Genomic DNA, 461,373 nt, shown 5'->3' with positions numbered 1-461,373 from the left:
ATGGCGTTTTTACCTTTTTTATTAGCATCTGCTGTTGGCCGTGGCGCGCGTTTCTTTTTAGTCTCAGCACTAATGAAATGGGGTGGAGTAAAAATGGAGCAAAAATTACGTCAATATGTTGAAGCACTTGGCTGGGGATTAGTGATTTTAGTGGTGGTTGCATACTTTTTACTACGTTAAGCATTAAAAACCACAGTTATTAATACAAGGAGCAAAACACCATGAATAAGCGGTACATTTTCTATGTTACTTTATTTACAAGTGTTTTGCTCAGTGCTTGCTCTTCTCGTCAAGCTCCTGCTCCAGTCAGTAGTTTAAATACCAGCGTTAAACCTTATACTAGTAGAGTTAATATTAATGGCGACCGCTACACGGTTAAAAAAGGCGATACGTTATACTCGATAGCCTTTAGCGCTCAGCAAGATTTCCGCACGCTGGCAAAAAATAATGATATACCAGCCCCTTATATTATCCGCCCAGGGCAAACAATCTCTTTTAAAAACGTACCTAAAAAAATTAAAAAGCACAAAAAATATACGAAACCGAGTAAAAAGTCTACAAATGAAACACAAAAAAATAACAAAAAATTAAAGAAAGATCTTGATCAGCCAAAACAACGAGAGTATGTTCAAAAACAAGCTAATAGAAAAGTTAGTAATACTAATAGTTTGCCCTCCACGAAAGTTCAGTGGTCGTGGCCAGCTAAAGGAACAGTAACGCAGCGGTTTTCAAGCAAAGAAAATGGCTATAAAGGGTTACAAATTACTAATAAAAAAGGTGTCGCTGTTTTTGCCGCAGCACAAGGGACAGTTGTTTATGCGGGTAATGCACTTAGGGGATACGGTAATTTAATTATTTTGAAACATAATGATGATTACCTTAGTGCTTATGCACATAACTCTAAGTTGTTAGTTAAAGAAAAACAGGATGTGAAAGCTGGGCAAAAAATTGCAGAGATTGGCAGTTCAGATTCTGACGTAACGGCATTGCGTTTTGAGATCCGTTATCGAGGACAAGCTGTTAATCCCGAGAAGTATTTGCCTTAGCTATCGGGTATTGATCACAGTGATATAAGATCACTTATTTGCTTGAGGGTACGCTCATGGGTAACACAGCAAAAATAGAGAAAACGAAAAACGCGGTTGATGATAAATTTGATGATATAGCGGTAGAAGATGCTGCTTCTGAATTATTAGATGACGTCGATAAAGATGATGATAAAGAAGATGAAATATTTGCCAAAGAGGAAATCACTAAGAATTTAGATGCGACTCAACTATATCTAGGTGAGATTGGTTTTTCACCGCTGTTGAGCGCCGAAGAAGAAGTGTTTTTTGCCCGCAAAGCGTTAAAAGGCTGTAGTGCCTCCCGCAAACGCATGATTGAAAGTAACCTCCGTTTAGTTGTAAAAATCGCCCGCCGTTATAATAATCGTGGCCTTGCGTTACTTGATTTAATTGAAGAAGGTAACCTTGGCTTGATCCGCGCGGTTGAAAAATTTGACCCTGAACGTGGTTTTAGATTTTCTACTTATGCGACTTGGTGGATCCGTCAAACCATTGAACGTGCCATCATGAATCAAACTCGCACAATTCGTTTACCAATCCATGTTGTAAAAGAGCTAAATGTTTATTTACGCACCGCACGTGAACTAACCCAAAAGCTCGATCATGAACCGACAGCAGAAGAAATTGCAGCCTCTTTAGATAGACCCGTTGAAGACGTTACTAAAATGCTGCGTTTAAATGAAAAAATCACCTCTGTAGATACGCCAATTGGCGGCGAAAATGACAAAGCATTGTTAGATATCATCGCCGATGAAAAAGGTTTTGGCCCTGAAGGTGAAGTCCAAAACAATGATATTAATAAGCATATTGTTGACTGGTTAGGTGAGCTTAATCCTAAGCAACGTGAAGTATTGGCGCGTCGTTTTGGTTTATTAGGCTATGAGCCATCAACGCTTGAAGATGTTGGCCGTGAAATTGGTTTAACGCGTGAGCGAGTAAGACAAATTCAAGTAGAGGCGTTACGCCGCTTAAAAGATATTTTACAACATGAAGGGTTAAGTACTGATAGCTTGTTTGATCAGTTCTCATAACACACAAAAATAGACACACATTATAGCCAAATTTGAGTAGCTGAAGAGATAATCTCTTCAGCTATTTTTTTGCTCAATCAAATAATTAAAGTAATGCTTTTAATTTATAAAGTAAATCTTGGGCTTGACGCGGGCTTAAGTCATCGACATCAATTTCAGCGAGTTGTGCTTCTATCAGTGATGGTTCAACTGCAAATAATGAGGGCTGTACTGCATTAATATCGGCAGTAACTGGCTGATGATTTTCGAGCATTTTAAGCTTTTGCTTAGCTTGTTTGATCACGGCTTTTGGCACCCCAGCAAGCGCTGCTACTTGCAAACCAAAGCTTTTGCTTGCAGCGCCATCAAGTACCGTATGCATAAAGGCAATGGTGTCGTTATGCTCTATTGCATCTAAATGAACATTCACCAGTCCTGCTTGTTGCTCGGCAAGTTCGGTTAATTCAAAATAATGGGTGGCAAACAAGGTTTTTGCCGATATTTTTGATGCTAAATGATCCGCTGTTGCATAAGCCAGTGATAGACCATCGTAAGTACTGGTGCCACGGCCAATTTCATCCATTAGCACGAGTGATTGTGCAGTGGCATTGTTAAGTATAGTGGCGGTTTCCGTCATCTCGACCATAAAAGTTGAACGCCCTGATGCTAAGTCATCGCTGGCGCCAATACGTGTAAATATACGGTCGATATTGCCAATCTTAGCGCTGTCTGCTGGTACAAAGCTACCAATGTGTGCCATTAACACAATCAGTGCAGTTTGGCGCATATAGGTTGATTTACCACCCATATTTGGCCCTGTGATGATCAGCATTTTACGCTGTGCATTAAGTTCTACAGGGTTGGCTATGAATGGGTCTTTCATGACTTGTTCAACCACTGGGTGGCGGCCTTGCTTGATGCTGATATCGTCACTATCACAAAGTTCAGGTTTAGCATAATTAAGCGCAATCGCACGCTCAGCTAAGTTATTTAGCACATCTAAATCTGCCAGTGCGGCAGCCATCATTTGCAGCTGCTCAATGTGTGGAGCAATAAACTCAAACAGTTGTTCGTATAGCTGTTTTTCAAGCGCCAGTGCTTTTGATTGGCTGCCTAGTACCTTGTCTTCGTGCTCTTTAAGCTCAGGAATTATATAACGTTCATTATTTTTAAGCGTTTGGCGACGAATATAATCAGCGGGCACTAAATGGGCATTGGCACGACTTACTTCAATAAAAAAGCCATGCACGCGGTTATAACCGATTTTAAGGGTGCTAATACCGGTGCGTTCACGCTCGCGCTGTTCGAGTTGTTCAAGAATGTCGGTAGCGCCTTGACTGAGTGAACGCCACTCATCGAGTTCACTGTTGTAACCTGGGGCAATTACACCGCCATCACGAATAAGTACCGGTGGGTTTTCAATCACGGCTTGTTCGAGTAATTGCTGTAACTCAGGTAATTCAGGAGATTGCGCAACGATTTGACTAATACGTGGATCGCTGGCATCGGTTAATAATTGGTGTAATGGTGCAAGGGCTTGCAGTGCACTGCGCAAACGGGTTAAATCACGTGGACGAGCGGTCCACAAGGCTAAACGAGCAATAACACGCTCAATATCACCTATTTGTTTTAATGACTCATGTAGCTCACCACACAGCTGTACGTCGATAATGGCACTAATGGCATTAAGGCGAGCGTTAAGCTCAGGTTTAGAACGTATTGGCGTATGAATACGACGCTTTAATAGCCGTGAGCCCATCGTTGTTGCTGTTTTATCAAGTACTTGTGCTAAGGTGTTTTCAAAACCGCCAGAAAGATTGACTGTCAGCTCTAAGTTTTTACGGGTGGCGGCATCTAAGATCACCGCATGTTCGTTATGCTCTAAAGTGATGGCGCGAATATGGGGAAGGGCAATACGCTGGGTATCTTTTACGTACTGCATTAGGCAGCCTGCTGCAACCAGTGCCGCTGTGGCTTTATCAACCCCAAAACCGACTAAATCTTTAGTACCAAACTGCTCGCATAACAAATGTTGGGCGGTGTCTAAATCAAACTCCCACTCAGGGCGACGACGAATACCTTTGATATGCTCAATTAAATGAAAGTTGGCAAAGTCTTCGCTATAGAGTAATTCTGCCGGTGCTAAGCGCTGTAAGGTTGAACTGAATGCTTCTTCAGTATTTACTTCAACAATATTAAAACGACCTGAGTTAATATCTAAGTAGGCAACCCCAAATACACCTTTTTTACTTTGCCAAACGCTGGTCAGTAAATTATCTTGGCGCTCTTGTAATAATGCTTCATCAGAAATAGTCCCAGGGGTAACAATACGTACCACTTTACGTTCAACAGGCCCTTTACTGGTCGCAGGGTCGCCTATTTGCTCACATATGGCTACTGATTCACCCATTTGTACTAAGCGGGCTAAATAGTTTTCTACCGCATGATAGGGGACGCCTGCCATCGGAATAGGATCGCCGCCGGCTTTACCACGGTGAGTTTGTGAAATATCAAGCAGTTGCGCAGCGCGCTTAGCATCATCAAAAAATAGCTCGTAAAAGTCACCCATGCGATAAAACATTAAAATATCACGATGCTCAGATTTTATTTTTAGATACTGCTGCATCATTGGCGTTTGTTGACTTATAGTGTGTGGTGCATAAAGATCGAACGACATGTATTTACCCAAAGGCTGAATATGGAATTACATCAAGAGATTAAAACACTTGCTGCACAATTAGGGGCTATTTTAACGGATAAACGCTTATGGATCACTAGTGCTGAATCATGTACTGGTGGAGGAGTCAGTTATGCGCTAACAGATACCCCTGGTAGCTCGGCGTATATTGACCGTGCATTCGTCACTTACAGTAATCAAGCAAAGCAGGATTTACTGGGTGTTGCAGAGCAAACCTTAGCTTTATATGGCGCAGTGAGCGAGCAAACAGTGTTGCAAATGGCGGCCGGTGCTTGCAAGGCCGCTGGGGCTGATATTTCGGTTGCGGTATCGGGTATTGCAGGCCCTGGTGGTGGCAGTGCAGAAAAACCCGTGGGTTTAGTATGGTTTTGTGTTCAAATTGGCGATAAACAGTATCCGAGTCAACAACTATTTGCTGGTGATAGAGCGCAAGTTAGGCTGCAAGCCATTGTTTATTCTTTAAAAACTATTATAGAAAAGATAAATTGATAAAATTAGCTTGATACTGTGATTTCATACAGTATACTTGTCTGCATTAGCTGGATTTGGAGAGTAAAATGAACGATAACAAACAAAAAGCATTGGACGCTGCTTTATCTCAAATTGAACGTCAATTTGGTAAAGGCTCAATTATGAAATTGGGTGACAACAAAGCGTTAGATATTGACGCTATATCAACGGGCTCTCTGGGCATTGATATCGCATTAGGCATAGGTGGTTTACCTATGGGACGTATTGTTGAGATATATGGCCCTGAATCATCAGGTAAAACCACGCTAACATTACAAGTTATTGCTGAAGCACAAAAAGAAGGTAAAACCTGTGCATTCGTTGATGCTGAGCACGCACTTGATCCAATTTACGCTCAAAAATTAGGCGTGAACATTGATGAATTATTAGTTTCCCAACCAGATACCGGTGAGCAAGCGCTAGAGATCTGCGACATGTTAGTACGCTCAAGCGCGGTTGACGTGGTTGTGGTCGACTCGGTTGCTGCATTAACACCAAAAGCCGAAATTGAAGGCGACATGGGCGATTCGCACATGGGTCTACAAGCACGTTTAATGTCACAAGCATTACGTAAGCTAACCGGTAATATCAAACGTTCTAACACTTTATGTATTTTCATTAACCAAATCCGTATGAAAATTGGTGTTATGTTTGGTAACCCTGAAACCACTACCGGCGGTAACGCACTTAAATTCTACGCGTCAGTACGTTTAGATATTCGTCGTATCGGCTCTGTTAAAGAGGGTGATGAAGTGGTGGGTAACGAAACCCGCGTTAAAGTGGTGAAAAACAAAGTTGCTCCACCGTTTAAACAAGCTGAATTTATTATCATGTATGGTGAAGGTATCTCTAAACATGGTGAGCTAATTGATTTAGGCGTTAAGCATAAGTTGGTTGAAAAAGCAGGTGCTTGGTACAGCTACAATGGTAATAAAGTTGGTCAAGGTAAGTCTAACTCAATCAAGTTCTTAAAAGAGAACCCTGAGATTTCAAATGAGATTGAAGGTAAGTTACGTGACATGTTGTTATTAAAAGCGACAATCAAGCCTGACGATGTTGAAGATGCTTTACTAGCAGATGATGCTGAGCTTTAAAGGTATTGAATAAGCGCGATTTGACCCGAGCTTAATCGTAAAAAAGCCGCTAAATTATTTAGCGGCTTTTTTGTGTTTATAACAGCCAAGACCTTAATCCAATTGAGTGTAGATTATTGATCTTTGATAAGATATATCACAGGCAATAAAAAAAGCGGCCAAAGCCGCTTAAGGAAGTAATATAATTTTATTTTTAACTTAGAATGCGTATTTCACTGAGAACTGTAAGCGGTCCATATCGCCATCTACGCCACTTTCTAGTTCACGCTCTGCATGTTTAAACTCAGCACCAAAGGTTAAGCGTTTAACCGGTGAGTATAGAATGTTTGCGCTATAGCTTTGACTAGACTCGGTCGGATCACCTGAAATTGAAAGTAAGTCTGTGTTGTTATCGGCTGAGAAAAACGAGTATAAAAAGGTCGAACGCCATTTGCTGTTCCATTTATGTTGATAAGCGATAAAACCAGACGTTGAATCAATCGCATCTAAATCATTACCGTTGAGTACCGCACCATGTGCTACATTAACGCCAACATAGCGACCTAAACCTTTACCTTGGGTAAGCATAAATTTAAGGTTGTCTTCACCAAACTTCACCATACCCGATGCACTGATACCAAATGAGGTTTCATCGGCATCAACACCGCCAACTTTATATGTTAATTGGCGAGCAAGTGCAGCAACGACAAAGTTACCCCAATCTGCTTTGTGTGTGTAGCGTGCAGTAAAATCAGGCAATGAGGCATCATCGGTTACTGCCATTCCACCACCTGCTGTAGTAATTGTGCTTTCTGGATTTTCTAAAGAGAAAGACCATGCGCCCGTGGTGTATTTAATTTGAGATTGACGCACAAATACAGTGCCTTCTGCTGGGCCTATAAAATCAAGAGCCTCTGGTAATGCGCCTACGTTTTGAAAGTTTGACCATGTTTGACCAAATAACCAGCCGTCATAGGAAATAAAGGCATGGCGAATACGCGGAGAATATGAATTAGAAACACGTTCGTTACCACCTGGCGCCGAGGCTAAAAAATCGAGCTCTATATGTGTTTTAACGGTTTTACCGTTATCTAATAATGTCGCAGTGCCAAAGTTAAAGCGAGATTCACGTGCGTGCATATCAAATACTGCATCTGAGTTGTCATCGTTACCAACAGGGGTTGTGCTTGGAACATAAAAGTCACGGCCAACGCTTGTACCAGCAGGCGCACCCGCTGAATAATCACTCCGCATTGCGTCGAGTTTTACATAACCGCCATAAGTAACATCAGTGCCACCAATGGTTGCTGCCTGAGCTGTGGCTGTCAGTGCGCACAGTACGGCAGTGGCGGTAAGTGTTTTTAATGCTATTGCTTTAGTTGTCATAGTCAAAGTCCTATTCTGGGCTACTTGTTGCATTATTGTAATTATGTTGTGATACCACTTTTGATTAAGTATGCTCTTTACTCAATTACCTATTGGTCTATTAGACTAAGGTGGCAGGTTGCTTTGTAACGCAACCAAATCATTAACACCTTGTATTAATAGTGCAAAAACTTAATATTTGAAAGTATGTTTGGGTACATAGAAATAAATCAAAGATAATACAACTAAGGTCTAATACTTTCGTTCGCTATGCTGAGTGATCCTTAAGATAGGCCTTAGGCAAGTAATTAAAATGGAGACGAGTATGTCACAAAGTATCTATCCAGTTCCTGCACAGATCAAGAATGCAGCCTTAGTTGATAACGATAAATATAATACACTTTACAAGCAATCTATTGATGACCCTGAAGGTTTTTGGGCAGAGCACGGTAAACGTCTCGATTGGTCAACACCTTTCACGAAAGTGAAAAACACCTCTTTTGATAAAGGCCATATCAGTATTAAATGGTATGAAGATGGCGAACTAAATGCTTCCTATAACTGTATTGACCGTCACCTTGCGACTAAAGCAGATAAAACCGCTTTAATTTGGGAAGGTGACGATCCATCGCAAAGTGAACATATTTCTTATCAACAACTGCATGACGAAGTGGCAAAATTTGCCAACGGTTTGAAAAAACTCGGTGTGAAAAAAGGCGATCGTATCGCGATTTACATGCCCATGTCACCGCAAGCTGTTTATGCAATGCAAGCATGTGCGCGTTTAGGCGCCATTCACTCTGTGGTTTTTGGTGGTTTCTCACCATCAGCAATTGCAGATCGGATTAAAGATTCAGGCGCTAAAATTGTCATTACTTCTGACGAAGGCCGCCGTGCAGGTAATACTGTGCCACTAAAAGCCAATGTTGATGAAGCCGTAGCGCAAGAATCGGTAACCACTATCGAGCACGTGGTTGTTCATCAGTTAACTGGTGGCGACGTACAATGGCATGAACATGATGTATGGTGGCATGATTTAGTTGCTGATCAAGCCGCAGAGTGTGCACCAGAGCCGATGAATGCAGAAGATCCACTCTTTATTCTTTACACTTCAGGTTCAACAGGTCAGCCTAAAGGGGTGGTTCATACGACTGGTGGTTATTTAGTATATGCATCGATGACTCACGAATATGTGTTTGATCTAAAAGAAGATGATATCTTTTGGTGTAGCGCCGATGTGGGCTGGATCACAGGTCACAGCTATATAGCATACGGCCCATTAGTTAATGGCTGTACGCAAGTCTTATTTGAAGGTGTACCAACGTATCCAACCGCAGGGCGTATGGGTGAAGTGGTTGATAAGCACAAGGTGACTATTCTATATACAGCACCAACGGCAATTCGTGCACTGATGGCGAAAGGCGATGAGCCAACAGCAACTTCAAACCGCGATAGCCTACGTATTTTGGGCTCGGTGGGTGAGCCAATCAATCCAGAAGCGTGGACTTGGTATTACGAAAGCATTGGTAAGAGTAACTGCCCAATTGTCGATACTTGGTGGCAAACCGAAACCGGTGGCATCATGATCACGCCTTTACCTGGCGCGACGGATATGAAACCAGGTTCCGCAACTCGCCCATTCTTTGGTATTGCGCCCGCACTATTTGATGCAGAAGGTAACACTTTGGAAGGCGCAGTTGATGGGAATTTAGTTATTCTTGATAGCTGGCCATCACAAGCTCGTACTGTTTACGGCGATCATGAACGTTTTGAACAAACTTATTTCTCAGCTTATCCGGGTGTGTACTTCACGGGTGACGGTTGTCGCCGTGATGAAGATGGTTACTACTGGATCACCGGCCGTGTTGATGACGTGCTAAACGTATCAGGACATCGCTTAGGTACTGCCGAAATTGAAAGTGCATTGGTTGCTCACCCTGCGGTTGCCGAAGCCGCTGTAGTAGGTTACCCGCACGATATTAAAGGCCAAGGTATTTATGTTTACCTTACGCCAAACGAAGGTGTAACGGTCAGTGACGAATTAACCAAAGAAGTACGTAACTGGGTTCGTAAAGAGCTTAGCCCAATTGCTTCGCCAGATATGATCCAATGGTCACCCGGTTTACCGAAAACTCGCTCAGGTAAGATCATGCGCCGTATTTTACGTAAGATCGCTGCAAATGAGCACGAGCAACTAGGTGATACCTCAACACTTGCAGACCCAGGTGTGGTTGATGAATTAATCGAGAACCGATTAAATCGTTAAATATGCGTTAAAAACTTGATTAGAAGTTGATTCTAAACGTAGTATATCGGCTGTCAGCTATTCGATAGATGGCAGCCGAATTCATTAGGAGTGAACCATGAGTCAGTTTTTAATAGCGGATGACCACCCGTTATTTCGCGAAGCACTAAAAGGGGCATTAACTGCAAAGTTTGACGACTTAGAAGTTTTCGAATCAGAAAATTTTGCAACAACATTGCAGGTGTTAAGTGAACAAGAAGATTTAGATATCTTATTACTAGACCTACATATGCCAGGTAGTGGCGATTTATATGGCCTAATTCGCATTCGTGAAGATTACCCAAGTTTACCGATTGCCGTTGTCTCTGGCAGTGAAGATATCAATATTGTTTCAAAAGTAATGAGCTATGGGGCGATGGGATTCATTCCTAAATCTTCATCATCAGATGATATTGCCGGAGCAATTAATCAAATACTCGATGGCGATGTATGGCTACCACCCGAGCTTAAAGACAAAGTAGCGAGCGTTACCAACGAAGATAAAGAAATCGCCGCTCAAGTTGCCTCACTCACCCCACAGCAATATAAAGTGCTGCAGTACTTGCACGAAGGTTTGTTGAATAAACAGATCGCCTATGAACTACATATTTCAGAAGCAACGATCAAAGCGCACATCACCGCGATATTCCGTAAGCTTGGCGTGTATAACCGCACGCAAGCGGTGTTAATCGCTGCAAAATTACAACTCGAACCCATCGAGCAAACACACTAAGTACAGTATAAAAGTAGTCAATAATAATAAAAATAAAGAGGCGTTGCGCCTCTTCATTCTACTCTATTTCTAAAGCTTAGCTAAATACGACGGTTCGGTTACCATTAATAAATAGCTTATGTTCTGATGCTAATTGCAGTGCTTTACAAAACACGGTTTTCTCTACATCTTTGCCCATTTTAGCCATCATTTCCGCGGTATTCGCATGGTTTACATGGGTGACGTCTTGCATAATAATCGGCCCTTCATCAAGCTCATTATTAACAAAGTGCGCCGTTGCACCAATGATCTTTACACCCCGTTCAAATGCCTGGTGATATGGCTTAGCACCGATAAATGCTGGCAAAAAAGAATGATGAATATTGATAATTTTACCGTCAAAGCGGCCTACAAATTCAGGGCTTAAAATCCGCATATATTTGGCAAGGCCAATGATATCGGGATTGTAGCTGGCAATTAAGTCACCCACTTGCAGGTCGTGTTCAGCGCGTGATAGCCCTTCATGGCTTACCACATGAAACGGCACCTCAAAGCCCTTCGCCAATGGCGCTAAGTCAGGGTAATTAGCGATCACAGCCAGTACTTCAATATTCAGTGCTTGCTCAAATTGTTTTAGTAATACGCCGCCTAAGCAGTGGGCTTCTTTAGTCGCTAATAACACCACTTTAGTTTTCTCGTCAGTGTGCAGTGCTAATTGCGCGCCATCGGGCAGTAAAGCCTGTAATTGATTTAAAAAATCAGCATGTGGTTGGCCGGTTAATTCAGTGCGCATAAAAAAGCGCTTAGCATCTTTATCTACAAATTCATTATTGCGGGTAATATTTAAATTATGCTGATGACAAAGTCCGGTGATTTTCGCTATTAAGCCTACGGCATCCGCACATTGCGTGGTTAGTATCGTGTTCATTTTTCCTCATTCTAATCCCGTGAACAGTGGCTCCATTATTTGTTAATTTGTCACTATTGCAAGGGCTTTATCAAGTAATTGATTATTACTCATGGTTATTATCCGATGCGGGGTAAATCTTAAGAGCGCGGGATGCGTTAAATTAACCCCGTAGCAGACTTTAAGTCGCGTTGATTTCACTTCCGATAAAAATATTTAATTGTTTTGAGTGAATTTCAAACAAAATACATGTGTGTAAATTTCATTGCTCACAGGTTAGTGTTATGTTGTTAATTTGCTTTTATAATTGAATTATTAAACACGGCGTTTTTATTATCACCTTAATGTTTACGCTGTTAGTCACTAACAAAAATTAATGTAATTACCTATTAAGTCTTCAAGGAACTGACATGAAAAATAGTGCGTTATTTGTATTGTGTGCTTTGCTTACCGCCTGTGGTGGTAGTGATGACAATAAAACAACAAATCAAACAACCATACAAAGTTACACTATAACTACCAATGTTGAAGGTGAAGGGCAGCTACAACCTACAAGCCTTGTTTTAAAGCAGGGGGAGAGTGGCACATTTGAACTACAGCCTGAACAAGGGTACCAAGTTGCCAGCGTTGAAGGGTGTAACGGTACATATAGCAACAATATCTACACTATTGAAAATGCAGCACAATCATGCCAAGTAACCGCGAAATTTGAAGCAAGAGCAATTAATGTCACATTTAAGAGCGATGAGTATATTTCACTTTATGCAGATCAAAATGATTACGTTTATGGGGATTCTGTAGTAATTAACTATGAATTAAGTTCAGGTTATTTATTAGATGAAATAACAGGTTGTAATGGGGTATTGAATGGCGAGCTGTACAAAGTTGATGCACTCACAGCTGACTGCCAAATAACAGCAACAACGTTACCAACAAGCCAAGTATTTAGTGGTGAAAATGAAGCACAAGTTAATGTAACAGTGCTAGATGGTAAAGGGATCATTTTATCGTCAAGTAAAGGGATTATGGAACCATCAAATCCTGAGTTACCAGCCTTGAATAGTTCACTTGAATTTGAACGAGATTTACTAGCCGTTGATATTGCAACCGAAGCAGGGCAAACCATCGAGCTGCAAATAACCTATGAAAACCCATTACCTACACAATTTACTTATCAAAAATTAATAGAGCAACAATGGCAAACATTAGACCAAGAAAACGTAGCAGTAAGTGAGGACAGATTAACACTTACATTAACTTTAACCGATGGTGGGGCCGGCGATAGTGATGGCGTAATAAATGGTGTTATTAAAGATCCTGGCGGCCCAGCTGTAGTAAAAATGCACACTATCACTATAAACCAGTCAGCCGGAGGAGCTATAACGCCAGAGAGTCTAGCAGTGGCTCATGGTGATACGGCATTATTTACTATTTCAACTGATGCAGGTTATACCCTTGAAAGTGTAACAGGGTGTAACGGCAATTTAAATGGAACCAGTTATCAAACGGCAGCAATTACACAAAACTGTGAAATATCAGCAGAGTACTCACTTACGTCATTTTTAGTTGCAGCTCAAGCGGGCGAAGGCGGGCAAATATCGCCACTCGAGCAGCTGGCTTCTTATGGAGATACTCTAACATTTACCGTTACAGCGGATGATGATCATAATATCGAGTCAGTCCAAGGCTGTAATGGGTCACTAGCAGGTAATATATATACTACAGGTATTATTACTGCTGCATGTGAGGTGCGCGCAACATTTGACCCTCAAATAGTACTCGTGACTGCACAGGCAGGTATGGGGGGCAGTATTTCGCCCATGAGCCAAGAACTTAATATTGGGCAGCAAGCAAGCCTAATAGTGACACCAAATGAAGGTTACAGTATTGCCAATGTTACTGGCTGTAGTGGCAGCTTGAATGGCAACACTTATACTACAAGTGCAGTAACGGCAAATTGCCAAGTACAAGCTAGTTTTAGTATTGATAGCTACACAGTAACCGCCAGTGCGGGCGAGGGTGGTACGGTTAACCCCGCCACGCAAAACGTAAACCATGGCAGTAGCGCTCAAATTACAATTACACCAAACGAAGGTTACAGCATTGACGGGGTTACAGGCTGTAGCGGCAGCTTAAATGGCAACACTTACACCACAAGTGCAGTAACGGCAAATTGCCAAGTACAAGCCAGTTTTAGCATTAATAGTTATACAGTAAGCTCCAGTGCAGGTGAAGGTGGAGCAGTTAGCCCTGCCACACAAAGCGTAAATCATGGTAGCAGTGCGCAAATTACAATTACACCAAAAGAAGGTTACAGCATTGACGCGGTAACAGGGTGTAGCGGCAGTTTAAATGGAAACACTTACACCACAGGTGCTGTGACGGCAAATTGCCAAGTGCAAGCTAGTTTTAGTATTAATAGCTACACAGTAAGCGCCAGTGCTGGTGAAGGTGGTGCAGTTACTCCTACAGCACAAAGTGTTAATTATGGCAGTAGCGCGCAAGTTAGTGTAACAACTGACGAAGGCTATATGATAGAACGCGTATATGGCTGTGAAGGGGGATTGGTTGAAAGTGTTTTTACTACAGGATTGATTACTTCGCAATGTTCAGTAACTGCTGAGTTTAAAATTATACCTAAAGCTCCCATAATTACTGCACAAGCTTCAGTTCAGAGTATTACTGTTAGCTGGGATAGCTTAGACAATATCGCAGGGTATACCCTTTACCATGCAACAAGTGAAGCTATAACGCCGGATAACTACAACGACTTCGGTGGGGTTAAAGTAGAGTTTGATACATCAACTACTACGCATGAACTTACCAACTTACAAAGTAATACAACGTACTACATTATAATGACAAGCCACATAACAGGCACTGAGTCAGATGTGAGCAATAAATTAGCCATCACAACACAAATAAATATTACCATTCCATTGAATGACACCGGCATAACGTGGTGTGCTGATGACATTAACAACAACCTTGACTGCCCGGTTACCGGTTACGGTTACGGGGGGCAAGACGCCGAGCACGGCCGTGATGCAAAAGCCAAAGCGGGCACACTTAAAAAAGTCGGTGGTGGTAATGCTGGGTTTGACTTAACTAAGTTGGATGTCAATGGCAATGACTTACCAGAATCTGCAACAACATGGTCGTGCGTGCGCGATAATCACACAGGGCTAATATGGGAAGTAAAAACCGATGACGGCGGCCTGCATGATAAAAACGACCGTTATAATTGGTATAACCCTAATAGCAACAGCAATGGCGGAAGCCCTGGCTACCAAGATTACGGTGGCGATATTTGCTACGGTTATGATGTCAATAACGAAGCTAGTTACTGCAATACCTTCGCGTATGTTGAGCGAGTGAACATACAAAGTTTATGTGGTGCCAGCGATTGGCGTATGCCAACACGATTAGAGCTAATGGGCATTGTGGACAATGGCACTAAAAATCCAGCGATTGACACGCAGTACTTCCCGCAAACTCGGTCAAGTTTGTTTTGGTCGTCGTCGCCCTATGCCGAAATAATCTATGGCGCATGGAGCGTCGATTTCGGCCATGGTATTGTTCGCTACGTCTTTAAGGACGACGGTTTCCATGTGCGGTTGGTGCGAGCCAGACCCTAAAAAAATGATCACTGATTTAATGAATCATCGAGTCATTGATGTTAACACCTGACAGATACGGAGTGTGCGGATGAACTTTAAAGAGTTGGATGTATGGAGCGCTATAAAACCCTCATTGCAACACACGATAGCCAAAAGCTTAAAGGGCAAGCTTATAATATGAGTAAGGAGAAATAATGAATACCATACTTAAACTTACCACTGGCTTGGTTAGCCTGTGTTTCTTAGGTAATGCTATAGCCAATGGCAGTTGTACTAATGAAAATACAGCTATTCCCTATAGTACGCCCAGTAGTGATTTTACACTCCATGATAACGGCACGGTTACGCACAATACTACAGGCTTAATGTGGATGCGCTGCAGCATTGGGCAAACATGGGAAGATGAAAGCTGTACCGGTGATGCAAGTGGTTTTACTTGGCAGCAAGCCTTAGCTCAAAACGGTACTGCGTATGCGGGTTACAGTGATTGGCGAGTACCAAATAAAAATGAATTGGCCTCTATTTTAGAGCAGCGTTGTTATAACCCGATTATAAATGAGGCTATTTTCCCAGATACGCCAGCTAATCATTTTTGGTCGTCGTCGCCCTATGCCGACTATAGCAATTACGCATTGGGCGTCAATGTCGGTATTGGCTTTGTTTTCTACTACTATAAGGGCAACGATTTCCATGTGCGGTTGGTGCGAGCCAGACAGTAATTTTGATTTTTGGTAGTAGCGGGTTTACCCCGCGTTTAAACGTAGCAGCGATTTTACATCGCGTCGGATATATCCGACGGGTGTGAATTCTTAAAAGATTACGCGACGTAAAGTCGCGGCTACGGGAGGTAAATGCAATCCCAATAGGGGTAATTGGCGACGGTTGTTACTAATTTTGCTCTTAATGGATTTGCAACGATATAACGGGCTTGGTTTATTAAATCGTTTTCATCACGGATTAAGTGGTCGTAGTAGCCTTTTTGCCAGAGTTTGTGGATGCCAAATTTGCGCTTTTTGTGGGTGGCTTTTTTCTAAATGATTTAATGCGCTATCTAAGGCTAAAAAATCTTCTTGATGCTTTATTTGGTCAACACTTTGTGTTGAGTTGATCTCACTAGGGGTGCGTTTTTTAGTTTGAAACTTGCGAATTTCATCGCGTAAAATATTACGGATAAATACACTTAAATAAGTATTAAATTGTGTTTGGTGATTAATGCTTTGTTGTGGCGGAATTAACTCAATAAGTGATTGATGTAGTAGCGATCCAGTATGCGGTAAGTGCTGCAATACATAGGTTGAATCGATTTCATTACGGTAACCTTCTAAATGTACATGACAAACTTGTTTCAGGTGGTAGTAAAGCCGAGCTTTAAGTTCATCAGCACTTTGCGGGCAACCATTTTGCCAGCCATTGATTAGATCTTCTAATGATGCCTGCATCGATCTTCCTTATTTCGATATTTCAATTAATAAGGTACATTTGCGGGACTTTAATTACAAGTGTTAACTTAATGTTCGTTAATCAATTCTCTCAGCTGTGAGGGAGTCGTCCCAGTCCAGCGTTTAAATGCGCGGCGAAAGTTAGTTAAGTCGCTAAAGTTAAGTTCGCCTGCTAGGGTTTCGTTACTTTGCGCTAAAGTGGCGATATTAAACACCGCGGTTTGGCGATTGATACAATCTTGCAAGGCGCTAAAACGAGTATGATGTTGTTTTAGTTTTCGCTTAAAAGTGGCGGGGCTCATAGCGAAATGCTGGGCAACTGTTTCGAGGTTTTGTTGTGGTTGAGCACTAATATGATTGCGCACTAATTGCAGCCAAGGCGCAGCGGGTAAAGGGTGCTGCTTTATGGTTGCTAATGATTGCTGCAGCAGGCTCGGACAGCTATCTATTAAGTGTTTGTTATAAAGTTCATCACTAATACTGACCATAAATAATTGTTGTGAAAACTTGCAGTTGGCTTGTAGGTTAGTTTGATATTGCTCTATGTGTGAGGGCTGCGCATAGGGAAACGAAAAACATAAATCACTGTTATTACCTATTCGCCATTTACATGTTGCAGCGATAAAACTGGCAAATAATTCGCAGCAAAATTGTTCTACGGCTGCATTTATTGCCCCGAAGCTGAGGTTGATAATGAAGTAATGTCGGCCTTGATGGTATTTATGTTCGGCATTAAATAAGTTAAAGCCATGCAAAGGAGTGCGTGTGAGTAGTTTTTGCAGTGTGCGTAAACTTTCTGCTTGAGAAAATGCGCTATATAACGGATTGTGATTAAGTAGTTTTCGCCCTAGTAAAAAACTGAGTTGGTGTTGATTATCAAATTGACGACAGTTTTCTTGTAATCGATAAAATTGCTCAACACTGATCGAAGCCGTTCCAGCTGCAAAATCTTGATAAAATAATCGAGTTCCTTTGAGTAACTTATCTGGGTGTACCCCTCGGTGTTTGGCTAAATCAACTAATTGCGCTGCCCATGACTGTAAACCTTGATAAGGAGAGTCGATATAACTGCTGTTACTAAGGCTTGCACTCACGCAGTATGTCCATGTAAGTTTTTGTTCGTTAGTAATTTTTGATGCAATTGACTGAGTAAACCAGAGGTCGAATCACGGTGCGTTGCGGCTACTAAACTGGTGTGTACTTTTTGTTTGTAGGTCACTGCCTTGTCGCTGCTATTAAACGAAAACGCTTCTAAAGCACTGACTAACGATACGCTTAGCCGCTCTGCAACAGCGAGTTCGGTATTGGGTAACATGACAATAAAGCAATCACTGGCGTAACGGCAGACTAAATCTTGTTCACGTACATTCAAGGTGATCACTTGAGCAAACTCTTGTAACAGCTTATCGCCTTCGGCATCACCAAATTGACGATTAAAGCGATCAAACTGGGCAATATCTAACATCAGTAATGAAAACCCATGCAGGCTATGATGGAGCAAATTTAGCTCGCGGCTGATCTGGCTTTTCATATAATCGGCGCTGGCTAGGCCGCTAATGGCATCGCTGAGTTGATGCTCTCGATAAAAGCGTTCGCGATTACGTAATTGTTGATTAATGGTCATTTGCTCTTGGTGCCAATGATACAAAGCCATAGTCATTAAAATCATGCCAAATGGTGCGGGAATAGATTCTATGGTACTCAGCCATGCTTGCTCTTCGCTATAGCTGACAAACTCATCAATAAAATCGAGCGTCATCGACAGGTTCATAATCGCAAGGCCTGAGAATAATAAGTTGGTTACCCGTCCCTTTGGCCTACTTAGCAGAATAAAAAATATCCACAATAGCGTCATGGCAGTAATACCGCCTTCACCAGCTACATCAAACCAATCTATCTGACTATGGCCTTTGTAGTGACCGTAGCTCAGTGTCAGGGTTAATACGCTGGTTAACATCACCACTAAAATAAGCAGTAATGAGCGATGTAATTTTAAAAACGATAAATTCATGTTGAGCTCAATAGGTCATATTTGATAGGCAGAATAAGCAAACCGCTTAAACACCACTAGGGTCAGATTAGCTCACAGTGATGACATATTTTTTACGGTGGTAAGTTTCCAAACTGATTATTGTTCATGTTCGAATCAAAAAAACCTAAAAATAGGGGGTCAAATTAGCTCATTTTGGCGTATTTAACGGCTGAAAAAAGCCTAACAACAGTGAATTAACAGTGTTGCGGTAAGTGCTGACATATTTCTTTCATGATTGCCCCTTAGGGTGTTGCTGCGAGCCAAGCATGGCCAAGTAAATAATTAAAATCACTAGTAGCAACCAAGAGAACAATTATGAACCCTTTTATTAAATCGAGTATTGCATTAGCGTGTTGTGGCATTTTATATGCGACTCCAGCCTTAGCCGATGGCCGTGTACAAGGCCGTATTACCGATGCCAGCCAAAGCGTGTATTTTGGCGGCGCGAAAGTATCAGTTAAAGAATTAAACTTAAATACCGTTAGTAACCGCGATGGCTCTTTTTCATTTAATAAGTTGCCAGCGGGTGATTACACTTTAGTGGTTGAATACATTGGGGCACCATCGGTAGAACAAAAAATTACGGTGGTGGATTCACAGGTTTTCACCCAACAAATTATTATTGGTGCGCAACAAGATGCCATGGATAACATTATTGTCTATGGCCAAAGTGCTGGTCAGGCAGGCGCAATTAACCGTCAAAAGAACGCAACTAATTTAAAATCAGTGGTTAGTGCAGACTCGATTGGCCAGTTCCCTGATCAAAATGCCGCTGAGGCATTACAACGTTTACCGGGTATTTTTATCGCCCGCGACCAAGGTGAAGGACGGTTTGTTGGTATTCGCGGTATTGATCCTAACTTAAACAACGTCACAGTAAACGGCTTAAATGTACCGTCGCCTGAAGCGGGTGTTCGCTCTGTAGCGATGGATGTACTACCAAGTGAACTAATTCAAAGTTTAGAGGTAAGTAAAACCGTTACCCCAGATATGGATGCCAGTGCCGTTGGTGGGTCAATCGAAGTTAAAAGCCTCAGTGCCTTTGACAGAGCGGGTGAGAGTTATAGCTTTACTGCACAAGGCTCGTATAACGAACTAGAATCTAAAACCAGTCCTAAGCTATCGGGCAGCTACACCAATATTTATGAGCTTGATGGTGGTCTTGATCTAGGTGTAGCAACAGCTATTTCGTGGTTTAAGCGTGATTTTGGTTCTCGTAATATGGAAACCGACGGTGGTTGGAGTGAATTTGATGTTGAAGATGCCGTAAGCGGTGATGATGTTGCAATATTTGGTGCAGAAGAAATTGAGCAACGCCATTATAAAATTACTCGTGAACGTTTAGGTGCAGCCCTTAATTTAGATCTGCACAGTGGTGCAATGGATAAGTATTATTTACGCACACTTTACAGTGATTTTTCTGATGATGAATTCCGCCAACGCAATGAATATAAATTTAGTGACGGCAAATTAGTTGATAGCAACGGCGACGGCGCTAATTTTAGCGGTGCAGAAATGGACCGCGATACCAAAGACCGTTATGAACAACAGAGTATCTTATCTATGGTACTCGGCGGCGAAAATCAATTAGACAATTGGTTTGTTGAATACAATGTAGGGTATTCAAAATCAGCAGAAAAAGAGCCAAACCGTTTAGACGTTACCTTTGCTGGTGAAGATATTGATATGGGCTACATAGCTCGTGTTGACACGCCGGTACTGAGCCAATCGGCTAATGCCCATGATTTAAGCCTGTTTGCGATGGACAAAATTGAAGCGGCCAACAACCTCAGCGAAGATGAAGAGCTTAGCTTTAAACTTGATTTTAGCCGTGACTTTGTGTGGCAAAATAACAACGGTGAATTTAAATTTGGTTTTAAACACCAAAATCGCGAAAAGCGTAATGACGTTAACGCATCGATTTATGATGGTGGCTTTTTAGATGCGATGGGCAGTGACTTTGCAGCCCCTGAACCTGACTTTGATTTAGGCAGCTTTGGGCCTGGCCTTAACCGCGGCGCAATCCACGCTTTTTATAAGGTAAATAAAGCGGCATTTGATTTTAATAGTAACGAATCAAAGGTTGAATCTGACGGTGAAAGTTATGTAAGTAATGAAGATATTACCGCAGCCTATGCGATGATCAGCATGGATATTGATAACTTACATGTTGTTGCCGGTGTGCGCTATGAAGGCACGCAATTTGATACCAGCGGTAACCAAGTTGAATTAGTGGTTGATGAAATTAACGATACTGAAACGGTTACCACCACCCCTTGGCAAGTAAGTAAAGATTACGACTACTTTTTACCAAGCCTAAATTTACGCTATAGCATTAGCGATAAATTGGTAACGCGTTTTGCCTATACCAACACTATCGCGCGGCCAACCTTTAGTGATTCGGCGGCGTATCAATTAATTGAAACTGAAACCGTAGAAGACGAGGGCATGCAGGTCACCGAGCGTAAAGCCGAAGTGGGTAACCCTGACTTAGACCCGTACGAATCAATGAACTTAGACGCATCAATTGAATACTACCCAGGTAATATTGGGGTGTTATCGGCGGGTATTTTCTATAAAGACATCGACAACTTTATTATTCAACAAGAAGTGCAAGATAACGGCGAGTGGGATGGTTTTGACGAAGTAGTGCAAATGGTTAATGGCGGTAAAGCGTCCTTAACGGGGATAGAGTTAAACTGGAACAAAACCTTTAAATCAGGATTTGTGCTTGGCGCAAATGGTACCTTTATTGATGCCGACGACAAGTTACCAAACCAAGCTGATACTGTGGCAAATATTATTGTTGGCTATGAAAATAATGCCATTAGTACCCGTTTAAGTGCGTCATATAAAAGTGAAAGCTACCAGTTTGATGATGCGGATATGGCGGTTTATGAAGACAGCCATATGCAACTGGACTTTAGCAGTAAATACTATTTCAACGACACCATGAATGTGTACTTTAATGCTACCAACCTAACTGATGAGCCGATGTATTTGTATCACGGTGAAAAGCGTTACAACTATCAGTATGAGTCTTACGGGCGTACCTTTGAGCTAGGTTTTACGTTTTCTTCTTTGTAAGGTGAACATATGAGCCTGCTTAACAGTAGGCTCATTGTTGAGGATACTATGATTAATAAAACTATTTTATATAGTGCACTAACCGCATGTTTAGCAACGGTTGGTTGCACTGCTCAAAGTAGCAAACAAAGCAGTGATGACACCGCAAGAGCGAGTAAAAAAGCCTCCGGCAAGATTGAATTTTTAGCGTTTGGTGATGGTGGCTATCATGTTGACTATCCAAAAACTAAACACATAACCAACCCTAAAAATAAGCAACAGTTTATAGCAGCAGAGCTGGCTGATTGGTTAGCAGATTATCGCCCGCGCGATGAGTTTGACCATGCACCAATATATATTTATCCAGGCACTGAGATTGCTACGGAGCAAGGGGGCGCACAGGCTGTGGGCATTGCAATGGCAAAATTGTGTGAAACAAAAGCATGCCAATTTGCCATTCAGCTCGGTGATAATGTTTACCCTGATGGCGCCGATGCCGATGATGGTAAAGACGATCAAAAGCGCTTATACGATCTTGTTTATGCGCCACTTGAACCGTTATTTCAAGCGGATCCAAATTTAGTGGTGTATTCCGCATTAGGTAATCATGATTGGAAAAGCTCGCGCAAAGGGGTGGCACTGCAAACCCAGTGGATGGCGCAGCAAGCCAACTTTTTTATGGGTGAAAATGGCTACTACAGTTACAAAATGGGTGAGCCGGGTAACGATGTAGAATTTTTTGTGCTCGATACCAATATGCTTTTAGCGGGGCAGACTTTTTATGAAGTACCACTAAATCCTGATGGTAGTGAAGGCGATGAGCAACAAGCGATAAAAGAGGGCCGTGCGGAGCTGGAAATTCACGATCAGCATGAAGGGCCACAAAATGGCGAGGATCTGGCGCAACTAACATGGCTAGAGCAGGGCATTGCAAACTCTAGCGCGAAATGGAAACTGGTTTATGGCCATCATATTTTATGGTCAATTGGTGGCACTAAATACAGTGAAGGGCATGTACTGCGTAAATTACTAATGCCTACATTGTGTAAGTATGCGGATGGTTATATTGCCGGCCATGAGCATGACTTAGAGCTACTTAGCGATGATTGCTCAAAATTTGATACTGGTAATAGCGTTGGTAAATTACCGCTGATCATCTCCGGGGCTGCATCAAAAATGCGTGGTAAGCACACCCCGTTTGCACAGTTTCAACAGCGTCAATACCCTGAGTATGAGTTGCTTTGGTCAAAAAGCTTTGTGTGGGGGTTTAGTCATATCAGTCTTGATAATCAAACTAATCAGCTGGATGTGAGCTTTTATACCACACCGCGAGATTTAACCGGCAAGGTCATTGATGAGGGGCGTTTTAGCTTTTCTAAACGTACTCGCTAGCTCGCTATTGTGCACAAAAAAAACCAGTGTTGCGACGCTGGTTTTGTTATTTTAATGTATATAAGTGTGCATTTAGGTTGCACATTTACACAGTTGTTTACGAATTGGTAAATAACTGTAAGTTGAGGTAATGCTTTGTAAATCATGGAATTTTTCACTTTGTTAATGGTCATATTCAAACTATTAACAATAAGGAATTGATTCCATGCGTTACCCTTTATTTAAAACTGCACTAACAACCTCTTTACTTGCAACCCTTACTGCGTGTTCAGGTGATGACTCAAGCTCGAGTGAAAGTGGCTATATCCAATTATATAATGGCTCTTACAATAGCCCGTACACCCGTTTATTTATCGAAGATGCTGAACGTTCCGGAGCTGATTTTGCAGATGTAACCACTCGCCATAATTACAGCACTAATAACTATGATGTGAGCTTTAAGTACCTTGATGCAAACGACAGTTATATAACGATCAGTGAAAAAGCAGTGTCCGTAAAAGACGACATGACCCAATTATGGGTGATGAATGGTGATTTTTCAGAGCCGACATTCAGTGAGCTAAATGTGCCTACGGGCGGCGATGAGGGTTCAGCTAACTTAGGCTTTTTTAATATAGTTGGCGAAAACCTGAGTTTTGATGTGTATTTAGCAAATGATGATGGCTTATTTGCAACCGCTGAACTGATTGCCTCACCTACTTATTTAAATGAGTTGGCGCTACAAAACTTTGATGAAGGCTATTACACCTTGTACTTAACGCAAAGTGGCAGTACCGACGTGTTATTTGCATCAGCCTCTGTGTATTTTAATGATGAGGCGAGTTATGTGGTGATGATCCGGCCAAGTTATGCCACCGAAGAAAACGGTATCACCCTTGATGTGGTGACAGCAAGTAATAGCGTGACTGCACTTAAGCACCAAAATGCACAGGGGCAATTGCGCTTTATCAATACCATTGATGACTACCCACACGTTAGCTTTAGTGCAACGCGTGGTTCGCAAACGAGTGCCACAGATGTAACCTCAAACGATATGTATTCTAACTACCTTGAGCTTGATCCTAACAGTTACAGTATTGCGATGTTGGATGAGACGGGTAACAAAATTGTCGATAACTTTTTACTTACCCTTGAGCGTGAACAAAGTAACCTTGGCGTTTTCTACAATGACAAAGATTACGGCCCACGGATGATGACGGTAAAAGAAACCTTAACCCCGAGTAGCTATAGCCATAAAGTGACTGTGGTTAATTTAATTGATAGCTATGCCGGGCAAGATATTAGCGACGTTGATGTCGTCTTTACTCTCAATGGTGAAACGGTTGATGATGCTAAAAATATCATTGATGGCATCGATCAATACGACCAAGAAGAACAAATCGTTGATAATGAAATTTACACCACCTATGTGCTTTATGAAGACAATGGCCAGCAAATTGTACTCATGCAACAAGGCGATATGGACTTTAGCCAAGAAGGTAACTACATATTAATTTTAGAGCATGATGAAACAAGTAGCACTGGTTACAAAATGACGCTAGAACGCACCGTTACTGACTCGGTAGAATAATCCGATTTAAATCTCAGCCTTAGCGCCGCGAGGCTGAGATTGTTTGGGTATATTTTCAATACACTTTACGTTATAAGGAAGTATTAAAAGTAGCCAAGGATTGAAAAATGGATGATGTCATAGGGCTGATAGTCATTTTATCGTTAGTTGTAGTCGCAGGCTCGATTGCTGGGTTAATTGCGTTAACTAAAGTGAGTACATTAAAACAAGAAGTTGCAGCCTTAAAAAAACAACTGCACGCAGTGATAGCGAACAATGCTAGCCAACAGCAAACTCAGCCTCACAGTGTAGCGAAAACCGTGCAGTCGCAAGTTGCGCGCCCAATTGAGCTGGCACGATCACAGCATGCAAAAGCCGTTGAACAGCGCGCTGCGGCCATCAAGCAAACAACTCCTGCGGCAACAACTAGCCGCGAAAAATCATCTTCTCCTTCCGCGCTTGATAGTTTTTTTAGTAAATTAAAAACCCAGTTTCAAGAACATTGGATGACCTGGATTGGCGGCGTCGCGCTGGCTTTTGGTGGTATATTTTTAGCAAAATACAGCTTAGATGCCGGTTTATTATCGCCAAGCTTACGACTCACTTTCGGTGGCTTATTTGGCGTTGCGTTAATTGCAGGGGCTGAATATCTGCATCGAAAAGGCATTGTTTTTGAAGGGTTTAATAACTACGTGCCCGCAGCACTGGCTGGTGGCGGGTTTATCAGCTGCTTTGCATTAACGCTGCTTGCCTATTCAAGTTATGCCATGTTAAGCGCAACCACGGCGTTTGTGATGCTGGCAGTTATTGCACTGGCGGCAAGCTCCATGGCGCTGCGCTTAGGGCCCTTGTTAGCGGTGTTAGGCATTGTTGGCGCATACAGCGTACCAATCTGGGTTAATACTGGCAGCGGTAACTTAGTGGCCTTATTGATGTACATTGGCTTTGTTACTTTGTCTGCGGTGTTAGTAGCGAAAAAAGTAAAACGGCCATGGTTGTGGTATTTACTTTGGGCAGGGCACATTGGCTGGTATTGGCTGGCACTGAGTGTCATAAAGCCAACGCAGTATTGGTTAGTGGGTGGTTTTGCGCTGTTATCAATCATAGGGTTAATCGCGATGATGCGTTTAGGTGTCACCTTGCGTTTATTAGAATATCGCCCGCATAGTTTACCGCGGCTATTAAAATTACAGCCTGATCATCCATTACTGTTAGCGATTGTGGTGCCGTTATTGCTCACGATATTAATCTCTGTGGCGAGCGTGCAATGGCAAATTGTGATGGTTTGTTTAATTGTGATGTTGCTATTTTTGGTGCTGCAAAATAGCCGTTGGGATCTGTGGCAAGGCCTAGCACTACTAAGCGCCGTGTTATTGGTTGTGAGTCAGCAAGCTTATCATATTGATAGTAACGATCACCTATTCGTATTCAAAAACATGTATGGCTTTGGCTTATTACTGGGTATTGGCCTTTGCTTATACGGGCTGTATTTTGGCGCGCGTTACTACAAACGGTTAAGTTTCCACTTACTTGCTGCATTTAGTGTGTTTACCTTAATAGCCACGCTTTACACCCTAACGCCAGCACAAGATTTAGCGGTGGCATATTCATTATGGACAGTGTTATTACTGCTCAGCAGTGGTGTACTGATCAAACGCGCGCAACATGCTCACACCCAATGGCAGCAGTTTAGTTATTGGCTTGGTGCTAATGCCAATATCACCCTTAGTTTAACTATGCTACTTGCCGATAGTGGCTTAACGCTTGCGCTGGCCATTCAAGTATTGGCTATTAGTTACTTAGTTAAACGCCACAAGGTGCCAATGCCGCACTGGCCTATTAAAGCGTTAGTGGCCGTGGTGCTGGCAAGGTTAACCTTCGCGCCGTGGACATACGATGCTGATTTAACCTTTTTAGCACTGCATTGGAGCATAGTGGTTTACCCCGTTGCTGTTGGGTTATTTTGGTTTGCCGCAAAACAATGGCAACAAACAGATATGAAAATTTGGCTCGAAGGGGCAGCACTGCATTGTTTGGCATTATTTATCACCACCGAAACCAGCTATCAATTAGTTGGGCATTATCCGCAACTTTCGTCTTTAAGCTTTTATGAGCAAATATTACTCAGCTGTAACTGGCTCGCGTTAGGCTGCGTTTATTTATACCGCGCGCAAAGTGCAGGGCAGCTGGGTAAGCTATACCGTACTGCAGGTCTGACCTTATCCGCGTTAGCGGGCTTATTGTTAATCAATATAGCATTACATGAAAACCCATTACTAATGCGTCTTTATGTGGGGGAAATACCATTATTTAACTGGCTGTTATTAACCTGGTTAGTACCAAGTATGCTTACACTGTGGTTGGCTAAATTAGTTAAACCACTTAATGCTAAGTTTAGCCAAATAGTACTGGGTGCATCAGGCTTATTAGCGGTGTTAGCAATCAATGCGCTGATCCGCCAATATTGGCAAGGAGCGTTTATTTCCCTTGATAAAGCCACCAGTGATGCCGAGCTATACAGCTATTCAATCATTTGGTTATTGCTCGGTGCGCTGGTGGTCATTGCCGGGCATTTAAAACAACAATTACTATTACAAAAAGTCGGTTTAGGCATGCTCGGCGCGGTGATAGTGAAAGTGTTTTTAATCGATATGGCCAGCCTAACTGGTTTACTCAGAGCGGTGTCATTTATTGGGTTAGGACTATCTCTGGTTGGCTTGAGTTGGTTATTCCAAAAGCTCAGGAGTAAAGCACCAGCGGGGTAATTTAACTCAAGCAGTACACCCAGCAAGATTGTTGGGTGTACTTAGTTATGTTGCTTAGCGCGAATCTGTTTTAATCTCTTGCCTAGCGCCTAGAACCTTTCACTTCACGTACTATGATTAAGCAGTGCTTTTAATTTCCCTGGTTTTATTGGTTTAGATAAGTAATGAATATCTTCGGCTTTGGTGGCTTGTTTTAGCTCTACATCGCGTACCGCGGTGATTAAAATGGCGGGCACCTTAGCTTGCCAAATCTCGCGTAGGGCTTTAATTAAGCTGATGCCGTCGTGCGCATGGCCGAGCTGATAATCCATTAAGATCACATCCGGTGCGCTGTGCGCATGTGCGTATGCCAACACGCTGTCAACTTGATCAAACAGCTGATAATTAGCTTGCCACTTTTGTAATAAACTGGCCATGGCATTGAGGTTTTCAGGATCGTCGTCAACGGCAATGATATTCATCGCGGAGCGCTCTGCAAACAAGCTGTTGGTTGCGAGCTTTTGTTGCACAAACTGGCTTTCACCATACGGTATTTCGATACTAAAACAGCTGCCTTTTTGTGGCGTTGAGCGCACATCTAAGCGAATTGATAGTAAATCGACCATACGTTTAACCACGCTAAGCCCTAGGCCGACGCCTTTGTTGTCAGACGCTTCTATGCGGTAAAAATCGTTGAATATTTTGGCTTGCTCTACTTCGCTAATGCCAGGGCCGGTGTCCCATACTTCGATGCGCAAGTGATGTTTACGTTTACGGCACGCCACTAAAACTTTACCCGTATTGGTGTATTTAACCGCATTTGACACTAAGTTCTGCACAATTCGCCGCAAATAGGTGATATCACTGTGGACAATATGCTGCCCGCTGCGCACCGTGAGCTTAAGGCCTTTTTCGGTTGATAAAATGGCGTATTCGTTGCGCAGTGGTGCGAGAATATCGTCAATACTAAAGTGGCGCGGGGTAGGGGTCATGGCACCTTGCTCTAGTTTGGCAATTTCTAATAATGCTGACATTAAATGCACGGTTGAATCGAGACTGGCACCGAGCTTTTCAAAGTTGTTGATATTATTATCCGCAAGGGATTTTTCATCAATGGCGGCAAGGTATAAACGGGCGGCATTGAGTGGCTGTAAAATATCGTGACTGGCCAAGGCTAAAAAGCGGGTTTTACTGTCATTTGCTTGTTCAGCCTCACGCTTGGCTAAAGTGAGTGCTTGCTCTGTTTGTACGCGGCTTTCTATTTGTGCTTCGAGATCTTTATTGATAGTACGGATTTCTTGGGTACGGGCTTCAATGCGGTTCTCCAGATCCATGTTCACTTCTTCAAGCGCATTTTGTGTGGCAATGTGGGTGGTGATATCTGAAAAGCTGGTTACAAAGCCGCCGTCGGGCAGTGGGTTACCAATCATTTCGTATACTAGACCATTACGACGATGACGAATAAAGTGATGCGAACTGCCGTTTTTTAAATGCTGCACACGCTTTTCTACATGGCGTTCTATTTCGCCTGGGCCACATTCACCGCGCTCAGCGTTATAACGAATAATGTCTTCAATCGGTTGGCCGACTTCTAAAAACCCAGTTGGGTAGTTAAACATTTCTGCGTAGCGTTTATTCCAGGCCACTAGATTTAGCTCTTTATCAACAACTGAAATACCATGACTGAGGTTTTCCAGCGAAGTGTAGAGTAGATTTTGGTTAAATTGCAGGGCTTGCGTGGTTTCATCAAAAAAGTTAACCACTTCTTCAAATGCCATGCGTTTACCCGATGCGACGGTATGAATAAGTGCTTGCGCAGAAGAGGCACCCAATACGCCTGTTAAAGCACGCTCGCAGTAGGCGATAAACTCAGGATCTGGGTGCGTATTATTATCATCAAGTTGATGTGTTAGCGAAAAATGTGCGAGGACTTGCTGGCTACGTTGAATCCCCAAAAAAGTTTGTAGCAGCACTTTAAAATCGTACACAGTGGCTTTGACATTTTTGTTTAAACGCCTTGCCAGTACGGCTTGCTCTTTAGGGTTAACAAAGGCGGCGGCTTGAATTTTATCAATCAAGCGTTCATCGGCACCTAATGAAAAGCTGATGTAACAGCCGATGTTGGCAAATAGCGCAATCAAGGTGCCACGGGTGATCAGCGTTTGTTGCAGCTCTGTAGTAAGGGTATTGCCAGCATCGAGAATGGGCAGCATTAAAAACAGTATCCAGCAGATCAAACCGGCTAATAATCCAGCATAAACGCCGTAAGCATGTCCTTTGCGCCAGTACAAGCCGCCTACAATAGCGGGCAATAATTGTGTGACTAATGAAAAGGCAACTAAGCCCATGCTGGCAAGGGCTTTGCCATGGCCAAACCATTGCTGGTAGAAGTAAGACAAGATCAAAATAGCGGCGATAGTAAAGCGCCTCACCAGTAATATTTGTGGTTTGTAACTGCTAGTAATGAGGTTGCGTTTGAATTTACGACGTAGCATTAACGGTAATACCACATCGTTTGAGATCATGGTACTGAGCGTTAATGTTGCAACCACAATCATCGCAGTAGCGGCCGATATGCCACCAATAAATACAAAGGTGGTAAGTAACACATTGTCGTGCATTAACGGCAGTGCCAGTACAAAGCTATCTGGTGAGAAGCCATTGCCAATTTCTGGGTGAATCGCCGCGGTAGCAATCGGTAAAATCATTGCAGCAGTCAGTAATAAATACAGCGGGAAGGCCCAGCGAGCGGTAAACAAGTGGCGCTTGTCTTGGTTATCAACCACGGTAACGTGGAACTGTCGTGGTAAACAGATGATCGCAGCGGCGGCCATCAACGATTGACCAATAAAGTTAAAGCTCAAAAAGTTAAAATTATCCCAATGTTGCCACAACGACTCTTTAATTTGTAGTTCACTGGTACTGGGTAAGTTATACAAGGTGAGCAGAGCTAAACCAGCGACTGCCACTAAGGCCAGCAGTTTGATCATCGATTCAAAGGCAACAGCAAGCATTAATCCTGAGCGATATTCGGTTACATCAACTTTACGGGTACCAAAAAATATTGCGAACATCGCCATGATCAAAGTAGCAGAGAGCGCCACCATTGAACCGGATATTTTGTTGTCACTTTGCAGTAGTAAAAAGCTGTTACTTAGTGCTTTTAACTGCAAGGCGATATACGGAATGGTTGCTAGTAGTGCAATCATAGTCACCATAATTGCAGTGGTTTGGCGCTTACCGTAGCGGGCGGAAATAAAGTCTGCGATGGTGGTGATATTTTGTTTTTTACTGACTAGCACTAGTTTACGTAAAAAACCTTGTCCGAAAAAAAACAACAATGCAGGGCCAAGTAAAATCGGTAAGTAACTCCAACTGCTGGTGGCAGCCGTGCCCACTGAGCCGTAGTAAGTCCACGAGGTGCAATAAATACCCAACGAGAAAGAGTAAACAAAAGGGTGGTGGCTAATTCGTTTGGCCAGTGGTGTGGTTTTATCGCCCCAGTTTGCTAGCCAAAACAAGATGCCAATGTACGCCAAAGCGACAAAAATCAGTGCAGCAGTCATGTATATATTCAATTTTTATTTTGTTATTGCACACCATACCAGAAGTTTTCGCTGATTTGAGCTGTCAATTTTTGTGTAGAACATACAAATAAATCTATCTATTTGATATTTAATATTAATTATGTGTTTTTAAGATCTATTAGACTAATGTCGCAGATCTGCAACATAGCCTAGATGAATAGTTAAAATCACCCAGCGTAAATAGGTAACGTGATGATAAATAATGTTTTTTACTTAAATTTAACAAGTGGGTATTTGCAGTTTACGTAAACGTTAACTTGTTGTTACGACTATGGTCTCAATTCAATATTAAGGCAGCGTTGCTAAATTGGTTAGTGCAGATAATAAAAACCACATCACTTTTTACAGATGTTAAAGAGGAAATAAAAAATGGCTTTTAAAGATGAAGAACAAGCAAAAGCTTATTGGGCGGAAAACATTTCACTGTTGTTTAAATTATTAGCAGTTTGGTTTGTCGTGTCATTTGGCTTTGGCATATTACTGGTTGATGTACTTAATGAAGTGCGTTTCTTTGGGTTTAAACTTGGCTTCTGGTTCTCCCAGCAAGGCGCGATTTACACCTTTGTGGCTTTGATTTTTGTGTACGTTTTCAAAATGAATACGTTAGATAAAAAATACGGCGTAGACGAATAGGAGCTAAGCAATGGATGTTCAAACACTCACGTTTATCATTGTCGGACTAAGCTTTGCGCTTTATATCGGCATTGCAATTTGGGCTCGAGCGGGCTCAACAAATGAATTTTATGTCGCAGGCGGCGGCGTTCCACCGCTTGCTAATGGTATGGCGACAGCTGCGGATTGGATGAGTGCTGCGTCATTTATCTCAATGGCAGGTATCATCTCTTTTGCAGGGTATGATGGCGGCGTGTACTTAATGGGTTGGACCGGTGGTTATGTATTACTTGCCATGTGTTTAGCACCTTATTTACGTAAGTTCGGCAAGTTTACTGTGCCCGATTTTATCGGTGACCGCTACTACTCACGCACCGCGCGTTTAGTGGCAATTTTGTGTGCCATCTTTATCTGTTTTACCTATATTGCAGGGCAAATGCGTGGTGTAGGCGTGGTATTCTCTCGCTTCTTAGAAGTTGAAATTGAAACCGGTGTTTACATTGGTATGGTTATCGTATTCTTTTATGCAGTATTAGGCGGCATGAAAGGCATTACCTATACCCAAGTAGCACAGTATTGTGTACTGGTATTTGCTTACCTTGTTCCTGCCATCTTTATCTCTATGATGATGACGGGTCACTTCTTCCCACAAACTGGCTTTGGCGCGACATTAATTGGCGGCGATGGTGTATATGTACTGGATAAACTTGATGGTTTAAGTGCTGAACTGGGCTTTGCGCAATACACTGAAGGCTCTAAGAGCATGATAGATGTGTTTGCTATCACTGGTGCATTAATGGTGGGTACTGCGGGTCTTCCACATGTAATCGTACGTTTTTTCACTGTACCGCGCGTTAAAGATACGCGTATCTCAGCGGCATGGACATTAGTGTTCATCGCTATTGTTTACACTACAGCGCCAGCGGTTGCCGCATTTGCCCGTGTTAACATGATTGATACCATAAACGGTAAAGATGGTAACGGTACTGAATACGCAGAAGCACCGACATGGGTGAAAAACTGGGAAAGAACGGGTTTAATCACCTTTAATGATAAAAATGGTGATGGCAAAATGTTTTACACCGCAGGTAAAATTGATGATCCAAACAGCGCTAACGAAGTTAACGTTGACCGCGACATCATGGTACTTGCGAACCCAGAAATTGCTAACTTACCAGCATGGGTAGTAGCGCTAGTAGCAGCCGGTGGTATTGCTGCGGCATTATCAACAACCGCTGGCTTACTACTGGTTATTTCGACCTCCGTATCGCACGATTTACTCAAGCGAACCTTAAAACCAAACATTAGCGATAAACAAGAGTTACTCGCAGCGAGGTTGGCAGCCATGGTTGCGATTGTTATCTCCGCTTACTTTGGTATTAATCCGCCTGGATTTGTGGCGTCGGTGGTGGCATTTGCATTCGGCTTAGCTGCTGCAAGTTTCTTCCCGGCGATCATTATGGGTATCTTCTCTAAGAAGATGAACAAAGAAGGTGCGGTGCTAGGTATGGTAACCGGTATCACCTTTACTGCTGCTTACATTATTTTCTTCAAGTTTATCAGCCCAGAGCTTAACAACCCTGAACATTGGTTGTTCGGTATTTCGCCGGAAGGTATTGGTTTAGTAGGTATGCTTATTAACTTTGCAGTTGCTGCAATCGTGGTTAAGTTTACCGCTGATACACCGCTTGAAATTCAACAAATGGTTGAAAGCATTCGTAATCCTAAAGGTTCTAGTGAAGCACACGCTCACTAACAACGCTGATACTCTATTATATTGATAGATCCAAAAGCCCGACTTAAGTCGGGCTTTTTATTTACAGCTGATAGCAGTACAGTGAGTGTACGATTGTTTTATTGCGAGTAGCAAGATGAACCATGAGCAACAGGAAGTCGCCCAGTTTGTACTAGCACAAATGCCATTTAGCGGCCTTGATAGCAGCGCGACAGATTACTTTGTAAAACACCTTGATGTTATTTATCTGAACTGTGAAAACCAAACGCAATGGCTGCAATCAGAGTCCCCTAAACTGTTTTTAATTCGCTCTGGTTTGTATGACTTAGTGGATGCAAAAGGTGATGTGATCACCCATTTAGCACAAGGCGATTATTTTGGCTTCCCTTCATTGCTGACCGGCGAAGCAATTCAAAACCGTTTAGTCGTGCAAAAAGAGGGCATTGTTTATATGCTCAACCAAGAGGCGTTTGATTATTTGCGTCGTGAGTACAAACCGTTTGAACAGTATTTTGTGCGTGCCCATGCTAATCGGTTGTTGTCATCGCATTATAAAAGCCAAAATGACAGTTGGTCTGAGCGCAAAATATCAGAATTGATGTCACGTAAAGCGGTCACTTTGTCGCCCGATGCAAGTATTCGCCAAGCTGCTAAAAAAATGAAAGAGCACGGCGTCTCATCAATTATGGTTACTGAGTATGAACGCTTAGTAGGGGTGGTGACTGATCGCGATTTACGCAACCGTGTATTAGCCGATGAAATCGACCCACAGCAGGCAGTCCGTACGATTATGAGTGCGAAACCGAAGTTTATTTTTGAAAATAATCGGGTGTTTTCGGCGTTGCATTTAATGCTCAAACATAACATTCACCATTTACCTGTGTTGGATGAACGCCATAAAGCACTTGGTATGATCACCAGTACCGATTTATTACGTCAACAAAAGAGCGATCCCGTACAACTTATTGGCCGCATTTATAAAGCCCATAGTGTGATTGAGCTAAAACGCTACGCGGCTGAAATACCTGACTTACTGCGCAGTTTTTCGCATAATATTGATGATATATCCTTGATTGGTAAATTACTCAGCGGCTTGACTGATGCGCTTACGTCGCGGTTAATTTATTTATTTCAAGAGGATAACGGAGCGGCACCGACCAGTTTTAGTTTTATTTGTTTTGGCTCCCAAGCGCGCGAAGAGCAAACCTTGCATTCCGATCAAGACAACGGTTTATTACTGCCTGATGATTTAACTGAACTGCATCAGGATTATTATCGGCGGATGGGGGAGTTTGTTTGTGAACAGTTGGTAGAGTGTGGTATTAGGCGTTGCCCAGGCAACATTATGGCCAGCAGTGAATTATGCAGAATGAGTATATCTGATTGGTGTGAAAAGTTTTTTACTTGGATAAAAAGTCCAACGCCGCAGGCTATGCTGAACTGTAAAATATTTTTTGATTTACGCTTTATTGAAGGCTCAACGGCACTTTACACTGCATTTTGTGAGCAACTAACCCGTATTTCTCGTGACGAATTATTTTATGCCGCCATGGCAACCGATATTAAGTCGAACTCCGTGCCGATTGGCTTATTTAATCAATTTAAACTCGAAAAAGATGCCAAACAGCATAAATACATTGATTTGAAAAAACGTGGCGTAGTGATCATTAACGACATTGTTCGTTTATATGCGTTAAAAGCAGGGATACGCCGAGCGAACACCCAAGAGCGCTTAGATGCATTACTGAAACATTCTTTATTGAGTAATCACGATGTATATAACTTGAAAGACTGTTGGCGATTTTTAACGCAGTTGCGTTTGCGCACGCAAATAAACGAAGAAGGCTTGCCCAGCAACTGTATTAATCCAGATAAGTTAAGTTCGCTCGAGCGTCATCAATTAAAAGAAGCGTTTTATTTACTTAAGCTGGCACAACAAGCTGCGGCATTTAAATTTGCCAGAGGAAGTTTATAAATGCAGTGGTTTTTTTATAGCGTGAGTTCACTTAGCATTCGCACAATAAACAAGGTGAAAAACTAAGTGGTTAAACGTTGGCTGAGCCGTTATTTAGCGCGCAAGCAGTTGCTTGCGCAAAATGCATTAACGCAGCGCTATCTTGTGATTGATTTGGAGCTGACAGGGCTTGATCCAAAGCAGCATGAGATTGTCTCGATTGCATGGCTGTTGATAGACAATCAATGTATTAAATTAAGTCAGGCGCAGCATGCCATTAATAAAGATGTGCAGCGCCTTGAGCAAAGCCCTGTATATCATGGTATTGCCCAGCAAGACGTCGCACAAGGGCAAAGCTTGGCGGCTATTTTAACTGCATTAAGCGCACATTTTTCGGATGCGATCTTGGTGTTTCATAATGCCACGTTAGACTGGGGATTTTTAAAGCAAGCATTTCAAACTCACGGTATAGCGATACAACCTAAATTGATACTCGACACTTTTCAGATTGAAAAAAAACGCTTACATCAACAAGGTCAGCAAATTGGTTTGGATGATTTAACACTCACAGCGTGTCGCAAGCGTTATGAGTTACCTTATTACAGCACTCACCATGCACTTACCGATGCCATGGCGACCGCAGAGTTATTATTAGCACAGTGCCATCAAATAAGCCGTGGTAAGGAATTGAAATTGGCTGCGTTGCTTTGATGTGTCAATTCGGCGTTAATAGTGGTTCTGTTTAATTCTCTCTTAGGTTTTCTGCTATGAAAAATAATTTACTGCCATCTTTAGCTGGCGTTTTAGTGAGCTTGTTTGTTGTATGGTGGCTACATGGGTTTTTACTGGCCGATCGTTGTTTAGACGCCGGTGGTGCAATTGATTATGGAACTAACCTGTGCATGAGTAAAAGTGGGCAAGTCATCGAGCTTGCTACATCGTCAGCTATGTTAGTTATTTATTGTGTGGTGATTATGACGTTGTCGTTATTAGTCAGCAGGTTAATAAGTAAGCTATTTAAACGTTAGCGATATAGATCCTCTAGAGCCTAGGGCCTAGACCTAGGTCAATTAGCAAAATTGCGCCATCTTAACTGGGTATGCAAACATTTATTTAACCTTGCCTCTTATATTCAATCCCAAGGTCGATTACCAAAACTGGGCCATCTAAAAGGGTTAATTTTAAGTTTCTGCTGTTAACCTCTTATATTCAATCCCAAAGTCGATTACCAAAATCGGGCCATCTTAGGTGGGTATGCAAACATTTATTTAACTTCCCCTGTTATATTCAATCTCAAGGTCGATTACCAAAACTGGGCCATCTAAAAGGGTTAATTTTAAGTTTCTGCTGTTAACCTCTTATATTCAATCTCAAGGTCGATTACCAAAATCGGGCCATCTTAGGTGGGTACGCAAACATTTATTTAACTTCCCCTCTTATATTCAATCCCAAGGTCGATTACAATACCGCCATCTCAAAGGCAGGTTGCCTTTATCTGCAAGCAACTAGAGTGGATTTTCTTTCGAATGGCAATCAAACTTGCAATTAATGGTTTTGGTCGAATTGGTCGAAATATTGTCCGCGCGTTATATGAATCGGGACTTAGCGATCATATTAAAATCGTTGCGATTAATGAATTAGCGGATCCCGAAGGGATTGCTCACTTACTTAAATATGACACCTCCCATGGTCGTTTTAAATATCCGGTTACCTTAGGTGAAGATTCTCTGAGTGTCGCAGGCGATACGATCGCATTATTTTCTGAGCAAAACCCGATTGAGCTGCCATGGCGGTTACTTGATGTTGATGTGGTTTTAGAGTGTACAGGGGTTTATCATTCCCGTGAACACGCGCAATTGCATCTGGATGCGGGTGCTAAAAAAGTTTTATTTTCTCAGCCCGCTGATGCGGATGTTGATGCTACTATCGTGTATGGTATTAATGATGATGAACTGCTTGCTGAGCATACGATTGTTTCTAACGGTTCATGTACTACCAACTGTATAGTGCCGGTGATCAAAGTGCTTGATGATGCGTTTGGTATTGAATCGGGTGCGATTACGACCATTCATGCGTCGATGAACGATCAGCAAGTAATTGATGCCTATCATCATGATTTACGTCGTACCCGCGCTGCGAGTCAGTCTATTATTCCCGTAGATACTAAATTAGCCCGTGGTATTGAACGTATTTTACCTAAGTTCCATGGTCGCTTTGAAGCCATTGCAGTACGAGTGCCTACTATCAATGTTACTGCGATGGATCTGAGTGTGACGGTCAACGTTGATGTTGATTTAAACGCGGTGAATAAAGTATTAAAAGCAGCAGCGAGAGACCGTTTAGAAGGTATTTTAAGTTATACCGAAGAGCCATTGGTCTCGGTTGATTTTAATCATGACCCACATTCTTGTATCATAGATGGCACGCAGACACGAGTCAGTCATAAACGGCTGATAAAGTTGTTAGTGTGGTGTGATAATGAGTGGGGTTTCGCTAATCGTATGCTCGATACAGCACGAGTAATGATGGCAGCAAATAAAATTTAGAATCTAAAATAAAACCTATATATTTCAAGTCAGTATCGTTAACTAAGGAGAAGTCCATGTCGGTCATAAATATGGCAGATTTAGATTTAAACGGCAAACGCGTGTTAATTCGTGAAGATTTAAATGTACCAGTAAAAGCAGGTAAAGTGACCTCAGACGCACGTATTCGTGCTGCATTACCAAGTATTAAACTTGCCCTTGAAAAAGGCGCTAAAGTAATGGTGATGTCACACCTAGGCCGTCCTACGGAAGGGGAATACAACGAAGAGTTTTCATTAGCGCCTGTTGTTGATTACTTAAATGAAGCACTTGAGCAAAATGTACGCCTTGAAAAAGATTACTTAGATGGCGTTGAAATTGCTGATAATGAAGTGGTGGTCTTTGAAAACGTACGCTTTAATGTTGGCGAAAGCAAAGACGACGAAGTGCTATCTAAAAAACTCGCTGCATTATGTGATGTATACGTAATGGATGCATTTGGTACCGCTCACCGTGCTCAAGCGTCTACCCATGGCGTTGGTTTATTTGCAGATGTGGCTTGTGCAGGCCCGCTCTTAGCGGCTGAATTAGAGGCATTAGGTAAAGCACTTGATAACCCAGCTCGTCCGCTTGTAGCGATTGTTGGTGGTTCTAAGGTATCAACTAAACTAACCGTACTTGATTCACTGTCAACGATTGTTGATCAACTAGTAACAGGTGGCGGTATTGCCAATACCTTTATTGCAGCTGCGGGCTTTCCGGTTGGTAAATCATTATACGAAGCTGACTTAATTGACGAAGCAAATAAGTTAAGTGCAGCGGCGAAAAGTAACAATGGCGAAATTCCAGTACCAACCGATGTGGTTGTTGCGAATGAGTTTTCAGAATCTGCCGTTGCAACATTAAAAGATGTAAGCGAAGTTACAGACACCGATATGATTTTTGATATCGGTCCAGATACAGCGAGCAAGCTGGCAAAAATTATTGCCAATGCAGGTACTGTTGTATGGAATGGCCCTGTAGGTGTATTTGAATTTGATCAGTTTGGTAATGGCACCCGTGCTATTGCACAAGCAATTGCTAATTCAAATGCGTTTTCAATTGCTGGTGGCGGTGATACGTTAGCAGCCATTGATAAATACGGTATTGCCGATAAGATCTCGTATATTTCAACTGGCGGTGGTGCTTTCCTTGAGTTCTTAGAAGGGAAAAAATTACCAGCAGTTGCTATGCTTGAACAACGCGCTAAGTAATTAGCGTTTGCTCAGTGTACTTATTTAGGTAAGTACGCTGAGTACGATCAGTAATTAAATACCTCTCACCCTTATTTAATGCTGGTTTTGGATAACGGTAAATTTGGCAAAAGCCAAGGCTATCGAGGTGCAGTGATTGCACCGAACTCAACTATTCCGTTCGAACTAGGTAGTGGTGCGTGCACTGCTATCGACAATTTGGAGAATACCAAATGGCTTTAATCAGTATGCGACAACTTCTTGATCATGCAGCTGAACACGGTTATGGCGTACCCGCTTTTAACGTTAATAACCAAGAGCAGATCCGCGCTATTATGATGGCGGCTGATAAAACTAACAGCCCAGTAATTGTACAAGGTTCAGCTGGCGCTCGTGCCTACGCTGGTGCCCCATTTATTCGTCACATGATTTTAGCTGCTGTTGAAGAGTGGCCACATATCCCTGTGGTAATGCACCAAGATCACGGCACTTCACCTGGCGTTTGCCAACGTTCAATTCAATTAGGTTTTTCATCAGTGATGATGGATGGCTCATTAATGAGCGATGGTAAAACACCGTCAAGCTATGAATATAACGTTGATGTAACACGTAAAACAGTTGAACTTGCGCACTCTTGTGGTGTGTCTGTTGAAGGCGAATTAGGTGTACTAGGCTCACTTGAAACCGGTGAAGCTGGCGAAGAAGATGGCGTTGGCGCAGAAGGTAAGTTAACGACAGATCAAATGCTTACCGATCCTGAAGAAGCGGCCGATTTTGTCAGTAAAACTCATGTTGATGCACTGGCTATTGCCTGCGGTACATCACACGGTGCGTATAAATTTACCCGTCCACCAACGGATGATATTTTAGCGATCGATCGTATTAAAGCGATCCACGCACGTATTCCTAACACTCATTTAGTAATGCATGGTTCGTCTTCTGTGCCGCAAGAATGGCTTGAGATCATCAACCAATACGGTGGTGAGATCCCACAAACTTACGGTGTACCAGTCGAGCAGATCATCGAAGGTATTAAGTTTGGGGTGCGTAAAGTAAATATCGATACTGATTTACGCTTAGCATCAACGGGCGCAATTCGTCGTCATTTAGCACTTAACCCTGCGAATTTTGATCCACGTAAATACTTAGCTGAAGCAACAAAAGCGATGACAGAGATCTGTGTTGCTCGCTATGAGTCGTTTGGCACTGCGGGTCAAGCAAGTAAGATCAAACCAATTTCACTCGATGATATGCACCTTAAATATTTAACCGGTGAATTAGATCCGAAAATTAAATAAACTAATTCATTGAGTTATTTAATAAATAAACAAAAAAGCCAGTAGTATCCAACTACTGGCTTTTTATATAGTTGATCAATAGGGATCATTATTTTACCAAGCGTTAAACTTGGGATCACTGATTTACTAACTATGCGTCGCTGGGATCAGATTTTTACTAAGGATCGGCTAGGTGGCAGGTTATTTTGTTGTAAAAATAGCCACTTCCAAGCTTGCCTGTGCAAATGATCAACAACTTACGGATTTTGCTAGGTAAAAGATTGATCCCAGATCTGACTCGGTTAGTAAAAGCATGATCCCTAACTTAGTACTTGGTAGAATTTTGATCTCTATAAATGATCAGAGCTGCTTTGTTATGCCCACTCATAATCAAAGTTCGATCATTCAATCGTGACGATTTAAGCAGCGTAAACAGCTAAAAAGCGTTGTCATAATCACTGCTATAGGGTGCTAATTTTGCCGCCGCAGAGGGTATTTGGCTGTTATTTATAAAAATATACGGCATCTGTGGTTAAAATTAATACTGAGTAAAATATTTTTAGTCATGAAAAAGTATTGATTTTAACCGTGACAGGGGACTTATTTACAGTTATTTTGTTCCTGATATGGGTTAATTGGTGTTTTTTTTCCCGCATTTTGATTTACACGTTACACTTTCATAAAAATGTCATACTTAGTCATAATAATGAAAACTAGTTCGATAACGAAAGAGATGAATTGGAATGTCACGTAAAGTACTTGTCGTCGATGACGAAGCACCGATCAGAGAGATGCTGGTTTTTGTATTAGAGCAAAACGGTTTTCAGGCAATAGAAGCAGAAGATTATGATTCTGCCATTGCAGCAATGGTAGAACCTTACCCTGATATGGTGTTATTAGATTGGATGCTACCAGGGGGTAGTGGAATTCAAATCGCCAAAAAATTTAAGCAAAGTGAATACACTCGGCAAATTCCTATTATCATGCTGACGGCCCGCGGAGAAGAAGAAGATAAAGTTCGTGGCCTTGAAGTCGGTGCTGATGATTATGTTACTAAGCCATTTTCACCAAAAGAGTTAATGGCGCGTATTAAAGCGGTTATTCGTCGCGTTTCGCCAACTTCACTTGAAGAAGCGATTGACGTACACGGTTTACGCCTTGATCCTATTTCACACCGTGTTACCTCTGAAGGTAGCGAGCTGGATATGGGGCCAACCGAATTTCGTTTACTGCATTTCTTTATGACCCATCCTGAGCGTGTTTATAGCCGTGAACAACTGCTAGATAATGTGTGGGGGACTAATGTCTATGTTGAAGATAGAACGGTAGACGTGCATATTCGTCGCTTACGCAAAGCGATAGCACCGCTTGGTCATGACCGCTTAGTACAAACTGTACGTGGTGCAGGTTATCGTTTTTCAAGTAAACTATAAAACATTCAGACCAAGGTCGGTTTTACTCTAAGGTAAAGTGAGTGTATGTATCGAGTTGTTAATAAGCAGGCGTTAGCTAAACGTCTGCTTATCTATTTCCTACCTTTATTATTAGTTGGCGTGCTGATTGGTGCGCCATTTCTGCTGTTATTTTTAGGTGCTTTTTCACTGCTTGTTTGGCATTACCATCAATTATATCGGCTCAGTGATTGGTTATTGAATCAGCGCAGTTTTAATCCACCGGAAGGCGAGGGCGCATGGGAACAGGTATTTGAAGGGATCTATCACTTACAACACCGTAACCGTAAAAAACGTAATGAATTAGCGGATCTGATCCGTCGCTTTCGCGATGGTGCCGAAGCGGTGCCTGATGCGGTAATTGTTCTACAACGTGATTTAAGCATTGTTTGGTGTAATCAATTAGCGTTAAAAGTGCTGGGTTTACAGTGGCCAGCGGATCATGGTCAACGGCTTGACAATCTTGTGCGTGATCCTAAATTTGCCAAGTACATGCAAACGGAATTGTTTGATGAAGCATTAGAACTGGAAAGTGGCCACAGTGTTGAACAAGTTTTAGAGTTTCGAGTTATGCCATACGCCAGTTCACAATTAATGGTGGTAGTAAGGGATGTGACGCGCTTGAAGCAACTAGAGCAAATGCGTAAAGACTTTGTTGCCAATGTCTCACATGAATTGCGCACACCATTGACGGTTGTAACTGGTTACTTAGAAATGTTTGATGGTGACATGATGCCGCCGCCAGCGATGTGGAATAAAGCCCAAGGTACTATGCTTGAGCAATGTAAACGCATGGATAGCTTAGTTAATCAGTTATTGTCGTTATCACGTATTGAAGGCGCTCGCCGTCAAGATAACGATAAGGCGGTCAACGTACCGCAATTACTCAGCTATATAAAAACTGAAGCGCAGTCTTTGAACCAAGATAAAGGCCATGAGTTAATATTTGATATAGATGCCGGGCTTGATATTAAAGGTTCGGAAGAAGAGCTACGTAGTGCGTTTTCCAATTTAGTATTTAATGCCATTCATTACACTAAAGCTGGCGGTAAAATTACCGTAAGCTGGCAGCTAAAAGATAAGCAAGCGCATTTTGCAGTAGTAGATAATGGCGATGGTATTGCTGCTGAGCATATTAATCGTTTAACAGAGCGTTTTTATCGGGTGGATAAAGCGCGCAGTCGTACAACAGGTGGTTCGGGACTTGGCTTGGCAATCACTAAGCATGTGTTAACGCGCCACGAAAGTAAGTTAAAAATAAGCAGTAAATTAGGCGAAGGTTCAACGTTTTCGTTTGCCTTTAATAGTGAAAAAACGGTGCTGCTAAATAATCTAGCTGAAAACGCTTAAAGTCATAAAAATGTCATTTTAGAGTAATCTAACTGTCATCTACTCTCTTTACAGTAGACCACAGTTAAGAAATGGACGAACCAAATCGGAGTAACCCAATGAAATTTAAAAACCTCGTAGCCGCAATGAGTGTGGCAGTAACAACATTTGTATCTGCACAAGCAATTGCTGTCGATGCAGGCATGCCTGAATATCAAAAAACCAGTGGTATTTCAGGTAACTTTTCATCTGTGGGCTCTGATACGTTAGCCAACATGATGACCTTTTGGGCTGAAGAATATAAGCGCATCTATCCAAATGTGAATATTCAAATTCAAGCAGCAGGTTCATCAACTGCGCCGCCAGCATTAACGGAAGGTACTTCTAACTTTGGCCCGATGAGCCGCAGAATGAAATCAAAAGAAATCGAAGCGTTTGAAAAGCGTTACGGTTATAAGCCAACAGAAGTACGCGTGGCTATCGATGCACTCGCTGTATTTGTTCATAAAGACAACCCAATTGAAGGCCTGCGCATTGACCAAATCGATGCGATTTTCTCTTCAACTCGCAAATGTGGTGCAAGCGCTGATGTAACCCGCTGGAGTGATGTTGGTTTAACGGGTGATTGGGCAGCTAAAGATGTTCAGCTTTACGGACGTAACTCTGTATCGGGTACTTACGGTTACTTTAAAAGCAAAGCGCTATGTAAAGGCGATTTCCGTAACAACGTGAATGAGCAACCTGGTTCTGCTTCTGTGGTACAGTCAATTTCGTCATCAGTGAACGCGATTGGTTACTCAGGTATCGGTTATAAAACATCAGGTGTACGCACTGTGCCGCTAGCGAAAAAAGGTGACAACTTTGTTGATGCTACACTCGAGAACGTCGCACAAGGTAAATACCCATTATCGCGCTTTTTATATGTGTATGTGAATAAACACCCGAACAAACCGCTTGCACCTATTGAAGCTGAGTTCTTAAAAATGGTGTTATCACTAGATGGCCAAAAAATTGTAGAGAAAGATGGTTATGTACCACTTTCAGGCAAGATGGCAATGAGCGAACTTAAGAAGCTAGGTCTGCTTTAAACTCAACGCCGACTATGAGTTAATAAAAAACCGCGCAATGTAAATTGCGCGGTTTTTTATCTGCAGGTGTTTGACTGTGTTACAAGTAAAACACGGCTTAGCTAAACAGCTTCTTTTTGATTTGCTGATGGGCATTTAAAACGCGTTTTCGTTTACTTAAACCTTGGCGTTTAAAACTTTGTATCGGCATTACGCTTGGTTGCTCTGGTGGCAATACTGGGACTGTGAAATTAGCCAGCTCATCACTTGGTAAAGCAATTTCTTGCTCATGGACACGCAAAGCGGCAAGGGTGTCGTCATTATCAACTTCACTCGGGCAAATAAATATGCCCATTTTACGTAACCTAACGCCTAAGCCAATGCTGCTTGAGTAACGCACAATTGGCGCGGCCAAAATTAGCCCGACTAAAATAGGCGATAACCACCAAAAGAATACTGGTGTAAAATAGTAAGCAATCCCGCCCCATGCAACGGCTACTAAGGTTGAAAAGAGCGTGTAACCAATTGCTTCTCGCCACGGCACCATGCGACCTGAGCGAGGCTGGGCATCCCAGCTTACTTTTTTACCTAAAAATACACACACCACAAAGTAACTATGAAAAACCATCATCAGTGGGGCAATAATTATCGCAAATACGGTCTCAATAATTGAGCCAAAAATTAACTTGAATGAGCCACCAAACTGTTTATTACGATGGATCAATGTAACAATTATGCCCATTAATTTTGGTAATAGTAATAAAACAATAGTGACAAAAAGCAGTGAATTAATTAACTCTGTTTTAGCAATTTGCCAGGTCGGAAATAATTGATATGCCTGATTAAAATAAACATTACTATTTACGGCGCGGGTGACCGCATCGATGGTACTGAGCACCAGCATAGATAACCAAATTAATGATGAAATATATGCCGTTGCACCTAACAAAAAGTGCAGTTTACTGATCATTTTTAAACCCGATGCAGGTAATAAACCTAAATGCTGAATATTACCTTGCACCCAGCGTCTATCGCGGATGGCGTAGTCTAAAATATTACTCGGTACTTCTTCGTAGCTGCCTTGTATATCACTGAGCAATAATACATCCCAACCAGCACGATGCAGTAGTGAGGCTTCGACAAAGTCATGGCTCAAAATTTCGCCACCAAAGGGAGCATTACCTTTGAGCACTGGTAAGCCACAGCAATCAATAAAGGCTGCAACACGAATAATTGCATTATGGCCCCAGTAGTTAGCGTGGTTGGTTTGCCAAAAAGCCGAACCGGTTGCTAGCATTGGACTATAAAGTACTGATGCAAACTGTAGAAAACGACCAAAGAAGGTATCTTGCCTAACAGGGATCGGGATCGTTTGAATAAGCCCAGCTTGCGGATTGTTGATCATGCTGCTGGTGAGCTCAAGCATACATTGACCCGTCATGATGCTATCGGCATCAAGTACAATCATGTGCTCATAGTTACTGCCCCAACGCTCGCAAAAGTCAGTTAAGTTACCTACTTTACGGTGTTTGTTATCTTCGCGGCGGCGGTAAAAAGTTTGTTTGGCAAAGTCCCCTAGGCGCTCGCTCAAGGCATGCCACGCTTTTAGCTCATTGTTAGCTATTTCTTTATCTTGCGTATCACTTAATAAGTAGAAATCAAAATGCGCAAATTGCGCTGTTTTTATCAGCGAGCGTAAGCTCACTTCAAAACCTGCGATAACTCGCTGCGTATCTTCATTGTAGATAGGCATAACGACGGCAGTTCTGGTTTTACTCAATGCTTGCTCATCAATTTCGATGGCTTTTTGGCGCGTCAGTGTTAGCGGGTCAATTCTAAATAGTTGTAAAATAAAGCCCATACAACCACTGCAAAATGCGGTCACAATCCAAGTAAAGGTAATTGAAAACAGCGCCAGTAATGCATACTCAAGCGGAGTCATACCATTTGAATTTAAAATATCAAACATGATCCACATGCCGTAGGCTGAGATGGCTAACACTAACAGTGAAAATAACCATACGCGGGCCTTTTTAAAAGGCATTGCGGTGTTGTGCGTGCTATTGCTATTCGACGTCATTTGGATACCAGACATAACTCCATACCTCGCTTACTTCTTTGTCACGTAGTGTTAATGATAAGCGCATATCGACTGGCTTATCTCCCTCTGGCGCGATTTTAAACGCAACACGCCATCCTTGATTATTCGGTAATTGTTGTACTGTTTTATCGCTGACTTCACCTGAATTTAGAGTTAAATTAGCGAGCAATTTAATATTGGCCGATAAGTTATTAATTGTGTCACCGGTAAAATCGACCGTAAATTGACGATGGCTTTTTGGCGGTGGATTTTTTTCACCAGGCAAAGCCGCGCTGCCAATTCGAGTACGTAAAACATGGGCATTATTTTGACTCGCCAATACGGTGTTAAAGGTTGACATTTTATAGCCAAAGCTCAGTGTTTCACCTGCTTTTAGTGGTTGCTCTGGCACCCAGTAACTGACAATATTGTCATTAGTTTCCGTATCTGTTGGTATTTCAACCAATTCAATCCGGCCATTGCCCCATTGCTCTAGTGGCTCAATCCAGAGGCTAGGGCGAGCATGGTAATGTGCTTCCGTATCAAGGTAGTTATTAAATTCACGATCACGCTGTGCTAGGCCAAAACCTTTTGGATTATCATAACCAAATGAGGTTACGCTAAGCTGTTTTGGATTATTAAGTGCTCGCCAAATCCATTTATCATCTTGTGATTGCATTAATAAGCCATCAGAGTCATGCACTTCTGGTCGGTAATCATCAAAGAATTTAGTGCTATTTTCGCCGTGATAAAACATGCTGGTAAGTGGTGCAATACCGAGTTTTTTAATATCTTTACGGGCAAATATTTGCATCTGTGTTGTTATTTCAGTGTTAGTTGATGGGCTTATCTCAAAGCGATATGCACCGGTCACAGATGGGCTGTCTAATAACGCATAGAGCACAATATTAGTGTCTTCTGCTGTTGGCTTCACCAGCCAAAACTCTTTAAACACTGGGAATTCTTCACCCGAACTAAGTGCAGTATCGACCGCTAGACCACGGGCTGAAATACCATACACTTGCTGCGGGCCAACTAAGCGAAAGTAAGAAGCACCTTGGAATACCGCGACCTCATCTTTGTACTCGTTATTATTAAGTGGAAAATGTAGTCGAAAACCAGCGTGACCTAATTGAGTGCTACCCAAAGCGGCGCTAATTTCCTGCTCAAGAGGAGCGGCAGTACCATCATAACGGTAGTAATCTGTTTTAAACGGCAGTTTTTGTACCTTGCCATCAGTGCTCACTGTATTGATAGCGATAGGATTTTTATAAAGAAAACCAGGGTGAAATAATTGCACTTCATACAAGCTTTGATCTTTCCAGATGGCATGATCTTGGCGAAAACGAATAGACCTATAATCTTGGTAGCTAATATTATTTAATGTATCTATAGCAATCTCAGGTGCAGCGATGTAGTCGTTTGCTGCTAACTGTTTCGCTCTTGCGGTGATCACCTCAAATAATCTTTCTGAAGGGATCGTAAGCAGCGTTGGTTTTTTTACGGATACAGGCGTCACTGTGTCTGGCTTTTTAGCCGGTACAGGTGTGTCTGGCTGTGTAATTGGCTCTTCTGCTGCACTTACATTACAAACACACAAAGCTAACAGTGCAGCTAGCACAGTATTTCTTTTAAATGATGGAGACAGAGCTGCTCGCGTTTTCGTTTCCATGAGGTTTCCTTTAGCCGTTACCTAGTTAATTTTAAATTTTGTGATCAGTAGTTAGTCGCTTTTAATAAGTTACATTCACCTCAGCAAGCAATAAACATGAAATAAACACTTATATTTCAATGGCTTTTTGTTTCACTTGTTATGTAGATGATGTATTTTCTTTGTATAAGCGGAAAATAATTACATGAGCTGTATGACTACTTCTTACTAATGTAAGTAGATGTTACTCGATGCAACCTTGCGCTAAGGTGAATGAGCAGGCAGTTACATAGATTTTGTTACAGGGTCAAGAAATTGCGATAAGCAGGAAGTGAACTTGCCAATTATTTGCACAATCGGCAAGTTAAGTGTTTAATTATTGAGCATTACCTAATGCTTCAGCATTGGCTTTACATTGGTTGTAAGCTTCAATACATTTGGTGCTACAGACTTTATGAACCATACCTTCACCCGTACTTTGCTGCTCACAGTTTACTTCACATTGATAGTTTTGCTGAGCACACTGCTGCATTTCTGGGTTTTCTATTTGAGCTTGGCATCCAGCTAGCACACCAACACAAAGCGCAATGCTTGATAATTTTAGTAATGAATTCATGTTTATCCCTAACTATTGTTATTTAATATCAACTTGCAGGTTATCTATAAGTCTAACAGGACCTAAAAAAGCCGCAGCCAATATCACTAGATGACTATCATTGAGTGTAGCTTTTTTTAAGGTATCGCGCTGAGCTATTTCAAAGTAATCTGGTTTGAGCCCTGCTTGTTGCAATCGTTGTTTAGCTTGTTGGCATATTTCAGCAAAATCTCGTTGTCCAGCGTTTAGTTGCTCGGCACTCCAATTTAGCGTTCTAAATAGCTCTGTGGCGGTTTCTTTTTGAATATCTGATAAGTAACCATTACGAGAGCTCATTGCTAAACCTGAGACTTCACGGCTGGTTGCAACGCCAATGATCTCAACAGGAATAGATAAGTCGTGAGCCATGGTTTTAATGACTTGTAATTGTTGAAAGTCTTTTTCACCAAAGCAGGCGTAATCGGGTTGCACTAAGTTAAATAATTTAGTTACCACAGTGGCTACACCGCGAAAATGACCCGGACGTGAGCCACCACAATAGCCCATTGAAATACCGGGCACGTCAACAAAGCTTTGTGCATCCAAACCGTTAGGGTAAATAGCTTCTACTGTCGGTGTAAATACAATATCAGTCTCTAGTTCAGCAAGCCCTTGTTTATCAGCAATAAGGGTGCGCGGGTAGTTATCCAAATCTTCGTTTATGCCAAACTGCATTGGGTTAACGAAAATGCTCACGACGACTTTATCGGCCATGTTTTTAGCTTTTTCAACTAAAGAGAAGTGCCCTTGATGCAAGTTACCCATGGTTGGCACTAAGGCTACGCTCAGCCCAGCTTGACGCCATGCTTTAATTTGGCTACGTAAGGATTTTATTTCAGTGATCGACTGCATTATTTAAACTCATGTTCCGTGCTTGGAAAAGCACCACTTTTAACGTCGTTACAATACTTTTTGACTGCATCTGGCATGTTGCCAGTTTCCAGTAAAAAGTTTTTAGAAAATTTAGGGATATAGCCCGCAGAAATACCTACTAAGTCATGCATAACGAGAATTTGGCCATCGGTTTGATTACCTGCACCAATACCAATGGTAGGAATATTAACCGCGTCAGTAATTAATTTGGCAAGCTCAGATGGAATACATTCAAGTACCAGCATTTGTGCGCCCGCTGCTGCCAGTGCTTTGGCATCGCTGATCATTTTTTGTGCTTGCTGTTCACTACGACCTTGAATTTTAAAACCACCAAAAACGTGTACCGATTGCGGTGTTAAGCCTAAATGCCCACACACCGGAATACCTTGCTGAGTCAGTGCAACAATTGAGTCATACAGCCATTCACCACCTTCAAGCTTGACCATGTTAGCGCCAGCGCGCATTAACTCAGCAGCATTCTTACAGCTTTCTGCTGGGTTTGAATAGGTCATAAATGGCATATCAGCAATGACGAATAACTCTCGGCTGCCGGCGCGTACACTGCGTGTATGGTAGGCAATTTCTTGGTTAGTAACAGCCAGCGTATCATCACCACCTTGTAACACCATGCCTAATGAATCACCAACTAAAATGACATCAACGCCGTTATCGTGAAATAACTTAGCAAAGCTGGCATCATAAGCTGTTAAAGCAGTAATTTTTTGCTGTTCTGCTTTCATTTTATTGAGCGTAGAAACGGTTATTTTAGACATAGTATCCTCGTAGGCAACGGCCTGAAATTAATTACAGAGGTAATTGGTGTAATTCGTTTAATGCCAAGGTAGCGGTAACACTGTGCAGGGGTGTTCCATTTGGCAGCGTAATATCTGGGGCGATTTCAAGTAGCGGATAGACTACAAACTCGCGCTCGGTTAAGCCATAGTGAGGCACAATTAGGCGCTCACTGTGAATGACCCGATCGCCAAATAATAAAATATCAATATCTAGGGTGCGCGCCCCCCAGCGCTCGGCTTTACGTACTCTACCGTGCTGAAGTTCTATCTGTTGTGTTAAATCAAGCAGTTGCTCGGGTAATAAGGTGGTTTTAATTGCCGCGACAGCATTCACATAGTCAGGTTGATCTTGCGGGCCCATTGGCTTGCTGGCGTAATAGTGCGATACGCAAACAAATTCGCATTGGGCTAAAGTGTGTAAAGCCGCTACGGCGTTATCGAGTTGCTGACGTGGCGCGTTTAAATTAGCGCCTAAACCAAGATAGACTATTTCCATGTTTATTCAGCCGTTGGCTTTGGGCTACGGCGGCGAGTACGACGACGGCCTTTTGTTGCGCCTTGGCTACCTAACGCTTTCACCATGTCTTTTTGGCCATTGATGTCTTGTTTTAAATAGTCAGTCCACCAATTTACTAATTCCTGATGTTGCTTTTCACCGGCTTCTACGCGCAATAGTAAAAAGTCATAGGCAGCTTTAAAGCGTGGTTGCTGGGTAAGGCGATATGCACGTTGCCCTGAGCGTTTATCTAAACGATGCTGAATATGCCAGATATCGCGAGCGCCAAGGGTAAAGCGTTTTGGTACGGCAATATGCTGTGCGTTATCACTGAGTACTTTATTCATCCCTTGAGCAAACGCATCGTATTCAGAGAGTTGCTCTTGTTCTTGCAGTGCTTTAGTGATCTGCAATAATGGGAACCATAACAATGCAGCAAAAATAAATGCTGGGGTTACTTTTTTCTCGGCATTAATGCGTTCATCGGTATTGCGGAACATCTGTTGAATTAAAGCGCATTCTAAGCCATCAGGGTTGCTATCTAAAATAGTATCAAGGGCGGGGAATAATGATTTGAAAAGGCCATATTTGCGAAGCATTAAAAAGTTTGCTTCTGCTTTACCATTTAAAAACAGCTTCAGTGTTTCTTCAAATAAACGCGCTGCAGGAATGTTATCTAACAGGTTTGCTAATTCTTTTAATGGTTGCTCGGTTGCCGGTGCAATTGACATATCCAGCTTAGTGGCAAAACGAACCGCGCGTAGCATACGCACAGGATCTTCACGGTAGCGGGTTGCTGGATCACCGATCATTTCGATTTGTCGGGCCTTGATCGCTGCTAAGCCATTAGCATAATCATGGATTGAAAAGTCATTAATAGAGTAATACAACGCATTGATTGAAAAATCACGGCGTTCGGCATCTTCTTCAATGCTACCAAACACGTTATCGCGTAGTAGCTGGCCTTGCTCACTCGATTGGCTGATTTGGTTTTTATCTTCAGGCGCTTCGTGATGACCGCGCATGGTGGCAACTTCGATAATTTCGCGACCAAACACAATATGCGCTAAGCGAAAGCGACGGCCAATTAAACGGCAATTACGAAATAGTTTTTTAACCTGATCAGGGGTGGCATTGGTGACCACGTCAAAATCTTTTGGTTGTTGACCTAACAAAATATCGCGAATACAACCACCAACGAGGTAGGCGTCAAAGCCACCGTCTTTAAGGCGATATAACACCTTGATTGCATTTGGGCTAAATTGTTTGCGAGAAATACCGTGCTCATTGCGTCCAACTATTAAAGGCTGCGCAGAGACTTGAGTATGTTCGGCTGTTGCAGAGGCGGTTGGGCCAATAATTTGCCGACAAAATTGAAAAAGCTTGGAAATAATAATCTGTCTCCTACAGAATTCGGTTATTTGATGGACGCCATCAAAAATCAAACCAAGTATAGCCTCACTTTGCTATTAACTGCACATGTGTTGCGTTTACTTGGTAATACCTATGGTATTAGAGTCTTGTTCATTCTAGTCAGTTAAACAGTCATTGCTAGGGTTAAAATTTTCTAGCACAACGATGCTGGAAATTATTATCCTGTTATTGGGCTACTTGACTGTTGCTATAATCGTGTACAACCTTAACGCAATTGGTATTATACCAATCGACTTAAATATTTAACCATTCTAGCGGGCTAAATAAAGCGCTAACTGCGTTAGTAATTTTTCATGTAGAACAACTACATGTCAAAATTTCTGCTTTGTTATCACTGTATTTTTCTGTCGCTATAAATAGTCAGTAACTTAACACGATTGGTATTAATTAAATGAATTGCACATTTAAGGTGGGCTATCATATACCAGCACAGCTTAAAAATTAAGTTGAAGGCCTTAAAATTCACCATATTTAGTGAATTTTTATTTGTTTATCTGGGTAAAGAGGGTTGCTTGGCTATTTAGCTTTTGTGAAATTTGAATTTCAGCTACTTTAGGCACGTTTTGCAGGCTGTAATTATCGATTGCCCAGCTCAGCATTTTTTCAATACTTAGCTCAACTAGTTCAGGCGATGGGGCCAAACCCAAAAATTCAAATGCACTGAGCAGAGCAGGTTTAGGGTTGTCTTTGGCAATCGCTGGGGCATAGTTTTGCTTTGATAATTTAAAGCCAGGTTTAGCAACCGCTAATGGTAAATGCGCATACTGGGGGGCTGTGTTATTTAACTGGTTAAATAAACTGAGTTGTCGAGCGGTCGGTTCAAGCAAGTCAGCGCCGCGGACAATATGAGTAATAGCTTGGTCAATATCATCTGCAACCACTACCAATTGATAAGCAAATAAACCATCGCTGCGTTTTATTAAGTAATCTTCGTGGGCTAAATCTTGGCTTACTTGCACTTCACCTTGGATGAGATCGCGATATTGGCATATGGCATGCTGCTGGATTAATCGCAATGCGCTGTGGTGTTGCGAGTGGTTTAAATGACGACAATGACCTTGGTAAATCCCGCCAAGTGCTTTGATTTGTTTGCGTGAGCAGTGGCAAGCATAAATAAGTTGCTGACTATTTAATTTATCGATGGTGTGTGCGTATAAGTCATGGCGCTGGGTTTGATAGACAACGTCTTCATCCCAATATAAACCATAAGCTTCAAGGGTGGTTAGAATATCTTTGGCTGCGCCCTCAACAACACGTGTGGTGTCGATGTCTTCTATTCGGACTAACCAAGTACCTTGGTTGCTTTTCGCATCAAGGTAACTGCCCACAGCCGCCACAAGTGAACCAAAATGAAGTGGCCCAGAAGGTGACGGTGCAAAGCGACCGCGGTAGTTGCTTATAGGCGCAGTAACGGCTGTGGTAGACATTGATTAATTACAGGTAATTAACCACGTCCAGATTGTTTTTCTTTGATTTCCGCAAGTGTTTTACAGTCTACGCATAAATCTGCTGTAGGACGTGCTTCTAAACGGCGAATACCAATTTCAATCCCGCACGAGTCACAAAAACCAAAGTCATCTTCTTTGATTAATTGAATCGTTTTTTCAATTTTTTTGATCAGTTTACGTTCGCGGTCACGAGTACGAAGTTCTAAAGAGAACTCTTCTTCTTGTGCTGCACGGTCAACTGGATCAGGGAAGTTAGCTGCTTCGTCTTGCATATGCGATTTAGTGCGATCAACTTCATTGCGTAAATCGTTGCGCCATGCTTCCAAAATAGTTCTGAAGTGCGTACGTTGCGCATCATTCATATACTCTTCGCCCGGCTTTTCCTGGTACGGTTCTAATCCGGCCTGAGCCAATAACCCTAATTTTTTTTGGTCTGGCATAACTTTCTCCTAAATCCTTAATATAATGCCCAGCATGAGCCGGCGGCTATAAATAACAGAATCCTATAGGCTAGGCAAATTTATTTTCATTAATTAGTCTTACTTAAACCGCATCAATAAAATCAAAGAAGGTACAGCAAGTGATTTTTACACATCTCAAATTATAAATAAGTGCTTAAAAACTTGCCTAGTTATATGGGCGAAAAAATGAAAAGCAAGGCTGTTTTAATTAAAAAGCAGTTTTTCTGCTAGTGTAATTTCATCGGTCGAAATGTTGGCTTTATAAGCAAGTACTTCAACGCCTTTGGTAATTGCAGAATCAAGTAATAGCGCGTACTTTTCATCGATATGTTTTGCCGCACTGACTTGGCTGATCCCTTCATGTAATACAGCAAATAATAAAACTGCTCGGTGACCTTGTTCAACCATTTCGATTAATTCGCGAATATGCTTTTGGCCACGTAGAGTCTGCGCATCCGGAAAATAGCCTTGTCCGCTAAGCGGGCAGTCTTGGCTCAGTAAGGTGACTGACTTAACTTCAACATAGCAACTTGGTCGGTTAGGCCCGCTGAGTAAAAAATCAATTCGGCTATTTTCTTGGCCATATTTTACTTCGCTTTGTAGTTGCTCATAACCGCTTAATTGGGTAATTAAATTAGCGTGCAGGGCTTCTTCTACCAGTTTATTTGCCACCGCCGTGTTGACGCAAATTAACTGCCCAAATTGATTTCGCGTCAGCTCTAGGGAGTGGCGGTATTTACGTTTGAGATTATCACTGGTTGAATAAAATGCGGCAAAATCAGGCTCAGCGCAGCCCGTCATTTTACCTGTATTAGCACAATGAGCCGTAAATTCAGAACCATCCGCTAAGCGTAAATCGGCTAAAAACCGTTTGTAGCGTTTAATTAACCGGGCTTGTTGTAATGGCGTAGCAAATTTCATTATTTAGTCTCATTCGGTTGGGAAGTTGTGTCAGCTATAGTAGACTCAGTGCCACTATTTAGTGCAAAGAGTATTCTAACATGTCTGAAAAATTTGTTGTTCAATTAAGCGAGCAGGGTGCTGCATCGCATTGGGGCGAAACCGCCACGTTATCTTTTAATGAGCACGGTGCAACCGTTCATTTAGCTGAACAAGACACATTGGCGAATGTACAAAAAGCCGCGCGCAGTATCGCCAATCAAGGCGTTAAAAATGTCGTTCTCGCTGGTGATTGCTGGTGCACTGAAACGCAATGGGCATTTTATCAGGGGTTTGTATCACCTAAGTCACTACATGGTGTTGAATTTGCCGAAAATGCCAAAACAGATAGCCAAGAATTAGCCTCATTACTGCGCTCGGCTACCTGGGCACGTGAAATGATCAATGGCACGGCAGATGATATTTTCCCTGAAAGCTTGGCTGGTAAAGCCGCTGAATTTATTCAATCACTGGCTCCTGAGCATGTCAGTTACCAAATCATTAAAGGTGATGCGTTACTTGAGCAACAATGGATTGGTATTCATGCTGTTGGCCGTGGTAGTGAACGCCCGCCAGTATTATTAGCGCTTGATTACAACCCAACGGGTGATGACAATGCGCCAGTAGATGCAGCGCTTGTTGGTAAGGGGATTACTTTTGACTCTGGCGGTTATTCAATTAAAGCCAGTGAAGGCATGCTCGGCATGAAATGCGACATGGGTGGTGCTGCCACTGTTACTGCTGGGTTAGCGTTGGCTATTAGTCGTGGTATCAATAAACGCATAAAACTATTTTTATGTTGCGCTGAGAACCTTATTTCAGGCCATGCTTACAAACTGGGTGATATTCTTACCTATAAAAATGGCACGACCGTTGAGATTGTAAATACCGACGCAGAAGGGCGTTTAGTCCTTGCCGATGGTTTGATGGCTGCTGGCGAAACTGGCGCACCACTTATTATTGATGCGGCAACACTGACAGGTGCAGCACTGGTTGCTGTTGGTCAAGAATACAATGCTTTATTTGGCCTTGATAAAGAATTTGTGCGCGAAGTCGAAGGTTTTGCAGGACAAGAAATGGAAGCTGCATGGCCATTACCGCTTGAAAAGTGGCATCAACAAAATTGCCCATCACCGTATGCTGATACCGCAAATAGCCGCGCCCAAAAAGGTGGTGGTTATGGCGGCGCATCAAATGCTGCTGGTTTCTTATCGCGGTTTGTGCCAAATGATGGCAAAGGCTGGGTGCATATTGATTTAGCTGCGGCATTTAATATGGGCAGCACCAGCCAGTGGGCGGCTGGCGCAACAACGGTTGGTATGCGTACCGTTGCGCGTACTTTACTTGAAAAAGCATAACTTACAAATACTTAAAAAAGCGCCTCGATAGGCGCTTTTTTATTGTTTATTAATTACAAACTCAAACAAGCTTTTCTTATTTATTTACTGTAAAATCATGCCCCACTTTTGTCGTTCAAGGTTGCTTTAAATTACACTTGAATGATCTACTTACACTGGGGTTTCTATTATGTCTGATAAGACTTACATCACGGCGCAGCAACTGCTCGAAGATTCTTTTCGCGTTGCGGCACAAGTTTACCAAGATGGTTTTCGTCCTGATTTTATAATCGGTATTTGGCGTGGCGGCGCTCCAATTGGTATCGCAGTGCAAGAGTACTATGATTATAAAGGTATAGAAACAGACCATATAGCAGTGCGTACATCTTCATATTACGGCATCAATAAGCAAGCTAAAGAAATAAAAGTACATGGTTTGCATTATATTATCGAGAATGCCAATGCGGGTGATTCATTATTGATTGTTGATGATGTGTTTGACTCAGGACGTAGTATTTTTGCGCTTAAAGAGAAACTTTCAGAGCTGATGCGGTTAAACTTACCGCAAGATATTCGCGTTGCTTGCCCGTATTACAAACCAAAAAATTCAAAAGTAGATATGAAGCCAGATTACTATATTCATGAATCAGAAGAATGGCTGGTATTCCCACATGAGCTGTCGGGTTTAACACCTGATGAGATTATCGCCGGTAAAACAGATTTAGCGAAAATACACGATATTTTACTCGAAAAATAATTATCCAGAATTAATTAGTATATATAAATAGAAAGGCCTGATTAAGGCCTTTTTTGTGGATATAAATTACCTATTTTCCGTAAAGTTTGATGACTAAAGTTGTGAAAAACTGTCTACGTAATCACTCAATTTATCCAAATCAACTGCTTTTAGCCCGTCATTTGAGCGTGCGACTAAACCTCTTTCCACCAATTCAGATACTACGCGGCGATAAGCTCGTTCTGTGGTAGCAAAACGTTCGGCTTCGGCATTTACTGTAGGGTATGCACGCAGCAGGGTTGGGTTGTTATTTTTAGCGCGTAATAAGCAGTCTTTGGCGATATTGTAACCTAATGGCAATAGCAGTTTGTCTAAGTTGATTTTTTGGTTCTCTTGAAATTTCGCGGCAATTGTTTGCGCCGTGTATAAACTGAGTTCTGGTTTTTCAAGTAGCAAGGCGCGCCAGTGTTTCAACTCTATTAAGTTGTAACTAACATCACTAAAGCAGGTAACTGTATAAATGCAGGGGTTGTTGTTAAGCGCTTCAATTTCACCAATCAGGGTATTGTTGCAATCTAATTGGCCTAGTAGCAAGCGGCGGCCATTACCTACATCATAACTAAACGATATAGTACCGCTTCTGACCAATACTAATTTACTAAGAGGTTGATCTTGGTGGATCAGTACTTCTTTTTTTGATTGTTGATAACGACTGCCAGCAAACGTAAGTAGCTGCTCGACCAGGTAACTAGAAAAATGATATTGAAACATCAACAATGCCCTTCGGACAATTGTCCTATTTATTACATCTTAATGACGTTAGCATTAAGATTCTAAGAATTTACGCTAACTTACTAGTTTAGTTAACGAGATTAATTAAGCTTAATACCTGATATCCCGTGTAATGATTATTAAAGTGTGCTTTTAGCAGCTTTGGGTTTTTAGTAAGTTAGCCTTTTTATACTGTTGCTATATTGTGGAATATCTTTGTTTAAACTACAACATTTGCAATGCTAACCTAAAGTATCGGAGAGAACAAATGAGTTGGGAATATTTGGGGTATTTTGCCTCTGCTTTACTTATCGCCTCTCTAACTATGAGTGATGTGAGTAAACTACGCTGGTTTAACCTTGCCGGTTGTATTGCTTTTACTGCATACGGTATCGCGATTGCCGCGTGGCCTGTGGCCATTACCAACGGTTTACTGACATTTGTTAATATTTACCATTTAATAAAACTTAATCGCCAACCACAAAATTCGCAACTACCAACCGATTAAGCTGTTATTACTCTGATACTTGCTGCGCTTTTTGGTAGCGTAATTCGCCGCCAATCCATGTTTGATTGACGACAATGGTAAAAATTTCTTGTACTGGTACTTTAAAATAGTCTTTGTCGATTAAAATAAAGTCAGCCCATTTGCCTTGCTCTAAACTACCTAATTTAAACTCTTGATGTGCGGCATACGCAGCACCTAACGTGAATGCTCTGAGTGCATCTTCTCTGCTCAGTGCTTCAGTGACTCGCCAGCCATCTGCTGGTAATTGCTTGTGATCTTGGCGAGTAATTGCTGAATACAAACCGTCAAAGGGATTGGCCAGCTCAACCGGGTAATCAGAACCTGCAGCCACCACAGAGCCTTGCTTTAAAAAAGTCTGCCATGCATAGGCGCCTTGTAATTGTGTATCGGTAAGGCGTTGCTCTGCCATGTGCATATCAGAAGTAGCATGCACGGGCTGCATTGATGGAATTATCTTAAGTGTTTTGAAACGAGGAATATCAGCAGGGGCAACTATTTGTGCATGCTCTATGCGATTACGTAATAAAATACCGCCGGTTTTTTTAAACACATTTTGATAGGCATCTAATACAATATTATTTGCTTTATCACCAATGGCGTGGGTATTGGCGCTAAAACCATGATTAAAGCTCAATGTGTATAGCTGCTCTAACTTTTGTTGAGTTTCGAGCATTAAACCTTGGTGATTCTTTCTGTCTGCATAATCGGCGAGCAGTGCCGCGCCACGGCTACCTAGCGCACCATCAGCATATATTTTTACACTGCGGATAGACATATAGTCGTTAAGATCTTTATAGCGACCGGCTCTGAGCATGCTTTCAAGTGCTGGATCTGTTGCACTGAGCATTGCCACAATGCGCAGTGGTAGTGTGCCTTGCTCTGCTCTTTGTTTATAAATTTGCCATGTTTGTTTATCAATACCGGCATCGTGAGTTGAGGTTATCCCTAAGCTTACTAAGTGTTGGCCAGCTTGAGTTAATGCGTTGCTCACGTCTTGATCTGATGGGGCTGGAATATGTGCCGTGATCAAGCTTTCGGCCTTATCGATAAAAATACCGCTGAGTTTACCTGCTGATGTGCGAATAATTTCACCCCCAGCAGGGGCTTGTGTTGCAGCGGTTAACTTAGCCAGCTGCATCGCTTTACTGTTAACCCAAATAGCGTGACCATCGATCCGAGATAATACCACCGGAATATCTTTAACGACTTTATCTAAATCAGCCGCAGTGGGAAATTGCTTATCAGGCCATAATTCTTGATTCCAGCCGCGGCCAATAATCCAGCCACTTTTATCCTTGGCGAATACAGCAAGCTGCTGTTGTATTTGTGAAATCGATGCACTGCCACGTAAATCCAGCTGTGTTAAATTATTACCCAGTCCAATGACATGACCATGAGCGTCTATTAAGCCTGGTAGCAGGGTTTGCTGCTCGGCATCGAAAGCTTGAGCATTGGGAAAGCTTGCTGCTAGTTTCTCGTCACCTAGTTTAACTACTTTGCCATCCTTAATCACCAATGTAGAAAACTGTTGTAACTGACCGCTGTAAGTAGGAGTGTAGCCGTTGGCGTTATAGATCACTGTGGTATCAGCGATAGCAGGTAAAGATAAAGAGAGTATGCAGGCAAGGAAGCATTTCATTATTAATATTCTTTTAAGTGCTTTTGTTAGCTAAACAGTAACAGAGAATGGTGAGTCTGCAAATTAAATAGCATAATTTATTTATTGTTCGGTGTTTTAAGCTATGCTTATGAATTAGTTATTATTTTACTTTAATCGGAACGTAAATGAAGCTTAACCAACTTGCTATGCGTAGCAAATTCATACTCTTATCAGCTCTAATATGCATCATTTTTATTGTTGCTATGGCATTTATTAAAGTGGCGAATAACCAAATTGCAGCAGGTTTCGAGCGCTTCTATCAACATAACTTTATGGTGACTAAACTCAGTGCTGAACTTAAGCAAGCGCAAGACGGTGTATTATCGGGAGTAAGGGGGTTACAGGTTGTTTATTTATTAGGTTTACAAGAGCAAGCGCCAGAGATGCTCAAGAGCATTGATGAGAATGTTGCGCTTACAGCGCCGTTGATTCAACAAATTAGCCAAATATATAAAGGGGAGGCTAATTTACTTACAGCATTAAAAAATAACTCACAGCGTTACGAACAAGCAGCTATTGAGTTTAAGCAAGCGATGGAAACTGCTCCAGATAATAAAGCCGATTATAATATTTATCGTGAATTTGTCGATTCACATAGCGCATTAACTGCTTTTTTTGAGCAGTTTGAGCAAGCAAATGTAGCGCAAGTTGCAACAGCGCAAGCTACTGCGCAGCACTCAATAGATTTTGCAAATACGGTGTTTTATTTATCAATTTTAATTGCGCTTGGCTTAGCTGTTTTATTTAGCCACATGCTGTCGCAAAAAGTGGTGCAGGGATTAACCGTTGTTAGCGAAAGTGCCCACGCATTACAACGCGGTGAATTAGATCAATACTCTCAAGTTGCAGGTGATGATGAAGTTGCTGATTTAAGCCGTACCTTAGACGCCACAATTAGCCATTTAAATACCACACTTGCCACTATTTATAACTCCGTAGCGCAAGTTAATAAGCATAGCAATGAGTTACTCAGTTCAAATAGCCAAATTCAAACGGCCACATCCGAGGTGTCCGATCATACCACTCAAGCAGTAACGGCTATTGAGGAGCTATCGGTTACGAGTAAGAGTATTGCGGTAAATACCGCAGAGTCGGCAACAGCTTCTGATAGCATGATGACACTGGCGCATAGTGGCTTAGAGGCATCTGAGCAAACTAAAGAAGCAGTGAGTCATTTATTAGGCACATTAACCGAAACGTCAGACGTGGTTGACCAACTGCAAAGTGAATCCAGCAAAATTGAGACGATTCTAGATGTGATCCGTAATATTTCCGAACAAACTAACTTGCTCGCACTCAATGCCGCCATCGAAGCCGCTAGAGCGGGTGAACAAGGGCGTGGCTTTGCGGTGGTGGCTGATGAAGTGCGTACCTTGGCCCAGCGTTCTCATAGTTCAGTAAACGAGATTGAGGCAATGCTTGAGCAACTTCGTTCAGCAAGCCAGAATGCAGTGACTATGATGGCTGATAGCACAAGGGTTGCGGCGCAAGCTGAAGATAAAATGGATGAAAGTAATCGCTTATTAAAAGAGATTATGGCAATGATCAATCAAGTTAACGATCAAACACAGCAGATAGCAACAGCCGCTGAAGAGCAATCAGCCGTTGCCGCTGATATTAGCCAAAATATGCATACCATCCATACTCTGACGGATACCACTGCTGATATTTCGCAACAAACAGCGCATACCAGCAATAGTATGGCCGAGCAAAGTCAATTGGTATTAAAGCAAGTGGCATTTTTTAAATTAACTTAAATTAACTTCGCGAGTGTGGCACCAGCTAAACTTATTTATTTGCGTATAGGCTAAACTCAGCCAGTGATAATTTGTTATCTTTATCACTGTCATAGCTTTTAAAGCGCGACCACAAAGCGGGATCTTTTGCTGATTCTGAGCGAGTTAGGAAACCGTCTTGGTTACGGTCTAAATTTTTGAATTGCTCTGCTACGTTATCAGGTGTTGCAAAACTGCTACAACTAACAGCAAGGAGCAAAGTTAATCCCAATTGTGTGATGTATTGCATAGGGGGAAAACTCATTAATGCAGGTTCTTAGTTAAAAAACGCTTAAATTCGACGAGTGAGATTTGATTGTCTCGGTCTGTGTCCCAACGCTGAAATTGCTTCAGCAGCTGCGGTTGGGGATCCAACTCATTTTCGGTTAAATAACCATCTTTATTGCTATCTAAATGATCAAAACGTTGTTTTACATCCAGCGCCATCGCACTAAAGCTAGTGGCGAGTAGCACAGCTAATATGACTAATCTGTTTTTCATTGTTAAGGTTCTTTTAGTTAGCCTGAACTTTACTTACTTAGTAAAAAGATAAAGTCGTTTAAATCTTAATATTTGCAAACTCTTGCGCCGATAATAACTCATCGTTGTTATCATCAAGATCCGTAAATTGCTTCAGCAAGGCGTCGTTTTGCTTTGCTTCAAGCAATGATATTTGCCCGTCTGCGTTGCTATCTAATTGTGCAAATTTAACGTTTGCTTGCGATGCTAAAACTGCGGCGCTAATGATTAAAAACATCAATGAAAAGGCGGCGATAAGTTGTCTCATAGCTGTATTTCCTTAGGAGGAAGTTATAGTAAAAACTGCTTAAATTCAGTCAGTGATATTTGACCATTTTGGTCTTTATCGATTTGCTCAAAGCTTTCGTGCAATACGGCATCTTCAGAAGCTTCAGCTTCACTTAATGTACCATTGCTGTCTTTATCAAGCTCTGCGAAGGTAGCCTCAACATCGATAGCAAAGCTATTAAAGCTAAACAGTGTGCTGATGCATAAACACAGTGGGACTAATACTTTCATATGGTTACCTTAAAAACAGTTGTTGCTTCAGATATTACAAGAATAATGCCAATAAAATTAGTCTTTAAATATCAGTGCTTTAGTTGTTTTTAGTGATGATGAGTGGGAAATAATGACTCAGGGTTGTGTCTTTTTTGCAACAAATTTTCACGGTAATTAATAAAGTTATTTAAAAACAATCGATTAAGTTGTTTCAATTTAGCGTCAGCCGCTTTATATGACGCTTTAGAATTCGCCTTATTCATTATCGTTATTGATTCAGCTAGTGTATAAGTAACACCTTTCATAATTAAACATTTAAACTAAGGAGTAGCTATAGTGGCCCCACTCGCTAAAAAGTACAGCGCTTTACTTAGTTGGCGACCAAATTTAATAGGCCAGTTTTTATTTAGTACCTTGTTATCTTTGCTGCCATTATCACTGGTGGTGATTGTGTTTTTAAATGCTTTGAATAAACAGCTTGCCGTTACCCAGCAAATCGTCAGTGATAATTATCAAATAACTAAGTCATTTAATAACCTAAAACAAGACCTTAATAGTTTAGAGCGGGCAACGCGACAAAACTGGGTGCTGAAAAGTGAATCACTTGATGAACTAATTGTTGATAAGTGGCAATCGTCATTACAGAGTATTGATGAGCTTATTTTTATTAGCCCTACGAGGGAATATGTTAGTCAATGGCAGCAACTCGCTAAGGAGTTGCAGTTAGCGCATACACAGCTTGTTAGTGAAGGGCTGCAAGATGCGCAATTATTTATTCCGATGAGCGAATTAATTGCTCGTCAAACGCTATGGTTAAGAGACCAAAATGAACTGCAAATAGCTAAAAATCAGCAACAGCTAAAAGCCTTGCAAGATTCATTTATAAATTGGTTAGTGGCGCTGATCCCATTAACATTATTAGTTAGCGGCGGCTTTTTGTGGCGTATTAGCGGCCGTTTAAAAGGGTTAACCTCGGTTATTGATAAACTTGGGCAAGGTCATTGGCAGCAAAAAATATCAGTACAGGGCTCTGCCGAACTGGTTGAACTGGGCAATAAATTACAATGGGTGCAAGAGCAGCTACATCAATTAGAACAACAAAAAGACACCTTTTTACGCCATGTTACTCATGAACTGAAAACCCCATTAGCCTCAATGGTGGAAGGCACCGATTTATTAACTGATGAAATAGTAGGGCCTATTAATAAAGAGCAGCAAGCCGTGCTGCAGTTGATTACCCAAAGCATGGTGCGTTTGCGCGCTATGATTGATAGTTTACTTAGTTATAATGCGATTCGCAGCAGCAAGGAAGACTTAAGTGAGCTGCAATTCTCGCAATTAATAACCAAGATCAACAGTCACTTTGAACACCGTTTAGTGGCGCGTAAGCAAAGTTTATGTTGGCATAGTGAGTTGCCTGAGCAACCGCTAGAAATTGCAGCAGAGCTTGTTGAAATGATTCTAATACAGTTAATTTCTAATGGCTTGAAATTCTCATCGCAAGGGCAGGCGGTTGATATCAATTTATCATTAGCGGGACATACTTTAAAAATGATCGTCAGTGATCAAGGTACAGGTATTCAAGAGCAAGAAAAATCACATATTTTTAGTGCTTTTTATCAAGGTAAAAATGCCAAAGATGTGATCGCTCAAGGTAGCGGCTTAGGACTGACAATTGTCAAGGAGTCAGTTGAGCAATTAATGGGGACTTTGCAGCTAGAGCAGAATGAGCCACAAGGTTGCCGTTTTGTTATTCAAATACCAACCATCATTCCAACCAATAAAAATCAAGGAGTTAATTAGCATGGGCGTGCGTTTAAATGCCATTTTTGTGGTGTGTATCACAACTTTAGGGCTCGCAGGGTGTGAGTTAACTGAGCAACCAGTAAAAGAGAATAATACCGAAGCAGAGCAGGTGATTAAAGAGATTGAGCCACACGGTGATGGTTTACCAAACCCAAAACCTCGGCCAAAAACAGATCCTATGTATCCACCGGCAGAAATCGTCATTGGTTGGCATGCGAAGGCCTGTGGTGGCTTTCAAGTGGCGGTGAGTAAAATTGCTTATATTGGGACTAAAGAGATCCAGAATTATTTTGATTTTAGTTGTAAAAATAATGTATTAGCGCCAGAAAAAGTATTAGAGCAGTTACTAAAACTTGATCAGGCGTATTATTGGCCTGATGATATAAAGCAGTATTTATGGCTGCAAAAGCAACAAATAAATCAGCAAATAAGCGCTAACAAACAGCAGCAGGCACTGAATAATAAAATGCAAGAGACATTGTCATCGCTGGCAACTATCGAGCAGCAGTTATTATTACGCGAAGAAACCAAGGAGCAGTAATCATGGCAATAGAGCAAAACCAAGGCGCACGAATTTTACTGGTTGATGACGATGCAAGTTTATTAAAGCTGCTGGCTATTCGTATAGAATCTAAAGGCTATCAGGTTACTACCTGCGAAAGTGGCATCGCTGCTCTACAGCTCTTAAAAAACCATGTGTATGATGCCGTGGTTACCGACTTGCGGATGGATGAAATGGATGGCATGGCATTACATCGTCAGCTGCAAAAACGTTACCCGGCATTGCCGGTGATCATGATGACTGCTCATGGCTCGATCCCTGATGCGGTTGAGGCAACTAAGCAGGGAATTTTCGCTTTTATTACTAAACCGGTAGATAAAGATGAGTTATTCGATAGTTTAGCGAAAGCAATTGAGATTCACGGCTTGAGCGCTGATGAAAAGTCATCAAGCAGTAATATAGTGACCCGCAGTGGTGCTATGTTGCACTTGCTTGAACAAGTTAAGTTACTGGGACCTACGCACGTCAATGTGTTGATTTCAGGCGCCAGTGGTACGGGCAAGGAGTTATTAGCGAATGCGATTCATCAACACAGTCATGTTAGTGAAGGCCCATTTGTGGCAATTAACTGTGGTGCAGTGCCTGGAGAATTGCTTGAATCTGAATTATTCGGCCATAAAAAAGGCGCGTTTACAGGTGCAATTAAAGACCATCAAGGGTTATTTCAACAAGCGCAAGGCGGCACCCTATTTTTAGATGAAATTGGTGATATGCCGCTTAATTTACAAGTTAAATTACTGCGTGTATTACAAGAAAAAACCATCCGTCCGGTGGGTTTTCAAGAAGAAATTCCTATCGATGTGCGGATTGTTTCAGCAACCCATAAAAATTTACCGGATGCGATTGCTAATCAACAATTTCGCGAAGATCTATATTACCGTTTAAATGTTGTTAACCTTAAATTACCGCCATTGTGCGAGCGCAGAGAAGATGTGAGTTTATTAGCACAGTATTTTAGCGCCACTATAGCTAAACGTATGGAGCAAAAAGAAAAGCGCTTTGCCAATGATGCAATGCACGCATTAGTACGTCATGATTGGCCTGGTAATATTCGCCAATTACAAAACGTTGTTGAACAGGTTGTCGCACTGACCCCAGGTGAAGTAATATCGGTACAGTTGGTGGAGAGTGCGCTTAATAGTAATGCCAGCAATGTTGAGCCGCTTTCACTAAACGATGCTAAAAAAGAGTTTGAACGCGATTATGTTATTAACACCCTAAAAATGGCCGGTGGTAATGTGGCCGAAGGGGCAAAACTGGCGAAACGTAACCGTTCAGATTTTTATAAGTTGATCAAAAAACACAACATAGACGTGGATACCATTTGTTAGGAGAAAACATGCAATTATTTATGGTGTATTTAGGTGGGCGTATTCAGGGCTGCCATATTGAAATGCATGATGTTCGTTTCGTGGTAGGGGAGTCGATAGAACACACTTACACAAAGTTAAAAGCGCAGTGGGTTGGTGATAAAAGTAGTGTGCATATGGACAGCTACATGGCTGTCAATCATATCGATGGCTTTGCAGTAACCGTAGTTGATCAGCCTGTTGCACAAGCAGAGCAGTTATACTTTGTAAATTTAGGGGCGTACCGTGCTGACAGTTTAGCTGAGCAGCATGATTTTGCTTTGTATGTTGCACGCAGTAGCGATGAAGCTAAACAAAGAGCAAAAGAGCATTTACTCGCGGGCCTAAGCCATATCCATAAAGATGACTTACACGATGTCGATGATTGCTTTGCAATTGATTTACTCGACAGTCAACTTCACATCAAGCTAACCCCGAGCGGGCAGTCTCAGACGATTAAGCCTGATTGGTTTGGTTATCATATTTTATAGATACGTTGTTTGATTAAGCGGCTAATCGTGGTCGCTTTGTTCAGTGCGCTCTTTGTCTTCGCTATTACTGGCAATTTTAAATGCCATAATCACCAAGCCAAACATGACAAAAGGGAGGGCTGCAAGTAAGTATTCTGTGAGGTTACTGTCAGCAAAGCTGGCTTGCAATAAAAAGTGCCCTGCGACGCAGAGTAAGATCACGATGAGAAGAATAGGTAATAAAATAAGTTCTTTTTTAGCTGAATGAGTTTTCATTATTACAGGGTGCTTTTCCAAGGTGCGCCATTGTAATGAGCAAACCGCTTTTAGGTCAAATAACTTGTTTTATAAATAGCACCAGATTGCGCTGCATCAAGTTTTTCAGTTTCAGGCTCTGCGTCGTCGTCTTTGCTGTTTTCATCAGTTTCTACAGGATGATATAGGTCGAATATAAAATCGATTTCTTCGCGCTTTAATACAGTTTGCATTTTAACCTCCTAGTAATCAGTCTAAAACTTGCTGATAATAAGGATATGCCTGTAAGCCTGAATTATAGGTGAACACTTATTGCTCAATATGTGTAGAAATGTAACCCTCAGCTCTTTAGGGTTACATCTTTATATTTGGGTGTAGATAATGGCATCCTAACAATAAACTCAACGCCATCACCTTGTTGATTATTGGCCGCTATTACACTGCCTTTATGATATTCACAGACTAAACGAACAATGTATAAACCCAACCCTAAGTGAGGCTGTTGTTGAAGTTGTTGACTGCGAACTGAAACCATCGAGTCAAAAATATGTTCAGCAAGTCCTGCTGGTAGTAATGGCCCGTTATTTTTAACAGTTAAAACGGCCTCGTTATCGTCTTTAGCTAAGCTGACGCTTATTGCGCTATCGCAAAGGTTAAACTCTAAGGCATTATTAATGAGTTTATCAAGTAGCTGTGCGACAAATTCAGGTGCGCCCATAACAGCTAAGGAAGAGTCGCAAATATCGATAGTGAAAGCCTGCTGCGGGTAGGTGAGTTGATAGCCCTGCATGCAGCCCGTTATCACTTTGCGTAAATCAAATGGTTCAGCTTCTGCGCTTTGAATGCTTTGTTCAAGACGTGTTGCTTCGCTCATGGTGGTAATAATTTTACCTAACCGCTCCACCCCTTCACTGGCGCGATCAAGGTATTTTTGGCTAAGCTCATTTTGCGGCTGCATTTGTAAGTTTTCAAGCGAGCTTCGTACTACGGCAACAGGGGTTCTCAGTTCGTGGGATAACCGCGATGACATGGTTTCTAAATAATTAGTGTAACCACCTAAGCGGCCAACAATATTGGCAAAGCTACGGGATAAGTCGCCTATCTCATCGTTTGAGTCACTATAATCAATGCTGCCCGTTACTCGCCCTTGGGCGTCAATGGCTTGCTCTGCGGTATCGCGAAGGCGGCGAATGCGACTTGATATTCTTGAGGCAAAAAAGAACAGGGTTACTGTGCCTATCAGCATTACCGCTAAAATCACATTAAATAGCTTTTCGAGCGATTTATTTCGTAAAGTGCGTACACCGTTGGTGGTCTCTTCGGCGACCACGGCACCAATCACTTGGTCTTGGATCCATATCGGATAAGCAGCAGATAAAATAACCGCTTTGTTATCTGGAGTCAGTCGCCACGACGAGGCAGGTGTCCCCGTGAGTGCTTTACCTATATGTGTACCTTGCATGGCTGCAACATCATGTAAGGTATCTAAAAATTCGTTTTCGGGGCGGGTGAGTACCTTGTAATAAAGTGGGTGTAAATAGTTTTGCTCAAAGTGCTGCCACCAAGTTGTTGGCGGTTTATCTGCAATACCATCCGCCCATACGCCGTCGGCATGGTGAATTGATCCAGATTGCGCCAGTACCCGGTGATGATTATCAACCACCCAAATACGGCTGCCGCTGTGTCCCATGCCTTTTAAAATCCGGTTTATCTCTGGGGAAGGAACGAGAACTGAGCCAATATCATTGGGGTTTTGTAAGTTTGAAGTCGACATGGTTTGTGGTTCAGGCTTACCTTGATCCCAATCTTCGATAGCAAAACCAAGTTTATTACCCAGCATATTAAGTGGCAAGCGCAGCTCTATATTGTAGCCCGTTTCTGTGCTGACAAAGTAACCTTGAATTTTTGTAATAGGAATTTTGCTTTGCGCATCGAATGCATTGATCCAACCGTCTTTTCTGGCGGCAACAATGTAGCGTTTAAATTCGCCATCAGGCGTTTTAAGCATGATTTGTAAGTGATCATTACGGGTTAAACTTAAGCTGTTTTTAGCGCGATAAACCACCGAGTCATCGGTAACTTTAAATACTGCATATAAAAAGTTTTCATATTTGCCAACCATATGCTCAAACGATAAGTCCTCAAGCTGATGGTCGGGTTTATTGGTTTGTAAATAGCGCTGATCATAGTGCCAGATTAAACTTTGGTACGGCTGCCAGTCAGATAATTTACCGTCAAGTTGAATGGGGTTACTGAGGTTATACGCATAAAGATCACGGCCTTTGACGACTTGATCTAAAAAATTGCTTTGCGAATCAAATAGCGCAGGGCGCTCATGTAATGCAGTGGCGAGTGCGCGAGTGGTGCCGACCAAGGTCTTTTCTTGCCCTTGGCGTAAAAACTTTTCCATTTCCCACACGTATTCATAGCCAAGCCAAGGCAATAAAAACAAAAAGCATGACAGCAAAATAAACTTGCTACGCAAACCAAAACGCAGCATTACAGTTGCTCCCAGCGATAACCCATGCCGTACACGGTATCGATACAATCAAACTGCGCATCTAAGGCAATAAATTTTTTACGAATACGTTTAACGTGCGAAGTGATTGTGCTGTCATCAACGTAAATTTTTGCATCGCTCATTAGCTCGTTACGGCTTTTTACATGCCCCGGGCGCTGAGCCAGTGAGTGCAGCATCCAAAACTCTGTGACGGTTAAATCGACTATTTGCTGCTGCCAAAATACTTGCATACGTTTAGTATCAAGCGTCAGAGGACCGCGATTGAGTAAGGCATTTTGATCAGCCGGTTGCTCAAGGGCTTCCATGCGTCGAAACAGTGCACCAATACGCGCGGCTAAATGCGCCATGCTGATGTCTTTAGTAAGGTAATCATCTGCGCCCATGCGCAGGCCGCACACAGTATCTATTTCGCTATCGCGGGCGGTTAAAAAAATAATCGGTAAGGTTTTAGAAAGCGAGCGCAGGGTTTGGCATAATAAAAAACCGCCATCAATTTCATGGCCTAAACCAATATCGACAATCGCTAAATCGGGCAATGCGTCATTAAATGCATACTCTGCACTTTGGCGGTCGCAATAGCCGCTGACCTGATACCCTTGTGCACTAAGCATTTCTATGTAGTTTTCGCGGATTGCGGTTTCATCTTCAATGATGGCTATTTTCTTCATCTTCATACCTTCTTACTCATTTGATTGCACTATACCTAATTTTTTTGCTTTCGCACTGGCAAAAAGGCAATTGCCTTTTTTTTGCCACAATTGCTCAGCAGTTTGCCTTTTTTGCTCCCCTTTGTTGCCACTTGAGCTTGCTTTAATAGCGTTATACCAAATCGGGCAGCTACCCAACCTATGAGTTGCCAACCATTAAGTTATTAAGCAAAAAAGGATTACACCATGAAAAAAATGATTATCGCTTGCACTATCGCTACTATTTTTGCAGCGCCTAACTTAGCGCACGCTGACACAAAATCAGTGGCAGCAAAAGAAACTCATAAAGAAACGGTTATCGGCCTCAGCACCGGTGCGATTTTAGGCGGGATTGTTGGCGGCCCAATTGGTGCCTTTGTTGGCGCATTTGCTGGTGGCTTGATTGGTGAGCAAGAAGTGGCCGAAGATAAAATTGCCGAGCAACAACGTGCTTTATTAGTGCTGCAAGATAAAACTGATGATTACCAGCATGTACTCGCTAAAAATGCGCAAATGACTGAACAGCTCGATCAACTTGAAGCCAATAATGAACGCCTAGCATTAGCACAAATGCACAATCTAATGGCAATGACCATTCAATTTAAAACCGGTTCAAGTGAGATTGCTCCGCACTTTGCCAGCCAACTCGACCAACTAGTGAATTTGCTACAAAGCCAACCTGACTTGCAGTTAGATTTAAATGGCTTTGCCGATCAACGTGGTGATGAACTCGCTAATCTAGCGCTTTCAAAACAGCGAGTTGCCAATGTACAAAGCTACTTAATAAAACAAGGTATCAGCCATACCCGATTAACGACCACCGCATTTGGTGAGCAGCAAACTGTGGCTGATAGCGATAACTATGAAGAAAACATGTTTGATCGCCGTGTGACGTTAACAACGCGTCCAAGCTCACAGCCGTATAGCCAAACCGCGAGTAATTAATCGCCATTTTGCCAAGTAGCCGCCAAGGGAGTGATTTTTATGTTGAGTAAACCAAGCAAAGTGCTGATCCGTAGCCGTTTATGGCTACGGGGAAGCCTTTTTATTTTCATCGTGTTAGTCAGCTGTGCGAGTCACGCCAACACATCGCCAGAACTAACTATGTTCGACAGCAAAGGTGCAATGGCTGCACCTGGCGTTATTTTAAAAAGTGATGCCACCATGACAATCACAGGGCTGATAAACCATGTTGTGGTAACTCAACATTATCGCAATGAAAACCCGTTTGCTGTTAATGCGCGCTATGTCTTTCCACTGGCCGATGAAAGTGCAGTGCATGCCATGACAATGCAGATTGGCGATCGGGTGATCAAAGGGGAAATTGATAAAAAAGTACAAGCAGAGCTGCGTTTTCAACAGGCACAACAAGCGGGTCAACAAGCGGCTTTAGTGCGCCAGCAGCGCTCGAACATGTTTGTCACTAATGTGGCAAACATCGGTCCCGGCGAAGAAGTGCAAATAGAGCTGCAATATCAAGAAGTGATTGATTATCGCAGCGGTACATTTGCACTGCGGTTTCCAACCACAATAACGCCACGTTATCATCCAATTAATGGGGTACTGCAAACTCGTGAGCAAAGCGAGAGTCCACGCGTTGCAAAGCAGCCTGCTGCTACTGTATTTACGCCATCAGGATGGATCACGCCTATTTACTCATCCTCTAGTCATAGTGATACAGCGCAAAGTGAATTTAGTTTAACAATTAATATCGATGTTGGTTTAGAGCTGGTTGATATTCAATCTAAGTATCATCAGATTGCAATCGAAAACCCAGCCTTTGGTCAATATCAAGTTGCTTTGAATGAGCCTAATGCAGTGGACCGTGATTTTTTATTGGAGTTTAAACCGCTGCAAAAAGAGCAAGCGCAAGCCGCGTTTTTTACCGAGCAACTTAATAATGGTGAGCGCTTTGGTTTGCTAATGTTGTTGCCGCCAGACGACCATTTTACGCAAACCCAGCGATTGGCAAGAGAAATGATTTTTGTTGTTGATACCTCAGGCTCTATGCATGGCCAATCAATGGAGCAAGCTAAAAGTGCGCTGCACTATGCGCTATCGTTACTTGATAGCAACGACAGCTTTAACATTATTGGCTTTGATGACCAAATAATGCCAATGAGTAATAAACCAGTGCCAGCAAACGATTTTAATTTACGCCGCGCAGAGCGCTTTGTTTATAACTTACAAGCTGATGGCGGCACTGAAATTAAAGGGGCGTTGGATGCGGTGCTGGATGGCCGTGAGCATCTTGGGTATGTACGCCAAGTGGTGTTTTTAACCGATGGCAGTGTTAGTAATGAAGATGCCTTGTTTAAACATATTAACGCAGCATTAGGTGACAGCCGCTTGTTTACTGTGGGTATAGGCAGTGCGCCAAATAGCTACTTTATGCGCCGCGCCGCGGATGTTGGCCGTGGTACATTTACCCATATAGGTAGCAGCGCACAAGTGCAACCAAAAATGCAGCAGCTGTTTGATAAATTGGCACATCCTGCTATTACGCAACTTGCACTTATTAGTGATGCAGTTAGTCAACAACTTGAATATTGGCCATCGCCGTTACCAGATTTATATTTTTCAGAGCCAGTAATGGTGGCGGTTAAGCTTGATAACCAATCTGCGATCAGATTAACAGGGCAAACAGCGCAAGGACCACTGGCAATAAAATTAAATACACAACAAGGGCAGTCAGCACAGGGTATTGCAAGGCTCTGGGCACGACAAAAAATCAAATCGCTGTTGCTTTATAACGAGCAACAGCAAGTAAAAGCGCAGGTTGAAAGTCTGGCCCTTGAGCATCAGTTACTCAGTCCATTTACTGCTTTTATAGCAATTGAACAAACGCAGTCGAGCACGGTTGCAGAGCACAACGTACAAGCTGCTAATCAGCTACCACAGGGGTTAACAATGCGTTTGCCGCAAACGGATGGGCAGAGCCGACTGCATATTTTGCTCGGTTGCGTGCTATTGGCTGGATTTGTGGTGCTGAGGCTAAAAAAATGAAAGCAGTGCTCGGTGCTCTATTATTGATTGTTGGTTTGGCGCTGTTTGGCCATGGCAGTTATATGCAAGCTAAAGCGTGGCTGGCACAACATTTTATTGAGCAGGCTTGGCAACTGGCACTGACAACGCCACAGCAACAGGTAAAACCATGGTTTTATGCTGACAGTTACGTGACCGCACAACTGAATTGGCCAAGTCAAAAACAAACCTTAACAATATTAGCAGGAGCCAGCGGCCGTAACTTAGCCTTTGCACCGAGTCACTTTTTACCCAGTGGCGAGCTCGGCTCAGAGCGTGGCGTATTGATTGCTGGGCATAATGACACCCACTTTGCTTTTTTACAAAAAGTGAAAGTGGGTGAGCAGTTTAGCTTGCAAACGCAAAATGGCGTGATTGAACAATACCAAGTACGTGGGATTGAGGTGATCCATCAATCCCAGCACCATTTTTTAGCACAAGCTGGTTTGTACTTACTGACTTGTTATCCTTTTAACTTACTAGCATCAGGCACTGATTTGCGCTTGTTAGTATCAGCAGATAAAGTCTCATCCGATAAAGCCTCTTCACTAACATCGACAACCAACTCCTGATGGCGTTGGCTTATCATTACGCCAATAAACACCACGAAGATACTTAGCCATTGTCCTAACGTGAGAATTTCCCCCAAAATAATTGCCGACAAGATGAGCGTGAAAATTGGAATTAAATTTGAATAGGCGGCCGCAGTGAGTACCGATACTTTACTAATTGCGTAATTATACAAGCCATAGCCACCTAAGGTGACGCAAGAGCCTAAATATAAAATACTTAATAATGCGCTAAGATCATGTTGGTTTTCACTGGGTAAATCAATAAATAGTAAAAATGGCGCAAAGAACAGACTACCGCTAAAACCTTGCAGTGCAATTAAAGTTAATGGTGAGTAGCGGGCAACTAAATGCTTAACTGAAATAGTATAAAACGCGGCGCAAACCATCGCCATTAGTTCTAAAAAGTTACCCAGCAATGGATTAGGGGCTTGCTCTGAAGTAGGCGATAGCAGAGTGAGTAAAATACTGCCGCCAATACAAAAGGTAAAGCCAATAACGATGGCTTTACTGATGTACTCTTTGAGCATAAAAAACGCTAAAAGCGCCACTATAATCGGTAAGCACGAAACAATAACCCCCGCTTGCGAAGCCGAAGTGTATTCCATTGCATGGCCTTCAAACAAAAAATACAAGCAGGGCTCAGCCAGCGACATGCCTACTAAGTACTTCCAATCACCTTTATGATATTCAAAGCGGATCACATATCGCCATAAACATAACGCTAATACTAAGGTGGTGAGCATGCGCAAAAAAATCACTAAAGCAGGATCATAAATAGCAATAGCGTATTTTAAAGCGATAAAAGAGCTACCCCATAAAAAGGTGGCAATGATCAAACAAAGGCTAGCTGGCATAAACGTCGTATGATTATAGTAAAAGGCGATCCTAGCATGAATTTTTTTTACTTGTTCAAAAATCGATAACTGGTATAAATAAATCCTTCAATATTTTTGTGTAGTAAAAAGCATGCAAAGGGCACAGGTAATAGTGGTTAAGCTGGGAACGAGTGTACTCACCGGCGGCACCGATAAACTCGACAAAGCGCACATGGTGGAATTAGTTCGCCAATGTTGTGAATTAAAAAAACAAGGTCATCAAGTAGTGCTAGTCTCAAGCGGTGCAGTGGCTGCGGGTCGTGAGCAACTATTAAAACCCTGTGGTCGTTCATTGATTGATAAACAGATGCTTGCCGCGATTGGCCAAGGCCAACTAATACACACATGGCAAAGCTTATTCGCTTTATATGGTGTGAATGTGGGGCAAATGCTACTAACCCGCGCTGATGTTGATGACAGAGAGCGTTACCTCAATGCCCGCGATACATTAACCGCGCTATTAAGTTATGACGTAGTGCCGATCATTAATGAAAATGACGCAGTTGCGACTGCTGAAATTAAAGTCGGTGATAACGATAACCTTTCTGCGCTGGTAGCAATATTAGCTAATGCGGACAAATTATTATTATTGACCGATCAAGAAGGCTTATTTACTAGCGATCCACGCACAGATATTAATGCGCAACTTATTGATGAAGTGAATCATATCGATGATGAATTACGCCAACTTGCTGGTGGCAGTGGCACCAGCTTAGGCACTGGTGGCATGGCAACAAAATTACAAGCGGCAGATATCGCGCGCCGTGCTGGCGTTGAAGTGATCATTGCTAAAGGTGCTGGTGAAAATGTAATTCTTAACTGTATGAGCGAACAGTTACCAGGCACACGCTTTGTAAAGCTCATCGCGCCACGCGATGGCCGTAAAAAATGGCTGTTAGCTGGACCTAAAAGTAGTGGCCAAATAGTGATTGATGATGGTGCTGTAAACGCTTTACAGCAACAAGGCGCTAGTTTATTAGCCAAAGGCGTACGTGGTGTGCGTGGTCAGTTTGAACGTGGCGATCTGATTGATTTAGTCACCAGTGATCAGCAATTAGTTGCCCGTGGGTTAGTACGTTTTAGTAAAGCTGAAATCGATATCATTAAAGGTTGCCATTCAAGTGAAATAGCTAAGTTGCTAGCCTTTGACTGTGGCAGTGAGGTGATCCATCGTGATAATTTGGTGTTGTTTTAGATTATCAAACTACTACATTGTAAAACAATAAAGTCACCCCTTGTGGACATGAATGGATAGTTTTCATAATACCGCAACACTAAACCTTTGATGCCTGCCTTTTCACTGCGCTATTGAGGTTGGCTTTATATTTTCAAAAATAACGTGGATTGCTTTACTTTTTAGGTGATGGATCCGCGTTTTTTGATGCTATTTTAGCTTTATATTCTGTGTTAAAATCTGTGCCCTTAAATCGTTGTATACAGGGCTCAGTTGATGAAATTAGTTCGTTGGTTATTAGGTAGTTTAATCCTCTTTTTTGATTTTGTTTTTACCCCTCGCAGTAAAAAACGCTCTGCGGATGAGCAACAACCGCTTGATCAGCTTACTGCGCAATTTAAATTGTATCAATTCAAAGCGTGTCCTTTTTGCGTAAAAGTACGCCGTGCCATTAAGCGTGAAGGCTTAAAAGTTGAAACTCGCGATGCCAAAAATAACGAGCTGTATCGCCAAGAATTGCTAGAGCAAGGTGGAAAAATAAAAGTACCGTGTTTACGCATCGAAAAAGATAACCAAGTGACTTGGTTATATGAATCAAACGATATTATCGCTTACTTAAATAAAGTCGCTGCATAAAGCGTCCAATAACTTCGAAAATTGCCCATGCTATGCTAGCATTTGGGCAACTTTTATAGTCCTTTTTTAAAGAGAACATAACCATGACAATTCGTACTCGTGTTGCGCCGTCGCCTACTGGTGACCCGCATCTTGGCACCGCTTACATCGCCTTATTCAACTATTGTTTTGCTAAACAACAAGGTGGTGAATTTGTACTTCGTATTGAAGACACAGACCAAGTACGTAGCACACCAGAATCAGAGCAAGCGATCATGGATAGCTTACGTTGGTTAGGGCTTGAGTGGGATCATGGTCCTGACGTGGGCGGGGAATTTGGCCCTTACCGTCAATCAGAGCGTAGTGAGTTATATAAAAAATATGCACATCAGTTAGTTGATGATGGCAAAGCATTTTATTGTTTTGCAACCAGCGAAGAGCTGGATCAAATGCGTGAACAACAAATGGCCGAAGGCCTGCGTCCTAAGTACGATGGTCGTGGTTTAAAGCTGACAGAGGACGAAATTAAAGCGAATTTAGCCGCTGGCAAGCCTTATGTGATCCGCATGAATATTCCAAGTGAAGGCAGCTTTAAGTTTAACGATTACCTACGAGGTGAAATTGAGATCCCGTGGGAAAACGTAGACATGCAAGTACTTTTAAAAGCTGATGGATTCCCAACTTACTTTTTAGCTAATGTGGTTGATGATCACCATATGCAAATTAGTCATATTTTCCGTGGTGAAGAGTGGATCAACTCAGCACCTAAGCTATTAAAATTATACGAAGATTTCGGCTGGCAAGCACCAGTACTTGGGCACTTACCATTATTACGTAACCCAGATAAATCTAAATTGTCAAAACGTAAAAACCCCACTTCTATTAATTACTATAAAGAAATGGGTTACTTACCAGAAGCGGTACTTAACTATTTAGGTCGCATGGGCTGGTCAATGCCAGATGAACGTGAAAAGTTCACCCTTGCTGAGATGATTGAACACTTCGATATGAAGCGTGTGTCATTGGGTGGGCCGGTATTTGACGTTGATAAACTAAGCTGGTTAAACGGCATGTGGATCCGTGAAAACTTAACCGATAGCGAGCTTATGCAGCGCTTCGTTGATTGGAAGTTTAATAGCGACTTTTTTGGCAAAGTTTTACCAGAAGCGAAAACGCGTATTAATACTTTGTCGGATATGGTTGATTTAGCAGGGCACTTTGTTGGTGGTATACCAACGTACGATCCAGCTTTACTCACCGCAGGTAAAGCCGATGAAGATGTAATTCGTCAAGCTTTACAGTTCTTTATATGGCAGCTTGAAGGTTTACGTAGCTTTGAAAAACCAGAAATTTTTGCCATTGCGAAGGCTGTTGCTACCTTCCATGAGCTAAAAATCAAAGATTTCTTAGAGCCGATTTTTGTGGCTATTACGGGCAAAACGTCATCAACGTCAGTACTTGATGCAATGGAAATTTTAGGCTCTGATCTATCCCGTGCCCGTTTACGTGTAGCACTTGCTCATTTAGGGATCTCTAAAAAGCAAGCGAAGAACATTGAACGTGCGTATCGTGAGTATCCAGCTGCATAGATAAAGTAATCTAGCTAAGCTTGATGATCATTAAAAGCCGAACTTTATTAACGTGGAGTTCGGCTTTTTTGTGGAAAAATAATGGAGTATTGCCAACAAGCAAAGCTAGTTTGTGGGTGATGAAATTATAACAGTTGGCTGTTCCCACGCAATTTGTTAGCTCAGCAGTGAAAAGTGAGATATCGGTGGTTTATTTTTTCGAAAAAAAAGCCGTGTTTTAAATCAACACGGCTTTGTTGTTTTAATTTGCTTTATCCTAGACTTTAAATTCATCCACAGATAAGCGCAGTTCTTCTGCAAGTTTAGCTACTTCTGAACTAGATATATTGGTTTGATTTGCACCTTCAGCCGTTTGTTCAGCAATGGCTACAATTGACTCAAGGCGTTCACTGATCTCTTGCGATACTTGCTGCTGCTCTTGCGCTGCGGTTGATATCTCTTCACTTACATCATGGGCTAGAGCGACGGCCGCGGTGATTGAATCCAGCGCCGTGTTGGCTAAATCTGATTGCTCAACACACGAATCCGCTTGTTGTTTACCTTTAGACATTGCCGTTACAGCGGCTTCAGCGCCCGTTTGTAATGACTCAATCATGGCTTGAATTTCTTGCGTCGAGGCTTGGGTTTTACTTGCCAGCGATCGTACTTCATCAGCAACAACAGCAAAACCACGACCTTGTTCACCGGCCCGAGCAGCTTCTATGGCAGCGTTAAGTGCAAGTAGGTTAGTCTGATCTGCAATGCCACGAATAACATCAAGGATGCTACCTATAGAAGCGCTATCTTGATGCAGCTTATTAATAACTACAGATGCCGATTCCACTTCACGGGCGAGCTGCTCAATGGTTGCTTTGTTATGGTTAGAAATCCCTTTAACCCGCTCAGCTTCTTTATCCGCATTTTTGATTTCTTTAAGTGCTTGTTGTGCGCTGTTACTCACTGTTTGTGAAGTACTGCTCATTTCAGTCGTCGCAGTGGCGGCTTGCTCTACTTGCGCTTGTTGATTACGAATAGCTTGGCTTGACTCACCAGTAATTGCTGAGGTTTCTTCTGATGCGGCAGCAAGCTGTGTGGAGCGAGATATAATACCTTGGATCAAACTACGTAAGCTGGTTATTAATGTATTACAGCTGCGCGATAGCTCACCAAACTCATCTTTAGCGCTATCATCAAGGCGCTGTGTCATGTCGCCACTGGCAACAATATCTAGAATGCGGTTAACTTCTGCAAGTGGTTTGATTATGCGATTAACCGTAATGTAAGCCACTATGATAGCTAAAAGTGTGGCGCTGATCATACCGATCCAGGTCCATAAATTAGCTGAATCTACGTCGGTCCTAACTTCTTTTTGCAATTCAAAAGCAACATTACTGGCTTGAGAAACTAATTCATTAAGTTGTTTGAGTGCAGTGGCCGTAGCTTGCTCTGCCTCAGTAAGTTCCTTTTCAGTCATTGCGATTACATCAATTAAACGTTTTTTGTTAGCTGAAATACTATTATTGCCGAGAATGTTATCGCGAATAGAGACAAAATAATTATTTAGGTCATTGTACAAACCTGGCTCTGCAGCTTCTACGGCTGGTTTCAGTAGGTTTAAGCTACGCTCAATTTCTTCTAAATAATAAAGTTGCTCATTTTTAATGATATCTAAGGTATTTTGAGTTTTTACTGTCAGCATGTCAGTGCTGTTTGTTACTAAGGATAAAAAGTTATTTTCTAATTTATTAGCCGCTTGATACGCTCTGTTATCACTACTTTCTAAGCCATCTATATCGATGATATCTAAAACCACAGAATTGGCATCTTCCGCAGCAAGTTCAATGGCTTCCAATTGAGCACGTAGTGATTTATTGAGTTCTAATTGATTACTTTTATATTCTAATAAATTTTCTACCGATTGAATAAAGCCTTTGTAAGTTCGCTCAACGTTTTGACTACTTTGATTAAGCTGTGGGTTGTCGCGAACAACTTGTTGTAATTGCGAGTAAGATTTATCAAAGCGTTGTTTTTGCTCTAATACAGATTGTTGAACTGGCGCAAGTTCTGCAGCTGATACGGTGTAAAAACTTGCTTGTGCAGCTTTACTCATCAAAATAAATTCAACTTGTAGATCTGAGCTTTGCTCTAAAGCTGGCAGTGATAATTGATTTACTTGTTGTGCTGAATTATTAATATTTGCGATTCTGAACAGTGAATTACCCCCAATTAAAAGAAGTAATAAGGTGATACAAATAAAACCACCCCAAATACGTTGGCTGACAGTTAAGTTCATATAAAAATTCCATAAAGAGAGTAGCAATTAGACTTTATCGGCTTTATTGCGGATAAGTTAAGTAATTAAATTTAATTACTTTTAACATTCGTTACTATAAATCTAACAGAAGATGATTAATTTTTCAGTTAAATTAGATGAAATCAGTAGAATTAGCGCTAAAGTATTGCTTATTTTTTAACTCCATCAAGCTCAGCTTACCACCCCATACACAACCTGTATCTAAAGCGTGGATATTTGCATGATTGGTTATGCCTTCAAGCGCAGCCCAATGACCGAAGACAATGTGTTTCTTAAAGGTGTTAAATCGTGGGTGTTTAAACCAAGGGATCATTGCATTAGAGTCAGTAATCGCGCCTTTAAAGGTCAGTTCTAATTGCTCATCAAGGGTTAAAAAGCGCATTCGTGTAAAGTAATTTACAATATATCTAAATTGCTCAAATTCAGTAAGTTGCTCATGCCAAACAGGTGGATGCTGATCATACATATGCTTGAAATAGTCACGCGCGTGTGGGCCTTGATAACAGTTTTGTGCAAATTGCGCATGCTGCAGAGCTTGTTTAATAGACCAAGCTGGGTTTAGGCCTGCGTGGCTAATAAATACTTGTTCTTGTTTAAGCCATAGCGCGAGTGGTTGTTGTTGTAATAGGGCGATATAAGCAGGCAGTTTTGCTGAATCAAGCAGGGCGGTGAGCTTGTCTTTAGGATTAGCGGGTTTACCTAACATATAATTGGCAATCAGGTGCAAGTCATGATTCCCTAAGGTAACGGTGATGCTATCTTGATGTGTATATATATAATCTAGGCAGGCAAGGGAGTCGGGGCCGCGGGCAACAATGTCGCCCACTAAATAAAGGTGATCTTTGCTTGGCTTAAAATCCACTTTGGCCAACAAGGCTTGAAATTCTTTATAACAACCTTGTAGATCACCTATTGCATAGTTTGCCATTTAATGCAAAATATTAGGCTGTGCTAAACGAAAAACATTAATTGGTGCATCAAACTCAGTACCAAATTCATTTTTCAAGGTGTAATAACCTTGCATCGTACCTACTGGAGTATCCAGTACTGCACCACTGGTGTATTTGTAGCTTTCACCAGGGCCAATCGTTGGCTTTTCACCGACCACGCCTTCGCCTTGTACTTCGACTTCTTTACCATTTGCATCAGTGATCAGCCAATAACGACTAATTAACTTAGCGCTGCATAGGCTGTGATTTTTAATGGTAATTGAATAGGCAAATACATACTTATCGAGCTCAGGTTGTGATTGACCTTCAACATAAAATGTTTCTACCGAGACTTTAATGGGTGAGCCAAAATTACTGCTTGTTGTCATAAATCCAATTAGCTATATCAATAAATTGTTGTAACGAAAGGCTTTCAGCGCGTAAGGTGATATCGATGCCGATACTTGTTAATTCATCCGCAGTGACTAAATTAGCTAAGCTGTTACGCAGTGTTTTACGGCGCTGGTTAAAAGCCTCTAAGCACACAGTGTTAAGAATTTTAGTGCTTTTTGCTGTGCGTTGCTCTGGTTTTTTCGGGATTAAGCGAATAACAGCAGAGTCGACTTTAGGCGCAGGTTTGAAACACTCAGGTGGTACTTCAATAACAGGCATGGCATTGCAGTAATACTGTGTCATAACACTTAAGCGACCAAATGTTTTGCTGCCAGGGCCCGCGACCATACGTTTTACCACTTCTTTTTGCAGCATAAAGTGCATGTGCTCTATGTTGTCAGCAAACTCAAATAAGTGGAATAATAATGGCGTTGAAATATTGTAAGGTAAATTACCAAACACTTTTAGTTTTCGCTCATCCTTCATCAAGCTTGAAAAATCAAACTTCATGGCATCGCCTTGATGCACGCTAAGCTTTGGCCCTAAAAATGGATGTTCAGTTAAGCGTTGCGCTAAATCTTTATCTAGCTCAACAACCGTTAAATGGCCGCTTAATTCGCTCACTGGCTCAGTGATAGCACCAAGACCTGGACCGATTTCAACTAAATTATCTTGCGGCTTAGGATCAATTGCGCTGACGATTTTATCGATGATCATCTCATCACATAAAAAGTTTTGTCCAAAACGTTTACGGGCGCGGTGTCCTAAATGTACTTTATCTGTCATTGATTTTGTGCTTTTTCATGGGCGAGCTTAATTGCTTCGCGGATCGCTAATTCAAAACTACCAACATCAGCATCACCACTGCCGGCTAAATCGAGCGCGGTACCGTGATCTACTGAGGTGCGTATAAACGGTAAACCAAGTGTAATATTCACTGAGTTACCAAAACCTTTGTATTTTAGCACAGGTAAGCCTTGATCGTGATACATTGCCAATACTGCATCTGCTTGCGATAGATATTTGTCTTGGAACAAGGTATCAGCGGGTAAAGGACCAATTAAATTCATTCCCTCGCTATTGAGTTTTTCTAGCGTAGGGGTAATGGTATCAATTTCTTCACGGCCTAAATGACCATCTTCACCGGCATGAGGGTTAAGTCCACACACTAAAATACGTGGTTTTTCGATCCCAAACTTAGTTTGTAAATCATGATGTAAAATACCCGCAACTTTGCTCAGACGTTCACTAGTAATTGCACGCGATACATAGGCTAATGGAATATGTGTTGTCACAAGGGCAACACGTAAGCCTTCAGTCGCTAACAACATCACTACATCAGGGGTGTTTGATTGCTGTGCAAAATATTCGGTATGGCCGCTAAATGAAATGCCTGCTTTGTTAATAATACCTTTGTGAACAGGGCCCGTTACGACTGCTGCAAATGTACCATTCATATTTTTTTCACAGGCGATGCGCAAGGTATCAAGCACATACTGGCCATTGGCATCATTTAATACACCGATTTCAACATCGGCACCTAAATCAACTTGATGTAGATAGACACTACCCGCTGGAGCCAGTGCTGCAGGAGCATTTTCATCAAACGGCAGCAAGTTGATTGATAGACCAAGTTGTTTAGCTCGCTGCTGTAATAATTGTTTATCAGCAATCACTACCAGCTGTGCTGGCCAGTCATGTTGAGCAAGTTTTAACAGTAGGTCAGGGCCAATCCCGGCAGGTTCGCCGGGAGTAATTGCAATACGTAGAGTCATTGGTTATTCATCAATTGGGAAAATTTCAACATGGGCTTGTTCGCGCATTTCTTGCTGCCAGTTAAAGCTTTCTTCTTTAAATTTACGATTAAACAGCATGCCGTGGGCGCGGTTTCGTTTCGCAATTTCTGTTTTATCGGCTACGCGTTTATCTAATAATTGCACAATATGCCAACCAAACGTGGTTCTAAATGGATCACTGATCTCATTTTTATCAAGCGAGAGTAGGGTATCTCTAAACTGTGGCACATAGGTTGTAGGATCTGTCCAATCGTACTCTCCGCCTTTAAGTGCAGAGCCTGGATCTTCTGAATATTCTTTAGCAAGCTCAGCAAAGTCAGCGGTCCCAGCTCGTAAATCTTTAGCAAAGCCATTAAGCATAGTGCGGGCTTTTTCTTCGCTTAAGATGATTGACGGCTTAATTAAGATATGACGAGAGCGCACTTCAGTTGTTTCAACAACTTGGCGGCCACGAATGTCTTGAACTTTAATGATATGAAAACCAGCGCCGGAACGAAGCGGACCGATAATAGCATCTTTTTTGCTGCCCTTAACTGCTTCAGCAAATAATGATGGCATTTCATTAATGCTCATCCAGCCTAATTGACCACCTTCAAGTGCTTTTGAACCACTTGATGATGAAATAGCGATACGTTTAAATTCTTTGCCGTCTTGTAAAAACTCGATAACTTTATCAGCACGGGTTTTTGCGCTAGCAATTTCGTCCGCCGTGGCGTTATTTGGGATATCAATTAAAATATGGCCAATATCGTACTCTTCAGTATTTTGACCTTGGCTTTCCATTATTTTTAATAGGTTATCGACTTCTTGCGGGCTGATGTAAATACGACGGTCAACGTTTGCCCGCATCACTTGTTGGGTGGTAATTTCTTTACGAATTTCTTCACGATAAGATTGAAAACTCTCGCCTGATGCTTCAATGGTACGGCGTAAGTCTGCGATCGAACCGCCTTGCTCTTTCGCCATGCCAATCAAGGTTTGATCAAGTTGGCTATCAGAAATCTCTAAGCCCATACGTTCAGCTAGTTGCATCATCAGTGTTTGGTTTACTAAACGTTCCATGGCTTGGATACGTAAAGTGTCATCAGATGGCAGTTCTTGGCCTTGTTCTTTGGCTTGAGCTTTTACCCGATTAACGATAGTGTCAACTTCACTTTGTAAAATAACCCCTTGGTTTACAATACCAACCACTTTGTCGATTTCTACAGGGGCTGCGAAAGCGCTTTGGCATAAACCAAGCGTTAATAATGCGGATGCTAATAATTTTTTTAAATTCATACTTTTTCTAATACTCTTGCTAATAGTACGGTAATACTAGTTATTAAGAAAATACGGTCTACGATAGCCAAAAATACCTTGTTGTAATAATTTTTGTGCATCATAACGGCTTTTACTACCTAACCCTTTTAAGACAATATTAAATCCAATACTTGAATCAAAAGTGGCTTGTTCTTGGCCTATCGCTTGATTTAAATCAGTTTCAATTTGACGACGGGCAGTAACTTGAAAGGCCCAACAGCAAGATTCATATTGCAATCCACTGAATACCTCAACACTACGTCCGCTTTCTAAATCGCGGTGATAGCTACTTACAAATTGCCATTGTTCACTGAGCGGGAAGCTAGTAAATAAGCCAACTTGTTCGATTGTATTGCCTGAGACATCATTTGCATAGCGATGGTTCAATTGTACGAGTTGATTATCGTCACCTTTATAATCTAAGGTCACATTTGACTGGATGACTTGTTTACCATCTGTGTCATATTGAATGCCACCGGATAAATACCAACGACGGTGCCAATGTAACATGGTTTGCGCGGCAAACAAGGCATTATAGTTAGTATCTGAATCTAAGTTTTGTGCGGTTGGCTTCGCTGAATCGCTTAAATAGAAGATTTGCCCAGCACTAAAGTTAAACAATTCTTCACTGTTATCGTTAAATAATCGCGTAGTGGCACCCAATGTGAATTGATTTGCAGCGGCGATACGGTCCACGCTTGAGAAGCGGCTATCACGGAACAAACCAAAAAAGTCATCTTGTAATTTAGTGGTGTCATAGAGGCCGATATCAGCTTGATCTTTGTCTGGAGTGTAAAGGTACTGTACTTGCGGCTCTAAGGTTTGAATACCATTGTCGATCATCGTGGTATCACGTTCAAAATTTAGTTGGCTATATAAGCGCACTTTAGGCAAGGTACGCGATACTGTTTCAGCATAGTCAGTATTAGCTAAATCACCTTCTTGCTTATAGTTAGTGTGTAGCACACTAAACTCGGACAGAAACGACCAAGCATGCTCTTGATAACCATAACTGGCTTTAGGTTCTATGTGTACCCGAGTGGCTTTTTCTATGATTGCCGTATCATTGGTAAAATGGCTCAATTCACCATTGAGTGTGAATTCAATATCGCTAAAGCGAAACGGTGACGTTTGCGAAAAACTAATTTGCGGTAACGCAGCATAAGACTCGGTGTGATCACCTAATACTTCAAAATTTTGTACTTTAATATCCGTGCGCCATGTTTCACCTAAGTACGACAATGAACCGGTACGGTATAACTGGGTGTCGGTACGTGTTGCGTAATTCGAACCTAAATCAGTGAGGTAGTTATCATCACTGACGTTGGTTATATCTATAGCCGCACGCCAGTTTGCATCAAAATAACTTTGCTGTTGCCAGTGAAATAGAAAGCGTTCATCAAGTTCTGGCTCAGAGTCGTCTTTATCTAGGTACTCAAGCGCGACCAATCCTTCGTTGTTGTCACTTAAATAACGAAATTCGCCTTGCATTTGCAGACCTTTTTTAGACATATAGCGTGGCGTTATAGTGGCGTCGTAATTAGGCGCGATATTCCAATAATACGGAGTGATACTTTCAATACCATAACGGTCTGAACTGGAAATGTTAGGGGTCAATAAGCCTGACTTTCTGCGCTCATCAATCGGAAAAGTAAAATAGGGTAAATAAAGTACTGGTGTATCCATGATGCGTAAAACCATATCATGGGTTTCCCCCCAGCCTTCTTCACGAGAGAGTAATATTTCTTCTGCTTGAATTGCCCACAATGGCGTTTCAGTTGGGCAGGTAGTAAAGCTTGCGTTCAGTAGCTCTAAGCCAGACTGGTTCACTGTGAGCTTTTCTGCACCACCGCGGCCTTGTTGATCGGTTAGTTGATAATCGGCACCGAGCAAACTGATTTCAGAACTATTTAAATCAGCATTGAGGCCAGAACTATTTACTTCACTGATAGCATCACGATAAGTAATAGGGCCTGTTGCATTAAGTAGCCCACGCTGTTTGTCAATTAGCGCACTTTGTGCGGACAAACTCATAGTAAGGGTGTTAATATCAACATTGCCGGTAAATTCTGCGCTTTGGGTACCAAGCAATTCAATATCATCTGATTGGATATCGACCATGCCTAAATCAAGGCCAGCAAGCGGTTGCCAAGCTCTGGTTTGCATTGAATTGCCACAAAAATTGTGTGTCAGTTCAGTTTCGGCAAGCGATGGTGCGCTGATCACACTTAGCATCATTATGCCCCAGGTTTTGCTCATTTATTAACCTTAATACGCTGTCGTTGAATATAAGAGTGACATAATAAAGGAAAACAATGGCAAATACAGTAATTGACTTAGTGAAAAATAGATATCTTACGAAATGAACCGTTATAAAAGTTTACAGCAGTTTTTAAATCCGCACTTCGAAGATGAAGTATATCAGCTTGCTGCGATCACCGGAGATGCGAGTTTTCGCCGCTATTTCCGTTTAAATCGCGGCCAAGATAGCTATATAGTAATGGACTCCGATCCCACCAAGCTGGATAACACTCCTTATATAGAACTTAATAAAGTTTTTTCTGAGCATGGTTTCAAACTACCAAAAATATTACATGCCGATGAAAAACAAGGGTTCTTCTTATTAAGTGATTTAGGTAATGTACATCTTGCTGATATGCTCGATGATAAAGAACGCATCAATCATTATAAACATTTAATAAAACTCAGCGCACAGTGGGCAAAAATGCCTGCGGTTGAACATATGAAAGATTTTGACCGTGCGTTTTTAGAATTAGAACTGAGTATTTTTTTACAGTGGCTGGTTGAAGAGTTTTTACAACTGAAAATCAGTTCAGCAGAGCGAAAATTATGGCAAACTAGCTGTGAATTACTGATTGCTAACGTGCTTGCCCAGCCAAGAGTGACAGTGCATCGCGATTTTCATAGTCGTAATATTATGCACAGTGAGCAGCAATGGGCGATCATTGACTACCAAGACGCTGTGCAAGGCCCAGTTTGCTATGATCTGGTTTCACTACTGCGAGACTGTTATTTTAAGTTACCTCACGATGAGCTTGAATATCTGCTTGAGCATGCATTTAGCGAGTTTGAGCAACAGGGATTGATCGGCAATATTAGCTTTACAACCTTTAAACAATGGTTTGATTTAACTGGTATTCAGCGCCATTTAAAAGCCGCCGGTATTTTTTGTCGGTTGAATTTACGTGATGGTAAAGCTGGTTATATGGATAATGTACTGCCAACCCTACGTTATATTAGCGATGTTGCCCAAGATCATCCGCCATTAGTGGCACTGGGTCTATGGATCAACAACACCATTATACCGGCTACTGTAGTGGCACTCGATAAAGCGTCAGATAAATAATGAAAGCGATGATTTTAGCCGCGGGTCGCGGTCAGCGGATGATGCCATTAACCGTAGAGTTACCTAAACCGATGCTAAAGGTACAAGGTAAGCCATTAATCGAGCATCATATTGAACGACTAAAAAGTGCCGGGATCACTGATTTTGTTATCAACCTTGCGTGGCAAGGCGATAAAATTCGTGATTACTTTGGCGATGGTAGTCAGCTTGGTGTGCAAATTGAATATAGCCAAGAACCCGAGCAGGGGCTGGAAACCGCAGGCGGTATTATCCAAGCTCTGCCTTTACTCGGCGAGCAATTTATTGTTATTAATGGCGATATATTTACCGACTATGATGTGAGCTCATTGCTACATATTCATTTAGATGATGGCGAGGCACATATTGTGTTAGTTGAAAATCCAGCCCACAACCCAAATGGTGACTTTACCTTGCGTCATTTAGGTGAAGATAGCCCCAAGTACACATTCTCAGGTATTAGCCGTTTCCATCAGCAATTTTTTGCCGGGATGACTGCAGGATCTCATCGCTTAGGGCCATTATTAAAAAGCAAATTAGCTGAGCAGCTTGTCTCTACTGAGTTGTATATCGGTCGTTGGGATGATATTGGTACGCCTGAACGACTCGCGCAATTGAATAACTCGTTAACAGCGCAACAAAATGAGTCTTTAAGTCATTCACACATTATAGGAGCACCCTATGTGGGGTAAAATTTTAGGTGCCTGTTTTGGCTTTATGTTTGGCCGCATTATAGGTTTATTTATTGGCTTATATTTAGGCCATATGTTCGATAAAAGCTTAAAGCAAAATTTTGATAAAGCCGGTGGTTTTTCAAGTTTATTTAAAGGTGATGATGACATTCATCAGCGCCAAGCATTATTTTTTACTAGCTGTTTTGGGGTAATGGGGCACATTGCTAAATCAAATGGGCGAGTAAGCGAAACTCATATTCGTGCCGCCAGTGTATTTATGGATGAAATGGGCCTTACTGGGGATGATCGCAAAGAAGCACAAGATGCCTTTAAAGCGGGAAAAGACAGTGACTTTTCGCTTAAAGAAACCGTTTTTGATTTTAAAGAGCGTTTTGCACGTCGCCATGATTTATTGCAGCTATTTTTAGAAATTCAGATCCAAATGGCGTTTTCTGATGGGGTACTTGCCGCACAAGAAAAAGAATTGCTGCAAGAAGTCAGTAAATTATTAGGGATCTCTAAGACCCATTTTGCGTTTGTACTTAAGCGTTACCAAGCAGAGTTTTCATTTCGTCAGCAGCAACAACGTTATCAACAACAGCAGCAACGCCAACAAGGGCAAGGCAGTAGCTATCGAGAAGGTTCAGGGCATCATGTACCGCCGAATAGTGGCATGAATCGTAGCCAAGCTTTGGCGTTGTTGGGATTAAATAGTGAAGCCAATGAGCGAGAAGTTAAACTGGCGTATCGTAAGCTAATGGCACAACATCATCCTGATAAATTGGTTTCTCAAGGCTTACCTAAGCACATGATGGAACTGGCGGTAAAGAAAAGCCAAGACATTCAAGCGGCTTACGAGTTCTTAAAAAAGGCGGCGTAAAAAACCGTCTACTTCCTTGGTGAGACGCTCGTGTTGCTGTGGCTGTGAGCGCAAACCAAATAACTCACGTTGGCGGTAATCATATTTACTGTGGCGTTTTACCCAGCGTTTTCTATCTGCCACACTGAGCAATAAATCAGGGTTATCAATGCTGTAGTAAATATCCAATAATGGCGGGCTAATCGTTGATATTATCGCATTAAGTTGTTGGTTACGTTCAGTGTTTGGTAAATAGCTACTGAGGCTGACAAATGCATCAATATCAGTATTTGGAAATTCACCATAGTGCTCAAGTAACAAAGCTGCACTGGCACCTTGGGCAATCACTACTATTTTTCCGTCTTCATTCAACGCACTTTGGTACAAGGCATTAAAGCGTGCTATTAAATTGAGTTTGTAATTATCGATTATCGCATTGCTTATTTGAGCAATCGCATCAACATGTACGGGGGCTTTAAGGGGAGCTGCAGATGATTCGTTATTGTCTGTTTGGTTACTATCAGCAGGCTCACTCTGGGCATTTTCTGTTTCAGCAGGTACGGCTTGCCAGTCGATATCAGGTACCGTCATCGCAAGTGTGGCATAGCCTAAATCATTTAGTTGAGTGCGTAAAAAGTTAACCCCATCATTATTGGTAGGTAAATGCTGCCAGTCAGGAATGATCAATACCACACCACGCTGTTGGGCACTCATATGCTCACGGTATAAACTCAAAAATTCAGTGTCACCTGCAAGCAACGGCTTTAGTTCATCTTGCGGCATTAAACGTGATAAATCACTACTGACAACAGTTGACCATGGCGTTGGTGTAATAAAGTCGGCAGCCTGTAAGGGCATCGTCAGTACAATAGCTGTCACTAAGCCCATTAAGTGCACTTTAAATTGTATACCAGTAATCATATCAGCCACCAAGATCAATCAATAAGTTGTTATCGACTTGAGTGGTAAAAAGTTTAGGTGAATTTAGAGTTAAAAGTCAGGCTCTGCCGTAAATGTCATGACTTGTCCTGTAACAGGGTGTGCTAGTTGCAACATTTGTGCATGTAATTGTAGCCGTGCTGCTGCGGCTAATGCATCTGCATGAGCATAAAGTCTGTCGGCTAAAATTGGGTGTCCGAGTGATAACATATGTACGCGTAATTGATGCGAGCGTCCAGTGATCGGAGTGAGTTCAACCCGTGTCGCATGTGCTTCATATTCAATAACACTGTAGTGAGTTAAAGATGGCTTGCCATTATCATGATCAACCATTTGCTTAGGGCGGTTTGGCCAATCACAGATCAGCGGTAAATCAACCGATCCCGTTAATGGCTCTAGTTTACCGTACACTCGGGCAATATAGCGCTTAGCCGTTTGGCGCTCTTGAAACTGCATACTTAAATTACGATGCGCTGCTTTATGCATGGCTAAACAAATGATGCCAGAGGTTGCCATATCTAAACGGTGCACAATTTTAGCTGTAGGAAAAACGCGATTAACGCGAGCAATCAAGCAGTCAGCGTGCTTAGGATCTTTTCCTGGTACGGTTAGCAGTTCACTGGGCTTGTTCACAATCAGTAAATCATCATCTTGAAATATAATGCTTAAATACGGATCTAATGGGGGATTGTAGTTAATTAACACGGCCGACCTCAGTGATTTATAAGCGCGCTATTTTAGAGAAGTCAGCGCTTATATACAATGAGTTGTTTTCAGGCAAAAGAAAAGCGCGAACTATCTCTAGTCGCGCTTGCGGAATCTTCTAATTTTCTGCATCCTGCAATTGAACTTAATCAACTCCTAAACTTTACAAATCCATGTGATCACGCTGTTACTTGTTCGTTCTGCGTGATGAAGGCGCTCCGAGCCTATCTCCTGTGTGCTTCCTTGTCATCCCTATTGGTAATGTCTATTACCTATCCTTTGTTCATCATCCTGATGCTATCCTTTAATTAACAGTTCCATTGCGTTGCCCTTTAGGGCCTGTCCATTCGTCCGCTTCTATAACATCCTGTTTAACAACCCTCTTGCGAGCCCTGTTGTTCGTCCTTTTCGCATCATCTTGACGCTGTCCGTTTATTTACTATCCTTAGTGCTACTCATCCTGAGCCTGTCCGTGAGTCCATGTTTTCCTAACGTAACCTAAATTCGAGGTTTATGAGTAATCAATCCTTGTCCGTTTACTCATTTAAGCGTCACTGCTTAACCGATGAAGTAATTATAGAGGGTCTTTACAAACAAAATAGGCTAAAAATAGTAACGAAAATAAAGTCATCATTTTGTAATTTAATGAAAACTCTATTATTTCATGTGGTTAGTGTTTTTTAATGGTGTTTTTATGGTGCTTTATACTCAATAGCTGTCATAACCGTGAGATATATCGCACAACTGATTTCCATTATGGGCGTTGTCACCTTTGATTATTATTTAATGAGTGCGCAGATCCGAGGGACACGTTATCATTGCATGATAATAGTTATTATTTATATGGAAGCGATTTATGAAAAAGACATTAACAATTTTAGTTGGCTTAGTGGTTACTGCCCCCGTATTTGCAGAAGAAGCGGTCAATATTTATTCTTTTCGTCAACCGTTTTTGATTCAGCCAATATTAGATGATTTCACTGGGCAAACGGGCATTAAAACCAATGTGGTATTTGCTAAAAAAGGCTTGATTGAGCGTCTTAAGCGTGAAGGCAAATATAGCCAAGCTGATTTAGTCCTCACGTCAAATTTTAGTGATTTAATTCAATTAGAAGAGTTAGCGCTAACCCAGACAATTAACAGTGATGCCGTGAATGCCAATGTGCCTGTTAAGTTTCGTGATGCTGATGGTCAGTGGATTGCGTTAACTAAACGAGTACGAAATGTTTATTCATCAAAAGAGCGCGTGGGTGCATTACCGCATTTAAGCTATGAAGAACTGGCCTTGCCTAAATACAAAGGTAAAATTTGTACTCGCTCAGGTAAGCACCCTTATAACTTGGGATTGGTAGCATCAATGATCGCTCATCATGGTGAAGCTCAAACCAAAAAATGGCTTGAAGGGGTGAAAGCAAATTTAGTGCGTAAACCACAAGGCAATGACCGCGGACAAGTAAAAGCAGTAAAAGAAGGTCTATGCGATTTGGCGCTGGGCAATAGTTATTATTTTGGCAAAATGATTGAAGATCCTGAGCAAAAATCATGGGCAGATGCAGTGCACATTAACTTTCCTAATCAAGATAACAGAGGCTCACATATTAATGTCTCTGGTGTGGTTATGACCAAGTACGCTAAAAACCCAGAAAATGCCTTGAAACTTATCGAGTATATGACCGACAATAAGGCGCAAAACATGTACGCTTCGGTCAATATGGAATATCCGGTAAAACCGGGCGTTGAATTATCAAGCTTAGTAGCATCGTGGGGCAGCTTCAAGGAAGACAGTTTAGCGCTTGATGAAATTAGCAAATATCGTCCTTTAGCACTTAAGCTAATCGATGAGGTGAAGTTCGATCTTTAATGAGTTTTAAATTCTCGCTGTCACGATGGCAGTTTTCTGCGTGGGTTATTGGCATACTGCTAATAACCCCGTTATGTTTTTTGTTGGTTGAATCTCTGCAAGGTGATTCCGAGGTGTTTAGTCACCTCTGGGATACCGTGCTGTGGGATTATACTCGCAATACACTGTTACTTATTTTAGGGGTTGGCGTTGTTAGTTGCCTTATCGCTTTGCCACTGGGTTGGTTAACAGCTTATTGTGATTTCCCAGGCCGTAGGCAATTTGAATGGGCGTTAATGCTGCCCTTAGCAATGCCAACGTATATTATCGCCTATGTTTATACTGACTTGTTTGATTACGCTGGGCCGGTGCAAATAGCACTGCGAGACTGGTTTGATTGGCAATCTCCCTCCGATTATTGGTTCTTTGATATCCGTACTTTACCAGGGGCAATTATGATGATTGCTTTAGTGCTATACCCGTACCTGTATTTGATTTTTAAAACGGCACTACGTGAGCAATCATTTAAGTTAGTACAGGCGAGTCAGTTAATGGGATTATCACCTAAGCAGAGTTTTTTCAAAGTAAGTTTACCACTTGCGCGGGGGGCGATTGTAGCAGGACTGACGTTGATCAGTATGGAGGCAATGGCTGATTTTGCCACGGTAAATTACTTTGCTGTAAGTACCTTAACAACCGCGGTATACGATACCTGGTTAGGCTATTATTCATTAACGGCAGCAGCAAAAATCTCAGCAATTATGCTGCTTATTTTATTTTTAGTGTTGACGATGGAACGCTACAGTCGTCGTAATCAAGCGGTATTTGAACGCCAATCGGGCGTTAATAGTGATACGTTATATAACTTAACAGGCAAAAGCGCTTGGTTAGCAACGGGGCTTTGTTGTGTGGTGCTGTTTTTTGCTTTTGTATTACCGATTGCGGTGTTGATTGGATATGCTATTTCGTATGCTGATCAAGCGTGGAATAGTGCCTTTTTCCTTTATGCGTGGCACAGCTTTAAAGTCGCGATTATTGTCTGTGTTGTAACAATTACACTGAGTTTATTAGTGGTGTTTTATCAACGTATCGCTAAGCAAGCGTATCCGCTTATTCCAGGGCGCTTAGCCAGCACTGGCTACGCATTACCCGGTACAGTATTGGCGATAGCAGTGTTGTTACCTTTAACCTTGCTCGATGATAAATTAAACGCTTGGTTCGAGCCGATGGGCATTACACCAGGGTTATTATTGAGTGGTACTTTGTTTGCTATAGTTTTTGCTTATGTGGTGCGCTTCTATGCCATTGCTCACGGTGCTGTTGAAGCAAGCTTTATGCGGATCAGTCCATCGCTTGATATGGCCAGTCAATCAATGGGTAAAAGCCAAGGCCAAACATTGCGTAAGGTGCATATTCCGTTATTACGGCGCGGCATTCTAACCGCCGCACTGTTGGTTTTCATTGAGTGCATGAAAGAGTTACCAGCCGCTTTGTTATTAAGACCGTTTAATTTCGAAACGCTAGCCACCCATGTTTTTCAGTATGTCAGTGATGAGCAATTAGAGCTAGCCTCAATTTCAGCGTTAGCAATCGTGATGGTGGGGCTAGTGCCTTTGTATTTTGTTAATCGCTCGATGGAGCAACGTAGCTAAATGAGAAGTTAAATGAGCAGTTTAGTGTTAGAAAATTTATCGTATCGGTATAACGGCACTGCAGTCATTGAGGGCTTGGGTTTAACCGTCGCAAAAGATGAAATTGTCTGCTTACTTGGTGCCAGTGGTTGCGGCAAAACTACCACCTTAAAAGCGATTGCAGGGCTGATAACAGCCAAGCATGGCAAGGTATTTATCGATGGCAAGTTAGTCAGTGATGAGCATACATTTTTAGCGCCAGAGTACCGAAATATCGGTATGATGTTTCAAGATTATGCGCTATTTCCACATTTAACAGTGGCTGACAATATTGCCTTTGGCTTAACAAACATGAGCAAAGCGCAAAAACAACACCGTGTAAGTGAAATGCTTGAGTTAGTGCATTTAGTTGGCTGTGCTAAACGCTTTCCTCATCAGTTATCGGGTGGTCAGCAGCAACGCGTGGCAATTGCCAGAGCGCTGGCTTACAACCCTAGTTTATTGTTATTAGATGAACCGTTTTCAAATATTGATACCCAAGTACGCTTTGAACTTATTGCTGATATTCGACGTATTATCAAAAATCAGCAAGTATCCGCTGTATTTGTCACCCATTCCAAAGAAGAGGCGTTTGCATTTGCCGATACGTTAGCGATTATGGATTGCGGTAAAATTGCTCAACAAGGCACGCCAGAGCAGCTTTTTAATGCGCCAAACTCAAAGGTAGTTGCAGAATTTCTTGGTCAGGGCATATACTTAGACGCAGAAGTATTAACAGCAACTGAATACAGTACTGCTTTTGGCCGAGTTACATCATTAATTGCACATAGCCATGCAAAGCACGTTGGGCAGCTCTATGTTCGTCCACATCATCTTGAGTTAATGCCTTTGCAATCACAAAGCAGTAATGCAAACACGGTGACTATATTAAATCGTCGTTTTGTTGGCTCGCATTTTGTGTATAAGGTCATCATTGATGGGCAAGAAATTGATGTTGCTGCTCAGTTGGGTCAATCATTTTTAGTCAATGATGATGTAACTATAAGAATAACACCGCACACGGTTAACTTTTTCGCTGAATAACTACATTCGCGTTCTGCCGTGTAGGACATTTGAGTTAAGGAAATACCATGGCGCAAGCGCAGTCAGGGATTTGTGCTGAAGCAAACTTGCACGGTTTACATTTATTTTTTAATGTACTTGATGGCCACGATGAGTCATTACGCAAAAAATTAAAATATGTGAGTGCTATTCAAGATGAGTTTTCAGATCAGTTTTCTGAATCTATGCTCTCTAGTGTGGTTGCTGTCGGCGCACAGTATTGGCCACATATTTTGCCAGAGTTTCTGCCGAGTCAATTACAGAGTTTTCCTAACATTACCCATAGCGATCATGTTATGGGCGCGCAGCCGTTTGATTTGTTTGTGCAAATTCGTTCCGACAGAGAAGATGTGAATCATCTGTTTGCATTGCAAGTACTGAAATTATTCTCCCCTGATGTTGAACTCGTTGAGCAGGTAAGAAACTTTCGTTTTCTCGATGGCCGCGATTTTAATGGTTTTATCCTCGGTGGCGATACTCCGCACGGCCGCCAAAAACGTCTCACTGCGTTAATTAATAAGCCTAATCACTTTGAAGATCAGGGCAGTTATGTGCATATACAACGTTATAAACATGACCTGAGTGTATGGCAAAATCTACCATTGAGCGAACAAGAACAAATAATGGGCCGTACGCGCTTAGATAACAATTTAATAGTCCCCGCGCTGGAAAATAGCCATGCAGTTCGCACCGAGCTTAAAAATGAGCAGGGTCAACCACTGCAATTAAATCAAAACATGCCTTATGGTGATGTCTATGAGCAGGGAATATTAGCGATCAGTTATGCGGCGCTAGGTAATGCATTTGAGCAAATGCTATTGAGTCGCTTGGGGCAGGGCGATTGCTATGACCATTGGCTGGATTTTACTCAAGCCGATATGGGCTCTGCATTTTTCGCCCCATCAATTAGCTTTTTAAAGCAGTTGTAACGGTTTGAATTGGTAGATTTATACCGTATCAAATAAAATACGCACGCGTTCGAGGGTTACGTCAATCTCGGAAATTTTTGCAGGGGCGATAAAAATCGTATCGTCTCCAGCGATAGTGCCAAGCACACCATCCGCTTTACCTAATGAATCTAATAAACGGGCGATCAGCTGTGCAGCGCCTGGGCTGGTGCGAATGATGATCATCATTTCGTTGTGCATAATATCAATCACTAACTGACGTAACGGGCTTTTTGCCGTAGGTACGCCCATTTCAGCAGGTAAACAATAGACCATTTCTTGTTTGGCATTACGAGTGCGTACCGCGCCAAACTTGCTTAACATCCGCGACACTTTACTTTGACTGATATTATCAAAGCCTTGCTCTTTTAGGGCGTCAACAATTTCACCTTGTGAACCAAAGTTTTCTTCTTTTAAAAGTGCTTTAAAGGCCTTTACTAATGCTTCTTGTTTATCTTGATGTTGCATATTATAGGTTCTTATTCATAAGTGATGCGCTAATTGTACACAATGTTGCATACTTATGCAGTAGTTGTTTGCTTTTGCGCTGGGTTTTAGTGCTGTAAACCTGCAAGTTTACAACTATGGTCTAAATTATACGTGAAATAAGCAGGATAAATTTGTCTTTAGGCGTTAATTTCATTATCTTAGTGCCACAAATATTTTCTACCTTAAATTACGGAGAATTCCAATGAAAGTTGCTGTATTAGGTGCTGCTGGCGGTATCGGCCAAGCGTTGTCTTTATTATTAAAAACAGGCTTACCAGCTGGTTCTGAATTATCACTTTATGATGTTGCTCCAGTTGTTCCTGGTGTTGCTGTTGATCTTTCTCACATCCCAACTGACGTTAAAGTTGCAGGTTTTGGTGCTGATGCATTAGATCAAGCGTTAACTGGTTGTGATATCGTGCTTATCCCTGCTGGCATGCCACGTAAGCCTGGTATGGACCGCGCTGATTTATTCAATGTAAATGCTGGTATTATTAAAACATTAGCAGAAGGCATTGTTGCTAACTGTCCTAAAGCACTCGTGGGTATTATCACTAACCCAGTAAATGGTACTGTGCCAATTGTTGCTGAAGTATTCAAAAAAGCGGGTACTTACGATGCTAAACGTGTTTTCGGTATCACCACTCTTGATGTGATCCGTTCTGAAGCATTTGTAGCTGAGCTTAAAGGTGTTGATGTTGCAACTGTGAAAGTACCAGTAATTGGTGGTCACTCAGGTACAACGATTCTTCCGCTTCTTTCTCAAGTTGAAGGTGTTACTTTCACTGCTGATGAAGTTGCTGCACTTACTCCTCGTATCCAAAATGCTGGTACTGAAGTAGTTAACGCTAAAGCGGGCGGTGGTTCTGCAACATTATCAATGGGTGCTGCTGCTGCTCGTTTTTGTATGTCTTTAGTTAAAGGCTTACAAGGTGAAGACGTAGTAGATTACGCATACGTTGCTGTTGAAAATGGCGATGCTGCATACTTTGCACACCCAGTACGTTTAGGTAAAAACGGCGTAGAAGAAATTCTTTCTTACGGCGAGTTAAGCGCATTTGAACAGCAAGCTAAAAACGACATGCTTGATACGCTGAAAAAAGACATCCAAGAAGGTGTTGATTTCATCAACGCTTAATTGCTAAGTCGATTGATACAAAAAAGCCTGCATTTGCAGGCTTTTTTATGCTCGAAGGATTTTTAATAGATTAGGTATTTATTAGTGATTACGATCAACGGCAATACGTGCCAAGCTAACGAGTGCCTCTTTATATGGCGATTCATCTAATACCGCCAAGCATGCAATGGCTTTATCAGCTTCTTCGTTGGCTTTATCCATTGTAAACTCAAGCGCTTTAGTTTCATTGAGTGCAGCTAAAATTGCATCTAAGTGATCCATACCGTTACTGTGTTCAATAGCATCACGGATCAGTTGCACTTGCTCTGCATTCCCGTGGCGCATTGCATAAAGTAATGGCAGGGTTGGTTTACCTTCAGCTAAGTCATCACCAATATTTTTACCTAATTGCTCTGCATCAGCATTGTAGTCAAGTACATCATCTACCAATTGAAAAGCGGTGCCTAAGTGCATACCGTACAAGTTAAGCGCTTTTAATGTTGCCTCGCCTTGATTTGTGATGATGGCGGCAAGACCGGTTGCAGCCTCAAACAGTTTTGCTGTTTTCGAGTAAATGACCTGCATATAACTATCTTCAGTGGTATCAGGGTCATTGCAGTTCATTAGCTGTAACACTTCACCTTCGGCAATCACATTGGTTGCATCGGCGAGTATTTGCATGACTTGCATTTTACCAATACCGACCATCAGCTGAAATGAGCGAGTATAAATAAAGTCACCAACCAGTACGCTGGCAGCATTACCAAACTCAGCATTTGCTGTAGGTGTACCGCGGCGTAAATTTGATTCATCGACGACATCATCATGCAATAATGTGGCAGTGTGAATAAATTCAACAATAGTTGCTAAAGTGACATGATCTTTGCCTTCATAGCCAAGCGCCTTAGCCGCTAAAATAGCCAACATAGGGCGAACACGCTTGCCGCCGCTGTTAACTATATATAAGCCGAGCTGATTGACAAGTGCTACATCAGAGCGCATTTGTGCGTAAATTAGTTGATTGACGTCATTCATATCGTTTTCGATTAACGCCTGGATAGCTTTTATATCCATTGATCTCCGAGCCAATTTTAATGGGTATACGGGGCTGATTGTACAACAAAAAACAGCTTTGCTCGACAGTTTGTGACGATTCGCCGAAAAAACACGGTTAAGCAGCTTAATTTAACCTTAATTAGCAAAGATAACTTTTTAATTTAAGAAATTAACGCCAATTCAACATGATTGTTTTTTATTCTTAGGGGCCGTTTATTCGTGGTGTAATTTATTTGTCATCAAACGCTAAAAAGGCTTGGCATAATGCCAATTTAATATAAAATAGGGGAAAATATTGAATCGCTCTCAATGCAGCTATTTTTTATTCATTTAATTAATAAAACAGGCTTGCTAGTTTTTGCACATTAGCGTAAACTTCGCGCCCTATTGAATAATATTTTAGTTGCGTCGATTTGAGGGCGCACAGACGGAGTTAATTATGTACGCGGTTTTCCAAAGTGGTGGTAAACAGCACCGTGTGACTGAAGGTCAAACAATTCGTCTTGAGAAATTAGACGTTGAGACTGGTGCAGCAGTTGAATTTGATTCAGTACTTTTAGTTGCTGATGGTGAGAAAATCGAGATCGGTGTACCGTTCGTAAACGGTGGTAAGATAACAGCTGAGGTTGTTTCACATGGTCGCGGTGAGAAAATTAAGGTTGTTAAATTTAGACGCCGTAAGCATTCTCGTAAGCAAATGGGCCATCGTCAATGGTTCACAGAAGTTAAAATCACTGGCATTAGCGCTTAATTAGAGGTACTTAGAAATGGCACATAAAAAAGCAGCTGGTAGTACTCGTAACGGTCGCGATTCAGAAAGCAAACGCCTTGGTGTTAAGCGTTTTGGTGGCGAATCAGTTCTAGCGGGTAGCATCATTGTTCGTCAACGTGGAACTAAATTCCATGCTGGCACAAACGTAGGTATCGGTAAAGACCACACTATCTTCGCAAAAGCAGATGGTAAAGTTCAGTTTGAACAAAAAGGTCCTTTAAACCGTAAGTACGTAAGCATCGTATCTGAGTAATCAGCATCGGTTCTTAAAAAACCCCGCCTTTGCGGGGTTTTTTGTTTTAAGCAAAAATATATACCTAAGCCAAGCCTGCAATCAGCTTGGCTTAGGTATATAATAGTGAAATTAACAAGCCAATCCCTAAAGTGAGTAATCATGAAGTTTGTAGATGAAGTAGAAATCCGCGCAGAAGCTGGAGACGGTGGTAGCGGCATCGTATCTTTCCGTCGTGAAAAGTATGTCCCAGATGGTGGACCAGACGGCGGTGATGGTGGAGATGGTGGTAGTGTTTATCTACAAGCTGATGAAAACTTAAATACCCTTATCGATTATCAGTTTGAGCGTTTTCATAGAGCCGAACGTGGTACTAATGGCCGCAGCCGTAATTGCACGGGAAAAAAGGCCGATGACTTATATGTGATGGTGCCTGTGGGCACTCGCATCACCGATGTGGACACTCAAGAAGGTTTGGGCGATTTAACTCAACATGGTCAAAGAATTTTGGTTGCAAAAGGCGGTTTCCACGGCTTGGGGAATGCGCGTTTTAAATCAAGTACTAACCGAGCACCTCGTCAAAAAACATTGGGCACACCAGGTGAAGTACGTAACCTTAAACTTGAGCTATTATTATTAGCTGATGTAGGTTTATTAGGTTTGCCTAATGCCGGTAAATCGACCTTTATTCGCAGTGTCTCTGCAGCACGCCCTAAAGTAGCAGATTACCCGTTCACTACGCTTATTCCAAATTTAGGTGTGGTACGTCCTGAAGCAAATAAATCATTTGTTATTGCTGATATTCCAGGTTTGATCGAAGGTGCCTCTGATGGTGCTGGTTTAGGTATTCGCTTCTTAAAGCATTTAGAGCGTTGTCGTGTATTACTGCATATTATCGATGTGATGCCTGTTGATGGTTCAAATCCGGTAGATAATGCCTTTGCTATCATCAATGAGCTGCATCAATATAGCCCTAAGCTCGCTGAAAAGCCACGCTGGTTAGTGTTTAATAAAATTGACTTATTGCCAGAAGATGAAGCTCAGGCGCTCTGTGAGAAAATCGCAGAAGAGTTAGGCGAGACTGAAAATATCTATCATATTTCAGCAATCAATAAGTTAAACACGCAGCCGCTAATTCATAACATTATGACATTGCTTGAGAGCATGCCGAAAGAAAAGTTTGTACCAGTTGAAGATGAAGAAGTTGAATTCAAATGGGATACTTACCATAAAGATGCTACTAAGAAGAATGATGACGACGACGATTGGGATAGTTGGGATGACGACGACTATGACGTTGAAGTTATTTATGAGCGTTAATAGAAAATAGAATATTATAAAAGGAGCCAGTGCTCCTTTTTTCTTGTTTAATGAAAAAGTACTAGGTGTTAATGTGAAAATTTCAATGATTGCAGCCATGGCTAACAATCGCGTGATTGGTCAAGATAATAATATGCCATGGCATTTACCAGCTGATTTACAGCATTTTAAAGCGGTCACTATGAGTAAGCCGGTGATCATGGGACGCAAAACATTTGAGTCAATTGGTCGTCCATTACCAGGTAGACGCAATATAGTTATAAGCCGAAATGCTGATTATGCAGCTGTTGGGATTGATGTGGTGTCATCGCCAGAAGCCGCTATTTCATTGGTTTATGAGTTTGATGAAGTGATGGTAATTGGTGGTGGAAAGGTGTATCAACAATTCTTAGAGCGCGCAGATACGCTCTATTTGACGTTTATAGATCTTGACGTTAAAGGGGATACTCAGTTCCCTGATTATGAAAAAGTTGCCAACTGGCAAGTTGTAGAAGAGCAACATAATCAACCTAATGAAAAGAATTTACATGCATATACCTTCGTTACATTGGATAAAATTAAGTAACATTATTGCGAATGGGCTGATAGGTTGGTACAATATTAGCCAACTAAGGTAGTTATAAAGTATTACACAAGGGTATATAATGATTAAATTATCAACACTCCTCATCGCTTCGGCTGTTTTTTCTGGCTCTGTTTTTTTCAGTGCACCTGTTAAAGCAGACGATCAGTTAGCGATTTCAATCTGTGAATACATAGCTGCAGATGATAAGAATCGCTTACGTGATAAATTAAAAACCTCACGTGTAAAAATTCGTAATATTTACGATGCAGTATTATGTAATGGCAATAACTTACTTCGCCATGCAATTGCTAGTAATGCCACTGATGCTGGTGAATACGTTGTGAAAAATTTATCGAAAAGTTCTTTAGAAGATGGTGCTGATATCGCATGGGCTGAGTCAAATGGCCATGCAGGATCTGCATTAATACCTATAATTAAAGATCGTGCAGGTTTATAAGTTATAATAAATTATTAAAAAGCCGCGATATCGCGGCTTTTTTGTATTTGAAACAAAAGTTTAACAGATTCGACCTCTATTGTATTTTTATCTGGTAGAATAGGCTGGTTATAAGCAGTTTAAGCAGTGAACAACTATGTTAAGTCCTTTTTATCAGCAACATGCTGATCATATCTCTATATCGCGTGAGCAAGGCTGTCGTTTCGCAAAATGTGTTGCCGATGATTACAACCCACTACACGATAAAGATGCAAAGAAGTTTTGTGTCCCTGGAGATTTACTATTTTCATTGGTATTGAGCCGTTATGGTATCAGTGAAAAAATGGAATTTACCTTCGCAGGCATGGTTGATGAGAATACTAAACTCACCTTCCCTGAGGGCGCCGATGAGTTTGATATTACCAGCGGCGAAAAAGTCATGCTAAAGGTAAAACGTGAAGGTAACACCAGCCAGTGTCAAACACTCACCGACAGTCTAATAAAAAATTACGTTGAGTTTTCTGGCACAACTTTCCCGCATGTGATTATTCCACTGATGGGCAAGCAAGATGTGATGATCAACCCAGCTCGTCCTATGGTTATCTATGAGTCAATGTTAATTAACCTTGATACTTTAGATATTCATGCGCCTACTTTAGAGTTTGCTGAGCCGAGTTTTGAATATACGGGTAAACGTGGCAAAATTACCTTACGCTTCAACTTACTTGAAGACGGTAAAAAAGTAGGAAGTGGTGAAAAGCACATGTTAGTTTCTGGTATTCGTGACTATTGCCAAGATACTGTTGATGATCTTATTTCGTTTTATAATCAACGCAAAGAAACTCTCAAGCCAGCTTAAATATTTAGCAAGCTTAAAAAGGCGCCGCAAAGCGCCTTTTTTGTTGCTCATTTTGTGCGTACAATAGCGCCATTATTAGTTATTTCAAGTCTATGCCATGTCTGCTGCAACCTTTAGTGATCTCCACCTTAACCCTTTACTGCTTAAAGCGCTTGAGCTAAATGAATATCAAACGCCTACGGCTATTCAACTACAAACAATTCCATTAATTTTAGCCGGTCACGATGTGATGGGGAGTGCGCAAACGGGCACAGGCAAAACAGCGGCATTTGTGCTTCCTTTACTGCATAAACTGTTAACCAGTAACAAAAAAGATGAGCAAGGTACTGCACGGGTATTAATTTTAACGCCAACCCGAGAGCTTGCTCAGCAAGTATTTGCCAGCTTTGAGAAATACGCACAAGGGTCTGATATTAAAGGGGCATTGGCCTATGGCGGCGCAAGTATTGGTCCACAAGTTAAAGCAATCAAAGACGCGCAAGTTGTCGTAGCAACGCCAGGGCGATTACTTGATCACATCATTAAAGGCAGTATTAAACTATCAAGTGTTGATTCACTGGTATTTGATGAAGCCGACCGTATGCTAGATATGGGTTTTATAGATGAAATTAAGCGTATTTTACGCCATGTGCCAAGTGATCGTCAGACTTTGTTATTTTCTGCCACGTTTGATGACAGTGTGTTTGAACTCAGTAAAAAACTATTGAAAGACCCTAAATTAGTTGAAGTTGATAAGCGTAACTCAGCTGCTGTTGAAGTTGAGCAAATCATTTACGCCGTGGATGAAGACCGTAAACGTGAACTCGTTTCGCATATGATTGGCATGAAAAATTGGCGCCAAGTACTTATTTTTACCCGTACTAAACAAATGGCCGATCAGCTCGCCAAAGAAATGTGTAAAGACGGCTTAAAAACACAGTCAATTCATGGAGACAAATCACAAGGTGCCCGTGACCGAGCATTGCAAGACTTTAAAGATGGCACCACCCGCGTATTAGTAGCTACCGATGTTGCAGCCCGCGGCTTGGATATTAGCTCATTAAAGTATGTGATTAACTTTGAATTACCTTATATCGCAGAAGACTACGTGCACCGAATTGGCCGTACCGGACGTGCTGGCGAGCAAGGTTTAGCTATGTCATTAGTGAGTCTTGATGAGCAGTGGTTACTTGAAGAAATTGAAGTGCTGCTTGATACCCGTTTAACGCCGCAATGGTTAGCGGGCTATGAACCCGATCCAAACAAAAAGCCGAAAGATAATCGCAAAAACTCTAATAAGTCGCGAAAAGACCGTGATAAGAAACGTATTACAGGACAAAGAGCACCAAGCAGACGTCGTAAATAATAGGTTTGGACCTCTCCGGACAGGCTGCCTGAGCGAAAACCGGTCGTCGATAAAACGAGTAGTAATAAGTCCAACCCCATAATTACCGCTTCTACACCGCAAACGGGGAATAGTATAAGTTGCCAAACAATAAGCTTAAAAATATAAGGTTAATGTAAGGCGAGAGGCCTAAGTCCTCTCGCGGCGGTAGTTACTTTTGGTGAATAGTTTGTAGCAAATTGAAGTTTTCATGGTTCTGTATGTCTATTATAATCCGCCAAGTGTAATCAATAACGACAAGTCTGTCTCAGTCAGCTTGGTTAACGGAATACCCGATACGGCCGTTGATTATGACGGTGTCGATTTTCTTTATATCACTAATATTATCCCACGGACGGCCATTAATTATGAGGATATCGGCAAGTTTTCCCTGTTCAATAGTCCCAAGTTGCTTTGACTTTTTAAGGGCAATTGCGCCATTTCTTGTCGCGGCGATAACGGCTTGAGTATCACTTAAACCCGCATCAACTAAACGTTTTAACTCCATATGATAACTGTATTGATCATGCTCTTTTACCGGTGAGTCAGTGCCAACTCCTAACATGATATTAGATTGTGCCAGATGTGGGATGTTTAAATGACCCTTTGGCTCTCGGGCGAGCGTGGGAACATAAGTCACTTGATTGTTTGCAACGGCATCAAGAGTCTCTTGGCGAATGATGTTTCCATGTCGAATACCGTGTTCAACACTTGTCACTCCAGTGTTAATCGCTTCGATTGTTTCGTTTTGACCACCGGTGTGTGCTGCGACCCAAAGGCCATTTTTTTCTGCAAGCGAGGTTATAGTAGCCAGTGTTTCCCGAGATATTCGAGGCATTTCAATATCATTAACGCTGTCGGTGTGACCTTGATAAACAACCTTAATACCGTCAATCCCTTGTAACATTAACTGCTCGATTTTTGTCGTGATCTGCTCTGGTGAATCTGACTGAAAAGTCATTTGTTTTAAAACCCAGGCTGGAATGTCTTTACGTTGAGTGGGGTGACCACCTGCAACGGTAAAAATTGGGCCCGCGACAAATAATCGAGGACCAGCTAATTTATCTTGAGACAATGACTTTTTTAAATCAAAGATGGCTGGCGCTATGTCTCCTAGAGAGCGATAACTGGTTACGCCAGCTTGGATTAGGTCTTGTCTAACACTGGGTAAAAAGCGAAGTTGAGCCCAAATTGTATTTAACATGTTGTCATGTTTGGATTGTTCTTTCCCCCCAAAGAAGTGGCCATGCAAATCAATTAGACCAGGCATAATTGACTTTCCTGTGGCGTCAATTATCAGTGTTTTTTCCGTAACATTACAACTTTCTCCAAGACAAGCGATTTTACCATCAGCTACTAATACTCCCGGGTTGCTTATTGCAAACTCTGAGGTGGCGTCAAATAAAGTGCCGCCTTGTATCCACATATTTTGTTGTGGTTTTTCCCAAGTGTACAGGTCGTGTTTATACGCTAACACCAACGCTAAACCAGAACTAATTAAAAATACTAATAGATATGCAAAGAACTTTTTCATAACTTTTCTCCGGCTATTGGTTTTAGTTAAATTTTAATTTGGTGTTGTTCAAAGTACCTCTGGAGCCGTTCGACCGCAGTTGCTGCTGGTAAGCTACTCCACGGATATCAAGGTCACCAGCGCCATTCATTTCTATGTTTGAGTTTTCTACCTGAACGACAAGATTAGCGTTAGCAGTGTCGTTAATTTGTACACTGAGTTGTTTGGCAGTTAAGGATAAGCTTTTGATATCGCCGGATCCTGTGGTCACAACAGAGATTTGATCTGCGACCAATTGGTTTTCGCCTGTTAATGTGGCAGAACCTGAGGTTTTAATGTTTTTTAATTTTTTGTATGTCACGTAAACTTTTACCGACTCCCCACTATGGTAGCCTTGTGTGGTCACGGTTAAGATGCCATTTTCAATGTGTGTGATTACATCTGTTATGGGCATGTCACGGGCGAATACTTTGACTTGTTGATGATCGGATTGAGTGATAAAGACATCAGCAAGTCCACCAACAATAATACTGTCAAAATCTTTGACTTCTCTTATTTCTTGCTGACAGGCAAAGTTGGTACAGCCTGACAAAATAATGGTGAACAAGATTAAAACAACAGTTAGTGAATGATTCATATTAGTCCCTAGCGCTTTATTGATGTGAGCATTATTGAGGAAACGCTAGATGTAAGTAATGGAGTAATGTCATGAATAAACATGACATTTGTCATTTAATTATAAAAATTAGCAGTTTATGAAGTAGTATTCTATGCCGCTTATCATTATTGCCCGAAGCCCGAAGCCCGAACCTCGAACCTAGAACCTAGAACCTTGAACCTAAGCAATCTGCTTTTCAGCTAGGTTTAATTCCATTGTTGCTTTTAATAAACGATAAAGGTTTATTGACGCATCAATTTCTTCTTTACGGTTAGTTAAGCTTTCAATATTTAACCCCAGAGGCACGTCTAAATGAGCGCAACTTTTTAGAATTGAGTCTAAATTTTCGCGGCAAATACGCACCGATTCACTCAATGGGTTTTGTGAATCTAACATCCGCCACTTGGTTGCCTCTGGTACTGAAATACCAAGCCACTGCATAAAATCTAAGGTTTTTTCACTGCCACAGGGGGTAAAGGTTAGGATTATACGTTGTGGCTCTATGCCTTGCGCTTTACAGCTACGTGCATAACTGGTGATCAAATCAATGGTCGCTTGTGCGTTGTAAACTGCCTGTGAGATAAAAAATTGACACCCTTGTGTGGTTTTTTCAAGTAGACGCTCATGCTCGTTACGTTTACTCGCATGGCGCTCAGCAATGGTTACCCCACCTAAAAAGAAGTCATCCGCTTGCTCTGCCAATGTTTTATAGGCATCGGGTAAGTTAAGTTTTATATCGCCTTCAGATGATGGACTACCGACTAACACCACATTTTTTAAATCAAACAGGTTTTTAGTTTCGCTTAACCACTGTTTAAATTCCGCTACTTCGCGCTGCGCGACGCTTTTATACGTGATCACGTCTTGATGCGATAAGCTACGTAATAATCGGCTATATTCACGAGGATCTACAGTTTGCTTAAATGGAAAAGGACGCGGCTTGTCAGTACGGCTGCTTTCATCTTGAATGTCGTAAATAATTACGCCATCGTATTCAATTTCATGTAAACGGTCTAACAGCTTTTGAGCGATTGTTTCAAGCTGCGCTTTATCAGTACCAATACGTGGCGGGGTAGTACCAATTAAGTACACACCTTGATTGGTATCTTCAATTTTCTGTTGTAGTGATAAAGCCATAATCCTCATTCCAGCTAAATTAGTTTCTATAGCAAACAATATAACAGCCATTTAGACGTCTAGATAGATTTTTTTAATGAAACTTTCTCAATAAATATGAATTTATCTCATGTTGTTTTAAGTTGAGCGATGAAAAATACACAACTGTTTACATAAAATGTGCTGCAAGGTCTCTTATCGTGGTCGGCTTTGTTGCATAATCAGTGTAGTAAATAAGTAGTTATAACTAAAAAAATATTCAACTAACAAGGGATAGCAATGAAATTTAAATTATTAGCAACCAGCTTAGCGGTCACGCTTGCGCTGGGCGGCTGTGCGAGTAACAGCGGCTCTAACATGGTCAAAGAAGTTGAGATTGAACAGTCAACGGTTGCCAGCAGCAATGATCGGGTGTTCTCACAGAATTATTTATTAGAAGAGCTTGATAACGGTTTACGCGTTATGGTGGTTAAAACTGATTACCCTGATGTGGTATCACTACAAATTCCGGTGTCAGTTGGTTCTCGTAATGAAGTAGAAGCGGGTAAAACTGGCTTTGCACACTTTTTTGAACACATGATGTTTAAAGGCTCAGAAAAATTCCCGCAAGATGTGTACTCAGACATCCTGAAAAATTCAGGGGTTGATAACCGCGCTTACACTACCAATGATTACACTAATTATCACTTAAACTTTTCCAAGCAGCACCTTGATAAGGTACTTGAAATTGAAGCCGATATTTTTCAAAACCTCACTTACTCAGAAGAGCAATTCCGTACCGAAGCGCTTACTGTAAAAGGCGAATACCTTAAAAACAATGCCAGCCCAATTCGTAAGTTGCTTTCAGCCGTGCGTAATGAAGCATTTGAAAAACATACCTATAAACACACCACCATGGGCTTTTTTGAAGATATTGAAGCCATGCCTGAGCAAATGGCGTACGGTAAAGAGTTTTTTGAAAAGTTCTATAAACCTGAATATGTATCGTTAGTAATTGTCGGTGATGTCGATCCGCAAGCAACTATGGCAATGGTGAAAAAGCATTGGGGCCAATGGCAAAAAGGCGATTATGTTGCTGATATTCCAACCGAGCCTAAACAACAAGCAGCCAAATACGTGCATGAGCAAAACGAAGGACTACCAGGGCATTGGTTATTGGTTTCATACAAAGGTACTGCTTGGCAGCCGAAACAAAAAGACCGCGCAGCGCTTGATTTACTATCACAGCTTTATTTCTCAAACAACTCTGACTTATACCAAGAGCTAGTGGTTGATAAGCAAATCGCCAGCCAAATGTTTAGCTATAACCCAGATACTAAAGATCCGGGCTTATTGCATGTTTTTGTCAAAGTTGAAAATGAAGCTGATTTAGCGGTAGCGCGTGATGCCATCAATAACACCTATGCAAAAGCACGCACTGAGCTGGTTGATAGCCAAAAATTAGCCGATTTAAAGTCAAATCTAAAATACAGCTTTATTAACGGTTTAGACTCATCGCAAGCAATTGCGTCAACCCTTGCCAGTTATATGCATTTTGAGCGCGACCCAGAAGTCGTCAATCAATTATATGCAACGGCAGACAGCATCAGCGCGCAAGATATTCAAGATATTGCTAATAAGTACTTTGTCGATAGCAGCCGAACTACCGTGACTATGTCGGCGCTTGATAAAATCGCTGGCTTTGAGCAAGAAGTTGATTTAAATAGCCTCGTTGCTAGCAAGCACACAGTGCAACAGCGTCACTTTAAAGTGCTTGATAAAACCAACAGCTCACCGTTGATTGATATTAATTGGCTATTCCATACTGGTGCGGCGGCGGATCCTAAAGGTCAAAAAGGCGTGGCTGCGCTAACCGCTGCCATGCTTGCGCAAGGTGGCTCGCAGTCGAAGAGCTATAACGATATCAAAAAAGCACTGTATCCACTGGCAGGTAGCTTTGGCTATCAAATTGATAAAGAAATGATTTCTTTACAAGGGCGAGTCCATAAAGACAATGCAGCACAATGGTACGCATTAGTTAGTGAGCAGTTACTTAATCCGGGCTTTAGAGAAGATGACTTTAAACGTTTGAAAAAAGAGCTGATCGACGGTATTAAATCAGGCCTTAAAGCATCTAATGATGAAGAGTTAGGTAAAGAAGTGCTTTATCATAAGTTGTATCAAGGTCACCCGTATGAAAGCTACAATTATGGTGATTTATCCGATTTAGAAGCGCTGACCTTAGATGATGTCAAAGCCTTCTACGCTAAAGAATTTACGCAAGCTAAGCTAACAGTCGGTTTAATTGGTGCGGTGCCTGAGTCACTAAAAGCTACCATGTTTGCTGATTTAAGCGAGCTGCCAAAAGGCCAGCAAAGCCGTTTATCAATCCCTGATGCGCCAGTGCTGAAAGGTCACCATGCAACGATTGTCGAGAAATCAGCGCAATCAACAGCGGTATCATTTGGTTTCCCAATCGATACTATTCGTAGTAGCGCAGACTGGACGGCACTGTGGTTAGTGCGTTCATACTTTGGTGAACACCGCAGTTCAAATGCATACCTTTATGAGCGTATTCGTCAAACGCGCGGTATGAACTACGGCGATTACGCTTATATTGAGTACTTCCCACGTGGTATGTTCCAAACTAAACCTGATGCAAACTTGGGTCGTTCAGAGCAAATCTTCCAAGTGTGGCTTCGCCCGCTGCGCTCAAACAACGATGCGCATTTTGCAACTCGCACAGCGCTGTTTGAACTTGATAAGCTAATCAAAAATGGCATGACTGAAAAAGATTTTGAGGCAACGCGTAACTTCTTGATCAACTTTGTGCCGCAAATGGTCGCAAGCCAAAACCGCCAGTTAGGTTACGCGCTCGATAGCGAGTTTTATAATACTGAGTCGTTTGTGAAGTATGTCACCACTGAGCTTGAAAAGCTGACCTTGGCTGATGTCAATCGCGTGATTAAAGCTAATTTACAAACTGATGATATCCAGTATGTGTTTATTACCGGTGATGGCAAAGACATGCAAAAGCGCCTAGCGTCAGAGCAAACATCGCCTATGGTGTATAACGCAGAAAAACCAGCTGAACTGGTTGCTGAAGATAAAGTAATTGCTGATTACAAACTGGCAATTCCAGCGAAAAACATCGAAGTAGTTGCGGTGGGAAGCGTATTTGAGTAACTAAGTTTTTAATACTTGAATAAGAAGCCCCAATTATTGGGGCTCCTTATTTTTTACTCTACAAACTTAAGTTTATAAGTTAGTTATATCTAATAACTAGAACAAATAACCACAGCGTTAACACATCTGACTTGAAATCCGTTAAACTAAAACAAAGCATATCCAGTATTAATTTAAGGCCGTTCTATGCGTCATGAAATTTGGCAACAGCTTCGCACCGAAGCAAAAGAAGTCGTTACCCGTGAACCTCTGTTAGCAAGTCATGTGTATTCATGCATTTTAAATCATGAGTGCTTAGGATCTGCGTTGAGTTTTATCGTTGCCAATAAGTTATCTGATGCTGTGGTATCTGCATTTACTATACGTGAATTGTTTGATCAGGCTTTTGTTGAGTGTGATCGCATGTTGACTCATGTGGCTCATGATATAAAAGCGGTTAAAGATCGTGACCCCGCTGCCGATACTTATTTAACTGTGATATTAAATTTAAAAGGTTTCCATGCAATTCAAGCACACCGACTCGCCCATTGCTTATGGTTACAAAACCGTAAAGAACTCGCTCGCTTTATTCAAAGCCGTACCTCAGAAGTATTTGGCGTTGATATCCATCCTGCTTGTAAAGTCGGCCATGGTATTATGTTTGACCATGCAACTGGTATAGTCATTGGTGAAACAGCGGTTATTGAAGATAACGTATCAATTTTGCAATCAGTCACCTTAGGTGGTACTGGGAATGAAAAAGGCGATCGTCATCCGAAAATTCGCGCTGGTGTTTTAATTGGCGCCGGTGCAAAAGTACTCGGTAATATTGAGGTCGGCGAGGGTGCACGAATTGGTGCAGGCTCTGTGGTACTAAGTGCTGTACCGCCACACACCACGGTTGTAGGTGTACCAGCTAAAATTGTTGGCAAGCCAAATTGTCCCTGTCCAGCGCAAAGTATGAATCAGAACTTTTTAGAAGTTGATGAGCCACAAAACGAATCACACACCAGTGCCATGCTCTAAGTAAAAAAACTTAAAAGGAATTAAGCATGAGTAAACATAATCTATTTTCGCTAGCTCTGGCATTTATTACAGGTGTTGTTTTAACCTGGGGCTACTTTACGTGGAGCTCTGACGAAGCAGCACCTGCGGCTACTACACAAACACAAGTACTTGAACAACAAGTCAAAATGTTACCTACCAATACCGTCGCATCAGAGCTTGAAACAGTGCCGAAACCGCAGCAAGTTGCAGATAGTACCCCGACTACTGAAGATACGTCAGCGCAAACAGCTGATGAACAACCCCTTGAGGAGCAACTGCAGCAACTTAAGCATGAATTAGCGCAGCAACGAGCGCTGGTTAAACGTTACCAAACACAAGCTCAAGCACCCTCTGATTTTGAGCAAGCTTTATTAGATAAGTTTGAGCAGCAAAGCCGTAATGAAGAATGGGCATATCGCACAGAAACAGCCATGAAAGATTTTTTGCAAACCGCAGATCTAAGCATCAGCCCTGAGCTGATCAGTGCGCAGTGTAAAAGCTCGGTGTGTAAATTTGAACTTGCAGCACCAAAGGATAATGATGACTTTGCTCACACCCAATGGCGCGAGCTTAATGATCAGTTGGTCAAACAGGATTTTTGGCAACAATTTACCGTTAGCACCTCTAAATCCAGCGATCGCGACTTTTCTTTATTGCTTGCTACTGAATCGGAATAACCAGCTTCGGGAACAAGCAAAATAAACTAACTAACAATAGATTGAATGATTCCATCCGCTAATTCAGTCACAAGCGCATCGCCTTGATTCACTTGTGACGTTGATTTTATAACCTTTCCTTGCTCGTTTTTAGTAATACTATAGCCACGGGCGAGTACATTAAGCGGACTGACAGATCCTAACCGACTAGCTTGTAGCGCCAGCGTATTTTGACTGCTGCGTAATTGCTGTTGCATACTTTGTTGTAAGCGCGTTTGCAGTTGCTGTAATTGATGACCTGCTTGAGTGAGTTTTCGATCTGGTGAACGCTGCATCAAACGTGGCATTAAATTGTTTAAGCGACGTTCATATTGATAAATACGCTGTTGCATTGCTTGTTGTAATGCCACTGTTAATTCATCTAAACGTTGTGCTTGTTGATTTAAGTGATTGCGCGGATGGCACAATGTTAAACGGTGCTCAAGTGCTGTTGCAATGTTTTGCTTTGCAGATAACTGATGTTTAAACGCATTGGCTAAGCGATTTAATTGTTGTTGAATTTGATTATACAGTTCGCTGCTATTAGGGCTGACCAGCTCAGCAGCAGCGGAGGGGGTGGCAGCGCGGATATCGGCCACATAGTCACTAATCGTAGTATCAATTTCATGCCCGACGGCGCTGATGATAGGTAGTTTACTGGCATAAATAGCCCGTGCCAGCAATTCATGGTTAAAGCACCATAAGTCTTCCAAAGAGCCACCACCGCGCCCTAAAATAAGCACATCAACTTCATTGCGGGCGTTGGCGAGATTAATTTTATCTATCAGTTGTAAATGGGCGTCTTTACCTTGCACCATCGCAGGGTAGATCACCACTTCTAGTTGCGGGGCGCGGCGCTTAAGTACGGTCAAAATATCTTTAATAGCGGCGCCTGTCGCTGATGTGATCACACCTACACGATGCACAACACTGGGCAGTGGCTGTTTGTATGCTGAGCTAAATAGGCCCTCCGCTGCTAAGCGCATTTTTAATTCATCAAACTGTTGCTTTAATAGTCCTTCACCAGCCGCTTCCATGTGTTCAACAATCAGCTGATAGTCTCCACGCGGTTCATACAGCGATACTCGGGCTCGAACTGTCACTTGTGCGCCGTTTTCTGGGCGATAGCGTTGGCCACGATTGTTACCGCGCCACATGGCTGCTTTAACTTGGGCGCGATCATCCTTAAGCGTAAAATACCAATGCCCAGACGCAGGCGTAATGAAGTTTGAAATCTCACCGGTTAAAATTAACGATGCGAAGCCTTGTTCAAGCACGGTTCTTATTTCTCTATTTAACCTAGAAACGGTATAAATCGTTTGCTGCTGGGGTGTTATAGCCATAAAGCGACTCTAAAAAGCGATGATGGCGGTATTTTATCATAAATAATTGTGAAATCTTATTTACTCATGCCCATAACGCTGATAAAATTTGGCCGCAATTCCTTAAACAAGATCCACATGTGAGAAGTTGCCAAAATGCTTAGAATTGCTAAAGAAGCTCTTACCTTTGATGACGTACTTTTAGTACCAGGTCATTCTACTGTTTTGCCACACACGGCAAACATTTCAACTCGCTTAACGCGTGGTATCAAACTTAACTTGCCGCTAGTTTCAGCATCTATGGATACTGTTACCGAAGCACGCTTAGCAATTGCGCTGGCGCAAGAGGGCGGTTTAGGTTTTATCCACAAAAACATGACTATTGAAGAACAAGCTAAAAACGTACGTAAAGTTAAAACGTACGAAGCAGGCATTGTTTCTTTTCCTGTGACTGTGACAGCGGATTTAACGATTGCAGATGCGATTGCACTTGCTGAAGAAAAAGGCTTTTCAGGTTTTCCGGTAACGGATGCTGAAAACGGCCTTGTTGGTATTGTGACCAGCCGCGATATGCGTTTCGAAACTAAGCTTGAGCAACCGGTTTCAACAGTTATGACTAAAAAAGAAAAGTTAGTGACTGTTAAAGAAGGTGCAGCACGGGAAGAAATTTTAGGCCTAATGCACGAACACCGCATTGAAAAAATTCTTGTTGTTGATGATGCATTTAAATTAAAAGGCATGATCACCGTAAAAGATTATCAAAAAGCCCAAGATAAGCCTCATGCATGTAAAGACGAGCAAGGTCGTCTTCGTGTCGGTGCTGCCGTTGGCGTAGGCCCAGGTACTGATGAGCGTATTGCTGCATTAGTTGAAGCGGGCGTTGATGTATTACTAATTGATACCTCACATGGTCATTCACAAGGTGTTATCGACCGTGTTGCAGAAACTCGCCAAGCATACCCTGATTTACAAATTGTAGCGGGTAACGTTGCTACTGCGGAAGGTGCAATTGCCCTTGCAGACGCCGGTGTTGATGCCGTTAAAGTAGGAATTGGCCCAGGTTCAATCTGTACTACGCGTATTGTTACTGGTTGTGGTGTACCACAAATTACCGCTATCTCTGATGCTGTTGATGGCCTAAAAGGTCGTGACATTCCAGTGATTGCTGATGGTGGTATTCGTTTCTCAGGTGATATCGTAAAAGCATTGGTTGCTGGTGCATCATGTGTGATGGTTGGCTCAATGCTAGCGGGTACTGAAGAAGCGCCTGGTGAAGTAGAGCTTTACCAAGGCCGTTATTACAAGTCATACCGTGGTATGGGCTCGCTTGGTGCGATGAACCAAAAAGAAGGTTCATCAGATCGCTATTTCCAAAAGTCAAATCAAGCAGACAAGCTTGTGCCAGAAGGTATTGAAGGTCGTGTGGCTTATAAAGGCCCAATCGCGACAATCATTCACCAACAAGTTGGCGGCCTGCGCAGTGCAATGGGTTTAACCGGTTGTGCCACGATTGAAGAATTAAACACTAAACCTCAGTTTGTACGTGTTACTTCAGCTGGTATGGGTGAGTCACATGTTCATGATGTGCAAATCACCAAAGAAGCACCTAACTACCGCTTAGGTTAATCAATATACTTTATTGAAATTACTGGGCTAGCTTTTGCTGGCCCTTATTTATTTTTAGTCATTCAGGTTACCTGAGTGCTAGTTCTTGACTAACGAGACCCTCAATGAGCAAAGACATTCACGATTCACGAATTCTTATTTTAGACTTTGGTTCGCAATACACGCAATTGATCGCCCGCCGTGTGCGAGAAATTGGTGTTTACTGTGAACTGTGGGCATGGGACGTAACGGAAGAGCAGATCCGTGAGTTCAATCCACAAGGTATCATTCTATCGGGTGGCCCTGAGTCAACAACCTTAGAAAACAGCCCGCGTGCCCCTGAGTATGTATTTAATGCCGGCGTACCAGTACTTGGCATTTGTTACGGTATGCAAACAATGGCTACTCAGCTTGGCGGCAGCGTGCATAGCTCTGATAAAAAAGAGTTTGGGTATGCGCAGGTTGAAAAAGTCGGTAACTGTGCATTATTTGACGCGATTGAAGATCATATTACTGATGGTGGCAATGGCATTTTAGACGTGTGGATGAGCCACGGCGATAAAGTAATGGAAATTCCAGATACGTTTAAAACCACAGCTAAAACATCTACTTGCCCACATGCGGCAATGTCTAACGAAGAAAAACGTTTTTACGGCGTACAATTTCACCCAGAAGTAACCCACACCCATCAAGGCCAACGTTTACTAGAGCGCTTTGCGATTGATATTTGTGGTTGTGAAAAACTGTGGACTGCTGCAAAGATCATTGATGACGCAATAGAGCGCATTAAAGCGACTGTAGGCGATGACGAAGTGATTTTAGGCCTATCTGGTGGTGTTGATTCATCAGTGGTAGCTATGCTTATTCACCGCGCGATTGGCGACCGCTTAACCTGTGTATTTGTTGATAACGGCTTACTGCGTTTAAACGAAGGCCAACAAGTAATGGATATGTTTGGCAATAAGTTTGGTCTAAACATCATCAAAGTGGATGCCGAAGAATTATTCTTAGCGGATCTTGCTGGTAAATCAGATCCAGAAGACAAGCGTAAAGCTATTGGTCATACATTTATCAAAGTATTTGATAGCGAATCTAAAAAACTTAAAAATGCAAAATGGTTAGGTCAAGGTACTATCTACCCAGATGTAATCGAGTCAGCAGCCTCTGCGACGGGCAAAGCGCATGTGATCAAGTCTCACCATAATGTGGGCGGCTTACCAGATGACATGGAAATGGGCTTAGTTGAGCCACTACGTGAATTATTTAAAGATGAAGTACGTAAAATTGGTTTAGAACTCGGTTTACCATACGACATGCTTTACCGCCACCCGTTCCCAGGACCTGGTCTAGGTGTGCGTGTACTTGGCGAAATCAAAAAAGAGTACTGTGATTTATTACGCCGTGCCGATGCTATCTTCATTGAAGAGCTACACAAAGCTGAGCTTTACCATAAAGTAAGCCAAGCGTTCACGGTATTCTTACCGGTGAAGTCTGTTGGCGTTATGGGCGATGCCCGTAAGTATGATTGGGTTGTAAGTCTTCGTTGTGTAGAAACTATCGACTTTATGACTGCACGTTGGTCACATTTACCGTATGAGTTCTTAGGTCTGGTATCTAACCGCATCATTAATGAAATCGACGGTATCTCACGCGTTGTTTACGATATTTCAGGTAAACCACCGGCCACTATTGAATGGGAATAAACCTTTAAAAGGTTTTTCTAACTGATTATAAAACGGCGGATTAGTTGACTAATTCGCCGTTTTGTTTATTTAAAAAGCAGTTAAACTAAAAAAGTGATTTTTTTCTTTACCTTTAGCGAAAGGTCTCTATAATTCGTCGTCATTGCAGGGGCGTAGTTCCAATTGGTAGAACAGCGGTCTCCAAAACCGATGGTTGGGAGTTCGAGTCTCTCCGCCCCTGCCATTTCTTCTTTACATCGTTTTTATTAATTCTTATATTGTTCTTGTGTTTAAATCTACTGAGTTGTTATGCATCCACGATACGCAGCTATTTTTGGTATAGAAAACCTCGAACTCAATCAGCATTTTCGCTCTGATCTCATTGTCGAGCAAGTGTGTGAGCAATCAAGCACGGCACAGCCGTTAACCGTTGCGCTCAACACACAACTATTCGCAGACTTAAAGCGCGCCGTTGCGCCATTACCAATAGAACAAGTAGTGCAAAGCGATAGCTTTGCTTGGCATAATGGTTTGCTTAGCGTACCAAGCTCACAGCTTACTGCCGATAATAAACGCGCGCTCTGGGCGCTGATGAGTAAACACCTTGATAACCTTTAAACCTGTTACTGAATCATCCATTGCTGCGCTGATGCGTGTTGAAAACGCCTGTCACACTCATCCGTGGACAGTAAACACCATGCAATCATGTCTTGCTGGGCGCTATTTTAACTTAGCGGCATTTCAGGCTGAACAAATGGTCGGGTTTTATATCGGTGAAAAAGCAGGGCCTGACTTTACTTTAATGGATATTTGTGTCGCACCTGATTTTCAGGGGCAGGGCATTGCTAAACAATTGCTTGCGGCGTTTATCGGCTATGGTGAACAACACCAGGCAGAAAACTTATTTTTAGAAGTGCGTGAAACCAACACCCGTGCCATTGCCTTGTACGAACAGGCTGGGTTTAGTGAAATGTCGGTTCGTAAAGATTATTACCCCAGTGATGATCCGGCAAAAAATGGTCATGAAGATGCCATTTTAATGGGCATGACACTGCTATTTGGCCAGTTAACCTAAGCTCAGGTTAACTACGCACTTTATAATTCGGTTAACGGTTCTTGCTGTAAGGTGTATTTAATCGACTCAATTAAGCTCAGTGCTAAATAATCACGCCGGCTCTGATCGCGACCACGTAAGTTATCCTCAAGTGCCGCAGCAGCATGGTGAATATTACTAAAGCCAAAACATCCCGCACTGCCTTTTAAGCTATGTGCCAGTGCCCTTAGTTGTTGCCACTCATTGGCACTGTGTAATTGCGTTACTTGAGTTAAATAATCAGGTAATTTTGAACGGTAGTCGTTGTTGATTTGTTGAAATTTTTCACTATTGAGCAAGTTTTCCCATTTATTTTGGGTGTCTTTTTCAATATTTAAATAGCTAACCAGTACACTTTCTAAGGCATCTTTGTCGATAGGTTTAGCAAGTGCCTCATCACAACCGGCTTGTAAATAGGTATTTACATCATGTTTCATCACGTTAGCAGTCAGGGCGATGATTGGGCCAGCGTAGGCTGCGTGACGTAGCATCTGAGTGGCTTCTAAGCCTCCCATCACCGGCATTTGCATATCCATAATGATCAGTTGATAGTCGTTTACCAGTGCCATTTCAACGGCCTCGGCACCATTGTTAGCTATATCAGGTTCAAGCCCCCATGTTTGTAAGAGTAACGTGATCAACACTTGATTATCTGGGTTATCTTCAGCGACTAAAATATTGGCATCAAAGCTGTTTTGTGCAAATGAAAGCTGTAAATCTTTCTCTGCACTGAGTTGGCTCAACTCAGTTAGCATCGGGGTTGAATGTTCGCTGTCTGTCGCTAAGTTACAGGCAATTTGTACGCTAAAACAGCTACCTTTACCGGGTGTACTTTGTACATAAACATCACCACCGAGCAATTGCGCTAAGTTTTTAGAAATACATAACCCTAATCCCGTACCGCCAAAGCGTCGTGTGGTGGTTGCATCAGCTTGTTCAAACGGTTTAAATACTCGCTCAACTTCACGTTCCGACATGCCAATACCGCTATCTTGAATTGCAAATTCAATGAGTTGCGAATCACTATCATAAGTAATATCTAAGGTGATCAAGCCTTGCTCGGTAAACTTCACCGCATTACTGGCAATATTGATGAGAATTTGTTTTAAACGAGTGCTATCGCTATTAATTATTCGCGGCAATGGTAAGTGAAAGTTGATATTACAATTGAGTTTTTTCTCTTGCGATAAAGGCCGAATAATTGAATCTATATCATGAACTAATTGCACAATATCAAGCGGTTCTTTTTCAACAGCGAGCTTTTCGGCTTCGATTTTAGATAAGTCTAAAATATTATTAATTAGCTCAAGCAGGTGTTTTGAATTGCGTAATATAGTGCTCAGGTGCAAAGCATCACCGCTGGTTTTATTACTGTGCAACAGTTGTTCGGTAAAACCCATAATAGCGGTCAATGGCGTACGAATTTCATGACTCATATTGGCTAAAAAGCGGCTTTTTAATTGGTTGGCTTGCTCTGCTTGGGCAATGGCAACCTCTAGCTGACTATTCATGGTTTCAAGCGCTTTAGTACGGCTTTCAACTTTATCTTCAAGGTGATGCTTGTATTCTTCAAGTTCGTCTTGATAATGGCGAATTTGATTCACCATGTGGTTAAAGTCGTTAAATAACACACCCACCTCATCGTTATTGTGAGCGGGTAAATACACAGATAAATCGCCATCACCAACCCGATGACTGGCGGCGCCAAGTAACTCGATTGGGTTAAGCAGTAAATTACGTACCACAATAAAAATCAGCATCGGCAGAGTGATCACTGAAATGATCACGATTAACGCGGTAATTAAGCTGATCGCTTTGCCCGATTGATACAGCAAAGCTTTGGGGATGGTAGAAACATAATAATAACCACCGCTCATTTGGATGGCGTAAATCATCCGCTCGACTTTGTCGATACTTGATAATTCTATGGTTGAAAGCTTACCCAGATCAGCGAGTTTATGGATCTGTTCAAGTTCATATTCACTAATATATTGACCGCGTTTATCGTAGTCTGAACTAAATAATATTTTGCCGTTATTGGTTAGTAATAAATTTAGTGTGTTGTTATAGGGGGCTTCTAAAATACTGGAATTTAAAATCGATGGTTCAACATGCACCACAATAAAGCCAAGTTGTTGCGGGCGCTTGAGGTAGTAATCAGCACTGTAAATACGTTGAATAAAATACAAGCTGGTGGTGCCATCTTGCTTTTGCACCATAAATTGCTGCTGGCGTAAGTTACTTTGCAATACTTGCGAAAAAAACGGGTAACTGGTTGGGGCGGTATTTAAATTACTGGAGTAATAGGCATCACTTTGACCGTCAGGTGAAATCAAATTCACACTAATAATATCTGGGTAAGCTTCTGAATAACTGGCAAATACATCCATTAGCGCGCCTAACCTGCGAGTGTAATTACCGTTGTCGCGCAAGTCATCGGCTAAAAAGTCACTGAGTACCGGAGAGGTTGAAAGCAATTTTGTGGTTGAGTGAAACGAATCAATGTAGTTAAACATTTTTTGCTGTTGTTGCTCAACAAAGCGACTCACAATAAGCTCAGCTTGCTTTTGCGTAGAGCTGGTTACGTTGGTGAGAGTAAAACCACCTAAAAACAGTAACGGCAAAATCACCAACGGCGTGATATACCATAATAATCTTATACTTAGCTTACTGGTTTTCATACCCAAACAAAATATCCTCCATGCAATCTTTCAATAGTATGCGTTAGCGTAAAATTACACAAGTTTAGCGCGCTGGCTGCTGCGATAGGGTTAGCCTGAATTGAAACTAAATTATCGGCTAATTACTTACAATCGTTGCTTTTTTGGCTAAGACAAACAAGGTATAATGGTGGCAATTCTATTTTCAAATTACAGTGCGCAGCAAAGACCTTTGCTTAGGGTTGTTTTAGTGGCGCCTTGTTATGACTTAAAGCGGCTTACATGTCTAATTTATTAAACGAAATCAATACGCGACGCACGTTCGCTATCATCTCGCACCCGGATGCTGGTAAAACCACTATCACAGAAAAAGTACTGTTGTTCGGACAAGCTATTCAAAAAGCGGGAACTGTTAAAGGCCGTGGTTCTAACCAGCATGCAAAATCAGACTGGATGGAAATGGAAAAAGAGCGGGGGATCTCGGTAACGACCTCTGTAATGCAATTTCCATATAATAAAGCGCTAGTCAATTTACTGGATACTCCAGGGCACGAAGACTTCTCTGAAGATACCTATCGTACACTTACCGCCGTAGATTCATGTTTAATGGTTATCGATGCGGCAAAAGGTGTTGAAGATCGTACTCGTAAATTGATGGAAGTAACGCGCTTACGTACCACGCCAATCGTTACGTTTATGAATAAATGTGACCGTGATATACGCGACCCAATGGAGCTGTTAGACGAAGTAGAAACTGAGCTAAACATCGCGTGTGCACCAATTACTTGGCCTATCGGTTGTGGTAAAGAGTTTAAAGGTGTTTATCATATTCATCGCGGCGAAACCTTGTTATATAAAACTGGCCAAGGTCATACAATTCAAGAAGTACGTAGTATCAAAGGGCTTGATAACCCAGAGCTTGATGAAGCGATTGGTGATGAGCTTGCTGGGCAACTGCGCGAAGAGTTAGAGCTGGTTATTGGTGCATCGCACGAATTTGATTTAGAGTTATTTTTAGCGGGTGAGTTATCGCCTGTGTATTTTGGTACAGCATTGGGTAACTTTGGTGTTGATCATGTTCTTGATGGCCTGACTGAGTGGGCACCAACACCATTACCACGGGAAACCGAAGACCGCACTGTGGTTGCCACTGAAGAGAACTTCACTGGTTTCGTATTTAAAATTCAAGCAAACATGGACCCTAAACACCGTGACCGTATTGCCTTTATGCGTATCGTATCAGGCAAGTACAGCCAAGGTATGAAAATGAATCATGTGCGTATTGGCAAGCAAGTCAGTATTTCTGATGCAGTGACTTTTATGGCCGGCGACCGTGAGCGTGCAGGTGATGCTTTTGCTGGTGATATTATTGGTTTACATAACCACGGCACGATTCAAATTGGTGATACTTTCACGCAAGGCGAAAAGCTTAAATTTACCGGTATTCCAAACTTTGCGCCGGAGTTATTCCGCCGTATTCGCTTGCGTGACCCACTAAAACAAAAGCAATTATTAAAAGGCTTAGTACAGCTTTCTGAAGAAGGCGCAGTGCAAGTATTTAGACCGCTTATCAATAATGATTTAATCGTCGGTGCGGTAGGTGTGCTGCAGTTTGATGTGGTTGTAGCTCGCTTAAAAGCAGAATACAACGTCGATGCTTTATACGAAAGCGTGAATGTAAATACAGCACGTTGGGTAAGTTCGACTGATGTTAAAAAGTTTGAAGACTTTAAACGTAAGTGTGAGAGCAACCTAGCACTTGATGGCGGCGATAACTTAACTTACATAGCGCCGAGTCGTGTAAACCTTAATTTATCAATAGAGCGTTACCCTGAAGTGACGTTTAACCACACCCGTGAAAACTAAACTCAAAATTTAATTAAAGCCCGCAAGAGCGGGCTGACAAAGGTAACAAATTACATGAATATTCGTACGCTTCTAATCGATAAAGCCATTGCCGCGATGACAGCCGCAGGCTTACCTGCCGATACTAACCCTGCGGTTACACAAAGTACCCGCCCACAATTTGGTGATTATCAAATTAACGGTGCGATGGGCGCGGCTAAAAAAATGAAAAGCAACCCACGTGAGCTTGCACAACAGATTATTGATCACTTAGATGTGAGTGATATCGCAGACAAAACTGAAATCGCTGGGCCTGGTTTTATTAATATTCACCTAAAGCCTGAGTTTTTAGCGCACAGCGTAAAAGCCGCAAATCAAGATACGAAACTTGCTGTTACACAGCACGCACAGCCACAAACCGTGGTGGTTGATTACTCATCACCAAACCTTGCAAAAGAAATGCACGTAGGTCACTTACGTTCAACCATCATAGGTGATGCGGTTGTTCGCGCCCTTGAATTTCGTGGTGACACGGTTATTCGTCAAAATCACATGGGTGATTGGGGCACGCAGTTTGGCATGTTGATTGCCCACTTAGAAGATCAAATCAACCAAGGTGTTGATTTAGATTCAGTGGCACTGGCTGATCTAGAGACTTTCTACCGCGATGCTAAAAAGCGTTTTGATGATGAACAAGGTTTTGCCGATAAAGCACGTGACTACGTGGTAAAACTACAAGGTGGCGACGCGCACTGTGAAAAATTGTGGAAACTATTTATTGCCACCTCGGTAAAACATTCAGAAGAAGTATATAAGCGTTTAAATGTAACACTGACTGCCGATGACATCATGGCTGAAAGTGCTTATAACAGTGAACTGAACAATATTATTAAGCTATTAAAAGATAAGAATATTGCGGTTGAATCGCAAGGCGCGCAAGTGGTGTTTTTAGACGAGCTGGCAAACAAAGACGGTGAACCATCAGTGTTTATCGTACAAAAATCGGGTGGTGGTTTCTTATATGCAACCACTGATTTAGCGGCGTGTGATTACCGTTCAAACAAGTTAGGCGCAGCCCGTATTTTAATTTTTGTTGATGCGCGTCAAAGCTTACACTTTAATCAAGTAGAGCTTACTGCACGTAAAGCCGGTTTACTACGTGATGCAACCAGCTACGAATTTTGCCCATTTGGCACTATGATGGGTGAAGACGGCAAACCATTTAAAACCCGTACTGGAGGCACGGTTAAACTTGCGGATTTACTCGAAGAGTCAATTGTTCGTGCTACAGCTAAGCTTGCAGAGCGTGAATCTGATTTAACAGCTGCAGAGCGCGCTGAAATCGCCCGTAAAGTGGGTATTGGCGCGGTTAAATACGCTGATTTATCTAAACACCGTACCAGTGATTACATTTTCAACTGGGACAGTATGCTTAGCTTTGAAGGCGCGACCGCTCCTTATTTGCAATACGCTTATACTCGTGTACGCAGTATTTTCCGTAAATCAGGCGTAGATGCCGCAACTTTAAACGCAGATGTTGCCATTGTAGAGCCGCAAGAAAAAACCCTTGCGCTTAAATTGTTACAGCTAGAAGAAGTGCTAGATCAAATGATCAGTGAGGCAACACCGCACGTATTGTGTAGTTACCTATACGAGCTTGCTAGCCTATACATGACCTTCTACGAAGCCTGTCCAGTACTTAAAGACGGCGTAGAGCCAAGTGTACGTGACAGCCGTTTAGTGTTGTGTAACTTAGTGGCGGATACGCTGCGCACAGGATTGGACTTATTAGGCATCGAAGTCATGGAGCAAATGTAATCACCGTCGTATTTTAACCTAATACTGCGTTGTCCACTCGACTGACCCTAATCACATACAAGAGCGTATGCTCATAGGGATAAGTCGAGTGTCCGCCTTGTCTTAGGCTAAACTACTTAGGTGAACTCTGCTGTGTGTAGTTCGTTTTAGCTGCGTTAATGAGTTTATTTAGCCTAAGTCACATACAAAGCGTATGCTCCTTGGCATAAATAAACTCACTGCCTTGCTAGCGCTCCTACACTTGCAGAAAATTCTAGGGGGGCTAAAATTGCATTTTCTATTTTTAGCCTCTAAACCTAGAAGTAGAAACATTGCTTTTAAGGGATTACATTAGGTGTGATACTGAGAAAGTAACCACATAAATTTTTAATTCAATTGTTGCAGCAAGTCTTGGTTAATAAGTTTTACCATTTTTGCACTATATTGATGAATAAAGAAGTGTCCACCATCAAACTCAGAAACATCAACGGGGTGTTGGCTTAAATCTTGCCATGCATTCAGCTGTTGAGCAGAAATTTGGTCGTGTTTTCCGTTTAACACACGAATGGGTGATGAGAGTGGAATAACTTCTGCAGAATAGGTATCGGCTATTTTAAAATCAGCTCTTAGCAGGGGGGCTAATAGCGCCATTAACTCTTCATTTTCCAGCACTTCTGTTGGAGTACCATTCAGTGACTTTAACTCAGCTATAAATTCGTTATAGGGTAAATCGTAGATGGAAGCTTTGTTATTTTTGGTATGTGGTGCACGACTGGCAGAAGCAAATAGTTTTATTGGCATAGGCTTTCCACTACGTTGAAAGTTGGATGTAAGCTCGTATGCTACTCGACTCCCCAGACTATGACCAAAAAAAGCATAGGGTTTACTGGTGATAAACTCGCTATGTGATAAAAGTTCATTGATGACATCAAGCATGTTATCTGCTGCAGGTTCTCCCATTCTAGAGCCTCTACCTGGAAGCTGAATTAACACTAGCTCAATGTCAGAGTTAATCAATTTTGTCCAAGGCAGAAATAGGCTGGGAGAACCTCCAGCATACGGAAAACAGAACAAACGCACACGTGCGTTTGGCTTTTTTTCTGGTATAAAAAAGAGCTTATTAGTCATTCGTTAGATATTTAGCTAGTTGAATTCTGGTTATGTTAGCAAAATAAGTACAATTGTTAAAAGTTTTTAGTGATTTTTTTTACTGCAGTTTTTTAAGATCGCGAAAGCCTGACAGATAAAGTACAATAATGATATTCATCGATTAATGTTAATTGATAAAGAGTAGTTACCCAAATTGGAAGTTTCCCAAGGTTTTTGCAAACCAACAAGTAGTACAACCTTAATAGCTTATAGAAGGATTTGTAATGAAACTCGAAGATATTCGCCGTGAATACTTGCAAGATGCGTTGAGCGAAGAGACTTTGCTTGATGATCCATTCAAGCAGTTTGAAACTTGGCTTGAGCATGCGGTAGCAAGTAAACTACCCGATCCAACGGCAATGGTGGTGGCGACGGTTGATGCAACCGGCCAGCCTTCGCAGCGCATTGTGCTATTAAAGCATCTTGATGATAACGGTTTTGTATTTTTTACCAATACTGGCTCGCGTAAAGCACAAGAGCTAAAAGGTAATAATAAAATCTGTTTGCATTTTCCGTGGCACCATATGGAACGCCAAGTGATTGTTTATGGCGAAGCACAGCCATTACCGACCGCTGCGGTGGCGAAGTACTTTTTGTCACGGCCAAAAGAAAGTCAGTTAGCGGCATGGGCGTCAGCACAAAGTCGACCGGTATCATCGCGTAAAGTGCTGATGGAAACCTTTGCCAATATGAAAAACAAATTTGCTAAGGGTGAAATCCCACTGCCTGATTTTTGGGGCGGCTATTGTGTCGTACCGACTAAAATTGAGTTTTGGCAAGGCGGCGCGCACCGCTTACATGACCGTTTTATGTATCAGCGCCAAGCTGATAACTGCTGGCACATTACCCGTTTAAATCCATAAACTGTTATGGCTTTTATTGATTCACATTGTCACTTAGATTTTCCTGAATTTGCTGCTGACATTGCGCAATTAATTACGCAATGTCAGCAGCACAGCATTGAAAAGCTAATCGTGCCGGGGGTTAGCTTGGCACAATCCCATGCTTTAATCGCATTTGCCGCGCAGCATGCAAATGTTCGTATTGCCGCCGGTTTACACCCTTATTTTTTAGCACAGTACCAGCCTAGCCATTTAGCGGCATTAACTGAATTTGCGGAGCAACATCAATCGCAACTTATTGCTATTGGCGAGTGTGGCATTGACCGCAGTATTGATGACTTAGCCTTGCAAACTCAGATATTTGAGCATCATATCGCGCTTGCTGATCAGCTTGAGTTACCGCTGATTGTGCACCACCGACAAAGCCATGACTTAATAGCCCAAGCATTTAAACGCTGCAAACCTAAGTTTGGTGGGGTTATTCATGCCTTTTCTGGCTCTATGCAACAAGCACAGTATTACATTAAGCACGGTTTTAAGCTTGGCGTGGGTGGGGTGATCACTTATCAGCGAGCGCAAAAGACCCGTAGCGTTGTTGCTGCCTTGGCGGCTGAGCATTTAGTGCTTGAGACAGATTCACCCTCAATGCCACTGGCAGGGTTTCAAGGGCAAATTAATACGCCGTTGCAGTTACCTTTAGTGTTTGCGCAATTGTGCCAGTTAAAGCAGCTTACAGAGCAAGAGAAAGGTATTTTTGAACAACAACTTTATGAGTCGTGTTCAGCACTTTTTCGAATATAACGATTAACCTGCCAGCGTTTTAAACCGCGACCTAGTTGCCATGTAAAAATACAAGTGATCACTAGCATTAGTAGTACTTGGCGGCCTAAGTCATGAAAGCTGCTGTGACTGGTTGCCACTGCTGAACGCGTTAAATAAGTGATTGTTGCAAAGCCCAGCGGGCGATTATCATCACTAATAATAGGCTCAACAAACGGAGTTTTTAGCTTGCTAATACCCGGGGTTGAATTTGGTAACTTGCCTAATAAATGGTGCGTTTGCCAATTATCACTACTGGCGATAAGCACACCTTGATGATCGTAAATCGTTGCAGCTAACACAAACTCATCTTTGCTAATGCTATTACACAAGGCGGTGAGTTCGGGTTTGTTTTTTTCAAGTAATGGGGTTTTAGCGTTGAGTGCCATAAAGCGGGTTAAGCTTTTTGCTGTGCTGTCGGCATTATCATAAAGTAGTTGATGGCTTTGAAAACTACTATTAACCGCTACCCAAGTCAGCAACAAAAAGCATGCCGCAGCAATGCTTAATCGCACTAGGCGCTGCCTAAGAGATGCTGAAATAGGGTTTTTAAGATGGTTATTTTTCATAGTCACCGTTTACGCTGCTGACAGCTTTTGCTTTTGATGTTACAACTAGGCCTAACTATAACCTTAAATCCCCCTTTATGGCGAGTTAACTGTTATTTTACCGGGGAGACATTAGTATCATTTTTGGAGTTATCATGACATTGGAGCGCATTGCGAGCCTTTCATCAGAGCAATTGTCAATGCAGTTGTCGTTAGGTAAATGGTATCACTATCAAGATACCTTAGTAGAGCAAGTGAGCTTACCTAGCGATCCGCAAGGGATGTTTAGTATTGCTTTTACTGGGGATTTTAATGGCCAGCAATTAACGAATATTGTGCAGTTTTTAGCGCAACAGCAATTTACAGTTACTGCAATATGCCGTTATCAGCCTGATCCAAACTTAACCCCTGCATTGTGTTTTTACAGTGATACCGCAAAAGCTAGCATCAATCCTCTGTTACTGAATGAATTTGCTCATCCGCACGGTTTTCAGCTTGTACAAGTCAGTAAGCCTCCGAGTCTCACTAATCCAGGGCTATTGGTGATGGATATGGACTCAACCGCCATTACCATTGAATGTATTGACGAAATTGCTCGTCTTGCGGATGTTTATGATGATGTCGCTGCGGTGACCGCCCAAGCGATGGCCGGTAAGTTAGATTTTAGTGAGAGCTTGCATCAACGCGTTGCTAAGCTTGAGGGAATTGAACAAAGCTTAATTGATGAGCTAAAAAGCAGTTTGCCATTAATGCCCGGCGTTAAAGAGTTATGCCAAGTATTAAAGCAGCATAATTGGTACTTAGCCATTGCTTCGGGTGGTTTTGTGCCATTTGCCGAGCAAGTGCAGCAGCTCATTGATTTAGATGAAGTCCATGCCAATGTGTTAGAGTTTAAAGATGCAAAACTAACCGGTAAAGTACTTGGCAGAATTGTCGATGCCGAGCAAAAAGCGGTGGTGCTGCGTAACTTACAGCAACGGTTAAGTTTGCCAATGCAACAAACCGTGGCAATCGGCGATGGCGCTAATGACTTAACCATGATGGCGGCGGCAGGACTCGGTGTTGCGGTACACGGTAAAGCTAAAGTGGTTGAACAAGCCCAAGCTGCCATTTGCCAAGGCTCGTTATTACAGCTGTTGTATTTATTAACTATTCCAATGGCAGAGTAATTAACTGAGCCGTTTTAACCAAATCTGTTTACGCTTATTCATTTGCTCTACCAGTTCCGCTGGAAAGTCTAAATGACTAAGCGTTTCATCGGTGATATCAACCATGTCACCAACGCCAGTGACTGACCACAGTGCTTCTTCAAGATCTTTGGCTTTATGTAACGCATATTGGCTTACGTATTTTAGCTCGTTAGCTAAGTAATCTGTATCAGGGCGGCCAGTACGCGAAATATAAACACGCATTATAAATAGCAATTCAGACTTTAACCCTTTCTTTAAAAAGAGTAGCTGAGGGGCATAATCGTCAGTCGCACTGCATTTGCTTTTTACTGCGTCTTCGATGGTTGACTTTTTTGGATCAAAACGAATAAATAATGTGAAAGGCAACGGCGGATCTTGGCGGCTACGGTCTTTTATTTGTGGTGTAATAACCTCGTTAATTTGCTCCGGTGTTAAAAACGCATCAATGCTGGTGGTTTCATTAAGCAAACCATAATTTTGTAAAATAATATGCAATGGGCTTGAGTATAACCCTTGGCCGATTGCACCGGTTTTAAAATGCGCCGCCTCTTTATGTAAATAAAACGGAAATTGGCAAACACTTTTAGTGACCATATTTCTAAGTGCCGTTGATAGCCCTGGCACTTTTGGTGCTTCTTCAGATACTTTCAATTTATCTTTATTATTTTCAATTAACTGAGTGAAAAACGTCACCCCTTCATGCGGGTTGTCAGCAATTCTAGAGGCTTTGAAATTGATGGTGGTTAATGACTTACTGACTGCCATTACTTCGTATTTTAATTTACTAAGATCATGCTTTTTGGTTATTTTTTGCAGCTCAGGTAAGCTTAATTCAACAATATCACCTTTTTGCAACGTAACCGGTTGGTCGCATTCAATTTGTAATCCCATTACTGAAAAATCACGACTATGAGCGCTATATTCTTGACCCTCTTTAGTTTTTATTTGCGTATCAGTTTTATACAAGTAACGCTTATGTGAGCGCAGGTTTACGTATTCTAAATCAACCGTTTCAAGTTTTGGTGGGGTTTTATGTTTACCGTGACCAAAGCGCTTTAACTGGTTAATGATGCTTTTATCGTAACTAAAACTTTGATAATGAGCCTGTTCGGCGGCGGTGCCAATCGCGGTTAAAATCAGCAAATATTTTACGTCTTTGATCATTCCTTGCACGCGAGGCGAAGGTGGCTTATTGAGTTTTTCAATATCTTTGCCAGCGGTATTCGGTAAGCTTAGTGGAATAAATGAGTCTTCTGGATGGCTTGGCATTAACTGCACTTTAAAGCATTGCCAGCTGTCTTTTTGACTACCAAAACCAAAAAATAACGCGCTTAATTGTGGCTCCGTAGTCAGCTCTGTACGTGTTGCTGAATAGTAATATATTTTACCTGCTACCACATGGGTAAAGGTGTATAAATACTCTTCCTTAACTTGCGCCGGATCACTTAATAGCTGACTTAAGCGTTGTTGATTTAAAATGGTGTATAAACACGATAGCTTACGCTCATCACAAAAATAACGCTGAATAAAAATATTATTTTCAGTGGTCAGCACTAAACTCGGGTAGAGCTTGTCATTTTGCAGGCTAAAAAAGGTGAACAATGATGTAACGCGAGGAATATAATACTGTTCATAGCCTTTTGAGACAACGGCATCTAAGGTGTTATCTAAATTCACTTTATAGCGGCGTTTATTACCATGAATAAAGCTTTCTAAAAACTCATCAAATTTTGCGTTATTTTCGATAAAAGTACGTTTTAAGCGAATATGATTAAATTCCGCAGATATTTTTTCAACGGCAACAACTTCATATTGAATACCGTTTTTCAAACCCAGTTCAAAATCTTGCTCAAGTCCTACTAGGCGCAGCCCTAATAACTGCTTTTTTTTGACTTGATAGCGTGATGAGAGCTTTATTTTTGCGCCACTTAAAGAAATATCCGAGGTGGTTGCTGCAATGGTGTTGTCTTTGCTCAATTCTACCGTGATTTTGATTGAATAGTTCATCCGCTCTTCACGGCGACTTTCATAAGAAGCAAATTTAATCACCTGGCAATCTAATTTTTGTTCATTTTGTTGCTCAGGCTGTTGAGCTTGTTGGGCGGCTTTTTTTTGCATTACGCGATGGTTGTTATCGGTATTCATTACTGCTTCATACACCGCAAGGGTATAACCACCGTGGCGTTTTATGGCTTGTTCAAATACCGCAATGGCGGTTTCATCCATAAAGTGTTGTTTGCCTTCATACTCATAAGGCTTTACTTGGCCAGTTACTTGGCCACGTAAATCAATAAAGCGAGCAATTGGTTGCGATAGGCGTGACATTTCCATCTTGATCAAAAACTGCTCGGGTTTTGTTAACCCTGCCGTTTTCGATTTAAAGATCGTGTCAAATTTGGCATTACCTAAATACGATTTAAGTTCGTCAACTAAACTTTCGTATTTCAGTAGAATGTCTTCAGTCATTTATAAAACCATCACCGTCTATTCTAAAAAGTTGGTATACTGCGTGAGTATTTATACACTCTCTTGGGTGCTGGTTTGCAGCATAGTGAATGTAATGAGCTACCGTCTTTCGTTTTTATTATTATGGAATTGCCAAATTAATGGCTCATTACTTTAGTTTTAGGATCAAAAAGCCCAAGCAGGAAAGATTAAGCAAAAAGTATGCCCTAAATATAAAGTAAATAACGTTTTTATATAATTTGATTGTGGCGTTGATTTGCCTAGTTGGCAAGGTCAATATTCGACAACCGAGCACGGCATGGCAACTAGTATTAACCTAAATAATTTCAAAACGACGAATATAGGCAAAGTTAATGGCAAAAGCGGCAAAAATAGAGTTTGTTTGTACCGAATGTGGTATGAACTACCAACGCTGGCAAGGACAGTGTCGCTGCGGCGCATGGAATACCTTAGCCGAATTTAAGTCCTCGGCAGGGCAAACTAAAAAAGCAGCAACGCGTAGTGTGGTTGGCGGTTATGCGGGCGGAGTGGGCGGTGGCTCGAAAAAAATTAACGACATCACAACCACCGAAGCAGAAAAACAACTCACCGGTATTGGTGAACTTGATCGGGTGTTATCTGGTGGCGTGACTACCGGCTCGGTGAATATTATTTCCGGCGATCCCGGAGCGGGCAAAACCACGTTATTATCGGATTTAGTCGCGCGTATGTCACAGCGTATGCCATCACTTTACTGCACCGCAGAAGAATCGTTATCGCAATTCAAAAACCGTGTTAATCGCTTAAAACTCGATTACAACCCAGATGAACTGTATTTGTTATCAGAAACCAGTGTTGAAACCATTATCGAAGAGCTGGAAAAAAATAGCATCAAGTTTGCAGTAATCGACTCTATTCAAGCCGTGGTAACCGATACCGCAAACGGCAGCCCAGGTTCACCGTCACAAGTTAAAAGTGCCGCGCAAGCGTTGACTCAGTATTGTAAGCAAAACGACGTCACTATGTTTATCATTGCCCACGTAAATAAAAATAATGAAATTGCGGGGCCGCAAACCTTAGTGCATATAGTTGATGCGTTATTACATATTGACACTAACGATGGGCAAATACGTACCTTACGCGCCAATAAAAACCGCTTTGGTGACATTGATACCGTGGGCATTTTTAGAATGTGCGAACGCGGTATGCTCAGTGTGGATAACCCAAGTGAGATCTTTTTATCGGGCTCGAGCACCGATTCTCCAGGTTCCACGATTACCTGTATTCGCAAAGGTAATCGTAATTTATTACTCGAAATTCAATGTTTAACTACCGAAACCGAAGCTGAATTTCCACAGCGGGTGTGTGTGGGTTTAAACATGAACCGGATAAAAATGTTGACTGGCATTTTACGCAAGCACACTAAAACCAAAATCTTCCACGATACGTTTTTTAATATTGTTGGTGGGCTGAGAATTGATGAAACCGAAACCTGCATCGATTTAGCGCTAGTGACGGCCTTACTCAGTAGCTTAAATGAGTTTGTGGTGCCACGCACTACCTGCATAATGGGCGAGCTGAGTTTAAACGGTGACGTACGGCCAATCGACAGTGGTGTGCCACGCGTTAAAGAAGCCGCACAGCATGGTTTTACCGAAATTTTTATTCCATTTCGTAACTACCATAAATCAATGGAAGGGCTAGGCGCTAAAATCACCCCAGTTAAAACGGTACATGAGCTATTAAGTTTAATTAATTAACCATACTCAAAAAGTACACATCAATTTGCACTTACTTATGCTAGGTCTTATCAAAGCTATTATTGAATGATACGCTTAGACAAATTTTTAGTATTAAGTCATTAAAGCATGGCCATAATCAGCTTGGCTGTAAATAGAATAGTAATAAGGAAATAAAATGAAAAAACTCGCAATTGTTGCCGTAGTTGTTGCTGCAGCTATCGGTGGTGTTAGCTACGCAAACCATGCACTAACACAAGAAGTAAAAGTAGAAGTTGATCGTCAGTTGGCACTGATGAACCAACAAATGGGTGTGACAGCCAGTTATGAAGATATTTCGGCGAGCGTATTTGGCCAAAGCGTAGAAATATCTAATATGGTGATCACAGACTTTGATCAGCAAGCAGTGGCAAATATTGCGAGTATTGAAGTATCAGGATACGAAACTGATAAAATTGCGCCACGTACCGAGCTGACAATTAAAAACTTTACCTTTAGCGAGCATTTTTTAGCACAGCTACCAGATGATGCTAACAATAACCTTGCCTCAGCCAGCTACGATTTACACACCTTGATGAACTACGATGAAAAATCAGGGGATAGCGATATTGCCTTCGACCTTAATGCCAATAAAATTGTTGCCCTTAAGTTTAACTTAGGTTTAGCTAAATCAACCGCACTAATGAATGCTTCACTGACGCTCAGTAAAATGCAGCAAGAATTAGGCGCTCAACAGCCAACTTTAGAGCAGCAGCTACAGCAACAAACCATCATGATGGAAGCACTTTCAGAGCTTGAACCGCGCAGCATTGAAATAGCCTTAAACAATGAAGGCAAATTTAAAGCGTTAGTAGAGCAAGCCCTTGAAAAGCAAGGCATGACGCTAGAGCAAATGCAGCAAATGGTCGACATGCAGTTACAACAAGCACCAGTCAGCGAAGAGCTGGGTGAAGCGATTAAAAACTTCACCCAAGGTTTAAGCTCATTAACTGTCTCAGCAAGCTTGCCAGCAGGGCAAACCATGACCGAAATTAACCAACAGATCTTCACCCTCATGGGACAACCAGAAGAACTGGCCGAGTTTATTAATCTTAAAGCCAAGGGCGAATAGCTCGTAGAGCTATAAGTCGTAAGTCTTAAGCGGTAAGTTGAAGACAAAATACAGTTTTGAGTTAGTTGAAAGCGCGAGTATAGCTCGCGCTTTTTTTGTTTGCTTGAGGGACTAGGTTTTAGGCGTTAGGTGCTAGGAAAAACCAGAGCAGTTCGGTGTTAAATTTAACGCTGTAGGTTGTGATTGAGAGCAACGAAATCGAATGCTGAGAGGAGCAAACTAAGCGCATTCAACGCCTGTGCTTGTCTTGTGTGCCTTGCGCTACATTTTGTGAGTTGACTAAATGGTTTAAATATAATTCCACTTGAGTGTCTCCCAAAGAGCTTGGATGTTGCATATTATTCAAGCGAATATAGGCAGCTATCCAAAAAAGATAAGCCTCAACGGTACTCTTAGCATAGCGCTTGCTATACATATGCTCTTGAATCATGTTTAGAAAAAGAGATTTCATAGGTGATATTTAAATTTTATACGGATACTGTGTATATAGGGCTGTGTTGTAGTTAAGTGTGGGTATTGAAAATTCATATCATAATGCCTCTTTTATCCATGTTTGATCTGAATACTCAGTGTTATCTTCCATAAACCTAAACCAGCTTAAATAGTTCTCAATGTAGTCTGTACCAATGCCATTAAAACGTCTTAACCATGCCTTCCAGCGCATCATATAATTATTAAGTGTTTGGATATGGTAAATACCTTCTACCACTCTTTGGTTATCCAACCCAATCAAGCGTTTATGGTCAATATCGAGTTCTTTAGCAATACCTTTATACGATAAGTTTCCATCAGTACAAAGCACTGAGCCTGATGATAATAAAGGCTTCAATTGTGCTTGAATATTTTCTTTTGTATTTCGCTCTAAAACCTTGTGAGATATAACACCACTACGATCAAGAGCAATGAAAATAGGAACTTTTCCGATTTTTCCACCACCACGTTTACGTGACTTACGGTTAATAACCCTCTTACCTTTAAAAGATTCTGGTAAAAATGTTTCATCAGCTTCAATAACACCCGTTAGTACTGAAGGATTAAAGCTGGCAGGGGCTTTAATAAACATATGTCGCCAACGAAATGACGTTCTAAGTGTTATATTCAAAGCTTTAGCTGATTTTCTAAGGGATACGCCTTCCCACATCAATTTGGTATATTCGATCCACTTCTCAGCCTTTTTCATTCGGTAAAGTGGTGAGTCTGCAAGTGCATTAAATGTTTTGTTGCATGATTTACACTTAAAGCGCTGAATTCCTTGCTTTGTCATTCCCCAACGATTTAGATTATGTGAATCACAATGAGCGCAATGAGATATTGATTTTTCATGGTCGGCAATGGCTTGACCTACTTGGTTAGTGGCAATATTTGATTCAACTTCGTGGCGAAGCTTTTTAAGTTGAGCGTAATTTAAGTTGGCAATGTGATGTAGTATATTTTGAAACTGCTTGGAAGCCATGTTGCACCTACCGTTATTAGGTTTCAGTATATTGAATATAGTTCACCAACACCGAAGTACAACATAGCCGTATATAGACAGTGAAGTGTGTTTTGTCCAATAACATAATTAAAAGTCGTTTTGGTGTATTTTAGCTGAGGTAATTTTATAACATACGTAATTGTCTGTTTACATTGGAGTTATTTAGTGGAATTATGGAGCCATGTAATATACGCCGTTTTGGGGTGTTATAATCCCCCAAAGTGGTGTTCAATAAGACGTTAAATTACAATAAATTAAGGAGGAATCTGATGAAAAATACAATTCTACTGGTTTTTCTTACTCTTGCTCTTAGTGGGTGTGGCTTGCTACAAAAAAAGCCAGTTTCCTCTGATTTAGAAAGAGAATTAGATAAAAATTTATATACTGGTGCTTTTCAGCCAGTTCAGCCATTCACTTTTGATGAAAGTGATTACACTGTCGATTTGGATGACAATTGCTTTTCGTCCGACCTCGATAAAAGGAAAAAATGCTGGCTGGATAACCTTCCAAACAGTGAAGACTATGTTTCTATTGCTGACAGAAAATATTCAGCAAAATTTGGGTATGGGAATAGCGGCGTAAGTGCAGAGGGTGGAAAATACGAAATCGTATCCCAATGGGTAAGATTTCTTAATGCGAAGCCTGTGGACGCCGAAGGTGCTGCAATAGAGGGGGAGGACCATAAAGTTGGTGTGGGAGCAAGAATAGTTGCTCATATTAGTACTAGTGAAGCGGGAATAAATTTATCAGACTTATTTGCTGTGGCTGCAGCCGCAGAAACTTCAGATGCAAAAGGAAGTTTATTATTTACTATCCAAGGAATACATGGAAAAGGTGTTGATACATATACACCAAAAATCTCTAAATTAGACACAGAAAACCTACAGCGAGCGTTAGAAGCTGTTCAAAATATAAAAACGTTATTGCATAACGATAATTCGATCCAGCTAACCGCTCAAGTGGTTGCAATAAGGAAATTTGAACAAGAGGAAATCGGCGATGTTACGATAACTAATAATAACATGGAGGATAAATCGGAAAGACTCGATGGAGTTAAAAGCCAGGGCTGGGTTTATGTTGGATATTTTAATAGTTCAGGACAGCCAAATGGGCCAACTAATTTACAGGTTAACAACGTAAGTGGTATTAAAGGAACACTTTTAACTAGGTCAACCCTAAATGTAAGATCAGGCTACCCAACGTTTCCATTTTATAGATTATATTCTGTCATTGATAACGTGTCAGCTGGGGTTAGTGTCAATGTGATACGAGTTATAGAAACAGGCTCTAATAAATACTGGGCTCTTGTAGAGTATTAATTTAACAAAGCCAGTCAGAGGGACAGTCAAACCGCTGAGCGCTTTGCCTGCCACTGCTGGCGGCGTTACATTTTCTGTCGAACCTAGGAGTATGAGTTGAAGCTGAAGGAAAAACTTAAGAAGACGAGAAGGAGATCTCTCCTATCCTATTTGATCATTTTTTTGGCAGTTGTCTATTTTTTGATGACCGTTGTCAAAGGCCTTTACCTTTGGACAGAGGGAAGTAATGTCAGTATCGCTCTCAGTATTCATTCTGCAATGAGCTGGGTGGTAAACACGACATGGATATTTCCGATCAGTAGTCTCTGGAAATCGATACCGGCTGCACCTTTCGAAGGCCGGGAAATTTTGGAACTTTATAAAGTCATCGTTCCTCCGATGGTCATAATCGGAATTTGCGCTCTATTTATTTCAGACCATAGAGCGTTAAGAGCTAAGTTTTATGAGCTGAAATCTGAAATTGAAAAAGAGATTAATTTACGAGAAATGCGCAAAGAGGCTGGTTTGGAAACGGTAGCGGAGAATGCGACTGTCGACGTTGTTATCAGCAACGCAACCAACAACGACCCCGCGTGGCATGAAACATGGTGGGGCCGCGTTTTCATCGGCGTAGCTATCGCCCTTATCGTTGCGGCCTTCGGGATTAAGTAGCCGAAATGTAATCGGGTAGCCTGAGTCTCCTCCAGCCCCACACCATCCATCATGCGCTTTTTTATTAACAGGAAGTGCAATGGTCGGTTCACCTCCCGTAATGAATATTGATCCAAATATCTCTCAATGACACTAAGCCTTGTGACGCTAAATAGTCATTGCCTAGCGCAATGTTAATTCCTTTTGTTTTTGAGCTTCGACAAGGGCCTTCGCTTCCAAGCGCCTACTTTTGGTACTGGTGATACCACATGCTATGGCGAGTCGTTCACTAACACCCAATTTCATTAAACTGCGTACTTTAGTGCGTGTTATACCCTAATAACCAGTAGCACATTCTTATCCTACGGCGGAGCCAATGATCTAAATCCACCGTTAGCTCTTAAGCGCAGCGCCTCTTAACCTCTTTGTGAATAATTCAGTTAAAGATCTTTTGCACAAAGAGCAGGGAATGAGAAGTAAATGAGATTAACTTGAAGACTAATTAGCATGCGTAAAATACTTGTAAAACGCCAATTTAAATAACAGCCAACCCTCTTTTTGTATTTTATGTGAAAGTCAGTTGTCGATTGAATCAAAATAGGAACTCGGCTATGGTTAATACATCAATAAAAATAAATTAAAAACGAGTTATTCTACAGGCTCGTTATGTTTCTCTAGCTTGTGCGTTTCATTGCAACTTTGTAGACTTTTCCTTTGTCACGCTTTCCTACTGAAATCACAGTGACGGTAATGATAGAGTCGTTTACTTCGTACACTAGGCGATAGCCAGCTTGTCTTAATTTAATTTTGTACAGTTCATTGGCGCCTGATAGTTTAGCACTTTGGATATGTGGGTTTTCTAAAACTTCTCCTAGTTTCTTTTTAAACTGCTGTTGTATTGTAAAACCAAGCTTCTTCCATTCTTTCAGCGCTGTCTTTTTAAATTCTAACTCATAGGTCATTTAAACTAACTTTTATGGTCTCTTCATTTTTTCTAGACTCAGCAATACTCAATAGCTCAAGATCTTCTATGTGATCCATCATAAATTCATAAGTCTCTGCTGGTATGCAATAAAAAGCAGGTTCATTTCTATTTAAAACAGCAATAGCATCACCGTCTGCGCTCATAGCAACTTTCATTGGATTAGCTTTTAATTCACTAATACTTGCCACAGCTTCAGTTAATATTCTACTAGTCATACGTTGCTCGGTACTTTAAAGTGGTCTCTATTTAGGTCTTATTATAATCCCCGAAACATATCAAGGCAATTAGACGGACAAAAAATAGTTGGTTTTTTGCTCATTCTTCGCTAATTTTACGGCAAGCTATTTTATTCCCGCTATGCCCAATGGCAATTGTATTGCTTAGTTCATAATATAGAAAAGCTGCAAAGCAAGATACACTAATAAAGGTAAGCCCTTATCACCTCAAAGCATGCACTCAAACACCTGTAATACCTTGCAAAACGCCAATTAAAGCAACAGCAAATCCTTTTTATATTTTACGCGAAAGTCAGTTGTCGATTGAATCAAAATAGGAACTCGGCTATGGTTAATGCATCAATAAAAATAAATTAAAAACGAGTAATTCTAAAGGCTCGTTAGGTGCACTGGAAAATTATGAGTACAGCTGGAATTATCATTTTTGTGTTCCTACTTATCACATTTATCTTCACTTTTAGAAATTTCGTCATTTTTATAACAGCTTTTTGGCGTGGTAAATTTAAACTAAAAGAGTGTAATTGCTGGTTGTTGGGTTTTATTATTTTTGTATTAACTTTTAGTGTCACAACGCATTTTCACGAAGAGTTAGGTATAAAGAAAACTTGTGCACAAAATGCTGCAACTTGCTGAGTGGGTGCAACTTAACACATATGAGCCTTAACTCTGTCAATAGGCACTAGTATTTTCTTTGACCGTTTTTATACAGTGACGGTCAATTCTAAATCAACTCTAATTCAATAAGCAAATTCGTTTACTTCGTCTGTCGATGCACCAGTTCAGCAAGTAGCTTACGGCAAACACATAGTGAGGCACTCTTATTGCGATCTCATTGCAGCCAGGTTTTTCCCATATCCTTTTCGGGTAGCTGGGACACAACGATTAAAAGGCTTTAATTGAGCAGAGCCTACACTGCGCTTTGCAAAATAACATTTATCTTACTCAAAATAAAAGCCGTGCTTGACTTAACAAGCACGGCTTTTATTATTTCTGACCGCTGACCGCTGACCGCTGACCGCTGACCGCTGACCGCTGACCGCTGACCGCTGACCGCTGACCGCTGACCGCTGACCGCTGACCGCTGACCGCTGACCGCTATTAGTGAAGAATACGCGCTCTAATAGTGCCTTCCACCGCACTTAACTCTTTTAGTGCGACTTCTGAGTGATCAGTATCTACGTCGATAACTACATAACCAATCGCTTCGTCGGTTTGTAAGTACTGTGCGGCGATGTTGATGCCATGCTGAGCAAACGCTTGGTTAATTTGAGTTAACACGCCTGGGCGGTTGTGGTGTACGTGCAATAAACGGCTACGGTTAGCAAGCTCTGGTAGTGATACTTCAGGGAAGTTAACAGCAGTAATCGTTGAGCCGTTGTCTGAGTATTTAGCTAGTTTACCCGCTACTTCAATACCAATATTTTCTTGCGCTTCTTGGGTTGAACCACCGATGTGCGGCGTTAAAATGACGTTGTCGAATTCGCGCAGTGGTGAGATAAATTCTTCGTCGTTTGATTTTGGTTCAACGGGGAATACGTCGATGGCAGCGCCGCTGATTTTTTTATCACGTAGTGCTTCTGCTAGGGCGTCAATATCAACCACAGTGCCGCGTGAGGCGTTGATCAAAATTGCACCTTGCTTCATCACTGAAATTTCCGCGCTACCAATGAGGTTTTTAGTTTGCGGTGTTTCAGGCACATGTAAGCTGATAACATCAGCGCGTTGCAGTAGCTGCGTTAGGTTATGCACTTGGGTGGCATTACCTAGAGTTAGCTTGTCTTCAATATCGTAAAACTCAACGTTCATACCGATGTTTTCAGCCATGATACCTAGCTGCGTACCAATGTGGCCGTAACCAATAATACCTAGCGTTTTACCACGGGCTTCAAACGAGCCATTGGCTGTTTTTAACCAACCGCCGCGGTGAGCAATAGCGTTACGCTCTGGAATACCACGGAACAATAGTAAAATCTCACCCAGTACTAGCTCAGCAACAGAGCGGGTGTTAGAAAATGGTGCGTTGAAAACCGCAATGCCGCGTTCACGAGCTGCGTTTAAATCAACTTGATTAGTGCCGATACAAAAGCAGCCAACAGCGACCAGTTTTTCAGCGGCATCTAATACCGCTTCGGTAATATGAGTGCGAGAACGCAGGCCTACAAAGTGCACATCTTTGATGCGCTCAAGTAGTTCGTCCTCAGGTAATGAGGTTTTTACATAATCAATATTGCTGTAGCCGTTGCGTTTTAGCGTTTCAACAGCACTTTGATGCACACCTTCAAGCAAAAGGATTTTAATTTTGTCTTTTGCTAACGATACCTTACTCATATCCTCATCCTATTTATCTAATTTGCGGCCCATTTTTGGTACCGATAATCACTTTATCTGCGCCACGCTGGGCAAATAAGCCATTGGTTACTACGCCAACAATTTGGTTAATTGTCAGCTCTAAATCTTTTGCTTGGCTGATAGACAAGTTATGTACGTCTAAAATAACGTTGCCATTGTCTGTCACTACACCTTGACGATAAACCGGGTCGCCGCCTAGTTTTAGTAATTCACGGGCAACATAACTGCGTGCCATAGGAATAACTTCTACCGGCAGTGGAAATTCACCTAAGGTGTCCACTATTTTTGTTTCATCAACAATACAAATAAATTGTTTAGCCACTGCTGAGACGATTTTTTCGCGGGTCAATGCCGCGCCACCGCCTTTGATCATTTCGTTCAGTGCGTTGATCTCATCGGCGCCATCAATGTAGACATCTAGGCTATCAACATCGTTTAATTCATAGACTTCAATGCCGAGTGCTTTAAGCTTTTCGGTTGAAGCATCTGAGCTCGAAACAGCACCGACAATGGTGTCTTTTACCGAGCCTAAGGCATCAATAAAGTGGTTTACCGTTGAACCGGTACCCACACCTACTATGGTGCCTTCTTTTACAAATTCGAGTGCAGCCCAAGCTGCTGCTTTTTTTAATTCATCTTGTGTCATTGTTATATGCTCAATAGGTGAGAGAGATTGCCATTAGTATATAAATAAAATGCTTACCAATGGTAGATTTTCTGCGGTGTGATTATGTAATTTAATGGTACGTCCCACGATTCAACCGGTAAACTTTTAACATGCTGGCATTGATGTGCAAGGCCAATCAGTTGTGGTTTTTGCCAGTTTTCTTGTTCGTAGCGCGCCAGTGTTTTATCATAAAAACCACCCCCCATCCCTAATCGGTTGCCGTTATCATCAAATGCCACTAATGGCATCAGCAGATAATCAAGCTCCGCAAGTGGGCATATCTGACTACAATTTAACTTGGGCTCCAAGATACCATAGCGGTTTGGCTTCATGGGTGAATTTTCTTCATAGCGCTGAAAGTACAAAGTAGTGCCATTAAAGGGGTGGATAACCGGTAGGTAAAGATGGTGATTTTTACTCCAAAGATCTTTTATTAACAATGAGGTATCAAGTTCTGCGTCATTGCTAAAATAAATGCCTATATGGGCGTTTTGGGTCTTTTTTTGTTGTTTTAAGTGTTGAGTAAAATTCACTTTAAGTGATTTTGCCGCAATTTCTTGCTCAGATTTTGACAGTAAATTACGTGCTTTACGGATTTGTTGGCGGATCTGTGCTCTTTTTTCACTCATTATTATTTTTGGCGTACCTGTTAGTTGTCCTAAACACTGAATAAATCAGGAAATGCAAACGATAATCCCAATAGCACGAGCAAGATAACCACCATTGCAATTAGAGAAAACAACAACACGTTACTGCGCTTTTTAATTGGGGTGGTTAATTCTTCGTCCAGTAGCAGGTCATCATTTTGCCAATCCTCGTCTTCATCAGCATTTGCTTGTTGTTGGGTAGTGGGTAGGCGCTGCTCTAAGTCATCGAGTTTTTCTTCGATACGAATTAAGCTGCTAGTGATGTAATCAAGGGCGTTAAAAATTCGTTCATCGCGCTGGCTTGATGTTTCATTATCGCTGGCAACTGTGCTGCTAGCTGTGCTTGTTTCAACCGGTTGCAGCTTACTTATGACGCCGACACTAGCAAGTAATTTTGCTTGTTTTAGCGCTTTTTCTTTTTCACAAGGGGCAAATAATGGCTTGTTGTCAAAAAAAGCGGCCACTTTTGCTGTGGGGGCTTTTAGTTTAGTTGCCAATTGGCTGATCGCGTGTGCTTGGTCAGTATTTTGCGCAAGACCTGCAAACATAACACGGAAGTTTTCTGCCATTTTTGTTTTCCAAAACGTAAAATCAATGGTTTGAGTATATACCTAAACGTTTACATGTTGCGAAAAAAAGCCCGTAATAAACGGGCTTTTTTAACTAAATGAGCCTGCGCAATGTTTAATATTTTGCAGCTTCACCTTCTTTAGGTAATGATTTTAAAATGAAATCTCGTAAATCATTGTTTGAGCTTTCTAGATCAGCATGACGTAAATACATCATATGACCACTGCGGTAGCCTTTAAAGCTCAAGCGCTCACGCATTTTGCTGCTTGGATCCAGTTGCCACATAGTGTACTTGGCATCAAAGTAATTGGTTGCGCCATCAAAATAACCTGATTGGATCATCACATTGAGGTAAGGGTTTTGCGCCATAGCTAAACGTAAATTTTCACCGGTGTTATTATTTGTACGGTCCCATGGGTGCACATTGCCAAACAAGTTATATTTAACATCTGTTTTATAGTTTAGTTCATCACGTAAATAGTGATTAATCGCCGGTGTAAATGAGTGTAGCCATGACGTAAGCTCAGCCCAGTAATCAGGAGATTCGCCCGCATCACGTTTATCAATACCTAAGTAGCGAGAATCTAAACGGCCTACAGTTTGGCCACGTTCACGCAGTAACTCTTTCCAGAAAAAGTTATTTGGAATATCGAGGTTGTTTTGTGCAACAAACTTTTCAGATACACCGGCATATAAAGCCATTTGTTTGATGATGGCTTGTTTTTCGTCAGCGCCAAGAAAGCCGCCTTTGGCGATAGCGGGCAATAATTTGTTAACTGTGAATTCTTCTACCTCAGGGAGTAACTCGTCTAAATCTTTTGCTTGCAGTGCTGGACTAAGTGCTTTGTGATACCAAGCTGTTGCTGCAAAGTAAGGGAGGCGGTTAGCGGCTTCTACAGGGCCTTCACGTTTGATCCCAATGTCAGTCGGAGACACTAACACCACACCATTAACGTACATCCATTGGCGGTTTTGCAGCTCATGAGCAAGCCCTGACACACGGGTTGTGCCATAGCTTTCGCCAATTAAAAACTTAGGTGAACGCCAGCGCTCGTTGCGTGACACAAAGGTATTTAACCATTCGGCTAAATATTTTATGTCGGCATTAACACCAAAAAACATTTTTTGTTGTGCATCTTTACTTGGCAGTTCGCCTTTGTCGTTTTCAAGGATGCGAGAATAACCGGTATTGACTGGGTTAACGTAAACGATGTCGGCAACATCAAGCACTGAATAAGGATTGTCTTTTATACCATAAGGTTGAATAGGATAGCCTTCGTCATCAATTTTTAACACCCGTGGGCCAGTATAGGCAATGTGCATCCATACTGAAGCAGAGCCTGGGCCGCCATTAAATGAGATCAGCAATGGGCGCTTCGTTCTATCGTCCACTTTATCGCGGGTATAATAGGTGTACTGTAAGGTCGCAATAGCATCGCCTTTGTCATCCCACACCGGCTGCGTGCCTGTGGTTGCTGTATATGAAAAACGCTCGCCATTGATACGCGCTTTATGCTCTGTGATAACTTTGCTGTCAACATCAATGCGACGTTGGTTTTCTGCATAACTGGTGGTACTGACACTTAAAGTAAGTACAGCCAGTGAGAAACTAATGATACTGATAAGCTTCATGGTGGATCCTTTAAACAATTGTTAACCTATTAAAGATAATTTTTATGCAAATAACAAAGAGAATGAGACTAGACGCCAATATTAATCGGTAGGAGGTAGACAATAATATTATCTGTAAGAGAAGCACTGTGCTTTTATGCTTATATTTGCAGCAAGATATTTTGCTCAAGGCAATAATAAGGTATATTTCATACTTAGTTCTTACTTTATTCGTAAATAATTTATTTCGGCAATGTCCGCTGTCGTGTTGAGAAGATATATGCAAAGAGTGTTAGTAGTTGAAGATAGTAAAGTTGTCCAGCAAGTATTGCGACACTTATCGGCTCATTATCTTGATGTTGCAATTGATTTTGCTTGGTCACTGGCACAGGGCAAAGAGTTTATTGCAAAACATCAGTACACACTGGCCTTAGTTGATTTAACACTGCCTGATGCGATGAATGGTGAAGTAGTTAAATACACCCTAGAGCACGAAATTCCTACTGTGGTGCTCACATCTACTATTGATGAATATAAACGTCAGCAAATATTAGAGCTTGGGGTGGTTGATTATGTAATAAAAGATAATCGTGACTCTTATCATTATGCAATTAAATTAGTGGCGCAATTATTACGCAATCAAGGTTGTAAGGCTTTGATCGCCGATGACTCTTTATTAAGTCGTTCATTAATGAGACAAATGCTCGAAAAGCAGTTGTTTGATGTGCAAGATGCGCATGATGGTGAACAAGCGTTACAAATACTAAAAAGTGATCCAGAGATTAAACTATTGCTGACTGATTATGCGATGCCGACTATGGATGGTTTTGAGCTTGTCAAAGCGGTGCGCAATATTCGTGGTCGTGATGATTTAGCAATTATCGGTTTATCTGGTGCGGGTAAACATGGTTTATCTGCTCGGTTTATCAAATTTGGTGCAAATGACTTTTTAACAAAACCTTTTATGAATGAAGAGTTCCATTGTCGTGTATTGCAAACCATGGAGCAGCTTTCTCTTATCGCAGATATTAAAGAGAGTGCTTTTCGTGATGATTTAACTAACCTTTATAATCGCCGCTATTTTTACCAATTTGCCGAAAAACTATTAAAAGAAACATCGCGCAATAATAGCTTAGCGTTACTTGATATTGATTTCTTTAAAACGATTAATGATAAATTTGGTCATGAAGCGGGGGATCAGGCACTAAAGCAAGTAGCGTCGTTACTACGCAGTTCATTTAAAGGTTATACGGTTGCCCGGGTTGGCGGTGAAGAATTTGCGATTGTGTTAGCTGATGTAGGATTAGATCAAGCTTATTCGTTGCTAGATGCGTTTAGAGTTAGGTTATCAGAGTATGACTTTGTGATAGATGGTCATGCATTTGCAATTACAGTGAGCATTGGTTTAACCAAATTCCAAAATGTGACTTTAACCAGTGCCATGCGGTTAGCGGATAAAGCGCTGTATCAAGCGAAAGAGCAAAATCGCGACTGTGTGGTAAGGCAAAATTAGGCTGCTGCACCAGCACAGTTAAGATGTTAAAAAAATGCACCTATATGGTGCATTTTTTATATCGGTAATTTATTTTTATTATGTAACTAGTTGTTTTTTAATTATTTAAAATAGTGGCACAAAGGTTGGATTATCTTAGCAAACAGGATAACAATAAGCGTCCGAAGGGGGCCACTATGAAAATGATTAGTGCAATAATAAAGCCATTCAAATTAGATGATGTGCGTGAAGCGCTGGCTGATTTAGGCATTGAGGGAATGACGGTTGTTGACGTCAAAGGTTTTGGTCGTCAACGCGGTCATACAGAGCTGTACCGTGGAGCTGAATATCAAGTTGATTTTATTCCAAAAATCAAACTTGAGATTGCTACTCGTACCGAAAATTGTCAAAGGGTCGTTGAGACCATTACCAAAATTGCTTCAACAGGCAAGATTGGCGACGGCAAAATTTTCGTTTACGACTTAGATCAAATTGTCCGTATTCGTACGGGTGAATTAGATGAAGAAGCAATTTAAGGGGGCTTTATGGAAAACACGATAGTTGAACTCAAGTTTTCGTTAGATACATTTTACTTTTTAATATCGGGTATTTTAGTGATGTGGATGGCGGCTGGTTTTGCCATGTTAGAAGCGGGCTTAGTTCGTTCAAAAAATACCACTGAAATTTTAACCAAGAACGTGGCGCTTTATGCTATCGCATGTACCATGTTCTTATTGGTTGGCTACAACATTATGTATGTAGACAATGCTGAAGGTGGCTTAGTGCCTTCGCTTGGTGCCCTAATTGGCACTCAAGCTGCTGATGCAAATCATTCTTTAGAATCAGACTTCTTCTTCCAAGTGGTATTCGTAGCAACGGCTATGTCGATTGTATCGGGTGCGGTTGCGGAACGTATGAAGTTATGGGCTTTCCTTGCTTTTGCCGTGGTATTAACTGGCTTTATTTACCCAGTTGAAGGCTACTGGACATGGGGCGGTGGCTTCTTATCTGAAATGGGCTTTGTTGACTTTGCAGGCTCTGCTATTGTTCACGGCACAGGCGCTGCTGCTGCACTGGCTGGTGTATTAATGCTAGGTGCTCGTAAAGGTAAATACGGTAAAAATGGTGAGATCTACCCAATTCCAGGTTCTAACTTACCACTGGCTACACTCGGTACATTTATTCTGTGGATGGGTTGGTTCGGCTTTAACGGCGGCTCACAGTTACTTATCTCTGATGCTGAAAATGCTACTGCGGTTGGTCAAATTCTACTTAACACCAACGCTGCTGCAGCAACGGGTGCAATTGCAGCACTATTCGTCTGTAAAGTGTTATGGGGTAAAGCTGATTTAACTATGGTACTTAACGGTGCACTTGCAGGTTTGGTCGTTATCACTGCTGACCCATTATCACCATCACCTTTATTAGCTTGTTTACTCGGTATTTTAGGTGGCTCATTAGTGGTATTTAGCATTGTTGCGCTAGACAAAATTAAAATTGATGACCCAGTTGGTGCAATCTCAGTGCATGGTGTATGTGGTATTTTAGGTATTATTTTAGTACCAGTATCAAATGCTGAAGCAACGATAGTTAACCAGTTAATCGGCTTAGTATGTATCTTAGGATTTGTATTTATTGCCTCACTTATCGTGTGGGGAATACTGAAGAAAACCATGGGTATTCGCGTAACAGAAGAAGAAGAACTAAACGGCATGGATCAACACGATTGTGGTATTGATGCTTACCCTGAGTTTGTTTCGGTACGTAGTAACTAAGTAAAAATTTTTAAAATCATTGTGTGTTCAAAACAAAGTCCTAATTTCGATTAGGACTTTTTTTGGTTTCTAATAAACGTAAAACTGATTGATAAAATTCAGAATATTCAGGTAGGAAAATAATGATTTAGTGTCTATTCTTTAAATGACACTAATTACAATTGAAGGGCAAACTATGGATAACAAATTACTCTTGATCATTCTGTCGATTTTTTTACCTCCTGTGGCGGTATTCTTAAAAGCAGGAGTAGGTAAAGACCTGATCATCAATATTATCTTATGCTTTATCTTCTTTATTCCTGCGATGATCCACGCGCTGTGGTTGTGTACTCGTTAGAATTAGCTAACTCGTATTGTGGTTAAGTAGTTTCAGTCAAGGTTAATTTTGCAGGTGTTAGCGTGTATGCTAAGCTCGCACCTGTAAATTTAACTCTGGAAATAAATAGCAACGTCAATGGCTGATAAAAAAGATTCCCGCTCTAGTAAAACTCCATCGAAACGCCCGGCCAATAAAGCCTCAACGACTGCGTCTAAGGCTGTGAAAAAAGCACCGACTAAAAAGGCGCCAGCAAAAAATATAAAAAAACGGGGTATTGGTCGTAAGATTTGGTCTATTTTTTGGAAGCTCAGCTTAGCTGGCATTATTGCCATGGCTTTATATTTAATCTATCTAGATGCCAAAATCACCCGTCAATTTGAAGGCAATAAATGGCAGCTGCCAGCACAAGTTTATGCCAGAGCAATGGGTTTTTACCCAGGCCAGTTTTTATCTAGCCAAGAAGTGGTGTGGGAACTCGATAGGTTAAATTATTCTTCGGTGAATAAGCTCAGCCGTACAGGGCAATATGTAAAAGCGGGCGATAGTATTAAAATTTTCCGTCGTGAATTTGAGTTTTATGATGGTTTAGAGCAAGCACAAGTTATTGAACTGCGTTTTGCGGGTCAAAAACTTGCCAGCATTAAAGATAAATTTGGCAGACGCTTAAACAGCGCTCGATTAGAGCCAGTGCAAATTGCGCGTATTGGTAATGATTCCAAACAAGACCGCGAGTTTGTGCCGCTGGATAAGTTTCCACCAATGTTAACAGATACACTGTTAGTGGTTGAGGATCAGAATTTTTATCAGCACCATGGGGTTTCGGTTTTCTCGATTATGCGTGCTTTATACAGCAATATAAAAGCTGGGCGAACAGTCCAAGGTGGCAGTACCTTAACGCAGCAGTTGGCAAAAAATATCTATTTAACCCGTGATCGTACGCTGATCCGTAAATTCAACGAAGCGCTGATCGCCTTGATTTTAGATTATCGCTATTCAAAAGATCAAATCTTAGAAGCTTACTTAAACGAAGTGTATCTTGGCCAATCGTATAACCAAGGTGTGCATGGTATGGGCTTAGCTTCCGAGTTTTATTTTTCTAAGCCTGTCGATGAGCTGGAGTACGATCAAATAGCGTTACTCGTCGCTATGGTTAAAGGCCCTTCATATTATAATCCGCGCCGTTACCCTGAGCGCACTATGGAGCGCCGAGATTTAGTGCTGCGCTTAATGGTTGATAATAAATTAATTGATACCCGCGAATACCGTGCTGCATTAAAACGCCCAATCGATATTGCACCAATGAAAGACAGCTTGCCTAAATCATATCCAGGTTATTTAGAGCTGGTGGATCGTGAGTTGAAAAAATTACTACCGGACCAAGAAGTACTTGATGCCGGCGTGCGAGTATTTACTTATTTTGATCTACAAAAACAAGCAGCAATGGAAGAGGCAATTGAAAAAAGCCTACCATACCTTGAAAAACGCAGCACGACAGAGCAGCTTGAAGCGGCGATGATCTCAGTTAATGTAGAAAAGGGTGGGGTATCTGCGCTGGTGGCTGGACGCGATCCTCGCTTCTTAGGATTTAACCGCGTTCTTGATACAAAACGTAATATAGGATCATTGGTTAAACCCGCGGTGTATTTAACTGCATTGGGTTTACCACACTATAATTTAGCGACGCTGCTAGATGACTCACCAGTGCAAGTGACTAATGAGCAAGGCAAAGTGTGGCAACCAGAAAATTTTGATCATCAATATCGCGGCACGCTACCGCTTTATAAAGCGTTTAGTCAAAGTATCAATATTCCAGTGGTGAACTTGGGGCTAGATGTTGGGGTGGATAAAGTCGCTGATACACTCAATAAACTCGGCGCTAAAGAGCAAATATCACAGTATCCATCATTACTGCTCGGTGCTGTTGAAATGTCGAGCTTTGAAGTTGCTCAGCTTTATACCACGTTGGCGGCTGATGGCGAATATCGTCAATTGACATCTATTTCGGCATTAACCGACTCAGTAGGGCGTGTGCTTTATCAGCATAATATCAGCTCAGCGCCGCGCTTTGATAAAGCCGCGGTGTATATGACTAAATATGCCATGAAACGGGTGACTAAAGATGGCACTGCAAAACGCTTAAATGCCCACTTTCCGTCGATTCAACTTGCAGGTAAAACCGGCACCAGTAATGACTTACGTGATAGTTGGTATGCAGGCTTTGATCAAAATACAGTAACGGTTGCATGGCTTGGTCGTGATGATAATAAAAGTACTGGCTTAACGGGCAGTGTTGGCGCATTGGAAACCTATATTCGTTACCTTAAACCGCTCAACCCAGAGGCAATCGCTGATACACGTCCACCTTCTATTCGTTGGGCATTTATCGACGAACTAACCGGTAAACAAGCGCCTCCGGGCTGTGGCAAGGTCATTCAGCTACCACTGAGGGCCAGTGAATTTGAGCCAAGGCCAAGTTGCCAACGCTAGTGTATTGTAAATGTTAAATGAAAAACAGTCGCTTAAAGAAGTGTCTACCTTAACTGGAGCGTGTTGATATTTATCGATGGTTTCAATAACCAAACGTTTTGCCAGCATTGCTCTATCCCATAATGTTATACTGTAGCCTTCATATTTTTGCAAAGCGTGACCTCCAGAGGTCGCGTATGGCTGAGTAATACCAATGCTATTTAATTTGTCCATGCTCTAAAGCACATATGCTTAACATTAGTAATATTTGAACGAAACACATTTCACGCTCTACTTACTTGCTCCACAATGTCGTCATAATCTGAAAAAGTACGATTAGATAACTCTCTGTCTCGCATCCATGCCCATACTTGCTCAACCGGATTAAGTTCTGGTGAATAAGGAGGCAACGGTATCACCGACACATTTTTAATCCCTTCATTAACATTACCCATATGCCAGCTTGCGCGATCAACAATAACCACTGCGTGCCGTCCACATGGCGTAGCATCTGAAATGAGTTGTAAGTGTTGCTTCATTATATCCTTACTCAAATAAGGGGCTATAATCGCCTCTGTTTGCCCTGTTGCGGGGCATACTGCACCAAAAATATGAGTGGATAGAAATTGCTGTTGCTTCACAACACGTGGCCTAGTGCCTTTTTTAGCCCAAATTTTTGAGGTGGTATTTTGTTGCCCAAATCGCGCTTCATCTTGAAACCACACATCCACTCTATCAAGGGCCACGTGGCCTGGAATTGTGATGATCGTATTATAATGGAAATTTTTTAAAGTCTTCTTGTGCCTCAATTGACTGTTTAGGATGTTTAGAGCGAGACGTTATCCATGAAAGATTAAGCTCGCACATCAAACGGTAGACATTATTGAGTTTGTATTGGACACCAAATGTATCGTAAATGTATTTGCGTATATCTTCACCTATCAGCCTCCCACCTTCCTCTTTCACTGCGTGCGCACAGATGTAATCTTTAAGCTGGCACTTTTGTTTTAATGTTAAGCCACAAGGGCGACCTGATTGTTTTTTAATATCAAGCGCTTTAATTCCATCGGATAAGTATGCAGTAACCCACTCATTGACCAGTCGACGGCTAACGCGGGTAGTTTTAGCGACAACAGTACGATTTTTTACTTCGAGAAAGAGGCGAATAACCTCATAACGCGTTTTTAATCGGGCATCTCTGGTATACGGGAAGTTAGGAATAGTAGACAAGCTGGACTCAATGATAATGACAAATTTATGAGTATTAGAAAAAAGGAGATAATTAAAATAGCTCATGAATTAGATGTGTTTTGTATAAAGAGGAAACCCTCACGAGTAATGCGGCTAAGATAGTCATTCTTAAAATCGCGCTGTTTCGGTATATGAAAAGCAATAATGATAGTCATAATTTTGCTTTTACTTATCCTTCCTACCCGTGTGCCGTCAGTTAGCAATTGTTTTTTCACTGCGAGATGGAAATACGAAAAATCATTGTCATCGAAAAATAATTCGACTACTTCTTTATGCTTGTCTCTTGTTGCTCTAATTTTTATTGGTCGAAAATCGGATCTTAGAACAAGGAATTAGTTCAATTTTTATCTCTAGCTTAGCTAGATTATCGTAGCTATTATTAGTAATAACGGTTTTCTTAAGTTAATGATAAACAGGGGTTTTCATGATTCACATTATGAGCCTACCTCCCTGATAGCTTAAGATGTACTATTAATTATTAAGTGTATTTTACTTGGATTGCTGCCAAGGCTTTTAGTTCTATAACGATTTCTAGTTAATATTAGTCTTGGCATTTAGGAAGGTTGCTTTATTTCTGTGAAATCATTATAGCGGGTCCAGTTGCTGCTTACTTTTTATATCTTAAAGATCAGTCTAAACTACCCTTTCTATTACAATAAGTAGGCGTTTATTTACTGCTGTTTATTTTAATATTTATACTAAGCTAAATCAGTTTTAGCTATTAAGTATATCCGATGTTAATTTTTTGTTTTTTTTGTGGGTTTTGAATGTATAGTTTTGTTTTATGCAATTTAAATAATCCCAATTTTTTGACAGTGTATAGTTACCTATATTAATTAAGTGTAATTTAGGTGTTTTTTGTTTACATTTAAGTTCCCTTTTATTAATGTGTAAGTACCTTTTATAAGGTTAAATAATTATAATTTAAACAGGGATACAATAAGAATGAAATCAATATTCAAGAAAAGCATAACAGCAATAGCTGTATCTGCTTCTTTAGGTTTGGCATTTCCTGCTGCTGCATCAGATGTTGTTGGTACAATCAATAACATTACTAACACAGCAGGGTACACAGTCAAAGTTAAAAATTCAGCAACGGGTCTGACTCGTACTCTTAATGTCTCAGCAGATGGAAGCTTTCGTTTTGCTTCTTTGCCTTCAGGTAATTATGAAATTCAAGTACTTAAAGGAGCAGCTGTTGTTGCTGAGGATCGAGTTCGTGTTTCGTTGGGTAGCAATTCAAAAGCGAACTTTGATCTAACAGAAGCCTCTGGGCCTGAGGTTATTCAAGTTGTTGGTGCTCGAATTTCTTCAATAGATCTTTCAACAGCTGACTCAGGCTTAATTATTACAGATGCTGAAATCGATAGAATGCCAATTAATCGTGATCTAACGTCTGTTGCGTTATTAGCACCAGGTGCAGTGAAAGGTGATAGTGCATTTGGTAACACAGCTTCATTTGGCGGTTCATCAGTAGCTGAGAATGCTTGTTATATTAATGGACTAGAGGTGACTAATACACGTCAAGGTTTAGGTTGTGGCGAGGTTCCTTTTGAATTTTATGATCAATTCCAAGTAAAAACAGGTGGTTACTCAGCAAAGTTTGGTCGTGCAACAGGTGGTACAATAAATACAACTACTAAAAGCGGTACTAATGAATGGGAATTCTCAGCTGTAGTGCAATATCAACCTGATTCACTGCAAGAAGAAGGATCTTTTTCTCGTGGTAAACAAGGGGCAGGGCAAGTTTTCAGAGATGAAAGGTTAGATTCAGATAATAAAGCAGATATAACACTTGCGGTTGGTGGTCCACTTATTGAAGATACACTTTTCTTTTATGGCTTAGTCAATCCTCGTGACACTGAGTCAACTTATACTTGGGGAGGAGATCAGTTCTCTCCAAATGATCAATACCGTGAAGAATCAGCTTCTGGTGGAGATAATTTATTCTGGGGTGGTAAGCTTGATTGGGATATTACTGAGAATCATCGATTAAGTTATTTTGCATACTCAAACCGTCGCGATATTGAACGTTCTGTCTATGAGTATAACAATGGCGTAGTTGGTGATCGTAAAGATGGTGCTTTACTTAAACGTGGCGGTGAAGCTCAAAGTATAAGCTACACAGGTGTTCTAACAGAAGATCTAGTAATTACAGCAATGGCTGGTAGCATTAAAACTGAGTATGAAACACAAGCTGAAAACTTAGTATGCCCAAGCATTACCGACTCTCGAGGTACATCAAACCCAATTACAGGATGTGGCGCAGGCGGTAGTTTTGGCGCTAATAATGATGAGAATACTCAATACCGTCTAGATATAGAATATGTTTGGGAAGATCATTCGTTTAGTTTTGGTATCGATTACCAAGAGCGTGAATCTGAACGTATTAGTCGCCCTATCGGTGGGCATAGTTACGATTATCGCACCCTAGCAGATAATGGTAGCTTTCAAGCAGATAATGGTGCTTTAACAAACAATACTGGCTCAACAATAGATTATGTTGAAGACCGTGTTTTTGATGGTGGTGGGAGTTTTGAATCAGAGTTAACGGCTTACTATTTGGAAGATCATTGGCAAGTTACAGATGATTTTGCAGTAACAGTAGGTCTGCGAATTGATGAATTTGATAGTTGGGGTACAACTGGAAAATTATTAACAAGCTTTAAAACAGATATTGCTCCGCGTTTAGGTTTTACATGGGATCCTACCAGTACTGGTGATACAAAAGTGTATGGTACATATGGTCGTTATTATCTTCCTGTTGCAAACAATACTATTTTCCGTGCCGCATCAGGTGTGAGTGATATAACAACTGCTTATACATATACAGGTGTGGATTCGACAACTGGGGCTCCAACTGGCCTTGCTCCTTTGGCTGATACTATCGGCAGTGGCGGGTTAGAAAATTCACAGCAGATAAGTGGTGTACCAACTATCCCTGAAAAAGACATTTTCCAAGCTCAAGAAGCGGATCCATTTTCTAAAGATGAATACATTATTGGAGTTCAACAAGCATTAAACGATGAGTATACTGTTGGTGTTAAAGGTATTTATAGAGAAGTAGCAACAGCTCTTGATGATTATTGTGGCCGTTATGCTTATCCTTTTTGTGTAATGATAAATCCAGGTTCTACATCAAGCTGGTATAAAGATGGTGTATATTGGAATGGTACTAGTAATGATCCAACAGATGAGATCACTGATGGTATACCTGACGCAGGTTCTTTAACTACTCATTCCGCAGAAACGATTGGTTTACCTAAAGCAAATAATGAGTACACTGCAGTTGAATTTAGCTTAGATTATCAAGCAGATACAATTCGCTATCAATTTGGTTATACTTGGGCTCGTAGTGTCGGTAATTTTGAAGGTGCGGTTAAATCTGATATCGGCCAAGCCGATGCTGGAATTACACAAGACTTTGATTTCCCTGCTGTAATGGATGGTTCACAAGGTTATCAACCAAATGATCGCCGTCATACATTCAAATTCTTCGGCAGTTGGGAACCAACGGAAGACTTAACTGTTGGTTGGAACGCCAGTTTACAAAGTGGCCGCCCGCAAAGTTTATTTGGTCAAGGTTACCCGTCAAAAGATCCTAACCTAAATGGTGGTTGGGGTGACACTTTCTATATTTATACCAATGAGTGCCCTGATACGAACGGTAATGGTGAATGTGATCAAGAAGAAAAAATTTATGATAAACATACTCGTGGTACCGCAGGCCGTACTCCTTGGACATTTAATCTAGATTTATCTGCAGCTTATGACTTTACTATTTCGGATATTGACATGCGTGCTTCGATTAATGTATTTAATGTTCTTAATAGCCAGTCAATCTCTTCTGCAAATGAGCATTATGAGCAAAATGAAGGTGAGCTTAACTCATACTATGGTGCTGCTTATACTTGGCAAACACCGCGTTACGTTCGCTTAGGTTTCGAAGCTCGCTTCTAAATCTAAAATCAACAATATTGATTTTCTAATAAAAAGCCCTTACGGGCTTTTTTATTTTCATCTGATAATGAAACTACGGTAAGCGTCTTGCAAAGGCACATGCCAATAACTCGTCAAAACTATTAGTTATTCCAATCTATGAACTCTACGCACTGCTATATATTAACTTTTTAGCTAGACTCAGCTTTATATAACAGCACATTAAAAATCACTTTAAATCACCGAATTTAATTGACGATTTTTCACTTTATCACCGACTGTTAAAGCAGACGTTGTTGCATGCACAAAAAGTAATAAATATTGGTGACACAAAAGAGGCACAACTAGACTTTTTGTTTTGGGTCTCAGAGCACAACCTTTTAAAAGTTCATCTTGCATTTAATGAATTTCAAACAACAGCGCAACAACCTCCATTAATTAAAAAAATTAATAAAGGCCTGCTCAGATCCAAATACAGGTAGGCACATTAATAGTTCAGAGTTTTTAAACATATAAATATTGACCCGCATGATCACACCGCAGAGCACTTTACTGGGCAGGCAACACTGGTTTAAATAGGCAACGAATAACAGCAAGCCTAGGCAACTTCACTGGTGTCACCATATAGTGGCGCTGCATCACTTTGCCTACTTCGCTGGTAACACCTGCCAACGACAACCAAAATAAGCAGCCTAGTCTGCTACTAATATTGCCCATAATAACTATAGCCCTGCGTTTAAGTTAACAATTAACTACGGATGTCATATTTTCTACTCTAGTTTGCTGCTTAAAGATAGTTGACAGGCAAAAGGAAAGACGCGACCCCATTCTTTCCTTTTAATCAAAATTTATTTCGAATGTTATATCTTTTACATAACTACTGTTAGCTAGCCCTTCAGCATAATCTGGGAGAGCAAGAACACCAGTAGAAAAACTGACAAAAAACTCTTCGACTTCATGCCTAGGTATCTGATAACAATCAACTCGTATTACAATATTTTTATTTGAAGTGTCTGGAAATTTATTAGCCAGTTGGCCATCTATGATAGCATCAAGACAGTTGTATAGCCGATCTTGAAAATCGTAAAGAAATCCATCTAAATCAAATTCAGCGTTAGCTTCTTCTACTAATACAACTAACCATTGGTCTTCAATTTTACCTTTAGCTACAAAATCTATAACTACTTTATTTAATTTCGTTTGTTCAGTCATCAACAATGCCTATCAACTTTACAGTTTTTCATTATAGTTGGTTCATTCTTAGGAAGCCCTGCTTTTTCAGCATTTTTTCCTCTTGGTATAACAGGCTCGCCATTATCGATAGCCTCTTTAACCTTTTCTTGACCTTTCGAAAGCTTTGCATCACCAGTTTTAGTCTCAACGACACCTTTGTCTTTTTTTACAAAATCTACCCTTGCTCTATCACCACGTTTAGTTTCGAGAGTTACTTGTTCACCAGCTATATCATCACCTAAACTATCACGAGTTTTTTGTTCGCCTTCCTTGCCTCTTTGCCTATTCTCTTGAAGTTGCTTAGCTCTTTTATTTGCTCTTTCGATAGTTTTAACCATCTGTTTGACAATGTGTCTTCGATGTTTACCATCGGGATCATTGTATTTATATGGGTTGTTGTCAACATAGGAATACCTATTAAAACTTGCTACTTCACCAGTAAAACCAACCGGATCATTACTCATAAACCGCCCAATAACTGGATCATAGTATCGTGCCTGCATATAACTCAAGCCTAAGTCGGTATCAAACTTATGGCCGGTGTAACCTATGTCGTCTTTAGGTGGCTCAATGCTTTCACCAAAGGGTTGGTAATGCATTCTTGAAGTGACCGTGCCGCTTGTATTCGATTCGGCGGCAGTGCTGCCTAAATAGTCACTGTGCAGGTAAGTTACGGTACTACCTTTTTTATTGGCTACCAGTTTGCCACCCAGGTAGTAATACTCGATATGTTGGTTATTGGCTTGGCGGTACATCAGCTTGCCGTTACTGGCATAAAAGGAGTAGCTGGTGCCGTTGGAGCCTTGTTCTTTTACCCGCTTGTTATTGCCATCATAGGTATACAGGTAACCGTCACTTTGCACCATTTGATTGGCGGCATTGTAAATAAACCCTCTGATGCCATTGTCGGTGACATTCCCTTTGTCATCGTAATTAAAATCGTAAATTTTACTGCCGGTGGTGTAGTCCAGTTGTTTAGTGCTGGTGTAAACATAGTTAATGGTTTTATTACCCAGCTTGTAATCGGTGATATTGCCCATGGCATCATAGTTCACATCCCCTGCGCCTAAATAACTGTCGGTGATTACGTCCAGGCGGTCTAGGCCATCGTAGCTCAGGCTCAGGTCATAGGCATTGTTGATTTTGTCATCCAGTACCGTCAGGTTATTGTTGGCATCGTAGCTAAAACCATGATTGATGGCGTAAGTGGTGCTGCGTTTATCGTAAAAGGTGCTGGGCAAACCGCTGTTGTTCTGACTCGAGGTATGGGCAAAGCCGTTACCGTAATTGTGCGATTTGACCATGCCATTGGCGTGATACGTGGCACTGGTGGCATAGGTGCCCGCCTTGGTGGCTTGACCCAGGGCATTGGGAGAATAGGTAATATGTACTCCACTGGGGTAAAGGGTATTAGCCAGGTTGCCGTTACTGCTATACCCATAATCTAAAACGAAACTTTGTCCATCAACAGATAGGGTTTCCAGCTCAATCAGGTTGGCAGAATTATATTCATAAGCCGTGACCACCGAGCCTGCGTTGAGGGTGGTTAAACGGCTATTGGCATCATACACATAGCTTTGGTCGGGGCTGCTGTCGCCAAACAGAATAGATTTAACATTGCCTAAATTGTCATAAGCGAAGATGGCTTTGTCGGTAGCACTGACTGTGGTGTCACAGGTCGTGGTACTGCTGTCAATAGAGCTGCCTCGCGCTTGCCAGCTCACCTGACCCAGCGCATCTTTAACAAAGGCGGTATTGCCTATATCCGGTCTTACCGTTTTACACAATTGCTGATAACTGTCGTATACCCGCGATTCAGTGATTCCGCCCTGACTCACCGAGCTCATATTGCCATAGATATTATAAGCCAGGCTGGTGTTCACACTGTGAGGCGAGATAATCAGGGTGGCCATATTTTGCTCTGGCGCACCATAAGCTAGGTAAGTGGTGGTGGTGACATTGCCTTTGTTGTCATTCACCTGCACTCGATTGTTTGATAAATAACGATAACTGATATTCCCTGATGTGGTGTTGTTATCAATTAACGTGGGGCGTCCTAAACCATCATATTGGTGAGTAACACCATAAGGCGTGTTACTACTAGAATTAGGTAGACTTTGATAAAGCGGGCGATTAAACGCGTCAAACTGTTGGCGAGAATAACGGGCAGTAGATGAAAATGTTTTATCCCACTCTTTAATCATCACCGGGCGCAGTAAACTGTCGTGATAGGTGATTTTTTGATAGTTGCCCCTAGTGACGGTTTTTTTTAGCATGTCAGCTTCAACATAACTTAGGCTGTCGCTGCCCGCTGTTGTGGCATAAGTAATATTGGTGCTTGACCAGCGGCTATCACAAGGGTCAACTAAGATCATTCGGCCCAAGCTATCGTAACCATAGTTGATGCACTGCCCCATAAAATCTGTTTGCTGTGTTACCCAACCATTGTTGTCCACCACCTTGTAGGCGTATTGCGGCGTTGCACTTAAACTTTGCGGCGTTTTAATGGTTTGCGCAATACCGCGTTTGTAGTTGGAAAACTCTACCCAACGGTTTGTTCCGTTATAATTCACTGTGTAAGGCAACCCCGCATTCACGCCTGAAGTATGGTAACGGGTATTGCGTTTATACCAGCGCCCGAATGAACGATGCTCATAGGGGAGTGATTTGTAGTTACCGGTTGCGCTGTGATAAGTAGTTTCAGATGCAGGCGTCACAGGAAAGGTGGGGGTCGAACTGATAAGCGTTTGTTTAGGCAAGCCAATTAGCCAATTTGTTGTGTCGTTATAATAAAGTTGTTTTGTATAGCGTTTTTTACCATTGAAATTATTAGACTCACTGGTAATTTGCGGATTACCGTAGATATCAAAGCTATTGTAACTGGTGGTAAAGGTTTGTGTACCTTGGTCATAGACAGTGATTTTTTCTTGTGAGGTGTTAATTCGATAATGCTGCGGCTGAGTATTATCACCGGTAATACCACTTAATCCAATACGTTGACCTTTTAACTGAGTAATTTCTTTACGTCGCAATAAGGTGGTGCCGTTAGTATCAAAATTATCAATAGCTTCTAATTGCCCTTCTTTGTGGCTGGTATAGTCACGATTATAAAAATAAACGGTTTTACTGCCATCAGGTGCAACGACAGATGTGGTTTTACTGTTGAGGACGTGTGCCGTTGCAGGTATTCCTCTGCTGGTATTGGTATTATCCTTCGGCGAATAATACAAGTTACTCATGGTATTGCTGGCATTATCCCAATCTCCATGATTTTGAGAATAAGAGTATTGCCACGTTACGGGAGCAGTATTATCACTCGACAATGTTTTACTTTTAAGGGCTAAGGTCTGGTAACAAATAGACATATCTTTTGGCGCGAGCAAGGCTTGAACCTGACGAGGAACATTGCTACGACCATGTAGTGTATTTTTGATTGTAAAACTCGCTGTCATCCCATCTGGGTGCGTCATTGATATGGGATAAGATTGTGAATAAGACGTGCAACTTGTGTTGGAGGCAGGTTGTTGGTCTCCCAGCGAAGAAACAAGCAAGTCCCAATATTTACCATCCGGCCGATAGACTTTGCGTAATGATGAAGTGGCATATGTATACTGCCATGTTCGTCCGTTAGCTGTGACTGAAGTAATACGACTTGGATGGACACTGTCTGCATAAGAGAAATCAATACGTCGGCCATCGTTCGACGAGATATACGCCAAGTTAGCACCATTGTAGTGATAATTAACGGTGTTGTTGAAGCGATCTTTTACTTGTGTTACCAACATATAGGTATTGTAGCGCATTAAACCACCATTTAAGGGGCGGGCTTCAACGCGCTTTAACTTACCAAAGGTATAGGTTAATCCGTCAGGCGAACTAACAATAAAGGTTTCCCCAACCGGTTGACCATTCTCAGTCCTAGAGCCACAACTGACGCGCCAGTTTGACATGGTTACCTTACCATATGACCCTGGCGCAATAACGCCGTCATTAATGAGCAGTTTTTCATCCACTTTACTGGGTACATGCAAAGTGTCACCCGTCCAATACTGCTGAGCATCGTAGGTTGTGCCTAGATAACTGACTAATCTAGGCTCCAAATACCCAGAACACTCTTTCCCTTTTGCCCATGAGCCAGAGTAGCCTGAGGAAGATAGTGATTGAATAGTGTGAATATAAGGGATGTCGAGTTGCCAGTCTGCAAACTCAAGCTCATCCGCCCACGTGAACTTGGTTCCTCGAAAGGTGCGTCTTACCGCAACTTCGATGTTGTTGTTATCCGGCAAGCTTACGTCAACATGACTAAAGCTGATTGAGCCGGTATTTAAATCAATTCGTTCACCAAATAACTCCGTCGTATGAGGAGTTATGGAGTCGGTGGTTTTGAGTTTATTAAGCTCTTCTGTGCCAAGCTCACTCGAAAAACTGCTTGGCGTATCACCGCCGCCGTCACCAGGTGCAGCTATTGCTACAGGTTTTATCTCGCCAACATTTTGTGTTGTATCAGAGACTGGCGTTTCAAACGCAAGGTCATTTGATGTAGTTTGCGCAAATGCGGAAGGATTAAACAAACATAAAGCCGTTAGCAAAGTAGTAATACGAAACATACAATTTCCTTTTGTAAATTAAGTTAAGGGTATCCTAGCTGATAAATTACACATAAAAAATTAAAAGGCAACCACTCTGTTTCTGGTAAGGGGTGCTAATTGGTTCGCAATATACCTGAGCTCAATGAAATGGTTGGTTTTAGGCATAGGGATATCATAATAAGTGGATATCAAAAAGATTAGCATTTGATTGGATTGACAGAGCTTTAAAAGCGGCTTTTAATCGGTTGAAAATTTAGTTAGTGTGCATATCAGTTTTGTTTTTGGTTGGATGGAATTTAGTTTAATGTTCAACTCATGAGCCGCATATTCGAGGATTAAACCAACTACCTGCTCTTAGCACCAGTCAGGCATCCAATGGCAACAGAACATATACTCAACGGCAATACTAATAGTTTAATATTTAGCCAAGCAATAAAAGGGCCACTTTCCTTAGAAGGTCGCCCTTTTATTGGCTTTATGTAATCTACAACTTAAAGTTTTGCAAACGCGCGTTCGGCAGCGGCGATGGTGTCGGCGATTTCTTGCTCTGAGTGTTCAGAGCAAACGAAGCCTGCTTCAAATGCTGATGGTGCTAAATAAACACCTTCTTCAAGCATTAAGTGGAAGAACTTTTTAAAGCGCTCTAAATCACATTGCGTTGCTTGTTGGTAAGTGGTTACTTTTTCTTGATCAGTAAAGAAGAAGCCATACATACCACCGGCGTAGTTAGTGGTCAGTGGAATACCGGCTTTTTTCGCGGCAGCTTCGAAGCCTTCACAGATAGCTTTACTTTTCGCTTCAAGCTCAGTGTGTAGGCCATCAACACACAAAAGCTCGAGTGCTTTTAAGCCTGCCGCCATGGCGATTGGGTTGCCTGATAATGTGCCTGCTTGATAAACAGGACCTACTGGCGCAATGTAATCCATGATCTCAGTTTTACCACCAAATGCGCCTACTGGCATACCGCCGCCAATCACTTTACCTAAACAGGTTAAGTCTGGAATGATGTTGTAATAGGCTTGTGCACCGCCAAGAGCAACGCGAAAGCCGGTCATGACTTCGTCAAAAATAAGTACTGCTTTGTATTCATCACATACCGCACGCAAACCTTCTAAAAAGCCCGGTACGGGTGGAATACAGTTCATGTTACCAGCAACGGGTTCTACGATAATGCAGGCGATTTCGTCGGCGTACTTGGCGAAAATAGCTTTTACTTCGTCAAGGTTATTAAACGATACCGTTAAGGTGTGCTTAGCAAAGTCTTCCGGAATACCGGGTGAGTTTGGTACACCCATTGTCAGTGCGCCTGAACCTGCTTTTACTAATAATGAATCTGCGTGACCGTGGTAACAGCCTTCAAATTTTAGTATTTTGTCACGGCCAGTAAAACCACGCGCTAGGCGAATTGCGCTCATGGTCGCTTCAGTACCTGAGCTTACCATGCGTACTTTTTCAATTGATGGCACTAGCTGTTTTACTTTTTCAGCCATGAAGATCTCGGCTTCAGTAGGGGCGCCATAGCTTAGGCCGTTTTCTACCGCATCAAGTACCGCTTGTTTGATGGCTGGGTGGTTGTGGCCCATGATCATTGGTCCCCACGAACCAACGTAGTCGATGTAACGGTTGCCATCGGCATCAAAGGTAAATGGGCCTTGCGCTTTAGTAATAAACAGCGGCGTGCCGCCAACGCCATTAAAGGCACGGACTGGTGAGTTTACGCCGCCAGGGATAGACGCTTGGGCGCGGGCAAATAAATCTTGGCTAATTGTCATGAAAAATCCTATTAATTGTCACAAGGTGATTAACTATCGCGTTTACGGCTAAACCATGGCACTGCGACTTCATATTGCTCAACTTTGTCGGCAACATCTAAGGTCAATGCAAATAGCGCCATGCGAATTAACACGCCATTTTGCACTTGGCGAAAGATAGCTAAGTTATCGTTACTATTTAAATCGTTATCGAGCTCATTGGCTTCTATGCGGCTATCGCGAGGCAATGGATGCATTAATACTGAGTTTGGTTTGCAGTGAGCATTGTAAATTGATTGGCTGATCCGAAAACCACCACGGTATTTGTTAGCTTCTTCTTGCGAAGGAAAGCGTTCTTCTTGAATACGGGTTTGATAGACGATATCTGCGGCTAAGTTACCTTCCATTTTATCGACGATTTCAATTTTATGGCCCGCATTATCAACCGCATCTAAAATATAACTTGGCATTTGTAAGCCATCTGGTGCCACCATCGAGAATTTTATATCTTTGTAATGACAAAGTAATTTTGATAATGAATGCACAGTGCGGCCATACTTTAAATCACCGACAAGGGCGATGTGCATGCCATCAATGTTTTGATTAAAACGGGTTAACTCACGTTCTATGGTTAATAAATCAAGTAATGCTTGAGTTGGGTGTTCATTAGGGCCGTCGCCGCCGTTGATCACAGGTACCGAGCAGCCAGTGGCAAATTCAGCCACAGAACCTGCATCAGGGTGGCGCATAGCGACTGCATCAGCGTAAGCTGAAATAACGCGTGCGGTATCATAGAGTGATTCGCCTTTAGCTAATGCTGAGCTTTGCATGCCTGTGGTTTCACGTACAAGGCCGCCTAATAAATTAAAGGCGGTGCCAAAACTTACGCGGGTACGGGTACTTGGCTCAAAGAATAAGTTTGCTAAGATCGCGCCTTCTAACACATTGGTGCGCTTTTGCTTTTTAGCATATGGCTCCATTTTTTTGGCTACTGCAAAAATACGTTCAATACAGTCGCGGTCGAGCTGATTGACAGAAAGAATATTTTCACCTTGGAAACTTAACATTGGGGTTATTCCTATCACATTGAAAAGGGGCGCGATCAACCATCAAAGATGGGCACGCAATCGCGCGATACTATAGCAAATTTTTTATAAACTGGGTTTAGTTACGGCTAAAAATATGATGACTAAAAGTAGTAACACTGGTAACTCATTAAAAATGCGATAAAAACGATGGCTACGGGTATTACGGTCATGTTTAAAATCAGCCAACAACTTAAAACAAAAGCCGTGGTACAGATATAAAATAATCACTAATACCAGTTTGTAATGCAGCCACATGCTGTGTTTAAACCACTCACGGCCGTATTCCATAATGGTTAATACACCAAATACCGCGGTAAGTATTGCAAAAGGAGTAACAAAATACAGTAACCGGCGCTCCATTACTTTGAGCATTGAATTACATGATTTCTCTTCACTCATCGCATGATAAACAAACAGTCTTGGCAGGTAAAAAATGCCAGCAAACCAGGCAATCATAAAAAAGATATGTAGGGCTTTGTAAACCAGTAGCACGCTCATAATGTTCTCTATTGTGTTAGTTAAAGTAAGCTATTACGTATGGTGAGGATATGGCGGATCTGATCCCAGCGCATAATTCCCATAATTTGTTGATTATCGAGTAAGTTATAAATATACACAGCGCCACTGCGTTTATCTTTTAGTATATCAAAAGCATCCGCAAGGGTTGCTTGGCTGCTGATCCCCTGCAGGCTGATATAGTTTATAGCGATGTTTTGATCCGACATTAAACTTAAATCATATTCTGCGAGTCGGTAGCCATTTTCAGCATCATAAACAATCAGTGGGGTTTGGCTATCTACCGCATTTAATGTATTTTCGATTTGTTGTTTGTCATCTGAATACAGTAATTTAAAGTTTTCATCCATTTCGTCCATCACCCCCACCTTTTGCAGCGCTTCGGTCGCTGGTGATACTTGATAGCTTAAGCCTTGAAAATCCAGTTGCTGTAAAAATATCGAGCGATTACCAAATATTTGTAATGCAGTAACATAGGCGGTCGTAATAACCAACATGGCTGGGACAATAATCTCTTGGCTTGAGGTAAGCTCCATCACCGTAGTTAAAGCCGCAAGCGGGGCGTGTAGGGTGGCTGCAAGTAAACCTGCCATCCCTAATACACTGTAAGTGCCCGCTATATCAACACCAGGACTAATAAATTGCGCAAAAAATGCCATTAAGGTGCCCATTAATACGCCAAGCCCGATCACTGGGCCAATAATGCCACCGGGAATACCTAAGCCAATAGCAAACAGAGTGGCGAGTAATTTAGCGATTAAAATGGTAGTGAGCAGTTGTACATCTTCAGGGGTTTCTACTGCGAGCGTTATTGCACTCATACCCGAGCCCATCGCTTGTGGCACTAAATAAGCGATGCCGCCAGCAATCAGGCCAGCCAATAATAGTCGTGGGAACATGCTCAAGGGTTTAAAAGTACGGATGATCAACATTAAATTTTGGTTAAACGCATAGGCAACGGCGCCCAGTGCAATACCAAATAGGATTAAAAATGGGTAGTGCCAACCACTTAGGGTGGTGATGGTGATAAGTTCTAGTTCAGAGGCATTACCAAACACAAACTGGGTCGCTAATGCGCCGGTAACGGCAGCGAGCATAATAGGCACAAAGATATGCACTTTGTACTCACGCATGACCACTTCCATTACAAAAATTACCGCAGCCAGTGGGGTGTTAAATGACGCTGCAATGCCCGCAGCAACGCCACAACCACTGAGGGTACGCATAGCGTTATACGGTAAATGTAATTTGTCGGCTAAGATACTCGCGCCGGTTGCGCCCATATGTACCGACGGTCCTTCACGACCAACCGAAAAACCACTGATCAATGCCAATGCACCACCAACAAATTGATTAACCGTGTTATACAACGGCATTTGTCCGTAATGACTTTTAATTCTATGGATTACGAAAGGAATACCTAATCGATAATGTTTAAAACCAGTCAAAGCCGCGAACAGAGCAATTAAAAAAGCGGCAACAATAGGCATTAAAACCCGTTCTAGGGGCGGTAATGTGGTGAAATTATCAGGGCTATCAAGGAACAGTCCTTGAAAAAATAAAATAGTTAGACGAAATAGAATGATCAAAAACGCCGCAATTAATCCAGCACTTACGCCGAGTAAGCACAATTGCACCGATGTTTTTGGCTTTGCCAAGCGACGCCTAAGCGTTTCAAGCCACATGCTTTGTTCCTCGCCACCTATTCCAGCGAGCAGTTTAGCAAAAGTGTCACAGTAAGTCCTTTTGATTTTAGAATTATCTACACATAACCAAGGATTTACTCTTGGTTAAATTAGTGGGCCGAGTGATGACTAGAGGCCTGATATTAGTAATGAAAGAAAATATTTTACAGGTCATATTAAAAGGTAAAAGTTAGGTCGCAGCTCTATCGGTCAGTTATAGCTGCACCGCCATCTTCCTAGCAACACTTCTTATTAGCTTAATTTAGGTTTATCAATTGTACTTAAACAATTTTTAGATTGATTAGATTAACTAGGTTGTTTATTCTTTAGGTACTTTTTTATTTTAACTAATGTAATCTTAGAGTCTACATTTTGTTACATACTCAGCATCTTGATACGTTTTTTTAGGTATCAAAGAATATAATGGATGGGTGATTAATCAATAAGGAAGTCGGCGTAAATGTATTCACCGCTCAAATACCTACTAGTCGTTATTTTATTATTTTGTTTTTCGTCTTTTAGTCATGCCGCAGACTTAACAAGAGAGATCGGTTTAAATATCGATAAAAGCAGTGAGCCTGAAAACTTTTTTGAAGTCGGTTTAGGACTAAATGCTTTTAATCGTTCAATGATTAATGTTGATGATAAAGAAGATCTTGATATCGGTATCACAATCATTGGAAGTTATAATTGGTATAACTTTTTTGTCGATTTTGCTAACCAAGCACCTGATTCACTTGTTTTTGGCTATACCGCATACAACAAAGAAAACTGGTCATTCGATGTTATTTTTACAGGTCCCGGTTCGGGGTTAAGAAAAAAAGATAACCAAGTTAATTTTGAAGGTATTGATGAGCGAGATGTAAATACTATGCTCGGAGGTCGATTAACGGGTTACATTGGTGAAAATGTTGTGCAATTGACTCTTAAACAGGGTTTAACGAGCAGAAATGGTGGTGCTGTAGCCTCAGCTCTCATTGGTCGCAACTGGCAAATAAGAAATTTGAACTTTCATAGCATTTTCGCGCTGTCGTTTCGCCAAGCTAAGCTTAATGACTATTATTATGGCGTTTCAAAAGAAGAAGCTGCAAGGACTAATTTTGCAGCATATGACGGCAAATCCTCCCTCAATTTTGATTCATCATTAGGTTTAACTTATCCTATTTCAGAAAACGTATTGCTGCGTGCAGAAGTTTTCTTTGGTTCGGAATTCGGTTACAACGAAAGCCCGCTATTTAGTAAGCAACAAGACTTTTATACTGGTATAAGTTCAAGCATTAGTTATGTATTTTAAGTGGATAAACAATGACGCTAACTAATCAAACAAGCTTACAGAGTAAACTTATTATGTACTTGGGCTTATTTTTTCTGTTTCAGTTGGCAATGAGTAGTGCATACGCAGCGAACCATTCGCGCAAAGAAAACGAATTACTTGTTACACCTAAGCGTTGTGTTGCACTGCGAAAAGGGCAAACGTGTTATCAGCAGGTTACTTTTAAATGGCATCAAGAAGAGCTTGGCGATTATTGCTTAGTCGAGCTGTCTGAGTTGCGTAACGTAGAATGTTGGACGCAAGTCAACAATGCTGAATTCAGTTTTGATTTTCAATCAGATTCAACTCGTCACTACGCGCTTCGAAAAAGTAAACAGAATAACAATATCGCTACGGTTATTATTACAGTGTCATGGGTATTTGAATCCTCTAAACGGCCTAAATCAAGGTGGAAGTTATTTTGATCGAACAGATAAATCCTCAGCATATAATGTTAGTTGAAGACGATATGTCTTTGGCCGAATGGTTTAGTGATTACTTAACTGAACATGGTTATTTGGTTACTTTAGTTAATCGGGGGGATATGGCGGTTGAATTAATCAAAAGCGATATTCCAGAACTTGTTGTGTTAGATATTATGTTGCCTGTAAAAGATGGTTTTGATGTATGCAAAGAAGTACGTAACTTTTATCATGGGCCTATTTTAATGATGACTGCCCGTGATGATGAAATGGACGAAGTTTTGGGGTTAGAATTAGGGGCTGATGATTATGTAACAAAACCGGTGAAACCACGGGTATTGCTATCTCGAATTAAAGCTTTGTTACGACGCTTAAAAACCCATCATAACACTGCAAATCTAACCGAAAATCATATACAAATTGGTCAGTTGAGTATTGATGCTAATTCTCGTGCTACTAGGCTACACGATCAGCCTGTTGCAATTTCATCTAACGAATTTGATTTACTTTGGTATCTAGCGCAATCTGCAGGTCAAGTTGTTAGCCGTGCGGAGTTGTTTAATCAACTCAGTGGTATTGATTATGACGGGTTTGATCGCCGTGTTGATATTATTGTATCTAGATTAAGAAAAAAGCTTGGTGATGATGCTAATAACCCATGCAGGATCAAAACTGTGTGGGGTAAAGGGTATTTATTTGTAGCAGACGCTTGGTCCTAATGTGAAGAAGCTGATCGTCTCATTAGTCGTTGTAATACTCTCTGCAATTATATTTTTAGGCTGGGGTTTAGATAGTTTTTTTAACGAGTATCAGCATAAAAAAAACACGGATGAATTTAGCCCTTATAGGCAAATAATTAACTCATTAGCAAATACGCTTGAAGAAACGGGTAATCTTGCACAATTTGTAAGCGCTTGGCAACAGCAAAACCAGCAACAACTAACACTAACGCCCATATCTGAATTTCCTTTACCTATTAGTTTGCGAGATAGTTTCAGTCAGGGCCATCCTCTGGTTCTTGAATCTACTGAGTTGATCACCGTAAATAAGCTATTACAAACTCAGCAACAAGTATTGACGCTCAGTATCCCACAGCAAGGCAAGCAACAAGATAATCTCGCGCTACAAATTATTTTAACAACCATATTTTATTTGGGGGTTTTACTGTGTGCCTTTATTTGGCTTGGCCCTTTAATTAAACGATTACAGCTACTAAGAAATACGGCAAAACGCTTTGGTGAAGGTGATTTCTCTGCTCGTATCAATATTTCAAATTCGTCTTATATAATTGATATTGAAAATGAGTTTAATTTTATGGCGGAGCAGATAAATACTCTAATTAAGGATAACAAATTATTAAGTAACGCGGTGTCACATGATTTACGAACTCCATTAGCTCGATTACGCTTTGGTATTGAAGCCCTTGGCGAGACGAATAACCCAAAAAACAAAGAAAAGTATGTCCGTCATTTGAGTCGAGATATTCAAGAAATGGAAAATCTCGTTGCCGTTTTACTTAATTACGCCAGTTTAGAGCAGAAAATGATTAAAGTTAAACGCATGCCTCTAAACTTAAATGCTTTGATAAAATCAGCTGTGTGTAACCTTACTTCAAGTGATGCTTGTTCGGTTGCAATGGATATAGCCAAATTAGCCAAGGAAAATATAATCATTGATGGTGATGAGAATTATTTAGCAATGTTAATTAATAATCTACTTTCAAATGCACAGCAATATGCAGCTAAGCACGTGCGGATAACAACACAGCAAACATGTAATAGTGTGAGCATGTGTATTGAAGACGATGGCCCAGGCATTTCAAAAGAAATGCGCGAACACGTATTTAAACCGTTTACCAGAGGTGAAAGCGACACCATTCAACAAGGTTATGGAATGGGGTTAGCTATTGTTGTTAGAGTTGCCGCATGGCATGGTGGCAAAGTGTCTATTAGTCAATCAGAAGTGTTAGGAGGAGCTAAGTTTACGGTGGTTTTTAATCGAGCATCACACTGATCAGGTTTAAAAACTCATCGCTGCTAAGTATTTAATTCATATATTGCGTTCCCTTTCTTAAAGTTTCATCATTTTGACATACTTCGCAAAAATATGTTGTATCAGAATGTCGTAATCAAAGTTAATTATTCCTCATAAAACACCGCAACAACTTTGTACATAAAGCTACATTCTAAAAGTTTTGAACGTGCATCCGTACATATTACAACATCTTCATACAGCTCTGATTTTTTCATCAAGTTAAGCTATTTCCCAACAATGGAATTGGCTATAAACAAGATGCAAAAAATTACATTTACTTATTTATTATCAAAGTTTTATTCACTAAATGAAACCGCGGGGAAAGCTAAAGAGCAGCGCGTTATTTCCCCCTTTACTTTATTATTCAGTTGCTCAGTATTTATCGTCTTAATGGCAAATACAGTGTTCTTTGACAAACTCAACGCTTTATATCCTTGGCAAGAAAACTTGAGTTTTATTATCTCGTTAAGTCTGTTGCTTTTGAGTCTGAATCTTTTCGTGATGTTTGCTCTTAATATTTTACTACCCACCAAAGTCGTAGTGTTAGTGATGCTATTGATTGCTGCAATGGTTGATTATTATGGCGTTGTATTAGGGGTGCTGATTGACAAAACGATGATCCAAAATGTTGCTGAAACAAACCTCGCTGAAGCACAAGAAATAATTAATTTAGGATTGTTCAGTCGAGTTATATTTATGGCTATTTTACCCGCTGTTTTATTGTTGTTTATGCAAGTGAAAAATAGCACTTGGTTACAACGGCTGCGTCAACAGGCTATCAGTATCACCATGATTATGGTGTTGATCCCCATACTTATCGCACCGTTTAGTGCGCAATACACCAGTTTTTTTCGTTTACATAAAGAGCTTCGCTATTACACTAATCCTTTATATCCAATTTACTCGGTGTTCGATTATTTAGCAGAACAAACCGCATCACTAAACTCGAAACAGTTTATCAACCTCACGACACAGATAACTAAAAATAGCAGTACGCGAAAACCTAAATTAATGATTTTAGTGGTCGGTGAAGCAGTAAGGGCTGATCACCTCAGTTTAAATGGCTATTCACGCGACACTACACCAAATATGTCAAAGCAAGCGGGGCTCATTAATTTTAGCCAAGTGAGTTCCTGCGGTACGTCAACAGCAGTGTCTGTGCCTTGTATGTTTTCATTTTTTGGTCGTGATGATTTTACTGTGAGCAAAGCTAAGTATACTCAAAACGTTCTTGATGTACTCGCTGCAAGTTCAGTGAGAGTAAGCTGGCGTGACAACAACTCTAGCTCAAAGGGTGTTGCCGATAGGCTGATGTATCAAAGCTATCGCAGTTCAGAGGTTAATACAATATGTGATGTGGAATGCCGTGACGTTGGCATGTTGGTTAATTTACAGCAATACATTGATCAACACAGCCAAGACACCGTTATTGTTTTACACCAAATGGGTAATCACGGGCCTGCTTATTTTAAACGTTACCCGAGCGAGTTTGAGTTTTTTACACCTGCTTGCCAATCGGCAGAGTTATCAGAGTGCAGTCAGCACGAAATAATTAATGCATATGATAATGCAATCCGCTATACAGATCATTTTTTGGCTGAAGTGATCAAGCTTCTGCAAGCCAGTTCTGCGCAATATAACACCGCTATGCTGTATGTCAGTGATCATGGTGAGTCACTTGGTGAAAACGGGCTTTATTTACATGGTATGCCTTATGCTTTTGCGCCCGATGCACAAACACATGTCCCTATTATTTCTTGGTTTTCAGCTCCTTATATTGATATTGAAAAAACTAAAGCACATCAGGATGACGCTTATTCACATGACACCATTGCGAATACTCTACTGACCTTTTTTGAAGTTAATACCAACATTGCTGATGAGTTTAATGTAACCCCGCCTCTTTTTTATCTAAAGCCGAAGGGGGACGATAAATGAACACTATAAAATTGTCTCAACAGTTGCATCATAGTGAGTTTAATATAGGTAGTGAGCTAAGCTCTCGATTTAAAAAGCTAATCAATCAAGGAATTAAAGCCAGCTTTATAGCGTTTTTTATTAATAGCTTTACTGTAAGTGGTCAGGAAGTTGAGTGCGCGTCAAAAGCTGATAGTGAAGAGTCTGTTACGATAGATAAGCTCACACTTATTAGCCATCCTGTATTTGATGAGAGTCAACCAGACAGCTTATATCTGCACAGTTTAGCTAACTGGTTACATATGAATACCCAACAGCATGTTGTGGAAAAGCTACTTCCTTTTGCTCAGGCTGACGTTATTTCTCGAGCGCAGTTTGCTGAGACTGAGCGCATACTTAATCAGTATTCGTTTTTGCGTAAAAGTCGAGTTAGCTTGATTGAGGATTGCGAGAGTCAGCAAGAAAATGAGCTTAAAGTTGAAACGTGGGATACTTGGTCACTAGTACCTTATATTAGTTTTGGTCGTCGTGCCGGCAATAATAAATATGCTTTTGGTTTTAAAGAAGATAATTTCTTAGGCTTAGGGGTTCATGCAGGTGTGCAATATAAAAAAGACCACCTGCGATCAGGCTATCAAGTTGCTTTTAGTATGCCGCTTAGTTTTCCTAAACAATCAACTGTTGAACTTGAATTTGCTGATAATGATGATGGACAAAAAACCTACCTTGCTTATTCAAAGCCCTTTTATCAGCAATCATCTAAGCAGCAACATTTGGCGTCAATACTCAAGGAAAATCGTCGTGACAGTATTTATCAAAATGGTGAGCTTGCATGGCAATTCTCTCATGAAGTTGAGCAGTCTACTTTAGCTTTCGGGCATTTAATAACTCAGCATCGATTGGGAGCGGTGCGAATGCATTTAGGGATCAACAAAGAGTTACACCGTTTTACAAGTTTGGATAGCGCGATATTAGCCGAATTACCTTCAGATCGAGAGTTTACCTTCCCTTGGATAGGTTTGGAATATAGCCAAGCAGATTATCAGACATTCGCTAACATTCGCTTTATCGATCATCGTGAGGATATTAATTTAGGCTGGCAGTTAATAAGCAAAATAGGTGTAGATATTAGCTCATTAAATACTGATGAAAGCCAAGGTGTTCACTTTGAAAATATTTTATCTAAAGGTATGCAATGGCAAAACACGCTAATGCTGTTTTCTACAAATTACAAAGCTTATTGGCAGAGGGAGCAGCCTGATCACCAACAAGTAGCAGCAGAGTTTGAATTGTATCAACACCTAACACCTCGTTGGGCCGGTTACTTTAAAGCGCAATGGCAAACAGAAAAAAATCAATATCTTGATATACCGCTTGCTTTAGGTGGAGACACCGGAGTTCGTGGTTATGCAGAGCAATATCAACATGGTGAGCATTTATGGTCAGCAAGCGCCGAGCTGCGTTATAACCCCCATTGGGAGTTATATCAGTTGGTGAATGTTGCATGGGCAGCATTTGTCGATAGCGGTAAGGCGTGGGGGCAAACACCGGGAACTAATAGTACAGATACAACCTTACAGAGTATCGGTATTGGCGCAAGGCTGTTTTCATCTCATTCAAGTGAAGGCAATGTTGTTCATATGGATATTATTAAACCTCTTACGATGGGCCCTAATGTTGATAGTTGGCAGTGGCGGGTGCAAGTAAAACAAAGTCTTTAAATTCATTTTAACTATAATTAGGAATAACGATGAAAAATATAATCAGTAGTGTAAATAAGCCTAATGGTAAAGGGATCAATCGAATTATTAAAGCCACACATTGCTCTTATAAGGGGTTTATAGCTGCATGGCAATATGAGTCAGCATTTAGGCAGGAGTTTGTAATGGCTATAATATTACTACCATTTGCTATCGTCTTGTCATCTTCGATAAGTCATTTATTTTTATTGATCAGTAGCTTAGTGTTCATTTTATTTGCCGAAATAATCAACTCGGCTGTTGAAGCGCTTGCTGATGCAGTTACGTTAGATCACAATATACTCATTGGTCGAGCGAAAGACCTTGGCTCAGCAGCGGTATTTATATCGTTAAGTATATTTACTACCGTATGGGGCTATGCCATCTATAGCTACCCATTTTGATACCAAAAAAGTATTAAAGTAGTAAATTAACACCGCGCTTCTGCTGCTGATTGTACGTCGTTTTTTTATTAATTGGCCAAGCTTAATTGGTGAGAGCTTAAAATGTGCATATCGCCTCAAAGCTTAGTAAGTAAACGCTATACTTGATTAAAACACTCGGGTATTAGATAATCAAAACAATGTAGGTATAGAGGGTTATGGTATGTCAGAAGAATTACCCATTAAGTTCAGCGATGCAGCTGCTGTTCGCGTTAAACAGTTAATCGACGAAGAAGAAAATCCAGATCTAAAACTGCGTGTTTATGTCACAGGCGGAGGGTGCTCTGGTTTCCAATATGGGTTTACTTTTGATGAAAAAGCAAACCCAGGCGATTTAGAAATTGTCAAAAATGGCGTAACCTTAGTGGTTGACCCAATGAGTATTCAATATTTAGTTGATGGTGAGGTGGATTACACCGAGGGACTTGAAGGCGCACGCTTTTTTGTTGCCAACCCCAATGCAACTACCACCTGCGGGTGTGGCGCTAGTTTTAGCGTTTAAAGGCATTGATTAAAGTCGCAGATTGCGGCTTTTTTATTGGCTAAAATTTATAATATTAAGATAACGTTCTAATCTTATTGCCTTAAAACAACTACGTACTCTATTATTCATACAATCATCTTGCGCACTTATTATTGATCGCTAAAAGGAAACTTTGTGTTGAAAAAGCTTGCTCAGCAATTAGAAGAAAAACCCTATATTCTCGCCATAATCATTGTTGCAGCTATTTGTATCTGGATGGGGTCAGGGTCAAGTCATGCTAGTAATGAAGAGCTACAAAGTAATATTGACAAAGTAGCTAAAGTTCAAGTGGTGAAGTTAGTCGCTCAAGATATAAAAAAGACCTTGTCGTTTTATGGTAAATCAGAGCCAGATAAATTAGCGCGAGTTAGTGCACGCCAAGCCGGTGAAGTTGACAAAATCTATGTTGAAGAAGGGCAGTTTGTTGAGCAAGGTGCATTGATACTTGAGTTAGATAAATCCGATTTAGTCGCTCAGTTAAGTTCCGCCACGGCATTATTAAAGCAATATACGGCTGAGTATGAAGGTGCTCTTTCACTTAGAGATCAAGGCTTGCAAGATCGCATACAAACCATGCGTAGTGAAGCTGTGCTAGCGCAAGGAAAAGCGCGTCTAGCTGGGCTTGAATTACAATTGGAGCGTACCGAAATTCGCGCGCCATTTAGTGGCATTATTAATACCCGCTTAGTGCAGTTAGGCGATTATGTTGCTATTGGTGATACTATTTTAGAGCTGGTCGATCTAGATCCTCTAATTGTACGTGCCGATGCAACACAAAAAGAAATCACGGGTTTGCAAGTTGGTCAAGCTGTGCATGCCCATGTTTTAAATGATAAATCATACCCAGGGAAAGTGCGTTATATTGCCTCAGTAGCAGATGACAGTACCAATACGTTTCGTATTGAAGCGGCATTTGCTAATCCTGAGATGAAATATAAAGCGGGTTACTCGACTCAACTTGATATCTCGCTCGACTCAGCGCCTGCGATGCTATTAAGTCCCGCCTACATGGCACTGGATAGTGAAGGCAATATCGGTGTGAAGGTGATTGACGCTGAAAATCGCGTAGAATTTAAAAATGTTAGCCTTGCAAAATCAACAGCAGAGGGCGTGTGGCTGTGGGGATTAGGTGAAACAGCAAATGTGATCACTTTAGGGCAAGGTTTTGTCAGAGCTGGCGATATTGTTGAGCCTGTGTTTGTCAAAGCTGATACTACGACGGGCGAGTAACGGCATGAAAAACTTAATTGAAGCCTCGCTTAATCACACGCGTACGGTACTGCTGATTTTTACTTTATTATTGATATCAGGCTGGGTGACATACCAAAATATTCCCAAAGAAGCGAACCCCGATGTCACCATTCCGTTTATTTATGTGTCAATCATTCATGATGGTATTTCCCCAGAAGATGCTGAGCGGTTGCTAGTAAGGCCAATGGAGATTGAACTGCGTTCTATCGAAGGGGTAAAAGAAATGACTGCGGTGGCCAGTGAAGGTCACGCTTCAGTTACACTGGAATTTATGGCAGGAATGGATCCTAAAGAAGCACTGGCTGATGTACGCGACCGCGTGAGTCTTGCCAAAGCTAAATTACCCTCAGAATCCGAAGAACCTGAAGTACATGAAATTCTCATGGAAGATCAGCAACCCACCATTACTTTAACGCTCTCTGGTGACTCACCTGAACGCGGCTTATTAACCCTTGCACGTAATTTAAAAGACGAGCTTGAAAGTATCTCTAGCGTATTGGAAGTTGATGTCGGTGGTGACCGCGAAGACATGGTTGAAATTGAAGTTGATCCGCTTGCGATGATTTCATATGGCCTTGAGCCAAGTGATATAATTCAATTACTCTCTAACAACAATCGGTTAGTCGCTGCAGGTACCTTGGATACCGGCAAAGGGCGGTTTGCTGTAAAAATTCCTTCGGTATTTGAAACCATTCAAGATGTGATGGAACAACCTGTTAAAGTGGTAGGCGATCGTGTCGTGCGCTTTATGGATGTAGCTAAAATTCGCCGTGCTTATAAAGATCCTAGTTCAATAGCGCGTATTAATGGTCGCCAAGCGGTGTCTCTAGAAGTGAAAAAGCGTGCTGGTGAAAATATTATAGACACAGTAGCACAAGTGAAAGAAGTGGTCAGCCAAGCACAAAAAATGTGGCCTGAGCATATTCGAGTTGATTACACCGGCGATATGTCAAAAGACGTTGAGATGATGCTCGCTGATCTGCAAAACAATGTGTTATCAGCTGTATTACTGGTGGTCATTGTGATTGTTGCCGTGCTTGGAGCACGTACCGCATTTTTAGTGGGGGTAGCTATACCTGGTTCATTTTTAACCGGTATTTTAGTGATTTCCTTATTTGGCTTAACCGTTAATATCGTGGTGTTGTTTGCGCTGATCATGGCGGTCGGCATGCTGGTGGATGGCGCGATTGTTGTTACTGAATTTGCCGATAGAGCAATGAGTGAAGGGAAATCACGTAAGCAAGCTTATAAAATTGCTGCCGAGCGGATGGCGTGGCCAATTATTGCATCAACGGCTACGACACTTGCAGCGTTCGCACCGTTAATATTTTGGCCGGGAATGATGGGTGAGTTTATGAAATACTTGCCCATCACTTTAATCGCTACATTATCAGCATCATTATTGATGGCACTGGTGTTTGTGCCAACGATCGGTGGCTTGATTGGAAAAATTAGGCCGTTAACCGCATTGCAAAAGCAAGACTTGGTGATTGCTGAGTCAGGTGATTTAACTCAGTTGCAAGGTTTTGCGGGGCGTTATGTACGGGTATTAAATCGAGCGCTTGATAAGCCATGGTGGACGCTGCTCGCTGCCGTTGTGTTCTCAATTTTAGTGTTTGTCGGTTTTGCGGTATCAAAGTTAGGGGTCGAGTTTTTCCCAGATGTTGAGCCAAATGGGGTGAACATTAAAGTACGCTCATATAGTGATCTGTCTATTTATGAAAAAGACCTGATCATGAAAGAAATCGAAACCCGTATTTTAGCCGTTGAAGGTATTAAAACCTTGTATGCGCGCACCGGTGGGCAAGATCAAATCGGTTCATTTCGACTAAATTTAAAAGAGTGGCATGAACGCCCGCCAGCCGAAGATATCATCACCCAAGTTAATGAAATTACTGCAAGCTTTGCGGGTGTTGAGATTGAAATGCGTAAGGATGAAAACGGTCCAGGTGGTGGTAAAGCACTGAGTATTGAACTGAGTTCAAAATTTCCTGAGGTATTAAATCAGCAAGCTAAAGTGATCCGCGCAGCGATTGAAAACGATGGTGCATTTCGAAATGTTGACGACACAGCTTCAAAACCTGGGATTGAGTGGCAGTTAAAACTCAATCGAGCCGATGCAGCCCGCTACGGTGCAGATGCGGCTATGCTCGGTGCTAATGTGCAGTTAATTACTAATGGTTTAAAGTTAGGTGAGTATCGTCCTGATGATGTTGACGACGAGATAGATATTCGAGTGCGCTTTCCTCACGACAAGCGTGATTTAAGTCGTCTGGAAACGTTACGTGTGAAAACCATACATGGCCAAGTACCAATTAGCTATTTTGTTGAACGACACGCAGCCCCTAAAGTGGATACTATTCGCCGTGTTGATGCTCATCGCGTGGTGACCATTAATGCCGATATGAAAGTGGGTGAACAACTTGCCAAAGCTTTACCACGCTTACAAGCGCAGCTTAAAGAGCAAGGTTTAGACCCTAGAGTTAAAATTAAAGTCCGTGGCGAAACCGAAGATCAAGATGAATCAGAGGCATTCTTGAAAAATGCCTTTTTAGTTGCGCTATTTGTGATGGGAATTATTTTAGTTACTCAGTTTAATAGTTTCTATCAGGCCTTTTTGATTTTAAGTGCGGTGGTATTTTCGACTGTTGGCGTGTTCTTAGGCTTATTAGTGTTACAACAACCCTTTGGTATTGTCATGTCAGGCATTGGGGTTATTTCGCTGGCCGGCATTGTGGTGAATAATAACATTGTGCTAATAGATACTTACAATGTACTAAGAGCACAAGGGCTTGCTGCAAAAGATGCCATTTTAAGAACCGGTGCACAGCGATTGCGACCAGTATTATTAACAACAGTGACAACCATTTTAGGGTTAATGCCGATGGTGTTGCAGGTCAATATTGATCTATTTAATCGCACAATTGATTTTGGTGCACCTTCAACCCAGTGGTGGGTGCAATTAGCGACCGCTGTTGCGGGCGGTTTGGCTTTTGCTACCGTACTAACGTTAGTGTTGACACCTTGCTTACTGATGTTACGCGAACGGCGCAGGGCGTAATATTGGTTTATTTTTAGTCACTCACGCGGTATGAGTGACTTGCATCATTAGAATAAAAAAGCCTAACACCATGGCAGAAAAGACTAAAATGTATATAAAGCCCTTCTTACCTTGTTTAATAGGTATCTTATTTTGCTTAAGAAAAAAGTACCAAATTAAGCAAAGAATAATTGGCATGAGGAATAATAATCGGAACATAAACTTCTCTCTTTGGTGATGATTATACAGTTTAGTAGCATAACCATTTAATTTTAAAGTTAAAAATAATTTATCGTAAAAAGGGTTCATTTCAATAAATTATTTGTTACATTAACGAGGAACTAATACTAGACTATTAACTTTAATATTTGTTATTACAATAAAGTTAATAGTTTATAATAGCAATTACCTAAAAAAGGTATTTGGCTGAAATTAGTTATTCCACATGAGTATGAATAGTATATAATGTATCCAAGAGTGAGACGGGCAAAATTTCACTCTTAATTAAACTTTAAATCATCTAGTAGGAGATGTTTTTTATGATGGGTAAAACAGTTTCTTCTGAAGAAAACTCAAAACTAACCAAGTGGCTTAAAACTAAGCGTCACGAGAAAGGTCATACAATGCGTAGCCTTGCTCAAGTACTTGGTACACCGCATTCATTTATTGGTAAAATTGAAAACCAAGAGCGCCGTTTAGACGTGATTGAATTTTTACGTTATTGTGATGCATTAGAAGTCGACCCGTATGAAGGTTTAGGCTTATTAAAAGAAGACTAATAGTTAGTTTTTTTAGTCAGTGCAGGGAAGCGCTTTCACCAGTAATTTATTCCCTACCACTTGCAAACTTCCCCCTCCAAAAACACTTTATGTATTCCCGTGATAGCTATTTTCTAACGCATACAAACGATGCCGAATTAGGTATAAAAAGATCAGTGATGGCAACACCATCAAGGCTGTTAAAATAAAGAATAATGACCAATTGCCACCTAGCCAATCATCAATTACTACGCCGCTATAACTCGACAGCAATGTTCGTCCTAAATTTCCTAGTGAAGCTAGCAGCGCATAGTGAGTTGCACTAAAAGCTCTGTCGCAGAGCATAGATATAAATGCCACCATAGCCACTAACGACCATGCTTGAGTAAAACCGTCCACCACCACAGCCATCGCATACAAATGCTCTTGAGGTCCTGCAAGAGCAATCCAAGAAAACATTAAGTTGGATGCCGCCATTGCTACACCACTTATAAATAAACCTTTTACGATACCGTATTTATGATTAAAAATACTGCCTAAAAAGGCAAAAACGATAGTAATTAAACCCGTTCCCAGCTTTGAGTAGTTGGCAATTTGTGTATTGCTAAAGCCGACTTCTTTATAAAACACAATCGACATACGGGCTAAGAATGCTTCACCAATTTTGAATAAAAAGATAAAAGCCAGTAGCGCAAGTGCCGTTTTTACGCCATTACGAGCGAAGAACGTTTTAAATGGGTCGAGTACAGTAACAGCCAACCATGCTGCAACTTTAGTTAAGTTAGTCTGCTTACCCAGTGCCAATTTTTGCTGATAAATACGTTCTAACTCAGCATGCACGGCTTCACGATTTGATTCAGGCTCTTTCGCCCAAAACACACAACTCATAAGTAGTAACATTACAATAGCTAAAAAGTAATACACTTGCGGCCAGTCAATGCTTGGTATATCCGCCATATAAAAGGGAATTGCGCCAAGTAGCGCATAACCGCTCCACCAACCTGAGGTTGCCATGGCCGCCGCTGCCGTCGCTTTATGACTCTCATTTTCATCTAAAGTATCAATACGAAACGCATCAATAGCGATATCTTGAGTGGCAGAGGCAATGGCTATAAGTAAGCATAAAGCTGCAGCGATAGCTAAATGGGCGGTAATATCGAGCCCTGCCAGTAAAATAACACCGAGTAAAATAAAGCCCTGACAAAGCAGTATCCAGCTACGGCGTTGGCCAAGCCAACTATAAAGAATAGGGAGTTTGATACGGTCAACTAAAGGTGACCATAAAAAGTTGATACTGTAGGCGCCAAAAACAATGCCGAATAAACCAATCATACTGCGGCTAAGACCTTCATCTTTGAGCCAGGCTGACATTACTGAGCCAATCAGTACCCAAGGAAAGCCACTGCTCATGCCAAAAATAAACACATTTATAAGTCGTTTATCTTTAAAGTAAGAAAAATATTCTGCTATCGACAAATTTTTAGTCATAACGCCTTCAATGGCAAAGAGAGTCAAGCGCTCTCTTTATTATAGTTATAATGGAGTTGGCTCTAATACGGTCATATTTAAAATAACAACGGGGGTTTTTGGTACAAAGTCATAACCAATTTTTTCATTAAATCCCGTTTCAACTTGCATGATTTTATCAAGTGTTTCATAGCCTTCCATTACCATGCCGAATACAGCAAAGCCCCAATCTTTACCAGGGTTTAGATGATCGTTATCATCCATGTTAAAGAAAAACTGACGAGTTCCAGAGTGCGGTTGACGATCTTGATAGGCCATGGCAATGCTGTACATATCATTTTTTGAACCATTGCCACTTTCATTAAAGATAGGTTCGCCTTCATAAACACCGTCATACTCTTTATCGTAGCCACCGCCTTGAATAACAAAATCACGCTCGTTTTCTACATCACGCTCAACACGATGAAATACGGTGCCTTTATAGCTATCATCCATCACATAGGTTAAAAAATTATTGACGGTAATTGGGGCTTTTGAGCGATCCATTTCGATCACTATTTTGCCCATTGAGGTGGTGATCTCTACGCGAGGAAACATATTGTTTTTCTGCACAAAGCGTCCTTCAGTTGCTGCTATAAGTGGTTGGCTAAGTAGTAATAAAGCAGCTAATAAAAATACACGTTTCATGATTATCCTTCTAAAAATGCAAGTAATTCAGGGTCTGATACCATGCGGGTTATTAGTTGTTCAGTCAACTTATTGAGTTGACCTTCAATTTTAGCTCGATCATGACCCAAAGGTCCTGCAAGGCTCGCATTGCCACGGTAGATTTTACTAAAGTTACTGCGGCTACGAATAACCCGTACACCGAGTTCGATTTTTGCATCGCTGGTATGGGAGACCATTTTTTCAGTCACCACCGCTTGTAATGTATGAATATCAACTTCAAAGCGCGTGGTTGCTAAATTTGAAATGCTGGCGCCATTACGACTCAGCGCGCTATCGAGGGCACTTTTAATTGACTCTGTTAGTCCTTGACTGGCAATGGTTTGGGTTTTATCTGAGGTGATCAATTTTAATGTCGCAGGGTCACCACGTAAATCAATCACACTGGTGCTTAAACTTTGATTAATTGAGCTTAGCTTGCCACCTTGATAAACCGGATTTAAGATCAGTTGATTCGGCTGACTACTACAAGCCGACAGTGATAATAAGGCACAGCAAGGTAAAATGTATTTCATCATGGTTATAGCATTCCATTATTTTTAGTCGCACTTAATACTACAAACTTTTTATTTGCACCAAGTAACTCACAATTGCCAAACATGCGTTTTAGTTTGTCATGGTAGTCTAGATGACGATTACCAATAATACGCAATTCCCCCCCATTTTTTAAGGTGTCTTTGGCTTGCTTGAACATTTGCCATGCAATGTGATCGGTAACCGCTTGCGCTTGGTGAAAAGGTGGATTACATAACACAATGTCGACACTTTCACGCTCAAAGCCAGTTAAGCAATCGTTTTCGATAAATGCACATTGCTCAAACTTGTCTTCCATATTCAGTTCTACAGTCAGCCGTGCAGATTCAACAGCCATGTACGATTCATCAACAAACGTCACTTGCGCATTAGGGCAGCGCGCCAGCGTCATTAACCCAACCACGCCATTGCCACAGCCTAAATCAATAATACTTTTTGCTTTATTGGTTTGTGGTAAATAGTCAAAAAAGAACCGCGCACCAATATCAAGTGAATCACGCGAGAATACATTGGCATGATTACTAATGGTAAAATTGGTGCCTTCTAGCGGCCAGCTTACTGGGAAATCTGCGGCTTTATAACCACCTGCTGCGTGGCTAATAATAAGACGCGATTTTTTCACTGCTAAACTGGTTTTTGTTTCGCCAATAAATTGCTCAAACGCTTTAATGGTTGAGTTGTGCACATCTTTGGTTTTCGCAGCGCCAATAACCAGCGTGCCTGGTGCAAGTACTTCACTGAGTTCAGACAATTGGTATTGTAAAAAAGCCAAGGTGCGCGGCACCTTTAAAATCACTAAATCAACCTGCTCAGGTAACGCCGATAAACTATCAAGTTGGCTAAACGCTGTTGTGGCAATTTTATTCTCAGCGAGGTTATAAGCGGCAGCTTGGTGACTAATATAAGAGTCATTGACTGAACAAACCGTTAACTGGCGTTTGCTAAAATAACAAGACAATGCACCAAAGCTATCATTTAAGATCAGCAAAGAGCGACAATCAGGATAATGTTCAGTAACATAGTCGATTAAGTACTCGTCTGCTGAATCCCAAGCCTGTAAGCTACGGTTTTTTTGATCTAATGGAAAGCGTTCAAGAGTAAAGGTTGTATCGCCGAGCTGTGCTTGCGTGGTCATAATAGTTAGTGATCAGTAATCAATTGATAGGTAAATTCTAACATGCAACGGCAAAAGGCCAACCCTCATATGTTACCAAATGGCTTTTCTTACCAAAGAAAGGCGTTGAGCGCGCAAAAAAGCCTCGATTTATTTTATCATCTGCAGCAAAACCTAAATTGGCAGCAACCCAATACCACCGTTTACGGGCGCACAGGGCCAATTCCACGCTTACATTGTTTTATCAGTGATAATGATATTGAATATGGCTATTCCCACAGTAAATTAGTGGTTGAGCCTTGGCTGGCTGTTTTATTAGCGATACGCAAACGCTTAGAGGGTCACTTACAACAGCCTTTTAATTCTTTGTTGGTAAACTATTATCGCGATGGCAACGATACCATGGGCTGGCACAGCGATGATGAAATAGAACTTGGTTTTCAGCCAACTATTGTGTGCATCTCTTTAGGCGCAGAACGGGTGTTAAAACTCAAACATAAGGCCACTAACACCGTAACCGACTTATTGCTCCACAGTGGCAGTTGTTTAGTGATGCATGGTGACAGTCAACGAGATTACCAACACGCGATAGCGAAGCAAACGACCTTGGCTCATCCGCGTATCAGTTTGACGTTTAGGTATATAAAGCAAACTCCCTAACTATAATTTTGTTAGCCAAGGCGCTTGGCAACTTGTTATAGTAAGGCAATAAATCAGTTTTAAAGTGAGCATGTATGTCAATGCAACAACAAATAGCAAGCAAATTAGCCGATGCGATAGCGTGTAAGCACCTTAATGTGGTCAACGAAAGCCATATGCATAGTCGTGGCAGCGATTCGCACTTTAAAGTTGTGGTGGTAAGTGAAGAATTTAGTGGTAAGCGTTTATTACAACGCCATCGGCAAATTAATGAAATTTTAAAAGATGAGTTAGCCAATCATATTCATGCATTAGCAATTCATACCTTTACCCCAGAAGAATTTAGTGAGCAAAGCGGTCAAGTTGCAGACTCACCAAGCTGTTTAGGCGGCTCTAAATTAGATTAACGGCCAGGTCTGATAGGGCACAACACTCATCAGACCTGTATTTTTACAATTAGCCTTTAAACTAGCGCTAATTTTTATTGAGATAGATATAGGATGATCAATGGTCATTAAGCCTAAAATTCGCGGTTTCATCTGTACTAATGCCCACCCAGTTGGCTGTGCAGCGCACGTACAAGAACAAATTAACTATGTAAAACAGCAAGGCGCATTAACAAATGCCCCTAAAAATGTACTCGTTATCGGTGCTTCAACTGGTTATGGCCTTGCGTCTCGTATTACTGCTGCATTTGGCGGTGGCGCTAAAACTTTAGGTATCTTCTTTGAAAAAGAAGGCACAGAGCGTAAAACGGGTTCTGCGGGTTGGTATAATACTGCGGCATTTCAAGCTGCCGCAGACGCTGAAGGTTTATGGTCTAAAAATATCAATGGTGATGCGTTCTCTAACGAAATCAAACAAAAAACGATTGATACAATTAAAGCGGATTTAGGCAAAGTTGATTTAGTTATTTACAGCCTAGCATCGCCGCGTCGCACTGATCCAAATACCGGCGAAGTGTATTCTTCTACCCTTAAGCCAATTGGTAATGCAGTTACGACTAAGAACTTAAATACTTCAAAGCGTGAAATTGACGAAATTACCGTTGAAGCGGCGAACCAAGAAGACATCGACAACACTATTAAAGTGATGGGCGGTGAAGATTGGGAAATGTGGATTGATGCGCTTAAAGAAGCTGATGTACTTGCTGATAACTTTAAAACCACGGCTTATACCTATATTGGTAAAGAGTTAACATGGCCAATTTACGGTCATGCAACAATTGGTAAAGCAAAAGAAGATTTAGACCGTGCAACCGTAGCCATTAAAGAATCAACGAGTGCATTAAACGGTGAAGCATATGTGTCGTCACTGAACGCAGTAGTAACCCAAGCAAGTTCAGCTATTCCTATTATGCCACTTTATATTTCTGCTTTATTTAAAGTAATGAAAGCGGATGGCACTTATGAAGGCACCATTGAGCAAATTCATGCGTTATTCACTGAAAACCTATACGGTGATTCACCTCGTTTTGACGACGGCGGCCATTTATTCCAAAACTACAAAGAGTTGGAAGATGACGTGCAAGCGCGTATTCAAACGGTGTGGGACAGCGTAACCACAGCAACAATTGACGAATTAACTGATTACGTGGGTTACCACAATGAGTTTTTACGTTTATTTGGTTTTGGTATCGACAGTGTTGATTACGAACAAGACGTTGATGCAGTCGCACCGATTGCAAATATGATTGATTAATTCAGCCCTGTTTATTTAAAAAGTCGCTGCGGCGACTTTTTTTATGGCCAAGTGCTTTTCCCCCTCTATTTTTGTTTAATTTCCATCTTGCCTCGCGAGCAATAGCACTTTGGTCTATATTGAATTTTATTCAAATGTAGCGATTGAGCTAAATAACGACACTTGTCGTATAAATTTCATATTTACACTCGCATAGTAGTCACGATTAATGTTAAAATTCGCGCAATATATGTGAGGAGTTTAACTGCGTTGCTTGTTTTGAGATTAAAACAGGTAGTTCTTTGATATCTTGAATTTAGCTAAGATCATCGAAATAGCGACGTGGTTGGTACGATTTTTCAGTTTCTTTCCGTTAATGTAGTGCAAGTGCGTATGATCAACATAAAAAAAGGTCTGGACTTACCCATAGAGGGCGCACCTCAGCAAGTTATTCATGATGGTTCTACCGTCAAGCGTGTAGCTGTGCTAGGTGAAGAGTTTATTGGTATGCGTCCAACCATGCATGTTCGTGTGGATGACCAAGTTAAAAAAGGCCAGGTACTTTTTGAAGATAAAAAGAACCCAGGCGTATTATTTACTGCCCCAGCTGCTGGTACAGTAAAAGAAATTAATCGTGGTGCAAAACGTGTGCTGCAATCTGTTGTTATTGAAATAAACGGCAGTGAGCAAATCACCTTTGACTCTTTCTCAGCTGAGCAACTTTCGAGCCTCGACCGTGAAAAAGCCAAAGAAGTACTTATCCAGTCAGGTCAATGGACGGCGCTTCGTGCTCGCCCATTCAGTAAAGTAGCGGCTGTGGATGCAAATCCTAGCTCTATCTTTGTGACCGCTATCGACACTAACCCACTTGCTGCAGATCCGGCAGTGATTATTGCTGAAAATGTGCAAGCATTTGAAGCGGGTTTAGCTGTGGTTTCGCGTTTGACTGATGGTAAAGTATTTGTTTGTAAACAAGCAGGTAGCCAAGTACCTAGTTCATCAATTCCTCAAGTAGAAGTACATGAGTTTGGTGGCGTACATCCGGCTGGCCTTGTTGGCACACATATCCATCACTTAGACCCAGTGTCTGCAAGCAAGCAAGTTTGGCATATTGGTTACCAAGACGTTATCGCCTTTGGTCATTTATTCCTAACCGGTGAAATCTTTACTGATCGTGTGATTGCTCTTGCTGGCCCGCGTGTTAAAAATCCTCGTTTAGTGAAAACTCAACTGGGTGCTGCTTTAGATGATTTAGTTGCTGGCGAATTAGAAGATGGTGATAACCGTGTTATCTCTGGTTCTGTTTTAGCGGGTGCTACGTCACAAGGTCCTCAAGCATTCTTAGGTCGTTACCATGTTCAAGTATCGGTATTACTTGAAGGTCGCGAAAAAGAATTGTTTGGTTGGATTGCCCCAGGCACAGATAAATTCTCTGTAACACGTACTTTCTTATCTCACCTAACACCGAGTCGTTTATTCAAAATGACAACGTCAACAGGTGGTTCAAAACGTGCCATGGTACCAATTGGTAACTATGAGCGTGTGATGCCTTTAGATATTTTACCAACACTCTTATTACGTGACTTAATCGCGCGTGATTTAGATGGTGCAATTTCATTAGGTGCGCTTGAACTTGATGAAGAAGATTTAGCGTTATGTACCTTCGTTTGTCCAGGTAAATACGAGTATGGTTCAATCCTACGCGATTGCTTGACTACGATCGAGAAGGAAGGCTAGAGAGATGGGTTTAAAGAAATTTCTAGAAGATATCGAGCCGCATTTTGAAGCTGGTGGGAAACATGAGAAGTTTTATGCGCTGTATGAAGCAGCTGCAACTATTTTTTATACCCCTGGCCACGTAAATAAAGGCGCGACACACGTACGCGATAACATCGACCTAAAACGTATGATGATTTTAGTGTGGATGGCGACGTTCCCTGCCATGTTTTTTGGTATGTTCAACATCGGTCATCAGGCTGCTGGCGCATTAGCGCAAGGTTTTGAACTAGCAAATTCTTGGCAAGTTGGCCTGTTCCAGATGTTTGGTGGTGAATTAACCGCTGAATCTGGCTGGGGCGCGAAAATGTTTTATGGTGCCTGTTTCTTCCTACCTATTTATGCGGTTACTTTTGCCGTAGGTGGTTTTTGGGAAGTTATATTCGCTTCAGTGCGTAAACATGAAATTAACGAAGGTTTCTTCGTAACGTCTGTGTTATTTGCACTTATTCTGCCTGCAACTATTCCTCTATGGCAAGTTGCACTAGGTATTACGTTCGGTGTGGTTATCGCTAAAGAAATCTTTGGTGGTACAGGGCGTAACTTCTTAAACCCTGCTTTAGCAGGCCGTGCGTTTTTATTCTTCGCATACCCTGCACAAATTTCAGGTGACACAGTATGGACAGCCGTAGATTCATTCTCTGGTGCAACTATGCTAGGTCAAGCGTTTGTTGGTTCACTTGATTACAGCAACATGGCTCTTTGGTGGGATGCGTTTTATGGTTTCATTCAAGGTTCAGTAGGTGAGACATCTACACTTGCATTGCTAGTTGGTGGCTTATTCCTTATTTACGTTCGTATCGCTTCATGGCGTATCGTGCTAGGTGTATTCTTGGGTATGGTTGCTACCGCATTCTTATTAAATGCAGTTGGCTCTGAGACTAACCCCGTCTTTGCAATGCCTTGGCATTGGCACTTAGTATTGGGTGGATTTGCTTTTGGTATGTTCTTTATGGCGACAGATCCTGTGTCTGCGGCATTTACAGACAAAGCAAAGTTCGCATACGGTGCGCTAATTGGTGTGATGGTTGTGATGATCCGTGTAATTAACCCTGCGTTCCCAGAGGGTATGATGCTAGCAATCTTATTTGCTAACTTATTTGCACCATTATTCGATCACTTCGTAGTGCAAGCTAATATCAAGCGGAGGTTGGCACGTAATGTCTAGTAATAACGAATCAATCGGCAAAACGCTCACCGTTGTTGTGGCACTATGTTTAGTGTGTGCAATCATCGTATCGTTTGCTTCAGTTCAGCTTCGCCCTTTACAGCAAGCTAACAAAACGCAAGATATTCAAAAGAATATCTTAGCTGCAGCGGGTATTGATGCTGTTGAAAACATCTCTGATACTTTCAACGCAAAAATCGAAGCGCGCGTTGTAAACATGGAAACCGGTGAGTTTGTTGAAACTGACCCTAATACATTTGACTTTGAGAAAAGTAAATTTGACCAAAAAATTAGTTTTGCACTAAAAGCAAACGGTATCAAAGATATCGCAGGCATTCAGCGTATGACTAAAGAGTCACCAGTTTACATCTCGAAAAAAGCTGACGGTTCAACAGATGCTATCATTCTACCAATCCAAGGTTACGGCCTTTGGGGTGTGATGTATGGTTTCTTAGCGCTTGAAAGCGATGGCGAAACAGTTAAAGATATTAACTTCTATAAGCACAATGAAACACCAGGTCTTGGTGGGGAAATTCAAAACCCACAATGGACTGCAACATGGGAAGGTAAAGAGTTACCAGTCGATGTTGTAAAAAGCGGTGCTAAAAATGATCATCAAATTGATGGTTTATCAGGTGCAACTTTAACTTCAAACGGTGTTGATCACGCAGTTGACTTTTGGACTGGCGATAACGGCTTTGGTCCTTTCCTTGCGAGAGTACGTGAAGGAGCGTTGAAATAATGGCTGATACTAAAGAAATGAAGTCGGTCCTATTTGGTCCGGTACTGGCAAATAACCCAATCGCGCTACAAGTACTGGGTATTTGTTCTGCGCTTGCGGTAACGTCGAGCTTAAAAAATGCCTTAATCATGTCAATCGCATTGACTTTGGTAACGGCTTTCTCAAGCTTCTTTATCTCAATTATTCGTAACCAGATCCCATCATCTGTACGTATTATCGTGCAAATGACTATCATTGCGTCACTCGTAATCGTTGTTGACCAAGTGCTACAAGCCTTCTCTTATGCTACGGCAAAAGAGTTGTCAGTATTTGTTGGTCTAATTATTACTAACTGTATCGTAATGGGTCGTGCTGAAGCATACGCGATGAAGTCGCCGCCAGTTATGTCGTTCCTTGATGGTATCGGTAATGGTTTAGGTTACTCAGTAGTGTTACTTACAGTTGGCTTTATTCGTGAACTATTTGGTAAAGGCACATTATTTGGTGCTGAAATCATCCCTCTTGTACAAGATGGTGGTTGGTATCAGCCTATGGGTCTATTGATTTTACCACCTAGTGCATTCTTCATCATTGGTTTATTCATTTGGGTACTTCGTACTTATAAGAAAGACCAAGTAGAAGCGAAAGGATAAGGGGCAGACAGTGGAACATTATATTAGTTTATTCGTAAAAGCAGTTTTCATTGAAAACTTAGCTTTAGCCTTCTTCCTAGGTATGTGTACTTTCCTTGCAGTATCAAAGAAAGTAACAACGTCTATCGGCCTAGGTGTGGCAGTTATCGTGGTATTGGGTATTTCAGTACCAGTTAACAACTTGGTTTATCATGCGGTTCTTGCACCTGGTGCACTTGAGTGGCTTGGTTACCCTGAAGCGGATCTTAGCTTCTTACGTTTCTTGACCTTTATCGGTGTTATTGCAGCACTAGTACAAATTCTTGAAATGGCATTAGATAAGTTCTTCCCAGCACTTTATAACGCGTTAGGTATCTTCTTACCATTGATCACAGTTAACTGTGCAATCTTCGGTGCAGTATCTTTCATGGTTGAACGTAACTATAACTTCAGTGAATCTGTGGTTTATGGTATCGGTTCTGGTGTGGGTTGGGCGCTAGCAATTACTTTACTTGCTGGTATCCGTGAGAAAATGAAATATTCAGACGTGCCAGATGGCCTACGTGGTTTAGGTATTACCTTTATCACGGTTGGTTTAATGGGTCTTGGCTTTATGTCATTCTCTGGTATTTCACTTTAATAGGTAGCGAGGATAAATCATGAGTTATGAGATTTTCTTAGGCGTTGGTGTTTTCATCGCTATCGTTGTACTGCTAGTTTTAGTCATCATTGGTGCTAAATCTAAGTTAGTTGCAAGCGGTGACATCATCATCGGCGTAAATGGCGATCCAGACAAAGCCATTACAACATCAGCAGGTACCAAGCTTTTAGGCGCGTTATCTGAATCAGGTATTTTCGTATCATCTGCATGTGGTGGCGGTGGCTCTTGTGGTCAATGTCGTGTACACATTCACTCTGGTGGCGGCGATATCTTACCAACTGAGCTTGATCACATTTCTAAAGGTGAAGCCCGTGAAGGCTGTCGTTTAGCGTGTCAGGTAAATGTTAAAAACGACATGGAAATTGAGCTTGAAGAGTCAATTTTCGGTGTTAAAAAATGGGATTGTGAAGTTATTTCTAACGATAACAAAGCAACCTTCATTAAAGAGCTTAAGCTACAAATTCCTGATGGCGAGTCAGTACCGTTTCGTGCCGGTGGTTATATTCAAATTGAAGCGCCACCGCACCACGTTAAATACGCTGATTTCGATGTACCAGAAGAGTACCGTGGCGATTGGAACCATTTTGGTTTCTTCAAGCTGGAGTCAAAAGTAGACGAAGAAACAATTCGTGCTTACTCAATGGCTAACTACCCAGAAGAAGAAGGCATCATCATGCTTAACGTGCGTATTGCTGCGCCGCCGCCAAGAGATTTAAGCTTACCTTGTGGTAAAATGTCATCGTACATTTGGTCACTTAAAGAAGGTGATAAAGTTACTATCTCTGGTCCATTTGGTGAGTTCTTTGCAAAAGACACTGATGCCGAAATGGTATTCGTAGGTGGTGGTGCTGGTATGGCACCGATGCGTTCACATATCTTTGACCAACTTAAGCGTTTGAACTCTAAGCGTAAGATGAGTTTTTGGTATGGTGCACGTTCTAAACGTGAAATGTTCTATGTTGAAGATTTTGACGGCCTAGCGGCTGAAAATGATAACTTCGTATGGCATACCGCGCTTTCAGATCCACAACCAGAAGATAACTGGGAAGGCTATACTGGCTTTATCCATAACGTGTTATTTGAGAACTATCTTAAAGATCACGAAGCGCCAGAAGATTGTGAGTTCTACATGTGTGGTCCGCCAATGATGAACGCTGCGGTTATCACTATGTTGAAAGACTTAGGTGTTGAAGACGAAAATATCTTACTAGATGATTTCGGTGGTTAATACCAAAACTAATTAAAATTAGTTAAAATGCTAGCCTCGTAACAATAACTGTTACGAGGCTTTTTTATATTCTTAACTTAACTAAGTAGGCTGCAATGAATAGAGTTTTTCACCCACAAGGCATTATTGCCTTATTCTTTTTTACCCTCACTTTACTCATAAGTGGCTGCGGCCAGAGCGATGAACCGCAAGAGCTTTACCTTGAAGGTAAAACCATGGGTACCACCTATCATATAAAGGTGTTCGCCAAACAAGAAAAATTGGATTCACTGAACTTACTGCCAGAGATAACACAGCTTCTTAAAGACATTAATCAGTCAATGTCGACTTATATTGATGATTCTGAAATCAATACATTTAATCGTTTGCCAGCAGGGCAAGTGACGCCAATCAGCAGTGACTTTAGAGCGGTGGTTAGCGAGTCTATTCGCTTAGGTGAGTCTACTAAGACTCTTGATGTAACTATGGGACCACTGATTGATTTATGGGGTTTTGGCCCTGATAAGAAACCAACAAAACGTCCCACCGACGCAGAGTTAGCTGCGATGGTTGCACAAATTGGCGTTGATAAACTGATCCTTAGCGACCAAGGCTTAGCAAAAACCATCGATGGTTTGGAGCTGTCGTTTTCGGCTACCGCTAAAGGCTATGGTATAGATAAAGTGGCTGAATTATTAGAAAGCCATGACTTAACTAATTACATGGTTGAGATTGGTGGTGAGCTTAGAGTTGCTGGTAAAAAACCAAATGATCAAGATTGGCGTATCGCCATTGAGCAGCCGGACGCAGAGCCTGGTGTGCGTAAAGTGCACCGCGTATTAGCACCTGGTAACAACGGGATTGCCACATCGGGTGATTATCGTATTTTTTATGAAATGGATGGCATAACCTACAGCCATTTGATTGATCCAGCAACCGGTATGCCGAGCCGTCATGATTTAGTCTCGGTTACTGTGTTACACCCATCAGCCATGACTGCCGACGGCCTTGCAACTGCATTAACCGTCATGGGGATGGAAAAAGCTAAGGCCTATGCCGAAAAACATGACTTACCAGTGTACTTAATTGGTAAATCAACGGATGGTTTAGTGACATATTCGAGCCCCGCATTCAAACCCTATTTGTAGCAGAGCACAAAGCCGTTTATAATACACACAGCTTGGTGATTATCACCAAGCATTATTTTATTGCTGATCAATAGGGGCTAAGCAATGTCACTTTTTCTTCTTACATTTGGTTTATTGCTTTTAATAGTCGCAGCAATGGCTGTGGGCATGATGGTACAAAAGAAATCTATGGCCAGCAGCTGTGGTGGTTTAGGCTCTGTAGGTATTGATAAGGCCTGTGATTGCGATGATCCATGCGACAAGCGTAAAAAGCGTATGGCAAAAGAGCAAGTTTGGAAAGAAAACCAAATTTTATAAGCTCATTTTAGCCTAATATCACCTGAGTCCAGGTTAAAGGAAAAGCGCCTCATTAGGCGCTTTTTTGTGGCTGTTCACAATTTGATTAATTGACTACCTAATACTGCATATTTTACGCCTTTTGCTCGTAAGATAAACGCTGCTGGGCCTAGGTATCGCTGACTGTGCATTGCCACATTGATAGCTTAACCAGTCACTTTGATTGTTAAGTCGTGTTATATCCCCCGAAAAACAACTGTAGCCTTGGCTTAACAGTTGACGATATTTATCGGTTGTAAGCTTTAATCACTGCTTTGTTTAATCCGTTAATTTCGTGCATTGCAATTGCTGCGGCAGTTAAAGTAAAGGAGCCGCTAAGCAAGCCAAGTAGTATGGTTTTGCGAATTATATTAATATCCTGTTATTTTTATTTTGTAATTTGTTAAGAATATAATATTTAACTGGATCGGTCTAAAATTATCTTCCCTTGAAGTGAAATTATTTTCCAGAAATCTAATGCTTAACGGGTTTTATTCTTAATTGATTGTTTATTATCAATAATAATTATTGGCAAGGTGTTTTTTTGAACATTTAAGTTGATTTTAAGACTGAAATTTAGACTAAATTCTATAAGTTAATTTTTTTCATCTATCGGATTTATTTTTATCAGTTGTCAGCTTTGAGCTATTACACTAAATTTAGTTTCAAGGAAGCGAAGTAAACAAGCCGCTTACAAAGAATCTTTATAATTGTGTGTGAAGATGTTGTCAAAGGCGGTTCAAGTTTAGTGCAAACTGGGCTTGGACTGTTTTTATTTTACAGCCACATGATTAGACGAACTAAGAGTTTGTCACTGAATTACAGTGTTTATCGAAAGCACTAAAACTGAATCTTTATAATTGTGTGTGAAGATGTTGTCAAAAAGACAGTTCAAGTTTAGTTAAACTGAGCTTGAACTGCTTTTATTTACTGCCACACGATTAGATGAACTTATTGTTCATTAGTGAATCTACAATATGTACTGAAGAATACTAGAACCGAATCTTTATAATTGTGTGTGAAGATGTTGTCAAAGGCGGTTCAAGTTTAGTGCAAACTGAGCTTGGACTGTTTTTATTTTACTGCCACGCGATTAGACGAACACAGTGTTTGTCAGCGAATTACAGCGTTTATTGAACAACGCTAAAACCGAATCTTTATAATTGTGTGTGAAGATGTTGTCAAAGGCGGTTCAAGTTTAGTGCAAATTGAGCTTGGACTGTTTTTATTTTACTGCCACGCGATTAGACGAACACAGTGTTTGTCAGCGAATCACAGCGTTTATTGAGCAATGCTAAAACCGGATCTTTATAATTGTGTGTGAAGATGTTGTCAAAAAGACAGTTCAAGTTTGGTCAAACTGGACTTGAACTGCTTTTATTTACTGCCACACGATTAGATGAACTTATTGTTGATTAGTGAATCAATAATATGTACCAAAGAATACTAGAACCGAATCTTTATAATTGTGTGTGAAGATGTTGTCAAAGGCGGTTCAAGTTTAGTGCAAACTGAGCTTGGACTGTTTTTATTTTCTTTAATCCACAATTATCACAATGTTTTTATAAAGCGCCTTAAAGGCGCTTTTTTTATGGCTAAAAGCTTCGCTTAGCTAAAAAGTTAGCTAACTTGATTGTTTTTAACTTGTAGCTTGTGTTGACTTTGTTATAATCCTCCCGAAATTTCAGTAATTACTGAAACTTTATTGATGAAGATCATAACAACGAAGTGAAAAATAGCGTAAGTGCTGTTGTTTACTTGTTACTAAATCTGTAAGGCCAGTACCTTTGAACTCACAAAATTGTCCACAAGCAACACAGCAAACAACGTTTACGCGTTGGCAGCTATGTGTGCGTGCACTTTTTGCCGGAGGTGAGCTGTTCTCTGCATTAGTTATTTTATTAATTAATTCAGTTATGTTAGTAAATGGTAGTATTGAAGAGGCAACAGAGCTAAAGAGTTTATTAACTGAAGGGGCTGCTGAGTCGTCTTTAATTAATGTATTGAGCTTTTTAGCGTATCCAGTTGTGTCATGCCAGTTGTTAATTGGTTTATGTTGGTTGATTTTTCACTTTTTTCCAGCGCGTCGTGCTGGGATTATTTTACGCAAAGCAGCCTTTGCTTTTCGTGCTCCTAAAACATCACTCGTTGTACACAGCGCTCATGGCTGTCGTGCTCCACCCCTTGTATTCGGTTGAACGCTACTCGTTATTGATGGCTTGATTGAATTAGTCGCTTACTAATTTCGTTTCTTCACTAATAATGTTTAGCCGCAGTGTATCTGCGATTCGGCCACCTCCATTAAATTTCCTTGGCGTTTAAAGCTTGTTGCGACTTGTTTTAAACCACGTTAGGAATAGTTTAAACCGTTGTTCTGACCTGTTGGTATTTTTGGGTAAGACAGCACACGTCAAATTTTAGGTTGTAGGATAGTCCTTTGTTAATTCGAAACCTCTGTAATATTGCTCTGGGCACAACTGTGCTCGCACTAACCGGTTGTAAAGGCGGGGTGCTTGATCCAAAAGGGCAAGTTGGGATAGATGAAAAAAATCTGATCATTATTGCCACAGTGCTGATGCTAATTGTGGTTATTCCTGTGATTGTGATGACCTTGTATTTCGCGTGGAAATATCGCGATGGCCAAGATCAGCAAATTTATGCGCCAAAATGGGCACACTCAGGAAAAATTGAAGCCGCCGTCTGGGCGATCCCAATTGTGATAGTTATCGTGCTGGGTGTCATTACTTGGCAGTCAACTCAAGATTTAGACCCTTATAAACCCCTTGAAGGCAAAGGCAAGCACTTAACTGTTGAAGTGGTATCGCTGAATTGGAAATGGCTGTTTATTTATCCTGAGCAAGGTATTGCTACGGTTAATGAATTGGTATTTCCAGCTAATGTACCGGTGGAATACAAAATCACCTCAGAAAGCACCATGAACTCATTTTTCATTCCACAACTAGGTAGTCAAATCTACTCGATGGCGGGCATGGAAACCAAACTGCATTTGATTGCTAATGAAGCGGGTACGTTTAAAGGTTTTTCGGCTAACTACAGTGGCGCAGGTTTTACCGGTATGAAATTTAATGCCATTGCTACGCCAACGCAAGCTGACTTTGATAGCTGGGTAAACAAGGTGAAAAGCCAAGCTAATACGCTCACTAAAGCGAATTACGATGCACTGGCATTACCGAGTGAAAACAACCCAGTGACTTATTTTGCTGATGTTGATGATGGCTTGTTCCACACCATCGTTATGAAATATATGCAAGCACATGGTGATATGAACAAGATGCACAACGCAATGCCAGAGCACAGCGGCCATGAAAATCACACAATGCACAGTGAGGGTAAGGAATAATTATGTCGTTACTTGGAAAATTAACATTAGATGCTATTCCGTTCCATGAACCTATTTTGATGGTGACAATGGCGGTGGTGATGATTGCAGGTGCATTGATTGCAGCTTTGATCACAAAATATAAAAAATGGGGTGTGCTATGGCACGACTGGATCACCTCAATCGATCATAAACGCTTAGGCGTAATGTACATTATTCTTGCCTTGATCATGCTGTTTCGTGGTTTCTCAGATGCCATTATGATGCGGGCCCAATTGGCGCTTGCTACAGGAGGCGCAACGGGTTATTTGCCGCCAGAGCATTATGACCAAATATTCACCGCGCATGGGGTGATCATGATCATCTTTATGGCGATGCCATTTATGATTGGTCTAATGAACATTGTATTGCCACTGCAAATTGGTGCGCGCGATGTCGCTTTTCCATTTTTAAATAATTTAAGTTTCTGGCTTACCGCCGGTGGTGCAATATTAATTAATATTTCATTGTTCTGTGGTGAGTTTGCAAAAACCGGTTGGGTGGCGTATCCGCCTTTGTCAGAGATGTCATTTAGCCCTGGGGTCGGGGTCGATTATTATATTTGGGCGCTGCAAATATCCGGTATTGGTACGCTATTAACGGCGGTAAACTTTTTAGTAACCGTATTTAAAATGCGTGCGCCTGGTATGCGTTTAATGCAAATGCCTATTTTCACTTGGACCTGTACTTGGGCAAATATCTTAATTGCGGCATCATTCCCAATCTTAACTGCGGTGTTGACTATGCTAACACTGGACCGTTATTTAGATTTCCACTTCTTTACTAATGAAGCGGGCGGTAACGCCATGATGTACATCAACCTGTTTTGGGCTTGGGGTCATCCAGAAGTATATATTTTGATTTTACCTGCCTTTGGGATTTTTTCTGAAGTTATCTCGACCTTTACCGGTAAACGCTTATTTGGTTATAAGTCAATGGTATATGCCAGTGGCGCAATTTCTATCTTAGGCTTTGTAGTATGGTTGCACCACTTTTTCACTATGGGATCCAGTGCCAACGTTAACGCCTTTTTTGGGGTAATGACCATGGTCATTGCGGTGCCCACCGGCGTAAAACTGTTTAACTGGTTATTTACTATTTACCGTGGCCGTTTACGGATCACAGTTCCAGTGCTTTGGACGCTTGGCTTTATGGTGACCTTTACCATCGGCGGGATGACAGGGGTATTACTGGCAATTCCAGGTGCTGATTATGTATTACACAACAGCTTATTCCTGATTGCCCATTTTCATAACACCATCATCGGTGGTGCGGTATTTGGTTACTTAGCTGGTTTTGCATTTTGGTTCCCCAAAGCAATGGGCTTTAAACTGCATGAAGGGTGGGGGAAGGCGTCTTTCTGGTGTTGGTTAATTGGTTTCTTTGTTGCATTTATGCCTTTATACGTACTTGGTTTCTTAGGTATGACGCGTCGCTTAAATCACACCAATAATCCGGATTGGAATATCTGGTTGTACATTGCCTTTGTCGGTGCGGTGATCATTATGTTTGGTATTTTATTCCAAGTTGTACAGCTTATTGTCAGCTTTAAAAATCGCGAAGCATTAAAAGATACAACCGGCGATCCGTGGAACGGTCACACACTTGAGTGGTCAACATCGTCACCACCACAATACTATAACTTCGCAACTATACCACATGTACACGATATCGATACTTGGACCGACATGAAAGAGAAAGGCCAAGCGTATCAGCAACAAGCAAGCTATGCGCCTATTCATATGCCAAAAAATACTTCGGCAGGGGTAATGATGAGTGCCTGTTTTACTACATTCTGTTTTGCCATGATCTGGCATATTTGGTGGTTGGCAATTGTCGGTGTTATTGCTGGCATCACGGTATTCTTTAAACGCTGTTACACCAGTGATGTTGATTACTACGTGCAACCAGACGAAATTCTTGAAATTGAAAGTGCACATAATAAAAGTGCAACAATATTTAACCAAGGTAAGGAGTTCAGCGCATGAGTTCGATCCCTGCTGATATGAATATCATCAATCATGATGTCCATGCTCATGAGCATCATGATACGGGTGGCGATACGGTATTTGGTTTTTGGCTTTATCTAATGACCGACTGTTTATTATTTGCCTCATTTTTTGCCACCTATGCGGTGCTGTATATGAATACAGCCGGCGGCGTATCTGGCAAAGATATTTTTGAACTGGATTTTGTAGCGGTTGAAACTGCTGCATTGCTACTAAGTAGTATCACTTTTGGTTTTGCGATGATTTCAGCGCATGCGCAAAAAAAAGCCGCTACCTTAACTTGGTTGGCTATCACTTTTGCCTTTGGCGCCGTGTTTATTGGCATGGAAATCTATGAATTTCATCATTTAATTGCTCATGGTAATGGCCCACAGCGCAGTGCATTTTTAACCGCGTTCTTTTCTTTAGTGGGTTTACATGGCCTGCACGTAACGGCGGGTTTAATTTGGATGGCGACGATGATGATTGAAGTATCACGCCGTGGTTTAAACCCTGCAACCGTTACACGTCTAAGTTGTTTAAGTTTGTTTTGGCACTTTTTAGATGTGGTGTGGATCTGCGTATTTACCGTTGTTTACTTAATGGGGGTGATGTAATGAGCCACAGTGAATCACATGTATTAGATGAGCTACATACACAAAGCCATAGTGATGCTACACATGGCAGTGTTAAAGACTATTTAATTGGTTTTGTTTTATCAATCATTCTAACAGCCATCCCATTTTGGGCGGTGATCAGCGGTACATTGTCAAAACCAACCACATTTGCCTGTGTTGTTGTAATGGCCATTGTGCAAATTTGGGTGCACTTAAAATACTTCTTGCACCTGAACTTTAAAACCGAAGACGGTAAAGCCAGTTCGTTATCGTTCATCTTCAGTGCGCTGATCATCGTTATGGTGGTGGGCCTGTCGGTGTGGATCATCTACGAATCGAACGCCATGATGATGTACTAGCCCCAGCTAGTACATTGTTAACAGCAAAGAATAGGGGACTGCAGATGTTTCGTCGTTATTTAAAGGTCACTAAACCCGGCATTATTATGGGTAATCTGATCTCGGTTGCGGGTGGGTTTTTACTCGCCTCGCGTGGTGATATTGATGGCTGGCTAATGCTTGCTACATTAGTTGGCTTATCACTGGTAGTGGCCTCTGGCTGCGTGATCAATAATGTGATCGACCGTGATATTGATATTCGCATGGCGCGTACGCGAACACGGGTCACTGTAACGGGCGAAATGTCAGCTAAGACTGCTTTGCTGCATGGTACAGCACTTGGTGTATTAGGCTTTGCTTTACTGATAATTTTTACTAACTGGATTGCAGTGTTTTTTGCTGTGTTTGGTTATGTCATATACGTGGCTGTTTACAGCTTATATATGAAGCGTCGCTCAGTGTATGGCACGTTTATAGGTAGTTTATCAGGAGCAGTACCACCAGTGGTAGGGTACTGCGCCGTGACTGCACAGTTTGATATTGGCGCACTGATTTTATTGGTGATGTTTAGTTTATGGCAAATGCCGCACTCTTATGCGATTGCTATTTTTCGCTATAAAGACTACCAAGCCGCGCGCATTCCGGTATTGCCGGTAGCGCAAGGGATTGATAAAGCTAAACATCATATTGTGTTGTATATCGCGGTATATGCGCTAGTGGTGATGCTATTAACCATTGGCGGTTATACCGGTATGGCTTTTTTAGCCGTTGCTTGCACCACTAGTTTTTGGTGGCTGTTAATGGCGCTAAGAGGTTATCGACGTAACATTGATATTAGTGGTTGGGCACGCCAAGTATTTGCGTTCTCAATTGTGAATATCACTGCATTAAGCATTGCTATGGCTGTTGATTATCAAAATATAGCGCCGCAATTACTTGCTCTTAATTAATTTTTGAACCGAGTTAATTCCAAAGTTAACCAAAGGCTCTGAGATCTTCGAGGAGCCTTTTTTCATGTTTGTAGTATTGCTAATCGATTAATTCAGCAATACTGAGTTTATCTGCTAACGTTAAACTTTGCTTTATGGCTGCACGTATTTCAGCTGGTTTGTTTTGGCTAAGCTTAAAATTGCCACGCCAGCGACTGGGAATAAATTCAATAAAGCTCAATTGTTGATACATTGCTTCGCGCTGCTGTACGGGTACCTCATCAATTTGCCATTTATCTGTAGCATGTTCGCTAAAGTGTTGCTCAAAGTGATCGGTTAGTCGTTGCATGATCTGTTCTTTGTGATGTTGATCTTTAACAATACGCACTTCAGCCGTTACATAAACACTCGCATAAAGCCAGCTAGGCAAGGTTTTGTTATGTGCATAAATGGGCGATAAATAGCAATCATCGCCACTAAATAATAAGTTCACCGATTGACCATCAAGCAATGATAATGGGTTGTACCTGGCCACATGGCCGATAAAAATATCCCGTGCTGAGTCAAATAATAACGGCACGCGGCATATATCATTGAGCTGGCTTTGTGGATTTGGCATTAAAATAGTCGCCAGTGGATAGCTATTTACTAACTGCTGTAATTGCTTACTATCATGCTGTTGAAAGTGTTGTGGTGGGTACATTTATAGCTTTCCTGCTAACTGCGATTTTATGGTCGGCCATTGTTCATCAATAATGCTGAACTGAGCGGTGTTTCGATATGAGCCATCAGTAAGCAATCTATCTTTATAACGAATACCTTCAAAGCGGGCGCCAAGGCGAGTAATAGCATTACGCGATTTTTGGTTTTGTTCATGGGTATTAAAAGTAATACGCACTAAGCCTAATTCATCGAACGCATATTGCAGTAGCAAGTATTTCGCGTGGGTATTTACAAAACTACGTTGCCACTGTTTAGCAATAAATGTGTGGCCAATCTCGGCGCTGCGATTTTGTTTATCTAACCTAAATAAACGTGTAGTGCCAAGCACCTGGCTACTTGCTTTATCAACTATGGCGTAAACGACTTGTTGTTCGGCATTAAATTGTGCTGTATTGATAAACCAGTCATCGAGAGTTGCACGGGTTTGAGTGTAATTTATTAACACCCAACGCCATATTTGTGGGTCTTGACCTGCTTGATACAGCCCCTCGAGGTGGTTTTGTGTCAGTGGCTCTAAAGCCAGCTTATTGGTTTGATGAATGTGTTTTGTAAACATGATAAGCCCTATATTTTGCTTTTTATGTATAACAAAGATACGCTACCTTGGTTAGTAATAAACAACCAGTTTTAGCTTTTTAACTAGACCAGTTTAGAGTGTTTTGGAGTCGAAATGCAGCCGTTAGTTATTGAATTTGCTGAGTCAGAGCCTGCTAAATATTTGCAACTGGCCAGCGCAATACGCAGTGCCATAATGCAAGGCAAGCTCGCGCCAGGAGTAAAACTCAGCTCGGCGCGTGTTATGGCAAACACTTATCAGCTTAATCGCCATACGGTGATGAATGCACTGCAATTATTAGTAGCGGAAGGCTGGCTTGAATCTCAGCAGCGCTCAGGTTATCGGGTTACCAAGTCATTGCCCATTCAAAGTAGCGTCAGTACCTCAAATACCCCAATACTGAAAGCAAAACCTTATCAATTTGCGAAAACATTGGCTGTGCCAGCTGCTGGAATGGATTTAACTGCGTATAAATATAACTTTGCTGGTGGCTTGCCTGATCTTGCCAGTTTCCCACAAAAAGAATTTAAACGCTCCGTCAGTCATGTGTGTAATCACTTAGATATCAATCAACTGCATTATGGGCAGATCAGTGGTAACGAGCAATTAAAAGCGCATATTTGTGATTACTTATACAAAGCGCGTAATTTAAACGTAAGCGACGTATTGATCTGCAATGGCTCGCAAGAAGCACTGTTTTTAATCGCCAAAGCGTTTATAAAACAAGATGATTTTGTTGCTGTAGAAACGTTAGGTTATCCGCCAGCAAGGCAAGCCTTTGCAGCTTGTGGCGCACAGCTTATCGATATTAAGCAGGATGATGAAGGCTTATGTGTTGATGATTTAAAAGCCCAGCTGGAATGTTATCCAATTAAAATGCTGTACTTAACGCCGCTGCACCAATACCCAACTACCGTGACCTTATCGCCAACGCGGCGCTTGCAAATTTATCAGCTGTGTTATGCCCATAACGTAATGATCATCGAAGATGACTACGACCATGAATTTCATTATCGCTGTCAGCCATTACAACCCATGGCAGCAGATGACCCCGCAGATATTGTTATTTACCTATCGACGTTTTCAAAGATTATGTTTTCAGCCGCACGTATCGGCTATATCTGCGCAGCGCCTGAAGTATTAGCGCAATTAACCGCATGGAAGCAGCTGATGAACCATAAGAACGATGTGATCATGCAATTAGCTGTCGCACACTGGATGAAAGAAGGTGGCTTTGAACGGCATTTAAAGCGTATGACCAAACTGTATAAACAGCGCTATGAAGCGATGGATGCTTATTTAATAGAGCTACAAGCACTTGGGCATCCTATTGAATATAAAAAGCCCGACGGTGGCATGGCGATGTGGGTCAACTTTAATAAAGATACTCGTCACTTAAAAGCACAGTTAGCAAAGCAAGGTGTGTACTTACAAACCGAAGCCGAGTTTTACTTTACCAATTCAGTACGCAGTTTAAAGCCTGTAAACTATAGCTATGCCCGACTTGGTTTTGCAGGGCAATCGAGCGAGAACATACAGCAAGGTCTACAGCTGGTAATGCAATATTTTTATACAAATGAATGAATATCAAAAGTGGAAAGTTCAGATTGGCTAGTGGTAAGTCGCTAAAATCAAAAAATACGGAGTGCGCTAGAATGTTGCTCACAGTAAAATATGTTAATAAATTGCTTTTCTGAGATAAGAGCTTTTAATTGATTTGAAATTTGGTTAATCTGCATGTGAACTCTGTTTTTGATTAAATGATTATTGGCGTAACCATTTGATCATTAACAGAGTTCAACTTCAAGTTTTCTTAAGATCCCACCTATGGAGGATGAGTTAGGAAAGTATATACAAATTTAATGAACGCTGACTCTAAAAGGGATGTGATGTATTTAGCTCAATTCTTAAAATACGTAATCGAAATTAAACAAACAGGTAGGATTATTTATTCTATTTTTGAATTAAATGAAAGAATGGAGCAATTATGAAACATATCATAACTACTCTTCTTCTTATTAGTTCTTTTTTTGTAAGTTCAGAAACTAATTGGGTGCCAATCATTTCAGGTAGTATAACTATATTTGTTCCTTATAAACATAATGCCGTATTTGAAGCTCCATCGAACTTGAGAATCGCCGATACATCTTCAGGTTTAATAATGGAATGGTATGATGTTCAGTATGCAAGCAAGTATCTAGTTCAAGGCCTAAGCGATAATGGGGAATGGGTTACCATTAGTATCCAAGAAGATTTATTTATTAGAGTGGATTCTAGATTCGATGCTTTCTCAGAGGTTAGAGTGTCTGCATGCTCTTATACCAGCTGTTCTTCTTCTGAAGGTGCTAGCGTTACAATTAATATTCGGACGAACAAAGAATTTGCTGCTATAAACAGTGTTACTCCTTTTAATAGTTCATTTTCAAATATTGACTTACCAATAGTCGATGGTATGGGAACAATAGCAGGCCAAGCAGGTGTAAGTGGTGGGGCTGCAACATATCATATTCCTATAGAGCTTCCCCCTGGGCGTACTGGTATGCAGCCTGACGTATCATTAAATTACTCATCACGCAGTGGTAATGGTATTGCTGGGGTTGGCTGGTCGTTATCAGCAGGTTCAAGTATTACACGCTGTGCAGCTACTTACGCGCAAGATAATTTTACCCAAAACCCGCAATATAATAGTAATGATCGTTTATGTTTAGATGGTCAACGCTTGGTTGTAGAGTCAGGTACGTATGGTAGTTCTGGAACAGAATATCGCACAGAAATTGATTCTTTTGTACGTGTTACGCAAAGCGGCTATCTCAATGGCACATCAACCTGGTTTAAAGCCGAATATAAAAATGGCCGAGTCGCGTATTTTGGTAAAACGGCTGAATCGAGGCTAGTACATGGTGGCAAAAGTGCTGCGTATTCGTGGTTGATTGAATATCAACATGATGCGACTGCGAAAAATTATATTCATTATGATTATGAAAACTTTGGCGTGGGTGAGAAATTACTGACAGAAATAACTTATACGGGCAATAGCATTAGTTCAAAAGGTATTCAAGCAGTTAGTTTTACTTATGAGGGAAAAAATGTCCCAAATAGTGGCTATATAGCAGGTGGCAAGTACTCGTCAACACAGCGGCTTCAAATAGTTACTGTAAAAAATAGTGATGATTTAGTGCGAAGCTACGGTTTAAATTACGCTACAAGTGAGTTTTCTGGTCGGCCATTGTTAAATGAACTAACGCAATGTGAAAAAAATAATAAGTGTTTTCTAGCGACTAATATTCAATGGGCAGAACAAGCACCTACACTACCAATTGAGCCTCTTGGCGGTGAAGGAAATATGCTATATCAAAACGTGAGTAGTTTAAGTTCAGTCATTCCAAGGGGAGATCTAAATGGTGATGGTGTTAGGGATTGGCAGGGGTATTATGTAAACGCAGAAGGGGAATTTACACCAAATCAACGTGAGTTTGACTCATGTACTTATAACAAGTACACCCGTAAATATGAGTGTCATACGGGAGACTTTGATTTGGATGGTAAAAGTGATAGCTGGACAATAGTAAATAAATCAATCCAAATTCAACTTAGCACAGGTGGAACCGTTAACGCTGGTATTCCGATGCCTGATTCATCACACTTTGGATTAAGAGATAGTTATATTCGTTCAATTGCAGATTTTAATAACGATGGCTGGCCGGATATCTTAATTTACCAAGCAGGGTCATCACCACGGTTAGTGTTGTATCTAAATAGCAAAAATATAACAACACCTTTCTCTTTAGCTCATGCTCAATTTCCGCTAAGTACTCATCGAAGTGGCACAAGATTTTCTTTAGCAACTGATTATTCTGTTTTGGGGGATCTAACAGGTGATGGAACCATTGATTTGATGAAGGTAAGTACAGGAGCTGGTCTTAGAATTTCATATTTACAGCCAATACCATCAGCATTTTACTTGGGTGAAGAGAATTATCAAACTAGTCATAGTAGCCCTTTTCAAGTGAGCACGGATCCTCTTGAGCCAGGCCTTAGCTACTTTATGGATATAAACGGTGATGGGTTACTTGATTGGTTAGGTTGGGAGTATCGTAGTGGAAGTACTTTTTTAACATACCGTATTAATATGGGGAAACTTGAATTTTCACCTGAAATAATGCTTTCTTCTGGCTTAATAGATGTAAAAATAGAATACATTTATCACAATGAGAATGAGCAAGATATCAGGCGAGTGCCTAAATATCTAGATGCCTTTATTGTTGAGGATATAAATGGAGATGGGCAAGCTGAACTTTTGATGCCCGGAGAGCGAATACTTGAAGGGTGTGCATTAATTGGTACCCAAAGACCAACGAGTAGGCTTGAACAAAGATGTGGCAATGCGCTTTATGGTTTTTATTATGCGAGTCAAAATTTTAATGCGAGATCTTCTATTAATAGTACATTGGCAGATAAAAGTATTTACCAATTTGATGCAATTTATTTTGATCAACAAAGTAATGGAAATATTGAAGCCAGAAAAGAGTCAACGAGTTACATTGGAAGTGCATATGATTCTGCTTTTGTTGATGCTTATGGTACAGGTTTAAAAAGTTTTATATTTAATCACTCTATCGCGGAGGGGTATTCCTTCAAAGGCAATGCTTCAGGGGACTTTGCCGGTTATGAATCTCAATATGGAGTCTATATTAACCGCAATTATGGCTCTGGTAGTGGTATTACAGGTAGTGACTATGCTGCAAGTGATATAATTAACAGTGTTGAAAATGGATTGGGTGTTAAGTCTCAATGGCGCTTAAGACCGCTTTCAAGTAACGAACTCGATTACAACTTACTCTCGAACGATATAGTCAACGGTAATGGATACTTTAACTTTGCTTCGTCAATGTACGTTGTATCTAGTTTTAAACAAAGTAATGGTTTAGCGGGTTATAGTGAACGTAAATATAATTATTCAGGGGCAGTATACAACGCTCAAGGCCGTGGTTTTATGGGTTTTAAGAGCATAATAGAAGAAGACGTAAGCCGAGGTTTGATCACCCAGTCTGACTTTAAACAAGTCTTTCCGTATCAAGGTAAATTAACACGCCAAGCCACCTTTACGCATGATGATTATGTAACACGAGGGGATGGGCTACTGGGCTCTGCTGCAAGCGAAAGCATGGCCTTAAGTTACTCAAATACCGAGTGGCGTGATAACGTCAATCACAGTATAGCGGGTGTGTACAGTGTCTACCCTCGCACGACCACCCAAGTAACGCGTGATTTAAGCACTAAAACGGAGCTCACACGCAGCAACAAAAACATCATCGGAATAGATGAGTACGGCAATGTAACTGCTGCATCAACGCAGGTGGCGGATGATTGGGGGACATATTCAACAAGCGAAGTGCGAGTGTATGACAGTAATGAAAATAATTGGTGGTTAAATAAGCTCACAAGTAAAACGACGACGAAAGCCAGTATTGCAAACCGCCACTCAAGCGACCCATTCACCAATGCTGAGCTTGATAAAACAACGAGCTTAACCACAGCTTACAGCAATTACCACACAAGTAGGCAACCGCAAACGGTACTCATCAGTAGCCAGCTCGCAGGTTCAAGCTCTGGTTATGGCAGTACAGTAACGACCAGTCACAACGCCTATGGCTTGCCACTTTCTGTTAGCCAAACAACGAAAGTGCGCAACAGCAGCGGCAGTTGGGTTGACCAAACGCGCACCACATCAACCACGTACAGTAAAAATGGCACCAGTGAGGCTGTCGACGGCTATTTCCCTTATAAGCAAACGAATGCCAAAGGGCATATTAGCTACACCAAAGTAAACCCAGCAACAGGGCAGGTAACACAAACACAGCAACAACTTAGCGGCAGCCATTATCAAGTAACCAACTATGGTTATGATGATTATAATCGCCCTTATAGTGTACAAACGGCGGGTATGCCAATTCAATACACCGCCGTGCAAGTGCCTGATGAGCAAGCGCCAGCGCATGCGGTATTACAAGTATTACAGACCGCAGCAGGGCAACCTACACAAAAAATTTATCAGGATAAACTAGGGCGAACATTACGCACTGCGGTAGAAGGGTTTCATGGTGATTGGGTATTCTCCGATGTTATTTATAATAGTGTCGGTGATAAAATATTCGAGTCAGTGCCTTACAAAGAATATGCCACCCGATACGGCAGCACCTACGCATACGATACATTAGGGCGAGCAATTGAAAAAGTAACGGCGCAACACTGTGGTGATATGACCACAGACTATGACTATGCAGGCCTTACAACCAATATTACCGTGAACGAAGATTGTTACGGCATTACGTTAGCTATGTCGCGCACGTACAATAGCCTTAAACAACTAATGCAAACGGTTGATGCTAATAATGGCGTAACCCGTTACAGCTATAATAATCAAGGCCTACCCATTATCATTCAAGATGCTAATGGTAATAATATCGTCGCTAAGTACAATGCACTGGGGCAAAAAACACAAGTGAATGACCCAAACCAAGGCATCACTAATTTCCAATACAACGGCTTTGGCGAATTGCAATATGAATCCCGCGCAGGGAATAAAGCGGTAAGTTATGTAACGGATGTGCTTGGCCGCGTTACACGCCGCACCGCCACAGGTGAAAATACACTCACCTACACATACGATGGTGCAACGTATGGTTTAGGGCAATTAAACCAAGCCACAGGCAATGATGTAACAAAAACGTATACCTACGACAATCGCGGTCGGCCAAGCAGTCAAACCATTGCAGGCAGTGGTAAAAGCTACACCACAACCACCTTTTACGACAGTAATTATGGCCGTGTAAAAGGGCTGCGTTACCCCAATAACCTTACCTTAGAATACATCTATAATGATGCAGGTTATCAAACACAGGTAAAAAATGCAGCGAACGGTTATGTGTATAAAGCCATCACGGAGCACGATGCGCTTGGTAATATAACACAAGGCACCCTAGGTAACGGGTTAATAGAAAACACCGCATACAGCACTAAAAATGGCCAGATGACCTTAAAAACCATTGCTAAAAATAACAGCAATATCATGAGCATTGATTACTCAGCCTATGATGGCTTTGGTAATTTAAAAGCCGTTGATATCACCACGGGAAGCATTGGTAACCAACATAGCTTTAGCGAAAGTTATGACTATGACGCATTACACCGTTTAGAAAGTAATGCTATCAATGGCATTACTACGATTGACTACAGCTATGATGCCGTGGGTAACCTCTTATCAAAATCAGACTACGCATCGCAGTATGATTATGAAAACGGCACAACTGGCGGGCCCAATGCAGTAAAACGAATTTATCGTAGTGGAAGCTGGAAAACCTTTGCTTATGACGCCCGAGGCAACATGACTAAAGGCGACGGGCTAACAAGCGCCACCTATAACGCGATGGACAAACCCACACAAATTATAAAAAGCGGCAAAACCCTCAATTTTACCTATGGCCCGCAGCATATACGCTTTAAACAAGTAAATGGCAGCGTGACCACGTACTATAGTGACAAGCTCTATGAAGAAGAAATAAACGGCACAAAAACCACGTGGCGAGCTTACATAGACGACATTGCCGTGATAAGCCAAACCACTGGCGAAGGTGCTACCATCCGCTACACCCACCGTGACCGCCTCGGCAGCGCGCGGGTATTTACCGACCACAACGGCCAAGTAGAAGCCGAGCGCAACTTTGACCCATTTGGCAAACCACGTTTAGTTAGTGGCGGGTTAAAACCATTTGGGGCTTCAAAGCTCAGTGACAAAGCCACAGCAAAAACCAATCGCGGCTTTACCGACCACGAACATTTGGATAATGTAGAGCTCATTCATATGAACGGGCGGGTGTACGATTATAACCTTGGTCGGTTTATGTCGGTTGATCCTGTTATTCAAAGCCCAACGAATAGTCAAAGTATTAACCCGTATAGCTATATTATGAATAACCCGTTGGCGGGCGTTGACCCGACAGGTTATTCTAGCTGCAATCCTGAGGATTCTGGTGGTTGTCAAAGTGAGCCGAAGCCATTAGAAATTGTAATTACTGGTGGTCCAAATAAAGGGGAGTCATCTTCTAGTCCTAATGCCGCAGGTGGTGATATTGGGAGAAAAGGCAATAGTGATAATCCAAATGCACCAATTGCTAACTCTTCCAAAAGTTCTATGCCGTCAAATGGTAATGAGAATACTCAGAAGAGCCAAGGTAAAATAGGAAGTGCAATTAGTGATATTGGTTCTCCAAGTACAATCACAAATAATAAAAGTACAGCTCCTTCGTCAGGAAAAAATAGTAGTAAAGGACTATTTCCCAATATACCTACACTACCTGCGCCACCAAATGCAAAAAACCATATTTCTGGGATGAGATCTGCTCTAGGTTACGTGCAAAAAAATGGTATGAATGTGCTTCAAACTATAGGGGGATCTGGGCAGGCATTGTTAGGTGCTAGTTTGATGAGTAACCCAATAACTTTTATACCAGGTGCTTTAATTTTAGCGCATGGTCTATTTAATACTGCTCAAGGTGTTGGTTTAACAGAAAGTAATTATGCTCAAGAAGGGTGGCGGTATGTATTTGGTGAACAATACGGTGATTACGCATATTTTGGTGTTGATATAGCTAGCGCCGGTTGGGCAGCTCTAGGGCGTAAAATAGGACAATTTGGGCTACGAGCCTCAGGCACAAACACCATTCATCACTCAAGAAATTTAACTAATTCTTTGGGGCGGGATCGTATCCACTTTAGAGGAGATTATGTGAGAAATTATCGAACAGTATCTGGAAGTGCACTATTTGCTAATGACGCGATAGTAATTGGAAATGGAGTTATGCAGAATGCTAACTGAGAACCCGTTAGTTACATTAGTTCCTTTAATTTTTATTATTGACTTAGTTTTAACTGTGGCAGTTATAAGGAAAAAAGTAAAAGATAGGAATATTGTTCCTGTGCTGAGGTTTTTGTTAATGGGATTAGGGGTCGGAAGTTCTTGGATTTTGTTCTTCAACTACCCATCATTAGGTCACTTATTTGATTATATTTATGGAAGTATTTTGGTTTACTTTTTAGTAATTAGAGTATTTGTACTGAGATCCTAATCGACACAGGGGAATCAAAATATGGCCGCGAATTACTCACTATTTGACTTTAAAGTGAGCAAACAATCCCAGTAGAACTGCGCACTTACTAACAGCAGGTAGTGCAATCTGTGTCAGTGCCACTAAGTAGTGGCGCTGGCTCAAATAGCTAGCTCTGCTGTTTTAAAGTGACACTGCTTACTGAATTTACATGAACACAGTACTTGTTTTAGTTGCCCTTAATGAATTGTATTTATGTGGCGGTTGTTCGCAATAAATTAAATGAATCGAGACAGAATTTGTTGTTTGAGTGCCTTTAAGCTCGTTGGTGGAGTTGGTTGGAATAAAATGTTTATAAGCTCAACGATTTCTGTATGGCAAATGAAATTATAAAAACGATTCATCCCCTCAAAAGAATTAGCTACTAGCCCAATTTTAATGGCTTGCTCGCATAGCTTTTTATACAAACCAAGCGTTGGCTGTATGGTCAAACAGTTGCCAGATATTAATCTCATGGGGAGGCTAAAGTCCGTGTGGCCGTTATTTTTATTAGGTATTAAAATACGATAGCGCATCACAGGCATGTGTGAGTACAGCGGACTAAACATCTCATTTACATATGCATAAAAATCATCAGAAATTGACGAAAATGGTGTAACGATAGCTATCTTTAATAAGTGTTTAATTGCACATAATTGGTTGATGTCAATTTGATTATATTCTGCTGACTTTTTCTCTAGGCAAAAGGCTATCCAGCATGTTAACGCATGAATATCATTACTATGAATTAACTTGTGTCTTGCTTTTTGAGTCAATTTTGTTTTTCTAATGAGTTGGCCGTGACTATTTTCTTTGAATAAAAGACTGGCGTAGTTGTAGGGTAAGTGCGCTAAAACTTGATTTATAAACAGGTCTGTTGGCTGTGTGTTATCTAAAAGCTGCCAAAGTGGATGACATAGTATTGCTAAGGAGCTGAAGTCACTATTTAAGCGTTCATCAATTTCTCTAACAACGTCAAACCGGATCACTGGCTCACCCGCTTCTTTTTTATTAAAAAACCGAGACGACTTATTTAACCAGTCATTGCCTTTATTTCCCCACTCTTTATCGGTTAATAACTTCCTTTTCATCTCATAAGCACTTTTCGCGTTGAGGTGTGCCTTTAAACAGGCGCACCAATATCGCGTTGCTAAGGATTTTGTTCGCCTCGATAGTGTTAAATAATGCTCAAAGGTGTACATCTAAAATTTGGCAATTTGAATGCCAAACTCCGATCAAAAGTACTAACTCATTGAAAGTATGAATGTTCACAGTATATAGCATTGTTTTACTCGTGCCTTTAATTAAAAAAGAAAGCCTTATGTAAGTTTAGCAAAACTACATATTCTTAATAAATCATATTAAGTCTTAATAGGTGACTACCATGCTGCTAATGAACAGCAAGGAGGAAAGGTTGAAAGCACTGGCTTTAGCGTTAGAGCGCGAGCTGATGAAAAATTATGGCTCTCCACTACTCACAGGGGAGAAGCTATCTGAAGCGATGGGCTATCGCAGTATCCATTCGTTACGCAAACATATGTCACAAAAATCCTTCCCAGTGGAACTGTTTACGATTAGAGGCAGGAAGGGGCGATTTGCACTTGTGAAAGACATTGCTGTTTGGTTGGCTAAGCAGCGCATTGAAAACCAATACACACCTAAGGACAAGCCTATGGATTAAATTGCATAAATTACCTAAGTACAGTTGTTTAGGCACAATTTAGTAAGGCTCAGAAGGTGAAAAAGCCAGCATAGCAGTGCTGACTTTTTCTGAAAATGTCGTTTGGTACTCTCGCCTTTCGACTCTTTTATTTAAGCTTTCCTTTGCCTATCTGTCAAGTTTCATCCAGTGATGAGATACAGGTCGGCGTGTGCCTTGATTTCTTTAAAATTGAAATTAAGGAGGCGCATATGAGCGCACAAATATTACGGCAACTTCTTCGATTGCTATTAACCACACCTTATTCAAATCGTCGTATCGCAAAACTGGTGGGGGTCGCCCCCAATACAGTGCGACGGTATCGTAAGAAGCTTGAAGGAGTAACGCTCACCCATGAGCGAGTAAATGAATACAGTGACAACCAGCTTGTTCGGCTATTTTCAGAGCCAAAACAAGCAGACAGTAGCAAACGGTTGCCTGATTGGCATTATGTTCATCAACTGATGCAAACTAAACATCAAACCTTGATCCAACTTTGGGAGGAGTACCGTAGTCTCAACCCCGATGATGCTTATAGTTACTCACAATTTACACATTACTATCGTGACTTTGTTGACTCAATTGATGTGACAATGCGCCAGTATTATTTACCTGGCGAAGTAACCTTTGTGGACTTTTCTGGTAAGCGTATTCCTTGGTATGACTCAGGTGCATGCAAGCAGCACTATGCCGAAATATTTGTTGGTGTCACAGGCTATGCTCAATACATATTTGCCATTGCTGTGCGTTCACAAAAACTTGAAGACTGGTTGTCTGCTTGCATATTCTCTCCAGCTTTGATCACCCAATGGCATTAACTTTGATCACTTATTCTCATTAAGCTTTGATCACGAAAATCACTCGATAATGATCACTTTTGTGTTCTTAATGATTTTGCCGATCAAAGCTTAATGCCACTCCTCACCGAGTTCACGTTTTATCATTTTTGTAGGTATGTTAAACCGTTATCTAAATCATTTGATGAGGATAACAATAATGTCAACAAGACCTATATCTATGAGTAAATTACATGCTATTTTACGGCTGAAATATTCAGCAAAATTATCCCATCGAGAGATTGCCAGAAGCTTAACTATCTCCCCTGGCACTGTGGCTAATTACGTTAAAAAGGCCAATGAGTTAGGCTTAAACCAATGGCCGTTACCTGAAGATAAACAACACGGTACTTTTCTTAATACAAAAATCAGGGACTTCTCAACCCGTCAAAAAAGATACCCAACACCTGACTGGCTCACCATCAATAAGGATTTGAAGCAGCACAAACATTTGACGTTGCAGTTAGTATTTGATGAATTGCGTGAGAAAGTCGGTGAGCCTTATTACAGTTATAGCCACTTTTGCCGAGCCTATCGGGAATGGGTGGGCAAACAACGATTGTCGATGCGTCAGCATCATAAAGGCGGTGAAAAGCTGTTTGTGGATTATTGTGGCCCCACGCTGACCATCACGTGCCCTACAACACAGGAAACACGACCTGCTCAAGTGTTTGTTGCCGTGCTCGGCGCATCAAATTATACCTATGCTGAGGCAACGTATAGTCAACAACTTGAAGATTGGGTGATGAGTCATGCCCGTTGCTTTGCGTTTTTAGGCGGTGTTCCTGAACTTGTTATTCCCGACAACTTAAAAAGCGCCGTTAGTAAACCCTGTCGCTACGAGCCTGATTTAAACCCCACGTATCATCAATTAGCCGAGTATTTTAATGTCGCGGTCATACCCGCTAGACCTTATAAACCCAAAGATAAATCGAAGGCTGAAGTCGGTGTACAAATTGTTGAGCGTTGGATCATGGCACGTCTACGCAAGCAAACCTTCTACAGCTTAGCGCACCTAAATCGAGAAATAGCAAAACTACTTGATGCTATGAACAATAAGGTCATGAAGCAATATCAACAGTCACGTAAACAGCTATTTGATAGGGTGGATAAAAGCGCATTAAAGCCATTGCCTGAAAAGCCTTATCACTATACACAAATCAAAACGGTGCGAGTGCACATTGATTATCATGTTGAAATAGAAAAACATTACTACAGTGTGCCGTATCAGTGGGTTAAGAAACAATTACGCGCACACATAACCAATCAGCTAGTACAGCTTTATCATGACGATACCTTAATCGCACAACATCCTCGCTCACATCGTTTAGGTGGGCATACAACACAGTCTCATCATATGCCTCTGGCGCATCAAAAACAGCATGAGCAGTCACCGATAAATTTACGCTCATGGGCATTAAGTATTGGGGAGTATACCCACCAAGTTATTGAGTTACAGCTCAGTGGACGGCGTCACCCCGAGCACGCTTATCGCGCCTGTTTAGGGGTGTTAAGTTTAGCTAAAATCTATTCAAAAGAGCGGCTTGAGCAAGCGTGCTATCGCGCAATCATAATGAATACGACCACACTCAAATCAATAAAGCAGATGCTGAAGAAAGGGTTGGATCAACAACCGTTACCCACACAGCAAACAGAGCCAGAAAAGCCAATTAAGCATGGCAACATACGCGGCACACAGTATTACCATTAAGGAAATGAATCATGATAGACACCATTAATCAACAACTTCAGCTACTCAAGCTATCAGGCATAAAACACGCATTAAAACAGCAGCTTGAGCAGCCTAACTTATACCAAGAGCAAAGCTTTATAGAGCGTATCAGTTTATTGCTAACACATGAAATTGACACGCGTGAGCAAAGAAAAATCGACCGGCTCGTGCGACACGCTAAATTCCGCTTACCGGCTCAGTTAAATCAACTGATTTACTCGCCGACACGCAATATAGAAAAAGCACAGATACGTAACTTAAGCCAAAATAGCTGGCTGAACTTACATCAAAATATCTTAATCACCGGGGCAACAGGCTGTGGAAAAACATACCTTGCGTGTGCCTTAGGACATGAGCACTGCCTACAAGGAAAAAGTGTTTACTATATTCGATTAAAAGAACTACTCGAAAGCCTGTTTCTAGCACAAGCAGATGGTAGTTACCGAAAATTACTAGCGAAGCTAATAAAGTATGATCTACTGATCTTAGACGACTGGGGGCTTGAACCACTGAGTGCGCAGCAACGAGGTGACTTACTCGAATTAATCGATGCGCGGTATGGGTATAAATCACACATAATTATAAGCCAGCTCCCGCAGGAAAACTGGCATGAGATGATCGGAGAATCAACCCATGCTGACGCCATTTTAGATAGGCTAATTCATGGTTCGATTAAGTTGAACTTAAAAGGAGAATCGATACGAAAACAGTTAAATAAATTGACTGATGATGATCAGTTAAGCTAATTTAAAAACGGCTCTACAAAATGATAAATCAGGTGATCAAAGCTGATGAGAATCGGTGATCAAAGTCATGAGAATACGCAGTCTGCTCATCAAGCCATGTTTGATCATTACGGTGGTGTGACCCAACTTGTGGTGCCTGATAACTTAAAATCAGCGGTGACAAAGCCTGGCAAAACACCTGTTATTAATGCCAGTTACCAAGAAATGGCCGAGCATTACGATTTTGTTATTGAACCTGCTCGTGTACGCAGGCCACAAGATAAATCATTGGCTGAAATTGGTGTGTTGTTGGTAACTCGTTGGATAATCGTGGTATTGAGTCGGCGTCAGTTTTTTAGCATCGATGAAATTAACCAAGCTTTACGCGCTTTGCTTGAGCAATTAAATCAACGGCCTTTTAAGCGCTTTGAAGGTGATCGCTTACAACGATTCGAAGAGCAAGAGCGCCAAACTTTAAAACCACTGCCTCAACAGCCCTTTGAAATTGGACGTTGGATACACCAGCAAAAAGTGAATCGAGATTATCACATTTATGTGCATGGACACGCCTATTCTGTGCCTTATGAACTAACCAGCCAAGCGGTGGATATTAAGGTTACAAACAACAAGGTTGAAGCTTACTTTCAGCATAAGTTAGTGGCTATGCATGTACGCAGTTTTGTGCAAGGTGGCGCGACAACTGAGCCGCAACACCGCCCTAAAAGTCACCGTATGTATGCAGAGCAATCAAAGGCTCATTTTATTCAATGGGCAGAGCGCATCGGACAAAGTGCGCTTTCGCTGGTGATGGCGCAATTTGATAACTTACCAGACTACTCGATGCAAGGGTGTAAAGCATGCACCAACCTGCAAACCCTGGCAAAGCAATACGGGGCAATACGATTTGAGAATGCTTGCCACTGTGCCTGTGACATAAAGTCGCGAACAGTGAGTAGCGTGCGCTCTATTTTGCAATGCCACCTTGATGAAGCTCCAGAAGATGTACCCACACAGCAATCTTTGCCGCTTCACCATAATATTCGTGGTGCGGAGTATTACGTTAATGGAGGGCAGTTAAATGAGTAATAAACACAGTGTATTTGAAAATCTACAGACATTACGTCTAATGGGTATGGCGGGCGCTTTACAAAAAGGAACCAATGGGGTCGCGTCTTGCCTTTTGCCTGTCAACGATTTTCACGCTGAAGGTAGAGTAAAGCGGGTATATCGCAGCGGTAGTTGGAAAACGTTTAGCTACGATGCACGTGGTAATATGGCTCGGGGTGATGGGCTCACCAGCGCCACCTACAACGCTATGGACACTCACACAAATTGTAACAAATAATAAATAGTGTCACCCATTAGAAAGTTCCGGTCAAGCAGGCAGTTGTGTTTTCTTGATCTTTTTATTCAAAAAACCAAGTGTTGTTACTTTTTAAACTCACTTTAAATATGACTATGCATCCAGTAATGACGTCGATTGGTGTGAATATGCACCAGTCACCCATATGAATTTAGGCGTTTTAATTAAGCATCATTGATGATTAATTAGGCCCTTGGCTTTCGCCTCAGTCATCGTTTAGTGCCAATGTCTGTCCAGTTTTTGGCAGCGCATACGTACTGCGCAATAACAAATCTGTGGCTTATGTTTACACATAACCAACCCTTTGTGGCTCAGACAGTGGGCATACCCAACATTTAAATATGAGCGGTTAACGTGCAGGCTCAATCAGATCTGATGGTTTTACCAACCCCATTATTAACTCAACACGTTAACCTAATTCATTTCATAGTCGCTAAGAAAAAGCCTTGTGTTCATCAAATGGGACATTGTCTTTCAGCACGTGGTAACACGCTCTTGCGAGTTTATGTGCAACCGTTTTAATCGCGATAACTTGGTTTGTTTTAGCCAACTTTCGTTGATAATATTTTTTGATTGTCGGGTTATATCGAATGGCAAAGTTAGCGGCCTCAGTAAACGCCCACGCTAAGTATCGATTGCCATTTTTTTGGTTTGTAGCGCCTTTCTTCTTTCCATTGCTGTATCTTGCACCTTTAACGCATCGACAATACGAGGAAAAATTACCTGGACTATCAAAACGTTTAATTGTGCCTGTCTCTAACATAATGGTCAGTGCTAAAGTATTCCCAACCCCATCGATACTGGTTAGGTTTATAAATTCAGGGGAGAGTGATGTTTGCTGTAAAATAGCGCCCTCTATTGCATTTATTTGCTGTTGAGCACAGCGTATCAATGTGAGGTTAGAAATGACCGACAGTGCTGTATTCGCTGAACTGAAATCTGTGTATACCTGCTCAACATTTACGCCTTTTCTGATAGCAGCCATTTGTTTTATTTTGTTGCTACTGAGTTTGTAGCCAAGGTGTCGCATGTAACAGCTTTGCACTGATAATAAGTTTTTAGTGGATTGTTGAACAATGTCCATTCGTTTACGCATTAAGTCGCGAACAGCTCTGAGTTCTCGGGGGTAAATGTAGCCCTCAGGCAAAATGTTTAGACGTAGCATTTCAGCCAACCAACGTGCATCACTATGATCATCAGCATGTTTTAAGCCTGAATATTGTTGGATTGCAGCGGGGTTTGCTAAGTGAAGTTTAAATTCTGCATCCATTAATGCATCAACTAACCAATACCAATTAAAGGTTGATTCGACAACAAGCCCTGTTAACTTGTCTTTATAAGGGGTTAGAAAAGATAAAATGACAGACATGTCATTATTTAAACGCTTAACGGTAAGCGTTTCACCTTGTTCATTAATGATAGCAATAACACTATTATTTGAATGCAAGTCAATTCCACCATATAGTTTCATACCAAGCTCCTCGGATTCAGTTTATGTTTTGGTCAACACAACTGTATCGAAAAACTCGGGGAGCTTTCTATATGATTATCAGGTCTTTCTTTTTGCCTTTTTATTTTATTGCGATTACAGCTTTGTAGTAATAGTTAAAATAACTTTTTTGAGAGTTTAATATGTTTAAAGTGAGTGTTTTCTTATTATGTGTTTTTTTCAGCGCTGCTAGTTCGGCAGCAATGAAATGGACTGATGATTATTGGCGTGGTAAAGGTGTTGAAGTGGAAAATGTATATCTTCAGTGGGATAACCATTGGGTACAATTTTATGGCAGTGATGGGCGCTCTTATGTTTACTATTGGGGAGAGCAAGCGATGCCTGATGAAAAGGCAAAGATGTTTTTTTCAATGTTATTAACAGCATTCAGTGCGAATAAAAAAGTAAGTGTAGCCTATGAAACCGAACCGATGAGTAACGCACACCATCGCTTTTACTTTTTGAATTTGCATGATTAATTTTTTATAAAACAACTTAAACCTTAAAGTGGATAATATGAAAATTAAATTTGTTTTTTTAGTGGGTTTATTATTACCTCAAATGTTATTGGCTAGGTCATATGAGTCTTCTGATGTTGGGGTTATAAATAAGCTAGTCACCTTTGCAAATTATGGTAACGGTGATGTGTATGTTACTTTGCCAACAAATGGAGTTACATGTAAATATGGATATTTTGTGAACAAAAACAGTAATGGCTATGAATCAACATTAAGCTCATTACTCGCTGCTTATCAAGCGCAAACTCCTATTATAATCCATGGATTAACAGCTAATGATAAAAGGTGGAGTGGCTCAAACAACCCTGTTTGTGAAATATACTCTGTTGAATATCGAAGGTAGATAGAGATCTAGGTTAAAAATATAAGGATTATTATGAAATTTTACAAATTGGCTATTGGTTTATTATTGTGTAGTACAAGTGCATTTTCTCAAGGGTATTTAACCCCATTAGGAAGTGGTATTGAAATTGATAAATATCAATTTTTGGGTGAGAGTTCTGGCGGAATGGTTGTGTGGTTGAAAGGCCCTATTTTTAGTAATCCGGATAGTTGTAAAGAAACAGAAAAAGTATATATAAAAAATAGTTTACCTCAATATAAGAATATGGTCGCTGCAATCATGGCTGCGCATGCTCAGGGTAAAAAAGTGGGGTTTTGGTCAACAGGGTGTGCCACAAACTATTTTTGGGGAGGCTCGGTGACATTCCCTTTAGTTCGCGATATGTGGGTTACTGATTAGCTCTTTAAAACCCTCGTTATTTTTATCATTGAACTCACAGTTATTTTAATTGTAAATCCTCACTATCAAAATAAAGTGGTTTTAAAGTACCACAGTTGGCAAATTTATAGGTGAGTTCCTCAATACTTGGGACGCGTTTTGATGTGCGAAATTTTTGCAAACAGGCATTGGTTAAATCTGCAAAAATAAGGTGATTAAAACTCGGTGCTTGGGTAATTTTATGGATATAAATTCGCTCATTATTTTTGAGGGTGATCATGTCGTATTCTTGCCACTGTGATGATTCGTTCAAATCAGTTAATTCCCGCGCATAAAGTAATTTACTCATTACAATAGGTCTATGTTGATAAACCAAACTGCCATCGCGCTGGTAATGTCCGGCATACACATCTGCCGTAATTGTTAGTTCTTCGCCGCGCATTAAGCGTTGAATATTAAACGGTTGTGGTTTGATAGTAATAAGCTCTGCATCACGTACCAGGCTTAAAAAAGCGACATCTGGGTTTTCAATTTGATAAACGACTTGCACATTATGAGGTAATTTATAAGTCGGTAGGTTAACTGCAAAAATACGCGAGCCCTGATTAACGAGCGCCATGGCATGCTCTGCATTGTAAGCTGGGTTAATCGGCGGAAGCTCTTCTTTTACAGCTTCTTCGGCGTTGGCAATACTCGACATAAATGCAAGTAACAAAATAAACAACAGTCGCATAATAATCTCAATAACGGTATGAATTTACAGTGTAGTCAAAAATACTGCTTTAGCAGTTTTATAGTTTGCTTAAAAACACGCAGCTTGCTCTACAACGATGGCGTGGCGTTTTGCAAGGCGCAGATGATCTCTGTCATAGCCACCGCCAATCACTGTCGCTACTGGAGTATTACTTTCAAGGCAGCGTTTAAGAACCAGATGATCGCGCTTTTCAATGCCTTGCCAGCTTATATCAAGCTTGCCTAAACCATCTTGTTGCCAAATATCGACACCTGCATCATAAAGTACTAAGTCAGGGTTCAGTTCTTTGAGTAAAAAGCGCAAGGTATCATCAACAATGCCTAAATACTCATCGTCTTGCATATTGTTGGCTAAACCAATGTCGAGATCGCTGGCTGATTTACGAAATGGAAAGTTTTTTTCACAATGAATTGAACAGGTATAGGCATAAGGTTGGTGTTGTAACATGGCTGCGGTGCCATCGCCTTGGTGTACGTCTAAGTCAAAAATCAATACATTAGTAACTTCACCCGATTGGATCAGCGTTTGCGCAGTAAAGGCTAAATCGTTGACCATACAATAGCCAGAGCCAAAATCGCTGTGGGCGTGGTGTGTACCGCCTGCTAAATGGCATGCAATGCCATGTTTAAGGGCTAAGCGTGCAGTTTGCAACGTGCCAATTGGCGCGGTAAAAGTACGTGCCATTAATTGTTCAGACCACGGTAGCCCAATACGACGCATCGCTTTATCACCTAAGCGGTTATGCCATAAATCTTGAATGTAATTATCACAATGTACCAATTCAAGCGTCTCAGGGTTGCCAAGTTGAGGTGTTATAAGATTGCTATTAATTAATCCCAGCGCTTTGACTTGCTGGTATAAATTAGCAAACTTACTCATAACAAAGCGATGATTAGGATCAAAGTTAAACGAATAGTTGGGATGGTAAACCAATGGTAGATGTGGATTTAGCGCCATAGTCAGATTGTGTTGCGAATTTTCTCTAGGGTAACCTACTGGATAACTGCAATCCAGTTACTTGCTTTACGCTCCATGGATCAAACTCTCAAGTTCACGATGTAGTAAATCATCATCGGCGAGATTCAACTCAATTAAGCGTTTTAAATGGGTGATACTATCAATATCAATATGGGTGCATTTTAAGCCGATATGTTGCTGCTCGATATGACAAATAGTGACCGTCATCGCGATGATGATATCGCTTTGTGGAAGTTTAAAGGCCAAAATAGCACTACTGTTTTTTGCAAAATTAAACTCACTATTGCGACTAACTAACGCACCATTTAATGAGATATCAAGCAACTGGCACGGATAACTGTGGGTATTATTGGTTAAATGCGCAGGAGTTGAAAATAAAATGCGCGTGTAATGTCGACGGTTTTCCATGGTTATTCCTTTTAGTTGCATTAAGCTAAGTATAGCGTGTTTTTTAGTCGCTTGTAGCAAGCGTTTTTTGTTTCAGAAATAAAAAGCCCCACATAAATGCGGGGCTTAAAATATGTTTAGAACCTAGAACCTAGAACCTAGAACTTAGACCTAACCAATCTTCTTGTACTTAATACGCTTAGGTTGCGTAGCCGCAGTGCCTAAGGTCTTTTTAAGCCATTCTTCATATTCAGTGTAGTTACCATCGAAGAAGTTAATTTGGCCTTCGTCACGGTAATCTAAAATATGTGTCGCAATACGGTCCAAGAACCAACGGTCATGCGAGATACACATAACACAGCCTGGGAATTCTAAAATTGCATTCTCAAGGGCACGTAATGTTTCCACGTCCAAATCATTGGTTGGCTCATCCAGTAGGATAACATTGCCACCGGCTTTTAATAATTTAGCTAAATGCAGACGGTTGCGTTCACCACCTGATAAGTCTTTAACAAACTTTTGCTGATCGTTACCTTTGAAGTTAAAGCGACTCACATAGGCACGGCTTTGGAATTCAAAGTTACCAATTTTCAGTACGTCTTGGCCGTTTGAAATTTCTTGGAAAACAGTGTTGCTGTCATCCATATTGCCACGGAACTGATCAACGGTTGCCAGTTCAACCGTTTCACCTAGGTTAATTTCGCCGCTGTCTTGTTTGTCTTCACCGCTAAGCATTTTAAACAGCGTTGATTTACCCGCACCATTGGCACCGATAATGCCAACAATTGCGCCTTTCGGCACAGTAAAGCTTAGATCATCAATCAATACACGATCGCCAAAGCTTTTCTTCAAGTTTTTAACTTCAATAACTTGATCCCCTAGACGTGGTCCAGGTGGAATAAATAGCTCATTGGTTTCATTACGTTTTTGGTAATCAGACTGCTGCATTTCAGTAAATTGCGCCATACGCGCTTTTGACTTAGCTTGACGACCTTTTTGGTTTGAACGTACCCACTCAAGTTCTTGTGCAATTGATTTTTGACGGGCTTTTTCAGATTTTTGCTCTTGTTGTAAACGAGCATCTTTTTGCTCAAGCCAAGAAGAGTAGTTACCTTCCCACGGAATACCTTCACCACGGTCAAGCTCTAAAATCCAACCTGCTACATTATCAAGGAAGTAACGGTCATGGGTTACCGCCACAACGGTGCCTTCGTAATCATGTAAGAAGCGCTCAAGCCAGGCTACAGATTCAGCATCTAAGTGGTTAGTAGGCTCATCGAGGATAAGCATATCTGGTTTTTCAAGCAGTAAACGACAGATAGCGACACGGCGACGCTCACCACCTGACAAAAATTCTATTTTAGCATCCCACTCAGGTAAACGAAGGGCATCGGCGGCGCGCTCTAATACGTTATCGATGTTATGACCGTCGTGGGCTTGAATAATGGCTTCAAGCTCACCTTGCTCTTTGGCAAGTGCGTCAAAGTCAGCATCTTCCATCGCGTATTCGTTATATACTTCATCAAGACGGTTAAGCGCGTTTTTCACTTCGCTGACTGCTTCTTCCACAGTTTCACGAACCGTTTTGCTTTCATCTAGAATAGGCTCTTGCGGTAAGTAACCAATTTTAGTGCCCGGTTGAGGATATGCCTCACCTTCAAACTCTTGATCAAGGCCGGCCATAATACGTAGCAACGTTGATTTACCAGAACCGTTTAAACCAAGGACACCAATTTTTGCGCCCGGAAAAAAATGCAAAGAAATATCTTTTAAGATAGTGCGTTTAGGTGGCACAACCTTAGATACTCGACTCATCGAGAATATAAACTTATCAGGTAAAACCATGAAAGGAGCCTTCAAATAATAATAAAAATTTCAATGTTGTATTGTAGTGGCTGACAGGTGAAACAGTCAACGAAACTACAAAGTTGGCTGGGTGTTTTGAGCAAATAGGTTAACGATTTTAAATTCATTTGGACATCTAAACATCTAGAGGTTGAAATTTCCAGCTATCCGTTCATAATTAGCCATTGGTTAAATATGCCTTGGAGATGAGTATGCCTATTACCGTTAAAGATGAATTGCCCGCAATTGCGAAGTTACGCCAAGAAAACGTATTCGTAATGCCAAAAAGCCGCGCTAAAACGCAAGAGATCCGTCCGATGCGGTTGGCGATTTTAAACTTAATGCCTAATAAGGTTGAAACCGAGGTGCAGTTTATTCGTTTGCTTGCTAATTCCCCCTTACAGGTAAATGTCGAGTTATTACGTTTAGACACTCATCGCAGCAGTAGTAACTCAGAGCAGCATTTAGACACTTTCTACCGTTATTTCTCTGAGGTGAAAGACAACAACTACGATGCATTACTCATTACCGGCGCACCATTGGCACATTTAGAATATGATGATGTAGCCTACTGGGATGAACTAAAAGTAATTTTAGATTGGGCGGAGCAGCATGTTACCTCAACATTATTTTCGTGTTGGGCGGCCCATGCGGGTTTATTTCATCATCATAATTTAAAGCGTGAATTAAAAGAAAATAAGCTCTGTGGCGTGTTTACTCACAAATGTTATTTTGAACATGGCGCCTTAACCCGTGGTTTTGACGACACCTTTGTAGTGCCGCACTCGCGTTATGGTCATATTGATATTGAAAAAATTAACGCCTGTGATGACTTAGTTGTACTAGCAGGTTCAGAGCAAGTAGGCGCTTACTTAATAAAAAATAAATCCGGCAGCCAAGTGTATATTACTGGGCATCCTGAGTATGATGCCGACACTTTAAAAGGCGAATATCAGCGCGATTTAGAAAAAGGCCCCGATGCGCCACTGCCAGAAAATTACTTTCCAGATAACAACCCAGATAACGAGCCGTCGAAAACTTGGCAAAGCCATGCCTTTTTGCTTTTTTCGAACTGGTTAAATTATTATGTGTACCAAACCACACCCTATGATATTAATTTAGTTAGCCAAGCCGTAAGGACTAACAACTATGCCGAATAATTTAGAAAACAAAAGCGCCGAGTTAATTGAAGCGCTACAACAGCGTATTTTAATTCTTGATGGTGCTATGGGTACCATGATCCAAGAGCATAAACTAGAAGAACAAGACTACCGTGGCGAGCGCTTTAAAGACTGGCATGTGCTAATCAAAGGTAATAATGACTTATTAAGCATTACACAACCAAAAATAATTGCTGATATTCATCGTGGCTTTTTAAATGCCGGTGCCGACATTATCGAAACCAATACCTTTAACTCGACCACCATTTCGATGGAAGATTACGACATGGCCAGTATCAGCCGTGAAGTAAACTTAGAGTCGGCTAAATTAGCGCGTAGTATTTGCGATGAATTTACTGCTAAAAATCCAGCTAAACCACGTTATGTTGCAGGGGTTTTGGGGCCAACCTCGAAAACCTGTTCAATCTCGCCTGATGTCAACGACCCCGGTTATCGCAATGTGACGTTTGATAAATTAGTCACAGCGTATGTTGAATCAACGCTTGCCCTGATGGAAGGTGGTGTTGATTTAATTTTGATTGAAACCATTTTTGATACGCTTAATGCAAAAGCGGCGTCGTTCGCGGTGGAAGAAGCTTTTGAGCAAGCAGAGCGCAAGTTGCCAGTGATGATTTCTGGCACCATTACCGATGCATCAGGGCGTACATTATCAGGGCAAACTACCGAGGCGTTTTATAATTCGATTCGCCACATTAAGCCGATTTCAATTGGCCTCAATTGTGCGCTTGGTCCAGATTTATTACGTCAATACGTAGAAGAATTATCGCGTGTTTGTGAAACTTACACCTCAGTGCACCCCAATGCAGGCTTGCCTAACGAGTTTGGTGAGTACGATTTAGAGGCCCCTGAAATGGCAAAAGAAATAATCGATTGGGGTAAGTCTGGCTTTATCAATATTGTTGGCGGTTGCTGTGGTACTACGCCCGCGCACATCAGGGCATTTGCCAAAGGGCTTGAAGGGGTTAAACCTCGCCCATTGCCAGAGCTTGAAGTGCGTATGCGCTTATCAGGCCTTGAAGCGTGTAATTTAAACTAAGGTAGCCGAGATGACACAAAAAATAGCAGTATTTACCAACGTTGGCGAACGTACCAATGTGACCGGCTCAGCCATGTTCAAACGTTTGATCATGGAAGAAGATTACGAGAGTGCGCTTAATGTTGCCCGCGAACAAGTAGAAAACGGCGCACAGGTTATTGATATCAACATGGACGAAGCCATGCTGGACTCAAAAGCCGCCATGGTGAAGTTTTTAAATTTGATTGCCTCCGAGCCTGATATTTCTCGCGTGCCAATTATGGTCGACTCTTCTAAGTGGGAAGTCATTGAAGCGGGCTTAAAGTGCATTCAAGGCAAGGCAATTGTAAACTCAATCTCGCTAAAAGAAGGTGAAGAGCCATTTATTCGCCAAGCTAAAATTATTAAGCGTTTTGGCGCCGCAGCTGTGGTTATGGCGTTTGATACCGACGGCCAAGCAGATACAGCCGATCGCAAATTTGAAATTTGTCAGCGCAGTTACCGCATTTTGGTGGATGAAATTGGCTTTGCGCCAGAAGATATTATTTTCGACCCTAACATCTTTGCGGTAGCCACCGGTATTGAAGAGCACGACAATTACGCCGTGGAGTTTATTGAAGGCACCCGCCGTATCAAGCAAAACTTGCCACACTGTAAAGTGTCGGGCGGGGTGTCAAATGTATCATTCTCGTTCCGTGGTAATAACCCCGTGCGAGAAGCCATTCACTCAGTGTTTTTATACCATGCAATTCAAGCGGGTATGGATATGGGCATCGTAAATGCCGGGCAACTCGCTGTGTATGATGATATTCCGGCAGAACTACGAAAAGCGGTTGAAGATGTTATTTTAAATACCGACCCCGGTGCCGGAGAACGCTTAGTTGAGCTGGCACCAAAATACTCAGGCATGGCACAAGCTGAGCGCGTTGAAGATTTAGAATGGCGCACTTGGCCAGTTGAAAAACGCCTTGAACATGCCCTTGTTAAAGGCATTACTACCTTTATAGATGAAGACACCGAAGAGTGCCGCGCTGCTGCCGATAAACCGATTCACGTAATTGAAGGGCCATTAATGGATGGCATGAACGTAGTAGGTGATTTATTTGGCGCCGGTAAAATGTTTTTACCGCAAGTGGTTAAATCGGCGCGGGTAATGAAGCGCGCGGTGGCCTACTTAGATCCATACATTGAGCTTGAAAAAGAAGTTGGCTCTACCAATGGTAAAATCGTGATGGCAACGGTAAAAGGTGACGTGCACGACATAGGTAAAAACATCGTGGGCGTAGTACTGCAATGTAATAACTACGAAGTGATCGACTTAGGCGTAATGGTGCCTGCCGATAAAATATTGCAAACCGCCATTGATGAAAAAGCCGATATTATTGGTTTATCAGGGCTGATCACACCATCGCTTGATGAAATGGTGCATGTTGCCAAAGAAATGAAACGCCGTGGTTTTGAACTACCACTATTGATTGGTGGTGCAACTACCTCAAAAGCTCATACTGCCGTTAAAATAGAACCTCAGTACGACAAAGGCGTGGTGTATGTAAATAACGCCAGTCGCGCCGTGGGTGTGGTTTCTAACTTATTGTCGAAAGAGCATAAAGCTGAATTTTTAGCAAAAACCAGCGCTGAATACGTGAAAGTGCGCGAGCAACAAGCACGTAAAAAACCGCGCTCAAAACCGGTTACTATTCAACGTGCCCGCGATAACGCCGCCAAGCTTGACTGGGATAATTACACCCCACCAGTGCCGAAAAAGCTGGGTGTGACCGAGTTTAAAAATGTCTCGATCAAGACGCTTCGTAAATACATAGACTGGACGCCGTACTTTATGACTTGGTCAATCGCCGGTAAATATCCACGCATAATGACCGACGAAGTGGTTGGCGAGCAGGCGCAAAGCTTATTTAAAGACGCTAACGAGATGTTAGACGACCTTGAAAAGTCAGGCAGTTTGCAACCGCTTGGCGTAATTGGTTTATTCCCAGCTAATCGCGTGGGTGACGATATTGAAATATACACAGACGAAACGCGCAAAGAGCTGCTAACCACATCGTGCCATTTACGCCAGCAAACCGAAAAAACCGACTTTGCTAACTACTGCTTAGCTGATTATATCGCCCCGAAAGGCACGCCTGATTACTTTGGTGCATTTGCGGTAACCGGCGGTCTTGAAGAAGACGACTTAGCTGATGCGTTCGATGCACAGCAAGATGACTATAATAAAATTATGGTCAAAGCGGTTGCCGATAGACTCGCCGAAGCCTTTGCTGAGTACTTACACGAACAAGTGCGTAAAGAATATTGGGGTTTTGCCCCAGACGAAAACCTCGCGAATGAAGATCTTATTCGTGAAAACTACCAAGGTATTCGCCCAGCACCCGGTTACCCAGCGTGTCCAGAGCACACTGAGAAAAAGAAAATTTGGCAACTACTCGACACCGAAAAGCGCATTGGTATGCAGCTCACCAGCTCATACGCGATGTGGCCAGGCGCTGCGGTATCAGGTTGGTATTTCTCTCACCCTGAGGCTAAATACTACGCCGTAGCAGCAGTACAAAAGGATCAGGTTGAAGACTACGCTAAACGTACCAACATGACATTAGCAGAAGCAGAGCGTTGGTTATCGCCTAACTTGGGGTATGAGCCGGAGTAAAAGAAGCTGTAAGCGGTAAGTTATAAGTAAAAAGGCGAGTCAAATTAGGCTCGTTTTTTTATAAATAACAAAGGGCTTTTATAGCTTAGATCATCAATTGTTTACAAAGAGTTTGTTTAGTGGAATTATTGAGCAATGTAATATAAGCCGCTTGGTGGTGTTATAAACCAGCAAAGTGGGATCTAATAAGTTGCTATGTGTTTCGATCGTTAGCCCGCGAAACCAGAAATTAGGTGATGAGATATGAAGCCAAAACTTTCCGGAGGCCTAGTGCATGAATTACCCGTTGATTTGGCCGTAGCATTAACTGAAGAACAGCTAATTAATACTTGGGAAGCCTTATCGGCAATTGGCCGTAATGAATTTATTTGTTGGATTGAAGATGCCAAACAAGAGAAAACGAGAGTAAAACGGATAGTGCGAGCTACTGAAGAACTTCTAGAAGGAAAAAAGCGACCTTGCTGCTGGGTAGGGTGCATACATCGCACTGACAAAAAGCCTAGTAAATGGCAACAGGATGTTTTGATAGATAAAAAGAAAAAATCAGTAACAAAATGAAACCAACACAAAACAAATTGCTCCATTTGATGCAGCGCTTTCCGATCTTTTTTGTGCATTCGCTACGCTCATTTTTTCACCAAAACCCACTATGACCGTTGCGTAAATGAACAAGGCGTTCGACATTGGAGGAGCACTGCTATTGGCTATGTCGCCTTAGGTGTAAGAGCAACCTTGGACGCAGTTCCGTGAGCCCACAAAATATGGAGTCGTTTTTTGCCTAGAACCTTTCTTCTCTTAATTTTTTTGTGAATAATTTACTTAATGATCTTAAATAAAGGAATATCAATGACGTTTTTACGATGTATAAGCGTGAGCCTAGCTTTATTATTCAGCGCGCATAGTTTTGCGCTGGAGCAACAATATCACCAGCACATAGCTGCTATTATTGCCGCGTTTAAAGATAACGATAAAGCAGCTATTTCCTCACATATTCGTTATCCGCTTTCCCGTGCATATCCAGTGCCTGCTATTAATAATGAGGCTGAGTTAGTTGAGCGTTTCGATTACGTGTTTGACCGGCAACTCATCGCACAGATTACCAGTTCAAATATCGATACTGATTGGGATAAAGTGAGCTGGCGCGGCATTGTGCTAAATAGCGGTATTGTTTGGGTTGATACCGACGGTAAAATTATCGGTATAAATTACCAAACAGCCAAAGAGCAGTTGTTGGCTAAAAATTTAATAGCAGCTGATAAGCAAGCGCTTCATTCAAGTATTAATACTTTTGTAGAGCCTATTTTAGATTGGCAAACGGCTAAATACCGTATTCGCATTGATGACTTAGGGGATAATAACTATCGTTATGCTTCTTGGGGAATTGATAAAAACCCCAGCGATAAACCAGATATTATCTTAGTGAATGGCGGTATAAAGTTTGACGGCAGTGGCGGTAATCATAGTTACACATTTAAAAACGGCCGTTACAGCTACGTATTACAAGTCACGGTAATTGGCTGTGATACCTCACCACCAGGTTGGCTTGAAGTATACAAAGACGATAAGCTGCTGTTATCTGACTCTGTGATCAGTACAGTTAATAAGGCTAATTAAGTTTCTAGTGAAGAGCTGTTATTTTTAACTTGCTGTGAAACGCAAACTGCAATCGAGAGTGGGAACTAGCTATGAAAACAATCGGCATGCTTGGTGGCATGAGTTGGGAGTCAACAACCAGCTATTACAAAGCCTTAAACGAAGGCGTTAAAAACTCATTGGGTGGACTGCATTCGGCCAAAATTTGTATGGTGAGTGTCGATTTTGCGGAAATTGAAACGTTGCAGCATCAAGGTGATTGGCAACAAACAGCAAGTATACTCACCGAGGCTGCTAAATCAGTAGAGGCTGGTGGTGCCGATTTTTTACTTATTTGTACCAACACTATGCACAAAGTGGCCGACGAGATTGCTAGTAATATTACCATTCCTATTTTGCACATTGCCGATGCCACCGCTGAGCAACTAAAACGCGATAACATTACGCGAGTAGGGTTGCTGGGCACGCAATTTACGATGGAGCAAAACTTTTACAAAGGGCGTTTAACCAACAAACATAACATTGAAGTATTGATACCTGAGCTTGATGAGCGAAAGCGAGTGCACGATGTTATTTATTCGCAGTTATGCCAAGGTATTATTGATGAAGATTCGCGAGCCGATTATGTACGCATTATAGAGCGCTTATTTGCACAAGGCGCGCAGGCCATTATTTTATGCTGTACAGAAATTGCTTTGTTGGTAAAGCCACAACACACGCATGTTCCGCTTTATGATACCACTCAAATACACGCCGAGGCCGCAGTAAAACTAGCCCTCGCTAAATAAGCAGGTTAAAACAATCGCTATCAGGCGATTTGTTGTTAGCAGGTAAAGCGCTATATATTAATGGCCTTTCTTAAAGTGTAAATTGGAAATATGTATTGCTACCAGCTAATCACATACTTAAGCACTAGTATTAATCTTATTTTCCAATTATGTTTTACAAAACAATCTTTCTCCTTGTAGGATATAGGTACAAGAATATTTATTCTTTAAATTAATGGATAACCAAATATAAAGGACTATGTTATAAAAAAATCTGTGCATCTAAAAAAATTCAAGACTAATGAGCTTATTTTCGATGATCAAGAAACCATCATCATATTGAAGTTTATTTTTAAAAATCAACATAGCAACATTTATATGCTGAACGTCAACGATGCTGTAAGGGAGTTCGCTCAATCATTATTGGTTGAGGCGGTTGACTCGTCTTATGCTTTCGGCTTTATTGATTCATTGTTTAGATCAGTGACTAATCCAAGAGATGGAGTTAAAAAAGTGCTAGCAAAGTTTGGAAAAAAAGCTTTGAAGCATTGGTTTAAACATGCGACTACACAAAATTTAATGTCGATAAAGATATATGACCGAGTACGTGAGCAGTTAGCGTTAAACTTTGGACGTGTCTTACTTATGCATATTAATGGTATTGCAAAGCTGAATGAAAACCACTTCGGTATGCTTGCATACAGTGATGCTGATAGTAAAGTAATTTGGGGGTAGAGGTGAAAAAGCTTACTATTTATTTGTTACTTTTATTATCTGTTGGATATTCTGCAGTTGCTTTATATTCGCTCATTAATAGTGATATTGAAGATGTTATTATTTGCAGCACTGATGAGAATACTCATTACATCCCAAGTGACGCTTGTGAATATTACTTACTTAATTATAGAGCAGATAAGAGTGATATTGAATCACTTGAATCAGGCGCTGGTCTAGCATTTTTATTTGAAATTAAAGATATAGATAAGCGCGATGCTTATATCGAATACTTTATTTCTAAAGGAATCAAAGTAAATACGTTAAGTCACATAGATGGTTTATCACCTCTACACTCGGCTATTTTGCTTAATGACTTTGGTTTAGTGCAACTTTTAATGGATAAAGGCGCAAGTATTACTATTAAAGAAAAATCACATGGGCTTACACCTTTAGAGTTTATTCATAAACTGAGTGAAAAAAATGCTCAGATAGATAGGCAGCTGATATCTGAACTTTTGACGTCGATTTCAAATAATAAACAGGCTGGTTAATTCAAAGAATTACCGAATATGTTAAATCTAGTGATTCTATTATTTACCAACAAAAAAACCGCCAATTGGCGGTTTTTTATTAGCAAGTAAAGCTGTTAACACGCTTTTAATTAATGGCCTTTCTCAAAGTCACTAACTTCGCGCTCAGCTTCTTCTTTAGATTTACCGTATGCCTGTTGGATTTTACCAACCAGCTCTTTACGGCTACCTTCAATTTTATCTAAATCATCGTTGGTAAGGTCGCCCCATTTACGCTGAGCTTTACCTTTAAGTTCTTTCCAATTACCTTCAATACGATCGCTATTCATAATTTACTCCTTGTATAGATAAGTGATTTTCTTGTCGTGTCAGTTATTAAAAAGCAAACTCTATACCATGATAAATATTTATTTTAATTTAAATCAATAGTTTACGTTTGCCGCTGCCGGTTGCTATTACATTGTGTGCTTAATTGTTACGTAAATGTGTGTAATTATTACGACCTTGAAAAGGAGAGGTGATTATTAATATTTGTGTGGGTAATTCACTTTTTAGAATTTTTCTTTAACTATTTCACACGAAAAAGCCAATGAAAAATTTATATTTCATTGGCTTTTAGGTATTGATAATGTTCAGTACTAAGGCGTGATTTGTTTAAATTCTGGCTTTAACAAACGCCGCAATGGCGTCGTCTTGGCAATGCGCGAAGAAGCACTCTTGAAAACGAGCACTACCAATAGCTTGTTGAATAAGCTCAGGGTCAACCGCTTCCAGTGCACTTAGGTAATCTTTAGCTACATCCGCTTTTAGTTGATTTAAAATTCCTGCATTTGTCACTTGAGATTCTTTACGCTCAGCTGGGTAGCCTTGGCCTTTTTCGCCAGTAAATGCTTTTTCGAATATGTATTTAATATTAAGTTCTGCGCCCCAGCCAAAGCCTTTGGCGTATGGTAAAGCCAGCGCATTGCCATTGTTTATTTGCGCAAACAGGTAAGCGTCAGAAGGGTCGATACAATAGCCACATGTCACGCCAGGAAATGCGTTACTTGCCATCAACGCACCTTGGCCTGTGCCACAACCTGTTACCACAAAATCCACCGCTTTCGCGTTGAGCAATAGGCTTGCCATAATGCCAAGGTGGATATAGGTTAAACGGTGATCATTATCGCCATCCATACCAACGTTAAAGACTTGATGGCCCTGTGCGTCAGCCACCGTTTGAAGCTGCTCAAGGACAATAGGGTTTTTTGCCGCTTGACTGAATTCGTTCATTAATGCAATTTTCATAATGATGCTGCCAATTTAGTGAATATTAAATTGATTCTATCCATTTTTGCTACCGGTGGCAATGGTGCGGTGTGGGCTTTAAAATTAATAAGCTTCAGTCTGATCTATCAATACGGGTTTTAAGGTAATAAAAAACCGCCAAAACTGGCGGTTTTATTAATTTAAGAAGTTGCGAAAACACTTAGCAATTAATGACCTTTTTCAAAGTCATTTACTTCGCGCTCAGCGTCTTCTTTCGATTTACCGTATTTTTGTTGAATTTTACCAACAAGCTCTTTACGGCTTCCTTCAATTTTATCTAGCTCATCGCCGGTTAGATCGCCCCATTTACGTTGCGCTTTACCTTTAAGTTCCTTCCAATTACCTTCGATACGATCACTGTTCATAATTCGCTCCTTATAATGTCGGTTTGTGAATTTACTTCAGTTATAAAGGAGCAAGGCTTGTACCAAAATTAAACTCTAATTTTGTTATTAATAATCAATTGGTTAAATGTTGGCTTTTTAGAGGTAAGTTTTTAATCGGTTATAAGCTAAAAAATCTACGCAACGATCTGTAATTATTGCAAACACTCAATAATCACCAATTTTATGAATCTGATTTACTACAGTTTCTTGTTACAATATCGGCAATGCAATTTAGGGTAAATAGCTGTGCTGCCGGTCCAAGACATATATCAACAACTCGTTACTACATTACAAAGTGATCCAATTACCTTATTACAAGCGCCGCCGGGGGCGGGTAAGTCAACATGGTTACCATTACAGTTAATGCGCGACGGGCACTTTAAACGCATTGTGATGCTTGAACCACGGCGCCTTGCTGCGCGTAATATTGCTAATTATTTAGCGAGCCAACAAAATGAAAAGGTAGGTCAAAGCATTGGCTTACGCATTCGCGGTGAGAATCAAGTCAGCAAACAAACACGGCTTGAAATTGTCACTGAAGGCATATTAACGCGAATGCTGCAAAACGACCCCGAACTGAGCGATATTGATTTACTGATATTCGATGAGTTTCATGAGCGCTCAATTGCTGCCGACACCGCGCTTGCTTTTGCGCTTGAATCTCAAGCTGCGTTTCGAGATGACTTAAAAATATTACTTATGTCGGCAACCTTAGACAGTGAACGTTATCAGCAGTTTTTTCACTGCCCAATAATAGAATCTCTTGGTCGCAGTTATCCAATTGATGAAGTGTATGTTCCACTCAAAGATGAAACCCGTTGGCTTAATGAAATTCCTACCATTATAAAACAAGCGCTTAACGAGCAAACAGGCAGTGCTTTGGTATTTTTACCCGGGCAAAGTGAAATACTGCGAGTACAACACGCGTTGAATGATTTACCCAGCGATTGCCAACTGGTGAGTTTATTTGGTGAGCAAGATAAAGCAAAGCAACAAGCAGCGATTGCCCCCGCCGAGCAAGGCAAACGTAAAGTGGTATTAACCACCAATGTCGCTGAAACCAGTTTAACCATTGAAGGTATTCGTATTGTTGTTGATAGTGGTAAGCGCCGTGCAGCAAGTTTTAACTTAAAAACCGGTGTTACAGAGCTGACGACGCAAAGTATTTCTCGCTCCTCGGCGGTGCAGCGTGCGGGTCGTGCTGGGCGAATTGAGCCTGGGGTGGTGTATCGGCTTGGTTCAAAGCAAACCTTTGAACGGCGTAATAGCCACGACACCCCAGAAATACTAGCAACGGATATTAGCCAACTGCTACTTGAGGCCAAGTTATGGGGAGCCGAGATTGAGCAACTGAGTTTGTTAGATACGCCCAGCCCGCAACAAATAGCACAAGCGACAAGCGTGCTACAGATGCTCGAGGCGCTTGATCAACATGGTAAACTCACTCAGCTAGGCACTGAACTGCTGAGCTTTGGCGCTGATATTCGGCTGTCGCATATGCTTATAAAAGCACAGCAGCTCGATGCCACATTACCGGGGATTTATATCTTAAGTGCCTATTTGGTGGCATTACTTGAAAGTCGCGTTAAGCATGCAGCAGATCTTCATTTAGCGCTACATAGTCAACTCATAAAGCCCCATGCCCTGTTTAAACAGCAATTACGCTTTTGGTTAACACGTTTAAAGTTAAGCGAAGTTAACGAGCTAAATACGGGTTATTTACCTTTGCTGGTGGCGCTGGCTTACCCAGACAGGCTGGCTAAAAAGCGTGGTAATGGTTACTTACTTGCCAATGGGGCAGGTGCTGAACTAAGCGAAGAGCATTGGCATAACGATGACTATTTAGCGATTGCTAACATGGGCGGTCACAAAGGTGGCCGCATGTTTGCGGCGGTGGCTTTTACTCCTAACGATATTACCGAGCAGCTAAGCCATTTATTTACCGAGCAAACGCGCTGCGAATTTGACGAAAGAGCAGGGCGTTTTATCCATCAAGATGAAATTAAACTGGGTGCAATCACAGTAACGAGTCAACCAAGTAAACAACCCCTTGATAAAAGCGAGCGCGCTAAAGCATGGTTAAGTTTATTTAAAAAGCATGCTTTTAAGCTATTTAATGAGCAAGCCGACAGTGAGCAGTTACTTATTAGAATGTGTATAGCTAGTAAGCTTTTTCCTGAGCAGTTTCCAGCAATAACTGAAGCCGCCCTTGTGGCCAATAACCAATGGTTAGCACTTTACCTCGCAGACCTAAAAAACCTAGAGCAACTAAAAAGGTTTAACTATTTTACTGCCTTGCAAAGCTGTTTTAATTGGCAACAACAAAGCGCATTAAACCAATTACTGCCCCTGCGTTTGACGGTGCCAAGCGGCTCAAATATTAAAATTGAGTATCAGCTCGATGGCCCTGCAAAACTCAGTGTGCGCATGCAAGAAGTGTATGGCATGACCAGCACGCCTTTATTAGCACAAGGCAAGCTTGCTTTATTAATGGAGTTACTTTCACCGGCAAGGCGGCCTTTGCAGCTTACGCAAGATCTCACTCATTTTTGGCAAACCAGCTATCGTGATGTACAAAAAGAAATGAAAGGTCGCTATCCAAAACACTTCTGGCCTGATAACCCAGCAACCAGTGTGGCTACTAGTAAAGTGAAAAGTAAGATGTAATAGCAGGTTCAGGTTGTTAACTTGGCGAATAAAAAGCGAGTATCTGCATAGCAGTTATTCTCGTTAATACTTCTTTCTAAAACTTTTTAAGGCTGAAAGGCATCGGTTGCTCGACTATACCAAATAATTTATGTGTAAACCTAACCTATCGCTGTAGCGATCTACTAAGGTTTAGCCGTTTTTTGCCAGCAAAATGCTAAGCCTTGCTTAGTTGTCATGTTCGTTCCTCCCAGTATTTTATTGCTGCGTTTGTGTGTGATTTAAATACTTTTGCTACATAAAATAGCCAAGTCGGTAAATAAAAATGCTTGGTAATTAGTGTAAAAAGCAATAATTACCAAAAAAATAAACAACGTTGTCTTTTTGTAAGGTAAGTGTTATCTTTATTTTTTGCAACATGTATTTTACATAAATATTTTCAGTTATGTCGTTAGGTGTATTTTACGATCCGTAGTCATTTAACTAAGCTAAGACGAGAAGATGGTGTTGCTGATTTAAGTTGAAATACTTAATTTTCCAAATAATTAAATAATATAAGGAAACGATTCCATGAGTATAGTAATTAGCAGCAAAAAGGCTGAGGAGATCAATTTAACGTGTTTTGGTGAGGTACTTTGGGATTGTTTTGATTCAGGTAAACGGTTGGGTGGTGCACCATTAAATATGTGCTTTCGCTTTAATTCTCTCGGTCTACAAGCGCATATGATAAGTGCTGTAGGAAATGATGAGTTAGGAGATGCACTACTAGATGAAATTAACAAAAAAGGCCTGAGCACTGAGCTTATTTGCGTTCATGAATCTAAACCGACAAGTGTTGTGGAGGTGAAACTTGATAGTAGTGGCTCTGCTAATTATCAAATTGTCACCGATACAGCCTGGGATAATATCAGCTTAACAGCGGAGATTATTGAAAAAGTTAAGGATACTGACGTTTTTGTTTTTGGCAGTTTAATTGCGCGCACAGCGGCTTCATTGATGACCTTGAGGCAGCTGTTGGACCATGCAAAGTTTAAGGTTTTTGATGTTAATTTACGCGCCCCCCATTACCAGCTTGAACATTTAATTGAATTAATGAACAGAGCCGATTTTATCAAGCTAAATGATGATGAGCTTTATGAAATAGCTAAGTCAATGGGGAGTAAATATCACTCTTTAGAACAAAACCTAGCATTTATAGCTAAGCAAACAAACACCGATTATTTATGTGTGACGAAAGGGAGCCATGGTGCTTTATTGTCAATTAAGGGTAAGAATTACTATAACTCTGGTTATCTCATTGAGGTAGTTGATACCGTTGGGGCTGGTGATTCATTTTTAGGGGCGCTTGTTTATCAACTTTGTATTAATAACTCGCCACAGCAAGCTATAGACTTTGCATGTGCTGTTGGTGCTATGGTTGCTCAAAGGCCGGGAGCAACGCCAGCTTTAACTGATCAGCAGATTAATGAGTTTATGGAACCATGCTAGGGCGTGTTGACCTTTGTGGATTGAAATTTGTTCAATCTAGGGGCGATTTAATCGCGGCGCGAGGTTTGTAACCTAGTGGGCTAAGTAAAAATCGAGCAACAAAGAGTTAATCGCCCCTAGGAAGAACCCTTTGGGCAGCGCATGTTTGGAATTTATACTGCGTTATCGCCTATTTATGGGGAACAACCACACTACATAGGCTCTGCCTTATCTAAATACCAAACATGCTGCTGCAAAATTAATCATGAAAGGTCAACACGCCCTAAGTTATCAACAAATATAAAAATAAAAGTACACTTAATAGAATAAAGTTTGTTATTCATGTTGAAGTTATGTTTTTTTAATGTTAAAAAGACAACGTTGTTTATTTTTATGTTAATGGCTATTTGTGTTCTAGCGCAGTTTCAACAGCGTTAAAACAAGTCATCACCAACATAAAGACAACGTTGTTAATGTGCGGAGAATAACAATAAACATTAATAAATTAAACCAAATGAGGACACACACAATGCTAAGATTTCGCAAAACCCCACTAGCTGCAAGTGTAAGTGCAGTATTAGTCGGTTTGCTTTTGCCATATAGCGCTATAGCAGCTCAGCAACAGCAAATACAAAACTCGTCTGATGATGGTATTGAGGTCATCGAAGTTTCTTATGGCTACGGCAGTGTTAAAAAAGATGACTTAACAGGTGCAATTAGCACTGTTGCGTTAGAGGATGTTGTTGATATGCCTTCTGGCAATATAATGCAGAATCTACAAGGAAGAGTACCTGGCTTACAAATAACAACCAATGGTTCACCTGATTCTGCAGCAACGGTGCGTATTCGTGGTCAAGGGTTAGGACCTTTAGGTAATAATGATCCGTTATATGTGATTGATGGCATTCCGACTAAATCAGGCATGCATGAACTTAATAGTCATGATATTGCAGATATTCAGGTCTTGCGAGACGCCGCAGCGGCAAGTATTTTTGGTGCGCGTTCAGGCAATGGTGTGATTGTTATCACAACTAAAAAAGGCAATGAGGGGCTGGATTTTAATTTTTCTATAAACCAATCTCAAGATGACTACAGCTATGATTTAAATCCATTAAATACCAAACAGCGCGGACAAGTTGTATGGCAAGCTGCGGTTAATGATGGCTCTGATCCAAATGCAGCAAGCCCGCTATATAGTTATGATTGGAATGGTGACTATAGTAACCCTCAATTAAACTCAGTGATCTTACCTACTTATACTGATCCCCAACAAGTACAGCGTCCTGCTGATACTAATTGGTTTGATGAAGTAACTCGCTCAGCTAAAGTAACTGATCTGAATTTTTCTCTATCAGGTGGCTCGGATAGGGCATCTATTTACAGCTCTTTGGGGTATTACGATTCTGAAGGTGTGGTAGATGGTTCAGCCTTTGAACGGATTAGTTTTAGGGTTAATTCTGACTATCAATTAACGGATAAGCTCAAAATTGGTGAGAACTTCACTATTACCAATCAAGAGGCGAATTTAGTTAATGCAAGAGCTGGAGAAATTTTGGGACTAGCAATAGAGCAACAATCTATTGTCCCTGTACATAATGATGAAGGCGGTTGGGGTGGCCCTGTGCCGGGTGTAACTGACCGTGATAACCCAGTCAGAATAATTGCAATGAACCGCGATAATGTCAGTCGCTTCAATAAGCTGATGGGTAATATTTTTGTCGAATATGAAGTAATTGAAGACCTTACTCTAAAAAGCACCGTTGCTCTTGATTATGGCCAGTATTACTTTAGAAACTACACACGGGCATTTCAAGCTGGCTCCCTAAATTATGGTGATCAACTCTCGGTTACTGAAAACTGGAATAGCAGCTTTAGCTGGACTAACACTGCGCAATATAACTTAGATGTAGGTGACAATCACCGTTTTACATTTTTAGCAGGCACCGAGCAAATTGATTACGAGTATGAAGGTTCGATTGGCTTTGGTTCTGGCTTTGCTTCGGATGATCGCGATTATGCACATCTATCGCAAGCGACAGGTGATGTACGTGTTGAGGGGGATGGCGATAAGTGGTCTCTCAACTCTTACTTTGCTCGAATGGACTATAACTATGATAACCGCTATTTAGCTGGGTTTACCATTCGCCGTGACGGTTCATCACGTTTTGGTAGCAATAACAGTTACGGTAACTTCCCTGCTGCATCAGCGGGTTGGGTGATCAGTAACGAGTCATTTTATGATATCGAGTTCTTAACCACCTTAAAATTACGTGCTAGTTGGGGTAAAACGGGTAATCAAGAAATTCCAACTGATGCAACCTACACAACTTATTTGAGCCGTTATGCGACTCAATCACTATTTACTGACTCACAAGATGAAGGCACTGCGTATGACATCGGTGGTGCTAATGGCGGCACACTGCCTTCTGGTTTTGTGAAAGCTCAAACCGGTAATGACAACCTGAAATGGGAAACTTCGACGCAAACAAATATCGGTATTGATTTTGGGATGCGTTACGACACCATTTACGGCAGTATCGATTGGTTTGAAAAAACCACAGAAGATATCTTAACGCTTACTAACCCTATTGCTACTTTAGGCGAGGGCGCACAACAGTGGGTGAATGGCGGCACAATTGAAAATTCAGGGGTTGAATTCATCATTGGTTATGCTGACTACCTTTCGTTTGACAGTTTAGATGGTGATATTGATGTTGATATTAGTTTTAACGTTTCTTCTGCTAAAAATAAGGTTGTTTCACTTCCTGAAGATGTTGTGAACTCGTTTGGCGGTAATGGAGCAGATAAAACGATTGTTGGTCATTCAATCAACTCAGTTTATGGCTATGTTGCTGATGGGTTATTTCAAAACCAAGGTGAAATTGATGCCCATGCTACTCAATCGGGAGCTGGTTTAGGCCGAGTTCGTTGGCAAGATTTAGATGGCAATGGCGTCATTGATGAAAATGATCAAACCTTTTTCGCAGATACCGATCCAGACTTTATGTATGGTTTGAACATGAACTTCAAGTATAAAAATTGGGATTTTACCATGTTCTGGCAAGGTGTCGAAGGCGGTCAAATTCGCAACGGTTGGCGTGGATTCACTGATTTTACCTCACTCAATATAGGTTCAAACTATGGGGATCGGGTTCTTGATGCGTGGTCAATCAATAACACTGACACGAATGTACCAGCCTTAACAACAATTGATAATAATGGTGAAGGTCGTCAATCAAGCTTATTTTGGGAAGATGGCACTTACCTTAAGTTGCGTAACTTATCTATCGGGTATAGCCCTGATGAACAATGGTTGAGTCAATTTGGTATAAGCTCAGCGCGCATTTATTTGCAGGGCAGTAACTTACTAACCATTACACCTTCTGGAACATTAAGCCAAGATCCAGAAACACCAGATGGCACTTTCCCAATTCCAAGACGTATCACGTTAGGCGTGAACCTTTCTTTTTGATTTAAAATGACAACGATACGAGCACAAATTATGAATAAAATTAAAACCCTATTTGCAGTGACAACGCTCACTCTATCTTTAGCATCGTGCGGCGGTTCTGATCTTGATGTTGCACCTTCAGGTGTATTAACGCAAGAGCAAGTCTCTAACAGTGAAAATGTAGATGCCTTAATCATTGCAACTTACTCATATTTAGGAAACGACCATTACACTGCCCCTAACTTTCTTTGGCCAACAGGGAACTTACGCGCAGGTGATGCCCATAAAGGAGGCAATGGACCCGGTGACATATTTGCTTATCATGCTTTGTCTTTATATCAGCCTTTAGTGCCCGATATGGAGTCTTTCCCGCCTGATTTGATTGACTTAAATAACAAAAAATGGACTCGAAATTATACTGGTATTTCGCGGGCTAACGCAGCTTTAGCGGTGATAGAAAATGCCTCGCCAGAGATTGAAGACCGTGCTGCTAAACAAGCTGAGTTGCGATTTATTCGCAGTATTTTTTACTTTGACTTAAAAATTCATCACAAGTATATCCCCTGGATTGATGAAACCATGAGTCAGGAGCAAATTTTAACAACAACCAACCGTGATCTGACAGATCAAGCTCTTTGGGACAAAATTGCTGATGATTTTGAATTTGCAGCAAATAACTTACCCGATAGACAAGCAGATGTTGGTCGTGCGTCAGCGTTGTCAGCAAAAGCTTATTTAGCTAAGACGTTGTTATATCAGGCGTATGAACAAGACGAACAACATCAAGTAGTCAACATCAATAAAGATAAATTAACGCGAGTGGTTACTTTGGTCGATGAGATTGAGCAAGCGGGTGTGTATGGTTTATTTGATGACTATGCTGATAATTTTTTGTTTGAAAGTGAAAATGGGAAAGAATCTGTTTTTGCTATTCAACGTTCATTGAATGATGGTTCCCCAGATGGTCGTGGCAGCTGGCCAAGTGCACTAAACGCGCCTATGGCGGGGGGCTTTGGTTGCTGCGGTTTTCATGTACCCACTGAAAACTTCGTCAATGCTTTTAAAACAGATCAACAAGGCTTGCCGCAATTTGACACCTTTAATGATCTGAATTACGACATGACCATCGATGCTGTTGACCCTCGTTTGGATCATACCGTCGCAATGGAAGGCAAACCGTTTAAATATGACGAAAAGCTGATCCACGGTGGCGATAGTTGGGCTCGTGCGCCGGGTATTTATGGCAACTTTACAGCGATGAAAGATTTAGAGCATCCAGATTGTAGTTGTCGCGGTGAAAATGGGCCATTTCCTATCTTTTCATTAAATACACCGTTGATCCGTTATTCCGACGTATTGCTTTGGAAAGCAGAGGCTTTAATTGAGCTAGATAGATATGACGAAGCATTAGTCATAATTAACCGCATTCGTGAGCGCGCTAAACAAAGTACCGCTAAATTGCAGAACGCCAGTATTTATAACATTGGTTTATACACAAGTTTTGACACTAAACAGCAAGCCAGAGCAGCACTGCGTTTTGAGCGTCGTCTTGAATTAGGACTTGAAGGACATCGCTTTTTTGACTTAGTTCGTTGGGGAATAGCAAAAGAGACCATTGATAGTTACTTGTCGATTGAAGCCGTGCGCAAGCCTTACTTAGTTGATGCTATTTTTACCAAAGGGAAGCATGAATATTTACCAATACCTAATCAACAAATGATTTTGAGTAGCGGATCCTACACGCAAAACTCAAAGTATTAATCAATAGTGGGCGGTGGGCCCGTGCCCACCTTTTCTGACATTAAGTCAAAAGAGTTGTTATGAAAAAAATTATTTATTGGTCAATCACAGTGGCTGTGGCAGGCTTTTTATTTGGCTTTGATACTGCGGTTATATCAGGCGCAGACAAACCAATTCAAGCACTTTGGAATACAAGCTCGTTATTCCATGGTTTATTTATTATGTCGTCGGCACTGTGGGGGACATTATTTGGAGCTTTAGCTGGTAACTATCCTTGTGATAAGTGGGGGAGAAAGCCAACCTTAATCTTAGTTGGTGTACTGTTTTTTATTTCTGCACTTGGTTCTGCACTTGCTCCCGACCCATATACGTTTGCATTACTGCGGTTTATTGGCGGCGTTGGTGTGGGTATTTCATCAATTGTAGTACCTGCTTATATTTCAGAAATAGCACCCGCTAAATATCGTGGCCGTTTGGTTGCGCTTTATCAGTTTCAGATTGTATTTGGCATTTTAGTTGCGTTTGTTTCTAACTTTTTAATCGCCGGTACTTCGGCAATTGATTGGCGTTTAATGCTTGGTGTAGAAGCGATACCGGCTTTAATTTATTTATTAATGATCATCAAAGCACCAGAAAGCCCACGTTGGTTGGTGCAAAATAGAAATGAACAAAGCAAAGCACGCTCAATATTAGTCGAGTTAGGAGAAGTTAACCCGGATAACGTGTTGACTGAAATTATTACTGCCAAACAACAGCACAGTGAATCAAGGTTATTTGGTGGTGCCTATAGCAAGGCTGCTTGGTTTGCATTTTTATTTGCAGCTTTTAATCAATTATCAGGTATTAACTTTATTATTTATTATGCGCCGCGGGTATTTGAACTTGCCGGTTTAGACGTTAACCAATCCTTATTATCAGGGGCTGGGATCGGCATGGTTAACTTATGCTTTACCATGCTAGGTTTATCTTTAATCGATAAATTTGGCCGTCGTTCGTTGATGTATATCGGCTCAATTGGTTATGTGATTTCGCTGGCGGTCGTCGCGTGGGCGTTTAGCAGCGGCTCAGGTGGTTTAACTATTGTGGCATTTGTGTTTGTGTTTATTGCCGCCCATGCAATTGGTCAAGGAACAGTGATCTGGGTATTCATCGCTGAGATATTTCCTAACAAAGTGCGCTCAAAAGGTCAGTCACTGGGTTCGGGTACGCACTGGTTCTTTGCCGCTGCGATTACCTTATTAATGCCGTTTTTCTTAGAGCGATTTAGCGCATCAGAAGTATTCAGTTTTTTCACTTTAATGATGTTAGGGCAATTAGCCTTTGTAGCTTGGTTTATGCCTGAAACAAAAGGGCGTTCTTTAGAAGACATTTCTCTTAATACAAAAAAGAAGCATGGAGTATTAGATGCGAACAGTTAACTTAATTTTAATTTCATCATTTTTGGCAGCGTGTGGCATGACAAATCAAACTGAAACGAGCGCCCCAGTGGTAGTGGAACAATCAAGTAAAGAAATGTTTCGTCCAACTTTTCATTTTACACCACCAGAAAACTGGATGAATGATCCAAATGGGATGGTGTATTACCAAGGCGAGTACCATCTTTTCTATCAACATAACCCAGACTCCTCGGTTTGGGGCCCGATGCATTGGGGACATGCAATTAGTAAGGACATGGTTCATTGGGAGCATCAAGGTATCAAACTTTACCCCGATGAGCACGGTACGATATTCTCCGGCAGTGCAGTGGTTGATTGGCAAAATAGTAGTGGCTTTGGCAGTAAAGAAAATCCGCCACTTGTTGCTATTTATACTTATCACGATGATAAAAAGGCCGCACAGGGGGCAATTGACTTTCAAACTCAAGGCGTAGCATACAGTACAGATAAAGGCAGAACGTGGAAGAAATACGAAAATAATCCCGTATTAAAAAACCCTGGCATTCGTGATTTTCGTGATCCGAAAGTGAACTGGCATGAATCTACCCAGCAGTGGGTTATGGTACTTGCTCAAGATGATCATATTGGCTTTTATACCTCTAAAAATCTAAAAGAATGGCAATTTGAAAGCAATTTTGGAGTTGAGTGGGGCAGTCATGCTGGTGTATGGGAGTGCCCTGATTTAATTCGTGTGCGCGTGCAAGGCACCGATCAATATAAGTATGTATTATTAGTCAGTATTAACCCAGGTGCGCCAAATGGTGGTTCAGGTACCCAGTATTTTATTGGTGACTTTGATGGAAAACACTTTGTGCTTGATGAAGAATATCAGCAACAACTCGCCTCTACTCCAGCTGTATTTCCAAAGGGAGTTAACTTATTAGATTTTAAAAATGGTTTAAGTAAATGGCAGGTGACTGGTAACGCATTTCATGTTGAAGAAGATCAACAATCTGTTGTGACATTAAGCTCTTTTAATCAGTCAGATAAGGCGACAGGATCTGTTTTATCGCAGCCGTTCTCTATTGAACATGATTATATTAATTTCAAAATAGCGGGTGGCAAACATGAAAACAGCACCGTGATGCAGTTATTAATTAATGGTGAAGTGGTCAAAACTGCAAAGGGCAATAATTCAGGCAATATGACTGAGAAAGCGTGGGATGTAAGCCATTTTAAAGCTCAGCAAGGGCAGATTAAAATAATTGATACTGAGCAAGGCGACTGGGGGCACGTTAAAGTTGCGGATATTATGTTCTCAGATGAAGCGGCAAAAGCAAAGGTTGAATCATCAATCTGGTTAGATTATGGTACAGATAACTATGCTGGTGTAACATTTTCAGACACGCAAGATGATCGTCATTTATTTATGGGCTGGATGAGTAATTGGCAGTACGCTAACGTAGTACCTACAGAGACTTGGCGCAGCGCGATGACAATCCCAAGAGAGCTAAAGTTAGTGAAAACAGCTGCGGGGATCCGTTTAGCTTCTGAACCGGTAAAAGAGCTACAGACATTATTGACTGAGTCGCAAAGTAAGATAAAGTTAAGTGGTAAAAGCAGTTATCAACTTGATGAGCTTTTTAATGTCGCGGCTGGGCAATTTAAATTTAGCTTTAGCTTTCCCCATGGCGAGCAAGCTGTGGACATCTTACTTAGTGCCGACTCAGGTGAGCAGACCAAGTTAACACTAGACCCAATTGCAGGGCAATTAACTCTTGACCGAACTCAAGCTGGGTTGAGTGAGTTTGAACCGGGTTTTGCTGGCATTCAAACAGCTCCATTACAAACAGAGCTCAAACAGTATGATGTTGAAGTATGGGTTGATAAAGCATCAATTGAAGTGTTTGTTAATCAAGGTGTTAGCACAATGACATCGATTGTTTTCCCAACCTCCCCTTACCATAAAATAAAGGTAAGTGCTGAGCAGCAGCTATCGCTTAGCGATGTTCAGTTAAACAATATTGCTGTAGAAAAATAACCGTTTAAAACGGCTCTATGACAGATAGAGTCGTTATTTTTCCGTCTAAGGCTGTGCGATATATGAGTAGCAATTATCGGCTATTAAGCGCTATTTTCTTTGTCTATTTTATGGCATGGTCTTTTTCGTTTTCATTGTTTCCAGTCTGGCTTAGCCAAAAGGTTGGTCTGAATGGTGAAGAAGTAGGCATTGTTTTTAGCGTTAACTCCCTCATGGCTTTATTCATCATGCCTTTCTATGGCATCTTTCAAGATAAACTTGGTTTAAAAAAAGCACTCCTGTATTTTATTGCATTTTTTATGTTAATGATCGGACCGTTTGTTAACTATGTTTATGAACCATTGCTACACAGCAATTTTTATTTGGCCGTAATAGTAGGTGGGGTGGTTTTTTCATGTGCATTTTTAGCGGGGGTGGGTGCACTTGAAAGTTATATTGATAAGCAAAGCCGAGCCACTCATTTTGAATTTGGCAAGGCTAGAATGTGGGGATCACTTGGCTGGGCGACGGCAAGTTATTTTACCGGTTTATCGTTTAACTTGGCACCGAGTTTAAATTATTGGCTTTCCAGTGTTGCAGCAATTTGTTTAATCGGGCTGTTACTTTTTGTTAAAGTGACAACCACTGATAGGGAAATGTTACCCGTACGTCGATTTTCACCAATACGGCAACTTCAGGAATTTTTTAAAATTACAGGTCTGTGGCGTTTAAGTGTGTTTGTCGTCGGTGTAAGTTGTATTTATGGGGTTTTTGATCAGCAATTTGCAATTTACTACACTACTTTTTTTGCAACACCAGAACAAGGGCGCGCGTATTTTGGTTATTTAACGTCTATACAAGTTATTTTTGAAGCCGTTGCTATGTACTTGGCCGTAAAGTGGGTCAATAAATTGGGGGTAAAAAACTCACTGCTTGTCAGTGGGGTATTAATGGCTACGCGAATTTATTGCTCAGGTATTGTCGATGATTCACTTAGTATAAGCATTTTAAAATTGCTCCATGCCATAGAGTTACCATTAATGCTTATCGCATTATTTAAATACATTAATATGCATTTTGAAGCAAAGTACTCGGCAATGGTTTATATCATTGGTTTTCAATTTACGGTCCAAGCGATGGCAGCAATTTTTGGGGTTGCTGTAGGGATTGTTTATGACCATTTGGGCTTTGCTTTGGTATACCAATATTTAGGGCTGATTGTTTGTGTTTTTATAGTGATATCATTTTTTGTATTAAAAACAGATAGTGTTAAAAGGAATCGCGTTGGATCAGCTTAAATGGTAAGTGATGATGCACAATATCAGTGCGCTGCTCTATTAAATACTCCATAGCCCAGCGGCCCATTTCATGATGTGGAAGTGCCATTGTGGTTAAATTTGGCTGTAATAATTCAGGAATACTGCCCCAATCATCAAAGCTAGCTATGCCAATATCTTTACCAATCGTCATTCCTTTATCATGGACAACAAAATAAATTTCCATCGCCATGGGATCTTGACCACAAATAATCGCATCGGGCTTGAACTGCTCAATGATCCTTGCAGCGGACGCTCTGGAAGTGGATAGTTCACTACCATCTGGTTGACTAATAATTACCGATTCAATATATAAGTCATCTAATGATAGGCCTTGGCGTTTAAATGCATTTATAACACCTTGTTTTCGGCCCTTAGCAGCGATTATATCTTCATTTAAGTTTAAAAAAGCTATTTTGCGATAGCCCTTACGTATCAACGCTGTGGTGATTTCTTCTCCCGCTTGAACTTCATCAGGTACTACACAAGGTAAGTTATTTTGAGCGGGAAAGCAGTTTGCTAAAATAGTGGGTATTTTTTTTAGCTCGTCAGAAACTTGCACTTGGCGATGATACATTGCAGAGTATATAACTCCTTCAACACGGTATTCTAAAAGGCTCTGTATTGCTCTATCTATGCTAATTTGAGTTTCATTAACATTGAGTATAAGTAACTCTTTATTTTTTTGCCATGCAATCTCTTGTGCGCCACGAATAATATCAAATGTGTAAGGAACACTAAGTAATTCATCGGCAATGATGGCATAAATATTCGATTTTTTTCTGCGAGTTAAACTCGCGGCTCGATTTGGGCGGTAGCCTAGTTCTTTTATGGCTTTTAATACTTTTTCACGGTTAATGTCTTTAACGGTCGAATCATGATTTACTACCCGAGAAACAGTTTTAAAGGAGACCCCTGCGTGGGCAGCCACTTGTTTAATTGTAACCATACTATATAAAAGCCTTCTCTGAATCGAAATTGCATAATAGCAGATTCTGTTACTTTTTAATTATTTTATAAAGGCAGTGTTTCGTTGTTATCTAATCGTATAACATTTTGATCGGACTCTATAAAAGTAGAGCGTAGGGAGAGTATGAAACGCTATCAGCTGCATTAAATATAATGCCTTCTGAAGTCTGCTGTGTTAATTCAGGCTATAACGCATCCTCTATTTGTGAAAGAAGGCTTTTATGACTACCCACCTAGCAATAGACTTTTTATCAATAGGGTACTGTGCTATAAAATAACCTCATTTTCACACGCAAGTGCACAGGCTATATCAAGCGCATCACGTCTATCCAACTGATTAAAAGGAGTTATTTAATGCCGCATTTTATTATTGATTGCTCGCAGAGCATCTTGACTCATCATGATGAAGATACCATTAATGAGCAAATTCATCACACCGCAAACGCATCAGGTCTGTTTGCTGAACACGAAATTAAAGTCAGAGTAAATCCGTTTAAAACCTATTTAGTGGGTAATAAACAAACTGACTTCATTCACGTTTTTGCTCATATTATGCAAGGTAGGAGCACACAGCAAAAAGCGGCGCTTTCCAAGGCAATGGTCACAAAGTTAAGCGAAATGTTCCCCGCAGTGAGCAATATTGCCATGAACGTGGCTGATTTTGAACAGGCCAGTTATTGTAATAAAAGCCAATTGGGATTATAAAATGTTGCGGCTCAGGGCATTTCAAAACGATGATGCACCATTGCTCATCAATTACCTTAATAACTCAGAGGTTGTGCAGTTTTTATCACCAAAAATTCCAAATCCTTACACTATAGATGATGCACGCTGGTGGATTGAAACTGGTTCAAAAGCAGGGCATACCTTTGCAATTGAACAGAACGGGCACTTTGTTGGCTGTATTGGTGCTATTGCTGGTGAGTTTGAATACAGGAAATCGGCAGAAGTTGGTTACTGGTTGGCGCAAGAATATTGGGGGCAGGCAATTGTTCTTAAAGCGCTTGCTTTACTTATTGAGCAAGTGCAATTGAGTAAAGACATAATACGATTACATGCAGTTGTTTTTGAAGGTAACGCACGCTCAGCTAAAGTGCTTGAAAAGGTTGGCTTTGTCCAAGAAGGATGCTTGCAAAAAGCAATTTATAAACAGGGGGATTTTTATAATGCGCTGGTTTATGGCAAAGTTATAGCCTAATAGTTGGCAAAAATAGCAGGGTTGAAAATGAAAAATATAATAGTTGTTTTATGTTTATTTATAAGCACACTCACTTGGGCACAGACGCCAAAAGTTGTAGATGTATCAACAGAAATCGCTCCGGCCACGCACTGGTTAGAAGGCGTTGATAGTGGTAAATACGCAAATAGCTGGCAACAGGCCGGTGCGCTTTTTCAAGAAAATGTACCAGAGGCGCTTTGGGTATCTAAGCTAGAGCAAGTTCGCACACCGCTTGGTGCAGTTCAATCTCGCGAAGGTGTGAGTCGTCAAGTGTTAGCCGCTATCCCGCAATTACCTGACGGTGAGTATGTGATTTTAGAGTTTCAAACTGATTTTGCAAATAAACCGCGTGCTATTGAAACGGTGACGCTAAAAAAATCAGCCGAGCAGTGGCAGGTGATTGGCTACTTTATTCAATAAAGACAATAAAATGAGCGCGGCTGTTTCTATGTCGCAATACATTAAAAATCGTACGGGGCTAAAGTTAAAAATTAGCAAATAATTAAAAAGTGTAACTTTATTTATTACCTTTTATTGACACAATTATTTAATTACCTATAATCTGCGCTCTTATCTAAAATAGTGACATGGAGTCAATGATGAAGTTAAAGTTTGCTGGAAAAATCCTACCGTTTATAGCTGTTGCATGCCTTTCAGGTTGTATGTCGACAGGTCCACACTTAAAAAGTTCTATCTCAGAAGGTGTTGCCGGTTTAGAAGCCCGTTTACCTTATGCTGAATACGTGAATTACTTTGGTTATGTTGATAGCAACATGAAATCGCAAGGTAAATATAAAGATAAAGATGCATATTACTTGTATGCATGGGTACCAGCTGCAATTGATGAGATCGGTATCTCAATGATTTCTCCTGCTTTTAGTGCGCCTTCAGGTGATGATTTTGTAGATCAAAATTTTGAAAAAAACGGTATCGACGATAAGTTCTTTGATACATATATAGTGTTAGAGCGTATGAATATCATTGATAATACAAAAATAGCGCAAGGTGGACGTCCGATTCAGACGCTTGGCGAAAATGATGATAGTGCTGAGTTACCAAAAAATCCAGGTGGTTCATCATACAATTCATTACTGCGTAAAACGTCTAGTTTAACTAATCCACAAGATGCATTGGTTCGTGGTGTTTATCGAATTACATTCACTTCATTCAGAGGTGATGTAGAAGGTTCATATGAAGCAACAATTGGTACTAATGTTCCAGGTGTAAAAATAGCGGCTTCACTTGAAGAGCTTGATGCATTAGTGAATGCAGCAAATTAATTATAAAAATTGTTTGCTCTGCTTATAGTTTTACAGGTTTAGGTACGCCTAAACCTGTGATTATTAATCTAGTCCGAATCCACTTTTTATCGTTCTTCCATACATTCTTGTTACAGCCAATTTTTTAATTGCAGAATATCGACTCACCTGTTTGAACCAGCATACCTCATTGAAAATCATTATAAATTGTATCTGGGTAACCACTATTGCTAATTGACGCATAGCAACCTCTGGACTCCATTTGCTTTAATCAATACCTTAGCGTATTTTTAGTTATTAGCTCTGTTAGCTTTAATAGGAATTAAAATGAATAAAATAATTGGTATTGCGCTGATCTGTATTGGTGTTGCATTAGCTTTTTGGGGTTATGACGTCTATGACTCAGCAAGTTCGCAAATTACTCGCACGTTAAATGGCGAAACTCCGCTTGAAGCGTGGGCGGCCATGGTTGGCGGGGCGGTGTGCATTGTGTTTGGTGCATTCAAAGTCAAAGGGTAACGTTGCTTTATTGAGCTACCCGCGGTTACTCATCATTAAACTGAAGTTTTAGCCATTGCTTGAGCTGCAGTATATTCGCGTTTTCAGTTTTTTCTTTTGCACTCACGAAGTGAAACTGTTGATATGGATTCAAAATAGCCTCACCTATTTGCACTAGCATGCCATGTTTAATATCATCCTTTACAAATTGCTTATGGGTTACCAGTATGCCTAGTTGGCTCATAGCCGCTTGTGTTGCTTGCACCGATATATTAAAGGTTAAGTTTTTATGCTGTTGTGGCAGGGTTAACTTTTGGGCGTCGCACCAGACTTGCCAATCGGTATGGCGGCGTGGGTTCTCGACAAAAATCGCAGGGTATTTACTTAGTATTGTTTGTAGCGGTTGTGTGATATCGAGTAGCTGTGGGCTGCACACTAAAATTAGTTCGTCATCACCGAGCTTTTCACACGCGTAGTTAGTCCAGTCCTTGGCATTGCCGTGAATTAAAGCAACATCGACCCCTTGTTGCGCTAAATTAAACTCACCAACCAAATTTGATAAACGCACATCGAGCTCAGGCGCGTCAGCTTGCAGCTTTGCTACGCGCGGGATCCACCAATGCAGCGCCATTGAATTAACCATGTTTAATGTTAGGTAGCTATCCGCTTGAGCTTGGGATGCTTCATCACTGGCGGCGATAATCTCATTAAGAGCTGGATGCACTCGTTGATAATAGCGTTTACCTGTGTTGTTTAACTCAACACGGCGACCCACTCGGTTAAATAGTGGTGCATTGAGTTGTGACTCGAGGGACTTAATTGCTTGGCTTACCGCTGAGTGGCTAATATGTAGCTGCTCTGCGGCAAGTACCATGCTGCCAGTTTGCGCTACCGCCACAAAACTATGCAGTGATTTTAACGGGATCGAATGAGCCATATCGTCTCTTTATTAAGTTTTACTTACAGGTTTATGCACTATTACTCGCTTTTTAATTCTATACTTTCACGCTACTTTAGCAGCCAAGCTTATCTTAAGCTTATTATTCTCAATATAAAACGTATTTAGTTATTGGGAAAAGGGGTTGTTATGGCGACTATGTTACGGCCCAGTATGTTTATGCTGTTGTCCACATTTACTTTAGCGTTGAATGGCTTGTTATCAAAGTTTTTAACGGTGCATTTTAGTGACGCTATTTTAGTCATGCTACGCTTGCTAATTCCTGCCTTGGTGATGCTGTTGTTGGCAGTGTGCAGTCATTGGGTTATGCCTAATCAAGCTGCTTGGCGAGCATTTACCCTACGGGCTATTTTTATTGCCAGTTGTCAAAGCTGTTTTATGCTGGCGTTAAGCCACTTAAGCTTAATTGAGGCGGTGGTGTTATTTAGTACTGGGCCGCTATTTATTCCGCTGTTGGAGTTGTTTTTCTATAAAACCAAAATCAGTTGGTTGGTGATACCGACTTTAATGTTGATGATTATTGGCGTCGCGATGCAAAATTTAACTGCGCAAGGGATCATCTGGCGCTGGGAGTTATTAATTGGTTTAGCAGCAGGGGTGTTTAATGGCTGCTCGCAAGTTGCTTTATTTCAAGCTAGTAAAATTAACTTACCAGTGCTTGTGATCAATGGCTGGTGTTTTGCTATTGCTAGTTTATTGGTATTACCTGTTATGTTGATGTTCACAAGTCAGTACGAGTATCAACACAGCATACAGTTGATGCTTAATATTGAGCACGGGATACCGCTGTTATTGATGTTTTTGGGGTTGTCGACGGCATCCACACAATTTTTTCGTTCTAAAGCATATCGTTTAGTGGATTCAAACTCAGAACTTGCGCCGCTGAACTATACCAATTTAATTTTTGCGATGTTGTTTCAGTTAATATTTTTCGACACATCGATGAGTTTGATGCAAATATTTGGTACGGGTTTGATAGTGCTTGCGACATTGTTAAACACATTTGCGCCGCATTATTTTAAATGCGTTGCAGTACAAAAAGGAATAATCTGAAAGAGGGTAAGAAGGTGTTCCCCAAGTATGCGGCACTCGGTGTCAGTCCTGAAACCATAGGTTTCAGGGCGGGGATCTGCGGTTTGCCGTAGGCTTCTCGGTACATGCCGAGCTTGCACAATAGCAGACGAACAGAAACCCTAACATAAAATTTATCGGCTCAGGGACTTAACCAAGCTCCAACACCCTAGGGAACAACTTCAGTATATAAGACATAATCCATTCCTTACACCCCAAATTGAAAAAACTTATACTGTTTGCGTAGTTTTTCGGCGCTGGTAACGGGCCGTTTACTTTTTGGATTGCTTTTTGACCTCAATCATACTTTTCATTGGAGTTGCTATTTATCGAGTGGTAGCATTAACTTAATTAGCCAAGTGAAAGATGTCAGCATGAACGAATTACCAGATTACCAACAAGCTCAATTATTACTTGAGAAAAACGAAATTTTTGTCACTCCAGCTGAAGCCCATGGTGTGATCAGTGGTTTACTAGCCTGTGGTTTGAACATTGAAGCCAAAGAATACTTAGGCTTATTAAGTGATGTGTTTAACGATGGCCAGTCATTTAGTCATGACTTAAAAGAATTTTTTGGCGTTATTTATAAGCAAGTAGTGGCAAGCTTTAATGATGAAGAGTTTCAATTTGATTTATTTTTACCAAGCGATGATGAAACCTTAGTCGATCAAGCCAATGGTTTAGTATCGTGGGTTGCAGGATTTATGCTTGGTTTTGGTTTAAAACAAAAAGATTACGGTACCCTGTCGGCTGATGTCAAAGAAGTGATCAGCGATTTTAGCGAAATAACCCGCTTAGATACTATGTTTGATGAAACCGAAGAAGACAGCCAAGCTTTACATGAAGTCATTGAGTATGTACGCGTATCGGCGCTACTTTGTTTTGCTGAACTTGGCCAAGAGCAAGCACCAGCCAGCACGAAAAAAACACTTCATTAAGTTAAAATTAACAGTATAAACAGGGTTTATAATGCCAACAGTTAGTATTGAAAAAGCTGAATTTAAAGCACGCCGCGAACGTTTATTAGCCATGATGGAGCCAAATAGCGTGGCTATCATTCCAGCTGCGAATGAAGTGACTCGTAGCCGTGATACCGAATATGCATTTCGCCAAGATAGCGATTTCTATTACTTAACTGGTTTTAATGAACCCGATGCCGTTTTAGTACTTTGCCCAAGCAGTGAAACACCCAGCACGCTGTTTTGCTTGAATAAAGATAAGCTTGCTGAAATTTGGCATGGCCGTCGTATTGGCTTTGAACAAGCAAAAACAGAGTATTTATTCGACCAAACGTATGCACTGAGTGAGTTAGATGAGCAATTATTGAATTTGGTGAACGGCCAGCAGATTTTATTTTATGCACAGGGTACCTATCCGCAGTTTGATAACAAAGTGTGGGGGTTATTAAATACGCTGCGCAGTGCGCCTAAAAAAGGCTATAAAGCACCGCATACCATTAAAGATATTCGTGGTTTAATTCATGAAATGCGCTTGTTTAAATCACCTGCTGAGGTGGCAATTATGCGCAGGGCGTGTGAGATCAGTGCGCAAGGGCATATTCGTGCTATGCAGTTTGCAACACCAGGTGCCACAGAATATCAACTAGAAGCTGAGTTGCATCACCATTATGCGATGCATGGGGCTCGTCATCCGGCCTATGGCACCATAGTTGGCAGTGGCGATAACGCCAATATATTGCATTACACGGCTAACAGTGATGTGCTGACTGACGGTGATTTAGTATTGATTGATTCAGGCGCTGAGCTGCAAGGTTATGCGGCTGATATTACGCGTACTTTCCCTATTAATGGGCAATTTAGTCAGCCTCAAGCGCAGCTTTATAATATTGTACTTGCAGCACAAGAGGCGACATTTACAGAAGTTAAACCCGGTGGCAGCTTATCTAAGGCCAACCAATTAGCGATGACAGTACTAACCCAAGGCTTACTGGATTTGGGAATTTTACAAGGTGAGTTACAAGAATTACTTGATAATCAAGCCTGTAAAGCATTTTATATGCATGGCCTTGGTCATTGGCTTGGCTTAGATGTGCACGATGTAGGTGATTATAAGCAAGATGAAAAAGAGCGCCCATTTGCAGCGGGGATGGTGCTTACCATTGAGCCCGGACTTTATATTAGCCTAGATGCTAAAGCGCCTGAGCAATATAAAGGCATTGGTATTCGTATTGAAGATAATTTATTAGTGACCGAGCAAGGCCATGAAAATTTAACCGTTAGCGTGCCTAAAAGTATTACTGAAATAGAGGCCGTTATAAACATGGGCAAATGCTAGGAGCAACCGTGGCAAAGCAGTTTGATGTAGTCATTATTGGTGGCGGCCTAGCCGGCGCCAGCTGTGCCTTGAGTTTAGCAAAGTCAGCAGCTGAACTTAGTATTGCGGTTATTGAAGCACATCAACCAAGTGGTGAACATCATCCCAGCTTTGATGATCGTAGCATTGCGCTTGCGCAGCAATCAGTGCAATTTTTACAGCAACTTAATGTATTTGACCCTACCGCGAGTTTTTCTGCAGCGATAAAAAAAGTGACGGTTTCAGATAGAGGCCACTTTGGTAAAACCCATATTGATTGCCACGAATTTAACCAACCGGCACTAGGCTATGTGGTTGAGGTTAATCCATTTGGTCGCTCTTTACATCAGCTGCTAACGCACTCAAAAGTTGAGCTTTTTTGCCCCGATAGTGTGGCAAGTTTAAGTTACCAGCAAGATTATGCCGCTATAACGCTCAATTCAGGGCAGCAAATTCAAGCTGCCTTAGTGGTTATTGCTGATGGTGCGCAATCATCCACACGGCAATTAGCTAATCTTAATTTTACCACTGAGCCTTATTCACAAGGGGCAATTATTGCCAATATTGAAGTGGCGGGTGGTCATCATAATCATGCCTTTGAACGCTTTACAGAGCGGGGGCCAATGGCACTTTTACCAATGAGTAATAACCGTTATTCATTGGTGTGGTGCATGGAACCAGAGCAAATGGGCGAGCATATGGCACTTAATGACGACGCGTTTTTAAAAGCACTACACAATGCATTTGGTTATCGAGCTGGGCAATTCACGAAAGTTGGTATGCGAGCAAGTTACCCGCTAGTGTATGGCCGTGCGGAGTCGTTAACTGCGCATCGTACTGTACTGATTGGTAATGCAGGGCATGCAATTCATCCCATTGCAGGGCAAGGATTTAACCTAGGTCTGCGTGATGTACAAGTATTGTGTGAACTTGTTAAAAGCAAACAGCCACTTGGTAGTTATGCGTTTACCCGTGAATACGCTAAACAACGCAGCCAAGATATCAATACTGTGATGACCTTGACCGATGGCCTAGTACGATTGTTTTCAAATAGCTCGCGATTGCTCGCTTTGGGCCGCAGTTGCGGCTTATTCACCATGGATTTATGTTCTTCATTAAAAACCCCACTGGCCAAGCAATTAATGGGGCAAGTTAAACAAGGTAAACGACTATGAAACAGGTGCAAGTATGTGTTGTGGGTGGTGGCTGCGTTGGCTTAACTCTCGCTCTGGGGCTGGCAAAAGCCAATATCAGCGTGGTTGTTATTGATGCTGCAGCAAAGCAAACGTTACCAGGTGATGATTATGCACTGCGTGTTAGTGCATTAAGTTTAGCCAGCCAAGGCTTATTTGAATCGCTTAATGTGTGGCCTGAAATCATCGCCCAGCGGGCGCGTGCCTACACCCATATGGATGTACGTGATCAAGACAGCTTTGGCAAAATTGCTTTTAATAGTGCTGACTTAGATTTACCTCAATTAGGTCACATAGTTGAAAACGATATTATTCGTTATGCGTTGATCAAGGAGCTAGAAAACCACCGCCAAGCGACATTGATGTTTGCTACACGCTACCAACAAATTCACCAAAGTGATAATGATGTATTCATTACCCTCGACTCAGGTGAACCAGTTATAGCCAAGTTATTAGTGGCAGCCGATGGCGCTAATTCAGCGATCCGTAAACAGTTCAATTTGCCGATCACCTTTAAAGATTACGACCACAATGCCATTGTCGCCACTGTAAAAACCACTGAGCTGCATAACAACACTGCGCGGCAAATATTCCTGCCTAGCGGGCCACTGGCGTTTTTACCATTGCCAGATGAACACAGCCATTCAATTGTTTGGTCAACCAGCCCTGAGCATTGCCAACAGTTACTAGCAATGGATAATACCGAGTTTAATAAAGCGGTAATGGCAGCTCTGGATGGTCAATGCGGTTTATGTGAGGTGCAAAGCGAGCGTGTCGCGTTCCCTCTTAAAATGCGTTACGCGCAAAAATGGCTCTCTGGCAAAGTGGTATTAATGGGCGATGCCGCACATACCATTCATCCGTTAGCAGGACTTGGTATGAACTTAGGCCTTAAAGATGCCGCTTACCTTATTGAGCTGTTAACTGCTGACAATAAAGAGTTTGCCAGTAATCGACTATTACGTGATTACGAGCGTACCCGCAAGCTTGATGCACAAAAGCATATTGCCATGATGCAAGGCTTAAAAGAATTATTTGCAGGCGCTAACCCACTTAAAAAACTGGTACGTGGTGTTGGCTTAACGATGGTTGATAACTTAGGCCCAATTAAGCACCTGTTTGCTAAACAAGCGATAGGGAAGTAACAGAGCAAAGTTAGTTTTAAATGATTCCACCAAGCCGTGCTTACAATAATAGCATGGCTTTTTATTTTTATGGCCTTAAATGATAGCGCTGTCATTTTTGTTGGTGTATGATTAATTTTATGTAATAAAAATGATTTTAGTGTTGCAGTACTTCGGTTTTAAAGCTTTCACGGTGTAATACTAAAATGAATAATTAAAATAAACTGTTGGGATATAATTATGGAAGCAACCGTCGAGTGTGAAGCAAATACTAAGCATAGTATTTGGCTGCCAATGACATTGGCAGGATCAATGTTCTTTATTTTAGGCTGTATAACCTGGTTGAATGGTGCAATTACGCCATTTTTACAACAAATGTTGGTACTATCACCCCTGCAAGCCTCGTTTATTATTTCCTCATTTTATATTGCTGTGACTGTGGCTGGTATTCCATCAGCAATGTTAATTAAGCGTGTTGGCTATAAAAACGGTATGGCGATTGGCTGTGCGGTTATGGCTGTGTCTGCCTTGATGTATATTCCTGCCGCTAAAATGCAAATGATCGAAATATTTTTATTCGCACAGTTAATGATAGGTGTAGGGCAAACGATCCTACAAACAGCGGTAAATCCGTATGTGGTTAAAATGGGATCTGAAAAATCAGCCGCAGTACGCGTGTGTATCATGGGCTTATTGAATAAATTTGCCGGAGTTATCGTGCCTGTTATTTTTGCTGCCGTTGTTGTCAGTGGTGTGGTCGCTGATGGTGAGCAACTCTCGCAAGGGCAAAAAGATGCCATGGCGAATAGCCTTATTTTACCTTATATAGCTATTGCGGGCTTGATCTTTGCGTTTGCAGCATTTGCTAAATTTTCACCATTACCTGATTTGGTTTTTGAAGAGTCAGCAGGTAATGGCAAAGGCGAGGTAAAAGAAGCATTAAAACACCCTCATTTAGTGCTGGGTGTAGTTGGTATCGCTTTATATGTAGCGGTTGAAGTGATTGCCGCAGATACTATTGGCTCGTATGCATTACAGATTGGTATTGCTGATTATTCAGTGATGACGTCATATACCATGGCGTGTATGTTGATTGGTTACGCCATTGGTATTGCACTTATTCCACGCTTTATGTCGCAGCAAAATGCGTTGCTTATGTCCGGCATTGCAGGCATTGTTACTGTACTTGCAGTGGTAATGGGAAGTAACGATTCGTTTATTATTGCGAACCTGTTGTTAGTGCCGTTTGGTGGCCCAGAGTTGCCAGATCCATTGTTATGCATTGCCTTGCTAGGCTTTGCAAACGCTATGGTTTGGCCAGCAATTTGGCCTTTGGCATTAACTGGCTTAGGTCGTTTAACGGGTACTGCATCGGGCTTACTGATCATGGGTATTGCCGGTGGTGCGTTAGGTCCATTGCTGATTGGCTTAGGTAATGTAGCTGGTCTAGGCGCACAAGGTGCTTACGCCTTGATGATCCCAAGTTACTTATTCATCTTATTCTATGCGCTTAAAGGCCATAAAATGAGAAGTTGGAAGTAGAATTGAGTTGGCGAGTTAGCGAGAGTAAAGTTGGCGAGAGTAAAGTTAGCTAGCTAAGAAAGTTTGTAAGTGAGCAAAAGCGCGGTTTATACCGTGCTTTTTTTATGCCTGTAGGTTCGGCTTTAGCCGAAAAAGCACCGCGGTTTGAGGTTACTAATCTGTTTTATTTAGGCACCATTTTCGTGATAAATCACGACCTACAATTGGCTCGGTGTTTACCTGTAGGTTCGGCTTTAGCCGAAAAGGCACCGCAGTTTTGGGCTACAGATCGCTTTAATTTAAGCGTCATTTTCGTGATAAATCACGACCTACAAATAAACTGAATTCCAATATGGGTATTTACTTATTGAGCAAACTAATCCTTTTCTAAGTGGGTTGGCAAGTATGTAACGTGAAATTTGCTGCCGGTCTTCTTCTTTTCTTAAAGCGTGATCGTAGTAATTCTTTTGCCATATTTTTATATTGTGGTTATTTAATTTATTTATCTTAAATGCACTACCGCCTTTAAGGTGTGCAATTGTATTAGGTAAGCCCTGAGTTCCTAGTCTTAATAAACCATGGAAATGATCTGGCATTAATACCCACGTTAACCACTTACATTGTGTTTTTGTTTCATTTATTTGTATATGCCTACAAAATAAGTGGGCGAAATTGAGATTATGAAACAGTGGAGTTCTTGAATATGTATTAAAGGTAATAAAATACTCTTGCCCACAAATTGAATGACGACCTTTACGAAGCTCTGTCCACATCCTATTTCCTCCATGTAGTTTTCCCATAAAGTATACAAAGTATTCGTATATTTACTTTGTTTTGATAAATTTTTTCGTGATAAATCACGACCTACAGTTAGCTGGGGGTTTGCCTGTAGATTGGACTTTAGCTCAAAAAGCACTGAGGTTTGAGGTTACTAATCTGTTTTATTTAAGCGCCATTTTCGTGATAAATCACGACCTACAGTTAGCTGGGGGTTTGCCTGTAGGTTCGGCTTTAGCCGAAAAAGCAACGCGGTTTGAGGTTACTAATCTGTTTTATTTAAGCGCTATTTTCGTGATAAATCACGACCTACAGTTAGGTGGGGTTTACCTGTAGGTTCGGCTTTAGCCGAAAAAGCACCGCGGTTTTGGGCTACAGGTCGCTTTAATATAAGCGCCATTTTCGTGATAAATCACCACCGATAAAAAAGCCGTGCTTGATTTAACAAACACGGCTTTTATAATTTTTAGCCTTTAGCCTTTAGCCTTTAGCCTTTAGCCTTTAGCCTTTAGCCTTTAGCCTTTAGCCTTTAGCCTTTAGCCTTTAGCCTTTAGCCTTTAGCCTCTAGCCTCTAGCCTAAAACGCGTAGCTGTAACCCATTTGGATTGTGCGTGGTTTACCTGGTTGAATACCGCCATTTGCGCGGTTGGCAATGTAGGTTTTATCAAATAGGTTATCAACCGTTAGGTATACTTTTTGATTGTCATCAATTAAGTATTTAGCGGCTAAATCCCACACTACGCGACTGTCGATTGCATTTAACCCTGTAGGGCTTAAATTTGCATGTGAGTCAGACACATAACGCATTTGCGTATCAAATACTAAGCTTGAAAACTCAGCACCAAATGATAACGCTACTTGGTTTTCTGGTACGTAGGGCATTGCATCGCCTTTATTTACTTGACCCCATAGGCCTGATTCAAAGTCGTTTTCAAACGTTGAGTCGGTGTATGTGTAGGTTAAGCGAACAGGGAATGCCGCGTTATCAGTTGCGAATGTGCGGCCTGCGCTTAATTCAAACCCTTCAACAGACACTTCACCGTAGTTGTACTGATCGCCAATGTTGTCATCACTACAACCAATGGCAGCTGTACAGTTGCCGTGCATGTTGTCGTAATCAGAGTTAAAATAAATTACTTCACCATTGAAACCTGCGTAATCATAACGACCACCCAGCTCAATATTTAAGCTTTCTTCTTCCTGCTGATCAGCATTACCAGGGGCTGCTGGTGCATAACCTTGTTGAATACCAGCCAGTAGCGTCAAGTTATCATTAACAGTGTAAGTTGCACCGAGTGATGGCACTAAAATCTCGGTGTCATTACTAATGTCTTTTGTTAAGCCATTTGCACGCTTAGGATCAGACTTTGACCATTCTTCGCGAGAGATAGTAATATCTTCATAACGAAGGCCTGCACTAATTACTAATGAATCAAGTGTCCACTGATCTTGAATAAACAAGGTTGTCGCTTTTGCACTATCAAAACGGTTGCTGTCAGAGCCAGGTGCGCCTTGACTGGTTAACGTCATTGATAGGTCTTGGTTTAGCGTGTATTCGTCTTGCCATTGAAAACGATCCATTTCATCTTCGTGGTAGCGCATACCGACGGTGATGTAGTGGTTGCCCGCAGGAATATGTAATTCAGACTGAATCCCTTTTGCTTGGTAATTACGGTTATTTGCTTTAACGGCAATCCCTTCAATCCCTTCACTGGTTGGGTTTGCTTCAAAGTCACTGTACTTTTCTAAGTCGCTAACGCCAACTTTGCTGGCTTTATACCAGTTACGATGAAAGTCATTTAAATAAGCAGTTGCTAAAAACTCATAACCATCACCAAAGCGGTAGGCGTAGTTAAGTTGATACGCATTGTGCTGCGTATTCATTTCATCTTCTTGAGACGCAGCATAACGACGATACGGTGATGCTTTATAATCAGCATCTGTAAGACCCATATAGGTTTCATCAGAGCGCTCATCAGAGTACTTTATTTTCATTTCAAGGTTATGCGCTTCGTTTTCGCCAAAGTCAAAACCAAATTTTAGCAATAGATCATTTTTTTCAAAGCCAGTGTTATCGCTGCCTACTGGTAACTCTTTAAAGCCATCCGCGCCGTAACTGAACACTTCAATTAAGCCTGCCGCGTTGTTTTTCTTTTTACCAAAGTAAGCATGGCCTTTGTAGAACCCATCACTACCAAGCTCTGCATTAACTAAACCGGTTGCGCCTTCTGTTGGTAGGCCACGAGATACTAAATTTAATACGCCACCGGTGGTACGTGGGCCATACTTTACAGATGCCGCACCTTTTAATACTTCGATTGACTGCATACGACCCGCAGTTGGGAAATAGTACGCCGCAGGAGCTGAATAAGGCGCAGGTGCAACCAGTACACCGTCTTCCATTACTGCAATTTTATCGTTACGACCAGTACCTGTGCCACGCATACCAATGTTTGGGCGCAGGCCGTAGCCGTCTTCTTCTTGAACATACACCCCAGGGACAGAACTTAATACACGCGAGATATCTGTGTATTCAAATTTTTGTAACTCTTCGTCACTAATAAAAGTGGCTGAGCCTGGAATGTCATTGATAGCAGCGTGTGAGCCAATCACGGTGAGCTGTTCAAATGCTTGTTCTTTATCGGTTGCATCTTTTGCAACAGCATTAGCGCTTAGTGATAAAGCAACAGCCATCGAAAGTGTTGAAACAATAAACTTAGGGGTCATTGTTGATCCTGTATATGTCTAATTTAAACTGGCGCAATTTAAACATGTAAAATAATACGAATCAATCCTATTTGTAACAATCTCGAGCTTTAAGTAAGTTTTTGAATGCAAAAATGAAAATTTACTGTTATTAATATTGTATTACTATATTCGTTGCAATAATCTAAATTATTAAAAGGTAACTAAAGGCGGATTTTTGTTAGCTATTAGGTCAAGCGTAATGCAATAAACTCGGCAAGTTTATCTACCGCATGCTCGGCTTGCTCAGCATGTTTTGTTAAGCTAATACCTATTTTACCAAGGCTCGGTAAAATAGCGGTGTTCAACTCATAATTAAGCTCATTAGGCACTGTGCTTTTAGCCAAAACGGTGATCCCTAATCCTTCTTTTAAAGCCGCAGTAAGGCCTGTTAGATCAGCGTTACTGTAACTTATACGGTACTTAATACCTGCAAGTTGCAATGCCTCGATGGCGCGGCGTCGATAAATACAACCTTCCGGTGCAGTCACTAGCGTAACAACTTCATTTTGTGCTATTGATAAATCACCAACCCAGACCAGTTGGTCTTGCATAAATACAGGGAACTTTTCAGAGTTTAAATCTTCATTTAACGCCAGTACTAAATCAAACTGGTCTTCTCGTGAGACTGACAATAAATGCTTACTTAAACGCGATTTAACCTCTAACGACACTTCAGGGTAAAGTGCCACAAAGTCACCGATAATAGCGGGTAAGATCCGAGCGGCAAATTCGCTGGGTATTCCTAAACGCACCTTACCGGTCACATTCTCTTTAGTAAATAATTGCAAAATGGTGTCGTTTTGCAGCAGCATTTGCTTTGCCATCGGCAGCAGCAGTTCACCGTATTGATTGAGCACTTGGCGCTGACCCTGTTTTTTAAATAGCTTATGGCCGAGCATTTCTTCTAACCGCTTTATTTGTAAACTTACAGCGGGTTGCGATAAGCCAAGTAAATCACCTGCTTTAGCAAAACCTGCTACTTCAACCACAGTAACTAATGTGCGTAAGCTGTCTGTTGAGATATTTTTCATATTAAAAATTACAATTTATGGGGGTAGATTGATAAGTATTATTTATCAATTGATTAATAATTACAATTTGTTGTTGCTAGACTTGCACAATATACTTTTGCCATTAAAGATTGATAGGTGTCGATAATGACTTTTAGCCCGATAATGTTTGCTCGTCATAGCCAGATTGAAGTAGCTGATAGCAATATGCTGCAGGTCAATACAAACACCGTGGTGATCGATTTTAGCGGCACTGAAGCAATGCCATTTTTAACCACTATTTTAGGGTTAGATTTAAACAAACTAACCGCCAGTGGTTTAGGTGTGAAAGGCACCTTAGATGACGATCTAAACAGTAATTATAGCTTTGCGTTATATTACTTTAGTGCAACAGCGTTTAGATTCGTGTTGCACACAGATGCAGCGGCTCAATTACAAGCGCTGATCAGTGAACAGCAACTGCGTTACGATATTGAGTTTGTTACGCGCACAGACTTAGCGACGTTAACTTTATCTGGTGAGCAAGCATTTGACGCCTTAGTCGACGCATTTAAACTCACCCCAGGGCTGCGCTTGTCAGATACCAACAGCTGTTATGGTGCGCAAAGTGGTGAGGTATTTATTACCGCTATTGATAAACAATCAATACAGTATTTTCAGCTGGTGGCCAAAGCGCCAGAGCTGACTAAATGGCAAACATATTTACAGCAACGCGGTTTTGCTATGTCACTACCAGAGGTTGCTTAAACATCAATTGATAAGCTGGCTAGCGTATTTTAGTTGCTAGCTTTTTGTAATTTATTTGTAAGAACAAATCGCAATTTGGGTGTTAGCTGCAGTACAACTTATGTATAATCGCCGCCCATGTTATTCCCCCTCATTAAATTGAGGCCACGCCCAATCTTGGGTTAATTATAAAGTGAAGGAATATTATGACTTCTAAAACAGTTTTATATGCAAAGCACCTAGAATCGAAAGCAAAAATGGTTGATTTTCATGGCTGGGAAATGCCAATCAACTATGGTTCGCAAATCGAAGAGCACAACGCAGTGCGCACCGATGCAGGCATGTTTGACGTATCACACATGACGATTGTTGATGTTAAAGGCGAGCAAGCACAAGCATTCCTTCGTAAACTAGTCGCTAACGACGTTGCTAAATTAACCGTTCCTGGTAAAGCGCTTTACACTGGCATGTTGAATGAGCAAGGCGGCGTAATCGACGACCTTATCATCTACTTCTTCTCAAACACTGACTACCGGTTAGTGGTTAACTCAGCAACTCGTGAAAAAGATTTAGCGCACATGGCTAAAGTTTCAGCCGATTTTGCCGTTGCAGTGACAGAGCGTCCAGAGTTTGCCATGATTGCAGTGCAAGGCCCTAACGCAAAAGCTAAAACTGCCACTATCTTAACGGCTGATCAACAAGCCGCTGTTGCAGATATGAAGCCGTTTTTTGGTGTGCAAACGGGTGATTTATTTATTGCTACAACAGGTTATACTGGCGAAGACGGTTACGAAATTGTCGTACCGAACGAGCAAGCTGCTGATCTATGGCAACAACTGCTAGATGCAGGTGTAGTGCCAGCGGGTCTTGGTGCACGTGACACACTACGTTTAGAAGCAGGTATGAACCTTTACGGCCTAGATATGGACGAAAGTGTTTCGCCTCTTGCTGCAAACATGGCGTGGACTATTGCATGGGAACCTGAAGATCGTGACTTTATCGGTCGTGATGTACTAATGCAGCAACGCGCTGACAAAAGCACAGACAAACTTGTTGGTCTAGTGCTGGAAGAAAAAGGCGTATTGCGTAGTGGTTCAAAAGTAATCGTTGAAGGTGGCGAAGGGGTTATTACCTCTGGTACTTTCTCACCTACACTTGGCTTTAGTGTTGCTCTTGCACGTGTACCACGTGCAACTGGCGAGACTGCTCAAGTAGAAATGCGTAAAAAATTAGTTAACGTAAAAGTAGTTAAACCAAGCTTTGTACGTAACGGTAAGTCAGTACTTTAAAGTATCAATTAAAAGATTTGGTGTTATCACCCAATATAAACCAAAGGATGAATAAAATGAGCAATATCCCTAGCGAGTTAAAGTATGCCTCTTCACACGAGTGGGTTCGCGACGAAGGTGACGGTACTTTCACTGTAGGTATTTCTGAGCACGCCCAAGAGCTGCTTGGCGACATGGTATTTGTTGAATTACCAGAAGTTGGTGAGGAAGTAGACGCAGGCGAAGATTGTGCAGTAGCAGAATCAGTAAAAGCGGCATCAGACATCTACGCACCAATCAGTGGTGAAATTGTTGCAATCAACGAAGATCTTGAAGATGCACCTGAAACTGTAAACAACGACCCTTACGGCGACGGTTGGTTATTCCGCATTAAAGCATCTGACGAGTCTGAGCTTGAAAACCTGCTAGACGCTGAAGGCTATGCAAACACTATCGACGAAGACTAATAATTAGCCTTTGTTGCACTAAAAGCCCCGTTATAGCTAATACTCGCGGGGCTTTTATGATTTTACCGCTTACCTTTCCATACACTGTAAGTCATTAAATCAAAAGCTTTTAAGTTATTGCTGGTTACCCATTAGTAATAACCATTTATTTTTTGGATCATAGGAATCTGGACAAATGTCAAACGCCAAATCTCTTGAACAATTAGAGCAAACGCAAGATTTTATTCGCCGCCATATTGGGCCAAGCCCGGCACAAGTAAGCGATATGCTAAGTGCTCTTGGAGTATCGAGTGTTGAAGAGCTGATCGGTCAAACTGTACCTGCAAGCATCCGCTTAGAGCAAGGCCTAACAGTGGGCGAAAGCCGCACTGAAGTTGAAACACTAAGCTACTTAAAATCAGTAGCAAGCAAAAATAAAGTGTTCAAATCTTATATTGGCCAAGGCTACCACCCAACTCACGTACCACACGTAATTTTACGTAACGTACTTGAGAACCCAGGTTGGTACACAGCGTACACTCCATACCAACCAGAGATTGCGCAAGGGCGTTTAGAGTCATTATTAAACTTCCAAACTATGACCTTAGACCTAACTGGTCTTGACTTAGCAAGTGCATCATTACTTGATGAATCTACCGCGGCAGCCGAGGCAATGGGCCTTGCAAAGCGTGTATCTAAAGCTAAGAAAGCCAATATCTTTTTTATCGCAGACGACGTACACACACAAACTATTGACGTAGTGGCAACCCGTGCCGATCAGTTTGGTTTTGAAGTTGTGGTAGGGCCTGCTGCTGATGCGGTAAATCACGAGATTTTTGGCGCGCTATTCCAATACCCGTCAACATCAGGTGAAGTAGTTGATATTACAGACTTAATCGCTGGCGTACAAAGCAAAAAAGCGATTGCCTGTGTTGCAGCCGACATCATGAGCTTATTACTATTAAAAGCACCGGGTAAACTTGGCGCAGACGTAGTACTTGGTTCAGCACAGCGTTTTGGTGTACCTATGGGTTATGGCGGTCCTCACGCTGCATTTTTCGCAACACGTGATGCATACAAACGTTCATTGCCAGGTCGTATCATCGGTGTATCAAAAGACCGTTTAGGTAACGACGCACTGCGTATGGCAATGCAAACGCGTGAGCAACACATTCGTCGCGACAAAGCCAACTCAAACATTTGTACAGCGCAAGTATTACTTGCCAATATGGCAGCGTTTTACGCGGTGTACCACGGCCCACAAGGCTTAAAAACAATCGCACAGCGCATTCACCGCTTTGCTGATATTTTAGCCGCAGGCCTACAAGCGAAAGGCGTAAACCTTAAGCACAATACATGGTTTGATACATTAACGATTGTTAGTGATAACAAAGACGACGTAGTAGCACGTGCAATTGCAAACGGTGTTAACTTTGCAACTAACCATGCAGGCGAGTACTCAATCTCAGTATCTGAGACTACAACGCGCGCAGACGTAGCTGAGCTTTTCGACATCATCCTAGGCGAAGGCCATGGCTTAAGCGTTGACGCACTTGCCGCAGATATCGAAGCAAACGGCAGTGATTCAATCCCAGAAAGCTTAGAGCGTGATGACGAAGTGTTAACACACCCGAACTTCAATTCGTACCACAGCGAAACTGAAATGCTGCGTTATATCAAGCGTCTTGAAAACAAAGATTTAGCGCTTAACCACTCAATGATCTCGTTAGGTTCATGTACTATGAAACTAAACGCGACTGCTGAGATGCTCCCAATCACGTGGCCTGAGTTTGCTAACCTGCACCCATTCTGCCCGCTAGACCAAGCAGAAGGTTACCAAATCATGATAGGCGAATTACATGATTGGTTAGTTAACATCACAGGTTACGATGCCGTATCACTTCAGCCAAACTCGGGTGCACAAGGTGAATACGCAGGCTTAATCGCAATTCGTAAATACCATGAGTCACGTGGCGATGCGCACCGTAACGTATGTTTGATCCCAAGTTCAGCGCACGGTACTAACCCTGCATCTGCACAAATGGCGAGCATGAAAATCGTGGTTGTTGATTGCGACAAAAACGGTAACGTTGATATGGCTGATCTTAAAGCGAAAGCTGAAGAAGTATCAGAAAACTTATCATGTATCATGATCACATACCCGTCTACGCACGGTGTATACGAAGAAACAATCCGTGAAATTTGTGACATCATTCATCAACACGGCGGCCAAGTATACATGGACGGCGCGAACATGAACGCCCAAGTGGGTGTTACTAGCCCAGGTTCTATCGGCTCAGACGTATCGCACTTAAACTTGCATAAAACCTTCTGTATCCCACACGGTGGCGGTGGCCCAGGTGTTGGCCCAATCGGTGTTAAATCACACCTTGCGCCATTTATGCCAAACCACAGCGTAATTAACGTACCTGGCACTAACGAAGGTAACGGCGCGGTATCAGCAGCTCCATACGGCTCAGCAGCTATTTTACCTATCTCATGGGCTTACATCACTATGATGGGTAGCGAAGGCCTTAAACAAGCTACTGAAATGGCGATTGTGAATGCTAACTACTTAACGCACGAGTTAAGCCAGCACTTCCCAATTTTATACCGTGGTCGCAACAACCGTGTTGCTCACGAATGTATTGTTGACTTACGCCCACTGAAAGAGCTTTCAGGCATCACTGAAATGGACGTAGCTAAGCGCTTACAAGATTACGGCTTCCATTCACCAACTATGTCGTTCCCAGTAGCGGGCACCTTGATGATTGAGCCAACCGAGTCTGAGTCTAAAGTTGAAATTGACCGTTTCATCGAAGCGATGGTGTCAATTAAAGGCGAAATCGACAAAGTGATCTCCGGCGAATGGTCTATCGAAAACAACCCGCTTGTGTTTGCACCGCACACACAAGGCGACGTACTTGGTAATGAGTGGGATCGTGCATACGACCGCTTCTACGCTGCGTTCCCAGTACCAAGCGTTGCAAAAAACAAATTCTGGCCTACAGTAACGCGTATCGATGACGTATACGGCGACCGTAATCTAGTGTGTTCATGCCCAGCGGTTGAGACATACAGAGATTAATTTTTGATTAAACTCAAATAATTAAAAAAAGCCGTTGCAGCAATGTAGCGGTTTTTTTGTTTGCCCAGCGAAGCTGGCAAACCCGATAGGCTGAAAGATGCCTTATCACCCTGACTAAGGGGAAGATAATCTGAATGGCAAGGGCGTCACTGGCCAACGGTGGGGTCTGAAGGAAGCCATAAGAAGTTAGAGGTACACAACTAACCGTAACCTGCTTCGGCAGTATTGGTGGGTCAGCGTGCAAAATAGCGCAACGCCCTATACTTAGTCAGACCAATGCTGTGCTTGAGGGTGGAATTTCTAACAGGGAGCCAGTACAGTAACTGGGGAAGCCTGGCATCTAAACTTAGTGTAAATAAGTGGCCTAAACTCAAGGGGAAACCCAAGGTTTAACGTCGGTGTGAGGTGGCAGATGAACCCGTAGTAGTGAATAAGGCTAGGCCGATGAAAGCCAGTAATGGTGTGGAGGACAAAACCAAGCCGACTATCAGCAGAATGTCTGATAGGGTCAATTTCAACCAAAAGTTTTAATTGATTGCGAAGGGGGGAAGTATTCTTTAAGTGTATGAAAATCAGGAATATCGGCGTATAGGCTCACATGTATTTCGACGGAAATAGGCAAAAGATGACGGCTAAGCAGGAATGTGGACGCTGAGAATTGAAGGCCGAGCACGGGAGTAATGACTGACCACTTAGGTAGATTGCCATTCGGCTAGCACACCTAATGTCATCATGAAGAACCCGACTATACATCAATGTGAAACGACAGACATACCGCAAGCAAAGGCAATTGATGACAGTTTACTACAGCTTGTATGGGCAATTATTAGATATTAATAACCTGTACAAGGGATTCAAAAAAGTGAAAGCAGCGAAAGGAGCAGCCGGAATAGATGGGCAGTCCATAGCCGCGTTCGCCTTGAATTTAGAAGAAAACTTGAAACAACTGCAACGTGAACTGCACACCAAGCAGTATCGCGCGCAGCCAGTCAAACGGATAGAAATACCGAAAGACGATGGCGGCGTGAGATTGCTGGGTATACCAACAGTTCGCGACCGCATAGTACAACAGACACTATTGAACATTCTCCAGCCGATCTTCGACATCGACTTTCATCCATCAAGTTATGGGTACAGGCCGACACGAAGCTGCCATGATGCCATCAGTAAAGCGACGGTATTTATTCGTAAATATCATCGTGAGTGGGTGGTTGATATGGATCTGTCGAAGTGCTTTGACCTACTTGATCACGATTTGATTATTAGCAGCGTCAAACGCAAAGTGACAGACGGTAGCCTTTTAAAGCTGCTCGATCAGTTCTTAAAAAGTGGGGTAATGATAGGCAATTACTGGGAAGCGAGTGAGCAAGGGTAATCCACCCATTTTTAATGGAGGCTAGCTGTAGAATTTTCGTTGTTTAACTTTTCCAGTTTTTGTATTGGTGTTATGCCACCTATGCCCATGTTAGGGCGTTCATTATTGTAAGTCCATAACCAATCGGTAGCTCTGTCTTGTAACTCACTAATGTCACTGTAAATATAATGACTTAGCCAGTCATAACGAACTGTTCGATTAAAGCGCTCTATATACGCATTTTGCTGTGGATTACCAGGTTGAATAAATCGTAATTCGATCTCATTATTCAATGCCCATTGAGCGAGTTTATGGCTAATATATTCTGGGCCATTATCACACCTGATGGCTTTAGGTTTACCGCGCCACTCTATAATTTGATTTAACGAGCGGAGCACACGCTCAGCAGGCAGTGATAAATCAGCATCAATAGTCAGTCCTTCGCGATTAAAGTCATCTATTACATTAAATAAACGACACGCTCTGCCATCCGCTAGTTGGTCATGCATAAAATCCATTGACCAGCATTCATTAATGGTTTCTGGTACAGCCAATGGCTCAGGTTTGTCTCTCTTTAAGCGTTTCCTAGGCTTTATTCGCAAGTTTAACTCAAGCTCACGGTAAATGCGGTAAACTCGTTTGTGATTCCATTTATATCGTTTTACATTGCGAAAATATAAAAAGCATAGCCCAAAGCCCCAATTGCGCTTTGATTCAGTCAAATCGAGTAACAGCTCTGCTATTTTTAAGTTTTCATTTTTTAATGTCGACGTATAGCGATAACACGTTTCACTGATCATGAAAGTGCGACAGGCTAAGGCAATACTCATTTTATTTGTACTAACGACTTCATGTGCCAATATCTTGCGCTCAGAAGCCTTCACCACTTTTTTGCCATAGCCTCTTGAATGACCTCGGATTTAAGTCGCTCTTCAGCATACATTTTCTTCAAACGACGGTTTTCATCTTCAAGTTCTTTCATTCTCGTCATTAAAGAGGCATCCATACCGCCGTATTTTGCGCGCCATTTATAAAAGGTTGAGTTACCCATACCATGTTCACGGCATAGCTCAGGGATCGGGACACCACTTTCGGCTTGCTTCAAAATAGCGAGGATCTGACTGTCTGTAAAATGTGCTTTTTTCATAATTTTCTCCTGTGTTTACAATAAGAGAAAATTCTACGTTTGACACCCATTATTTTTCGGGGGGATTACCCAAGGAAGTCCACAAGGTGGGGTTATCAGTCCATTGTTGGCGAATATCTACCTAGATGCGTTTGATCAAGAAATGAAAAAGCGACATCACAGAATAGTGAGGTACGCCGACGACATTTTGATCTTATGCTGCACAGAAACAGCAGCCAAGAATGCACTCACTGTAGCAACCCATCTACTTGAAAAAGACTTGAAGTTAACAGTCAACCAAAAGAAAACCCATATAGCGCATAGCAGTGAAGGGGTAAAGTTTTTGGGAGTGGAGATAGGCAGTAATTGGACACGGATCCAAGCCTCAAAACTCAAAGGCTTCAAACAAAAAGTTAAACGATTAACAAAACGAAATAGCGGCATGAACTTAGTTGAAGTAATAAAAAGACTAAACCCAGTGGTGCGTGGTTTTGTAAATTATTTCAGTATAGCCAATTGTAAACGGGTGCTAGAGGTGTTGGCGAGGTGGGTGAGACGACGATTAAGGGCAATTCAGTTAAGGTTGTGGAAAAATCCAGCGAGGTTGCATAAACGACTAAAACAGTTAGGGAAAAAGCCGCCATTTAAGTTCATCAAAATGAACTCATGGCGAAACTCTCTAAGTCCATTATCGAGTGTAGCGATGCCAAACCAATGGTTTGAAGAGCAAGGTTTATATTCAATGGAAAAAGTAAGTACAGGGTGGCTTGCTCAATCGGCGTTTAGAAAATAAGCCGAAGGAATAAAAGAATACAGGAGCCGTATACGAGGCCCGTACGTACGGTTCTGTGAGAGGGATGAGGCAAAAGCCTCACCCTACTCGATGTGCATGGTGGTAAGCATAGAATAAACCCACCCACTGTATAGACAGATATGTATTTATAACTAATAGGTGGAACTAATTCCCGCTAGAGGGGAGCGTTAATTACTCTTTTGATAGGGATATATTAAATGTAGTTTCTGATTTGTTGACTAAGTTTTTTTTTTAGGTAAACTATTTTTACTTGAATATTCTTTCATGGAGAGATTAAATATGAATATTTTAAATAGAGATACTTTTAAGCAAAAACAGTTAAAAAATAAACTTGATTTATACTTGGACAAAGATAGTTTATTCAAAGCTATAGACAAGGATATTCAGTTATCTGGGGCTGGTATTGTGTATATAGATGAAAATTTCACTGTTGTTACTATACGAGAATTTCAGCCTATATGTCGTTTGACGCCCGTTAAAATTATATTAAGAGAACCTCCAAAACGTAGTTCTGCAAAAGAGTTTACTAATGAGCTTAAACATAGTTCTGTTAATCCCAGAGAAAGTAGATTTGTATCTGAGCTTTCAGGGACCTTGCTTGCTTGTGCTGGTGCTGTAATTTCTTGGGTTGCTTTTGTTGCGTCTGGCGTAGCTACCCCCATCTCATTTGGAAGTAGTGCTGCTATTTCTGTTATTTCTTTCAGTGCGGCATCTGCAACGACATTACAATGCGGTAATGGCCTAATGAGGAGTGGCGCAGAAAAGTTTGCTCCAGAACTTAATGATTGGCTAGATTCTGAAGAATGGTACGTTAATACAACCCAAGCTTTGGATTATATATCTTTAGCTGGAGCAACAGCTGCAAGTGCTATTGCAGTTCGAACTTTAAAATTAGCACGCGCAAATGGTATAAGTTTCAAGCAGTTGTTATCAAATAAAAGTCGACAAGAGAGAGCCCGAATTACTCGTGAAATAATTCGTTTAAAAGTACCTGGTATTTCTAATAAAATGTTAAAGCAAATGGTTAGAAATAATAGTTTTCCTAAGAGGTTTAAAAATATACAAATAAATAATGAGTTACGAACACGTTTACGTGATTCTGTTGCTGCTGCTTTAGCATTTACTGGAAGCGCATATAATGGAGAAATCAAAGGTATAGCTATTGGCGTTTTTGAGAGCCTAGATAGTGAAGGTTGAAGATTTATCTGTAAGTGATTCAATTCCGAAACTGAAGTACAGTTTAGCTTGTGCTGTAGCGGTTGTATCAAGTGTTATCAGCTATTCATCATTAGCATTTACAATATTAATCATGCTTTGGCCATACAATACTGTGAATGAATTAGGGCCTAGAGTTATCGTTTTTTTTATTGGCATATGTATATTTATTGCTCTTGGCGCGCTTCTATCAGCAGGTAGGTATTGGGTGATTAAAGTTTATAATTTAGTGGCCGGATGCGCTATATTTGTGTCCCTAATTTATGTTTTAGGTTTTATCTTTAAACGTGAAGGTGAGCTTTCATTTAATGGTGTAGGGCTTTCTGTCGTATTTATCGTGCTTAACTCTGTGTTGATGCTCTTTTTTAAAAGTAAGCATTTAAAGGTGAGTGTTAATGTAATTAAAAGGCTCAAAAGGCGTCAGAAAAAGCAAATGGAATACCTAAAAAGTCAGCTCTAAACTTTAGTACATAAATAAATGAAAGTAACAATAATAAGTACTTGTAACGTAGGCGGCGAACGCGGCTTAGTTTGTTCATGCTCAGCGGTAGATACATATCGCGATTAATAATTTTTAAAATTTCCAATTAAAAATTGGGAATTGATAAAATTATTAAAGCCGTTGCAGCAATGCAGCGGCTTTTTTGTGCGTGGTGATTAACCGTAAATTATTTGAACGTAGGCTGGGTTGAGTGAAACCAAACCCAACGATTCTCCAACATCATTACCATCTCCCAAGCACGTAAATATGTATTGTTTGTAGGTCGCTCTTTAGGGCGGAAAAAGCGAGAAAAAGAATTTCACCACGGAGAACCCAGAGGCGCTTCGCACTGCACCGAGGGCAAATATTGTTGTAGAAGTCGGCTTTAGCCACGAATGGTTTAACACCAGTGGTAAGTTAACCACCGTAGGCGCTAAGCTTGCTGGCGCGTGGGTTTGTAGGTTGGGCTTTAGCCCAAAAAGTTGTATCACCTTGACTGATGGTTTTTATTGCTAACTCTTGTCGAGATAAATCCGCGACCTACATTAAAAACCTTATTCAAGGTTTAGCTTGCTGGCGGCAACCAAGGGGCGATCGGTTTTCAAATTGATTCTGCTGCAAGCAACTCATCCCTGAAGCTGGGTTCCTGTCAGCATCCATGCTTCCACTTCCTCGCGCTGCAAAACTTCGTTTCGGTCACTCGTCACCCCGCGCCACCCGAGCATCACGCTTAATCCTTCAAAACATAATTGATATGAACGTAAACGGCGAAGATAGGCCAACTTTCACATCCCTGTACGCTCCCCAGTTCGGCCATCCATGGCCTCTCGTTCAAAGCTGCGCTTTTCACTCATGACGAAGTCACGGCTTTCATTTCATTGCCTACATGGATGTAGGTACTTAGGATTTGTCGGGAACAAAATCCTGCCATGCGAGATATTACTCATCAATTGTTTATTTTCAGGGCGTGATGAAGGGGGAGGGGTGTTAAACGTGAGATTGGTATTTGGTCTTGGCATATAAAAGTTAGTGACAAAGCATATTTAAACTTACACAGACTTCATAGTTAATTTTTCTTGACTATGAGATGTAAATTATTGACTCTTATATAAAATAAAAATAAGGAAGTTTCGGTTTAATGGACAATAAAATCTTTTTAGATAGGCCTATATTTGTTTGGATTATCACGATATTAATATTGTACTCTGTTTTTTGTTTTTCTTTGGAAACACTACCTAACCTAAGCGCCGATACCAGACTGTTTTTAAAATATTCAGAAATAGTCGTTGTAGTAATTTTTACCTGCGAATACTTCATACGCATTTTATTATCCCCGAATCGGCTAAGGTTTATTTTCAGTTTTTATGGTCTTGTCGATTTAATCGCTATCCTGCCTTTCTATTTAGCTTTTGCTATTGATTTACGCAGCTTTAGGTTAATTCGCTTATTGCGTTTGATTAGAGTATTAAAAGTTGCACGATATAACTCAGCATTACAACGCTTTAGCAAAGCTCTATTTTTAGCTAAAGAAGAGTTGGCTATTTTTACAGGTTTGAGTTTGATCTTACTCTATCTTTCTGCTGTGGGTATTTATCATTTTGAGCATGCAGCTCAACCCGAAGTGTTTAAGTCTATTTTTGATAGTCTCTGGTGGTCAGTAGCTACGTTGACGACTGTCGGGTATGGTGATATTTACCCAATAACTATAGGTGGTCGTTTTTTTACTTTCATTATTTTAATGATTGGACTGGGTCTAGTTGCTGTGCCAACAGGTATTGTTGCATCTGCACTTTCGGCCGTTAGAAGGCAGTCTGAGTAAAAATAGTATAACCTTATTCAAGGTTTTGTTGCGCTGGCGACGGCTGCCGCTGACCCCTATCTGGACTCTCTGTAGGAGATGGCTTCAGCCACGAATTATTTTACACTAGTGATAGAGTTAACCATCGTAGGTGCTAAGCTTGCTGGCGCGTGTGATTTGTAGGTTGGGCTTTAGCCCAAAAAGTTGTATCACCTTGGCTGATTTTTTTATTGCTAACTCTTGTCGGGATAAATCCTCGACCTACATTAAAAACCTTATTCAAGGTTTAGCTTGCTGGCGGCAACCAAGGGGCGATCGGTTTTTAAATTGATTCTGCTGCAAGCAATTCATCCCTGAAGCTGGGTTCCTGTCAGCATCCATGCTTCCACTTTCTCGCGCTGCGAAACTTCGTTTCGGTCACTCGTCACCCACGGCGCCCCGAGCATCACGCTTAATCCTTCAAAACATAATTGATGTGAACGTAAACGCCATGAAAGCACATCCATGTGCAAGCATGGCTTTCATTTCATCCATGAAATGAATTACTCATCAATTATTTATTTTCATGGCGTGATGACGGGGGAAGGGTGTTAAACGTGAGATTGGTGTTTGGTCTTGACAAAATGCAAGCTCCGCTCCTGAAGGAACCCCAAACCAAAAATCCTAATTAAAAAGTTAGGATTTTTGAGCATATATACTGTTATTTATTCCCCAGCGCGTGCAGTGTCTTTATAACTTGGCATCGCTTTTAATGTATCTTTCGTTGAATTACCTTTATAAAACAACCAAGGGTAATAAAATTCACGCAATTGCTGGTGGAAATCACGAATTTGCTGCTCATATTTATACGCAGCGGGTGCATCCGTTTCAGCAATATTTGTTAAGCTGCGCTGTAATAATAACGGCGGCGATAACCATGACACCAAGCCCGCTAGCTGATATTTTTGTTTTGCAGCATCGCGATACGCTTTAGACAGCTCTGCCGCTTTAACATCACCCATTTGCTGAAATGCATAATACCATTTCCATTCAAACTCGCTGCTCATATCGGTGTATGGTGCAAACTCTGGGTACTCTTTTGCAAATGCGTTCAGGGTTGTTGATTTGGGTATATCCCACGCAGCATTTACTGCTTCTCGTTGAGCAAGTACGATATCGCCGCCTTTTGGTGCATGTACGGCTTTATTAATAGCAAGGTCGCCTAAAATAGGAATAATAAACGCAAATAAAACCCATAAACCAATTAAGCTCGAAGCAACACGCGGCGCGCTGGTTGCGTTTTTACCCCACCATACACTTAAAGCCGTCCAAAACCCTAGGTAAATAATACATAATAACGTGACATAGCCCACTTCAAATAAGCCTGTACCCGCTAAAAATGCGCCAATAAAAAACGGTAGCATTAAGCATAATGCACATGCTACGAACCGGACGGTGATACGTGCTCCCCATAATGCAAAGTAAGATTTGGCAGTGGTTACCAATAAATCATGCCTACCACTTGTGCGTTCGTTGGCGAATAAATCATGAAACAGTAAAATAATTACCAGCGGGGCCAATGCACTGATCACAAACACAAAGTCTATTTTTCCAGCCTGGGCCAACTCTGCATTTTGTGTATCGCTTTCGTATATTTGCCCCTCAAGAGCAAGTAAATTAATACGATGCTTCCATGGGAAAATATCTCGTTCACCTAAGGCGGCAAAGGCAAGATCAGATGGCTGAGAATACGTTAAATGAAAGCTATAATACGCCATCATTCCCAAATCGTCGTACTTTTGCTGCACCTTTATACGATCTGCTTTATCTGCTGTTTGTAAGCGCTCGATGGTGTGTTGCTGATCTTGAATTTCGCTTAAACCGCTATTAATTGCAAACCCCGATAACACAAAGCTACAAACAAGTAAGACGAGTAAATATTTTTGACGCAGTAAAAAACGCCACTCACGTACAAGTTGTGTCATTAAATACTTCATATCAACCGTTTTCCTACAAATTTAATTCCACCAACCAGTACTACAATCCACAGTATTAGCTGCAAGAACGCTGGCATACTGCGTTTTGCACGCACAGTTGCGCTATCCACTGTAAAAGAAAAGTTATTAAGTAACTTCCAGTTTTCTGCGCTAACACGCGCTTTATTAGATGCATCGGCACTGGCATTTCGGTTCATATCATCTTTATAATCAAGCTCTTCAGTGTGAATTTTATTAAGCCCTTGGACAAAATCATAACGCAGCTGTTCTGTTTCACGTAAAAAACGATGGTGCGTTTCAATACTTGTACCAACCACTGTCATCGACAACGTTCTTATTGCCACCATTGGCGATAACCAACCAAACCAACGAGAGACCTGTGTTTGCTCAAGCTCTGCTTGCATTCGCTGCTCAGCAAACTTATTAAGTACTTGTGCTTGTTTTGCCTCAGATTCACTGGCAAGTAACCCTCTTAAATTGACTGGCAGCTCCTCCATACTTTGTACATTGTATTTTTTAAGCAGTGATTGTTTAAATTGCTTAAATGCAGGATCGTTCGAGTTATGACCATCGCCTTGCTTTCTAAGCTCAGCTTTTACTTCAAAATCAGTTTCTATTTTGCCTGCTGAAGGGACTGCGGTTGATGCACTGGTACTCGCAACACGCGGCATAACAATACATAATAAAATCCAAGCAAATGCCAGTGCTGTAAAGCTCCCGCTGTTTTTACTAAACACACACGATGCCAATAAAATAACTAATACCCACACCATTAAATATAACGCGTAACCCATTACAAAACTTGCAACGGCCACGATGCTCTCACCGCTAGCGAGTGTAAAAAAAGCAGATACAGCAAGTGGAGTTATAATTAATCCTACTACAGAGAGTAACGCCAAACCTTTACCTGCGATCAGCGTAATTCCTGCGGTCCCTTGTGCTAATAAGTAAGTTAACGTTTGCGATTCGCGCTCACGGCTTATAGAGCTATAGCCAATTAAAATTAGCAATAAAGGGGCTAGTGTTTGCACTATAAATGCAGGTGTTAAACTACCCAACTTAGTTAATGCAGTTCCCTGGCGCTGATCGGCAAACATTGCGCTATTTTGCCTATGGCCCTCTAAAAATATTGAATTACCTGTATAAGCATCAATACCAGGATCGAGCGTGCGCAATGCCGAAGGTGTTCTAAATGCATAATGGCCGTAATGTACCATTCTGTGAGGGTGACGATCGGGCTGATCAACAAAACGTTGCTCTGCCGTTGTTTGTAACTCATGACGAGTGTGACTTAATTCGTGCATCGTAATCGCTGTCACTATCACCGATGAAAGCGTAAGTAACAAACCAATCGCTAATACACTCATAGCAAGCTTTGAGCGAAGCCAATATCGCCATTCATCCTTGGCTACAATAACAACCTTTGAAAAATTATTAATACTCATTCAGCGCCTCGTTGGGCAAATGCTGCGTGTACTTGCTCGGTATCAATGCGTGTGCCTTTTGGAGCCTCAAATTCACCCACTAGCTCGCCAGCTCTTAATAAACCAATACGATCAGCCACTTGGCAGGCACCGTATACATCGTGAGTAACCATTAAAATAGTTGCCCCCGTTAACGCAAGTTCACGTACAAGTTGATTAAATTCATCAATAGCAACGGGATCTAGGCCTGAGGTAGGCTCATCAAGTAAAAATATGGGTGCTTCACGTAATATTGCGAGTGCAATAGCGGTTTTTTGCCTCATGCCTTTTGAGTATGTTTGCATAGGGCGATCCCATGCAGCTGGTTGCAGTGCTACACGGTCAAACGCAGCATTTATTTGCTCCTCATTTTTTTTAATATCAGCGAGCGATAAAAAATATTCAACGTTTTCACGCGCGGTTAAATGAGGATATAGCGTAGCTGATTCAGGTAAATATGCCGTTTTACTTCTTACAAAATCAAGCGCTTGGGTTACTTCTTTACCGGCAACCTTTACAGAGCCTTGAGTAGGTTTATTAAAGCCAAGTAAGGTTTTCAAGGTGGTAGATTTACCTGCTCCGTTACCACCAAGTAATGCATAAATTTCACCAGTGCCAACTCTAAAGTTTAAGTTTTTTAGAATAGAATTATGTTTAATATTAAAACTTAACGAACTGACTTCTATGATTGTTTCGTTTTTATTCGTTGCTAGTTGACTATGCTGAGATTTTATTGGAGATGCTTGTTTTTCCGAAGGTGATATTGTCACACTTGAGCTCTATTAACAGTGAATTTTGTGTGATGGTATACTAAATTAACGATGTAATGCAATAGTATAACATTGTAGAAGGGTGAATGTTTATTAAGGTAAAATACATGAATTAGTAAATATTGAATAATTGAAAGGTTTGCAATACAGCATATCTAAAGAGCTAAAAATCTGAATAATTACCTAAGTTAAGGCGTGTTGATCTTTGCGGTATGAAAAATAAACAGCATGAAAGTAAGGTATAATTGAATTCGCTAAAAAACGTTACACCGAACCTTCATGCCAAAATTAATGTTAAAAGACGGGACATGGAATGTCTTATCAAAAATAATGTACTTAAGTGGTCGAATTTATAATAAGCCCGACCATAGAAAAACGTTCGAAGGCATACTGTATAAGATGCGCACAGGTATTCCATGGCGAGATTTACCTTCTTATTTTGGCAGTTGGAGTGCTATCTACAGACGGTTTAATTTATGGTCCAAAAAAGGGGTTTTGAATGAATTGTTTCGCGTATTATCTCGTGATGCGGACATGGATTGGGTCTTCATTGATGGCAGTATTGTCAGGGCTCACCAACATAGTTGCGGTGCAAGAACCGCTGACAATGAATCAATTGGGAAGAGTCGAGGTGGAAATTCTACTAAAATTCACCTTGCAGCAGATAGCGGAGGATTGCCTGTTTATTATGAATTATCCCGTGGAAATACGCATGATATCGTCCATGCAGAGTCACTCGTAGCCAATTGCCCAACAAGTAATGTGGTTGTCGCAGACAAAGGCTACGACAGAAACTGAGAGAGTTTGTTCGTGATAATAACGCTACACCCGTTATTCCACGTAAAGGACAACAGTTTAGTAGGTAATGAAGATATTGACTGGTGTATGTACAAATATCGGCACTTGGTTGAGAATGCATTTGACCGTATTAAGCAATATAGAGGAATAGCCACACGATATGAAAAGCTTGAACGAAATTATCATTCAATGCTCGCTTTAGCATTTACTTTGATGTGGCTACCAATACGGGCTGATTAATATATGTACTAAAAAATCATCCCTCTAGTATTTGGCCTTAAAATGTAAGACCAAATACTTTTGAGCTTTATACTTAATTTAAATCTGTTTCTTTAACTATGATCTCTACTTTTGGTTTTAAATATTCAGACACTGCGCTGCTATCACCGCCATACTTACTACTACCCCATGAAACAACTGAATAATCATTTTTTAGTGCAGCTAAAGAGTAAGTGTTTGCATAAGTACTTTTTACATTACTCAACTCAATAGTACTTGAGTCACCACCATATTTATTGTTTCCCCATGTTAAAACGGAATTATCTGACTTTTTAGCCAGAAATGTTGAGGAACCTGCGTATATGTTTTTGATATCAGTTACGTCTAAATGACTACTGTCTCCACCGTACTGATTATTACCCCATGAAATGATTTCTGAGTCGCCAGTGAGTGCCGCAAAAGAGAACTGATTTGCAATGATAGTAGACACATCTTTGAGATCAACAGCACTGCTATCACCACCATCTTCATTATTACCCCAGGTGACGACAGAGCCATCTGGCTTTAATGCGGCAAACGCTGTTCCGTATTGTGCGGAATAAACCTTTATTGTGCCGGCAAGGTCTAAAGAGCTTATATCTCCACCATACTCTTGACTACCCCAAGCAACTAGAGTTCCATCAGTTTTGATAGCTACAAAAGCATAGCCATTAGCATAAATATCTTTAACATTAGTAAGCTCTACAGAACTACTATCCCCACCAAAAGTAGGAGAGCCCCAAGTTACAACCGAGCCATCAGATTTTAGTGCAGCAAAAGCAAAACCTGTAGTATAAATGTTTACTATATTAGTCAAATCAAGGGTACTGATAACATCTATATAAGCTTGGCTACCCCAAGTAACAACGGTGCCGTCTTTTTTAAGGGCTGCAAAGGTGTCTGAAGTCGCAAAAACTTTGCTTATGTTTTCTAATTCAATGCCATCTGAATTCGCTCCTGAACCACTGCCCCAAGTAATCACTGTGTCATCTTCTTTCAGCGCAGCGTAACTTGATGCGGTCGCAGTTATAGTGACAGTATCTTTTAGTTCTTCACTTGAAACGGAAATTTGTGGATCTTCGTCTCCCCAAATTACAACACTATTATCTTCTTTGAATGCAAAAAATGAGTAGCCAGCAGACAGCAATTTTTTTACATCTTTTATTGGGAACTGAACATTGTTATTACTAGGTCGAAAAAAGCCCCAGCTAGTAACCGATTTATCAGATTTTAATGCAGCAAATGCATTACCATTAGCACTAATCTCAGTTACGTATTCAGTATAAATAGGTGCAATAATAGTGTAAGCATCAGCAGGTAAGTTGTCTTCATTGTTAACAGAGACTGATATACGTATTTCTTTATTTACGTCATTTTGGGTTAAAATGTATTTGTTAGCACTTGAGACTTGTTCTCCATCAATCGACCAACTATATTCATGCATACTTGTTACGCAGTGTTTGCATGTAATTGCTGCTTCTAATACTTGGCCGGCTTGCCAACTACCTACTATATCTATAGCGCTTATCAATGCAGGCGAAGATTGTGGTTGTTTAGTTTGCTCATCGCTTTTCATGTCAGCACCTTCACTTCCTCCCCCACAGCCAGTGATAGTTGCCATAAAGATTAAGCTCATCCAAATGCTCGTTTTGATTTTCATTATTCTTCCATTTATTGTTTTAGCTATTTGAATTATATGTGGGTTTCATCTATAAAACACACCTTTAGAGCCGTATAGTAAAGAAATATAGTATTTGAAGAAAGAGTAAAAGGGGCTTTTATTTTACTTTTATGACTGCTTTGCTTTTCTAATGCCTTCATGGGGTTAGGTATTTAGAATTTTTCGCGAACAAAAACCTGCCATGAAATGAATTACCCATCAATTGCTTATTGCAGGGCGTAATGGCGGGGAGGGGGTTAAATACAAGAACCCTCTGAATTTTGCTTTTTTCGTCATTGATTACTTCAGTACTTTGTACTGCTTTGCCATTGCAGGTTATGCGGTAGTTCACCATTGTATCTTTCTGATCTGAAAGTACGTTGCCTATAGATAAAATTGGTAATTGCTGATTTTTAAGTTTAGGGACTTCTGCCAGTGTGCTACGTAGGCAGCTAATGTAATGCAGGCTAGCTTAATATGTTCATCTTTTTCTAAATTGTAATTTAATAACTTTGTAATATTTATTTTGACTGGGGTAGCATTTTTTGTCTCGTTTGTATAGAATTCTAAATGATAATTATTATTGCCTACATATTCAAATGCTTGCCTAGTAGGTTAAATTAAAAAAATTTTGAGCACAAACTTAATTGATTAAGTCACGCTAATACCTAAGAGATAGAATGAATACAATTAAACGAAACCACATATCAGTCCTTTCAATTGCTGTAAGTGCAATTTTAGCACCTTCTGTATACGCAGCTACAGCGTCACCAAGCATAGAAAAAATAGCTGTTTCGGGTGTTAGGCAAGCTTTTCGCGGCGATGTACCTTTAAGCGAACAACCACAAAGTATTGAATTTATCTCTGCAGAAAACCTTGATGATGCAGGGGTAACCACACTAGCAGATATGTTCGATTTAACGCCGAGTATTTCTGAACAAAATGATTTTGGCGGGTTGTGGGAAAGTTTTGCAATACGTGGTTTAGTGGGCGATGAAAGCATTCCATCAGGCTTTTTAATTAATGGTTTTTCATCAGGTCGAAGTTTTAGTGGCACCCGCGATACCAGTAATATTGATTATGTAGAAGTGATGAAAGGCCCAGGCTCTGCACTTTATGGCCGCTCTGAGCCAGGCGGTACTATTAACATCATTACTAAAAAGCCGCAGTTTGAAGAGCAAGGTTCTTTGAAAGTATCTGCTGGTAGTTGGCAAAGTTATCGCGGTGAAGGTGATTACACTAACGCAATTTCAGATCAACTCGCTTTTAGAATAAACGGCGCGATTGAAGAAAGCGAAAGCTTTAGAGACTACCACGAAGATAAAAAAACGGTGATAACGCCTTCAATACTTTGGTTAATCTCCGACACAACAAAGTTAAATTATGAACTTGAGTATGTTGATCAAAGCATTACGTTTGACCGTGGGATTGTCGCAGTAGGCGGGAAGATAGATGCATTACCCATTGAGACTTTTTTAGGTGAGCCAAGTGATAAACCGACTGAGGTTGATGCTATTTCTCACCAACTAACGTTTGAGCATCAAATTGGACAGTGGTCACTTTTAAATGGTTTTAGCTATAGCGATTCAAAATTTATAAGCGAATCGAGCGATGCAGAACTAGCCCCTAGCAGGCAGGTTTATTTTACTGATGGCGAAACCTTAAGTAGACAACATAACCAGCGTGATTTTCAAACCAAAAATATCTCTGCGCGTATTGAGCTCAGTGGCAGTATCAGCGCGGCTGGCTTTACCCATCATTTATTAATAGGTGGGGATGCCAGTAAGTTTGATTTTGATAAACTTTGGTACAGATACCGTCCCACGCTTGAAGATACGCGCTATGCAATCAATATGTATAACCCAGTGTATGGGCAAACCGCACCCGAAGGTTCACTTTTATACAACAGCACTGAAGTACAGCATAGTTACGGGCTTTATATTCAAGATCAAATCGACATCACTGAGCAATGGAAAATGCAAGTGGGCGGCCGTTATGATAGGTTTGATCAGCAAATAGATAATCACATCAATCAAAGTCAGTCTAAGAGCGACCAAAGTACATTTAGCCCACGGGTGGGTTTAGTGTATGCCTACTCAGACGACATACAATACTACACCAGTTACTCTGAAGGTTTTCGGCCAAACAGCGGCTACGATATAAATGGTGATGCGTTTGAGCCGGAATCAACAAGCTCTTTTGAGGCGGGTATTAAATTTAGTACAGATGCTGTAAGTGGTAGCTTTACAGTATTTAGCGCCGAAAAAAGCAATATGCTGACCACTGACTTGCAGGCAGGCGTATCAACGGCGCTAGGTGAAGTAACAAGCGAGGGAATTGAGTTTGATTTACACGGCGATATTACAGACCATACCTCATTTGACTTTGCTTACACTTACACCGATGCCAAAACGGCAAACGACACCGTTAATACCGATTGGTGGGTAAAACTGCCAAAAGGTAGCCCATTACTAAATATTCCTAAACACAGTGCAAATGCGCGCCTTAAAAGAGAGTTAAATGACTTAATCGATTTAAATGCGACAATCGGTGTGGCTGTTCAATATGAAGGTGAGCGTTTAGGTGAAACCATCGATCCGACGTATTATTTACCTTCATATACGCTGGTGAACCTGTTTGCTAATTACCACGTTAATGACGATGTAAGTATACAGTTGAACATCAATAACGTACTGGATAAAGAATATTATGCAAACTCTTATTCAGCAATTTGGACTCAACCAGGTGAGCCGGTAAATTATAAGCTGAGCTTAAAATATAGCTTTTAATTTATCTTAAAAAGCCCATTTAGCCGTAGGTCGGGCTTTTAGCCCGAAAAGTTGTATAGGTATGGTTAATCGCATTTTATTAAACTCGCTAACTCTGTATTTAACTTTTGTCGGGATAAATCCGCGACCTACATTAAAAGCCTTATTCAAGGTTTAGCTTGCTGGCGGCAACCAAGGGGGCGATCGGCTTTCCAAATTTACTCTGCTGTGAGTAATTCATCCCTGAAGCTGGGTTCCTGTCAGCATCCATGCTTCCACTTCCTCGCGCTGCGAAACTTCGTTTCGGTCACTCGTCACCCCGAGCATCACGCTATTTCCTGCAAACCACAATTGATGTGAACGTAAACGCCGTGTAATCGCCAACTTTCACATCCTTGTACGCTCCCCAGTTCGACCATCCATGGCCGCTCGTTCAAAGCTGCGCTTTTCACCCATGGCCTAGTTTCGCCTTATCGCGCCTCCATGCGCGATATTACTCATCAATTGCTTATTGTCAGGGCTTGATGACGGGGGAAGGGTGTTTGGTCTTGGTAAAATGCAGAACTTATTTCGCGTATTATTTTATCTATATTAAAATACTGCTAGTAACTACTTGTAAAGTGTCATATAGTTTTAATGGGCTACCGTATTCTTAACCACAATGATGCAATCTATTTACCGCTTGTAAAAAGTTTTGCAGGAGTTGTCAGTGGTTAGCACTGTCGTAGATATACGAGGTTACTAGCATGAAAGTGAAAACTGTTCTAGTTAGAAAATATCAGCGTTTTCGTTTAGGTAAGTGGGAAGATGTATGTCAACATCTTCGCTCACTACCAAACTAATGAGCGTCAACGGTAGCCCACTATCATGCTACCTCTATTGGTGCTACAGGCTTATCTAACCCCATCATTTGATAATAATGTTCATCATATCCTGTTTTTTCAAACACCTGTTTAAATTTTTCAATGTATTTATCTACATCAATGCCTTCAAAATCATTAATATTTATTGAGTCTGAATGAGACTCTCGATTTATATATCTAAATAACGGCTTAAACTCAGATGAAGATTTTCCTAACTCTTCTAAGGCTTTCTTTAATGCTTCCTTTTTATGAATGAAGGTGAAGTAGTGTTCAAGTATATTTCTCATGGCATTTGGTAGCATATTTATGTAATTATGATTTTCCATACAGTCTTTTATGATTTGCCAATATGTTTGGTAGTCGTTCTGTATTTCATTTCTTTGTAGATCTTTAACCAGACTATAATCTGATTTAGTAACTCGATGTAACTTATATGGGGTTGGGCGATTACTTGGAGCATTAAGCATCAGTAATTCATGGAAGAAGAATAGATTATGAGTGAGAATAAATACTTGTTTAAAATCTGCTAACAATACTTTGTGATGAATTAAGGTTGCAATATCATAAACATAGTTATGTGAAAGACTTGAAATTGGATCGTCTATAACAATTATGCGCCTCTTAAGAATTACAGTGGATTCTTGGTCAGTTGCACCAGTGCAGCTTTCCAGAAAATACAAAAAGCTAATTAGGGTTTTCTCACCTTCACTCAAAGAGTTATAAACATCTTCCTCAGCTTTTCCCTGACGTATTATCTTATAATGTTGTGAATCATCCGTAACTTTATCAAGCTGAAATCCTTGCAAACCAAGTTCTTTAAGTTGTTCATTAATATTTTTTATCGAAAGATCTATATTTGTTATTTTTTTACTGTTCTCAATTATAATATTTTCTTGCTCTCTTTTTTCTGCATTTTTATTTTTATAATCGACATTTAAATTTTCAACATCCTGATTTAAATTTATTATTTTTTCTGTGGTAGCTTGAATTAATGCTGCGTATTCTGAATTTAGCAGTGACCAAAATTTTTGCGTTATGTTAGTTAAGTGAATTTTTTTATTCTTAATTTTATCATTAAAAGCAACCACTTCAGATTGAACTTTTAAAATAATGTTATTTAAATGTTCAATATGCTCAGTAGTATCTAACAGCGTTATAATTTCACTAGGTTTATTATATTTATCACTGATCAAATTAAGGTTGTCTTTCAGACAAGTTAAAAGAAGCGCTTTTGCAGTACTTAACTCTGAATTATCAGCAATATACTCAGCTACAAATGCACCACTATTTAAGTTCAACTCAAGTGACGAAATAGAGCTTTCATACACATTTTTTAAATTGAGAATTTCCTCTTGTTTTGATTGATAGGTTGTATCGAATAGTTGACTAATCGAAGTAGAAAAATCAGTTTGTAACTCTTGTTGGCAAAATGGGCATGGTCCATTATCTTTAATGAATTGCATGCCAAATTGTACCCAATCTGAATTGCCTAACTTTTCAACTAATTCAGCTAAATAGGAATCTTTTGACCCCACAATTCTTGCTACAAAAATCTGTTCTTTTTCAACATAATTACCGATAAAAGAAATTGTCTGAATACTTTCCCTTGGCGTACCATTTTGTTCATTTAATTCTTTAGCCTCTTTTTTAAGCTCTTTGAAAGTTGAATCGCAAGGTGAGCTACTTCCCTCAATCTTTTGAAGAAATTTATCCTTTGTTTTAAACTTATCTAAACAAAATTCGAGTTCTGTTCTATCGTGTTTTGATTTGGCTTTCCAAACTGTATCTTTTAAAGCAGTTGTTTCATTCGTTATTTCTTTTTTCTTTCCATCTACTTTTATCTGAATTTGATTTTGAAACTCTATAATTTTTCTTATTGCTTGTTCTGCATTTTCAATTGCTTCTTCAGCTTCTTTATTTACTTCACTTAAAGTAAAAATGCCTTTTTGTTGGGGGATTTCATAAAAATTTTGTTGAACAAACTTCTGGTTATAAACAAGAATCTCATGATCTTCGTTAGCTGGTAGAACCTCACACTTTTGATATATAGGATCGGCACTCGATTGTAAGAAATTGCCAAGCGTAGACTTACCTGAGCCATTTAATCCATAAAATAAATTTACTTTTTTATTATCTGTATTAATAGTCACAGGTGATGTAGGGGAATAACTAGCCACATCCATAAGCTTTATTGAAGTTATCACTTTATAAATCCTTTAAATTTTGATGCTAAATGATTTGTTAAATCGCTTTAAGTTATAGGCAACGCAAAGAAAGCATTAGCTTCACTTTTTATTTGAGTGACCTTCATCCTATGGTGAAATATTCAAATCTCTGTAGAATTTTTATTTTTAAGCCTCAATATCACACATGCTTTCTACAAACTCAATTATATTTATGAATAAAAAATGAACGTGCTGTAATTTTCTTTCTGCCTCTTTGTTGTGATCTTCTCCTAAAAGGTAGCCAGCTTATATCTTCATTATTGTTTTATCTTTCTGTGTGTGGCTTTGTTGAGAAGGCCACCATCGCGACTCTTTCATTTAATTTGACCACAAAACTAATAATTTGTAGTGAAAAAGCACACAAAAGTTAATTTTATGTATGTGTTTTCTTGCGTTCGTTCCTTTTTGGTCTATTTTCTGATCGGAGGTCACACCTCTAATCTGATAGATATAAACACAAAGAACGGGAACACGCATGAAAATAAAAACACGCTTATTGATGCCGGCTTTAGCGCTGGTGGCGGGCTTGAGTCAAGGCGCTTTTGCTGCGCAAGGGGTCGCATTTGTACATGGTACTGGTCAGCAAAGTGATGCATATAATGATTATTGGACGGGCAGCTTTGTTGATACGGTGCGCCAAGGTCTACCTAATACCAATAACTACACGGTTATTAATTGTGATTTTGAGCAATACATGTGGGCTGACGGCGCTGTTGGTTGCTTAGCCGAGCAACTCACCACATTTATTAGCAATAAAAATATTACTGAGTTAACACTCATTACTCATTCTAACGGCGGCAATGTTGTGCGTTGGATTTTGTCAAACCCGACATGGGATAGCCGTTTTCCTAATATCATTAATAAAGTGACGCGCACAATCGCACTGGCACCTTCGAGTGGCGGTACGCCGCTCGCTGATGCGGTCGTTGCTGGTAACTCTTTTGAGCAAAGTTTGGGTTGGCTGCTCGGTTATGGCAACGATGCAGTGAAACAACAGCAAGTATCTTGGATGGCGTCGTATAATGCACAGTGGCTCAACGGTACACCTAATCGGCCAAGTTTACCCTCTCGCTTTGAAACCGTTGTCGGTAGTGATGTTGAATCAGCCGTTTGGGATAGCAATAGCTATTGCGGCGGATATCAAAACCAAGTGGCACTTGAAGTTACGCAAAATTGGTTAGACAGCTGTTCGGATGGCTTCTTAAATTGCAGCTCTCAGTCGTTAGCGGGGGTAGTGTGGTTTACAGATAAATCACGTACCCAAGGCAGTGAACCCTTAAGTCACCAGCAAAGTCGCCGCAATTGCTTTGGCTTACCAGACATGCTTAAAAATCGAATTTAGGAGCCAGACAATGATCAAAAAGTTAACCAAACTATGTGTTGCTATGATGCTTGTAAGCACAGCGGCGAATGGGGATGAGCAAACGGTATACCAATTTCCACAAGTGCAGTCTGCGCCTGTTTCGCAGCTACAAACACTTGAAAAAGACAGCGTTGAGTATTGGCAGCATGTTTCAGGAAAAGAGTTAAAACGCGGCGTGCCAGTATTTGTTAATCAAGCTGATAACTTTATTCGTATCGCGCCGAAAGCGCGCTTTGATAGCGGTGAAGTGTTTAAGCCTCATGGTTTACAATTAGATAAGTTATCGGTGCGCGATGCGAATTTTAAACAGCTGCCAATGCAAGCCATAGCGGCACGTGAGCAAATGCAAAATGCTGGATTTAGTGATGGTAGCATTGGGCTGAAGTTAGGCCAAGTCAACGGCAAGGCTATGATCAAAACAAGTCAGGCCCTCAATGACAATGACACCTATTTAGTGCACGTTATTGAAAAAGGCTCGCGCAATGCGCTACATGCCAAAAGCCAGTTTAAATTAAAACAGCACCAACAACGTTTGGCCATGCAGCTTAGTATGGGGCAAAAGCGCTTTAAAGATAACGATGTGCAACTAACGTTATTTGCTCCTGATGGCGAGCAACTTGCTGTAGGTTATGAAAACGGTGAGGCGGTATTCACTTACCCGCTCGAAACCATTGGTGCAGCGAAAGGGTATTATGAACTCGAGGCAAATGTCGAAACAAAAATAAATGGGCAAATGGTAAAGCGCTCTATAAAAATGCCTTTTGTACACAGTGCGCAAACCATTACCATGGATAGTGCCAAAGTTGCGTATTTAGGGAACAACCAGTATCAAGCACTGGTTCCGGTGCAAGTGACCGACTCCGGGCGCTTCGCTATTCGCGCGACACTGACCGGAAAGGGAAGTAAAGGAGAACGGGTAAAATTGGCTACGGTAGAAGTGGCTAAGCAGATAGACAACTATGGTAACTTCATGATGCCATTTTCTGTCGCTAAAACAGCCAAAGCCCCATTTGAGCTCATTGATATTGAACTTACCGACCAAACGCGAATGTTAAAGTTTGCCTCAAAGCAATAATATTCTGTAGTGGTAATTCATGGGTCAGGTTTTGCCTGACCCATCACTTTACCTAGCACTAAGTATTTTATTAACAAGTTTTTATTCACTTAAAATTGAAACTGGCCGGTTAACACCTCACTTTAAAACAAACTGTGCGCATGTAAAGCATGTAAAAAATACTTTGCAGGTTAAACAAGAACGGCTTCAACAAGTTACTGACACGCAAAGGTGCACTAAATGCGGCGCTGATATGGTTAAGCGTACAGCAACAAAAGGTAAAAATGCAGGTAACGACTTTTTAGGCTGTAGTGCATTTCCAAAGTGTCGCAGTGTTCTGAGGTTATAAATAAAAAGTTTAGTGTGTGAAGTGATACAAAAAGCAAAGTTCACTTATAAATTAATGGCTTAATTTTTAATGTTAAAGAAGGTTGTTTAATTTATTTTGCATGATAACATTAACTGAATTAGGGACAGAGATAACAAACACAAACATATAAGGATATAAATATGTTAAAAATGAAAAAAACTACTGTAGCTATTGTTTTAGCGTCAGTTTCTTCAATCACACAAGCGGCTGTATTTGATGGCTCTTCTCATTGCTCAGAAGATGTAGCTAATAAGTCACAAGCAGTTAATAACTTAATCGCCTCAATCGGTGATCTTCCTGCACTAAAAAAAATAACTTTAGAAAAAACAGGCACGACAGAGAATGGGTATTTTATATTCGACCCTCAGTTTTCTCGTTCTGATCGCTATTTTAATTGCAATGTCCCTTTAAATGATACGATTGGTCAATTTGATCTTACGGTTCATGGTATTACTGAGGACTTAACTGGCACAAATGCTGGCTGTTCAATTTCACGTGTACGTAAAGTTAGTGACGGCGGAAAAGATAAGTGGTTTAAATACGGAACAGGTAAAGGTTTTGATTGGGCCAATATTTCTGACAGCTCTATCGATTCAAAGCAATTTGTATCTTATACAACAACACTTGATAATAATTTTGAAAGTGGTGCTGTGCTCACACTAAAGTGTCGCACTACGTGGAAAAGTGGCTCAATTGCAGTCGGGCAAATAGAAATTAACAATTAAACTAAAACAAGTCCCTAATAATAAGGCTTAGTATAACGACTAAGCCTATTCTGAAAATATTTTTACCTCATGTAAATTCAATGATTTTAATTTTCATCTGTGTAGCGCAGCGACTCTTAGCCTCTCTGTGCAAATCAATACATTCACAAACTACACAATGCATCAGTCTAATCGCTAAAAATAAAATCACTCCCCTAGAGTTTAAAACCTAAAATCTAGGACCTTCAGCCTTTACTCAGCTTGTGATTCTGTATCAAGTAAAGTGTCAATATAAGCGAGTTCTTCGCTAAAAATACCATTAATAAATGCACTTTGTTCAATTATTACCGCGTCATTAGGCTGTGCTTTGTAGTCTTGCTGGCATCTGACCAGCTCGCTAGCTAACCACGGGCATACCTTGGTGGCTGTGCTTATTGCTGTTTTTAAAAAAGATGACCATTTTATTTTTTGTAAATTAAAGCGGTAAAGCGCGACAGCGATATGGCTATAAGCTTGTTGCTCAATAGAAGGAGTGTTATCACTACTTAATGTGTAATTGTTTAGCAGCTTGCTGATGATAAGTGTTTGTTGCAGTGCGACTTGTTGTGATTTACTTAAAAAAGTCGTTGTCATAACGTATTGGTGGCCTCTATAAGCTAGTTACAATTATTTAATAGTTAAGGTTAAGCAAGGCGTTTTATGACTCATGCAGCACCGAAAAATGCAGCACCAGTGATAGCAAATCAGGACTGACTCTTTACTGAATTAAACAAATACAATTGTAATTGGGAGGATGGTTTTAAGCCGCAACGCGATAAATAGGTGACTTACTACATAATACAAGCCGTGTTTTTTTCGATTAATTTATAAAACAATAACCTACTAAACCCACATACAACTAAATGTATGCAGAGATTAGAGTTGTGCAGGGGCTAGTAAGCACATATACATATTATAATAAGCTATTGTTTAACTGATGTCAGCTTAGCAATAGCTCATTAATTCAATGTAATGGGGGGTACTTTTATTGTTGCTTTATCCAGTCATTTATTACTTCTTCGAGTACCGAAATTGGTAGTGAACCTTGGCCAATAATGGTGTCGTGAAAGCTGCGAATGTCAAAATCAGCGCCAAGTTGTTTTTCAGCTTTTGCACGTAATTCACGTATTTTTAGCTCGCCCATTTTGTAAGAAAGCGCTTGTGCAGGCCACGAGATATAACGATCTATTTGATCTTCTACGGCACTTTGCGGTAATGCGGTATGCTCGCTTAAGTAGTTTATAGCGCGTTCTCGACTCCAGCCGAATGCGTGAATACCGGTATCAACAACCAGCCTAACAGCTCGCCACATTTCATAGCCTAATCGGCCAAAGTCACTGTATGGGTTTTGATAAAAACCGGCTTCTTTGCCTAAACGCTCTGCGTAAAGCCCCCAACCTTCGCCAAATGCTGAATGGTTCAAGGTGCGTCTGAACTGCGGTACATCCAGCTCCATTGCAATCGCATTTTGTAAGTGATGCCCAGGTATAGCTTCGTGTAGGCTCAAGGCTTCTAAATTATATAAAGGTTGCAACGAAGGAGTTGAAGCTAAAAAGTAAGTGCCGGCAGAGCGGCTATCTGCTGGTGGCATATAAAAAGCGCCGCGACTGGCAGAATCTTTAATAGCAAATGTATTGCGTGGTAGGTGGCCAAAATAGGTCGGCAACTTGCCATACATTTTTTGCGTAATGAAGGCGGCTTTTTCTAATAAATCTTGTTTGTCTTTTGAATAAAACTGCGGATCAGTGGCTAAAAACTGCAGAAAATCAGCATACGAGCCCTTAAAGTTTAACGAGTCAATAATAGCTTGCATTTCAGCTTTAATACGCGCCACCTCTTTTAGACCAAGCTGATGAATTTCTTTTGGTGTCGCTTGTGTGGTGGTGTAGTAATTTACTGCATACTGGTAGTATTCGATCCCGCCTTTAACACTTGAAATACCGGGCTCTGTTCTGCAATTTGGCATGTAATCACCAACAAAAAAATCATAAAAATGTTGATAAGCAGGAACCACCTTATTACTAATTAGGGCTTTCGCTTTTTCTTGATAAGTTGCTTTTTGTTGTTGGCTAAAGGTATTGGGCATACGGGTAAATGGTTCATACAAGGCGCTGTCTTGCGGATCTTTAACGATATGTTGGCTGATGCTCTTATCATAGTTTTTAAAGCTCTCGCAATAGTGGGTATAGCCTTGTTGTACGCCTTCTTTCATCAGATTTATATTTTCTTGATTAAAGCGTGGGTAGTCGTTCAAACTAACTAAAAGGTTGTCGTAATCGGCGGTGGTTAAAAATGCCATATTAGCAGGGGCCTCGGCAAAATATGTATGCCAGCCGCTTAAAAAGTTAACCGGAAAGTATTTATCAAGAGACTGGTAACTTTGTTGCTCTGTCTCGCGCTCGTATTTAAAAAGCCGATAATTCATCAGTTGTTCTTTACTGAGTGATTTAGGATCAATGGCAGCTAATTTGTGCAGCACTTGGTCGTTATAAGTTTGGCGCTTACTTATAGCTTGCTCACTCCATCGAGCCAGTTTGCCATTGGGTTTCCATCCATCAGGGTCGGTACGAAAAAATACCTTTTCGCTTTTTGCATGTTGCCAGTGTTGATCAATAATATTTTTTAAATCGGTATTGTCATCAGCCAGACTGGGCAATGACAACATAGTTAAATAAAGAGCCAAGAGGTTTGTTTTATACATGTTTGTTCTCATTATTAGCGAGTTAGTTTTTGTTATAAAGCAACGGCGAGGGCAGCCAGTATTAAGTATTTTAATAGCTTAAAGGATATCAAATTAAGGTTGTGAATGCGCTGGCTTTTTCAGCTATGTTTATCTAAAAACTAATCACTTATAGAGATCGACAAAGCCTGTGAAGCAGTACAATATAAGTACGTGCTTTAACCAATTTTGACAAGGAGCTTTCATTGGATTCACTCACACAGGTTGTGCTTGGTAGTGCTGTTGCTTATGCAACATTGGGCAATAAGCTGGGTCGTAAGTCGTTATTAGTGGGGGCGGCAGTTGGCACTTTACCTGATTTAGATGTGCTGATTAATTTTGGTGATGATGTTGAAAACTTTGTTTATCATCGCAGCTTTAGTCATTCTTTATTGGTACAGCTGTTAGTAAGTCCCGTATTTGCTTGGCTTTTACTGAAAATGAATTGGGCTAAAAGAGTGTCGATGACGCGTTGGTCTGTGGCCATTTTTTTTATTTTGAGTACCCACTCATTACTCGATAGTTTTACCGTTTATGGCACACAGTTACTGTGGCCGCTGTCTACTTACCCTTTTGGGATATCGAGTATATATATTATTGACCCTGCGTATAGTTTGCCTCTTGTATTGTCTTGTATAGTACTGTGCTTTTTGCGTACGCAGCCGTATGCGCAACGTGTTAATAGCAGCGCGTTAATTGTTAGTTCGCTTTACTTAATTTGGGGCTTAGCGGCCAAATGGCATATTAACGATAAAATTCATCAGGCACTGAATACCCAAAACATCATATTTAAGCACTTTGAAAGTATGCCGACCCCTTTTAATACTTTTCTGTGGCGGGCGGTAGCCGTTAACGAGCAAGGGCATTATGAGATTTACGCCTCTGTGTTTGATGAAGCCGAAAATGTCGATATTCAATTCTACCCTACCGAAAATGCGCTGTTAGCACAGTTTGAAGAGGAAAAGCAGATCACATTACTGCAATCTTTTACTAAAGGGCTTTATGGTGTGTATCAACAAAATGAACAAGTTATTATCAGTGATTTAAGAATGGGTCTGGAAGGCTATTATGTGTTTTCATTTGTGGTAGCTGAACAAAAAAATCAGCAGTTGCTCCCTAAGCAATATCAAAAACTCAACAATCGATTTCCGTTATATAAGCTAGAGCTCATTTTTGCGCGTATTACTGACTCAAATATCGATTTAGCAGTTACTGTTAAAGAGTCTACACCATAGTATTATTTATCATTAATAGGGTTAGGAACTTTAATTACCTAACTCTTTTCGCTTTGCTCGGTTGGTAAGATATAAGGCTAACAGTAACTCCCACAAACAGATGATCACTGCAGGGTCTTTGTCAAAACTGGCTGCGGTCTCGACGGCGCCAAGAAACAGTGATTTATTCATCCACTCGTAGGGGCTTGGTACGGGCGCTTCAAAGCTTATAGCGCTGCACGTGTAATTATTATGTGATAGGGCACGGGTCAACCATGGTTTTGTTATGCACTAAAATTAGTAAAGCCGTCAGTTGTTTTACTCACATAGCGATCATGGTGCGCGGTTGTGGAGAATAAACTCCCTGAAAGGTATTTTATTGAATGATACTGGTTTGAGAGCACCTTGGTCTTAAAACAAGGGAAGTCTCTTAGTTTCTGGTCCATAAGATTTAAAAGTGTCGCCACCATGGAGATTTTCTTTGTATATCATTTTGTGACTTTTCACAGAGCTTTTTATTCATATTGCTTAGCTGAATATAAAAGCATGTAATAAAGATAATAAGACTTAGCAGTAAGCCTATGGAAAGCTTTGCGATAAGAGCGACAAAAACAATGAACGCTATTACTGTTGCAAGTTTGATAATGAATTTCATACAGTCATCTTGATTCGTAAGTTAGTTACTTTTAGGTTATATTGTTTTTGATAATTAACTAGATGGTGTTTTTTGAACTATCTGTTTAGTGGGGCTAAACAATTGACTGTCGATCTATCTCTTATTCCTATTTTTGTCACTGTTGTTGATACTGGTTCATTCACCGTTACGGCTAGCCAATTTGGTCTTTCAAAAGGTGCTGTAAGCCAAAAGGTGAGTCTGCTTGAAAAGCAATTAGGTAGTAAGCTTTTAAATCGCACAACCCGTAAACATAGCTTAACTCAAGCTGGTGCTGCTTATTACGATTACGCAAAGCAGATGGTTAATCTCACTAAGCTAGGGCAAGATGCTTTAAATGAATTATCCAGTGAGCCAAAAGGGTTACTTACAGTTAGTGCACCAATGGAGTTTGGGCGTTTGCACGTAATGCCGCTCATAAACGATTTTTTATCTTTATATCCCAAAATTTCAATAGAGTTGAGCTTAGATGATAAATTCACAGATCTTGTTCAAGGACAGGTCGATTTATCAATTCGTATTGGTGAGTTGGAAGACTCGACCTTAATAGCCAAAAAAGTAGCTGACTGCCACAGTGTGGTATGCGCTTCACCAGACTACTTTATAACTCATGGAAAGCCATTAGCAGTTGCTGATTTAGCTAATCACTCATGCTTATACTACACATATTTTCAAGGAGGAACTCAGTGGCGATTACAAAAGCAGGGCTGTTGGTATTATGTAAAACCTGAGGGTGTGTTTAAAGCTAATAACTCTCATGCTTTATTACAAGCTGCAATAGCCGGCTTAGGAATTGTTCAGCTGCCTTTATTTTTAGCTGAACAAGAAATTACGAATAAAAACTTGTTGCCAATTTTAACTGATTACTCTTTACCTAAGCATAGTGTTTATTTGGTCACCCATGATAGAAAATACCGCCCTAAAAAGCTGACTTTATTAATTGATTATATAAGTAGTATATTTAGCCAGAAAAATTGGTAATTAATAATAGAATAGATAGGGCTCCTGTTAGCTGACCACATCAGATGACTATGTATCAGTGAGTATTAATCGAAATTGCGGTATCATTTGTGCCATATGAACTATCGCCGAGACTACCTTGAACTACTTAGCTCACCTTTATTTAGCAAAGCCTACTGCCGACTCACATTTTGGCAATTTGCTGGGGGATTTTGGTGGTCACCGACATTTAAACGACATACCTACACCGGTTAAAAATGCGCTAGATAATCATTATTTAGTCGATAAATTCACAGATACCCATCCTTTAGTTAAAGAAGCTAAACAGTACTTTTCGCCTAAACGTAGGCGCTTTGCGGGTGTGGCGATTGATGTACTGTTCGATCACTTTCTTATTCAGCATTGGCAACGCTTTAACGAGCAACCTTTAAGTGATTTTAAGCAAACCAGCTATCAGCTTTTGAATAAACGTATAATTGTTATGCCACCTCGCATGCAGCATGTTGTAAAGCACATGACGGAAAACGATTGGTTTAAAGAGTACGAAACCATTGAAGGGGTGGGACTAGCACTTGATAATATTGCTGCCCGTATTCGCTTTACCAACACCTTTACTAACGCTGCTGAAGATATTACCCGTCATTACACTGAACTCGATGCTGTTTTCTTAGCGTTTTTTCCTGAGTTGATTAAGCATGTTAAGCAACGAGGCCTTGAAAGCACTTAAGTGAGCATGGTTTGTAATAATTTTAAATTTTAATCGCTAATTTTGCTCAGACTTTAAGTTTAGTTTTGCATACTTTTTTTGTTGTTAGTTCACTTTTGTGAACATTGCATTAGGTTCGGGATGTTTTATATCTCTTTAGTGTACTTTTTGTTATTTAAGTTTACTTTAGTGTACTTTTTATCTTGTAGATATATTATAGTTTTGGTTCACTTCTATGAACGATTAATTTAAATAGTTGAAGGTAATGAGTAGCTTCAACTATTTGAAACAAAAGATATTAACCTCTTGCAAGAAATTGCACGGTTAGAGTTTTCATATTCTAACCATGATGAAACTTTTCCGTTGTCTGATATTAGGGATCGCGTTAATCAATATTGCAAAGATAATAACATCACGATAGATACCTTTTTTGATATTGTGCTTGTGCGACAAGATAATAATCATCATCACAATTAATGGATTTCCTTAATGGCTGGCGTAGGGCGTTTTATTTCAATAGAAACTTTTGCAGCAATCATCACCTGGGCGGTTGTGAGTGGCTCAGCAATATGGTTAATGCTGCAGTCTGATGGTTTTTCCGTTTTGGACTTAAGCGCCGTTGTTGTTTGCTTTTTAATTTTTATTAGCTGCTTTTTAATTGCCAATGCCGACTATGAAGTACGTTTAAATACGTTGTTAAAGCGTGGGTTGTTATTTGCTCAATATGCCGCTTTACTGATAGTAGCAATCTTTGTTCCTTATACCTACATTGCGATTTTAAGTACCATTTGGTGTGCTCAGTTGCCGTATTTTATGCGCTTAAGTTACGCCATTTGTTTATCATTTTTATGTTTGCTGCCACTGTTTTTAATTTTCAGCTTTTATTGGCATCAAGAAGGTAGCTTGTTAACTGGCATACTGTTTTGGACATTTAATTTGTTTGCACTGGTGGTAATGAATAGCACACGTAAAGAGAGTGTCGCCCGTGAACAGTCTGATGCACTAAATCGAGAGTTAATTGCTACGCAAACACTGTTAAATGAAGCCGCAAAACAGGCTGAAAGAGTCCGCATTGCACGTAATATTCATGACCTTTTAGGTCATCATTTAACCGCTTTGACTATTAATCTACAAGTTGCTTATCGTACTGCTGAAGGCCCTGTGCAAGACAATATTAAGCAATGCCATGATTTATCTAAATTATTATTAAGCGATGTGCGGGAGGCTGTGTCAGAAATTCGTGAAAAATCAGCAATTGAAATCACGCAGACATTACAAGCACTCGTCAGTAATGTTCCTCAGCTCACTATTCACTTGAATATTGTTGATGCCATTATGATAAATGATGTAAAAACAGCTGATACACTGTTACGGTGTACGCAAGAGTGCGTGACTAATACACTCAAACATAGCCAAGCGAGTGAGCTTACGATTAACCTTACTGATAAAGACAAAGTGATTTATTTGACTATTTTTGACAATGCGCATCATAACACTACCAAGTCACTCGTGTATGGTAATGGCTTAAAGGGCATTCAAGAACGGGTTAATGAACTCAGTGGTAGTGTTGATTTTGCACTCACACCGAGTGGATTTGTTACAAACATAAGGTTACCGGAGCCATTATGAAAATTCGTGTCATGCTGGTGGATGATCAAATGTTGGTGCGCTCAGGCATTAAAAGTTTATTGCTGCTCTCTGACGTGATCGATGTTATTGGTGAGGCCGCGGATGGTGACCAAGCGTTAACGCTGATTAAAGATATGCAGCCAGATGTTGTGCTTATGGATATTCGAATGCCCGTTAAGTCAGGCATTGATACCTTAAATGAATTGCACCAGAGCACGCAATGCAGCCACTGTCCTGCGGTTATTATGCTAACCACGTTTAATGATCATGAGCTTGTTGCTGGGGCCTTGCAGGCGGGTGCAAAGGGCTACTTACTTAAAGATGTGTCATTAGAAACCTTAGTTGACGCAATTGAGGTGGTGCATAGCGGTCAAACCTTAATTCAACCTGCGATTTCACAGCGTGTAGTACAGCACTTGACGACTAACGACAGTCAATTTGATAGCTTAAGCCAAGAGGCACTGACGGTAAAAGAAATCGAAATATTACGTTTTATGGCTGCTGGCTGCAGTAATCGCGAAATAGCTGAGGCTATTTATAAATCCGAAGGCAGGGTGAAAAACCAAGTGTCGAATATACTGGCAAAACTTGGCGTTAGGGATAGAACCAGAGCCGTCTTAAAAGCTATCGAGATAGGACTCATATAAAACCGCGACTAACCCCACCCACTTCACAAAAGCCCATTCACTTGCCGCATAAAACCCATTGCGATAAAAAACGTGACTTTTGGCACTCTCATCCCTGTTGGTAATTTTACATACTATAGATAACTGTTTTATTGAGGGGTTATTTATAATGGATGTTGTATTTAAAATTATTTTAGCAGCGCATATAGCCATAGGTATTTGCGCGTTAACTTTATTTTGGTTTCCTGCGTTTAGTAAAAAGGGCTCGCCGCGGCATAAAAAATTTGGCAATTGGTATTCTATATCAATGTACGGTGTTGTTATTTCGGGTATTTTAATGGCATCACTGTCAATATTGATCCCTGAGCTGGTAAAACCGGCCGCTTTTACGGCTGATGTTGACAACAGTAAAGTACGCGAAAGTATTGTACGGTTTGCGGTATTGCTTTTGCATTTGTCTATTTTGACTTTAGTGGCAGTGCGTTATGGTAAACTGGTGCTTACAGCTAAAGTCGATCGGCAACGCCTCAAAAGCCCTTTTCAGTTGTTGATAACCGGTGCTTTATTAATGAGTGGCATTGCTATTTTTTGGCGCGGTATGATTGATCAGCATATCTTAATGTTGATATTTGGGCCGTTAGGCATATTTATTTCGCTGACAAATTTACATTTTACCTTTAAGCGTCAGATTAAACCTCGCGATTGGCTCGTTGAGCATTTAGGGGGCTACATTGGCTCGGGTATCGCGGCCTTTACGGCTTTTCTTTCCTTTGGCGGTAGACACATATTTGCCTCATCAGGGTATTTGCAATTGGCGTTTTGGATAGCGCCCGGAGTTATTGGTGTGTTGTTTATTTTTTTCCTTTCTCGTAAATATGCAAACTAACAATAGGGGAATACATGATGAAACACGTGGTGATTTTTACCTTATTGTTAACGACCTTTTGCTCAATGGCAAAAGCGACTACAGAAATCGATAAATTGAATCAACAAGCCATAGCACTTATTGATGAGGATTTAGATGCAGCAGAGTCATTAATTAATAAGCTACAGCAAGAGTACCCGAATAATCATTTAACGTTATTTTATTGCGGCAGAATTATGGGCAGGCAAGCTGGGCTGGCATTTTTTAAAGCCCTGAGTTATGCAGAAAAGTCATTGGCCTGTATGGAAAAAGCCGTTTTATTAGCCCCAGATAATATAACTTACAGAAAAGGTTTAGTTAACTTTTATCTAGGGGCGCCAGCGATTGCGGGTGGCAGTGAAGAACGTGCGTTTAAGCAAGTGGAAGAAATAATGTTGCGTGATAAAACACAAGGCTTTATTGCTGAACTCGCCTTCTATAAGCAAACAAAAAGTAGCAAAGAGCTGGAAAAAAAGCTTCTTAGTTTTGAGCAAACCCCAGCAAACGTGGCGTTAATCGCTTATGAATTAGGGCTGCTCTATCAACAAAATAAGGACTTTAACAACGCCCATCAGCAGTTTTTAAAGGCGCTAAACAATAGCGATGCTATGAGTTCATTAAAATTGAATATTTTATATCAGCTTGGTCGCAATGCGGTGTTTAGTAAGACCAATATTCAATTAGGTATTGAGGCGTTAACTAATTACAGTAAAAGTGAATTAAATACCTCTTTGCCTAGTTTATATTGGGCTTACTACCGGCTCTCGCAATTGTACGAACTATCTAATAATACAGAGGGTTATAATAAATACCGACGTCTTGCTAGGAAAACGGATGATGAGCAATTAATTAAATTATTGAAGCGCTGAAAAGTGGCATAAAAATAAAATGGGGCAGGCCAAGTGTATTAACATATACCTGTCCTGTTTTATCATTTTAATCATCAGGCCCTTTTAGGGTGAAAACTAAATGTTTGCGCATATCTTTTAAAATCACGCCTTTTTTTAACATTGCCCCGCTTAAACGCTTTTGCCACTTTAATAGGTCGGGCTCTGCCGCTGCTAATGCTTGCTCATTTGCAAATTGAAAACACATTAGCAAAGAGCCCGGAAATAAGTGGTATTCCACATCAAACCAGCATTGCAACATGCCAGGCATATCAGCAAGGGCTTGTTTTTCTATCGTATCAGCAACATTGAGTACCAGTGCTTGTTGTTTTATTTGCACTGCAGAGAGTTTTTTCATCGTAGTGATCCAAGTTAGAGGCTAAAAATATAGCCATAAAAACCGATTATAACCGAGCTTGTCGACTGCCAACAACTTTGATTGTGGCTTAAATTAATATCAGGTTAAATCGCATTTTAAATGCTCTGTGGTCAGTTAACTAACTCTACTAATGGTTATTGGTTTCGGTGTATGTAATGCGTTGTAATAGATATGCGCTGTTTTATGACTTATCTTTTTATCGCTCATACACAGGCAGGAAAGCTGCTTTTGCTTAAACGGAAACATTATAAAATGAGGGAGAGTAAAATGACCAAGGGATCACAAGTATCTTCTGTAAAACCATACCTAGAATGGCAAGAAAACCAGCCTACTGGGGCGCAGTTCGGGATCTTATCTAAGCTGCATGGTACATGGGTAAATTGGCAAGGTGGGCCGAGAGGATTACATACGACATGCATGCCATCACCGGGCACTTCCTCGGAAACAATCTTTGGCGTTTTCCATTTTAAATCTCAACAATACCGAGAACAACTTAAGTTCACCTGCGTGAATGCGCCTGTTCGCAACCGTGGAGGATCTAACGAGCAGTTTAATGGTGCTGTAAAATATGAAACGGCGATTATTGATAATGACAACGTGCTACAGCATTTTGAAAATGGTATGTATTTATGGTTGGGCGACAACACTATGCCTTGGCAAGCAGATAGCCCCGAGCAAAACCCACCGACTATGTTTAAACACTCATCAAGCGCAGAATCGGTAAAGGTTGATGCCGCGGATCCTGTTATGGGCGCTGGAGAACTTGGGCTACAGTTTGTACCTCCACACTCTATTTCTCGTTCAGGGGTGATCCCGCATGGTACTACCATTCATTTAACTGGCAAGGTTGCACACAGTAGCAATGAGGGCGTTGCTCCACATATTAGCGACTTGTGGCAGCAAGCGTCTTTATCGATCTCACCGACAATGGGAATGAATCCTGAGCGAGATTTAATCGCAGGCTCGCGCGAAAAACCGAAGTGGACAGCGCTCCCGCGTGAAGACCAAGAAGATGGCGGGCTTAATAGTGCGCGCGCTTACTTTCAGCGTATATTTAATTATGATCAATTTGGTGCTAAATACCCTTATACAGTGCAACCGAACCTACTGCTTACTGATGCCAATAAAGATCTTAAATTCAAGAAATTTGATTTAATAGAATTAGACTCACAACACGACACTGGCGTGCAAGGAGCAACCGTTAATAATGTGATGATTGAACGCTATTGTCGAGTTGCTCGGATGCGACATCGTATGTGGTTAGAAGAACTGGAAGTTGAAGATGAAAATGGCAAGCTCAAGGTGATAGAGCAACTGCAATACGAGCAGATAGTCGACTTTGAGTTCATGTTTGGTTCAAGTGGTGAAACAACGTTGTGGCCTCATATTCAGGTCAATACGCTGCGTCGATTAGAAGATATACCGATTGATAAACAGCTAACACCAATTAAACTGCCAGAAGAAGCTGATAAAGGCGCTGAAGGCGTCCCTGAGCCAGTGGTTCGCAATATGAAACACACACGTGAGTAAGCGGCGTGCAATTCAGCTGGATTATTATTAATGCAGCTGAGTCGATTGTATTAGTCGTTAATAGCTTAGTGCAGCAGCTGTAGCTCTTGGCTTGAATGGTACGCTTATGTGTTTACTGTAGCGCCTCAAGGTTTTGAAAGCTGTAGACTTTAATGCCCGTATTTATTTTTATGATATTAACTCGTTGTGGCTTTATGTCATTAATATATTTAAAAAATAAGGTGTGGGTAAATAAATATACCTGCTGATTATTAATCAGCAGGTATATTATGCTCGTACCGTGAGGTTGTTTTATGCTACGCCGCTTATTTAAAGCGGGTTTAAACCTAGTTTTTGTAGTACAAGTTTAAAGTTAGCGCGACGCTCTTCAATCGCATGTACTTCACCACTGACTGGGCAATGATCATCAGGGCAACCACGATTTACTATGCCAGATACAGCATCAACAAACGCGGTGCCTTGCAAGCCGCCATCAACATACTTTTTCAGCTCGGCGTGATAGTTCCAATCGGCGTATGGGCCACCTTCATTACTGTATGCTTGTACTGAGTTTACCCAAAAGAATAAACCGGCAATCCACTTAATTTCTTTGTGCTCTTCTGAGCTACATACCAGCCCTGGGTTTGAACATAAATCTAAGTCGGCATATAACGGGCTTTCTGGTGCTGGAGCGACGGTTGTGCCATCAATAGTCGTGCCTATGGTATCTGGGTCAACATGTGAGCGGCCAACAAAGTGGTTTAAAGTACCGAAGTTTTGGCGACCTGTGGTTTGAATTACACCACGACCCCACCAACCACAGCCTTGCACACTGTCATCACTGCCATCCCAAATAAAGTTGCCCGCTTTTTGACCGACATACTGCTGACACTCGCCGCGTTCGTAAACCTGTTTAGAGGTATCGATTGCGGTTGGCACAGTATTACAATGACCGGCATTGGTCCAACGACCAACTTTACCGTTAACTAACAGGCCTTGCTCGGCAAGTACTGCATCTGGGGCAACAAAGATTGGGGCTGGTGCACCATACCATTTAGCGTGTGTGGTGGCTGTTTGTTCCATTTTGTCATCACGAGGGCATGAGTAAGGATGGTCGTTGCCTGACACTGGATGAGTACCGTAATCAGCATACTTTTGGCCTAATTGGCCACAGCTTGCGGTCATAGGGTAGTCGACTGCTGCGCCGTATTTTACCTCAGACCAATTGTTCTCGTCACAGGCATCGAAACGTATGGTTTCTTGCATACTTTGTGATAAAAATGCTGCAATCGCCACTTTAGCGTATAGTGCATTGGTGGCATCGTCAGCAGTGCTGTCGATTAACCAGAACTTTTCGCCAGCTACACCCACGTTATGCATTGAGTTTAGGCCAGTTAAAAAGTCAGCCCACTTATAGATAGTTGACGGTACCCAAGTTGAATTAGGTGTCTCGTATAAGAATACTTCACTATCCATCACTGTTTCAGCATTAGTTAAGTCACTATTTAGTGAAGCTATACTGGTCAGTGATGTCACATTTGCTGGCGTACCAACATAGTACAGCGGCACAGGACTGCTCTGATAACGGGTTATTTTATTTGTTAAATCAGCACTGTCAGTATCAAATAAGATAGCAAATAGATTACTGTGTGCGGCTTTACGAATATTGCTTTCGCCTAGGGTGTTACCCATAAAGTAGGCTGTCGCTTGCGCGCTAGGCACTGATGATAGTATGGCAGGTGCTTGCACAAAGTCAGTGACTTGTTTAACAAACTCTAGCGCGTTGTGCCACTGATCGCTGGTTAAGCTCGCTGAACTACTTGATTTAGTAAAGGCGATAAAGTCAGCTTTAGACGCGCCTTTATACAGCGAGAGTGTATCTAGTAAATCAGCCGTTGCTTTTGACGCAGCATTCCATACTGAGCGCTTACCCGAATGGCTATCAAAAGCAAAGTCACCAATGCTTAATGACCAACCAAAGGTCGCATTAGGTGCGAGTGCCGTCATAATCAAGTTTTGAGCCTGCGCCCAACCCATGGCGTCATCGGTTAAGGCGTCAATATCCGCAACGTCGATACTGCTGCTTTTATTTGTTGTCGCTAAGGCGTCAGTTAAAGCTTGTTTAACACTTATCGCGCCTAAAGATAGCCCTTTATCTAAGGTTATATTATCAAGTACATCACTTTGTAGCATGATAGACGTAGTGCCAGCTTGTGCAGCTTGCGTAATTGCTGCAACAAAATCATTGGTAAGTTTAGTGACATCAGTTAAATCAGCACTGTTAATTAGATCAACAGTAAGATGGGCAGGCGCCGTTGAGGTAGGACTTGCAACAACAAAGTCACTTGGCCAGCCTGGCATTTTTAAGCTGACAGGATCTTTTGCATTCGGTAATGACAGCAGTGGTGCTGTGCCTTGCTCGGTGCCATCACAGTTTACTGTCCAGTTCCACGTATCATCGCTACCAGGGCGTGAAGATGTTTCCCACTTTGCCGTATAGGCAATATACTCATCATTAACGAGTATATCCCCTGCTTTTGCTACGCTTCCCGGCGCCCAAAGCGTGTAATCTTTGCATAACACTCCCAGTTTAGGATCTGTCGGCTCTGTAGGCGTTGTTGGATCAGTTGGATCTGTAGGGTCTGTTTCATTGCCACAGACATGTTCAAAACCCCAGCTACCATCACTACCTGGAATTGAATTTGTATACCATTTAGCTTTGTAAGCACTGCCTTCATGTTGCATTAAATCACCAGCATTAGCATGACTAGGATTGCCCTGCCAGTCTACTTGCGGGAAGCTTGGGTAGGTATTGATGCCGTCACAACTTGCGGCAAAAGCGTTGCTTGAAATAACAGCGCTAGTAGCAAGTGATACAGCAATAAACGTTTTGCTGGGTTTAAACCCAATCAGGGTGCTCTTCATTTTTACTTTCCTTACTTTATTATTTTAGTGCAGCATTAGCGAGTTGATAACTCAGCTTTTTGCAACTTTCGGTTATCATTTTTTTAACATTGCAATGAAGTTAGCACGCAGTTGACAGCGCTGTCAAATTCATTGGTAAATAAAATAAAACCGCTACAGAATAAGTTTTCATTATGATTTACTGTTATTTTGTTGATATTTAATAATTAATTTATCGGTGTTTGGGATAGGGCGACATGCATGACGAAAAACTTATTTTCTGAGTAAGTGTTAATAAATATGTAAATTTAATTAGGGGTTGGGATAACAGTAAGAGTTTAATTGCTAAGCTCGGGTGGTTTAATCTTATGGCTTTGCTGGTGATAGTAATGCTTAGCTATCTGTGTCAACAGTTAACCCCAAATTGCTTGCTTTTTGCTCACTGGTCACTCAAAGTTTTAGTTTATAATTGCTTTCACAGTTTGTTAAAAATAGTGTTATATTTGTGTTTTACATTAAAAGTAATAAAATAATACAAATCAAAATTAACAATCAGGTTGAATGATGACAATACAAACAAATAGCCCATTAGTAGAGCAGCGTGCCGACCCATTTGTGCATAAGCACAGTGATGGCTTTTATTATTTTACAGGTTCAGTGCCAACCTATGATCGCATTGAGCTGAGAAAATCAAAAACATTAGATGGCCTTAAAGACGCAGAAACGGTTGATGTTTGGTTTAAGCACGAGAGCGGTCCTATGAGTCGTCATATTTGGGCACCTGAGATCCATTACTTAGACGGCAAATGGTATATCTATTTTGCAGCCAGCGAAGAGGGCGATATTTGGGCACTGCGCCCGTACGTGCTTGAATGTAAAGGTCAAGATCCACTCAATGATGAGTGGGTTGAGCTGGGTATGATGCAAGCAGCAGAGGGCGACGATAAGTCATTCACTGATTTTTCATTGGATGCGACTATTTTTGAAAATAACGGTAAGCGTTACTTTTGTTGGGCTGAAAAAACCGGTGGTCAATTTGCTGCATCTAACTTGTATTTAGCAGAGATGGAATCGCCCATTAAACTAAAAACAGTGCAATTTATGCTCACAACCCCTGATTATGACTGGGAACGTGTGGACTTTTGGGTGAACGAAGGCCCAGCGGTATTAAAACATAATGGCAAAATATTTATTGCATTTTCAGCCAGTGCCACAGGTGCATGTTATTGTATGGGTTATATGGAAGCCGATGAAAATGCAGATCTGCTTGACCGTAACTCTTGGACTAAAACACGCATGCCAGTGCTTGAAACCGACGTTGATAAGAAGATTTATGGTCCAGGTCATAACTGTTTTACTGTCGCGGAAGACGATGTAACACCGTTATGTGTTTATCATGCACGTGATTACCAAGATGCCGTTGGTGAACCAAGTGTTGTGCCAAAAACAGACACTCGCCCGCTTGAAGAGATCGTAAAAGATCCGCTTTATGATCCAAACCGCCATGCCCGTGTATTTGCAGTGAAATACGATGACAACGGCAAACCTGTATTTGAGCTATATTAATTACGATTAGTGAAGGTAAAGCCACTGATTAGTGGCTTTACTCTTATCGTTTAAGCTCTTTTTAAAAGCGAGTTGTGTAGGTTAATAACAGGGAAAAGCTGATTTGCAGTTTTAAAGTGCAACTAAACTTTGCTCTAGCATTGCTTTAATTTGCTTCACTATTTTTGCTTCTGTTGCAGGTTCAAACTGTGCGATACGCGGCGTGTGGATATGCCCTGTAGGAATGTCCGAGTTTAACTCGTTCCGCAGGCGAATACTGCGGTATGATATTTCATTCGATAAGTAGCCACCCCCACCGCCTTTTACGGCAATGGCATCTTTTAACTCTGCGAGAGTTTGCGGCGCAAAGGCTTTTTCAAGGGTAATTACGTTGTGATTATCATTTATCTTAAATTGCCCTTGGGCTTGCTGCATTTGCGTAACGGGCAAGCTGAACTGCACAAACTCACTGCCCGGCAGTGGGCGGTCATTTAAGCTTGGAATAAGCGGCGCTGTTTGTGTGCCACCGTAAACAATATTGGCGTTATCGGGAGCGGTTACGCTGCGGCGTTTACCCGGAAAGCGTTCAAGGTCAAACTCTTTACCACCCATACTCACAGTCACTATCATGTCTACATTATTAAGTGCGTAATAGGGCGCAAGCAGCTGTTCAATAATACCTTGATCAAAATCTTCATAACGCACGGGTACCATCACAGTATTGATTTCGGCTGTGATACCTTGGTAACTGATCACTTGGCCATCGAGTAATAATGCGGCAACACCGGATGGATTACTTTGATTGATATTTTTATCCAGTAAAAACGGGTCAAATCCAGTTAATAAGATCTTTTTATTGGTGTTTTTAGAATAGGCTAAATCGGTGCGGCCACGGCTGCCGTTTTCTAACATCGTTAACAGCGCATGCTGCTCTGTTGTTGTAAGTGGAAAATCAGGGGTAGTGGTGCGGATCACTTTGCTTGACAGTAACCGTGCCCAGTAAAGTTCGCGATCATCATAGCTTTTACTTGCTATAATGCGCTGTTTCGCAGCGAGCCATAGTTGGCTTGAATAATCATGGAGTAAGTCGGTTGCCTGCTTATAGCTTTTCACATTCTTCCAGCTTCGCTCAAATTGAGCTATATCCTCAGAAAATGCAGCTAAAACTTGCGGTATCGCAGTGCTGGCTTTTTCAATACGCTGCTCTTCAACCGTTAAGTTAGCGCTTAAGACACTGAAGGAAGATAATATTAAACTCGTTGTTAAAAGTTGTTTGATCATGGGGGTCCTATTATAGTCAGCTATAGCAATCTGGATGCAAAGGCTACTATCTTATGTATCTTGCGCGAGCGCAAATAAATACGTTGATTAGGGCTTTAACTCTCATCTTTAACTTTTAATCAGCCTCTAGAGCCTATTTTCATAAACTGCTATCCTTCACTTATTAAGTAGTAACCGAGTAAACACTATGATCAACGATAACGATATAATCGACACCCTTGAAGAGTTAGCAGCATTTTTACTACTGGTTGATAAGGGCGGTTTGGGTTTAAAGAACGTAGCGGGGGTGGCTTTAGCGACCAATAACAGCAATGGCCGCCCGTTTGTAGCGGTACTTGATGATAATCATAAGTTGTTGTTAGGTCGTTGGGTAACGCAAGATGTGTTTGAAAACGGCAAAGAACTGGTCCGCCAAGGGCCAAAAAAATTGCATTAGGGATAACTTAAATCTGCAGCTATCCTGAGCCTAACTGATCTTTAACGGGCCTATGGCAAGTAAATTCCACACAGTTAGCGTTGAAAAGAGCCGCTGGAGATAGATTTATTATCCAGCGTTCAGGTTACTTAGCTGCATTTATCTAAACACATCCCAGAAAACCTTTGCTAAACAATCGACCTTATAGAAGTACAGACTCTAAAGTTGCAGGTGAGAAAGAGGGCAGTTATTTAAAATAAAAAGCAAAGCAGGTAAATAAACGATGTTACCTGCTTGATTAGAGTGAAAATAAAACGTTATTTTTTCAGTTCTGGCTCTTGTAGATCTTTAAAAAGATCCCCTTGCGGATTGTCTCCTTCTGAGACATCGTTATCTTCTTCATATTCATCATCCACGTCATCGACCACCAACATTTGGTCGTGGGCAGTGGTTTCTTCGATGCGCGGATCCATGGTCGCGGCTAGTGGCGAATTGGTAACATCAGACGTCCCGACCACGTAATCACTCGACTCTGGTTGCTCTACTTTTTGTTTTGAATTGATGAAGGTAAGCAATAAATACATCACCACTGTTAATATAGCAAGTGACGCATATAAAGCTTGATGGCCAAAATAACTCATGATCTGCGCATTAGCGGTTGAGCCAAGCGCAGCTCCCGCGCCAAAGGCAACTAGCAGTGCAGAGGATACGCCAACGCGTTCTTCATCTTCAACCCGGGAGTTAGCTAAAGCCGATGACAATGGATATAAAGTAAAAGCAAACAAGCCGAACATAAATGTCAGTATAAAAGCCAGTGTTTGCGAAATAGGCAGTAAAAACAAGGCAAGACTGACCACGCAGATGGCGACTGCATTACTACGTAATAGCACACTACGACGTACTCGGTCAGATAACATACCCATCGGCCATTGTGCTAATAAACCGGCTAAAATAGTGGCAGACATAAAAATGGCGATTTCAGATGAATTAAAGCCTGAGAGCTTGGCAAAGGTAGGCGCAAGGCCGTAAAAACTGCCATTAATAATGCCAGCAAAATGCACCGCAGTCATAGATTGCGGCACTTTTTTAAAGTAATCAAACACGCTTACTTGAATCGGCTTTAATGGTTTTGGGTGAATTCTACGAGTGATTGAAATGGGAATAATACCAATAGCCAGCGCCATACAGACTAAAAAGAGTGGTGCATAGCCTAGCTCAGGAAATTCAGCTAAGGCAAACTGGCCTAAGATGGTGCCTAAATATGAGGTGATCATATAAAACGAAAACACCCGCCCACGTGACTCAGGGGCCGCTTGTTCGTTAAGCCAGCTTTCCAGTACCATGTAATTACACATCATCCCAAGGCCCACGCAAAGTCGCAGGCCAAGCCAGACATAGATGTTATCGCTTACCCCATGTGCCGCCACACACGCTATAACAGCGGCAGTACTGGCGGCAAAGGTTCGAATATGGCCGACCGATTTTATAAGGTGATAGCCAAGCTTAGCCCCCAGTAATAAGCCTAGGTAGTAGCATGAGGTCATCAAACCTATCCACAAGGTTGAAGTACCATGCTGCCCTAAATAAAGGGCTAAATAGGTGGTAAGTAAGCTGGTGCCAATAATTAAGAAAAGGTTGGCAAAATATAACGAAGGAAATGATTTCATTTATATACAAATTATATGCTTGGACAACTAGATACTAGAATAATCAGAGGAATATTCCAAGTAATAAACACCGCCGTATTCGTAAGCGTATTCAGTTAGACAAACTTTGCTTGAGCAATTACCATAGCCGCAGAATGATTTTTACAGAGTGTTATTATGTCGTTACCTGCTTGTCCTAACTGCCAATCTGAATACGTTTACCAAGATCAATCGTTACTGATCTGCCCTGAGTGTTCACATGAATGGGACCCCGTTAATGATGCATTAGAACATGCAGTTATTGTTAAAGATGCAAACGGCACGCTATTGGCTGAAGGCGATAAAGTCACTGTGGTTAAAGATTTAAAAATTAAAGGCAGCTCGCAAGTAATAAAGATTGGCAGCAAAGCGGTGATCCGCTGGATCAAAGATGCAAAAGATCACCAACTTGATTGCAAAGTTGATGGCGTAGGCGAAATGATGGTAACGGCAAAGTTTGTGAAAAAGGCCTAACGAGTTTTTATAACTTATTTAAAGACCTCGGCATGATTTAACAATAGCTCGAAAATTGAAATGGAATTTAAATGTGAGTAAGCAAAACGTACTGAGTTACTATCGCGATTGCTACAAAGAAGATAGCGCTGATTTAAATCTATGGGATTTGAGTAAATTAAAAAAACAAGATCGCTTCGTACTAGAAGGAAGAGATGACTTAGGATCGGGGTTTTTAGCCCGGCTGCCAATACCGCAACAGTTTGCTGAGCCAATGATGAAGCGTATTGAGGTTTATCAACGCGAACGTGTTTTGTTATATGTACGATTTATACTGGTTGCTAAACTTGAGATAAAAGGTGAGATAAAACAAGTTGTTTCACCGATTTTATATAATGAAGCCGCGATAGAAAAAGACAATGATGATTATTATTTTTCGGTTATTGACTCTCAACCTGAAATTAATGAATCACTCACCCAGTTGTTAATGCCTGAAGCTGAACTTCTTGATGAAACAGCAGATATCCAGTCTGCTTACTTTTGGACCTCATTACTAAAACAAAGTCCCGTTGCGTTAAATGTATTAACGCTTTTAAACTACCCAGAACTTGCCAATTTTGATGAAATAAAAACAGCCATAAAAAGTCGCACCGCAACACTGTTACCTGCGTCAATGTTGGTGTTTGTGGAGCGCTCAACCAGCAGTCGAGGGGTACTCCACGAGCTTGAAGAAATAACGGCCTCAAAAACGCTTCCACCCCCAATTAGCGCTTTAATTGCAGGTGATGCGCCGCTCAAAAGTACTAAAGCGTTAAAGTACGACTACTTACCCGGCTTATTGTCTGCACCGCAAAAGAAAGTTATTTCGATCGCTGCTAATGCGCATTTAGGCTGTGTGTCAGGGCCACCTGGTACAGGGAAAAGTTATACAATTGCCGCGGTTGCAGCTGAGCACATGGCGCGTGGAGAATCAGTGCTCATTGTCGCAAATAATGACCCTGCACTTGATGTGATTGCCGATAAGCTGAATGAAAACTTTGCGTTAAGTGAAGTATCAATTCGGGCTGGACAAAAAGAGTTCTTAAAAAAACTAAAAAATTATATTGCCGACTTATTGTCTGGGTATTTAGCGGATGAGCAGCAAAAAGCCCCAGCTATTTTTGAAGCAGAACTAAAAGCTCAAAATGCGTTACTCGCTGATTTAGAACAACGTTTTGATAAGTTTTGTCGCAAAGCGATAATCCGAGGGCAACGCCTTAAAAAGCTTGAAGATAAAGATATGCAATGGCTAAGCAATTTATATCTCAAGTGGGCTCAGCGCAGCATTAAAAAGCTAGCCAAACAGTGGTCTGCTTTAGATCAAATTAATAAGCAACAAACTAGTCGAGAGTTGTTGGCGAGTCGCTATTTAACCGCGTTAAAAAATACTAATTTGCGGACATTAGTTAACACTCAGCGAAAATCGTTGCAGGCTTTTAATCAGGCTATTCGCAGTCGTACTTCTAAAAGGCAGTTTGAGCTGTTTGATAATATAGAATACTCATCATTGCTAGCGGCGTTTCCTGTGTGGTTAGTGAGTTTGAATTCGCTGTATAGGGTATTACCCTTAAAGCCGCAAATGTTTGATTTAGTTATTATCGATGAAGCAACACAGTGCAATATTAGCAGTTGTTTACCGGCACTTTATCGTGCAAAACGAGCGCTGGTGGTTGGCGATACAAAGCAATTAAGGCATTACTCTTTTTTAGCAAAATCAAAGGAGGCTCAGCTGCGCGCGAAGAATCAACTGTCACTCTCTAGTGAGGGGGTTGTTAGTTATCGTGATAATTCAATTTTAGATTTAACATTAAATGCGCTCAATAGCGATCAGCAATTAGCCTTTTTAGATGAACATTTTAGAAGTAAACCTGAGTTAATTCATTTTAGTAATCGCTATTTTTATCAAGCAAAGTTAAAGGTAATGCAACATCGCCCATGTACCAGCAGCGGTAATTTATTTATACAGCGTGTTAATGGGGAAAGAGATAAAAATGGCGTCAATCAGCTCGAAGCGAGTGCTGTGATCGCGAGCATAAAGCAGCAAATGAGTGCTGATCGAGAAACGGGTGTATATCACAGTATAGGGGTTGTTTCGCCATTTCGAAGCCAAGCAGATTTTATTGCTAAGCAAATAGACGCCCATTTCAGTGAAGCCGAAATTATTAGACATAAGCTAAGAGCCGCCACCCCTTTTGGATTTCAGGGGGAGGAACGCGATATTATATTGATCTCTTTTGCGGTGGATAATAATGCAAAACGTGCGGCAGTATATTTAAATAAAGCAGATGTTTTTAACGTGACCATAACGCGGGCAAGACAAACACAGCATTTATTTTTATCCATCGATGAAGCACAGTTACCAGAACATTATTTATTAAGGCGTTACTTAGGTTCGATAAGTGAGTTTGCAGCCGCTCATACATGTCTATCCGATATAGATGACTTTCAACGCGATGTAATACAAGAGCTGATGAAATTACAGATAGAAACATGGCCTGGTTATGCTGTTGCGGGTACTGAGGTTGATATTTTATGTCGTTATCATGGCCGGTATTTAGCTGTTGATCTAATTGGTTACCCCGGACCTTGGGCTGACTTTTTTGAATTAGATACTTACAAACTATTTAATCGCGCCAATATTGAAATGCTACCTATAAGTTATGGTTTATGGGTTGTCGATAAAGATACCTGTATACAAGCAATTGTTGCTAGGCTGAAGGGGAGCGCCCATAAGCCTTAATCGCTATTGCGTACTGATCTCTTTTACCTCTGCAGTGTCGAACTCGTTTACTGCTGCGCTTGATTGACTGACGCTATTTTTCTGTAAGGCGATATACAGATCTGAGTGTACGTAGATGCCTTCTTTACCGGATGCCATACCGGCAATTTCAAACCATGACAGGAGTTGTCGTTTTCTGCCTGCTATTTCCAACCTAATATCACGCTTTTTAAAGATCACGTCTAAATCGGCGAGCATGGCCATCACGCTTAAATCTAAATGGGTGAAGCAGGGCACGGCGTCGATAATAACACAGTGGATGTCGTCTTTTTGCCGCGCATATTGCTCTAGCAAACGACGTTTAAAGTAACCGGCATTAAAGTAAGTTAACGGAGAATTAAAACGATAAATAAACACTCCTTGTACTGCTTTTGCTTTATCAGTGGCATCAAGGCTTCTTACAACACCTTTAATATCAACACCTAGTATATTGTCTGTTGGGCGCATTACGGTACGAATAAACTGAAATAAACCAAGTAATACCGCTAAGGTAATGCCTGGTATTACGCCAATAAATAGCACGGCAAACAAAGTTGCCAAGGCAAGATAAAAGGCATGTTTATCTTTACGTTTTAATTGCCAGACGGCTTTTAAGTCTAATAAGTGGACAGAAGCAATAATTAGCACAACGCCTAATGCTGCACTGGGGATAAACTCAAGCGGTGCTGTTAAGAACAAAGCAATGATGGCGATGATCCCCGCTGCAATGATGGATACTAATTGCGTTTTACCGCCGGTGGCATCATTGACTGCGGTACGAGAATCAGCACCACTGACAGCAAAACCTTGTGATAAGGCCGAGGCAAAGTTAGCAATGCCTAAGGCTCTAAATTCTTTGTCGGCATCGATGTCGTAGCCATTTTTAGCGGCAAAGCTGCGAGCGGTTAGCATCATACTAACAAAGCTGACGATTGCTAAGTTAAGTGCCGGTACGACAAGCTCACGAATAACACCAATATCATAAATAGGCGTATTAAACACTGGGAGGCCACCGGTTACAGTGCCAATAGTGTTGATATCAAACTGCTTTAAATTAAAAAGCCACACAAGTACGGCGCCAAATGCGATAGCAAACATGGATGCCGGCCAAGTCGGTTTAAGCCGTTTCATGGCAAAGTAAACAGCAACTGTAAATAACGCCATCAATAAGGTTGGGATATGGGTTTGTGCTAAATAGGTGGGTACGCCACCTAATCGTTCGAGCAAATATTTATCATCGAAGGTAAAGCCAAATACTTTAGAAAACTGACCAACAATAATAGTAATGGCAACCCCGTTCAATAGGCCCATTAAGATTGGTTTAGATAAGAAGTCGGCCAGTACCCCTAATTTAAATTTGCTGGCAATTAAGCACCAAAAGCCAGTCATGGCGGTCATAGTGACAACCAATTGCCAATGCTTAACAGTGTCGCCAGCGGCAAGAGGCGTGACTACAGCGGCAATAACGGCGCAGGTTGCTGCATCAGGCCCAACAATGAGTTGTTTCGAGCTACCAAACAGGGCATAAAGTATCATTGGTAATATGCATGAATACAAGCCTACGGCGGCATTTACGCCGGTAAGTTGTGCGTAGGCGATCGCAACCGGCAAAGCAACAGCGGCAACAGATAGCGCGGCTCTTACATCATCCGCAAACCACTTTCGTTCGTAGTGAAATAACGTGTTCAGACCCGGCATAAAATCATACAAACGCGACAGCACACTCGTTTCCTTGTTAATAGTAAGCACATCTGGATAGTAAATTTAATATACTAACAAGTATAGCTCCCGGGCTGAGGATTTTTTAATAAATAGCAGATACTTAGGCTTATAACTGCTTTTGGTTCAGTGTTAAGTATGATGAAAAAGTTTAAAGGTGAGCGATATTAGATGGTTGCTGTTACCACAAGCCAATTTCATACTAGATGGTGATTAAGGTAAAACCAGTTCAATATTCATTTATAGTTGCTGGTTGTATGATTATTGTGCGATCCTGTTTTTGTTGGCTGCCAATTTTTGCGTTTACTACGCTAACGAAAACTTATTATGGCAACTTAGCAACTACTATACGTTTGTCTTATACCCAGAATCTATTTATGTGTGAATATGGCTTTTGATTTCAAATAAATACTTAATTGTAATTGGCAGTATAATTACAGTTTTTACATTGTTACATGTGGGGAAAAATGAGTAATTTAAGTCTGAAAAACAAGCTGTTGCTATTAGCTATTTTGCCGCTCACGCTGCTGTTAATTAGTTTAATGGCCAGCTCATATTATTTAGAGTATCAAAATCAACAGCAAAATTTTGTATCGTTTAAAGCAAAATTAATTGCTGACAAAGAAAGTTTATTAGCAACTGAGGTTGAGATAGGCCGCCAAATAATTAATTACGAACTAGCCAAAGGGACGAAAGAAGATGCAAAAAATGCCTTGCGCGATCTCACTTTCGGTCAAGATGGTTACTTTTTTATCTATGATACAAAAGGCGTTAGTATTTTCCATGCTCTATTGGGTGATGCAATTGAAGGGCAAAATAAAATAGCCATGACCGATCCCAACGGGAAAAAAATAGTTGTTGGGTTACTTGAGCAAGCAAGGCAAGGTGGTGGTGCTTTTTATTATGATTTTCAAAAGCCTAATACAACGGGGTTAGTTGAGAAAATGGGTTACGCCGCGATGGTTCCGGGTACAGATTGGATGCTCGGAACGGGTGCTTACATGGATGATATTGAAGCTGAGCTAACCAAGTACCAAGCAACAATCCAAGCGCACATGAATGAAAAAGTAACGACCCTGTTATTAATTGCATTATTTTGGGTGGTGTTGACGGTGTTTTTTGCCTTAATTGCGGCAAACAATATGGTAAAACCAATTCAAAATATGGTGCAAAACTTGGATGATATTGCAAAAGGTGAAGGTGATTTGACTAAGCGCTTAGAGGTGCATAGTAACGATGAAATTGGTCAATTGGGTAATTCATTTAATGTGTTTGTTAGTAAACTACATAGCATTATCGCCAATGTGGCAGATGTAACCCGTGATGTAAAAGATTCATCAAATAATATCAATACACAAACACAGTTAATTGAAAATCAGTTAGTAAACCATAATCATGAAACTGAGCTGGTAGCAACGGCGATCACCGAAATGTCAGCAACATCTCAGGAGGTCGCGCAAAATACCACGCAAGTAGCGGTATCCACCCAATCAGCCACGCAAGATGTTGCCAATGCTCAACAATGTGTAGATGTTTCTTTAGAAGAAGTTTCAAATTTAATGAGTGAGATCAATCAAGCTGCTGAACAGGTTAACTCATTAAGTGAACAATCTAAAAAAATTAACAGTGTACTAAGTGTGATCGGTGGCATTGCTGAGCAAACTAACTTACTGGCCCTTAATGCCGCTATTGAAGCTGCAAGGGCAGGCGAGCAAGGTCGTGGCTTCGCGGTGGTTGCGGATGAAGTGAGAAGTTTAGCCAGTCGTACACAAGAGAGTACGTTAGAGATTAATGAAATGCTTAATGAGTTACATACGCTAGTCACGGCTGCAGTAAAGGCAATGTTGGCAAGCCAGCAAAGCTGTAATCGCTCAGTTGAGTCATCTCGGGCAATTTCGGAAAGTCTAGGAGCGGTTACCAGCTCGGTTACCACTATTAACGATATGAGTACGCAAATAGCCACTGCTGCTACCGAGCAAAGTAGTGTAACTGAGGAAATTAACCGTAACGTTTTTGCGATTCAAGAAATAGTTAATGAGCTTACTCGTTCCATTAAAACAACCTCATCAGTTAGTCATCACTTAGCCGGTCGAGGGGAGAGCTTAGGTGCTTTAGTAGGTCAGTTTAAGATCTAATATAAGTCAAAAGTGGCGGTATTGTTGTTGATCAGTCATAAATAAAGATCAGGCTTTAAATAGCCTGATCTTTGACTTTAAATATAAATCAGTCAGCTTAAACTGCACTGAAAATCGCGAGATTAACTGCTGAGTTTACCCGTTGACGATTCTAAGTGTGCACGCACAAACCATTGAAACTGCTCTAAATCGGCAAGTTGGCTAATAAGCATATCCTCAGACACCGGATCGAGCTCTGACAGCTTGCCAATCGCACTTCGGTGATCGCCATTAATCCCATTGTATACTTTATCAAGCGCAACTAAGTGATCTTTTACTAAGCCCTTACCAAGTGAGTAATCGTGCCACGAACGACGCTCAACTATCGATTTTGGAGTACCAACGGGAACTCCGCCCAGTGTAGCGATTCGCTCAGCGATGGTGTCGGTCATTGCTCTGATCACCTCAACCTGAGGGTCGAGCATTTCATGCACGCCAATAAAATTAGCGCCAACCACATTCCAATGAATATGTTTTAGAGTCAATTGTAAATCGAGCAGTGCGACCATGCGGTTATCAAGTGTGGCAATGGTATTTTTTGCAGATTCTTCATTCATACCTGGGGCAGTAAATTCAGCGATTTTATTTGTTTCGTTATTGTTACTCATTATTCCTCCTGCTTTTATAAGAAATGTTCACAGCGTCTAATAAAGTCTATGAACATGCGTTAGTTTATATAAAGCAATGGCTGTGCCGATAAAAATTATTTTTTAAGTTGCTGATATTTAAATGTTTATGTGTTTTTTTAAAGTGGGTGATGAACGCTTGCTTTGAAATGCCCTGAAAAATATGCACTTTTTTGTAAAATCTGCAAAACAAAAGCTGCTGTTACGTGTTAACTAATTGCTTATTCTTAATAATAACTGTGATGCAGGAGTGTATTGTCATTGTTGATTAATCATCAGTTACATATACTCAACTCATCTTGTTATTAAAGGAGCAGTGCATGTTGAGATTTTTTTCTATCGAGCAGGGTGTGATCAAAGAGTTAGAGCCTTCATCCGATACCTCCCTTGAAGCATCAATCAGAAATGCACACTGGATTGACACAATCAATCCAACTGAAGATGAGCGAAACACGCTTGCAAAAACGCTCAATATAACTTTTCCTGAGTCAGGGGATGTGCAAGAGATTGAAGCTTCATCGCGATGCTTTATCGACAATGAAGGCTTGCATGTGCATGCATTGTTTATGTCGCCAAATGAAGGGCGTTTTAATACGGTAACAGTGGCCTGTTTACTACAGGATAATTGTTTGCTGACCATTCGCGATGACGAGCTGGCTGACTTTCGATTGTTACGCTTAAGAGCACGTAAAGGTCAAGTAATGTGTGACACACCAAAACAGTTATTGGTTACCTTATTTGATCAAAAAGTCGAAAATCATGCTGATATGCTCGAGGATATGCATCATCAGTTAGAGAAACTCAGTGCGTATGTACTAGAAGAAGAAGACTCTGATTTAGAAGAAGCGGTCAGTCGTATCGCGCGTTTAGAGGATGCCAATGGTAAAGTGCGTTTATGCTTAATGGATACACGACGCAATATTTCGTTTTTAATACGTCGTTTAGGTGTACAGAACGAGGATCGCGAATCACTACGAGAAATTGTACTTGATATAGATACTCTTATGTCTCACTGTACGTTTTTGTTTGATAAGGTAAATTTCTTGATGGATTCAACGCAAGGCTTTATTAATATTGAACAAAATCAAATTATCAAAACCTTCTCGATTGCCTCGGTGGTGTTTTTACCGCCGACCGTAGTAGCCAGTGTGTACGGGATGAATTTCAATAGTATGCCTGAGCTGCAATGGGAATGGGGTTACCCATTTGCAATTGGCATTATGTTGCTATCGGGCTTTGCACCTTATTTGTTTTTCAAACACAAAGGCTGGTTGTAGCCGTATGCCAAGGACTACTTGGCATATACGAGTTTATATTTATTTGAGACGGATAGCGGTGTTATTATCACTTTGCATTAAGATAATAAAGCGGCCGCTAGGCGAACAAAGTCGGACGAGGTAAGGATACCCACAAGTTTGTTTTGTTCATTGAGCACTGGCATGCAACCATGGCGGTTATCAACAAAAAACCGAGCAACATCTTGTAGTGGTTGCGTTGCTAGCACAGTGGCAAAATCGGTTGCCATGATAGTGTCTATCTTGGTTTGTTTTTCCTTTCGTTCAAGTGCGCTAGGACTGTAATTAGCCATAATATTCATCACTTGGGCAATCATGATTTTTTGTGTCAACATACCCACTAGTTTGCCATTGCTATCAATTACGGGAATATGGCGAATATTTTTTTCTTTCATTAGGTTATGTGCGTCGTGTAGGGTGTTTTCTGCACTTACGGCAAATGGATCTGAAGTCATTAAATCTGCAACTGTTTGGCTCATTTTTGCTCCCGTGAAATCACTAACCAGAACTTTGGTTAAAAAGGTTTACTAATAATAGCTACTGGAGACAGATTGATTATCCAGAGCTCATATTATTATTTATTCTAGCCTGATTTTTTCTTATTGCACTTTATCAAGATCAAGGCTTTGGTTTGTTGTACCTTGAGTGTGTCATTTTAGCCTGGCCGTCCATGGCCACTGAGGATAGATTTATTATCCGCAGCTCAGGTTATTTATCTTTATGTGAAAAGTTATCTCGTAGCGTGCCAACCCAGCTTGAAAATTTATGCATCGCCGAGCTGCCTTTGCCTAGTAGCTCGTGCATTTCTGCTTCGAAATGGCTTTGTTTCTTACTACTTGGCTCTGGTAGTGGCGGTAAAATATGCGCAAAGTAGGTTTTATCAAGCAGGCGATGTAATAATCGCTCGCCAATAAAAGGCTTGCCGCTGTTGAGCGCTCTTGCTCCTTTAATAAGGTTACGAATGTCGTATTGGGTTGGGCTGATGTCGGGCACTTGTTTAGGGATATTAAGTAACTTATATACGCCAATACGTGCTGTACGAATAGAGGCCTCCATCGTGAAGATAATATCGTTGCGGGTTTCGACAAATTGACCAATCAAGCCTAAATTTGTACAACCTTCAGGAACGGCGGTAGGTCTGTCGCCAGCTGCACGAGTCATAAACTGCGCAGTGATATAAGGCATTAGCGCTGTACGTATTTTGGTATTGGCTATGATCTCGTCAAGCTGCTGTGCAATGCCCAAATGATAGCAAAGCTCCGTGATGATTTCTTCACCGCTGCATTGGGGCATTGTTTTAGCGATGCGATTACCTTGTTTATCCATTAATAAACCATAAACCCAAAGTACTAAGGTGTCATCAGGTTGATCAGGAAAATGTGGCTGGCGGTTACAGGTTACACTCAATAGCCAGTTAGAGTCTGTAAAAGTAATAATGCCACCAGTTACCGTGCGACCAGAGTAGGGATCGTTTACTGATAATGTCTTTAGCTTGTCTATAAGTGGCGATGGCTTGCAAGTGAGTGTGGCTGACTCCCACATAGATTTATCAATATCGCCATAAAATTTTTCCGGTTTCCCAAATACCGCAGATTTTTTAGCGAGGTTTTTCCATAAATTCCACCCGCTATCTTCACCAGGATCGTGTTTTTCACAATTGAGTTTGGGCACACTGTGCATATCGCCATAAGCAGTATGCTCTGTCATTGAGCCTGTGAGTGCAAAAACTAAATCGTCTGGGGCAACGTCAATATGCTGTGCTGCACCTTTTACCGTGGCATGGATCCCCGTTACGGTTTTTTTGTTACCGGTAAATGTTATATCCAGATCGTTTACACGGCTTGCAAATTGAAAAATTACACCTTTGTCTCGTAATAAATTAGCAAGCGGTTTAATAAAGGTATCGTACTGATTATACTTTGGAAAAAGTAACACAGACATGTCGGCAAAACCATCAATAGAATCCAAAAAGCGATGCAAATACAGTTTGGTTTCTAACAGACTATGACAATTTTTAAAGGCAAACATAGTGCGAAATAAAAACCAAAAATTACTTTGTAAAAAACCTTCGCTGAAATAGTCTTCAATACTGAGATCGTCAAGCTCTTCTTTGCGTTTGAGCATTAAACGGATCAACTCCCATTGCTGAGACTTATTCAGGCCGAAGTCGCTTGCATCAAGTATCTCACCGCATTTATTTATTAAACGGGCTTGCGAGTAATTGGCGTCGTTATCATTAATTAAACGGTACTCATCAAGCACAGAATAGCCTTCGGGCAGTTCTACAGCGGGAACATCTTGAAACAGATCCCACAGGGTGTCGTAATTCCAGTTCATTTCGCGGCCACCACGAATAATATAGCCGTCATCAGGGTTACCCGCGCCATCCATAGAACCGCCTTCAATATCCATTTCTTCTAAAATGGTAATATTTTCAGCGCTCATATGACCGTCACGAATAAGATAAAATGCCGCTGCTAGGCCACCAATACCGCCACCAATGATCCAAGCATTACGTTTTTCGATACCGGGTGTGGGCAGCGTTTTATGGCGTGCATAGGGGGCAATAAAATCATGAGGGGGCAAGGTATTAAGTGGTTTATTGCCCCAAAAATCAGCCGTTGCGTCAGCTTCATGTTGGAAATTACTTGCTGCGGTTGCAGAAATATTAAACTTCGCTATTGCTTTATTCGTCATTAGCCATCTCTCTTCATGAATATAGATAAGTGTCAGTAGCGTTTGCCTGTGTCCCCATAATTGCACGAGGCAAGCATGGTCATGTTGCAGTAGATCAAAGTTTTAGTTCGCGAGGTGGTTTATAAGTTAACTGCTGGAGATTTATTTATTATCCAAAATTGAGGTTAACAATGGCAACTTAACCAAGCAGCCATTGTTAAGGCGTTTATTTGTTTTATTACTCACAGCATACTAAAAAGTACCGAGGCGACTAATAATACAGCCATAAAAATATTGAATGCTCGTAGACGTTTACGATCTTTTAGCCATACTTGTAGCTGTTGTCCGACTAACGTCCATGAGCTGACACAGGGTAAATTAACTATACCGAAAACAAGGCCTACAAGTACCACTGCGCCAATTCCTTTGGATGGAGCATAAACACTCACTGCACTTAATGCCATGGTCCAGGCTTTCGGGTTAACCCATTGAAATAAAGATGCTTGTACAAAAGTAAACGGTTTAGTATCGCTATTTTTAGCACCGATAGGGGTTTTATTACTGGCAATTTTATAAGCAAGATAAAGCAAATAAGCAATACAAAGCACTTTTAATAGCTGGTAACTCCATGGAAAAAAGTCAAATAATTGCATGACACCTAAACCAACCAATACGAGCATGATCACAAAGCCAATTGTGACGCCCAGTAAATGTGGCAATGTACGTTTAAAACCAAAGTTAGCGCCTGAGTTCATTAACATCAGGTTGTTAGGACCAGGAGTGATGGAAGAAACCAGTGCAAATAATGCTAATGCTGATATCAATTCAATATTCATTTATAGTTGCTCAGTTGATAATGATTGTGCAATTATATTTTGTATGGTTCGCAATTTTTGCGCTTATTAATCTATTATAAATTTACTTTAGCAACTTATTATGAAAAAAGATCGAATTAACGACAGGATATTGCAAGAGTTAAAGCGCAGTGGTCGAATTGCCAATGCTGAACTTGCTGATTTGGTTGGTTTATCGCCATCAGCATGCTTACGCCGTGTACAAGAGTTAGAAAAAGCAGGCGTGATCAAAGGCTACCGCGCGGTGATAAATAATCAAGCATTTGGACTGGGTTTTGTCGCGTATGTTGGGGTGGGCTTAAATGAACACTCGACAAAATCGCAACGTGCGTTTGAGCAAGCGCTGGAATTTATAGATGAGGTAAAAGAGTGTCACAACGTGACAGGTTCTTTTGAATATTTATTACGCGTAGAAACCGCTGATATAAAATCCTATAAAGCATTTCACGCTGATGTTTTAGGTTCAATCCCACAAGTGCGAACGATCACTTCGCATGTAGTGATGGACTCACCAAAAGATGAGCGGGCGTAAATGCTAGCGCTAACGGTACGTTGCCACTTTATTTACCCAACAAGTAACAGTAAACATGCTACTTATTGGGTTTGATATGCGCTCAATATTGAGGTTAAAGCACCTTTAATTAAAAGTAATTATCATCGCTGATACGCAGTGCCATACAGTCGCTGTGGCCGTTTATGATCATGCTCTTATCAACGCGCACGCCAGCACCTGCGTATTTACCTGCTGCGGTAAAACTACATATTTGCACAAAGTAATCAGCTACTTTAGGAAGGGCAAATAACTGCTGGTATATTTGCTCTTGAGAGGCAAAATGACCGGTTGTTTTTTCTATTACGTGTTGTTGTTCATCAACGAGTTGAATATTTGCACCGCATCGACCAACAATCGGTTTAATAACATAGCCTGTTTGCAATAGCTCATCATTTAAATCAAATGCAGTATTGAGTAAAAACGGATGATTTGGAAATAAACTCCATAGTACTGGCAAAATTGCTTTATTACTGGGTATTAATGTCCACAGCGGCTCAAAAACCATCACATTTTTACGAAGTAATACATCGACCAAGCGTGGGGTTTTACCAGGTTGCCATTGCGGCTCAAAATCATCGCTTTGGGATTGATCTGCCTCACACTCTTGTCTTATTTGATCAAGAGCGGTTTCCCATGACCATGTTTTCCAAACGTAACTGAGTTTTTCGCCATCAGCGTCAACAATATTACCCGCTGCGTCCCAGTGTAAATCAGTCAAACCAATGATTACTTTGCACTCAAAACCAGCGGCTTCAATAGCTTCTTTCATGAACAATGCATGGTAATGTTCTTCTGGCTCATCATCTTGCAATATATGGACAAGGCCGTTTACTTCACTTTTTCGCCATGCTCTGACTAAGTCTTTAAATAAATCATGGCCGGCATCAATACCCGTTTTAACACCAAAATGTTTGCCCCACTTACCTTGTACTTTACCACTTTCCATGTAGCACGATGCTGAATCGCAGTTGTATTCATAGACTTTTAAGCCTGCGGGAGTTAATGCAAAATCAAATCGACTGGTGATCAGTTGATTTAAGCGATTATCCCATGATTGGCGAATTTTATTGAGCACCGCATCGGGTAAATTAAACTTTTTCAATAGCTCAGGATGCTGCAGTACATAGTCTGTTGCATGCATAAACAAGCCATGTAATTCATTGCTAGCATGCTCAATAGTTTGTTGAGCGGTTTTTGAAATTGTAAAATAATGATGTTGATCAGCATTAACTGAAGTCAACTTATGCCCTTGCATCATCTCTACGTAGGCGGCTTCATCGTCATTGGCAATGTTAAGCCATGACTTTGTGGCTTGCCCATAATCAGTTGCATATTGGGCTTTTATGGCAAATAGATCCGTGTTTATTTCAGGCGTTGGTTCACTAAATTCGCTGTGCTCAGTTTGTGTCATCCAGCCTAAAATAGTGGCGTCACTGTAAGAGCACTCAATCCAGTAGTCACCTTCTTTTGTGACTTTCGCTTTAAGTTCGCGACACCACTGTTGATCTTGCGGCCATAGCTGATGGGCCACGTTTTGTTCAGCAAGACGAATTTTATCCTGATGTACTTCAACCACCACCGCAACATGACCTGTTTCTTCAAATTCACCGCCTTCTTCCCATATGAGTAAACTTCCTACCACTGGGTGGTGTTTTGCACCATTACGAAATGCTTGTAACGGCAATCTGGTTTGATTGTTTATATCACGCACTGAACGTAGCTCAAAAATATCGTAAGCCATTGCAACATCATCAAAAATATAGCCATGATTGAGGTACATCCAGCGCCGCGCAAATTCAACACATTGCCATTTATAGCCCATGTAAATACCATCGAGGTAACTACGATAGGCACTACGGTTAGGATAAATTGTTTCGTCAGCTGTATCGTAATCAGACGAATAAACAGCAACATTACCAGGCGCATAGCCTAATAACTCACCAAACTGACTGACAGGAGCGCGGGATTTAATAGACAAAGTGATTCAAAATTAAGGGGGATAATTTGCAGACTATAGGAGTGAATATGCCTGATAGCAAGATAATAAATATAATCTTTCAGGCATTTTTTATGTTGCTATTAGATGCGTAAATCAACCGTTATTGCGTATGACAAAGAGCTCGTTAATTACTTAATTATCATTTAGTTGATTTACGTCTTTACTGTCCACATATTAACTAAAAATAGCCATTAAAGGGAAGTTATGCGTCATTATCCACTGTATAAAATAGACCAAGAGTGCTTACGTCGTTTAGGTAAGGGGGTTTTAAGCTCCTATAAACTTGACGCCATAAAAGGCTTAGATATTGACAAAGCAATCGCCAAAGAGTGTGAAGACTTACTTGCATTGAATGAGGATTGTAGCCCTGCGGATTTTAGTGAATTACGCCAGCGACGTAATATTAGTGCCGCTGTACCCGATGATGATTTATATGCGCAAGTTGTCGAAGCCGCTGACGGTAGCTTATTTATAGTCAACGTTTGTCGTAATGATGATGACGAGACGATGTTTGAAGTATTCAGTGAACACGCGTTATCTTTGCCATTGCTTTGCGATCTGATTCGTTACATCAGCAAGGTATTTTGCTGGTGTACGGCCAAATATATTTGCCTCTGGCCAGCCCCCGACTCCGATGCAGCCAAACAGCTTTTAAGTTTACCCGGAGCGCGAGCCGTTGACTCGTTGTTAGGGGCTGAAAACCCACTACTTGAAATTGATAAACGTCTGCATGGCAATATCACGATGCAGCCATTTTCACTCGACAAACATTGGGCTTGGTATCAACAAGAATATAGCGAATTTTTAACGGCACACCCAGAAATGAAAACCATAGTACCAATAAGTGAGCAACAAGACGTAAGTGAATCTATTGCAGATGGTTTATGCTGCATGGCGTTTTATCAAGACGAGCCGCTAGGTATGATCATGGGCGAGTCGAGTGAAGAACTAGGCTTAAATGGTTTACTGGTGAGTGATATTTTTATTGCTAAGCAGTTTAGAGGCCAAGGTTTTGCGTCACCAATGCAGCGCTTGTATTACCAACAGCATAAGCAAGATTTTGAGTTCTTTTTTGGTTATATCGATGCGACCAACAAGCCATCTTATAACAATGCTCTTAAGCAAGGGCGTAGGCTACTACGCCAAGAGTTATACTTGCCAGCTCAGCTATTTATTTGATTTTTTAGGTTGCCAGCACGCTTATAAAAGCGGTTATCATTTAAATGTTATGAACCTAATAGTGAATTCTTTTTAATTTATTGAAATAGCTTCCTGCTTTAGTCGGTCTTTGCAGGGGAGTATTGATAATAAATAATGAGATAGAAGGGCTAGTTATAATATGACTAATGATAAACGCAGTAGCAATGCAGGCTCCTCAGTCGTGCGCAAATGTTTGCTACTTGGTTCGATGGCGGCATTTGCAACTGCTACTTTGTATTTTGCCGGTGTATTTAATGGCGACACAGTGACCGCACAACGATTTGTTGATTTACAACAAGGTGATGAGCCTCACCTCGGCTTTCGTCGTGCCCATGCAAAAGGGATGTGTGTTTCAGGTCGCTTTGAATCGACTGGCGCATTAGCCAGTTATTCAACTGCAGCAATCTTTAATGAGGGCGACACCGAATTCCTAGGGCGTTTTTCAATTGCAGGTAATAATCCAACGGCACCTGATTTAAAAGCACCGGTGCGCAGTTTTGCTTTTGTTGTTAATAGCGCAACTACGCAAGAATGGCGAGTGGCGATGAATACCCCGCCTGTAATGGCAGTCGCTACGCCCGATGCATTTTTTCAGCAATTGCAGGCATTATCGCCTGATCCAATCACCAAACAGCGCGATCCTGAAAAAATTAAAGCCTTTTTTAAAGCGCACCCAGAAAGCAAAGCATTTAACGAGTGGAAAGCCGGTTACGTGCCGACAAATAGTTTTGCTACAGAGCGCTACCACAGCATAAATGCATTTTATTTACACAATGCGCACGGTGAAAAGCAAGCCGTGCGCTTCGAAGCAGTTCCTGATGATGATTACAAAGAGTTAGTTGAGCTTGATCAGACTTCTGCTGATGCCTTACAACAACAGCTTGCGGAGCAACTAAAAAACCAGCCAGTTAAATTTGATTTGATGTTTACTTTGGCACATAGCAGTGACGATGAAAATAATCCGACAATACCTTGGCCCACTACGCGCAAAACAATCAATGCTGGTACGTTAGTGATCACTGACTGGCGTCCTCAGGATGAAGGAAAGTGTGGGGCTCAAAACTTTGACCCATTAGTTTTACCCGCAGGAATGAGTGCGACAGCGGATCCTATTTTGCGCGCAAGAGGAGCGGCGTATGCTCAGTCTTATCGTCGCAGAGCCACTGAAACATTGCTTGATGGTCAATCAACAAATCAATAAGGAGCGCGTAATGTCAGTAAATAAAAGGTACTCAGCGACCAGTCAATTATTACATTGGGTTATGGCATTGCTTTTGATTTCGATGCTGTTCTTAGGCTTATCAATGGTGCAAAGCTTGGCTGTTTGGCAGCTAGAAGCCGTAGCCTTGCATAAATCATTCGGCTTTTTAGCACTTGTACTGGTAATAATAAGGCTGATAAATAAAGCACTTAGTGTCGCTCCTGAATTACCCAGTGAGTTACCTGCAATTCAGCACTTAGCGGCGTCGGTAACTCATATCGGGCTGTATGCTGCGATGATACTGATGCCGTTATCTGGCTGGTTGATGCAAAATGCCGATGGGCGCGTGGTGCAGGTGTTTGGGCTGTTTACGTTGCCTAATTTACTTGATGCAAATATTAAATACTTTGCATTTTTTCGAGAAATGCATGGCATTGTAGCTTGGTTGTTTTTAGCGATGATCTTTATGCACATCAGTGCAGCGCTATACCATGGCTTAATTAAGCAAGATGGCGTGATCAGTACCATGCTCAGAGCTAAGAAATAGGTTCCTTTGTTATTAATTCATTTCAAAAAAAGGCCAGCGATATCTGGCCTTCTTGTTTTTAGGTTACTCATATTCTCGGGCTTTTTTGGTTTTAATCACTGCAATGTAGCCATGCCAGCTGGCATAGCTTAGTAGCGGCATAATAACAATAAAACCGGTGGCGCCAGTTATAAAGCCGATAGCAACAAGGACAAAAATACAGATAGCCCATACCACCATCGCTGCAAAATTTACTCTAACAGCATGCATTGATGAGACAACCGCAGTCATGATATCAACCCGTCTTTCCATCATAATTTGCGGTGTGAAGGCTGAAATCGCAAATACAGTCACCAGTAATACACCGCCAATGATTGAACCTACGGTTAAAAATGCGGATAGCTCTTCAAATGTAGGGTTAGCATAACTTGGGTAGAGGGCATGAACCAGTGCAGCAAGGCGCATCCATATAATCATTATTATCATCAGTAAAATTGCAAACCCCCATTCACCTACGGGATTTCTGAACATGGATTTTAGCGAGTGACCTAGGGTAGGCGTGTGGCCCTTTTCAAGCTCCCACGCAACATCATAAAGCCCAACGGCAAACACGGGACCTATCAAAGCAAATGCAACTGTGGCGGGTAACACCACTAAGTGGCTTTCTGTGAGTACAACAGAATATATAATTGCCAGCGGAATAAGCGTAAAAATTAGCCCGTAAACTAGACTCAAAATGGGGGCTCTGGTCATATCTTTAAAGGCCAGTGCCAGCCAGTGAAACGCTGCAAACGTACTAACCGTGTTACATTTAATACACGCTGCAAAGGGAGTTTGTTTATCAATTGTTTGAGGTGTTGGCATATTATGATCCTAATTAAAGCGCTTCTTTAGGTTTAGAACAAAGCGCAATTATTTACAAATAATCAATATAGGAAGGACGTTATTTTTTATTTGTTCTAAGTGTTGATAGCTAGCAATAGCGTAACTCAGGTCTTTACTTAGTCGCATTTTATTAATTAAAAACTTAATAAACCAAGTTATTAGCTCTTAATTAATACTTTTAGTTATAATAATGTATAAAATATCAGCAGATTAACTTGTGATCTAAGGACATGAATTTGTTACCCGATTTTAATTAGACCTTTCGCTTAACAAGGATTTTTATATGCTAGAAAAGCTTTCTCAAGATGCCCTCGTTATTTGGGCTACGATTGATCCTATTGGTACTATGGCGCTGTTTGCGGCATTGACTTCACACCTAACAGAGCAGAAAAGACGTAAAACGGCATTTAAAACAGTGCTTTATGCGGCGTGCGTATTACTTGCGTCTATTTTAGTTGGGCAGCTTATTCTAAATGCAATGGGTATAAGGTTAGTGTCGTTTCAGTTGGGTGGTGGGATTATTTTATTTTTATTTGGCTTACAAATGATTTTTGGTAACGACTTTAATAAAGCGCAGCAAGACCCTGGACATGATATTGCCGTTTTTCCACTGGCAATACCGGCAACTGCAACTCCTGGTGCTATCTTAGCCGTGACCTTACTAACAGATAACCATATTTACCCTGTTGTTACGCAGATCGGTACCGCCTTGGTGATGTTAGCGGTATTAGGGCTGACACTTATTTTGTTATTGCTCTCAGGCAAAATAATCAAATTAATTGGTACTGGCGGAGCATCAATTTTAACCCGCGTGATGGGCATGATTTTAGCTGCATTTTCTGTTGAGCTGATCATGACTGCATTAGAAATTAAGCAATGGGTTAACTTAGACTGACCAGTATGAGTCACGGATGAACGTGCGACGTGGTTAGTTGAGTAGCGTATCAGTAAAAAGCAATCTGGCGATCCCTTTTGAATTCCACTGCCTGTTGAGTTACGCTCACGGGTCGTGCATTTAAAACTAAAATCTTAATTATTTGTCATCAATTAGCTTGTAATACTGAACAGGATTGCCAAATGTTATTTGCAGGTGCTTTAACAACGGGTATGGATGCGGCAATTGTTTTGCTTTTATCTGGCAGGAGGCAGCAAGCCGGCGGCTAACACTAAAAATTAGCCCCTTGTGAGCGTACATTGTTTACCGCGTGAACAAATTTTCTGATACCTCACTGAGCAGATGCCTAGCGGTAAAAGTGGCTTTATTCGCTTTATCAGCACCACGAGACTTATTTGCCGTTTAATGCTTGCTTTCTTTAAAGGGGGTTTGCTGCATCACTAAAGTACAGTGTTACTCGCTATTTTTAAACAGCAAAAAGCCAGTCAGTAATATGACTGGCTTTTTGCTTTAAATGGTTTTCTTTGCCGTGGTATTTAAGCTGTTTTGGCATAAACCGTCTAAAATTGCGCAGTGGGCATTCTCATCATCGCTACAATTATCAGATAACAGTTTGAGTGCTTGGCGCATTTGCTGTAGCTCATTAATTTTTTCTTCAATTTCACTCAGGTGATGCTGAGTAATAGATTTTACTTCCCTACTTGTGCGAGCTGGGTTTTGCCACAAGGTTAATAGTGATTGAATTTGGATTATTGGAAACCCAAGCTTCCTAGCTTGTCTAATAACACCTAATAATTGCAGTTGCTGATCACTATATAAACGGTAACCTGCTTCGCTGCGTTTAGTGCATTTTAATAAACCACTGGCTTCGTAATGGCGGATCATTTTGGCTGAAAGCCCAGTTAATTGTGCTGCTTCACCGATTGTGATGAGTTTCTCCATGCTTGTTACTCCTTTGGTTGCCAGCGTTGTAGTAGTAAGGCATTACTGATCACCAGCAAACTACTGGCGGCCATCGCTGCTCCTGCAAGTATAGGGTTGAGGTAACCAAGTGCAGCGAGAGGAATACCAATGACATTGAAAATAAATGCCCAAAATAAATTTTGCTTAATTTTTCGGTATGTCAGTTTAGCCATTGATAGCGCAGATGCCACTAAAGCAGGCTCACCCCGCATGAGCGTTATTGCTGCTGCACTTACTGCGACTTCGGTACCTGTGGCCATTGCGATACCCAAATCTGCTTGCGCCAACGCCGGGGCATCATTGATACCATCTCCTACCATAGCAACGAGATAACCAGCTTGCTGTGAATTACTTATATACTGTGCTTTAGATTCAGGCAGCACTTGCGCTTGGTAATCATCTAATGCCAATAGTTTGGCTGTATAATCGGCACTACTTTGGCTGTCACCGGTTAACATTGCCACTTTAATACCTTGCTGTTTTAGTTGTTTTATCGCGGCAAGCGCATGTGGTTTTAGCTGATCAGTAAAGCAAAATAACCCTAAAAAATTACTCTCTTCATTTTGCTGACTAACCAACCACGATAACGAAGCACCTGGTACATCAATTTCTATTTGTGGCAGGGTGAGTCCTAGCTCTTGCATCCAAAAACCACTGCCGAATAATAACCTTGCATTTTGGTGGTGCGCTTTTACACCTCTGCCAGCGACAACTTGAAAATCAGTAACAGCGTTTGCTTGCAAGTTGTGCTCATGCGCTTTATTTAAAACAGCTTTGGCTAGTGGGTGTTCACTGTATTGCTGTAATGATGCGGCCAACTGCAGTAAATCATCTTCATCACCAGAAAGCGTATGTATACTCACTAATTCAGGTTTCCCTACCGTGAGTGTGCCTGTTTTATCAAAAACTACCATGTTAATTGCAGTGGCTTGCTCTAAAGCACGAGCATCTTTGACTAATATACCAAATCGCGCAGCCGTGCCAGTTCCCGCCATTATTGCTGCAGGGGTCGCTAACCCGAGGGCACAAGGACAAGCGATGACAAGCACAGCAACAGCATTAAGAATACTTTGTTGCCAATTACCCGTTGCTAAACCCCAGCTTACTAAAGTAATGAGTGCGATCAACAATACTATAGGTACAAAGATAGCACTTACTTTATCTACCAATGCTTGTACAGGCGCTTTGGCGCCTTGTGCTTGCTCTACTAAACGTATTATTTTCGCAAGCGTTGATTCTGCCCCAACGCTTGTAGCGCTGATCTCTAATACTCCATCTAAATTAACTGATCCGCCAGTTACTTTATCTGCGATTGATTTAAATACTGGCATGCTTTCACCGCTTATTAAAGCTTCATCAATTTGCGATTGACCTTTAATGATAACGCCATCTACAGGGACACGTTCACTGGGTTTAATTAATAGTCGTTCATCTGTTTTGATCATCGCAGCAGCGACTTCAGTCCAGTTGTTTTCGCGCCACACGGTTGCTGTGGTTGGCCGTAAGCCCTCTAGTGCTTTTAGAGCACTTGTTGTTTGGCGTTTAGCTCTGTGCTCAAGGTATTTGCCTAAAAGTACTAAGCTGAGCACGGCGCTACTGCTTTCAAAGTAAAGGTGAGGGGAACCGTGCTGCCCAGTAAAAGTCCACCATAAGTACACTGATAGACCATATGCGGCGCTGGTACCAATGGCGACTAATAAATCCATATTACCGGAGCCAGCTTTAACAGCAGCCCAGCCCGCCCGATAAAAACGCGCGCCAAAATAAAACTGTACAGGTGTTGCGAGTAACCACTGGGTCCAAGCTGGTGGCATCCAATCTCGCTGAAAGAGCATAGCAAACATTGCTAAAATCATAGGTAACGTTAAGAGTATTGAAGCAAGAGCAGGGAACCAATCCGCTTGATAAAAAGCGTGTTTTTCCTTTTCTTTCACATCATACGATGTATCAACTAGCTGATAACCGGCATTATTTAAGGTGGTTGCAATGTCAGTTACTGATAATGGCGAAAGCAAGGTCAGATTAAGTTTTTCTGTTGCTAGATTTACGCTTGCGGTGAGTACTTGTTGCAGTTGCATCATTGCTTTTTCTACTCTCGTAACGCAAGAGGCGCAGGTCATCCCAGCAACTTGGTATTGAACATGGGTGATTGGTACTTCATAACCTGCATTTTTTACCGCATCTATTAGCGCAGTAGTTTCGGCTGCGCCTTCTACTGTTACTGTTTCTAGTGCTAAATTAACAGTTGCATTTACAACACCAGTAACCTTGCCTAAAGCCTTCTCGACTCTACCAACGCAGGAAGCGCAGCTCATCCCGGCAACACTAAATTGAATTGATTTATCCACATTAACCTCCACTGCTGTAATTTATCTTGAGTTGTAGAGATTAATCCTTCCCATGAGGGGAAGGTCAAAATAAATTATTAATTTTATTATGCGACAAAGATTGGCTTTACCTTAAAGGGAAGCTGCAAAGTTAATTAACAAAAATGGCTTTGCTAATGTTAAAGCTAACAATTGAAAAATACGATGTTAGTAGCATAGGTGCAGAATACATACATTAATAGTCTTATATTACTTATTTATGCTGAATGGCAATACTCGTATTGTTGGGATACGTTTATCAACATTGAGGTTTTAATTTCTGCATACTTCTGTTTTTTGCTGCATTTCGTAACATTTACTTGAAAAATGGCAATTATATTATTTTTTTTCGTAATTTTTTCAAAGCCAATTTATAAACGCTAATACAGTTACTTAGAGTCACTTTGCTGACGCCACTTTAGCTTGTTTACAGTTTGTCAACCTTGAATTATCCAATCTATTACTCTAACCTTTATTTTTATTGAACGATCAATTAATAAAAATCATGCCTAAAGTTGGAATGGAACCTGTCCGTCGTCAGCAGTTAATTGACGCCACAATTGAGTCGGTTGCTGAGCTTGGTTTACAAGGCACAACGATTAACAGTATTAGTAACAAGGCGGGTTTGTCGTCGGGCATTATTAGTCATTACTTTGGTGGTAAACAGGGCTTGATAGAAGCCACTGTGCGTTATTTATTAACCAACTTGAAGCGTGCATTAATTGAACGTGTAACAGCAACTACGACGCCAGAACAACGGTTGATGTTTATAGTTGAAGCGAACTTTGCACGCTTACAGCTGCAAAGTGATACCACTAAAACTTGGTTAAGCTTTTGGGCGCAATCAATGCATGACGTGCAATTACATCGTTTACAAAACGTTAATAGCCGCCGTCTTTTTAGTAATTTAACAAGTTCATTCAAAGCATTAATGAATGACGTTGATGCCAAACTTGCAGCCGAATTATGTGCAGCGATGATTGATGGGCTGTGGTTAAGAGCGGTGTTAAGTAAGTCAGACGAAGATCAATTTGAACATTGCGAGCAGTTAGCCAAAGGCTATGTAAATTCACTTATCAAACAGTATGGAGCTTAATGTGACAACGCCTGTTTATCAAAATTTTATCAACGGTCACTTTTTAAAGAATCAAAGTGGCGAAACTTTCGCAGTTAAAAATCCTGCTACAGATGAAGTAATTTACCATGTAGAAGTCGCTGATGCGTTTGTACAAAACGCAGCTATTGCAAGTGCTAAGCAAGGTTTTGCTGCGTGGTCAGCCATGACGCCTATTGCACGCAGTCGTATTTTATTAAAAGCGGTTGAGCTGTTACGTGCGCGCAATGATTTACTTGCAAAAATTGAAGTGCTCGACACCGGCAAACCATGGCAAGAAGCCGAGTGTGTTGATGTGCAAACCGGTGCTGATGTAATCGAGTATTTTGCAGGGCTAGCACCTGCGCAAGTTGGCCAACAACAAATGGTTGGCGAAGACTTTTATTACACCCGTAAAGAGCCATTAGGGATTTGCGCAGGTATTGGTGCGTGGAATTATCCACTGCAAATTGCTTGCTGGAAATCCGGCCCAGCACTGGCTGCGGGTAATGCATTTATTTTTAAGCCTTCTGAAGAAACGCCACTTGGCGCAATCAAGCTTGCCGAGATATTCACCGAAGCGGGTGTACCTGCGGGCGTGTTTAACGTGGTGCAAGGTGCAGCAGAAGTCGGCCAGTGGTTAACACAATCAGCTGATATTGATAAAGTATCGTTTACCGGCGAAGTCGGCACGGGTAAAAAAGTAGTCGCGAGTGCTGCGGGGTCATTAAAAGATGTCACCATGGAACTTGGTGGTAAATCACCACTGCTAGTATTTGATGACGCTGATATTTCACAAGCAGTCAGTGCCGCCATGCTAGGTAATTTTTATACTCAAGGTGAAATTTGCACTAACTGCACCCGTATTTATGTACATAAAAATGTTTATCAGCAATTTATTGATGAGCTGAAAACCCGCACAGAACAAAATATTATTGCCGGCGATCCCCTCGATCCTAAAGTTAACTTTGGCGCGTTAATTTCCAAAAAGCATCAAGACTTAGTGATGAGCTATATCGATAAAGGTATCAGCGAAGGGGCAACGTTATTAACGGGTGGTAAAGTACTGAGCCCAGCCTCTGCACCGAATGGCTACTTTGTTGCACCTACTGTATTTACTGATTGCACCGATGACATGACCATAGTCAAAGAAGAAATCTTTGGTCCGGTAATGAGCGTATTAACGTTTGATGACGAAGATGATGTTATCCATCGCGCTAACGATACCCACCTAGGCTTAGCCGCTGGTGTATTTACTAAAGATATTAAGCGCGCACACCGTGTTATTCATCAGTTGCAAGCGGGGATTTGTTGGATCAACAGCTATGGTAACTCACCAGCCGAAATGCCTGTGGGCGGTTATAAGCAGTCAGGTATCGGCCGTGAAAATGGCATTGAAACACTTGATCATTACACCCAAACTAAATCGATTTATGTCGGTATGACTAATATAGAGAGCCCATTTTAATGACTGCACTAACGTATGATTACATCATAGTGGGTGCAGGGTCGGCGGGCTGTGTACTGGCTAATCGTTTATCCGAAGATAGCAGCAACCGCGTTTTATTATTAGAGACTGGCGGTAGCGATAAAAGCATTTTTATTAAAATGCCTACTGCGTTGTCGATTCCGATGAATTCAGATAAATACGCCTGGCAGTTTCATAGCGAAGCAGAGCCTTTTTTAGATAACCGTAAAATGCATTGCCCGCGTGGCAAAGTGTTAGGCGGCTCATCATCTATCAATGGCATGGTATATGTACGTGGCCATGCTAAAGACTTTGATGAATGGCAACAGCATGGTGCGAACGGTTGGGATTATCAGTCGTGCTTGCCGTATTTTCAAAAAGCAGAATCATTCTATTTAGGTAAAAACGACTATCGTGGTGATAGCGGCCCTTTAGGTGTGAACAACGGTAACGAAATGGCGAACCCGCTTTATAAAGCCTTTATCAAAGCGGGCCAGCAAGCCGGTTACGCAGCGACTGACGATTTCAATGCGGGGCAGCAAGAAGGTTTTGGGCCAATGCATATGACTGTTAAAGACGGTGTGCGCAGCTCTGCAAGTCGTGAATATTTAGACCCAGTGAAGTCACGTAAAAACTTAATTATTGTTACTGGCGCGTTGGCTGAAAAGGTGTTGCTTGAAGGCAAAAAAGCCGTTGCTGTGCAGTACAAAGTTAATGGCAAGACTGTTAAAGCGAAGGCCAGTAAAGACGTTATTTTAAGTGCCGGTCCAATTGGCTCGCCGCATTTACTGCAACTTTCGGGTATTGGTGACAGCAAAATACTTAAAGCCGCGGGTATCGAGGTTAAGCACCATTTACCCGGGGTTGGGCAAAACCTGCAAGATCACTTAGAGTTTTATTTCCAGTATAAGTGTAAGCAGCCAATTACCTTAAACGGCAAGCTGGGGTTAATTTCTAAAGGCCTTATTGGCGCACGTTGGTTATTAAACCGCAGTGGCTTAGGGGCGACTAATCACTTTGAGTCATGTGCGTTTATTCGCTCAAAACCGGGTGTTGAGTGGCCTGATATTCAGTATCACTTTTTACCTGCGGCAATTCGTTATGACGGTAAAAGTGCTTTTGATGGCCATGGTTTTCAAGTCCATGTGGGTCATAACAAACCGAAAAGTCGCGGTGCGGTGACGATAAAGTCAGCGGATCCAACGGTTGCACCAAAAATCCAGTTTAACTATTTACAGCATCAAGATGATATCGAAGGGTTTCGAGCGTGTGTGCGTTTAACCCGTGAAATCATTGAGCAGAATGCGTTTGATGACTACCGTGATGGCGAAATCCAACCGGGTAAAGAAATTCAAACAGATGAGCAAATAGATGCCTTTGTGCGCCGTGCTGTTGAGAGTGCTTACCATCCGTCGTGTTCATGCAAAATGGGTGAAGATGAGCTCGCTGTAGTGAACTCAAACACTCAAGTACATGGTATTGAAGGGCTACGGGTGGTGGATTCATCAATTTTCCCAACGGTTCCTAACGGTAATTTAAATGCGCCAACCATTATGGTGGCAGAAAAAGCGGCTGATCTGATTTTAGGTAAGCCACCACTTAGTAAATCGCATGCAGCGGTTGCCATCGATTCACAATGGCAAACTGTGCAGCGTAGCTCGGAGATCTAATAAAGTCACCTGAGACATATGTTGTGTCTCGGGGCTTGCAGTGGCGCGCATCATGAGTTGTTTGTGATGCGTTAATGCGAGGCTAAAAACACGGAGAAAGAATGACGTATTATCATTTATTTTGGGGAGCAAATTATGACCATATGGCTTAGTGCTGGCATTATTTTCACTCTCTTAGCAATTACTGCAATTTTAGTAAAATGGGGCAATGTAAGGTGTGTAGGCGTTACACCGGTTAGAACATTTACCTTTATCGCAATCTTATTTACATCAGGCTTAGACGTTGGCTTGATCATGTTTCCATTGACTGAGTTTGCAGGTTATGCAGACATAAAAGCAAGCCCAGAGTATGCATTTGCCAATCCATTGGCCATTGAGTTTGGTTATTGGGGCTTTCTGATCTGGGGATTTTATTTCCTCACGTGCTTTTATTTCTGTGTAATAGAACCTAAAGTGAAATTTTTTGAAATTCCTTGGGTTAAATTAATTAATAATGTAGTTATTATAGGCACTTGTGCATTTACAGCCTTTCTATTGTTGTCTAACCTACCTTGGTATTTACCGAGTCTTGGTGATGGCGATTCGATTATTCCCTCGTTTTATTTAATTGTCTTTGTAGCTATTTGCTTTGCCGTGTATTCCAGCACCGATATTAAATACGTACGCTTTTTAAGTATCTCAACCACTTGGCTATTCATCGTATTAATTGGCTTTATGTGGGTTGGTGCGTTTATGGGCGATAACGGCGAAGTGTCTGATTTTACTAAAAACCTCGAATCAATTGGGAACTACTTTGGCAATATTAATCAGTTTGTGCTGCCATTGAACGATTACCATGAGTTTTATTTATTTTGGTGGTTTGCGTGGAGCATTATGATAGGTCAGTTTACCTCTCGTTTTGTCGGCGGCTTAAAAACCTATCAGGTATTGGGCGCTATGTTGATTTTCCCTTCAATCCCGATTGCGATTTGGTTTAGCGTGCTCTACCAATATCATGAGGCAGGCATTGCAACACAGGGAATTAAAAATATCGCCATGGTTTTTGTTGGCGTAGTGTTTGTGATCAATTCACTTGATTCACTGATCCGTTTATACACTGACAATATGAATCTCACGGTTAAGCGATTAGGCAGGTTTAACTATATTGCCTTAAATATAATCGCTCTTTCATTGTTAACTTTGTTATTTAAGCTAAACTTTTTACAAATACAATGGGTTGGGGCACTGGTAATTGGCTTGTATTTTGGTTGTACTGCGTTTATTGGATATAGCAAATTTAAAGCAGTGAGCAACATTGATAGCTCGCCAAAAGATAACAAAATTGACTATACAAAAATTGAATCAGTAAGCTAAGGAATTAACATGACAACACGAACAACATTATTTGCAGTTGCACTGCCATTCGCACTTTTTTCAGCGTCTGCATTAGCTGACTGGTCAACAACGGTAACCGGTGTATCTGATTACACTTTCAATGGTGTAAGCCAAACGCAAAACGACCCCGCTATTCAGGGCAGCCTAGATTATTCATTCGCTGACTCAGGTATGTATGCGGGTATGTGGGCATCAAATGTAGATTTTGGTGATGATACCAATATTGAATGGGATGCGTATTTTGGTCGCTATGCACAGTTAACAGAAGCCGTCAGCCTTGATTACGGTATTGCTTATTACAGCTACCATGGGCAAAGCAACTCGAGCGATGGCAACTATTTTGAAGCCTACACTAAATTTGGTTATGCAAGTGAGTTCGGGCAAACAGAGCTTAACTTTTGGTACAGCTGGGATTACTTTGGAACGGGGGCAGGGCATGTGATCTCTATGCTTGCTCACACCATTGAACTTGCACCTAATCATGCATTACGCGCCAGCTTTGATGTTTCAAACTCGCTTGATGGCGATAAGTTTGCATGGGATACCGATGGTAAATCATATAACCACTATCGCCTTGCTTATCAAACTAGTTTTGCCGGCTTTGATATTGAAGTAGCGGGCGAGAACACGAGCCTAGATATTGATACTGCCGATGAGCGTATTGTACTGTCTATAGGCCGTACTTTCTCACTATAATTACAGCTGTTTAAGCATTCAAAGCGGCCAATTAGGCCGCTTTTTTTATTCAAATTACTTCAGGTTAGGTTTGCTAAGTCGGTAATCGCCTTGTTCTAAGCCTTTAAAGTAAGCTTGATAACGACCATCTTGTTTAAACTGCTGTAAGTGTAAGTTGAATATTTCCAGAAGCTCGCTACTTTGCTCGGCATTATTAGGAAACAACAAAAAACTGTTATTGAGCAGTATTGGTTTAGGGTGGTGGGTAATCGTATCAGCAAGCTCAGGGTGTTGATTGTTAAGAGTGTGGTAACCAATATTTATTTCTTCAGCAAAAGCATCAATTCTACCTGCTGATAAACGACGAAAGTTTTGCTCTGTACTACTTACTTGCGAGAGGTCGAATATACCCTCTGCCACGGCTTTATCGAATTTTGGGCCATAGCTGTAACTTAATCCTCCACCTATTATCAGGCCACGTAGATCATTAAAGTTGTGCCATTCAAAATGATTATCTTTTTTATAAAAAAACACAAACTTTTCACTGAGTAGCGCATCGCTATAGTTGTAGTTGTTTACCCTTTCTTTGCTATGCATCCAAACCGCAGTTGCCGCATATTTGCCGTTGTAAGTGTCATGGTAGGCGCGCCCCCATGGTAAAAAGGTAAAGTGAACTTGGATCCCTGCCTCGTTAAAAATATCCTTGATAAGGTGGGCCGCAACACCTTGATAGGGTAGAGATTCACTTAAAAATGGCGGCCATTCACCCGCACTTATTGCTATGCTTTTTGTATCGAGGGTTGACTTCATTGGCACTGCCAATACGTTGCTCGTGCTGCAGAGTAACAACCAAGTAAAGCATAGTGACAATGTTACTCTAGCATTAAACATTTCGTGCTCCTCTTCAGGGGGTAGTTTCAATTGTTAACTAATTGTTGTTTGATATTACCGTAGCAAATATGTAAAAGCGAATTCTCATGTTGCAGCGTATAAATGAAGTTTTACGGTGGAGTGTGAAAGCCCTATTTAGATAATAGGGCTATTCGTTATAAGTATCTAACGGTTAAACGGTTTATCGCAGCCATTACGAGTGTATAGATACCCATCATGGTGAGTTTGCTTAAGCTGTCGCCATGATCAAACATATAAGTTGCCAAGCCCATATTTAGGCCAAAAGACAAACATAACAATACACTGAGTAAGTTTATATTTTTGCATATATTGCCAATAGCAAAACTTAGTAGTAAACCAGCAGCACAAGCTAATGAGTAACTTAAAGCATTCACTAGTAACAACTCTGTATTAGCAACAGTAAGCGCAGCGGCTGTGCTAAAACACAGTAAAGCTACGAGCGCTGCTAATTTTAACACACTGTGACTAAGTGCGATTTTTGCGCTGTAGCTAGTGTTGTAAATTGGTAGCGTAAATAACAATTCCCATGAATTTTGCTTTTGTACTTTGCTCCACAAACTTAATGTCACAATCGCGAATATACAGAGTGTTAAAACAAAAATGACCTGCTCAGTGATGTTATAAAATAGGTTCGCTACTACACCGACAAAACATAAAAGTGTAAGTAAAATAAGATACTGAGAGAGTCCAGAGCCAACAAAGTAGCTAAGAGGAAATAACCCTTTATTAATCGAGCTGCCGTAATTTGATAAAAAGCCACTAGGAATTGGCGACCAACCAGATTGCAGACCATTCCGATAATTGCTCAGCGAGTCGGGGCGCCATACATAGGCAGATGAAAAGTGATTATGCAATAACGCGATAGCAATATAAGCAATGATATTAACAGGTATTAACCAAACGGGAAGTTGCTCTATTAGCACACACACTAACGTAGCGATAAAGAAGCTGAAATAGCAAACAGAGGTAAATAAATGACTGAATGAGCGATTTAAAAACCAGATAATAAGACCAATCAGATTGGCCAGCGTGAGCGTTGCTAATAGATTGATATTACCAGCAATAATGATGCTTAAAAGAGAAATTAAGTTACTAAATACAATGAATACCTTACCTTGAAACATCACATGCTTACGATAACCAACAACTAAATTTTGCCATTCAGTAGCTTGCATGCGAATGCTTTGCCAAGCTATCGCGCTGTACATACAGATAATTGCAAACATGATCATTAACGCAAGAAGATCTTCAATACCAGTAGCTATAAGGCACAGTAAAGCCGATATAATTGCTGCGATAAAATAGCTGGCACACCCAGCATCTTTTAACCACAAACTGACCGCGCCTTGAGACCAAGCGCGTTTACTGACTTGCATCATCCATGTAACTCCACAAACAGCTGCTCTAGAGACAGTGTATTGATTGCTAAAGCATCAGCAATGGCTTCACCCGTATAGCCATAAATGATGGCGCAATTTTGCTGTCGGTTCAGTACCTTGTATGCGCTGAGATCGATAGTCGGTTCTCTAAAGCTGACTTTTCTAACCGTGTCGCGAATGACATCTAATTCGTCAAGTAACAGTAATTCGCCTTGTTTTATAAGTGCAATATGACTGGCGACACGTTCTATGTCGGAGGTGATATGCGATGAAAATAAAATTCCAGAGCCCGAATCTAATGCTAAGTCGAAAAGATCGCTCATAAATTCGCGCCGAGCGATTGGGTCTAAACTTGCCACCGGCTCATCTAAAATAAGCAGTTGCGGCCTATAAGCCATGGCCATAATAAGGGCCAAAGTTTGACGCTGGCCGATTGAGAGATCATTAATGGCATCATTGCCATTCAATTCAAAGCGCGCGAGCCACTTTGCTTCTAATTGCATATCCCAATCAGGGTAAAAACGGCGGTGTAATGCCAATGCGTTGGCAATTTTAAAACCTTCATAACCAAATGTTTGCTGAGCTACGTAACCAATTTTAGCTTTACTGCTAGCAGTTAATTGATTACTTAATTCACCGAATACCTGAACCTCGCCCTGATCTGGGCTTATTAAACCCAGCGCACTGCGTAACAAGGTCGTTTTGCCGGCACCATTTTTACCTAATAAGCCAATCACCATGCCAGGCTCAACATTGAGGTTGATGTTGTTTAATATCAGGCGTTGGTTGTACTGTTTAGAGACATTTTTATAGCTAAGAAGTGGTTGTGTCATTGTTATAATTCCCACCGTTTTTTTATTAGTTCGGTTAAAGTTGCTTGCGGCACATCGAGCTGTTTGGCTTGTTGGATAAGTTGATCGATGGCCTTAAAGAGTAAACTCTCTTGTTGGTCGGTTTGTTGCGTGGTTTTTTGTGCGACTCGTGTTGCTTGGCCGCGGCGGCGCTCTAACCACCCTTGATCGACTAATTGACCAATCGCTCTGGAAACGGTCATAGGATTAACGGCAAAGTGATCCGCTATTTTTCGCACGGACGGCAACTCTTCACCAGCAGCTATTTGACCACCCACAATCAAGCGCACAATTTGCTCATGCAATTGTTTGTAGATGGGATCGCCACTATTGGGGTTGACATTAATAAATTCTAACATTATTCTTTCTCTACTGTATTAATACATTAATACACCGATACACTAAGGTTTAAGTTATCACATTGAGTGTAAAATGCAAACAAAGGAAAGAGTGATGAAAAGTATATTAAATTGTTCTAATAGACTGATAGGTATAGTGATGATGCCTATTTTAATGGTTGCATCAACTGCGCTATACGCAGAAAATAATCAAAATAACCAAGCAAAACTGACGCCATGTTACATGGAAGGACTGGCCGATAGACTACTGTGTGGCAGCATTGCTCAACCTTTATCGGATGATCCTAATGATGGCCAGATTGATATTCATTTTGCCGTTATTCCAGCAATCAAGCCCAGCCATCCTGATCAAGCCGTGCTTGGTTTTGCCGGTGGTCCGGGGCAAGGCGCAATAGATTTAGCCGCAGTGTTTAATCATAACTTACGGTTTGCCCGCGAAACCCGCGATATCGTACTGGTTGATCAGCGTGGCACAGGTTATTCACATCAATTGCAATGTGAAAGTGATGATTTAAAAACTCAGTTTGCTTTTAATGATGTGATCGCTGACCTTCAAGCCATGGGGGCAGAAGATACGCAAAAGTGTAAAGCAAAACTCAATATTGATTTAAGCCACTTCACTACACCCGTTGCAGCAAAGGATTTTGAAGCGGTACGTAAAGCACTCGGTTACAAAGGGTTTCATTTGTTTGGGGTGTCGTATGGCACACGTATAGCGCAGGAGTACATGCGCCAATTTCCTGACTCTGTGTTAACGAGTACCTTAGATGGTGTTGTGCCAATGCAGCAAAGTCTGGCTGCTATAGGTGGCGCGGTTGATGGTTCACTGGCTGCATTATTCAATCGTTGTGCAGCTGATACTTTGTGCGCAGCGCAATACCCTAACTTAGCAAATAACTTTAACTCATTGCTTACGCAGCTTGAACAACAGCCTGTACAAGCACAGGTTAGACACCCACGTACCAATGACGTTATTGCTTTTACAATCACTAAAATGAAGTTTTACAGTGCGATACGCTTTGCGCTATACAGCCATGCACAACGCGCGATTGTGCCAATGGTTATTGAAAAAGCACTAAGTGGTGACTATTCACCGCTGGCTGGCATGATGGCGAATGTTGATTTAACGCAATCTTTAGCAATGGGCATGCATAACGCCATTGTTTGTGGTGAAGATTGGCCACGCTTAACGGCGCAAACTCGCGCCCAGTACAGTAAAACTGATATGGGCAAAGCAATGATTGCGGGGTTTGATATTGCCTGTCCAATTCTAAATGTAAAAGCCGTTGACGAGGCATTTTACTTACCGCTAAAAACCAGCACGGCAACGTTACTTCTTTCTGGTGGACGAGACCCTGCAACACCTGCAAGTTGGGCCGAGCTTGCGATGGTTGAGATGACAAATGCCACTCACTTAGTCGCACCAACAGCCACCCATGGCATTGGCTCGCAAACCTGTGCGCCGAAAATTATTGCCAAGTTTATCGACCAGCAAAGTATGCAAGACATTGATACAAGCTGTATTAATGAGCCAAATGAGAAACCGTTTTTTATGAATATTAACGGCGTAGCCGTTGCCAATAGCCATTCAACTGATGCAGCTAGCAAGGAGTAAGTGATGATTAAAGTAACCAACCTAAGTAAGAAAATTGGCGACGTTAATGCGCTAAATGGTTTAAGTTTTACTGCACAGAACGGCAAGATCACCGGCCTTCTAGGGCCTAATGGCGCAGGTAAAACCACCTGTTTGCGCACCGTGTTTGGACTGTTAAAGGCTGATAGCGGGTATGCTGAAATTGATGGCATTGATGTTGCCAAAGAACCGATGGCAGCAAAACAAAAGCTTGGACTGTTCCCGGATCCGTGTGGCTTGTATGAACGATTAACGCCAAGGGAATACATTAGCTTTTTTGCCCAACTAAGTGGCCTCAGCGCAAGTGATGCTAAGCAGGCGACGATAGAGGTAATAAATAAATTAGCGATGAACGATATTGCCGATCGCCGTTGCCAAGGTTTTTCGCAAGGACAACGGATGAAAACCGCCTTAGCCCAAGCCGTGGTTCATAACCCATCCAACATTATTTTAGATGAACCAACCCGTGGCCTCGATGTAATGAGTACCCGCATATTAAGAGAGCTGTTGCTATTACTGAAAGCGCAAGGACACTGCGTGTTATTTTCATCGCATGTTATGCAAGAAGTTGCAGCGCTATGTGATCACGTAGTGATCATGGCCAATGGTCAAGTGATTGCCCAAGGTTCAGTGGCCGAGCTGTGTGAACAAGCAGGTAAAGAGACATTAGAAGAAGCATTTGTCGCCTTGATTGGCAGCGACGAGGGGATTGCAGCATGATTAATTTATTAACAGTGTTATTTAAAAAAGAACTGATGGATGCCAGCCGTGATAAACGTTCGGTAATGGCGGGGCTTTATTATGCGATAGGTACGCCAATTGGTGTGTGCTTATTAATGAGTGTGTTGCTACAACAATTAGCATCACCTGAAACACTAAAAATTAATATTGAAAATAGCGAACGTGCCCCCGGATTGATTGCTCACCTTAATAGTCGTGATATTGTTGCCAGCACTGACGCTGACGAACGTAAAGCCATTACCTTATCTATCAGTGAAGACTATCAACAAAAGATGAGCGAAGGGCGTCCAGCAACGGTAACGCTTATTACCGATAAATCAGATGATAAGTTGCGCAAACATATCAACCAAGTTGAAAAAGCAATGGCGTTGTATAGCTCTGAAATAGCCAGCTTACGGTTAGTTTCACGTGGTGTGGATCCAAATTTGATGCGTGCAATTGCAATTGAAGTTCATGATCAAGCAACCCCTGATTCAAAAGGTGGCATGATTTTAGGATTGGTGGCATTAACACTTATTTTAGCGTTATTTTACGCGGCGATGAATTTGGCAATTGATACCAGTGCGGGTGAACGAGAGCGTAATTCGCTATCGTTATTGTTAAGTCATCCATTACATAGTTTGCATATTGTGCTTGCTAAAGTTGGCGCGATAACCACGTTTTCTATGTTAGGTTTAGTGGTGATTTTAGTTGTATCTAAGTTTTCATATGCGATGGTGCCGTGGCAGCAAATGGGCTTTAGTATTACTATTACCCCTGCGTTTATGTTGTTTAGTATCGCGATATGCCTACCTATTGCATTGATGTCGGCCAGCTCACAAGTGTTTGTATCGTTTATGGCTAAGTCGTTTAAAGAAGCGCAATCTTACGTCACTATGGTGTTATTTATCCCAATGGCGTTAAGCATGATAACCACTTACGATATTGCGACAGATGTGGTGCAGTGGTTGCCGATAGCTGCGCAACAGTTTGCATTAATGGAGTTTATTAAAGGTAATCCCATTCCTGTCCCGCAGTTACTGTTATCAACAGTGATCACCCTGGTATTATGTGCAGCCTTTAGCTTTTTAAGCGCGCGAATGCTGAAAAGTGAAAAAGTGGTGTTTGGTTTATGATTATGGATTAGCAAATTAATAGATTAGTAAAGCGACCTTGCGGTCGCTTTTGCATGCTAATTAACTGAGCGAGTAGACTTCATCGAGCTGAATATGTTCAATAGAAGAGTTCGCTAGTAACTGTTTAAACACACTGGTTGCCTTTGCTTTTTCTATATTGGCACTGCTGAAAGGGGCAATTTTAAACAACTTTTTTATAGATAATCCGGTAATTTGGCTAAGCGGTGCGTGGTGTTTGATAAGTACCGGAAGCTGGGGATCACTATCATCGTATTTTGCTAAAGCGAGTTTTGATAAGTTAAATAAATCTTTAGCGAGTTTACCAGCATCAATAAATGGCACTGCGGCATCAGGAATAAAGAATATATGCCCAAACCGGTCACGACTTTGACTCCCTGTACAATTTAGTGGCTTTACGATGTTATTGCTGAACTCGATAACATCGCCATTGATCAAGGTAAATTGTGCCATTCGTTGCCTTATAGTTACAGCGAGGTTTATAGCGTCTCGCTGTACTCAGTCATGATTTGTTCAACCCAGTTGGCGATTCGCTCATCACTGTGTTCGTATTGACTGTCTTCATCAAGGGCCAAACCAACAAAGTGTTTGCCGTCGTTGGTAAGTGCTTTGGAGGCTTCAAACTCATACGTACTGTCGTTTGGCCATAAACCTAATAAAGTAAATTGTTGGCTACTTATTTCATCATGCAACATGCCAAGTGCATCTTGAAACCATTGGCCGTAACCTTGTTGGTCACCCATGCCAAATAAAGCAATGGTTTTGCCATTGAGATCAACATCTTTAATGTCATCCCAAATCGACTCCCAATCTTCTTGTAACTCACCAAAATCCCATGTCGAGATACCAAAGATGATAAAGTCGTAATTCTCTGCGTCTTTTAATGGTTCATCTTTGATATTATGCAGGCTGACAATGTCTTGACCGATAATATCGCGGATTTTTTCGGCTGCTATTTCTGTATAGCATGTGGTAGAACCATAAAATAAACCAATTTGCATCGTATTTATCACTGTGTATTTGCCTGATATGATAGGCTGAAGTTTACCGTAAGGTATTATTAATTGATACCTTGATAACTATGAGAATAACTGTGACCACGTTACCTGATCATGAGCCATTAGACTCAGCCATTACAGATCACGACGAATTGCTCAGTAATAGCGATTATCTTGAATCTTTTTTAGATAACCTCTATTTAGAACAACACGTAAGCGATAACACTTTATCAGCGTATCGCAGCGACTTGGATAAATTTTGCCACTTTTTAACAGGCCAAGATTTGCTCACTGTCAGTGGCCAAGATATTGAAAGCTATTTAGCGCATCGTGTTGATTTAGGTTTAAAACCACGCAGTACGGCGCGTAGCATTAGCGCGTTAAAGCGCTTTTACCAATATTTTGTCCGCGAAAAATATATTGCCGATTCGCCAATGGTTAATATTGCCCAGCCTAAGGCTGGCCAGTCACTGCCGAAAACCTTGTCTGAAAACGAAGTAGAGGCGCTCTTAGCGGCACCTAATGTTGAAGAGCCAATGGGACTGCGTGATAAAGCCATGCTTGAATTGTTATATGCCACAGGGTTGCGAGTTAGTGAGTTAGTCGGGCTGCGGATGGAGCAAATTAATTTGCGTCAATCGGTAGTGTTCGTAAAAGGTAAAGGTAACAAAGAGCGTTTAGTGCCGCTTGGCGAAGAAGCTATGTATTGGCTGGAGCAGTTTTTAAAGGTGGGGCGTGCGCAAATGATCAAACATGCTACCGACTTTGTGTTTCCGTCAAAGCGTGGAGTGGGTATGACCCGACAAACTTTTTGGCATCGTATTAAACACTATGCTATTTTGGCAGCAGTTGAATCGCCTTTATCGCCCCATACGTTGCGTCATGCGTTTGCAACACACTTACTAAATCATGGTGCTGACCTGCGGGTCGTACAGATGATGTTAGGGCATAGTGATTTATCAACCACACAAATTTATACCCATGTTGCTAATGAAAGGTTAAAGTCGGTACATCAGCAACATCATCCGCGCGCTTAGTGAGAATTTTTTCGTACTTCGGCGGTCTGAGTAGTTAAGAATTATCAGGATATAAGAGAACATTATGAAAAAGTTAGTATTAGCCGGTGCGATATTAGGCACCAGTATAAGTGCGTTTGCCAATGGCGTAGTAGCCATTCCTGATGCCAACGATCCAATCGTAACTAAGTTTGCAGAGCTAGGTGTTACTGTTAAGCAAATTAGCCCAAGCCCTGTGGCCGGTTTAAAAGAATTGATCACCGACAAAGGCGTGCTGTATGCAAGCGCAGATGGTCAATACTTAATGCAAGGTACATTAATTGATTTGAACAATCGTAATAACCTGACCGAGCAAGCGCTCAATGGCGTACGTCAAGAAGGTTTAGCACAATATGAAGATTCAATGATTGTCTATAAAGCTAAAAATGAGAAACATAGCATTACTGTGTTTACCGACATTAGCTGTGGTTATTGCCGTAAATTACACCGCGAGCTTGATGATTTACTTGAAGCAGGCATTACTGTTAAGTATTTAGCGTTTCCGCGTGGTGGCTTACAAGGCTCAGGCTATGCAGATTTAATGAATGTTTGGTGTGCTAAAGATCAGCAAGAAGCGATGACAGCAGCAAAATCAGGTGCGGATACTAAAGTCATGGCCGGTTGTCATGCGCCAGTGGCAGAGCATTATCAGCTTGGTCAAAGTTTTGGTATTAACGGTACGCCGGCGATTATTTTAGAAGATGGTACGATGATCCCAGGCTATCAGCCTGCGGCCGCATTAGCCGCAGCATTAGAAGCGAATAAATCATCATAACTGTGTGTTTTTTATAAAAAGGCCGTTAAGGCCTTTTTTTGTCTTTATTCTTTAATTAAAAGTACCGCGTCTGCATGAAAAAACTAATTGTTGCCCGTGATCATCAGGATGACTCACACCTGCCAAATCATTTACACCCTGTTATTAAACAAATTTATGCCAGCCGCCAGGTTAATCATGCCGATGAGCTAAACAATAGCGCAGCCACGTTGCATGACTTCAAATTATTTAAAGACATAGATAAAGCCACCGCTTTACTACAACATGCCCTGCAAGCGCAAAGTAAAGTATTGATCGTGGGTGACTTTGATGCCGATGGCGCAACCAGCACCGCCACCTTAATGCAAGGCTTAGCGATGTTTGGTTTTGCTCATTTAGATTATTTAGTGCCAGATAGATTTAGCCTTGGCTATGGCTTAAGCCCAGCACTGGCGGAGCAAATAGTCACTATGGCGCCAGATTTGGTGATCACCGTTGATAATGGCATTTCTTGTATCGCTGGTATCGCAATTGTTAAAGCCGCAGGCATTAAAGTGTTGGTCACTGACCATCACTTGCAAGGTGAACAACTGCCAAATGCCGATGCGATTGTTAACCCAAACCGCCATGATTGTCAGTTTCCATCAAAATCAATCGCGGGTGTCGGGGTGGCATTTTATTTATTGATTGCGCTTAGAAGTGCATTGCGTGATGTCGGTCATTTTGAGCAGCAACCACCGCCTAACTTAGCGGATCTACTTGATATTGTAGCACTAGGTACGGTTGCTGATGTGGTGGCACTCGATGCTAATAATCGCACTTTAGTGCACCAAGGTTTAGCGCGCATTCGTAGCGGTAAAACCCGCCCAGGTATTACCGCGTTGATTGAGGTCGCCAATCGTAATGCTGCGCGTTTAAGCGCCAGTGATTTTGGTTTTTCGCTTGCACCACGCCTAAATGCCGCAGGGCGATTAGACGATATGAGTTTAGGCATAGCTTGCTTACTGGCCACCGATATTAATCAAGCAAGGCGTATTGCTGGTGAACTAGATAGTTTAAACCATGAGCGCCGTGAAATAGAGCAGGGCATGCAAGTGGAAGCACAAGCCGTGCTAGATAAGCTCGCTTTTAGCGATGAGCAAACCCCTGATGCCATTTGTTTATATCAAGATGATTGGCATCAAGGGGTGATAGGTATTTTAGCGGGGCGCTTAAAAGAAAAGTACCACCGACCAACGGTTATTTTTGCCGGTGGCGACAACGGCGAAATAAAAGGCTCTTGCCGCTCGATTGAAGGCTTGCACATGCGTGACTTGCTCGAGCGCTTAAATACCTTACATCCACATTTGATCAGTAAATTTGGCGGTCATGCCATGGCGGCAGGGCTGAGCATTAATGAGCAGCATTTTAGTGAGTTTAAGCGCGAGTTTGAACAAGCCGTTAGTGCGCAGTTAAGTGATGAGCATAAACGCTGTATTATTTTAACCGATGGGGAGCTTGCCGATGATTGCTTTAGCATGGAGTTTGCTAACCTACTCAAACAAGCAGGGCCATGGGGACAGCAATTTCCCGAACCGGTATTTGAGCACACCTTTGAACTAGTGCAACAACGTATTGTCGGTGAAAAACACCTTAAATTAGTACTCAAGCACCGCTCTGGACGATTAGTGGATGCCATTGCATTTGGTGTGGATGTGCGGGCGTGGCCAGATACAGAGGCACGTTTTGTTAAACTGGCTTACCAACTGGATATCAATGAATTTAGGGGTAAGTTTTCTTTGCAGTTGATTGCCCGAGAGTTGCAAAAAGTACCGTAAAAAATATTTATTATCGGTGCATAAAATACTAATAAAACGCGCGGTTTTTTGTTAAAATCGGGCGTTTTTACTATTTAAAGAATTTTATGGGCGATTTGACGCTCGTAATCAGCCATTTTGGAGTAAGGTACATGTTTGAAGTGAATCCTGTGATTAATCAAATCAAGGAAATTCGCGAACGTACTGAATTGCTTCGGGGGTACCTTTGACTACGCTCTTAAACAAGAACGTTTAGAAGAAGTTAACGCCGAACTTGAAGATTCAGCCGTATGGAATGAGCCAGAGCGTGCGCAAGCGCTTGGGCGTGAAAAGTCAGCATTAGAGGCGGTTGTTGAAACGATCGACAACCTAGTCACTGGCACTGATGATGTCGAAGGGTTAGTTGAACTCGCCGTAGAAGCTGAAGATGAAGACACCTTTATCGAGGCACAAAGTGAGCTTGAAGATCTGAATGGGCAACTTGAAGGCTTAGAGTTTCGCCGGATGTTTTCAGGTGCACATGACGCAAATGATGCTTACCTTGATTTACAATCAGGCTCTGGCGGTACTGAAGCGCAAGACTGGTGTAACATGTTATTACGCATGTATTTACGCTGGGGTGAAGCAAAAGGCTTTAAAGTTGAGTTGGTAGAAGCAACTGACGGTGATGTTGCCGGCATTAAAGGTGCAACGGTACGCTTTGTTGGCGAATACGCGTATGGCTGGTTACGCACAGAAACAGGTGTACATCGCTTAGTACGTAAAAGCCCGTTTGACTCAAGTGGTCGTCGCCATACCTCGTTTGCTTCCGCATTTGTATACCCTGAGATTGACGATAATATTGAAATAGATATTAATCCGGCTGATTTACGTATTGACGTATACCGTGCATCAGGTGCCGGTGGTCAGCACGTTAACACCACCGAATCAGCGGTACGTATTACTCACGTACCAACCAATACCGTAGTGCAATGCCAGAACGAACGTTCACAGCATAAAAATAAAGCACAAGCGATGAAACAGTTAAAAGCAAAGTTATTTGAACTTGAGCTACAGCAGCAAAATGCTGAAAAGCAAACGCAAGAAGACGCGAAATCTGATATTGGTTGGGGTAGTCAAATTCGTTCCTACGTACTTGATGATTCACGTATTAAAGATTTACGAACCGGTGTTGAAAACCGCAATACGCAATCGGTACTTGACGGTAACTTAGATAAATTTATTGAAGCCAGCTTAAAATCTGGCCTATAACCACCAAGCTAAAAAAGAGCTAAAAAATGACTGATCAAATCCAAGACGAAAATAAGTTAATCGCTGAGCGTCGTGGCAAATTAGACGCTATCCGCGCCAATTGCCCAGCCAACGGTCATCCAAATCAATTCCGTCGTGAGCATTACACGGCAGACTTACAGGCCGAGTTTGGTGATAAGAGTAAAGAAGAATTAGTAGAACTTAACCATGTTGTGTCAATTGCAGGTCGTATCTTAGCTAAACGTGGGCCATTCTTTGTTGTGCAAGACATGAAAGGCCGCGTACAAGCGTATGCGTCAAAAGATGCCCAAAAAGATTTGAAAGAAAAGTACGGTCAATTAGACACCGGCGACATCATTGGTGTGAAAGGTGCGCTTAATAAATCAGGTAAAGGCGATTTATACGTAGAAATGACTGAGTACCAATTACTGACTAAGTCACTACGCCCATTACCTGAAAAATTCCATGGCTTGTCTGACCAAGAAACCAAGTACCGCCAGCGTTATGTTGATTTGATCACTAACGAAGCAACCCGTGAAACGTTCCGTATTCGCTCACAAGTGGTGGAAGGTATTCGTCGCTTCTTAGCTGAACGTGACTTTATGGAAGTTGAAACGCCGATGCTACAGGTTATTCCTGGTGGTGCATCTGCGCGTCCATTCGTGACTCATCACAATGCCCTTGATATCGATATGTACTTACGTATTGCACCAGAGCTTTACTTAAAGCGTTTAGTGGTCGGTGGTTTTGACCGCGTCTTTGAAATTAACCGCAACTTCCGTAACGAAGGGTTATCAACGCGTCACAACCCAGAATTCACTATGATCGAATTCTACCAAGCCTACGCTGATTACATCGACCTGATGAACATCACCGAGGACATGCTACGTACGGTAGCAACAAACGTACTAGGCAGCCCAATTGTTGTTAATACCACTAAAAATGAGAACGGTGATGTAGTTGATTCAGTAGAGTATGACTTTGGTCAACCGTTCACTCGTTTAAGTATGAGCGACGCAATCTTAAAATATAACCCTGAGTTTGATGCTGCTGTCTTTAACGACCCAGAAAACCACTTTGAACAATTAAAAGCGTACGCTAAACAAGTGCACGTTAAAATTCCTGAAAACTGTGTATGGGGCCCAGGTAAGTTCTTATGTGAAATCTTTGAAGAAACCGCAGAGCACATGCTTATCCAACCGACTTTCATTACCGGTTACCCGTGGGAAGTATCACCACTGGCTCGTCGTAACGACGAAAATCCATTTGTTACTGACCGTTTTGAGTTTTTTGTTGGCGGCCGTGAACTTGCAAATGGTTTCTCTGAGCTTAACGATGCACAAGATCAAGCAGAGCGTTTTACTCGCCAAGTGGAAGAAAAAGACGCAGGCGATGATGAAGCAATGCATTACGACGAAGATTACATTCGCGCGCTAGAATATGGCTTACCGCCAACAGCGGGTGAGGGGATTGGTATCGATCGTTTAGTGATGCTGTTTACTGATTCATCAACAATTAAAGATGTTATCTTGTTCCCGCATATGCGCCCACAAGCTGACTAAGTCTATTTTCACAAAATAGCTTTTAAAATGCCGCTTTTTAGCGGCGTTTTTGTATTTGCAGTAGCGCTAACAATATTACGGCTCATAACTAGATAGAATATTAACTTATTGAATTAATGGCTAATAAATAATTAATTCTAAAAAGGTAAAAAATCAACAAGCATTATTTTTAAGTTTAGCTAAACTAGGGGAGTTAAAAAGTAGAATAAAGCATTGTTTTTTCATAAAATGTCAATCTAAAGGACTTATATAAACGGATTTTATATGAAAGATAAAAAACCTGAGTTACCTAATAACGCATTTAGCACAGAGCAACAAAGAGAAACCTATTATCGAGCATGCATTGCCGAGTTTCAGCAATTAGGTTATCAAGATCAATACCTCGAACAATTAACTGACGAATTAGTGCCTGTGCTCGGTGTGTCTACTGATATTAAAACGCCTTAATTTGATTAATGATTAAACAAAGTTGACTCTTTTTTAGCTGTTATGGGTGTTCTCTAACCATACAGTTACTTTAAACAAGAAAAGTGTTTGACATATTTTCTGAAATCTTTATTATACGCCCCACAAGACGGAGAGGTGGCCGAGTGGCCGAAGGCGCTCCCCTGCTAAGGGAGTATAGGGTTTGTAGCTCTATCGAGGGTTCGAATCCCTCCTTCTCCGCCATTTATTTTATAAATGGTTATCTTGTAAAGTAAAGAATGGGCGCATAGCTCAGCTGGATAGAGTACTCGGCTACGAACCGAGCGGTCGGAGGTTCGAATCCTCCTGCGCCCACCATCCTTTACACACTCTGCTTAGAGTTTAAATAAGCAAGTAAAAGTGATTGGTTTAGTAAACCAAGCGGTCGGAAGTTCACTCTTTGAAGATACGTCCTGCGCCCACCACTCTTTACACACTCTGCTTAGAGCATAAATAAGTAAATCAAAAGTGGGCGCATAGCTCAGCTGGATAGAGTACTCGGCTACGAACCGAGCGGTCGGAGGTTCGAATCCTCCTGCGCCCACCACTTTTGACATCTACTTAGAGTATGAATAAGCAGTAAAAATTAGTTATTGCACGCTAATATGTCAGATAAGACATTAAAATCGAAATAGAATGTGGGCGCATAGCTCAGCTGGATAGAGTACTCGGCTACGAACCGAGCGGTCGGAGGTTCGAATCCTCCTGCGCCCACCACTTTCTATAACTGAATAATTAATAAAGAGCCCGACACATGGTCGGTTTTTTTATGTTTGAAATTTGTAGTAAACTATTAAATAATTTACTACATTAGTCAAAACAAGACGTTAAAATTAAAATAGAATGTGGGCGCATAGCTCAGCTGGATAGAGTACTCGGCTACGAACCGAGCGGTCGGAGGTTCGAATCCTCCTGCGCCCACCACTTTCTATTTAAAGGTAACCGACGAAAGTCGGTTTTTTTATGCCTGAAAATTGCCTCGTCATTATAAAAATATAAAACCACATAAAACCACCAACCGAGCGGTCGAAGGTTCACTCTTTGAAGATACATCCTGCGCCCACCACTTTCTATACATTTATATAAAGGTGTAAGAAAGCAACAACCGACGAGAGTCGGTTTTTTTATGCCTGAAATTTGCTGTAGGCTCGGGTTTATCCCGCGCTTTTTAAATATAAAACTACCAACCGACGAGAGCCGTTTTTTGTACCTGAAATTTCACATAGCAAGCGTCACTGAGGTTTGCTTAGAGATATGACAATTGTATGAATTTTTTATGGAGGCCGTTTTTATAGGATAATTTCATTTATGATGTGGTTGTTATTTTATCACATTATGAGTTTTATGATGATCTCTAGAAGACAATTTATTATTAGTGCCGGTACACTCGCTTTTATGGGGCTTTCCCGTAGTACTTTTGGCAAAGTACCATTGCTTGAAGTGAGTGAGCATTTAAGTGCCTACGGTCCGTTAGTGACTGATCCTAACAGGTTACTCGATTTACCAGCCGGATTTAGCTATCAAGTTATATCCCAACTGGGTGATAAAATGGATGATGGCTTTACAGTGCCAGATAAAGCAGATGGGATGGGCTGTATTGCCCTTGATGATGAGCGGGTTGCATTAGTTCGAAACCATGAATTAAAACCAACTGATTTAGTAAAAGCAGATGTTAGCTTACAAACCCATAAAAGCTCATTTGCTTATGACACTACTGCGCAAGGTGTTGCTTTGCCAGGAGGCACAAGCCACATTATTTATAATTTAAAAACCGCTAAAAAAGAGCAAGAATATTTGTCACTCATTGGCACTATTCGCAATTGTTCGGGTGGTATTACCCCATGGGGTAGTTGGCTTACTTGCGAAGAGAGTGTGCTGACTAAAGCGGATGGCTTTAATCAAGATCACGGCTATATTTTTGAGATACCTGCCAACGCTAAAGGGCTCGTAAAGCCTGAGCCTCTCAAGGCAATGGGGCGATTTAACCACGAAGCAGCAGCAGTTGATCCAACAACCGGTATTGTTTATTTAACAGAAGATAAAGGCGATAGTTTATTTTATCGTTTTATTCCTAATGAATACGGTAAGTTGAGTAAAGGCGGTAAACTGCAAGCTATGGTGATTAAAGCACAGCCGCAGTTTGATACTCGTAACTGGGTGACAGGGGCAATGCCTTTACAGCACAATATGGCCGTGGAGTGGGTTGATTTAGCGCAACCTGAAAGTCCAAAAGACGATTTAAGAATACGTGGCCACAAACAAGGCGCTGCACTTTTCGCCCGTGGTGAAGGGATACATTGGGGCGAAAAAGAACTTTATTTTTGTTGCACTAATGGTGGCCAAAAGCAGCTTGGTCAAGTGATGAAATATCAACCATCAGCGTTCGAAGGCACAGATAAAGAGCATTTAGCGCCAGGACAGGTGCAACTATTTGTAGAAAGCACTGATAAGTCGTTATTTAACTTTGGTGATAATCTCACTGTTGCACCTAATGGTCACTTAATTGTTTGTGAAGATCAATATACAGACGTGGTTGATAACCATTTACGTGGCGTAACACCCAGTGGCGAGGTGTATAATTTTGCCCGCTTAACCGCGCAAACCGAATTGGCGGGAGCTTGTTTTTCTGCTGATGGCAACACCTTATTTGTTAATGTGTATTCACCAACTAAAACATTAGCGATCACGGGACCTTGGCAGAGCTTTAAAGGCTAGCTGGTGATTGTTTAATGCTTATGTATAAGTACGCTGTGGCTATTCAGTCGTGCGAAGTGAGTTAAGCTGATCCGCTTTATAGCTTAAAGTATAAACCGGATCAGCAAAGTGCTTAGCTCAGTTATTAACCAAATTAAAATAACAGGCTGAAGTTTAGGCGCAGGGTACGCGGCTCAATCGGGTGAAAGTGATTATCTTCAACCCCTTCAGCTGGCTCACCGGCTAACCGTGATGCATAAAAGTAATCAATATCGTGATCAGTACTATCAAATATATTTAATAGTTCAAGGCCCACTTTCCAGTGCGTTTGTTGATAGCTTACTAAACCATTGACGACTGTAAGCGGCTCTGAGCGTTTGTCGCCATCGCTACTGAGTATGCGTTTGCCAATATGGCGTACACGCAACGAAGACTGCCACTGCTGGGTAATATGCCAATTAATACCCGTACTGGCGACCACAGGCACTGCGCCTTCAATTCTATCGTCATTTGAATCGATATTTAAGCGTGAATGGGTAAATGAGGCTTCTGCATCTAAACTCAAGGCATCATTAAGCCAATAATACGCACTGAGCTCTAAGCCGTAGCGTTTTGATGCATCACTGGCTTCGGTATTACCCGCATCACCCACAAACAGTAATTCAGAATCTAAACTCAGCCACCACAGTGCTGCTGATAAATTAAATTGTTGCTGATCAAAATAGCGCAGTCCCAGTTCAGCACCATTGCTTTGCACCAGTAAATCAACTTTTGCTGCGGCATCGAAGGTAACAGGATCTTGGCGGATAGTGGCTCCTCGCGCATCATTTGAATGATATGATTGCCCCCAGTTGACATAACCGGCTAAGTTATCAGTGAACAGATAATTTAAGCTGGCTTTAAAGCTAACCAAGTCATCATCGGCACTGCCCGAATTAACATTGTTATTGCTATCAACATCTGCGTCAAAGTAATCATAACGTACCCCAAACGTGGCTTCGAGCGCTTGGCTTAGGGTCATTTTTGCTTGCCAATAGGCTGAGTAACTGGCTTCGTCTACCGCATCTTCACGCACGGTACTTAAACGTTGACGTTGTTTAGTATTGTATAAACCCACTTGCTCAATATCATCGCGGCGATATTCAACCCCAACAGTATGTTGAATTGGCATCTGTGCGAGGGTGTCAGCAAATTGATAACTCAGTGCGCCACCAGTAATGGTGCGGTTATCGACTTGTTGGAATTGATCGCCATTAACAGGATCATTTAAAAAGTAAGAGAAATTAGAGAACAAGTCCATATCATAATTGATCACATAGGCGTTGGCTTTAATATGCTGGCCTTGCCAATTTGCCGATAAACTATAGCGGCTAGAGCTACCGCCTACCGTTGTATCGAGTGATCCAAGTGTGCTAATAATGCCTTGGTCTACAGCACGTTGTGGGATTTGATCTGCTGAGTTCCAGCTATTATCGTAGGCCATCGCCGTCACAGCTAAATCGCCATCCCACGCTTTGCCGACATAACGGAGTAGGGCATTTTTTTTATCTACATCTTCTTTGATATCTTGCCAAGGGCCATCGTAACCTTGCCACTCACCGGCAATAATGATTTTACCGTTAGCAACGCCAAGTCTGCCCAGTGCCATCAACCGTTGATAGTTGTCTTCACCAAGCGTGATATCGAGTTGTTGATGCTTCGGGTTATCGGCTAAGTTAAATTCGGCACTGCCCGCGGTTGAAAAGTCCCCTTGTGCGGCGCCATAGGCACCTTTTTGATAATCAATGGTTGCAATCGTCTCAGGAATAATAAAATTAAGATCAGTATAGCCTTGACCATGCCCATGGCTGCGCATATTGATTGGCATGCCATCAATGCTGGTCGCAAAGTCAGTGCCATGGTCAAGATTAAAACCGCGGATAAAATATTGATTGGCCTTGCCTGAGCCACTGTGTTGAGTAACGGCCATACCTGGGATCAGCTCTAACATTTCGGCGCTACGTAACATTGGTCGGTTTTCTATTTCACCTTGGCCAATCACGCCACTTGATGCACTAATAGCCTCACCAATAAGTCCTGTGCGATGTCCGTATATGGTAATTTCTTCAATGTTGGCGAGTACATTGGTAGAGCAGAGCAAGCTAGTAGATAGAATTAACAAATTGCGCATGAGCATTTCCTTATGAATAGGTCGAAGTGTTTATATTTAATACTAATACGTTTAGTGATGTTAATTGGATGCAAATATTTGCTTGTAGCGGAAAATATGGTAGTTTTAATAAAATATTCCAAAAATAACAACTTAAAGGAATTTAAATTGATTTTAGCTAAACTAAAAAAAGTAGCGCTGAAACTAATCTGGGTGAGTTCAGTAGTGGTACTTGTTGCGTGCCAAAGTCAGTCACATCAAGCAACGCTAAAAGAGCAACAAGGCCTATTTTATCAGCAGGTGATGTTAGCCGCGCCAGTGCTACCGGCTGATCTTACTAATACGGCGATGCTGGATCACGTGGTTGCTAATCGTGTTGCGCAATCTGCATATAAAACGGCGAATGAAGTTGATTACAGCGAAACCAACTGGCAGCAGCGTGTTGCCGCTGATTGGCACTATTTTGATATTCCTGCAGCACAAGGTAAGTTATTAGTCATTGATTACCAACAACAAGGTGATCAATTGGCATATCGCTATTTAGCAAATGGCAGCCAAAATGATTTATATGAACCTTGGAGCTCATCTAAAATTCAAGCATTTAGTGGTGCAATCGCAAAAGTACGAGCCACTAATTTTGAGCTGGGCGCACACGCCACAATAGGCAATAGTAATGTCGCTGATTTGATCACCAGCATTAATAGCTATGCGCCTTTTGGCAGTGCTGATGGTAACTCGAATGCGATTGCTAGCTATTTCATAAATGTTGCTGGGCGTGAGTATTTAAGTAATTTATTTGCAGATAGTTGGCTAAAGCTCAATGATTCTCGCATTATGTTTAAAGGTGCGTATGCGACAGAGATTTTTACTCCTAGCAAGACTCGTTGGCAAAGTACTGACAGTGACACTGTTGTTAGCGATATCGCTTATTTTACTGTTAATAGTGATGATCCTGCTTATCTAGGTTATCGCTGTGATGGCTGTGGCTTAACCGGTAATAAAGCGATGACAACGTTAGCCCAGGCTGAATGGTTAAAGCGCTTGGCGAGTCATACGAGAGAGCCTTTAACTCAACAGCCCTTTCTACAAGCAGAAGATATTGATGTACTTTTTAATGGCACTGGGCACACAGATAAAACCGCTAAAGTGGGTGGTATGATGCAAGGGATCAGTCAAATGATCACCCAGTCATTAGCGCAAGTATTAGCGCCTAATGATCCTCGTCCAGCAAAACAGGTCTTGGATGAATTAACGCAAGGGCAATGGCGAGTATGGCAAAAAATCGGCTGGGGCCCGAGCGAAACGCGCTCAACCACAGAAGTTGTGATGTTGGCTCATGTTTATTTACCGTTTATTCAAGGCGGGCGAGAGTTCACCTTAGCGGCACAAAATAATGAGCTAGGCGCAAGTGAAGAGCATCTAGCTGCGGCAGGGTTACAAATGCAGGCTAATTTTACTCATGCATTTAAGCAATTACTGAAAAGCCAATAAACGCAATATCACACAATTTATAAAGTAAATTGATAATAGAGGATTACCCGAATGCGACTAACACTTATCGCCCTGAGTATTTCATTAGCCAGTATTGTTACTATGGCACCCAGTGTGGCTGCGGTTAACATCTGGCAATCAGATGTCATTGGGGTCAATCAATCACAATTAACCCCACAGCACTGGCTCAGCCAAGTGACGGATAAAACGCTGATGAGTGCAGCACAAATCGCGGCATTTAATAAACAATTGATTGCTGAAAATGAACATATTGTTGATCCACTCGATTTTGCCTCACAGCTAACTCGTGAGCAGTTAAAGGCACATATACTCAGTATTAGTGCAGTACCAAAAAGCCCACGTTTTTATCCTAATGGCAGCCCATTAACCGCTCAGCATTTTGCAAAATACCAAGCGAATTTGAATTTAGACGCGCTGGCAGATAACAATCAAGTTAGTTATGGCATGGCGGTAAAACGCTCTGTACTGCGTACGTTTCCAACCTGGGATAGAGTATTAAACAGTGGTTTAGATAAAGACCTTGATCGTTTTCAAGAAAGCGGTTTGTTCCCTGGTGACACCGTTGCTATTTTGCATGAAAGTGCCGATAAACAATGGTTACTGGTGCGTGCTTATAATTATTTAGCTTGGGCACCCAAAGCGGATATTGCGATATCGAATAAAAGTACACTTCGTGAATTTAAAAATAACGATGATTTTTTATTGGTCACTGCTGCTAAAGTTAATACTGCTTATGTGCCTGATGACAGTAGTACATCACAAGTACAATTAGATATGGGAGTGCGCCTGCCTTTAGTTGACTCGCAGCAGGTGCCAAATTTACTTCATGGGCAAAATACTTACGCAAGCTATGTTGTACAATTGCCAACCCGTGATCAGCAAGGTCAGTTAGTGTTAAAACCGGCACTGATTAGTCGCAGTAGTGATGTCAACCTTGGCTATTTACCTTACAACCAACAGCATTTAGTCAAGCAAGGGTTTAAGTTTTTAGGCGAACGTTATGGCTGGGGCCATGATTACAACGGCCGTGATTGCACCGGTTTTGTTGGCGAAATATACAAAACCTTTGGTTTATTAATGCCGCGAAATTCGGGCCAGCAAGGTAAAGGCGAGTACGGTATAAATTATCGTTTTGATAATACCAACTCAGAGCAACAGAAGCTTGCCATAGTAAGTAAAATGCAGGTAGGCGATCTAATTTATATACCAGGTCATGTGATGATGTATTTAGGTGAGCAAGACGGCCAGCCTTATGTCATACATGATGTGAAAGGGCTTGGTTATAATAAGCCTGATGGTAGTTTTTATTCAAGTTCACTTAATGGCGTATCAGTAACGCCTTTATTGCCACTGCGTTTATCGCAGACAAAGAGCTATTTAGACCGCATTTATAACATTAAACGTATTCGCTAGGAGTAAACCATGAAAATTACCGCGATACGGTTTGCTAAACTAAAAGTGCCATTAGTTACGCCATTTAAAACAGCACTGCGTGAAGTGAGCTTTATTGAAGATTTAGTGGTGATCATCGAAACCGATAAAGGTGAAATTGGCTACGGTGCTGCGGCATCGACGCCGGTAATTACCGGCGATACTCACCAAAGTATCCTTAGCGTTATTAAACAATTTATAGCGCCAAAATTGCTTGGTATGGAAATTGAAAACCTTAATCAAATATGCCAAGTGATCCAATCGAGCGTAGTGGCAAACTACAGCGCAAAAGCCGCGCTCGAGCTAGCAGTGTATGACTTGTGGGGAAAATTATACCAAGCACCGTTGTATAAGTTGCTTGGCGGTGGCAGTAAAACCTTACGTACCGACATCACTATTAGTGTGGATAATATCGATAAAATGCTCAGTGATTGTGCCCTGGCAGTGTCACAAGGCTTTGATATTTTAAAAGTAAAAATAGGTAATGATCTACAGCAAGATATCGAACGAGTGAAAGCGATTTATCAGGGATTTGGTCAGCAAACGAAAATTCGCTTGGATGTCAATCAAGGCTGGAATGCCAAGCAAACGGTGTTTGCATTACAGAAACTAGAAAGCCACAATGTTGAATTAGAACTTGTTGAACAACCGGTAAAAAGTGATGATTTTAAAGGCTTAAAATATATCACTGAGCGAGTTAACACGCCAATTATGGCCGACGAAAGTGCCTTTTCGCCACAGCAAGTAATTCAATTATTAGAGCAAAATGCCGTTGATATTATCAATATTAAAGTAATGAAAACCGGAGGCCTAAGTCGTGCTATTGAAATTGCCAATATTACCGCGCAGTATCAAGCTGATTGCATGATCGGTTGCATGTTAGAAGGCAGTATTGCCGTTGCTGGGGCGGCACATTTAGCGTCGGCAAAAGCCCAGCAGATCAGTAAAATAGATTTAGATGGCCCAGCATTGGGTCAATATGATCCGGTGCAAGGCGGCGTGGAATTTAATGGCCCAGCGATCACCTTAAGTGATGGCCCAGGTTTGGGCATTAAAAGTATCGATACCTTACAACCGATCAACGATGGAGTTTGGCCGTTATGAAAAAAATAATAATAACCCTGCTTGCCACCACAGCCCTCGGTGGCTGCGCTAATAGTGAAACGAGTGCGAGCTCGGTGGTTACAAGTGAGACTGTGATCCCAGCGCAGAGCCAACAACTAGTAGTGGTGGTGGCCGATGACTGGCAAGCGATTGGCGCGCAGTTGTATCGATTTGAACGGGTTGCAGGGCAGTGGCAACAACAAGGGCAAAAGCACAGTGTGGTATTAGGGCGCACCGGTTTAGCGTGGGGAATTGGCTTACACCCAGAGCAAGCGGGCGAACAAAAACAAGAAGGCGATGGTAAGGCACCCGCAGGAATTTTTGAACTAGGCAGCGCATTTGGTTATTTAGATTCATTAACTACCAATTTGACCTATCAGGGCATGACTGCCGATGATTACTGTATTGATGTCAAAGGCTCGCCATTTTATAACCAATTGGTTGATAAATCTGTGGTCGGAGAGGCGGCGGTAAAAGGTTCATCGGAGTGGATGCGCCGTGATATTTATAGTCAAGATGACTTGTATAAAAAAGGCTTAGTGGTTAAGCACAATAGTCAAAATATCGATGGTGCAGGCAGTTGTATTTTCATGCACTTATGGCGTGCAGAAAATAAACCAACCGCAGGCTGTACGGCAATGACAGAGCAAAACATGGATACCTTGTTAGCATGGTTAGATGAGCAGAAAAAGCCATTACTCGTGAGTTTACCTGCCTCACAATATCAACAAAAACAATTACTTTGGAAGTTGCCTACCATTAAATAATATGTATGAAGCCCGTTTGTTAGCTGGCTTTATAAAGTAAATAATAAAACTGTTTTCTTTTTATTGAATTAATGGAATAATATATTCCATTAATTGGTTTGAAGTTGGGATAATAAATGAGTGCACAATACACCTTGCTAGATTGGTTCGTGTTCGCAAGCTACGGAGCAATTTTATTACTCAGTGGTTGGTGGTTTAACCGTAAGCGCGCCAATTCAAGTAAAGACTTCTTTTTAGGCGGCAATAGCATGCCGACCTGGATGGTGGCTATTTCAGTGTTAGCGACATCACAATCTGCTGCTACTTTTATTGGTGGGCCCGACCAAGGTTATCAAGGCGACTTATCGTATTTAGCGACTAATATTGGCGCATTTATTGCCGCGTTTATTGTGTCTATTTTTCTGATCCCTAAGTTTTATCAGCAAAAAGTGTATACGGTTTATGAGTTGCTAGAAAAGCGCATCGGCCCTAAAGCAAAACGCCGTAGCGGACTTATGTACTTATTTGGTCGTGTATTTGCTAGTGGCGCCCGTTTGTATATGGCAGCCATTGCAGTGGCAATGATTCTGTATGGCAATATCAATGCAGATAGCGTCATTATTGCCACTTTATTGCTAGCGCTCGCTGGTTTGTTGTATACCGTATTTGGTGGCATTCGCAGCGTAATTTACTCTGATGTGCTGCAAAGTGTGGTGTATGTGAGTGCTGCGATTGCTGTTATCTGGTGTTTATTAACACTGATCCCAGCAGATTTATCGACTATTTTAGCAACCTTAAATGAGCCGACCCCCGGTGCTGATTCAAAATTGGCTATTTTTAAGTTTGATTTAGATTTTGGCCCAAGCGGTGTATTTAATATGGCGTCGGTATTAACCGGCTTTGTATTGCTTAATATCGCTGCTTTTGGTCTTGATCAAGATATGACGCAACGTTTACTGACGTGTAAAAGCGAAAAAGAAGGCAGCAAAGCATTACTACTTTCTATCGTAATGGTTATTCCCGTGATGTTGGTGTTTATCTTTATTGGCTTATTGCTGTATATCGTGTACCAACAGCCAGCATTAATGAACAGTGAGGGCGCGCAAGTCGTGCAAGAGTTTAATGGTGAAAAAATCACTATCTTTATGTATTACGTATTAAATGAAGCGCCAGCAGGGGTAAAAGGGTTAGTTAGCGTGGGCATTATAGCCGCCGCTATATCAACTTTAAACTCAGGGTTAAGCTCTATGTCATCGGTTATTGTGCAGGATTTATATCGCCCCTATTTAGCGGCTAAAAATAAACACGTTGCTGATAATCATTTTGTTAAAGCAGGGCGCGTTGGCATGGCCGTCGTAAGTTTCGCATTAGCAATGATGGCGATTATTTGTTACTTCTGGCAGCAATACAGTGATATGCCACTGTTAAAGTTTGCGCTCAGTGTAATGGTATTTTCATACAGTGGTTTATTAGGTGTGTATTTCACAACGTTATTTACAAATCGGGGTAGTGAAGGCTCAGTACTGGCGGCGTTAATTGTTGGCTTTATGGTAACGCTATTAATGCAGCCTTATATGATTGATTGGCTATTCCCAGCTTCAGCAGAGCGCTTTTATTTAGGCTTTACTTGGCAGCTGTGTATTGGTACTGCGTTATCGACCTTAGTTTGCTGTTTAGGTAAAGCACAGTTAGCTCAACGTGGTCAAACGGCAGTTGGAGCAGAGCAAGCATGAGCCTAGATTATATCCTTGCAATTGATGGCGGGGGCACAAAAACAGTCGCCAAGCTAATTCATTTGCCCAGTGGCCAAGAGTATACCGCTCATGCAGGTGAGGCGTCGATTTACAATGATTTTAATACAGCAATAAGCAGTTTGCAGCAGGTGATCAACAGTGTGTGTGAACAAAGTGGTGCGCAGCATAGTCAAATTTTAGCGGTTATGGGGTTGGCTGGTGGTGCATCGAAAGCCTTAGTTGAGCGAGTCACTGCGACTTTACAGCTTGGCTGTGATATTGAATTTGCACAGCTGATGATTGTCAGTGATGCCATTACTTCATTATATGGTGCTAACCTTGGCCAGCCGGTCGCCATGCTTGCTTTAGGCACGGGCGCCGTAGCCGCGAGATTAACAGCCGCAGGTGACACTAAATTAATCGGTGGTTGGGGTTTCTCAGTCGATGATTTTGGTGGTGGTGCACGCTTAGGGTTAAGTGCAGTACAGCACTTGTTAGATGAAATTGATCGTTTTAACGAGCCTCAAAACCCGTTAACAACACAATTAAGTGAGCAAATTGGCGGTGATCGCGAGCATATTTCCAGCTGGCTATTGAGTGCCAAAGCGGTGGATTATGCACGCTTTAGCCCGCTTATTTTTAGCTTAAAGGATCAATGTTATCTCGCAGATACGGTACTAAGCGAACATGCTCGCCAAGTCGAGCGGTTGATTGAAAAGTGCCGTGCTGATAGTCAATTACCCGTCATTATTATCGGTGGCTTAGCAGATGTAACCATTGCGTTATTAAATGAACATATACAACAAAATTTATCTCCCCGTCGAGGGGATTCATTAGTTGGTGCGGTGATTTTAGCCACCGACCTAGTTAAACAAATTGACCACAAAAGGATTACGCGATGAGCCCTGAGTATGTTTTTAACCAGCAGCGCGCGCTTTTAGAAGAACTGAACGGAATTGTCTCAGAAGGACAAAATCTGGACACCTTAGATATTGATTTACTCGATAGTACTGAGATATTAACTAAAATTAATACTGAAGATCAAAAGGTTGCAGAAGCAGTAAGGTTAGTGATCCCAGAGATAGCCAAAGCGGTTGATCATATCGTGACAGCGTTTAAACAAGGTGGCCGACTTATTTATATTGGTGCCGGCACCAGTGGTCGCTTAGGTATTTTAGATGCGGTTGAATGTGCGCCCACTTACAGCGTCAGTGATCAACAAGTAATGGGAATAATTGCTGGTGGCGAAACGGCTTTTAAAAAAGCGGTGGAAGGCGCCGAAGATAGCTTAACACTCGGTGTTGAAGATCTTAAGGCTGTTAAGCTACAAGCAAAAGATGTTGTGGTAGGGATTGCCGCCAGTGGCCGTACCCCTTATGTGCGCGCTGCTATTGATTACGCTAAATCAGTGGGCTGTACCACTGTGGGTGTGACCTGTAACCCAGACTCGGCGGTTATGAAACTACCTGATATCGGTATTTGCCCGGTAGTTGGCGCTGAAGCGGTTACTGGTTCAACGCGCATGAAATCGGGCACAGCGCAAAAATTAGTATTAAATATGCTCAGTACCGCCAGTATGATCCGCACCGGTAAAGTGTATAAAAACTTGATGGTTGATGTGAATGCCAGCAATGAAAAGCTGCATGCCCGTGCTATTCGTATCGTTATGCAAGCAACCGATTGCACTCATCAACAAGGCGTTGCAGCTCTTGCCCAAGCCAAGCAAAGTGCCAAGTTAGCTATTTTAATTATTTTAACAGGTAAAGATGCCGCGCAAGCTGAGCAAATGTTAAACCAAGCCGATGGCTTTTTACGTAAAGCGGTGGAGCTCTAAATGTTGATCAGAATATTGGTTATTTTACAGTGTTTAATGTTGAGTGCATGCGCTCAACATAGCGCTGCGGATAGTAGTTCAGTAGATACTACGATGAGTGTTGGTGCAGTACAGTACCAGCAGTACTTGCCTCAACTTGAGGGCAAACGCGTTGGCTTAGTGGTTAATCAAACTTCACAAGTTGATGGCATTCACATCGTTGATTTATTGCGTGATAAAGGCGTAAATGTGACTAAAATATTTGCTCCTGAGCATGGCTTTCGTGGCGATCATGATGCGGGCGCCCATGTAAAAAGCACAGTTGATGCAAAAACGGGTATCGATGTGGTGTCTATTTACGGCAGTAATAAAAAGCCCGATGCGGCAGTATTAAGCGAATTAGATGTCATTATTTTTGATATCCAAGATGTTGGCGTGCGCTTTTATACTTATATCAGCTCCATGCATTATATGATGGAAGCCGCGGCGCAAAACAACCTTGAATTTATCGTACTGGATAGACCAAACCCGAATATTGCCTATGTTGACGGCCCAGTTTTAGATTTAAAATTTCAGTCCTTCGTTGGCATGCATGAAATCCCCGTACTACATGGTATGACAGTGGGCGAGTTGGCTAAAATGATTAAGGGCGAAGCGTGGATAGATCAAGCTGCTGCACTTAATTTAACGGTTGTACCTGTGGCGCATTATCGCCGCGATATGACCTATAGTTTACCTGTTCAGCCAAGCCCTAATTTACCAAATGATCAGTCAATTGCACTTTATCCGTCACTGTGTTTTTTTGAAGCAACGCCAATTACTATTGGTCGTGGCACAGACTTTCCATTTCAAGTCGTTGGCTATTCACCTACACCGCTAGGGGAGTTTAGTTTTACTCCTCGTGCGATTAAAGGCGCGTCTATGAACCCTAAGTTTAAAGGGGTTGCAGTGCAAGGCTTAGATCTACGTGACAGCGCAATAAAGGGGCTCGACTTACGCTTATTTATTAGCGCCTACAAAACGTTATCGCAAAACGAGCAAACGTTCTTTGAACGTGCAGACTTTATGGATAAACTGGCGGGCACAGACAAGCTGCGTTTAGCCATTGAAGCAGGGCAGTCTGAGCAGCAAATTAAACAAAGCTGGCAGCAAGATTTAGCACGCTTTAAACAGCAACGTGCGCCATATCTGTTATATCAATAAGTATTGTTTATTTATCAACTTCAAAACGCAGCTTAGGCTGCGTTTTTAGTTTTAAATCAATGTTGTGTGGTGGAATATTTGTAGCAGCGAGTTCACCTCGCGACAATGACGTTAACCCTTTGCGGATAAATCCGTGACCTACAGTTTAACTTTGCTACGAGCAGAGATAAAAGTAAACAAGGTATTGGTATGCCTCGAGTTAATAGTTTTTAAAAAGGGCATTAAAAAAGGCCACAATTGTGGCCTTACCATGGATGGGGAAATAAGCGCCCATTGAGCACTTACTTTAATCCATTAGATTAAAACTTAAAGTTAACTGATAACTGTAAGCTACGTGGATTGTAGTAGCTACGCGATTCGCCAAACTTCTCATCAAGTACATACGGGTTTTTGTTATAACCGGTTTGACGATTAAATACATTGAAGAGATCAGCACGAAATTGTAGTTCCATATCACCAGAGAACGTAAAGTCTTGCGTATAGTTTAAGTCAAGTTGCCAATGGCTAGCAGTGCGACGACTACCTGCAGACTCTGCATAGCGGCTAATATGGCTTGTAGGGTAGCCGTATGTTGTGCCATCCCATGCTTCCCATGCTTTACCTGATTGGAATACGAAGTATGCCCCTAAGTTAGCTTGCCAAGGAAGAGTATAGTAACCGTATACTTTTAACAGGTGAGGTTTATCACCTGAGAGTGTGCCATAGCGATTATCCCAAGAGTAACGACCACGACCATCGCCATAGTAAGATGAACCAATAAAGTTATTCGCATCATTGCTTGTTGTGGTGTTATCTTGGTCAAAGTTACCGTAGTAATGACTCCATACATATGAGGCATTAACATAGCTGTTTTCGCCCATGTATTCAGCTTCTAGGCTGGCTTCCCAGTATTTGGTTTCGCCGCCATCAACCTCGGCAATAACATAAGATGAACCACCAATTTCGTCACGAATATCAGCTAAGTTAGCTACATATAAGCCTTTATCTGCAATGTGTTGCGGTACACCTTCAGCATCAACAGTTGAGTAATCAGTTAGGCGCGCATTGTTTGGCATATCCTCCCAAAAGTGCATGCCTTTACGATGACGAACATGGGCACGTAATACTAAGTCAGAACCAACATACTTAGTGGTTCCGATAGTAAATTCGTTAATACGACGTGGTTTCATATCATCTTGGAATATTTTACCAGACGAACCATTTCTAGGTGAAGATGATAAAATATTACCGGCTTCATCTAGTAATAACTCAATTTCGGCACGGGTATTGCGATCCCATGATGCTGCGCGAGATAATGAACTTGCTTCAGGATTATAAATCGCAAAGTTTGCAAATACGGAATCCTCGTCAGAATAAGTCCATGTTGCACCTAAACGAGGTTGTAGCATATCTTTCCAGTCTGTTTGATACATTTTGTACTTGTGACCTGGGGCAACTTCATAACCAGAAATAGTACCCGATTTAGCTTTTAAGCCTTGACCATACCAAGTGTCTTGGCTGATCAGCAACCCTAAGTTATAAGTCCAATCACCCACTTCAATGGTATCGTTAATTTCAAAGTTTAGGCTGCGTGTTTCAGAGTTAATGCCCGTAACAGGCGCGCCATCAGCCGTAGCTAAACTCATTTGTTGGACACGAGCTCGATAGATAGCATTTGCAGGATCAAAACCATCAGTGTTTGCATCCGCATCAACTAAGCCACCAATGTATGCAATTGAACCCCAACCGTTAGAGAGTCTGGTTAGTTGCTCTTCGCCTTCTTCCCATTTCGCGCCAAAATGAAGTGTGTGATATGCATCACCCCAGCTAAGTTCATGCTCTAAACTAACTTCAAATGAATCACGATAAAAGTTTTGATTGTCATAAGTAGCGAATGCACCAACACCACCACTGCCTTTCATCACACCGTCTTCAAGATAGCCATAGGTATTAATTAATGCCGTTGCGCCAGCATTATAGGCGGCAATTTGCGCTTCGCTGAATCCTTCATCTGGATCATAATCCCTTAAGCTTGGCACTGAAAAATAACCCATTTGCGCTAAGTTATTAATATCAAGCTGACTCGATAAAGAGGGGACGACACTTAATGGCGTATCAGGCTGTGAGCCAGTTTCTAATTCAAACTTACTATATTGGAACGAAAGTGTGGTTGCTGATCCTAAGATCCATGAACCATCTAAAGTAAAGATATCTTGATCAGCTTTACTACCGACCGATACAGTGTCCATCTCGTAAGCCGCAATCGAATCGCCTTTCACTTCTTTATCTGAGGTACGTTGCGAGATATTTATCAAAATATCATCAGTTGGTGCCCAGGTTAATTTAGCAAAGTATTCGTCGCGGATACTCTCATAATCTTTTACTTCGCCATAGGCTGTGTTTTTGTTTGCTTTGGTCTCTTCAGGACGGTAATAAGAGGTGTAAAAATATAATGTATCTTCAATAAGTGGACCGCTTAAACTGGCGGTTAACCAATTTTTATCAAGCTCAAAGCTCTCTTCACCGACTGGCGTTGCAACAAAGGTTTTTGGTTGTATTTTGTATTCTATATTACCGTGGAATTCATCCGTACCAGATTTTGATACTGTGTCAATTGAAAAGCCACCAGAACGGTTAAAGCCGACCGCTTTTGCACCGCCACGATCCATAGTAACAAAGGCAACATCGTGTGTTGATGGCTCTGAAGCTAAGTTTCCATACATCGGCAATGACACATTAACACCATCAAAGCCATACGAGTTATCAACACCTGAGCCACCCGCTGATGGGCCCAACGTTGAATTTGCCGAAAGTTCTATACCAGGGACAAGCTTCAAAAGGTCTCGGTAATCTTGACCTACAGGGACATTATTAATTCCCTCTTCACCTAATGAGTTTGTGAGTGCTGATTTACCTTGTCGAAACAGTTTACTACCTGTCACTGTAATTACTTCAACATTATCTTTTTTACCGCCAAGTACAACATTAGCACTTGAGGTTTGCTCTAGCAGCACATCAACAGTTATTGTTTGTGTAACGCCGCTGCTGTCTTCAAAGGTCAGCTCGTAAGTGCCAGGCTTTAGCTGTGGTAAATCGTATGAGCCGTCTTCTTTAGTTGCTACGGTACGTGCTTTTGGCATGACGTTACTACGAGCTGTGACAGTAATACCCGCTAGTGATTGGTTTGCTTGCTCGGTTTTTACCTTGCCTTTAATGCTACCGTTTAAATTCGCGAATGCAGGAGCACTTGCCAGCGAGGCCGCTATTATAGCGGTGGTTATTGCAGTTTTAGGAACCCTCAGAGCGCGGTGTGTGGCCTGCGCTAACGAGCTTATAGTGAAGGTTGGTACATGTTTTTTCATTGTTTTCCCCGTCCTTATTATAATTAGCTTATCGCTCTGAGCTTTGTTGATTTCCCAAACAGAGTTATAAACTTTAATCAATTGTTGCCACTCTATTAAACAGATGTTGTCATTAATGGTCAAGAATAAATTTTTCCTTATTTTTGCTGTATGTATAAATAAAATATATAAAAACTGGTTTTGTTATATTTTTTGCCAATATAAGCACAAGGCTGGGGGAGTGTTTTTCGGTTTTTGGTGCAGTTTATTATTTTTAATATATTGAAATAAAAAGCTTTTGTTTTTTATTACTAAAAAGGGAGTATTTTTGGTTGATTTGGAACAATACCGCTGTAGTGACAATAATAATTATTTTTTATGAACTAAAAAATTTTGTTTAGCATGGAATAAAGAAATAATTTATAAATTTGCAGGCGAGTGATAGGTAATTATTGCATGGCTTTTATAACAACAAAGGCCACAATTGTGGCCTTAATGCTTTACGATGTAGTGCGTTAGTGATTTCTAAATTCACCTACAACATCGTTTGAATGTTCTAATAATTTACGTCCTTGGCGGCTTGACTGCGTTAGGGCGATAAATAGAATATCAATAACAAAGTCTTGTGCGGTACGGGCAAGTATCGATGATAGCCGTACTGACTCTTCTTCGGCTACAGAGTACAGCCTAACATTAGCTTGATCAGCAACAGGGTTACTCCCAAATTTAGTGACTGAGATCACATAACTGTCGTTCTTTTTAGCTTGCTTTACTACCTCAGCAATTTCTCTGGTGACACCCGATTCACTGATCGCAATTACTAAATCGCCTTTAGCGAAGGTCGATACATAAGCTAGTTGTGCATGACCATCGGGTTCAGCAATGGCTGGCATACCTAACTTTTGCAACTTATAAGAGAAATCTTTAGCCACTAGAGCTGAGCCGCCTAAACCACAAATCAAAATTCGTTTGGCTGACTTTAATAAACTGACTGCTTGCTCAATTGCGGCAGCTTCATTGAGATTTTTTGTTTCAGTCAGCACGGCCAGCTTACTGCTGAGTAGCTTTTCAGCAATTTGTTCTAAAGAATCGTTTAACGTAATTTTTCCGTGTAGCTTGGGTTCTGACGTTTCATCATTGAGCGCATCAATAACTGCCAGTTTAAAAGCAGGAAAACCTTTATAACCCAGCTTTTGCGAAAATTTCACAACACTCGACTGGCTTACACCCACCACTTTGGCCAGCTCTACGGATGAGAGGTTGCGAATAGCATTAGCGGAGTTCAAGGTGAAGTCTGCTAGTTTGGCTTCGCTGCTCGACAGAGACTGACGTAAGGCTTTAATTTTTACAAATGTAGACATACTACTCGCTTATTTTTATATTTGGCGTATTTATAGCATTAATCGAAATAAGTTTGTACTCAATGTGGGTTCGAATGTAACCGTCTTTGTTTTACTCTTGTGCCTATGCGTACAAAGCAAATAAATTATTCGTAATGAACGATATTATGTTTTGGAATATTCTTCAAGAATAATTGGAATAATATAATTTTAATTAGCTAAATTTACAACAACCAATACCACTAAGTAATCGATTTTTAAGGGGAGTGAACTCGCTACGTCTTAATTGGAGATAAAATATCTCTTTCCTGCAAATGATAGCAAATAAATTATTTACAAGCTGCTTCACTATGATAATGTTTAGGCTACATTTTGTTGTGCATACTAAAATGACAACACTACGACTATATTTATTTGCTTATGAAATGCACTTATCACTGTTAGTGATCCTCTTGTTGGTGTTTACGCTAAGCAATCAGTAATGAGAAAGTTATGACGTTTTTATCTTGGTTTAGAAAACTTAGTTTAACTGCTGCAACTGTGCTGTTAGTTAGTTGCGCTTCAACTACGTATGAATTTACCCAATCAGCTAATTATAGTCACCGTGTTAAGTTTTTGGTGATGCATTACACCGCTATTGATTATGAAAAATCAATGCGTGTGCTGGTGGAAGAGGGCGGGTTGAGTGCTCATTACTTATTGCCAGAGTCGAATGATGCCAGCTATCCAGAAGAGCAGTTAAAAGTAATTCAACTGGTTGATGAACATGATAGAGCGTGGCATGCAGGGCGAAGCTATTGGCAAGGTCGTGAAGAGTTAAACGATCAATCAATTGGTATTGAAATAGTAAATGTACCAAGCTGTCACTACCCTGAAATAAAAGCTGATGTGCAGATGGAAAATGACGCTGCAAAATTGTGTATTTTCCCGGATTATGACGCTAAACAAATGGCGTTATTGATTGAACTCAGTAAAGGTATTTTGGCGCGCAATCCTGACATTGGCCCTACTCAGGTGGTAGGCCACTCAGATATAGCGCCGACGCGTAAAAACGATCCGGGTCCGCGTTTTCCATGGTATCAACTATATCAGGCTGGTATTGGTGCATGGTATGACAGTGATACAGTTGATAAGTATTGGCAGCAATTTAGCTTAGTAAAACCGTCTGTTGGTTTAATGCAAACAGCGCTACGTGGTTATGGCTATGATGTACAAGCGACTAATCAACTTGACCCACAAACCCTTGATACGTTAAGTGCCTTTCAAATGCACTTTTTACCTTGGCATGTAAGTGGTAATGCAGATGCACGCAGTGCTGCGGTATTGTTTGCTTTAATGGAAAAATATTTTCCGAAAAAAGCCGCAAAGTTAATGCAGCAATATCAACAACAGCAAACTGCACCTGAGCAAGTTGTTGAACCACTGGCTAATGCACAAGTAGTACTGCACATACCAAATCCTAATCCTAGTTCTCGCAGCTTGGTTAACGATCGCGGTACGTTTAAAGCGTATAAAGGCCGAGGCCAAATCATTATTGAAAATAACACTGCAAGCAGCGCTGATATTTTTATTAATGGTGAAAAAATAAATATTGCTCAACCATTTACTGCTAATAAAGTGTACGAATATAGCTTATCTAAACGTACTCATAATGGCAGCAATACCTTTAAAGTTGAGAATGTGCAACCTGAAGGGGCAAGCTTAACATTACGCTTTCCTTATCCAACACTTGCAACTAAGCCTTTAAAATCAAATGTGTTTAGTCACGTTGATGAGCTGATCAACGAAGAGGTGGCGGCGGGATTTCCTGGTGCCGTATTGGCAGTGATCAAAGATGGTCAACTAGTAAAATTAAGCCACTATGGCGATGCAAAAAAATACCAAGCCGATGGCTCATTATTAGCGCAGCCGCAGCAGATGAAAAGCGATACGTTATTTGATATCGCCTCTAATTCAAAAATGTTTGCCACTAACTTAGCGTTAATGAAATTAGCCAGTGAAGGTAAAGTTGATGTAGAAAAACCATTGTTTTATTACTTACCAGAATTTAGAGGAGCAGGACGCGAGCAGCGTTTAGTTAAAGATTTATTGACCCACAGCGCAGGCTACCCAGCGGTGGTGGATTTTCATCGTAAAGATAATAAATTTGGCGAGCGGTTTTTTTCACAAAATAGTTTACGCACTAAAAACTTATTACTAACCGGCGTGCCATTTGTAGCTGGTCGTAACGTTAAACATTTATATTCAGACGTAGATTACATGTTACTCGGCGTGTTAGTTGAGCGACTCTGCGGCCAGTCGCTTGATAACTACGTAGAAGGACAAATTTATCAGCCGCTTGGTTTAACCCGTACAATGTATAATCCATTGCAAAAAGGCATTACTAAAAATCAAATTGCCGCCACAGAACTGCAAGGTAACACCCGAGGTGGACGAATTAATTTTGATAACGTACGCACTGATGTTTTACAAGGGCAAGTACACGACGAAAAAGCGTTTTATGCCTTAGGTGGCGTAGCCGGTCACGCAGGGTTATTTAGTACTGGGCAAGATTTAAGTGTGCTTGCGCAACTGTTATTAAATCGCGGTGGCTATGGCGATAAACAACTATTTACCCCGCAAGTACTTGAGCAATTTATTGCACCACAAGCAAGTGATGAAAGCTATGGTTTAGGCTGGCGTCGTGCCGGTAATGGTGCGTTACAATGGCATTTTGGCCCATACGCAAGCTCGCAAGCGTATGGCCATACTGGTTGGACTGGCACCGTAACAGTGATTGATCCTGCGTATGATTTAGCCATTGTTTTGCTAACCAATACACGCCACACACCAATAGAAGGCAGTGAAAAACATTATGAATTTGTGGGTAAAAAATTCGAGACCGGAAAATATGGCTCAATTATTTCACTGATTTATGAAGCAATACTAAATAAGCCTTGAGCAGAAAAGGTAGTGCTCAGCTTGTCGCTGATCGATTTAAGTTGTGTTTATAACTGAACTGATTAAGCTAATGGGTTTGTTCTAACCTTCGTGCTGAAGGTAAAATAATTATAACAGCGGCACAGTCGCTACTAAAAAGGTCATTGTATGTCTTGGTATTCAATTTTACCGCCGTTGATAGCGATATTGATCGTATTTTGGCGTAAAGAAGTAATAATGGCGCTACTTGTCGCAGTTGCTTCTTCTGAGTTTTTGTTAGCACTGCAAGGTGATGGCAACACGCTGTTTAATACGTTTATAAATACCATTGAACGCGTAGTGAGTGTCGCAAGCTCACCGGGAAATAGTCGTATCCTCATTTTTAGTATCTTGATTGGTGCGTTGCTTGCCTACATTCGTGAATCGGGTGGTGTTGCAGCGACTGTTAATATGTTGATGAACAAAGGCGTAGCAAAAAGTAAACGCCAAGTGGGCTATTTAACCATGTTCTCGGGTATTGCGGTATTTATTGAATCTAACTTAAGTGTACTTACTGCGGGGATTTTATCCCGTGGTTTATTCGATAAATTTAAAATGAGCCGCGCGCGGCTAGCCTACATTATCGATAGTACCAGTGCCCCAGTATGTATCTTAATTTTACTTAACGGTTGGGGTGCGTACGTACTTGGCTTATTAGGTAACTATGAAATGTCTGAATCGGCAGTCTCAGTGTTATGGGGCAGTATCGGTTATAACTTCTACGCAATCATTACCTTGTTGATTGTGTTTTATACCATCTCATTTGATAAAGTGCACGGCCCGCTTAAAAAGGCTGAGGAACAACTAGAGCATCAAAAAACGGAGCTGCAAGAAGAAGTAAAAGGCACCAAAGCGCGTTATATGTTAGTGCCGCTTATTACTTTAATTGGCAGCATGGTTGGCTTTATGTATTGGTCGGGCGATGGTGATATTGCCAGCGGCAGCGGCTCTAAGTCAGTATTGTACGCCACTATTTTAGCTTGTGTTGTCGCTTACTTATTAATGGTAAGCTCTCGTCAATTTACGCACCATAAATTGGTTGATATCGGTTTTAAAGGCATGGGTGAGCTTTTACCATTAGTGGCGATTGTATTACTCTCATTGACGCTTGGCGCTAGCTTAAAAGACTTAGGCACAGGTGTATTTGTGGCAGGATTAGTAGGTGATTACTTACCTATTTACTTAGTGGTGCCAGTGTTGTTTGTAACCGGCGCGGTGATCTCTTTCACCACAGGGACATCGTGGGGCACATTTGCTATTTTAATCCCGATTGGCGTGCCATTAATTCAAGCGCTGGGTTTACCACCATCTTTAGTGATTGCAGCTATTTTAGGTGGCGGCGTATTTGGCGATCATTGCTCGCCAATATCAGATACCAGTGCAGTATCAGCCATTGCCTCGGGCTGTGACTTACTTACTCACGTTAAAACGCAAATGCCCTATGCATTATTCGCTGGTGGCTTAACCTTTGTAGCTTACCTAGTTACGAGCATTATTGTTTTGTAGAGAGTTAGCGAGAGTAAAGCTAGCGAGAGTAAAGTTAGTAAGAAAGCCTGCAAATTTAGCAGGCTTTTTTATTGCTGGATTAACTTTTTATATTTGGCTGGGGTTATTTGCAAAATGGCGTTGAACTCATTGTTTAGGTGAGATTGATCGGCAAACCCGCACTCAAGGGCGAGTTGTGCCAAGCTTAGCTGTGGGTGGTCTTTTATAAGTTGTTTCGCCTGCCTAGCTCTGTAAATGCGTGCTAAGTGCTTGGCGGTGATGCCACAAGTGTTTTTAACGTAACGCTCTAACTGCCTCTTGCCTTTTGGGCTATGGTCGTAGGCTGTATTGAGTGGGGTAAGATTGATTATTTTATGGATCAGCTTTTGTGTGTGCTCAATAGCCTGATGGTGTATTTTTGGTGCATTGAGATGCGCCGACAACAAATCAATAAATGAATCTAAATTAGCGTGTTGAGCAAGCGCCTGTGCAATACCCGTTAAGGTTGCAGGCGCAACAAGTGAATGATTAACCTTTTGTAAGTGAGCAAGCCCCGCTGGTTTAAACCTGATCCCACAAAAAACGGTACCTGCAGTAAACGACACTTTTTCTGACTGGGTTGATATGGTTTGCATAAAGTAGGGAGGCTGTAATGCTCTGCCAGCTAAATTAAGCTGCCCAGAAATTAAAAATATAACGCCTTTCGCGCCATCGCAGGGAAGCCAACTCTCTCCTGAAAATTGAGCATTAGCAAACCAAATTGCTTGCACATAATCGGCTATACCGCCCGTGGGGTGATAAAGCTCAAGTAATAATTTATCGTTCATTAAACTCGACTGTAGGTTTAAACATTTTGACTATACGATTCCAACTATTTATAGCATTAATAGCCACGGTTAGGGTAACTAAACTTCGTTGATCAAATAACTCGGCAAGCGCAAGATAAAAGTCATCATCAATGCTCTGCGACAATGTCAACTTCTCGCAAAGGGCTAATGCGGCACGCTCTTTGTCGTTATAAAGCGGCGTATCTTGCCATGCACTGAGGGCAATGATGCGATTAATGTTCTCCCCATAATCTAACGCTTGTGCGCTATGCATTGCCAAACAATAAGCACATTGATTTAATTGTGACGCTCTTAATTTTACTAGCTCCCAAATTGTCACCCCAAAGCTTGCCTCGACTTTTTGTTTGATCAGTGCTTCTTGATCAATCAAGTAGGTCATTAACTCGGGTTCGATATTAAAGTAATTTGCTCTTTTCATGATCGTTCCTAGTAGATAAAAAACTAATACTTAGTTTGCCTATTGATAAAGCAAAATAATTGGAAAAAAGCGACTTTTTGTCATGATTGTTAGTCGTTGGAGTACTGCACTATGGCTCAGCCATGTCGTTAAAATAATATATAAAAACATAAGTGCTTGATATTTTGTTGTTTATCTTTACGGCTTGCGAATATTTAAATGAGTCAGTTTCTTCGTTTAATCATAATTAAAGCGATTACAAAATAATTTTACCTTAATTTAACATTTGTCTTTATTTGTAATACAAATGATCTTAGTATGAGGGACGCAAACGATAATTGTTTAATTGATGGTACTTAAGTACTGGCTTTGCGTTAACACAACACCATTCAAGGAATGGCATAAATTGGAGCAACAGAATGAGCGTTATGACAACACTGATACAATGGCAAAAGAGTTTATTTTTACTGCTGTTATCTGCCTGTAGCTTTGCTACATTGGCAGAAAACTGTACAACTATGCCCACATCTGGCGGGGTTTACTCTGTTATCAACCGTGGTTCTAACTTGGCATTAGACGTTAACACTTCTGATAGCAGTGGCGCACCGGATGTAATTAGCTATCAATATTGGGGTGGTGCAAACCAGCAGTTTGCCTTCACCAAGGGCAGTGACGGTTATTGGACTATTCGTGCACAGCATAATAACCAAGTACTTGATGTACTCAACTCGTCGCAGTCTAACGGCGCAAATATTGTGGTGTATGACGATTGGCAAGGTGACAATCAACGCTGGCAACTCAAGGCGTCTTCATCGGGTGGCTTTAACATCGTGAATAAACTTACGCAAAAGTCATTAACTGTGGCAGGTTCGCAAAACGGCGCGAATGTTTATCAAAATGATGATGCGGGTGGCAGTTCGCAGCGTTGGTATATCAACCCAGTTTCAGGTAGTTGCGGTAGCAGCCAAACTTCAAGCGAGTTAATTGGTTTTGCAGCGCAACCAGGCGGCGATGGCCTTGCAACCACCACGGGCGGCGGTAATGTATCGCCAACAATAGTCACTAGCTGTAGTGCGCTTACAGCCGCATTAAACTCAAATTCAACTGCGGTTATTCAAGTTCCTAACAATACAACCATTAACTGCCACACGGCAAATCGCACTGTTGCAGCGTGTCCGCTTGATTGCGCTACATGGGGCGATAACGGAAAAACCTGGTATCGCGTACCGGTTGGCAGTCAAAGTTGCAGCGAATTAGGTAGCAGCTCAAACAACACGGTTAATGTCACACGCAATGACTCTCGCTTAATTGTGCGCTCAAATAAAACCCTTGAGGGATTAGGAGCAAACTCAAAAATTATCGGCGCGAGTTTAGTGATCAGCAATCAACGTAATATTATAATTCGTAATATTTTACTTGAAGACATTAACCCCGCGTTAGTTGAAGCTGGTGATGCTATTTCTGTTGATGACAGTAGCCACATCTGGATTGACCATATGGCATTTAATAAAATCAGTGATGGCTATATTGATATTGGCAATAGCCAAAATGTCACCTTAAGTTGGAACCGTTTTTATGGTTATAATCCACAAGTGTGCGCTAACCAACATTGGTATACGCATTTATTCCAAAACTCACAAGTTACAGCACATCACAATTTTTGGGACACTGCAGCAGGTCGTAACCCTAAAATAGATGGTTATAATTCACGCGTGCATATGTTTAATAACTATTGGAAAAACATTACTTACTTCGCAATTAGTGCAGGTAATGGCGCTGAAGTACTGGTAGAAAATAACTACTTTGAAAACAGTGCAAAACCACATTGGAACCAAGGCTCAGGTTACTTTAGCGCCTCAGGTAATGTGTATACAGGTGTGTCAGCAACCGATCAGTATCGCGATAGCGGTGCAAATATCTTTAATGATATCCAGTTATACCCATACAGTTTAGACAATGCCAGTAGCTTAGGCAGTCAAGTTGATGGCGGTACCGGCCCGCAGTAATAAGCAAACAGCCCTCTATGACGAGGGCTTTATGTGAGGTACTAAGCGTTAAATCTTACTGTTAGGTACGATACGGAAAATCCCTATGCCGTCGATGCCAAGGTATAAGTCGCCATTTGGGTGGCTGGCAATACTACGTACTCGGCCAGCCCCTTCAAACAGCTTGCTGTGAGCGGTTACTTTATTACCATCGAGTTCAACTAACACTAAGTGCGCAAACTTCATTGCGCCAACAAGTACATGACCTTGCCACTGCGGGTATTTGCTACTTGTAACAAACTCCATACCAGAAGGTGCGATTGATGGCACCCACACCCAATCAGGTTGTTCCATGCCTTCTTTACTTGTTTCATCAGTAATTTTGGTGCCAATGTAATTAATACCGTGAGTTACTTCCGGCCAGCCATAGTTAGCGCCGGGCTTGATAATATTGATTTCATCACCGCCGCGAGGGCCGTGTTCATGACTCCAAATTGCTCCCGTTTCTGGGTGCATAGCCATGCCTTGCGGGTTCCTATGGCCATACGAATAAATGCTCTTACGCGCGTTTGGCTGATTTACAAACGGGTTTGACTCAGGGATTGAACCATCGCGATTAATACGGTGAATCTTACCAGCGTCATATTCTAAGCTTTGCGGGTGAACATCACGCTCGCCACGGTCGCCAATCGAAAAATACAAATAGCCGTCTTTATCAAACTCAATACGCGAGCCATAATGTTTGGTGGTTGTAGTGTTTGGCGCACCGTCGAACAGCAGTTGTGAGTCGACTAACGCCATATCTTTTAAGCGCGCACGCATAATTGAAGTATTGTAGCCTTGCTCATCACCTTCATAACCTGAGTAAGAGAAGTAAATCCAGCCATTGTCTTTAAAATTAGGATCAAGCTCGATATCTAATAAGCCGCCTTGACCCTCAGCATGCATTTTAGGCAGCCCTGCAATTTTTTGCTCTAGCAGCTTGTTATCACGAATCAGTCTAAGTTCACCGGCTCGATCTGTTACCAATAAATCTTGCTCGTTAAGCCACGCCATTCCCCAAGGAATTTGAATCCCTTTGGCAACTAATTCAAGCTCATACTTATCAGCGCTTTTAGCGACAGGAATTTCTTGTTCCGGTTGCTGCGCACACGCCTGCAAGCTGGTTAAACTGGCAAGAGCGATGACTAAACTGCTACAAAAAGACTTTTTCATGGTAACTCCAATTTTTTAAACACGATGTAAATAGAGTAGCGTGTTCAAGATTAAATTGTTATTAACTTTCACTAAAGTGCGACTACCTACGTGAAATATAAGATAAATGACGGGGTTGTCGCGCGGATGTTGTAGGTTGGGCAGAGTGCTTCGCTGCACAGAGAATGAAAACTATGGCTTCGTGCGACGAGCTACGGAACAATCCTAGATGTATGGACTCCCTCTCCCTGAGGAGGTACGGTTTTAATCCGACAAAAGATTAACCAAAGGAGTCCATACATGAAAGATACTAATATATTGGCTATTGATTTAGCAAAAAATGTTTTTCAAGTCTGCAAGCGAGATCCAAAAGGTAAAATCCTCTTCAACCGAGAGCTTAGCCGAGCAAAGCTAAAAGAGCTGCTTGCTAAGCAGCCACGCTCAGTGGTGGCGATGGAAGCGTGTGGTAGTGCGCAATATTGGGCTAGGCTAGCACGTGCTCTTGGTCACGAAGTCAAAGTCATTTCCGCAAGAACAGTTAAGCCTTTCCAAACTAAGCAAAAAACGGATCGTAATGATGCTTTAGCTATCGCAATCGCCGCTTCTCAAGAGCATATCCATGGTGCTCGTGTGCAATCTGCCGAAGAGCAGGCTCTGCAATCATTGGAGCGAGCTCGTCATTTAGCAAAGACACATCAAATAGCACAGAGTAATCAAATCAGGGGCTTACTTGGAGAGTTTGGTATTATTGTGCCACCAAGCTTATCCCAGCTCCGTAAGCACATTCCTTTTATTCTGGAAGACGCTGAAAATAGCTTGCCTCAGTCTTTTCGTGAAACACTGAATTATTTATGGCAGCACTTGCTACAGCAAATCGAACATGTTGCCATTTTGGAACGCCAGCTCGAAGACGCGGTAAAATATGATACTACCTGTCAAAAGTTGATGAAGTTAGAGGGTGTCGGCCCCATCGGTGCTTTAGGGCTAGCGGTGCGTTTAGGTCAGGGTGAGAATTTTACCAACGGTCGTGAAGCATCAGCAAATATAGGGTTAACGCCAAAGCAACATAGTTCAGGTGGTAAAGAACGTATTGGACATATTTCAAAGCGTAATGCAGATAAGCGACTTCGTTCCACTCTTTTTCAAGGAGCGCTTTCTGTTATCACTCAAGTGAGTAAACGTCCAGCTAGAACAAGCAAAGAGCGTTGGCTACAAGCCTTAGTTGAGAGAAGAGGCAAAAAAATCGCAGCGGTTGCTTTAGCAAACAAAACGGTGAGAACCGCGTATGCGATATTAAAGAATGACACGGAATATCAGCCAATCTCATTGGTTTGATATTCCATGTTGAATCAGCAAAGAGCGATGTAAAGCAGGTAAGACCGACCAATAGAAGCAAGTTAGGTCCAAAGGCACTTTAGATGCCGCTTCCTAGAATTTGCCTATTGGTGCGAGTACATTTTAGGGCGAGGTAGCTCCTCAATAAAGCCCGTATATAAGCACGCATCTATACTTGTTTTTAAAGACAGTTCTTTGTTGATTTACTTAGGGAGTCCATATAAGCACCTAGTCACTTCCTAGAACCTAGCTACTTTAATTTGTAGGAGATGGCTTTAGCCACGAAGGGGTTAACACCAGTGGTAAGTGAACCACCGTAGGCGCTAAGCTTGCTGGGCTTTAGCCCAAAAAGTTGTATCACCTTGGCTGATGGCTTTTTCTGCTAACTTGCTAACTTGCTAACTTGCTAACTTGCTAACTTGCTAACTTGCTAACTCTTGTCGGGATAAATCCGCGACCTACATTAAAAATCTTATTCAAGGTTTTTGCCAGATTGCTGGCGGCAACCAAGGGGCGGCTGCCGCCGGTCGCCCCTTGGAACCCCACGGCGCCCCGAGCATCACGCTTAATCCTTCAAATAAGTAATTGATGTGAACGTAAACGGCGAAGATAGGCCAACTTACACATCCTTGTACGCTCCCCAGTTCGGCCATCCATAGCCTCTCGTTCAAAGCTGCGCTTTTTACCCATGGCCTAGTTTCGCCTTATCGCGCATTGCCTACATGGATGTAGGTACTTAGGATTTGTCGGGAACAAAATCCTGCCATGCGCGATATTACTCATCAATTAGTTATTTTCAGGCCGTGATGACGGGGAAGGGTGTTAAACGTGAGATTGGAGATTGGAGTTTGGGTTTAGCTAGATGCAGGACCTTTTCCTCAAATTGTGTTATCTATATTGTTGATGTAGTGAATTTTTTCCACTATGATAAATCAGCTCTTGGTGGGATTGAGGTCAAAATAATTGCTTCAATTTGTTTTATTTTAAAACAAGGTTCACACGTTATCCGTGTGGGCAAATCTAATCTCTACACTAACGTGTTTGGTTTATCCAAAATGTCATGTTTATTGACGTGTTATCTAAAAGTATCTACACCCATCTTGAGCTTTTATTCATGGAGTTATGTCAAATATGGAAAGTACAGAATTAACTAAAAGCATAGGTGCTTTGAGAAATCAGATATGGTTTACTCGAAAGTGTAGAATTAGAGCCCTAAAACATCCCCAAAATTAGCCTTTATATATCAATGAATTAATAGTCTTAAAAAATGTGGGAAGCGAGGGAACATTCATGGTGTTTTGTGATCTTATGAATCGCTTAAAAACAACAGAACTAAACACCATGAATGCGTCTACTATTTTGCACAATATGCTCCACGCTGTCACCCCTAACTCAATTCATAAAGCCAGATTTAATACTTTAGTCGCTGCCGTTAAATCTCTATTGCACTGTCAGCAATGTACCTTGACTTCTATCGGCCGCAACTTGAATTCAAAAACAACTGAAAAACATGATATTAAACGTATTGATCGACTACTCAGTAACCACGAGCTTTTGCGTGAGTCGACATCGGTTTATGTTCGCTTAAGCCGTTTTGTGGTCACTGAAAAGCATCCCGTCATTTTGGTTGATTGGAGTCATGCAGATACACAAACCAAATACTGTATTCTGCGTGCCAGCATTGCCAGTGAAGGTCGTTCTTTGACCCTGTATCAGGAAAGTGCATTCAGTTTTCAGTATCATTGCCCAAAAGTTCAAAAACGGTTCTTAAAGATGCTCAAACTGATTTTGCCGGGTGACTGCCGGCCCGTAATTGTGACGGATGCGGGCTTTAAAGTTCCTTGGCTCAAAGCCGTGCGAAACAATGGCTGGCATTATATTAGCCGTGTTCGAGGTACGGCACATTTGAAAACGCAGGGCAGCGATGAGTTTGTTCCATGCCAGTCACTATTCAAGAGCAATCAACGTAAGAGCCAGTATCTTGGCGCGACCGAGTTGACCAAAAGTGCAAAATATCAAACTCATGCAGTGCTGGTTGGCAAGGGACATAAGTTATTAAAAAGAGATAAAAAACGTGGTTATAAGGAGCCTTGGCTACTCGTTTCTTCTCTTCCAAAGAGGCACCACTTTCTCGAAAAAGTACTCAAATTATATGGTATGAGAATGCAGATAGAAGCAGGATTTCGAGATCAAAAAAGTGTTAGGTTCGGCTTAGGCTCAGATCTGCACAGGACAAACAAACTCTATCGATTAGACATACTGTTGCTGCTTGCCACACTGGCTCATTGGTTCTCAATGATGCTGGGGGCAGTGATAGACAAAGCAGGAAAGACAGGCGCTTTTCAAGCTAATTCAACCAAAAAAAGACGAGTAGTGTCATGGGCATTTGTTGGGCTGCGATACTTCAAAAAACAGTCCATTAAACTGCGACGGCGAGATTATTTGGCAGGACTAGCCTATTTCGTACAGGTGGTAGTGCAACTCGATTGGAAAAATATGGATGTGAGTGATGTAATTGAAATTTAATAATTATTTTTGGGGATCCCTTAGATTAGAGCCTCAGAGAGGCTTTTGTCTAATTATTTCCATTCAAGTTTAATTTTAGTTTGGTACTCATTTCTTACCTTTTCTTTTTCTATATATCTTATTAAAGAGCCTCATTTTTTTAGTGAAAGTACAGATATAGTTATGGTTCTAACAACAGGTTCGGTCTTTACTCTTTCACTGTTTATTCCCCAATTAAATTTAAAGACAAGATATGAGGAGCTAAAGAAAAACTATATTACAATGCAAGGTTTATCAACTGAACTTAGCTTGTGCGAATCAAAAAATAACTTTTTAGAGATTCAAGATTATTACCTAGAACTTCTCGATTCAGTAGAGAATCATATATCTTTTGATTTGTTTTATTTTATCTATTTTGATGCAGATAAAAACTGCAGTAGGAAACTATCTATAACTGAAGTTTTTAGGCTTTATTTTTATCTTTGCATTCGGACTTCACTAATAGTATTAGCTTATGCTTTGCCTATTCTTTTTGTGGTGATGCTATGAGCGATTATGATTTATTTAAATCAAGGTTTAATGAACAAAGCCTAAAAGATATTTACCTGAGTTACATTCATTTCACTCCGTCAACTGGTGTTGATGGTATTAGTGCAAATGATAGATATGACTTTATGGCTGAAATTAATTTAATACTTAAAAAAGTATACGCTGGAGGGTATAAGTTCAGTAGGTATAAGGAAAAACTAATTTCAAAAGGGGTTGAAAAATATCCAAGGGTGATTTCTATACCGACAGTAAGAGATCGATTAGTTTTAAAAGCATTGCATTTATTTCTGCAAGATATTTTCCCTGAAAACTCCAGTTCCCTCATTCCCCAGATAATGTTAGATAAGATAAAAAATGACGTTAAGAATCCTAACTTTAAATCATTCATAAAAATAGATATAAAAAATTTCTATCCCAGTATTAGGCATGAATTACTCTTAAATAAAGCTTTCAATAAAATAAAAAGCAAGGAAGCCCGTGACTTAATTAACAAAGCTCTGGTAAACCCTACAGGAAAAAAAGTAAATGTGTGTGGCGTACCTCAAGGGCTCTCAATATCAAATATATTGGCTGAAATGTATGTCAGTGAGATTGATAATACCTATATAAAACTAGCAAAAACTTCTTACAATCGCTATGTTGATGATATTTTAATCTTTTCTGAAGGTGAGATGCCTCTACAGCTTTTAAATAGTGTTATAAGTGATTTCGATACACTGGAATTAGAGTGTCACCCTTACGATGAAATTGGTAGCAAAACTATAATTGATAATTTAGATAAAAGTTTCGATTTCTTAGGTTATTGGATTGAAAAACGAAAACTGACAGTTAAAAAAGAATCTATTTGGAGAATTGAAAATTCACTAGCTAAAATTATTAATGCTCATAAATATGTAAAAAATGCCAAATCATACATAACTGAAAATAAGTTAAATTTAAGAATTACGGGTTGTATCTACGAGGGTAAGCGTAGGGGGTGGCTATTTTATTACTCTCAAATGGAAGATGAGACAATCCTTTACAAACTAGATGCGACTGTAAAGACTTTGCTTAAACAGACCAAATTAAACGCAATTATTATTCCAAAGAAGTTTTCTAAAGCTTATAAAGAGTGCTCCAGAGATGTTATTAAAAATCATAAGTATATTATTAACTTTGATGGATATTCGTTATCTGAAAAGAAGGAGTTATTATCAAACTATATGGATGTAGAGGTTATTAAAACACTTAGTAATGATATTGTTCATTCACTATTCACCAAAAGAGTTCGGCACTTGATAAAAGATTTAGAAGAAGATATTAGAAACAATAGTTGACTAATACATTTCTTTTAATTAAACCTAGGCGGTTGCTTTTAAGAGAAATTTTTGTGTGGTTGGTTTTGCTCTCTTTTTCATTAAATCTCCTTAATACCTACCCCCTACACACTTTCACCCCATCTCCCGCATGTTTGAGTGCGATGATCTGGCCTTGGCTGTTGTGGGCCATGGCGAGCATGTCGCCTTTCATAATGTTGCTCTCTACGGCGTGTTTGGTTTTTAAGCTATTCAATAATGAGTCTTTTATTTGAATGAGTACTTCGCTGTGACAGCTGGCGATGTACCAGTCGTTATCCACTTTTACTAATTGCCCGTATTCTATGTAGCGCTGTTGGTGTAGGCGCAGGTCGGCGGCGAGTTTGTCGTCGAGTTGTTGTTTTTGGCTTTTTATTTCACTTGAATAACTGCCCGCATTATCTACTTGGTGCACTTCTATAAAATGGTAATTGCCTTGCTGTACGGCAAAGGTGTTGTTAAGTGTGTGTTGTTGCTCTGTGGTGTTATCTGTGTTGTTAAACACGGTAAAGCCCAGTACCACTAAGGCGCAGGCGAGGCCGGTCATTTGCAGGGGTAATAAAAAGTGGGTTGGTTTTTTATTAGACTTTTCACTGGGCATTTGCGTTAACATTGCCTGTTGCTCAGGCGTGAGTGTGTGGTGCTTTTTACGTTCACTAAAGTGCTGGTTAAGTTGTTGTTCAAACTGCTCGTTATGCTTACTCATAGTGGGCTCCTAATAATGTTTTTAAGTTTTGTTTTGCATAACGTAGCCGTGTTTTTACGGTTTCATGATTGCTTTGCGTGATCTGCTGTATGTCTTCAAGCGAAAAGCCTTCTTGTTGTAGGCTAAGTGCTTCGCGTTGTACAAAGCTTAGCTGCATTAAAGCGTGGTTAAAGGCGTCGTAATCAAAGCTTTGCTGTGTGTTAGGCGCTGCAATTGCAGTATCGTCTTCTAATTCTACAAAACGCTGCTGTTTACGAAACTCATCGATTAACGCATTGCGCGCTAGGCGGAACAACCAGGCTTTTGGGTTGTTCTGCTCTTGGTAATAATGGCGTTTTTCCATCACTTTTAACCAAGTTTGTTGGCTTATATCAAAGGCGAGTTGCTCATTACTTTGCGTGACTAAGTAATGGTACAAATCGTTGCCAAACAAGGTGACGAGTTTAGTTAAGTGGCGGTTGTCGCCAGTTTTTGCGTAGTCAGCCAAGTAATCGTTACTGGGCTGACTAATAAACCATGATTTTAAGCTTGTAAGCATAGGCACCCTTCCGTTAATGAGCTTTTATTGCGTTTGGTCTAACTTAAAATCAAGTTGTACACTTTGCCCCGTTTGCATTTGTGCTACGCCATCAATCACTTTGGGGCGGTATTTCCAGCGTTTTATTGCCCGTAGCGCTTCACGGTCGAATATGCGTTTTGGTTCTGCGTCAGTAACTTGGGCATCAATTACTTCACCAGTTTGAGATACATTAAAGCTTAATTGTACCCAGCCTTCAATGCCTTCTCGTGCGGCAATCGGCGGATATTTAGGGTTTATGCGAACGATAGGGGTCGCATCCCCCGTTGGGCGCTGTAAATTAGCTTGTATATCGCCACCTATTTTATCAATGCTGATGTCAGGCGTTATTGCGGTTGTTACTATATTGGTATCAGTACTTGGCGGCGTACGCGGTGGTACTTTAGGCGGCGTTTGCATTTTCGGTGGTGGCGGCAGCGTTTGCTTTTGTTGTACTTTACTATCTTCAGGTGCTTGAAATATTTCTACAACGATGTTGTCACCGTTAAAGCTTGGCGCGCGTTGCTCACCGTTTATCAAATACTGCATAAATGCAAATGCAGCAAAGGTCATGGCGGCACCACCAACAATGGCCGTTGATGTTTTTAAAGCATGATTAGTGGGTGGTAAATCTATTGTTTGCATAAGCAAATCCTCTGTCATTTATGATGTATTTATCACTAAAACGTGCGGTAAATTAAAAAGGGGTGAAATATTTTTAAAAAGTTTCGTGTTTGCTTATGGGCTGTGGTTACAATGGCGGCTGTGAATTTTGGTTTTTATTTTCTTAGGCAGTTATGCAACTTATTCAAATTGATAAAGCTCGTTATCGTAAGCATTTAAACCGCGTTATTATCGGCTGTGGTTTAGCATTAGCGGTTGGCAGTTTAGCTATTTCGCAAACCTTAATTGCGTTGTTCCCTGATGAAAGTGGCAGTCATTTTCATTGGAATTTATTGGGTGTAATAGTCACCAGTATCAGTATTGGCTGGGCGCTTAATAAATACCGCGGCCACGATTATATGACCGAAGTGGTATACGTATGGGAATTAAAACAAGCGCTTAATAAAATCACCCGGAAAATGGCTAAGCTAAAAGCCGCCGGGCGTGAGGGCGACCCGCAAGCATTACTGGCGATCCATTACAGTTATGCCGGTTCGCGACTGTTGTGGCAGCTTGACGATAACACCATCACCATGGATGAATTGGCTGTTAAACAAGCGGAGCTGGATACTGTGGCGGCGCAGTTTAATGTCACGCTTAATACTGATGATTACGATGACTCAATTTTAAAACAATTTTAATTGCTTTTTTGTTTCCAATATGTGTAAATTATTATGCGTTTAATAATAAAAAATTTAAAAGGAACTTCAGTGAAATTAAACAAGCTTTGTTTAGGTACTTTATTAACAGTATGTGCGTTTTCATCTAACGCGAACGATGTTAATTTTTCAATCGGTGGTGGCTATCCTTTCTTTGTTATACCTGAGGTATCGTTATCGGCTAATGAAGGTACTCAAAGATGGTATGCCAATTATAAACTCGGTTTAAATGATGGTTTTTCGCTCGGTTTTGAACACGCATTAACAGCTAATAAAAAGCATGCACTAGGTTTGGTCATAGGTGCTATAGGTGTGAGGGATGATGAGCGTGAATGCTCCAAAACTGATGATGACAGTATTAGTGGCGAATTGGGTAATATTATAGGCTGTGCAATAGTAGCAGCGTTTGATCAAGAAACTACCAATGGTCTAGGCGTGAGTTATAGTTACCTTTTTCGTGGTTTAAATGATGGCGGTTGGCGCGTTCGTTTTGAATTAGGCTACGGCGAAGGCAGCGATAGTAAGGAAAAACGCGCTGATGGTGGGGTGAGCGTTAGCTACGAATTTTAATAATTGCATTAGTTCACATAGGCTTTAGTGATAAATTAAAGCCTACTTTTACTTTGTAATACATATTTAGTCAGCTTATGTAATAGGTTATTTAATTCCTCGTTATAGCACCGCAAATTCAAATCCTGCTTGGTAAATACTACCTGAAAATAGACAACCTGCGTGATGATCGAGTCAGATTCATACCTCTATGCAGCTGTGATTAGTTAGCTGTAAAATCACATTTTATTCAGTTAAATGTAAACGCAGTGGGTGGTGTTTACGTATCACGATTATGAATACGTAATGATGCCAGATAGGAATTGTATGAATAAAATAACCCCAAAAAAACTCCTGCATAGCAAATGGACGGCTGTTTCACCCGTCAATAAAGAAAAACATTTTATAATCACAGAAATGGAGTTTGATGAAGAGGGCGTTGTTATCAGCTGTATTATTGAAGCGGTGATGTCAAAGCGCTCGATGGCAATAAATTGGCAGGATTTAAAAGATCAGCAACGTTGGTTGCAAGGCTGGCAATAATGAGCGTTTTCAGTAAAGCTAGTGCCATGAGGCGAACTAGGACTTAACAATGAAAAAAATATTGGTGGTGTGTTTAGGTAATATTTGTCGTTCACCAACGGCTGAAGCTGTGCTTCGTGCTAAAGCATTACAACAAGGCGTTACCCTTGCAGTTGATTCTGCTGGGACCGCGGCTTATCACTGCGGCAATCCACCGGATAGACGCTCGCAAGCCGCGGCTTTAAAACGTAATTACAGTTTTAAAGGGATCCAAGCTCGACAAGTACAGCAACATGACTTTGAATATTTTGACTTAATTTTAGCGGCTGATAAGCAAAATTTGGCAGACTTAATGGCGCAATGTCCTGCGCATTTGCAGTACAAACTAGCGCTGTTTTTAAGTTATGGTTCATCTACAATTGATGAAATTCCCGATCCTTATTATGGCGGTGAGCAAGGTTTTGAGCAGGTACTCGATTTAATTGAAGATGCGTGTGATGAAATAATAAAAAACCTGAACTCAGATTAACGGTTTTTAGGTGTGTTTAAAACCTGTTGTATTGCAGTGAATGAGCAACGCTAGTTTTGACATACAATGGTAAACTTCGGCTGTTTTAATTTGGATGAAAAATGACTAGATTGGCGTAATTGTTAATTACGTCATTATTTTTGATTTGACTAATCAGGTAGGATTTTTGTTATCAGCAATCGCGCACCACACCAGCAATCACAACTAATCGCAAATACCACTACAGCGATTGAGCCTGTAGCAATCGCAAATAGCCAATTAAAAATAGCCACTTTTAACCTGTTTAATTACCTTGAACCGCCTAATGCGTTTTATGAGTTTGAGCGTATTTATAGCGCAGAGCAATGGGCTAAAAAGCAGCGCTGGATTGTTAATTACTTAACTGAATATCAACCGGATGTGATTGGTTTTCAAGAAGTATTCAGCGTTGAATCATTAAAAATACTATTACATAAAGCGGGTTATCACTACTTTGCTGTGGTTGATGAGCCGCAAGTGATTGACGAGTTTATTTATAAACGTCCTGTGGTGGCGATTGCTACTCGCTTTGCAATCAATGAGATTGCGGCTGTCGAGCACGATAATGACGTTGCGCAAACAATTGGCCTCAGTGCTGACTTTACTTTTAGCCGCAAAGTGCTCAGGGCCACCATTGCTATGCCGCATATTGGCGATGTGGATTGTTATGTGGTGCATTTTAAATCTAAGCGGTCGATGCTCGAAGTGGAGCAAACCAGCCAATTAGCCCCAGAGCAGCATATTATTGCCCACTTAACAGCTGATATTGCGGGTGGCTGGGGCTCTACTGTTCAGCGTGGCAGCGAGGCAACTCTATTTATGCTGGAAATGATCAAACGCCGTGAGACCACGCAAAACCCTGTGCTGCTAATGGGGGATTTTAATAATAATCTAATCGATGGCGTACTGAGTCACTTACTCACCGACTCACTGCGCTCTGTGTCTGCGTTCGATAGCAAAGCCCATCTTGCACAATATTGTTTAAATGATGCGTGGCAGTTGTTTGTAAAATCACAAAAAACAACTGCAACAGAGTTTATACGTACACCAACACATTATTTTGGCGCCAGCAGCTCAGTACTTGATTATATTTTGTTATCCTGTGAGTTTGATACAGGCTACGACGACAGCTTTTATGAGGTGAGTGACTATCACACTTATGATCGCCACTTGCTCAACCCAGAGTTTGAGCGTGACGACCAAAGCACCGATCATGGTGTGGTGATGATCACCTTAACGTTGCGCTGTTGAATCATCACATTTTTTGTTATTTGTTAGAGAAAAGTCTATGCGTTTAGTTTTGGTCATAATGGCATGTTTAATTTGTTTAGATAGCAAAGCCGAAAATATTGAGCCTTTTACCTCTGATGGATGCAGCTCATTTCCAGACGGTACTTTCACACAAAAACAATTATGGTTAGATTGTTGTACCGCCCATGATTATAGTTATTGGCAAGGCGGTACCTATGAACAAAGGCTATTTGCGGATAAACAACTACAAGAATGCGTGGCTAAAGTAGGCGAACCACAAATAGCACAACTGATGCTGGCAGGTGTGCGTGTGGGCGGCAGCCCCTATTTTCCAACAACATTTAGATGGGGCTATGGTTGGCCTTATCCGCGTGGATATAAAGCGCTAACCGAGGCTGAGAAAGCACAGATAGAAATGTTGAAAGTTGACGATGAGAATTGATACTTTATCTTCAACTCGCCAACTCGCCAACTCGCCAACTCGCCAACTCGCCAACTCGCCAACTCGCTATAGCGTCACTTTCTTATCTTGTTTTGCTAAATAATAGCCAATAACAATGCCTGCTAGCGCACCAAAAAAGTGGCTTTCAAACGATACATGGGGGCGCTGAGGTAGTACACCCCAAATCAAACCGCTATATAAAAACAACACCACAACACTAATTGCAATGGCTTTAAATGAGCGATGCATAATACCGTAGCAAATTAAAAAGCCCCATAAGCCATACAGCACGCCGCTTAAACCAACGTGAATATTCGCACGGCCAAATAGCCAAACTAGTAATCCACCAACGCTAGCGGTGAAAATAAATACTAACCAAAAGCGTTTTACACTGTATTGGCATACTAGCCAGCCTAGTATCGCGAACGGGATTAAATTACTGAGCAAATGAGCCCAGCCGCCATGTAAAAATGGCGCGAAAAAAATACCGCTTAAACCACTTAAATTACGCGGGAAGATGCCTAAGCCATTTAGGTTAATACCGGGTAAGCTATTAATTACTTGTAATAAGGTACACAGTAAAATAATGCCAATTATTGTAAAGCGCTTACTGGCCAGAGGAGGAATGCTTAAAGAACTTTTTTGGTTTGCCATACATAAGCTTAAATTGAAAATAGGTTTGCCAGAGTATACCCATCTTGCTGCTAAAATGAAAAGCCTTACCCAGTGGGCAAGGCTTTGCTATATGCTAAATTGAATTTAACCTAACTTAGTTAATAGTTTTTTAGCTGCAAGTTCAGAGCTGGCAGGGTTTTGACCGGTGATCAGTAAGCCATCTTCTAGCGCTAGTACTCCCCAATCATCGGTTTTTTGATAATTGCCACCTTTTTTAATGAGTTCGTCTTCAACTAATAATGGCACTATGTCAGTCAGTTGCACGGCGTCTTCTTCACTATTGCTAAAACCGGTTACTTTTTTACCAGCAACAAGCGCTGTGCCATCTGAGTTTTTCACATTTAAAAATACTGCGCTTGCATGGCAGACAGCCGCTACAGGCTTTTCTGTATTAATAAACTCTTCAATCAGTGCAATTGAATCAGTATTGTCAACTAAGTCCCACAGTGGTCCGTGACCGCCTGGGTAAAATACGCCGTCAAAATCGCTTGCATTTACCTCACTAAGTACTTTGGTGTTGGCCATCAGAGTTTGCGCTGCACTGTCGTTGTCAAAGCGTTTAGTGGCATCGGTTGCGGCATCAGGTGCGGCGCTATTTGGATCAATTGGTGGTTGCCCGCCTTGCACCGATGCCAGTGTGACCTCAGCTCCGGCATCAATAAATGCATAATAAGGGGCGGCAAATTCTTCTATCCAAAATCCCGTTTTATGACCCGTATCGCCAAGCTCTGCATGAGAGGTAAGTACTATAAGTATTTTTTTAGTCATAACTGTATTCCTTCTGATGAATTAAATTTTACTCTGCTAAATACTATATGTCCCAAGTTAGGTGTAAACAACGCCGATAAGTTCGACTTTTATTGATTTAAAAATTGATACAATTAAGCCATTGCATTTAGGGGATGGCATGAAGATATCGTTTGAGCAGCTAAAAAGCATACCGTATTGGCTATGCTCATCAACATATAACGTTACAAAGTACGGTTAAATAACGCCACAGCTTGCTGGTACATGGCAATGGCAAGGGCTGGATCGTAACGTTCGCCTTCATCGCGCATAAATGCATGTTGCGCGTTTACTTCTTGCCATTGATAGTTAATGCCAGTGGCAACCACTTGCTGATAAATTTTAGCGCGACCTTGTTGTGGTACATGCGGGTCTTGCTTACCCCAAATAAAGTGAATTTCACCTTGAATATCTGCCATCCGTGCAAACGAGTTATTACCGGCTTGTGCAGGCAGTGTATCGCTATGAATATCGGTGGCGTATAAACAAAATGCTGCTTTAATTGCTGGGTTTAACGCCGCGCGATAAGCTAAGTGACCACCGATGCACACACCCATAGCACCCACTGAGCCTGTGCAATAGGCTTGCGTTTGTGCAAAGTCGATTAATGCTTGGGTGTCGCTGTCGTGGGATTCAAGCGGCTTTGCCCATTTATCGGCATTGCCTTTGTCTTTACCTGCGTCATCATAGGCCAGCACTGTACCAATCGGATTTAGCTCATGAAAAACTTCAGGCACCAACACCACAAAACCATGGCCTGCTAACAGAGCGGCACTGCGTGCGATAGGCGCGGTTTGCTGGAAAATTTCAGAGTAAAAAATAATCGCCGGAAATTGCCCATCGGCTTGTGGGCGGTAAACAGTGGTGCGCATAGTGCCTGTTGGGGTAGGCAAGTCAGCGTTGTGGTGTTGGATGATCATAAAAGCGCTCAATTAAATAATATATAAAATATATGGTAACTGAGCGCGATAAAATAAACACGCCCTAAAATTTAAATACTTGCAGGCATTTTATTACAGCTAGCATAGTAACTTACGGTTGCTGGCCAATCGGAAAATATGCCCATTACACCAACCTCTTGTGCTAAAACATCAACCACAGTGAACATATCGCCATCATTATCTATAACATCACTAATAGACTGATAATAATAACCGCCGCCTTCATTTAGAGGGCCAGAGCGTTCAAGGCTCCATGCAATAATATTAAGCCCTGCGGCTTTAGCATCTATAGCGTACTGCGAGGGCACTATATTGCTGTTGTTATCTATAGTTAGTAGCATCCAAATAGGGGGCGCTATAATTTTAACGCCATCAGTCGCGAGCTCTGCCATGCTTGGCTGCCATGTTGCTGCGTTATTAGGATCAAACCCTGCATTGCTGTCGCGACCATCTAAATAAACACTTTGCGCTGCAAATTCAGGATTTGTATTAATCCAATATTTTACGTCAGCTAAATTAAATGATTGCGGATAAACATGGTTTGCGGGTACCTCCATTTGTGTGTATTCATCCAGCATTTTTTGCGCATATTGTGTTTGGGTCATACCATTAAAAGGCATGCTCACTTGAGGAGATTTAAGCTCAGGGGTCATTTTTACACCCAGCTTTTTAAATAGTGCAATACTTTGTTTGTGGGTCATGAGTGTACCTGAGGTAGCGTATAAATCAGTGCGCCAACTCGGTGTACCCTGCATATAATCGCTAACATTCGTTGCATTGGTGTTCGCACCATCCATTTTACCCTCAAGGGTTAAAAATTCCGCCAGGCTAATATCGCTAGTGCAACATTTAGCTGCAGCGGGTGTACCACTGTTAGGATCCGCTGGCGTAAATGGCACGCTACATTTAGCGGCAAGTTCTGGGATCGCTAAAATATTAGTGGTGGTATGTAAATCACATTGTGAATGGCGGCATACCAGCTCTTTATCATTTGTAAACGTCACATCGCACTCGACAATGCCTGCGCCCATACGAGCCGCTGCAATGTAAGATTCTTTAGTGTGCTCTGGGTATTGCATAGGTGCACCGCGGTGACCAATTGAAAAATCAGTACGATAAAAAGGGCCGTCTTTGCACGATTCTAATTTTGTTTTTAGTGCACTGGTGGCCATATCGTCAATTAGGTAGTCAGGGCGAGTACCGAGTTGAATATTCGTACCTTGCGCTACTTCAACAATAACCGGTGTAGGAACTTTAACAATTTCAACTTCAGTGTTGCTGACAACCACTTCTTTTTCGACTATCTTTGTATCATCAGCGCAGCCAGTGAGTGTAACTAATAATAAACAACTGGTTAGTATAGGTGTGTGTTTCATTATTTGTCCCTAAAAATCAAAGTGGACGCTACCTTACTAATTATTAGTGACAGTTTCACTACAGAGTAATTAATTTACTTTTTTCGCCATTATTTGGTTTACTACTAAGGCAAAAAGTATCACTCCCGCGCCAATACTTAATCTAAGTAGGTCTGCGTCTCTATTCCAAATAAGCACATTAACAACAATGCCCGCAGGAATAAGCAAGTTGTTCATCACCGCCAGTGCGCCCACATTGACAATAGTTGCGCCTTTATTCCACATAAAATAGCCAATACCGGATGCCACAATTCCTAAATAAATCAGTATGCCCCATTGTGTTGAGGTGCTTGGTAATTTGTTTGAGTTACCAAATAAGACATAGCAGCTACTTGCAACAATGAGTGCGCCAATAAAAAACCAGCCAAATACGGTTTTATCATCAAGCTGCTTATCCAACATTAAGCGTTTATAGGTTACTTGTCCTGTAGCAAAACTAATATTCGCGCCTTGTACCAGTAATAATCCGACTAAGAAGTTGCTGTCTAAGTTTTCATAGCGAATAGTAATGGCACCTAAGACGGCAATAAATGCGACTATAAAAAACTGTGGGTTAAATCGTTTGTTGAATGCATCGTTTAATAACGTGATGTAAAGCGGGGTCATCACGGTAAATAGCAGTACCTCAGGCACACTTAAGAACAAAAATGAGTGGTAGTAAAAGCTATACATAATCCCGAGTTGTACTGCGCCTATCAGCATGAGTTTGCACGCAAGTGGGGGAGGTGTTCGTTTTAAAAACGGTAAAAATAGCAGTGTGGCTAGGGCTACGCGAATTAATACACTAAACCAAGCATCAACTTGACCCGCTAAATATACGCCAATTAAACTAAATGAAAACGCCCATAATAGAGTGACGGCAAATAAGTAGCTCATAGTGTTGCTTACTCCAAACTAAAAACGCGAGTGTATACTACAACGAGCATTAAAGGGAGTGGCTCAGTGAAGTAACCTGAGCCCGTTGATTAATTTATTGTTGTGAACTAACAAATTGCTTTGCAGCGGCTTTTAGCTGATCAAGTGCGGCTTGATTGTAATAGCGACTATGCGAAATAACTCCAGTAAGTTTTTGGGTGTTACGCATATCAAGCAATGGGTTAGCAGTTAGAAAAATGATATCTGCGGTTTTACCTTCAGTCAGGTCACCAAATTGCTCACGCTTACCTAAAAACTCTGGCCCAGCAAGGGTTGCTGATTGCAGTGTTTGCAGCGGTGTTAGGCCGTAGTCACTAAAAATAGCTAGTTCTTGATGAAGGGATAAACCAGGATAAATATATGAATTTAAAAAGCCAGCATCGGTTCCGGCAATAATGGGTACGCCGGCTTGTTGCGCCAGTGGCAGTAACTGTGCGGTTTTTATAAAGCGCTCTTTACGTTGCTTAATTTGTGCTGGTGTATCTTTATTTGCTCTATCTACACGCCATTGGTAAGTGGCTTTAAGGCCTTTACCAAGGTAGTTTAAAAATTCATCATCTTGATGATTATCTTCATCAATGTACGCGGTGATCTGACCACCAATTAAAGTAGGCACCACTGCGGTGTTATTTTCAGCCAACACGGCGTATTTATTTAAAGCCGTTTGAGTATCAATATTGGCGGTGATAATAGGTAAGGCGCTGCGATAACTCAGTTCTCCAGCGGCCACTTTTGCTGATATTTCAGGCTCGTTGCTTGCGGCGGCTTTTAATAAGTAAGTCATGTGCTCGATGGCGTCTAACCCCGCATTAGATACATCTGTTACTGACAACGAAAACGGAATATGACCAGATATTTGATAACCGCGTTTCTTTACTTCTTTAACGGCTTTTAAATACAGTTCTGGCGTTAATGCGCTGTCAGTGATTTTCACAAAATCGACATTCATCGCATCAAGGCTGTCTATTGCGGCATTCATTTCTGCGACCGTTGCCACTTCTAAATCGCCGGGCCAAATTGAGTCTTTACCTTCAAGTTTTGGCCCTGAGGTATAAATTGTTGGGCCCACTAATTGGTTATTATTAATTTGCGCTCGCCAGCTCAAAACCGATTCACTTAGATCGGCGGCAGCATCGCGTACTGTAGTTACACCATAGGCAAGGTATAGGGGCAATAATGCTTTATTCTCAGCGATGAGCTCTTCACCGCCACCAAAGTGTACGTGCATATCCCAAAGCCCTGGCATTAGGAATTGATCATTAGCATCAATGTAATTATCGCTAATATAGTTATTTTGTAGCGACTGGTTACTGCGTTTAATGATCACACCATCACGGATGGCAAGGGATTGATCCGCACTAAGCTGCCCTGTTTTTACATCAATAACCGTGGCATTAGTGATCACTATATCGGCGCGCTCTGTAGGTTGAGTCGCACATGCACCTAGTAGTAAACAGCTTGAAAATAAAAGAGAATGTTTCATATTGGAGGCCTGAATTTTTTTATTCAGACTAGCATAATTATGTCGTGGTAAGCGTAGCTTTGAGTTAGAAGGTAAAAAATATCAGACGACTGCTATAAAAATGGGAGCCCATTGCGGGCTCCCAGTAAATTCTTTACTCCACTAAACCACGGCGCTTCAGTAGTGCGTCGGTGGTTGGCTTTTGACCACGGAACTCAATGTAGCTTTGCATTAAGTCGCGGCTGTTACCTTTTGATAGAATCTCTTTACGGAAGCTATCACCGTTTTCACGAGTAAGACCGCCTTGCTCTGTCATGTGCGCAAATGCGTCGGCTGCAAATACTTCAGTCCAAAGGTAAGCGTAGTAACCTGCTGAGTAACCGCCTGCAAAGGTGTGGCTAAAGTAGCAAGACTTATAACGCGGTGGTACTGGGTAATAAGCAATACCGTGTTTTTCAAGCGCTTCATGCTCAAATTTTTGTACGTCGGTAATTTTAGTATCAGCACCAAATGAGTGCCATTCCATATCAAGTAATGCCGCAGCTAAGTATTCAGTGGTGCCAAAACCTTGGTTAAAGTTTTGTGACTCAAGTACTTTTGCTAGTAGCTCTTTTGGAATTGGCTCACCCGTTTTGTAGTGCTTAGCGTAGTTAGCAAGTACCGTCGGTTCAATGTTCCAATCTTCGTTCGCTTGTGATGGAAACTCAACAAAGTCACGCGCTGTTGCAGTACCGGCAAGGCTTGGGTATTTAACGTCTGAGAATAAACCGTGCGCCGCATGACCAAATTCATGGAACATAGTGGTTACTTCAGAAAACGTCATCAGTGTTGGTTGACCATCCGCAGGCTTAGGGATGTTCTGCGCGTTATAAATAACTGGTTTTGTGCCTTTTAAACCACTTTGACCCACGTATGAGCTCATCCATGCACCGCCACGCTTGCCTTCACGGGCATAAGGGTCCATGTAGAATAAACCAATTGCGCTACCATCGGCGTTGAATACTTCAAATGCCATGACGTCTTCATGATAAACAGGTAAATCTTTACGCTCTTTAAAGGTGATGCCGTATAGTTTTTCCATTGCGAAGAACATGCCGTCATGGATCACTGATTGCATTTCAAAGTAAGGCTTAACAAGCGCTGGATCTAGGTCATACTTAGCTTGACGTACTTTTTCTGAGTAGAATGCCCAGTCCCAAGGTTGTAGTGCAAAGGTTTCGCCAGATGCATCAATCACTTTTTGGATTTCAGCTGCTTCCGCTTTGGCTTTGTTTACTGCTTTTGGGGCCAGATCATCTAAAATGCCGTATACATTCTCAGTGGTTTTAGCCATACGCGTAGTCATTACATACGATGCCCAATCTTTGTAACCAAGTAACTCGGCTTTTTGCGCGCGTAAATTGGTTTCTTTGATAATGATAGGGCCGTTAGTATTTTGTGCACGAGTCGCTGATGCTTTAAAAATACGCTCACGTAGTTTACGGTTTTCAAGGCTGCTTAGAATAGGTTGTTGCGTAGTGTTCACCAAGGTGATCATGTAGCCTTCTTTACCTGCTTTTTTAGCAGCTGCGGCTAGGCTGTCAATTTCGCCATCAGACAGACCCGCAAGTTCAGCTTTATCAGTTACAACGACAACATCTTCTTTAAACGATTTTAGGATGTTTTGTGAAAATGCCGTTGATAACTTAGCAAGCTCTGCGTTGATCTCACGCATTTTGGTTTTTTGTGCTTCGTTAAGCTTTGCGCCAGCGTTGACAAATTTAGTATAGTAAAACTCAACTAGGCGTTGGTCTTCAGCGTTTAGGCTTGCTTTGTTGTTATAAATACTTTCAACACGAGAGAACAGCGCTTTATTTAAGTAAATGTCATCAGAGTGAGCAGATAATACCGGTGCCATTTTAGCGGCAATACGTTGGTACTCGCTATCTGAAATCAAACCCGATAAGTTATAAAACGCAGTTGATACACGGTCAAGTAATTCGCCGGATAGCTCAAGTTCAACCAGAGTGTTTTTAAATGTTGCAGCAGCAGGGTTGTTAGCAATCGCTGCGATCTGTGCTTTTTGCTGAGCAATACCGGCGTCAAATACTGGCTCGTAATCTTTAGTGCCAAATTTATTAAATTCTGGTGCCATGTATTGCAGTGGACTTGGCTTCATCAATACATTATCAACATTAACAGTTTGTACTTGCGATGTGTGTTCTGGTGAGTCTGCTACTTGTTGTGAACTACAAGCTGATAATAATAAAGCGCTGGCGATAGTGCTAGCGATGAGAGATTTGCGCATAAGAGCTCCAATAAAAAAATAAGCCTTTAAAATACAAGTAAGGCATTAAGCATCTTAACTTAGCAAATTTTAGATTATATACAATAAAGTTTATCGGTTTAATGAGGGGATTGAGCGCAAAAGGAGTATTTCCCAGATTAAAATAGCTGAAAACTTAAAAATAGTAGCTAAAATATAATTACTTATATTTTAGCTACTGCTTGGTTGTTGTCATATTACTTAATGGGTAATTCACTAAATAGTTAATCACGCGGTGCAAAATTAGTTGTAACCTAATACAAATTTCTTTTCACTACCAAAACTGGCAGGCTGCTGGTGACCGAACTCTTTGTTAATGCAATTAAGAGTGTGTTCTTGCTCTGCCAGTACAGACAAAATTTTATTGCGATATTCAAGGCTTGATTCAAACAGTTGCAAATCAACTAAAGGTTGCAAAGTGGCTAGTTTTTGATTCAAAGTCAGCTGTGACATTATTCTGTTCCTCGTGCTTTATTTAAGCTTACAGTAGTTATATAGCATTGCTCGTAAGAAAATGTTAATAATTTGTTCATAAAAAACATATTGAACTTTAACTTCTCCGTAAATGCCATTATGGCGTGCTAAACTTACTTAACCCTGAATATACCCAAACTTGCATCTTGAGTTGGTTTAGGTATAGGTATTTCGCTTTATTTATTTTGGAAAAAGTATGACGTTAGAGTTAGTCTCTCAATATTTATCGTATGTAATTTTTAGTTATAACAACATTGAAATTACCGTCGCCAAAGTGATTCAAGTACCGTTGATACTTTTTGCGATGTGGTTTGCGGTAACCCGCATTGGTCGTTTAATTCGCAAAACATTACTAGCACGTAAAATGAACCCTGATGCAGTGCTGTTATTTACGCGTATTTACTTAGTGTTAAGTATTGCGATATTGGTTTTTACTTCTTTAGAAGTACTAAATATTCCGCTCACAGCATTTGCTTTTGTCTCCGGTGCTATCGCGATTGGGGTCGGTTTTGGCGCGCAAAATATTATTAATAACTTTATCAGTGGCTGGATCTTAATGTGGGAGCGACCTATCCGTATTGGAGACTTTTTAGAAGTAGGGACTGCAAAAGGGGTAGTCGAAACCATTAATACTCGATCCACCCGTATTCGCCGCAATGACGGTGTGCATATGTTGATCCCAAACAGCCAATTACTCGAAAACACAGTAACTAACTGGACCTTGATAGACCGCAATGCGCGTTCCTCTGTCAGTGTTGGCGTTGCTTATGGCTCGGATGTGCTGCTAGTTGAAAAGCTAATTAAACAAGTATTAAGTGAACACCCTGCAATATTACCGACCCCAGCATATTCGGTGTTATTTGATGATTTTGCTGAAAGCTCTTTGGTGTTTAATGCCATATTTTGGGTCTGCGCGGAGTCAGAAACCATGCTACGTCAGGTGCGCAGTGATATTCGTTTTAGTATTTATAAAGTGTTTGCTGAACATAACGTCACGATTTCCTTCCCGCAGCGCGATCTTCATATTGATGGTGAAATTGCCTTAACGCGACGAGCATTGAAATAACTTAAATAGCACTCAAGTACATCTATTATAAGCTGATAAAAGTCGTTTATTGCCAAGTGCAGCAAACGACTTTTATTTATGAGTTATTGCTGCTGTGCTAGTTTTTTAAGCTTTAACGAGAACAGTACGATTAAAGCACCAAAAAGCACCGCGTAAGTGGCGACTAACCAAAGTAGGGTATGGATCCCAGCACTGGGGTTAAAAATTAAATACAAGCCAAATAGTACTGACAGGGCACCGGTAATAATCAAAAGCCACTCATTAGATATCTCAGCTCTTAATTTAAGTGCGACAAAAATTTCAACAGCACCAATGGCAATGGCCCACGCAGCGACATAATAAAGTAATAGTATTGCGGTAACGTTCGGCGCAAATAGGGTAACAAGCCCTGCGATGATTGATAACACCCCACCAGCCAATAACCAGCGCCAATAAGGGTTGTGTTGCTTAGAATTCCAAGCGATCCATGTTCTTAGCATGCCATCAAATAAAAAATAGCCGGCAAAAAATAACAGCATAATACTCAGTGAGGCGCTCGGTGCAAACCAAGTGATCACACCAAAAATGATTGCAATTAAGCCGCGTATAAAGAGTACCGACCAATTTTTTGAAAGTGTTGAGGTGAGATCCATCTTATTCCTTAATGATTAGCTCTGTTATGTTTATATACATTAGCACAAGGTGTGATTTATCAATAAAATATATCTATTAACTTTGCAGAAGTATTGTATAGCAGAATTAAATTTGGCTATGCTAGGTTTACCCATTGAGCATTATAGCTAATTAGCGCCCCCTACTTATTGATGCTCAATACATTTACAGCAATGTGATTGACAGGACAAATGTCCGCATAAAATAAATATATTTGCATAAAATCGTCAAAGTTCGCTTATCATGTCGTTATTTGTTGTAAAAAGTTTGTTTTATTGTACATATTTATGCAGCAAAACTGTCACACAGTGCTATAATCTTCATCGTTCGTTCAGCCTCTTTACTTCGTTTTGCACTCTCGACAAAGAGGTCCGCGCAGCTTAACTTAAGGCGCGAAAAATTGGCCGAGCCCGCCGAGTGAATTTGGCGCAACACACCAACCGTTGAACAAGAGTGCACTAAAAAGGTTAAAACCCGACATGAAAGCAATGAAAAGATCTACGTTAGCAACCCTAATTAATGCAACGTTGTTCTCTGCCGTAGCAGGTACTTCATTTTCTACTCTTGCAGCTGATGAACAAGCTCCAAGTGCAAAAAGCAAGCAATTAGAAGTTATTCAAATCACTGCACGTAAGCGTGTAGAAAACGCACAGGAAGTACCTGTGGCGGTTTCTGCTCTACAAGGTGATAACTTAGATGCATACAGCTCTGCTGGTATGGATATTCGTTTTATGAATGCGAAAATCCCAAGCTTATCTATTGAATCTTCATTTGGTCGCTCTTTCCCACGCTTTTATGTTCGTGGCCTAGGTAATACCGATTTCGATTTAAATGCTTCACAGCCAGTATCATTGGTAGTTGATGAGGTTGTACAAGAAAATGCTATTTTAAAAGGCTTCCCTGTATTTGATGTGGCACGCGTAGAAGTTTTACGTGGTCCCCAAGGTACTTTGTTTGGTCGTAACACGCCTGCGGGCCTAGTTAAATTTGATACAGTTAAACCAAGCCAAGACTTTGATGGTTATGGTTCAGTATCATATGGTAGCCGTGGTGCAGTTGATTTTGAAGGCGCGGTAGGTGGTGCATTAACAGACCGCTTATCAACGCGTGTTTCTGTATTGTGGCAAGATAAAGACGATTATATTGATAATCGTGCGCCTGGTTTTGAGCAAAAAGATGCTTTAGGTGGTTACACAGATCAAGCTGCTCGTATTCAATTTTTGTATGAAGGTGACGATTTCACTGGTTTATTTAACTACCATATCCGCGATATGGATGGTTCTCCAATTGCGTTCCGTGCCAATGTTATCAAGCAAGGTAGGAATGATTTAGTTGATGGTTATGAGCATGATGTTGTTTTTCACGATGCAGCATCACGTGCAACACAACAAGTTGACTCTCAAGGTGCAAGCTTAAAGCTTGAGTGGGATTTAGCTAACCATACAATTACCTCTATCTCAGCATGGGAAAGCGCAGAAATTTATTCTCGTGCAGACATCGATGGTGGTTATGGTGGGTATGCAATTAATGACGTACCTGTTGCAATGGGACCTGGGTTTATTCCATTTTCTTCAGAAAGTGCTGATGGTATTCCTGAGCATGACCAATACACGCAAGAACTTCGTTTATCAAGCAACTTTGCGGGTGACTTAAATTATCAAGTCGGCGTATTTTACTTTGATGAAGCGTTAACCATTGAAAACTATAGTTATGATACTGCTGCTAATGGGGCATTAAATGGTTATGTTATTCAACAGCAAGACACTAAAGCGTGGGCGGTATTTGGTTCGGTTGACTACACACTAACAGATGACTTTAAAGTGACTGCTGGCCTTCGTTATTCTGATGATGATAAAGAATTCTCAGCAAATCGTACATTAAGTCCTGCTGGCGGTGGTGCACTGTTTTTAACTGAAAACCCTAGTGATGATCACATCAGCTGGGATATTTCATCAAGCTATAAAATCAACGATGATGTTAATTGGTATGCACGTATTGCGAATAGCTTCCGAGCGCCTAGCATTCAGGGCCGTATTTTATTTGGCGATGAAGTAACGATTGCTAAGTCAGAGACTGTTACATCATACGAAACAGGTATCAAATCAGATGTATTAGATGGCCGTGGCCGCGTAAACGCGACTGTTTTTTACTATCAAATGGATGACCAACAGTTAACGGCTGTAGGTGGTGGCGCTAACTTTAACCGTTTAGTAAATGCTGATAAAACGACCGGTTATGGTTTTGAGTTAGATACTGAGTGGGTATTAACTGATGAGTTGAATGCCACCTTTAATTTAAGCTATAACAAAACTGAGCTGAAAGATAATGATCTCGCTGTTGCAGTATGTGCGCAGTGCACCGTGAAAGATCCTACATTCCAAGTTCCAGGCGCATTTGGCCCTGAAGATCGCGCTATTTTGGATGGCAATAGCCTTCCGCATGCGCCTGAATGGATCTCTAACTTAACACTTCGTTATACTAAAGAGCTGGCTGGTGGTGACTTCTTCGCTTATACCGATATTTCATACCGTAGCGAAATTGACTTCTTCTTATATGAGTCAGTTGAGTTTGAAGGTAAATCACTATTAGAAACAGGCCTACGTGCAGGTTATGCATGGGCTGAAGGTGATTATGAGTATGAAGTATCTGCGTTTGTACGTAACCTATTTGACGAGCAACAAGTAATCGGTGCAATCGACTTTAATAACAACACTGGTATGGTAAATGAAGAGCGCTATATCGGTGCAGAATTTAAAGTGAAGTTTTACTAAACTCCATTTTAGTTAAGTAGATCCAAGCCCGCATTATTTGCGGGCTTTTTGTTTTACGCTAGTGAAAAGCCTTATTAGAGCTGCTAAAGTAGCGACAATTAAATTTAAAAGAGAAGAGCAATGGCTGGATTTTGGAACTACCGAGTGATTTTTTGTGAAGCAACCAAAGATGAAGCGGCGCAATATCAAATTCATGAGGTTGAATATAACCTCAATGGTAAAGTAACGAATTGGTCAGAAACCGGTGCAGCGCCTTTTGGTAATACGCTAGAAGCACTGCAAGATGATGCTGAACGGCTTAAAACAGCATTTGCCAAACCCGTGCTAAAAGTGGTTAGAAAAGAGCGTGGTTATGAACTGGTTGATGTAGAAACGGGTGAAGAGGCATTTGCTGAGCCGCCAGCGGGTTTAACTGAGTAATCTATTGATTGTGAAGGTGCCTTGTGCGCCTTTTTTTATTGTTGAAATAAAGGAATGAGGATGACTTTAAAAGCGGTATTATTTGATATGGATGGCACGTTAGTTGATTCTGAAAGTGTCCATTTTAGCTGCTGGAATGATATTTTAGCACCGTTTGGTGTAAGTTATGATGAAGATGAGTTTTGCCAACGTTTTTCTGGTCGGCCGACGTTAGAGGCGGCGATTGCAGTGGTTGAGCAATATAATTTATCGGTTTCACCACAGTGGTTAGCGCAAGCTAAATATGATGCATTTGAGCAATTTGTGCAGACACAACTGCCAGCCCTTATGCCTTTTGCTAAAGACGTGTTGCACAATGTGAAGCAAAGCGGTTTAAAGATGGCACTGGTTACAGGCAGTGCTCGCCTTGAAGCTTTACCTATTTTAAAAGGGCATGGCTTTTATGAGCTGTTTGATTGCATTATCACCAAAGATGATGTGCAAAACCCAAAGCCAGCAGGCGATCCTTATTTACTCGCGCTTTCAACCTTAGGGATTGCAGCCGAGCAAGCAATTGCGGTAGAAGATACTCACACCGGCGTAACCGCTGCTAGCAATGCGAAGGTAGCGGTGGTTGCAATACCGAATAAGCACACTTTAGAGCATGATTTAAGTTTGGCTTTCTCAAGGATGGATAATTTACAACAGCTATGGCAATGGGTACAAATTAAGCTATAGTTTAGTCTACTTAGCTATAAACAAGGGACTGATATGCTAAAAAGACTAACCATACTGTGGTTGTTGCTCACTAGTTTTAGTTGTTGGGCAACTGAACCACAATCTACTGCAAATGCCCAACTTGCCAAGGTTTATCAGCAAGACCAAGCACCCGCCATCGAAAATTATTTAGTGAGTGAAAAATTTGATGGGGTGCGGGCTATTTGGACTGGCACTGAGTTTATAACTCGCAATGATAACCTGATACATGCCCCAGCGTGGTTTGTGGCTGATTTACCCAATCTGCGATTAGACGGAGAACTATGGACTAAACGCGGTGATTTTGCAGCACTCAGCGGTATTGTACGCACGCTAAAACCACGCGATAGTGACTGGCAAACAGTAACTTATCAGGTTTTTGATATGCCAGATCAAACAACGCCTTTTCAAGTACGTTATCAAAACTACCTTAATTTAGTGAATCGCTTAAATCGTCCGCATATTCAGGCTGTACAGCAACATCACTTTAGCACAGAGCAAGCGCTATCAGCCTTTTTTGAGCAGGTAATTGAACAAGGTGGTGAAGGCGTGATGTTGCACTTAGCCACGGCCACACATAAAAGCGGTCGCAGTGACGCGCTGTTAAAGCTAAAGCCCTATTTGGATAATGAAGCGGTGGTGATTGAACATTTACCCGGCAAAGGCAAGTACCAAACGATGTTAGGGGCGCTGCGCGTAGAAACCGCACAGGGTTTACAATTTAATATTGGTACTGGATTTACCGATCAGCAACGACAAACCCCACCGCCAATTGGTGCAACGATCACGTATCGCTATCATGGCTTTACCAAAAATGGCCTACCACGCTTTGCCAGTTTTATCCGCGAGCGTAAAGCTGAATAACGTTTAAAAAAGCCTGTAAGTATGCTAAATTGCGCGGCCTTTTGATAAGTAGTGGTGGCGGGATGTTTGTTGGTTTTGATTATGGTAGTTCTAATTGTGCAATGGGTGTAATGAATGCACAAAACGCTGTCGAGCTAGTACCGTTAGAACAAGGAAAGCACTACTTACCATCTACTTTGTACACCCATCATAGTGCGTTAGTCGTTGATTTTGTTGCCCAACATTTAACTGGCAGCGCATATGAAAGTGATTTTAAAAGCCAGCGCCAAGCCCTGCTTAATACTATGGTAAGGATCAAGTCTGATTTAGATCTAGCTCCAGGTGATGAAAGCCTTTTTATTGGCCGCGAAGCCATTAATGAATATGTGCAGTTTCCTGAAGAAGGCTACTTTGTTAAATCCCCGAAATCATTTTTTGGGGCAATAGGCTTAAAGCAAGGACAAATCAACTTCTTTGAAGATATTGCCACCGCGATGATTTTAAAAATCAAACAGCGTGCTGAAACATCACTACAAAAAGAGTTAACACAAACGGTTATTGGCCGCCCAGTAAATTTTCAAGCCGTGGGTGGAGAGCAATCAAACCAACAAGCATTAGGAATTTTAGAGCGTGCAGCAAAACGCGCAGGCTTTAAAGAGGTCGCGTTCTTGTATGAGCCGCTCGCAGCGGGAATTGATTATGAAAGTGACTTACAACACGATCAAAAAGTATTAGTCATCGATATTGGTGGCGGCACCAGTGACTGCTCGTTTGTGCAAATGGGGCCTAGCTTTCGTGATAGTAGTGACCGTGATCGTGACTTTTTAGCGCATACAGGTAAACGTGTTGGCGGTAATGATTTAGACATTGCTTTGAGCTACCATGCGCTTATGCCATTGCTAGGATTAGGCAGTCAGTTTAAATCAGGTTTACCACTGCCTAATCAAGCATTTTGGCAAGCCTGTAAAATTAACGATGTGAATTTACAAAGCCAGTTCTACAGTCAAAACCATCACCGAGAACTACTTACACAGTTACGTGAAGTTCAAGCACCTGAGTTATTTCAACGACTGATCGATTTGCAGCAAAATAAGCAAGGTCATCAGCTGGTACAGCAAGGGGAGGCGGCAAAAATTGCGCTTTCATCAGCGACTGAGTATGAGTGTGAATTAGGGTTTTTAGCGCCGCAATTACATAAAGTGCTATCACGAGCTGATTTAGCTGTGGCGGTTGATGATTCGATTATGCAAATAGTGAGTTTAGCAAAACAAGCGATCAAGGATGCAGGGACAGTTCCTGATGTGATTTACCTTACAGGTGGCAGCGCGCAATCACCGCTGATCAAAGCGGCATTAATCGAGCACTTAGGTGATATTAAAATGGTGAACGGTGATCACTTTGGTAGTGTCACCGCTGGACTCACTAAATGGGCAAGCATGCTTTATCGTTAACCTGTGGCTGCGTTTATAGCGTAACTTGTCGGGTTGCGAGATACTTTTCGTAATCTGGCAAGCTGCGCTCGAGCTCTACATGCATTAATGATGAACTTAACAACATATCAGCACTCACTTCATTACACGCCACCGGAATATTCCACACTGCCGCTAAACGCAATAACGCTTTAACATCAGGATCATGAGGCTGAGAGGCGAGCGGATCCCAAAAGAAAATCAACATATGGATTTCGTGTTCGGCTATTTTAGCGCCTAATTGCTGATCGCCACCCATTGGGCCGCTAAGTAGTTTGATTACATCTAACCCGGTATTTTTTTCTATTAGGTGGCCTGTGGTGCCTGTGCCATACAAGGTATGCTGACTCAAATCATCACGATGTTTATTACACCACGCCTGTAATGCGGCTTTTTTTCCGTCGTGAGCGACTAGCGCGATGTTTTTTTTAGCGGGTAATGTTTGCTGTTTTTGTTCCATGCTGACTCTTATTATTTTTTACACTAAAAGGTTGATAGCAAGTGCTATAAACACAATACCTGTAATTCGGTCTATCCACAATTGCGTATTTGGGTTGTCCCTGAAATAACTGGCAATTTTATCGCCAAAATAAATATAAGTGCAATCAATAGGGAATGCGAAAATAGGGTAGAGCAAGCCAAAAAAAGCCAGCTGAAATGTGGTAGAGCTGGATAAACTCGGATCCACAAACTGTGGAATAAAAGCAATAAAAAACAGTGCGACTTTAGGGTTGAGCACTTCCGTCATCATTGCTTGAAACATCACATTTTTCTTTTTACTGGTGCTGACATGGGGCTTGTCATCACAGTCGTCATTTATTGTTACAAAGGTGCTTTTTAGCATCAGTATGCCTAAGTAACATAAATAAGCGGCACCGGCATATTGCACTGTCGCGTAAGCAACCGCAGATGCTTTTAAAATTGCAGTTAAGCCAACCACAGCAAAAAAAGTATGCACTACACCACCAAGGGCAAAGCCAAACGCACTTTGTAAGCCAGCAGTGCGGCCATTAGCAAAGGTTTGTGCCATTAAAAAAGCGTTTGATGGCCCTGGGGCTACCGCGATTAAAAAGCTGGCCGCTAAAAACGACAGTAAAAATTCTGGATTGATCATCAGCGCAATTTATTAGTAATAGATGGCTGATCTTAACAAGCTTACAGGCAAAGAAAAAGCGGGCATTTGCCCGCTTAGCTAGGTTGGATTAAACAATTAGAAATTAACGGTGCTGTTGTTTGAGCATACGGTTGTGCTTTGTGCTTCACATACTTGATAAGTATAAGAGCCGCCACCTTTTGTAGAAATAGCATCGGTATAGCTATTGGTGTTTGCAACCGTTGAGACTTTGCTACCGTTACGATAGATATCAACTTGACTGGTCGCAGCGCCGCTCCAGTTTAAATCAGCAAAGCTTGCGCCTTTTGATTTGTAACCAGTGGCAGCAAGGCTGATATCATCATTACCAGGCGTTGGTGTACCGCCACCATTATCGCCTGCACAACCATTGGCGCTGAGGTACGCTTCAGCATCAACTGCTTTAACGATACCGTGACCAAAGTAAACGTCGTGGCCTGATGCACCTTGATCTTGCGCGGTTGCCTTGAGGGCATCGCGGATCTCCGTCCCTGTACACTCAGGGTGTAGTGACCATACTAATGCTGCAATACCCGATACTGCAGGTGTTGCCATAGATGTACCACTCATATAACCATAATCGCTGGTACCAATATTGATACTGATGTTAGTGCTGGCAAGTAACGCACTGCGATCCTCAAATGCAGCGCCTACAGCGGGAATCGTAGTATCGTTCGTTTCACCTAGCGTGGCGTATAACATACCTGCTTCGTTATTAATAATAACCGCGCCTGTGCCACCTGAATTCTCACAGTTGGCTACTTTGTCATAAAATGAGATGTTACCACGGTCAATCATGCATACTTTTCCAGCTGCACCAGAATCGATGCTTTCTGCTGTGCCCATATAATATGCACTGGCGGTTACTTGGCCTGAATTTTCCATTGCAGAGGATGCAAATGCTGTGTTGTCTGCTGATAAATCAGCGGCTGTAGCCATACCCGCTGGGTAGGTTGATAACGTATCTACGCCGCCGGCTGTTACTTCAACACAAATCGTTTCGTCAGTTGTTGCTCGTTTACCGCGTCCGCTTGTACAGCTTGGAAATTGTGAAAAATCAGCGATTTGGTTGTCAGCATCATTGGCACCAACCATCATTACAGAAGGGTAGCCTGCAGGGTAAGAACGCACATTATTACCATCATTACCAGCAGCGGCAACGACTAAACCACCAGCTTGAGTAAAGTTTGCAAATGCATTTGACTCGGTACTGTTGGAGCCACCACCGCCTAAGCTCATACTAATAATGTTAGCACCCGCTTGGGAACATAGGTTTGCCGCGTGTGCTAAATCAGATGAATAACCCCAGCCTTCAGCATTAAATACCTTGATAATATGCATGGCGACACCGGGTGCCATACCGACAACACCGACATTGTTATCTGCCGCACCAATTGTGCCTGCGACATGAGTCCCGTGAGGACCGCCATTATCGAACCAATTACCAGTGCCGCTGTTGTTGTCGCCAGTAATATTACCCCAAATAAAATCGGGATTTGAACTGTCTAAGCCTGAGTCAATCACGCAAACTTTCATACCTGCGTTGGCATCAAAGGTCAGTTGATCTGCTTGCGATTGATATACAGCGTACGGTGTAAGTTGTTGCACCATTGCATTGCCGGCGTCATCATTGTAAGTAGACATCGGCACACGTTTTTGATCTTCTTCAATTAGCTTGATATGTGGGTTGTTTAACAGGCCTTTAACGCTTGCTAAATCATGGCCAGTAAATTGTGCGGCAATGAAGCCATTACCATCAACTTTGATATCACCACCGAGTTTTTTAGCGAGTGCTTTCACGACGCCTTTTTTATTGTTATCAACTTGGATGATATAGCGATCGTTCGCTGCTGCAACGCTGCCAGTTGTACACAAACCACTGATGATGAGTGCCAATGCGAGTTTATTCGTGTTCATATTATGTATCCCTAGAATGTTATTTAGTTAACTTTGCGTTAACGAAATGTGACATTAAATTAATATTTACTGTAGTGCAAGGGAAGATTGTCCATAAAAAAGGAATAAAATAATCTTATTATCACTTTTTTATAACTAATGGGTATAAGTGGATGTCTAAATGGGTAAATAAAATATAATGATTCTCACTACCTAGAAAGTAGTGAGAAAGTGTTACTGTCCTTTTTTATGATATACGATGATTGATAAATGCAAAGTAAGTAAAAGGGACTAGCAAAAGAAAATGCAGGCCAATTAACAAAGGCGTGGTTAAATTGAGAAATTGGGTAATAAAAACCAGTAAGCTAGCACCACTCATTTGCATAACGCCAATGAGTGCTGACGCTGTTCCTGCTTGTCGTGGAAATAAGCTCAATGCTCTGCCTGCGGCTGAGCCTAAGGTTAATGCAAAACCAAAGGCAGCAATAAACATGGGCGCCATTAAAGCCAGTGGCGTTTTATATTGGCTAAGGCTAAGCATCAGCACACCAGATAATACAAGCAGTAATAATCCTACCTTAAGGGCACGCTTTGGTTGACGCTTAATATAAAGCGGCGTGATAAAACTTGCGACAATGCTCAGTACTGCATTGAGAGTAAACCAAAAGGTGAAACTACCGACAGAGCCGCCGAGTTTAGTGATAAGCCAACCAGGAGCGAGTGTTACAAACACTAATATTGCCGACATAGCCACCATGCAAATTAAGCTATTAAAAAGAAATAGTGGGGTGCTAATGATGGGAATAAAGCGCCTTAAATCGAGAATGTGGCCATGATATACGCTGTCGGCAGGGCGTGTTTCTTTGAACATCAATAAAGTAACCAATAGGCCCAATAACGCAAAGCCAGCTAAAAACAGGAAATTCATTCGCCAACCAAACTGCAGTGTAAGCCATGCACCTAAAATAGGCGCTAAGGCAGGAATAAAACAAACAATACCGTTTAAGTAGGTGATCATTTGTGCGCTGCGCTCACTACCAAAACGATCCCGTACGATGGCAAAAGCAACCACAAATGTTGCACATGCGCCCAGACCTTGCACTGCACGTGCTAGCAACATAGCGTTAAAATGTGGCGCGTAATAAGCGCCAAGCGAAGCAACGGCGTAAAGTATGATACCGCTGAGTGCAACAGGTTTGCGGCCAAACTTATCAGCTAGAGGGCCAGCAATTAATTGCCCCAAGCCAACCGTGAGCATAAAAATCGCAACTGTTTGTTGCACCTGTTTTTCGCCGACTTGAAATTGTTCCGCAATGGTTGGAAACGCAGGGAGGTAAATGTCAATTGCTAATGGGCAAAATATAACCAAAAGGGCGAGAATTAAAATAACACTAAGCTGACTGCGGTGATCGGTTGTTGGCATGAAGGCTCCTTTTGCCGCGTATTTTAAGTCTGTAGAAATAAAAAAGAAAGGCCATATGACCGACCCGCAAGAATATTATCAGTGAGATAAATAAACTTCTGCTATCTGGTCTGATGTGTTAATTTTAATGCATATGCCTTTTCATTAAGAAAGTTATGAGTGACAAATCAGTGGTTTTAAAAACATGGTTAAAATTAAAAAATTTACCGCTAGGTAATTGGCTATTTAGCAAAGTAGTGTGCTTTAAAGCACCTTATTTTGGCTCGATGAAACCTACTATTTTGGATGTAAAAGAGGGGTATTGCAGTGCTGTAGTGAAAAACCGTCGCAGTGTGCATAATCATATTGGTACTATTCATGCCATCGCACAATGTAATTTAGCTGAGTTGTGTGCTGGCGTGATGGTTGATGCAACGGTGCCGTATAAAACCCATCGTTGGATCCCTAAAGGTATGACGGTGCAGTATTTAGCGAAAGTGGACACCGATGTGACCGCTGTAGCTAAAATAACTATGCCAAGACAATGGCAGGATAAAGAAGACTTGCTGGTGCCGGTTAAACTTTATAATACCCGCAGTGAATTGGTATTCACTGCCGATATTACGATGTACATCACTAAGAAAAAATAGTTTACTCTTTTTCTGCGGCTTGTTTATTGAAGAACGACAAGTCGTTATCGCCTTCACTCAATACTGAGCTAAGCTCGGCTTTTGATTCGGTATTATTAGTAATTAACTCAACGGTTTCTGCTTCATGACGTTGTTTTAAGTTACCTTCAATAATGGCGCCAGCATCAATACTGAGTGTATCTTGGTAAACATCACCATGCACTTGCGCCGAGCGCTCAATAACCACTTTGCTGGCATTGAGTGAGCCAATGATCTTGCCCTTTACAATCACGCTTTCAGCAATCACAGAGCCCTCTACACAGCCAGTGTTACCAATAACTAAGTGGTTGACGCGAACATCACCATCAATACGACCATCAAGTTGTACTTCGCCTTGGCTAACCAAACTGCCGGTTAAGCGAACATCTTCAGAAATGATCGATGGCGTGTGGTTGGTTCTTTTTAATTGCGAATCAGAAGAGTTACTTATAGTTGATTTTTTTCTACCGAACACGAGAAAGCGCCTTTGTTATTTTGACAGGATTGACATGTTTGTCGTTAAGTAATACTTCATAGTGTAGGTGAGTACCGGTACTTCTGCCAGTGCTGCCCATTAAGCCAATAACATCATTTTTACTCACTGTTTGGCCTTTTTTTACGTTGATTTTATTTAAGTGACCAAACCGCGTTACAAAGCCATTTTTATGTTGTAATTCAATAAAGTTACCATAGCCACCGTTACGCCCTGCACGTAGTACAGTACCATCAGCAGGGGCAAAGATTTCGGTTTTATGCCAACCTGCTAAATCAACACCTTTATGATAAGCATGACGGTTATTCACTGGATCTTTACGCAGGCCAAAACTACTCGAAATATAATAATTAGCTGCTGGCAGAGTTTGCGGTAACTCACTGAGTAAATTCTCAAGCTTATTCAACGCCAGCAGTTTATCGGCGATGACTAAAAACTCAGCAGGGATCTTAGATTCATCAAATAAATCCAGTGGACCACCTTGTGCGGTTTCTGTCATGTCTCCATCGAGATTACGCGCTAAGGCGCTATCAAGCCCTGCACCTTTGAGCATGGTTAAAATATCTTGGTGACGTAACTCTACTTGTTGCTCAATTTGTAAAAAGCTTTTTAAGTAGTGAGCGTCGAGTTGAGCAAAGCGTTGCTCAACTGAAAGTAAATTGGCTTGTGCATTTTGTGGGTTTTTTTCATCAACGAGTGGCTCATGAAAATCGTCTTGTTGCTCGTTGGGAGCGACATTTTCGATTGTTGCGGCATCTTCTGTTGGATTGCTCATCGACTCAGGTAAAGAATCAATCATGCTCTGCAATAAAGCATGTTTTTGTTCCAATTCGGCAAGCTGTGCTAATTGTTTTTCGTATTGCTGTTGTTGTTGTTGTTTTTGCAGTTGCCACTGTTGTTGTTTTGATAGTTGGTTTTGCTCAATATCGGAGATTTTGTTGGTTTGCGAATAAATTTGTAGGGTAGATACCGTCAACCAAGCCAAAGCAATTAAAACAACCACTACAGCTGAAACTTGTAACCAAGGTGCTAATATCACATGTTTAACCTCACCATTTTGGCGGATCAACAGCTGTCTAGCTGGGAATAATTTGTGATAAAAAGACTTAATAAATGCTGACATGGCTTATAAATACTGGCTATTAACCGAATTAAGATAGCAATCTGAGCTGAAAAAGCCAGTAAAAAATTGTAATTAATCTCAAAAAAAGAGGCGTTGGTCGCCTCCTTATAATAATTACATTTAATAAATGTTTACAATTTAGTTACTTAGCGGGAAGAACTGTTCCTTCAACGCTGCCGAAACCAATACGAGCAAAGCCTTCTTTTTCACACCAACCACGCATAATAACGTTGTCGCCATCTTCTAAAAAGCTACGCTGCTCACCATTATTAAGGGTGATTTTTTCTTTACCACCACGAGAAAGCTCTAACAGTGAACCGGCTTCTTCATGAGTTGGGCCTGATTGCGTACCTGAACCCAGCATATCACCCGGCATAAAGTTACAACCATTTACTGTGTGGTGAGTCACCATTTGTGCCACTGTCCAGTATGAATGTTTGAAACTTGATTTAGAGACTAATGATGGCGCCGCACCTTGTTCACGCATTTTGGCAGTTTCAATTTGCACGTCCATTTTTATATCAAATGCGCCGAGTTCACGGTTCTGGCTTGATTCTAAGTAATCTAACGGCTGCGGATCATTTTCATCGCGCGTCCATGAGGTTTTGTATGGCGCTAACGCTTCGGTGGTGACAATCCACGGTGATACCGTTGAAGCAAAGTTTTTCGCAAGAAATGGCCCTAATGGTTGATATTCCCATGCTTGTAAATCACGTGCTGACCAGTCATTGAATACACAAAAACCAAACACGTGGTTTTCTGCATTTTCAATAGCAATGGCATCGCCTAGTTCATTACCTTTACCTAAGTAAATACCTAGCTCTAACTCATAATCTAAACGTTTACACGGACCAAGCGATGGTACTTCTGCGTCTGGCGCTTTAGTTTGACCATTCGGGCGATGGAATGTTTGTCCTGATACATCAATAGATGAAGAACGACCATGGTAACCAATGGGTACCCATTTATAGTTAGGCAGTAATGGGTTGTCCGGGCGAAATAGGCTACCGACTGCTGTTGCATGATAGATAGATGTATAAAAGTCAGTGTAATCGCCAATCCGACACGGTAATGCAAACTCAATGTCTGCTTGGGCAATTAGTGCTTCGCTTAATTGAGCTTGTTCAGCGGCGCCTTCACGTAATGCTTTAGAAAGAGCTAAACGCAGTACTGACCAATATTGCTGACCAAGGCCCATATATTCATTCAATGTCGCTTGGCTTGCGGCTGCTACGGCTGTTTGTGCATCGCCTGAGAAAATAGCTAGTTCGTTTACTTTGGCAAGATCGATAACCTGGTCACCAATGGCGACGGCACCACGAAAAGCTTCGTCAGAGTTCTTACGACGTACTTCTGCAAATGGTAGGTTTTGAATTGGGAAGTCACAATTTGCAACGTTCGCTGAGGCTACCCAGCTAGTTAAATTTATATCATGGGTTTCGTTAATTAAACTCATTACATTTCCTTTGGTTTAGTCAGTCGCGCTTTACAGTGGATATGGTGATGAATAGCGCGATTTAAACAGTGAAATTCAGATTGTCATTTATAATATTGATGAAACGACAAAAAGCAGCGAAGTATGCTGCTTTTTAAATTTACAATACGGTGCTTATAAAACGCCGCGGCGCTCTTGGTCGCGCTCGATTGATTCAAACAGTGCTTGGAAGTTACCTTCACCAAAACCGCCGTCATCAACGCGTTGGATCATCTCGATAAAGATTGGGCCAAATAAGTTTTTCGAGAAAATTTGCAATAGGTAGCAATTTTCACTTTGGCTATCAACTAAGATCTGATGTTCACGGATTTTTTCTTTATCTTCAGCAACCCAAGGTACACGGTCAAAAATTGTATCGTAGTATTCTGGGATAATATCAAGCGTGGCAATGGTTGATTTATCAAGCTTATCCAGTGAGCTTACTAGGTCATCGGTTAAGAATGCTAAATGCTGTACGCCTGGGCCATTGTATTCACCAAGGTATTCATCGATTTGGTTGTTATCGTTGCCTTTACCTTCATTGATTGGAATAGAAAAGGTGCCGCACGGTGATTTAAGTGCATACGAGATCAAGGCTGTTTTTTGGCCTTTGATATCAAAGTAACGAACTTCAGTAAAACCAAATACGTCTTTATAAAAATTAGCCCATGTTTCCATCGTGCCTTTATAAACGTTATTAGTTAAATGGTCGATGCGGATAAAGCCTTTATCAGCAACGATATTTTGTTCGCTTAAGTCTTCAAAGTCTTGCTCATAGATTGAACCTTTGTCACCAAATTGCTCAATGAAATAAATTAAGCTATCGCCAATACCGTAGATTGCTGGGTATGGAAGGTCTTTGTGGGTTGAATCTGTTGCAGGTTTTGCACCACGTGCTACCGCTGTGTCAAATGCTTGTTGGGCATTCTCAACACGCCAGCCCATAGAACAAATTGCAGGGCCATGGCTTTTTGCAAATTCTGCAGAGAAACCATCACGTTCATTATTTAGTAAAAAGTGAATATCGTTTTGGTTGTAATAAACAATGTCTTTACCTTTAAATGTTTTTAGCTTTGAAAAACCAAAATCGGTAAACACTTTATCCATATAATCTGCATCAGGTGTAGCGTATTCAGTAAACTCGATACCTACCAAACCTAAAGGGTTAGTTACTTCACTCATTATAATTCTCCCGCAATAAACACTGCGTCTTGTTGTGTCTGATGCGCAGATAGTTAACCATAACGAGTAAAAGGGGAAGAGCCCGCATCTATTTAGCTAAGCGGCTATTTGTAAATTAAATGGGACGATCATTTGAAAATGATGATGGTAGAGGAGGAGCTTTAGCGGTTAGTCTTCGATAATCAAATTTTAACGGTGTAGATTGTTACTTAGTTGATTGATATTAATGGTTAATTTGTTTTAATTGCGGATGTAAATTAAGCAAATTAAGGGAGTTACCTCCCTCAATTAAATGGACGCATTGTAATTAATTGTTTACGCTAGCGCCGCGTTTGTTAAAAAACTTGCTGCGCTGCTCTAACCATAGGTTCGCTTTTATAGCCGGAGCATTTTGGTAATGACGCTCTACAGCCTGATTTAGTGAGCGTGTGCTTGGCACAAAGTTAAGAGTTTGCTGCGCGCCGGCCATACTTTTTATTTCATCGCGCGTCATTGCACGCCCTGCATATAGCAGTGCGTTTAAATAGCCGGGTGCAGTTTCATTGCTGCTATCCGTTAACAGCAGTACGGCTTGATCTAATGCCCAGCGACGATTAATTTCACCTTCTCTTTTTACCCCTGCTAACTCACCGTCAATATAAACTTCAAACACGCCATTATCAGGGGCGGTATAAAACACAAAGGCGATGCGATGCCAAGTATCTGATTGGGTATGGCCAAAATAGCCACTTTTACTGGTTGATATACCTAAACCCCCTTCAGGGCTAATATAAATATCAGCATTGTCTGTTAAGTAGTTTTCAGCATCTGTTTGCACCAGTGCGCGATAGCGATCTTTTACTGCCAGTGGCCAATAAATGTCCATCACTAGGGTGTAATCGGATACCAGTCCTTCATCTTCAAAATCACCATTAGGCGCGGTATTTAAAGTAATGCTTAGCCCTTCAGTCGCAGAGTGATCGGTAAAGGCCATTACACCCGAAGCACCGTCATTTAAATCGGCAATATTAAGTGTGGTTGTGCTGGCATATATGGTTTGTTCAGCGCCCCAGCCGCTCTCTTCTGGGTCAAAATAGCTTAATGTTGATGGGCCATAGTCAGCTTTGAATGGATCGCTTGGATCGTTGAAATTCCAAATAGTAATGTTCGCTTGATTTTGACATGCATTGAGCTGAGTGTCGGTGTCTATATGCAAACATTGGCTGGTACGCTGGCGGGCATATTGATCGAGTAATTGCCATGTTTCTGCAATTAATTGTGGCTCAGCAAACGTAACCCCATTAAAAAATAATTCACTATTAAAAGCAGGCCCTTTTTGTAGTGCTAAGGTATAGTTTTGACTGTCATTGATACTTTCAGGGGCCAATAGTAGCCAATCAGGTTGATTTGCTGCCATGGTTTTTAAATCAAGACCGCTGACTGTGACTTGATAAATTGCACTGAAGCCGGGAGTGTTCGAAGGCTGTCTTTCAACTTTAAATGCATTGTGAAAATCTTCTTGGGTGAGCGTCCCTGGCGTCCAACGTGTTTGTACTAGGTTTGTATCAAATAAGGCCGCATCAACTTGGTGTAGCTGTTTTGCTGCAAGCGCAGTAATATTCATTATTTGTGCGGTAGTCGGGTAATTCTCTGAAATAGCGATTTCAGTATTGGCATCGGGGGCATATTTACCCATCAAAAAGTCAATTTGTGTTTGCAGTGCTTCATCAAAGGTGCTGATCTGCGTCGTTGCTAACGTAGAATAATTGATATCAGCAACAGTTTTTGTAGCTAGATCAAAGGTTAATTCTAAATCAGTTAGACCTTGAGCAAAAAAGTTTGGTTGGATCACTAAACTACCATTATCGAGTTGCTGAAAACTCTCCCCGCCATGAGTGTGGCCGCCAAGTACCAGATCAATACCAGCAATGTTTTGTGCAATTTGCGTATCTGCACCTTCACCTAAATGACTCAACATCACCATGTAGTCGACATCTTGGCGATATTGCGCGACAATATTTTTGGCAATATCTTGCCATTGCCAATTCATTTTAAAGTTAGCGATAAAGTCGGGGATTGGTGCGGTCTCTACGGGTTGATCAAGTTCATTCCACGGTACAGATGTCATCCCGAAAAAACCGACCTTGAGGCAACCGACTTGTACAATCGAGAAATCAACTGCGTTAAAACTTTGCGTATTATCGCCTGTATAACGCGTGTTACTGGCTAACACGATGGCGTTATCATCATTGGCGTAGTCGAGTAATTGTGCTGGCCCCCATGCATAGTCATGATTACCAACAACACGCACATCAAACGCCATAGCTTTTATTGCCTCAACCGTTGCCATGCCTTTAGAGATTTGTTCTGCAACGGTGCCTTTTTCATAGTCATCACCACCATTGGTAAATAAAGTATAGGGTTGCTCGGCTAGTGCATGGTTGTAGTAGCCTTTAATTTTGCTGAAGTATTGCTCTTTAAAACCAAACCGCGCATGTAAATCAGCGACATGAATAAAACGCATAGATTGTTCGGATTGGTTTGCTTTACATTCAGAGCCAATAGTTTTGCTGACTTGGGGTAATGTACGAGCGCGTATTGCAAATGTACCAAAGCTGTTTATTTGTGCACTAACAGTATTTGCAGAAGAGCTTGAGCTTACTAATGGTTGCCACTGTCCATCGATTAGCTTCACGATAGACAACTGTTGCTCAGGGTCTGCTGAATTAGCTAATGATATTGTGAGGCTTAAAGGCGTATCGAATGTTAAATCTTGAGGGCTAAAGGTATATAACGCAGAAACAATATTAAGAACCTTATTCTTATCATCAAGCTTTTTTTTGCTAAAAATAAAGCTAGTATCGGTTGCTACAGCACTGGCTGGGGCTGTGAGTAAAACAAGCGCATCATCAAAGCTTTTTGATAAGCCATCATTGGCGCTAATAATTAATTTTGATTCGTCTACAACGAAGTTCGTATCTTTCTCAGTGCTATCGCCGCAAGCGCTTAACAAAGTAAACACTGCAACGAGTATTGAAAACTTGATACCGTAATAGAAAGTCATAATAGCCATACTGCCACTTAATATAATGCGATTATCATACCAGTATTTAGGATGGGTTTACAGGTAGCTAATATAGAAAAAATATACAAATAATAGGCAGCTGCTAATTAGTTGTTTACACAATTAACGTCTTTACTTCGAGTCATTAGGATAATGTATTATATAAAGCAGAGAGGGAGTTTTGTTAACTAGAGTCAATTTTACACAAATAAAAAAGGCAAGATATTGCTATCTTGCCTGATTGGAATAAAACTGAGCTGATGCTTTTATCAAGCTCAGTTTAAAAACCGCTATTACTGGGCGCTACTCTCAGTCAAACCTTGTTTTTCCCATACTTTAGCTTTAAAACTCATTAATACTAAAATGATACCTACACCGATACTAAATAATGCAATTTGTAGGTAAAGGTTAGGGATTTCTTCAACATTGTTAGGATCAAAGTTACCAGCAAGTAATCCAGAAATTACGTTACCAATTGAGTAAGTGAGTACGAATACCCCCATCATTTGACCTGTATAGCGACGAGGCGATAACTTACTTACGGCACTTAATGCAACAGGGCTTAAACAAAGCTCGCCCACGGTATGTAAGAAATACGTAGTAACAAGCCAATAAGGCGCTACTTTTAAGCCTTCAGCTGCGTAATGTGCCGCCATAAACATAACTAAAAATCCTGAAGCCATAATAACTAGACCCAAGGCACATTTTACGCTGTAAGTGGGCGATACCATTTTCTTTGATAGATTAATCCAAAGCGCGGCAAAAAACGGCGATAGGGCAATAATGAACAGCGAATTTAAAGATTGGAACCAAGTTGTTGGTATTTCAAATGTGCCAACAAGGCGATCTGTGTAGTCGCGAGCAAATAGGTTTAATGAAGAACCTGCTTGTTCAAAGCCAGACCAAAAACAGGCAGAGGCAATACATACTAAAAATAGTGCCCACATTCTTTGTTTTTCAGCATCGGTTAGTTTGCCATTGAAGTAAACAAGACCAAAGTAAATGAAAAAGATAATAGTAAATACAACAGCAGTATATCCTGCTACAACGGTAGGGTTAATTACAATAGCACCCGTCATCGCAGCAGCGGTTACACTGGCCGCAACAATTACAAATGTTGCAATACCAATCCATGCGCGTGATACACCTTTAGGACTTAATGGATTAGCTGGTAATGCGCTATGCTCTGGTAAGTTATTAAGTGTACGTTTGTATTGTATTAAACCGATACCCATACCTACAGCAGCTGCACCAAATGCCCAGTGCCAACCTACGTTTTCCATAAAGTAACCACAAACGTAGTAACCAATTAAAGAACCTAAGTTAATACCCATGTAGTAAATAGCATAACCACCATCACGGCGTTCATCTTCGTCAGTGTAAAGCTGACCAACCATTGCACTGATATTAGGTTTAAGTAAACCTGTGCCTGTTGCAACAAAGATTAAACCGATAAAAAATGAATAATCATGTGGAACGGCTAAAATAATATGGCCACACATGATAATGATACCGCCGTACCATACTGCTTTTTGACCACCAAATAATCTATCTGCTAGCCAGCCACCAGGCAAGCCTAAAAAGTATACTGAACCTGTGTATAAACCATAAATTGCAGCAGCAGAAGCAACGGTAAATCCTAAGCCTTCTTGTTGTAAACTCGCTGTCATAAATAATACGAGCATTGCTCGCATACCGTAGTAACTCATTCGTTCCCACATTTCTGTGAAAAACAGGGTTGAAAGTCCTTTAGGGTGACCAAACCAGCCACTGTCAGAATTTGAACTCATATTTACTTCCTAACTCAACGTTAATTATTGTGGCCTTATATTTTTTGCTTTGGTCGTTCATGTGATAACAACACAGTTGAACGGGTGGCCATGAATATTATTTTTAATGCAGCTAAGGTAATGGTTTGCTCACTAAGTTTTTGCTTAGTGGATAAGAGTCACACCCTTATCCTAGCTACAATTGCGGCTAAGTATACATAGACCCGTTGGTCAGGGGAAGTGCTTGCGATAGTTAGCTGTGCCATGGTTTTAAAACCTAATAGTCAGCATAAGGAACTACGGGGGTGCCTGGGAAAATCATTTCGCTATAAACAGGTTTAAAATAATAGCGGAAATAAAGCTGGGCATAGTTAGGTTCATAAAAATCAGCGCGATCTAAGCTAAAAAAGCCACCAAAAAACCAATGCGGTGTATAGCGATATTCAAAGCTACCGGCTAAGTTATATGACATGCCAGACGTTGTACTGCCTGCAAAAACTGGATCAACACCGGTGATTGAAGTTCTTTGTTGTGCCTGCGCTTGTAGCTGCGGATCATTAGGAAAAAAATCACTGTCGTCATTTGTGGTGGTTGACCATGAGATACCGGCTCGTACACGGTAAATAAAATCGTTATTAACGCGGCGGTCATAAGTAACCGGCATTGAAACGCCAAGGTAGTTTTGTGGGCTATAATAGCCGCCATGGCCAAAGGTTTCTTCACTTAAATTATATTGATAAGACCAGTGCAATAGGCTTGCACCGAATGTTAATTCGGTATTCTTTTCACGGATGTAACGGTGATAAGCGCCGCCCATAAGACTGTAACGTTGATTGTCTTTGACATTCTTGCCTTGTAATAACTGCAAATCAGCTGAGCCCCAAAAACCCCAATCAAGGCCTAGATCATGTGATAGATTAAATCGTAATGTGGTTGCTCTAACGCCCCCCCAAACTTCATTTGTAAATACATCTTCAAGGCCTGCATACGATAATACTGAGCTGGTTACGGGGCGTTTATTAAGTGTAATTCCATAACCAAAATTCCCTATGTCGCCATTGTAGTCAACACCCCAAACAATATCTTCCACCAAAAAACCCAGTGGTGTAGTGCCTATGTCAAAACGCCATGTATCGTTTAACCATGCAAAGCCAATATCAATGCCTTCTTGTTGTGGTTCAATACTATTTAACGGGCAATCGAAAATACACAATGCCCCTTGGCCATAGCGACTGCCCGAAAAGCTCTCATCAAAGCGGGTTACTTGACTGGCAATGGTCATCGGATCAAGTTTAATAACCCCGGTGCCATGCCAAAGTGGCAAGCCGACCTCAATAGGCATAGAGCCTGCACCTAGGCTGGCATCGTTCTGAGTACTGGTTTGACTGCTAAAGTTAATGCCGGCCGTTATATAGGCTTGCTCGCGCTGTTGAATTCGAGCAAGTTCCCTTTTCGCATTATTTACATACCAAGGTGCCTCGTCATTTAAGGCATATAATTCGTAGTTAAGAGTGGCATCGTTTTGTGCTTTTATACTGCTATTTGGTTCAATTGCCTCTTTATACCAGGTTTCTGCGTAAGCATTTTTATTATGAGTTTCTGCAACTTGCGCAGCTTGATAATACATTTCTTGGCTATAGCCTGATTTAACGAGTAACTCATTGGTTAAGCGAATAAGATTATCTTCATCTTGATAATCAACAAGGGCGGTCATTAATAACTGTTGCTGGTATGTTTGATCTTTATCTACGTCATTTATTAATGTAGTAACAATGCGATCTGCCAGAGCATGGTGATTTAGCTCGCGGCTAACCCTTGCTACGGCAAGTTCGGTATCGGGTGCTAATTTTTGGCCTTGTTGAACTTGCAACTGGTATAGATCAATAGCAGCTTGGGGTCTATTTAACTCAATATTAGCAGTGATAAGCGCATTATATACTACTGGGTTGTTAGGGTTTTGTTGAGCAAGTAACGCTAATTTTTCAAGGCGCTGCTCACCCTGGTTAAACTTATTGATGTAATCAGTTTGCAGAGATAGCCAACGTATTTGTTGTTCTTCAGTGGTCACTTTTGGTAGTTGATAGTGTGCAAACCATTGCTGTGTTTGTTGTTCCTTATCACTGTTTAAAAGCCATTGACCGTATGTCATATGCCAATAAGGACTTAAGCTGTTATCCCGTTCTAAGGCAGTGCGTAATTGCCTTAGTGCGTAATTGTATTCATTAATTTGCTGCCATTGTGCTGCCAGTTCTGCCTGCATTAAAGGCGTTAAAGGTTGGGCTTCGAGCTCTGTTAGATTATAAATAATCGTACTTTTATTATCTTCGCCGTTATTAGCAAGTTTGCTCATCTTGGCATTGATTGAAAGTTGCTGGGCGAGTTGAGCAACGTCTGCGGTACGGGCATTATTAGGCACGTAGCTAAGGGTATCAAGGGCGCCTTGGTAGTCGTTCAAAGATCGTAAAAACAGTGCGTGGCTGTATCGCAACTCAGCATCGAGGGGAAATTGCCATAAGGTCTTATTATATAAAGCTTTAGCGTGGTTTAGTAAGCCTTGTTGTTGATATAAGTTAGCCAGATCATAATAAAGCCAACTTTCTCTAGGCGTTTGTTTTATCGCTAAGAGAAGCAAATTAACGGCCTGATCTAATTTTCCTGCAGCGGTGAGCTCATCGGCACGCGCGCGTAATTGGCGACTTTGAATTCGAGTATACTGTTCAGTTATTAAAGCCTGTTGTTTTGCTGTTAACTGGTTATAAAATTGATGACTTCGGGAAAAGTTATCATCGCTACTTGTTAGGGTTAACATTGCCCCTAAGGTACGGGCTTGTAGCGGCTCTTGAGCCAAAATTTGCTGATAATAAACCATAGCTTGTTGAGCTTGGCCTGCTTTTTCTGCCAGTTGAGCGCGATAAAATAACACGGTCAGTGGGTCTTCATCGAGCGTGTGTGCTAAATCAAGTTGCAATTTAGCGCGACTTAGATTGTTGTCATCTATCGCTAACTCTGCCAAGTTTATGTATTGCCAAAACTTGGCAGTGGTTGCTAAACCTTTAAGGACCGCAATCCGATTAACATTGTCACTAAGCTGCTCGGCTTTTTTGAAATAACGGTAGGCTGCGGCATTATCTCCTTGGCGTAGCTTTAATAGTCCTATGCTACTGAGTACTTCAGGATCTTTAGGTCGACCAGCCAGAGCTGTTGTAAAGTATCGATTGGCTTGATTGTATTTTTCATTTTCAAGCGCAATAACCCCTTTTTGCCACGCTTGATATGCAGGATCGGCTTGTTTAATGAGCTCTTCTTCTAATTGTTTTGCAAAGTCATTATATTGCAGCTTGCCTTTATTACTTTTTGGATAAGCTAAAAAATAGCTTTGGTAAGCATTGTCTGTTTGTTTACTAATAGGCATTTCTTCAAGCGCGGACAACCATGCAGATTCAGCCTCAACAGCAAGAAATTTACTATGTGCATAGTGATTTAATATACGCAATGCATCATTGTTTTGTGGATTTTGCTCTAGTAAGTGTTTTGCGTAGGTAAGTTCAATACGACTAGATTCAGGGTAACGTTTAAGTAATGAGCGATAGCCTCGTAATGCTTGCTGCCAGTTATCGTCACTTTGCGCTAACCAGTTTATATATTCAAACTCATACTCGATACTAGGGTAGGTCGATTTGAATAAATTATCATAAAGTGCGATTGCAGCACTGTACTGTCCAGCTCGTGCTAACAATTTGGCTTCTTGAACTGATGCCCTGTCTTGGTCGTTAACCCGAGCTAATAAGCTTATTTGCTTAATACAAGGATGGTGTTCACCCTTTAATTTACTAAGTAGATTAGTTGCTTTACTGTTTTGAGCGAGTGCAAAATACACATGCGCTTGGGCGCATTGCACCTCAATATTGTTAGGTGCAATACTTAATAGCTTATCTAAGCTATCAGTCATTAACTGTAGATCTTGTTCGATCTCACCAAGCTGAACTTGGCTTATTAGCCAATGAACTGATTCTGTATCTAAGTCTTGCTGTTTAGACAGCGATACAAATGAGCTAAATAACAGTACAGCAAGCAGCCACTTTATCGGCATTCATTGCTCCAATTTGGAAGTAGCGCACCTTGCTTATCAATAGTAAAACGTTTATTTGTGGTACTCGTTCCAAACAAATATAGCACGCTGTCGTAATAACGATTTGTAATAAAGCGAGTGTCTATCATCAATTTTTGTTGTAGAGCTGCTAACGTTTGGGTTTGGCCTTTATCAGCAAGCAATGGTAGTAATGCAGCGATAAAGCCAGCAGGGCCAGAACCTGACGCTTTACCTGTATCGACTCGGCTTTCAAGTGGTGCTCTATTATTGTTTACTAGGTACTGCAGCATAGGATCGAACTGTGCTATTAGCTCTTTTTTGTATGCTGCTTCATCAGCCATCATACTTGCCCACAGGTAGACGCGAATTGCATTATAGCTACCAATAGCGGGGGCTTTATCTGTGTGGTAAAAACCTTTTTCGGGGTTATACATAACCCAATCAGGGCTGAAGCCATTTTTGCTGGTTTCAAGTATTAACTTGGCTGAACTGTCATGAAGTGCTTGCCATGCAGAGTGTGGATAACGCTGTGCAAACTGCTGCAAAATAAACAGTGGGGCATAACTTGGATTTAATTTCCAGGTTTGTTCACTCGGCTCAAAACCATTGGGTGCAGGAAGTAATGTTAACCCTAAGTTAGGTAAATAAGCGGTTTCTTCACGTATAATACGCTCTGCCATAACACTACTTAGCACAGCGTAACGCCGTTCTTGCCAAAGAATTGCTGCTTGTGAAAGTGTATAAGCTATCCATAAGTCTGAGTCGGATGCAGGGTTTGAGTCGAGAATTTTACCTTTTCCATTACCATCAATCCCCCATTGCCAAGCTGGCAGGCGAGTGCTTAAGTCGCCTTCAGCGAGATGGGTTTGCGTCCACTGTAAAATTTGCTCAAAGCTTGCTTGATCGTTTGCAAGTAGAGCAAAAAATAGCGCATAGGATTGACCTTCAGAGGTCGTAATACTTTGTTTACTACCAAGATCAATGACCCGACCTTGATCGGAAATAAAATGCTTTTTAAAGGTATCCCACTGAGACCAATCAGCGCAGCTTTGGGCTACAGCGTTTAATGGCCAAATAAGTAGCATGCTGACGAATAACACAATGTTTTTCATTATTTATTTTCTCCTTCAGATAATCGTTTTTGCGTCAGTAACATTAATAATCGCCATAACAAAAATGATATCAGCAACAGAGTAATAATCGACAGCACGGCGAGCAAAACTGGACGGTCTGAAAAGTGGAACCAAATTAAAGTATGAATAGGAACATGACCAACAAAATATTGTTCGTCAGTTTTTATCGTTTTTATACCTTGGCTATTGATAATTGCCGAGCTGCCGGTGATTTTTGCTGTTTGTTCATTTATCAGCAAAGCTTCATTCAACAGTGGGTAGGCTGCATTGTTCGTTGCGATTAAAGACACAACCGAGCGCTCAGAATCAAACGGAGATTGAAAGCCAGAGATGATGCCAAGTTTGCCCATACTTCGGATATTAACTTGAACTCTTTCAGGATCGCTCGTATTAAACGCACCATTATAAATAGCCTGGTTAACCACTCTATTGTTATCATTTATCAAAACACTGAGCGCACTGTCTTTGCTCATGTCATGATGAAGAGAGTCAGGTTTACCGATAATAATAATATCTTTGTCGTCAAAGTTAATATCTTGTGCTGGGAATTTAATAGCCAGTCGATGTGATGGGTAACCTGTTATTGCCCCTAAATGGCCTGTAAAGTTAAGCAATAGACGAATGCCTTCTACTGAACTGTTTGGTTCCATAATTAACACTGTTTGATGTAAATCGGCAAATTTAGTAAATGGAAAGCCACTGTTTGCAAAAGCATGTAGATTCGGTAATGCCATATAATGATTAAACGCACTCACATCAATTGAAGAACTGCCATCGATAGCGCCAAACTCACCGCCGGCAGGTATGGCGTTACATGCACCAGATTTAGCCACCGAAAAGTTAAAATCATAAGTAAGTTGGTTTTTCATGGTCAAATCTAAACCAGTTAACTCAAAGTCCTGACGCGTCTGATTTGGATTAATATCAGACAGTAAAGGTAAGAAAGTATTGGTTGTGATGGTTTTTCCACCGTCATCATCAAGTACAAAGCCATCAATGAATTTACCGTTGATCAGCATGTTCAAGCGAGAAATTAAGTTTTTTTCTACCGGTGTATTACGGTAATTAAGGGTGATAGGGATACCATTTTCACGCCACGTAAATAAATCCGGTGCAAAACGTAAATCAAGATTCACAGGTTGACCTCGAAACCCTTGTGACTGTAATTGAGTTGGGTACTCGATGAATTCATCAAATGTTACAGCACGGTCTGAGCGAAGCCAAAAAGGCGCATCATAGGCTTTACGAAGTGGTAACTTACTAATTTCATCAATCACTGCAGTGCGACCAGTCATTACTTTATGACCAAATAATAAACCAATCACAGCATCTTTTAGCTGCTTTGTATCTTTACCTAAAACAAGCAGTACTTTGGCATAGCGATGTGTTGGGCTACTGATTATTTCTATAGTCGGCTTTTCTACATCTGGGTAATTTAACAAAAAGTCTGGTTTGTCATTATTGGTTGCAAACACCACACTATGAGTGGTCGGTATTTTGTTTATTGCTACTGGGAAATCTGCTTTACGCCATTTTGCTTGCCCACCAAAGAAACTAGCAAGTGAGGACGCTGCTTCAAGCGTGGTTTCATCTGGTTGAGAAGCAAAAATGAATGGCAAAGTTAACTGGTTATTATCCCGCTCATCGTAAAAAGGAGCAGGGAAATACTCTAATAGGCTTTCTAAAGCCAAGCTTTGCTGTTCAATTTCTATCGCGCTCTCTTTATCTATTTCAGCCCAAATAGTTTTACTAAAATCATCCTGACAGACTAAATCATAAAAACCAATCAGTTCAAAACGAACTTGGTTAAAGTCTTTCATCAGTTTAGCGTTGAGTTCAATATTGTGCTGTGACTTTGAACCAGTAACAGCAAGCTTATTGTCTATAGGCAATACGGTTACCAAATGTTCGTTAAAAAACACTTTAATATGAGAAACACGTTCAATTAACGCAGGCGAGTTTGTGAAGGAAAAATTGAGCATTAACTTTGTGCCGAGTTTATCAAGGCGATTGGTAAAATCAACACGCGTATTATTGCTGACACCATCGAGCCTAAATTTGTTAATGCCTAAACGTTCAAAGCGCAAAGTTAACTGCTCTTGAGGAGGTGCTTCTGGGTAGCCATCATCAAAGATAGACTTATCTGAAAGTGGCTCTGCCGCTGTAGCCAAGCAATTAATGCTGAGCGTGCTTATAGCGAATAACACGGTGAATAACGATCTTATCATAATGTTTCAAATACTTTTTTAGGTTTTGTGGGTAAAAGTGTCGTAATAAACGCAATTGACCGCGATAACAGTTCGATCAAGGGTTTTAATTCATTTGGAGCATGAAAAATTAAATTTTTAAAGCCTCTTAGACTAACTCGTAAGACATTGGAAAAGCTGTAAGAAGGCTTATCATGCTTAAAGTTTTCTTGCCAATCAAGCCATGCATCCGCTCGCGAAAATGTACATTGGATAAACGCTTTTTGTTTTTCAATATCAAGATCTCTTAAAGTAAGACCTATTTGTTTATCACGTGTATTACAAATATAAGTAGCAAAGGAAAATTGTTTTAAACCGCGACTCATTAATAGCTCAACCTTATCGTTAACTCGGCAGGTTGCAATATGTTGTGTTTCTATCCCCACACCGCTGTCAGAGTAATCGGTTATTTTCACTTTAATGGTATGGCCATTGGCGAGTCTAATTGCCGCGGGGAAATTTGCGTTAACACGGTGTGAACTTCTCACTTGTTTAGCTTCTGCGGCAACCGCAACCGCAGCACCTAATATAATAATATTGTAGCTTGCCCAGAGCATGCTGATCAGCAGTACACCTATTTGTGATGTATCACCAAAAAATAGTCGTAAAATACCGTAACCCATGCCAACAACATTAATGAGCAATAAAACGATATATGGTTTAGAAATGATCCAGTCATACCGTTCAATATTATTTAGCCCACCTTTCTCGGTTACATTAAATTTGCCCTTATTAGGATTTATGAGGGCAACAGTCGTCGGTTTTAAAATATACCAGGCAAGCACTGACTCATATACTTCGCCCCAAAACGAATAACGATACTTGCCCTGAATACGTGAGTTGGTAATTTTTACTTGTAGTAAAGTGGGCACTATATACAAGAAAATAGCGAGAAAAGGGGCATAAATAATCGCTGCATTAAAATAGATAAGTGCTAGTGGAGCAGTTAAAAATACGATGCGGGGTATGCCTGATAAAAAGTGTAGCATAGCATTGAGGTAACACATGCGCTGTGCCAGATTTAATCCTTTACCAAGTAATGGGTTATCAAGACGGAATATTTGTGCCATGCCCCTGGCCCAGCGGATCCGTTGGCCTACGTGAGCAGAAAGACTGTCAGTGGCAAGGCCTGCTGCTTGAGGAATATTTATATAAGTTGTCTTATAGCCAGCTCGTTGCATACGCAGTGCTGTATGAGCATCTTCGGTAACGGTCTCTACTGCAAAACCACCAATTTCATCAAGCGCTGCGCGTTTTAAAACAGCACAAGAACCACAAAAGAAAGTCGCATCCCACATATCATTACCGTCTTGGATCAGGCCATAGAACAGCATATTTTCATTTGGTATTTTGCCTTGGTTATTTAAGTTTCGCTCAAAGGGATCGGCTGAAAAAAAATGGTGAGGCGTTTGCACCAAACATACTTTTTCATCTTTGATAAATTGCCCCATGGTCATTTGTAAAAATGAGCGGGCAGGGATATGGTCACAGTCAAAAATCGCAATATACTCACCATCAGTATATCGCATGGCATGATTCATATTTCCTGCTTTAGCATGGTTATTATCAGGACGTGCTATATAGCCAACCCCGATTTGTTTTGCAAACTCGGCAAATTCTGGCCGTTTGCCATCATCTAAAATATATATATTGAGTTTGTCAGCGGGCCAATCGATACTTTGCGCAGCAATAGCTGTTGGCTTTACCACGCTTAAAGGTTCGTTGTAAGTAGGAATATAAATATCAACTGTAGGCCACGATGTTGATTCTTCAGGCAATTGTACAGGTTTACGATTGAGTGGGTTGATAGTTTGAAAAAAACCTAATATAAGCACCAGCCATGCGTAAGTTTCAGCGAGTAACAGGCCAATACCTAACGCTAACGCTAAAGGGTCAGCCCAGTTTAGTGTTTCGGTATAACGCCACCATAAATAACGAGTCGAGGTTGTCACCGATAAGGTAATCATAGTGATCGTGGCAATCTGACCTTCAACACGACGCAAAGTGTAAGCAACTATTAGAATTAAGCTAATAAATACAGCTTGTGCTTCGACGCTAAAAGGCACCGTTACAAACACCACAACTGCAAAAAATAACAACATAATAAACGTAACTTTTAATATTTGGTTTTGCCAAATATTGGCTTCGCTGATACGTTTGTAATTAGCTTGTTGTGACCTTTTCTTGCTAATAAACCAAGCATGTTTAAAGGCTTTAACGAGTTTTATATCAACAAGGCGGAGAATACGAATTGAGCGTTTAATATCTTGCCACGTTTTTGTTCTTTCAGTATTGAAGTAAGCAAGGCTGGCTTTATTTGTTTTAAAAAAAGCTAAGTATACTGTTTGTAAAATAATCCGAACGCAATTACTGATTGTACATACAGGTAAAGTAACATGCGGATAGAAATAGCTAAGTCTTGATTTTATTTTGCGTTTTTTATTGTTATCTAATTTAACGAATAGCGATAAAAATAATAATAAAAAAGGTAAACAAAATGCGGCTATCACACTCATTTTGTGCTGGTTGAAATAACTATGGAATTTTAAAAAAATAAACCGTACGAGTAGCTTGCTAAAAAACAAGCTAAGTAAAAGCCGAAACGCTTTTTCAGTAAAAGACATACGTGAATTAGCTTTCATCTTGATTAACTCTGCTAACTAACCACCCGGCTAAAGTCTCAAAATCGTCATTTGCTACACTATACGGCGCACAGTTAATCGCAACATTTCTAAAGGCTGTTGCTTCTTTAATAACTTCATCTTTATTTATGTATAAAGAAGCTAAAAGGGGAATGTCTGATTGCCACAGTTGTAGTAAATCGAATTCTAGCTCAGATGCACTGTTATAACGGTTAGCTAAAAAATAATGCTGCCACTGTCCCTGTGCTTGAGAGAGGGTTTGTAATCTTTTGTAGATTAAACTATGGCATATGGGGTCACAATTAACGACTTCTAAAAATACATCATTTTTATTTAATGAGTACTGAGTTACGTCAATGTGGGCTGGGCAATCAAATAATACCCATGCATTATCGCTATTGTCGATTTGATTACAGCCTTCGATGATATGAGCTGACGAAAACTGCGCTTGGCTATTTGAGCCAAACGGTAAAAACACGACACCATCACTGTCTTGATGGAATTGACTACTCGCTTCGTTAAAAGTTGGGTAGTTGCTCCACCCCTGCTCATGTGCCCATGCTAGCCCTAAGTGTAGACCAACATCAGATTTTGGATCTAAATCTATTACATAGACTTGTTCTTTTGACTTTTTCAATGTGCACGCTAAATTTGCCACCACTGACGTTGCGCCGGTTCCTCCTTTAATTCCCTTTATGAAGATTCTTTTCATTATTTAGTCTGTTCTTTTGTTAATTTTATGATCTTGCTCTGTTTCTGTAATAGATATAGATATATCTTTAAGCAATGGGTATTTTTCAATTGTCGATTTATTTTTCGCCACATTGACTATTTCAATGTAATTTTGGTTGGCGCTGCCAAACTTCCGATATAGGTTATCAATATCATAATCCGTTAGAATACTTGATTTTTTTACTGCAAAGTGGCTCATTTAAAGCACCCTAAATGATAAAAGTCGTTTAAATTTGTGATTTGTTTGTGTACATAAGCTGTATTATATATAGAATACAACTTAAAACTAGTACTAAAGTATCCTTTTGAGGGGTTAAGTTGCCTAAATTAAATATTTCAGGATTAAATACAACATTTTCTGAACTAAAGTGTAGTGCGAATTATGCACTGATTGCGCCTTTAGACAATCAGTTAATAGAATTAACTCAAAGCATGCTTTCTAATACTAGTGAACATATATTTTTGCTGTCAAAGCAAGTCGATATTTTTTTTGAAAGTGACCATTCAGACCACTTACACACCCTGTATGACGAAGGTAAGCTGCATCCATTTAATTTAAGTAACGATATCAGCTTTGCAAAAAAGCGATGGTTTTCTAAAGGGATCCTCAATGAACTTAAAGAATACACAGTAATAAAAAATAGTTGTGTGATGGTTCATTTGAGCTCTGATATGTTTGTTGACTATAAAACCGAAGAGCTTAAAGGTCAGCTCACACTTTACAAAAATTTTTCAATTGCAGAAAATGCGACCGTGGTGTTTTTAATTTCAGGAGCAAATAATAGTGACTTGCGTCGCCAGCTCTTAATGTTTAATGATGTGATTGATGGTGTGGTAAATATGACTCAAGAAGCATCAGTTTACAGCTTAGAATATGATTTCTGGCATCATAGTGAAGGCGTTATTGCGGCAGAGACCATTAATTATCAGCGTAAAAATAACCAACTCATGGTGTTAACTGCTGACAAAGATACCTCACAAGCTTACGGTAGCAGTGCAACTAACCAAGACTTTGATGAAGATGACGTTTGGCTTGTGAAAAGTGCTGTACCAGCGGGGACAAAACTACCTGCGTATTACAAAGTTATTGAAGATAATGATGCTCTGTATGAACATGCATTTAAAATGAAGGCTGCCACGCTGGTTTTTGCTGTAACGCGCTATACCGACTTGTCTTTACTGGCTAGAGAATGTTTTTCCTTGCGAAAACAGTGCGGCAGAAAGTTAAAACTAGTAATTCAGAACGTTGATGGCGTTATTCGACATCAAGATGAGTGTTTATTTTTAACCTTAGGCGTTAACCTTATCTTATATAGTTTTTCTGAGCCTTCACGGTTATTGTCGCAGATCCAGTCGATTCAAGGTTTCCAATTTTCTAGACCGTTGCCAAGCTCAATCGACGATGTGTTAAAATACAGCGATAGCGTACTTCACAAAGGTTATTTGCCACTCAGCGATTTTGCTAAGCAGGTCACTAAGCACAGTGATTCAGCTGCTAATTTAGGCGTTAGTGGTGTGTTAGTGGTATTGGAATTATTACCACGTATTGATGCAATTCACCCGTTACATTTATTTCATGTAAAGCGAGAGGGCGATATTTTTAGCTATGTTGATGGTCAGGTATATCTCTATCTACATGCCTGCAGAGAACATGATGTAGACAGTGCTATTAAACATTTATTTAAGTTAGATATTGCTGACTTTTTCATTTCGAAAAATGTGATTGCTGATCATTTTTATATACAGCAAGAGTGTCGCCGTTTAGCTCGGGAGTATCAAGCAACACAAGTGCCTGATTACACAGAGCAGTTACAGGAAAATATAAGTTATATTTTTGATGGACAAACACCGGATGTTGCTACTTTGAGTGCTGAAACGGCTGAATTTAGAAAAGTCGTGAGACCAGTTTCTATGCCCATTAAAGTTATTCTCAAAGGGGAGTCAACATGAGCTTAAATCAGTTTTTTATAACCTTTGTAATTGCTTTATTGCTGGGGATTATCCTTGGTAATATAGGTAAGACGGTGCTAAGTAAACTTATAAAAGTGTATCGAAAACTAACATTTCGCCATGTTTTATTGATCCCATATACTCCCAAAAAACAGAAAAAGGACGGCAAGTGAAGCTTTCAGGATTAGGTGTTTGGAATTTATATTTTTTAGCAAAATTTGCTTTGTATCTGCGAGGTGATATTTCATTTGATTGGTTATCTAATGCTGCTTTTTTTGCGTTTCTTTTGTTATCAAGCGACTCTCGCATAGTTATGCGCATTAAAAATGGACTTTCTGTCGTTTTAGCAATAGCGCTTTTATATCATGATTCTTGGTTACCCCCTATTTCTAGGCTATTAAAGCAAGCTACAAACTTACAAGAGTTTAGTTTTGATTATTTTTTAGAGATTGTAGCACGCATGGTGAGTATTGATTTGTTGCTAGGCGTGTTTGTATTAAGTTTAATTTATTGGTACAGCGTAAAATGGTTACGTTATACCAGTATCACAGTCCTTGGCTTTGCGTATGTTTACTGGTTTTCAACGACACCGGTAGCAGCTGTAGATGCTAGTTTACCTACAGTGGCAAGTAATAAAGTAACATCGCAAGTGGTGCCAGTTAATATCACTCAGTCTGAACTTGCTGGTACCCCAGACCAACAATTAAAAATGTTTTATCAACAGCAAGCAAGATTAAAAACACAATTCGCTGATACGTTTCAAGGTGAACAGTTTGATGTGGTTGTGTTGAATATATGTTCATTAGCTAATGCAGATCTAAACGCAATTGGTGTTAAACCAAATGAGCTGTTTAAAAACTTTGACATTTTGTTTAGTGATTTTAATTCGGCCACCTCCTACAGTGGTCCTGCTGCAATTCGTTTGCTCAGAGCAAGTTGCGGGCAAACAGATCAAGACTCATTATTTAAACCAGTCGATGAACAATGTCACCTGTTTAATAACTTAACTAAGTTAGGTTATAGCAACAGTGTAGCAATGAATCATGATGGCCATTTTGATGATTTTATTGGCTTGCTTAACCAACACGGTGGTGTGTCAGCTCCTAAGTTTGATTTTTCTGGGTTATCACCGATGCAATATGGGTTTGACGGCAAGCCAATTTATTCTGATTCAGAAGTATTGCTGGATTGGCTTAATAAACAACCAAATAACTCTCAGCCTAGGGCCTTGTATTACAATTCAATCAGTTTACACGATGGTAATCAGTTAGCAGGACGTGGTCGAATGAATAGCTTACAAAGCTACCCAACCCGACAGCAACAATTATTCAATGATATTAATCGCTTTATTGATGAGCTTGAAAATCAAGGACGCAATGTATTGTTAGTGGTTGTGCCTGAACATGGCGCGGCATTAGCGGGCGACAAGTTACAATTTGCAGGCCTAAGAGAAATTCCAAGCCCGTCAATTGTATCAGTACCAACCGCTGTTAAGTTTATTGGGCCTAATGTGAAACGCCGTGAACTTATAGAAGTAACTGACACTGTGAGTTATTTTTCATTATCTGAGCTAATAAATAACGCAGTGAAAAGTGATGTTTTCTCTGGAACAACAGCAGTTGATAGATTACTTGGTAATACTCGCAGCATCACCAAAGTCGCTGAAAACCAGGACACCGTTATGATGTACATTAAAGGTGAACCTTATATTCAACTTGATGGCGGAGAATGGACCCGATACCCTAGTAATTAGACGCTATTGTCCAAAAATCTTTACAATAGACTACCCAGCGATGGGTAGTTAGCGTATTATTCTTGGCATATAGGTTTTCTCTTTTGAGGGTGTAATGCGTTTAGATATCCATTGTGCAGATCGTATTGGTATTGCACAAGAAATACTCAATATCTTGGTGAACTATCAAGTTGATTTAAAAGGTATTGAAGTAGATTCTGTAAACTGTCGTATGTATGTGAGTTTTCCACCGATTGAATTTGAGCAATTTCAAAAAATCATGCCTTCAATTCGGTTAATTGATGGTGTGCAGGATGTACGTACCACTGCTTTTTTACCTTCTGAGCGTGAACATAATGAGCTCAATACGTTATTGCGTGCGCTACCAGATGGGGTGATCTCAATTGATGCCAAAGGCTGGGTGAGATTATGTAATGATGCTGCGTGTAAAGACTTGCAGTTGAGCGAAAAAGAAGTAATTGGCGCAAACATTAATAATCTACTCAAAGGCTTTAACTTTACCCGTTGGTTAGAGAGTAAAGAAGTATTAGGGCAAACAACTCGCGTAGAAGTTGCGGGTGAAGATTTTATTGCTGACATATTACCCATTGCGGTGCCACAAGGAAATGAAGGTGATGTACTCGCCGGTGCGGTGATCAATATCAAATCACAGAGCCGTTTAGGTCAGCAAGTCAGTGCGTTTCGCCGTTACGGACAAGAAAGCTTTGCGACGATTCATAACTTCAGTACTGCGATGCGTCGTGTGGTGCGTGAAGCACGAAAAATGGCACAGCTTGAAGCCCCCATTTTAATCACCGGTGAAACAGGCACAGGTAAAGAGTTATTAGCGCGTGCATGTCATTATGCGTCTAACCGTTCGGTGAAACCGTTTATTGCGTTATCGTGTGCGTCTTTACCTGATGATGTGGCTGAGTCTGAATTATTTGGTTACGCCGGTTACGAAGAAAATGCCGCGCCAAAACGCGGTGTGCTTGAGCAAGCAGATGGCGGTACGGTATTTTTAGATGAAGTAGGCGAGATGTCTACTCAGCTGCAAACTAAGTTACTGCGTTTTTTACAAGATGGCACATTTCGCAAAGTGGGCGATGAGAACGAAGTAAAAGTAAATGTACGCATTATTGCTGCAACACAAAAAGACTTGCCAGCGATGGTGCAAGAGGGCGTTTTTAGAGAAGATTTATATTACCGTATTAATGTACTCACACTAGAAATAGCCCCCTTAAGAGATAGAAAAGCAGATGTTGGTCCGTTAGCTGAACATTTCATTCAAAAATATGCGCAGCAAAATGGTCATGCGATTCCGGAACTATCAGCAGAATGTTTGTCTTTTCTGCAAGAGTATCCATGGCCTGGTAACGTTCGCCAGTTAGAAAATGCGATTTATCGCGCAGTATCTTTATTAGATGATAATGAGTTGCGGGTTGATCATTTACAATTGCCCACGTTTACTCATGATCTAGGCTATTTAGAATCTGACTTTGAAGGTTCGTTAGATCAAGCTGTAAAGCGCTTTGAAGCGACGTTATTACGAAAGCTCTATCCTGCGTACCCAAGCTCTCGGCAGTTAGCTAAGCGGTTAGGCTTAAGCCATACTGCAGTGGCGAATAAACTACGCGACTATGGCATTAATCGCAAAACGGTAAAGGTTTAATTTACCGATTAAAAACCAAGACATGGGCTACTGTTTGGTGCCCATGTCTTTAGTGACCCCATCAATGGCAATATTATCAATACCGTCACCTTCAGGGTTAAACTTAATTATAATACTGATGTTATTACGAGCGAAAAAGTAGTCTTTATTATCAAGGCTAATAACATAGTTTCCTTTCACGGGTTCTTTAAATTGGCGTTTTTCTAATTTTATGGTGTGCTCACCAATTTGCCATGTAAAGCCTTCAAAAAAGCCATTATTAAACTCTTGCACCCATACTTGTTGGTCATCTTTAGCTAAGGTAATGGCAATTGAATAGGATTCCGGTAACGCCATTGCATATGTTTTGCTACCAATCGTAAATTGCTCGTCAGCTTGTTGCCAATTAAAACCAAATTTAAATGGTTTTTCAGTCCCTGTTGGGTAGCTTATTATACCCGTTCCGGGGTAGTTAAAGTCAGCCCAAGCGCTGTTGCAGCACAGCAGAAGTAAAAAGCCAAAAGAGAAAATAATTTTGTTCATTATTGTCGCTACTTTTTTTATGATTATGAATAGTGAGATTAGAGCAGAATATTCTCCAATGCAATACGCTATGCTACACTCAGTCAATTGTTAACTGGTAAGACCTTTATTGTGAACTTATATTTTCGCCTTTTATTATTGTTTTTTAAAATCAAACGCAACCGTGATTATCAAACATTGCTAGAAACTGTGGATATTGATTACAAAGCGCTGCCGAGTGATTGTGATATTAATTTGCACCTGACTAACTCTCGCTACTTGGCGATGATGGATTTAGCACGCACTTGGATGACTGAGCGAGTTGGCTTGCTTGAAACGATTATGAAAAAACGTTGGTTTCCGATTGTTAACGCCACTGCCATTACTTATATCCGTGATATTAAGCCAATGCAGCGTTATACCATTAGCACGCGCTTAGTTGGTTGGGATCATAAGTATTTTTATATTGAGCAAAAGTTTCATTCAGCGCGAGGTTTGCATGCGATTGCGTATGTTAGAGGGGTGTTTAAACGTAAGCGTGGCGTAGTCAGTGTCGAAGAAATGCTAGAGGCGGTTAACTTTGATGGTGTTGCGCCGATTTTACCAGCAGAGATAATGCACTGGAAAGAAATGTTAGAGCAGAAAAAAATAACAAATCTTCCCAGTTAATGTTCGCTTATCATAAAAAGGCCGTGAGGCCTTTTTTAGTGGCTACTTAAAAAGCGTATTTAACCCCTAACATAGCAACGACAGGGTCAATTTTTACTGTTGAAGTAAGCGCTTGCTTGCCATCGGCATAAACAGTTGCATCAGTTTCAATATCCATGATTGATACCATCGCATGTACGCCCCAGTTTTGATCTAGCATGTAATTAAAGCCCGCTTGTGCTACAAAACCAAATGAATTATCAAGTTTTACTTCAACGTTGTTGGTGCCAAGTACTGTTTTTAGCGCTGTAGAAGGTTGCTCATCAAAAAACACTGTGTAGTTAATACCCACACCAACGAACGGACGAAATGCTGAAGTACTTTCTAAAAAGTGATATTGAGCGATTAGTGATGGCGGTAATTGCTTAATATCTGCTATTTTATTGCCGGCTAAGCCACCTGCGCCATTAACTTCATGAGAAAAGGGTGTTGCAGCAACCAATTCTAAAACCCACTGATCGTTAAATGCATAGTCAACTGTAATACCCAGTTGTGTATCTGAGCTACCTTTTAAGCCTAAACTTGGATCTTCATTGATCGCTGAGCTGCTATTGTCAGGGTTAACATTAATAGCACCGACATTAACGCTTAAGTTTGCACTGGCGAAAGGAGATGCGATTAAAAGTGAGGTGAGTAACGCTGCGCTAAGTTGTTTTTTCATGCTGTTCTCCGAGAACTACTTTTTGAATTGACGCTATTATCAGCCAAACAAAAAATAAAAAACTGTTCTAGATCAAGCTTTATCACCGTGTATTTGGCGCGGCAGAGTTTGTTTGATATAGATTAAGGTTTGCTTATTTGAGTACAGAAACTCATTGACATGGCACTCCTTTTTTTTGCGTCATTCATCAATAGGTCATGATTTTAAGATACAATGAGTTGCTCAATTTAAGGTATGCTATGAATCAAACTAATTCACTTTTTCTTAATGGCTCTATCAGCAAGGCGTTATTAAAACTTGCCGTTCCTATTATTCTTATCAACATTTTACAATCAGCTTATCAACTCACTGATGCGTTTTGGGTTGGTCGCTTAGGGGCGGCACAAGTTGCTGCGGTGTCTGTCAGTATGCCGGTGACATTTTTAGTGATTGCGATTGGTTCTGGGCTTGCCATGGCGGGGGCTATATTATCCGCGCAATATATGGGCGCAGGCCAACAAGATAAGGTGAATCATGTTGCCGCGCAAACTGTGCTGATGGTGACGGTGACAGCGATTATATTAGGGGTAATTGGTTATTTCTTATCACCTTACTTTTTACATTTGTTGGGTGTTGAAGATGCGGTCTATAACGATGCTTTAAAATTTATGCATGTGTCGTTTGCCGGTGTAGTGTTTGTGTTTATTTATGCCATGTTTCAGGCTTTAATGCGGGGGATCGGGCAAACAAAAGTGCCCTTGATCATAGTGACAGTGACTGTGCTGTTGAATTTTGTGCTCGATCCGCTATTTATCTTTGGCTATGGTAGTTTTGAAGGCCTAGGTGTAATGGGAGCCGCATTAGCAACCTTAGTAACGCAAAGCTTAGCTGCCATCGCTGGGATTGTTATTTTTCTACGTGGCCGCCATGGCATTAAACTTAAGCTTTCAAGTTTCGCTCCTGATTATAGCTATATAAAACAAGCGTTTTATTTAGGTGCACCAGGCTCCGTTGAGCTCTCTGCGCGCGCCTTTGGCCTTATAATCATGTCTTTCTTGGTGGCCAGTTTTGGCACTCAAACCATTGCATCTTATGGCGTGGGGTCTAATATTTTGCAGATGGTGATGATCCCAGCAATGGGGCTTTCGATGGCTGTATCTACCTTAGTTGGGCAAAACATGGGCGCAGGTAATCCGCAACGAGCAGAGCAAATTACCAAATTGGCGGTGCTCTGGGGTTTATGTGGTTTGTCTTTTATTGGGGCGATTGCGTATCTATTTGCACCTTACTTAGTGGCATTTTTTATCCCTGATGATCAAGCTGTGATCAATAAAGGGGCAGAGTTTATTCGGGTAATGTGTTTAACTTGGGGTGGCATTGGTGTGCAGTTATGCGTAGTGGCTGCATTTAGAGCATCGGGCAATATGCTAAATGCGATGTTGTTGGCGTTGTTTTCTCAATGCGTAGTACAGTTTCCGGTGGCGTATATTTTGTCAAAACACACGCCACTTAGCGATCAAGGGATTTGGTACTCGTTTGCAGTCACCAATGTGCTCGTAGCCGTGGTGTCGTATTTATGGTTTATTCGTGGCCGTTGGCAACAGACAAAACTCACCAAAGACGATAAAGACATCGCTCAAGTCAGCCAAGAAGCATTTATCGAAGAAGGTGCACACTAATACGTGTTTTCATAAAGCGGTCATAAATTCAGGTTGTAATGAATACACTCTATATAAATAGGTGTGTTTATTATGACCTTAGCAGCCCAAGCCCACATCGTTCATCGAGCAACTCAGATTAATACTGTTGTTGACGACTTACAAACTCTGATCAAATTTAAATCAGTTACGCCACAGCAAGCAGGCGCAATTGATTGGCTTAGTGCCCAGTTAAGAACACTCGGTTTTAACTGTGAACAATTTACCTTTAATAAAGTGACTAATCTTATTGCCAAAATTAGCTTTGGTGATGGGCCTAACTATGCTTTTTCAGGCCACATTGATGTAGTTCCAGCCTCAGGAGGACCGTGGCGAGCAGAGCCATTTTCAGGGGAAATTATTGATGGTGCTATTTATGGTCGCGGCGCCGCCGATATGAAAGGAGGCGTTGCCGCCATGTTATCAGCCAGTCGCGCCTTAGTTAGCCATGTAGCCGAAAAACAAGGTACTTTTTATTGGCTGATCACCTCAGATGAGGAAGGCGAAGCCGAATATGGCTCACTACTGATTGCAGAGCGTTTAGCGCAACAGGGCATCCAACTTGACGGCTGCATTGTCGGCGAGCCAACCAGTCATTTGCATGTTGGTGATACCATTAAAAATGGTCGTCGCGGGGCGCTTTCTGCACGGTTAACAATTAAAGGTAAGGCAGGGCATGTTGCTTACCCAGAAAACACCTTAAATGCAGCCCACTTAAGTGCCGATGTGGTGAAGCGGTTGACTAATATTACGTGGCAACGTGATGAGCACAGCTCTAAAACCAGTGTGCAAATCACTGGAATTAATATTGCAAATGTGGTCGATAATATGGTGCCAGCACGGTGTGAAATGACATTTAATATTCGTTATAGCCATGGTTATAAAAGCAGTGATATAAAAAATGACATTCAATTCGCGTTAGCTGACTTACAGCAATATATAGATATTGAGTGGCAGCGTCCCTGTGAATCATTTTATACCAGTCATCAAACACATAATTGTTTATTAGCAAAAGTAGAGCAAGCGGTTTTTGATATAACCGGGAGTTACCCGTTATTAAGTACCAGTGGCGGAACTTCTGATGGGCGTTTTTTTGCCAATGATTACACCCAAGTCATTGAATGCGGAGTACGAAATAATACCATTCACCAAGTTAACGAGCATGTGCCTATTAATGATTTACTTAAAATAGAGCAGATCTATACGCGCTTATTAGAGCAAATATTCATTTTAGTTGAGAGATGAATTAATGTGGTTTGCTTCTTATTCAGGTAACCATATTTTTTGCTAGAAAAATAGTTTCTCAGTGGTATTTTTATGCATTAAAGTATATTTTAGGTACTCCATTTCGTGATTAGTTTGGTCTATTTAAGGAATAATAAATTAATGATAAGAATGGCTAAGAAAGATGATTTAACGGCAGTCCTAAAATTATATAAAGAGCTGCGCCCAACAGATCCTGAATTAGAAAGTAACCTAGCAAATCAAACATGGCTGGCGATGATCGAAGATCCGCAAACTTTTCTGATCGTTGCCGATATAGCTGGCGAGCTTGCTTCGACATGTGCTTTGACTATCAATAAAAGCATCGCCAATGGCGCAAGGCCCTTTGCAATGATAGAGCATGTGATCACCGCGCAAAAGTTTCGTAGACAAGGCTTAAGCCGCCAAGTATTAGAATTTGCGATTAGTAGCGCATGGCAACAAAATTGTTGTAAAGTCATGTTGCTATCTGGTGAGAAACTGACAGCAGCACACGCTTTATACGAGTCAGTCGGGTTTCAAGCCGATATTGAAAAAGGCTTTGTAATCAAACCAACCTTATAACTTGGAAAGGTTGGATGTAAAAATGACAATAAAATTGATCAATGATCAAACTTGGTCAGCAGTGTTAGAAATACAAGCACAGGCATACTCAAGTGTTGAGCCTGAAAGTTTAGCTGTGCTAAAAAGTAAGTGGTATAACTCGCCCGAAAGTTGTTTTTTTTATCAGCAAGATGAAAGTATTGTTGGCTATTTGTTAGCACATGCTTGGCACAGTGATGTGCCGCCAGAATTATCTCAGCCGTTACCAAATGAAACTACAGGAAGCATTTTATTTCTGCATGATCTAGCTGTCTCTAAGAGTGCATTAGGCCGTGGAGTAGCGACAATGATGTACCAACATTTACATCAGCATGCTTTATTATCGGCATACCAGCAGATCAGACTTGTGGCTTTACAAAACTCAGTGGGATTTTGGCAGCGACAAGGCTTTGTATGTGTAGATCAAAACATCAGTAGCAGCTATGGTACTGATGCCTGTTTGATGCAGAAAAAGCTTTACTAGCCAAGGGTTTAAGTGCTTTTAGCCAAAAGTGTACATTATCTGTGGCCCCAAAAGCACTTAGCCAAACTCTATGCTCAAGTTAATTATATATACCTTAGATGAAGCTAAATTCACTCTTTTCCTAGGTATCTTTTTGCTTTGCCTTCTTTTACTTTTTCAAGATCAACAAGCACTAAGCCATCAATACAATTATTGAAATCAGGATCAACACTAAAACTTAAAAACTGTACGCCGCCAGGCTCACATAGTTCGGTGTATTGTTTAAATAAAGTGGGTACTTGGGCACCCATGTTTGCGAGCACATGTTTGAGCTCAACAAAGTCTTCTTTAACATCATCACCACAAAATAGGTTTTGGCATTGTTTGAACTGCTGTTCAGTGAGCCTAAACTCATTGTTAGGCGTAGCGAGCTTTTGCTCAGCAGCGTAATAATGTTGATAGTAATGTACCAGCAATGCTTTTGCTTGTTCTGGTAGGGCGTTTGAAACACTCACCGCACCGTATAAATAGCGATATTGTGGGTAGTTTTGAATAAATGCGCCGATGCCATACCATAAATAATCAAGGCTTTTACGCCCCCAATATTTAGGTTGCACAAAGCTGCGACCAAGCTCGATACCCGCCTTGAAATAGGGGGTCATTTCATCACTGTAGGAAAATAAGCTGTCAGTATATAAACCTTTGCGGCCGTGTTTATCAATAATAGCTTGCGCGCAGGCAAGTCTGTATGCGCCAACCAATTCAAGTTGTGAGCCATCCCATAAAACCAAGTGCTGATAATCCATATCGTACTTATCAATATCACGACGCTTACCACTGCCTTCACCAACGGTACGAAATGAAATCTCTCGCAATCGGCCAAGCTCTCTGAAAATCGGTGAGCTGCCTTGATATTGATAAAGGTATATTTGCATGCCGTCTTGCGTGGTACCTAATAGCTCACACTGTTCGATGGCTTTTTTTAGCTCCTTCCGGCATTCCGAAGAGGCGATGGGCGCTTGCGTTTTAAGCGGTAAGGTTTTCTTTGAGGTAAGTGCATAAAGCTGCTTACGGATCAGATTTACTACTTCTTTGTCTTTGAGGTTTTCAATTAAATAAGACTCTGGAGGTATCGATGCGCCAATTTCAAACTCTAATGACTTTTGTCGTTGTTTAAACATTTCTTTAACCAGTAATAAACTCGCTAACGGCTTGTAAATCATCGAGGTGCCATAAAAAAGTGGGCTATTTTTGGCTTTAATAAAAATCGGTAAAATCGGCGCATTGGCTTTTTTTGCGATCCGTAAAAAGCCGCTATTCCACTTACAATCTTTAATTCCGGTAGGGCTTAAACGCGACACTTCACCGGCTGGGAAAATGAGAATGGCCCCAGCTTCTTTAAGGTGCTGGTGGATATTATTGAGTTCTTGCTTTTTACTGGCGCCCGATAAGTTATCGACCGGCAGTAATAATGAGTGCATTGGCGTAACCGACATTAACATGCGATTGGCAACGACCTTTAAATCCTTACGAACACTTGATAATACTTTAATTAATGCCAGTGCATCTAAAGAGCCAATAGGGTGGTTAGCAACAATAACTAACTTACCTTCGCTAGGAATATTCTCAATCTGCTTTGGCTTGTAGCGAGTATCAAAATCTAATTCATCTAACACTTGCTCAACAAACTCAATGCCTTGTAAGTGCGGGTAGGCATCACCAAATGCAACAAATTCTTGTTCGTGAAGCAAATAACCTAAGCCTTTTTTAACTAAACTTTTTACTTTAGGTGAGTTTTCTAATTGTGGTAGATTTGCTGCGATTACTTTATCAACACTGATCATAATTACCTCGTTTGCATATGGTGATCAATATATCGCCAGAGTAAAAGCTTGCCATGACAGTTAGGTTGCAGTTGTGTGACTTTTTAAAGAGCCGAGCAGTAATTCGATTAGATTAAATGTTTTAACAAAGGTTATACTCTTTGCAAATCAATAACTCTAGAGGCATAACATGAGCGTACTCGTTGCGATTAGTGGACGTGATTGCAGTAAAATTATTACTGCGTTAGCTGCTAAATTACCAGATGTAAAAATTTCCCAGTGGCCAGACTGTGATAACTTAGAGGATGTTGAATTTGTGCTTGCTTGGCTGGCACCTGCAGATATGTGGGCACAACTACCAAATTTAAAAGCAGTTTCTTCATTTGGCGCTGGTGTTGATAGCATTGATTTAAATTTACTCCCCGATAATGTCGTTGTGACACGCATAGTGGATGAAAATTTAGCCGAAGATATGGCTGAATATGTGCTTACCCATATTTTAGCGCATAAACTCAGGCTTAAAGACTATGTGATTAAGCAACAACAACGACAATGGCAACCCAAACGCGCTTATAGCCATAATCATGTGGTGATCTTAGGCTTTGGTGAGTTAGGGCAAAGTTGTGCTAAACGTTTACTGGCTAATAATTTTAGCGTCAGTGCAGTTTCGCAAAGCCCTAAAAATATACCTGAGGTAAATTGTATTCATCAAGCAAGTGAGTTACCGAATTTGTTAGCAGAAGCTGATTATCTGGTGTGTTTATTACCACTAACGGCACAAACGAAAGGGTTTATTAATCGTGACTTATTAGCACAATTACCAGCGCACGCTGTACTTATTAATGTAGCGCGCGGGCAGCATGTTGTTGCTGAGGATTTACTTTGGGCATTAGATAAGCAGGTTATTCGCGCAGCAACATTGGATGTATTCGATCATGAGCCTTTAGCTGTCGATCACCCATTTTGGCACCACCCAGCAATTACTATCACACCGCATTGCGCAGCGCTATCTGATATTAACAGTGTCACCCAGCAAATAGCTGATAATGTACAGCGTTTGCAGGCGGGCGATGATCTAAAGAATAAGATTAATAGAACAAAAGGTTATTAATATTAGAGAATAATTGCATTCTACATGTTGTTAACATATGTTATTTTGGTTAGTCTAGGTAGGTATCTCTATAATAAAAATAACAATAAGGTTTATTATGAAACAGCAACAGGGTGGTGTAAAACTCAGTATTATTGTGATCTCTATTATTTTAATGGGCGTGTCCGCATGGTTTAACCAAGCTGGTGCGAATGAGCAAGCCGAGGTAATACAAGAGCAAACACAATAATAAGCTTTACGCAGCGCTCATTATTTACACCGGGTCAGCGTTTACTGTGACGTTCCCGGTTTTCACTCTTTTTCTCATCACTTTTCTTTATCAATACATACGTTGCGCCACTTCCTCCATGGTGCCTCAATGCACTATGAAAAGCTAACACGCAATCAATTTCCTGTAGCCATTTGTTGGTATAACTTTTTAAAATTCCTGGGGTCTTTTTATTCTTAAAGCCTATACCATGGCGGATCAGCACCACGCGGATATTACGTGTTTGGCAATCGCTTATAAATTCAAAAAGTGCGTGGCGTGCAGTTTTGAGAGCACGACCATGTAAGTCCAGCGTAGCATCAAGTTGATATTTAGCTAACCGTAAGTTTTTGAATACAGCTGCTTGAACTCCCGCATTTTTATAGCTTAACACTGCATCTGGCGCGAGTAGCTCGACCAACTCACTGCGTAGATAGTTTTCATCATTGTTTAAATCTAGCTCTGCAGATTTGCGTTTTTCTTGTTGTGCTAACGAGAGCTGCGCGGCACGAGGGGTTGGTTTGATGGTATCGTGATCGAGGCGGACTACGTCTTCCATAGACGTTAAAAATAAATCAAAGTCAGATAAAGGCATAGTAGAGCTCACAGTAAAATCCAAAGTAGCATAATACGACAATGATTTTAACTTAGTTCATTTTGCTGCCCAAGTTATATTCGCGCAAAAAAATACCCCACCGAGTAAAGCGCGGTAGGGTATATAAAATTATCTAGGGAGAGATATTAATTCTGCGGCACATTCAACTGCCCAAAGGTATAAACTTTGAACAGGTAAAACGTGTTGATCAACACTAAACTCATGTTTGAAATAACACTCGATGACATTAAATCCAAGCTAAATGATAAAAACAGTAGCACGCAGGCGCTGATCGCCGCTACACGCAATATCGTTAATTGATTGATAAAAAACGCCCCTAATCCTAGGGCTAACAGTATAAAATTTAAAAGCCAATCTAGCTCGTTTAGCATGGTTGTATCATTGTTCATGTGTTGAAAAAAGGAGCGCCATTATGGTGATAATTTGCGCACCTTTCAACCAAGTAATTTTATATTTTCAGATTAGTTTTTTTAATCCAAAATTAATTTTTTTAAAGCAGAAAAAAAGCCTGCTTGTTCGGTTATTCGATATTTTTGGCAGGTCTCAGGTTGCTTATTGTTTTGGCATAAATAAAGGCTATTACGTGCTAAATCGACATTTGGCTGTAAATTTGAATCAAATAACATTGCACCGTAGCCAAATAATCCTGGCCAATACACACTTTGCGTGACTAGCCCTAGTTTTTCATAGGTTAATAACTGTGGTTTGGGGATAATTAAAATAGCGCAGACAAGGATAACTGCAGCGATAAGGCCTGTGCGACTTTTTTTGGTTACGGGTAATTCAGGACTAACGCTTGACTCTTTTACAGCGCGTGTTTGAGTGGGGGCTTGGCGCTTGTTAGTTGATGCCGTTGGTTTTTTTCGTTGTGGGGTTTTTCCTAACAAGGATTGTTTTTTTATATTGTTTGACATAAAGCAAATCTGGCCTTTTAAGCAGAGCTCTCTATAATGAGATTATTAAATTAGAAAAGTTAGTTATTAAGCATAATAACTTAAACCTAGTTCATAACCTACGGGGATCAACCATGAATACGCAGCTTTCAATTTTAATAGTGGATGATGTGGGCACAGTGCGTAGCTTTCTTAATCAAACACTCATGCACTTAGGCATTGAAAATGTTAAAGAAGCATCAACAGCTGCACAATGCATCAGTGCATGTCAGGCGGCCGATTATAATATTATTTTTTTAGATATAGAATTGCCTGACGGCGATGGTAAAGAGATTATTGCCCAGATCAATGAGATAAACCCTGAAACCAACGTGGTGATGGTTTCGGCTCATTCAACCGTTGAGAACGTTAAAGATGCGATTGACAAAGGCGCCAAAGGGTTTGTTGTTAAGCCGTTTACACCGAAGAAGATTGCAGCCATGTTGAAAAAGTTTTACCCAGATTTAGAAGTGGTGTAATGGGTTTAATAACAGATATAAAAAAACCGGCCTAGGCCGGTTTTTTATATTCTAGCAAAAACAAATTATAGCGCTTTGATCTTAGCTGCTAAACGGCTCTTATGACGAGCTGCTTTGTTTTTGTGAATTAGACCTTTAGTTGCATAACGGTCTAAAATAGGTGTAGCAACTGCGAAAGCTTGCTGTGCAGCTTCCTTGTCGCCCGCTTCAATAGCAACAACTACTTTTTTGAAGTATGTACGCATCATTGAACGACGGCTTGCGTTATGCTGACGGTTTTTTTCGCTAGTGATAGCGCGTTTTTTTGCAGACTTGATGTTAGCCAAGGTTTGCTCCTAACAATCTTAAAATAAGCTTAATTTAAAGGCCGTGGAATATGCCTTTTTTAATCATGAATGTCAATAAAAATTTGACATGCCAAGAAAAACTGCTCCTATGTAACGAACATCAATTTGCCGCTCTAGCAGTTAATAACGCTATTGTAACAAAGGCGGTGAGTTCAGCCTAGTGCTTTAGAGCGATTTATAAAAAAGACTGTGGCATAATCGGCTTTATTGTTGGTTTTAAAGCAGGTTTAAAGTGGCTAAAGGATTATTTCGTTCCGGTATGATTGTAAGTTGTATGACAATGATATCGCGTATTTTAGGCTTAGTGCGAGATGCCGTTGTTGCGAATTTACTCGGCGCAGGTGCTGCCGCCGATGTTTTTTTATTCGCTAACCGAATTCCCAATTTTTTACGTCGTTTATTTGCCGAAGGTGCGTTTGCGCAGGCATTTGTGCCGGTGTTGTCTGAAATTACACAGCAGCAAGGCGACGACAAAGTTAGGCTGTTTGTTGCTCAGGCAGCCGGTACATTAGGGACTATCTTACTTATTGTAACGCTCATTGGTGTTATTGCATCGCCCGTTATTGCTGCGTTGTTTGGTACCGGCTGGTTTATTGAGTGGTGGCAAGGGGGGCCAGACGGTGAGAAATTTGTATTAGCCAGCAGCTTACTTAAGCTCACTTTCCCTTATTTATTCTTTGTCAGTCTGGTCGCGCTCAGTGGTGCGGTGATGAATGTTTATAACCGTTTTGCTGTTGCTGCTTTTACGCCGGTGTTATTGAATGTTTCGATTATTGGCTGTGCCATATTCTTACATGATAAATTCTCGGTTGGCGCATATTCACTTGCCATTGGTGTATTTGTTGGTGGTGTGGTGCAGTTATTGTTTCAATTACCGTTTTTATATCGCGCAAAAATGCTTAGCCGTCCGCGCTGGGCTTGGCAAGACGAAAATGTAAAAAAAGTCCGTAAGTTAATGTTACCGGCGTTGTTTGGGGTATCGATTAGTCAAATTAATCTACTTCTAGATACCATGATCGCGTCATTGTTGATGACAGGGTCAATTGCTTGGTTATATTACTCTGACCGGTTAATCGAGTTCCCTTTAGGTTTATTTGGTATCGGTATTGCGACGGTGATTTTGCCAGCATTATCAAAATTGCACAGCAGCAAAAAAAGCAGCGATTTTCAGCACACCTTAGATTGGGGGGTGCGTTTTGTGATCTTTTTAGGTTTACCAGCGATGGTTGGTTTAATGATCATAAGCCCGTTAATTATCTCGGTGTTATTTGATCACGGCGCATTTAAAGATGACGAGATTGACCATGTTCAGGCTGTAAGTATGGGAGTTATGGCCTATTCAGTAGGATTAGTTAGCTTTATGCTGATCAAAGTATTAGCGCCAGGCTTTTATGCTCGCCAAGATACCAAAACACCGGTGCGTATTGGTATTATTACCTTGGTGCTCAATATGGTGTTTAACATTATGCTGGCGCCGTTTATTGGTTATTTAGGCTTAGCCCTCGCCACTTCAATGTCGGCCAGCTGTAATGCGTATTTGCTGTATCGTCAATTAAGCAAAGAGCAGGTTTATCAGTTTTCGCGTTTTAGCTTACTGTTTACCTGCAAATGTGTTGCAGCCTCCTTACTCATGGGATCCGTAGTGTGGTATGCCGCAACGCAGTTTTTATGGCGTCAATGGCATTTTAGTGAGCAAGTTTTTTTACTTTCAGGTTTACTTGCGTTGGCAGGCGTTGTGTACTTTTTAGCGTTGTTTTTACTCGGTGTGCGACTAAATACCATAAAAAACGTTGTTACTGCACAATTGGACTAAAAAAATTAACTGAAACTCGCATCTTGAGGTGGTTTGGGTATAATCGGTGGTTCTGTAACCCAAGTGAAATTTTACTCGGTACATAACGCTCATTAAGGCATTAGGTGGCATGGAGTTAATTAGAGGTATTCACAATATTCGCACGCAGCATTATGGCTGTGTGTTGACCATTGGTAATTTTGATGGCGTGCATTTAGGTCATGCTGAAGTACTCAATGGGTTACTCAATGACGCTAAAAAATATAACTTACCCAGCACGGTCATGTTATTTGAGCCGCAGCCGCAAGAATTCTTTGCTAAAGATAATGCGCCAGCTCGACTAACGCGATTACGTGACAAGCTACGTTTGTTAGCTAAATTGGGCGTAGAACGCGTTATTTGCATTAGTTTTAATCAACAATTTGCCAACATGCAAGCTGAGCAATTTGTAACAGAAATACTGGTCAATAAGCTTGGCGTTAAAGCATTAACAGTGGGTGATGATTTTCGCTTTGGCAAAAGGCGTCAGGGGGATTTTAATTTACTCACTAAGATGGGCCAAGCGGCGCAGATGGATGTAAAAAGCACCGCGAGTTTTCGGCAATTAAATGCTAGAGTAAGTAGCACTTTGATCCGCCAAGCACTCGCTGACGGTCAATTAGTGCAAGCCAAAGCGATGCTCGGTCATGATTATGCAATATCAGGACGAGTGATCCATGGCTGGAAGCGTGGCCGAGAATTAGGCTTTCGCACCGCGAATATCGCATTAAAACGGCAAGTCTGCCCTGTAAATGGGGTGTTTGCTGTGCAAGTGACGTTAAACGATAAAACAGTGTATGGGGTTGCAAATATTGGCAACAAACCCACATTTAATGGAACACGCGCATTATTAGAAGTTCATTTGTTCGACTTTGCGCAAGATATTTATGGACAGTTTATGCACGTGGAGTTAATTAAAAAACTTCGCGATGAGAAAAAATTCGAGACATTAACACAATTGACGGCACAAATAGCAACTGACGTTGCTGCTGCAAAACAGTGTTTTGGTTTAAATTAGGTAGCCGATACGGAAACTAGGATTAATGAGCGACTACAAGCATACTTTGAATTTACCGGAAACGACGTTTCCAATGCGCGGCAATTTGGCACAACGTGAGCCAAAAATGCTTAAAACATGGTATGAAGACGACCTATATGGTCAAATTCGCAACGCTAAAAAAGGTAAAAAAACCTTTATTTTGCATGACGGCCCTCCGTATGCAAATGGCGATATCCATTTAGGCCATTCAGTAAATAAAATTCTAAAAGACATTATCGTTAAATCAAAAACCTTAGCTGATTTTGATGCACCGTATGTGCCGGGCTGGGATTGCCATGGTCTACCAATTGAATTAATGGTAGAGAAAAAAGTGGGCAAGCCAGGCGTAAAAGTCACGGCCGCAGAATTCCGTGAAAAATGCCGTGCCTATGCTAAAAAGCAAGTTGAAGGTCAAAAAGTAGATTTTAAACGCTTAGGTGTTTTTGCTGATTGGGATAAGCCTTATCTAACCATGA

The 461,373-nt window shown here is 41.2% G+C and carries 380 protein-coding genes, 6 tRNA genes, 1 other RNA gene and 4 pseudogenes (2 of these 391 only partly in view); 237 read left to right on the top strand and 154 right to left on the bottom strand.

Annotated features, from left to right (window positions below):
* The 3 genes in view from ACMVDV_RS10170 to rpoS are tightly spaced (at most 56 nt apart) and all read left to right on the top strand, a layout consistent with a single transcriptional unit that may run on beyond the window.
* A protein-coding gene (locus tag ACMVDV_RS10170) for a YqaA family protein (protein WP_416158038.1) crosses the window boundary here: on the top strand, positions 1–180 show its 3' portion. 399 nt of this gene lie to the left of the window's left edge; 180 of the gene's 579 nt are visible here — the last part of the coding sequence; its start codon lies beyond the left edge, outside the window; its stop codon occupies positions 178–180.
* Positions 181–221: 41 nt separating this feature from the next.
* The gene (locus ACMVDV_RS10165) at positions 222–1,046 is read left to right on the top strand and encodes a peptidoglycan DD-metalloendopeptidase family protein (protein WP_304184151.1); all 825 of its coding nucleotides are present in this window, start codon (positions 222–224) and stop codon (positions 1,044–1,046) included.
* A 56-nt stretch (positions 1,047–1,102) separates the two neighbouring features.
* Positions 1,103–2,098, top strand: coding sequence for an RNA polymerase sigma factor RpoS (gene rpoS / locus ACMVDV_RS10160; RefSeq protein ID WP_064665478.1), 996 nt, complete (start codon positions 1,103–1,105; stop codon positions 2,096–2,098).
* Positions 2,099–2,183: 85 nt separating this feature from the next.
* Here the strand turns inward: rpoS and mutS are convergent, their stop codons facing one another.
* Entirely contained in the window at positions 2,184–4,754 is a 2,571-nt protein-coding gene (gene mutS / locus ACMVDV_RS10155; RefSeq protein WP_416158037.1) for a DNA mismatch repair protein MutS, read from the bottom strand.
* A gap of 21 nt (positions 4,755–4,775) precedes the next feature.
* Between mutS and ACMVDV_RS10150 the strand changes: the two genes are divergently transcribed.
* Positions 4,776–5,264 carry a CinA family protein gene (locus tag ACMVDV_RS10150; RefSeq protein ID WP_304184158.1) on the top strand — a complete coding sequence of 163 codons (489 nt, stop codon included), beginning with the start codon at positions 4,776–4,778 and terminating at the stop codon, positions 5,262–5,264.
* Between the two features lie 68 nt (positions 5,265–5,332).
* Positions 5,333–6,379 carry a recombinase RecA gene (gene recA / locus ACMVDV_RS10145; protein ID WP_304184159.1) on the top strand — a complete coding sequence of 349 codons (1,047 nt, stop codon included), beginning with the start codon at positions 5,333–5,335 and terminating at the stop codon, positions 6,377–6,379.
* Positions 6,380–6,577: 198 nt separating this feature from the next.
* On the opposite strand, the gene ACMVDV_RS10140 is transcribed toward recA, so the two are convergent.
* Positions 6,578–7,744 carry a DcaP family trimeric outer membrane transporter gene (locus ACMVDV_RS10140; protein ID WP_416158036.1) on the bottom strand — a complete coding sequence of 389 codons (1,167 nt, stop codon included), beginning with the start codon at positions 7,742–7,744 and terminating at the stop codon, positions 6,578–6,580.
* Between the two features lie 304 nt (positions 7,745–8,048).
* On the opposite strand from ACMVDV_RS10140, the gene acs reads away from it, so the two are divergent.
* Both acs and ACMVDV_RS10130 read left to right on the top strand, forming a co-directional pair.
* A complete protein-coding gene (gene acs / locus ACMVDV_RS10135; RefSeq protein WP_416158035.1) occupies positions 8,049–9,989 on the top strand; it encodes an acetate--CoA ligase in 1,941 nt (646 codons plus the stop codon).
* 97 nt (positions 9,990–10,086) lie between these two features.
* The gene (locus ACMVDV_RS10130) at positions 10,087–10,740 is read left to right on the top strand and encodes a response regulator transcription factor (protein ID WP_304184167.1); all 654 of its coding nucleotides are present in this window, start codon (positions 10,087–10,089) and stop codon (positions 10,738–10,740) included.
* 76 nt (positions 10,741–10,816) lie between these two features.
* Here ACMVDV_RS10130 and purU read toward each other — a convergent pair whose 3' ends face one another.
* Positions 10,817–11,647 carry a formyltetrahydrofolate deformylase gene (purU, locus tag ACMVDV_RS10125; RefSeq protein WP_304184170.1) on the bottom strand — a complete coding sequence of 277 codons (831 nt, stop codon included), beginning with the start codon at positions 11,645–11,647 and terminating at the stop codon, positions 10,817–10,819.
* 389 nt (positions 11,648–12,036) lie between these two features.
* Between purU and ACMVDV_RS10120 the strand changes: the two genes are divergently transcribed.
* Both ACMVDV_RS10120 and ACMVDV_RS10115 read left to right on the top strand, forming a co-directional pair.
* Positions 12,037–15,264 (top strand): InlB B-repeat-containing protein, encoded by a 3,228-nt coding sequence (locus ACMVDV_RS10120; RefSeq protein WP_416158034.1) that lies wholly within the window; start codon positions 12,037–12,039, stop codon positions 15,262–15,264.
* A 176-nt stretch (positions 15,265–15,440) separates the two neighbouring features.
* Positions 15,441–15,965, top strand: a complete 525-nt coding sequence (locus ACMVDV_RS10115) for a DUF1566 domain-containing protein (protein ID WP_304184175.1) — start codon at positions 15,441–15,443, stop codon at positions 15,963–15,965.
* Positions 15,966–16,196: 231 nt separating this feature from the next.
* Here the strand turns inward: ACMVDV_RS10115 and ACMVDV_RS10110 are convergent, their stop codons facing one another.
* From ACMVDV_RS10110 to ACMVDV_RS10100, 3 genes are all read right to left on the bottom strand, one after another.
* Positions 16,197–16,685 carry an ECF-type sigma factor gene (locus ACMVDV_RS10110; RefSeq protein ID WP_416158033.1) on the bottom strand — a complete coding sequence of 163 codons (489 nt, stop codon included), beginning with the start codon at positions 16,683–16,685 and terminating at the stop codon, positions 16,197–16,199.
* Between the two features lie 68 nt (positions 16,686–16,753).
* Positions 16,754–17,779 (bottom strand): AraC family transcriptional regulator, encoded by a 1,026-nt coding sequence (locus tag ACMVDV_RS10105; protein ID WP_182731522.1) that lies wholly within the window; start codon positions 17,777–17,779, stop codon positions 16,754–16,756.
* A complete protein-coding gene (locus ACMVDV_RS10100; protein ID WP_416158032.1) occupies positions 17,776–18,696 on the bottom strand; it encodes a GGDEF domain-containing protein in 921 nt (306 codons plus the stop codon). The genes ACMVDV_RS10105 and ACMVDV_RS10100 overlap by 4 nt, the downstream gene beginning before the upstream one ends.
* 336 nt (positions 18,697–19,032) lie before the next feature.
* Here ACMVDV_RS10100 and ACMVDV_RS10095 point away from each other — a divergent pair, with 336 nt between their 5' ends.
* From ACMVDV_RS10095 to ACMVDV_RS10080, 4 genes are all read left to right on the top strand, one after another.
* A complete protein-coding gene (locus ACMVDV_RS10095) occupies positions 19,033–21,804 on the top strand; it encodes a TonB-dependent receptor (RefSeq protein ID WP_416158031.1) in 2,772 nt (923 codons plus the stop codon).
* 48 nt (positions 21,805–21,852) lie between these two features.
* A complete protein-coding gene (locus tag ACMVDV_RS10090; RefSeq protein ID WP_416159082.1) occupies positions 21,853–23,175 on the top strand; it encodes a metallophosphoesterase in 1,323 nt (440 codons plus the stop codon).
* 205 nt (positions 23,176–23,380) lie between these two features.
* A complete protein-coding gene (locus ACMVDV_RS10085; RefSeq protein ID WP_416158030.1) occupies positions 23,381–24,745 on the top strand; it encodes a hypothetical protein in 1,365 nt (454 codons plus the stop codon).
* A 107-nt stretch (positions 24,746–24,852) separates the two neighbouring features.
* Positions 24,853–27,489: a DUF2339 domain-containing protein gene (locus ACMVDV_RS10080; protein WP_416158029.1), complete on the top strand. Its 2,637-nt coding sequence runs from the start codon at positions 24,853–24,855 to the stop codon at positions 27,487–27,489.
* Between the two features lie 104 nt (positions 27,490–27,593).
* Here the strand turns inward: ACMVDV_RS10080 and ACMVDV_RS10075 are convergent, their stop codons facing one another.
* Positions 27,594–31,034: a PAS-domain containing protein gene (locus ACMVDV_RS10075; protein WP_416158028.1), complete on the bottom strand. Its 3,441-nt coding sequence runs from the start codon at positions 31,032–31,034 to the stop codon at positions 27,594–27,596.
* A 390-nt stretch (positions 31,035–31,424) separates the two neighbouring features.
* Here ACMVDV_RS10075 and ACMVDV_RS10070 point away from each other — a divergent pair, with 390 nt between their 5' ends.
* The 11 genes from ACMVDV_RS10070 (at position 31,425) to ACMVDV_RS10020 (ending at position 44,258) form a co-directional block, all read left to right on the top strand.
* Positions 31,425–31,688 carry a DUF4212 domain-containing protein gene (locus ACMVDV_RS10070; protein WP_004586074.1) on the top strand — a complete coding sequence of 88 codons (264 nt, stop codon included), beginning with the start codon at positions 31,425–31,427 and terminating at the stop codon, positions 31,686–31,688.
* A 10-nt stretch (positions 31,689–31,698) separates the two neighbouring features.
* Positions 31,699–33,423, top strand: coding sequence for a sodium:solute symporter family protein (locus ACMVDV_RS10065; RefSeq protein WP_416158027.1), 1,725 nt, complete (start codon positions 31,699–31,701; stop codon positions 33,421–33,423).
* Between the two features lie 115 nt (positions 33,424–33,538).
* Positions 33,539–35,377: a DUF294 nucleotidyltransferase-like domain-containing protein gene (locus ACMVDV_RS10060; protein WP_304182647.1), complete on the top strand. Its 1,839-nt coding sequence runs from the start codon at positions 33,539–33,541 to the stop codon at positions 35,375–35,377.
* Positions 35,378–35,443: 66 nt separating this feature from the next.
* A complete protein-coding gene (locus tag ACMVDV_RS10055) occupies positions 35,444–36,067 on the top strand; it encodes an exonuclease domain-containing protein (protein WP_416158026.1) in 624 nt (207 codons plus the stop codon).
* A gap of 56 nt (positions 36,068–36,123) precedes the next feature.
* A complete protein-coding gene (locus tag ACMVDV_RS10050) occupies positions 36,124–36,384 on the top strand; it encodes a hypothetical protein (RefSeq protein WP_416158025.1) in 261 nt (86 codons plus the stop codon).
* Positions 36,385–36,882: 498 nt separating this feature from the next.
* Entirely contained in the window at positions 36,883–37,902 is a 1,020-nt protein-coding gene (gene epd / locus ACMVDV_RS10045) for an erythrose-4-phosphate dehydrogenase (RefSeq protein WP_304182650.1), read from the top strand.
* A 56-nt stretch (positions 37,903–37,958) separates the two neighbouring features.
* Positions 37,959–39,134 (top strand): phosphoglycerate kinase, encoded by a 1,176-nt coding sequence (locus tag ACMVDV_RS10040; protein WP_304182652.1) that lies wholly within the window; start codon positions 37,959–37,961, stop codon positions 39,132–39,134.
* A gap of 212 nt (positions 39,135–39,346) precedes the next feature.
* Complete coding sequence (fba, locus tag ACMVDV_RS10035) at positions 39,347–40,411, top strand: class II fructose-bisphosphate aldolase (protein ID WP_304182653.1); 1,065 nt, start codon at positions 39,347–39,349, stop codon at positions 40,409–40,411.
* 722 nt (positions 40,412–41,133) lie between these two features.
* Complete coding sequence (gene phoB / locus ACMVDV_RS10030) at positions 41,134–41,823, top strand: phosphate regulon transcriptional regulator PhoB (RefSeq protein ID WP_145235364.1); 690 nt, start codon at positions 41,134–41,136, stop codon at positions 41,821–41,823.
* Between the two features lie 45 nt (positions 41,824–41,868).
* Complete coding sequence (gene phoR / locus ACMVDV_RS10025) at positions 41,869–43,191, top strand: phosphate regulon sensor histidine kinase PhoR (RefSeq protein WP_416158024.1); 1,323 nt, start codon at positions 41,869–41,871, stop codon at positions 43,189–43,191.
* Between the two features lie 98 nt (positions 43,192–43,289).
* Positions 43,290–44,258, top strand: coding sequence for a PstS family phosphate ABC transporter substrate-binding protein (locus tag ACMVDV_RS10020; RefSeq protein ID WP_304182657.1), 969 nt, complete (start codon positions 43,290–43,292; stop codon positions 44,256–44,258).
* 97 nt (positions 44,259–44,355) lie between these two features.
* Here the strand turns inward: ACMVDV_RS10020 and mdoH are convergent, their stop codons facing one another.
* From mdoH to sfsA, 10 genes are all read right to left on the bottom strand, one after another.
* Positions 44,356–46,332, bottom strand: a complete 1,977-nt coding sequence (gene mdoH / locus ACMVDV_RS10015; protein ID WP_416158023.1) for a glucans biosynthesis glucosyltransferase MdoH — start codon at positions 46,330–46,332, stop codon at positions 44,356–44,358.
* Complete coding sequence (locus ACMVDV_RS10010) at positions 46,304–47,989, bottom strand: glucan biosynthesis protein (protein WP_304182659.1); 1,686 nt, start codon at positions 47,987–47,989, stop codon at positions 46,304–46,306. The genes mdoH and ACMVDV_RS10010 overlap by 29 nt, the downstream gene beginning before the upstream one ends.
* A 355-nt stretch (positions 47,990–48,344) precedes the next feature.
* Positions 48,345–48,584 carry a hypothetical protein gene (locus ACMVDV_RS10005; protein WP_304182661.1) on the bottom strand — a complete coding sequence of 80 codons (240 nt, stop codon included), beginning with the start codon at positions 48,582–48,584 and terminating at the stop codon, positions 48,345–48,347.
* Between the two features lie 18 nt (positions 48,585–48,602).
* Positions 48,603–49,454 carry a pantoate--beta-alanine ligase gene (panC, locus tag ACMVDV_RS10000; protein WP_416158022.1) on the bottom strand — a complete coding sequence of 284 codons (852 nt, stop codon included), beginning with the start codon at positions 49,452–49,454 and terminating at the stop codon, positions 48,603–48,605.
* Positions 49,454–50,248 (bottom strand): 3-methyl-2-oxobutanoate hydroxymethyltransferase, encoded by a 795-nt coding sequence (gene panB / locus ACMVDV_RS09995; RefSeq protein ID WP_304182664.1) that lies wholly within the window; start codon positions 50,246–50,248, stop codon positions 49,454–49,456. Before panB ends, panC begins: the two co-directional genes overlap by 1 nt.
* A 31-nt stretch (positions 50,249–50,279) precedes the next feature.
* A complete protein-coding gene (gene folK / locus ACMVDV_RS09990; RefSeq protein ID WP_304182666.1) occupies positions 50,280–50,765 on the bottom strand; it encodes a 2-amino-4-hydroxy-6-hydroxymethyldihydropteridine diphosphokinase in 486 nt (161 codons plus the stop codon).
* A gap of 2 nt (positions 50,766–50,767) precedes the next feature.
* On the bottom strand, positions 50,768–52,210 hold the full coding sequence (gene pcnB / locus ACMVDV_RS09985; RefSeq protein WP_416158021.1) for a polynucleotide adenylyltransferase PcnB: 1,443 nt from the start codon (positions 52,208–52,210) through the stop codon (positions 50,768–50,770).
* Between the two features lie 471 nt (positions 52,211–52,681).
* Positions 52,682–53,626 carry a tRNA glutamyl-Q(34) synthetase GluQRS gene (gluQRS, locus tag ACMVDV_RS09980; RefSeq protein ID WP_416158020.1) on the bottom strand — a complete coding sequence of 315 codons (945 nt, stop codon included), beginning with the start codon at positions 53,624–53,626 and terminating at the stop codon, positions 52,682–52,684.
* 17 nt (positions 53,627–53,643) lie between these two features.
* The gene (gene dksA / locus ACMVDV_RS09975) at positions 53,644–54,087 is read right to left on the bottom strand and encodes an RNA polymerase-binding protein DksA (RefSeq protein ID WP_416158019.1); all 444 of its coding nucleotides are present in this window, start codon (positions 54,085–54,087) and stop codon (positions 53,644–53,646) included.
* 225 nt (positions 54,088–54,312) lie between these two features.
* Positions 54,313–55,029 carry a DNA/RNA nuclease SfsA gene (gene sfsA, locus ACMVDV_RS09970; protein WP_416158018.1) on the bottom strand — a complete coding sequence of 239 codons (717 nt, stop codon included), beginning with the start codon at positions 55,027–55,029 and terminating at the stop codon, positions 54,313–54,315.
* 80 nt (positions 55,030–55,109) lie between these two features.
* On the opposite strand from sfsA, the gene pepB reads away from it, so the two are divergent.
* Together pepB and ACMVDV_RS09960 are read left to right on the top strand one after the other, a co-directional pair.
* The gene (gene pepB, locus ACMVDV_RS09965; protein WP_304182672.1) at positions 55,110–56,405 is read left to right on the top strand and encodes an aminopeptidase PepB; all 1,296 of its coding nucleotides are present in this window, start codon (positions 55,110–55,112) and stop codon (positions 56,403–56,405) included.
* 169 nt (positions 56,406–56,574) lie between these two features.
* Positions 56,575–57,141, top strand: a complete 567-nt coding sequence (locus tag ACMVDV_RS09960) for a phosphoribosyltransferase (protein WP_416158017.1) — start codon at positions 56,575–56,577, stop codon at positions 57,139–57,141.
* Positions 57,142–57,234: 93 nt separating this feature from the next.
* Here the strand turns inward: ACMVDV_RS09960 and ACMVDV_RS09955 are convergent, their stop codons facing one another.
* Complete coding sequence (locus ACMVDV_RS09955; RefSeq protein ID WP_416158016.1) at positions 57,235–57,891, bottom strand: Crp/Fnr family transcriptional regulator; 657 nt, start codon at positions 57,889–57,891, stop codon at positions 57,235–57,237.
* A gap of 268 nt (positions 57,892–58,159) precedes the next feature.
* Here ACMVDV_RS09955 and ACMVDV_RS09950 point away from each other — a divergent pair, with 268 nt between their 5' ends.
* Positions 58,160–58,399 (top strand): uroporphyrinogen decarboxylase, encoded by a 240-nt coding sequence (locus ACMVDV_RS09950; RefSeq protein WP_416158015.1) that lies wholly within the window; start codon positions 58,160–58,162, stop codon positions 58,397–58,399.
* 7 nt (positions 58,400–58,406) lie between these two features.
* Here the strand turns inward: ACMVDV_RS09950 and ACMVDV_RS09945 are convergent, their stop codons facing one another.
* Positions 58,407–60,059, bottom strand: coding sequence for an amidohydrolase (locus ACMVDV_RS09945; protein ID WP_416158014.1), 1,653 nt, complete (start codon positions 60,057–60,059; stop codon positions 58,407–58,409).
* Between the two features lie 146 nt (positions 60,060–60,205).
* Between ACMVDV_RS09945 and ACMVDV_RS09940 the strand changes: the two genes are divergently transcribed.
* Positions 60,206–61,837, top strand: a complete 1,632-nt coding sequence (locus ACMVDV_RS09940) for a methyl-accepting chemotaxis protein (RefSeq protein ID WP_416158013.1) — start codon at positions 60,206–60,208, stop codon at positions 61,835–61,837.
* A 31-nt stretch (positions 61,838–61,868) separates the two neighbouring features.
* On the opposite strand, the gene ACMVDV_RS09935 is transcribed toward ACMVDV_RS09940, so the two are convergent.
* From ACMVDV_RS09935 to ACMVDV_RS09920, 4 genes are read right to left on the bottom strand one after another with little or no spacing between them, the layout of a single operon-like run.
* The gene (locus ACMVDV_RS09935) at positions 61,869–62,105 is read right to left on the bottom strand and encodes an EF-hand domain-containing protein (protein ID WP_416159081.1); all 237 of its coding nucleotides are present in this window, start codon (positions 62,103–62,105) and stop codon (positions 61,869–61,871) included.
* Between the two features lie 14 nt (positions 62,106–62,119).
* Positions 62,120–62,356, bottom strand: a complete 237-nt coding sequence (locus ACMVDV_RS09930) for an EF-hand domain-containing protein (protein WP_416158012.1) — start codon at positions 62,354–62,356, stop codon at positions 62,120–62,122.
* Between the two features lie 58 nt (positions 62,357–62,414).
* Entirely contained in the window at positions 62,415–62,642 is a 228-nt protein-coding gene (locus ACMVDV_RS09925; RefSeq protein WP_416158011.1) for a hypothetical protein, read from the bottom strand.
* A gap of 23 nt (positions 62,643–62,665) precedes the next feature.
* A complete protein-coding gene (locus ACMVDV_RS09920; RefSeq protein ID WP_416158010.1) occupies positions 62,666–62,893 on the bottom strand; it encodes an EF-hand domain-containing protein in 228 nt (75 codons plus the stop codon).
* A 315-nt stretch (positions 62,894–63,208) separates the two neighbouring features.
* On the opposite strand from ACMVDV_RS09920, the gene ACMVDV_RS09915 reads away from it, so the two are divergent.
* From ACMVDV_RS09915 to ACMVDV_RS09900, 4 genes are read left to right on the top strand one after another with little or no spacing between them, the layout of a single operon-like run.
* Positions 63,209–64,678 carry a sensor histidine kinase gene (locus tag ACMVDV_RS09915; RefSeq protein ID WP_416159080.1) on the top strand — a complete coding sequence of 490 codons (1,470 nt, stop codon included), beginning with the start codon at positions 63,209–63,211 and terminating at the stop codon, positions 64,676–64,678.
* A 1-nt stretch (position 64,679) separates the two neighbouring features.
* Positions 64,680–65,222 carry a hypothetical protein gene (locus ACMVDV_RS09910; RefSeq protein ID WP_416158009.1) on the top strand — a complete coding sequence of 181 codons (543 nt, stop codon included), beginning with the start codon at positions 64,680–64,682 and terminating at the stop codon, positions 65,220–65,222.
* 2 nt (positions 65,223–65,224) lie between these two features.
* A complete protein-coding gene (locus ACMVDV_RS09905) occupies positions 65,225–66,574 on the top strand; it encodes a sigma 54-interacting transcriptional regulator (protein ID WP_304182689.1) in 1,350 nt (449 codons plus the stop codon).
* A gap of 8 nt (positions 66,575–66,582) precedes the next feature.
* The gene (locus tag ACMVDV_RS09900) at positions 66,583–67,083 is read left to right on the top strand and encodes a DUF1543 domain-containing protein (RefSeq protein WP_416158008.1); all 501 of its coding nucleotides are present in this window, start codon (positions 66,583–66,585) and stop codon (positions 67,081–67,083) included.
* Positions 67,084–67,104: 21 nt separating this feature from the next.
* Here the strand turns inward: ACMVDV_RS09900 and ACMVDV_RS09895 are convergent, their stop codons facing one another.
* The 4 genes from ACMVDV_RS09895 to pdsR form a co-directional block, all read right to left on the bottom strand.
* The gene (locus tag ACMVDV_RS09895) at positions 67,105–67,338 is read right to left on the bottom strand and encodes a hypothetical protein (RefSeq protein ID WP_304182691.1); all 234 of its coding nucleotides are present in this window, start codon (positions 67,336–67,338) and stop codon (positions 67,105–67,107) included.
* A 50-nt stretch (positions 67,339–67,388) separates the two neighbouring features.
* A complete protein-coding gene (locus ACMVDV_RS09890) occupies positions 67,389–67,550 on the bottom strand; it encodes a hypothetical protein (protein WP_304182692.1) in 162 nt (53 codons plus the stop codon).
* Between the two features lie 107 nt (positions 67,551–67,657).
* Positions 67,658–69,817 (bottom strand): proteobacterial dedicated sortase system histidine kinase, encoded by a 2,160-nt coding sequence (gene pdsS / locus ACMVDV_RS09885; protein ID WP_416158007.1) that lies wholly within the window; start codon positions 69,815–69,817, stop codon positions 67,658–67,660.
* Positions 69,817–70,506, bottom strand: a complete 690-nt coding sequence (gene pdsR, locus ACMVDV_RS09880; protein ID WP_416158006.1) for a proteobacterial dedicated sortase system response regulator — start codon at positions 70,504–70,506, stop codon at positions 69,817–69,819. Before pdsR ends, pdsS begins: the two co-directional genes overlap by 1 nt.
* A 225-nt stretch (positions 70,507–70,731) precedes the next feature.
* On the opposite strand from pdsR, the gene pdsO reads away from it, so the two are divergent.
* Genes pdsO through ACMVDV_RS09865 form a run of 3 tightly spaced genes read left to right on the top strand, consistent with a single transcriptional unit; the run spans position 70,732 to position 74,120 of the window.
* Complete coding sequence (gene pdsO / locus ACMVDV_RS09875) at positions 70,732–71,469, top strand: sortase-associated OmpA-like protein PdsO (protein WP_416158005.1); 738 nt, start codon at positions 70,732–70,734, stop codon at positions 71,467–71,469.
* A 39-nt stretch (positions 71,470–71,508) separates the two neighbouring features.
* The gene (locus tag ACMVDV_RS09870; RefSeq protein ID WP_416158004.1) at positions 71,509–73,530 is read left to right on the top strand and encodes a marine proteobacterial sortase target protein; all 2,022 of its coding nucleotides are present in this window, start codon (positions 71,509–71,511) and stop codon (positions 73,528–73,530) included.
* Positions 73,527–74,120, top strand: a complete 594-nt coding sequence (locus tag ACMVDV_RS09865) for a class GN sortase (protein WP_416158003.1) — start codon at positions 73,527–73,529, stop codon at positions 74,118–74,120. Before ACMVDV_RS09870 ends, ACMVDV_RS09865 begins: the two co-directional genes overlap by 4 nt.
* On the opposite strand, the gene ACMVDV_RS09860 is transcribed toward ACMVDV_RS09865, so the two are convergent.
* Positions 74,012–74,974 carry a DMT family transporter gene (locus ACMVDV_RS09860; RefSeq protein WP_416158002.1) on the bottom strand — a complete coding sequence of 321 codons (963 nt, stop codon included), beginning with the start codon at positions 74,972–74,974 and terminating at the stop codon, positions 74,012–74,014. The two genes, ACMVDV_RS09865 and ACMVDV_RS09860, sit on opposite strands and share 109 nt — an antisense overlap.
* A gap of 112 nt (positions 74,975–75,086) precedes the next feature.
* Between ACMVDV_RS09860 and proB the strand changes: the two genes are divergently transcribed.
* From proB to gltX, 3 genes are all read left to right on the top strand, one after another.
* Positions 75,087–76,190 (top strand): glutamate 5-kinase, encoded by a 1,104-nt coding sequence (gene proB, locus ACMVDV_RS09855; protein WP_416158001.1) that lies wholly within the window; start codon positions 75,087–75,089, stop codon positions 76,188–76,190.
* A 255-nt stretch (positions 76,191–76,445) separates the two neighbouring features.
* Positions 76,446–76,805, top strand: a complete 360-nt coding sequence (locus ACMVDV_RS09850; protein ID WP_416158000.1) for a glutathione S-transferase N-terminal domain-containing protein — start codon at positions 76,446–76,448, stop codon at positions 76,803–76,805.
* Positions 76,806–76,888: 83 nt separating this feature from the next.
* Positions 76,889–78,373 (top strand): glutamate--tRNA ligase, encoded by a 1,485-nt coding sequence (gltX, locus tag ACMVDV_RS09845; protein WP_416157999.1) that lies wholly within the window; start codon positions 76,889–76,891, stop codon positions 78,371–78,373.
* Positions 78,374–78,629: 256 nt separating this feature from the next.
* Here the strand turns inward: gltX and ACMVDV_RS09840 are convergent, their stop codons facing one another.
* From ACMVDV_RS09840 to lptD, 7 genes are all read right to left on the bottom strand, one after another.
* Positions 78,630–80,645 (bottom strand): methyl-accepting chemotaxis protein, encoded by a 2,016-nt coding sequence (locus ACMVDV_RS09840; RefSeq protein WP_416157998.1) that lies wholly within the window; start codon positions 80,643–80,645, stop codon positions 78,630–78,632.
* Between the two features lie 133 nt (positions 80,646–80,778).
* The gene (locus ACMVDV_RS09835) at positions 80,779–81,594 is read right to left on the bottom strand and encodes a symmetrical bis(5'-nucleosyl)-tetraphosphatase (RefSeq protein WP_416157997.1); all 816 of its coding nucleotides are present in this window, start codon (positions 81,592–81,594) and stop codon (positions 80,779–80,781) included.
* On the bottom strand, positions 81,595–81,984 hold the full coding sequence (gene apaG, locus ACMVDV_RS09830; RefSeq protein WP_304182704.1) for a Co2+/Mg2+ efflux protein ApaG: 390 nt from the start codon (positions 81,982–81,984) through the stop codon (positions 81,595–81,597).
* A complete protein-coding gene (gene rsmA / locus ACMVDV_RS09825; protein ID WP_064665541.1) occupies positions 81,968–82,774 on the bottom strand; it encodes a 16S rRNA (adenine(1518)-N(6)/adenine(1519)-N(6))-dimethyltransferase RsmA in 807 nt (268 codons plus the stop codon). Before rsmA ends, apaG begins: the two co-directional genes overlap by 17 nt.
* Positions 82,771–83,763, bottom strand: coding sequence for a 4-hydroxythreonine-4-phosphate dehydrogenase PdxA (pdxA, locus tag ACMVDV_RS09820; RefSeq protein ID WP_416157996.1), 993 nt, complete (start codon positions 83,761–83,763; stop codon positions 82,771–82,773). The genes rsmA and pdxA overlap by 4 nt, the downstream gene beginning before the upstream one ends.
* A 3-nt stretch (positions 83,764–83,766) precedes the next feature.
* Positions 83,767–85,062 carry a peptidylprolyl isomerase SurA gene (gene surA / locus ACMVDV_RS09815; protein ID WP_304182706.1) on the bottom strand — a complete coding sequence of 432 codons (1,296 nt, stop codon included), beginning with the start codon at positions 85,060–85,062 and terminating at the stop codon, positions 83,767–83,769.
* Between the two features lie 36 nt (positions 85,063–85,098).
* Positions 85,099–87,342: an LPS assembly protein LptD gene (gene lptD, locus ACMVDV_RS09810; protein ID WP_416157995.1), complete on the bottom strand. Its 2,244-nt coding sequence runs from the start codon at positions 87,340–87,342 to the stop codon at positions 85,099–85,101.
* Between the two features lie 103 nt (positions 87,343–87,445).
* Here lptD and ACMVDV_RS09805 point away from each other — a divergent pair, with 103 nt between their 5' ends.
* From ACMVDV_RS09805 to djlA, 3 genes are read left to right on the top strand one after another with little or no spacing between them, the layout of a single operon-like run.
* Positions 87,446–88,450 (top strand): aminoglycoside phosphotransferase family protein, encoded by a 1,005-nt coding sequence (locus ACMVDV_RS09805; protein WP_416157994.1) that lies wholly within the window; start codon positions 87,446–87,448, stop codon positions 88,448–88,450.
* Entirely contained in the window at positions 88,450–89,160 is a 711-nt protein-coding gene (gene murU / locus ACMVDV_RS09800; protein WP_416157993.1) for an N-acetylmuramate alpha-1-phosphate uridylyltransferase MurU, read from the top strand. The genes ACMVDV_RS09805 and murU overlap by 1 nt, the downstream gene beginning before the upstream one ends.
* Complete coding sequence (djlA, locus tag ACMVDV_RS09795) at positions 89,150–90,022, top strand: co-chaperone DjlA (RefSeq protein WP_416157992.1); 873 nt, start codon at positions 89,150–89,152, stop codon at positions 90,020–90,022. Before murU ends, djlA begins: the two co-directional genes overlap by 11 nt.
* Here the strand turns inward: djlA and ACMVDV_RS09790 are convergent.
* Together ACMVDV_RS09790 and rluA are read right to left on the bottom strand one after the other, a co-directional pair.
* Entirely contained in the window at positions 90,005–90,922 is a 918-nt protein-coding gene (locus ACMVDV_RS09790; protein WP_416157991.1) for a DUF3530 family protein, read from the bottom strand. The two genes, djlA and ACMVDV_RS09790, sit on opposite strands and share 18 nt — an antisense overlap.
* A gap of 69 nt (positions 90,923–90,991) precedes the next feature.
* Complete coding sequence (gene rluA / locus ACMVDV_RS09785) at positions 90,992–91,645, bottom strand: bifunctional tRNA pseudouridine(32) synthase/23S rRNA pseudouridine(746) synthase RluA (protein WP_416157990.1); 654 nt, start codon at positions 91,643–91,645, stop codon at positions 90,992–90,994.
* 856 nt (positions 91,646–92,501) lie between these two features.
* On the opposite strand from rluA, the gene ACMVDV_RS09780 reads away from it, so the two are divergent.
* From ACMVDV_RS09780 to ACMVDV_RS09765, 4 genes are read left to right on the top strand one after another with little or no spacing between them, the layout of a single operon-like run.
* Complete coding sequence (locus ACMVDV_RS09780) at positions 92,502–93,506, top strand: Fe(3+) ABC transporter substrate-binding protein (protein WP_416157989.1); 1,005 nt, start codon at positions 92,502–92,504, stop codon at positions 93,504–93,506.
* Positions 93,506–95,137, top strand: a complete 1,632-nt coding sequence (locus ACMVDV_RS09775) for an ABC transporter permease (protein WP_416157988.1) — start codon at positions 93,506–93,508, stop codon at positions 95,135–95,137. The genes ACMVDV_RS09780 and ACMVDV_RS09775 overlap by 1 nt, the downstream gene beginning before the upstream one ends.
* Positions 95,138–95,149: 12 nt before the next feature.
* Positions 95,150–96,199 (top strand): ABC transporter ATP-binding protein, encoded by a 1,050-nt coding sequence (locus ACMVDV_RS09770; RefSeq protein WP_416157987.1) that lies wholly within the window; start codon positions 95,150–95,152, stop codon positions 96,197–96,199.
* Positions 96,200–96,246: 47 nt separating this feature from the next.
* Positions 96,247–97,146 (top strand): Dyp-type peroxidase, encoded by a 900-nt coding sequence (locus ACMVDV_RS09765; protein ID WP_416157986.1) that lies wholly within the window; start codon positions 96,247–96,249, stop codon positions 97,144–97,146.
* Positions 97,147–97,164: 18 nt separating this feature from the next.
* Here the strand turns inward: ACMVDV_RS09765 and argR are convergent, their stop codons facing one another.
* On the bottom strand, positions 97,165–97,632 hold the full coding sequence (gene argR, locus ACMVDV_RS09760) for a transcriptional regulator ArgR (RefSeq protein WP_416157985.1): 468 nt from the start codon (positions 97,630–97,632) through the stop codon (positions 97,165–97,167).
* A gap of 223 nt (positions 97,633–97,855) precedes the next feature.
* Between argR and mdh the strand changes: the two genes are divergently transcribed.
* On the top strand, positions 97,856–98,791 hold the full coding sequence (gene mdh / locus ACMVDV_RS09755) for a malate dehydrogenase (protein WP_304182619.1): 936 nt from the start codon (positions 97,856–97,858) through the stop codon (positions 98,789–98,791).
* A gap of 81 nt (positions 98,792–98,872) precedes the next feature.
* Here mdh and ispB read toward each other — a convergent pair whose 3' ends face one another.
* Positions 98,873–99,844, bottom strand: coding sequence for an octaprenyl diphosphate synthase (gene ispB, locus ACMVDV_RS09750; protein ID WP_304182620.1), 972 nt, complete (start codon positions 99,842–99,844; stop codon positions 98,873–98,875).
* A gap of 421 nt (positions 99,845–100,265) precedes the next feature.
* Between ispB and rplU the strand changes: the two genes are divergently transcribed.
* From rplU to ACMVDV_RS09715, 7 genes are all read left to right on the top strand, one after another.
* A complete protein-coding gene (gene rplU, locus ACMVDV_RS09745; protein WP_006794538.1) occupies positions 100,266–100,577 on the top strand; it encodes a 50S ribosomal protein L21 in 312 nt (103 codons plus the stop codon).
* Positions 100,578–100,593: 16 nt separating this feature from the next.
* The gene (gene rpmA, locus ACMVDV_RS09740; RefSeq protein WP_064665557.1) at positions 100,594–100,851 is read left to right on the top strand and encodes a 50S ribosomal protein L27; all 258 of its coding nucleotides are present in this window, start codon (positions 100,594–100,596) and stop codon (positions 100,849–100,851) included.
* A gap of 141 nt (positions 100,852–100,992) precedes the next feature.
* On the top strand, positions 100,993–102,150 hold the full coding sequence (cgtA, locus tag ACMVDV_RS09735; protein WP_416157984.1) for an Obg family GTPase CgtA: 1,158 nt from the start codon (positions 100,993–100,995) through the stop codon (positions 102,148–102,150).
* Positions 102,151–102,223: 73 nt separating this feature from the next.
* Positions 102,224–102,715 (top strand): type 3 dihydrofolate reductase, encoded by a 492-nt coding sequence (gene folA, locus ACMVDV_RS09730; RefSeq protein ID WP_416157983.1) that lies wholly within the window; start codon positions 102,224–102,226, stop codon positions 102,713–102,715.
* A gap of 79 nt (positions 102,716–102,794) precedes the next feature.
* Complete coding sequence (locus ACMVDV_RS09725; RefSeq protein ID WP_416157982.1) at positions 102,795–103,172, top strand: DUF3718 domain-containing protein; 378 nt, start codon at positions 102,795–102,797, stop codon at positions 103,170–103,172.
* Positions 103,173–103,308: 136 nt separating this feature from the next.
* Positions 103,309–104,010, top strand: coding sequence for a DUF3581 domain-containing protein (locus ACMVDV_RS09720; RefSeq protein ID WP_301561821.1), 702 nt, complete (start codon positions 103,309–103,311; stop codon positions 104,008–104,010).
* A gap of 97 nt (positions 104,011–104,107) precedes the next feature.
* A complete protein-coding gene (locus ACMVDV_RS09715; RefSeq protein ID WP_304182632.1) occupies positions 104,108–105,355 on the top strand; it encodes a DEAD/DEAH box helicase in 1,248 nt (415 codons plus the stop codon).
* A gap of 286 nt (positions 105,356–105,641) precedes the next feature.
* Here the strand turns inward: ACMVDV_RS09715 and ACMVDV_RS09710 are convergent, their stop codons facing one another.
* From ACMVDV_RS09710 to ACMVDV_RS09700, 3 genes are all read right to left on the bottom strand, one after another.
* The gene (locus ACMVDV_RS09710; protein ID WP_416157981.1) at positions 105,642–106,907 is read right to left on the bottom strand and encodes an amidohydrolase family protein; all 1,266 of its coding nucleotides are present in this window, start codon (positions 106,905–106,907) and stop codon (positions 105,642–105,644) included.
* Positions 106,908–106,929: 22 nt separating this feature from the next.
* Complete coding sequence (locus ACMVDV_RS09705) at positions 106,930–107,523, bottom strand: GIN domain-containing protein (protein WP_416157980.1); 594 nt, start codon at positions 107,521–107,523, stop codon at positions 106,930–106,932.
* A 201-nt stretch (positions 107,524–107,724) separates the two neighbouring features.
* Positions 107,725–108,681 carry a methylenetetrahydrofolate reductase gene (locus ACMVDV_RS09700; protein ID WP_416157979.1) on the bottom strand — a complete coding sequence of 319 codons (957 nt, stop codon included), beginning with the start codon at positions 108,679–108,681 and terminating at the stop codon, positions 107,725–107,727.
* Between the two features lie 258 nt (positions 108,682–108,939).
* Between ACMVDV_RS09700 and ACMVDV_RS09695 the strand changes: the two genes are divergently transcribed.
* The 3 genes from ACMVDV_RS09695 to ACMVDV_RS09685 all read left to right on the top strand — a co-directional run bounded on the left by ACMVDV_RS09695 (position 108,940) and on the right by ACMVDV_RS09685 (position 113,528).
* On the top strand, positions 108,940–111,825 hold the full coding sequence (locus ACMVDV_RS09695) for a M16 family metallopeptidase (protein WP_416157978.1): 2,886 nt from the start codon (positions 108,940–108,942) through the stop codon (positions 111,823–111,825).
* Positions 111,826–112,011: 186 nt separating this feature from the next.
* Positions 112,012–112,830, top strand: coding sequence for a serine O-acetyltransferase (gene cysE, locus ACMVDV_RS09690; RefSeq protein WP_301561824.1), 819 nt, complete (start codon positions 112,012–112,014; stop codon positions 112,828–112,830).
* A 26-nt stretch (positions 112,831–112,856) separates the two neighbouring features.
* On the top strand, positions 112,857–113,528 hold the full coding sequence (locus tag ACMVDV_RS09685; RefSeq protein ID WP_416157977.1) for a hypothetical protein: 672 nt from the start codon (positions 112,857–112,859) through the stop codon (positions 113,526–113,528).
* Between the two features lie 26 nt (positions 113,529–113,554).
* Here ACMVDV_RS09685 and xseA read toward each other — a convergent pair whose 3' ends face one another.
* On the bottom strand, positions 113,555–114,889 hold the full coding sequence (gene xseA / locus ACMVDV_RS09680) for an exodeoxyribonuclease VII large subunit (RefSeq protein WP_416157976.1): 1,335 nt from the start codon (positions 114,887–114,889) through the stop codon (positions 113,555–113,557).
* A 135-nt stretch (positions 114,890–115,024) separates the two neighbouring features.
* Between xseA and guaB the strand changes: the two genes are divergently transcribed.
* From guaB to rimI, 5 genes are all read left to right on the top strand, one after another.
* Positions 115,025–116,494: an IMP dehydrogenase gene (gene guaB, locus ACMVDV_RS09675; protein ID WP_416157975.1), complete on the top strand. Its 1,470-nt coding sequence runs from the start codon at positions 115,025–115,027 to the stop codon at positions 116,492–116,494.
* A 104-nt stretch (positions 116,495–116,598) separates the two neighbouring features.
* Positions 116,599–118,176 (top strand): glutamine-hydrolyzing GMP synthase, encoded by a 1,578-nt coding sequence (guaA, locus tag ACMVDV_RS09670; RefSeq protein WP_416157974.1) that lies wholly within the window; start codon positions 116,599–116,601, stop codon positions 118,174–118,176.
* Positions 118,177–118,322: 146 nt separating this feature from the next.
* Positions 118,323–118,399: transfer RNA gene (locus tag ACMVDV_RS09665), tRNA-Trp, on the top strand.
* A 65-nt stretch (positions 118,400–118,464) separates the two neighbouring features.
* Positions 118,465–118,773, top strand: coding sequence for a hypothetical protein (locus ACMVDV_RS09660; RefSeq protein WP_416157973.1), 309 nt, complete (start codon positions 118,465–118,467; stop codon positions 118,771–118,773).
* Complete coding sequence (gene rimI, locus ACMVDV_RS09655; RefSeq protein WP_416157972.1) at positions 118,760–119,230, top strand: ribosomal protein S18-alanine N-acetyltransferase; 471 nt, start codon at positions 118,760–118,762, stop codon at positions 119,228–119,230. The genes ACMVDV_RS09660 and rimI overlap by 14 nt, the downstream gene beginning before the upstream one ends.
* Before the next feature lie 20 nt (positions 119,231–119,250).
* On the opposite strand, the gene ACMVDV_RS09650 is transcribed toward rimI, so the two are convergent.
* On the bottom strand, positions 119,251–121,929 hold the full coding sequence (locus ACMVDV_RS09650; RefSeq protein ID WP_416157971.1) for an ATP-binding protein: 2,679 nt from the start codon (positions 121,927–121,929) through the stop codon (positions 119,251–119,253).
* Positions 121,930–122,190: 261 nt separating this feature from the next.
* On the opposite strand from ACMVDV_RS09650, the gene prfC reads away from it, so the two are divergent.
* Positions 122,191–123,774 carry a peptide chain release factor 3 gene (prfC, locus tag ACMVDV_RS09645; protein WP_416157970.1) on the top strand — a complete coding sequence of 528 codons (1,584 nt, stop codon included), beginning with the start codon at positions 122,191–122,193 and terminating at the stop codon, positions 123,772–123,774.
* Between the two features lie 54 nt (positions 123,775–123,828).
* Positions 123,829–125,571 (top strand): arginine--tRNA ligase, encoded by a 1,743-nt coding sequence (argS, locus tag ACMVDV_RS09640; protein WP_416157969.1) that lies wholly within the window; start codon positions 123,829–123,831, stop codon positions 125,569–125,571.
* Positions 125,572–125,937: 366 nt separating this feature from the next.
* On the opposite strand, the gene ACMVDV_RS09635 is transcribed toward argS, so the two are convergent.
* On the bottom strand, positions 125,938–126,678 hold the full coding sequence (locus ACMVDV_RS09635; protein WP_416157968.1) for a thioesterase II family protein: 741 nt from the start codon (positions 126,676–126,678) through the stop codon (positions 125,938–125,940).
* Between the two features lie 245 nt (positions 126,679–126,923).
* Here ACMVDV_RS09635 and pdxH point away from each other — a divergent pair, with 245 nt between their 5' ends.
* Positions 126,924–127,562 (top strand): pyridoxamine 5'-phosphate oxidase, encoded by a 639-nt coding sequence (gene pdxH / locus ACMVDV_RS09630; protein WP_416157967.1) that lies wholly within the window; start codon positions 126,924–126,926, stop codon positions 127,560–127,562.
* A 6-nt stretch (positions 127,563–127,568) separates the two neighbouring features.
* On the top strand, positions 127,569–128,342 hold the full coding sequence (locus tag ACMVDV_RS09625; protein ID WP_416157966.1) for a TatD family hydrolase: 774 nt from the start codon (positions 127,569–127,571) through the stop codon (positions 128,340–128,342).
* On the opposite strand, the gene ACMVDV_RS09620 is transcribed toward ACMVDV_RS09625, so the two are convergent.
* On the bottom strand, positions 128,309–128,929 hold the full coding sequence (locus ACMVDV_RS09620) for an AhpA/YtjB family protein (RefSeq protein WP_304184915.1): 621 nt from the start codon (positions 128,927–128,929) through the stop codon (positions 128,309–128,311). The two genes, ACMVDV_RS09625 and ACMVDV_RS09620, sit on opposite strands and share 34 nt — an antisense overlap.
* A gap of 134 nt (positions 128,930–129,063) precedes the next feature.
* Here ACMVDV_RS09620 and serB point away from each other — a divergent pair, with 134 nt between their 5' ends.
* Entirely contained in the window at positions 129,064–130,077 is a 1,014-nt protein-coding gene (gene serB, locus ACMVDV_RS09615) for a phosphoserine phosphatase SerB (RefSeq protein ID WP_416157965.1), read from the top strand.
* Here serB and ACMVDV_RS09610 read toward each other — a convergent pair whose 3' ends face one another.
* A complete protein-coding gene (locus ACMVDV_RS09610) occupies positions 130,078–132,564 on the bottom strand; it encodes a PilZ domain-containing protein (protein WP_416157964.1) in 2,487 nt (828 codons plus the stop codon).
* A gap of 353 nt (positions 132,565–132,917) precedes the next feature.
* On the opposite strand from ACMVDV_RS09610, the gene radA reads away from it, so the two are divergent.
* The gene (radA, locus tag ACMVDV_RS09605; protein ID WP_416157963.1) at positions 132,918–134,303 is read left to right on the top strand and encodes a DNA repair protein RadA; all 1,386 of its coding nucleotides are present in this window, start codon (positions 132,918–132,920) and stop codon (positions 134,301–134,303) included.
* A 157-nt stretch (positions 134,304–134,460) separates the two neighbouring features.
* Positions 134,461–135,393 carry a hypothetical protein gene (locus tag ACMVDV_RS09600; protein ID WP_416157962.1) on the top strand — a complete coding sequence of 311 codons (933 nt, stop codon included), beginning with the start codon at positions 134,461–134,463 and terminating at the stop codon, positions 135,391–135,393.
* Positions 135,394–135,622: 229 nt separating this feature from the next.
* Here the strand turns inward: ACMVDV_RS09600 and ACMVDV_RS09595 are convergent, their stop codons facing one another.
* Entirely contained in the window at positions 135,623–135,808 is a 186-nt protein-coding gene (locus ACMVDV_RS09595; RefSeq protein ID WP_416159079.1) for a site-specific integrase, read from the bottom strand.
* A gap of 114 nt (positions 135,809–135,922) precedes the next feature.
* Positions 135,923–136,846, bottom strand: a complete 924-nt coding sequence (locus ACMVDV_RS09590) for an IS1595 family transposase (protein WP_416157961.1) — start codon at positions 136,844–136,846, stop codon at positions 135,923–135,925.
* 290 nt (positions 136,847–137,136) lie between these two features.
* On the opposite strand from ACMVDV_RS09590, the gene ACMVDV_RS09585 reads away from it, so the two are divergent.
* The gene (locus ACMVDV_RS09585) at positions 137,137–138,186 is read left to right on the top strand and encodes a hypothetical protein (RefSeq protein WP_416157960.1); all 1,050 of its coding nucleotides are present in this window, start codon (positions 137,137–137,139) and stop codon (positions 138,184–138,186) included.
* A 96-nt stretch (positions 138,187–138,282) separates the two neighbouring features.
* The gene (locus tag ACMVDV_RS09580; protein WP_416157959.1) at positions 138,283–138,837 is read left to right on the top strand and encodes a hypothetical protein; all 555 of its coding nucleotides are present in this window, start codon (positions 138,283–138,285) and stop codon (positions 138,835–138,837) included.
* Between the two features lie 88 nt (positions 138,838–138,925).
* On the opposite strand, the pseudogene ACMVDV_RS09575 reads toward ACMVDV_RS09580, so the two are convergent.
* The 8 genes and pseudogenes from ACMVDV_RS09575 to ACMVDV_RS09540 form a co-directional block, all read right to left on the bottom strand.
* A pseudogene (locus ACMVDV_RS09575) lies at positions 138,926–139,207 on the bottom strand (group II intron reverse transcriptase/maturase); the annotation flags it as partial.
* A gap of 283 nt (positions 139,208–139,490) precedes the next feature.
* Positions 139,491–139,778, bottom strand: a complete 288-nt coding sequence (locus ACMVDV_RS09570) for a type II toxin-antitoxin system RelE family toxin (protein WP_416157958.1) — start codon at positions 139,776–139,778, stop codon at positions 139,491–139,493.
* Entirely contained in the window at positions 139,768–140,016 is a 249-nt protein-coding gene (locus ACMVDV_RS09565) for a type II toxin-antitoxin system Phd/YefM family antitoxin (protein WP_416157957.1), read from the bottom strand. Before ACMVDV_RS09565 ends, ACMVDV_RS09570 begins: the two co-directional genes overlap by 11 nt.
* A 1,119-nt stretch (positions 140,017–141,135) precedes the next feature.
* On the bottom strand, positions 141,136–142,365 hold the full coding sequence (gene serA, locus ACMVDV_RS09560) for a phosphoglycerate dehydrogenase (protein WP_192541507.1): 1,230 nt from the start codon (positions 142,363–142,365) through the stop codon (positions 141,136–141,138).
* Between the two features lie 13 nt (positions 142,366–142,378).
* Positions 142,379–143,032, bottom strand: a complete 654-nt coding sequence (rpiA, locus tag ACMVDV_RS09555) for a ribose-5-phosphate isomerase RpiA (RefSeq protein ID WP_416157956.1) — start codon at positions 143,030–143,032, stop codon at positions 142,379–142,381.
* A 53-nt stretch (positions 143,033–143,085) separates the two neighbouring features.
* Positions 143,086–143,682: a 5-formyltetrahydrofolate cyclo-ligase gene (locus tag ACMVDV_RS09550; RefSeq protein WP_416157955.1), complete on the bottom strand. Its 597-nt coding sequence runs from the start codon at positions 143,680–143,682 to the stop codon at positions 143,086–143,088.
* Between the two features lie 29 nt (positions 143,683–143,711).
* On the bottom strand, positions 143,712–144,269 hold the full coding sequence (locus tag ACMVDV_RS09545) for a hypothetical protein (protein ID WP_416157954.1): 558 nt from the start codon (positions 144,267–144,269) through the stop codon (positions 143,712–143,714).
* A 115-nt stretch (positions 144,270–144,384) separates the two neighbouring features.
* Complete coding sequence (locus ACMVDV_RS09540) at positions 144,385–145,902, bottom strand: S10 family peptidase (protein WP_304179058.1); 1,518 nt, start codon at positions 145,900–145,902, stop codon at positions 144,385–144,387.
* A 259-nt stretch (positions 145,903–146,161) separates the two neighbouring features.
* On the opposite strand from ACMVDV_RS09540, the gene ACMVDV_RS09535 reads away from it, so the two are divergent.
* The 5 genes from ACMVDV_RS09535 to mrcB all read left to right on the top strand — a co-directional run bounded on the left by ACMVDV_RS09535 (position 146,162) and on the right by mrcB (position 151,954).
* Positions 146,162–147,394 carry a diguanylate cyclase gene (locus ACMVDV_RS09535; RefSeq protein WP_416157953.1) on the top strand — a complete coding sequence of 411 codons (1,233 nt, stop codon included), beginning with the start codon at positions 146,162–146,164 and terminating at the stop codon, positions 147,392–147,394.
* A gap of 176 nt (positions 147,395–147,570) precedes the next feature.
* Positions 147,571–147,909 carry a P-II family nitrogen regulator gene (locus tag ACMVDV_RS09530; RefSeq protein WP_016708666.1) on the top strand — a complete coding sequence of 113 codons (339 nt, stop codon included), beginning with the start codon at positions 147,571–147,573 and terminating at the stop codon, positions 147,907–147,909.
* 9 nt (positions 147,910–147,918) lie between these two features.
* Positions 147,919–149,148 carry an ammonium transporter gene (locus tag ACMVDV_RS09525; RefSeq protein WP_304179063.1) on the top strand — a complete coding sequence of 410 codons (1,230 nt, stop codon included), beginning with the start codon at positions 147,919–147,921 and terminating at the stop codon, positions 149,146–149,148.
* Between the two features lie 175 nt (positions 149,149–149,323).
* The gene (locus ACMVDV_RS09520) at positions 149,324–149,485 is read left to right on the top strand and encodes a YqaE/Pmp3 family membrane protein (protein ID WP_084448088.1); all 162 of its coding nucleotides are present in this window, start codon (positions 149,324–149,326) and stop codon (positions 149,483–149,485) included.
* 117 nt (positions 149,486–149,602) lie between these two features.
* Positions 149,603–151,954: a penicillin-binding protein 1B gene (mrcB, locus tag ACMVDV_RS09515; RefSeq protein ID WP_416157952.1), complete on the top strand. Its 2,352-nt coding sequence runs from the start codon at positions 149,603–149,605 to the stop codon at positions 151,952–151,954.
* A gap of 266 nt (positions 151,955–152,220) precedes the next feature.
* Here mrcB and ACMVDV_RS09510 read toward each other — a convergent pair.
* Positions 152,221–153,163: pseudogene (locus tag ACMVDV_RS09510) on the bottom strand (IS630 family transposase); the annotation flags it as partial.
* Positions 153,164–154,129: 966 nt separating this feature from the next.
* Between ACMVDV_RS09510 and ACMVDV_RS09505 the strand changes: the two are divergent.
* Complete coding sequence (locus tag ACMVDV_RS09505; RefSeq protein WP_301561834.1) at positions 154,130–157,144, top strand: TonB-dependent receptor; 3,015 nt, start codon at positions 154,130–154,132, stop codon at positions 157,142–157,144.
* 816 nt (positions 157,145–157,960) lie between these two features.
* Here ACMVDV_RS09505 and ACMVDV_RS09500 read toward each other — a convergent pair.
* The 6 genes from ACMVDV_RS09500 to ACMVDV_RS09475 all read right to left on the bottom strand — a co-directional run bounded on the left by ACMVDV_RS09500 (position 157,961) and on the right by ACMVDV_RS09475 (position 167,985).
* A complete protein-coding gene (locus tag ACMVDV_RS09500; protein WP_301561835.1) occupies positions 157,961–158,335 on the bottom strand; it encodes a hypothetical protein in 375 nt (124 codons plus the stop codon).
* The gene (locus ACMVDV_RS09495) at positions 158,335–162,963 is read right to left on the bottom strand and encodes an RHS repeat domain-containing protein (protein WP_301561836.1); all 4,629 of its coding nucleotides are present in this window, start codon (positions 162,961–162,963) and stop codon (positions 158,335–158,337) included. Before ACMVDV_RS09495 ends, ACMVDV_RS09500 begins: the two co-directional genes overlap by 1 nt.
* Before the next feature lie 473 nt (positions 162,964–163,436).
* A complete protein-coding gene (hemL, locus tag ACMVDV_RS09490; RefSeq protein WP_416157951.1) occupies positions 163,437–164,717 on the bottom strand; it encodes a glutamate-1-semialdehyde 2,1-aminomutase in 1,281 nt (426 codons plus the stop codon).
* A 29-nt stretch (positions 164,718–164,746) separates the two neighbouring features.
* Positions 164,747–165,763 carry an aspartate carbamoyltransferase gene (locus tag ACMVDV_RS09485; protein WP_416157950.1) on the bottom strand — a complete coding sequence of 339 codons (1,017 nt, stop codon included), beginning with the start codon at positions 165,761–165,763 and terminating at the stop codon, positions 164,747–164,749.
* An 84-nt stretch (positions 165,764–165,847) separates the two neighbouring features.
* Positions 165,848–166,282: a CopD family protein gene (locus ACMVDV_RS09480; protein ID WP_304182331.1), complete on the bottom strand. Its 435-nt coding sequence runs from the start codon at positions 166,280–166,282 to the stop codon at positions 165,848–165,850.
* A gap of 20 nt (positions 166,283–166,302) precedes the next feature.
* Positions 166,303–167,985, bottom strand: coding sequence for a chloride channel protein (locus ACMVDV_RS09475; protein ID WP_304182330.1), 1,683 nt, complete (start codon positions 167,983–167,985; stop codon positions 166,303–166,305).
* Between the two features lie 460 nt (positions 167,986–168,445).
* Here ACMVDV_RS09475 and ACMVDV_RS09470 point away from each other — a divergent pair, with 460 nt between their 5' ends.
* From ACMVDV_RS09470 to ACMVDV_RS09420, 11 genes are all read left to right on the top strand, one after another.
* Positions 168,446–169,279: a MipA/OmpV family protein gene (locus ACMVDV_RS09470; protein ID WP_416157949.1), complete on the top strand. Its 834-nt coding sequence runs from the start codon at positions 168,446–168,448 to the stop codon at positions 169,277–169,279.
* 11 nt (positions 169,280–169,290) lie between these two features.
* Entirely contained in the window at positions 169,291–169,722 is a 432-nt protein-coding gene (locus ACMVDV_RS09465; RefSeq protein WP_416157948.1) for a DUF3019 domain-containing protein, read from the top strand.
* Between the two features lie 26 nt (positions 169,723–169,748).
* Positions 169,749–170,438: a winged helix-turn-helix domain-containing protein gene (locus tag ACMVDV_RS09460; RefSeq protein WP_182731507.1), complete on the top strand. Its 690-nt coding sequence runs from the start codon at positions 169,749–169,751 to the stop codon at positions 170,436–170,438.
* Position 170,439: 1 nt separating this feature from the next.
* A complete protein-coding gene (locus ACMVDV_RS09455) occupies positions 170,440–171,732 on the top strand; it encodes an ATP-binding protein (RefSeq protein WP_416157947.1) in 1,293 nt (430 codons plus the stop codon).
* Positions 171,733–172,011: 279 nt separating this feature from the next.
* Complete coding sequence (locus tag ACMVDV_RS09450; protein WP_416157946.1) at positions 172,012–173,691, top strand: phosphoethanolamine transferase; 1,680 nt, start codon at positions 172,012–172,014, stop codon at positions 173,689–173,691.
* On the top strand, positions 173,688–175,391 hold the full coding sequence (locus tag ACMVDV_RS09445; protein ID WP_416157945.1) for a ShlB/FhaC/HecB family hemolysin secretion/activation protein: 1,704 nt from the start codon (positions 173,688–173,690) through the stop codon (positions 175,389–175,391). The genes ACMVDV_RS09450 and ACMVDV_RS09445 overlap by 4 nt, the downstream gene beginning before the upstream one ends.
* 29 nt (positions 175,392–175,420) lie before the next feature.
* Positions 175,421–175,813 carry a diacylglycerol kinase gene (locus ACMVDV_RS09440; RefSeq protein WP_416157944.1) on the top strand — a complete coding sequence of 131 codons (393 nt, stop codon included), beginning with the start codon at positions 175,421–175,423 and terminating at the stop codon, positions 175,811–175,813.
* Between the two features lie 202 nt (positions 175,814–176,015).
* On the top strand, positions 176,016–176,354 hold the full coding sequence (gene erpA, locus ACMVDV_RS09435; protein WP_304182329.1) for an iron-sulfur cluster insertion protein ErpA: 339 nt from the start codon (positions 176,016–176,018) through the stop codon (positions 176,352–176,354).
* 156 nt (positions 176,355–176,510) lie between these two features.
* Positions 176,511–177,605: an efflux RND transporter periplasmic adaptor subunit gene (locus ACMVDV_RS09430; RefSeq protein ID WP_416157943.1), complete on the top strand. Its 1,095-nt coding sequence runs from the start codon at positions 176,511–176,513 to the stop codon at positions 177,603–177,605.
* Positions 177,606–177,609: 4 nt separating this feature from the next.
* Positions 177,610–180,687 carry an efflux RND transporter permease subunit gene (locus tag ACMVDV_RS09425; protein ID WP_416157942.1) on the top strand — a complete coding sequence of 1,026 codons (3,078 nt, stop codon included), beginning with the start codon at positions 177,610–177,612 and terminating at the stop codon, positions 180,685–180,687.
* 518 nt (positions 180,688–181,205) lie between these two features.
* The gene (locus ACMVDV_RS09420; RefSeq protein WP_016708680.1) at positions 181,206–181,445 is read left to right on the top strand and encodes a helix-turn-helix domain-containing protein; all 240 of its coding nucleotides are present in this window, start codon (positions 181,206–181,208) and stop codon (positions 181,443–181,445) included.
* A gap of 87 nt (positions 181,446–181,532) precedes the next feature.
* On the opposite strand, the gene ACMVDV_RS09415 is transcribed toward ACMVDV_RS09420, so the two are convergent.
* Genes ACMVDV_RS09415 through ACMVDV_RS09400 form a run of 4 tightly spaced genes read right to left on the bottom strand, consistent with a single transcriptional unit; the run spans position 181,533 to position 185,286 of the window.
* Positions 181,533–182,912 (bottom strand): AmpG family muropeptide MFS transporter, encoded by a 1,380-nt coding sequence (locus ACMVDV_RS09415; RefSeq protein ID WP_416157941.1) that lies wholly within the window; start codon positions 182,910–182,912, stop codon positions 181,533–181,535.
* A 45-nt stretch (positions 182,913–182,957) separates the two neighbouring features.
* Positions 182,958–183,578 carry a peptidylprolyl isomerase gene (locus tag ACMVDV_RS09410; RefSeq protein ID WP_416157940.1) on the bottom strand — a complete coding sequence of 207 codons (621 nt, stop codon included), beginning with the start codon at positions 183,576–183,578 and terminating at the stop codon, positions 182,958–182,960.
* Between the two features lie 2 nt (positions 183,579–183,580).
* On the bottom strand, positions 183,581–184,135 hold the full coding sequence (locus tag ACMVDV_RS09405) for a YajG family lipoprotein (protein ID WP_416157939.1): 555 nt from the start codon (positions 184,133–184,135) through the stop codon (positions 183,581–183,583).
* A gap of 2 nt (positions 184,136–184,137) precedes the next feature.
* Positions 184,138–185,286: a methyltransferase gene (locus tag ACMVDV_RS09400; RefSeq protein WP_416157938.1), complete on the bottom strand. Its 1,149-nt coding sequence runs from the start codon at positions 185,284–185,286 to the stop codon at positions 184,138–184,140.
* A 42-nt stretch (positions 185,287–185,328) separates the two neighbouring features.
* On the opposite strand from ACMVDV_RS09400, the gene ACMVDV_RS09395 reads away from it, so the two are divergent.
* The 17 genes from ACMVDV_RS09395 (at position 185,329) to cyoE (ending at position 202,484) form a co-directional block, all read left to right on the top strand.
* Positions 185,329–185,925 carry an alpha-ketoglutarate-dependent dioxygenase AlkB family protein gene (locus tag ACMVDV_RS09395; protein WP_416157937.1) on the top strand — a complete coding sequence of 199 codons (597 nt, stop codon included), beginning with the start codon at positions 185,329–185,331 and terminating at the stop codon, positions 185,923–185,925.
* A 74-nt stretch (positions 185,926–185,999) separates the two neighbouring features.
* Positions 186,000–186,311 carry a BolA family protein gene (locus ACMVDV_RS09390; RefSeq protein WP_416157936.1) on the top strand — a complete coding sequence of 104 codons (312 nt, stop codon included), beginning with the start codon at positions 186,000–186,002 and terminating at the stop codon, positions 186,309–186,311.
* 100 nt (positions 186,312–186,411) lie between these two features.
* A complete protein-coding gene (gene fabV, locus ACMVDV_RS09385; protein ID WP_416157935.1) occupies positions 186,412–187,605 on the top strand; it encodes an enoyl-ACP reductase FabV in 1,194 nt (397 codons plus the stop codon).
* A 372-nt stretch (positions 187,606–187,977) separates the two neighbouring features.
* Positions 187,978–189,321, top strand: coding sequence for a Na(+)-translocating NADH-quinone reductase subunit A (locus tag ACMVDV_RS09380; RefSeq protein WP_304182316.1), 1,344 nt, complete (start codon positions 187,978–187,980; stop codon positions 189,319–189,321).
* A gap of 4 nt (positions 189,322–189,325) precedes the next feature.
* The gene (locus ACMVDV_RS09375; protein ID WP_304182315.1) at positions 189,326–190,528 is read left to right on the top strand and encodes an NADH:ubiquinone reductase (Na(+)-transporting) subunit B; all 1,203 of its coding nucleotides are present in this window, start codon (positions 189,326–189,328) and stop codon (positions 190,526–190,528) included.
* Positions 190,521–191,270 (top strand): Na(+)-translocating NADH-quinone reductase subunit C, encoded by a 750-nt coding sequence (locus ACMVDV_RS09370; RefSeq protein ID WP_301561841.1) that lies wholly within the window; start codon positions 190,521–190,523, stop codon positions 191,268–191,270. The genes ACMVDV_RS09375 and ACMVDV_RS09370 overlap by 8 nt, the downstream gene beginning before the upstream one ends.
* Positions 191,270–191,902 (top strand): NADH:ubiquinone reductase (Na(+)-transporting) subunit D, encoded by a 633-nt coding sequence (locus ACMVDV_RS09365; RefSeq protein WP_301561842.1) that lies wholly within the window; start codon positions 191,270–191,272, stop codon positions 191,900–191,902. Before ACMVDV_RS09370 ends, ACMVDV_RS09365 begins: the two co-directional genes overlap by 1 nt.
* 10 nt (positions 191,903–191,912) lie before the next feature.
* On the top strand, positions 191,913–192,521 hold the full coding sequence (gene nqrE, locus ACMVDV_RS09360; protein ID WP_064665616.1) for an NADH:ubiquinone reductase (Na(+)-transporting) subunit E: 609 nt from the start codon (positions 191,913–191,915) through the stop codon (positions 192,519–192,521).
* Positions 192,522–192,540: 19 nt separating this feature from the next.
* The gene (nqrF, locus tag ACMVDV_RS09355) at positions 192,541–193,770 is read left to right on the top strand and encodes an NADH:ubiquinone reductase (Na(+)-transporting) subunit F (RefSeq protein ID WP_064665617.1); all 1,230 of its coding nucleotides are present in this window, start codon (positions 192,541–192,543) and stop codon (positions 193,768–193,770) included.
* 95 nt (positions 193,771–193,865) lie between these two features.
* Entirely contained in the window at positions 193,866–194,897 is a 1,032-nt protein-coding gene (locus tag ACMVDV_RS09350) for an FAD:protein FMN transferase (protein ID WP_304182311.1), read from the top strand.
* 84 nt (positions 194,898–194,981) lie between these two features.
* Positions 194,982–195,194, top strand: coding sequence for a (Na+)-NQR maturation NqrM (gene nqrM / locus ACMVDV_RS09345; RefSeq protein WP_304182309.1), 213 nt, complete (start codon positions 194,982–194,984; stop codon positions 195,192–195,194).
* A gap of 1,805 nt (positions 195,195–196,999) precedes the next feature.
* Complete coding sequence (locus tag ACMVDV_RS09340; protein ID WP_416157934.1) at positions 197,000–197,410, top strand: hypothetical protein; 411 nt, start codon at positions 197,000–197,002, stop codon at positions 197,408–197,410.
* A 239-nt stretch (positions 197,411–197,649) separates the two neighbouring features.
* On the top strand, positions 197,650–198,573 hold the full coding sequence (cyoA, locus tag ACMVDV_RS09335; RefSeq protein ID WP_304178640.1) for a ubiquinol oxidase subunit II: 924 nt from the start codon (positions 197,650–197,652) through the stop codon (positions 198,571–198,573).
* Between the two features lie 2 nt (positions 198,574–198,575).
* Positions 198,576–200,579 carry a cytochrome o ubiquinol oxidase subunit I gene (gene cyoB, locus ACMVDV_RS09330; RefSeq protein ID WP_416157933.1) on the top strand — a complete coding sequence of 668 codons (2,004 nt, stop codon included), beginning with the start codon at positions 198,576–198,578 and terminating at the stop codon, positions 200,577–200,579.
* Positions 200,576–201,196 (top strand): cytochrome o ubiquinol oxidase subunit III, encoded by a 621-nt coding sequence (cyoC, locus tag ACMVDV_RS09325; RefSeq protein ID WP_416157932.1) that lies wholly within the window; start codon positions 200,576–200,578, stop codon positions 201,194–201,196. The genes cyoB and cyoC overlap by 4 nt, the downstream gene beginning before the upstream one ends.
* On the top strand, positions 201,196–201,555 hold the full coding sequence (gene cyoD, locus ACMVDV_RS09320) for a cytochrome o ubiquinol oxidase subunit IV (RefSeq protein WP_416157931.1): 360 nt from the start codon (positions 201,196–201,198) through the stop codon (positions 201,553–201,555). The genes cyoC and cyoD overlap by 1 nt, the downstream gene beginning before the upstream one ends.
* A 44-nt stretch (positions 201,556–201,599) precedes the next feature.
* A complete protein-coding gene (gene cyoE, locus ACMVDV_RS09315) occupies positions 201,600–202,484 on the top strand; it encodes a heme o synthase (RefSeq protein ID WP_416157930.1) in 885 nt (294 codons plus the stop codon).
* 79 nt (positions 202,485–202,563) lie between these two features.
* Here the strand turns inward: cyoE and ACMVDV_RS09310 are convergent, their stop codons facing one another.
* Positions 202,564–203,166, bottom strand: coding sequence for an FMN-binding negative transcriptional regulator (locus ACMVDV_RS09310; protein WP_416157929.1), 603 nt, complete (start codon positions 203,164–203,166; stop codon positions 202,564–202,566).
* On the bottom strand, positions 203,167–203,742 hold the full coding sequence (locus ACMVDV_RS09305; protein ID WP_416157928.1) for a GNAT family N-acetyltransferase: 576 nt from the start codon (positions 203,740–203,742) through the stop codon (positions 203,167–203,169).
* Between the two features lie 114 nt (positions 203,743–203,856).
* On the opposite strand from ACMVDV_RS09305, the gene ACMVDV_RS09300 reads away from it, so the two are divergent.
* The gene (locus ACMVDV_RS09300) at positions 203,857–205,326 is read left to right on the top strand and encodes a PLP-dependent aminotransferase family protein (RefSeq protein ID WP_416157927.1); all 1,470 of its coding nucleotides are present in this window, start codon (positions 203,857–203,859) and stop codon (positions 205,324–205,326) included.
* A 403-nt stretch (positions 205,327–205,729) separates the two neighbouring features.
* A complete protein-coding gene (locus ACMVDV_RS09295) occupies positions 205,730–212,617 on the top strand; it encodes a SpvB/TcaC N-terminal domain-containing protein (RefSeq protein WP_416157926.1) in 6,888 nt (2,295 codons plus the stop codon).
* Positions 212,618–213,124: 507 nt separating this feature from the next.
* Here the strand turns inward: ACMVDV_RS09295 and ACMVDV_RS09290 are convergent.
* Positions 213,125–213,976, bottom strand: coding sequence for a hypothetical protein (locus ACMVDV_RS09290; RefSeq protein WP_416157925.1), 852 nt, complete (start codon positions 213,974–213,976; stop codon positions 213,125–213,127).
* A 293-nt stretch (positions 213,977–214,269) separates the two neighbouring features.
* On the opposite strand from ACMVDV_RS09290, the gene ACMVDV_RS09285 reads away from it, so the two are divergent.
* The 6 genes from ACMVDV_RS09285 to ACMVDV_RS09260 all read left to right on the top strand — a co-directional run bounded on the left by ACMVDV_RS09285 (position 214,270) and on the right by ACMVDV_RS09260 (position 219,222).
* Positions 214,270–214,566 (top strand): hypothetical protein, encoded by a 297-nt coding sequence (locus ACMVDV_RS09285; RefSeq protein WP_416157924.1) that lies wholly within the window; start codon positions 214,270–214,272, stop codon positions 214,564–214,566.
* 230 nt (positions 214,567–214,796) lie between these two features.
* Positions 214,797–215,402: a hypothetical protein gene (locus ACMVDV_RS09280; RefSeq protein WP_416157923.1), complete on the top strand. Its 606-nt coding sequence runs from the start codon at positions 214,797–214,799 to the stop codon at positions 215,400–215,402.
* 178 nt (positions 215,403–215,580) lie between these two features.
* Positions 215,581–217,131, top strand: coding sequence for an IS21 family transposase (gene istA / locus ACMVDV_RS09275; RefSeq protein ID WP_416157195.1), 1,551 nt, complete (start codon positions 215,581–215,583; stop codon positions 217,129–217,131).
* 11 nt (positions 217,132–217,142) lie between these two features.
* Positions 217,143–217,898, top strand: a complete 756-nt coding sequence (gene istB, locus ACMVDV_RS09270; protein ID WP_416157196.1) for an IS21-like element helper ATPase IstB — start codon at positions 217,143–217,145, stop codon at positions 217,896–217,898.
* A 45-nt stretch (positions 217,899–217,943) separates the two neighbouring features.
* Positions 217,944–218,963 (top strand): Mu transposase domain-containing protein, encoded by a 1,020-nt coding sequence (locus ACMVDV_RS09265; RefSeq protein ID WP_416157922.1) that lies wholly within the window; start codon positions 217,944–217,946, stop codon positions 218,961–218,963.
* Positions 218,956–219,222 (top strand): hypothetical protein, encoded by a 267-nt coding sequence (locus ACMVDV_RS09260; RefSeq protein WP_416157921.1) that lies wholly within the window; start codon positions 218,956–218,958, stop codon positions 219,220–219,222. The genes ACMVDV_RS09265 and ACMVDV_RS09260 overlap by 8 nt, the downstream gene beginning before the upstream one ends.
* A gap of 451 nt (positions 219,223–219,673) precedes the next feature.
* On the opposite strand, the gene ACMVDV_RS09255 is transcribed toward ACMVDV_RS09260, so the two are convergent.
* Positions 219,674–220,711: an IS110 family transposase gene (locus ACMVDV_RS09255; protein ID WP_416157920.1), complete on the bottom strand. Its 1,038-nt coding sequence runs from the start codon at positions 220,709–220,711 to the stop codon at positions 219,674–219,676.
* A gap of 161 nt (positions 220,712–220,872) precedes the next feature.
* Here ACMVDV_RS09255 and ACMVDV_RS09250 point away from each other — a divergent pair, with 161 nt between their 5' ends.
* From ACMVDV_RS09250 to ACMVDV_RS09240, 3 genes are read left to right on the top strand one after another with little or no spacing between them, the layout of a single operon-like run.
* Positions 220,873–221,208 (top strand): hypothetical protein, encoded by a 336-nt coding sequence (locus ACMVDV_RS09250; protein WP_416157919.1) that lies wholly within the window; start codon positions 220,873–220,875, stop codon positions 221,206–221,208.
* 37 nt (positions 221,209–221,245) lie between these two features.
* Entirely contained in the window at positions 221,246–221,590 is a 345-nt protein-coding gene (locus ACMVDV_RS09245) for a hypothetical protein (RefSeq protein WP_416157918.1), read from the top strand.
* 33 nt (positions 221,591–221,623) lie between these two features.
* Complete coding sequence (locus tag ACMVDV_RS09240; RefSeq protein WP_416157917.1) at positions 221,624–221,989, top strand: hypothetical protein; 366 nt, start codon at positions 221,624–221,626, stop codon at positions 221,987–221,989.
* A gap of 40 nt (positions 221,990–222,029) precedes the next feature.
* On the opposite strand, the gene ACMVDV_RS09235 is transcribed toward ACMVDV_RS09240, so the two are convergent.
* From ACMVDV_RS09235 to ettA, 4 genes are all read right to left on the bottom strand, one after another.
* Complete coding sequence (locus ACMVDV_RS09235; RefSeq protein ID WP_416157916.1) at positions 222,030–222,701, bottom strand: hypothetical protein; 672 nt, start codon at positions 222,699–222,701, stop codon at positions 222,030–222,032.
* Between the two features lie 69 nt (positions 222,702–222,770).
* Entirely contained in the window at positions 222,771–223,679 is a 909-nt protein-coding gene (locus ACMVDV_RS09230; protein WP_416157915.1) for a histone deacetylase, read from the bottom strand.
* A gap of 66 nt (positions 223,680–223,745) precedes the next feature.
* Complete coding sequence (locus ACMVDV_RS09225; RefSeq protein ID WP_416157914.1) at positions 223,746–224,108, bottom strand: PilZ domain-containing protein; 363 nt, start codon at positions 224,106–224,108, stop codon at positions 223,746–223,748.
* 150 nt (positions 224,109–224,258) lie between these two features.
* Complete coding sequence (ettA, locus tag ACMVDV_RS09220; RefSeq protein WP_064665634.1) at positions 224,259–225,932, bottom strand: energy-dependent translational throttle protein EttA; 1,674 nt, start codon at positions 225,930–225,932, stop codon at positions 224,259–224,261.
* Positions 225,933–226,144: 212 nt separating this feature from the next.
* On the opposite strand from ettA, the gene metA reads away from it, so the two are divergent.
* The 8 genes from metA to ACMVDV_RS09180 all read left to right on the top strand — a co-directional run bounded on the left by metA (position 226,145) and on the right by ACMVDV_RS09180 (position 234,418).
* Complete coding sequence (metA, locus tag ACMVDV_RS09215; RefSeq protein ID WP_064665637.1) at positions 226,145–227,092, top strand: homoserine O-acetyltransferase MetA; 948 nt, start codon at positions 226,145–226,147, stop codon at positions 227,090–227,092.
* A complete protein-coding gene (locus ACMVDV_RS09210) occupies positions 227,082–228,149 on the top strand; it encodes a homocysteine S-methyltransferase family protein (protein WP_416157913.1) in 1,068 nt (355 codons plus the stop codon). Before metA ends, ACMVDV_RS09210 begins: the two co-directional genes overlap by 11 nt.
* Before the next feature lie 10 nt (positions 228,150–228,159).
* Positions 228,160–230,790, top strand: coding sequence for a methionine synthase (gene metH, locus ACMVDV_RS09205; protein ID WP_416157912.1), 2,631 nt, complete (start codon positions 228,160–228,162; stop codon positions 230,788–230,790).
* 243 nt (positions 230,791–231,033) lie between these two features.
* Positions 231,034–231,348, top strand: a complete 315-nt coding sequence (locus ACMVDV_RS09200) for a YdeI/OmpD-associated family protein (RefSeq protein ID WP_416157911.1) — start codon at positions 231,034–231,036, stop codon at positions 231,346–231,348.
* 288 nt (positions 231,349–231,636) lie between these two features.
* Positions 231,637–232,404 (top strand): hypothetical protein, encoded by a 768-nt coding sequence (locus tag ACMVDV_RS09195; protein ID WP_416157910.1) that lies wholly within the window; start codon positions 231,637–231,639, stop codon positions 232,402–232,404.
* A 71-nt stretch (positions 232,405–232,475) separates the two neighbouring features.
* Positions 232,476–233,171, top strand: coding sequence for an aspartate/glutamate racemase family protein (locus ACMVDV_RS09190; RefSeq protein WP_416157909.1), 696 nt, complete (start codon positions 232,476–232,478; stop codon positions 233,169–233,171).
* A 255-nt stretch (positions 233,172–233,426) separates the two neighbouring features.
* Positions 233,427–233,885: a hypothetical protein gene (locus tag ACMVDV_RS09185; RefSeq protein WP_416157908.1), complete on the top strand. Its 459-nt coding sequence runs from the start codon at positions 233,427–233,429 to the stop codon at positions 233,883–233,885.
* Positions 233,886–233,887: 2 nt separating this feature from the next.
* Entirely contained in the window at positions 233,888–234,418 is a 531-nt protein-coding gene (locus ACMVDV_RS09180) for an ankyrin repeat domain-containing protein (RefSeq protein ID WP_090494131.1), read from the top strand.
* A 110-nt stretch (positions 234,419–234,528) separates the two neighbouring features.
* Here ACMVDV_RS09180 and ACMVDV_RS09175 read toward each other — a convergent pair whose 3' ends face one another.
* From ACMVDV_RS09175 to ACMVDV_RS09165, 3 genes are all read right to left on the bottom strand, one after another.
* On the bottom strand, positions 234,529–234,726 hold the full coding sequence (locus ACMVDV_RS09175) for a CsbD family protein (protein WP_192542507.1): 198 nt from the start codon (positions 234,724–234,726) through the stop codon (positions 234,529–234,531).
* A gap of 325 nt (positions 234,727–235,051) precedes the next feature.
* Positions 235,052–235,684: an RpiB/LacA/LacB family sugar-phosphate isomerase gene (locus ACMVDV_RS09170; RefSeq protein WP_416157907.1), complete on the bottom strand. Its 633-nt coding sequence runs from the start codon at positions 235,682–235,684 to the stop codon at positions 235,052–235,054.
* Positions 235,685–235,872: 188 nt separating this feature from the next.
* Positions 235,873–236,070, bottom strand: a complete 198-nt coding sequence (locus ACMVDV_RS09165) for a CsbD family protein (RefSeq protein WP_416157906.1) — start codon at positions 236,068–236,070, stop codon at positions 235,873–235,875.
* Positions 236,071–236,337: 267 nt separating this feature from the next.
* Between ACMVDV_RS09165 and hrpB the strand changes: the two genes are divergently transcribed.
* The 7 genes from hrpB to ACMVDV_RS09130 all read left to right on the top strand — a co-directional run bounded on the left by hrpB (position 236,338) and on the right by ACMVDV_RS09130 (position 250,089).
* Positions 236,338–238,758, top strand: coding sequence for an ATP-dependent helicase HrpB (gene hrpB, locus ACMVDV_RS09160; RefSeq protein ID WP_416157905.1), 2,421 nt, complete (start codon positions 236,338–236,340; stop codon positions 238,756–238,758).
* 549 nt (positions 238,759–239,307) lie between these two features.
* Positions 239,308–240,225 (top strand): carbohydrate kinase family protein, encoded by a 918-nt coding sequence (locus ACMVDV_RS09155; RefSeq protein ID WP_416157904.1) that lies wholly within the window; start codon positions 239,308–239,310, stop codon positions 240,223–240,225.
* Positions 240,226–240,733: 508 nt separating this feature from the next.
* A complete protein-coding gene (locus ACMVDV_RS09150) occupies positions 240,734–243,676 on the top strand; it encodes a SusC/RagA family TonB-linked outer membrane protein (RefSeq protein ID WP_416157903.1) in 2,943 nt (980 codons plus the stop codon).
* Positions 243,677–243,706: 30 nt separating this feature from the next.
* Complete coding sequence (locus ACMVDV_RS09145; RefSeq protein ID WP_304179718.1) at positions 243,707–245,416, top strand: RagB/SusD family nutrient uptake outer membrane protein; 1,710 nt, start codon at positions 243,707–243,709, stop codon at positions 245,414–245,416.
* A gap of 59 nt (positions 245,417–245,475) precedes the next feature.
* Positions 245,476–246,813 carry a sugar porter family MFS transporter gene (locus ACMVDV_RS09140; RefSeq protein WP_304179715.1) on the top strand — a complete coding sequence of 446 codons (1,338 nt, stop codon included), beginning with the start codon at positions 245,476–245,478 and terminating at the stop codon, positions 246,811–246,813.
* Positions 246,800–248,812 carry a glycoside hydrolase family 32 protein gene (locus ACMVDV_RS09135; protein ID WP_416157902.1) on the top strand — a complete coding sequence of 671 codons (2,013 nt, stop codon included), beginning with the start codon at positions 246,800–246,802 and terminating at the stop codon, positions 248,810–248,812. Before ACMVDV_RS09140 ends, ACMVDV_RS09135 begins: the two co-directional genes overlap by 14 nt.
* Positions 248,813–248,874: 62 nt before the next feature.
* Positions 248,875–250,089 carry an oligosaccharide MFS transporter gene (locus tag ACMVDV_RS09130; RefSeq protein WP_416157901.1) on the top strand — a complete coding sequence of 405 codons (1,215 nt, stop codon included), beginning with the start codon at positions 248,875–248,877 and terminating at the stop codon, positions 250,087–250,089.
* Here the strand turns inward: ACMVDV_RS09130 and ACMVDV_RS09125 are convergent.
* A complete protein-coding gene (locus tag ACMVDV_RS09125) occupies positions 250,061–251,056 on the bottom strand; it encodes a LacI family DNA-binding transcriptional regulator (RefSeq protein WP_416157900.1) in 996 nt (331 codons plus the stop codon). The genes ACMVDV_RS09130 and ACMVDV_RS09125 overlap by 29 nt on opposite strands.
* Positions 251,057–251,430: 374 nt before the next feature.
* On the opposite strand from ACMVDV_RS09125, the gene ACMVDV_RS09120 reads away from it, so the two are divergent.
* From ACMVDV_RS09120 to ACMVDV_RS09100, 5 genes are all read left to right on the top strand, one after another.
* Positions 251,431–251,781 (top strand): 5-carboxymethyl-2-hydroxymuconate Delta-isomerase, encoded by a 351-nt coding sequence (locus ACMVDV_RS09120; RefSeq protein WP_416157899.1) that lies wholly within the window; start codon positions 251,431–251,433, stop codon positions 251,779–251,781.
* Position 251,782: 1 nt separating this feature from the next.
* Positions 251,783–252,274, top strand: coding sequence for a GNAT family N-acetyltransferase (locus tag ACMVDV_RS09115; protein WP_416157898.1), 492 nt, complete (start codon positions 251,783–251,785; stop codon positions 252,272–252,274).
* A gap of 27 nt (positions 252,275–252,301) precedes the next feature.
* The gene (locus tag ACMVDV_RS09110; protein ID WP_416157897.1) at positions 252,302–252,715 is read left to right on the top strand and encodes a DUF4019 domain-containing protein; all 414 of its coding nucleotides are present in this window, start codon (positions 252,302–252,304) and stop codon (positions 252,713–252,715) included.
* Positions 252,716–252,891: 176 nt separating this feature from the next.
* Positions 252,892–253,575: a LipL32 family surface lipoprotein gene (locus ACMVDV_RS09105; RefSeq protein ID WP_416157896.1), complete on the top strand. Its 684-nt coding sequence runs from the start codon at positions 252,892–252,894 to the stop codon at positions 253,573–253,575.
* Between the two features lie 306 nt (positions 253,576–253,881).
* Positions 253,882–254,073 (top strand): DUF3185 family protein, encoded by a 192-nt coding sequence (locus ACMVDV_RS09100; protein ID WP_064665684.1) that lies wholly within the window; start codon positions 253,882–253,884, stop codon positions 254,071–254,073.
* A 25-nt stretch (positions 254,074–254,098) separates the two neighbouring features.
* Here the strand turns inward: ACMVDV_RS09100 and ACMVDV_RS09095 are convergent, their stop codons facing one another.
* Positions 254,099–254,989 carry a LysR substrate-binding domain-containing protein gene (locus ACMVDV_RS09095; protein ID WP_416157895.1) on the bottom strand — a complete coding sequence of 297 codons (891 nt, stop codon included), beginning with the start codon at positions 254,987–254,989 and terminating at the stop codon, positions 254,099–254,101.
* A gap of 150 nt (positions 254,990–255,139) precedes the next feature.
* Here ACMVDV_RS09095 and ACMVDV_RS09090 point away from each other — a divergent pair, with 150 nt between their 5' ends.
* On the top strand, positions 255,140–256,063 hold the full coding sequence (locus ACMVDV_RS09090; RefSeq protein ID WP_416157894.1) for a DMT family transporter: 924 nt from the start codon (positions 255,140–255,142) through the stop codon (positions 256,061–256,063).
* Between the two features lie 14 nt (positions 256,064–256,077).
* On the opposite strand, the gene ssrS is transcribed toward ACMVDV_RS09090, so the two are convergent.
* Positions 256,078–256,260: non-coding RNA, 6S RNA (gene ssrS / locus ACMVDV_RS09085), on the bottom strand.
* Between the two features lie 195 nt (positions 256,261–256,455).
* Here ssrS and ACMVDV_RS09080 point away from each other — a divergent pair.
* From ACMVDV_RS09080 to nagP, 5 genes are all read left to right on the top strand, one after another.
* The gene (locus ACMVDV_RS09080) at positions 256,456–257,019 is read left to right on the top strand and encodes a UPF0149 family protein (protein WP_416157893.1); all 564 of its coding nucleotides are present in this window, start codon (positions 256,456–256,458) and stop codon (positions 257,017–257,019) included.
* Between the two features lie 31 nt (positions 257,020–257,050).
* Positions 257,051–258,376: a Xaa-Pro aminopeptidase gene (pepP, locus tag ACMVDV_RS09075; RefSeq protein WP_416157892.1), complete on the top strand. Its 1,326-nt coding sequence runs from the start codon at positions 257,051–257,053 to the stop codon at positions 258,374–258,376.
* Positions 258,377–258,384: 8 nt separating this feature from the next.
* Positions 258,385–259,569 (top strand): 2-octaprenyl-6-methoxyphenyl hydroxylase, encoded by a 1,185-nt coding sequence (ubiH, locus tag ACMVDV_RS09070; RefSeq protein ID WP_304179679.1) that lies wholly within the window; start codon positions 258,385–258,387, stop codon positions 259,567–259,569.
* The gene (locus ACMVDV_RS09065; protein WP_416157891.1) at positions 259,566–260,732 is read left to right on the top strand and encodes an FAD-dependent monooxygenase; all 1,167 of its coding nucleotides are present in this window, start codon (positions 259,566–259,568) and stop codon (positions 260,730–260,732) included. Before ubiH ends, ACMVDV_RS09065 begins: the two co-directional genes overlap by 4 nt.
* 219 nt (positions 260,733–260,951) lie before the next feature.
* On the top strand, positions 260,952–262,253 hold the full coding sequence (nagP, locus tag ACMVDV_RS09060) for an N-acetylglucosamine MFS transporter NagP (RefSeq protein ID WP_416157890.1): 1,302 nt from the start codon (positions 260,952–260,954) through the stop codon (positions 262,251–262,253).
* A 308-nt stretch (positions 262,254–262,561) separates the two neighbouring features.
* Here the strand turns inward: nagP and ACMVDV_RS09055 are convergent, their stop codons facing one another.
* From ACMVDV_RS09055 to ACMVDV_RS09045, 3 genes are all read right to left on the bottom strand, one after another.
* A complete protein-coding gene (locus ACMVDV_RS09055) occupies positions 262,562–263,005 on the bottom strand; it encodes an REP-associated tyrosine transposase (protein ID WP_416157889.1) in 444 nt (147 codons plus the stop codon).
* 580 nt (positions 263,006–263,585) lie between these two features.
* A complete protein-coding gene (locus tag ACMVDV_RS09050; RefSeq protein ID WP_416157888.1) occupies positions 263,586–265,736 on the bottom strand; it encodes a TonB-dependent receptor family protein in 2,151 nt (716 codons plus the stop codon).
* A gap of 206 nt (positions 265,737–265,942) precedes the next feature.
* Positions 265,943–266,788: a LysR family transcriptional regulator gene (locus ACMVDV_RS09045; RefSeq protein ID WP_416157887.1), complete on the bottom strand. Its 846-nt coding sequence runs from the start codon at positions 266,786–266,788 to the stop codon at positions 265,943–265,945.
* A gap of 126 nt (positions 266,789–266,914) precedes the next feature.
* Between ACMVDV_RS09045 and ACMVDV_RS09040 the strand changes: the two genes are divergently transcribed.
* From ACMVDV_RS09040 to ACMVDV_RS09020, 5 genes are all read left to right on the top strand, one after another.
* The gene (locus ACMVDV_RS09040; RefSeq protein ID WP_416157886.1) at positions 266,915–267,514 is read left to right on the top strand and encodes a hypothetical protein; all 600 of its coding nucleotides are present in this window, start codon (positions 266,915–266,917) and stop codon (positions 267,512–267,514) included.
* 185 nt (positions 267,515–267,699) lie between these two features.
* Positions 267,700–268,782 carry a glycine cleavage system aminomethyltransferase GcvT gene (gene gcvT, locus ACMVDV_RS09035; RefSeq protein WP_416157885.1) on the top strand — a complete coding sequence of 361 codons (1,083 nt, stop codon included), beginning with the start codon at positions 267,700–267,702 and terminating at the stop codon, positions 268,780–268,782.
* Between the two features lie 56 nt (positions 268,783–268,838).
* The gene (gene gcvH, locus ACMVDV_RS09030) at positions 268,839–269,228 is read left to right on the top strand and encodes a glycine cleavage system protein GcvH (RefSeq protein WP_416157884.1); all 390 of its coding nucleotides are present in this window, start codon (positions 268,839–268,841) and stop codon (positions 269,226–269,228) included.
* A gap of 175 nt (positions 269,229–269,403) precedes the next feature.
* Positions 269,404–272,295, top strand: coding sequence for an aminomethyl-transferring glycine dehydrogenase (gcvP, locus tag ACMVDV_RS09025; RefSeq protein WP_416157883.1), 2,892 nt, complete (start codon positions 269,404–269,406; stop codon positions 272,293–272,295).
* Positions 272,296–273,088: 793 nt separating this feature from the next.
* Positions 273,089–273,670: a reverse transcriptase domain-containing protein gene (locus ACMVDV_RS09020; protein WP_416157882.1), complete on the top strand. Its 582-nt coding sequence runs from the start codon at positions 273,089–273,091 to the stop codon at positions 273,668–273,670.
* 11 nt (positions 273,671–273,681) lie between these two features.
* Here the strand turns inward: ACMVDV_RS09020 and ACMVDV_RS09015 are convergent.
* Positions 273,682–274,796, bottom strand: a protein-coding gene (locus tag ACMVDV_RS09015; RefSeq protein ID WP_416156808.1) for an IS3 family transposase whose coding sequence is annotated in 2 segments (ribosomal slippage) — positions 273,682–274,544 and positions 274,544–274,796 — 1,116 coding nt in all. Because the reading frame shifts where the segments join, the coding sequence is not laid out codon by codon here.
* Positions 274,797–274,860: 64 nt separating this feature from the next.
* Between ACMVDV_RS09015 and ACMVDV_RS09010 the strand changes: the two genes are divergently transcribed.
* The 4 genes from ACMVDV_RS09010 to ACMVDV_RS08995 all read left to right on the top strand — a co-directional run bounded on the left by ACMVDV_RS09010 (position 274,861) and on the right by ACMVDV_RS08995 (position 279,104).
* Entirely contained in the window at positions 274,861–275,568 is a 708-nt protein-coding gene (locus ACMVDV_RS09010) for a group II intron maturase-specific domain-containing protein (protein WP_416159078.1), read from the top strand.
* A gap of 300 nt (positions 275,569–275,868) precedes the next feature.
* Entirely contained in the window at positions 275,869–276,786 is a 918-nt protein-coding gene (locus ACMVDV_RS09005) for a hypothetical protein (protein ID WP_416157881.1), read from the top strand.
* Complete coding sequence (locus ACMVDV_RS09000) at positions 276,776–277,264, top strand: hypothetical protein (RefSeq protein ID WP_416157880.1); 489 nt, start codon at positions 276,776–276,778, stop codon at positions 277,262–277,264. The genes ACMVDV_RS09005 and ACMVDV_RS09000 overlap by 11 nt, the downstream gene beginning before the upstream one ends.
* 1,159 nt (positions 277,265–278,423) lie before the next feature.
* Complete coding sequence (locus tag ACMVDV_RS08995; RefSeq protein ID WP_416157879.1) at positions 278,424–279,104, top strand: ion transporter; 681 nt, start codon at positions 278,424–278,426, stop codon at positions 279,102–279,104.
* Between the two features lie 683 nt (positions 279,105–279,787).
* Here the strand turns inward: ACMVDV_RS08995 and ACMVDV_RS08990 are convergent.
* Genes ACMVDV_RS08990 through ACMVDV_RS08980 form a run of 3 tightly spaced genes read right to left on the bottom strand, consistent with a single transcriptional unit; the run spans position 279,788 to position 283,256 of the window.
* A complete protein-coding gene (locus ACMVDV_RS08990) occupies positions 279,788–281,059 on the bottom strand; it encodes a DUF3526 domain-containing protein (protein ID WP_416157878.1) in 1,272 nt (423 codons plus the stop codon).
* Entirely contained in the window at positions 281,056–282,504 is a 1,449-nt protein-coding gene (locus ACMVDV_RS08985) for an ABC transporter permease (RefSeq protein WP_416157877.1), read from the bottom strand. Before ACMVDV_RS08985 ends, ACMVDV_RS08990 begins: the two co-directional genes overlap by 4 nt.
* A complete protein-coding gene (locus ACMVDV_RS08980; protein WP_416159077.1) occupies positions 282,501–283,256 on the bottom strand; it encodes an ABC transporter ATP-binding protein in 756 nt (251 codons plus the stop codon). The genes ACMVDV_RS08985 and ACMVDV_RS08980 overlap by 4 nt, the downstream gene beginning before the upstream one ends.
* Positions 283,257–283,571: 315 nt before the next feature.
* On the opposite strand from ACMVDV_RS08980, the pseudogene ACMVDV_RS08975 reads away from it, so the two are divergent.
* Positions 283,572–284,330: pseudogene (locus ACMVDV_RS08975) on the top strand (IS5 family transposase).
* A gap of 73 nt (positions 284,331–284,403) precedes the next feature.
* On the opposite strand, the gene ACMVDV_RS08970 reads toward ACMVDV_RS08975, so the two are convergent.
* Positions 284,404–286,008, bottom strand: coding sequence for an RCC1 domain-containing protein (locus ACMVDV_RS08970; protein ID WP_416157876.1), 1,605 nt, complete (start codon positions 286,006–286,008; stop codon positions 284,404–284,406).
* A 680-nt stretch (positions 286,009–286,688) separates the two neighbouring features.
* Between ACMVDV_RS08970 and ACMVDV_RS08965 the strand changes: the two genes are divergently transcribed.
* Positions 286,689–288,797 carry a TonB-dependent siderophore receptor gene (locus ACMVDV_RS08965; protein ID WP_416157875.1) on the top strand — a complete coding sequence of 703 codons (2,109 nt, stop codon included), beginning with the start codon at positions 286,689–286,691 and terminating at the stop codon, positions 288,795–288,797.
* A gap of 844 nt (positions 288,798–289,641) precedes the next feature.
* Here ACMVDV_RS08965 and ACMVDV_RS08960 read toward each other — a convergent pair.
* Positions 289,642–291,843, bottom strand: a complete 2,202-nt coding sequence (locus ACMVDV_RS08960) for an AAA family ATPase (protein ID WP_416157874.1) — start codon at positions 291,841–291,843, stop codon at positions 289,642–289,644.
* A 496-nt stretch (positions 291,844–292,339) separates the two neighbouring features.
* On the opposite strand from ACMVDV_RS08960, the gene ACMVDV_RS08955 reads away from it, so the two are divergent.
* The 4 genes and pseudogenes from ACMVDV_RS08955 to ACMVDV_RS08940 all read left to right on the top strand — a co-directional run bounded on the left by ACMVDV_RS08955 (position 292,340) and on the right by ACMVDV_RS08940 (position 295,376).
* Positions 292,340–293,206: a hypothetical protein gene (locus ACMVDV_RS08955; protein WP_416157873.1), complete on the top strand. Its 867-nt coding sequence runs from the start codon at positions 292,340–292,342 to the stop codon at positions 293,204–293,206.
* 10 nt (positions 293,207–293,216) lie between these two features.
* Positions 293,217–294,302: a DUF4785 domain-containing protein gene (locus ACMVDV_RS08950; RefSeq protein WP_416157872.1), complete on the top strand. Its 1,086-nt coding sequence runs from the start codon at positions 293,217–293,219 to the stop codon at positions 294,300–294,302.
* 211 nt (positions 294,303–294,513) lie between these two features.
* Positions 294,514–294,630 (top strand): annotated as a pseudogene (locus ACMVDV_RS08945) (topoisomerase DNA-binding C4 zinc finger domain-containing protein); the annotation flags it as partial.
* Between the two features lie 161 nt (positions 294,631–294,791).
* Positions 294,792–295,376 (top strand): hypothetical protein, encoded by a 585-nt coding sequence (locus ACMVDV_RS08940; protein ID WP_416157871.1) that lies wholly within the window; start codon positions 294,792–294,794, stop codon positions 295,374–295,376.
* A gap of 231 nt (positions 295,377–295,607) precedes the next feature.
* On the opposite strand, the gene ACMVDV_RS08935 is transcribed toward ACMVDV_RS08940, so the two are convergent.
* Together ACMVDV_RS08935 and ACMVDV_RS08930 are read right to left on the bottom strand one after the other, a co-directional pair.
* On the bottom strand, positions 295,608–295,988 hold the full coding sequence (locus ACMVDV_RS08935; protein WP_416157870.1) for a hypothetical protein: 381 nt from the start codon (positions 295,986–295,988) through the stop codon (positions 295,608–295,610).
* Positions 295,989–296,379: 391 nt separating this feature from the next.
* Positions 296,380–298,095 carry a DUF885 domain-containing protein gene (locus ACMVDV_RS08930; protein WP_416157869.1) on the bottom strand — a complete coding sequence of 572 codons (1,716 nt, stop codon included), beginning with the start codon at positions 298,093–298,095 and terminating at the stop codon, positions 296,380–296,382.
* 224 nt (positions 298,096–298,319) lie between these two features.
* Between ACMVDV_RS08930 and ACMVDV_RS08925 the strand changes: the two genes are divergently transcribed.
* The gene (locus ACMVDV_RS08925; RefSeq protein WP_416157868.1) at positions 298,320–299,348 is read left to right on the top strand and encodes a metal-dependent hydrolase; all 1,029 of its coding nucleotides are present in this window, start codon (positions 298,320–298,322) and stop codon (positions 299,346–299,348) included.
* 30 nt (positions 299,349–299,378) lie between these two features.
* Here ACMVDV_RS08925 and ACMVDV_RS08920 read toward each other — a convergent pair whose 3' ends face one another.
* Entirely contained in the window at positions 299,379–299,519 is a 141-nt protein-coding gene (locus tag ACMVDV_RS08920; protein ID WP_416157867.1) for a hypothetical protein, read from the bottom strand.
* A gap of 535 nt (positions 299,520–300,054) precedes the next feature.
* Here ACMVDV_RS08920 and ACMVDV_RS08915 point away from each other — a divergent pair.
* The 6 genes from ACMVDV_RS08915 (at position 300,055) to ACMVDV_RS08890 (ending at position 305,694) form a co-directional block, all read left to right on the top strand.
* A complete protein-coding gene (locus ACMVDV_RS08915) occupies positions 300,055–300,981 on the top strand; it encodes a LysR substrate-binding domain-containing protein (RefSeq protein WP_416157866.1) in 927 nt (308 codons plus the stop codon).
* 118 nt (positions 300,982–301,099) lie between these two features.
* A complete protein-coding gene (locus ACMVDV_RS08910; protein ID WP_416157865.1) occupies positions 301,100–301,687 on the top strand; it encodes an ACP phosphodiesterase in 588 nt (195 codons plus the stop codon).
* Between the two features lie 468 nt (positions 301,688–302,155).
* Entirely contained in the window at positions 302,156–303,295 is a 1,140-nt protein-coding gene (locus tag ACMVDV_RS08905; RefSeq protein ID WP_404340785.1) for a sensor histidine kinase, read from the top strand.
* A complete protein-coding gene (locus tag ACMVDV_RS08900) occupies positions 303,292–303,942 on the top strand; it encodes a response regulator (RefSeq protein WP_416157864.1) in 651 nt (216 codons plus the stop codon). Before ACMVDV_RS08905 ends, ACMVDV_RS08900 begins: the two co-directional genes overlap by 4 nt.
* Positions 303,943–304,090: 148 nt before the next feature.
* Positions 304,091–304,807 carry a hypothetical protein gene (locus ACMVDV_RS08895; RefSeq protein WP_416157863.1) on the top strand — a complete coding sequence of 239 codons (717 nt, stop codon included), beginning with the start codon at positions 304,091–304,093 and terminating at the stop codon, positions 304,805–304,807.
* Between the two features lie 14 nt (positions 304,808–304,821).
* Entirely contained in the window at positions 304,822–305,694 is an 873-nt protein-coding gene (locus ACMVDV_RS08890; RefSeq protein ID WP_416157862.1) for a tetratricopeptide repeat protein, read from the top strand.
* A 67-nt stretch (positions 305,695–305,761) separates the two neighbouring features.
* On the opposite strand, the gene ACMVDV_RS08885 is transcribed toward ACMVDV_RS08890, so the two are convergent.
* A complete protein-coding gene (locus ACMVDV_RS08885) occupies positions 305,762–306,070 on the bottom strand; it encodes a hypothetical protein (protein WP_304182211.1) in 309 nt (102 codons plus the stop codon).
* A 288-nt stretch (positions 306,071–306,358) separates the two neighbouring features.
* On the opposite strand from ACMVDV_RS08885, the gene ACMVDV_RS08880 reads away from it, so the two are divergent.
* Positions 306,359–307,621, top strand: coding sequence for a peroxidase, FMP-type (locus ACMVDV_RS08880; protein WP_416157861.1), 1,263 nt, complete (start codon positions 306,359–306,361; stop codon positions 307,619–307,621).
* A 309-nt stretch (positions 307,622–307,930) separates the two neighbouring features.
* On the opposite strand, the gene ACMVDV_RS08875 is transcribed toward ACMVDV_RS08880, so the two are convergent.
* Positions 307,931–310,525, bottom strand: coding sequence for a cellulose-binding domain-containing protein (locus ACMVDV_RS08875; RefSeq protein ID WP_416157860.1), 2,595 nt, complete (start codon positions 310,523–310,525; stop codon positions 307,931–307,933).
* A 543-nt stretch (positions 310,526–311,068) separates the two neighbouring features.
* Here ACMVDV_RS08875 and ACMVDV_RS08870 point away from each other — a divergent pair.
* Complete coding sequence (locus ACMVDV_RS08870; RefSeq protein ID WP_416159076.1) at positions 311,069–312,070, top strand: family 43 glycosylhydrolase; 1,002 nt, start codon at positions 311,069–311,071, stop codon at positions 312,068–312,070.
* Positions 312,071–312,181: 111 nt separating this feature from the next.
* Here the strand turns inward: ACMVDV_RS08870 and ACMVDV_RS08865 are convergent, their stop codons facing one another.
* Positions 312,182–313,330 (bottom strand): hypothetical protein, encoded by a 1,149-nt coding sequence (locus ACMVDV_RS08865; RefSeq protein WP_416157859.1) that lies wholly within the window; start codon positions 313,328–313,330, stop codon positions 312,182–312,184.
* A gap of 187 nt (positions 313,331–313,517) precedes the next feature.
* Between ACMVDV_RS08865 and ACMVDV_RS08860 the strand changes: the two genes are divergently transcribed.
* Complete coding sequence (locus ACMVDV_RS08860; protein ID WP_416157858.1) at positions 313,518–313,766, top strand: hypothetical protein; 249 nt, start codon at positions 313,518–313,520, stop codon at positions 313,764–313,766.
* 296 nt (positions 313,767–314,062) lie between these two features.
* On the opposite strand, the gene ACMVDV_RS08855 is transcribed toward ACMVDV_RS08860, so the two are convergent.
* Entirely contained in the window at positions 314,063–315,412 is a 1,350-nt protein-coding gene (locus ACMVDV_RS08855) for an MFS transporter (protein ID WP_416157857.1), read from the bottom strand.
* Between the two features lie 156 nt (positions 315,413–315,568).
* Between ACMVDV_RS08855 and ACMVDV_RS08850 the strand changes: the two genes are divergently transcribed.
* Positions 315,569–315,904, top strand: coding sequence for a zinc ribbon domain-containing protein YjdM (locus ACMVDV_RS08850; protein WP_304182217.1), 336 nt, complete (start codon positions 315,569–315,571; stop codon positions 315,902–315,904).
* Between the two features lie 73 nt (positions 315,905–315,977).
* Positions 315,978–318,662 (top strand): DEAD/DEAH box helicase, encoded by a 2,685-nt coding sequence (locus tag ACMVDV_RS08845; protein ID WP_416157856.1) that lies wholly within the window; start codon positions 315,978–315,980, stop codon positions 318,660–318,662.
* A gap of 3 nt (positions 318,663–318,665) precedes the next feature.
* On the opposite strand, the gene ACMVDV_RS08840 is transcribed toward ACMVDV_RS08845, so the two are convergent.
* Positions 318,666–320,402 (bottom strand): SulP family inorganic anion transporter, encoded by a 1,737-nt coding sequence (locus tag ACMVDV_RS08840; RefSeq protein WP_416157855.1) that lies wholly within the window; start codon positions 320,400–320,402, stop codon positions 318,666–318,668.
* Between the two features lie 464 nt (positions 320,403–320,866).
* On the opposite strand from ACMVDV_RS08840, the gene ACMVDV_RS08835 reads away from it, so the two are divergent.
* Positions 320,867–322,534, top strand: a complete 1,668-nt coding sequence (locus ACMVDV_RS08835; RefSeq protein WP_416157854.1) for a methyl-accepting chemotaxis protein — start codon at positions 320,867–320,869, stop codon at positions 322,532–322,534.
* Positions 322,535–322,656: 122 nt separating this feature from the next.
* On the opposite strand, the gene dps is transcribed toward ACMVDV_RS08835, so the two are convergent.
* Positions 322,657–323,181: a DNA starvation/stationary phase protection protein Dps gene (dps, locus tag ACMVDV_RS08830; protein ID WP_416157853.1), complete on the bottom strand. Its 525-nt coding sequence runs from the start codon at positions 323,179–323,181 to the stop codon at positions 322,657–322,659.
* A 338-nt stretch (positions 323,182–323,519) separates the two neighbouring features.
* Here dps and corA point away from each other — a divergent pair, with 338 nt between their 5' ends.
* Positions 323,520–324,476, top strand: coding sequence for a magnesium/cobalt transporter CorA (corA, locus tag ACMVDV_RS08825; protein ID WP_304182221.1), 957 nt, complete (start codon positions 323,520–323,522; stop codon positions 324,474–324,476).
* Positions 324,477–324,553: 77 nt separating this feature from the next.
* Here the strand turns inward: corA and ACMVDV_RS08820 are convergent, their stop codons facing one another.
* The 3 genes from ACMVDV_RS08820 to ACMVDV_RS08810 all read right to left on the bottom strand — a co-directional run bounded on the left by ACMVDV_RS08820 (position 324,554) and on the right by ACMVDV_RS08810 (position 328,006).
* The gene (locus tag ACMVDV_RS08820) at positions 324,554–324,973 is read right to left on the bottom strand and encodes an HPP family protein (protein WP_304182222.1); all 420 of its coding nucleotides are present in this window, start codon (positions 324,971–324,973) and stop codon (positions 324,554–324,556) included.
* Positions 324,974–325,202: 229 nt separating this feature from the next.
* Positions 325,203–327,191, bottom strand: a complete 1,989-nt coding sequence (locus tag ACMVDV_RS08815) for an oleate hydratase (protein WP_416157852.1) — start codon at positions 327,189–327,191, stop codon at positions 325,203–325,205.
* 221 nt (positions 327,192–327,412) lie between these two features.
* On the bottom strand, positions 327,413–328,006 hold the full coding sequence (locus ACMVDV_RS08810; protein WP_416157851.1) for a LysE family translocator: 594 nt from the start codon (positions 328,004–328,006) through the stop codon (positions 327,413–327,415).
* Between the two features lie 100 nt (positions 328,007–328,106).
* Between ACMVDV_RS08810 and ACMVDV_RS08805 the strand changes: the two genes are divergently transcribed.
* Positions 328,107–328,556, top strand: a complete 450-nt coding sequence (locus ACMVDV_RS08805; RefSeq protein WP_304182225.1) for an Lrp/AsnC family transcriptional regulator — start codon at positions 328,107–328,109, stop codon at positions 328,554–328,556.
* Positions 328,557–328,665: 109 nt separating this feature from the next.
* Here ACMVDV_RS08805 and gss read toward each other — a convergent pair whose 3' ends face one another.
* Positions 328,666–330,549 (bottom strand): bifunctional glutathionylspermidine amidase/synthase, encoded by a 1,884-nt coding sequence (gene gss, locus ACMVDV_RS08800; protein WP_416159075.1) that lies wholly within the window; start codon positions 330,547–330,549, stop codon positions 328,666–328,668.
* Positions 330,550–330,780: 231 nt separating this feature from the next.
* Between gss and ACMVDV_RS08795 the strand changes: the two genes are divergently transcribed.
* The 3 genes from ACMVDV_RS08795 to ACMVDV_RS08785 all read left to right on the top strand — a co-directional run bounded on the left by ACMVDV_RS08795 (position 330,781) and on the right by ACMVDV_RS08785 (position 333,524).
* A complete protein-coding gene (locus ACMVDV_RS08795; protein WP_416157850.1) occupies positions 330,781–331,755 on the top strand; it encodes a hypothetical protein in 975 nt (324 codons plus the stop codon).
* A 160-nt stretch (positions 331,756–331,915) separates the two neighbouring features.
* On the top strand, positions 331,916–332,977 hold the full coding sequence (locus tag ACMVDV_RS08790; protein ID WP_416157849.1) for a catalase family peroxidase: 1,062 nt from the start codon (positions 331,916–331,918) through the stop codon (positions 332,975–332,977).
* Between the two features lie 10 nt (positions 332,978–332,987).
* Positions 332,988–333,524 (top strand): cytochrome b, encoded by a 537-nt coding sequence (locus ACMVDV_RS08785; RefSeq protein ID WP_304182228.1) that lies wholly within the window; start codon positions 332,988–332,990, stop codon positions 333,522–333,524.
* Positions 333,525–333,587: 63 nt separating this feature from the next.
* Here ACMVDV_RS08785 and ACMVDV_RS08780 read toward each other — a convergent pair whose 3' ends face one another.
* On the bottom strand, positions 333,588–334,367 hold the full coding sequence (locus tag ACMVDV_RS08780; RefSeq protein ID WP_304182229.1) for a DUF2189 domain-containing protein: 780 nt from the start codon (positions 334,365–334,367) through the stop codon (positions 333,588–333,590).
* A 304-nt stretch (positions 334,368–334,671) separates the two neighbouring features.
* On the opposite strand from ACMVDV_RS08780, the gene ACMVDV_RS08775 reads away from it, so the two are divergent.
* Entirely contained in the window at positions 334,672–335,283 is a 612-nt protein-coding gene (locus tag ACMVDV_RS08775; protein WP_416157848.1) for a MarC family protein, read from the top strand.
* Positions 335,284–335,793: 510 nt separating this feature from the next.
* Here ACMVDV_RS08775 and ACMVDV_RS08770 read toward each other — a convergent pair.
* A complete protein-coding gene (locus ACMVDV_RS08770) occupies positions 335,794–336,225 on the bottom strand; it encodes a MerR family DNA-binding protein (protein WP_416157847.1) in 432 nt (143 codons plus the stop codon).
* A 5-nt stretch (positions 336,226–336,230) separates the two neighbouring features.
* Positions 336,231–338,594, bottom strand: a complete 2,364-nt coding sequence (locus ACMVDV_RS08765) for a heavy metal translocating P-type ATPase (protein ID WP_416157846.1) — start codon at positions 338,592–338,594, stop codon at positions 336,231–336,233.
* A 523-nt stretch (positions 338,595–339,117) separates the two neighbouring features.
* Between ACMVDV_RS08765 and betI the strand changes: the two genes are divergently transcribed.
* From betI to ACMVDV_RS08740, 5 genes are all read left to right on the top strand, one after another.
* Complete coding sequence (gene betI / locus ACMVDV_RS08760) at positions 339,118–339,708, top strand: transcriptional regulator BetI (protein ID WP_304182234.1); 591 nt, start codon at positions 339,118–339,120, stop codon at positions 339,706–339,708.
* 1 nt (position 339,709) lies between these two features.
* Entirely contained in the window at positions 339,710–341,173 is a 1,464-nt protein-coding gene (gene betB, locus ACMVDV_RS08755; protein ID WP_304182235.1) for a betaine-aldehyde dehydrogenase, read from the top strand.
* Positions 341,173–342,843 (top strand): choline dehydrogenase, encoded by a 1,671-nt coding sequence (gene betA, locus ACMVDV_RS08750; RefSeq protein ID WP_304182236.1) that lies wholly within the window; start codon positions 341,173–341,175, stop codon positions 342,841–342,843. Before betB ends, betA begins: the two co-directional genes overlap by 1 nt.
* Positions 342,844–342,978: 135 nt before the next feature.
* Positions 342,979–344,196 (top strand): BCCT family transporter, encoded by a 1,218-nt coding sequence (locus ACMVDV_RS08745; protein ID WP_416157845.1) that lies wholly within the window; start codon positions 342,979–342,981, stop codon positions 344,194–344,196.
* A gap of 9 nt (positions 344,197–344,205) precedes the next feature.
* On the top strand, positions 344,206–344,913 hold the full coding sequence (locus tag ACMVDV_RS08740; protein WP_416157844.1) for a TorF family putative porin: 708 nt from the start codon (positions 344,206–344,208) through the stop codon (positions 344,911–344,913).
* A 54-nt stretch (positions 344,914–344,967) separates the two neighbouring features.
* Here the strand turns inward: ACMVDV_RS08740 and ACMVDV_RS08735 are convergent, their stop codons facing one another.
* The 4 genes from ACMVDV_RS08735 to ACMVDV_RS08720 form a co-directional block, all read right to left on the bottom strand.
* Positions 344,968–345,783 carry a substrate-binding periplasmic protein gene (locus ACMVDV_RS08735; RefSeq protein ID WP_416157843.1) on the bottom strand — a complete coding sequence of 272 codons (816 nt, stop codon included), beginning with the start codon at positions 345,781–345,783 and terminating at the stop codon, positions 344,968–344,970.
* A gap of 155 nt (positions 345,784–345,938) precedes the next feature.
* Positions 345,939–347,183: a hypothetical protein gene (locus tag ACMVDV_RS08730; RefSeq protein WP_416157842.1), complete on the bottom strand. Its 1,245-nt coding sequence runs from the start codon at positions 347,181–347,183 to the stop codon at positions 345,939–345,941.
* The gene (locus ACMVDV_RS08725) at positions 347,180–348,016 is read right to left on the bottom strand and encodes an ABC transporter ATP-binding protein (protein ID WP_304182241.1); all 837 of its coding nucleotides are present in this window, start codon (positions 348,014–348,016) and stop codon (positions 347,180–347,182) included. The genes ACMVDV_RS08730 and ACMVDV_RS08725 overlap by 4 nt, the downstream gene beginning before the upstream one ends.
* Positions 348,017–348,018: 2 nt before the next feature.
* Positions 348,019–348,393, bottom strand: coding sequence for a GntR family transcriptional regulator (locus tag ACMVDV_RS08720; protein ID WP_304182242.1), 375 nt, complete (start codon positions 348,391–348,393; stop codon positions 348,019–348,021).
* Between the two features lie 94 nt (positions 348,394–348,487).
* On the opposite strand from ACMVDV_RS08720, the gene ACMVDV_RS08715 reads away from it, so the two are divergent.
* From ACMVDV_RS08715 to ACMVDV_RS08705, 3 genes are read left to right on the top strand one after another with little or no spacing between them, the layout of a single operon-like run.
* Positions 348,488–350,008 (top strand): alpha/beta fold hydrolase, encoded by a 1,521-nt coding sequence (locus ACMVDV_RS08715; protein ID WP_416157841.1) that lies wholly within the window; start codon positions 348,488–348,490, stop codon positions 350,006–350,008.
* Between the two features lie 3 nt (positions 350,009–350,011).
* Positions 350,012–350,746: an ATP-binding cassette domain-containing protein gene (locus tag ACMVDV_RS08710; RefSeq protein ID WP_416157840.1), complete on the top strand. Its 735-nt coding sequence runs from the start codon at positions 350,012–350,014 to the stop codon at positions 350,744–350,746.
* Complete coding sequence (locus ACMVDV_RS08705) at positions 350,743–351,882, top strand: ABC transporter permease (protein WP_416157839.1); 1,140 nt, start codon at positions 350,743–350,745, stop codon at positions 351,880–351,882. The genes ACMVDV_RS08710 and ACMVDV_RS08705 overlap by 4 nt, the downstream gene beginning before the upstream one ends.
* A gap of 60 nt (positions 351,883–351,942) precedes the next feature.
* Here the strand turns inward: ACMVDV_RS08705 and ACMVDV_RS08700 are convergent, their stop codons facing one another.
* The gene (locus tag ACMVDV_RS08700) at positions 351,943–352,353 is read right to left on the bottom strand and encodes a hypothetical protein (protein ID WP_416157838.1); all 411 of its coding nucleotides are present in this window, start codon (positions 352,351–352,353) and stop codon (positions 351,943–351,945) included.
* Positions 352,354–352,379: 26 nt separating this feature from the next.
* The gene (gene fldB, locus ACMVDV_RS08695) at positions 352,380–352,901 is read right to left on the bottom strand and encodes a flavodoxin FldB (protein WP_416159074.1); all 522 of its coding nucleotides are present in this window, start codon (positions 352,899–352,901) and stop codon (positions 352,380–352,382) included.
* A 149-nt stretch (positions 352,902–353,050) separates the two neighbouring features.
* Between fldB and xerD the strand changes: the two genes are divergently transcribed.
* The 12 genes from xerD (at position 353,051) to ACMVDV_RS08635 (ending at position 362,496) form a co-directional block, all read left to right on the top strand.
* Entirely contained in the window at positions 353,051–353,935 is an 885-nt protein-coding gene (gene xerD, locus ACMVDV_RS08690; protein ID WP_416159073.1) for a site-specific tyrosine recombinase XerD, read from the top strand.
* A gap of 64 nt (positions 353,936–353,999) precedes the next feature.
* On the top strand, positions 354,000–354,728 hold the full coding sequence (gene dsbC, locus ACMVDV_RS08685; RefSeq protein WP_416157837.1) for a bifunctional protein-disulfide isomerase/oxidoreductase DsbC: 729 nt from the start codon (positions 354,000–354,002) through the stop codon (positions 354,726–354,728).
* Positions 354,729–354,802: 74 nt separating this feature from the next.
* The gene (recJ, locus tag ACMVDV_RS08680; RefSeq protein ID WP_416157836.1) at positions 354,803–356,524 is read left to right on the top strand and encodes a single-stranded-DNA-specific exonuclease RecJ; all 1,722 of its coding nucleotides are present in this window, start codon (positions 354,803–354,805) and stop codon (positions 356,522–356,524) included.
* A gap of 131 nt (positions 356,525–356,655) precedes the next feature.
* A protein-coding gene (prfB, locus tag ACMVDV_RS08675) for a peptide chain release factor 2 (protein ID WP_283711068.1) occupies positions 356,656–357,754 on the top strand; the annotation gives its coding sequence in 2 pieces (ribosomal slippage) (positions 356,656–356,730 and positions 356,732–357,754; 1,098 coding nt in all).
* Positions 357,755–357,780: 26 nt separating this feature from the next.
* Positions 357,781–359,316: a lysine--tRNA ligase gene (gene lysS, locus ACMVDV_RS08670; protein WP_304182249.1), complete on the top strand. Its 1,536-nt coding sequence runs from the start codon at positions 357,781–357,783 to the stop codon at positions 359,314–359,316.
* A 264-nt stretch (positions 359,317–359,580) separates the two neighbouring features.
* Complete coding sequence (locus ACMVDV_RS08665) at positions 359,581–359,763, top strand: hypothetical protein (protein WP_304182250.1); 183 nt, start codon at positions 359,581–359,583, stop codon at positions 359,761–359,763.
* A gap of 129 nt (positions 359,764–359,892) precedes the next feature.
* Positions 359,893–359,985: transfer RNA gene (locus tag ACMVDV_RS08660), tRNA-Ser, on the top strand.
* A 37-nt stretch (positions 359,986–360,022) separates the two neighbouring features.
* A tRNA-Arg gene (locus ACMVDV_RS08655) sits at positions 360,023–360,099 on the top strand.
* Positions 360,100–360,251: 152 nt separating this feature from the next.
* A tRNA-Arg gene (locus ACMVDV_RS08650) sits at positions 360,252–360,328 on the top strand.
* Positions 360,329–360,421: 93 nt separating this feature from the next.
* Positions 360,422–360,498, top strand: a tRNA-Arg gene (locus tag ACMVDV_RS08645).
* Positions 360,499–360,628: 130 nt separating this feature from the next.
* Positions 360,629–360,705, top strand: a tRNA-Arg gene (locus tag ACMVDV_RS08640).
* Positions 360,706–361,128: 423 nt separating this feature from the next.
* Positions 361,129–362,496, top strand: coding sequence for an alkaline phosphatase PhoX (locus ACMVDV_RS08635; RefSeq protein ID WP_416159072.1), 1,368 nt, complete (start codon positions 361,129–361,131; stop codon positions 362,494–362,496).
* 133 nt (positions 362,497–362,629) lie between these two features.
* Here ACMVDV_RS08635 and ACMVDV_RS08630 read toward each other — a convergent pair whose 3' ends face one another.
* Positions 362,630–364,645 carry a TonB-dependent receptor gene (locus ACMVDV_RS08630; protein WP_416157835.1) on the bottom strand — a complete coding sequence of 672 codons (2,016 nt, stop codon included), beginning with the start codon at positions 364,643–364,645 and terminating at the stop codon, positions 362,630–362,632.
* Positions 364,646–364,792: 147 nt separating this feature from the next.
* Here ACMVDV_RS08630 and ACMVDV_RS08625 point away from each other — a divergent pair, with 147 nt between their 5' ends.
* From ACMVDV_RS08625 to ACMVDV_RS08590, 8 genes are all read left to right on the top strand, one after another.
* The gene (locus ACMVDV_RS08625) at positions 364,793–366,115 is read left to right on the top strand and encodes a hypothetical protein (RefSeq protein ID WP_416157834.1); all 1,323 of its coding nucleotides are present in this window, start codon (positions 364,793–364,795) and stop codon (positions 366,113–366,115) included.
* Between the two features lie 51 nt (positions 366,116–366,166).
* A complete protein-coding gene (locus tag ACMVDV_RS08620) occupies positions 366,167–367,549 on the top strand; it encodes an NlpC/P60 family protein (RefSeq protein ID WP_416157833.1) in 1,383 nt (460 codons plus the stop codon).
* 9 nt (positions 367,550–367,558) lie between these two features.
* Positions 367,559–368,671 carry a mandelate racemase/muconate lactonizing enzyme family protein gene (locus tag ACMVDV_RS08615; protein WP_416157832.1) on the top strand — a complete coding sequence of 371 codons (1,113 nt, stop codon included), beginning with the start codon at positions 367,559–367,561 and terminating at the stop codon, positions 368,669–368,671.
* Entirely contained in the window at positions 368,668–369,438 is a 771-nt protein-coding gene (locus ACMVDV_RS08610; protein ID WP_416157831.1) for a hypothetical protein, read from the top strand. Before ACMVDV_RS08615 ends, ACMVDV_RS08610 begins: the two co-directional genes overlap by 4 nt.
* Before the next feature lie 116 nt (positions 369,439–369,554).
* Positions 369,555–371,150, top strand: a complete 1,596-nt coding sequence (locus ACMVDV_RS08605; RefSeq protein ID WP_416157830.1) for a sodium:solute symporter — start codon at positions 369,555–369,557, stop codon at positions 371,148–371,150.
* A complete protein-coding gene (locus tag ACMVDV_RS08600) occupies positions 371,147–372,052 on the top strand; it encodes a BadF/BadG/BcrA/BcrD ATPase family protein (RefSeq protein ID WP_416157829.1) in 906 nt (301 codons plus the stop codon). The genes ACMVDV_RS08605 and ACMVDV_RS08600 overlap by 4 nt, the downstream gene beginning before the upstream one ends.
* Entirely contained in the window at positions 372,049–372,984 is a 936-nt protein-coding gene (murQ, locus tag ACMVDV_RS08595; RefSeq protein WP_416157828.1) for an N-acetylmuramic acid 6-phosphate etherase, read from the top strand. The genes ACMVDV_RS08600 and murQ overlap by 4 nt, the downstream gene beginning before the upstream one ends.
* A 36-nt stretch (positions 372,985–373,020) precedes the next feature.
* Positions 373,021–374,166, top strand: a complete 1,146-nt coding sequence (locus tag ACMVDV_RS08590) for an exo-beta-N-acetylmuramidase NamZ domain-containing protein (RefSeq protein ID WP_416159071.1) — start codon at positions 373,021–373,023, stop codon at positions 374,164–374,166.
* A gap of 299 nt (positions 374,167–374,465) precedes the next feature.
* Here the strand turns inward: ACMVDV_RS08590 and ACMVDV_RS08585 are convergent, their stop codons facing one another.
* Entirely contained in the window at positions 374,466–377,507 is a 3,042-nt protein-coding gene (locus ACMVDV_RS08585) for a carboxypeptidase regulatory-like domain-containing protein (protein WP_416157827.1), read from the bottom strand.
* Between the two features lie 494 nt (positions 377,508–378,001).
* Positions 378,002–378,847: a MurR/RpiR family transcriptional regulator gene (locus ACMVDV_RS08580; RefSeq protein WP_192540493.1), complete on the bottom strand. Its 846-nt coding sequence runs from the start codon at positions 378,845–378,847 to the stop codon at positions 378,002–378,004.
* A gap of 471 nt (positions 378,848–379,318) precedes the next feature.
* Between ACMVDV_RS08580 and pbp4b the strand changes: the two genes are divergently transcribed.
* Complete coding sequence (pbp4b, locus tag ACMVDV_RS08575; protein WP_416157826.1) at positions 379,319–381,766, top strand: penicillin binding protein PBP4B; 2,448 nt, start codon at positions 379,319–379,321, stop codon at positions 381,764–381,766.
* Positions 381,767–381,913: 147 nt separating this feature from the next.
* Positions 381,914–383,290, top strand: coding sequence for a Na+/H+ antiporter NhaC family protein (locus ACMVDV_RS08570; protein ID WP_304180766.1), 1,377 nt, complete (start codon positions 381,914–381,916; stop codon positions 383,288–383,290).
* A gap of 68 nt (positions 383,291–383,358) precedes the next feature.
* On the opposite strand, the gene ACMVDV_RS08565 is transcribed toward ACMVDV_RS08570, so the two are convergent.
* The gene (locus ACMVDV_RS08565) at positions 383,359–384,096 is read right to left on the bottom strand and encodes a helix-turn-helix domain-containing protein (protein ID WP_416157825.1); all 738 of its coding nucleotides are present in this window, start codon (positions 384,094–384,096) and stop codon (positions 383,359–383,361) included.
* The gene (locus tag ACMVDV_RS08560; protein WP_416157824.1) at positions 384,086–384,535 is read right to left on the bottom strand and encodes a carboxymuconolactone decarboxylase family protein; all 450 of its coding nucleotides are present in this window, start codon (positions 384,533–384,535) and stop codon (positions 384,086–384,088) included. Before ACMVDV_RS08560 ends, ACMVDV_RS08565 begins: the two co-directional genes overlap by 11 nt.
* A gap of 407 nt (positions 384,536–384,942) precedes the next feature.
* Here ACMVDV_RS08560 and ACMVDV_RS08555 point away from each other — a divergent pair, with 407 nt between their 5' ends.
* Complete coding sequence (locus ACMVDV_RS08555) at positions 384,943–386,520, top strand: RICIN domain-containing protein (RefSeq protein ID WP_416157823.1); 1,578 nt, start codon at positions 384,943–384,945, stop codon at positions 386,518–386,520.
* Between the two features lie 48 nt (positions 386,521–386,568).
* Here the strand turns inward: ACMVDV_RS08555 and ACMVDV_RS08550 are convergent, their stop codons facing one another.
* The gene (locus ACMVDV_RS08550; RefSeq protein WP_416157822.1) at positions 386,569–387,714 is read right to left on the bottom strand and encodes a PQQ-dependent sugar dehydrogenase; all 1,146 of its coding nucleotides are present in this window, start codon (positions 387,712–387,714) and stop codon (positions 386,569–386,571) included.
* A 279-nt stretch (positions 387,715–387,993) separates the two neighbouring features.
* On the opposite strand from ACMVDV_RS08550, the gene ACMVDV_RS08545 reads away from it, so the two are divergent.
* The 4 genes from ACMVDV_RS08545 to ACMVDV_RS08530 all read left to right on the top strand — a co-directional run bounded on the left by ACMVDV_RS08545 (position 387,994) and on the right by ACMVDV_RS08530 (position 393,398).
* The gene (locus ACMVDV_RS08545; protein WP_416157821.1) at positions 387,994–389,028 is read left to right on the top strand and encodes an IS110 family transposase; all 1,035 of its coding nucleotides are present in this window, start codon (positions 387,994–387,996) and stop codon (positions 389,026–389,028) included.
* A 1,308-nt stretch (positions 389,029–390,336) separates the two neighbouring features.
* Positions 390,337–391,554 carry an IS4 family transposase gene (locus ACMVDV_RS08540; RefSeq protein ID WP_416156999.1) on the top strand — a complete coding sequence of 406 codons (1,218 nt, stop codon included), beginning with the start codon at positions 390,337–390,339 and terminating at the stop codon, positions 391,552–391,554.
* A gap of 24 nt (positions 391,555–391,578) precedes the next feature.
* Complete coding sequence (locus tag ACMVDV_RS08535) at positions 391,579–392,082, top strand: SLATT domain-containing protein (protein WP_416159070.1); 504 nt, start codon at positions 391,579–391,581, stop codon at positions 392,080–392,082.
* The gene (locus ACMVDV_RS08530; protein WP_301561908.1) at positions 392,079–393,398 is read left to right on the top strand and encodes a reverse transcriptase domain-containing protein; all 1,320 of its coding nucleotides are present in this window, start codon (positions 392,079–392,081) and stop codon (positions 393,396–393,398) included. Before ACMVDV_RS08535 ends, ACMVDV_RS08530 begins: the two co-directional genes overlap by 4 nt.
* A gap of 97 nt (positions 393,399–393,495) precedes the next feature.
* Here ACMVDV_RS08530 and ACMVDV_RS08525 read toward each other — a convergent pair whose 3' ends face one another.
* The 3 genes from ACMVDV_RS08525 to ACMVDV_RS08515 are packed head-to-tail and all read right to left on the bottom strand — an operon-like array spanning position 393,496 to position 395,323.
* A complete protein-coding gene (locus ACMVDV_RS08525) occupies positions 393,496–394,122 on the bottom strand; it encodes a hypothetical protein (protein ID WP_416157820.1) in 627 nt (208 codons plus the stop codon).
* Positions 394,115–394,660 (bottom strand): RNA polymerase sigma factor, encoded by a 546-nt coding sequence (locus tag ACMVDV_RS08520; protein WP_304185767.1) that lies wholly within the window; start codon positions 394,658–394,660, stop codon positions 394,115–394,117. The genes ACMVDV_RS08525 and ACMVDV_RS08520 overlap by 8 nt, the downstream gene beginning before the upstream one ends.
* Positions 394,661–394,684: 24 nt before the next feature.
* Positions 394,685–395,323 (bottom strand): energy transducer TonB, encoded by a 639-nt coding sequence (locus ACMVDV_RS08515; protein ID WP_416157819.1) that lies wholly within the window; start codon positions 395,321–395,323, stop codon positions 394,685–394,687.
* Positions 395,324–395,475: 152 nt separating this feature from the next.
* On the opposite strand from ACMVDV_RS08515, the gene ACMVDV_RS08510 reads away from it, so the two are divergent.
* The 6 genes from ACMVDV_RS08510 (at position 395,476) to ACMVDV_RS08485 (ending at position 399,311) form a co-directional block, all read left to right on the top strand.
* On the top strand, positions 395,476–395,982 hold the full coding sequence (locus ACMVDV_RS08510; protein ID WP_416157818.1) for a DUF3087 domain-containing protein: 507 nt from the start codon (positions 395,476–395,478) through the stop codon (positions 395,980–395,982).
* A 69-nt stretch (positions 395,983–396,051) separates the two neighbouring features.
* Positions 396,052–396,570, top strand: a complete 519-nt coding sequence (locus ACMVDV_RS08505) for a hypothetical protein (RefSeq protein WP_416157817.1) — start codon at positions 396,052–396,054, stop codon at positions 396,568–396,570.
* Between the two features lie 306 nt (positions 396,571–396,876).
* Positions 396,877–397,092 (top strand): TIGR02450 family Trp-rich protein, encoded by a 216-nt coding sequence (locus ACMVDV_RS08500; protein ID WP_416157816.1) that lies wholly within the window; start codon positions 396,877–396,879, stop codon positions 397,090–397,092.
* 49 nt (positions 397,093–397,141) lie between these two features.
* Entirely contained in the window at positions 397,142–397,600 is a 459-nt protein-coding gene (locus ACMVDV_RS08495; RefSeq protein ID WP_416157815.1) for a low molecular weight protein-tyrosine-phosphatase, read from the top strand.
* 279 nt (positions 397,601–397,879) lie between these two features.
* Positions 397,880–398,869 (top strand): endonuclease/exonuclease/phosphatase family protein, encoded by a 990-nt coding sequence (locus ACMVDV_RS08490; protein ID WP_416159069.1) that lies wholly within the window; start codon positions 397,880–397,882, stop codon positions 398,867–398,869.
* A gap of 37 nt (positions 398,870–398,906) precedes the next feature.
* Positions 398,907–399,311, top strand: a complete 405-nt coding sequence (locus ACMVDV_RS08485) for a hypothetical protein (protein ID WP_304185761.1) — start codon at positions 398,907–398,909, stop codon at positions 399,309–399,311.
* Positions 399,312–399,377: 66 nt separating this feature from the next.
* Here the strand turns inward: ACMVDV_RS08485 and ACMVDV_RS08480 are convergent, their stop codons facing one another.
* The 8 genes from ACMVDV_RS08480 to ACMVDV_RS08445 all read right to left on the bottom strand — a co-directional run bounded on the left by ACMVDV_RS08480 (position 399,378) and on the right by ACMVDV_RS08445 (position 408,263).
* Complete coding sequence (locus ACMVDV_RS08480; RefSeq protein ID WP_416157814.1) at positions 399,378–399,965, bottom strand: rhomboid family intramembrane serine protease; 588 nt, start codon at positions 399,963–399,965, stop codon at positions 399,378–399,380.
* A 105-nt stretch (positions 399,966–400,070) separates the two neighbouring features.
* Complete coding sequence (locus tag ACMVDV_RS08475) at positions 400,071–400,754, bottom strand: type 1 glutamine amidotransferase domain-containing protein (protein ID WP_416157813.1); 684 nt, start codon at positions 400,752–400,754, stop codon at positions 400,071–400,073.
* A gap of 203 nt (positions 400,755–400,957) precedes the next feature.
* Positions 400,958–401,692 (bottom strand): dienelactone hydrolase family protein, encoded by a 735-nt coding sequence (locus tag ACMVDV_RS08470; RefSeq protein ID WP_416157812.1) that lies wholly within the window; start codon positions 401,690–401,692, stop codon positions 400,958–400,960.
* Between the two features lie 71 nt (positions 401,693–401,763).
* A complete protein-coding gene (locus tag ACMVDV_RS08465) occupies positions 401,764–403,089 on the bottom strand; it encodes a glycerophosphodiester phosphodiesterase family protein (RefSeq protein WP_416157811.1) in 1,326 nt (441 codons plus the stop codon).
* A 69-nt stretch (positions 403,090–403,158) separates the two neighbouring features.
* Entirely contained in the window at positions 403,159–404,004 is an 846-nt protein-coding gene (locus ACMVDV_RS08460; RefSeq protein ID WP_416157810.1) for a carboxylate/amino acid/amine transporter, read from the bottom strand.
* A gap of 94 nt (positions 404,005–404,098) precedes the next feature.
* Positions 404,099–405,526: an amidohydrolase family protein gene (locus ACMVDV_RS08455; RefSeq protein ID WP_416157809.1), complete on the bottom strand. Its 1,428-nt coding sequence runs from the start codon at positions 405,524–405,526 to the stop codon at positions 404,099–404,101.
* Positions 405,527–405,659: 133 nt separating this feature from the next.
* The gene (locus ACMVDV_RS08450) at positions 405,660–407,792 is read right to left on the bottom strand and encodes a M3 family metallopeptidase (protein WP_416157808.1); all 2,133 of its coding nucleotides are present in this window, start codon (positions 407,790–407,792) and stop codon (positions 405,660–405,662) included.
* A 261-nt stretch (positions 407,793–408,053) separates the two neighbouring features.
* Entirely contained in the window at positions 408,054–408,263 is a 210-nt protein-coding gene (locus ACMVDV_RS08445; RefSeq protein ID WP_304185751.1) for a hypothetical protein, read from the bottom strand.
* A gap of 217 nt (positions 408,264–408,480) precedes the next feature.
* Here ACMVDV_RS08445 and ACMVDV_RS08440 point away from each other — a divergent pair, with 217 nt between their 5' ends.
* Positions 408,481–409,350 carry a mechanosensitive ion channel family protein gene (locus tag ACMVDV_RS08440; RefSeq protein ID WP_304185749.1) on the top strand — a complete coding sequence of 290 codons (870 nt, stop codon included), beginning with the start codon at positions 408,481–408,483 and terminating at the stop codon, positions 409,348–409,350.
* 83 nt (positions 409,351–409,433) lie between these two features.
* On the opposite strand, the gene ACMVDV_RS08435 is transcribed toward ACMVDV_RS08440, so the two are convergent.
* The gene (locus tag ACMVDV_RS08435; protein ID WP_416157807.1) at positions 409,434–409,982 is read right to left on the bottom strand and encodes an HdeD family acid-resistance protein; all 549 of its coding nucleotides are present in this window, start codon (positions 409,980–409,982) and stop codon (positions 409,434–409,436) included.
* A gap of 498 nt (positions 409,983–410,480) precedes the next feature.
* Between ACMVDV_RS08435 and ACMVDV_RS08430 the strand changes: the two genes are divergently transcribed.
* From ACMVDV_RS08430 to yegD, 5 genes are all read left to right on the top strand, one after another.
* Positions 410,481–412,772, top strand: coding sequence for a TonB-dependent receptor (locus ACMVDV_RS08430; protein ID WP_416157806.1), 2,292 nt, complete (start codon positions 410,481–410,483; stop codon positions 412,770–412,772).
* Between the two features lie 120 nt (positions 412,773–412,892).
* Positions 412,893–413,192 carry a hypothetical protein gene (locus tag ACMVDV_RS08425; protein ID WP_304185746.1) on the top strand — a complete coding sequence of 100 codons (300 nt, stop codon included), beginning with the start codon at positions 412,893–412,895 and terminating at the stop codon, positions 413,190–413,192.
* Positions 413,193–413,252: 60 nt separating this feature from the next.
* Positions 413,253–413,909, top strand: coding sequence for an HAD family hydrolase (locus tag ACMVDV_RS08420; protein ID WP_304185744.1), 657 nt, complete (start codon positions 413,253–413,255; stop codon positions 413,907–413,909).
* A gap of 33 nt (positions 413,910–413,942) precedes the next feature.
* Positions 413,943–414,791 carry a DNA ligase gene (locus tag ACMVDV_RS08415; protein ID WP_416157805.1) on the top strand — a complete coding sequence of 283 codons (849 nt, stop codon included), beginning with the start codon at positions 413,943–413,945 and terminating at the stop codon, positions 414,789–414,791.
* 62 nt (positions 414,792–414,853) lie between these two features.
* Positions 414,854–416,221: a molecular chaperone gene (gene yegD, locus ACMVDV_RS08410; protein ID WP_416157804.1), complete on the top strand. Its 1,368-nt coding sequence runs from the start codon at positions 414,854–414,856 to the stop codon at positions 416,219–416,221.
* Positions 416,222–416,234: 13 nt separating this feature from the next.
* Here the strand turns inward: yegD and ACMVDV_RS08405 are convergent, their stop codons facing one another.
* The 4 genes from ACMVDV_RS08405 to ACMVDV_RS08390 all read right to left on the bottom strand — a co-directional run bounded on the left by ACMVDV_RS08405 (position 416,235) and on the right by ACMVDV_RS08390 (position 420,690).
* Positions 416,235–416,699, bottom strand: coding sequence for a methylglyoxal synthase (locus ACMVDV_RS08405; RefSeq protein WP_192540462.1), 465 nt, complete (start codon positions 416,697–416,699; stop codon positions 416,235–416,237).
* Positions 416,700–416,717: 18 nt separating this feature from the next.
* Complete coding sequence (locus ACMVDV_RS08400) at positions 416,718–417,353, bottom strand: LysE family translocator (protein ID WP_416157803.1); 636 nt, start codon at positions 417,351–417,353, stop codon at positions 416,718–416,720.
* A 96-nt stretch (positions 417,354–417,449) separates the two neighbouring features.
* Positions 417,450–419,288, bottom strand: a complete 1,839-nt coding sequence (locus ACMVDV_RS08395; protein WP_416157802.1) for a S8 family serine peptidase — start codon at positions 419,286–419,288, stop codon at positions 417,450–417,452.
* A gap of 226 nt (positions 419,289–419,514) precedes the next feature.
* Positions 419,515–420,690 (bottom strand): multidrug effflux MFS transporter, encoded by a 1,176-nt coding sequence (locus ACMVDV_RS08390; protein WP_064665808.1) that lies wholly within the window; start codon positions 420,688–420,690, stop codon positions 419,515–419,517.
* A gap of 155 nt (positions 420,691–420,845) precedes the next feature.
* On the opposite strand from ACMVDV_RS08390, the gene ACMVDV_RS08385 reads away from it, so the two are divergent.
* Entirely contained in the window at positions 420,846–421,319 is a 474-nt protein-coding gene (locus ACMVDV_RS08385) for a hotdog fold domain-containing protein (protein WP_304185737.1), read from the top strand.
* 1 nt (position 421,320) lies between these two features.
* On the opposite strand, the gene ACMVDV_RS08380 is transcribed toward ACMVDV_RS08385, so the two are convergent.
* The 12 genes from ACMVDV_RS08380 to bcsR form a co-directional block, all read right to left on the bottom strand.
* On the bottom strand, positions 421,321–421,812 hold the full coding sequence (locus ACMVDV_RS08380; RefSeq protein WP_416157801.1) for a bactofilin family protein: 492 nt from the start codon (positions 421,810–421,812) through the stop codon (positions 421,321–421,323).
* Positions 421,802–422,953, bottom strand: coding sequence for a M23 family metallopeptidase (locus ACMVDV_RS08375; RefSeq protein ID WP_416157800.1), 1,152 nt, complete (start codon positions 422,951–422,953; stop codon positions 421,802–421,804). Before ACMVDV_RS08375 ends, ACMVDV_RS08380 begins: the two co-directional genes overlap by 11 nt.
* 142 nt (positions 422,954–423,095) lie before the next feature.
* Positions 423,096–424,409, bottom strand: coding sequence for a fumarylacetoacetase (gene fahA / locus ACMVDV_RS08370; protein ID WP_416157799.1), 1,314 nt, complete (start codon positions 424,407–424,409; stop codon positions 423,096–423,098).
* Between the two features lie 153 nt (positions 424,410–424,562).
* The gene (gene hppD, locus ACMVDV_RS08365) at positions 424,563–425,609 is read right to left on the bottom strand and encodes a 4-hydroxyphenylpyruvate dioxygenase (protein ID WP_304185729.1); all 1,047 of its coding nucleotides are present in this window, start codon (positions 425,607–425,609) and stop codon (positions 424,563–424,565) included.
* Between the two features lie 307 nt (positions 425,610–425,916).
* Complete coding sequence (locus ACMVDV_RS08360) at positions 425,917–428,661, bottom strand: metallophosphoesterase (protein WP_416157798.1); 2,745 nt, start codon at positions 428,659–428,661, stop codon at positions 425,917–425,919.
* Positions 428,662–428,945: 284 nt separating this feature from the next.
* Positions 428,946–430,442, bottom strand: a complete 1,497-nt coding sequence (locus ACMVDV_RS08355) for a peptide MFS transporter (RefSeq protein ID WP_416157797.1) — start codon at positions 430,440–430,442, stop codon at positions 428,946–428,948.
* 256 nt (positions 430,443–430,698) lie between these two features.
* Complete coding sequence (locus ACMVDV_RS08350) at positions 430,699–434,511, bottom strand: cellulose synthase subunit BcsC-related outer membrane protein (protein WP_416157796.1); 3,813 nt, start codon at positions 434,509–434,511, stop codon at positions 430,699–430,701.
* Positions 434,502–435,623, bottom strand: a complete 1,122-nt coding sequence (gene bcsZ, locus ACMVDV_RS08345; RefSeq protein WP_301561926.1) for a cellulose synthase complex periplasmic endoglucanase BcsZ — start codon at positions 435,621–435,623, stop codon at positions 434,502–434,504. Before bcsZ ends, ACMVDV_RS08350 begins: the two co-directional genes overlap by 10 nt.
* Positions 435,623–437,872, bottom strand: a complete 2,250-nt coding sequence (bcsB, locus tag ACMVDV_RS08340; RefSeq protein WP_416157795.1) for a cellulose biosynthesis cyclic di-GMP-binding regulatory protein BcsB — start codon at positions 437,870–437,872, stop codon at positions 435,623–435,625. Before bcsB ends, bcsZ begins: the two co-directional genes overlap by 1 nt.
* Entirely contained in the window at positions 437,869–440,514 is a 2,646-nt protein-coding gene (gene bcsA, locus ACMVDV_RS08335) for a UDP-forming cellulose synthase catalytic subunit (protein WP_416159068.1), read from the bottom strand. Before bcsA ends, bcsB begins: the two co-directional genes overlap by 4 nt.
* 7 nt (positions 440,515–440,521) lie before the next feature.
* Positions 440,522–441,244: a cellulose biosynthesis protein BcsQ gene (gene bcsQ / locus ACMVDV_RS08330; protein ID WP_304185717.1), complete on the bottom strand. Its 723-nt coding sequence runs from the start codon at positions 441,242–441,244 to the stop codon at positions 440,522–440,524.
* A 3-nt stretch (positions 441,245–441,247) separates the two neighbouring features.
* On the bottom strand, positions 441,248–441,463 hold the full coding sequence (gene bcsR, locus ACMVDV_RS08325; RefSeq protein WP_283711023.1) for a BcsR/BcsP family cellulose biosynthesis protein: 216 nt from the start codon (positions 441,461–441,463) through the stop codon (positions 441,248–441,250).
* 119 nt (positions 441,464–441,582) lie between these two features.
* Between bcsR and bcsE the strand changes: the two genes are divergently transcribed.
* The 3 genes from bcsE to tyrR all read left to right on the top strand — a co-directional run bounded on the left by bcsE (position 441,583) and on the right by tyrR (position 446,618).
* A complete protein-coding gene (gene bcsE, locus ACMVDV_RS08320) occupies positions 441,583–443,214 on the top strand; it encodes a cellulose biosynthesis protein BcsE (RefSeq protein ID WP_416157794.1) in 1,632 nt (543 codons plus the stop codon).
* 169 nt (positions 443,215–443,383) lie between these two features.
* Positions 443,384–444,967 carry a cellulose biosynthesis protein BcsG gene (bcsG, locus tag ACMVDV_RS08315; RefSeq protein ID WP_416157793.1) on the top strand — a complete coding sequence of 528 codons (1,584 nt, stop codon included), beginning with the start codon at positions 443,384–443,386 and terminating at the stop codon, positions 444,965–444,967.
* A gap of 94 nt (positions 444,968–445,061) precedes the next feature.
* Positions 445,062–446,618: a transcriptional regulator TyrR gene (gene tyrR, locus ACMVDV_RS08310; protein WP_304185712.1), complete on the top strand. Its 1,557-nt coding sequence runs from the start codon at positions 445,062–445,064 to the stop codon at positions 446,616–446,618.
* 27 nt (positions 446,619–446,645) lie between these two features.
* On the opposite strand, the gene ACMVDV_RS08305 is transcribed toward tyrR, so the two are convergent.
* Entirely contained in the window at positions 446,646–447,140 is a 495-nt protein-coding gene (locus ACMVDV_RS08305) for a hypothetical protein (RefSeq protein ID WP_304185710.1), read from the bottom strand.
* 111 nt (positions 447,141–447,251) lie between these two features.
* On the opposite strand from ACMVDV_RS08305, the gene ACMVDV_RS08300 reads away from it, so the two are divergent.
* Positions 447,252–447,788, top strand: a complete 537-nt coding sequence (locus ACMVDV_RS08300) for a thioesterase family protein (RefSeq protein WP_304185709.1) — start codon at positions 447,252–447,254, stop codon at positions 447,786–447,788.
* Positions 447,789–447,834: 46 nt separating this feature from the next.
* Here ACMVDV_RS08300 and ACMVDV_RS08295 read toward each other — a convergent pair whose 3' ends face one another.
* Positions 447,835–448,488: an OmpW/AlkL family protein gene (locus tag ACMVDV_RS08295; protein ID WP_304185708.1), complete on the bottom strand. Its 654-nt coding sequence runs from the start codon at positions 448,486–448,488 to the stop codon at positions 447,835–447,837.
* 239 nt (positions 448,489–448,727) lie between these two features.
* Between ACMVDV_RS08295 and ACMVDV_RS08290 the strand changes: the two genes are divergently transcribed.
* The 4 genes from ACMVDV_RS08290 (at position 448,728) to ACMVDV_RS08275 (ending at position 452,493) form a co-directional block, all read left to right on the top strand.
* Complete coding sequence (locus ACMVDV_RS08290) at positions 448,728–450,146, top strand: MATE family efflux transporter (protein WP_416157792.1); 1,419 nt, start codon at positions 448,728–448,730, stop codon at positions 450,144–450,146.
* A 72-nt stretch (positions 450,147–450,218) separates the two neighbouring features.
* Positions 450,219–451,409 (top strand): succinyl-diaminopimelate desuccinylase, encoded by a 1,191-nt coding sequence (gene dapE / locus ACMVDV_RS08285; protein ID WP_416157791.1) that lies wholly within the window; start codon positions 450,219–450,221, stop codon positions 451,407–451,409.
* 150 nt (positions 451,410–451,559) lie between these two features.
* Positions 451,560–451,991 (top strand): GNAT family N-acetyltransferase, encoded by a 432-nt coding sequence (locus ACMVDV_RS08280; protein ID WP_416157790.1) that lies wholly within the window; start codon positions 451,560–451,562, stop codon positions 451,989–451,991.
* Positions 451,992–452,013: 22 nt separating this feature from the next.
* Positions 452,014–452,493 carry a GNAT family N-acetyltransferase gene (locus tag ACMVDV_RS08275; RefSeq protein ID WP_416157789.1) on the top strand — a complete coding sequence of 160 codons (480 nt, stop codon included), beginning with the start codon at positions 452,014–452,016 and terminating at the stop codon, positions 452,491–452,493.
* Positions 452,494–452,603: 110 nt separating this feature from the next.
* Here the strand turns inward: ACMVDV_RS08275 and ACMVDV_RS08270 are convergent, their stop codons facing one another.
* Complete coding sequence (locus ACMVDV_RS08270; RefSeq protein WP_416157788.1) at positions 452,604–454,316, bottom strand: GNAT family N-acyltransferase; 1,713 nt, start codon at positions 454,314–454,316, stop codon at positions 452,604–452,606.
* 169 nt (positions 454,317–454,485) lie between these two features.
* Between ACMVDV_RS08270 and ACMVDV_RS08265 the strand changes: the two genes are divergently transcribed.
* Both ACMVDV_RS08265 and ACMVDV_RS08260 read left to right on the top strand, forming a co-directional pair.
* Positions 454,486–455,406: a 2-hydroxyacid dehydrogenase gene (locus ACMVDV_RS08265; protein WP_416157787.1), complete on the top strand. Its 921-nt coding sequence runs from the start codon at positions 454,486–454,488 to the stop codon at positions 455,404–455,406.
* Positions 455,407–455,503: 97 nt separating this feature from the next.
* Positions 455,504–455,635, top strand: coding sequence for a hypothetical protein (locus ACMVDV_RS08260; protein ID WP_263973403.1), 132 nt, complete (start codon positions 455,504–455,506; stop codon positions 455,633–455,635).
* Between the two features lie 34 nt (positions 455,636–455,669).
* Here the strand turns inward: ACMVDV_RS08260 and smrA are convergent, their stop codons facing one another.
* The 3 genes from smrA to ACMVDV_RS08245 all read right to left on the bottom strand — a co-directional run bounded on the left by smrA (position 455,670) and on the right by ACMVDV_RS08245 (position 457,183).
* Entirely contained in the window at positions 455,670–456,248 is a 579-nt protein-coding gene (gene smrA / locus ACMVDV_RS08255; RefSeq protein WP_304185770.1) for a DNA endonuclease SmrA, read from the bottom strand.
* A 146-nt stretch (positions 456,249–456,394) separates the two neighbouring features.
* Entirely contained in the window at positions 456,395–456,640 is a 246-nt protein-coding gene (locus tag ACMVDV_RS08250; RefSeq protein WP_064665936.1) for a hypothetical protein, read from the bottom strand.
* Between the two features lie 99 nt (positions 456,641–456,739).
* Positions 456,740–457,183: a hypothetical protein gene (locus ACMVDV_RS08245; protein ID WP_416157786.1), complete on the bottom strand. Its 444-nt coding sequence runs from the start codon at positions 457,181–457,183 to the stop codon at positions 456,740–456,742.
* Positions 457,184–457,296: 113 nt separating this feature from the next.
* On the opposite strand from ACMVDV_RS08245, the gene ACMVDV_RS08240 reads away from it, so the two are divergent.
* Positions 457,297–457,680: a response regulator gene (locus tag ACMVDV_RS08240; RefSeq protein ID WP_304185698.1), complete on the top strand. Its 384-nt coding sequence runs from the start codon at positions 457,297–457,299 to the stop codon at positions 457,678–457,680.
* Between the two features lie 65 nt (positions 457,681–457,745).
* Here ACMVDV_RS08240 and rpsT read toward each other — a convergent pair whose 3' ends face one another.
* Positions 457,746–458,006: a 30S ribosomal protein S20 gene (gene rpsT / locus ACMVDV_RS08235; protein ID WP_016708897.1), complete on the bottom strand. Its 261-nt coding sequence runs from the start codon at positions 458,004–458,006 to the stop codon at positions 457,746–457,748.
* A gap of 295 nt (positions 458,007–458,301) precedes the next feature.
* On the opposite strand from rpsT, the gene murJ reads away from it, so the two are divergent.
* The 3 genes from murJ to ileS form a co-directional block, all read left to right on the top strand.
* Entirely contained in the window at positions 458,302–459,840 is a 1,539-nt protein-coding gene (gene murJ, locus ACMVDV_RS08230) for a murein biosynthesis integral membrane protein MurJ (RefSeq protein ID WP_416157785.1), read from the top strand.
* A 109-nt stretch (positions 459,841–459,949) separates the two neighbouring features.
* Positions 459,950–460,876, top strand: a complete 927-nt coding sequence (gene ribF, locus ACMVDV_RS08225; protein WP_304185695.1) for a bifunctional riboflavin kinase/FAD synthetase — start codon at positions 459,950–459,952, stop codon at positions 460,874–460,876.
* 25 nt (positions 460,877–460,901) lie between these two features.
* On the top strand, positions 460,902–461,373 hold the beginning of the coding sequence (ileS, locus tag ACMVDV_RS08220; RefSeq protein WP_416157784.1) for an isoleucine--tRNA ligase. 2,357 nt of this gene lie beyond the right edge of the window; the window shows 472 of its 2,829 coding nt (coding positions 1–472); it begins with the start codon at positions 460,902–460,904; the stop codon falls past the right edge of the window.

The sequence above is a fragment of the Pseudoalteromonas sp. ASV78 genome (assembly GCF_047806705.1).
GTDB lineage: Bacteria > Pseudomonadota > Gammaproteobacteria > Enterobacterales > Alteromonadaceae > Pseudoalteromonas > Pseudoalteromonas prydzensis_A.
Note: the sequence above shows the minus strand (reverse complement) of the source record. Positions and strands in the feature narration are given on the sequence as shown.

Bases quoted from the DNA above. Each gene is read 5' to 3' on its own strand.
- ACMVDV_RS10165 (WP_304184151.1), top strand. From the start codon at position 222: ATGAATAAGCGGTACATTTTCTATGTTACTTTATTTACAAGTGTTTTG.
- rpoS (WP_064665478.1), top strand. From the start codon at position 1,103: ATGGGTAACACAGCAAAAATAGAGAAAACGAAAAACGCGGTTGATGAT.
- mutS (WP_416158037.1), bottom strand. From the start codon at position 4,754: ATGTCGTTCGATCTTTATGCACCACACACTATAAGTCAACAAACGCCA.
- ACMVDV_RS10150 (WP_304184158.1), top strand. From the start codon at position 4,776: ATGGAATTACATCAAGAGATTAAAACACTTGCTGCACAATTAGGGGCT.
- recA (WP_304184159.1), top strand. From the start codon at position 5,333: ATGAACGATAACAAACAAAAAGCATTGGACGCTGCTTTATCTCAAATT.
- ACMVDV_RS10140 (WP_416158036.1), bottom strand. From the start codon at position 7,744: ATGACAACTAAAGCAATAGCATTAAAAACACTTACCGCCACTGCCGTA.
- acs (WP_416158035.1), top strand. From the start codon at position 8,049: ATGTCACAAAGTATCTATCCAGTTCCTGCACAGATCAAGAATGCAGCC.
- ACMVDV_RS10130 (WP_304184167.1), top strand. From the start codon at position 10,087: ATGAGTCAGTTTTTAATAGCGGATGACCACCCGTTATTTCGCGAAGCA.
- purU (WP_304184170.1), bottom strand. From the start codon at position 11,647: ATGAACACGATACTAACCACGCAATGTGCGGATGCCGTAGGCTTAATA.
- ACMVDV_RS10120 (WP_416158034.1), top strand. From the start codon at position 12,037: ATGAAAAATAGTGCGTTATTTGTATTGTGTGCTTTGCTTACCGCCTGT.
- ACMVDV_RS10115 (WP_304184175.1), top strand. From the start codon at position 15,441: ATGAATACCATACTTAAACTTACCACTGGCTTGGTTAGCCTGTGTTTC.
- ACMVDV_RS10110 (WP_416158033.1), bottom strand. From the start codon at position 16,685: ATGCAGGCATCATTAGAAGATCTAATCAATGGCTGGCAAAATGGTTGC.
- ACMVDV_RS10100 (WP_416158032.1), bottom strand. From the start codon at position 18,696: ATGAATTTATCGTTTTTAAAATTACATCGCTCATTACTGCTTATTTTA.
- ACMVDV_RS10095 (WP_416158031.1), top strand. From the start codon at position 19,033: ATGAACCCTTTTATTAAATCGAGTATTGCATTAGCGTGTTGTGGCATT.
- ACMVDV_RS10090 (WP_416159082.1), top strand. From the start codon at position 21,853: ATGATTAATAAAACTATTTTATATAGTGCACTAACCGCATGTTTAGCA.
- ACMVDV_RS10085 (WP_416158030.1), top strand. From the start codon at position 23,381: ATGCGTTACCCTTTATTTAAAACTGCACTAACAACCTCTTTACTTGCA.
- ACMVDV_RS10080 (WP_416158029.1), top strand. From the start codon at position 24,853: ATGGATGATGTCATAGGGCTGATAGTCATTTTATCGTTAGTTGTAGTC.
- ACMVDV_RS10075 (WP_416158028.1), bottom strand. From the start codon at position 31,034: ATGACTGCTGCACTGATTTTTGTCGCTTTGGCGTACATTGGCATCTTG.
- ACMVDV_RS10070 (WP_004586074.1), top strand. From the start codon at position 31,425: ATGGCTTTTAAAGATGAAGAACAAGCAAAAGCTTATTGGGCGGAAAAC.
- ACMVDV_RS10065 (WP_416158027.1), top strand. From the start codon at position 31,699: ATGGATGTTCAAACACTCACGTTTATCATTGTCGGACTAAGCTTTGCG.
- ACMVDV_RS10060 (WP_304182647.1), top strand. From the start codon at position 33,539: ATGAACCATGAGCAACAGGAAGTCGCCCAGTTTGTACTAGCACAAATG.
- ACMVDV_RS10050 (WP_416158025.1), top strand. From the start codon at position 36,124: ATGAAAAATAATTTACTGCCATCTTTAGCTGGCGTTTTAGTGAGCTTG.
- epd (WP_304182650.1), top strand. From the start codon at position 36,883: ATGGCAATCAAACTTGCAATTAATGGTTTTGGTCGAATTGGTCGAAAT.
- ACMVDV_RS10040 (WP_304182652.1), top strand. From the start codon at position 37,959: ATGTCGGTCATAAATATGGCAGATTTAGATTTAAACGGCAAACGCGTG.
- fba (WP_304182653.1), top strand. From the start codon at position 39,347: ATGGCTTTAATCAGTATGCGACAACTTCTTGATCATGCAGCTGAACAC.
- phoB (WP_145235364.1), top strand. From the start codon at position 41,134: ATGTCACGTAAAGTACTTGTCGTCGATGACGAAGCACCGATCAGAGAG.
- phoR (WP_416158024.1), top strand. From the start codon at position 41,869: ATGTATCGAGTTGTTAATAAGCAGGCGTTAGCTAAACGTCTGCTTATC.
- ACMVDV_RS10020 (WP_304182657.1), top strand. From the start codon at position 43,290: ATGAAATTTAAAAACCTCGTAGCCGCAATGAGTGTGGCAGTAACAACA.
- mdoH (WP_416158023.1), bottom strand. From the start codon at position 46,332: ATGTCTGGTATCCAAATGACGTCGAATAGCAATAGCACGCACAACACC.
- ACMVDV_RS10010 (WP_304182659.1), bottom strand. From the start codon at position 47,989: ATGGAAACGAAAACGCGAGCAGCTCTGTCTCCATCATTTAAAAGAAAT.
- ACMVDV_RS10005 (WP_304182661.1), bottom strand. From the start codon at position 48,584: ATGAATTCATTACTAAAATTATCAAGCATTGCGCTTTGTGTTGGTGTG.
- panC (WP_416158022.1), bottom strand. From the start codon at position 49,454: ATGCAGTCGATCACTGAAATAAAATCCTTACGTAGCCAAATTAAAGCA.
- panB (WP_304182664.1), bottom strand. From the start codon at position 50,248: ATGTCTAAAATAACCGTTTCTACGCTCAATAAAATGAAAGCAGAACAG.
- folK (WP_304182666.1), bottom strand. From the start codon at position 50,765: ATGGAAATAGTCTATCTTGGTTTAGGCGCTAATTTAAACGCGCCACGT.
- gluQRS (WP_416158020.1), bottom strand. From the start codon at position 53,626: ATGTCTACCACAGCCGTTACTGCGCCTATAAGCAACTACCGCGGTCGC.
- dksA (WP_416158019.1), bottom strand. From the start codon at position 54,087: ATGCCAGACCAAAAAAAATTAGGGTTATTGGCTCAGGCCGGATTAGAA.
- sfsA (WP_416158018.1), bottom strand. From the start codon at position 55,029: ATGAAATTTGCTACGCCATTACAACAAGCCCGGTTAATTAAACGCTAC.
- pepB (WP_304182672.1), top strand. From the start codon at position 55,110: ATGTCTGAAAAATTTGTTGTTCAATTAAGCGAGCAGGGTGCTGCATCG.
- ACMVDV_RS09960 (WP_416158017.1), top strand. From the start codon at position 56,575: ATGTCTGATAAGACTTACATCACGGCGCAGCAACTGCTCGAAGATTCT.
- ACMVDV_RS09955 (WP_416158016.1), bottom strand. From the start codon at position 57,891: ATGTTTCAATATCATTTTTCTAGTTACCTGGTCGAGCAGCTACTTACG.
- ACMVDV_RS09950 (WP_416158015.1), top strand. From the start codon at position 58,160: ATGAGTTGGGAATATTTGGGGTATTTTGCCTCTGCTTTACTTATCGCC.
- ACMVDV_RS09945 (WP_416158014.1), bottom strand. From the start codon at position 60,059: ATGAAATGCTTCCTTGCCTGCATACTCTCTTTATCTTTACCTGCTATC.
- ACMVDV_RS09940 (WP_416158013.1), top strand. From the start codon at position 60,206: ATGAAGCTTAACCAACTTGCTATGCGTAGCAAATTCATACTCTTATCA.
- ACMVDV_RS09935 (WP_416159081.1), bottom strand. From the start codon at position 62,105: ATGCAATACATCACACAATTGGGATTAACTTTGCTCCTTGCTGTTAGT.
- ACMVDV_RS09930 (WP_416158012.1), bottom strand. From the start codon at position 62,356: ATGAAAAACAGATTAGTCATATTAGCTGTGCTACTCGCCACTAGCTTT.
- ACMVDV_RS09925 (WP_416158011.1), bottom strand. From the start codon at position 62,642: ATGAGACAACTTATCGCCGCCTTTTCATTGATGTTTTTAATCATTAGC.
- ACMVDV_RS09920 (WP_416158010.1), bottom strand. From the start codon at position 62,893: ATGAAAGTATTAGTCCCACTGTGTTTATGCATCAGCACACTGTTTAGC.
- ACMVDV_RS09910 (WP_416158009.1), top strand. From the start codon at position 64,680: ATGGGCGTGCGTTTAAATGCCATTTTTGTGGTGTGTATCACAACTTTA.
- ACMVDV_RS09905 (WP_304182689.1), top strand. From the start codon at position 65,225: ATGGCAATAGAGCAAAACCAAGGCGCACGAATTTTACTGGTTGATGAC.
- ACMVDV_RS09900 (WP_416158008.1), top strand. From the start codon at position 66,583: ATGCAATTATTTATGGTGTATTTAGGTGGGCGTATTCAGGGCTGCCAT.
- ACMVDV_RS09895 (WP_304182691.1), bottom strand. From the start codon at position 67,338: ATGAAAACTCATTCAGCTAAAAAAGAACTTATTTTATTACCTATTCTT.
- ACMVDV_RS09890 (WP_304182692.1), bottom strand. From the start codon at position 67,550: ATGCAAACTGTATTAAAGCGCGAAGAAATCGATTTTATATTCGACCTA.
- pdsS (WP_416158007.1), bottom strand. From the start codon at position 69,817: ATGCTGCGTTTTGGTTTGCGTAGCAAGTTTATTTTGCTGTCATGCTTT.
- pdsR (WP_416158006.1), bottom strand. From the start codon at position 70,506: ATGAAGAAAATAGCCATCATTGAAGATGAAACCGCAATCCGCGAAAAC.
- pdsO (WP_416158005.1), top strand. From the start codon at position 70,732: ATGAAAAAAATGATTATCGCTTGCACTATCGCTACTATTTTTGCAGCG.
- ACMVDV_RS09870 (WP_416158004.1), top strand. From the start codon at position 71,509: ATGTTGAGTAAACCAAGCAAAGTGCTGATCCGTAGCCGTTTATGGCTA.
- ACMVDV_RS09865 (WP_416158003.1), top strand. From the start codon at position 73,527: ATGAAAGCAGTGCTCGGTGCTCTATTATTGATTGTTGGTTTGGCGCTG.
- ACMVDV_RS09860 (WP_416158002.1), bottom strand. From the start codon at position 74,974: ATGCCAGCTAGCCTTTGTTTGATCATTGCCACCTTTTTATGGGGTAGC.
- proB (WP_416158001.1), top strand. From the start codon at position 75,087: ATGCAAAGGGCACAGGTAATAGTGGTTAAGCTGGGAACGAGTGTACTC.
- ACMVDV_RS09850 (WP_416158000.1), top strand. From the start codon at position 76,446: ATGAAATTAGTTCGTTGGTTATTAGGTAGTTTAATCCTCTTTTTTGAT.
- gltX (WP_416157999.1), top strand. From the start codon at position 76,889: ATGACAATTCGTACTCGTGTTGCGCCGTCGCCTACTGGTGACCCGCAT.
- ACMVDV_RS09840 (WP_416157998.1), bottom strand. From the start codon at position 80,645: ATGAACTTAACTGTCAGCCAACGTATTTGGGGTGGTTTTATTTGTATC.
- ACMVDV_RS09835 (WP_416157997.1), bottom strand. From the start codon at position 81,594: ATGGCAAACTATGCAATAGGTGATCTACAAGGTTGTTATAAAGAATTT.
- apaG (WP_304182704.1), bottom strand. From the start codon at position 81,984: ATGACAACAAGCAGTAATTTTGGCTCACCCATTAAAGTCTCGGTAGAA.
- rsmA (WP_064665541.1), bottom strand. From the start codon at position 82,774: ATGACAGATAAAGTACATTTAGGACACCGCGCCCGTAAACGTTTTGGA.
- pdxA (WP_416157996.1), bottom strand. From the start codon at position 83,763: ATGACTCTACGTATTGCAATTACTCCCGGCGAACCTGCCGGGATTGGC.
- surA (WP_304182706.1), bottom strand. From the start codon at position 85,062: ATGAATTTAAAAAAATTATTAGCATCCGCATTATTAACGCTTGGTTTA.
- lptD (WP_416157995.1), bottom strand. From the start codon at position 87,342: ATGAGCAAAACCTGGGGCATAATGATGCTAAGTGTGATCAGCGCACCA.
- ACMVDV_RS09805 (WP_416157994.1), top strand. From the start codon at position 87,446: ATGAACCGTTATAAAAGTTTACAGCAGTTTTTAAATCCGCACTTCGAA.
- murU (WP_416157993.1), top strand. From the start codon at position 88,450: ATGAAAGCGATGATTTTAGCCGCGGGTCGCGGTCAGCGGATGATGCCA.
- djlA (WP_416157992.1), top strand. From the start codon at position 89,150: ATGTGGGGTAAAATTTTAGGTGCCTGTTTTGGCTTTATGTTTGGCCGC.
- ACMVDV_RS09790 (WP_416157991.1), bottom strand. From the start codon at position 90,922: ATGATTACTGGTATACAATTTAAAGTGCACTTAATGGGCTTAGTGACA.
- ACMVDV_RS09780 (WP_416157989.1), top strand. From the start codon at position 92,502: ATGAAAAAGACATTAACAATTTTAGTTGGCTTAGTGGTTACTGCCCCC.
- ACMVDV_RS09775 (WP_416157988.1), top strand. From the start codon at position 93,506: ATGAGTTTTAAATTCTCGCTGTCACGATGGCAGTTTTCTGCGTGGGTT.
- ACMVDV_RS09770 (WP_416157987.1), top strand. From the start codon at position 95,150: ATGAGCAGTTTAGTGTTAGAAAATTTATCGTATCGGTATAACGGCACT.
- ACMVDV_RS09765 (WP_416157986.1), top strand. From the start codon at position 96,247: ATGGCGCAAGCGCAGTCAGGGATTTGTGCTGAAGCAAACTTGCACGGT.
- argR (WP_416157985.1), bottom strand. From the start codon at position 97,632: ATGCAACATCAAGATAAACAAGAAGCATTAGTAAAGGCCTTTAAAGCA.
- mdh (WP_304182619.1), top strand. From the start codon at position 97,856: ATGAAAGTTGCTGTATTAGGTGCTGCTGGCGGTATCGGCCAAGCGTTG.
- ispB (WP_304182620.1), bottom strand. From the start codon at position 99,844: ATGGATATAAAAGCTATCCAGGCGTTAATCGAAAACGATATGAATGAC.
- rplU (WP_006794538.1), top strand. From the start codon at position 100,266: ATGTACGCGGTTTTCCAAAGTGGTGGTAAACAGCACCGTGTGACTGAA.
- rpmA (WP_064665557.1), top strand. From the start codon at position 100,594: ATGGCACATAAAAAAGCAGCTGGTAGTACTCGTAACGGTCGCGATTCA.
- cgtA (WP_416157984.1), top strand. From the start codon at position 100,993: ATGAAGTTTGTAGATGAAGTAGAAATCCGCGCAGAAGCTGGAGACGGT.
- ACMVDV_RS09725 (WP_416157982.1), top strand. From the start codon at position 102,795: ATGATTAAATTATCAACACTCCTCATCGCTTCGGCTGTTTTTTCTGGC.
- ACMVDV_RS09720 (WP_301561821.1), top strand. From the start codon at position 103,309: ATGTTAAGTCCTTTTTATCAGCAACATGCTGATCATATCTCTATATCG.
- ACMVDV_RS09715 (WP_304182632.1), top strand. From the start codon at position 104,108: ATGTCTGCTGCAACCTTTAGTGATCTCCACCTTAACCCTTTACTGCTT.
- ACMVDV_RS09710 (WP_416157981.1), bottom strand. From the start codon at position 106,907: ATGAAAAAGTTCTTTGCATATCTATTAGTATTTTTAATTAGTTCTGGT.
- ACMVDV_RS09705 (WP_416157980.1), bottom strand. From the start codon at position 107,523: ATGAATCATTCACTAACTGTTGTTTTAATCTTGTTCACCATTATTTTG.
- ACMVDV_RS09700 (WP_416157979.1), bottom strand. From the start codon at position 108,681: ATGGCTTTATCACTACAACAGAAAATTGAAGATACCAATCAAGGTGTG.
- ACMVDV_RS09695 (WP_416157978.1), top strand. From the start codon at position 108,940: ATGAAATTTAAATTATTAGCAACCAGCTTAGCGGTCACGCTTGCGCTG.
- cysE (WP_301561824.1), top strand. From the start codon at position 112,012: ATGCGTCATGAAATTTGGCAACAGCTTCGCACCGAAGCAAAAGAAGTC.
- ACMVDV_RS09685 (WP_416157977.1), top strand. From the start codon at position 112,857: ATGAGTAAACATAATCTATTTTCGCTAGCTCTGGCATTTATTACAGGT.
- xseA (WP_416157976.1), bottom strand. From the start codon at position 114,889: ATGGCTATAACACCCCAGCAGCAAACGATTTATACCGTTTCTAGGTTA.
- guaB (WP_416157975.1), top strand. From the start codon at position 115,025: ATGCTTAGAATTGCTAAAGAAGCTCTTACCTTTGATGACGTACTTTTA.
- guaA (WP_416157974.1), top strand. From the start codon at position 116,599: ATGAGCAAAGACATTCACGATTCACGAATTCTTATTTTAGACTTTGGT.
- ACMVDV_RS09660 (WP_416157973.1), top strand. From the start codon at position 118,465: ATGCATCCACGATACGCAGCTATTTTTGGTATAGAAAACCTCGAACTC.
- ACMVDV_RS09650 (WP_416157971.1), bottom strand. From the start codon at position 121,929: ATGAAAACCAGTAAGCTAAGTATAAGATTATTATGGTATATCACGCCG.
- prfC (WP_416157970.1), top strand. From the start codon at position 122,191: ATGTCTAATTTATTAAACGAAATCAATACGCGACGCACGTTCGCTATC.
- argS (WP_416157969.1), top strand. From the start codon at position 123,829: ATGAATATTCGTACGCTTCTAATCGATAAAGCCATTGCCGCGATGACA.
- ACMVDV_RS09635 (WP_416157968.1), bottom strand. From the start codon at position 126,678: ATGACTAATAAGCTCTTTTTTATACCAGAAAAAAAGCCAAACGCACGT.
- pdxH (WP_416157967.1), top strand. From the start codon at position 126,924: ATGAAACTCGAAGATATTCGCCGTGAATACTTGCAAGATGCGTTGAGC.
- ACMVDV_RS09625 (WP_416157966.1), top strand. From the start codon at position 127,569: ATGGCTTTTATTGATTCACATTGTCACTTAGATTTTCCTGAATTTGCT.
- ACMVDV_RS09620 (WP_304184915.1), bottom strand. From the start codon at position 128,929: ATGAAAAATAACCATCTTAAAAACCCTATTTCAGCATCTCTTAGGCAG.
- serB (WP_416157965.1), top strand. From the start codon at position 129,064: ATGACATTGGAGCGCATTGCGAGCCTTTCATCAGAGCAATTGTCAATG.
- ACMVDV_RS09610 (WP_416157964.1), bottom strand. From the start codon at position 132,564: ATGACTGAAGACATTCTACTGAAATACGAAAGTTTAGTTGACGAACTT.
- radA (WP_416157963.1), top strand. From the start codon at position 132,918: ATGGCAAAAGCGGCAAAAATAGAGTTTGTTTGTACCGAATGTGGTATG.
- ACMVDV_RS09600 (WP_416157962.1), top strand. From the start codon at position 134,461: ATGAAAAAACTCGCAATTGTTGCCGTAGTTGTTGCTGCAGCTATCGGT.
- ACMVDV_RS09595 (WP_416159079.1), bottom strand. From the start codon at position 135,808: ATGTATAGCAAGCGCTATGCTAAGAGTACCGTTGAGGCTTATCTTTTT.
- ACMVDV_RS09590 (WP_416157961.1), bottom strand. From the start codon at position 136,846: ATGGCTTCCAAGCAGTTTCAAAATATACTACATCACATTGCCAACTTA.
- ACMVDV_RS09585 (WP_416157960.1), top strand. From the start codon at position 137,137: ATGAAAAATACAATTCTACTGGTTTTTCTTACTCTTGCTCTTAGTGGG.
- ACMVDV_RS09570 (WP_416157958.1), bottom strand. From the start codon at position 139,778: ATGACCTATGAGTTAGAATTTAAAAAGACAGCGCTGAAAGAATGGAAG.
- ACMVDV_RS09565 (WP_416157957.1), bottom strand. From the start codon at position 140,016: ATGACTAGTAGAATATTAACTGAAGCTGTGGCAAGTATTAGTGAATTA.
- serA (WP_192541507.1), bottom strand. From the start codon at position 142,365: ATGAGTAAGGTATCGTTAGCAAAAGACAAAATTAAAATCCTTTTGCTT.
- rpiA (WP_416157956.1), bottom strand. From the start codon at position 143,032: ATGACACAAGATGAATTAAAAAAAGCAGCAGCTTGGGCTGCACTCGAA.
- ACMVDV_RS09550 (WP_416157955.1), bottom strand. From the start codon at position 143,682: ATGAGTGAAAAAAGAGCACAGATCCGCCAACAAATCCGTAAAGCACGT.
- ACMVDV_RS09545 (WP_416157954.1), bottom strand. From the start codon at position 144,269: ATGGCAGAAAACTTCCGTGTTATGTTTGCAGGTCTTGCGCAAAATACT.
- ACMVDV_RS09540 (WP_304179058.1), bottom strand. From the start codon at position 145,902: ATGAAGCTTATCAGTATCATTAGTTTCTCACTGGCTGTACTTACTTTA.
- ACMVDV_RS09535 (WP_416157953.1), top strand. From the start codon at position 146,162: ATGCAAAGAGTGTTAGTAGTTGAAGATAGTAAAGTTGTCCAGCAAGTA.
- ACMVDV_RS09530 (WP_016708666.1), top strand. From the start codon at position 147,571: ATGAAAATGATTAGTGCAATAATAAAGCCATTCAAATTAGATGATGTG.
- ACMVDV_RS09525 (WP_304179063.1), top strand. From the start codon at position 147,919: ATGGAAAACACGATAGTTGAACTCAAGTTTTCGTTAGATACATTTTAC.
- ACMVDV_RS09520 (WP_084448088.1), top strand. From the start codon at position 149,324: ATGGATAACAAATTACTCTTGATCATTCTGTCGATTTTTTTACCTCCT.
- mrcB (WP_416157952.1), top strand. From the start codon at position 149,603: ATGGCTGATAAAAAAGATTCCCGCTCTAGTAAAACTCCATCGAAACGC.
- ACMVDV_RS09505 (WP_301561834.1), top strand. From the start codon at position 154,130: ATGAAATCAATATTCAAGAAAAGCATAACAGCAATAGCTGTATCTGCT.
- ACMVDV_RS09500 (WP_301561835.1), bottom strand. From the start codon at position 158,335: ATGACTGAACAAACGAAATTAAATAAAGTAGTTATAGATTTTGTAGCT.
- ACMVDV_RS09495 (WP_301561836.1), bottom strand. From the start codon at position 162,963: ATGTTTCGTATTACTACTTTGCTAACGGCTTTATGTTTGTTTAATCCT.
- hemL (WP_416157951.1), bottom strand. From the start codon at position 164,717: ATGACAATTAGCCAAGATTTATTTGCCCGCGCCCAAGCGTCTATCCCT.
- ACMVDV_RS09485 (WP_416157950.1), bottom strand. From the start codon at position 165,763: ATGTTAAGTTTCCAAGGTGAAAATATTCTTTCTGTCAATCAGCTCGAC.
- ACMVDV_RS09480 (WP_304182331.1), bottom strand. From the start codon at position 166,282: ATGAGCGTGCTACTGGTTTACAAAGCCCTACATATCTTTTTTATGATT.
- ACMVDV_RS09475 (WP_304182330.1), bottom strand. From the start codon at position 167,985: ATGTGGCTTGAAACGCTTAGGCGTCGCTTGGCAAAGCCAAAAACATCG.
- ACMVDV_RS09470 (WP_416157949.1), top strand. From the start codon at position 168,446: ATGTATTCACCGCTCAAATACCTACTAGTCGTTATTTTATTATTTTGT.
- ACMVDV_RS09465 (WP_416157948.1), top strand. From the start codon at position 169,291: ATGACGCTAACTAATCAAACAAGCTTACAGAGTAAACTTATTATGTAC.
- ACMVDV_RS09460 (WP_182731507.1), top strand. From the start codon at position 169,749: ATGTTAGTTGAAGACGATATGTCTTTGGCCGAATGGTTTAGTGATTAC.
- ACMVDV_RS09450 (WP_416157946.1), top strand. From the start codon at position 172,012: ATGCAAAAAATTACATTTACTTATTTATTATCAAAGTTTTATTCACTA.
- ACMVDV_RS09445 (WP_416157945.1), top strand. From the start codon at position 173,688: ATGAACACTATAAAATTGTCTCAACAGTTGCATCATAGTGAGTTTAAT.
- ACMVDV_RS09440 (WP_416157944.1), top strand. From the start codon at position 175,421: ATGAAAAATATAATCAGTAGTGTAAATAAGCCTAATGGTAAAGGGATC.
- erpA (WP_304182329.1), top strand. From the start codon at position 176,016: ATGTCAGAAGAATTACCCATTAAGTTCAGCGATGCAGCTGCTGTTCGC.
- ACMVDV_RS09425 (WP_416157942.1), top strand. From the start codon at position 177,610: ATGAAAAACTTAATTGAAGCCTCGCTTAATCACACGCGTACGGTACTG.
- ACMVDV_RS09420 (WP_016708680.1), top strand. From the start codon at position 181,206: ATGATGGGTAAAACAGTTTCTTCTGAAGAAAACTCAAAACTAACCAAG.
- ACMVDV_RS09415 (WP_416157941.1), bottom strand. From the start codon at position 182,912: ATGACTAAAAATTTGTCGATAGCAGAATATTTTTCTTACTTTAAAGAT.
- ACMVDV_RS09410 (WP_416157940.1), bottom strand. From the start codon at position 183,578: ATGAAACGTGTATTTTTATTAGCTGCTTTATTACTACTTAGCCAACCA.
- ACMVDV_RS09405 (WP_416157939.1), bottom strand. From the start codon at position 184,135: ATGATGAAATACATTTTACCTTGCTGTGCCTTATTATCACTGTCGGCT.
- ACMVDV_RS09400 (WP_416157938.1), bottom strand. From the start codon at position 185,286: ATGACCACGCAAGCACAGCTCGGCGATACAACCTTTACTCTTGAACGC.
- ACMVDV_RS09395 (WP_416157937.1), top strand. From the start codon at position 185,329: ATGCAACGGCAAAAGGCCAACCCTCATATGTTACCAAATGGCTTTTCT.
- ACMVDV_RS09390 (WP_416157936.1), top strand. From the start codon at position 186,000: ATGTCAATGCAACAACAAATAGCAAGCAAATTAGCCGATGCGATAGCG.
- fabV (WP_416157935.1), top strand. From the start codon at position 186,412: ATGGTCATTAAGCCTAAAATTCGCGGTTTCATCTGTACTAATGCCCAC.
- ACMVDV_RS09380 (WP_304182316.1), top strand. From the start codon at position 187,978: ATGATCAACATAAAAAAAGGTCTGGACTTACCCATAGAGGGCGCACCT.
- ACMVDV_RS09375 (WP_304182315.1), top strand. From the start codon at position 189,326: ATGGGTTTAAAGAAATTTCTAGAAGATATCGAGCCGCATTTTGAAGCT.
- ACMVDV_RS09370 (WP_301561841.1), top strand. From the start codon at position 190,521: ATGTCTAGTAATAACGAATCAATCGGCAAAACGCTCACCGTTGTTGTG.
- ACMVDV_RS09365 (WP_301561842.1), top strand. From the start codon at position 191,270: ATGGCTGATACTAAAGAAATGAAGTCGGTCCTATTTGGTCCGGTACTG.
- nqrF (WP_064665617.1), top strand. From the start codon at position 192,541: ATGAGTTATGAGATTTTCTTAGGCGTTGGTGTTTTCATCGCTATCGTT.
- ACMVDV_RS09350 (WP_304182311.1), top strand. From the start codon at position 193,866: ATGAATAGAGTTTTTCACCCACAAGGCATTATTGCCTTATTCTTTTTT.
- nqrM (WP_304182309.1), top strand. From the start codon at position 194,982: ATGTCACTTTTTCTTCTTACATTTGGTTTATTGCTTTTAATAGTCGCA.
- cyoB (WP_416157933.1), top strand. From the start codon at position 198,576: ATGTCGTTACTTGGAAAATTAACATTAGATGCTATTCCGTTCCATGAA.
- cyoC (WP_416157932.1), top strand. From the start codon at position 200,576: ATGAGTTCGATCCCTGCTGATATGAATATCATCAATCATGATGTCCAT.
- cyoD (WP_416157931.1), top strand. From the start codon at position 201,196: ATGAGCCACAGTGAATCACATGTATTAGATGAGCTACATACACAAAGC.
- cyoE (WP_416157930.1), top strand. From the start codon at position 201,600: ATGTTTCGTCGTTATTTAAAGGTCACTAAACCCGGCATTATTATGGGT.
- ACMVDV_RS09310 (WP_416157929.1), bottom strand. From the start codon at position 203,166: ATGTACCCACCACAACACTTTCAACAGCATGATAGTAAGCAATTACAG.
- ACMVDV_RS09305 (WP_416157928.1), bottom strand. From the start codon at position 203,742: ATGTTTACAAAACACATTCATCAAACCAATAAGCTGGCTTTAGAGCCA.
- ACMVDV_RS09300 (WP_416157927.1), top strand. From the start codon at position 203,857: ATGCAGCCGTTAGTTATTGAATTTGCTGAGTCAGAGCCTGCTAAATAT.
- ACMVDV_RS09295 (WP_416157926.1), top strand. From the start codon at position 205,730: ATGAAACATATCATAACTACTCTTCTTCTTATTAGTTCTTTTTTTGTA.
- ACMVDV_RS09290 (WP_416157925.1), bottom strand. From the start codon at position 213,976: ATGAAAAGGAAGTTATTAACCGATAAAGAGTGGGGAAATAAAGGCAAT.
- ACMVDV_RS09285 (WP_416157924.1), top strand. From the start codon at position 214,270: ATGCTGCTAATGAACAGCAAGGAGGAAAGGTTGAAAGCACTGGCTTTA.
- ACMVDV_RS09280 (WP_416157923.1), top strand. From the start codon at position 214,797: ATGAGCGCACAAATATTACGGCAACTTCTTCGATTGCTATTAACCACA.
- istA (WP_416157195.1), top strand. From the start codon at position 215,581: ATGTCAACAAGACCTATATCTATGAGTAAATTACATGCTATTTTACGG.
- istB (WP_416157196.1), top strand. From the start codon at position 217,143: ATGATAGACACCATTAATCAACAACTTCAGCTACTCAAGCTATCAGGC.
- ACMVDV_RS09265 (WP_416157922.1), top strand. From the start codon at position 217,944: ATGAGAATCGGTGATCAAAGTCATGAGAATACGCAGTCTGCTCATCAA.
- ACMVDV_RS09260 (WP_416157921.1), top strand. From the start codon at position 218,956: ATGAGTAATAAACACAGTGTATTTGAAAATCTACAGACATTACGTCTA.
- ACMVDV_RS09255 (WP_416157920.1), bottom strand. From the start codon at position 220,711: ATGAAACTATATGGTGGAATTGACTTGCATTCAAATAATAGTGTTATT.
- ACMVDV_RS09250 (WP_416157919.1), top strand. From the start codon at position 220,873: ATGTTTAAAGTGAGTGTTTTCTTATTATGTGTTTTTTTCAGCGCTGCT.
- ACMVDV_RS09245 (WP_416157918.1), top strand. From the start codon at position 221,246: ATGAAAATTAAATTTGTTTTTTTAGTGGGTTTATTATTACCTCAAATG.
- ACMVDV_RS09240 (WP_416157917.1), top strand. From the start codon at position 221,624: ATGAAATTTTACAAATTGGCTATTGGTTTATTATTGTGTAGTACAAGT.
- ACMVDV_RS09235 (WP_416157916.1), bottom strand. From the start codon at position 222,701: ATGCGACTGTTGTTTATTTTGTTACTTGCATTTATGTCGAGTATTGCC.
- ACMVDV_RS09230 (WP_416157915.1), bottom strand. From the start codon at position 223,679: ATGGCGCTAAATCCACATCTACCATTGGTTTACCATCCCAACTATTCG.
- ACMVDV_RS09225 (WP_416157914.1), bottom strand. From the start codon at position 224,108: ATGGAAAACCGTCGACATTACACGCGCATTTTATTTTCAACTCCTGCG.
- ettA (WP_064665634.1), bottom strand. From the start codon at position 225,932: ATGGTTTTACCTGATAAGTTTATATTCTCGATGAGTCGAGTATCTAAG.
- metA (WP_064665637.1), top strand. From the start codon at position 226,145: ATGCCTATTACCGTTAAAGATGAATTGCCCGCAATTGCGAAGTTACGC.
- ACMVDV_RS09210 (WP_416157913.1), top strand. From the start codon at position 227,082: ATGCCGAATAATTTAGAAAACAAAAGCGCCGAGTTAATTGAAGCGCTA.
- metH (WP_416157912.1), top strand. From the start codon at position 228,160: ATGACACAAAAAATAGCAGTATTTACCAACGTTGGCGAACGTACCAAT.
- ACMVDV_RS09200 (WP_416157911.1), top strand. From the start codon at position 231,034: ATGAAGCCAAAACTTTCCGGAGGCCTAGTGCATGAATTACCCGTTGAT.
- ACMVDV_RS09195 (WP_416157910.1), top strand. From the start codon at position 231,637: ATGACGTTTTTACGATGTATAAGCGTGAGCCTAGCTTTATTATTCAGC.
- ACMVDV_RS09190 (WP_416157909.1), top strand. From the start codon at position 232,476: ATGAAAACAATCGGCATGCTTGGTGGCATGAGTTGGGAGTCAACAACC.
- ACMVDV_RS09175 (WP_192542507.1), bottom strand. From the start codon at position 234,726: ATGAATAGCGATCGTATTGAAGGTAATTGGAAAGAACTTAAAGGTAAA.
- ACMVDV_RS09170 (WP_416157907.1), bottom strand. From the start codon at position 235,684: ATGAAAATTGCATTAATGAACGAATTCAGTCAAGCGGCAAAAAACCCT.
- ACMVDV_RS09165 (WP_416157906.1), bottom strand. From the start codon at position 236,070: ATGAACAGTGATCGTATCGAAGGTAATTGGAAGGAACTTAAAGGTAAA.
- ACMVDV_RS09155 (WP_416157904.1), top strand. From the start codon at position 239,308: ATGAGTATAGTAATTAGCAGCAAAAAGGCTGAGGAGATCAATTTAACG.
- ACMVDV_RS09150 (WP_416157903.1), top strand. From the start codon at position 240,734: ATGCTAAGATTTCGCAAAACCCCACTAGCTGCAAGTGTAAGTGCAGTA.
- ACMVDV_RS09145 (WP_304179718.1), top strand. From the start codon at position 243,707: ATGAATAAAATTAAAACCCTATTTGCAGTGACAACGCTCACTCTATCT.
- ACMVDV_RS09140 (WP_304179715.1), top strand. From the start codon at position 245,476: ATGAAAAAAATTATTTATTGGTCAATCACAGTGGCTGTGGCAGGCTTT.
- ACMVDV_RS09135 (WP_416157902.1), top strand. From the start codon at position 246,800: ATGCGAACAGTTAACTTAATTTTAATTTCATCATTTTTGGCAGCGTGT.
- ACMVDV_RS09130 (WP_416157901.1), top strand. From the start codon at position 248,875: ATGAGTAGCAATTATCGGCTATTAAGCGCTATTTTCTTTGTCTATTTT.
- ACMVDV_RS09125 (WP_416157900.1), bottom strand. From the start codon at position 251,056: ATGGTTACAATTAAACAAGTGGCTGCCCACGCAGGGGTCTCCTTTAAA.
- ACMVDV_RS09120 (WP_416157899.1), top strand. From the start codon at position 251,431: ATGCCGCATTTTATTATTGATTGCTCGCAGAGCATCTTGACTCATCAT.
- ACMVDV_RS09115 (WP_416157898.1), top strand. From the start codon at position 251,783: ATGTTGCGGCTCAGGGCATTTCAAAACGATGATGCACCATTGCTCATC.
- ACMVDV_RS09110 (WP_416157897.1), top strand. From the start codon at position 252,302: ATGAAAAATATAATAGTTGTTTTATGTTTATTTATAAGCACACTCACT.
- ACMVDV_RS09105 (WP_416157896.1), top strand. From the start codon at position 252,892: ATGATGAAGTTAAAGTTTGCTGGAAAAATCCTACCGTTTATAGCTGTT.
- ACMVDV_RS09100 (WP_064665684.1), top strand. From the start codon at position 253,882: ATGAATAAAATAATTGGTATTGCGCTGATCTGTATTGGTGTTGCATTA.
- ACMVDV_RS09095 (WP_416157895.1), bottom strand. From the start codon at position 254,989: ATGGCTCATTCGATCCCGTTAAAATCACTGCATAGTTTTGTGGCGGTA.
- ACMVDV_RS09090 (WP_416157894.1), top strand. From the start codon at position 255,140: ATGGCGACTATGTTACGGCCCAGTATGTTTATGCTGTTGTCCACATTT.
- ACMVDV_RS09080 (WP_416157893.1), top strand. From the start codon at position 256,456: ATGAACGAATTACCAGATTACCAACAAGCTCAATTATTACTTGAGAAA.
- pepP (WP_416157892.1), top strand. From the start codon at position 257,051: ATGCCAACAGTTAGTATTGAAAAAGCTGAATTTAAAGCACGCCGCGAA.
- ACMVDV_RS09065 (WP_416157891.1), top strand. From the start codon at position 259,566: ATGAAACAGGTGCAAGTATGTGTTGTGGGTGGTGGCTGCGTTGGCTTA.
- nagP (WP_416157890.1), top strand. From the start codon at position 260,952: ATGGAAGCAACCGTCGAGTGTGAAGCAAATACTAAGCATAGTATTTGG.
- ACMVDV_RS09055 (WP_416157889.1), bottom strand. From the start codon at position 263,005: ATGTGGACAGAGCTTCGTAAAGGTCGTCATTCAATTTGTGGGCAAGAG.
- ACMVDV_RS09050 (WP_416157888.1), bottom strand. From the start codon at position 265,736: ATGACCCCTAAGTTTATTGTTTCAACACTTTCGATGGCTGTTGCTTTA.
- ACMVDV_RS09045 (WP_416157887.1), bottom strand. From the start codon at position 266,788: ATGAAAAATATCTCAACAGACAGCTTACGCACATTAGTTACTGTGGTT.
- ACMVDV_RS09040 (WP_416157886.1), top strand. From the start codon at position 266,915: ATGACTTTTAGCCCGATAATGTTTGCTCGTCATAGCCAGATTGAAGTA.
- gcvT (WP_416157885.1), top strand. From the start codon at position 267,700: ATGACTTCTAAAACAGTTTTATATGCAAAGCACCTAGAATCGAAAGCA.
- gcvH (WP_416157884.1), top strand. From the start codon at position 268,839: ATGAGCAATATCCCTAGCGAGTTAAAGTATGCCTCTTCACACGAGTGG.
- gcvP (WP_416157883.1), top strand. From the start codon at position 269,404: ATGTCAAACGCCAAATCTCTTGAACAATTAGAGCAAACGCAAGATTTT.
- ACMVDV_RS09020 (WP_416157882.1), top strand. From the start codon at position 273,089: ATGACAGTTTACTACAGCTTGTATGGGCAATTATTAGATATTAATAAC.
- ACMVDV_RS09005 (WP_416157881.1), top strand. From the start codon at position 275,869: ATGAATATTTTAAATAGAGATACTTTTAAGCAAAAACAGTTAAAAAAT.
- ACMVDV_RS08995 (WP_416157879.1), top strand. From the start codon at position 278,424: ATGGACAATAAAATCTTTTTAGATAGGCCTATATTTGTTTGGATTATC.
- ACMVDV_RS08990 (WP_416157878.1), bottom strand. From the start codon at position 281,059: ATGAAGTATTTAATGACACAACTTGTACGTGAGTGGCGTTTTTTACTG.
- ACMVDV_RS08985 (WP_416157877.1), bottom strand. From the start codon at position 282,504: ATGAGTATTAATAATTTTTCAAAGGTTGTTATTGTAGCCAAGGATGAA.
- ACMVDV_RS08970 (WP_416157876.1), bottom strand. From the start codon at position 286,008: ATGAAAATCAAAACGAGCATTTGGATGAGCTTAATCTTTATGGCAACT.
- ACMVDV_RS08965 (WP_416157875.1), top strand. From the start codon at position 286,689: ATGAATACAATTAAACGAAACCACATATCAGTCCTTTCAATTGCTGTA.
- ACMVDV_RS08955 (WP_416157873.1), top strand. From the start codon at position 292,340: ATGAAAATAAAAACACGCTTATTGATGCCGGCTTTAGCGCTGGTGGCG.
- ACMVDV_RS08950 (WP_416157872.1), top strand. From the start codon at position 293,217: ATGATCAAAAAGTTAACCAAACTATGTGTTGCTATGATGCTTGTAAGC.
- ACMVDV_RS08940 (WP_416157871.1), top strand. From the start codon at position 294,792: ATGTTAAAAATGAAAAAAACTACTGTAGCTATTGTTTTAGCGTCAGTT.
- ACMVDV_RS08935 (WP_416157870.1), bottom strand. From the start codon at position 295,988: ATGACAACGACTTTTTTAAGTAAATCACAACAAGTCGCACTGCAACAA.
- ACMVDV_RS08930 (WP_416157869.1), bottom strand. From the start codon at position 298,095: ATGTATAAAACAAACCTCTTGGCTCTTTATTTAACTATGTTGTCATTG.
- ACMVDV_RS08920 (WP_416157867.1), bottom strand. From the start codon at position 299,519: ATGAATAAATCACTGTTTCTTGGCGCCGTCGAGACCGCAGCCAGTTTT.
- ACMVDV_RS08905 (WP_404340785.1), top strand. From the start codon at position 302,156: ATGGCTGGCGTAGGGCGTTTTATTTCAATAGAAACTTTTGCAGCAATC.
- ACMVDV_RS08900 (WP_416157864.1), top strand. From the start codon at position 303,292: ATGAAAATTCGTGTCATGCTGGTGGATGATCAAATGTTGGTGCGCTCA.
- ACMVDV_RS08895 (WP_416157863.1), top strand. From the start codon at position 304,091: ATGGATGTTGTATTTAAAATTATTTTAGCAGCGCATATAGCCATAGGT.
- ACMVDV_RS08890 (WP_416157862.1), top strand. From the start codon at position 304,822: ATGATGAAACACGTGGTGATTTTTACCTTATTGTTAACGACCTTTTGC.
- ACMVDV_RS08885 (WP_304182211.1), bottom strand. From the start codon at position 306,070: ATGAAAAAACTCTCTGCAGTGCAAATAAAACAACAAGCACTGGTACTC.
- ACMVDV_RS08880 (WP_416157861.1), top strand. From the start codon at position 306,359: ATGACCAAGGGATCACAAGTATCTTCTGTAAAACCATACCTAGAATGG.
- ACMVDV_RS08875 (WP_416157860.1), bottom strand. From the start codon at position 310,525: ATGAAGAGCACCCTGATTGGGTTTAAACCCAGCAAAACGTTTATTGCT.
- ACMVDV_RS08870 (WP_416159076.1), top strand. From the start codon at position 311,069: ATGACAATACAAACAAATAGCCCATTAGTAGAGCAGCGTGCCGACCCA.
- ACMVDV_RS08865 (WP_416157859.1), bottom strand. From the start codon at position 313,330: ATGATCAAACAACTTTTAACAACGAGTTTAATATTATCTTCCTTCAGT.
- ACMVDV_RS08860 (WP_416157858.1), top strand. From the start codon at position 313,518: ATGATCAACGATAACGATATAATCGACACCCTTGAAGAGTTAGCAGCA.
- ACMVDV_RS08855 (WP_416157857.1), bottom strand. From the start codon at position 315,412: ATGAAATCATTTCCTTCGTTATATTTTGCCAACCTTTTCTTAATTATT.
- ACMVDV_RS08850 (WP_304182217.1), top strand. From the start codon at position 315,569: ATGTCGTTACCTGCTTGTCCTAACTGCCAATCTGAATACGTTTACCAA.
- ACMVDV_RS08835 (WP_416157854.1), top strand. From the start codon at position 320,867: ATGAGTAATTTAAGTCTGAAAAACAAGCTGTTGCTATTAGCTATTTTG.
- dps (WP_416157853.1), bottom strand. From the start codon at position 323,181: ATGAGTAACAATAACGAAACAAATAAAATCGCTGAATTTACTGCCCCA.
- corA (WP_304182221.1), top strand. From the start codon at position 323,520: ATGTTGAGATTTTTTTCTATCGAGCAGGGTGTGATCAAAGAGTTAGAG.
- ACMVDV_RS08820 (WP_304182222.1), bottom strand. From the start codon at position 324,973: ATGAGCCAAACAGTTGCAGATTTAATGACTTCAGATCCATTTGCCGTA.
- ACMVDV_RS08815 (WP_416157852.1), bottom strand. From the start codon at position 327,191: ATGACGAATAAAGCAATAGCGAAGTTTAATATTTCTGCAACCGCAGCA.
- ACMVDV_RS08810 (WP_416157851.1), bottom strand. From the start codon at position 328,006: ATGAATATTGAATTGATATCAGCATTAGCATTATTTGCACTGGTTTCT.
- ACMVDV_RS08805 (WP_304182225.1), top strand. From the start codon at position 328,107: ATGAAAAAAGATCGAATTAACGACAGGATATTGCAAGAGTTAAAGCGC.
- ACMVDV_RS08795 (WP_416157850.1), top strand. From the start codon at position 330,781: ATGCGTCATTATCCACTGTATAAAATAGACCAAGAGTGCTTACGTCGT.
- ACMVDV_RS08790 (WP_416157849.1), top strand. From the start codon at position 331,916: ATGACTAATGATAAACGCAGTAGCAATGCAGGCTCCTCAGTCGTGCGC.
- ACMVDV_RS08785 (WP_304182228.1), top strand. From the start codon at position 332,988: ATGTCAGTAAATAAAAGGTACTCAGCGACCAGTCAATTATTACATTGG.
- ACMVDV_RS08780 (WP_304182229.1), bottom strand. From the start codon at position 334,367: ATGCCAACACCTCAAACAATTGATAAACAAACTCCCTTTGCAGCGTGT.
- ACMVDV_RS08775 (WP_416157848.1), top strand. From the start codon at position 334,672: ATGCTAGAAAAGCTTTCTCAAGATGCCCTCGTTATTTGGGCTACGATT.
- ACMVDV_RS08770 (WP_416157847.1), bottom strand. From the start codon at position 336,225: ATGGAGAAACTCATCACAATCGGTGAAGCAGCACAATTAACTGGGCTT.
- betI (WP_304182234.1), top strand. From the start codon at position 339,118: ATGCCTAAAGTTGGAATGGAACCTGTCCGTCGTCAGCAGTTAATTGAC.
- betA (WP_304182236.1), top strand. From the start codon at position 341,173: ATGACTGCACTAACGTATGATTACATCATAGTGGGTGCAGGGTCGGCG.
- ACMVDV_RS08745 (WP_416157845.1), top strand. From the start codon at position 342,979: ATGACCATATGGCTTAGTGCTGGCATTATTTTCACTCTCTTAGCAATT.
- ACMVDV_RS08740 (WP_416157844.1), top strand. From the start codon at position 344,206: ATGACAACACGAACAACATTATTTGCAGTTGCACTGCCATTCGCACTT.
- ACMVDV_RS08735 (WP_416157843.1), bottom strand. From the start codon at position 345,783: ATGTTTAATGCTAGAGTAACATTGTCACTATGCTTTACTTGGTTGTTA.
- ACMVDV_RS08730 (WP_416157842.1), bottom strand. From the start codon at position 347,183: ATGATGCAAGTCAGTAAACGCGCTTGGTCTCAAGGCGCGGTCAGTTTG.
- ACMVDV_RS08725 (WP_304182241.1), bottom strand. From the start codon at position 348,016: ATGACACAACCACTTCTTAGCTATAAAAATGTCTCTAAACAGTACAAC.
- ACMVDV_RS08720 (WP_304182242.1), bottom strand. From the start codon at position 348,393: ATGTTAGAATTTATTAATGTCAACCCCAATAGTGGCGATCCCATCTAC.
- ACMVDV_RS08715 (WP_416157841.1), top strand. From the start codon at position 348,488: ATGAAAAGTATATTAAATTGTTCTAATAGACTGATAGGTATAGTGATG.
- ACMVDV_RS08710 (WP_416157840.1), top strand. From the start codon at position 350,012: ATGATTAAAGTAACCAACCTAAGTAAGAAAATTGGCGACGTTAATGCG.
- ACMVDV_RS08705 (WP_416157839.1), top strand. From the start codon at position 350,743: ATGATTAATTTATTAACAGTGTTATTTAAAAAAGAACTGATGGATGCC.
- ACMVDV_RS08700 (WP_416157838.1), bottom strand. From the start codon at position 352,353: ATGGCACAATTTACCTTGATCAATGGCGATGTTATCGAGTTCAGCAAT.
- fldB (WP_416159074.1), bottom strand. From the start codon at position 352,901: ATGCAAATTGGTTTATTTTATGGTTCTACCACATGCTATACAGAAATA.
- dsbC (WP_416157837.1), top strand. From the start codon at position 354,000: ATGAAAAAGTTAGTATTAGCCGGTGCGATATTAGGCACCAGTATAAGT.
- recJ (WP_416157836.1), top strand. From the start codon at position 354,803: ATGAAAAAACTAATTGTTGCCCGTGATCATCAGGATGACTCACACCTG.
- lysS (WP_304182249.1), top strand. From the start codon at position 357,781: ATGACTGATCAAATCCAAGACGAAAATAAGTTAATCGCTGAGCGTCGT.
- ACMVDV_RS08665 (WP_304182250.1), top strand. From the start codon at position 359,581: ATGAAAGATAAAAAACCTGAGTTACCTAATAACGCATTTAGCACAGAG.
- ACMVDV_RS08635 (WP_416159072.1), top strand. From the start codon at position 361,129: ATGATCTCTAGAAGACAATTTATTATTAGTGCCGGTACACTCGCTTTT.
- ACMVDV_RS08630 (WP_416157835.1), bottom strand. From the start codon at position 364,645: ATGCGCAATTTGTTAATTCTATCTACTAGCTTGCTCTGCTCTACCAAT.
- ACMVDV_RS08620 (WP_416157833.1), top strand. From the start codon at position 366,167: ATGCGACTAACACTTATCGCCCTGAGTATTTCATTAGCCAGTATTGTT.
- ACMVDV_RS08615 (WP_416157832.1), top strand. From the start codon at position 367,559: ATGAAAATTACCGCGATACGGTTTGCTAAACTAAAAGTGCCATTAGTT.
- ACMVDV_RS08610 (WP_416157831.1), top strand. From the start codon at position 368,668: ATGAAAAAAATAATAATAACCCTGCTTGCCACCACAGCCCTCGGTGGC.
- ACMVDV_RS08605 (WP_416157830.1), top strand. From the start codon at position 369,555: ATGAGTGCACAATACACCTTGCTAGATTGGTTCGTGTTCGCAAGCTAC.
- ACMVDV_RS08600 (WP_416157829.1), top strand. From the start codon at position 371,147: ATGAGCCTAGATTATATCCTTGCAATTGATGGCGGGGGCACAAAAACA.
- murQ (WP_416157828.1), top strand. From the start codon at position 372,049: ATGAGCCCTGAGTATGTTTTTAACCAGCAGCGCGCGCTTTTAGAAGAA.
- ACMVDV_RS08590 (WP_416159071.1), top strand. From the start codon at position 373,021: ATGTTGAGTGCATGCGCTCAACATAGCGCTGCGGATAGTAGTTCAGTA.
- ACMVDV_RS08585 (WP_416157827.1), bottom strand. From the start codon at position 377,507: ATGAAAAAACATGTACCAACCTTCACTATAAGCTCGTTAGCGCAGGCC.
- ACMVDV_RS08580 (WP_192540493.1), bottom strand. From the start codon at position 378,847: ATGTCTACATTTGTAAAAATTAAAGCCTTACGTCAGTCTCTGTCGAGC.
- pbp4b (WP_416157826.1), top strand. From the start codon at position 379,319: ATGACGTTTTTATCTTGGTTTAGAAAACTTAGTTTAACTGCTGCAACT.
- ACMVDV_RS08570 (WP_304180766.1), top strand. From the start codon at position 381,914: ATGTCTTGGTATTCAATTTTACCGCCGTTGATAGCGATATTGATCGTA.
- ACMVDV_RS08565 (WP_416157825.1), bottom strand. From the start codon at position 384,096: ATGAACGATAAATTATTACTTGAGCTTTATCACCCCACGGGCGGTATA.
- ACMVDV_RS08560 (WP_416157824.1), bottom strand. From the start codon at position 384,535: ATGAAAAGAGCAAATTACTTTAATATCGAACCCGAGTTAATGACCTAC.
- ACMVDV_RS08555 (WP_416157823.1), top strand. From the start codon at position 384,943: ATGACAACACTGATACAATGGCAAAAGAGTTTATTTTTACTGCTGTTA.
- ACMVDV_RS08550 (WP_416157822.1), bottom strand. From the start codon at position 387,714: ATGAAAAAGTCTTTTTGTAGCAGTTTAGTCATCGCTCTTGCCAGTTTA.
- ACMVDV_RS08545 (WP_416157821.1), top strand. From the start codon at position 387,994: ATGAAAGATACTAATATATTGGCTATTGATTTAGCAAAAAATGTTTTT.
- ACMVDV_RS08540 (WP_416156999.1), top strand. From the start codon at position 390,337: ATGAATCGCTTAAAAACAACAGAACTAAACACCATGAATGCGTCTACT.
- ACMVDV_RS08530 (WP_301561908.1), top strand. From the start codon at position 392,079: ATGAGCGATTATGATTTATTTAAATCAAGGTTTAATGAACAAAGCCTA.
- ACMVDV_RS08525 (WP_416157820.1), bottom strand. From the start codon at position 394,122: ATGAGTAAGCATAACGAGCAGTTTGAACAACAACTTAACCAGCACTTT.
- ACMVDV_RS08520 (WP_304185767.1), bottom strand. From the start codon at position 394,660: ATGCTTACAAGCTTAAAATCATGGTTTATTAGTCAGCCCAGTAACGAT.
- ACMVDV_RS08515 (WP_416157819.1), bottom strand. From the start codon at position 395,323: ATGCAAACAATAGATTTACCACCCACTAATCATGCTTTAAAAACATCA.
- ACMVDV_RS08510 (WP_416157818.1), top strand. From the start codon at position 395,476: ATGCAACTTATTCAAATTGATAAAGCTCGTTATCGTAAGCATTTAAAC.
- ACMVDV_RS08500 (WP_416157816.1), top strand. From the start codon at position 396,877: ATGAATAAAATAACCCCAAAAAAACTCCTGCATAGCAAATGGACGGCT.
- ACMVDV_RS08495 (WP_416157815.1), top strand. From the start codon at position 397,142: ATGAAAAAAATATTGGTGGTGTGTTTAGGTAATATTTGTCGTTCACCA.
- ACMVDV_RS08485 (WP_304185761.1), top strand. From the start codon at position 398,907: ATGCGTTTAGTTTTGGTCATAATGGCATGTTTAATTTGTTTAGATAGC.
- ACMVDV_RS08480 (WP_416157814.1), bottom strand. From the start codon at position 399,965: ATGGCAAACCAAAAAAGTTCTTTAAGCATTCCTCCTCTGGCCAGTAAG.
- ACMVDV_RS08475 (WP_416157813.1), bottom strand. From the start codon at position 400,754: ATGACTAAAAAAATACTTATAGTACTTACCTCTCATGCAGAGCTTGGC.
- ACMVDV_RS08470 (WP_416157812.1), bottom strand. From the start codon at position 401,692: ATGATCATCCAACACCACAACGCTGACTTGCCTACCCCAACAGGCACT.
- ACMVDV_RS08465 (WP_416157811.1), bottom strand. From the start codon at position 403,089: ATGAAACACACACCTATACTAACCAGTTGTTTATTATTAGTTACACTC.
- ACMVDV_RS08460 (WP_416157810.1), bottom strand. From the start codon at position 404,004: ATGAGCTACTTATTTGCCGTCACTCTATTATGGGCGTTTTCATTTAGT.
- ACMVDV_RS08455 (WP_416157809.1), bottom strand. From the start codon at position 405,526: ATGAAACATTCTCTTTTATTTTCAAGCTGTTTACTACTAGGTGCATGT.
- ACMVDV_RS08450 (WP_416157808.1), bottom strand. From the start codon at position 407,792: ATGCGCAAATCTCTCATCGCTAGCACTATCGCCAGCGCTTTATTATTA.
- ACMVDV_RS08445 (WP_304185751.1), bottom strand. From the start codon at position 408,263: ATGTCACAGCTGACTTTGAATCAAAAACTAGCCACTTTGCAACCTTTA.
- ACMVDV_RS08440 (WP_304185749.1), top strand. From the start codon at position 408,481: ATGACGTTAGAGTTAGTCTCTCAATATTTATCGTATGTAATTTTTAGT.
- ACMVDV_RS08435 (WP_416157807.1), bottom strand. From the start codon at position 409,982: ATGGATCTCACCTCAACACTTTCAAAAAATTGGTCGGTACTCTTTATA.
- ACMVDV_RS08430 (WP_416157806.1), top strand. From the start codon at position 410,481: ATGAAAGCAATGAAAAGATCTACGTTAGCAACCCTAATTAATGCAACG.
- ACMVDV_RS08425 (WP_304185746.1), top strand. From the start codon at position 412,893: ATGGCTGGATTTTGGAACTACCGAGTGATTTTTTGTGAAGCAACCAAA.
- ACMVDV_RS08420 (WP_304185744.1), top strand. From the start codon at position 413,253: ATGACTTTAAAAGCGGTATTATTTGATATGGATGGCACGTTAGTTGAT.
- ACMVDV_RS08415 (WP_416157805.1), top strand. From the start codon at position 413,943: ATGCTAAAAAGACTAACCATACTGTGGTTGTTGCTCACTAGTTTTAGT.
- yegD (WP_416157804.1), top strand. From the start codon at position 414,854: ATGTTTGTTGGTTTTGATTATGGTAGTTCTAATTGTGCAATGGGTGTA.
- ACMVDV_RS08405 (WP_192540462.1), bottom strand. From the start codon at position 416,699: ATGGAACAAAAACAGCAAACATTACCCGCTAAAAAAAACATCGCGCTA.
- ACMVDV_RS08400 (WP_416157803.1), bottom strand. From the start codon at position 417,353: ATGATCAATCCAGAATTTTTACTGTCGTTTTTAGCGGCCAGCTTTTTA.
- ACMVDV_RS08395 (WP_416157802.1), bottom strand. From the start codon at position 419,288: ATGAACACGAATAAACTCGCATTGGCACTCATCATCAGTGGTTTGTGT.
- ACMVDV_RS08390 (WP_064665808.1), bottom strand. From the start codon at position 420,690: ATGCCAACAACCGATCACCGCAGTCAGCTTAGTGTTATTTTAATTCTC.
- ACMVDV_RS08385 (WP_304185737.1), top strand. From the start codon at position 420,846: ATGAGTGACAAATCAGTGGTTTTAAAAACATGGTTAAAATTAAAAAAT.
- ACMVDV_RS08375 (WP_416157800.1), bottom strand. From the start codon at position 422,953: ATGTCAGCATTTATTAAGTCTTTTTATCACAAATTATTCCCAGCTAGA.
- fahA (WP_416157799.1), bottom strand. From the start codon at position 424,409: ATGAGTTTAATTAACGAAACCCATGATATAAATTTAACTAGCTGGGTA.
- hppD (WP_304185729.1), bottom strand. From the start codon at position 425,609: ATGAGTGAAGTAACTAACCCTTTAGGTTTGGTAGGTATCGAGTTTACT.
- ACMVDV_RS08360 (WP_416157798.1), bottom strand. From the start codon at position 428,661: ATGGCTATTATGACTTTCTATTACGGTATCAAGTTTTCAATACTCGTT.
- ACMVDV_RS08355 (WP_416157797.1), bottom strand. From the start codon at position 430,442: ATGAGTTCAAATTCTGACAGTGGCTGGTTTGGTCACCCTAAAGGACTT.
- ACMVDV_RS08350 (WP_416157796.1), bottom strand. From the start codon at position 434,511: ATGCCGATAAAGTGGCTGCTTGCTGTACTGTTATTTAGCTCATTTGTA.
- bcsZ (WP_301561926.1), bottom strand. From the start codon at position 435,623: ATGAAAAACATTGTGTTATTCGTCAGCATGCTACTTATTTGGCCATTA.
- bcsB (WP_416157795.1), bottom strand. From the start codon at position 437,872: ATGATAAGATCGTTATTCACCGTGTTATTCGCTATAAGCACGCTCAGC.
- bcsA (WP_416159068.1), bottom strand. From the start codon at position 440,514: ATGTCTTTTACTGAAAAAGCGTTTCGGCTTTTACTTAGCTTGTTTTTT.
- bcsQ (WP_304185717.1), bottom strand. From the start codon at position 441,244: ATGAAAAGAATCTTCATAAAGGGAATTAAAGGAGGAACCGGCGCAACG.
- bcsR (WP_283711023.1), bottom strand. From the start codon at position 441,463: ATGAGCCACTTTGCAGTAAAAAAATCAAGTATTCTAACGGATTATGAT.
- tyrR (WP_304185712.1), top strand. From the start codon at position 445,062: ATGCGTTTAGATATCCATTGTGCAGATCGTATTGGTATTGCACAAGAA.
- ACMVDV_RS08305 (WP_304185710.1), bottom strand. From the start codon at position 447,140: ATGAACAAAATTATTTTCTCTTTTGGCTTTTTACTTCTGCTGTGCTGC.
- ACMVDV_RS08295 (WP_304185708.1), bottom strand. From the start codon at position 448,488: ATGAAAAAACAACTTAGCGCAGCGTTACTCACCTCACTTTTAATCGCA.
- ACMVDV_RS08290 (WP_416157792.1), top strand. From the start codon at position 448,728: ATGAATCAAACTAATTCACTTTTTCTTAATGGCTCTATCAGCAAGGCG.
- dapE (WP_416157791.1), top strand. From the start codon at position 450,219: ATGACCTTAGCAGCCCAAGCCCACATCGTTCATCGAGCAACTCAGATT.
- ACMVDV_RS08280 (WP_416157790.1), top strand. From the start codon at position 451,560: ATGGCTAAGAAAGATGATTTAACGGCAGTCCTAAAATTATATAAAGAG.
- ACMVDV_RS08275 (WP_416157789.1), top strand. From the start codon at position 452,014: ATGACAATAAAATTGATCAATGATCAAACTTGGTCAGCAGTGTTAGAA.
- ACMVDV_RS08270 (WP_416157788.1), bottom strand. From the start codon at position 454,316: ATGATCAGTGTTGATAAAGTAATCGCAGCAAATCTACCACAATTAGAA.
- ACMVDV_RS08265 (WP_416157787.1), top strand. From the start codon at position 454,486: ATGAGCGTACTCGTTGCGATTAGTGGACGTGATTGCAGTAAAATTATT.
- ACMVDV_RS08260 (WP_263973403.1), top strand. From the start codon at position 455,504: ATGAAACAGCAACAGGGTGGTGTAAAACTCAGTATTATTGTGATCTCT.
- smrA (WP_304185770.1), bottom strand. From the start codon at position 456,248: ATGCCTTTATCTGACTTTGATTTATTTTTAACGTCTATGGAAGACGTA.
- ACMVDV_RS08250 (WP_064665936.1), bottom strand. From the start codon at position 456,640: ATGCTAAACGAGCTAGATTGGCTTTTAAATTTTATACTGTTAGCCCTA.
- ACMVDV_RS08245 (WP_416157786.1), bottom strand. From the start codon at position 457,183: ATGTCAAACAATATAAAAAAACAATCCTTGTTAGGAAAAACCCCACAA.
- ACMVDV_RS08240 (WP_304185698.1), top strand. From the start codon at position 457,297: ATGAATACGCAGCTTTCAATTTTAATAGTGGATGATGTGGGCACAGTG.
- murJ (WP_416157785.1), top strand. From the start codon at position 458,302: ATGACAATGATATCGCGTATTTTAGGCTTAGTGCGAGATGCCGTTGTT.
- ribF (WP_304185695.1), top strand. From the start codon at position 459,950: ATGGAGTTAATTAGAGGTATTCACAATATTCGCACGCAGCATTATGGC.